Raw genomic sequence first — 461,373 nt, forward strand, 5'->3', positions numbered from 1 at the left:
ACTGCCGCCAAACGATCCCGCATCATCGCATTCAGAATCGTCAGCAGCTTACGCATACAGGCCGTTACCGCCACTTTGTACGGCTTACCCCGCAAACGCAGACGTTGGTAGAAGTCCTTAATCCTCGGTTCGTAGTGTGCCGCCACCATCGCCGCCATATACAGCGTTTTGCGTACAGCACTGCGCCCGCCGAAACAGCGGCTTTTAAACTTCATTGTGCCGCTTTCTTTCACATAAGGGGCGACACCTACCAAACCGGCAATCTGTTTATGCGATACTTTGCCCAATTCCGGCAACATCGCACATAAGGTCGCCGCAGTAGTCGGGCCGATACCTTTGATGCTTTGCAGCAGACTGCTTTTGTCGCCAAAATGAGTGTCGTTATGTTCTTCGATCTGTCTGTCCAAAGCAGCAATTAGTGCGTCGAAATGTGCGATCAGTGCTTCAACACTTTGAATCTGTGTTTCATGTACCTGCTGCAAACGGTTTTTTTCGGCACTGCGCATTTCAACCAGTTGAGTGCGGCGGCTGATTAAGGCTTCGAGGATTTCTTCTGCCTCACTCGGCGGCGTATAGAGCTGCCGTTCCCAATCGGGCTTTTGTGTGATTACCTGTGCGTAAAACGCCAACATTTTGGCATCGGCCGCATCGGTTTTGGTGAGTGATTGCGACTGTGCGAATTGGTGCGTCTGACGGGGATTGGCAATGATGACTTTGAATCCTGCCCGGTGCAGTGCTTTGGCCAATGGGATTTCCAGTCCGCCGGTGCTTTCCATCACAACCAGTGAGACCTGATGTTTTTTCAGGTATTCGATGGTGTGGAGAAAGCCTTTTTGGTTGTTGGTCTCGGTTTTGGTCTTTTTGGAAGACGTGATGCCGATAACGAAGTTTCGTTTGGCGATGTCGATACCGCCGTAGTTTTGGGTACTCATCATAAACCTGTCTTGCATTCGGTTGTGTTGTCGGGCAACTGTCCGGTTGTGTTGATGGGTTGCCCGGCTTCCCTAAGCTACACAGCGGTTGTTGAACCTTGGGTGCGCACGGGTGGCGGCCGGGCGGGTGTTGCTTGTTATGATACTGGAAGTTGGATATACAAGGGTGGCGCAACTTGTTGCCCACCAAAACCATATTTCAACTGTCTTACAAACCGCCCGCCAGTGCCGTATTCAAAAAAGTCAGCACACATGCCAGCTCTTCTGCCGAATCCTGCTGCGTGCCGTTGCCGGTGTGGCCGCCGCCGTCGGGGGCGTACAGCCATGCCCTGCCGCCGAGCGTTTTCAGGCGGGCGTAGAATTTGAGGGCGTGGGCGGGGTGAACCCGGTCGTCGCTCAGGCTGGTAGTGATGAGTGCGGGCGGATAGGCGGTATCGGCGGCAAGTTGGTGATACGGCGAATGCTGCGCCCAATATTCCCGGCAAACATCGTATTTTTGCGGATTGCCGTATTCGTCTGTCCAGCTTGCACCGGCGGAAAGCAGCGGATAGCGCAGCATATCGGTCAGCGGCATTTCACACACCATTGCGCCGAATGCCTGCGGTCGGCGGACAAATGCCGAGGCGACCACCAAGCCGCCGTTGCTGCCGCCCTGCAAACCGATTTTGTTGGGCGAACTCAAGCCCCGTTTTGCCAAATCGTGTGCCACCGCCAACAAATCGTCTGTGCTTTTATGTTTGTGCAGCCCTTGCGCCGCCTGATGCCATTTCGGCCCGAATTCGCCGCCGCCGCGCACGTTTGCCAACACAAAGGCGTTGCCCGTTTCCAGCCAGTATTTGCCTATGCTGCCCAGATAATGCGGCAATTCCGGCACGCCGAAACCGCCGTACACATAAATCAGGGTCGGAGTGTCGGCATTGGCGGCTTTGCCGACGTGGAAATAGGGAATCTGCGTGCCGTCTGCCGACTCTGCCTGCAGTTGCTGCACGGTGATGCCGTCTGAATCAAACTGTTCGGGCTGGCGGCGCATCACGCTCAGTTCCATCACGCTCAAATCCAAGGCATACAGGGTCAGTGATTCGGTAAAGCTGCTGGCGGCGAAATAGACGGTATCGCCGCCCCACGGCTGGTCGGTGATTTCCAATGCGCCCGACGGCAAACGGGGAAGCGGCACTTCCTGCCATTGCCCGTCGGCAAAACGCCATGTTTTCAGACGGCCTTGCACGTTGTCCAGAATATGGGCGACCACAAAGCGGCGGGTGGTTTCCACGCTTTCCAGCGCCTGCGTTTCGGACGGAGTAAACAGCAGACAGGCTTCGCCTATGCTGCCCCGATTGACTTTTACCGCCAGCAAACTGCCGCCGGCATAACTTTGGTTGGCACGTTTCCAGTCTTTGCGCAGCGTAATCAGTAAATGTCCGGCAAGATAGCCGACCACGTCGCAATCTTCGGGTAAATTGAGCGGATTGGCTTCGCCTGCGGGCGAGACCTGCAGATAGGTTTTAGTGTAAAAACCCTGCGAGGCTTCAATCAGGTCAATCGGCGCACCCTGCGGATCGAGATAACGCCACGCATTGACCATCATACCGCCCTCGTCCATACGGTAAACCGGCGTGCTTTCTTCAAAGCTCTGCCCCCGTTCCACCAACCACACTTCGCACGGATAACCCGATTCGGTCAATTGGCGTTCGTCCCACGCCGGGCATACCCAAACGCTGTTTTCATCCCGCCATGAAACATGGTTTTTACCTGCCGGAAAGTGAAAACCGCCCTCCACCAGCGTTCCCGCCGCCAAATCGATTTCCAACGTGTAAGCGGTATCGCCGCCGGCACGGCTCAAAGTCAGCAGCGCCCGTGTGGGCTGCTCCACCAAGTGCGACACGCCGCCCAGATACACATCGTCGCCGAGCAGCTCGTCAAAATCGGCCACGGAAAACAGAATCTGCCATTCAGGATAGCCCGAACGGTAGCTCGCCGAAGTGCAGACCCGATACACGCCTTTTGGATATTCCGAATCTTGGTGGAAATGATACATCCTCGCCCGATGTTCCTGACAAAACGGAATCTGCCGTTTGTCCTGCATTTGCTGCAACAGACCGTCTGCCAACTGTCGGGCGGCGGGCGTGTCGGCAAACTGCCGCTTGGTTTGGGCATGTGCTTCAGCGGCGAAGTTTTGCGTTTGCGGCGTATCCAGTTGTTCAAAATGGCGGAAAGAATCGGCTTGGCGTTCCATAGCGGTTGGTTTCTGAAGAGGAAAGGGCGTTTATTATAGTGGATTATCCAACACACGCTCAAAAAAGATACAAACATGCCGTCTGAAAACCCGAAACGCGGATTTTCAGACGGCATGGTTAGGCATTTTCGGTCAAACCGGCAAGGTTCAGCCGAACAGGCCGCCGATGTATTTGCTGATGGTAATGGCGCTGAGTACTGCCATCAGGCCGACCACAATCACGCCGGCAACGGTGAGCCACAGCGGGTGTTTGTAGTCGCCGACGATTTTGGTTTTGTAGGCGGCAATCAGAATCAGACCGAGCGAAATCGGCAAAATCAGACCGTTTAATGCGCCGACCAACACCAGCACCTGCGCCGGTTTGCCGATGGTGGCGAATACGGCGGTGGAAACGGCGATAAAGGCAATAATCCATTTGTTTTTATTGCGTTCGATAGACGGGCTGAGACCGGAGAAAAACGACACCGAAGTATAGGCCGCACCAATCACCGATGTAATCGAAGCCGCCCAAATCACCACACCGAAAATCAGCAGGCCGATGTGTCCCGCTACGTATTCAAACGGTGTGGAAGCGGGGTTGTCGGGATTGAGCTGCACGCCTTGGCTGACCACGCCCAAAACCGCCAAAAACAATACAATCCGCATAATCGAGGCAATCAGAATCGCCCGCACCGAGCTTTGGCTTACTTCCGGCAATGCCGATTTGCCTTTGATGCCTGCGTCCAGCAGACGGTGCGCACCGGCAAAGGTGATGTAGCCGCCGACCGTGCCGCCCACCAGCGTAACAATCGCCATCGCATCGAGTTTTTCCGGCATAAAGGTATGCACGGCGGCATCCGCCAGCGGCGGGTTTGCCTGCCATGCCACATAAACCGTCAGCGCAATCATCACGAAACCCATCACTTGGGCGAATTTGTCCATCACTTTGCCCGCTTCTTTAAACAGAAACACGCCGATGGCAATCACACCGCTGATAACCGCACCGGTTTCCGGCGACAGTCCGGTCAGCAGGTTCAGACCCAAGCCCGCACCGCCGACGTTACCGATATTGAACGCCAGACCGCCCATCACAATCAGCACCGCCAAGAAATAGCCTGCGCCGGGTAAGACCTGATTGGCAATATCCTGCGCCCGTTTTTCGGAAACGGCGACAATCCGCCAGATATTGAGCTGCGCCCCGATGTCGAGCAGAATCGAGAGCAGAATCACAAAGCCGAAGCTCGCCGCCAGTGCTTGGGTAAAGGTGGCGGTTTGGGTCAGAAAGCCCGGACCGATGGCGGAAGTCGCCATCAGGAATGCAGCGCCGATTAAGGCATTTCTGCGGTTTTTTTGATCAGACATAATCGCTTATCCTCTATAAATTGGGTTGTTACGGTGTTCGGGCGAACCCTGCGTTTTTTGGCTGTGCTGAACCCATTTCATTCGTTTTCAGACGGCCTGTGAACTGTTTTTCAGGCGGTAACGTTCATCCCCGCTGCTAACAATTCCTGCCGGATTTTTTCGGCAAACGCCACAGCGTGCGGCCCGTCGCCGTGCAGACAGATGCTGTCGGCCTGAACGGCAACCAAGCTGCCGTCCACTGCTTTGACCTGCCCGTCCCGCACCATCTGCAATACTTGGGCGATGGCTTCTTCGTCGCTGTCCACCTGCGCATCGGGGCGGCTGCGGGGAACCAGCGTGCCGTCGGGCATATAGCGGCGGTCGGCGAATACTTCGGAAATCACGCCCAAACCTGCGGCTTTTCCGGCTTCCAACAGCAGGCTGCCGGAAAGTGCCATCAGTTTCAATTTCGGGTCGAAGTCTGCCACAGTTCGGGCGATGATGTCCGCCAGCGCACGGTTTTTCGCCGCTTGGTTGTACATTGCGCCGTGCGGTTTGACATAAGCCATTTCCAAACCCTGATCATGGCACAATGCTTGTAATGCGCCCAACTGGTAATTCAGACACGCCCGCAAATCAGCTTCGGACAGATTCATTTCGGTACGGCCGAAGTTTTCCCGATCGGGATAGCCGGGGTGTGCGCCGATACGCACATTGTTTTGTCGGGCATACGCCAAAGCCGCCCGAATATCGGCAATGCTGCCGGCGTGTTGAGCGCAGGCAATGTTGGCCGAAGTAATCAGCCGCAACAGGGTTTCGTCGCTGCCGCAGCCTTCGGCGAGATCGGCGTTTAAATCAACCTGCTTCATTCACGATTCTCCGTATTTGGTTCAGATAGGCTCGGTTTTTGCGCCGCAGGGCGGCGGCTTCTTTCAAGCCGATTATTTTGAATCTGACTTTGCTGCCGAAACGCACTTGCGCCAGCCTGCCTAAATCGGCGGCGGCAACGGTGGCGATTTTCGGATAGCCGCCGGTGGTTTGCGCATCGGCAAGCAGGATAATCGGTTTGCCGCTAGGCGGCACCTGCACGGTTCCTGCCTGAACGGCGTGGGACAGCATTTCCAAAGGCTGCGACAGGGTCAGCGGCTGCCCGTCGAAGCGGTAGCCCATGCGGTTGCTGTCGCTTTGCAGCGTCCACGTTTCTCGTTCCAAATTCAGACGGCCTTCTTCGCTGAAAGCGGCATATTCAGACGAGGGAACAAGGTGGACGGTATCGGTAAACGGTATCGGAGCGATACCGACTTTGGACAACTCCTGCGCACCTTTGCCGACGGGGAGACAATCGCCTTTTTGCAGCATTCTGCCCTGATGGCCGCCGAAACCGGCTTTCAGGTCGGTGCTTCTCGAACCCATCACTTCCGGCACATCAAATCCGCCCGCCACGCACACATAGCCGTACATACCCTGCACGGCACGCACCAGCTTCAAGGTCTGTCCTTTGCGGGCGGTATAACGCCAATACGAATAGACCGGTTCGCCGTCCAATTCCGCCTGATACACAGCACCGGTAAGGCAAAACGGCGTATCCTGTTCAAACACCAGCGTGATGCCGCCCAAGGCGATTTCGATTGCGGCTGCGCCTTCGTCGTTGCCCAATAAAATATTGCCCGCCGCCAAAGCAACCGTGTCCATCGCACCGGCATGGCCGATGCCGTAACGCCGGTGTCCGTAGCGTCCGGCATCCTGAATATGCGCCGGTGCCTGCACTGCCGAAACGTGAATCATGGCTCAATCCTTTCTGCAACAAAGCGGACTTGGTCGCCCGCTGCCAACAGGGTCGGCGGATTCAAATCGGCACGGAACAGGGGCAATTCGGTTTTGCCGATAATCTGCCAGCCACCGGGCGAAGCGAACGGATACACGCCGGTCTGACTGCCGCCGATACCGACCGAACCGGCGGGAACAGATGTTCTCGGCACGGCACGGCGGGGCGTGTGCAGCGATTCGGGTAAGCCGCCCAGATAGGGGAAACCGGGCTGGAAGCCCATCATAAATACGGTATAGGTTTGCGCCGTATGGCGGCGGACGATTTCGGCAATGTCTGTCTGATGGAAAGCGGCGACTTCCGCCAAATCCGGCCCGTATTCGCCGCCGTAGCAGACGGGAATTTCTACCAGTTTGCCCTGATTGGCGGCAACGGCGGTGTGTTCCCACACGTCTTGCAGTTTGTCGGCAAGCACCGCCAAATCGGTGTCGAAACGGGTGAACACGGTCAGATTGTTCATACCGACCACCACTTCTGCAATCCCGTCATGCTGCTCAAGCGCAGCAGCAAATGCCCACAGCTTTTGCTGTTTGCCTAATTCGGAAGGTGCATTCAGTCGGCAGACCAAAGCGGATTCGCTGATTGGTGTGATCTCTATTCTCATTTTTTGTTAAGTTTGGTTATGATTTGACAAATCTATATGGGTCGGGGGCATTTTGTCAATAGTTCCTTATACGATAATATAGTGAAATAACCCCAAAGCAATACAAGGCGGCAAGCCGCAGACAGTATGGACAATACGGCAAGGCGAAGCCAACGCTGTAGTGCTTTGAGGTTATTTCACTATAAATGCACCATAAGCGTGAGGCCGTCTGAAAAATGCTCCCGCTGCTGCACTTTTTCAGACGGCCTCGACATTTTCTATTAGAATAAAGCCTTTCATTATCCACCACAGCCCAGATTATGTTTCCGACCCAGCCTGATTCTTCCCTGCTCAACGGCCTGAATGCCGAACAACTCGCCGCCGTTACTTGGCCGCCGCAATCCGCTCTGGTGCTGGCGGGTGCGGGCAGCGGCAAAACCCGAGTCCTCACCACCCGCATTGCGTGGCTGCTGCAAAGCGGACAGGCAGGCGTGGGCAGCATTATGGCGGTTACCTTTACCAACAAAGCCGCCAAAGAAATGCAGACCCGCTTGGGGGCGATGATTCCGGTTAATGTACGCTCGATGTGGCTGGGAACGTTTCACGGTTTGTGCCACCGTTTTCTGCGGCTGCACCACCGCGACGCAGGTTTGCCCTCTTCCTTTCAAATTCTCGACAGCGGCGACCAGCTTTCCTTAATCAAACGCCTGCTCAAAAGCCTCAACATCGCCGAAGAAATCATCGCCCCCCGCAGTCTGCAAGGCTTTATCAACGCCCAAAAAGAAGCCGGGCTGCGTGCCGGCAAACTCGAAGCCGCCGATTTTCACACCCGCAAACTGATTGAATGCTTTGCCGAATACGACAAATGGTGCAACCGTGAAGGCGTGGTCGATTTTGCCGAACTCATGCTCCGAAGCTACGAACTGCTGCAAAGCAACGAAACCCTGCGCCGCCATTACCAAAACCGTTTCAACCATATTCTGGTGGACGAATTCCAAGACACCAACAAGCTGCAATATGCGTGGCTGAAACTGATGGCGGGCGAACACGCCGCCGTATTTGCCGTGGGCGACGACGACCAAAGCATTTACCGTTTCCGGGGCGCACACGTCGGCAACATGACGGCGCTGATGAAAGAATTCCACATCGAAGAACCGATCAAACTCGAACAAAACTACCGCTCGGTCGGCAACATCCTCACCGCCGCCAACATCGTGATTGCCAACAACGGCGACCGACTGGGCAAAAACCTGCGCACCGATGCCGAAAGCGGCGACAAAATCCGCTTTTTCTCCGCCGCCACCGATTACGACGAAGCCATGTTTATCGTTGAAGAAGCCAAATCGCTGCAACGGGAAGGCAAACGCCTCGATGAAATGGCGGTGCTGTACCGCAGCAACGCCCAATCCCGTGTTATCGAACAAGCCCTGTTCCGCAGCGGCGTCGCCTACAAAATCTACGGCGGTCTGCGTTTCTACGAACGTCAGGAAATCAAACACGCCCTCGCCTATCTGCGTCTCGCCGTCAATCCCGACGACGACAACGCCCTATTGCGGGTAATTAACGTCCCCGCCCGAGGCATCGGCACCCGCACCGTCGAAAATATTCAGACGGCCTCGCAGGAACAAGGCATTTCCCTGTGGCAAGCCGCCTGCGGCATGGGTGCAAAAGCCGCCAAAGTCGCCGCCTTTGTCCGCATTATCGAACAAATGCGCCAGCAAATCGGCCTGCTTTCCCTACCCGAACTCATGCACAGCGCCGTTCACGACAGCGGCCTGATGGAATCGTACCGCAACGCCAAAGGCGACAACCAAGACCGAATCGACAACTTGGAAGAACTCATCAACGCCGCCATCGAGTTCAAACCCGAAGACAGCAACTTCGAAACCATTCCCGAAGATTTGCAACATTCCCCCGCCTTCCCCATCTTGGCATTCTTAAGCAACGCCGCCCTAGAATCCGGCGAAAACCAAGCCGGTTCGGGCGAAGAAGCCGTACAACTGATGACCGTCCACGCCGCCAAAGGCTTGGAATTCGACACCGTCTTCCTCAGCGGCATGGAAGAAGGCCGCTTCCCCAGCGAAATGAGCCTCGCCGAACACGGCGGCCTCGAAGAAGAACGCCGCCTGATGTACGTCGCCATCACCCGCGCCCGCCAACGCCTCTACATCAGCATGGCACAACAACGCATGCTGCACGGCCAAACCCAGTTCGGCATCGTCTCCCGCTTTGTCGAAGAAATCCCGCCGCAGGTTATGCACCCCCTCTCCCCGCACACCCGCCACACCGCCCCTAAAACCGCAGCAGCCAAAGACCCCGTGGTCGAAAGCTACAAAAAACCGCAAAGCTACGACGGCTTCCGCATCGGCCAAAACGTCCGCCACGCCAAATTCGGCACCGGCGTCATTATCGATGCCCTAGACAAAGGCCAATCCGCCCGCCTGACCATCAACTTCGGCAAAGCCGGCATCAAAGATTTGGACACCAAATTCGCCGTATTGGAAGCCGTCTGAAAATGAGCGTAGCGAGTTTCTGCGAAGCTAAAAATCAGTCGTAGGGTGCAGGTAACCGCACCGCTTTGTTTCATGATTGAAACTGCAATCTTGTTCACCATGGTACGATTACCCGTACCCTACTCCTACGCTTGCTTTTTATAATGTTCTATTACTGCTTTGGGTGAAAGTGGGGCATTGCATCGATTGCAATGATGGATAAATGGTACCATTCCTTGGCTATAAGATATTCCTTCAGTATCGCCATTTACACTTTTTCCATTGAACAGATTTTGAAACCTATGGCAATAAGGGCAAATAGTCAGAAAAAATGTAGAGATAACACTATATACAGTCAGTACAGCAAACAATAACCCAAGCCAACTCATTAATTCATCAAAGTTAGCAATATGAATAATGCTGCATTTTTGCAAAAAAGTTAATAATCCTAAAAATCCGGTATAAAAATAAGCAAATTTTGACGGTATTAATCTTCGCTGGAATTTTACAGCGGTTTTTAACTCTTTCTCTTTATTGTTAGATTTAAAAGGTATAATTTTGTTGTAATTATTAATACTCATTTTTGCTTCCTACCGTTTTTCAGACGGCCTTCTGCTGCAATTACACGCCCAGATAGCTTTCCCGGCTGGCGAGCCAGCGGTTGAGGTGGGCGGTTACGGTTGCGGGGTGGTGGTCGATCAGTTGCGGGGCGAGTTCTCTGGCTTTTTCTAAGAGTTGCAAATCTTCTTCTAAATTGGCGAAACGCAGCATGGGTACGCCGCTCTGGCGTGCGCCGAGAAATTCGCCGGGGCCTCGGATGTTGAGGTCTTGGCGGGCGATTTCGAAGCCGTCGGTGTGTTCGTAAATCACTTTCAGGCGGGCTTTTGCCAATTCGCTCAGGGGTTCGGAAAACAGTAAAACGCAAGCGCTGGCGGCTGCGCCCCGGCCGACCCGCCCCCGCAGTTGGTGAAGCTGCGCCAAGCCCATGCGTTCGGCGTGTTCGATGACCATCAGGCTGGCGTTGGGAACGTCCACGCCGACTTCGATGACGGTGGTTGCGACTAAAACATTGAGCCGTCCGGCGGAAAATTCGCTCATGATTCCGGCTTTTTCGGCGGCTTTCATGCGGCCGTGTACCAAGCCGATTTTGAGTTCGGGCAATGCCTGCTGTAAAACGGCGAGGGTGTCGGTGGCGGTTTGCAGCTGCAGGGTTTCGCTCTCTTCAATCAGCGGGCATACCCAATATGCCTGCTGTCCTTTGCGGCATGTGGCCAATACGAAGCCTTCGACTTCGGCACGGCGGGCGCTGTTGACCAGTCGGGTTTTAATCGGGGTGCGGTTGGGGGGCAATTCGTCAATCACGGATACGTCTAAATCGGCGAAAAAACTCATGGCCAAGGTGCGGGGAATGGGGGTGGCGGACATCATCAGTTGGTGAACGTCGCAGCCTTTGTTTTTCAAGGCCAACCGCTGCGCTACGCCGAAGCGGTGCTGCTCGTCCACAATCACTAAGCCGAGATTGTGAAACTGAACGTCGTCTTGAAACAGGGCGTGGGTGCCGACGGTGATGTGGGCAAGGCCGTCTGAAACGGCGGTTTTGTTTTGGTCTTTGGCTTTTTTACGCTGGCTGCCGGAAAGCCATGCCACGTTCAGACCGAGCGGTTCAAACCATTGTTTGAATTTGATGAAATGCTGTTCGGCGAGAATTTCGGTCGGTGCCATCACTGCCACTTGCGTGTCGGCTTCAATGGCGGTCAGGGCGGCAAGGGCGGCGACAATGGTTTTGCCGCTGCCGACATCGCCCTGCAGCAGGCGGTGCATGGGATAAGTGTGGGCGAGGTCGGCACGAATTTCACCGACGACACGCTGCTGCGCCTGCGTGAGGGCAAACGGTAAGGCGTTCAGCAGCCGGAGGGACAGGCTGCCGTCGCCGTTTAAGGGTTTGGCTTCGCCGCTGATCCGCTTTTGCCGTGCCAGCCGCATGGATAATTGCTGCGCCAGCAGTTCGTCAAATTTGAGCCGCTGCCATGCGGGCAAGGTGCCGTCTGAAAGCTGCTGTACGGTCAGTTCGGGCGGCGGGGCATGCAGCAGGCGCAGGCTTTCGGCAAGATGCGGCAAATTCAGACGGCCTAATAAGTCGTCGGGCAAGGTGTCATGCAGCGGTAAGCTGTCTAATGCCGTCTGAATCATGCGGCGCAGGTTGGGTTGGGTCAGACCGTTTACGGTCGGGTAAACCGGTGTCAGGCTTTCTGCCAAACCGCTGTTTTCGGCATCACGGATTTTCGGGTGTATCATTTCATCGCCGAAAAAACCGTGTTTGATTTCGCCGACCGCCCGAATGCGTTTGCCTTCGGCAAGCTGTTTTTGATGGCTGGGATAAAAGTGGATAAAGCGCAAATGCAGCACGCTGCCGGAATGGTCGGCAATCCGCACCACCAACTGGCGGCGGGGGCGGAACTGCACTTCTTGAAACAAAACCGTGCCTTCTACCTGACACGGTACGCCCAAAGGGGCATCGGCAATCGGCATCACATGGGTTTCGTCTTCATAACGCAGCGGTAGGTGCAACGCCAAATCCCAAGCCGTCTGAATATTGAGTTTGGCGAGTTTTTTGGCGGCATTTTCGGTAATTTTGAGCTGTTTCTGCGTTTCGGTCGGCATCATGGCGGCGGTCTTTGGGGAAACGGGGTTGGTGTGGATTATAGTGAAATTCCCAATAAAGTACTACGCCGCAGACCTGCCTTGCGTAAATCATCGGTGTTGCGGCATACACAAAAAAACATGCCGTCTGAAAATCGGGTTTTAGCTGCGCAGAAACTCGCTACACTCGTTTTCAGACGGCATGTTTGGGAAACGGCAAAATTAAGCGTTGCCTTCTTCCTGTTGGTACATCGCTTCAAAGTTGATCGGTGCCAGCAATACCGGCGGGAAGCCGGCACGGGTTACACTGGAAGAAATCGCTTCGCGGGCGTATGGGAACAGGATGTTCGGACAGGCAATGCCCAACAGCAGTTTGGCATCTTCTTCCGGAATGTTTTCCAAACGGAAAATACCGCTTTGGGTAACTTCGTTGAGGAACATGGTGCGTTCGCCGTCGAGCTTGGCGGTTACGGTGATGGTTACATCAACGGCGTAAATGCTTTCGCCCAATTTTTCGTTGTTGGTCGAAACACGCATATCGACTTCAGGCTCGCCCTGTTCCAAAAAGATTTGCGGAGCGTGCGGCACTTCCAAAGACAAGTCTTTGACATACAGACGCTCGATGCTGAATACCGGTTGCAATTCTTCGCTCATTTTGTTTTCCTATCAAGGTTGGGAGTTAAGTAAAACGGATAATTCGCCCCGCTGCTGCAAGGCATAAAGGTCGGTAAAACCGCCGACATGGGTGTCGCCGATAAAAATCTGCGGAATGCTGCGCTGGCCGGAACGTTGCTGCATTTCATCGAAAGCCGCCGGATTTTGATCGACACGGATTTCCTGAATTTCGCCGACTCCCGCCGCTGCAAGCAGCCGCTTGGCCATGGTGCAGTAGGGGCAAAACGCTCCGGTGTACATGGTCACTGGATTCATAATCGCTTCCTGTTTTCGGTTTATTGTAACGGAATATAGGGGCGGGCGGCGGCTTTTGCAAGTCTTAGCGTCAATTCGTTTTAAAATCCGTTTTTCAGACGGCCTTTCCCAATGCCGAAACATGGCAACATCACTGTTTTTACAGTATGATTAGCCCTGTTTTCAAGCCAAATCGCTTTTGCAATCCGTTTTTATAGTGAAATAAATATCGTGAACCCAAACGGTTAAAGAACCGATTGCAAAAACCATTTCCATCTTTCCAAATCCACCATTTCGAGCAAACATCATGTTATCAGGCATTCCCATTCCCAAAGACACCGTCCGCCCGCCGGAAACCGTTTTGGTCAATATCACCCCGCAGGAAACACGGGTCGCCGTATTGGAAGAAAACAATATCTGCGAGCTGCACATCGAACGCAACAGCGGCCACAGTTTGGTCGGCAACATTTATTTAGGCATCGTGCGGCGGGTATTGCCCGGTATGCAGAGCGCCTTTATCGACATCGGCCTTGAGCGTGCCGCCTTTTTGCACATCGTCGATGTCTTGGAACAGCGCCGCAACCCCGAAGAAACCCAACGCATCGAACACATGCTGTTTGAAGGACAATCCGTTCTCGTCCAAGTTATCAAAGACCCCATCAACACCAAAGGCGCACGCCTTTCCACCCAAATTTCCCTTGCCGGCCGCTTTCTGGTTCACCTGCCGCAAGAAAACCACATCGGCATTTCCCAACGCATCGAAGACGAAACCGAACGCAACCTGCTGCGCGAACGGCTCACCAACCTGCTCGACGAAGAAGCCTGCCACGGCTACATTATCCGCACCAACGCCGAAAACGCCAGCGACCGCCAACTTCAAGCCGACATCCACTACCTCACTAAAGTGTGGGAACACATCCAGCAGCAAGCCAAAACCCAGCCGCCCGAAACCCTGCTCTACCAAGACCTGCCCCTCAGCCTGCGGGTCTTGCGGGACATGTTCAGCGCCGACACCCAGCGCATCCTCGTCGATTCCACTGAAAACCACCGCCGCATGACCCAGTTTGCCGAACAATACGTCCACGGCGCACTCGGAAAAATCGAACTCTTCAAAGGCGAACGCCCCCTGTTTGAAACCTACAACATCGAACAGGAAATCAGTAGCGCCCTGCAACCCCGAGTCAACCTCAACTTCGGAAGCTACCTGATTATCGAATCCACCGAAGCCATGACCACTATCGACGTGAACACCGGCGGCTTCGTCGGCGCACGCAACTTCGACGAAACCATCTTCCGCACCAACCTCGAAGCCTGCCACACCATCGCCCGAGAACTGCGCCTGCGCAATCTGGGCGGCATCATCATCATCGACTTCATCGACATGGCACTCGAAACCCATCGCGAAGCCGTGTTGCAAGAACTCGCCAAAGCCCTCAGCTTCGACCGCACCCGAGTAACCCTCAACGGCTTTACCAGTCTCGGCTTGGTCGAACTCACCCGCAAACGCTCGCGCGAAAACCTCAACCAAATCCTCTGCGAACCCTGCCCCGCCTGCCAAGGCCGAGGCCGTCTGAAAACCCCGCAGACCGTATGCTACGAAATCCAGCGCGAAGTCGTCAGAGAAGCCCGCCGCTTCGATGCCCAAGCCTTCCGCATCCTCGCCGCTCCCAACGTTATCGACCTCTTCCTCGACGAAGAATCCCAATCCCTCGCCATGCTGATCGACTTTATCGGCAAACCGATTTCCCTCGCCGTCGAAACCGCCTACACACAGGAACAGTATGATATTGTGTTAATTTAGGAAATTATTCTTAAACAAGCCGTCTGAAAAACGAGATGGTACTCTGTCAGGACAATCTCGTGTGTTTTCTCGTTTCCCTCTATCCTGATTTCTACAGGTGAGGCAATAACTTAACCAAATTTCCGCTCAAATTTCCCCGCTGTCCGCCAAAATGCGAGGTGGGAGCGGGGTGTCAGGTGCAGGGTGCCTTGTTCGGTGGCGAGGGTCAGGCGGTGCAGGCGGCGTTGGTTGAGGGCTTGCCAGAGGGGGGCGAACCATGTTTGTTCCCAATGCTGCAACAGCGATGTGTGGGATTCGCTGCCGCAAAGGGTGAAGTCGTCTTGCAGAATCAGGAAGTTGTCAGGATTTTCTGATAATTGGTTAAGGATTTGCTGCAGGTCGCCGAAGTTGTCGGGAACGGGGCGGGCGGGCGTTGGTGAGAATGCCGCCCACGGGCTGTTGCTGAATATTATGTCGGAGTTGGCGTTGCCGGTGAGGTCTTGCCACAGCCATAAAACATTGACCGGCTGCAGGCCTTGACGGTGGCGTTCGGCGTTGAGCGGGTGTTGGTGCAACCACATTTGGATTTCGGTCTGTTTGGCCAGCCAAGTCGGGGCATCGTTGCCGCAGGCTTGGTCGGCGGGGCTGATTTGGTTGCCGATGTCGGGGACGGGGGTAACTTGCCAGTCGGGCTGCTCAGTGTGGTTTTCAGACGGCATCAGTGCCAGCCATAAATCGTTGTGCAGCGGAACAAATTCCCAGTGTTCGTCTTGATAAAAGCTGCTGAGTTCGGCGCACCAGCGTTGGGCTTCGTGTGGGGAAATGGCGAGGTGGCGGCCGGCGGTGATGCCTGCGCTGTGCATGCCCATTTCTTGGTAAAACGGGCTGGCAAAGGCGGTCGGGCGGTCGGGGGTGATGCCTGCGATGCGTTTTGCTTGTTGCAGAATGCTGCCTTGCCACAGGTGGCGGCGGTAAAATTCAGACGGCCTGCACGGTTGCGGCTGCCATCTGCCGTAGCGCAGCATTTGGTTGAATGCGGGCGTTTGCCGGTGGCCGGTGTGTAAAGGAAGTGAAGGTAGGGCGAGGGTCAGGTTCATGATATTCGGGTCGGACTGGGAAACGGGTTATGCGGCGGATTGCTGTGTTTTTGTGCTATGTTTTTGTAAAAATAACGTTTTATGGTAAGATGCGCTTGGTAAAAAACGGAAAATCTGCGTGCCAAATGCCGCCAAAGCCGTAATAATAACATGCTTGCGCAGGCTGAGGCCGTCTGAAAACGGGGCAGTCGGGCAGTTCAGGTAACAATGAAAAAGATGCCGTTGCGGTTTCTTTTTCATTTTTATTTGGTATTTGAAATACAGCAAGGACGATGTGTGACGCAATTCAAACAGTCTGAATCATTTTTGAAACGTATTGCCAAACGCAAACCGGCGCAGGCGCTGCTGTTGGGCGTATTGCTTCCGGTAGGCGTGATGACGGCGTATGCGGTTACCGAGCCGTTGCCGCAGAATCAGGATTTTAAAACCGAACGGATTTCGCAGGAATTGCCGCCGGTAAAAATTACCGCCGAGCCGGTGCAGTCGGGCTATTGGCTGCAGGAAGTGGTCAAAGAAGACGACACGCTTCCGGACGTGTTGGCACGTTTGGGTGTGGCGCAGAGCGATATTCAGCAGATTATGGCGAAAAGCAGCATCCGCAAAGATGTCAATAAACTGCGCAGCGGACACTCGGTCAGCCTGCGGGTTGATGAAGCCGGACAGGTCAGCGATGTCCAGTTTTTCACCGATGAAGAATTGGAACAGAATCTGGTGGCGCTGGAAAAGGTAAACGGCAAATGGCAGGCTTCCACTTCGGAAGTCGATATGAAAACCATGCCGACCCTGCGTGCCGTGCAAATCCGCAGTTCCGCCATCGGCGATATGCTGCGTGCGGAAATCCCGTCCGAAGTCTATCTTCAGTTGCGGGAAATCTTTGCCGATACGCTGGATATGCAGAGCCTGAAAGAAGGCGATGTGATTCGTCTGCTGTATAACAGCATGTATTTCCGGGGCCAGCAAATGGCAGTGGGCGATATTCTCGCCGCCGAAATCGTCAAAGGCGGCAAAACCTATCAGGCGTATTATTACAGCCAAGGCAAGGGCAACGAGGAAAGCGGCAACTATTACGATCAAAACGGCAAATCCCTGCAACAAAAAGCCGGATTTAACACCCAGCCCGTCAATTACACCCATATTTCCTCACCGTTCGGCTACCGAGTCCACCCGATTCGCCATACCGTACACATGCACACCGGCATCGACTACGCCGCCCCGATCGGTACGCCCGTACGGGCCGCAGCCGACGGCAAACTGACCTTTAAAGGCTGGCGCGGCGGCTATGGCCATACCGTGATGCTGGTACACGCCAACGGCGTAGAAACACTTTACGGCCACCTGAGCGCATTTTCCGACGCCCAAGGCAGCGTGAGAGCCGGCGACATCATCGGCTATGTCGGCACATCCGGCCAATCCACCGGCCCGCACCTGCACTACGAAGCCCGTGTAAACGGCCAGCCGGTCAATCCGACCACCGTCGCCCTCCCGACACCGAAACTGACCCCGAACAACATGACCGCATTCAAACGCAGCCAAAAAGAATCCGGTATGCTGCTCGCACAACTGCGGGGGCTGTCGGTATCCGTGGCGCAGCTTGACTGAACCAAAGCAGACCGAAGCCGTCTGAAAACACAGATTTTCCCCGCCGCCGGAACACCGCAGCGGAACAGCGTTCAGACGGCAGTTTGCAAAAAGATTTCCTCAAAACCGTTTCCCATAAACAACATATGTGGAAAAAAGAACGATAAAATACCGTTTTTTCAGAAAGCTGCTTGAAACGAAGCTGCTTTTTATGGTATAAATCCCGTTTTACTATTTTTGAAGTTTGGAGACTAACCATGGCACGAGTTTGCAAAGTGACCGGTAAGCGCCCGATGTCTGGCAATAACGTATCACACGCCAACAACAAAACCAAACGTCGTTTTTTGCCTAACTTGCAATCACGTCGTTTTTGGGTGGAAAGTGAAAACCGCTGGGTGCGCCTGCGCGTTTCTAACGCCGCATTGCGTACCATCGACAAAGTAGGCATTGATGTCGTATTGGCTGATTTGCGTGCTCGCGGCGAAGCTTAATTTAACGAACGCTTAATTAAGGATTACTGCAATGCGCGATAAAATCAAATTGGAATCATCTGCTGGTACTGGTCACTTCTATACCACTACCAAAAACAAACGTACTATGCCCGGCAAACTGGAAATCAAAAAATTTGATCCGGTAGCCCGCAAACACGTTATCTACAAAGAAACCAAATTGAAATAATCAGGTTTCTCTGTCGGAAAAACAAAGCCTTTGTTGCAAAACAAAGGCTTTTTGCCGTTTAGGCCGTCTGAAAACCGGCGTTGCGAAAACCGATGACGGGCATGGCCGTTCAGTTATGTTGGCTGCAGTTTACCGAACTGTATAGAAAATCCGGTATTTCAGCGATATACTGGCAATATTTCCACATCAGGAGCATGGGTATGCAAGTCAGCAGCAAAGCAATTGAAAACGGCGTGTTCGCCGACAAATACGGCAAGCGGGGCAGTCAGTTTGGGGCCAACGGTATGCCGACTTATTCGATTCCGTTTGAAATCAGCGGTGCGCCGGAGGGCACGCAGTCGTTTGCGGTGGTATTGGAAGACAAAGATGCCGTTACTGCAGCCGGTTTTGTGTGGACGCATTGGCTGATTGCCGATTTGGAACGCGCATCGGTTGCCGAAAACGAAAGCCTGAGCGCCACTGATTTTGTGCAGGGTGCCAACAGTTGGGCGAGCGTGCTGGGGCAGGTGGACATCGAGGCGGCTTCGGTTTACGGCGGTATGGCACCGCCAAACTGCAAACACCGTTACGAACTGATTGTTTATGCCTTGGATTGCAAATTAGGGCTGAAAAAAGGTTTCCGTTTCAATGATTTGCACTTTGCCATGAAAGGGCATATTTTGGCGCAGGCCGAAGTAGTGGGCGAATACGACGTTTAAGTTTGAAAAAACACCCCCCATGCCGTCTGAAAACGAGCAAAGCGAGTTTCTGCGAAGCTAAAATCAGCCAAGCATGTTTTCAGACGGCATGGGGTTTGTCGTTTCAGATGAAATGATTATTTCTGGTTTTGGCTGATGATTTTTTCCAAAACCGGCATCGGGCTGTAACCGCTTTGGGTGCGGCCGTTGGGGAAAATCAGCGTCGGTGTGCCGTTGAAGCCGAGCTGTTCGCCCAGCGAGGTGGTTTCGGCAACCGGATTGTCGCAGGCTTGGGTATTTTTCGGGAACACGCCCTGACGCATCCATTTTGTCCATGCAGCGGTGCGGTCGGGTTGGCACCAGATGATTTCGGCTTTGCGTGCGGCATCGGCGTGTAGGCTGGTAATCGGCATCATAAAGTTGTAGATGGTGATGTCGGTCATCTTTTCAAATTCGTGTTCCAAGCGTTTGCAGAACGGGCAGTCGGGGTCGGAGAACACGACCACCTGCAGTTTGCCGTTGCCGCGTACTTCTTTAATCGCCTTGTCCAACGGCAGGCTGGAGAAATCGATTTTGTTTAAGTCGGCACTGCGTTTGTCGGTGAGGCTTTCACGGGAGTTGATGTCGATCAGGTCGCCCACCAGCATATAATCGCCTTTGGCATCGGTGTAGATAATCTGTTTGCCGCTCACAACCACTTCGTAAATGCCCGCCAGCGGTGTTTCGCTGATGCTGACCACTTTCAAATTTTGGGCGGCATAAGTTTTTTCCAGCTTGGCTTTCAAGGTTTCGCCAACCTTGGCCGGTGCGGCGGTTTGGGCAGTCGCCGCCGTTGTTTTTTCGGCAGCCTGACCGCAGGCCGCCAGCGGCAGCAGCATCAGGGGCAGCAGGAATTTGAGAATATATTTCATGTGCTTCATTCGGTATGGAAGTAAAAGCTGCATTGTAGCAAACATCGGCGCAGCGTGCATAAAGAGGCGGCAGGCCGTCTGAAAATGAGCAAAGCGAGTTTTCAGACGGCCTGTATGGTTTTGCGGATTGCGCCGACTATCGTGTAGCCATCATTTGCCCGTCGTGAAACACCAAAACCTGTTCCGGCCAGCGCAGGGCGGCGAGGGCGAAGGGTTTGCGGCGGTATTTTTCGGGGAACTTGCGCATCCGCCAACTGGCACCGATGGAAAAATCGACGCAGAATACATTGCGTTTTGCACCGTGCCACTCATCGGCGGCTGCGGGCAGCAGGCGGCGTTCGGCGGCGACGGCGGAACTGGTCGGCAGGCGGCTGCGCCAGTAGTGGCCGATGATAACGGGAATATTGTCCCGATAGTCGTCCCACCATGCGCAGCGGCAGGTTTCCCGCCAGCGGCCGCCGGCGAAGAACGGTTGTTTGGCGGAGCGTTCGATACCGCTGGTCAGCGCCCGAATCGGGTGGGCAAGGCTGCGTGCCAAATCGTAGCGGGCGGTGGCGGGCATGGGCGGTGGCGGAATATCCGGATTTTCCGCCAACGGGGCAAAATATTGCTGCTCGTGCAGATAATCGCCATACCAATCAGCGTTTTGCAGCGTTTCGGTGAGTTGGTGGTCGAATAAGCGGTATTGTTCGACCAAGCCCATGCCGACGGCTTCGTCCAAACGTGTGAGCATATCGGGCAGCCATGCGGCGTGGACGATACGCAGGTCGCTGCGTTCCAATATCAGCGGCAGCTCGGCCAGCCAGATTTTGAGACCGGCTTTTTCACTGTCGGGCAGGGTATGCCACGGGGCGTAATTGGCGGCATCTTGTTTGGCTCTGCTGTCAAAAAACCAGCCCGAACCGTCTTTGGGGTCGTCCACCAGCAGATTTAATTCGTGGTTGCCCAATACCGCAAAAGCCTTGCTTTGGCTGTGTGCCTGCTTGAACCAGTCGAGCATGGCGGGGCTGTCGGGGCCGCGGTCGCAGAGGTCGCCGACAAATACCAGCTTGCGGCCTTGCGGGTGCGTGCCGTCGTCTTGATAACCGAGGCGGCGCAGCAGGGCTTGAAAGGCGGAAAATTCGCCGTGTACGTCGCCGACGATGTCCAGCGGCGTATCAGGCAGGGTTTGGCGGTAAAGATAAGTACTCATGTCGCTCTTGCGGCCGGTAAGGGGCGTATTTAAAATAATCGGATAACGTGAATTCACTTGAAACAATACGGCGTTGGCCCGCTTTGTTTTCTTTTAAAGTGAATTCAAGATATTGTCTCTTGCTTGCTTAAAACCGATAAAAGGAATGCGTATGCTGAAAAAACTGTTTTGTCTGGCGGCCTGCGGCTGCTTGTTGGCCGCCTGTGCGGAAACCCGTTCGCCGCGCAAGCCGCTGACTCAGGAAGAGGCGTTTGCCCGTTGCCAAAACACGGCGGCCGATGCCGACCGTGCGGGCTTTGATGCGTGCATGAAGGATAAGGGATTCCGGCGCAAAGCGGCGGCTGCGGGGTTATAACAGGCGGGGCTGTTTCTCACTTTGGCTGTTTAAAAACCCGTTATGCCCAATTTAGCTTCACAGAAACTCACTTTGCTCGTTTTGGCGAAACCTTCGGTTTTAGCTTCGCAGAAACTCGCTTTGCTCGTTTTCAGACGGCCTTTCCTTGTCCGGTTTAACATGCCTGCGCAAAATAAAGCGGTACGGCGGATTGCCCGCTCATTTTATTGAGATAGGCAAGCGTGCGTTCGGGGAAACGGATTCCGTTGACCATGCTCAAATTGCGCAGAATCGGGAAAATCAAAATATCTTCCATGCCGGGTTCGCCGCCGAGGCCGTCTGAATTCGGCGTAATCAGCTGTTCCAATTCCGCCAAATCTTCGTGGATGCGCTTCAGGTATTTGCCGCTGCGTTCCAGATTGACGGCGAAGTTGCCGATGGTTTTTTCTTTTTTGCCGACAAAATAGGCAACTGCTGATTCGGTGGCGAATTCGGGCAGGTCGAGTTTGACCATGCGGGGCTGCACCAGATGGTTGTAGTAGCCGGATACTTTGTCGAACCATGCCTGAATATCGCTGCGGATTTCACTTTTCAGACGGCCTTTGCCGCCCAACCGGTCGATATAGGCAACAATGTCGAGACTTTCGCCCATAAACGAGCCGTCGTCTTTTTCCAAAATCGGCACTTGTTTGGCACCGATCATGCTGATGGGTGTGGTTTCGTCGTCGTTGGCAAGAATAACGTTTTCCACCGCCACGCCGCACAGCCCGAAAATCATTCTGGCACGCACGCAAAACGGGCAGTGGTCGTAGATATAGAGTTTCATCTGAATATTCCCAAAAAAATCATGCCCTATTCTAAACCATCACGCCTTGCAGCAAAAGCCGCCGGGCAGCAAGGCCGTCTGAAAACCGAAGGTTTCGCCAAAACGAGCAAAGCGAGTTTCTGCGAAGCTAAAATCGGGCAAAGTGCGTTTCCGCAAAGCTAAAATCGGGTTAATCCGCAAATAAAAATTGAAGAACCGGAAAAATTTCGGCTATCATAGCAAACCATGATTGCGACAGCCGTAATGTCCGGCGCAAGCGAAAGGAGAAATGCCATGACCGATACGAACCATGCCGAAAACCCAGCGGCAAACAGCAGCCGGGAATGGCTCGAACGCTACACTTCAAACCTCAATGCGGCAGATGCCCGTTTGGTCAAAACCGCATGGCAGTTGGCGCAGCAATACTATTCCTCAGGGCAGACCGCCGCCTGCGGCGAGCCGTTACTCGACAACCTGACGGGTGCCGCCCAAATGGTAAACGAGATGGATTTGCTACCCGATGCCGTAGCGGCAACCCTGCTGGCAGGCCTGTCCGACCGTTGCGAAGGCTGGCAGGAAACCGTTACCGAACAGTGCAACGCCACCGTGTGCGAACTGGTTAAAGGCATAGACGAAGTGCAGAAGCTGACCCACTTTGCCAAAGTGGACAACCTCGCCACGCCCGAAGAATGCGCCCAACAGGCCGAAACCATGCGCAAAATGCTGCTGGCGATGGTAACCGATATCCGTGTCGTATTGATTACACTGGCGATCCGCACCCGCACCATGCAGTTTCTCGGCACGCAGCCCGACAGCGCCGAAAAACGGGAAGTGGCAAAAGAAACCCTCGACATTTTCGCCCCACTGGCCAACCGCTTGGGCGTGTGGCAGCTCAAATGGCAGCTCGAAGATCTGGGCTTCCGCCACCAACACCCCGAAAAATACAAAGAAATCGCCAAACTTTTAGACGAAAAACGCACCGAACGCCTCGAATATATCGAAAACTTCCTCAATATTCTGCGTCAGGAACTCGGCAAATACAAAATCCATTTCGAAGTCGCCGGCCGGCCGAAACACATTTATTCCATCTACAAAAAAATGGTTAAGAAAAAGCTCGGCTTCGACGGGCTTTACGACATTCGGGCAGTCCGCATTCTGGTCGATACCGTTCCCGAATGCTATACCACGCTGGGCATCGTCCACAGCCTGTGGCAGCCGATTCCGGGCGAATTTGACGACTACATCGCCAACCCCAAAGGCAACGGTTACAAATCGCTGCATACCGTGATTGTCGGGCCGGAAGACAAAGGCGTAGAAGTGCAGATACGCACTTTCGACATGCACCAGTTCAACGAATTTGGCGTTGCCGCCCACTGGCGCTACAAAGAAGGCGGCAAAGGCGATGCCGCCTACGAACAAAAAATCGCCTGGCTGCGCCAACTGCTGGACTGGCGGGAAAACATGGCCGAAAGCGGCAAAGAAGACTTGGCCGCCGCCTTTAAAACCGAACTCTTCCACGACACCATTTACGTATTGACACCGCACGGCAAAGTTTTATCGCTTCCCGCCGGCGCAACCCCCATCGACTTTGCCTACGCGCTGCACAGCAGCATCGGCGACCGTTGCCGCGGTGCCAAAGTCGAAGGGCAGATTGTGCCGCTGTCCACCCCGCTGGAAAACGGCCAGCGTGTCGAAATCATCACCGCCAAAGAAGGCAACCCCTCCGTAAACTGGCTGCACGAAGGCTGGGTCAAATCAAGCAAAGCCATCAGCAAAATCCGAGCCTTTATCCGCCAGCAAAACGCCGACGCAGTAAAAGAAGACGGACGGGCGCAGCTTGACAAACAACTCGTCAAAATCACCCCCAAGCCCAATCTGCAAGACTTGGCAGAAAAACTCGGCTTCAAAAAACTCGACGACTTATACACCGCAGTCGGACAAGGCGAAGTATCGCCCCGAGCCATTCAAAAAGTCTGCGGCACACTCAACGAACCCCCGCCGCCACCTTTGGACGAAACCACCATCGTCAAACAGTCCAAAATCAAAAAAGGCGGCAAAAACGGCATCCTAATCGACGGCGAAGACGGCCTGCTCACCACCTTGGCAAAATGCTGCAAACCCGCACCGCCCGACGACATCGTCGGCTTCGTTACCCGAGAGCGCGGCATTTCGGTACACCGCACCACTTGCCCCTCATTCCGCCACCTTGCCGAACAGTCGCCCGACAAAGTACTGAACGCAAGCTGGGCAGCGCTGCAGGAAGGACAAGTTTTCGCCGTGGACGTAGAAATCCGCGCCCAAGACCGCGGTGGCCTGTTGCGGGACGTATCCGACGCACTCGCCCGCCACAAACTCAACGTAACCGCCGTACAAACCCAATCCAAAGACTTAGAAGCCAGCATGCGCTTTACCTTGGAAGTACGCCAAGTCAGCGACTTACCCAGAGTACTCGCCAGCCTCAGCGATGTCAAAGGAGTATTGAGCGTTACACGGTTGTAGGATTGGGAGAATAAAAGGCCGTCTGAAAAATCGCTTTTCAGACGGCCTTGTTGTTCAATTTAAGCGTTGCCGGTCAATACCGGCGTTGCTGTTTATTGCTGGCGGGCGGCGTTGATGGCGTTTTGATCGGGGTTGATCAATACTTCTACGCGGCGGTTTTGGGCGCGGCCTTCAGGGGTGGCGTTGGAAGCCACCGGTTGGCGGGAGCCGTGGCCGACTGAGGTCAGGCGGTAGGCGGCTACGCCTCGGGATTGCAGGTAGCCGGAAACGGCTTGGGCGCGGCGTTGCGACAGGGGTTCGTTGATGGCATCGGAACCGGTGTTGTCGGTGTGGCCGGCAACGGTCAGGGTGGTGTCGGGGTATTGCACCAGTGTTTGGGCGGCGGTGGCCAAGGCGTTTTGGGCGGCACCGCTCAGTGAGGCGCTGTTGGTGTCGAAGGTTACGCTTTCAGGCATAACCAGTTTGATTTGGTTGCCTTGGCGTTCAACGGCTACGTTGGTGTTGGCCAGACTTTGGCGCAGTTTTTGTTCTTGGTAGTCCATATAGCCGCCTACGCCTGCACCCAATGCGCCGCAGGCAAGGGCTGAGTTACGTGCGCCTTTGCTGCCGTTGGTCAGTGCGCCGACAATGCCGCATACGGCTGCGCCGCCGAGGCTGTAAACGGCGGTTTTGCTGGCGGAAGACTGGCCGGTCATGGGGTCGGTTACGCAGCCTGCGAGTGCGAGAGGGGCGGCCAATACGGCAACGGTCAGGGGTTTCAAGATGTTCATGTGTTTTCCTTTATGGTGCGGCGGCAAGGCCGTCTGAAAATCGGGGGCAACGCCGATGGCGGGCTGCCGTTGGTTTGTGGGGCTTATCATAGCCAACATTATTGTCGGGCTGCAGCCGGTTTAACCGGATATTACACAGTTATTCACTGCGCTAACATTCAGCGTCGTTTCCGGCGCAAACGCCAGCGTTTGTAGCGGCTCAGAAACATCCATTTCAGCCGCAGCTTGACATCGTAGCCGACCGAGCCTGCGCCCAGAATCAGCAGCACTGAAGCGACGGGCAAGGCAAAATGGTGGCCGATTGCCTGATAGCCCCATGCGCCGACCACGCCGCCGACCAGAAATGCCAGCATCATGCCGCACAATAATTTAATTTTCGGTTTGTTGGCATGGACATAGCGCAATTTCGGGTTGTGCTGCTTGGAATAATACAGCACTTTGGACAATTCGATGCCCAAATCGGTTGCCGAACCGGTCATGTGCGTGGAGCGGATGGCACCGCCCGAAAGCATGGTCATCACGGTATTGTGCATACCCATAATGAAACACAGTAAAAACAGGGCCAGCGAAGGCAAGACCAGTTCGCCCCAATCGATTTTCCAATGCAGCGCCGACACGCCGAACAGCCCGAAAATCATCAGATACACGGCTTCCAGCCACAATGAAAAGCCGAAACTGCCCCGAAAACGTTGCGCCTGCGCCCAAAACACGACCCAACTGGCGTGCATTGCGCCTGCCACAAAACTCAATACGCTGATAAAAATCACCAGCGATACGCCCCATTCTCCCAAATACAGCATATCCGCCAAGAGCGACATCGAGCCGGTAACATGCGAGGTGTAGCGTGCCAGCGCAAAAAAGCCGCCGGCGTTAATCGCTCCCGCCAAAAACGCCATGATGTAGCCCAGAAAACGGAAACGGGCATCGGAAATATTCTGTTCGTGCAGATACGGGCGGTCTGCCTGCCAAAAAGACACCCGCCTCGGCTCGTGCCTGCTCCCGGAATGTTGTTTGCTCATATAATGATATTTCTCTCTGAATACTGTGTCCGGCAAAACGCTTGATGCTTGATATTTAGATTATATAGTGGATTCACTTTAAAAATATTACAACGCAAACTACCTTTTCCCAGTTTTAGCTTCGCAGAAACTCGCTACGCTCGTTTTGGCGAAACCTGCGGTTTTCAGACGGCATTTATGTGGAATTTAAAAAACACGTGCATGCGTGGGCAAGCACGCTACCCACCGTTTCCCGTCCTGCCGGTGGGAAGGGGTTAGGGAAAGAGTGGTTCACTTGGGTTGTAATATTTTTTGGTTAATTCACTATAGCCTGCCGCCGCTTGCGCCGTCTGCCCGAAATGACGTACATTATCCCGACTTCCGTCCCAATCAGAAAGGAACAAAAATGAAAACGCTTCGCTACGCCCTGCCCGCTGCCGCTGCGCTGCTGCTTGCCGCCTGCGCCGCCACGCCCGAACAGCTTGCCCAGCGTGCGGCGACGCAAAAACGTTACGAACAAAATCTGCAGCTGGCATTGGCGGCTCAGTGCGATCAAGAGACGGCTTTATTGATGCGCCGCCAGTTTGAGTTGAGCGAGCAGGCTGCGCCGTTGAGCGAAACCGACCAAGCCTTCCGCCTGCGTTATATCGATAAAACCAACGATCCGCTGTTTAAAGCCTGCTATCAAATGGCATGGCAAAACTATATTTCCCAGCAGCAGCTGCGGGAAATCCGCTACCGTCGGGATTATTGGGACGATTATTATTATCCGTTCCGCCGTCCGCTTTGGTGGTGAGGCCGTCTGAAAAGCCGTTTTTCAGACGGCTTTTGCCATCTTGGCAACAAATCAAGTCCGCCCACTGTATCGCCGCCCGAATTCCGTTTACAATAAGCCCCCTGATTGATAACGACACACACTACCATGAAAATCTGGTTCGGTCAGCGCCGTGTGCCTGACTTTTTGCAAGGCTCTGCCGTAACCATCGGCAATTTCGACGGCGTTCATCTCGGCCATCAGCATATTCTGCAACAACTCAAACGCAAGGCGGACGAATTGGGGCTGCCGGTGGTGGTTGTGGTATTCGAGCCGCAGCCCAAGGAATTTTTTGCCAAACAAAACGCTCTGCCGCAGCCTTACCGCATTTCGCCGCTGCGTACCAAGCTGGAACTGCTGGCGCAAACCGGCTGCGTTGATGCGGTGTGGGTGCTGCGTTTCAACCGCCGCTTTGCCGCCATGAGTGCGCAGGACTTTATCGACCGGCTGCTGCGGCAACGGCTCAATACCCGCTATCTGCTGATTGGCGACGATTTCCGTTTCGGCTCGGGGCGGGAAGGCTGTTTCGAGATGTTGGCGGCGTGTCCGGATATGCAGACCGAGCGCACGCCTTCGGTGATTGTGGACGACATCCGCACCAGCAGCACCGCCGTGCGTCAGGCACTTTCAGACGGCCTGCTGCCGTATGCCCGCAAGCTGTCGGGACACGATTATGTTTTAAGCGGCAAAGTGCGCCACGGTAAAAAACTCGGCCGCACCATCAATGCGCCCACCGCCAATATCCAGCTGCCGCCGCACCATTATCCGCTCAGCGGCGTGTTTGTGATTGAGGCGGACGGGGCATTCGGCACCCGCCGGGGGGTGGCGAGTTTCGGGCTGAATCCGACCGTCAGCAGCAGCAACCGGCAAAAGCTGGAAGTGCATTTGTTCGACTTTGACGGCAATCTCTACGGCTGCCGTCTGAATATCCGTTTTCTGCACAAGCTGCGGGACGAAGCCAAGTTCGACAGTTTGGACGATTTGAAGGAACAAATCCGGCAAGACATCGCCGCCGCCCGTGCGTGGCTGCCTTAATCGTTTTACCCCTTATAAAAAACCGACAATTCCGATACAATAAGTTTTCCGATTTTTTATCCCGCAACGGTTTCTGCGAAGCCAAAACCGTTGCGGCAAACCACAACAAATCCCACCGAGATACCGAAATGACCGATTACAGTAAAACCGTAAACCTGCTTGAAAGCCCGTTCCCGATGCGGGGCAATCTGGCCAAGCGTGAACCTGCATGGCTGAAAAGCTGGTATGAACAAAAACGTTATCAAAAACTGCGCCAAATCGCCAAAGGCCGCCCGAAATTCATTCTTCACGACGGCCCGCCGTATGCCAACGGCGATATCCACACCGGCCATGCCGTCAATAAAATCCTGAAAGACATCATTATCCGCAGCAAAACCCAAGCCGGTTTTGATGCGCCCTACGTTCCGGGCTGGGACTGCCACGGCCTGCCGATTGAAGTGATGGTGGAAAAGCTGCACGGTAAAGATATGCCCAAAGCCCGTTTCCGGGAACTCTGCCGGGAATACGCCGCCGAACAGATTGCCCGCCAGAAAAAAGACTTTATCCGCTTGGGCGTATTGGGCGACTGGGACAACCCTTATCTGACCATGGATTTTAAAACCGAAGCCGACACGGTGCGTACTTTGGGCGAAATCTACCAATCGGGCTATCTCTACCGAGGTGCCAAACCGGTTCAATTCTGCTTGGACTGCGGCTCGTCTCTGGCGGAAGCCGAAGTCGAATATAAAGACAAAATCTCGCCTGCGATTGATGTGGCCTATCTGTTTAAAGACAACGCCGCCCTTGCCGCCGCATTCGGTTTGGACAACATTGACGGCGAAGCCTTTGCCGTGATTTGGACAACCACGCCGTGGACTTTGCCCGCCAGTCAAGCGATTTCCGCCGGTGCCGATGTGGTGTACCAACTGATCGATACGCCGAAAGGCAAGCTGGTGCTGGCAAAAGATTTGGCCGAAGATGCGCTCAAACGCTATCAGTTTTCAGACGGCCTTGCCGTGTTGGCGGAAACCACCGGCGACAAGCTGGAAAACCTGCATCTCAACCACCCGTTTATCGAGCGTGATATTCCGCTGCTCAACGGCGAACACGTTACCACCGATGCCGGTACCGGCTTGGTACATACCGCACCGGCGCACGGCTTGGAAGACTATTTCGTCTGCAACAAATACGGCATCGAACTCTATAATCCGGTCAATGCCGAAGGCCGCTACACCGCCGAAGTTCCCCGTGTTGCCGGCATGACCGTGTGGGATGCCAATCCGGTAATTCTCGACTGGCTGCAGGAAGAAAACCGCCTGCTGGCAAGCAGCAAGCTGGAACACAGCTACGCCCACTGCTGGCGGCACAAAACCCCGCTGATCTACCGTGCCACCGGCCAATGGTTTATCGGCATGGACAAAGCCGGCACAGACGGCAAAACCCTGCGCAACAAAGCCATGAAAGCGGTGGACGATACCGAATTTTTCCCGTCTTGGGGCCGAGCTCGCTTAGAAGCCATGATTGAAGGCCGTCCGGACTGGGTCGTTTCCCGCCAACGCTACTGGGGTACGCCGATGACTTTCTTTGTCCACAAAGAAACCGGCGAGCTGCACCCGAATTCCGCCGAACTGTTGGAACAAGTCGCCCAGCGCATCGAGAAAAAAGGCATCGAAGCCTGGTTCGAACTCGATAAAAGCGAACTCTTAAGCGCCGAAGACTGCGAACAATACGACAAACTCTCCGACACCATGGACGTTTGGTTCGACTCCGGCTCAACCCACTACGCCGTGTTGAAACAGCGTGAAGAATTGGCATGGCCCGCCGACCTCTACCTCGAAGGCAGCGACCAACACCGCGGCTGGTTCCAATCCTCCATGCTCACCGGCTGCGCTTCCTCTTTGGGCCGCGCACCGTACAAACAGCTGCTGACCCACGGTTTCGTCGTCGATCAAAACGGCCGCAAAATGTCGAAATCCATCGGCAACGTGGTTGCCCCGCAGGAAGTGTACAACGAATTCGGCGCCGACATTCTGCGCCTGTGGGTCGCCTCCACCGACTATTCGGGCGAATTGGCATTGTCTAAAGAAATCCTCAAACGAGTAACCGAAAGCTACCGCCGCATCCGCAACACCCTGAGCTTCCTGTTTGCCAACCTGAGCGACTTCAACCCCATCGAACACGCCGTACCGCAGGACCAAATGGTCGAAATCGACCGCTACGCCCTGATTCTGGCACGCCGTCTGCAAGAACGCTTAGCAGGCGACTACTACCCCCGCTACACCTTCCATCTGGCGGTGAAAGACATTGTTGCCTTCTGCTCCGAAGACTTGGGCGCATTCTACCTCGACATTCTGAAAGACCGCCTCTACACCACACAGGCCGACAGCCACGCCCGCCGCAGCGCCCAAACAGCACTGTACCACATCACCCGCAGCCTCGTATTGCTGATTGCTCCGGTATTGTGTTTCACCGGCGAAGAAGCATGGGACATCATCGGCGGCGGCGAAGAAGACAGCGTCCTCTTCCACACATGGCACGAATTCCCAAGCATTCCGGAAAAAAGCGAAGCCGCATTGGTGGAAAAATGGAACCGCCTGCGCCAAGTACGGGAAGCCGTTACCGCCGCCATCGAACCGCTGCGCAGCGACAAAACCGTCGGCTCGTCGCTGCAGGCCGAAGTGGCCATCACCGCCCCCGAAGACGTGTATCAGGCACTGGAAACCCTCGGCAGCGAACTGCGTTTCGCCCTGCTGGTATCCAAAGCCGAACTGACCAAAGGCAGCGAACTGACCGTCAGCGCCAAAGCCAGCACCGGCAAAAAATGCGAACGCTGCTGGCACTACACCGACGATGTCGGCACCGTCGCAGGCCATGAAACCATCTGCAAACGCTGTGCAGACAACGTCGAAGGCAAAGGCGAAGAACGCCATTACGCCTGATAACGCCTAACCCGCTTCAGCAATAAACCACAGGCCGTCTGAAAATCGATTTTCAGACGGCCTGTTTCTATTGTTTCTATCGTGAAACAACCCTGTTTCACGGCATCTCCAAACGGCAAATCAATGCCATAGTACTTTATCGGAAATTACACTATAATGTGCCTTAACAAATTTTAATACACAATAGAGGCCGTCTGAAAATGTCCACCAAAACCCCGTCGCTGTTTGGCGGCTCGATGATTATCGCCGGTACGATTATCGGTGCCGGTATGCTCGCCAACCCCACCGCCACTTCAGGCGTATGGTTCACCGGCTCGCTGCTGGTGCTGCTCTACACTTGGTTTTCCATGCTCTCCAGCGGGCTGATGATTCTGGAAGTCAATACCCATTATCCGCACGGAGCCAGTTTTGACACCATGGTCAAAGACTTGCTCGGCAACACTTTAAACATTATCAACGGCTTGGCAGTCGCATTCGTCCTCTACCTGCTGACTTATGCCTATATCTTTGTCGGCGGCGATTTGACGGCGCAAGGCTTGGGCAGTTTGAGCGGACAAGACGTGGCGCTTCCGGTTGGCCAGTTGGTGTTTTTCGGCATTTTGGCGTTTTGCGTGTGGCTCTCTACCCGTTTGGTGGACCGCCTGACCAGCGTCTTAATCGGCGGCATGGTGATTACTTTTTTCTGGGCAACAGGCGGGCTGATGACCCATGTCAAACTACCGGTTCTGCTCGACAGCGCCGCACCCGCAGACACACATTACTGGATTTACGCCGCCACTGCACTCCCCGTCTGTCTCGCTTCGTTCGGCTTTCACGGCAACGTATCCAGCCTGTTGAAATACTTTCGGGGCGATGCCCCAAAAGTCGCCAAAGCCCTGAAAGCCGGTACGCTGATTGCGTTGGTGATTTATATCTTGTGGCAGCTCTCGATTCACGGCAACCTACCCCGCTATGCGTTTGCGCCGGTGATTGCCGCCGAAGGCAAAGTATCGGTTTTAATTGAAACCCTGTCGCAGTTCGTGCCGACCGGCAGCATGGATTTGATTTTATCCTTCTTCGCCTATATGGCGATTGCCACCTCGTTCCTCGGCGTAACCTTGGGTCTGTTCGACTACATTGCCGATATTTTCAAATGGAACGACAGCGCCGTCGGCCGCAGCAAAACCGCCGCCCTAACCTTCTTGCCGCCGCTGATCTGCTGTCTGCTGTTCCCGACTGGCTTCGTTACCGCCATCGGCTACGTCGGTTTGGCCGCCACCATCTGGACAGCACTGATTCCCGCAATGCTGCTCTACCGTGCCAGACAAAAATTCGGCGCAGGCCGCAGCTACCAAGTTCAAGGCGGCGTGGCACTGATGATTTGGGTGTTCCTGTTCGGCATCGTCAATATCGCCGCCCAAATCCTCAGCCAGCTCGAACTGGTTCCCGTATTCAAAGGCTGATTTTCAGACGGCCTGATGCGGAAAAGACGGCGGAAAATATTTCCGCCGTCCCAACAACACCTTTGGACACCGCCATGTACGACCATATCCGCTTCCACACCGACGAAGACTACCCCGCCGACCTACCGCCCGAACACGCCGCCACCCATATCGGCATGTATTGGCGCTGGGCAGCCAGTCAAGGCCTGCACAATCCCGTGTGGCAAAACACCCCCGAAACCGCCGCCGACTTCGCCGCCATGCAGTCCGGCACCATCAGCGGTGCCGCTTTCCTGCTCAAACACATGGACGGCGCACTCACGCCCGACGACTTCAACGAATCAGGCCGCCGCTTCACCGAATTTTATTACGACGACGAAGAAGACGGTTACGGCAGCTTTATGGAAGATTACATCCGCACCCTCGACACCCCGTCGCTCGGCGGGCTGTACCACGTTGCCGACAACGCCGAAAACTATGCTAAACTTGCCCCCGTTTTTCAGACGGCCTTTACCCGCTGGCAAAACAGCCTAAAACCAGATTCCCCCATCAAACAGCCCGCCCAAACCGGCAACGACACATTATGAAAACGCCTCTCGACATCTGCGTCAACCGCTTCCGCCCCGGCGGCGGCATGGAAAGCTACACCTTTGATTTAGTACGCGGATTTTCCGACATTGCCGACATCACCGTATTCGCCGCCTACATCGACAGCAGCGTGCCGGAATACGCCCAAACCGCCACGCAGCTGATCCGTCAAAAACACATTCCGAAAAAACTGCGGCCGTTTTGGTTCAGCAAGCAGCTTGAGAAAGCCAGAAAAGGCAGAAACATTCCGCTGATTGCCTGCAACCAAAGCGATCACGCCGATATTTTCATCTGCGGCGGCACACACTTAGGCTATCTTGCCGCCATGGGTCAATCCGCCAATTTAATCGACCGCCTCGCCATACACCGCAACCGCAGCAACTACGCCAGCGCCCGCCTGATTATGGCACATTCACACTTAATGAAACGGGAACTGATCGAACTTTACGGCATTTCGCCCGACAAAATCCGTGTCGTCCACCCGCCTGCAGACACCGCACGTTTCCGACCGGCAGCAGACGAAACCGAAATCCGCCACACACGGCAACGCTACGGTTTTCAAGACCACGAAACCGTATTTCTATTTCCCTCGACAGGCCACAAACGCAAAGGCTTGGATTTGCTCGCCGCCTTTTTCGAGCAAACCGATTTACCGGTCAAACTGGCAGTTGCCGGTTCGCCACTCCCCCGCCCGATGAAAAACGTCATCGGTTTGGGCTTCTGCAACAATATGCCCGAACTCTACCGAGCCGCCGACTTCACCATCATGGCCTCACTTTACGAGCCATTCGGTTTGGTCGGCGTAGAATCGGTTTTGTGCGGCACACGGGTCGTATTGGCCGACAATATGGCATGCAGCGAAGTATTAAACAGCCATGCCGGCTTTTTCTTTTCCCGCCAAAATCCCGCAACCTTGGCACAAGCCGTAGCACAGGCGGTTACGCTCAAACAGAGCGGCCGCCATAAAATAACCGACCCGATGTCGGCATTGGATTACCGGCCGGATTTGGCACACCATATCCGCCAAACGCAGGCGATGTTGGCAGAATGCCGCTGAAGCCGTCTGAAAACCCCGTTATCAAACCACAAACCACCCAAATACCATGAAACTCATCATTCTCGACCGAGACGGCGTGATTAATCAAGACCGAGACGATTTTGTCAAATCCGCTGACGAGTGGATTCCGCTCGAAGGCAGCATGGATGCCATCGCCTTTCTGACCGAAGCGGGCTACACCGTTGCCGTGGCGACCAACCAATCCGGCATCGGCCGCAAATACTTTACCATTCAGGATTTAACCGAAATGCACGCCAAAATGCACCGTTTGATCGTGCAGGCCGGCGGTGTGATTGACGGCATCTGGTTTTGCCCGCATTTAGCAGACGACCATTGCCGATGCCGCAAACCGGCACCGGGCATGATTCAGGACATTATCGAACGCTTCAAAGCCGACCCCGAACAAACCTGGCTGGTCGGCGACAGTCTGCGGGATTTGCAGGCGATTGACGCAGTTGGCGGCAAAGCGGCGCTGGTACTCACCGGAAAAGGCAAAAAAACCTTGTCGGAAAAAGAACACGAACTACCGGAAAATACGCAGATTTTTGACGATTTGCTGGCATTTGCCAATTATCTTACCCAAACCGACCACAGCGAAGCCGTCTGAAAACGAATGAAATGAGTTTCTGCGAAGCTAAAACGAGTAAAGCGAGTTTCTGCGAAGCTAAAACAGAATACCGTTTCCGCCCGCCAACCCCATTTTTCAGACGGCCTATCAAATATTAAAACATTATGTTACTGATTAGAAACCTAATTTACTGGCTGATTCTCACCATCAGCCTGATTACCCTGTTCCCCTTTATGCTGCTCGGCGCACTGTTGCCCGTTGGCGCACACCCCGTGGCGCTGCTGTGGGTACGCATTCTCAACGCCTCGCTCAAACACATTATCGGGCTGAAATACAGTGTTACCGGCGCTGAAAATATCCCCGCCGCCCCCGCCGTTATTTGCGCCAAACACCAAAGCGGCTGGGAAACGCTGGCGCTGCAGGAAATTTTTCCGCCGCAAGTCTATGTTGCCAAAAAAGAATTATTTAAAATCCCCTTTTTCGGCTGGGGGTTGAAACTGGTGAAAACCATCGGCATCGACCGCAACAACCGCCGCGAAGCCAACGAGCAGCTGCTCAAACAGGGCTTGGCACGCAAAAACGAAGGCTTTTGGATTACCATTTTCCCCGAAGGCACCCGCCATCCGCCCGGCACGCACGGCAAATACAAGCTCGGCGGCGCACGCATGGCAAAAATGTTTGAAATGGACATCGTACCTGTCGCCCTCAACAGCGGCGAATTTTGGCCGAAAAACTCATTTCTGAAATATCCCGGCACCATCAGCGTGGTTATCGGCAAACCGATTGCCCACCACAGCGGCAGCGAAGCCGAATTAATGGCGCAATGCGAACACTGGATTGAAGCACGCCAAGCCGAAATCACCGGACAAGGCCCGTTTGCCCCCAAACAGGCCGTCTGAAAATGCCCCTGTTCCAGCACACACTTGCCGACGGCCGCACCATCAGCATCCAATTCAAACGCAGCGCCAGAAAAAACCTGATACTGCGGCCGCTCGACCGCCACAGTATCAGCATCAATATACCGCCGTTTCTCAGCGATGCCGCATTCAAAAAATGGCTCGCCGACAACGAAGCCCTGCTGCTCAAAACGCTGGCGAAAACACCGCAAGAACGCAGCGACACCCGCCCCAGCCACATCTGGTTTCACGGCATAGCCCTGAATGTGGCGGAACACAGCGGCAACACCATTCTCCAAACGCCGTCTGAAATCCTGTTACCGCCGCAAGACTGGCCGCAACAAAAAGAACAACTGCGCCGCTTTCTTATCGACCAAGCCTCCGACTACCTGTTGCCCCGCCTCGCCCGCCACGCCGCAACACTGCAGCTCCACCCCGCCGCCACCGCCCTCAGCAACGCCAAAACCTTTTGGGGCGTATGCCGCCGCAACAGCGGAATCCGCCTCAACTGGCGGCTGATCGGCGCTCCCGAATTCGTTGCCGACTACGTGTGCATACACGAACTGTGCCACTTACCCCACCCCGACCACAGCCCCCGTTTCTGGGCATTGGTCAACCGCCACACCCCGCACACCGAAGCCGCCAAACGCTGGCTGAAACAGCACGGGAATGCATTATTTGCGTTGGACAAATAAAACCAAAGCCGTCTGAAAACCGATTATCGATTTTCAGACGGCCTGTTTTACCATATCTGCAACCGTTTCCACTTACGAAAACGGCTTCAGAACAAGATTATTTGTTGTCCGGTTTGGTGGTGGTCGGAGCGGTCAGCGGCAGTTCGGGCAGAATGCGGGCTGCTTCGGGAACTGAGCCGGACAGGGTGTTCAGGAAGGCAACGATGTTGTCCACGTCTTCCTGCGGCAATTCTTTGCCCAGTTGTGCTTGACCCATGATTTTCACGGCTTTATCCAATTCCCAAACGCTACCGTTGTGGAAATACGGATAGGTTTTGGCCACGTTGCGCAAGCCCGGTACACGGAAGAAGAATTCGTCCGCTGCGTTTTTGCTCACGTCGGCACGGCCTTTGTCGTGTTTCGGGTCTTCGATAAATTTCCAGTACGGGCCTTGTACCAAGCCGAATTTTTGGAAGGAATTGCCGCCGAGGCCGACACCGTTGTGGCAGGCAATACAGCCGTTATCCATAAAGGCCCGCACGCCTTTGCGTTCTTGCTCGTTCAGGGCATTGATGTCGCCTTTGAGGTAAGCGTCCCATTTGGTCGGGGTCAGCAATGTGCGTTCAAACGCAGCGATGGCGTTGGTGATGTTTTTGAACGATATGCCGCCTTCAGGGAAGGCTGTTTTAAACAGTTCTTGGTATTCCGGAATGGCGGAGATTTTTTCCACTACGGCTTCTTCGCTGGCATTGGCCATTTCAATCGGGTTCAGCAGCGGGCCGCCGGCCTGTTCTTCCACGTCTTTGGCACGGCCGTCCCAGAACTGCATTTCTAATGTGGCGGCATTCAGCGCAGTCGGTGAGTTGCGGCCGCCGAAACCGCCTTTGTGGCCAGGGCTGGTCGGCAGATTGTCCACGCCGGAAGTGGCTAAGTTGTGGCAGGAGTTGCAGCTTACGGTATTGCCTTTGGACAAGCGCGGTTCAAACCATAATTGGTGGCCGAGTTTGACTTGTTCGGCGGTAAATGGACGGATTTTCTGCATATCTTCATCGCTCGGCAGCGGTTTGAAGATGCCTTGCGCCCGTTTGAGCAGCTCTTGCTCTTCCTGTGGCGCATTTTGAACCGATGCCGGTGCAGCGGCTTCCACGGCGGAAGCGGCTTCGGCCGGTTTTTCTACCGGTTCGGCAGCTTTGTCGCCACAGGCTGCGAGCGCTGCGGCCACTGCGAATGATAAGCCGAGTTTGCTGAAAATCGGATATTTCATGGAGGTGTTCCTTATTTTGGTTTTTACGGCAGCTGCGTTGCGGCAGCCGGTGTTTTTAGTTTATGTAAAGTATAGAAAAGAAATTTCAGACGGCTTTTGTGATAAATCAAGTTTTCACCCGCCATAGGTTTTTGCTATTTTACTGATAGCCTGTTTTCCGACATGTTTTTTTAAATAAACCGAAATCAATAAATTACGGCTTATTACTTGCACCGCTGCAATGATTGTTTTAAAGTTAGGCACAATTATTTTCTGGAACGATAGACATGAACATTACCGTAATGGGCGCAGGTTCTTGGGGGACTGCGCTGGCGCTTCACTTTGCCCGCCACGGCCACCGTGTTGCCCTGTGGGCGCGCAATCCGCAACACATTAAAGCCTTGCAGGACGACCGTGAAAACAAACACGCCCTACCCGGTTTCGCCTTTCCCGACACGCTGACCGCCCACAGCGATTTGGGTGATGCGCTGCATGATTCGGAACTGGTATTGGTTGTTACCTCGGTTGCCGGCCTGCGCAACAGCGCCGAAATGCTCAAAGATCATCAAGCCGGCCATCTTCCGGTATTGGCGGCATGCAAAGGCTTCGAACAGGACACCGGTCTTTTAACGTTCCAAGTATTGAAAGAAGTGTTGCCGGACAACAAATGTATCGGCGTATTGTCCGGCCCGAGCTTTGCGCAGGAATTGGCCAAACAGTTGCCGTGCGCCGTGGTTTTGGCATCCGAAAACAAAGAATGGATCGAATCCCTCGTTCCCGCCTTAAACAGCCATGTGATGCGGCTCTACGGCAGCAACGACGTGATTGGCGTTGCCGTCGGCGGCGCAGTCAAAAACGTGATGGCGATTGCCACCGGCCTTTCAGACGGCCTCGAATACGGCCTGAATGCCCGTGCCGCACTGGTTACCCGAGGCTTGGCAGAAATTACCCGTTTGGCCGTTGCCATGGGTGCGCAACCGAAAACCATGATGGGCTTGGCCGGCATGGGCGACCTGATTCTGACCTGCACCGGCGCACTTTCCCGCAACCGCCGTGTCGGCTTGGGCTTGGCCGAAGGCAAAGAACTTCATCAGGTTTTAAAAGAAATCGGCCACGTTTCCGAAGGGGTCAGCACCATCGAAGAAGTGTTCAACACCGCCTGCAAATACCAAATCGACATGCCGATTACCCAAACTCTGCTGTATCTGATCCGTCAGGAAATGACCCCGTCGCAAGTCGTCAGCCGCCTGATGGACCGAGACACCCGCTTTGAATAACACAACCAAAACGGCGCAGCAGTAAGGCCGTCTGAAAATCAGCGAAGCGGGTTTTAGCGAAAATAAAACCCGTTTTTCAGGCGGCCTCAGCCGCAATTTGACAGCCTTGCAGCGAAACACTTATAGTGCAGCCCTCGCAAAGCAACCAAACAACCCGCCCTATTTTCCCAAAGATACCGGCCATGAACCCATCACTAGACAAATTAGAAATCAGCGTTTACCAGCTTGCCCAAAAATTTGAAACCCTGATCGGCGAAAACCGCCGCCTGCTGGAAGAAATCCAACGCCTGCACACCGAACAGGCGCAACAAAAACAGGAACACGAAACCGCCGTCAGCGAATTGAGCGAAGCGCTGCTGGTACAAGTCGGCAAACTCAAAGAAGACCTGCAGGGCAAGTTTGACCGCCTCACCGAAGAAAACGCCCGCTACCGCAGCGCCTTGGAACAAAGTGCCGAAAAAATCCGCCAACTGATGGCACGCCTTCCGGCAGAACAACCGACCGATAAGGAAAACGCATGAGTACCGAACAAGTCAGCCTGGAAATCATGAATACCGTCCTGACCATCAACACCCCGAGCGAAGAAAAAGCCACCCTGCTGCAAGCTGTTGATATGCTAAACAAAAAAAGTCAGGCAATTAAAGAGAGCGGCCGAATCGTCGGCAGCGACCGCATCATCATCATGGCCGCCCTCAACGTCGTCCACGACCTTTTGAAAATGAGCCTGAAAGATGATTTGGCAATCGGCGAATTTGAGCGTAAAATAACCGACATGACCGCAGCCTGCGACAAAGCGCTGGCACGGCTCAACCAAAACTGACCCTCTTCTTCCCTGCGGTGTACGCAAAGGCATATATTCCTTTGAACCAATAAGTTCGCTCCAGGTTGCCGGGAGCAGTAGTGGGCGCGAGCGTCCTTCAACGGATGCACCCGAAACTACCCGAGGCGACCGCCTTGTCCTCAAGGTTCAAGCGAATCCGGCCCAAACGTCATCAGCGGGGAACCCCGACAAACCTGTCGCATAACGCTGCGGCAGGTTTTCCCTTTCCCCAAGGCCGTCTGAAAAACGGCTTTTCGTATTTATGATAGTGAATTAACCAAATTTCTTAACACATATCCCACATTCACCCGCCCACGCCGCATCAAAAACCCCACACCCCAACCGCCAATCCGCAGGCACTTCGGCAAGCATACAACAAATCACGCAATAAACCCCGACCAAGATTGACAAAGGCAGAAGTTCTCTTTAAAATTGGTAACTTTCTATATCTATCTGGATTTCTACCTATGAAAACCTTTTCAGCGAAACCGCATGAGGTGAAGCGCGAATGGTTCGTCATCGACGCCCAAGATAAAGTTTTGGGTCGCGTTGCAGCCGAAGTTGCACACCGTCTGCGTGGCAAACACAAGCCTGAATACACTCCTCACGTTGACACCGGCGATTACATCATCGTTATCAATGCAGACAAACTGCGTGTAACCGGTGCCAAATTCGAAGGCAAAAAATACTACCGCCACTCCGGCTTCCCGGGCGGTATCTACGAGCGTACTTTCCGCGAAATGCAGGAAACTTTCCCCGGCCGTGCTTTGGAACAAGCCGTTAAAGGCATGTTGCCGAAAGGTCCTTTGGGCTACGCCATGATCAAAAAACTGAAAGTGTATGCAGGTGCCGAACACGGTCATGCCGCACAACAACCTAAAGTTTTGGAACTGAAATAAGGACACGACATGAACGGTAAATATTACTACGGCACTGGCCGCCGCAAAAGTTCAGTGGCTCGTGTATTCTTGACCAAAGGCACCGGCCAAATCATCGTAAACGGCCGCCCTGTTGACGAATTCTTCGCCCGCGAAACCAGCCGCATGGTTGTCCGCCAACCATTGGTATTGACTGAAAATACCGAATCTTTCGACATCAAAGTCAATGTAGTCGGCGGCGGCGAAACCGGTCAGTCCGGCGCAATCCGTCACGGCATTACCCGTGCCTTGATCGACTTTGACGCAGCTTTGAAACCGGCTCTGTCTGCTGCAGGCTTCGTTACCCGCGATGCCCGTGAAGTGGAACGTAAAAAACCGGGTCTGCGCAAAGCCCGCCGTGCCAAACAGTTCTCAAAACGTTAATCCGTTTTACTGTTTACTTATACAGACCGCATTGCAATTTTCGATACACTTTCGAAAACTGCAATGCGGTTTTCTTTATCCCTGATAAAATTCTTGTTTTCCGCAAAAATATAGTAAATCAACCGAAAAAATATGACACCACAGCGAGCCACCCTTCCCCTAACCCCTTCCCGCCAGCGAGACGGGGAACAAAGTGCAGGTGGGCCAACTTAGCTTGCCGATTTGTACAGAAAATTCGGTGTTTTAACTATAGTAAACCTTATGACGGCAAACCATTTTTTTCCTGATTGATGATATTTTTCAATTCTCCTCTTCCCCCGATACTTATCAAGCATTTTTATCCGCCATACCGCATTATTCCGACGACCGTATTGATTCCCGACATCTGCACCATACCACCTGCTGAAACAGAAATTGTTTCAAATACAGCCAATACCGAATACCAGAATACCAGTGATGATTTTGTTGAGATTTTTAATAAAATAGTCTAAGATTAGAAAGGATATACGCATGCGACCATTATCATCACAATAAACCGCCGCATTGTTCATTTCCCAAACAATATCGCAAATAACCGTTCCCACTATCATGCAAACTGTTGCCGACTGTTTTCATCATGGCAACCGGTTTTGTGCGGATACGGAAAACGGAGCAGCCGGAAATGTTATTTTCCATATTGCGTTGATTTACCTTATGAAAAACAAACACTTTCCGCTGAATTTTGCCAAACAGCTTTTTCAGACGGCTTTAATTACGCTCAACGCTTCATTATCCGGATATTCAGCCATAAAGGAGACCCATTATGCATAATCCTTCCAAACATGCATCGATTAATATTGCGCTGATTCAGGCTCGGGAAGCGCTGATGACCCAGTTTCGCCCCATTCTGAATCAGGCCAACGTAACCGACCAGCAATGGCGCATTATCCGCCTGCTGGCAGAAAACGGCACTTTGGACTTCCAAGACCTTGCCAACCAAGCCTGCATTTTGCGGCCGAGCCTGACCGGCATTCTGACCCGACTGGAAAAAGCCGATCTGATTGTCCGCCTGAAACCGTCCAACGACCAACGCCGGGTTTTTCTCAAGCTGACCCCCGAAGGCGAAAAACTCTACCAAGCAATCCGTATTCAGGTTGATGAACGCTACGATATTATCGAAACCGTATTATCCAAAGAAAAACTGGCACAATTAAAAGAGTTGCTCAACGAGCTCTCCCATATCGAACAGTTACTGAAATAAAACATGCCCCTGACACACACACTTAAGCAACCTTTTCGAGATGCCATGGCTTCCTGCGCCGCCTGCGTCCACGTTATCACCACCGATGGCGAAGCCGGCCGCTACGGCATTACCATGACCGCCGTAACCGCCGTAACCGACGAGCCGCCCACGGTGATGCTGTGCATCAATAAAGAAGCCCAAATTATCCCGATTCTGCAGCAAAACCAAAATCTGTGCATCAACACCCTTGCCGACCATCAGGAAGACATCGCCCGCCACTTCGCCGGCATGACCGACCTGTCCCCTGAAGAACGCTTTGAATACCACATCTGGCATCGGGGCAGCAGCGGGCAACTCGAAGTCGAAGGCTCGCTCGCCCATCTGCACGGCAGCATTGTTTCCCAACAGGAAATGGGTACGCATATTGTCTTTTTTGTCGAACTGCACGAAATCAAAACCGCAGCCGCCGAATCACCGGCGCTGCTGTATTTCCGCCGCTCGTTCAAATCCCTGATGTAACCGAAAAGGCCGTCTGAAAATACACATTCCGACAAAATTCACCATAACCGCTCACCAACAACCGACTCTACATCTCAAGGACAAGCATGAAAGCCATGATACTTGCCGCCGGTCGGGGCGAACGAATGCGCCCGCTGACCGACACCTGTCCCAAACCGCTCCTGAAAATCGGCGGCGAACCGCTCATCGGCTGGCATTTACGCCGTCTGAAACAGGCAGGTATTACTGAAATCGTTATCAACCACGCCTGGCTGGGCGAACAAATCGAACACTCGCTGGGCAGCGGCAGCCAATACGGCGTAAACATCCAATATTCCCCCGAACCTTCCGGCGGCCTCGAAACCGCCGGCGGCATTGCCACCGCCCTCCCCTTGCTCGGCACGCAGCCTTTTCTGGTGATTAACGGCGATGTCCTGACCGATGTCGATTTCCGCCACGCCGCACAACAGGCGCAAACCCTCTCCGCCGACGGCACACTCGCCCATTTATGGCTGGTCGATAATCCCGAACACAATCCCAACGGCGATTTTTCCCTGTTTTCAGACGGCCTGATTCGTCCCGACACCGATAACGGCGAAGCGCTGACCTTCAGCGGTGTCGGCGTGTACCATCCTGATTTGTTTCAACACACCGCCGCCAACCAACGTGCCAAACTCGCCCCTATTTTGCGCCAAGCCATGAGCAGCGGCCAAATCCGTGGCGAAAAACACGCCGGTTTGTGGCTCGATGTCGGCACTGTCGAACGGTTGCAAGAAGCAGAAACCATGGTTGAACAACTGGCTCTGTAAAAACCGTTTACCCAAATAAAAAATCTCCTCTGATTAAAGAGGAGATTTTTTTGACTGATGATAAATCAATCGTGATTTTGAGCGGCGTTTTGGCGGCGCAAAATAGCCGGGATTTCAAAATCGTCCAATACGGATTGGTTGCCGAAATCGGCGGCTGTCAGATTCATACCGCGGGTTTCACGGCCTGAACGTACCAAGCCGTCCATTCCGCCGGCAGTGCGGGCTTCTTCACGGGCAGCGTAGCCAGAAGCAGCTTGGGATTGGGCAGGCTGCTGGTTAGCGTTTTTATGCTCTTTCAAGCCGGTAGCGATAATGGTAACACGGATGGTGTCTTCGCTCATGGTTTCATCTTCGGCAGTACCGAATTTGCACTCTGCATCAGGGTGGGCGTTGTCGTTCACCACTTTCATGATTTCACGGTGTTCGGACATTTTCAGGCAGCCCGGCGCTGTGGTTACGTTTACCAATACGCCTCGTGCGCCGTCCAGAGTTACGCCGTCCAGCAGCGGGCTGGAAATCGCTTGTTCGGTTGCCAGACGGGCGCGGTCGATGCCTTGGGCAAAACCCGAACCCATCATCGCCATGCCTTTGATACTCATCACGTTTTTCACGTCGGCGAAATCGACGTTAATCAGACCCGGATTGGTTACCACTTCGGAAATACCGGCAACGGCATTGCGCAATACGTTGTCAGCTTCACGGAATGCTTCACGCATGGTAACGTCTTCGCCCAACACGGTGAACAGTTTGTCATTCGGAATCACAATCAGCGAATCCACTTGGCTTTTGAGCTGTTCCAAACCGTTTTGTGCAATATGACCCCGTTTGTTGCCCTCGAAATCGCTCGGACGGGTTACCACAGCAACAGTCAGAATGCCCATTTCTTTGGCAATTTCGGCAACCACAGGGGCTGAGCCGGTACCGGTACCGCCGCCCATGCCGGTGGTGATAAACAGCATATTTGCGCCGCGGATGGCATCTTCAATCGCTTCACGCTCTTCCTGAGCGGCAGCACGGCCGATTTCGGGGTTGGCACCTGCGCCCAGACCACGGGTCAGATTGGTACCCAACTGGATACGTTTGGCAGCATTGCTTTTGCCCAATGATTGTGCGTCGGTATTGGCACTGATAAATTCAACACCCTGAATGGTGTTTTCAATCATGTTGTTAATCGCATTGCAGCCACCGCCGCCCAAGCCGATTACTTTGATCACCGCAGGGCTTGCGGCTGACTCTGCTACATCGTAAACTAATTCCATTCAAATACTCCTCGCGCCCTGTGTGAGGCGGTTAAAAATGACTGATTTTGCGTATTATATAAGAAGTATTATGCGGCTGGCAAAATACTTCTCTTCATTCATACCTTTGCAGTCTGTTTTGCCGTTTTTTTCGCTAAAAACATACAGTCGGGTGTCGGGTTTTCTGCTTTATCGGTTTTCAGACGGCCTCAACTGCTTTGATACACGGTTGCAGGCCGTCTGAAAATCACATCAGGCGTTGTCGGTCAGCCATTTTTTAATGGCAGCCCACCAGCCCGGTGTTGAAGACGATGATTCGGAACGGGTCTCACGCACGGCAACTTTTTTGCCTTCGCTGCGTTCTTCCATTCGGCCTTCGCAGGCAAGCTGCAACAGACCGATGGCGGTTGCGTAGCGAGGGTTGCGGCTGCGTTCGGATACGCCCGCCAATTCCTGCGGCACGCCGATACGGGCCGGCAGTCTGAAAATTTCTTCCGCCAACTCGACAATGCCGGTCAGCATGGAAGCGCCGCCGGTCAAGACGATGCCCGATGTCAGCACTTCTTCCGGAAAACCGGCACGGCGCAATTCGTTGCGGGACAGTTCTAAAATTTCTTCTACACGGGGGCCGATGACACTGGCCAATACACGGCGGGAAATCTGGCGCGGCTGGCGGTCGCCGACACTCGGCACTTCAACCATTTCGTCCAAACCGTCCATATCCGGAATGGCAACGCCGTAATGGATTTTGATGTATTCGGCGGCACTGTACGGCGTACGCAGTGCTTGTGCCAAGTCTTTGCTGATTAAATCGCCCGCCACCGGAATGACGGCGGTATGGCGGATTGCGCCGTTGGTATATACGGCGATATCGGTTGTGCCGCCGCCGATGTCGATCACGCAGACACCCAAGTCTTTTTCGTCTTCGGTCAATACGGCATGGCTGCTCGCCAAGGGTTGCAGCATAATGCTGTCGGTTTCCAAGCCGCAGCGGCGGATACATTTTTTGATGTTTTGCAGGGCGGTATTGGCGCCGGTAACGATATGCACACGGGTATCCAGACGCAGGCCGCTCATGCCGATCGGCTCTTTCACGCCCGGCTGGTTGTCGATGATGTATTCTTGTGTTTCGGTGTGCAGAATGGCGTGATCCTGCGGCAGATTGATGGCTCGGGCGGTGTCGATGGCTCGGTCGATGTCGGCCTGTTTCACTTCGCCGTCTTTGATTTTCACCACGCCGCGCGAATTAAGGCTGCGGATATGGTTGCCTGCAATGCCGGTGGTAACATGGGAAATTTTGGTGTCCGCCATGCGTTCGGCATCGCCCACCGCCTGCGTAATCGCCTGCGAAGTGGCTTCGATATTCACCACCATACCGGCTTTCAGACCGTGCGACGGTGCTTGTCCCAAGCCGACAATGTGGATTTCGTTGTCTTCCTGAATTTCACCGATCAGGGCGATGACTTTTGACGTACCGATGTCCAATACGCTGATATATTTACCTTGTTCCATAACTTCCCATTCATTCGCTAGTGTTTATTTTTTCCCGAACCGTTTTCAGACGGCATGGCGGTTTGACTGTATCGGACGGCAAAGCCGTCTTTGTAGCGCATATCCACATATTCGATGCGGCTGCGGTGTTTTGCCAGCAGCGCCGGCCAGACTTTGGCAAACTGCTGCAGGCGTTTGACTTCGTGTTCCCGACCGAGGCGGACGGTTATGCCGTTGTCGAGTACCAGCAACCATGCCGATCTCGACGTGTAAATCAGTTCTTTGATACCGATGCCCATCGGCTTGAGTATGGTATTAAACTCCTGATAATGCTTGACCATATCGCCGCCGGTTCCGCTTTGGCCGTCAAACAGCGGCAGTTTCTCGGCACTATCCGCCTGAAACACGTTGCCCTTGGTATCAAGCAGCCCGCCGTTTTTCCAACGGGCCAGCGCCGTGCGTTCGGTCAGGCGGATTTCCACGGCATCGGGCAGGCGGCGCACAACCTGCACCGAATCCGTCCACGGCAGCGCACGGACGGCTTGGTCGGCACTGTCCACATCAACCCGCAGGATATTGCCCTGCAGATATTGTCCGGCAATATCCTGCAATACTTTGCCGTCGGTATGTTTCAGTTTGCCGCTGATCACAATCTGCTTGACCGGCAGCCGCTGGGGGGCATACAGCCACGAAGCGCCGATGCCGATCAGCAGCAATACAAAAACACCCGTCAGCCCCTTAATCAGGAGGCCCATGGCTTTGGCATTATCCCACATGAGCTGTTTTCAAAATTTCTACGCATAAATCGGCAAAATCCACGCCGACTTGGGCGGCGGATTTCGGTACTAAGCTGTGTCCGGTCATGCCCGGCAAGGTATTGATTTCCAAGAGATACAGTTTGCCGGAGTCGTCTTTCAGAAAATCGACCCGCACGCAGCCTTCTGCACCGATTGCCTGCGCCCCTTTCACCGCCAGCGTCCGCATCAGGGCTTCGTCATCTTCGTTCAAATCAGACGGGCATTGATACACAGTGTCGTCCCGATTGTATTTGGCTTCGTAATCGTAAAATTCGGTGGCGGGGATAATGCGGATGCTCGGCAAACCCCGTCCGCACAATACCGGACAGGAATATTCGCCGCCGCCGATAAAGCGTTCGGCAATGATTTCGCCCTGCAGGTGTTTTAATTCCTGATACACGCTTTTCAGACGGCCTGTTTCTTTGACTTTGACCACGCCGACGCTGCTTCCCTCCGCCGCCGGTTTGACAAACATCGGTAAGCCAAGCTGCTGCTCGACGGCATCGAAATCGCTGTCGTCATGCAATACCGCAAATTCGGGAACGGGCAAACCCAAGGCCTGCCAAATCAGTTTGCAGCGGTATTTGTCCATGCCGATGGCGGAAGCCGCCACACCGCTGCCGGTATAGGGAATACCCATCACTTCCAATGCGCCCTGAATGGCACCGTCTTCGCCGTAAGTGCCGTGCAAAATATTGAAGGCCGTCTGAAAACCCTGTTTTTTCAATTCTTCCAGCGGAATTTCTTTGGGGTCGAACGGATGGGCATCTATGCCTTTCTGCTTCAGGGCGGCGACAATCGCTGCGCCGCTGTTGAGCGAAATTTCACGCTCGCTGGAAAAACCGCCCATCAAGACGGCCACTTTGCCAAAATTCTGCATGTTGTTATCTTTCTGCTGATTTGAGGTATGCCGTGTTACGCTTGCGCAGACAGGGAAACCAAGGCTTCCGGCACTTTATTGATGCTACCCGCACCCATATTCAGCACTACGTCGCCGTCTTGCAATACATTGAGCAGCATTTGCGGCAATTCGGCCACGTTTTCGCAATAAATCGGCTCGAGTTTGCCCAATACCCGAATCGCCCGTGCCAACGCACGGGAATCGGCGGCGGCAATCGGCTCTTCGCCGGCGGCATACACTTCGGTCAATACCAAAGCGTCCACCGTATTCAATACTTTGACAAAGTCTTCAAACAAATCCCGGGTGCGGGTGTAGCGGTGCGGCTGGAACACCAGTACCAAACGTTTGTCGGGATAAGCGCCCCGTGCAGCTTCCAGCGTGGCGGCCATTTCTACAGGGTGGTGGCCGTAGTCGTCCACCAACTGCACCGAACCGCCCTGCGGCAATCGAATATCGCCGTATTTTTGGAAGCGTCGGCCGACACCTTCAAACGCCAGCAGGCCTTTTTGTACGGCTTCTATCGAAGCGCCGACTTCCAGCGCCACGCCGATGGCGGCCAGCGCGTTTAACACATTGTGGCGGCCGGGCATATTCAATACCACGTCAAACGGCGCTTGTTCGCTGCCTTTCATATTGACGTGGACGGTAAATTTCATCTGCGCACCGATGTTTTCAATATCGGTGGCATAAATATCGGCACGTTCGTCCAAGCCGTAAGTGGCGTAAGGTTTGCTGATTTTCGGCAAAATGGCACGGACGTGTTCGCTGTCGGTACACAAGAAGGCTTTGCCGTAAAACGGCATACGGTGGATAAAATCGACAAATGCCTGATGGAGTTTTTCCACGCTGTGGCCGTAGGTGTCCATATGGTCTTCATCGATATTGGTTACCACCGACATCACCGGTGTCAGATACAGGAAAGAAGCATCCGATTCATCGGCTTCCGCCACGATATATTCGCCCTGCCCCAAGCGGGCGTTGGTGCCGGCGGCATTGAGTTTGCCGCCGATAACGAAAGTCGGATCAAGACCTGCGGCCGCCAAAATGGAGGAAGTCAGGCTGGTGGTGGTGGTTTTGCCGTGCGTACCGGCGATGGCGATGCCGTCCCGAAAACGCATCAGTTCCGCCAGCATCAGGGCGCGCGGAATCACGGGAATCTGCTGCTCGTTGGCGGCCACTACTTCGGGATTGTCGGCTTTGACGGCGGTGGAAGTTACCACCACATCGGCACCGTTGACGTGTTCGGCGGTATGCCCCGGATAAACTTGGATACCGAGGCTGCTCAGATATTCGGTTACCGCATTTTTGGCTTGGTCCGAGCCGGAAACTTTAAAACCCAGATTGTGCAAAACTTCGGCAATACCGCACATGCCGACACCGCCGATACCGACAAAATGGATATTGGTTACTCGATTTTTCATCATGGCTCATGTCCCAAAATCAAATGAATGCGCAAAAGTGTCTAATTATACTGAAAGTTGTTCACATTTAAAACGAATGCAGGCAACTCTATGCCGCCATTTTAATGTAAATGTCGGGGTCTGTCTGCGGAAAAGCGAAAAATATCGGTTCCGTTTTCCGTTCCGGCTAGGCGGCGGCTTCTATGGCGATTTCGGCAACATCGTCGGCACTGTGCGGCAATGCCAGTGTGCGGGCATGGTTCGCCCATGTCAAACAGCGGCTGCGGTCCAGTCCGCCGATCACTTCGGCGAGTTTTTCGGCGGTCAGTTGCGACTGCGGCAACAGCAGCCCGGCTTCGGCGTGTACCATAAAGCGGGCGTTGGCGGTTTGGTGGTCGTCCACCGCATGGGGATACGGCACCAGCAGTGCGCCCACACCGGCGGCGGTTAATTCGGCAATCGTCAATGCGCCGGCACGGCACACCACCACATCGGCATCCCGATACGCCGCCACCATGTCGGTGATAAATTCCACGCATTCGGCTTCAATGCCCAAACGTTGGTATTCCGTTTGCAGATTGCCCAGCTTGTTGCGGCCGGACTGATGGTAAACCTGCGGGCGTTCGGTTTCGGGAAGCAGCGCCAGCGCCGAGGGCATCAGCTTGTTGAGAATGTCCGCCCCCAAACTGCCGCCCATAATCAGGATTTTCAGACGGCCTTCGCGCCCTGCAAACCGTGTTTCCGGTTCGGGCAAATTGGCAATATCGGCACGGACGGGGTTGCCGACCAAACCGCCTTCGTGTTCAAACGCTTTCGGGAAAGCATACAGCACCCGCTTGGCCCAGCGTGCCAGCTTGCGGTTGGACAAACCGGCCACGGCGTTTTGTTCGTGAATCACAATCGGCACGCCCAATAATTTAGCCGCCACGCCGCCGGGGAAAGTTACAAAACCGCCGAAGCCGATCACGCAGTCCACTTTGTATTGCCGGATGATTTTTTTGGCGGCACGCACGGTTTTCCACAGAGTAAACGGAAGCAGCAGCTTGCGTTTGATGCCGTTGCCCCGCACGCCTTTAATCGCCAGCGTTTCCAAGGTAATGCCGTATTGCGGCACAATCCGGGTTTCCATAGCGTCTTCGCTGCCCAGCCACACCACCTGATGGCCTTTGGCACGCAGCGAATCGGCCACCGCCAGTGCCGGAAAAATATGGCCGCCGGTGCCGCCCGCCATCAGCAGAAATGTTTTCGCATTCATGGTCTTCCCCTATTATTCAACTTGGAAACCGCGCAGTTTTTGGCGGTTTTCATAATCAATCCGCAGCAGCATGGTGATGGTGAGCAGCATCATAAACACCGATGAGCCGCCGTAAGACATCAGCGGCAACGGCAAACCTTTGGTCGGGAACATGCCCAGATTCACACCGAGATTGAAAAAACTCTGAATGCCGATCCAAATGCCGATGCCGTAGGCCACGTTGCCGTTAAATGAGAAACCGAGTTTCTGCGCCTGCGTGCCGATGGAAAACGCCCGCACCACAATCCAGACATACGCCGCCACCAGCAGACACAGCCCCAACAGACCGAATTCTTCGGCGACAACAGCGAAAATAAAGTCGGTGTGTGCTTCAGGCAAGTAAAACCGTTTTTCCAAACTGGCGCCCAAGCCCTCGCCCAACCAGCCGCCGCGCCCGATGGCCATCAGCGAATGGGTCAGCTGATAGCCTTTGCCCCACGGGTCTTCCCACGGATTCAGGAAGCCGTGAATCCGGGCCATGCGGTATGGCGAGGTCATCACCGCCAGCGTACCGCCGACCGCCAGCATACCGAACAGTGCCGCCAATACTTTCAAGGGAAAACGGGTCAGAAACAGCATACCCACGGTAATCACCATAATCACCACGGTCGAACCGAAATCGGGCTGCAGCATAATCAAACCGACACACGCCCCCAATATCACCATCGGCAACAAAAGTTTCGCCCAATACTGTTTCAGCCACGCACGGTTGAGCTTGAACCCTTCCAACATTTCCGCACGGCGGATAAACAGCCCCGCCAGATACAGAATCACCGCCAGTTTGAAAAACTCGGTCGGCTGTATATTAATCGGCCCTGCATGAATCCAGCGGGTTGCGCCGTTGATGGAGCGCCCGAGTATCAGCACCCCCATCAGCAGCAGAAAACAGCCGCCGAAATAAAACGGCATAATTTTTTGATAATAACGGGTTTTCCCCAAAAAAAACACGAGAATACACGCTGCCACAGCCGCTGCAACAAACATACTCTGCTTGCTCAAATATCCGTATTGACTGCCGACTTCCTTCGCCGCATAGGCAATGGAAGCGGAATAAATCATCAGCAGACTAAACGCCGTGATCAAAACAGTTACCCACAAAAGCGCCACATCGACTTTTTGGTTGCTGCGGGCAATCGGCCGGTTGAGCTGGCGGGTCAGCGAGCCGAACAGTCGGTTCAACAAGGTGGTCATTTACATTTGGTCTTTCTTTAATTTTTGTCGGGGCGGCGGTTTGGTTTTATCGTAAAACACCCTTAAGGCACTTGGTTCGTTTTGGTGAAACCTTCGGTTTTAGCTTCGCAGAAACTCATTTCATTCATTTTAGCTTCGCAGAAACTCATTTTATTCATTTTAGCTTCGCAGAAATTCGCTTCGCTCATTTTCAGACGGCCTTACAGGTTTTCAAAGGCTTGGATAAACACTTCCGAACGGTGGGCGTAGCCGTTGAACATATCGAAGCTGGCACACGCCGGACTGAGCAGCACGATGTCGCCCTCAACTGCCCGTGCGTAGGCATTTTGCACCGCTTCTTCCATACCGGCGCAATCGATTAAATCCACGCCGCAGCCTGCCAAATCACGGCGGATTTGCGGTGCGTCCACACCAATCAACATCACGGCTTTGGCTTTTTGACGGACGATTTCCCGCAGCGGTGTAAAGTCCTGCCCTTTGCCCACGCCGCCCAAAATCACAATCAGCGGATTTTGCAGGCCGCTGATGGCGGCGGCGGTTGCGCCGACATTGGTGCCTTTGCTGTCGTCGATAAAGGTTACGCCGTTTTTCTCGCCGATTTTTTCGACACGGTGCGGCAAGCCTTGGAAGGTCTGCACATGTTTCAATAATTCGTTGCGGGGCAAACCAATGGCTTCGCACAAGGCCAGCGCCGCCAAAACATTGGCCTGATTATGCCGCCCCTGCAGGGGAATATCGGCGGCGGCAAGCAGGGTTTCGCTTTCGCCGGAATCCGCTTCGCTCGTTTTCAGACGGCCTGCGGCGGCATCCAGCCAGTAATCGGCTTCGTGTTCCAGCGAAAACCATTTTGCCGTGCGGTTTGCCCGTTTCATGGCTTTGCAGAACACATCGTCGGCATTCAGAACCTGCACGCCTTCGCCTCGGAAAATTTTGTCTTTGGTGTGGGCGTAATCGAGCAGATTGTCGTAGCGGTCGAGATGGTCTTCGGAAATATTCAATACCGTGGCGGCATCGGGGCGCAGGCTTTCGGTGTTTTCAAGCTGGAAGCTGGACAGCTCCAATACCCACACATCGGCTTTTTTGCCGCCCCGCTGCAATTCGGCTTCCAAAACCGGCGTGCCGATGTTGCCGGCAATCACGGTGTCCCAACCGCATTTGATACACAAATAGCCGACCAAGCTGGTAACGGTGGTTTTGCCGTTGCTGCCGGTAATGGCGATAACTTTGTCGCCCCGCTGATTTAAGGTTCGGGCAAGAATTTCGATGTCGCCCAACACTTCGCCGCCTTTGGCTTTGAATGCTGCGATTTCGGGCGTACGCTCGCTGATGCCGGGGCTGAGTGCCAGAATATCGAAGCCCTGCGCCAAGGCGTTTTTCAGTTCGCCGGTGTAAAACGTCAAGCCGTCAAACATTGCGCCGACCTGCGCCACCCGTTCGGACTTGAGTTCGGCATCATACGCCGCTACTTCTGCGCCCGCCTGCCGCAAAAAGGCAATCATCGACAGCCCCGTACCGCCCAAACCTGCGACCAATATTTTTTTATTTTGCCAGTTCATATTGCCAACCTGTTGCCCTATGCCGTCTGAAAACGAATGAAACGAATTTCTGCGCAGCTAAAACGAATGAAATCGGTTTTAGCGGATTTTCAGCGTACTCAATCCAATCAACACCAACACAATGGTGATAATCCAAAAACGCACCACCACTTGGGTTTCTTTCCAACCTTTTTGTTCGTAATGGTGATGAATCGGTGCCATCAGGAAAATACGTTTTTTGGTGCGTTTGTACCAGCCGACCTGCAGCATCACCGAAATAGCTTCTACCACAAACAGGCCGCCCATAATGAACAAGACGATTTCCTGACGCACAATCACCGCCACCGTACCCAAGGCCGCCCCCAGCGCCAATGCGCCGACATCGCCCATAAATACCTGCGCCGGATAAGCGTTGAACCACAAAAAGCCCAAACATGCGCCGCACATCGCCGCACAGAAAATCACCACTTCGTTTGCGCCCGACACATACGGAAGCTGCAGATAACGGGCAAATTCGGCATGGCCGCTGGCATAGGCAAACACCGACAGCCCCGCCGCTACCAATACCACCGGAAACGCCGCCAAGCCGTCCAAACCGTCGGTCAGATTAACAGCGTTTGATGTGCCGACAATCACAAAATAAGTCAGCACCACAAAGCCGATACCGCCCAGCGGATAGGCGATTTGTTTGAAAAACGGCACGATAAACGCCGTGCTGGAAGGCAAATCGGCGGCGTAAAACAGCAGCACGCCCGCCGCCAGCGCCACGCTCGATTGCCACACCATTTTGAATTTTGCCGATACGCCGTTGGGGTCTTTATAAACCACCTTGCGCCAGTCGTCGTAAAAACCCAGCGCACCGGTCGCCAACAATACGGCAAGCAGAATCCAGATATACGGATTTGCCCAGTTGCCCCACAATAAAGTGGATACCGCAATGGCGGTCAGAATCAGCGAACCGCCCATGGTCGGCGTACCGTTTTTTACCAAATGCGTCTGCGGCCCGTCGGTACGCACCGCCTGCCCGACTTTCAATTCGGTCAGCTTGCGGATGGTCCACGGCCCCAGCAGCAGCGAAAACGCCAGCGCCGTCAGCGCCGCCATCACGGCACGGAACGTGGTGTATTGAAAAACGTTCAGCGCCGAAAACCAGCCGCTGAAATGCGAGAGCCATAAAAACATAGTGTTTCCTTATTGTTTTCAAACAGCGGCACACCGTCCGCTGCGGATTACGCTTATCCTGTCAGGCCGTCTGAAAACGGGCGTTTTCAGACGGCATCAATCTGATTAAATTATTCTTTTTCGGCAATCTCGGAACTATCTTGAATAAATGTTTCCTGCCGTTGCAATTTATCCATTATTTGCAGATTTTTTGCGGCTAAAACAAATAAAATGATACCGATAAAGTTCACACCGAAATAATAACCGGGGCCTCCAAAACCTATCGAAACCGACAACACTCCTGATAAATTGATAAAAAACTGCCCAATTTGAAGTTGAACCGCAGTCAGAGCAAAAACCAACAGCATTTGTTTAAAACCGACGGCACGGTAACTGAAAACATTATAAGCAGCAATCAAGCAAAAAACGGCAAAAACCAAATTCACTAAAATATCAACTACCGGCAACACACTTCGATATTGCAGGATTAGCCAAATCAACCAATTTACGCCCAACAAAAACGTAAACCATGCCAAAAATTTACCGCTCTTGGACAACAAATGATATTGCGGAAACCGCTTGTTAAACCAGTGTTTCATTTCAGACGGCCTCATTCAGTAACGCTTCAACCACTTCTTCCATTTTCATAAAGCGCGAACCTTTGACCAAAACATGGGCGTTTTCCGGCAATTCGTGGCACATCACTTGAATCAGCGGGTCTTTGTCGGCAAACCACAGGCCGGTTTCGCCGAAGGTTTCGGCAGCTTCTACGCTGTCGTTGCCGACAAAATAGGCGGATTCGATGCCTTTGTCCCGGGCGTATGCGCCGACTTCGGCGTGCATGGCGGCGGCTTCGTCTTCGCCGAGTTCGCCCATATCGCCCATCACAAACACCCTCGGCGATGGCAATGCCGCCAATACGTCCACCGCCGCTTTCATGCTGTCGGGATTGGCGTTGTAGGTGTCGTCAATCACGGTTGCGCCTTTGATGCCTTGTTTGATTTGCAGGCGGCCTTTGATGTTGCTGAAATTTTTAAGGCCGTCTGAAATCTGCTGCAGGCTCAAACCTGCGGCTTGCGCCAAGGCGGCGGCGGCGCAGGCATTGGCGACATTGTGCCGCCCCGGAACGGGCAATAATACGGCGGCACGCTCTTCACCGCACACTAAATCAAATGTGCAGGAAAGCGGTTTTAACACGATATTTTCGGCGTGAACCGTGCCTTGTTCTGCGCCGAAAGTGCGTTGGGCAAAGGCTTCGGAAGCCTTGACGAACACATCGGCATGGGCATCTTCCGCCGGAATCAGCGCCGTGCCGCCGTTTTTCAGCCCTTGGTAGATTTCGCTTTTGGCTTTGGCAATGTCGCCCACGCCGTTGAAGCCGCAGCCGACATGCGCCCGCAGGGCGTTATTGACCAAGGCGGCATCGGGGCGGGCAATCTGCGTGAGCTGCGCCAGTTCGCCGAAATGGTTCATGCCCATTTCAATCACGGCGTAGCGGTGTTGCGGGTTGAGTTGCAACAGGGTCAGAGGCAATCCGATGTGGTTGTTGAAATTACCGGCGGTTGCCAACACGGCGTTTTCGCCGAAGGTATGGCGCAGAATGAGCGCCAGCATTTCTTTGACGGTGGTTTTGCCCGACGAGCCGGTAATGCCGAATACGAACGGGTTTACGGCTTCCCGCCATGCTTTTGCCAGCGTCTGCAATGCCACCAGCGTATCCGCCACCGCCAATGCGCCGGGCAAGACGGCGCAGTCGGCACGGGAGACAACGGCTGCCGCCGCCCCTTGCGCCAATACGTCCGCCACAAAATCATGGGCATCGAAACGCTCGCCTGCCAAGGCGAAAAAGACATCGCCGCTCTGAATATTGCGGCTGTCGGTTACGATTCTGCCGACTGCTCGGTTTTCAGACGGCATGGCCAAGCCCAATGAGAGGCAAATAAAGTTTAAATCCAATGTATTCATATTCTTATACTGTAAACGCCGACAGCAGGCTGCTGCCTGCCGTGTTTATACTTTCGCCTAAATGTGTCCCATACGGCGTTGATTGCCTGCTATGAAAAAGAGCATATTCGGGCGACACGCCCGTTTAGGCCGTCTGAAAAATGCGTTTTCAAAAAATGGTTTTTTTAACGTTGTTCCAAAGCGGCTCGGGCGATTTCAAAATCGGAAAAATGGTGTTTCACGCCCTGCACGTCCTGATAGGTTTCATGCCCTTTGCCGGCAATCAGGATAATGTCGTGTTCCGCTGCCTGCTGCACGGCAAACTCGATGGCGGCACGGCGGTCGGCTTCGACTTTTTCGGGGTTCGCCACCGCCGGTAAAATATCGTTGATAATCGCCTGCGGCTCTTCCATGCGGGGATTGTCGCTGGTTACCACCACTTTATCCGCACCTGCCGCCGCTGCTGCGCCCATCAGCGGGCGTTTGCCCCGATCCCGATTGCCGCCGCAACCGAACACGCACCATAAGGCTGCGTTTTTCGGTTTGATTTCCTGCAGGGTTGCCAGTGCTTTTTCCAAGGCATCAGGCGTGTGGGCATAATCGACCACCACCAAAGGTTTGCCTGCATTCATGATGCAGTCCATGCGGCCGGTGGCGGGGCGGATTTGCGACAGCACCGCCAATACTTTTTCCAGCGGGTGGCCTTCGGCACACAATACGCCGACGCAGGCCGCCAGATTTTGGGCGTTGAACCGTCCCAGCAGGCGGGTGCGGCAACTGCCTTTGCCCCAAGGGGTATCCAGTTCGACATTCATGCCGTCTGAAGCAGCTTGGAAGGCGGTAATGCGGATGTCTGCGGTTTCGCTGAAGCCGTAGCCGTACACTTGCGGCACTTCGTCTGCTTCGGCTTTGCCCGTTTTCAGACGGCCTGCCAAGGCTGCGCCGTATTCGTCATCAACATTAATCACGGCGTGTTTCAAGCCCTGCCAGTAAAACAGGCGGGCTTTGATGTCGCCGTAGGCATCCATAGTGCCATGGTAATCGAGATGGTCGCGGGTCAGGTTGGTAAACACGGCGCTGCGAAACGGTACGCCGTTGACACGGAACTGATCCAAGCCATGGCTGGACACTTCCATTGCCGCAGCGGTTGCGCCCTGCTGTTTGAAACGGTGCAGCAGGGTTTGCACGTCCACCGGAGCCGGCGTGGTGTGGGTGGTGTCTTCCAAGTTTCCCCAAAAACCGTTGCCGACCGTGCCGATCACGGCGCATTTTCCGCCCAATAAGTCTGCTGCCTGCGCCAGCCATTGCGTGATGGAGGTTTTGCCGTTGGTACCGGTTACGCCCCAAACGGTGAGGCCGTCTGAAAAGTTGCCGTAGATTTCGGCCGCCAGCATACCGGCACGCAGTTTCAAATCACGAATGCCCTGATTGGCGACATTCCATGTTTCGTCCCATACAAAGCTGCCGTCGTCGTCCCAAAATACAAACGCCGCACCGTTGGCAACGGCGGCGGGAATGTAGCTGCGGCCGTCTGAAAATTCGCCCTGACAGGCGATAAACACATCGCCGGGGCGGATGCGGCGGCTGTCGGAATGCAGGGATGCGCCTGCTTTCAGGGCGTATTGCAACTCAGGAAAACCGGTTTCCTGCAACGGGCATAATCTGCTGAACATGGCTTGCTTTCAATATTAGGCGGAAGGTTTGTCGGCGGACACTTTGGGCTGCGATTTGGTCGGCGATACGCCCAGAATATTCAGACTGCCGCTCATCACGGCTTTAAACACCGGCCCGGCAACCGTGCCGCCGTAGTAGCCGTGTGCGCTCGGTTCGTCAATGGTAACCGCCACAATCACTCTCGGATTTTTTGCCGGTGCAAAGCCGATAAATGTGCCGACGTGTTTATTATTGACATAACGGCCGCCGACCAGTTTGCGGGCGGTACCGGTTTTGGCACCGACATCAAAGCCTTCTACCGCACCGGCCGTACCCGTGCCGCCCGGCTCGGTTACCGAAATCATCATTTCACGCACTTTGCGGGCGGTTTCGGCTTTAATCACCCGTTTGCCCTGCGGCGCAACCGCCTGTTTTTCAAAACTTACCGGCAACAATACGCCGTCATGCGTCAAAACGGTATAAGCCCTCGCCAACTGAAGCAGGCTCAACTGCAAACCGTAGCCGAACGACATGGTCGCCTGCTCGATGGGCTGCCATTTTTTCCAGTCCCGCAGCAAACCTGCCGATTCACCGGGAAAGCCTGAGTGCATCCGCACGCCTACGCCCAAATCGTGATAGAAATCATACATTTCTTTCGGCTTGAACATGGCGGACAATTTGCTGGTGCCGACGTTGGACGATTTTTGGATAATGCCGCGGATATCGAGATTCGGATAAACGTGGGTGTCTTTCACGGTGGCCGTTCCCAAGCGGTAAGGCAAGGTGTTGAAACGTTCGTTGGCGGCCACTTTTCCGGCATCCAAGGCTTTGGCAACGGTAAACGGTTTCATCGCCGAACCCGGCTCGATCATATCGGTTACGGCACGGTTGCGGCGCTGCTCGCTGCCGGCTTTGCCCGGATCGTTGGGATCGTAAGCAGGGCTGTTTACCAAAGCGAGGATTTCGCCGGTTTGTGCGTCCAACACAATCGCCGTACCGGCTTTGGCTTGGTGGTAATCCACGGCACGGTTTAATTCTTCATACGCCAGCGTCTGAATCCGCTGGTCCAGCGACAGCACCAAATCGCTGCCGTTTTTCGGGTCTTTGTTGCGCTCGGACTCGACGCTTTCAACAAGGTTGCCTTTGTTGTCGCGCAAGACTACTTTGGCACCGTTTTCACCGCTCAGGCTGTCTTCGCGCGATAGTTCCAAACCTTCCTGACCTTTGCCGTCGATATTGGTAAAGCCGATGACGTGGGCAAACAGGTTGCCCATCGGATAATGGCGTTTGAGTTCTTTTTCAAAATGCAGACCTTTGATGCCCAAAGCAGCGACCTGTTCGGCCTTTTCTTGGCTCAACTGCCGTTTGATATAAAGGAAATCTTTGTTTTTCTTGCCCAGTTTTTCGGCAATCGTGGCAACGGGTACATCAATAATTTCCGACAATGCCGCAAGCTGTTTTTCAGACGGCATTTCGTCCATGCCCGAAGGCACGGCAAACAGTGATTCGGTCGGCGCACTCAATGCCAGCGTTGCGCCGTTGCGGTCGGTAATCATGCCCCGCAGCGCCGGTAGGTTGAGCGTACGCACCATGCGGTTGTCGCCCTGACTGCGCAGGAAACTGCCCTGTTCGACATTCAGGTAAATCCCCCGCAGCAGCAACAGCGAAAAGGCAACGCCGATAACGGCCAGCACCATACCGATACGGTTGTCGTCGCAGCAACCTTTGGTTTTCGGCTGTTCCCGCCGAGATAACATTTGCGGTTTATATTCGTTTTTAATCAACATTTTTTAACTTCTTTATCTTATAACCTGCTTACCGCATACCAAACATCGGGCCGATTGGCGGATTTAAACCGGTAAGGCATTGCCTTGTTCTGATTTAACTCATTCGCCATACAGTCGAACCCTGTTTATTTTTCCATTTGTTTTAACCGTTAATATGTTTTATTTCGGCCGCACCGCCATCACTGTATTCTCCGCCGTCGGCGGTTTCAGGTTTTGGTGTTCGGCGGCCACTTTAATCAGTTTGTGGTTCGCCAGCTTTGCCTGTTCCAATTTCAAACGAGCAAACTCCTGATCCATTTCGATTTTCTGTTTTTCGGCGGTTTGCAGTTTCACAAAATACTGGCGGGTCTGATCCTGCACCGTAACCACGAAAAATCCTGAAACCCAAACCGCCAGCAGCAAAATGATGTTTACTGCTTTTCTGATTTTATTGTTATCCATATCGACTGCTTTTTCAGACGGCCTGTTCTCTCTATATATAAAGAGTATATCCGCCCTGTTTTTATTGTTTTCGGTTTAACCTTCGGTAAGCGGGCCGTCGGTCCGCTCGGCGATGCGCAAAATGGCGGAGCGGGAACGGGGATTGGCTTCGATTTCCGCTGCAGAAGGCTTCACCGCCTTGCCGACTTCTTTCACCGGCGGTTGCGGCCGCTCGTCGTCTTTCACCATCACCCAGCGGGGCAACGGCTCGTGGCGGGAATGTTTTTTAATAAACTGTTTTACAATCCGGTCTTCCAGCGAATGGAAGGCAATCACCGCCAAACGTCCTCCGGTTTTCAGACGGCCTACCGCCTGCGGCAACACGGCGGCTACTTCTTCCAATTCACGGTTAATGTAGATGCGAACGGCTTGAAATGTCCTCGTGGCCGGATCCTGACCCCGCTCGCGAGTACGGACGTTTTCCGCCACGAGCTGCGCCAGCTTGCGGGTTGTATCAATCGGCGCTTCTGCACGTTTGGCGACAACCGCCCGTGCAATCTGGCGACTAAACCGCTCTTCACCATAATTTTTGATTACCTCGTGTATTTCCTGTTCGTCTGCCTGCGCCAGCCATTGGGCGGCGGAAAGGCCCCGGGTCGGGTCCATGCGCATATCCAGCGGCGCATCGTAGCGGAAGCTGAACCCCCGTTCGCCGTCGTCAATCTGCGGTGAAGAAATGCCCAAGTCAAACAGCGCACCGTCAATCCGCTCGATTCCCAAGCCGTCCAAGGCCGTCTGAAAATTGGCAAAACCGTCATGCACCACGCTGACCCGCTTGTCTTCCGCTGCCAGCGCTTCGGCCACGGCAACCGCCTGCGGGTCTTTGTCGAACACAATCAGGCGGCCTTGGCTGCCCAATTTCGACAAAATCAGGCGGGAATGTCCGCCCCGACCGAACGTACCGTCCACATAAATCCCGTTTTCCTTTACTGCCAAAGCGTCCACCGCTTCATGCAGCAACACGGTAATGTGTTTGAATTCCTGTTTTTCACTCACAGCTGCAAATCCGTCTGACTCAATTGGAAAGCCAGCTCGTCGGCATCAATATCCAAAGCCTGTTCCATTTCTGCTTCCCATTGCTCGCGTCCCCACAGTTCCAAACGGTTGGCACGCCCCACCAGGGTTACTTCTTTTTCAAAAACCACCCGCTTGCGCAGGTTTTGCGGCAACAGAATACGGCCGGCACTATCCCACTCAAGCTGGTCGGCATTGTGCAGCAGCAGATTCTGATAACGCTGCAACGTGGTATTGCCCGCCACTTTCATGCTCAAAAGCTGCGCCGCCACCCGTTCCCACTCCTGCAGCGGATACATCAGCAGCCGCTCCCGGGAATCGAGCGTTACCACCAGCGAAGGCGAACCTTGGCGCAGCAGCAATTCGCGGAATTTAGCCGGAATGGCCAACCGCCCTTTGCTGTCTATGCTCAAATCGTGAGAACCGCCGAACATGGTTTACCTTGCCGCTGATGATATAAGATTGAAACAAACGCCGTCTGAAACCGCCCTACCCTATCGGATAATCCGTTTCCGCTGTCGGAAACGGGCTGTTTGAGCGCCGCTGAAATTTCCGTTAAATCGGGGAAATCCAGACACTTTCGCCCACATTACCCCACAAGCCTACACTATAAGAAATTTTCCCTTGTCGGTCAAACGCAGGCCGTCTGAAAAAAGCGGGGTTAAGCGATAAAAAATCCCTTAAAATACATTGCGATACAGACAACCGCATCAAACCCGAACACCACCGAACGCCGCATTTTCAACACCAAAACACCATATTTAGTATTTATCTATTCAACAAACCACTATATATAGTATCTTCAGCCGTAATATCGGGGGCGTTTGATTCGGGTTATAATAAACAGCCAAACTGAAAAAATTTACATTTTCTAACACTTTTGCACGCCACAGGAAAGCGACATGAAGCCCCAACTGCCCGCCCCGTCCGCCGAAGCCCAAGCCGCCAGCCGGAAACTGTTGAACATCTTAACAGACGACATCCGCCGCAACGGCGACATGCCGTTTTCCCGCTTTATGGAACAGGTTTTATACCTGCCCGAACTCGGGTATTACAGCGGCGGAAGCCACAAAATCGGCGCAGCGGGCGATTTCATTACCGCCCCGACCCTCTCGCCCCTGTTCGGCCAAACCCTCGCCCGCCAACTTTCGGAGCTGCTGCCGCAAACCGAGGGCAATCTCTACGAATTCGGTGCCGGCACCGGCGCACTCGCCGCCACCCTGCTCAACAGCTTGGGCGACACTGTCCGTCATTACTACATCATCGAAATTTCCGCCGAACTGGCCGAGCGGCAACGGCAATTTATCCGCCAACAGGTTTCCGCCGAACAAGCCGACAAAGTGGTTCACCTCACCGCTCTGCCCGACAGTTTCAACGGCATCATCATCGGCAACGAAGTGCTGGATGCCATGCCGGTGGAAGTTGTCAAACGGGAACACGGCACATTCCAACGGATAACCGTCGCCGCAGGCGAACACGGCCTGCACACCGCCGAAACGCCGCTGACCGACCCCGATTTGCTGCAGGCGGCGCACAGCTATTTTCCCGACTGCGAACCCTACACCAGCGAGCTGCACCCCGCCCAACACGCCTTTATCCGCACCCTTGCCGCCAAGCTGGTTTGCGGCGGCATGATTTGGATAGACTACGGCTTCGATGCCGCCCAGTATTACCACCCGCAGCGCAACAGCGGCACCTTAATCGGCCATTACCGCCACCATACCGTCCACGATCCTTTTTTCCACGTCGGCCTGACCGACCTGACCGCCCACGTCAATTTTACCGACATCGCCCAAGCCGGTACCGATGGCGGTTTGGACTTAATCGGCTACACCACGCAGGCCAACTTCCTGCTCAATCTGGGTCTCACCGACCTGCTCGCACAACACGGCGACAGCCGCAGCCCCGAATATCTGAAAGCCGCCGCAGCCGCCCAAACCCTGATTAACCCGCACGAAATGGGCGAACTCTTCAAAGTCATGGCTTTCGGCAAAAATCTCGCCATCGACTGGACAGGCTTCCGCTGCGGCGACATCTGCCACAAGCTCTGACCTTCCGAACACAAACAGGCCGTCTGAAAACCACGTTTTCAGACGGCCTGCCTTTATTTCTCAACCGATTATCCGGCATTCTGCATTGTTTCAAACTGCTGCCGGATTCCCTCAATGTCCAGCCAACCCAGTTGCAAAAACACCATCAGCAGCAAAAAGACGACCAGCACCACCGCACATACATAAACCGCATAACCCAGCAGCACCCGCCCGAACGATGCCCGACCCAGTTTCATAAAACCGGCAAACTGTGTCCAAAAAATCCACGTCTGCCAAAACATACACACCAAAGCCACCGCCTGCGTCGGCTCATACAGCAGCACCAACATCGGCGCTGCCAGCGCTTCCGAAGCCAAAGTAAAACCCCACAACGGCACCGCTGCCTCGTTTTTACGTTTCAATACCCGACGCATCACACGGCTCAACACATACCATTTCGCCGCCGTCATCAACATTGCCGCCGCTACCGCCACCGGCACGCTGACAAAAAACACACCCACGCCCGCCGCATTCATCAAACCCAGCAGCAAAACCGCCGCCAGCGTTACCGACAAGGGATAATGATATTCCTCCGGCGCACGAAAACGCAGCCGCACAATATCCAGCATATCTTTAAAAAATTGATAAAGCATAAATCAGCCTGTTCCGACAAAACGCCCATTCTATAGCGAAACCCAACCCAAAGAAAGAGATAGGCGGCAAAGCGGCGCAGTGATACAGTGATGCTGTGATGATATAGTGGATTCACTTTAAAAGTAGTACAAGGCGGCGAGCCGAAGACAGTACAGGTAGTACGGCTAGGCGAGCCAACGCTGTAATACTTTTAAAATGAATTCACGATAGAAAAAATACTTTCCGCCATACTTACACACCGACCAACTGCCCGTCGCTTTTCAGACGGCCTGTCTTTATCGAAATTTTAATCCAATACAAAACAGATGTTTATTTTAAAATAACCATTTTTTCTCAAATAACACTTGCACAAGCCGCCCGATTTTGGTTTAATACGCACTTCACAGCGAAACACACAAGGCCAGATAGCTCAGTTGGTAGAGCAACGGATTGAAAATCCGTGTGTCGGCGGTTCGATCCCGCCTCTGGCCACCACATACCACCATTTGGTGGTTATTTTTTTACCTATTACCTGTGAATATCACAAGCCAATACCGAACAACCAAGCCCTGCGCTTGGTTTTTTTGTTTTTGGTCTGCCTGTTGCGGAACAATCCTGTTTGTAATAACATCAATACCAAAACAGGAGCATCATCATGCAGATATTCAGCAGCCGTGAATTCAACCAACGTACCAGCCAAGCCCAAAAAGCGGCGGCAACTGCGCCCGTCATCATCACCCACCGAGGCGTACCGGCCCAAGTGTTGTTAAGCTATGCCGATTATCAGAAACTGACGGGCAAGCCGCAAACTGCTTTAGAAATACTGCAAAGTATCGAGGCAGACGCAGCCGATATTGAATTGGAAATCCCGCCCCGCAGTTCAAGCCAACGTCCGGCAGTGGAGTTTGAATAATGTATCTATTGGACACTAATATCATCAGCGAAATGCGTAAAGCCAAAAAAGGACGGGCAAACCCAAACCTTACCGCATGGCTGGCTCAAACAGACAGCGGGTACTTTTACACCAGCGCCATTGTTGCCATGGAATTGGAACGGGGCGTATTGGGCATGGAACGTAAAGATCCTGTGCAAGGTATAGAATTGCGCCGCTGGTTGGACGAAGTCAAATCCAAATTATTCACCAACCGCATTTTGCCGATAGACGAAACTACCGCCCGCATTTGCGCCGCCATGCACATTCCCGACAAAGCGCCTGAAAACGATGCGTGGATTGCCGCTACGGCACGGCAACACGGCTTAACTTTGGTTACCCGCAATACGGCCGATTTTGAGCGTACGGGGGCGAGACTGTTTAACCCGTTTGCAGCCGAAATCTAATATTGCTCAAACAGCAAATGAACAGAGGGGCTATTTTCAACCATCGTGTTGAAAATAGCCCCTGTTGATAAGCGGCAAGGCCGTCTGAAAAACGGCTTTTCGGAATATATCAGACTTTTTCCGTATCCTCTTTTTTCGGCATTTTCAAACCGAAGGATTGGATATTGCTTTTCTCGTCCAACTCCCGCACGGTAACACATACACCATCCCAGTAGAGTTTGTCGCCGGCCACCGGCACATCGCCGAAGTATTCCCGAAACGCATCGACCAGCGTTTTACCGGCAACTTCTTCCGGCACCTGCAAGCCGTAGGCAAATGCGACATCGCCGACTTTGGCATCGGGTTTCACCACAAATTCGCCGTAAAATTCCTGCTCTTGGCGGCTCAATTCGCCACCGGCAAACTGTTCGGCGAAGCTCTCGCCTGCTTCTTCGGGCAAAACATACCATGCAATATCGTTTTGCTGCATCTGCGTATTCATGCCGACCCGGACGTTTTCGCCGTTGCGTATCAGGGCAAACAGGCGGCCGTTGCGGAATTTTGGTTCGCGAGTCATGGCATACGGATGGGCGTGTTCCGCCTGCGAATCGGCCGCAACCTGAAACGACTGCATCGTAACCGACAGTTTTTTGGCCAGCCATACCTCACGGATATCCAGCGGTTCGGGCTTTTCGGGCAACACCATATCGAGTTTTCTGGCAAAAAACGGAATGGTCGTCCCCTGAATCAGCAGCGACAGGAACACCACGGCAAAGGCAACGTTAAACAGCAGCGAGGCATTGGGTACGCCGCTCATCAGCGGCATAATCGCCAAAGTAACCGGCACTGCGCCGCGCAGCCCGACCCAGCTGATATAGGCCAATTCTTTGCGGCTGTAGCGAAACCATTTAATCGAGGTGTACACCGCCAGCGGCCGTGCCACCAGCATCAGGAAGGCGGCAATCACGACGGCCGACGGCATGGTTTCCCATACCTGCGACGGTGTAACCAGCAGACCGAGTACCAAAAACATAGTGGCCTGCGCCAGCCATGCCAAGCCGTCCATCACCGTCAAAACATGTTCGGTAGAAGAATTGCGGGCATTGCCGACCATCACACCGGCAAGATACACAGCCAGAAAGCCGCTTCCGCCGAAAATATTACACACGGCAAACACCAGCAGCCCCGCCGACGCCACCAAAATGGCATACAGGCCTTCCGCCAGCGGGATTCTTGCCAGCAGCCATGCCAGAATTTTGCCCGACACCAAGCCGAACAATACGCCCAAGCCCAACTGCTGCACCAACATCGCCAGCGCCGAAAGCGCCGTGGTTTCCTGCGGCTGCATAATCAGGCTGATTAACATGGTTACCAGCAGAATCGCCATCGGATCGTTCAGGCCCGATTCCAATTCCAGAGAAGCCTGAATCCGCTGATGCAGCCGCACGCCGCTGTTGCGCAGCAGCGAAAACACCGCCGCCGCATCGGTCGAGCCGACAATCGCCGCCATCAGCAAGCCCAGTTTCCAATCCACGCCCAAAAAGAAGGTGGCAAATATGCCCAGCACCGCCACGCTCGCCACCACGCCCCATGTTGCCAATACCGCCGCCGGTTTCAAGGCGATGCGGAAGGTGGAGAACTGCGTCCGCAAACCGCCGTCAAGCAGAATCACCGCCAACGCCAGTTGGCTGACCAGTGTCGCACCGGTAAAACTGTCAAACTTAATGCCGCCCAAGCCCTCTTCGCCCGCCAGCATCCCCACGCCCAAAAACGCCAGCAGCAGCGGCATCCCCAAACGTGCCGACAGCCTGCTCGCCAATACGCTGAGAAACAGCAGCAGCGCCATCACAAAAAACAGAATATTTAATTGATCCATACGGTTTGATACCAAAGTAAAACAGTTGTCTGTGAAACGTTATCGTGAATTCACTTTATATTATGTAACAGGCCGTCTGAAAATTCGTTCTACTTATTTTCAGACGGCCTGCATTGTAACATAAGCCCTATATTTTTCTTTTTTACGCCCTCTCCGCAAGCAGCGGGCAAGCAGCCATCTCAAAATCAATATAATCAACTGAATATAAACAAAATATTTCAAACAACCCCGTTTTCAGACGGCCTCAAAAACCGGCCTGAAATAAGCATAAAACATTGAGCAGCGGCGGATTTTGCGGTATGTTTACTCTAAATTTACTTAAAATAACAAGCCGTTCAGCGGCAAAGCAGAAACAAAGGTGATTTTATGAGCAGCGCCCTTCTGCGTGTCCTCACGCAACACCATATCCTCACACCGGCACAGGCCGAGCATTATCATCAGGCGGCGGCGGAACATCAGGCCGTTTTGCCGAAGCTATTTGCCGATGGCATCATTTCGCCGCAGGATTTGGCGCAACGGCTGGCGCAGATTTTCCATTATCCGCTGCTGGATTTGCGGGATTACGACCGCAGTCTGTTGGTCAAAGAAGTCTTGAGCGACGAACAAATGGTGCAAAACCGCTGCGTGCCGCTGTTTCGGCGGGGCGAAACCGTGTGTCTGGCGGTTTCCGACCCGACTCAAATCCGCCATTTGCAGAAAATCGCCTTTGCCGCCGGCGTTGCTATTGATTTGGTGGTGGTAGCCGACGACCAGCTCTCGGCGCTGTTGGACTGGATCAACCAACATTCCGCCGCCCTGCTGCAGGAAATCGGCGACAGCCCCGAAACCGGCACGCAAACGCTCTACATCGACAACGAAGAAGCCGAAGACGGCCCGATTCCCCGCTTTATCCACAAAATCCTCTCCAATGCGCTGGCCGCCGGCGCATCCGACATTCATTTCGAATTTTACGAACACAGCGCCCGAATCCGTTTCCGCATTGACGGCACATTGCGCGAAGTAGTGCAGCCGCCGCTTGCCGTGCGACACCAGCTCGCCTCGTGCATCAAAGTGATGGCACGTTTGGACATTGCCGAAAAACGGGTGCCGCAAGACGGGCGTATCCGCATTGCCCTGCAGAAAAACGCAGCGGCGATTGACTTTCGGGTCAGTACTTTGCCGACCGTGTTCGGCGAAAAAGTGGTGATGCGGATTTTGAACACCGACATCGGCCGTCTGAATTTTGCCGAACTCGGCTTAGAGCCGTTCCAACAGACCATGCTCGCCGATGCCGTACGCCGTCCCTACGGCATGGTTTTGGTTACCGGCCCGACCGGTTCGGGCAAAACGCTCACACTCTATGCCTGTCTGAAGCTGCTCAACACCGAAGGTGTCAATATCGCCACCGCCGAAGATCCGGCGGAAATCCATCTGGCGGGCATCAATCAGGTCAATGTCAATGACCGACAAGGGCTGACGTTTGCCGCCGCCCTGCGGGCATTTCTGCGGCAAGACCCCGATATCATTATGGTCGGCGAAATCCGGGATTTGGAAACCGCCGACATCGCCATCAAAGCGGCGCAAACCGGCCACATGGTTTTTTCCACGCTGCACACCAACAATGCCCCCGCCACCCTCTCCCGCCTGCTGAATATGGGTGTCGAACCGTTCAACATCGCCGGTTCGGTCAGCCTGATTGTGGCGCAGCGGCTGGTGCGGCGGCTGTGTCCCGACTGCAAACAGCCCACCGAACGCCCGCCTGAAGCCGTCTTGCGCTCACTCGGTTTCACCGATGAAGATTTACAGCAAAACTGGCAACCCTACCGCCCTGTCGGTTGCGATCATTGTCGGGGCAAAGGTTTCAAAGGACGGATCGGCATTTTCGAACTCATGCCCGTCAGCGAAACCGTGCAGCAGATTATTCTCAACAACGGCACCGAAACCGATATGCTCAATCAGGCGGCTCGGGAAGGCATGACCGACCTGCGGCGTGCCGGGTTGCTCAAAGTGATGCAGGGTCTGACTTCCTTAGAAGAAGTCTGCGCCTGCACCAATGATTGAACCCACCATGCCGTCTGAAAATACGTTTTTCAGACGGCCTCAACGCAAAGTCCGACCATGGCAACACGCAAATCCACTACCCTCTTCGGCAGCAGAAAAAGCAAACGTTTTCTGTTTGAAGGCACCAACCTGCACAGCGGCCGCCCCGTGCAGGGCGAAATCAGCGCACCCGACCAAGCCGCCGCCGAACAGAAACTCAAACGGCGGGGCATCAATGCCGTACTGATCCGCCCTGCAAAATCCGTCCGCAAACGCAAAATCCGCAGCCAAGACATCGCCGTATTCACCCGCCAACTTTCCACCATGATGAAAGCCGGTTTGCCACTGCTGCAGGCGTTTGACGTTGCCGCACAGGGCAGCGGCCACCCGAATTTGAGCAAACTGCTGCTGCACATCCGCACCGACATCGAACAAGGCAGCTCGCTGGCTCAGGCACTGGCACGCCACCCGCAGCATTTCGACCGTTTTTACTGCAATCTGGTGGCAGCAGGCGAAACCGGCGGCATACTGGAAACCCTGTTGGAGCGGCTCGCCCTGACACAGGAAAAAAACCGCCTGCTGAAAAAACAGATTCAGACGGCCTTGATTTACCCCGTTTCCATTATCGCCGTTTCCATTATCATTATTTTGGTGATGATGCTGTTTGTCCTCCCCTCGTTCCAAACCGTCTATGCCGACATGGGCGCAGAGTTACCATGGCTGACGCAGGCTGTGATGAGCGCTTCCGACCTGCTTGCCGCCTACGGCTGGCTACCGCTGATCGGTCTAATTGCCGCCGCAGTCTGGTTTCGCCGCCGCTACCGCCGCTCGCGCAACCTGCAGAAACGCTGCGACCGCTACCTGCTGCAACTCCCCCTGCTCGGCACCACCGTTGCCCAAACCGCCTCCGCCCGCTGGGCAAGAACCACCGCCGCCCTGTTCGCCGCCGGCATGCCGCCCGCCGAAGCACTGAACACCGTTGCCGGAGCCTGCGGCAATCTGGTTTACGAAGATGCCACCCATGCCATCCGCAACCAAGTCGTACAAGGCATTTCCCTGACCACCGCCATGCAAAACAGCGGCTGCTTTGCCGAAATGATGATCCGCATGGCCGCCGTCGGCGAAGAATCGGGCGCACTCGACACCATGCTCGACAAAGCCGCCGAATGGTACGAAAACGAAGTCGACCAAACCGTCGCCCGACTCTCCGCCCTGATGGAACCGCTGATTATGGTGATATTGGGTACCCTGATCGGCATCCTGCTACTGGCCATGTACCTACCCCTGTTCCACTTGGGCGATGCCGTCTGAAAATGAAAATTTCAATTTCACCCAAATATAGCGGGTTCACTTTAAAATAAACACCACTTCAGGAAACGCCATGACCGCCTTATCCGACCTGTTCCGCCAACTTGATACGCCGACGCTGCTGCTTTTCTGCGCTTTTATCGGCGGTATTATCGGCAGTTTTCTTAATGTTGTGATTTACCGCTTGCCGTTGATGATGGAACGGGAATTTACCCTGTTTGCCAAAAATCAGCTTCAGCAACCGCTTGCGCTGGAAGACAGGCAAACTTTTAACCTGTTCCGACCGGCTTCGCATTGCCCTAAGTGCCGAACGCCGCTGAATATGCGGCAAAATATCCCGATATTCGGTTATCTGCTGTCAGGCGGTAAATGTCGGCATTGCGGGCAAGGTTTCGGCAGCCGCTATTTGCGGGTAGAATGCGTTACCGCCGTTCTGTTTGCCGCTGCTGCATGGCGGTTTGGTGCAGGCATTGCGCTGATCGGCATCTTGGCGTTTACTTCTGCCCTGATTGCTTTGGCGGAAATCGATGCAGACACGCATTATCTGCCTGACCAAATCACGTTGCCGCTGTTGTGGCTGGGGCTGCTGCTCAATTCAGACGGTCTGTATGTGCCGCTGCAATCGGCCGTAATCGGCGCAGCGGCGGGCTATCTCGCTCTGTGGCTGCCCAATGCAGTGTTCCACAAACTGACCGGACAAACCGGTATGGGACACGGCGATTTCAAACTGCTGGCGGCGCTCGGCGCTTGGAACGGTGTAGAAATGCTGGCATTTACCGTATTTGCCGCTTCATTGGCCGGTTTGGTGGCGGCGCTGCTGCTGCGGGTTAAAAAAGGGCAATATTTCGCTTTCGGCCCGGCGCTTGCTGTTGCCGGTTGGTGCGCTGCCGTATTCCGAACCCCGATTCAGACGGCCTTTGAACACTGGCTGGGCAACCCGATTTTTTAAGGAAGATTCATGACATTATGGATAGGCCTCACCGGCGGCATCGGTAGCGGTAAATCGCAAACCGCCGCAGAGTTTGCCAAACTCAGTGTGCCGCATATTGATGCCGATGCACTCAGCCGCAGCCTGAGTGCCGAGGGCGGCGCAGCTTTGCCGCCGATTCGTGCCGCTTTCGGCGACGGTGTATTCGACAGCCAAGGCCGTCTCGACCGTGCCGCCTTGAGAGATGAAGTTTTCAGACGGCCTGAATCCAAAAAAAAGCTGGAAGACATTATGCTGCCGCTGATTCTGGCTGCCGTGAAAACACAGCAGCAGGCGTATTCCGCCGCACGCTACGGCATTTTGGACGTGCCGCTGCTGATTGAGCAGCCCGCATTTGCCGCATTAACCGACCGGATTTTGGTTGTCGATGTGGACGAAGCCACCCAAATCCGCCGTACCGCCGAACGCAGCGGCTTGGGCGAAGGCGAAATCAAACGGATTATCGCCGCCCAATCCCCACGCCGCCGCCGCCTGCTTGCCGCCGATGATGTGATTGCCAACTGCGGTACGCTGGCGCAATTAGGCGAAAAAGTCCGCCGATTACACGGTTTTTATCGTGAACTATAGTGAATCAACCGAAAAAAGATGGCACCACAACGAGCCACCCTTCTCCTAGCCCCTTCCCACCGGCGGGACGGGGAACAGTGTGTAGCGTGTGTGCCGAAGCACGCACGTGTTCTTTAAATTCAACATGAATGCCGTCTGAAAACGAGCAAAGCGAGTTTCTGAACAGCTAAAATCAGATTTTCAGACGGCTTCGACATAAAACTCACAGAACAGGTACGTGCTTTGGCTCGCACCCTTGTATATCCAACTTCCAGTATCATAACAAGCAACACCCGCCCGGCCACCACCCGTGCGCACCCAAGGTTCAACAACCGATGTGTAGCTTAGGGAAGCCGGGCAACCCATCAACACAACCGGACAGTTGCCCGACAACACAACCGAATGCAAGACAGGTTTATGATGAGTACCCAAAACTACGGCGGTATCGACATCGCCAAACGAAACTTCGTTATCGGCATCACGTCTTCCAAAAAGACCAAAACCGAGACCAACAACCAAAAAGGCTTTCTCCACACCATCGAATACCTGAAAAAACATCAGGTCTCACTGGTTGTGATGGAAAGCACCGGCGGACTGGAAATCCCATTGGCCAAAGCACTGCACCGGGCAGGATTCAAAGTCATCATTGCCAATCCCCGTCAGACGCACCAATTCGCACAGTCGCAATCACTCACCAAAACCGATGCGGCCGATGCCAAAATGTTGGCGTTTTACGCACAGGTAATCACACAAAAGCCCGATTGGGAACGGCAGCTCTATACGCCGCCGAGTGAGGCAGAAGAAATCCTCGAAGCCTTAATCAGCCGCCGCACTCAACTGGTTGAAATGCGCAGTGCCGAAAAAAACCGTTTGCAGCAGGTACATGAAACACAGATTCAAAGTGTTGAAGCACTGATCGCACATTTCGACGCACTGATTGCTGCTTTGGACAGACAGATCGAAGAACATAACGACACTCATTTTGGCGACAAAAGCAGTCTGCTGCAAAGCATCAAAGGTATCGGCCCGACTACTGCAGCGACCTTATGTGCGATGTTGCCGGAATTGGGCAGAGTATCGCATAAACAGATTGCCGGTTTGGTAGGTGTCGCCCCTTATGTGAAAGAAAGCGGCACAATGAAGTTTAAAAGCCGCTGTTTCGGCGGGCGCAGTGCTGTACGCAAAACGCTGTATATGGCGGCGATGGTGGCGGCACACTACGAACCGAGGATTAAGGACTTCTACCAACGTCTGCGTTTGCGGGGTAAGCCGTACAAAGTGGCGGTAACGGCCTGTATGCGTAAGCTGCTGACGATTCTGAATGCGATGATGCGGGATCGTTTGGCAGAGGTGAGTGCTGTTTGATCATGTTGAAGTATTGCCGGTTTTGTTCAGACCGGCCTTCAGACTAACCGTTTTTGTATTTTTACCCGACGGGGTGAAAAATACAGTTGCTACAAGTGCCGGATTAAATTGTATGGATTATTCAGTTAATCCACTATAAAATCGGGAAAAAGTGGTTTGCGTTGTGATATTTTTAAGGTAGATTTACTATGATGACAATCAAAAGATACGGCGACGCAGCAAGCCGCCCTGCACACAGTTCCCCGTCCTGCTGGCGGGAGGGGGTTAGGGGAAGGGTGGCTTGCTGCGTTGCCGTATCTTTTGATTATTCCACTGCATTCTAGCCTAAATCTCTTTTAAAATCATAAATATAATGAACACTGATACCCAAAATGTCCCTACTGTCAAATGTCCGACCTGCCGCACTGCCGTCCACTGGAATGCCGACAGCCCTTACCGCCCGTTTTGCAGCCGCCGCTGCAAGCTAATTGACTTGGGTGAATGGGCAAACGAGCGTTACAGCGTTGCCGCCGAAGAAGACGACAGCCTGTCTGACCTGCTCGAACGATAAGGCCGTCTGAAAAATGAATGGCGCAAATCTCTGCGAAGCGAAAACATCTTCCACTCTGCGTGGGGTGGCGGCTGCCGTGTTGTCCAACGGTTTGTTTTCCATTCTGTTTTTATACAGCATGTGGATGCAGCCTTTGAGCGGCACCGATGTTTTCGCATGGCGCATGATCGGTATGCTGTTTGCCCTGCTGGCGCTGATGAGTTTGAGCAGAAGCTGGGGTGCGGCACGCTCGTTTGCGGCCGGTTTGGGCATGAATCTGCGCAACTGGCTGCCGCTGCTGCTGACCACGCCGATTATCGCCAGCCAGTTGTGGCTGTTTATGTGGGCGCCGGTCAATGGCGAAGGAATTAACGTGGCGATGGGCTATTTTCTGTTTCCGCTGGCGATGATGCTGGCGGGGCGAATCTGGCTGAAAGAACGCCTCAACCGCCTGCAAAGCTGCGCCGTGTTGCTGGCGGCGGCGGGCGTGGGCTGGCAACTGGTGCATTCGGGGGCATTTTCATGGGCAACGCTGTGGGTGTGCGGCACTTATCCGGTTTACTATCTGCTGCGCCGCCGTTTCGGGATTCCTTCGTTAATCGGGCTGACCATTGATTTGGCGCTGATTGCGCCCTGTATGCTGGTTTATATTCTGTTGTCATCCGAGAGCCTTGCCGTGATTGCCGCCCACCCGCAGCTCGCCGTATGGATTGTGCTGCTCGGCATCAACAGCGCCTTGGCGATGTATTTGAATCTGCAGGCAAACCAAATGCTGCCGGTGGTGATTTTCGGCATGTTGAGCTATCTTGAACCGATTTTGTTATTTGTTTTATCGGTGGTTTTGTTAAACGAAACCGTCAGCAGCCAAGATTGGATAGGTTATGGCCTGATTTGGTCGGGACTATGCCTGTTGCTGCTGCAAGGGCTGCTCTACGGTATCAGGCAACGGTGTACAAATAACCATGCCGTCTGAAAATGCGTTTTCAGACGGCATCTGATTCTCAAACAATACATTGATTTAAATTGTGGATTTATTACAATATTCCCCGTTGAGTGGTTCAACAAGCGGAAACGCCCACCGTTTCCGATGGGCGCTCACAGAGGAAAATGAAATGAATACCACAACTATTCAAATCATTATCTTTCTGGTTCTGATGTTGGTAAGCGTATCGGCTTACTAAGAACCTGAAAGACGGGGTTGGCGGTAGCAGCCGCTGCCCCGATTCCTCAATCTTACAAAATTCTCTGCCCAAGCGCAAGAAAATCACAATTTATCTGCTGGTTAGAGTGGATTGGCTCTATAGTGAATTAACCAAAAAATATAGTGGATTAACTTAATAAACCACACTGTGAAACTTTTCATTGCCCACTGAAAATATGCCGTCTGAAAATGCGTTTTTCAGACGGCATACTGATTAAAAAACGTTCAACCTTTATTCAAAGGCTGTTTGTTTTCCCCTTCTCTGCGCAATTCTTTGGGCAACACAAACACAATGCTTTCATCTTCGCCGCTGCCTTCCAGCAGCGTTTCGTGTCCCCAACCCTGAATGGCGGCAACCACTTCCCGTACCAATACTTCCGGTGCTGAAGCGCCGGCGGTGATGCCGACCTGACGTTTGCCGGCAAACCATTGCGGCTGCAAACCGGTGGCATTGTCCACCATGTAAGCGTCCACGCCCCGCAGCGCAGCCACTTCCCGCAAGCGGTTGCTGTTGGACGAATTGGGCGAACCGACCACAATCACGATATCGCATACCGCCGCCAAATCTTTGACCGCTTTTTGGCGGTTGGTGGTGGCATAGCAGATGTCTTCACGGTGCGGATTGCGGATATTGGGGAAACGGCGGTTCAGCGCTTCGATAATGTCTTTGGTTTCATCAACCGAAAGCGTGGTTTGGCTGACATAAGCCAGCTTGTCGGGGTCGGCAACCTGCAGTGCCGCCACATCTTCCGGCACTTCCACCAGCAGCATTTTCCCCGGCGGAAGCTGCCCCATTGTGCCTTCCACTTCCACATGGCCTTTATGCCCGATCATGATGATTTGATAGCCCTGATCGTTCAAACGTTCCACTTCTTTATGAACTTTGGTAACCAGCGGGCAAGTCGCATCAAATACCCGAAAACCCCGCTGCGCCGCTTCCTGCTGCACCGCTTTGGACACGCCGTGCGCCGAATAAATCAGCGTGGCACCAACCGGCACATCGGCCAAATCTTCGATAAACACCGCCCCTTTGGCACGCAGATTATCGACCACAAATTTATTGTGTACCACCTCATGGCGTACATAAATCGGGGCGCCGAACTGTTCCAATGCCCGCTCGACAATGCTGATGGCACGATCCACTCCCGCACAAAAGCCGCGTGGATTGGCCAGCATAATGGTTTTTCCCGTCATCTTCTTTCTCCCGCCGCTTATGCCGTTTTCTTATTGCGGATGCCGTCCAACACCAGCAACACTGCGCCGACGCAGATAAAACTGTCGGCGACGTTAAATGCCGGATAAAACCAGTTTTGCCAGTAAAACAGCAGAAAATCCACCACATGCCCGTAGAGCAGGCGGTCGATAACATTGCCGAATGCGCCGCCGACAATCATCGCCGCCCCGATTTTTCCCCAGCGGGCAAAATCATCGCGGATAACGGCACGAATCAGATAGCCGCTGATCAACACCGCCAGCAGCAGGAAAAAAAACTTCTGCCAGCCGCCCTGATCCGCCAAAAAGCTGAACGCCGCACCGGGATTGAACACCAGCGTCAAATCAAAAAAATCAGGGATAATGTTCAAACGCTCCTGATATTGGAAATTCGCCAATACCGCCAACTTGGTTGCCTGATCGAGAATCACCGCCGCCACGGCCAGCAGCAAATAAGGAATTTTGGATAAAGTCATTTTTCAGACGGCCTCTGAAGCAAAGAAAACGCTTATTTTACCCCAAAGCAGCCTGACGTGCCGATTTACGGGGTAAATTTGCGTTGTGGGGGTACGGTAAATCAACCGAAAAATAGACACCGCAGCGAGCCACCCTTCCCCTAACCCCTTCCCGCCAGCGGGACGGGGAACGGTGTGCAGCGTGCTTGCCTAAGCAGGCACGTGTTCTTTAAATTCCACATGAAAGCCGTCTGAAAACGAGTAAAGCGAGTTTCTGTGAAGCTGAAATCAGATTTTCAGACGGCTTCGACATAAAACTCACAGAACGGGTGCGTGCTTTGGCTCGCACCCTTGTATATCCAACTTCCAGTATCATAACAAGCAACACCCGCCCGGCCGCCACCCGTGCGCACCCAAGGTTCAACAACCGCTGTGTAGCTTAGGGAAGCCGGGCAACCCATCAACACAACCGGACAGTTGCCCGACAACACAACCGAATGCAAGACAGGTTTATGATGAGTACCCAAAACTACGGCGGTATCGACATCGCCAAACGAAACTTCGTTATCGGCATCACGTCTTGTATATCCAACTTCCAGTATCATAACAAGCAACACCCGCCCGGCCGCCACCCGTGCGCACCCAAGGTTCAACAACCGCTGTGTAGCTTAGGGAAGCCGGGCAACCCATCAACACAACCGGACAGTTGCCCGACAACACAACCGAATGCAAGACAGGTTTATGATGAGTGCCCAAAACTACGACGGTATCGACATTGCCAAACGAAACTTCGTTATCGGCATCACGTCTTCCAAAAAGACCAAAACCGAGACCAACAACCAAAAAGGCTTTCTCCACACCATCGAATACCTGAAAAAACATCAGGCCTCACTGGTTGTGATGGAAAGCACCGGCGGACTGGAAATCCCATTGGCCAAAGCACTGCACCGGGCAGGATTCAAAGTCATCATTGCCAATCCCCGTCAGACGCACCAATTCGCACAGTCGCAATCACTCACCAAAACCGATGCGGCCGATGCCAAAATGTTGGCGTTTTACGCACAGGTAATCACACAAAAGCCCGATTGGGAACGGCAGCTCTATACGCCGCCGAGTGAGGCAGAAGAAATCCTCGAAGCCTTAATCAGCCGCCGCACTCAACTGGTTGAAATGCGCAGTGCCGAAAAAAACCGTTTGCAGCAGGTACATGAAACACAGATTCAAAGTGTTGAAGCACTGATCGCACATTTCGACATACTGATTGCTGCTTTGGACAAACAGATCGAAGAACATAACGACACTCATTTTGGCGACAAAAGCAGTCTGCTGCAAAGCATCAAAGGTATCGGCCCGACTACTGCGGCGACCTTATGTGCGATGTTGCCGGAATTGGGCAAAGTATCGCATAAACAGATTGCCGGTTTGGTAGGTGTCGCCCCTTATGTGAAAGAAAGCGGCACAATGAAGTTTAAAAGCCGCTGTTTCGGCGGGCGCAGTGCTGTACGCAAAACGCTGTATATGGCGGCGATGGTGGCGGCACACTACGAACCGAGGATTAAGGACTTCTACCAACGTCTGCGTTTGCGGGGTAAGCCGTACAAAGTGGCGGTAACGGCCTGTATGCGTAAGCTGCTGACGATTCTGAATGCGATGATGCGGGATCGTTTGGCGGCAGTGAGTGCTGTTTGATCATGTTGAAGTATTGCCGGTTTTGTTTAGACCGGCCTTCAGACTAACCGTTTTTGTATTTTTACCCGACGGGGTGAAAAATACAGTTGCTACAAGTGCCGGATTAAATTGTATGGATTATTCAGTTAATCCACTATAGGTAATATTAGCTTACTGGCTTGTACAGAGAAGTTAGTGTTTTAACTATAGTCAATTCAAACATTCTGCAAATAAAAAAGAGCCTGCATCAGCAGGCTCTTTTTGTTTAGGCTAATCTAATCAGCTTAGATTAGAATTTGTGGCGCAAGCCAACCAGACCGGCAACGGTTTCAACTTTGTGAGGGCCTTTTTGACCGGCACGCAACCAACCTGCAGACAACAGAGCAGAAGTGCGTTTAGAGAAGTCGTAGTCAGCACCTACGATCACTTGGTCGTAGCCAGTACCTTTTTGTTTTACGCCGTCAACTTTAGCTTTGAAACCGTGAGCATAAGTAACACGAGGAGTTACATTACCAAAACGGTAAGCAGCAGTTGCAGCAGCTTCCAAGGTTTCTACACCTTTACCATGAGTAGTTACCTTGCCATCTTTATCTTTGATAGTTACAGAATCAGCAACTTTAGTACCAAATGCAACATTACCATCTTTTACAAAACCATTAGTCAGAGAAGTGGTATAGTTTTCGTAAGTTTCAAAGTTTTTGCCGTATTGAACAGCAGCACCAACCATCAGGTTGTTTGCATCGTAACCAGCAGCCAAGCGATGGAATTGACCGTCTTTAGCTTTTTCATTAGCTTTGTTACTAGCGATATTATTGTGTTTGAAACCACCGGCGTATTGACCGAAGAAACCTGAGTTTTCGTAGTTCAAACCAGCGTAGTAAGCATCTTTAGTGGCTTCGTTGTGAGTCCATTTATCTTCTGGGTTAGCGTTGTCACGTGGAGTGTATTGTACGTTAGCGCTGAAGCCACCGAATACTGGAGAGTCGTAACGGGCAGAAGCAACACGTTTAGAGTTACGGTTGAAAGTATCACCCAAAGCAACAGCGTGGTTATTGCCTTCCCATGGATCAATCGCACCGTCAGTACTCATGATTGAGCTTTCGATGTAACCGGCACGAACTTTACCGAAGCCACCTTCCAAACCGATGAAAGAGTCGCGAGTAGCCCAGCCGTTACCACCAGTTACTGGAGTTTTTTGTTCGATTTGCCAAATAGCGTTCAGGTTGTTACCCAGATGCTCGTGACCTTTGAAACCGATACGTGAACCGAAATCTTGGATATCGGTAGCAGTTTTGGTTTTACGCTCAAATTTTGCTTTTTCAGCAGTTTTAGCACCAAATTTAGTTTGAGCGATTTCAACACCGGCTTTAACTTGACCGTACAGAGTTACATCGGCCATAGCTGCAACAGGCAGAGTTGCCAGAGTCAGGGCGATCAGAGATTTTTTCATTACTGTATTCCTTTTCCATATATGAAAGAAAACAACATAAGCAGATTCGATTCAATCTACTCTACGTTTTGCATTTATCACTGCAATCAGTCAGCGATTACATGGCTTCACTATAAATGCTTCGCTGCGAAAAAACAAACTTTGCTGCGTTTACTTGGCTTGGCGGCGGCTTTATCCAACAGGCCGGTGACTGAAATTATGGATTTTATTATTTATATATCAATTAGTTATGTTTATTTCCGATTTTTTGCATTTTTACAACACATCGTTTCAGAACGTGGTATTTGAGGCCAGTGGATTGTTGGCAATATCGGTTTTTTAGATAGGCAATGGCTGCTTTTGCAGCTTATCGTGAATCCATTTTTAAAGTATTACTGCGCTGGCTCACCTATAGCGAATCAACCGAAAAATATGGCACCACAGCAAGCCACCCTTCCCCTAGCCTCTTCCCGTCAGCGGGACGGGGAACAAAGTGCAGGTGAACCAACTTAGCTTGTTGCTCCACATATTCCGACTGTTATTAGCTTGCCGATTTGTACAGAAAATTCGGTGTTTTAACTATACACTGTTGTCCGGAAGCTGCGGTATCAGCAGCTGTTCTACCCAAGTATCAAATATCCTGCTGTTGATACTGCAGTCAAACAAACCGACCGCAAACAGTTGGCCGCCATATAGCGCACCGATGGCATTGGTTTGATTACGTCCCTGCCAATCATAAGTATCGATGCAAAGGCTGCCTTTGGGTGCATACCCGTAAGGACGGTGGACGAAGGTTCTGAACCCGCTTTCATCCAAACAGACAATCGGACGGTTTCTCAGATGAAAACGGTGTTTGAGTCTGATAAACCGTCTTCTGAGCCGGGCATTTGCCTTTGGGTGTTTATTGGTCTTTTTTTCGGCTGATACCGTATTTTTGCAGTGCTTTGTGAATGGCACCGGTTGAACAGTTAAACCGCTCTGCCCGTTCGTAGCAATAGGCATCGGGGTATTGTTCGACATCCAGAAACAGTGCTTCTTTTGTGATTTTGAAAGGTTTTCTGTCTTTGGGGTAGGCTTTGGGGACAGGGTTCTTTGTCCATCTGAACAGGGTATCGCTGCCGATACCGAGTTCTTTGGCTGCTTTGCGGATGGAAAGGCCTTGTTTGAGTTTGGCTAGGGTGAGTTTGCGGAAGTCTGTTGAGTAGGTCATGGGGAGGGATGGTTGAATCAATGTCGGCTAAATTGTAATTTATTTTAGGTGGATTGGCTATAGTGATCATGGATAATGCGGCGTTTCATAAGGGTAAGGCTGAAGCGTTGTTGAAGGATAAAGGACATACTGTCTTATGACTTCCTCCTTACAGTCCCGACTTAAATCCGATTGAAAAGAAGTGGACTTGATTAAAGGCGAGACGGAGGAAGTTTGGGGGGCTGTCTGTGGATGAGTTGCTTAGGGGTGTTATTTAAATTTGGTAGATTGACTATATATGCCTGCGATGGTGTTTTGCTTCGGCGTTCATAAAGACAGTATTTACAGCCCGTTTGTCCAACGCTTGCCGGGGCGTAATAAACTGGCGAAAAAAGCCGTGATTGTGGCTCTGATGCGTAAACTCGTAACCATTGCCCAATCTGTATTGAAGTACCAACACCCCTTTAATGAAGAACGCTGTGCGAAAATGTGTCTGGATAAGGCTTGATTTGTTGGGGGGCTTATAGTATCTCGTTTTGCAAATAAAACCTACTAAATCTGTGCATACAAGGAATTGCACGCCGAACATGGTTTGAAATCGGTGGGCAATAAATTGCCCACGCTACAAAATAAGCCGTCTGAAAAGCGAAGGTTTCGCTAAACTCGCTGCTCTCGTTTTGGCGAAACCTTCGCTTTTCAGACGGCTTATTTGCTTTCTTTCAGCTTTATTCTTCGGGCAATCTGGTAATCTTCACCCGTTCGATGCGCTGGCCTTCTTTTTCGGTTACTTCAAAACGCCAGCCGTGGAAATCGATGCTGTCGCCGACATCGGGTATGCTTTGCAGCTCTTCCATAATCAGTCCGGCAACGGTGTGGTAGTCGGCATCTTCTTCCTGCGGCGGGAGGTTGAGTTGGGGGGCGAGTTCGACATACTCGAGCGAGCCGTCCACGGTCAGGCTTTCGTCGGCGTTTTCCTGCAGGGCGGGTTCTTCTTCACGTTCGAATTCTTCGGGGAATTCGCCGGCGATGGCTTCGAGCAGGTCTTTCATGGTAACCATGCCTAAGACTGCGCCGAATTCGTCCACCACCAGCGAGTAATCGGCGCTGCTTTGGCGGAATAATTCGATGGCGTTCAGGGCGGTGGTGGAGTCGGGCAAAATCAGGGGCTGGCGCAAGGCCGTCTGAATATTCATTTCGCCGTTTTCCAAGAGCTGGCTCAACAGGTCTTTTTTGTTGATATAGCCCAGAGGTTCGTCCACGCCGGCTTTGCCGACCACCAGCAGGCGGCTGTATGGCGTGTCTTGCAGTTGGCGGTATTGTTCCTGACGGCTTTGGGAAATATCCAGCCGCTCGATGTCTCTGCGAGGAATCATTACGCCCATAATCGGCCGCTCGGCGAGGGTCAAGACGCTGCGGATCATGGATTTTTCGTTTTCTTCAAAACGGGCATCGTCTTCGGTATCGCCCGATTTTGCCAAAATACTTTCCCTGATACCCATCATGCCTAAGACGTTTTCAGCGGTACGTTTGCGCCACGAGCTGCTGATATAGTCGTTTTTACGGCTGTTTTTCTGGGAAATCTGGTTGAAAAGTTCGATCAGAATCGAGAAGCCGATGGCGGCATAGAGATAGCCTTTGGGGATATGGAAATGGAAGGCTTCGGCAATCAGGCTGAAGCCGATCATCAGTAGGAAGCCGAGGCACAGCATGACCACGGTCGGGTGTTTATCGACAAATTCGGTCAGCACTTTGCTGGCGGTAATCATCACCGCCATCGCCACGGCAACCGCCGCCATTGCGACCACGATATGATCGACCATGGCAACGGCGGTAATCACGGAATCGATGGAAAATACAGCGTCCAACACCAAAATCTGCGCCACCACGCTCCAAAACGGGGCGTGTTTTTTCTGCGTTTCGGCAACGGCAAACTGGTTATGCCCTTCCAAACGCTCGTGCAGCTCGGTTGTCGCTTTATACAGCAGAAACAGGCCGCCTGAAAACATAATCAGGTCTTTGCCCGATACGGTCAGAGAAGCAATGGAAAACAGCGGCTGCGTCAGCGTCATAATGTGCGCCATAAAGCCGAGCATGAAGATGCGGATCAACACCGCCAGCCCCAAGCCGGTAATGCGTGCTTTGTCGCGCAGGGCGGGTTTGACTTTGTTTGCCAAAATCGCCACAAACACCAGATTGTCGATGCCCAACACCACTTCCAGCACCAACAGCGTTGCAAAGCCCACCCACGTATGCGGATCGGCTAACCAACTGAAATCCATGATTTTTCTATTCCTTTAAATAAATATAAACAGGCGGCCTGAAGCAGCCTGAAATTCTTGTTTTATTGATAATAAGCGTTGAAGTGTACCAGTTTGGCGGTGTGATGGCAAAACTGCGCCGGTAAGGCCGTCTGAAAATATATCTTCCAATGCAAAAAAGCACCATCATGAAGATGGTGCTTTTTAAATCTGGCTCCCCGACCTGGGCTCGAACCAGGGACCTGCGGATTAACAGTCCGTCGCTCTACCGACTGAGCTATCGGGGAATTAAGCGACTATTATAGAAACTGCTTTTCAAGCTGTCAATGCCGCCTTTTAAGCGATTTTGCAATTTATTCATTTTCAAAGGAATTAAATTGCAACTTTTTATCTAAGCCCGTTCAAAAATTCCCATCGATTCAACATGGGCGGTTTGGGCAAACATATTCATAATCCCCGCCGCCCGGAAAACATAGCCTTTTTCGACCAATACGGCGGCATCTCGGGCAAAAGTGGCGGGATTGCACGACACATAAACGATTTTTTGCGGCAAATACGGCTCGTGCAGTGCCTGCACCACGGCATAAGCGCCACTGCGGGGCGGGTCGAGCAGCATTTTGTCGAAACGTCCCCAAGCTGCAAGGCTTTGCGGCGTGGTTTCAAACAAATCGGCCGTCTGAAAACGCACATTGCTGCAGCCGTTGGCGGCGGCGTTTTGTTCGGCACGCTGCACCAATACGCCCGAACCTTCCATGCCGACCACTTCCGCACCGGATTTCGCCATCGGCAAAGTGAAATTGCCCAAGCCGCAAAACAGGTCGGCCACTTTTTCGCCCGCCTGAATATCCAGCCAACGCAATGCCCGTCCGACCATAATCTGATTGATGTCGGCATTGATTTGGGTGAAATCGCCGGGGCGGTACGGCATACGGATACCGAATTCCGCCAGCTCATAAGCCAACATCGGACGCTCGGCGGGATAAAACGCCTGCGCTGCGGCCTTGCCCTGCTGCAGCCAGATTTGCCAGCATTCGGGGCGGCGGGACAGGGTTTCGTCAAACCAGCGTTTCAACACCGACAGGCCTTTTTCAGACGGCCTTTGTTCGACAATCAGATTGAAAACCGTAATTTCGTCAGTGCGGTAAAACTCGACAGACGATGCCTTGCCGCCCGCCTCAGCAAACCGCCGCAACAGTTTTTTCACATCGGGCAAAACCGCCGATACGCTTTCGGGCAAAACGAGGCATTCGGCAATATCGACAATCTGATGGCTGCGTTTGGCACGGAAACCCAATACCGGCAAACCTTGCCGGTCTGTCCCGACGCTCAGGCGGGTACGATCCCGATAATGCTTCGGCGTGCCGTATATCGGCGGCAAAATCTGCTGCGGTCTGACCTTGCCGATACGCTGCAACTGTTCTTCCCAAATCCGCTGTTTCAATGCCACCTGCGCCGCCGGTTCGATATGTTGCAGCACGCAGCCGCCGCATGTCTCAAAATAGCGACACTCTGGCGTTACCCGCTGCGGCGACGGGCGCAGGATTGCGGTTGCCTGCGCTTCGTCAAACTGCTTTTTTTCCGTTATCAGGCGGTAGGCAACTGTTTCGCCGGGCAATGCGCCTTTGATAAAGACGGTTTTGCCCTGATTTCTGGCCACGCCCCGGCCTTCGTAATCCAATGAAAACACGTCTGCGGTGGGCTGTCGGGTTGGGTTTGTATTCATCATTATGTGGTCTGTTCTTATCCGCCGCCGGCCATATTCCGTGCCGTTGCGGCGTTTTTTTACTGTGAAAGGCATATTTTCGCACAAATTGATTGTGGTTTACGGTATGATTTCCGGCTATATCCCGATATTTGACTTCAACATCACATCATCATCTATGAAAAAAAGCTGCTTTTCCCTGCTGGCGCTGGTTGCCGCCGCTTCATCATTGGCCGCACCCGCCGCAAACAACACCACCGCCCTGCCCGATGTCGCCCCTGTTTCCGAAGGGCAACACGTCTTCATCAATATTCCGCAACAACGCCTGTTTGTCTATCACAACGGCAAGCTGACCCATGTTTATCCCGTAGCGGTCGGCAAGGCGATGACGCAGACCAATCTGGGCGAACACAAAATCGGTGTCAAAGCGTTCAATCCGACTTGGCACATTCCGAAATCGATTCAGAAAGAACGCGGCGACGGGGTAACTTCCGTGCCGCCCGGCCCGCAAAATCCGCTCGGTCCGGTGTTTGTGCGCCTCGGCGATCCGAAACTGGGCTTGGGCATTCACGGCACCAATGCGCCCGCCAGCGTGCCGGGTGTGCGCAGCCACGGCTGCGTGCGCATGAAGTCGCCCGATGCGTTGGAATTTGCCAAAAACATCGCCACCGGTTCGCCCGCTTCGGTGATTTACCAAATGGCCAGCCTGAACGAAGATGCCGCCAAAAACCTGTGGCTCGCCGCCTATCGAGACCCTTACAATAAACAAAATCTCGACACCGCAGCCCTGAAAAAAAGCATTCAGGCATGGGCCAAAGCCCGCGGCAAAACCGTTTCTGCCAAACGGGTTGAAGCCGTTCTGAAAAACCGCACCGGCGCACCCAACTGCCTGACCTGCGCCGCCGGCGTGAAAATCAAAGGCCCGCTGCAATCGATTGCGTGGACTTCGGGTTCGGCCGGTTTCAGCAAGGCCAAAGTTGTGCCGAAACCTGCGCCGGTTAAAGAAGAAGTGTTGCCGCAAGGCGGTGAAATCGAGGTGGACGCAGGCGGCGATGCGCCGAAAGCTACGCCTGTTCCAAGCAAACCGCAAACGCCAGTGCCTGCCAAAGCCGCTCCCGTTGCGAAAGAACCGACCGAATCGCTGTTTTAAGCCAAACAAGGCCGTCTGAAAATGCCGTTTTCAGACGGCCTTCATTGATAGAAGGAGAAAAAAATGACCCAAATCATCAAAGCCGGCATTGTCGGCGCAACCGGCTATACCGGTGTCGAACTGCTGCGCCTGCTGGCGAACCATCCGAATGTCGAAGTCTGCGCCGTAACCAGCCGCAGCGAAGCCGGTGTTGCCGTGGCCGACTATTTTCCCAGCCTGCGGGGGGTGTACGATTTAACGTTCCAAACGCCCGATGATGCCCGTTTAAACGAATGCGACGTGGTCTTTTTCGCCACGCCCAACGGCGTTGCCATGAAAGAAGCACCCGCCCTACTCGCCGCAGGCGTACGCATTATCGACCTGTCCGCCGATTTCCGCATTCAAGATATTGCCGCTTGGGAACATTGGTACGGCATGAGCCACGCCTGCCCCGATATTGTTCCGCAAGCCGTTTACGGCCTGTGCGAAATGAATCGGGAAGCCATTCAAACGGCGCAACTGATTGCCAACCCCGGCTGCTACCCGACCTGCGTGTCCCTGCCGCTGCTGCCGCTGCTCAAAGCAGGCCGTCTGAAAAACGGGATGCCGCTGATTGCCGACTGTAAATCCGGCGTATCCGGCGCAGGCCGCAAAGCCGCCGTGTCTGCCCTGCTGTGCGAAGCGGGCGACAATTTCAAAGCCTACGGAGTCGGCGGCCACCGCCATCTGCCCGAAATCCGCCAAACCATTTCCCGCCTGCAGGAAAACGTTGCCGACCATCTGGTATTCGTTCCCCACCTCACGCCGATGATTCGGGGGATGCACGCCACGCTGTATCTGCATTTGCAGGACGGCACCGACCCGCAGCAGATTCTGAGCGATTTCTACGCCGACAGCCCGTTTGTCGATATTCTGCCTTCGGGAAGCACGCCGGAAACCCGCAGCGTGCGGGGTGCTAATCTCTGCCGCATCAGCATTCAGAAAGCCCCGCAGCAGAATGTATGGATTGCCCTGTCGGTGATTGACAATCTGGTCAAAGGCGCAGCCGGACAAGCCGTGCAGAATATGAACATTATGTTCGGTTTTGCCGACACCGCCGGTTTGAACAGCGTACCGCTGCTGCCGTAAACATTCCCTTGTTTCCGACACACCAAACGCCCTACAACGAACTGTTGCAGGGCGTTTTTCAGACGGCCTATAGTAAATCAACTAAAAAAATATGACACTACAACGAGCCACCCTTCCCCTAACCCCTTCCCGCCAGCGGGACGGGGAACAAAGTGCAGGTGGACCAACTTAGCTTGCCGATTTGTACAGAAAATTCGGTGTTTTAACTATATCCCAAAAAACCCAACCGCCGCTCGATTTTTTCCGCCAGACTAATCAGCGCTGCGCCGACTTCGGCCTGTTTCTGCTGGTATTCGTTTTTCAAAAAACTCACCGCCACACCGACGTTTGCCCTGCCGCTGCTGTTGCGGATATAAGTGCCGATGCAGTACATACCCTCCCGCAACTGGCCGTCGTCCAACGACATGCGGGTGGTTTGGACCGATTCAAATTCGGCACGCAGCTGCTCGAAACCGGCAACGCCGTATTGTGTCAGCGGCGGCGGCAATCCGTCGGCATACATTGTGCGGACTTCGTCAAAATCCAACGTCGCCAATACCGCTTTGCCGGTTGCGGCAAATACGGCGGGAACCCGTACGCCGGCACGGAAGGTAAACCCCAGCGGCGAGGGCGATTCATGACAGGCAAGAAACACCATTTCGCCACGTTCGCCGTCCAGCGACGATAGGGTAACGGAGTGCGGCATCAGCGCCGGTTCGGTCAGAATCAGTTCGTGAAACAGGGCAATCACGTTTTCCTGCTGCTCGAATTTTCCCGCCCAATATAAAAGATATGCGCCCAGATAAAACACATTGTTTTCGTCTTTGCGCAACACGCCTTTCTGCACCAGCGCCATCAACAGTCGGTAGGTGCTGCTGCGGGGCAAGCCCAAATCCTTGGCAATCTGGGCGGCGGTTAAGGGTTTGGGGCTGTCGGTAATATAATCCAGCACGGCAAACGCTTTATCCAGTGCGGGAATATTGGGGGCTTTGTCGTCAACAATATCCATATCCGGTTCTTTACGGTCAAATTATAGTGAATTCACTTGAAAACAATACGGAATACAGATTTAACCTCTTCGTCCCATTTGCAGCGAACCCGCTATATATCGGCTGATTTTTTTCGGCGACTATCATAACACGGTTTTCAGACGGCCTGTTTGTGAAAAACTGCTTGCTAATCGGCGGCGAGTGTTTTTATAATCTGTCTTATATTTTAGATTTATGTCTCATATATTAGACAATAAGAACACAACTACAAAGGAACCCTCATCATGACTTTAGCCGAGCGCTTAAATCAAGCCGGTTTATTCCGTGAAGCCTGTTATCTCAACGGCGAATGGGTCGCCGCCCGCAGCGGCAAAACCATTGCCGTTACCAATCCGTTCAACGGCGAGTATTTGGGCGAAGTGCCGGATTTGTCGGCGGACGAAGTGCGGCTGGCGGTCGATGCCGCCTGTTCCGCCCAAAAATCATGGGCCGCCGCCACACCCAACGAGCGTGCCGCCGTGCTGAACCGCTGGGCGGATTTAATCGATCAGCATTTATCCGACCTTGCCGTTATCATGACTTTGGAACAGGGCAAACCGCTGGCGGAAGCCCGAGGCGAAATCGCTTATGCCAACAGCTTTATCCGCTGGTTTGCCGAAGAAGGCAAACGGGTGTACGGCGATGTGATTGCCGCCGCCCGTCCGAATCTGCGCTATACCGTTCTCAAACAACCCGTAGGGGTCTGCGCCGCCATCACCCCGTGGAACTTCCCTTCCGCCATGATTACCCGCAAAGCCGCACCGGCGCTGGCGGCGGGCTGCACCATGATTGTGAAGCCCGACACGCAAACCCCGTTTTCCGCACTGGCGCTGATGGTGCTGGCCGAACAGGCCGGTTTACCCAAAGGCGTGCTGCAAATCGTAACCGGCGATGCGCCGACTGTCGGCGGCGTATTAACGCAGGACGAACGTATCCACAAATTATCGTTTACCGGCTCGACCGCCGTCGGCAAGCTCTTGATGCAGCAATGCGCCGGTACGGTCAAAAAACTGTCGCTGGAACTGGGCGGCAATGCGCCATTTATCGTGTTTGACGATGCCGATTTGGAGAAAGCCGCCGAAGGCTTAATCGGCTCGAAATACCGCAACGCCGGACAAACCTGCGTCTGCGCCAACCGTGTTTATGTTCAATCTTCCGTCAAAGACAAATTCTTAGCCGTGTTCAAACAGAAAGTCGAAGCGCTGACGGTCGGCAACGGCATGGAAAACGGCGTGGCGGTCGGCCCACTGATTAACGCCCAAGCCCTGCAGAAAGTGCAAAACCTGCTGCAGGACGCTTTGGACAAAGGAGCAACGCTGATTACCGGCGGCAAGCCCCACCCTGCGGGCGAACTGACCTTCACCCCGACGGTGATTACCGACATCACTCCCGAAATGGCGATTGCCCGTGAAGAAATCTTCGGCCCGATTGCGCCGGTATTCGTGTTCGACACCGAGGAAGAAGTGATTGCCCACGCCAACGACACCGTTTACGGCCTTGCCGCCTATTTCTACACGCAGGATTTAGGCCGCTCATGGCGGGTATCCGAAAGTTTGGAATACGGCATGGTTGCCCAAAACACCGGCCTGCTTTCCACCGAAGTCGCCCCGTTCGGCGGCGTGAAGCAGTCGGGCTTCGGTCGGGAAGGCTCGAAATACGGGATTGAAGAATACGTTACCACCAAATATTGGTGCGCCGATATTTCCTAATATAGTAAACAATTTAAACCGATGCGGCGTTGCGTCTCGGCTTAAATTTGTTACTATAGATTAAAAGCAAACAATTACCCCGCAACACCACTTATCAAACAGGAGAAAAATCATGACAACAAGTAACCAACAACTGCTCGAACGCCGTCTGAAAGTGCTACCCCGCGGCTTGGGCGTTTCGTTTCCGATTTTTGCCGCCAAGGCGAAAAACAGCGAAATCTGGGACGTGGAAGGCAACCGCTACATCGACTTTGTCGGCGGCATCGGCGTGTTGAACACCGGCCACAGCCACCCGAAAATCGTGGCGGCGGTCGGCGAGCAGATTCAGAAGTTTTCCCATACTTCCGCCCAAATCGCCAACTACGAAAGCTATGTCGAACTGTGTGAAAAACTGTGCGACAAAGCCCCGATCAGCGGCGAGAAAAAAGCCTTTTTGCTGACCACCGGTGCCGAAACGGTTGAAAACGCCATCAAAATCGCCCGTGCCAAAACCGGCCGTGCGGGCGTGATTGCCTTTATCGGCGGTTGGCACGGCCGCACTCTGCTGACCATGGGCTTAACCGGCAAAGTGATTCCCTACAAAAAATCCTACGGCCCAATGCCCGCTTCCATCTTCCACGCCGCTTTCCCTTCGCCCGCCACCGGTGTCAGCGAAACGGAAGCCCTGAAAGATTTGGAAATGATTTTCAAGGCAGACATCGACCCATCAGAAGTAGCGGCGATGATTATCGAGCCGGTGCAGGGCGAAGGCGGTTTCCACCAACTCACGCCGTCGTTTGCCAAAGAATTGCGCCGCATTTGCGACCAACACGGCATCGTATTGATTTTTGACGAAGTGCAATGCGGTTTCGGACGCACAGGAACATTGTTCGCCAGCGAACAGCTCGGTGTTGAGCCGGATTTGATTACCTGCGCCAAAAGTCTGGCGGGCGGCTACCCGATTTCGGGTTTGATCGGCCGTGCCGACATTATGGACGCACCTCAGGCGGGCGGCTTGGGCGGCACTTATGCCGGCAGCCCGCTCGGCACAGTGGCGGCGTTGAAAGTGCTGGAAATCATGGAAGAAGAAAACCTGCTGGAACGCAGCCGCCATATCGGCGACACCATCGCCGCTTTCCTTGACGCGCTGGCGCACCCGAACATTACCCATATCCGCCACAAAGGTGCGATGTTGGCGTTTGACTTGGTCGATGCCGAAGGCAAACCCGATGCCGCCGCCGCTACTGCTTTGAAAAACAAAGCCTTTGAAAACGGTCTGCTGCTGGCAACCTGCGGCATGTATTTCAACACGGTTCGGGTGATGGTGCCGCTGACGGTGGAAGACAGCGTATTGGCGGAAGCCTTGGACATCATCAAACACGCCTTGCCTTAAAGCAGCGGCTGGCCGTGCGGCGAAAAGCCCGTTTCGGTTCGGCATAAACCGTATTGCCCTGTTTTCAGACGGCCTCAGCGATATTCAGGCCGTCTGAAAACAGAAGGCGTAGGCCGGATGCCAGACCCAACACCAAAACACCTTGAAACATAATGTTTTTTAGGGTTGCGCCCGTATCCCGCCAACGCCAATATACGTCCGGTTTTGTTTAAAAAATATAGTGTTTCAACTATATCCATTTTCAGACGGCCTCAATGATATTCAGGCCGTCTGAAAACAGGCATTGCCGAAATCGGGTTGCTCTGCAGCGCAGGTTTACATAAATAATAATTATCATCAAAGGAAAATAGCATGTCTGATCAATCATTTAAAAAATCATTAGGCTCGCTTGATGTCGTTGCACTGGCTTTCGGTGCGATGATCGGCTGGGGCTGGGTCGTCTTGGCGGGTAGCTGGGTGCTGTCGGCGGGCGTACTTGGTTCGGTATTGGCGTTTCTGCTCGGCGGCTCGGTGGTGCTGTTTATCGGCCTCACTTACGCCGAACTGGCCGCTTCCATGCCGGTTACCGGCGGCGAACACACCTACACCTATCGGGCGATGGGCATACACGTTTCGTTCTTCTGCTCGTGGATGATGCTGATGGGCTACCTGTCGGTGGTCGCATTTGAAGCCGTCGCCCTACCGACCGTGGTCGAATATTTAGTGCCGAACTACAATCAAGGCTTTCTCTACAACATCGCCGGTTGGGACGTTTACGCTTCTTGGGTTGCCGTCGGCATGATCGGCTCGGTGGTGATGACGTGGATCAATATCCGGGGCGTGGAAGTCAGCGCATGGTTTCAAAAAGCCGCCGTATTCGGCATTTTGGCGGTCGGCATTATGCTGTTTGTCGGCGCATTGATGTTCCACCCCGACGAATTGGGCCGTGCGCCGGACTTTGCGGAAAACAAATGGGCGGGCATTATGATGGTGATGGTAATGGTGCCGTTTATGTTTGTCGGCTTTGACGTGATTCCGCAGGCCGCCGAAGAAATCGACCTGACCCGCCCGAAAATCGCCCTGTATCTGATGGTGTCGCTGGTGATTGCCGTGATGTGGTATATGGGCATTGCCTGGAGCGTTGGCACGATTCTGACTCCGCAGGAAATTTCCGGTTCACCGCTTGCCACCGCCGATGCCATCGCCAAAGCATGGGGCGGAAACTGGGCCGGTACGCTGCTGATTATCGCCGGCGTATTGGGCATTCTTTCCAGCTGGAACGCCTTCCTGATGGGCGGCTCGCGCCTAATTTACGCCATGTCGCTGTCGTATATGCTTCCCGAATCACTGGGCAAACTGCACGCCAAATACCAAACGCCGGTAACCGCCACCCTGCTCTTGGGCGGCTTGGCAACCATTGCCCCGCTGTTCGGCCGCAAAATGCTGGTTTGGATTGTCGATGCCGGCGGCTTGGGCGTGGTGATTGCCTATACCTTGGTTGCCCTGTCGTTTTTGGTTTTGCGGATTAAAGAACCGAAATCCATGGTACGCCCCGTAAAAATTCCCGCAGGCAAACTGGTCGGCGTGCTTACCCTGCTGGCCGCAGGCTCGATGATTTACCTGTACTTGCCCGGCAGCCCCTCGGCGCTGATTCCGGTCGAATGGGCGATTTTCGCTGCGTGGACGGTATTCGGCATTCTGCTCTACCTCTACGCCCTGAAAAAATTCCCCGGCAAATCCAAAGCCTTTATGGACGAAGAAATCGTCGCCATTAAAGAACACAACCAAAAATGGTGGCGCGAACACGGTATGCCGAGCAAAGCGTTTGAACACGAAAACGACTGACGCTTTTTGCAAAAAACCGCTGCAGACCGGCAGCGGTTTTTTTATGAAACAGACAAGGCCGTCTGAAAATGGGCGTGGCTCAGTTTTCTGAAGTATATAGTGAATTAACCAAAAAATATTACAACCAAAGTGAACCACCCTTCCCGCCAGCGGGATGGGAACAGTGTGTAGCGTGCTTGCCTAAGCATGCACGTGTTCTTTAAATTCCACATGAATGCCGTCTGAAAACGAGCAAAGCGAGTTTCTGCGCAGCTAAAATCAGATTTTCAGACGGCTTCGACATAAAACTCACAGAACAGGTGCGTGCTTTGGCCCGCACCCTACAAGTGCAGGATTAAATTGTATGGATTATTCAGTTATTTCACTATAGCGGATTTAATTAATTTTCGATACAAAGCAGCAAGCCGCGGACAGTACAAGTAGTACGGCAAGGCGCAGCAACGCCGTAGCGAAAGTTAAGTTAATCCGCTATAAAAACAAAAGTTCAGAATTTCATCTGAAATACAATGCCGTTTTCAGACGGCCTGTTCCCCATCAAAACCATTCCGACAACATCCGGCTCGGACTCTGCAAATGATGGGTAATTAGCGCCACCGCACCGGCTTTATCCCGTGCCAACACCAGCCTGCAAAGTTCTTCATGTTCTTTCTGATTGCTGTCGAAATACGCCTGATTGCTCATATTGTCTTTCAGCCACAACAAACGGTAGCGTGCCGTACGCTCATACAGCGACTGGCGGATTTGCAGCAGCGTCGGCGAATTGCAACCCGAGGCAATCACAAAATGAAATGCCTGATGATGCCGCTCCCACGCCAGCAGCTCGTCCAAACCCTTGCCGACCTGTTTCGATGTCGCCGCCAGCCGGTGCATGGCCGCCAACACTTCCGATTCCCACGTCAAATCGCCCAATTCCAGCGCCTGCGTGATACACAGGCTTTCGATTTCCGCCCGCACCCGATACAAATCCTGCATTTCTTCGCGCGACATCGGCGGCACACGGTAGCCACGCTGGTCTTCCACTGTAACCAAACGTTCGACCACCAGTTGCGACAAAGCCTCGCGCAGCGGGCCGGTGCCGACTTGGTAACGCTCTTTCAGGCTGCTCATCAGCAGTTTTTGATCAGCGGCAAACACGCCGTTCAGAATATCCCGCTTCAGCGCCAGCATCAGCGCACCGGCGGTATTACCCGCCCCGGCCGTTTTCTCAAACGTATCAAGGCCGTAGGTCAGATCCAAAGTATCGGTATCGGAAGAATGGCTCATCATGGTGTCTTGCGGATAAAAAACGGATTATAGCCGAGAAACGGAATATGTATAGCGAATTCACGCCGGTGAACCGTGTGAAAATGCCATTCCTTCCATCACAATAAAGAAGATATTTTGTAAAAATGTAGACATTTTATAAAAATATAGATATTATAAATCCAGCCGCACCATGCACCCGGTTTTGCCCGAACCGAAATGCAGCGGCAACCCGTTTTCCATTATGTATCCACATTCACAACAACCGGCTCTTGCGAAAACGGTGATTTTCCAAACCAAAGCATGGAAACAGCCGTTTTCGCCGCAAGCCGGGAAACAAGAGGACGAAATCATGACTTCCGTAACCGACATCACACCAAAAGGCTACCGAATTGCGCCGCACGAACACAGCCGGCGTTTGCAGGTCGTTACCCTTCAAGCAGACACAATCGCAGAATTTATCCGCCAAACCGAGCGTTTCCCCGTTCAGGCTTTGGAATACAAACCGTTCAACCGTTTCCGTGTCGCCGAAATCTTAGACAGCCTGTGCGAATACACGCTGGGCAAATTCCTGCTCGGCACGCTGAAAAACCGTGCCACCGGCGCATTTTTGCTGAAATTTGAAGGCGGCGACAAAAAAGACACCGACTTTTTCGTCAAACTGGGTACCGCTGTTTCCCACTTAATCGGCCGTCCGAATTTCGATGCCATGAGCCAGAAATACTACGCCCGCTTTACCGTACGCAATGTGGACAATTCCGACAGCTACCTGCGCCAGCCGCACCGCCGTATGGAACTGCACAACGACGGCACATTTGTGGACGAGCCGACCGATTATGTATTGATGATGAAAATGCAGGAAGAAAACATGCAGGGCGGCAACTCGCTGATTCTGCACTTGGACGATTGGGCGGAATTGGATAAATTCTACAACCACCCGATTGCCAAAAAACCGATTACTTGGGAAGCGCCGCCGAGCAAAAACGTAACCCAAAGCATCGAACACCCCGTATTTATCGACAACGATCCAAACGGCCGCCCCCGCCTGCACTTTATCGACCAGTTTGCCAAACCGAAAAACCGTGAAGAAGGCCTGTATCTGTTTGAATTGGGCGAATCGCTGGAAAACGATCCGAATTTTGTATCCGTGCGGGTAGAAGTCGGCGATATGCTGGTAGTGGAAAACCACAACTGGCTGCACGGCCGCGACAAATTCGTTGCCCACCCCGATTTGCTGCGCGAATTGATGCGCCAACGCGGACAATTCGTTGCGTAATCCCATAAAAAGCATTTGACCGCAGCGCCATTGGCCGGCCCGTTCCGACCAATGGCCGCTTGTTTTGCAGTTTTCAGACGGCCTTCAACCGACATTTTATGGGGAATGCGGCATTTACACTGTACAATATCGTAGTGAATAAAAATTATTTATAGCGAAATAACCCAAAGCAATACAAGGCGGCAAGCCGCAGACAGTATGAGTAATACAGGACAGGTTTTATCCGGATGGTCGTTTCATCCGGTTACAAAACCGTCCTCTTTGAGCCGGGCGAAGCCAACGCTGTAGTGCTTTGAAGTTATTTCACTATAAAAACATACTCAGGAAAATACAGGAAGAAAACATCATGTACGACTACATCATCATCGGCGGCGGCATTGTCGGCCTTTCAACCGCTTGGCAACTGCAGGCCGCCCACCCCGACAAACGTATTTTATTGATTGAAAAAGAAAGCGGCTACGCCCACCATCAAACCGGCCACAACAGCGGCGTAATTCACGCCGGTGTCTATTACGCCCCCGGCAGCCTGAAAGCCAAATTCTGCAAAGAAGGCGTGGCCGCCACCATCGCTTTTTGCAACAAACACAACATCAAATACGAGCAATGCGGCAAACTGCTGGTCGCCACCAACGATTTAGAATTCGAACGCATGAAAGCCCTATACCAGCGCTGTCTGCAAAACGAACTCGAAGTCGAATGGCTGGATGCCGCCGCCCTCAAACAGCGCGAACCCAACATCGTCGGTGTCGGCGCATTGTTCGTACCGACCACCGGCATCGTCAATTACACCCAAGTCTGCAACAAAATGGCGGAAGAATTTACCGAAATGGGCGGCGAAGTCAAACTCAGCCACACCGTTACCGCCATCAACGAAACCGCCGACAAAATCACCGTCTGCACCCGCCATGCCGGACAAACAGTTTCTTTTGACGGCGGCTTCCTCATCGCCTGCGCCGGTTTGGCCGCCGACCGCATCGCCAAAATGACAGGCATCGCCATCGATTTCCAAATCATTCCCTACCGGGGCGAATACTACCGCCTCCCACCCAAACACAACCGCATCGTCAATCACCTGATTTACCCGATTCCCGATCCCGACTTACCGTTTTTGGGCGTACACCTCACCCGCATGATAGACGGCTCGGTTACCGTCGGCCCGAATGCCGTGCAAGGTTTCAAACGGGAAGGCTACGGCAAACTCAATTTCAGCCTGCAGGACACTTGGCAAATGCTGACTTTCAGCGGCTTTTGGAAAGTAACCGCCAAACATTTCGTGTCCGGCATTCGGGAAACACTGGATTCATGGCTGAAAACCGGCTATCTGAAACGGGTGCAGAAATACTGTCCGCAAATCACCGTTGATGATTTGCAACCCTACCCCGCAGGCATTCGGGCGCAGGCCGTCATGGCCGACGGCACACTGGTTCACGACTTCCTGTTTGCCGACACCCCCCGCAGCCTCCACGTCTGCAATGCCCCCAGCCCGGCGGCAACCTCGGCCATCCCTATCGGCAACTATATTTGCCAAAAAGTGTATGAACATCAACGGTAAATGCCGATAAGGCCGTCTGAAAATGCGTTTTTCAGACGGCCTCACAAAGCGGCATAACAAAAACGGTTTGCAGAAATAAAACTGCAAACCGTTTTTCTGTTTCCACTCCGCTATTTATTCAGCACACCAACTGCGGATACGCTGTTCCATGGTCTCCGCCGTTAAATCGAAACCGGCGAGTATGGTTTGGGCATCGCCGTGTTCGGTAACCACATCGTCCACACCGAGCAGCAGCACGGGTTTGCGGATGCCGTGTTTGGCCAATACTTCCAATACGGCGCTACCGGCACCGCCCTGTACGGCGTTTTCTTCGGCGGTTACGATACAGTCGTGCGTCTGCGCCAAGCGGACAATCAAGTCTTCGTCTATCGGTTTGACAAAACGCATATCGGCGACGGTGGCATTTAAGGTTTCCGCCGCTTTGAGTGCCGGTGTAACCATGCTTCCGAATGCAATCAGTGCTGTTTTTTCGCCGTTGCGGCGGATAAGGCCTTTGCCGAGCGGAACGGTTGCAAGGCCGTCTGAAACGGGGCTTCCGCAGCCGCTACCGCGCGGATAGCGTACCACGCTCGGCGCATCGGTCTGGTAACAGGTGGAAAGCAGCAGGCGGCATTCGTTTTCATCGCTCGGTGCGGCAATCACCATATTCGGGATGCAGCGCAAAAAGCTCAAATCGTATAAACCGGCATGGGTCGGGCCGTCTGCGCCAACAATGCCCGCCCGATCGACGGCAAACAATACCGGCAGATTTTGCAGGGCAATATCGTGTACCAACTGGTCGTAGGCACGCTGCAGAAATGTGGAATAAATCGCCACCACGGGTTTGAAACCGCCGCATGCCAAACCGCCGGCAAAGGTTACGGCGTGTTGCTCGGCAATGCCGACATCGAAATAGCGGTCGGGGAACTGTTGCTCGAATGCCACCAATCCGCTCCCTTCCCGCATGGCGGGCGTAATCGCCAGCAGGCGGGAATCGGCCGCCGCCTGATCGCACAGCCATTTGCCGAAAATCTGGGTATAGGTCGGCTTGGCGGCGTTCGGCTGCGGTTGCGGCGTTTCTTTGGCAAGATTGGCAACGGCATGATATTTCACGGGATCGTTTTCCGCCAGTTTGTAGCCGTTGCCTTTTTTGGTAATCACATGCAGCAGCTGCGGCCCTTTGCGGCTGCGCAGGTCTTTCAACACATCAACCAGTTTGCCGACATCATGGCCGTCCACCGGCCCGGTGTAGCGGAAGCCGAAGTTTTCAAACAAAGTCAGCGACTGTTTGGCGTGTTCCGCCTCGCTGGCGATGGTTTTGATTTTGTTTTCGACTTTTTGAGCGATTTCCATTGCGCCGGGCAGCTTGTCCAACACTTTGCTCGATTGGGCTTTGAGCGTACTCAACACGCCGTGCATATCGCGCACGACGTTGCTCGCCAGATATTTGGGCAGTGCGCCGACATTGGGTGAAATCGACATTTCGTTGTCGTTGAGAATCACCAGCAAATCAACATCGGTATCACCGGCGCAGTTTAAGGCCTCAAACGCCTGTCCCGCCGTCATCGCCCCGTCGCCGATAATCGCCACGCTGCGGCGGCCGTTGCCCAGTTTTTTGTCCGCCAGCGCCATGCCCAGCGCCGCGCCGATGGACGTGGACGAATGCCCCACGCCGAATGCGTCGTATTCCGATTCGCTGCGTTTGGGGAAGCCCGCCAAACCGCCGTATTGGCGCATGGTATCCATGCGGTTGCGGCGGCCGGTGAGGATTTTATGCGGATAGCTCTGATGGCCGACATCCCAAACCAATTTGTCGTCCGGCGTGTCATACACATAATGCAGGGCAACCGTCAGCTCGACCGCACCGAGATTGCTGGCGAAATGCCCGCCGGTTTTGCCGACCGATTCAAGCAGGAAGCGGCGCAACTCGTCGGCCACCTGCGGCAGCTGTTTTTTGCTCAGGCAGCGCAGCTTGTCGGGATAATCAATGCTGTCTAACAATGGGGTTTGGCTCATGGTGTGTTCTTTTAATGGGTATAACGTTTATCGGGCAATTATAGCAAGAGACGGCATTTTCAGCAGACTAAATTTAAGGCCGTCTGAAAAATAGCTTTGGCGGTTTTTATATTCCGGTTTTCAGACGGCCCCGTCCGCCGTGAAACGTTTGCTGTTTCGTGCTAAACTTTATGCTTTCAACCGCTTAGGCCACACGGTTCACCACCGTATTCAATCGTTTATGAAACACATCATCTTATCCACCGCCACCGCCCTGCTGCTCGTCGCCTGCAGCCCGTCCGAACCGCAGCCGCAGGCCGCAGCCGAAATTCAGACGGCATCAGCCGAAGCCCCCGCTTCCTCTGTTACCGAAACCGCCGCCTCCGAAGCCACCGCTTCGGCCGCACAATCCGCAGCCGAACGTTTGGACACGCAGGCAAATGCCAAATGGCAACAATATCAGTGCGACGAACAAAAAACGCTGTCGGCACGCTATTTCAAAGACGGCGGCAACACCGCCGCCCAAATCAAAACCGGCAACGCCACGCACACCCTCGCCCTCAGTCCGGAATTGGGCAACGAAGACCTGAGCGCTTTCAGCAACGGCGAATATACTTGGACCATCGGCAAACTCACCGATGATTATTATCAGGAAGGCTACGGATTTTTCGTCCGCCACAGCCAAGTCGAAGGCATGGGCGAAGAAGGCATTGTCGATGAATTGCAGGCGGAAAACTGTATGCCGCCAAGCACACAGCCGTGATGTCTTCGGCAACATACCGCCAATTTTCAGACGGCCTTGTTACCTATTGGTAGATTAACCGAATTTCTAAATTTACGCTGACCGTCATTCCGATGCAAGTCGGGACGGATTGATGGGCAACAAATTGCCCACCCGACAAACAGTTTCCCGTTCCCCAGTGTGAAGAGATGAAGGGAAGAATCGCTCACTGAATGATCATATTTTCCGGTTCTTCCACGATAAAGCCGTCTGAAAATTGCCCAATGCAACCCGAAACCCGCTATTTTTTCCGTTTGGCCCTCGGATGTGTTTCATCATAAATCTTGGCAAGGTGGTCGAAATCCAACTTGGTGTAAATCTGCGTGGTCGATAAACTGCTGTGTCCCAGCAATTCCTGCACCGCCCGAATATCGCGCGAAGACTGCAGCAGATGGCTGGCATAACTGTGGCGCAGCATATGCGGCGAAATATGCCGCTCGCCCTGCTTGAGCGACCATTCCTGCAGCCGTTTCTGAATCTGCCGCTGCCCCAAGCGTTTGCCGTTGCGATTGGTAAACAGCGCCGTTTCGTCCGCCGCCGCAATCCGCAGCGGCAAATAGGCCTGTATCGCCGCCATACTTTTGCCCGTCAGCGGCACTTGCCGCTGCTTGCCGCCTTTACCGTTGCTCACCCGCACCCAGCCCGATTCCAGCGAAATATCCGCCACATCCAAACCCTGTGCCTCGCTCAAACGCAAACCGCTGCCATACAACAATTCAAACAGTGCCTGATCGCGCAATGCCAGCACGTCATCATCGCTGCTTTGGTCGAACATACGGTTCAAAGGTTCCTGCTGCAGGGCTTTCGGCAAACGCTGCGGCTGCTTGGGCGCACGGATATTCGCCGCCAAATCCTGCACTGCAATACCCTGCTGCACCAACCAGCCGCAATATTGCCGCCACACCGAAAGTTTGCGTGCCAAACTGCGTTCGCCCAGATTTTGCTGCGACAGTTTTTTCAACACCGCCACCAAATCCTGCCGCCGCACCCCGTTTTCAGACGGCCTCTGCCGCAAAATTTCCGCCAACTGCAGCAAATCCCGCCGGTACGCCGACAGCGTATGCGGCGACTTACCCTGCTGCTGCAACGTCAGCAGATAGCGTTCGCAGTTTCCGGCAAACGTTTCAATATCCACACCGTCTGTATCCGCCATGATGATCCTGTTTCCCAATTTAACTGTTATCGTAACATTTTTCTCTGGCACACAGGCCGTCTGAAAATAAGTATAACGAATTTCCAGATAGCCATAGCTGTCATAAATACAATCTTTACCCGAATAATCACCCAAACCAAGCATCTCACTGTAATGCTTTGTAGTCTTTCCGCCCGAAAAATATTATAATCTCCCTATCTTTTTTACGATTCCATCACTTTCAGGAGGTTTCCACCATGGCACTCGTATCCATGCGCCAATTACTCGACCACGCCGCAGAAAACAGCTACGGCCTGCCGGCTTTCAACGTCAATAATCTCGAACAAATGCGTGCCATTATGGAAGCCGCCGACCAAGTCAATGCGCCCGTGATCGTGCAGGCCAGCGCCGGTGCCAGAAAATATGCCGGCGCACCGTTTTTGCGCCATCTGATTTTGGCGGCCGTTGAAGAATTTCCGCACATTCCTGTGGTCATGCACCAAGACCACGGCGCATCGCCGGATGTCTGCCAACGCTCTATCCAACTGGGTTTTTCGTCCGTAATGATGGACGGCTCGCTGATGTCCGACGGCAAAACGCCGTCTTCTTATGAATACAATGTTGATGTAACCCGCACTGTCGTTAATTTCTCACACGCCTGCGGTGTATCCGTAGAAGGCGAAATCGGCGTATTGGGCAATCTGGAAACCGGCGAAGCAGGCGAGGAAGACGGTGTGGGTGCGGTCGGCAAACTGTCGCACGACCAAATGCTGACCAGCGTCGAAGACGCTGTACGCTTCGTGAAAGATACCGGTGTTGATGCGTTGGCGATTGCTGTCGGTACCAGCCACGGTGCATACAAATTCACCCGCCCGCCTACAGGCGATGTGTTGCGTATCGACCGCATCAAAGAAATTCATGAAGCCTTGCCAAACACCCATATCGTGATGCACGGCTCAAGCTCTGTTCCGCAAGAATGGCTCAAAGTCATCAATGAAAACGGCGGACAAATCGGGGAAACCTACGGCGTACCGGTTGAAGAAATCGTACAAGGCATTAAATACGGCGTACGCAAAGTCAATATCGACACCGACCTGCGCCTCGCCTCTACCGGCGCAATCCGCCGTTTCTTAGCAGAAAACCCCTCCGAATTCGACCCGCGCAAATACCTGAGCAAAACCGTTGAAGCCATGAAACAAATCTGCTTAGACCGCTACCTAGCCTTCGGCTGCGAAGGACAGGCCTCTAAAATCAAACCGGTTTCACTGGAAAAAATGGCTGATAAATACGCCAAAGGCGAATTGAGCCAAATCATTAAATAACCCGTTCTATCATTATGTAAAACCGACCAATCGTTTTTAAATGATTGGCCGGTTTTTTGATTCCTCATAACCCCTCAAGCAGCCCAGCAATCCCCATTTTCCAGACGTCCCCCCTTTGTGGCAACGCAAAGCCGCCCGGGCTGTATAGTCCGGACGGCTTTACATTACGGTTTGATATTCCGGCGTTTACCCCGCCACCCTTCCTACTTTTTCAAAGCAGGGCCGGCCTTTTTAGCAGGCGGGGTGGAAGTAACGGCCTCCCCTTTCAGTTTCGAGAAGATGCCCTCCCCGATGCCTTTGACGTTTTTCAGCTCCTCGGGGGATTTGAACGCACCGTTAAGTTTGCGGTACTCTACAATGGCTTTTGCTTTGGCCGGGCCGATGCCGGGTAAGGCAGTCAGTTCGGTTTCGGAAGCGGTGTTGATGTTGACGGCTGCGGCGGCAAATGCGGTGGCAAGCATCAGTGCGGCTGCGGTAAGCAGTTTTTTCATGGTTTTTCTCCTTTGTGTGGGTTGTTTTGATTTGATGATACGGATTTTTTTGCAGCGGTTCAAGTTTTGGTGATGGGTTTTGGGGATTTGCTGTATCGTTTTGAGTGTTTATCAAATGAAGTAAGCCCCCGAGGAATCCTCAGGGGCTTGGAATGGGTGTTTGGCGGTGACCTACTTTCACATGGAAGAACCATACTATCATCGGCGCTGAGTCGTTTCACGGTCCTGTTCGGGATGGGAAGGCGTGGGACCAACTCGCTATGGCCGCCAAACTTAAACTGTACAAATTGTTAAGCCGTTATGCAGTTTCCTGCAGTTATTTATTGTTTAATCAACTGTTGGTGATGATTGAATCATCAGTAAGCTTTTATCTTTGAAGTTCTTCAAATGATAGAGTCAAGCCTCACGAGCAATTAGTATGGGTTAGCTTCATGCGTTACCGCACTTCCACACCCCACCTATCAACGTCCTGGTCTCGAACGACTCTTTAGGAGGATTAAATCCTCAGGGAAGTCTCATCTTCAGGCGAGTTTCGCGCTTAGATGCTTTCAGCGCTTATCTCTTCCGAACTTAGCTACCCGGCGATGCGACTGGCGTCACAACCGGTACACCAGAGGTTCGTCCACTCCGGTCCTCTCGTACTAGGAGCAGCCCCCGTCAAACTTCCAACGCCCACTGCAGATAGGGACCAAACTGTCTCACGACGTTTTAAACCCAGCTCACGTACCACTTTAAATGGCGAACAGCCATACCCTTGGGACCGACTACAGCCCCAGGATGTGATGAGCCGACATCGAGGTGCCAAACTCCGCCGTCGATATGAACTCTTGGGCGGAATCAGCCTGTTATCCCCGGAGTACCTTTTATCCGTTGAGCGATGGCCCTTCCATACAGAACCACCGGATCACTATGTCCTGCTTTCGCACCTGCTCGACTTGTCGGTCTCGCAGTTAAGCTACCTTTTGCCATTGCACTATCAGTCCGATTTCCGACCGGACCTAGGTAACCTTCGAACTCCTCCGTTACTCTTTGGGAGGAGACCGCCCCAGTCAAACTGCCTACCATGCACGGTCCCCGATCCGGATTACGGACCTGGGTTAGAACCTCAAAGACACCAGGGTGGTATTTCAAGGACGGCTCCACAGAGACTGGCGTCTCTGCTTCTAAGCCTCCCACCTATCCTACACAAGTGACTTCAAAGTCCAATGCAAAGCTACAGTAAAGGTTCACGGGGTCTTTCCGTCTAGCAGCGGGTAGATTGCATCTTCACAACCACTTCAACTTCGCTGAGTCTCGGGAGGAGACAGTGTGGCCATCGTTACGCCATTCGTGCGGGTCGGAACTTACCCGACAAGGAATTTCGCTACCTTAGGACCGTTATAGTTACGGCCGCCGTTTACTGGGGCTTCGATCCGATGCTCTCACATCTTCAATTAACCTTCCAGCACCGGGCAGGCGTCACACCCTATACGTCCACTTTCGTGTTAGCAGAGTGCTGTGTTTTTAATAAACAGTCGCAGCCACCTATTCTCTGCGACCCTCCAATGCTTACGCCGCAAGGGCTTAACATCGAAGGGCATACCTTCTCCCGAAGTTACGGTATCAATTTGCCGAGTTCCTTCTCCCGAGTTCTCTCAAGCGCCTTAGAATTCTCATCCTGCCCACCTGTGTCGGTTTGCGGTACGGTTCTGATTCAACTGAAGCTTAGTGGCTTTTCCTGGAAGCGTGGTATCGGTTACTTCGTGTCCGTAGACACTCGTCATCACTTCTCGGTGTTATGAAGACCCGGATTTGCCTAAGTCTTCCACCTACCGGCTTAAACAAACTATTCCAACAGTTTGCTAACCTAACCTTCTCCGTCCCCACATCGCATTGAATCAAAGTACAGGAATATTAACCTGTTTCCCATCGACTACGCATTTCTGCCTCGCCTTAGGGGCCGACTCACCCTACGCCGATGAACGTTGCGTAGGAAACCTTGGGCTTTCGGCGAGCGGGCTTTTCACCCGCTTTATCGCTACTCATGTCAACATTCGCACTTCTGATACCTCCAGCACACTTTACAATGCACCTTCTTCGGCCTACAGAACGCTCCCCTACCATACCTTACGGTATCCGCAGCTTCGGTTATAGATTTGAGCCCCGTTACATCTTCCGCGCAGGACGACTCGACCAGTGAGCTATTACGCTTTCTTTAAATGATGGCTGCTTCTAAGCCAACATCCTGGCTGTCTGGGCCTTCCCACTTCGTTTACCACTTAATCTATCATTTGGGACCTTAGCTGGCGGTCTGGGTTGTTTCCCTCTTGACAACGGACGTTAGCACCCGCTGTCTGTCTCCCGAGGAGCAACTTGATGGTATTCTTAGTTTGCCATGGGTTGGTAAGTTGCAATAACCCCCTAGCCATAACAGTGCTTTACCCCCATCAGTCTCATACTCGAGGCACTACCTAAATAGTTTTCGGGGAGAACCAGCTATCTCCGAGTTTGTTTAGCCTTTCACCCCTATCCACAGCTCATCCCCGCATTTTGCAACATGCGTGGGTTCGGACCTCCAGTGCGTGTTACCGCACCTTCATCCTGGCCATGGATAGATCACTCGGTTTCGGGTCTACACCCAGCAACTAGTCGCCCTATTAAGACTCGGTTTCCCTACGCCTCCCCTATCCGGTTAAGCTCGCTACTGAATGTAAGTCGTTGACCCATTATACAAAAGGTACGCAGTCACACCACAAGGATGCTCCCACTGTTTGTATGCATCAGGTTTCAGGTTCTATTTCACTCCCCTCCCGGGGTTCTTTTCGCCTTTCCCTCACGGTACTGGTTCACTATCGGTCGATGATGAGTATTTAGCCTTGGAGGATGGTCCCCCCATGTTCAGACAGGATTTCTCGTGTCCCGCCCTACTTGTCGTACGCTTAGTACCATTGATGAGATTTCGAATACGGGACTATCACCCACTATGGTCAAGCTTCCCAGCTTGTTCTTCTATCTCAACAATTATTACGTACAGGCTCCTCCGCGTTCGCTCGCCACTACTTGCGGAATCTCGGTTGATTTCTTTTCCTCCGGGTACTTAGATGGTTCAGTTCTCCGGGTTCGCTTCTCTTATCCTATGTATTCAGATAAGGATACACATTGCTGTGTGGGTTTCCCCATTCGGACATCACCGGATCATAGCTTTATTGCCAGCTCCCCGATGCTTTTCGCAGGCTTACACGTCCTTCGTCGCCTATCATCGCCAAGGCATCCACCTGATGCACTTATTCACTTGACTCTATCATTTCAAGAACCTCTTTGACTTCGCTTTGCTCCCGTTGACTAGGAAACTCGGCTTAAGGTTTTTACTTTGATAAAGCTTACTGCTTTGTTGTGTGTTGCTCCTGCCTTTTGTGTTTCAGGAGCAACTCGATACAATCATCACCCAAATACTGTGGTTTACTTCTTGGTAACGTTTAGTGTTTGCAAACATTAAACGTTAAAGTAAACCGACATTGTCTTTGTTTGTTGATTTCGGCTTTCCAATTTGTTAAAGATCGATGCGTTTGATATTGCTATTACTCCGCAAATCAAAATGAGCTGGGCATTCTATCAGCTTCCTATCTTTTGTCAATAGGATTCTGTTTCCCAACTTGCTTTGATTTGTGAAGTTGGTGGAGGCAAACGGGATCGAACCGATGACCCCCTGCTTGCAAAGCAGGTGCTCTACCAACTGAGCTATGCCCCCATTCTTGGTGGGTCTGGGAGGACTTGAACCTCCGACCCCACGCTTATCAAGCGTGTGCTCTAACCAGCTGAGCTACAAACCCAGATTTAACTCTTAAGCCTTCACTCAAGTGTTATCCGCATCTCTATCTACAGTTTACCGATAAGTGTGAGTGCTTAAAGCCTCTTCTTCTCTAGAAAGGAGGTGATCCAGCCGCAGGTTCCCCTACGGCTACCTTGTTACGACTTCACCCCAGTCATGAAGCATACCGTGGTAAGCGGCCTCCTTGCGGTTAGCCTACCTACTTCTGGTATCCCCCACTCCCATGGTGTGACGGGCGGTGTGTACAAGACCCGGGAACGTATTCACCGCAGTATGCTGACCTGCGATTACTAGCGATTCCGACTTCATGCACTCGAGTTGCAGAGTGCAATCCGGACTACGATCGGTTTTGTGAGATTGGCTCCACCTCGCGGCTTGGCTACCCTCTGTACCGACCATTGTATGACGTGTGAAGCCCTGGTCATAAGGGCCATGAGGACTTGACGTCATCCCCACCTTCCTCCGGCTTGTCACCGGCAGTCTCATTAGAGTGCCCAACTTAATGATGGCAACTAATGACAAGGGTTGCGCTCGTTGCGGGACTTAACCCAACATCTCACGACACGAGCTGACGACAGCCATGCAGCACCTGTGTTACGGCTCCCGAAGGCACTCCTCCGTCTCTGGAGGATTCCGTACATGTCAAGACCAGGTAAGGTTCTTCGCGTTGCATCGAATTAATCCACATCATCCACCGCTTGTGCGGGTCCCCGTCAATTCCTTTGAGTTTTAATCTTGCGACCGTACTCCCCAGGCGGTCAATTTCACGCGTTAGCTACGCTACTAAGCAATCAAGTTGCCCAACAGCTAATTGACATCGTTTAGGGCGTGGACTACCAGGGTATCTAATCCTGTTTGCTACCCACGCTTTCGAGCATGAACGTCAGTGTTATCCCAGGGGGCTGCCTTCGCCATCGGTATTCCTCCACATCTCTACGCATTTCACTGCTACACGTGGAATTCTACCCCCCTCTGACACACTCTAGTCAGCCAGTTCAAAACGCAGTTCCCAGGTTGAGCCCGGGGATTTCACATCTTGCTTAACTAACCGTCTGCGCTCGCTTTACGCCCAGTAATTCCGATTAACGCTCGCACCCTACGTATTACCGCGGCTGCTGGCACGTAGTTAGCCGGTGCTTATTCTTCAGGTACCGTCATATGCAGTCGATATTAGCAACTGCCCTTTCTTCCCTGACAAAAGTACTTTACAACCCGAAGGCCTTCTTCATACACGCGGCATGGCTGGATCAGGCTTGCGCCCATTGTCCAAAATTCCCCACTGCTGCCTCCCGTAGGAGTCTGGGCCGTGTCTCAGTCCCAGTGTGGCGGATCATCCTCTCAGACCCGCTACTGATCGTCGCCTTGGTAGGCCTTTACCCCACCAACTAGCTAATCAGATATTGGCCGCTCGAATAACGCAAGGCCCGAAGGTCCCCTGCTTTCCTCCTCAGAGCGTATGCGGTATTAGCTAATCTTTCGATTAGTTATCCCCCATTACTCGGTACGTTCCAATATGTTACTCACCCGTTCGCCACTCGCCACCCAAGAAGCAAGCTTCTCTGTGCTGCCGTCCGACTTGCATGTGTAAAGCATGCCGCCAGCGTTCAATCTGAGCCAGGATCAAACTCTTATGTTTAATCTCTAACTTTTTTAACTTCTGGTCTGCTTCAAAGAAACTGACAAGTCAATGTTAAAACATTTGTCTTGTCTGTCTTTTCAACAGTGTGAGGCTTTATGCACTCACACTTATCGGTAATCTGTCTGTTAAAGAGCGAAAACGAATTATCAGACTATTTTTCTTCGCTGTCAACTTTTTTCATCGAAATCTCTTTCAATCAATCCAGCCAACTGCTATAATCTTCTGTTCGTCTTTTTCTTCACCGCCGAAGCAGCGAAGAACCGAACTATACCCCTCCCAACCAAACCAGTCAACACCAAAAATCGACTTTTCGCAGACAAAATTAGCAAATCACTATTCCTAAAGGAAATTTTTCTTCGGCTTTTTTTGCTGAATTCTTCAAAACTTCCTAATCATTCTTCAAAACTTCCCAATCGCTCAATCTACGGTAAAACTTAGGCCGTCTGAAAATCGGGGTTTCAGACGGCCTTAGTTTTACTGTTTTTCTAACAATTCTGCCAACCTGCCGATAATGGCTTCGGCAACCTGCCGTTTGTCGGCTTCGGGGAAGTCGGTTTCTTGATAATCGTCGATAATGGTAATCCGGTTGGTGGCTTTGCCCATGGCTTGGGATACTTGGTTGGCGATCAGCATGGGGATGTGTTTGCGCTGCCGTTTGGCTCGGGCGTATTCTAAAACGTTTTTGCTTTCGGCGGCAAAGCCGACGCAGAACGGGGGTTGCGGTAATTTGGCAACGGAAGCGAGGATGTCGGGATTTTCGGTCAGTTCGATAACGGGGGCTTTTCCTGAACCGTCTTTTTTTAGTTTTTGGCTGCTGCTGTTTTTGACTTTATAGTCGGCGACGGCGGCAACGGAAATGAAAACGTCTTGTTCTGCGATATGTTGATGAACTGCCTGATACATGGCTTCGGCGCTGACGGCTTGCTGCATTTGTTTTAAACCGGCGGGAAGTGTGGTTTGGAGTTGGCCGTAAATCAAGGTAACGGCTGCGCCTGCGGCACGGCACGCCTGAGCCAGAGCAATGCCCATTTGTCCGCTGGAAATATTGGTAATGCCGCGGACGGGGTCGATGGCTTCAAAGGTTGCGCCGGCGGTAATCAGGATTTTTTTTCCGGCGAGGATTTTCGGTGTCCACAAATCGGGCAACAGTTCGGCCAATTCTGCGGCTTCTTTCATTCGGCCGACACCGGTTTCGCCGCATGCCTGTTCGCCGCTGTCGGGTTGGAACACGGTGATGCCGTCTGAAATCAGTTGTCGGATATTGCGTTGGTTGGCGGGGTTTTGCCACATTTCGACATTCATGGCGGGGGCGACTGCCAGCGGGCATTTGCGGGCGGCGGCCAAGTTGGTCAATAAGTTGTCGGCAATGCCGTGGGCGATTTTGGCCAAGGTGTTGGCGGTGGCGGGGGCAATCAGGAACACATCGGCGGCACGGGTCAGCTGGATATGCGCCATGCCGTTGCCGCCGACTTCCGAGCCGTGGGTATCGAGCAAAACGGGTTTGCCGCTTAATGCCTGAAAGGTCATCGGCGAGACAAATTCGGCGGTGGCACGGCTCATGGCAACGGTTACGCTGTGTCCCTGTTTTTTCAACAGCCGCACCAGTTCGCAGGATTTATAGGCGGCAATGCCGCCGCTGACACCGAGAAGAATGTGTTTGCCGGTCATGGGATATGGTTTCAAATTGAAATAGGGGCAACTATAACACGGAATGAAAAACATCGGGCAACCCTGTTTGCTCTGCCCGAGGTCGGCGACAGTAACATGTTTCTTTTCTTATAGATTGATAACTGAGACCGTCTGAAAACCGCTTTTCCAATTTAACTATTCGGCGGTAGATTTTATTGAGGGATTTTTCAGACGGCATGGCGGGCTTCGGTTTGCTTTTAGTTTAGAAGTTTCAGAGATATTTTAATGCCCGCCGCCGCCCTTGCTGCCGAACGGTGGTTTGGCAAACCAAATAACGGCTATCATTAAGACGAATAAAATGCTGCCGGCGAAAAAGATTTCGTTTGAGCCGATGATAAAGCCCTGTTGGGTAATGCTGCCGTTGATGCTGCCGAGCGCCTGTTGGTAGGTCATGCCCTGCTGCTGCATTTGCTGCAATGCCGCCTGCGTGTGGTCGGAATAAATATTGACATGTTCGGCAAGCCGGGTGTGGTGCAGGGCTTCGCGCCGCTCCCACATGGTGCTGACGACGGACACACCGACTCCGCCCATAAATACCCGCAGAAAATTGGACAAACTGCTGGCGGAAGCGATTCTGCCACCTTCGATATGCGACAGGGTAATGGTGGTCAGCGGTAAAAAGAACATGGCGACACCCAAGCCCTGCCAAAATTGCGGCCACACCACATTGCTGATGTCCATACCGGCGTAAAAATCGGTGCGCCAGTGGAAGGCAAAGGCAAACACCAAAAAACTGGCGGTTACCAGAATCCGCATATCGATGCGGTTGCCGAATTTGCCGATAACCGGCGACAGCAACACCGGCAACAGTCCCACCGGCGCTGCCGCCAGCCCCGCCCATGTCGAGGTATAGCCGAGATTGGACTGCAACACCAGCGGCAACAGCGTCAATGTTCCCATATACACCATAAAACCGAGCGAAGTCGCCAATACACCGATGGCGAAATTGCGGTTTTTAAACAGCGACAAATCGACAATCGGGTATTTTTCGCCCAATTCCCACACAATAAAATACGTCAGCGTAATCAGAGCGGTGATGCCCAACACCATGATTTCGGCGGAAGCAAACCAATCCAGCTCTTTGCCCCGATCCAGCATCATCTGCAAAGCGCCGATACCGACAATCATCAGCACCAACCCGACATAATCAATCGGCGTTTTCACGGTTTCGGTTTCCCTGTCGGCAAGCTGCCGCCATGCAATCCATGCCGCTGCTATCCCAATCGGTACATTAATAAAGAAAATCCAGCCCCAATGCCAGTTGTTGGAAATCCAGCCGCCCAAAATCGGGCCCAACACCGGTGCCACCACCACCGTCATCGCCCACAATGCCAGCGCCAGCGTGCGTTTTTCCCGAGGATACGATGCCATCAGCAGACTTTGCGACAAGGGAATCAGCGGGCCTGCAATAAAGCCCTGCAACACCCGGAACACCACCAAAAGCTGCAGATTCGGGGCAATGCCGCACAGCCACGACATCACCACAAAGCCGATAACCGAAGCGGTAAACAGCCGCACTTCGCCCATTCGTTTTGCCAGAAAACCGGTCAGCGGCACGGAAATCGCATTGGCCACGGCAAACGAGGTAATCACCCACGTTCCCTGCGTGGTCGCCGCACCCAAATCACCGGCAATCACCGGCACGGCGACATTGGCAATCGTGGTATCCAACACTTCCATAAACACGGCAAGGCTCAACGCCAGCGTAACCCACACCAAGCGTATGCCCTGCAACGGCGGATAAGTCATATTATTCTGTTTCCATTTAGTCCGAGGGTCAGACTTTTGTTTTCACTTCGCTCAAACCCGTTTCATCTATTTTCAGACGGCCTGTAATGCCCAGCATGATGTTCAAACCGAACAACCGAAGAAAATAATCGCCTGCTTATCGCAACAAAGGCCGTCTGAAAATGAATGAAATGGGTTTCTGCACAGCTAAAATCAGGTTTTGCCGTTAAGGTGCATATTCGGCAAACAGCTGCTCAATCAAGGCATCGATTTCCGACCAATCCACTGTTTCGGCCTGCGGTTGCACCGTTTTTCCGGTAGCGGTCTGATGTTCACCGGCGGCCGCCACATCAACTTTGGCCGTCATCGACAAACCGACCCGCAGCGGGTGGGCTTTCAGCTCTTGTTCGTCAAGCATAATCCGCACCGGCACACGCTGCACCACTTTAATCCAGTTGCCGGTGGCGTTTTGCGCCGGCAACAGCGAAAATGCGCTGCCCGTACCTGCCGAAAGGCCGCTGATTCTGCCGTGATACACCACGCTGCTGCCGTATAAGTCCGCCGTCAATTCCACCGGTTGGCCGATTTTCATTTTGCGCAGTTGAGATTCTTTAAAGTTGGCATCGACCCACAGATTATCCAGCGGCACAACTGCCATCAGCGGCGTACCCGCTGCCAGTTTTTGCCCGACCTGAACATTGCGTTTGGCGACCTGCCCTGCCATCGGCGAACGGATTTGCGTGCGTTGCAGATTCAGCCACGCATCTTTCAGACGGGTAACCGCATTCAACACCGCCGGTTGCTGGCGCAGCGGGATATTGTTGCCCAACACCGCCTGCGAAGCGGCGGACTCGGCTTCCACCGCCTTCAATGCCGCCTGCGCCTGCACCACCGCCGAACGGGCGTGTGCCAATTCTTCGCCGGAAACCGCATCAGCCGCCGCCAGCGCCTCGCGGCGTTTTAAATCGGCGGCGGCACGTTCCAAATCGGCTTTGCGTACCGACACCTGCGCTTTGGCCTGCGTGTTGACCGCTTTTTGCTGTTTGTTTTGGCGGATGGCCTGAATCAGCTCGTTTTTCGCCCGCTCGTAAGCCAGCAGAAAATCGCTGTCGTCCAACACGGCCAGCACGTCGCCTTTTTTCACCACATCGGTATCATCAACCGATACTTTCTGCACGGTTCCCGCCACCTGCGGCGTAATCTGCACCAAATGCCCCGAAACATAAGCGTCTTCGGTTTCTTCTTCGTGCTGCCACACCAAAAAATAGGCCGCCGCCAGCGCTGCCGCTGCCGCCGCAAACAGCAGCGTTACCGCAATCAGATTACGTTTGCGTTTCGATTTCGACTTGAGCGGTACGGTTTCATGGTGAACGGGATTGTCTGCTTTCGTATTCATCTTCAATATCCTGATATTTCTGCTCCGTCTGAACCAGACGGACCGGTTATTCTATAACCCGAGCATACCTCAGGCAAGCATAAACGGGTAAAAAATGCCTTATTTTCTAAGGCTTTTACTCGAAAAACGGCCGCCCAATGCCGTCTGAAAACCGCCGCAGGCAAACAAATCCAATCGGCTTTTCTACACAAACCCGCTGATTTATATTACAATCCGCCGCCCGTGGTTCGAAAACCTCCCACATTAAAAAACTAAGGAAAAATCATGTCCCGCAACAACCAAGAGCTGAACGGCATTTCGCTGTTGGGCAACCAACACACGCAATATCCGACCGAATATGCACCGGAAATCCTCGAAGCCTTCGACAACAAACACCCCAGCAACGACTATTTCGTCAAATTCGTCTGTCCCGAATTTACCAGCCTTTGCCCGATGACCGGCCAGCCCGACTTCGCCACCATCGTGATCCGCTATATTCCCGACATCAAAATGGTGGAAAGCAAATCGCTGAAACTCTATCTCTTCAGCTTCCGCAACCACGGCGACTTTCATGAAGACTGCGTCAATATCATCATGAAAGATTTGATTGCGCTGATGAACCCGAAATACATCGAAGTATTCGGCGAATTCACCCCGCGCGGCGGCATCGCCATCCACCCGTTTGCCAACTACGGCCGTGCCGGCACCGAGTTTGAAACCCTCGCCCGCCAACGCCTGTTCCAACACGACGCCCAATAACCCCTAGGCCGCAAACTGCACCTGAACGCCTGATTTTCAGACGGCCTCAGGTCGCTCAGGCCGTCTGAAAACCGGTAAAAACCATGTACACATTTACCCAAGCCCAACAGCAAAAAGCCCTTTTCTGGCTGATTCAGTTTCACATTCTGATTATCGCCGCCAGCAACTATCTGGTGCAGTTTCCCTTCGACATCTTCGGCGTACACACCACTTGGGGCGCATTTACCTTCCCGTTTATTTTTCTGGCAACCGATTTGACCGTCCGCATTTTCGGCTCGCAACTGGCACGCCGCATCATCTTCTGGGTCATGTTCCCCGCCCTGCTGCTTTCCTACATCGTATCCGTCTTATTCAGCAACGGCGCATGGACAGGCTGGGCATCGCTCACCCAATTCAGCACCTTTGTCGGCCGCATCGCCCTCGCCAGCTTCTGCGCCTACGCACTCGGCCAGATTTTAGACATCTTCGTTTTCAACAAACTGCGCCGGCTTCCGTCATGGTGGATCGCCCCCACCGCCTCCATCATCGCCGGTAACGCCTTAGACACCCTGATGTTTTTCAGCGTCGCCTTCTACGCCAGCAGCGATCCCTTTATGGCCGCACACTGGCCCGGCATCGCCTTTGTCGATTACCTGTTCAAACTCACCATCTGCACCCTGTTTTTCCTCCCCGCCTACGGCCTGCTGCTCAACCTGCTGACCAAAAAACTCACCACCCTGAGCCAAACCCGCCCGATTGCGGAAACAGTGGAACAAAACGTCTGATTGATTTCCGAAAACAAACCCCAAGCCGTCTGAAAACGATCGTTTTCAGACGGCTTGGGGTTTTTACAGCCGCCGAATGTTACATAAAAACAGCCGGACAGTATTTCCATACACTATCCGACTGTTTTCACTGCAAAAACTACGCTGCTTTAAATCCGCTGTGGCGCAATAAAGCGTCTATGCTCGGTTCTCTGCCGCGGAAGGCTTTGAACGATTCGGCGGCGCTGCGGCCGCCGCCGACGGCGAGGATTTCCCGCCAGAAGCGTTTGCCGGTGGCTCGGACATCGTCGCTTTCTTCAAAGGCGGCGTAAGCGTCGGCGCTCAATACTTCGGCCCAAGCGTAGCTGTAATAGCCTGCGGAATAGCCGCCGGCGAAGATGTGGCCGAAGCTGTTGGCAAAGCGGTTGTAGGTCGGCGGAATGCTGACGGCAACTTCTTGGCGTACACTGTCCAACACCGCTGCCCAGTTTTTCAGACGGCCTTGGTCGCTTTCGCTGTAAATCAGCATGTCGAACAGGGCAAATTCCATTTGGCGCACCATAAACATGCCCCGTTGGAAGTTTTTGGCGGCAACCATTTTGTCGAACAAGGCTTGCGGCAAGGCTGCGCCGGTTTCTTCGTGGGCGGACATTTCCGCCAACACATCGTATTCCCAAACGAAGTTTTCCATAAACTGGCTCGGTAATTCGACTGCGTCCCATTCCACGCCGTTGATGCCGCTCACGCCCAATTCTTCTTCCTGCGTCAGCAAGTGGTGCAGGCCGTGGCCCATTTCGTGGAACAGGGTCAGGATTTCGTCGTGGCTCAGGCGGGCTTCTTTTCCGGCCAGCGGCGGGGTGAAGTTGCACACCAAATAGGCGGTCGGGATTTGCAGCTGTCCGGCTTTTTCGCCGTCGGCAAAGCGGCGGCGGCCTTTGTAGTCGTTCATCCATGCGCCGCCCCGCTTGCCTTCGCGGGCGTATAAATCGAGATACACGCCGCCGATGATGGCACCACCGTTTTCCAATTCAAAATAACGCACGTCTTTATGCCAAACCGGTACGGTTTTTTCGATAAAGTTTACACCGTATAAACGGTTGATTTGGGCAAACAGACCCGCCAGCACTTTGCCGGCCGGAAAATATTTTTTCACTTCGGTTTCGCTGAAGGAATATTTGGCTTGGCGCAGTTTTTCGCCGGCGTATGCCAAATCCCACGATTGGAAATCGGCAATGCCCAAAGTATCGGCGGCAAAGGCTTTGACTTCGGCAAAATCCTGTTCGGCAAACGGTTTGGCCTGTGCCGCCAGATTGCGCAGAAACGCCAAAACCTGTGCGGGTGTGTCGGCCATTTTGGTGGCCAGCGACAATTCGGCGTAATTGTCGAAACCGAGCAGGTGTGCCGTTTCCAGCCCGATTTCCAGACAGCGGTCGATATTGGCGGTATTGTCGAATTTGCCTTCGTTGCTCAATTCGCTGGCACGGGTAACGTAGGCACGGTACATCTGTTCCCGCAGCGCACGGTTGTCGGCATATTGCATAACCGCCAGATAATGCGGCATTTGCAGGCCGATTTTGTAGCCGGTTTTGCCTTCGGCTTGGGCGGCGGCGGCAAACATCGCCAGCGCATCTTCCTGAATGCCCGCCAATTCGGCGGCATCGTCGAAATACAGGGCGAATGCGTCGGTTGCGTCCAATACGTTTTGCGAAAATTGCGCCGACAGTTGGGCGCTTTCAGTTTGCAACGCCGCCAATTTCGCCTGCTGTTCGGGCGGCAACTCGGCACCGCTCAACACGAAATCACGCAAATCATGGTTTAACTTGGTCTGCTGCGCCGGTGTCAGCTTGGCAAAGGCTTCAGAGGCCTTAATCGCTTTAAACCGTTCGTATAATTCGATATCTTGCGAGATTTCGCTGAAAAATACGGTTACTTCGGGCATTAATTCGTTATACACCGCCCGCAGTTGCGGCGTGTCCACCACCGAATTCAAATGGGCAACCACGCCCCAAATGCGGCCGACACGTTCGGTAATGTCGGTCAGGCGTTCGACCGTATTCAGCCAAGTGGTTTGCGGCTGCGCCTTCACCGCCGCCACTGCTTCCCGTGCCTGCTGCATGGCACTTTGCAGCGCCGGTTTGATGTGTTCGGTCTGAATGCGGTCAAACGCCGGTTCGTCGCCGAGTTGTAATAAAACGTTGTCGTTCATCTTGTTTTCCTTAATTGATAATCCGTGCAGGCCGTCTGAAAACGAGCAAAGCGAGTTTCTGCGCAGCTAAAACCGTAGGTTTCGCCAAAATAAGCAAAGCGAATTTCAGCGAAGCTATAGTGGGTTCAATTCAAAAGAGGACAAGGCGGCGAGCCGCAGACAGTACAGGTAGTACGACAAGGCGAGCCAACGCTGTAGTCTTTTGAAGTGAACCCGCTATAAAAACAGGCAATAAACCGCTATATGGTGGCGGATTGGGAAAATTAAAGCAAAACCGCCGAACTCTGTTTAAACTCGCTCTGCTCATTTTAGCTTCGCTGAAACTGGCTCTGCTCATTTTGGCGAAACCTGCGGTTTTAGCTGCGCAGAAATTCGTTTCACTCATTTTCAGACGGCCTGTTTTCGGATTTAACCATCCTCCGCTGATTTTATTCAAACTGAATCAAACCATCATTTCCCGATTATCAATACCCTCTTGCAAATATTTTGTGCCACTAATTTATATATAAATAAAATTTTGTTGTTATTTTTAGGTTTCGACTACATTCGACTACAAACACTCTTTCTTTCCGCCGCCGATTTTGCTAAAACACCGCCTACCGGCGGTTGCCGGTTTGAATAAAAACAAACAAAGGAAATGATGATGAGCAATTCCCAACAACACGGCGTGTCCGCTTTCGGCATCGCTTCTACCTTTATCGGCACCATCATCGGTGCGGGCTTCGCCTCCGGTAATGAAATTCTGCAATATTTCGTTTCGCAAGGCTGGTGGGGCTTGGGCGCAATTTTGGTCGCTACGGTCGGGTTTTACTGGTTCGGCAAAATCTCGCTGCAGCTGGGCTATTATCTGAAAACCGAAGAATATTCCCACGCCATCAGTCCTTCCGACAGCCCGTGGCCGCGCCGCTACTGCGATTTGATGATTACCGTAACCCTGTTCGGCACATTTGTGATTATGATTGCCGGTGCCGGCGGCCTGCTCGCCAATCTTTTCGGCCTGCCTGCGATTTACGGTTCAATCGGTATCGGCGTGCTGGTGGTATTGAACCTGTTGTGGGGCATGAACGGCTTGGTGCGGATTCAGGAACTGATGGTTCCGGCTCTGATTGCCGGTTGCGTGTTGGTCGGCCTGTTTTTCACGTTCAACCCGATTGCAGGCGCAGACAAGCCGTCTGAAATCATCACTTCGCCGTTTTTGGTGCATTGGATTCCCAACGGCATTCTGTATGTTGCCTTTAATTTTCAACTTGCCATTGCCGTATTGGTGCCGCTGGGCGCAGCCGCACAAAGCCGCCAAACCCTGCAAAAAGGCGTATTCTGGGGCGCACTGGGGCTGTTTGCCGGTAGTGCCACCATCTTCACCGCCCTGCTGTTGAACCAAGGCGCAGTCGGCAACCAAGCCTATCCGATGGTAACGCTTGCCGAACAGATTTTCTCCGGCTTGGGCTATGTATATGCCGCTATTTTGGTGTTCGGCCTGTATTCCACCGCCATCAGCTGCTTTTACGGCACCATCCTGCGGGTACACGAAACCAAAATGTTCGCCCGTCTCAATCAGGTTTGGGTGATGATTATCATGTCCGCCGTCGGCGTGGTATTGAGCCGCTTCGGTTTCTCCGATCTGATCGGTAGAATCTACCCGATTCTCGGCTTCGGCGGCCTTTTGGTGATGGTGTTTATGATTATGGTTGCCGTGAAAAAACTGCCGACATTAACGGCAAGAAACTGATATAGTGAATCTACTTACCTCCATCAGGCTGTTACCATCAGGCAAAAAGTAAGGAAACACCATGTTCAACCTGTTAAAAAGACCGATAGAAACAGAAACCTTGGACGCATGGGCGAAAATACTCGAAGACATCGCCAAAGTTGCCGTTCTTGCCTTGCCGGTGGTAATATTCGGGCAAAACGGCGTAGCCTTCAAAGCGGCAAGCAGCATCGCCCTACTGACCATCGCCTACTTCGCCCTAATCGGCGGAAAACAAATCCGCAAACACAAAACATTTTTATCCACGGAGGACTAAGAAATGGCACTGACAATCGGCTTATTCACCCTCGCAGCAGTGATGGCAGCAGTCGTTTTCGCCATCAACCGTGCCGTCAAAGCAGACAAAAAAGCCTGACCCAATCCGCCTTACGGCGGATTTTTATTGCCTATCCAGTTGATTTTGTTCTACCACACAGACTAATCCATTGGTTTTCAGACGGCCTGCTCTATCCCTTTCGGCTCTTCGCCGAATACCTGCTGCCACAGTCGGCAAACGTTTTGATAATGTTCGAGCAGGGTTGCGTCGGGGCGGACTTTTTCGGCATCACGCAGTTTGGTGTTGTGCTGCTGCAGGCGGTAGAAACGGTAGGCGGTGCGGCTTTTTTCTGCCAAGGCGCTGTCAATCAGACCGCAACCGGCGGCGATGTCGAGCAGGGCAATGTTGCCGTAGTTGTCCAAAAGCTGCGGATGGCGGCCGGAATGGGCGAGAATCAGATATTGGACGATAAATTCGACATCGACCACGCCGCCGCGGGCGTATTTGACGCTGTCGGCAAGCGGCGGGTGGGTGGCGAACATTTTTTCCCGCATGGCAATAATTTCCTGCGCCAGTTCCTGCTGCGGACGGGTTCGGGTCAGGATTTCGCTGCGGATGCGGTCGAAGGCCGTCTGAATTTCGGGTTTGCCGACAATCCATCTGGCTCGGGTCAGGGACTGGTGTTCCCACGTCCATGCCTGTTCGTGCTGGTATTTTTCAAAGGCGGCGACGCTTTGGACGAGATAACCGCTGTCGCCGTTGGGCCGCAGGCGCAAATCGACATCGTAAAGGCTGCCGGCACCGGTGAGCGCCGAGAGCCAGTTGGTCAGGCGGCGGGCGAAGCGGATATAGGTATCTTGGGCATCGGGGTGGTCGTCGTCAAACAGGTAAACCAAGTCCAAATCGGAGGCATAGCCAAGCTCTTTGCCGCCGAGTTTGCCGTAGCCGATCACGGCAAATTGCGGCGTTTCGCAGTGTTTTTTCGGCATATCCGCCCACACGGCGGGAATGGCGGCGGCCAATACGGTATCGGCAAGGGCGGAAAGTTGGTCAGATACGGCTTCAATCGTCCATAATCCCGCCAAGTCCTGCACCGCCAGCCGGAACACTTGTGTGTGTTGGAAATGGCGCAATACGTCCATTTGCGCTTCGGTATCGCCGCTGCAGTTGGCGAGGCCGTCTGAAAGTTCGGCGGCGAGTTTCGCCCAGTCGAAACGGGTGTCGAGCAGCTGGGCGCTGATGAGTTCGTCGAGCAAAATCGGGTAGCGGGTCAGATAATCGGTTACCCACGCACTCTGGTTCATGATTTCCGCCAGCCGCAGCAGGATTTTCGGGTGTTCGTGCAGCAGCGCCAGATAAGACGAGCGGCGGCTGATGGTTTCGAGAAAGGCCAGCAGCCGCAGCAGGGTGTCGGTCGGGCTGCTTTGGGCGGCGGCGGCTTCGGCCATAGACGGGATAATGGCATCAAAACGGGGCTGGGCGTGCGCCGACAGATGGCGGTATTTGCTGCTGCCGGCAATCTGCTCCAGCTTGGCGGTGGCGGTTTCGGCATCGAAGCCGTGTTCTGCCAACACGTTCAGACAGGCTTCCCGATCGAGCGGCGGCCACACGCCCTGCCAGCGGTCGCTGCGCTGCGGCTCTTCGGGACGGCTCAAAATTTCGTTAAACAGGGCATTGACGGCGCTGCGGTGGGCATTGAGGCCGTCTGAAAACGCTGCATAATCGGCAAAACCCATGCTTTCGGCAAGCAGCTGCTGCTGTTCGGGCTGAACCGGCAAGGTTTGCGTCTGCAAATCTTCCCAATATTGCAGGCGGTGTTCGACATCGCGCAAAAAGGCGTAGGCCGCCAGCAGCGTATCGGCGTTTTGCGTACTCACAATCCCCGCCTCCGCCAGTTTGCGCAGCGTTTCCCGAGTGCCTTTGAGCTGCAACGAACGGTTTTGCCCGCCCCGTATCATTTGGAAAATCTGGGCGATAAATTCCACTTCCCGAATGCCGCCGGAACCGAGTTTGACATTGTCCGCCATGCCTTTTTTGCTCACTTCGCTGCGGATCTGGCGGTGCAGCCCCCGCATCGCATCGTAAGCGTTGTAGTCTAAATATTTGCGGAACACAAACGGCCGCACCAGCGCTTCGATTCCGTTGGGATACGGCGTAATCACCCGCCCTTTGCACCACGCATAGCGTTCCCATTCCCGCCCCTGCTGAATCAGATATTGTTCCAGCGCCGTTTCGCTCAACACCAGCGGCCCCGAATCGCCATCCGGCCGCAACCGCATATCCACCCGGAACACCTGTCCGTCGGCGGTCATATCGTTTAAGAGCGCAATCAGCTTCTGCCCCACTTTGGTGAAAAACGTCTGATTGTCTTTCTCGCGCCTGCCGTCGGTCGCCCCCGCTTCGGGGTACACAAAAATCAGGTCGATGTCGGACGACACATTCAATTCATAACCGCCCGCCTTGCCCATCGCCACCACGCTCAAATACTGCTGCTCCTGCGTATAGCGGCCGATCGGCGTGCCGTACATATCCTGATAATAGGCGTAGGCGAACTTCAGCGCCGTATTGACTGCAAATTCGGCAAACAGCGTGATGGTGCGGGTAACTTCGTCCAAATCGCTGATGCGGTTGGTATCCCGCACAATAATATGCGCCACCACATACGAACGCAGCCGCCGCAATTCCCGTGCCAGCCCCGCCTCGCCTTCCGCCGCCTGCAACGCTGCCCAATCGGCAAACGCTTCAAAATCCGCCGGTTTCAGCGGCTGCGCCAGCATGGGCAAAAATACATTGGTATCCAGCCGCCCCGAATCCAGCAGGCGGGCGACAAACGGCGAATAGCGGCGGGCGGTATCAAGCATAATCGGTACTCAAAAAAGGATTTTCAGACGGCCTATCATAACAATATTCGTCGGTAGTTAAAAATCATTTTGGCTGTTTAAATATGAAAGTGTCGTTTCGGTATTTCTGGACGTTGTGTGATTGACAGGGCCGTTTTCAGACGGCCTTTGCGCTGCACACACGGCATTCGGGATTTTTTTCCAAAGCGAAAGTCTGCCAACTGCCGTCCAAAGCCTGATAGATTTTGAGTTGGCCGTGTTGCGGCGTACCGATGCCGAGCAGGATTTTCAGGGCTTCGGCGGCTTGTGCCGTGCCGATGATGCCGACCAGCGGCGAGAATACGCCGAATAAGGCGCACACGCCATCGTCGGCATGGTCTCCGTCAAACAGACAGGCGTAACACGGCGAGTCGGGCAAATCGGGGCGGTACACGGCGAGCTGGCCGTCAAAGCGTACCGCTGCGCCCGACACCAGCGGCACTCGGTGCTGCACGCAGGCCTGATTGACGGCTTGGCGGGTGGCGAAGTTGTCGCAGCAGTCGAGTACCACATCGGCTTCGCCCACCAATGCCGAGAGCCGTTCTCCGTCCAAGCGTTCGGCAACGGCATCAATCCGAATGCCGCTGTTGGCGGTTTTCAGACGGCCTTGCAGGGCTTGGGCTTTGTTTTTGCCGATGTCGCTTTCGGTGTAGGCAATCTGGCGCTGCAGATTGGTTTCGTCCACCGTGTCGAAATCGGCAACGGTCAGCCGGCCGATACCGGCGGCCGCCAGATACGGGGCGGCGGCGGCACCCAATCCGCCGCAGCCGATGATTAAAATATGCGACTGCAGCAGTTTTTCCTGCCCTTCGATACCGATTTCGTCCAGCAGGATATGGCGGCTGTAACGCAAAAGCTGCTTATCGTCCATGATGTTTCCTTATTTTCAGACGGCCTCGCCCTGTTCTGCAAAACGGAAATCGCCGCTTTTGCCGCCGGTTTTTTCGGCCAAGTGGATATTGTTGATTATCATGGATTTATCGACTGCTTTGAGCATGTCGTAAATCGTTAGCAGGGCGATATTAACGCCGGTGAGTGCTTCCATTTCCACGCCGGTTGCGCCCTCGGTGGCGGCGGTAACGGCGGCGTGTACGCTGCGGCTTTGGCTGTCGGTTTCAAAATCGACACGGATATGCGTCAGCGGCAAGGGATGACAGAGCGGAATCAGAAAACCGGTCTGCTTGGCCGCCTGAATTGCGGCAATCCTCGCCACGCCCAATACGTCGCCTTTCACGGCCGCACCGCTGTGCAGCATTTCGAATGCCTGAGCATTCATGCTGATGGTGCCGACGGCTTTTGCCGTGCGGCGGGTGGCGGCCTTGCCGCCGATATCGACCATATGCGCTTCGTTTTTTTCGTTTAAATGGGTCAGTTGCGCCATAATTCAGGTTTCCGTCTCGTTTAAATAAATGCCATTTTAAGGGATTTTGCCGCCCCAAACCATTAAGGCCGTCTGAAAACCGCATCAAGCGGGTTTGACCAAACACAAATATGGCCTGAGCCGAATGTTTATATGAAAACAAGCCGGTCTGCGCCGCTTTTTCCAACTATCGTGAATTCACTTTAAAAGTATTACTGCGTTGGCTCGCCCGGCTCAAAGAGGACGGTTTTGTAACCGGATTAAAAAACAATCCGGACAAAACCTGTCCCGTACTACCTGTACTGTCTGCGGCTCGCCGCCTTGTCCTATTTTAAATTAAATTCACTATATGGCGGTTTCGGTCGAGTTCCGATACAATGATTTGACTTTTGAACAATAAACAGCGGCATTTGCAGGCACTCTACCCCGCCATGCCCGCTGACGAAAAGGAGGATTTACTCATGCAGCTCCATATTTTAAACAATCCCAAAGATGCTGCGCTGGCGGCGGATGCCGAATTTTTAAAACAGTCTTTGTTCCAACTGCTGCACGAGGAAGCCTCGCCGCTGGTGGTGGAAACCGTTAAATTGTTATCTACCGCCGAAGACAGCAGCGCCATCATCGACAAAGTATTGCCGCAGCTTGACGAGCAGCAGACCCACGATTTAACGCTGGCCTGCGGCCTGTTTGCGCAAATTCTGAACATTGCCGAAGATGTCCACCACGAACGCCGCCGCCAAGTGCATGAAGCGGCAGGACACAATGCCGCCGAAGGCAGTTTGGCAGAAACCGTACGCAAGCTGCGTGCCGGCAAAATCGACGGCAAAACCCTGCAGCAGCAGCTCAACCAAACCAAAGTGTTCGCCGTATTGACCGCCCACCCGACCGAAGTGCAGCGCCAATCGGTGTTGAGCTTCAACCGCCGTATCCGCTCCCTGTTGCCGCAGCGGGAACGCTGCAACAATCCGGAAGCGCTGGCAGAGTTGCGCCGTGAAATCGACACCATTCTGCTCGGCCTGTGGCAGACCAACGAAACCCGCCACTACAAACTAAGCGTCAATGATGAAATCATCAACGGCGTATCGATTTTCCCGATGAGCTTTTTTGAAGCCTTGCCGAAACTCTACCGCAGCATGGAACGTGAATTTCAGACGGCCTATCCGGGCATCGAAGTGCCGAACATCATGAAAATCGGCGGCTGGATCGGCGGCGATAGGGACGGCAACCCCTTTGTTTCCGCCGAAACCCTGCGTTACGCCTTCACCCGCCACGCCGATGCCGTGTTCCGCTATTATCGGGGCGAACTCGACAAACTCTACCGCGAATTGCCGCTTTCCACCCGCCGCGTCAAAGTCAATGCCGACGTAACCGCCATGTCCGAACAGTCGCCCGACACCGCCATCGCCCGCACCGAAGAGCCGTACCGCCGTGCCGTTGCCTACATCATGGCACGGGTGATGGGCAAAGCCAAAGCCATCGGGCTGGGCATGGGCTGCAAATTCGGTTTTCTCACCCCTTACGCTTCGGCCGACGAATTTCTAACCGATTTGCACAAACTGCAACGCTCGCTGCGGGACAACGGCAGCGCCCTGATGGCAGAAGGCCGCCTTGCCGACATTATCCGCACCGCCTCGGTATGCGGCTTCCACATGATGCCGCTGGATTTACGCCAACACGCCGAAAAACACGCCGATGTCGTGGCCGAACTCTTCCAACACGCCGGTTTGGAAGACTACCGCAGCCTGTCGGAAACCGACAAACAGGCCGCCCTGCTGCGGGAACTGCAACACCAACGCCCGCTATACAGCCCGTTTATCACCTACAGCGAACACACGCAGAAAGAGTTGGCGATTTTCAACGAAGCCCGCCTGATTAAAGACGAATTCGGCGAATTTGCCGTAACCCAAAGCATTATTTCCAACTGCGAACAACCGAGCGACCTCTTGGCACTGGCGCTGCTGCTCAAAGAAAGCGGCCTGCTGACTGTGGACAACGGCAAACCGGTCAGCCGCATGAACATCGTTCCCCTGTTTGAAACCATCGAAGCACTGGAAAACGCCTGCGCCGTGATGGAAACCCTGTTCAGCCTCGATTGGTATCGCACCCTGCTCGCCGGCCGCTTCAACACGCAGGAAATCATGCTCGGCTATTCCGATTCCAACAAAGACGGCGGCTACGTAACCAGCTCATGGTGTCTGTATCAGGCCGAATCCGAACTGGTCAAACTGTTTAACCGATACAATATCCGTATGCGCCTCTTCCACGGCCGGGGCGGCAGCGTCGGCCGCGGCGGCGGCCCGTCTTACCAAGCCATTCTGGCACAACCGGCAGGCAGCGTATCCGGCCAAATCCGTATTACCGAACAGGGCGAAGTCATCACCGCCAAATACGCCGACCCGAGCAACGCCCGCCGCAATCTGGAAACCTTGGTTGCCGCCACACTCGAAGCCAGCCTGTTGCCCGACCAAAAAGACCCCGACAGCACCCTGATGCAGGCACTGTCAGACGTATCGTTCAAATACTATCGGGAACTGATTACCCACCCCGACTTTATCGACTACTTCCTGCAAACCAGCCCGATTCAGGAAATCGCCTCGCTCAACCTCGGCAGCCGCCCCGCCAGCCGCAAAACACTGGCACGCATACAGGATTTGCGGGCGATTCCGTGGGTATTCTCATGGATGCAGAACCGCCTGATGCTTCCCGCATGGTACGGCTTCGGCAGCGCCGTCGTGAGCCTGTGCGAAAACAACCCCGACACACTCAAAGCCCTGCAGCAGCACGCCCAAGACAACCCGTTCTTCCGAGCCATGCTCTCCAATATGGAACAAGTCATGGCCAAAACCGACATCACACTGGCGGAAGACTACGCCGAATTGAGCGAAACGCCGGAACAGGCCGCCGTCATCTTCCAAATGATTAAAGAAGAATACCTGCGCAGCCGCAAAGCCCTGCTCGAACTGCTGCAAACCACCGAACTTCTGCGCAACAACCGCAGCCTCGCCCGCTCGCTGGCATTGAGAATCCCATATCTCAACGCCCTCAACAGCCTGCAGGTCGCCATGCTCAAACGCCTGCGCAAAGAACCGGACAACCCGCACGCCCTCCTGATGGTACACCTCACCATCAACGGCGTGGCGCAAGGCCTGCGCAACACCGGTTAAACATACCGGCATAACATTAAGGCCGTCTGAAAACAGGGATTCTATATCGAAACCCTGTTTTCAGACGGCTTTTGGTTTGGGCGAAACGATAGTTAACACACCGAATTTTCTGTACAAATCGGCAAGCTATAGTGAATTCACTTAATAAACCGTACGATTTTCAAATACTCCGTCATTCCGACGCAAGTCGGAATCCATCTCAGCGGTTTAGGTAGCTGTTTTTTATTTACAATTTCTGAATTTGATAAATAGATTCCGACTTGCGTCGGAATGACGGGCGTGTTGGGTTTGGAATGTGCTGGAAATTCGGTTGATTTACTATAAGTTGCTCCACCTGCACTTTGTTCCCCGTCCCGCTGGCTGGAAAAGGTTATAGTGAAATAACCTAATAATCCATACGGTTTTTAAACAGGGCGTAGGTTGGGTCGAGACCCAACACGATTGGAAATACCTTGAAGCATAAGATTTTGTTGGGTTACGCTCGTGCCTCGCTAACCACACCTTGTATAAGAAACACCAACCACAAGATAAAATAAAAAGCCCCCGACAGAAGCAGCTATCAGGGGCGGGATTGAAAATAGAGTTGTACGCCAACCTTGGGCTTCAAAGCCCGCGACGTAGATAAAAGCCTGTTTTCAATGTCCAAACACCCCGAATAGTATCATAGACATGCTGTGCATAGTCTGCATTCACAAGGTTAGGAGCATGATGGACACCCCATTTTATTTTATCGGCATCGATATTGCCAAGTTAAAGTTCGATGTCGCAGTCAAAAAATCCGCAAAAGTGTATCAACACCACCAGTTTGAGAACCATCCGAAAGGATTTGCTGCTCTGAGCGAATGGCTGAACAGCTTTTCGGATAAGCCGCTCTATATCGTGATGGAAGCGACAAACGTCTATCACGAAAGGTTGTGCGAATACTTATATACGGCCGGACATTCAGTAGTGGTGATTAATCCCAAATGTGCCGCCAACTTTGCCAAAGGTTTGAACTTACGTTCCAAAACCGACAAAGCGGATGCCAAATTACTTGCCCGCTTAGCCGAAAGCTACGTTCATGAATTTGATCTGTGGCAACCGAAAGGCAATAACGAAAAAGCCTTATTGCGCCAACTTCGCCATCTCGAACATTTAAAAGCAGCGCTGGCGAAAGAAAAAGTCCGGCTGCAGATGCTGTTGGACGAGTATGCGATGGTTTCGTCCGAACGTCTGATTGCTTTTCTTGAGTGCGAAGTCAAAACTGTTGAAACGCATATTCATCAGTTGGTGAAACAGGATGAGCAGTTGAAACACAACCATCGTCTGTTGAGCAGTATTCCCGCCATCGGCAAAACCACAGCCTGTTGGCTGCTCGCCATACTGGGCGACGGCACTCGGTTTAAAAACGGAAGGGCTGCTGCGACCTATGCCGGACTGACCCCGATGGTCAGACAATCGGGAACGAGTGTAGATAAGCGGGTCGGTATCTCCCGTATCGGACAGAGTGATTTGAGGAAGATACTCTATATGCCGGCCGTGTCGTTTTGCTTTGGCAAATATAAGGACAGTATTTACAGCCCGTTTGTCCAACGCTTGCTGGAGCGTAATAAACTGGCGAAAAAAGCCGTGATTGTGGCTCTGATGCGTAAACTCGTGACCATTGCCCAATCTGTATTGAAGTACCAACAACCCTTTAACGAAGAACGCTATGCGAAAATGTGTCTGGATAAGGCTTGATTTGCTGGGGGGGTTATAGTATCTACAAAACAAGCCGTCTGAAAACTGCAGTTTTCAGACGGCTTTGGTTACTTCAATCTGTTATCAAATGCAACAGAGCGGCGGTTTAGTTTAAATGCCGCGCAGCAATTCGTTGACGCTGGTTTTGGCACGGGTTTGTGCGTCCACTCGTTTGACGATTACGGCGCAATACAGGCTGTGTGAGCCGTCGGCGCTCGGCATGCTGCCGGAGACGACAACCGAACCTGCCGGTACTCGGCCTTGGTAGATTTCGCCGGTGGTGCGGTCGAGGATTTTGGTTGATTGGCCGATAAATACGCCCATGGAAATCACTGAGCCTTCTTCGACAATCACGCCTTCTACGATTTCGGAACGGGCGCCGATAAAGCAGTTGTCTTCGATGATGGTCGGGCTGGCCTGCAGCGGCTCTAATACGCCGCCGATGCCCACGCCGCCGCTCAGGTGTACGTTTTTGCCGATTTGGGCGCACGAGCCGACAGTCGCCCAAGTATCGACCATGGCACCTTCGTCCACATATGCGCCGATATTGACATAAGATGGCATCAACACGACGTTTTTCGCCACAAAGCTGCCCCGGCGTGCCACTGCTCCCGGTACGGCACGGAAGCCGGCGGCTTTAAACTGTTCTTCAGACCAACCGGCAAATTTGGTCGGCACTTTGTCGAAATATTTATTGACACCGTCGTCCAATACTTCGTTGTCTTGAATGCGGAACGACAGCAACACGGCTTTTTTCGCCCATTCATTGACTTTCCATTCGCCCACGCCCAAGCGTTCTGCCACTCGCAGTTCGCCCGAATCGAGTTGGCGCAGGGTTTCCAATACGGCTTCTTTCACTTCCGGCGTTACGCTGCTCGGGGTGATGTCGGCACGGTTTTCAAATGCTGTTTCAATAATTTGCTGTAAAGACATAATCTTTTTCCTTAAAATGGCTGTTGAGCCGCCGTCAAGGCGGTATCCGGTAAATTCGCAATAGAGTGAATTCACTATATAACTGAAACGGTTATTGTTCATACCACGCATGGAAAATAACGGTTTCAGCGATACGGCGTTATTTTGCCATGTAAAGCAGCTCTCGTCAGCTATTAAATCGATGATCACACCCAAACCGCCGCTGTTTCTTTGCTATAATGCCGTCTGAAAATTGAATAAAAGCACACACCATGCAGATTGACTTTACCCGGCCGCTGTTGGCTGTCGATACCAGCACTTCCTGTCTCTCGCTCGCTCTGCGATCGGGCGGCGAAACGTTTCTGTATCATGCCGAAGCGGGCAATAAACAGTCCGAACAGATTCTGCCGCAAATCCAAATCCTGTTTGACGAAGCGGGCATCACCGCCGCCGATTTGGGGGCGGTGGTTTATGCACAAGGCCCCGGCGCATTTACCGGTCTGCGTATCGGTATCGGCGTGGCGCAAGGTTTGGCAACGCCGTTTGCTACGCCGCTGATCGGCATTCCGTGTCTGGACGCTGTCGCTTATCAATGCCCGCAGCGGCCCTGCGTGTTGGCGGCAACCGATGCCCGCATGGGCGAAGTGTTTTACGCATGGTTCGACACCGCCGCCCACCGCCGCCTGAGCGATTATCAGGTCGGCAAGGCGGAAGAAATCGCCCTGCCTGCCGCAGCGGTGTTTTCAGACGGCATCGGCAATGCTTTTGCCCTGCCCTCGCCGCCGCCGTTTGCCGGCAAACCCGATATGCCGACTGCCGCCGCTTATCTGGATTTGGCACAAAGCGGGCGTTATCCTGCGGTCGGTGCCGCCCATGCCGAATTGCTGTATGTGCGCAATAAAATCGCATTAACTGCCAAAGAACAGGCGGAACGGAAAAGCCGATGATTATCCGCCCCGCCGCCGCTGCCGACTGCCAAACGCTGGCGCAGATTGATGCCCGAGGCAATCCCTCGCCGTGGTCGGCGGCGCAGTTTCAAGCTGCGATTGAAAGCCGTTTCGACAGCGTAGCCGTTTGCGAATGCAGCGGCAAAATCGGCGGCTTTATCGTCTGGCAAAGCGTGTGCGGCGAATCCGAGCTGCACCTGATTGCGACTTCGCCCGAACACCGCCGCTGCGGCATTGCTTCGGCACTGCTGGCACACTGGTTTCAGACGGCCTCGGCGCAACATATCGAACGCCTGTTTTTAGAAGTCCGCCAAAGCAACGCCGCTGCGCAAAACCTCTACCGCAAACACGGTTTTCAGACGGCCGGTATCCGCAAAAATTATTACCCGCTGGCAAACGGCGGGCGGGAAGATGCCGTTTTAATGGAGAAATCATGTTAAGCAGCCGCTATCTGCACCTGCACGAGGCCTTGGGATTAGGTCCGATGTGGCTCAACCGCCAAGCCCGATTTGTGCCGTCTGCCGCAGACACCCCGCCGCCCCGCCACCCGAAACCTGCCGCTGCCGCCAAACCGGCAACCCGACCGACGCTGTCGGCGCTGGCTGCTTTGAACCAACGTTCGGAAAAAAATCCCCAAACCGCTGCGCCAAGCAGCGAACTGCCAACGCAAGCCGCTGCCACCCCCGAGTTGCCCGTATCCGCCGCCGGCATTATGCCGTCTGAAATCATGGTTATCAGCATCTGCCCCAGCACCGAAGACAGCGTTGCCGGCCAACTGTTCAGCGGTGCAGTCGGCGTATTGCTCGACAATATACTCGCCGCCATCGGTTTAACGCCGCAGCAGGCACACAAAACCTGCTGGATTAAGGCCGCACCCGCCGACAATACCATGCCTGATTTGCCGCAAATCGAAGCCGCTGCAGCGCAAATCGCTGCCGAATTGGCGCAGTCGCAAGCCCGTGCCGTGGTTTTTTTGGGTCAGTTTTTCCAAAAGCCGCAACAAGCCGCCGCCATGCAGCAGCTCTGCGGCGGCCTGCCGTATATCGTTATTCCCCACCCTGCACGACTGCTTCGCCAGCCGAGTTTAAAAGCCGACGCATGGCATGAGTTGAAAAAAATCAAAGCCTTGCTGCGCAACCACCGACCATGACCGATTCCACTCTGATAATGATTGCCGCCTGCGCCGCAGCCTTGCTGGTCGGCGCACTGACGGCATGGCTGGCCGCCAAGCAGTCGGCACAGTCGCAACAATTCGCCCTCAACTGCCGTCTTGCCGAATTAAACCAGCAATACCAAGCCATGCTGAACCAATACACGCAGGCGCAGGAAGCCTTGGATGACAGCCGCCGCCACGCCGCCGATTTGCAGGCCGACCTGCAGGATATCCACAGCCGCTTTGCCGCTGCGTGCCAACAAATCGAATATCTGCAGGAACAACACGCCGCCACAGGCCGTCTGAAAACCGAATATGACGCTTTGCAGCAGCACGCCCACGAATTAAGCCTGCACAACGAACACCTGCAAACCCTCATCACCCAAGAACGCCGAGCCGCCGATGAAAAACTGGCACTGCTTACCGAAGCCCGCCAAAGTTTCGGCCAAGAATTCCACTATCTCGCCCAAACCGTTTTAGAAGAGAAAAGCCGCCGCTTCAACGAACAAAGCCACGAACAGCTCGGCCGCCTGCTGACCCCGCTCAACGAGCGGCTGCACGGCTTCGGCGAACTGGTGCAGCAAACCTACGAAAAAGAAACCAAAGAACGCCTCACCCTCGAAAACGAACTCAAACGCCTGCAAACCCTCAACAACCGCCTGCACAACGATGCCCAAGCCCTCACCGCAGCCCTCACCGGCACACAAAACAAAACCCAAGGCACATGGGGCGAAATGATTTTAGAAACCGTATTGCAGCAATCCGGCCTGCGCCGGGGCTTAGAATACCAAGTGCAAACCTCCGCCACCCGCATCGAAGAAGACGGTAGCCGCCGCCGACTGCAACCCGATGTCGTCATCAATTTACCCGACAACAAAAAAATCATCATCGATGCCAAAGTATCGCTCACCGCCTACGTCCGCTACACGCAGGCCGCCGACAGCGACACCGCCCGCCAAGCCCTCAACGCCCACACCGCCAGCATCCGCAACCACATCAAAACCCTGTCCGAAAAAGACTACACCGACTTAGGCGGCATCGACACACTGGATTTCGTATTCATGTTTGTCCCCGTCGAACCCGCCTACCTCGCCGCCCTGCAACACGACGACAAACTGCTGCAGGAAGGCTTCGACAAACGCATCATGCTGGTCGGCCCCGGCACCCTGCTCGCCGCCCTGCGCACCGTCGCCCACCTCTGGCGCAGCGAACAGCAAAACCAAAACGCCGCCGCCATCGCCGAAGAAGGCGGGCGGCTCTACGACAAATTCGTCGGCTTCGTCCACACCCTCGAAACCGTCGGCAAATCCCTGCAACAGGCCGAACACCAATTTCAGACGGCCTACCGCCAACTCACCGAAGGCCGGGGCAACCTGATTGCCCGCACCGACAAACTGCGCCAACTCGGTGCCAAAACCACCAAACAGCTCGACCCGCAACTGCTCGACGGTGCAAATGTGCAGGAAGAAGAGCAGGATTGAAATTAAATATGGCGGCAGAAAATCTAGTAATGCAGGACAACTTATTAACTGCCAATTTTTTTACAGATAAATCAAACCCATGCGTAGCGTATGTACCATAGCACGCACGTATCCTTTCAGTTGCGATTTAATGCTGTCTAAAAAATCTAAATCCGTTTAATAATGGTTTGGGAGACAACAAATTGCTCTATAGTTAGAACACCGAATTTTCCATACAAAAGCAGGCGTAGATTGTGGTTAGCGAGGCACGAGCGTAATCCAACAATATCTTATGTTTCAAGGTTTTTTAAATTAATGTTGGGTCTCGACCCAACCTACGCCATGTTTAAAAATCGTATGGATTATTAAGTATATTTACTATACTGACACAACAATCCGTCCGCCATAGGGAAATCGAAAACAAAGGCCGTCTGAAAACCCGATTTTGGCTGCGCAGAAACCCGCTACGCTCGTTTTCAGACGGCCTTGCTATAACACAGAGTATTTTTCACGGTAAGCCTTTCTGCATAAGCAATACGGGCTTTTCCAACGCTACTGCCTGTCAAGCCAATCGTCGCGGGTTTGCCGTGCTTCGTCAAAATAGCTGTAGAGGGCGGCACGGTCTTCTTTTTGAAGCATGGTGCGTACACGCTGCAGCTGGTTTTGCAGGCCGTCGATTAAGTCGGTGAGGCTGTTTTTGTTGGCCAGACAAATATCCGTCCAGATGGCGGGGTGGCTGGAGGCAATGCGGGTAAAGTCCCGAAAGCCGGAGGCGGCGAATTGTAAGTAGGTTTGGCCGTCGGGGTGGTCGAAGATTTCGTGGACGTAGGCAAAGGCTGCCAAGTGCGGCATATGCGACACGGCGGCGAATACGGCATCGTGGTCGGCGGCGCTCAGGCGGTGGGTTTCGGCACCGACTGCCTGCCATAATGTTTCGATACGGGCAATGCTTTCAGAGTTTTCCTGCCCGTGCGGGGTAATAATCAGTTTTTTGTTGCGATACAATCCGAATTGGGCGGCCAGTGCGCCGCTGCGGTCGGAACCGGCAATCGGGTGGGCGGCGACGCAATGGGGAAGATGGTCGGGCAAATGCCGTCTGAAAGCGTCGATTGCAGACTGTTTGGTGCTGCCGACATCGGATACGATGGCTTGCGGGCTGAGAAAGGGACGGATGGTGTCGCAGATTTGCGGCAAGGTAGAAACGGGCGTTGCCAACAGTACCAGTTCGGAACCGGTGATGCTGTTGGCATTGAGATGCACCGAGGCTGCGTCGATGACTTTGCGTTCCAATGCCCGTTCGAGATTGTCGGGATTGACATCCACACCGATGATTTTCTCTACCAGACCCAGCCGTTTTAAATCCAAAACAAACGAGCCGCCGATCAGGCCGACGCCGATAAGGGTGATTTGTTTGACGGGCAAAATGGCTGACATGGCTGAACCGCTGGCAAAAATCTGAGTTTACCCGATTGGCGGGCAAACTCAAAGCCGCAGGGGGAAATTTGCGGTTTTTAGGTATGGTGAATCCACTTTAAAGGCTGTCTGAAAATCAGCTTTTCAGACAGCCTTGCTTGATGATTGGAACGCTTTAACGCCATGCGGCGATAAATTCCTGCCAATGCGTTTTTTCGGGGGCGAGTTCTTTGAGATAGTTTTTCAGGCGTTTGATTTCGATTTCGTATTCGTCGCCGTCGAGTGCGCCCGTCATCAGGCGGAAACGCAGATACATCAGATAGGTATTGGCGGCATCGGTTTCGCAATAATCCCGTATGTCTTTCAGACGGCCTTGGTGGTAAGCCTGCCAGACTTTGCCGCCGTCCATGCCCAATTTACCGGGAAAGCCGCACAGTTTTGCCATGTCGTCGAGCGGCACGTTGGCACGGGGCTGATACAGTGCCAGCAAGTCCATCAAATCGCAATGGCGGCTGTGGTAGCGGCTGATGTAGTTGTTCCATTTGAAATCGCGGCTGTCGCCGAAATCGCCCTCGCCCATATCCCAATAGCGGGCGGCGGAAATGCCGTGAATCAGCGCACGGTAATGCAGCACCGGTAAATCGAAACCGCCGCCGTTCCAGCTGACCAGTTGAGGCGTGTGGTTTTCGATTAATTCGAAAAACTTGGCAATCACGGTTTCTTCGCTGTCTTCCGGCTCGCCGATGGTGCCGACGTGGATTTTTTCGCTGCCCCAACGCATACAGCAGGACACTGCCACCACCTGATGCAGGTGAAGCTGCATAAAATCGCCGCCGGTCTGCGCCCGCCGTTTTTGTTGGGCAAACAATACTGCTTCTTCGTCTGAAACTTCTGCCGGCAAATCATACAGCAGGCGGATGCCTGCCGCATCGGGAACGGTTTCAATATCAAAAGCCAAAATCGGTGTCATACGCTGCCCAATCTGTTTGAAAAAAGGAAAACGGATTTAATCGTGGATTCACTTTAAAAGAGGACAAGGCGAGCCAACACCGTACTGTTTTAAAGCGAATTCACGGTATTTTGCCATATCGGGCAACGACTTGTATATAGTAAATCAACCCAATTTCTAGTACATTCCAAACCCAACACGCCCGTCATTCCGACGAAAGTCGGAATCCATTTCGGCGGTTTAGGTAACTGTTTTTTCTTTATGGTTTCTGAATCTGACAGATGGATTCCGACTTTCGTCGGAATGACGAGTGTATTTGGAAATTGTATGGATTTTTAAGTGGATTTACTATATACCTTGAAACATAAGGTTTTGTTGGGTTACGCTCGTGCCTCGCTAACCTCAACCTACGCCTGCTTTTGTATGGAAAATTCGGTGTTTTAACTATAGTAACAACTGTCCGAACCAAGGCAAAAAAAGTGGGCAATCCCCCACAGGATTGCCCCAATACCTCAAATCAGAGATTTACGCTTCACAAACAATACAGGCTTTCACCTGCGGCTTTATCAAAGCAGCTCAACTCCGCTTCAATAAACTTTCGTTTCGAACTTATCGAAACGTCCCTTGCGGGGAAACTGTCGGCTTCCAGACGTTATGCCGTCTGAAAACATGTAACTGTATGTAAGCGAAATATACGCCGTTTATCCGGTTTTGCCAATACTTTCCCGCCAAACAGGTAAATGAGATATGCTTTTGATTTGAAGCGTGCTTGAGAAATTTTTTAATATTTAAACAATTATTTTTCGTTAGTTATTGAAATATAATTTCCGATTATTCCATTTTTATATTATTTTGTTTTTTCAACATAAAATCAGATGTTTGTTTTTCAGATTTTTCTTTGCTGTTAATATTATGATTTTAATGGAAATTATTTTTAGACATGATGTGAATATTTCACCACAAATCATGATTTGGTTTTTCGGGAAAACAACAGCAGCTTTCAGCCCGGTATTGTGAACAAAAATACGCCTATGCCGTCTGAAAATCGGTTTTTCAGACGGCATAGGCGTATTTATATTATTGTTTTTTTCATGTTTTATTTCACTTTATCGTAAAAACCGGCTTCGCCTTCGGGGCGGGTTTTGAAGCGTTTGTGCAGCCAGAAATACTGTTCGGGCTGCTCGCATATCCGTTCTTCGATAAAGCGGTTCATGCGGCGGGTGTCGGCTTCGATGTCGCCGCCGGGGAAGTGTTCCCACGCCGGATAGAAGCACAGGGTTACGGTATTGTCGGCTTCCCGTGTGGGAATGGCGGGTATCACTTTGGCACCGGTCATGCCGGCGATGCGGCTCAGCCCAGCGATGGTGGCGGTGGGAATGCCGAAAAAATCGACAAAAATCGAATCGTTGCGGCCGAAATCCTGATCGGGGAGATAGAGAAACGGGGCGGCGGATTTGCGGATTTGTTTGATGATGGCGCGCAGGCCTTCGGTACGTCCGATTAAGAAGACGTTTTGATAGCGGTGGCGGCCTTTGAGAATCTGCTCGTCCAGCGTGCGGTTTTTCTGGTGGGAATACATGCTGGTGAGCGCAACATCTTGGTTTAATGTGTAAACCGCCATTTCAAAGGCGGTGAAATGGGGGTAGAGAATAATCACTTTTTCGCCGGCGGCCAGCGCTTCGTCAAGATAATGTTTGTCCCGATAATGCACGAGTTTGCGCAGGCGTTCGGCCGGGGCGTACCAATACAGACCGTATTCCAGCATCAGTTTCGCCATGTGCTGGAAATGGCGTTTGAGCAGGGCGGTGCGTTCGGCGGCGCTGCGTTCGGGAAAGCATTTTTCCAAATTGATTTCGCCGACTTTGCGGCGGGGCTTGACGGCGTAATAGGCCAGCAGCCCGACGGCATCGGCGAGTTTGTGCAGCAGTTTGAACGGCAACAGTTGCACCAGATAGAGTATCACGAAGGCAAATTTCATATTTGTCTGCAAACGCCGTTTTCAGACGGCTTGGCTGTAAGGAAAAAATGATTATATAGTAAATCAACTGAATTTCTAGCCTATTCCGAACCCAACACGCTCGGCTATATCGGCTGCAGTTTATCGGCCGACACAGAAAATTCGGTATTTTAACGATGGTGAAATTTCCGATAATTAAAGCAAGGCCGTCTGAAAATGTTTAATAAAGACAACGGTTTTCAGACGGCTTCAGGCACAGTTATCTCTGAAACCGTCCGCCTTTAATCTGCATACCGTCAGCGTTCAGCTTGTAGGCAAGGCTGTGGTTGCGCAGGGCGTGGGTCAGGGCGACGGCGAGACCGTCGGCGGCATCCGCCTGCGGTGTACCGGACAAACCGAGCATCTGCACCACCATGTGCTGTACCTGCTCTTTCGCCGCCTTACCCTTGCCGACCACCGCCTGCTTAACCTGCAGGGCGGTATATTCGTACACCGGCAAGCCCCGCATCACCAATGCCGCCAACGCTGCGCCCCTCGCCTGTCCCAACATCAGCGTGGCCGCCGGATTGACATTAACAAACACTTGTTCCACCGCCGCCTGATTGGGACGGTATAATTCAATGATTTCACGGATGTTTTCGCAAATCACGCCAATCCGCCCCGCCAACTCGTCAGCGGGAATGGTTTTGATGCAGCCTGAGGCGACATATTGATAATCTCGGCCGCACACATCAATGATGCCGAAACCGGTAATCCGGCTGCCGGGATCGATGCCTAAAATGCGTTGGGTTTTCCGGTTCATCTGCGGTGCAATCATCATTGATTTTCATAAGGCGGCAACAGTCTGTGCTGCAATGCCGGTAAACGGGTGCGGACGCTGTTCAGTCTGGCCGCTTCCAAATCGGCAACAATCACGCCCTCGCCCTCCACCCGTTCTGCCAACACTTCGCCCCACGGGTCGATAATCATGCTGTGGCCGAAAGTGCGGCGGCCGCTTTCGTGTTTGCCGCCTTGCGCCGAGGCGACTACATAACATTGGTTTTCCACTGCACGGGCTTTGAGCAGCAGTTCCCAGTGCGCCTGACCGGTGGTGTAGGTAAACGCCGCCGGCAACATCAAAACCTCAAACGGCTGCTGGGCGCGGAAAAATTCGGGGAAACGCAAATCGTAACATACCCCCGCCGCCACGCCGACCCCGCCGATATTGAAATGCGGCACTTCGCAACCGGCGCTGATGGTATCGGCTTCGGCGTAGCGTTCGCCCAAACCGGAAAAGCCGAACAAGTGCATTTTGTGGTAATGCTCGGCCAGCGTACCGTCGGGCAGATAAATCTGAAGCGTATTCATTACCTTACCGGCTTCGCTGCTGACCAGCGGAATCGTACCGCCGAATAACACCACGCCGCAATGGCGGGCAGTGTCGCTTAAGGCCGTCTGAATTTCGCCCTTGCCGGCTTCTTCCGCCCACGCCAGTTTGTCGGTATCGTTTTTTCCCATCAGCGGCCAATATTCGGGCAGCAGCACCCACTCCGCCCCCCGTTCCGCCGCCTCGGCAACCAGCCGCCGCATGGCGGCAATATTTTGCGCAACATCGGTTGATGACACCATCTGCACCGCCGCCGCCCGTATGGTTTTCTGCATCACGCTCTCCCCAATAGAATATTGCCGCCAGTTTACCACAAGCACCGTCTGCGGTTGCAGCGGCTGTTGGGCGGAAGGATACATGTTTACACTTGCCTGAAACAATAAAATACCCGAAAACGCTGCGCCGCCGCCTGTATTACTTTATTATTCATTTCACTATATAATGTTCAAGCCGTCTGCATAAAGCCCTTGTTTTCAGACGGCCTTCCGACAACAACAATAAAGCCGCCGCTATGCACGAATTTTCCCTCGCACCCATCGTTATCGTTTTGCTCGTTTCCGTGATTACCGTGATTTTCTGTCGGAAACTCAATATCCCTTCCATGCTGGGCTATCTTTTGGTCGGCTTTATCGCCGGTCCGAGTATGCTGCACCTGATTCCCAAAAATCAGGCAACCGATTATTTGGGCGAAATCGGCATTGTGTTTCTGATGTTCAGCATCGGTTTGGAATTTTCCCTCCCCAAACTCAAAGCCATGCGCCGCTTGGTGTTCGGACTGGGCGGGCTGCAGGTAGTGATAACCATGCTGTCGGTAATGGGCGTACTGATGGCGCTGGACACGCCGTTTAACTGGGCATTCGCCACCGCCGGCGCACTGGCCATGTCGTCCACCGCCATTGTCAGCCGCATTCTTTCCGAAAAAACCGAATTGGGCCAGCCGCACGGTCAAATGGCAATGGGCGTTTTGCTGATGCAGGACATCGCCGTTGTCCCTCTGATGATTCTGATTCCGGCGCTCGCCGGCGGCAGCAGCGGCAATCTGTGGGCAGAACTCGGCTGGGCGGCGCTGAAAATGATTGCCACCCTGAGCATTCTGTTTTTAATCGGCAACCGGGTGATGTCGCCGTGGTTCAGAATGGTCGCCAAACGCAAATCGTCCGAATTGTTCATGATTAACGTACTGCTGGTTACCTTGGGCGTGGCCTATCTGACCGAACTGGAAGGCCTGTCGCTGGCATTGGGCGCATTTGTTGCCGGTATGCTGCTCTCGGAAACCGAATACCGCTTCCAAGTGGAAGACGACATCCGCCCGTTTCGGGACATTCTGCTCGGCTTTTTCTTTATCACCGTCGGCATGAAACTCGACCTACAGGCGCTGATCAGCGACTGGCAGCTGATTTTGGTGCTGCTGGCCATTTTGGTGCTGCTGAAAGCGCTGGTGGTGTTTATCATCGCCCACCGTATGCGCAACCCTGTCGGCGACAGCCTCAAAGCAGCGCTGTATCTGGCGCAGGGCGGCGAATTCGGCTTTGTAATGCTGGCGATTTCCAGCAAAATCAACATGGTTTCCACCGAATTGGAACAGGCCGCCACCGCCGCCGTATTACTTTCGATGGTGATTGCACCGTTTTTGCTCGAAAGCAGCGACAAAATCGTCAACCGCTTTGTGAAATCCAGCTGGGACATGAAAGCGCTCAACCTGCACACCATGCTGGTGGCCACCATGAACAAATCCGACCACGTCCTGATTATCGGCTTCGGACGGGGCGGCCAAACCGTCGGCAGGATTCTGGCCGAACAAAATATCCCCTACTTCGCCCTCGACTTAGACGTAGAACGGGTGCAGATTGCCCGCAGCGCCGGCGAACCGGTATCCTTCGGCGATGCCAAACGCCGGGAAGTATTGGAAGCCGCCGGATTGGGGCGTGCCAAAATGGTGGTGCTGACCCTCAACAATATGCACGAAACCCAGCATGTATTGAACAACATCATTTCCATGCACCCGTCGATGCCGGTGTATGCCCGTGCCATTAACGACGATTATGTCGGCATTTTCACCGATATGGGCGCAGAAGAAGCCGTTTCCGACACCAAAGAAACCAGCCTCGCACTCGCCGGTTACGCCATGCTCGCACACGGCGCACCTTACAACAAAGTCTATCAGACCATTACCAACATCCGCCGCAGCCGCTACGCCTCGCTGGGCGACTTATTCAGCGGCAGCGACGACGATACCGGCTTTTCGGAAGAAGGCAAAACCGTTGTCCGCTACGCCTTCGCCCTCAGCGACAACGCCGCCGCCGTCGGCAAAACCATTGCCCAACTTCCTATCCAAAGTTGCCATATCCGCCTGCTGTTTGTCCGCCGCAACACCGGCCGCATCGACAACCTAGCGCCCGAATTTGTCTTGCAAACAGGCGACATTTTAGTAGTTGCGGGCAAAAAAGAAGAAATAATTTCTTTTGAAAACTGGAGCTTGCAGGGACACTTCTGATTATCAAAAAATAAACCTTGCCAAAAAGCCGCTTTTTTGATTTAATAGCGACTTCGCAAATTTGCGCCACGGGTGATTAGCTCAGTTGGTAGAGCGTCTGCCTTACAAGCAGAATGTCGGCGGTTCGACTCCGTCATCACCCACCAAGTTTTCAAGTTTATTGCTCCTTGCAGTAAATGCGCGGTGGTAGCTCAGTTGGTTAGAGTATCGGCCTGTCACGCCGAGGGTCGCGGGTTCGAGCCCCGTCCGCCGCGCCAACTTCCAGAAAAACACTTAACGGTGTTTTTTGTTTTAACAGAGAACGGATAACTTTATTAGTCTTTTCTCTGAAAAGGGTGATTAGCTCAGTTGGTAGAGCGTCTGCCTTACAAGCAGAATGTCGGCGGTTCGACTCCGTCATCACCCACCAAGTTTTCAAGTTTATTGCTCCTTGCAGTAAATGCGCGGTGGTAGCTCAGTTGGTTAGAGTATCGGCCTGTCACGCCGAGGGTCGCGGGTTCGAGCCCCGTCCGCCGCGCCAACTTCCAGAAAAACACTTAACGGTGTTTTTTGTTTTAACAGAGAACGGATAACTTTATTAGTCTTTTCTCTGAAAAGGGTGATTAGCTCAGTTGGTAGAGCGTCTGCCTTACAAGCAGAATGTCGGCGGTTCGACTCCGTCATCACCCACCAAATATCAACGGCCTTACAAATGTAAGGCCGTTTTACTGTTTGCTGTCAAATCAACCATCTTGGAAAGAAACCAACGCTCCTGTAGTTAAGACACCGGTTTCCATACAAAAACAGGCATAGGTTACGGTTAGCAAGGCACGAACGTAACCAACAAAATCTTATGTTTCAATTTTCTAAATAATGTTGGGTCTCGACCCAACCTACGCCCTGTTTAAAAACCGTATGAATGATTCAGTGCATTCACTATAAATAAACAAGGCCGTCTGAAAATCAACATCGGCATTTTCAGACGGCCTTGTTTTAGCTGTTTGCCAAACCGGAATCAATAATGCGGCGGGATTTCGTCACGCAGGCTGTATGCGTTGCCTTCGTCGGCGTTTTTGTCCTGCATTCTGCGGTACAGCAGGCGCAGTTGTTCCTGTTGCAAATCCAGCGTCTGCTGCATATCGGCAACGATGGTGTTCAAACTGTCGATTAAATCTGCCTGCAAGGCCGTCTGAATTTCGAGTTCGGTAATGCGGTGTTCCCAATCGTTCATCACAACACCATGGCAGCAATCCAACCGGCGGCCAGCAGCGGCAGGTTGTAGTGGATAAAGGTCGGAATCACCGAATCACGGATATGGTCGTGCTGGCCGTCCACATTCAAGCCCATGGTCGGACCGAGCGTGGAGTCGGAAGCGGGCGAACCGGCATCGCCCAGCGCACCGGCGGTGCCGATAATGGCAACGGTTGCCAGTGGCGAGAAGCCGAGGCTCAGGCACAGCGGCACATAAATAGCGGTGATAATCGGCAAAGTGGAAAACGACGAGCCGATACCCATGGTTACCAGCAGGCCGACCACCAACATCGCAAACGCCGCCAGTCCTTTGCTGCCGCCGAACATCGCCATGCTTCCCTCAACCAACGGCTGAATATCGCCGGTGGCTTTCATCACAGCGGCGAAACCTTGAGCGGCAATCATCACAAAGCCGACCATCGCCATCATGCGGATACCGGCACCGAATACATCGTTGGCATCGCTGCGTTTAATCACACCCAAGGTCATAAATACGGCAAAACCGAGCATCGCACCCAGCAACAGAGCTTCATCGTACAACAACTGAATGGCGAAACACACGGCAATCGCAATCGCTGCAACCAAGCTGCGGTAAGGCGACGGCGCAGGGTGTTCGACATTGGCGTTTTCCATATCCACCTGATTATTTTGATAGAAACGGGGTTTGCGGTAATGAACAAACGCCAGCAGCAGGCCAACAACCATGCCCAAAGCGGGAATCGCCATCGCCTGCATTACATTAATGCCCTGCGTATCCATACCGGCGGCACGGATATTGCCCAACATGATTTCGTTCAAGAAAATAGCGCCGAAACCATACGGCAAAAACATATAAGTCGTTACCAAACCAAAAGTCATCACGCAGGCAATCAAACGGCGGTCAACCTGCAGACGGTTGAACACCAGCAGCAGCGGCGGCACAATCATCGGAATAAAGGCAATGTGAATCGGCACAACGTTTTGACTCATCACGCCCATCACCAACAAAATGCCCAGCAGCAACCATTTGATTTTCGCCCCGCCGCCATTGACGTGGTCGGGACGGTTGCCCGAATTGAGTTTGCGGATGATCGAACCGGCAAGCTGCTGCGGCAAGCCCGAATGGGTAATCGCCATCGCAAATGCGCCGAGCATGGCATAAGAAAGCGCAATTTTCGCCCCGCCCGCCAAGCCGTTTTGAAACACGGTGATAATCCCCTCCTGCGACACCTTGCCCGCCGCACCGGCAATATCCGCCACCGGCATACCGGCCACCAAGCCGCCGACAAATGCGCCGATGACCAAACTGAGTACAACGTGTATCCTCGCCAGCGACAAAGCCAGCATAACAATGACTGCAATTACTACGGCATTCATGCCTGTTTCTCCGTTTACGTTAAATTTTGCTTAAAAGAGTTAATATAACGTTTCACAGACGGGCTGACAAGGCAACAGCAAAAATCATGCCGTCTGAAAAGCGGATATTTCCGTTTTCAGACGGCATAAATCATAGATGAACCGAAAAAATATAACAGCATTAACAAACCACCCTTTCCCGTCCCGCCAGCGGGACGGGGAATAGCTTGCCGTCTGAAAACATAGTTTCTGCGAAACTAAAATCACCGTTCCTACAATGCGCTCTGCGTAGCGCCCTACTCTGCGTCAAGGCCGTTGGCTTTGAGCAATGCTTTCAGCTGCTGCGCCACCTGTTCTTCTTTCAACAGGCGTACCAACTCGTGGCGCACCAGTTCAAACGGCGGTGCTTCCGGCACTCGGTCGGTTTTGCTCAATTTAAAGAGATAAAACCGATCGCCCAGCTTCACCGGCTCGCGGGTTACTTCGCCCCGGTTCAGGTTTTCAACCACGCTTTGCAGCGGCTCGGGCAATTTGCTTTCCGGCGAAAACAGATGATCAGGAACGGTCGGCTCGGCGCTCGGATAACGCTTCGCCAATTCGTCAAACGACAAACCTTTGCGCAGCAGCGCCAAGGCTTCCTGCGCAGCGGCTTCGCTCGGGAAAGCGGCTTCCTGAAGCTGAATCAGCAGGGTTTTGCGGTCGTAGAAGCGGCGCAGTTCGGCATCGGAAACTTCTATCTGCTTTTGCAGATATTCGGTGTATTGTCCGGCATAAAACTCGGCTTCCATGTTTTTGAAATGAATCTGCACTTCCGGGTCTTTGTCCAAACCCAGCTTCAACGCTTCGTTTTTCAACACTTCCAGAGTCTGTAACTGTCGGGTTACCTGATTGCGGATGACTTTGCCGTCTGCACCGGCCGCCGCTTCGCCGCCTTGCTGTAAAACGGTACGCACTGCGGCATCGATGCGTTCGGGCGCAATTTCGGGAGCGGCAACTGCCAGAGAAGCCGCCGCTGCGGTCAGCCATATCAGGCTGCGGGTATATTTCATGGTTTTACTCCGCCGCTGTTTTATTTAGCGGGTTGGATTTTGGCTTTTTGCAGCAGGCTGCCGACGGCTTGGTCGATGCGTTGCGCCTGCAGGCTTTGGGCGATTTCGCCTTTCAGCTGTTCATAAGCCGGCACTTGCAGCGCTCGGCGGTCGTTGACATAAAACACGCTGAACACCTGCCCTGCGGCAACCGGTGCGGAAACGCCGCCTTTTTTCAAATCTTTCACCGCTGCGTACACCGGCGGTGCGGACTGTTGCAAATCTTTCAGCGGCACAGGGGCAAACAGTTCTTGGCTTTGTTTGCGCTGTTCGTCCAAAGAATAGCGTTTGAACACGTCGGCAAAGCCTTTTTTGGCTTTCAGCTCGGCAACGGCTTTTTGCGCTTCGGCTTGGGTTTTGGTTACGATTTCGCCCAACAAGACTTCGTCGCTGCCTTTATAGTGGTCGGCAAACTGCTGATAAGCGGCTTTCACGTCTGCTTCGGCAACCGGCGCTTGGGCGGCAATGTGTGCGGCATAGGCCTGACCGAGCAGTTCGCTTTCAAATACTGCCCATTCGGTTTTGAAACCGGCCTGTTTGTCGGCACCGGATTTTTTGGCTTCGGCACGGGCGGTTTCCAACGCTTTGCGGTACTCGGCGCTTTGGTCGAGTTTCAGGCGTTTGGCTTCTTGGGCGACTGCGGTACGCACCACTTGGCCTTCGGTCAGATATTGGCGCAATTCGGCGGAATCCCGAACTTGCTGATTGGCGGCCATGACTTTGACTTGACTGTCAATAACGCTGCTGTCAATCGCTTCGCCGTTGACGGTTACCAAGGTTTGGGCAAACAGGCTGCCGGACAGTGCGGCCAGCAGCAATGCGGAAAATCGGATTTTGTTCATGGGTTTCTTTCTTGAAAAATCGGTTGTCAGGATTGGGCGTATTCTTCGGGCGTTTGCGCTTTGATGCTCAAGGCATGAATCAGGCCGTCTGAAAACAGGTCTTGCAACAGGTTTTTAATCATGCGCTGGCGGTTGAGTCGGCTCACGCCTGCAAATTCAGGGCTGACGGCCAGCACGGCATAATGTCCGCCGCCTTTGTTGCCTGCGTGGCCGATATGCAGATGGCTCTCATCGGTAAAGGCAAACGCCGTCAGATTGAGGCTTTTCAGACGGCCTTCGATGGCTTGGCGCATATCGCTCATTTAAATACTGCCTTGAATGGTTTGATCAATACTTCTTCATACACGCCGGCATCGACATACGGGTCTTGTTCCGCCCATTCTTGAGCAGCATCCAGCGATTCAAACTGCGCCACAATCAGGCTGCCCGATACCCGTTCGGGGTTTTCCGGCAAGGGATTCGGGCCGGCGGTCAGCAGGCGGCCTTGTTCTTTCAGCTTTTCCAAACGTGCCAAGTGCGCCGGACGTGCCGCCATGCGTGCTTCATGCACATCTTCGCCATCGGTCGCCAACAGCATAAAATAATCCATTGTTTTCCCTTTCTTAATGTTTGTCGGATAAATGTCGGCTCAAGTATAAAGCCTGAGCCAGAATAAAAACAATCATCAAACCGCTCGAGCCGAACAGTTTGTAATTCACCCACTGCGCTTCGCTGAAATGTTGAAACACGAAAATATTGGCACAACCCATAAAAATCAAGAACGCCGTCCACGCATAAGTCAGATGGGTCCACACTGCCTGCGGCAACGATAATTCTTTGCCCATCGTGGCTTTCAGCCCGTTTTTGCCCATCAGGTGGCTGCCCAGCAACACCGCTGCACCCAGCCAGAACAACACGGTCGGTTTCCACATGATGAAGCGTTTGTCTTTCAGCAGAATCGTCGCCCCGCCCATCACCACAATCAGAATCAGGCTGACCCACTGCATGGTATCCAGCCGCCCGTTTTTCTTATACGCCCAAACCGCCTGCAGCACACCGGCCGCCAAAGCCGCCGCCGTTGCCAGAATCATGTCTTTGGTCAGCGAATAAATCGCAAAAAACAGAATAACGGCAAATAAATCGCTTAAAACTTTCATAAATCCATCGTCAATCAGACCGTAAAGCCCCAATCATACAGGCTGCAGCAAAGTTTTGCACCATCGGCAAGCGGCACCGCAGCCGTCAGGCCGTCTGAAAACTGAAAATATCGTGCATTCATTTTCAAATATAGCAGAATAAGCCGTTTTCAGACGGCATCACGCCAACATCGGTTATAATTCCCGTTTCCGACCCATTTCCCCAACCGCCATGTCCCCACACCACGCCCCCAAACAACGCTGGGCCTTAACCCTTGCCTACGACGGCAGCCGCTTTTACGGTTTTCAAAAACAGGCCGACGGCATTGCCACCGTGCAGGCGGCACTCGAACACGCCCTCAGCCGCATCGCCCAAGAACCCATCACCGTTACCGCCGCCGGCCGCACCGACACCGGCGTACACGCCAGCGCCCAAGTCGTCCACTTCGACACCGCCGCCGAGCGGGTACCGCAGGCATGGATACGGGGCGTAAACGCCCATTTGCCGCAGGGCATCGCCGTGTTGCACGCCCAAACCGTCGCCCCCGAATTTCACGCCCGTTTCGATGCCAGCGGGCGGCATTACCGCTATCTGCTGCAATCCGCTCCTGTGCGTTCGCCGCTGCTCATCGGCAAAGCCGGTTGGACCCACTACCCGCTCGACCTTGCCGCCATGCAGCAGGCTGTGCAGCATTTAGTCGGCGAACACGATTTTTCTAGCTTCCGAGCCGCCCAGTGCCAAGCCAAATCGCCGGTCAAAACCATTTATCATGCCCATATCGACGGCACGCCCGAATGCTACAAACTCGACCTGCACGGCAACGCCTTTCTGCACCATATGGTACGCAACATCATGGGCGCATTGGTTTATGTCGGCAGCGGCAGAATGAGTCCGCAGGCATTCGCCGGTTTGATTGCCGAACGCAGCCGCCTCAAAGCCCCGCCCACCTTTATGCCCGACGGGCTTTACCTCACAGGCGTGGATTATCCGCCTCACTTCGGTATCACCCCGCCCCAAATCCCAGCGTGGCTGTGAGCAACGTTTGCAACACGACAAAACAGGGCAATGCCGTCTGAAAACCGAAGGTTTCGCTAAAACGAGCAAAGCGAGTTTCTGCGAAGCGATAGTGGATTCACTGAATAATCCATGCAATTTAATCCGGCACTCGTAGGGTCGCACCAAAGCACGCACCTGCCCTGTGCGTTTTATATCGAAGCCGTCTGAAAATCTGATTTTAGCTTCGCAGAAACTCGTTACACTCGTTTTAGCGAAACCTTTGGTTTTAGCTGCGCAGAAACTCGCTACGCTCGTTTTAGCGAAACCTTCGGTTTTCAGACGGCTTAGATAAGCATTGGCATACTCATCATTTGAATGGTGCGTTTACTATCGTGAATTCACTTTAAAGTATTACAGCGTTGGCTCGCCTAGCCGTACTACCTGTACTGTCTTCGGCTCGCCGCCTTGTACTACTTTTAAAGTGAATCCACTATATAATCAATCAGTTTTACCCTTACTCACCATTTCCCATGCCGTTTCCACCGCCACCATCAGGCTTCCCGAATCGGCCTTGCCGCTACCGGCCAAATCAAGCGCCGTGCCGTGATCGACTGAGGTGCGGACAAACGGCAACCCCAGCGTAATATTCACGCCCTGCCCGAAACCGGCATATTTGAGGGTCGGCAATCCTTGGTCGTGATACATCGCCAGCACCGCATCGCCGTTTTTCAGCATAAACGGCTGAAACACCGTATCGGCGGGATACGGGCCTTTGGCGTCAATGCCCTCGGCCTGCAGGTTTTCCAGCGCAGGGATAATAATATCGATTTCCTCATGCCCCAAATGGCCGCCCTCGCCGGCGTGGGGATTGAGGCCGGTAACCAGTATGCGTGGGGTGGCAATCCCGAATTTGTGTTTTAAATCATGGTGCAAAATGCGGGCAACGCTCTCGACCAAAGGCTGCGTAACAGCGGCGGCGATGTCTTTCAGCGGCAAATGGGTCGTTACCAAAGCCACCCGCAAACCGCCGCCCGCCAACATCATCACCACTTGCGGCGTGCCGCTTTTTTCGGCAAGGTATTCGGTGTGTCCGCTGAAAAAACCGCCGCCCGCCATGCCTTCGTTAATCACGCCTTTGTGCAGCGGCGCAGTAACCATCGCCGCAAACAGGCCGTCTGAAATGCCTTGATATGCCGTGTCCAACAGTTGCAGCACATAATCAGCATTGGCCGGATTGAGCCTGCCCGCTTCGCAGGCGGCGTTCAGCGGAATATGGTACACGTCTAACACGCCTTTTTCAGGCTTTTCAGACGGCCTTCCCGCCTGAAAATCACGCAATACCACCTCTTTGCCCAATGCGGCGGCACGCCGGCGCAACAGATCTTTGTCGCCCAAGACCACGCAGCGGCAAGGCAAATCGGCAAACGCCAAATCCAAACAGATATCGGGGCCGATGCCCGCAGGCTCGCCACTGGTAACGGCTAAAATCGGGGTCATGTCAGTGTTCCTTTTTTTGTTGTCGGGACGGAATAAATTTAACGCTGAATTTTTCGACAACATCTTAATTTATCAATACTATTTCCGTACGCAGCGGCTGCGGAAATCGCTCTGCTCCACATCAAAATGCTGTTTATCCAAACGGGTTACGGTATAGGTTTGCGGCGTATGGTCTTGCACTGCCTGCTGCAACAGGGCAAACAGGGCTGTTTCTTCTGCCTGTAATTCGGGCGAGGCTGCCAATGCTGCCGATGTTTCATCGCTGTAACGGCGTTCGATACTTGCCTGTTGCGGCGTTTCCGTCAGTTTCTGCTTGTTCAGCGACCATGTTCCATCGCCCTCAATCGCATAAGCCCATTCCGAACCGTCTGCCGCTTTAATCCGAACCAGCTCTTTTGCCTGAAATGTGCCGTCGGCACGGTAAACCGTTTCCGTTTCGCCCTGTGCGATTTCTGCCCGGGTTTCGCAATGCCATCCGCCGACCAGATTTTTCGGCGACACGCCCGCTGCCTGCGCTGCAGTGCATACCAAAAGAGCGGCTGAAATACTGAGTTGCTTCATCATAACCGTGTCTTTCAAATTTTTCTGCTTAAAAATGAAAAGTAAATGATAACATATTCTATTTAATATATCGTGCAATCCACCCAAGCCGTCTGAAAACGGTATGTTCAGACGGCCTCGGCTGATTTTTCCGGCAAGGTCGGTAAAATTCCGCCATACTTTTGTTTTGAAAATCACTTACCGACTCTATGCTGACCCGCCAAATGATTTTAGACTATGCCGCCGAACGTTACGGCGTGCCGCCTGATTTTCCGTGGGCGAAACACCCTGCTTATGCCGTTTTGCGCCACCGTGCGGCGCACCGGCGCTGGTTTCGCTGCTGATGAATATTCCTGCGGCCAAACTGGGGCTGCCGAATGGTTCGGATACCGAGATTATCAATCTGAAATGCGAACCTGCCCTGCTCGGCGGCCTGCGCCAAAGCAGCGGCGTGTATCCTGCGTATCATATGAATAAGGAACATTGGTTCAGCTTGGATTTGAACAGTGATTTTGCGGCGGAAGAAGTGTTGCGGCTGCTGGATTTGAGTTTTGATTTAACCCGCTGAGGCCGTCTGAAAACCGCTGTTGCGGCATTCGTTCGGTTCAACGCCCGAACAAATGGCCGATCATTTCTATCTGTTCTTCGCTGACTTCTGCGCCCAATTTTGCCGCCACCGCCCATTCGCCGCTCAAGCCGTATTGTTCGGTGCATTCTGCCCATTTTTCCGCCCGCACTTCATCACCGGCTTTGTCGGGTAGGGTTGGGGATTTGATGATGGTCTGTAATTTGGGATTCATGTTGCTTCCTTTGCTGCCAACAATAATGCCGTCTGAAAAGTGCATTTTCAGACGGCATTGGATTTGGCCCGGCGGTTTTACGCCTGCCTTAGTCTTTCAGTTTTGCCAACTGGGTTTGCACTTTCGCCATTTTGTCTTCCAACTCTGCCAATTCGGCTTTGTCTTTTTCCACCAGATGTGCCGGTGCTTTTTCGGTGTAGCCGGGTTTGGAGAGTTTGGCGTTGAGTTTGTCGAGGGCTTTTTGCAGCTTCTCGGCTTCTTTACCCAAACGTGCGGTTTCGGCGGCTTTGTCGATTTCTACTTTCAACATCAGGCGTGCGCCGTTGCAGACGGCGACGGGTGCGTCTTCGCTTTCGGGTAAGGTTTCGACCAATTTGGCTTCGGTCAGTCGGGTCAGTGCCGGAAGGTATTTGAGCAGGTCTGCCAAATCGCTGCCGCCTTCGACAAACAGCGGTGCTTTCACGTTCGGGGCTATGCCCATTTCGCCGCGCAGGTTGCGCACTGCGCCTGCCAAGTCTTGCAGGGCGGTGATTTTGTCGAATGCGGCGGGAACGATTTTGCCGTTATCCGCCTGCGGGTAGGCGGCAAGCATAATGCTGTCGGTGTGTTTGGCGTTGGCGAGCGGGGCAACGGTCTGCCATAACTCTTCAGTGATGTACGGCATAATCGGGTGCAGCAGGCGCAAAATGGCTTCCAATACCCGAACCAGTGTGCGGCGGGTGGTGCGTTGGGTGGTCGGACAGCCGGTTTGGATTTGCACTTTCGCCAATTCGATATACCAGTCGCAATATTCGTTCCACACAAATTCATACAGGGTTTGGGCGGCAAGGTCGAAGCGGTAGGTTTCAAAGGCTTCGGCAACGGCGGCTTCGGTCTGTTGCAAGCGGCCGATAATCCATTGGTCGGCAAAAGTAAACGCCAAAGGCTGGGTTTCGTCTTGACCGCAGTCTTTGCCTTCGGTGTTCATCAGCACGAAGTTGGTGGCGTTCCACAATTTGTTGCAGAAGTTGCGGTAGCCTTCGGCACGTTTGAAGTCGAAATTAACGCTGCGACCAAGGCTGGCATAGCTTGCCATCGTGAAACGCAATGCGTCGGCACCGAATACGGGAATGCCCTCAGGGAACAGTTTTTTGGTGGCTTCGACCACTTGCGGTGCTTTTTCGGGGCGGCGCAGGCCGGTGGTGCGTTTTACCAATAATTGTTCCAAATCAATGCCGTCAATCAAATCGACAGGGTCAATCACGTTACCTTCGGATTTGGACATTTTTTTGCCTTCGTGATCGCGCACGATGCCGTGAATGTACACGTCTTTAAACGGCACTTTGCCGGTGAAGTGGGTGGTCATCATAATCATGCGCGCCACCCAGAAGAAGATGATTTCGTAGCCGGTTACCAATACATTGCTCGGCAAAAAGGCTTTGAGTTCATCGGTTTCAGACGGCCAGCCGAGCGTAGAAAACGGCACCAAAGCCGATGAGAACCATGTATCCAATACGTCTTCATCACGGGTCAGACCGGTTTTGCCCGCCAGTTTTTCGGCATCTTCCTGATTGCGGGCAACATACACATTGCCTGCTTCGTCATACCATGCCGGAATTTGGTGTCCCCACCATAATTGGCGGGAAATGCACCAGTCTTGGATATTGTTCATCCATTGGTTGTAGGTATTGACCCAGTTTTCGGGGATAAAGCGGACTGCGCCGCTGTCCACCGCTTTTTTGGCTTTGTCGGCAAGGCTCAAGCCTTTGAATTCGCTGTCGGGTTCGCCGCCGTTCGGTGCGGCGGACATGGCGACAAACCATTGGCTGGTGAGCATGGGTTCAATCACCGAGCCGGTGCGGTCGCCTTTCGGAGTCATCAGGGTATGCGGTTTCACTTCCGCCAGTAAACCTTGTTCCTGCAAATCGGCAACAAGCTGTTTGCGGGCGGCAAAACGATCCAAGCCTGCGTATGATTCGGGTAGGGCAAAGCCTTGTTGCGCTTCGCCTTTGAAATTGAACACTTCGGCTTGGGCGAGGATTTTCGCTTCCAAGTCAAACACATTAATCAGGGCGGTATCGTGGCGTTTGCCGACTTCGTAGTCGTTGAAGTCGTGCGCCGGCGTGATTTTCACGCAGCCCGTGCCGAAATCTTTTTCGACATATTCGTCGGCAATCACGGGAATGGTGCGGCCGGTCAGCGGCAGGGTTAATTGTTTGCCGATTAAGTGGGTATAGCGTTCGTCTTCGGGATTGACGGCAACGGCAACGTCGCCCAGCAGCGTTTCGGGACGGGTAGTCGCCACAATCACGGCTTCGCTCGGATTGTCCGCCAGCGGATAGCGGATGTGCCACATCGAGCCTTGTTCTTCCACGCTTTCCACTTCCAAATCGGAAACCGCCGTTCCCAATACGGGATCCCAGTTCACCAAGCGTTTGCCCCGATAAATCAGACCTTGCTCATACAGGCGCACGAATACTTCGCTGACGGTTTCGGCACGCACGTCGTCCATCGTGAAATATTCCCGTGTCCAATCGGCGGAGCAGCCCACACGGCGCATTTGCTCGGTAATCGTGCCGCCCGACTGCTCTTTCCATTCCCACACTTTCTCAAGGAATTTTTCGCGCCCCAAATCGTGGCGGGACACGTTTTGCGCCGCCAGTTGGCGTTCAACCACAATCTGCGTGGCGATACCGGCATGGTCGGTACCCGGAATCCATGCGGTGTTACAGCCCTTCATGCGGTAGTAGCGGGTGAGGCCGTCCATAATCGTTTGGTTGAACGCATGACCCATGTGCAGCGTACCGGTTACGTTCGGCGGCGGCAGTTGGATGGAAAATGCGGGTTTGGATAAATCCATATTCGGTTGGAAATAGCCTCGGCTTTCCCAGTTGCGGTAATGTTTGGATTCGATTTCGGCGGGATTGTATTTGTCTAACATGATGGATATCGATATTGAATGCAGTCAAGAATATCGGGATTATAACGCAAAAAGGCCGTCTGAAAACGCTGTTTCCGTTCCCGTTTTGCTTTCAGGCAAAAAGGAAGGGATTCGGCGTTTTCAGACGGCCTCAAACCGGCAGCTTCAGGCTGCGGGTTTATTTTTTCTTATTGATGGCTTTGGCTTCTTTTTTCAAATCGGCATACAAATCGGCGTGTTTCTCTTTCAACAGCGCCAATACGGTCATATCGTTCTGATTCACGTTGGCAAGGTTGATGCGCTCGACGTGTACCAAACGCAGCAGCTCGCGCACGGGCTTGGGCATATTGCGGCCGGATTCATAGCGTGAACCGCCCGACTGGGTTACCCCGATTTGCCCCCAAAAATCAATTTGGTTCAAACCGAGTTTTTTGCGGATTTCGCGGATATTGTCAATTTTTGCAAACGACTTCATGATTTTATCCTTTTCAATTATTGTATGTGAACATAAGCGTAACAGATGATTGTCGGAAAGCCGCCCTGTTCGGGCAGCTTATGCGGTTGAATTATACAGATTTACAGGCACTTATCATCACCAAATTTGCGTTCGGATAAGCGATTGACATTTGCGCCGATAAAATACAGATAAATCAATATATTATTTGTGTATGTAAATTATCTGTCTGAAATCTTTACATAATCTTTCATCTGTTTGGATTAAGGTTTGCCGCTGGCGGGGCTGACGGTCAGGATTTCGTAACCGGTTTCGGTTACCAGCACTTCATGTTCCCACTGCGCAGAAAGCGAACGGTCTTTGGTAACCACCGTCCAACCGTCGTTGAGAATGCGCAGATGGCGTTTGCCCTGATTAATCATCGGCTCGATGGTGAAAATCATGCCCGGCTGCAACACCAGCCCCTGTCCTCTGCGGCCGTAATGCACCACCTGCGGTGCTTCGTGAAAGCCCCTACCGATGCCGTGGCCGCAAAATTCCTGCACCACTGAATAACCGGCGTTTTCGGCAACGCTCTGGCAGGCATAGCCGACATCGCCCAAAGTCGCACCCGGCTTCACCGCCTCAATCCCCGCCATCATCGAAGCGTGGGTTACGTCAATCAGACGTTGGGCAATCGGGCTGATTTTGCCCACGGCAAACATCCGGCTGGAATCGCCGTGAAAACCGTCTTTTTTAATCGTCAGATCGATGTTGATGATGTCGCCCTCTTTCAGCGGCTTATCGTCGGGAATGCCGTGGCAAATCACGTGATTGACGGAAGTGCAGCAGGATTTCGGATACGGCGGATTGCCGTAGTTGAGCGGCGCAGGATAGCCGCCCTGCACATTGACATGGTAATCGTAAACCAGCTTGTCGATTTCGTTGGTGGTTACGCCCGGTTTGACGAATTGCCCGATATAGTCGAGCGCCTCGGCCACCAAACGACCCAGCTCGCGCATTTTTTCGATTTCTTCAGGGGTTTTGATAATCACTTTATCCATAAGGTTCTTTCATAATTTTCAGACGGCCTTTGTCATCCGCCGTCTGGTTTCAATCGGGTACGCATTGCGTGAAGCCGTCTGAAAACGGGTATAAGGAATGGCTGCAAAGCGGAAAATGCAGGCGTATGCTTCCGCCTGCAAACTGAACGCACGGCAAGCAACGAACCACCCTTCCCTTTCCCATCGGCGGGACGGAGGCGGATTGTCGTTACCGGCAAGATTGCAATCCGCCAATCCAACAGCAAAACCGCTCAAACTTATATCGTGGCGTTACTTTAAAAGTAAAAAGTATTACGGCGCAGGTTGGACCTCACCCGACATTATTTCAAAAAACATTGAAAAATAATGTTTTTTCGGATTTCGTCCACACCTTGCCAACCTCAAGCCACACTCGATTTGGTATAAAAAATCCGGCGTTGCAACGATACTCGGGCTTTAAAACAGATTGTCGATCACGTCTTTATGCGCTTTCGGTTCGGCACGGCTTTCGTGGCGGTGTTCGGCTTTCGGCTGCGGTTTGGGTTCGCTTTTCACTTCGCTGCGTTCGTGGCGAACCGGCTGTGTTTCACGGCGGCTTTCGCTGCGGTTTTCACTGTGAATAGCACGGATCGGGGTTTCCCGATTTTCAGCTACGGCGGCAGGCTCTGCGGTTTCAACGCCGGAACGCTCGGTTGTGGCGGCAGTTTCACGCGGGCGGGGTTTCGGTTTCGGAGCAACACGGCGGGGCGGAGGCAGCGGGGCATCGGCGGCAGCGGTATCGCTCTCGGCGCTGTCGTTCTGCTCGGCCGGCGGCTGCGGTTGGAACAAATCCTGTCCGCCGACGGTTGCGGTTTGGCTGTTGCCTTTACCCGGTTTCCACAACTCAACCTGCGTTTGCTGTTCGGTGCGGACGGCTTCGGTGTCTTGGCGGTTGAATGTGCCGAAAATGCCGACCGCCACAATGGCGATGGCCAGCAGGCAGATACCCAACACGGCGTTAATCAGGTGTTTGGGCTTGAGTCGGAATGGTGTGTGTGAATGAGATGCGGGCATAACAAATAATTCTTGTGTGTCATCAACAAGCCGTCATGCCGTCTGAAAATGCAGCAGCTGCGTTTTCAGACGGCATCGGCGGCCAATCATCGAAACGCCTGTCGGGATTGCGGCCCGCAGGCATGTGTTATGGTAAATTATTGCGGCGTATAGTTCTGAAACAGCGTAATCACTTTCTGAACGCCCAGCGTGGTGCTGACTTTCTGCGTTACCAGTGCCTGTTCTTCAGGGGTCAGAATGCCCATCACATAAGTGATGTTGTCGTAAGTAACGATTTTGGTGCGTGCCTGAGTGGCGGCGGATACGCCCAACAGGCTGGTGCGCACTTTGGAAGTTCCCCAAGTATCGGCAACGACATCGTTGATACTGCGTGCCGGCGAAGCCACGGTAATGTAGTTATACACACCTTCGGCGGCCTGTTCGGAACGGGCAATCTGGCCGACAAACTGTTTTTCGCCCTCGCTGGACACTTGGCCGAGCAGCAGCAGACGGCGGTTGTAGCTGACTACGTTCAATTTGGGCGTATAGCCTGCGGTTTGGTTGTTTTGCCGCAGGTAGGACAATGCCGTCTGTTCCACCCGCAGCGCCATCACGTTGTCATCGGTTTGCGCACCGGTGGTGCGGCGGTCGATGGCGGATTTGGTGCCGACGGCGGCACCGCCGACCAATGCGCCCACGCAGCCGCTCAAAACGGTTGCCGCCAATACTGCGGCGAGAACCGGACGGGTGTATTGCTTGATTTTCATAAACGTCCTTTCGGAAAGTTCGGAACACGGGTTGTGCAGCCGGTTTTCTCTGTTAAACAGCGATGATGCCTGCTGCACCGGTTTTCAGACGGCCTATTTTGTCCGCCGACCGAAGCGGATTGTCTCCAAGGCTCAAATGCCTTCCAGCAGCATGGTGTCGATGCAGTCGCACAAGGCGTGAATCAGCAGGATATGGTTTTCCTGAATGCGGGCGGTGCGGGGATACGGCACATTGAGCAAGACATCATTGTCTTTGAGCATGGCGGCGATTTTGCCGCCGTCCCGACCGGTCAGGGCAACAACCTGCATATCCCGTTCGTGGGCGGCTTTAATCGCTTCAATCACATTGCCGGAATTGCCGGACGTGGAAATGCCGACCAATACATCACCTGCACGCCCCAGCGCACGCACCTGTTTGCTGAATACATGGTCGAAACCGTAATCGTTGCCGATGGCGGTGAGCGCCGAAGAATCGGTTGTCAGCGCCACGGCCGCCAGTTCCATGCGCTCCTGCTCGAAACGGCCGGTCATTTCCGCTGCGAAATGCTGGGCATCGGCAGCCGAACCGCCGTTGCCGCAGGCAAGGATTTTGCCGTCGTTCATCAGGCATTGCAGCAGCAGTTCCGCCGCCTGCGCCGTCGGTTCGACCAGCACCTGCGCCGCCTGCTGCTTGGCTTGGATGCTTTCGGCAAAATGCGCTGCTACACGTTCTTGTAATGTCGTCATCTGAATCAACCTGTAATGTTTTTCAACCATTCTATCGATGCCGCACCCTGTATCAGCACGGCATCCAAGCGGCAGTTTGCCTGCGTCAGCCCGTTTTGCTGCAGATAATATTCGGCGCTGCGCTGCATTTTCAACAGTTTGGCGGCGGAAATGCTGTATGCTGCGCCGCCGAAACGGTTGCTGTTGCGGTATTTTACTTCAACAAACACAATCGTGTTACCGTTTTTCACAATTAAATCAATTTCGCCAAACGGGCAATGCCAGTTGCGTGCCACCAGTTTGCAGCCCTGCTGCTGCAAAAATGCCCACGCCGCCTCTTCGCCCGCCACACCCTGTTTGTGCGTCAGCCGCATATTTTTCTCCCTGCAAACCGTCTGTCCCGCAGCTTTTCGACTATAATATAGCGGAAACGGTTTATTTTCCATACAGGGCGGCTATGCCGTAGCATATAAACAGTTTCCGCCCCAGCCTTAATTCTTATTCTTCATTTTCAGACGGCCTCTACCCCATCATGCTGCAAAAATACTATCAAAAAGCCTGCGACAGCCTCAGCCCGCAGACATTATACGTTGTCGCCACCCCCATCGGCAATTTGACCGACATCACCCTGCGTGCGCTGGCGGTATTGAAACACGCCGACATCATCTGCGCCGAAGACACCCGTGTAACCGCCCAACTGCTCAGTGCCTACGGCATTCAGGGCAAACTGGTGAGCGTGCGCGAACACAACGAGCAACAAATGGCGGACAAAATCACCGCCTATCTCGAACAGGGTCTGACGGTCGCCCAAGTTTCCGATGCAGGAACACCCGCCGTGTGCGACCCCGGTGCCAAACTGGCGGCAAGAGTGCGGGCGGCCGGATTTCGGGTTGTTCCCGTGGTCGGTGCCAGCGCCGTGATGGGTGCATTGAGCGTGGCGGGTGTGAGCGAGCCGAGCTTTTATTTCAACGGCTTTTTGCCCGCCAAAGCGGGCGAGCGGCAGAAACTGTTTGAAAATTGGGCAGAAGCCGATTATCCGGTGGTGATGTTTGAAACGCCGCACCGTATCGCCGCCGCCCTCGCCGATATGGCCGCCCTGTTCCCCGAACGGGAATTGATGTTGGCACGGGAAATCAGCAAAACTTTTGAAACCTTCCTCAGCGGCACCGTTGCCGAAATCCAAACCGCCCTGCAAAACGACAGCAACCAAAGCCGGGGCGAAATGGTGCTGGTCCTCCACCCCGCTCCCCGCCAAAAACACAGCGAGCTAGCCGATGCCACCCGCCACGCCATCAGCGTGTTGGCCGCCGAACTCCCCACCAAACAGGCCGCCGAGTTGGCCGCCAAAATTACCGGCGAAAGCAAAAAAGCCCTGTACGATTTTGCCTTGAGTTTGAAAAACGCCGGCTAAGATTCGGGTAAAACCATGCCGTCTGAAAATGCGTTTTTCAGACGGCATGGTTTTGTCTTCCACGCTTTTTAAGCCAGCAACATTTCCTGCATCAATTTCATGCCCCATTGCCAGCCGCCGAGTGTGCCGTCCAGCCGTCCGGCGTGCGGCGACACCAGCAGCCTTGCCCGCCACAAATCGGCGTGTTGCTGCGCCCATTGCCGGTCGCAATCGCCGCTGTTGCCAATCACCAAAGCCGTGCGGCATGGGCAGCGAACCCGTTGCAGGGTATGCACTTCGTCTTGATAAAAGGTTTCGGGTTTGGGCGACACCAAAATCATATTGCACAGGCGTTTCTGCGTCAGCATATCCGCCTGATACAGCCACGCAAGCCATGCGGCCACGCCGCTTCCGTGTGCCACTACGGCGATATGCCGCCCTTTGACTGCTTGGAATGCGGCGGCAATCTGCTGTTGCCATTGGGCAATGGTTTGCGCCGCCGATACTTCCGTGATCTGCACCTGCGGATAACTCGCCGCCCAGCGGTCGAGCCACATCGGCGGCTCGGCGGCATCTCGGACGAGAAACAAGGTCAAATCTTCAAGGGCGTAGGTATCCAACATAATCCGTTATCGTTTCTCTGCAACTCGTTACATTCGTTTTCAGACGGCATACCGCCGAAACTGTTGATTTTCATCATTTGTAATCATACGTTACCACCAACGGCGCATGATCGGAAAATTTTTCGTCTTTGTAAACATGGGCTTCAATGGCTTTTTCCGCCAACTGCGGCGTAACCATCTGGTAATCGATACGCCACCCGACATCTTTGGCATACGCCTGACCCCGGTTGCTCCACCAAGTGTAGCCCGGCGTATCGGGATAAAGCGTGCGCCACATATCGACCCAGCCGAGCCGGTGAATCACTTTGCCTATCCATTCCCGCTCTTCGGGCAAAAAGCCGGAATTTTTCTGATTGCCTTTCCAGTTTTTCAAATCAATGTTTTGATGCGCAATATTCCAGTCGCCGCAAACCACAATATCCCGCCCGGACGCTTTCATTTCTTCCAGCATCGGATAAAACGCATCTAAAAAGCGGTATTTCAACTCTTGCCGCTCGGGAGCGCTGGTGCCGCTGGGCAAATACAGGGAAATCACGCTCAAATTGCCGAAATCGCAGCGTACAAAGCGCCCTTCGCGGTCAAATTCCTCAATGCCCATGCCGATTTGCACATGGTCGGGCTTGGCTTTGCTGTACACCGCCACGCCGCTGTACCCCCGTTTTTCGGCACAATGCCAGTGGCCGTGCATACCGTGCGGATTTTTCATTTCGTCCAACAAATCCGCTTCCTGCGCCTTAAGTTCCTGCACGCACACAATATCGGCACCCGAAGCGGCGATGTATTCCCAAAAACCTTTTTTGTAGGCAGAACGGATACCGTTCACATTGGCAGAGATGATTTTCAGCATAATGGCTTTTCATGTAGTAAAGAATAGCGGCATTGTAACCGAGTTCAGGCCGTCTGAAAAACCGCTCCGTATGGAAAATAAACGATTTCAACGATATAATCCCTCTCACTGCGGTATTTTTGCCGCCCGCCATTTTTCCCACTGATTTTGAAAGCCAAAATATGTCTGATTTCCGCCAAGATTTTCTGAAATTTTCCCTTGAACAAAACGTATTGAAATTCGGCGAATTCACCACCAAAGCCGGTCGTTTGTCGCCGTATTTCTTCAATGCCGGCCTGTTTAATGACGGCGCTGCTACGCTGCAACTGGCGAAATTTTACGCCCAAGCGATTATCGAGAGCAAAGTCGAATTCGACATGCTGTTCGGCCCGGCCTACAAAGGCATTATTCTGGCGGCGGCCACGGCGATGATGCTGGCCGAAAAAGGCGTGAACGTGCCGTTTGCCTACAACCGCAAGGAAGCCAAAGACCACGGCGAAGGCGGGGTGTTGGTCGGTGCGCCGCTCAAAGGACGGGTTTTGATTATCGATGATGTGATTTCCGCCGGCACTTCGGTGCGGGAATCGGTCAAACTGATTGAAGCCGAAGGCGCAACGCCCGCCGCCGTATCTATCGCTTTGGACCGCATGGAAAAAGGCACGGGCGAACTGTCTGCCGTGCAGGAAGTCGAGCAGCAATATGGTTTGCCGGTGGTTGCCATCGCCAGCCTCAACGACCTGCTCGCCCTGTTGGAACACAATGCCGATTTCAACCGCTATTTAGAGCCGGTTCGTGCCTACCGCCAGCGTTACGGCACAGCCGCCTGATTTTTCAATACACACAGCAGCACGTTTCCCCTATTCTGCAAAAGAACAGGGGAAACGGTTCTGTTCAATCTTTCCGGCCTGTTTGCCGCCGACAGCACAATGCGTTTTTCAGACGGCCTTCACTGCAAGGATTTCAAGCATATGAATCCCACCCGCAACTTTGTCAGCGACTTTCGCGAAGCCGCCCCCTATATCCACTATCTGCGGGGCAAAACTCTGGTTGTCGGCACGGTTTCCGGCCTGCTGGCGGGCGAACCGCTCAAACGCCTTGCCGCCGATTTCAACCTGCTCGCCAGTTTGGGCGTGCGGCTGGTTTGGGTACACGGCGCACGCTGCCAGATTGACCAAGTGATTACCGAACACGGCGGCACGCCGCAATATTACCGCCACCGCCGCATCACTGACGACACCACGCTGACCCACGCCAAATATGCCGTCGGCGCATTGCGTTACGACATCGAAGCTGCCCTGTGCAGCAGCCTGCCCCAGTCGCCCCGCCGCAGCAAACCGCTGACCGTGGCGGCGGGCAATTTCCTGTCCGCCCGCCCGCTGGGCGTGATTGACGGCATCGACATGGGTTACAGCGGCGTTATCCGCAAAATCGACACCGAAGCCGTCCTCAACCGCCTTGACCAGCAGGCGCTCGTCCTCATCAGCCCGATGGGTTATTCCCTCAGCGGCAAAACCTTCAGCCTCGATATGTACGAAGCCGCCGCCGCCCTTGCCGTGGCGCTGAAAGCAGAAAAACTGATTTATCTGGTCGGACAAGACGGCATTTTAGACAGCGAAGGCCGTCTGAAAACCAACCTTTCCGCCCAAGAAGCCACCGACTTGGCGCAACAGCAGCCCGACAGCCCGCAAAGCCGCCTGCTGCGCCACGCCGTCCACGCCGTTGAAAACGGAGTAACCCGCAGCCAGATTCTCAACGGCTACCAAGACGGCGGCCTGCTGCAGGAACTGTTCACCCGCAACGGCAGCGGCACGTCCATCGCCCGCAACGCCTTTGCCAAAGTACGCCAAGCCGACAGCCTCGACATTCCCGACATCATGGCGCTGATCCGCCCGCTGGAAGAACAAGGCATACTCGTGCGCCGCAGCCAAGCCTATCTCGAAACCCATATCCACACCTTCTGCGTACTGGAACACGACCGCCACATCTACGGCTGCGCCGCCCTCAAAACCTTTGCCGGACACAACAGCGGCGAAATCGCCTGTCTTGCCGTTTCCCCCGACACCCGGGACGGCGGCTGCGGCGAACGCCTGCTCGAACACCTCTGCCAAGCCGCCCGCCGCCAAGGCCTGACCCGCCTGTTCGCCCTCTCCACCCACACCGGCGAATGGTTTGTCGAACGTGGCTTCCAACCCGCCGCCCCCGAAACACTGCCGCCCGAACGCTATCAGGAATACACCGCCAACGGCCGCAATTCCAAAGTATTCGTGTATCCCTTGGGCGAAACGGTATAAAACAAAATATTGGCAACCAACGCCATACACAAAGTTACACCCTAACCGCAGGCCGTCTGAAAACCAACAAAAAGTCCGGTTTTCAGACGGCCTGCGGTTGAATATAGTGGATTAACTGAATAATCCATACAATTTAATCCGGCACTTGTAGCAACTGTATTTTTCACCCCGTCGGGCAAAAATACAAAAACGGTTAGTCTGAAGGCCGGTCTAAACAAAACCGGCAATACTTCAACATGATCAAACAGCACTCACTGCCGCCAAACGATCCCGCATCATCGCATTCAGAATCGTCAGCAGCTTACGCATACAGGCCGTTACCGCCACTTTGTACGGCTTACCCCGCAAACGCAGACGTTGGTAGAAGTCCTTAATCCTCGGTTCGTAGTGTGCCGCCACCATCGCCGCCATATACAGCGTTTTGCGTACAGCACTGCGCCCGCCGAAACAGCGGCTTTTAAACTTCATTGTGCCGCTTTCTTTCACATAAGGGGCGACACCTACCAAACCGGCAATCTGTTTATGCGATACTTTGCCCAATTCCGGCAACATCGCACATAAGGTCGCCGCAGTAGTCGGGCCGATACCTTTGATGCTTTGCAGCAGACTGCTTTTGTCGCCAAAATGAGTGTCGTTATGTTCTTCGATCTGTCTGTCCAAAGCAGCAATTAGTGCGTCGAAATGTGCGATCAGTGCTTCAACACTTTGAATCTGTGTTTCATGTACCTGCTGCAAACGGTTTTTTTCGGCACTGCGCATTTCAACCAGTTGAGTGCGGCGGCTGATTAAGGCTTCGAGGATTTCTTCTGCCTCACTCGGCGGCGTATAGAGCTGCCGTTCCCAATCGGGCTTTTGTGTGATTACCTGTGCGTAAAACGCCAACATTTTGGCATCGGCCGCATCGGTTTTGGTGAGTGATTGCGACTGTGCGAATTGGTGCGTCTGACGGGGATTGGCAATGATGACTTTGAATCCTGCCCGGTGCAGTGCTTTGGCCAATGGGATTTCCAGTCCGCCGGTGCTTTCCATCACAACCAGTGAGACCTGATGTTTTTTCAGGTATTCGATGGTGTGGAGAAAGCCTTTTTGGTTGTTGGTCTCGGTTTTGGTCTTTTTGGAAGACGTGATGCCGATAACGAAGTTTCGTTTGGCGATGTCGATACCGCCGTAGTTTTGGGTACTCATCATAAACCTGTCTTGCATTCGGTTGTGTTGTCGGGCAACTGTCCGGTTGTGTTGATGGGTTGCCCGGCTTCCCTAAGCTACACAGCGGTTGTTGAACCTTGGGTGCGCACGGGTGGCGGCCGGGCGGGTGTTGCTTGTTATGATACTGGAAGTTGGATATACAAGGGTGCGAGCCAAAGCACGCACCTGTTCTGTGCGTTTTATATAGTAAATCAACCGAATTTCTAAAACATTTCAAACTCAACACGCCCGTCATTCCGACACACGTCGGAATCTATTTCAACGGCTTAGGTAACTATTTTTCTTTACGGTTTCTGAATCTGACAGATGGATTCCGACTTGCGTCGGAATGACATGGGTGTCTGAAAATCGTACGGTTTATTAAGTGAATCCACTATATGTCGAAGCCGTCTGAAAATCTGACTTTAGCTGCGCAGAAACTCACTTTGCTCGTTTTCAGACGGCTTCATGTGGAATTTAAAGTACACGTGCCTGCTTAGGCAAGCACGCTACACACCGTTCCCCGTCCTGCTGGCGGGAAAGGGGATTCACTTGGGTTGTAATATTTTTTTGGTTAATTCGCTATATAAGAAACGCCCGCACCGTTTATCGGTTGCGGGCGTTGTTCGATGGTTATTCGGGCGGTTTATCGGACATCGATATAGGCACCGCTGTGCAGTTCCTGCAGCAATTCGATGGTTGCCTGTTGGGCTTTTTGCTCGGAAATGTATTGGCGGACGGCGTTGTGGCGGCGTTCTTCAGGCGTGCCGGCATCCCGGACTTCGTTGAGTTTGATGATGTGCCAGCCGAACTGGGTGCGTACGGGGGCGCTGATTTGGCCGGCTTTGAGTTTGTGGACGGCTTCTTCAAACGGTACGACCATCATGCCGTCTGAAAACCAGCCCAAGTCGCCGCCTTGGGCGGCGCTGCCGTCTTGCGAGTATTCCCGTGCCAGTGCGGCGAAATCGGTGCCGCTGCGTGCCTGATGGTGGATTTTGCGGATGGCGCTTTCGGCGGCTACGGCGGCGTTGTCGCTGTCGGCTTTAACCAAGATGTGTTGGGCGCGGTATTGGCGCAGCGGTTCGCCCTCGGGTAAGGCAATGCCTTGGGCGGCGGCCTGTTGGATAAAGTGTTCGACTTCGGCATCGCTGACACGGCTGTGCTGCATCACGGCCTGCTGGCGGACTTTTTCCATTATCAGGAGGTCTTTCGCTTTATTGCGGTCGGATGCACGACCTTTTTTCAGCGCCGGATTGTGTGCCAGTACGGCATCGATTTCGGCATCGGTAACCGGAATGTTGCGGCGTTTGCCTGCCTGAACAATCAGCGATTGGTTGATCAGTTGCAACAACACCTGTTCTCTGAACTGGGCTTCTTCGGGCTGCGTGCCTTTGGGAAGGTTGCGGCGGGCATCGGCAACGGCTTCGTTCAACTGGCGTTGGGTAATGACTTCGTTGTCCACTACGGCGGCAATGCTGTCGGACGCTTTGATGTCGGCTGCCTGTGCGGCGTGGAAAGACAGACCTAAGATGAAGGCGGCTGCCAAGGGTTTGATATTCATGGTTTCATTACCTCGTTTGGTTTGCTGTAGCCGGGAACGGCCAAGCGGAGTTGTTCGAATGGGCTTTTGCCGATGCTGCTCAAGTCTTTGAGCTGCAGGTTGAAAAAGACGGCGTTTTTGCGGCTGTTTTCGCCGGTTACATAACGGTGGCCGACCACGCTGGCGCTCCAGCAGCCGCAGCCGCTTTTATACTCTACACCGGCCAGCATTTCCAATGGTTTTTTGACGGTGATTTCGTAATTGTAGCGGGCGACGGCATACAGGTTTTTGCTCAGCGGCCATTGTGCGGCCACATCAATCTGTTTGAGTTTGTCGTAAAGATAGCGTCCGTTGTCCTGCAGATAAATCCGCTCGTTATGGCCGTATTTGTAACGCAGGCTCAAGACTTTTCCGGCTTCGGGGCGGTAGCGCAGGCCGACGGCGTATTGTTCCAAACGGCGCTGGTTGCGGTTGTAGTGGATGTCGGTATCCAGCCGCACGCTGTCGGTCAGATTGCCGTGGGCAAAGGCCACCCAGTCGGAACTGTTGCGCTCGTTGCGGCCGATGCTGCCGTCCAGCAAGACATTGTCGTTTTTCAAGTAAAACTTCTGCCCGATACCCGCCCGCAGGATTTCAGCGCCGGTAATGGGGTTCAGCAGGCGGCTCTGCACGGCGGCGGACAGGCTGTTGGCGGCATTGATCCGGTCGCTGCCGGAATAAAGGTTTTCACGGAACAGTTGGTCGTAGCTGAAACTGTTTTCCGATGAATCGAAATTCGGCAAATCGTTTTGCGACTTGGTCGGAATATAGTTGTAAAACAGTCGCGGCTCAAGGGTTTGCAGGTATTCGCTGCCAAACAGCCGTTTGTTGCGTTCAAACGTCATGCCGCTGTCGAGGCTGAACATCGGCAACGTGCGGCTGAGGTTGCGGGACGGCTGGTCGCCGAAGCGTTTCAAATCGTAATACGTGGCATTCACGCCGATTTTCGGCCGCAGATAACCCCATTGGTTGTGGAAATCCCATTTAATGCTCGGGTGCAGCACGGTACGGTAGGCGCTTTGTTTGCTGTCGTGCGAAAAATGGGTGAACTGGCCGAACAGATTGACTTCGGCATTACCGATGTTTTTGTGCCAACTGCCGCTCAAGCGGGGCAAAATGGCATAGGGTTCGTCTTTGTAGCCCAGCTCGTTGGCAAGGGTTTGGTATTTCTGCACACTCACCGTGCTGCCGAAGCGGCCGCCCCACAGGGTATTGTTGTATCCCAGCCATGCCTGCCGGTTGAGATTGACATAATCAGTCAGGTTGGTGCGGTTGTAGAAATCCCGATAATAATCGTTGTCGGACACCTGATTGAAGTCCACGCCGCCGCTCAAATGGGGGGCAAACTGCTGGCGGTGCTGCCATTTGAAGCGGTAGCGGTTGTCGTGTTCGCTTCTTTTGTCGGACGGCATCCAGTTGCCTTCGACTTCGCCGCTGTATTTCGGTTGCAGATAACGCAGTTCGCCGCCCAAACGAACGCCCCGTGCGCTAACGATACTGGGCGTGAGCGTGGCATCGAGATTCGGCGCAAGGTTGAAATAATACGGCACATCCAGCGTCAGGCCGTCTGAACCGGTGGCGATGGTCGGCACCAACAATCCGCTTTTGCGGTTGCCGTTGAGCGGGAAATCCGCCCACGGCGTGTATAAAACCGGCACGCCGCCGAACACCAGCGCCGCATGTTTCGCCACGCCGATGCCGCTTTCCTGATCGGCTTCCACGCTTTCGGCACGGATATACCACGCCGCATCGCCCGGTGCGCAAGTATTGAATTTGGTATGAATCAGTTTGTAGCGGTTATGGCCGCTGATTTCCGCCTGTTTGCTCACGCTTTGCAGACGGCGGCCTTCGTGTTCGGCTTCGAGGCGGACGTTTTGCGTGGTGCCGTTGCCGGTATCCAGATTATAGGTGATGATGTCGCCGCTGACGGTTGAGCCGTTTTGATACAGCGTAAAGGTATCGCCGGCGGTTACGGTGTTTTCCGCCTGATTGTAGTGTACTTGCGGGGCGTTCAGAATATCCTGATTGCGTTCGACAATTACATCGCCCTGCGCTTTGACTTCCACACCGGTCTGACCTTCGATATGGTCGGCGGTAATGCGGGTATGCTCGGGCGGCGCATCTTCGCCGCTGCGGCGGATTTCGGGTTGCGCTTCGGGCTTGAGGTTTTCAGGTTCGCAAACCAGACAGGTGCTGCCCAAAGACAGTTCGGTATCGCTGCCTTTGCTGCCGACAGCCGTTTCCGCCGCTTCGGGGCGGGCGGCGGTTTCGGTTTCGGGCAAAACAGACACATCGGACTGCGCCGCAGCCGCTGCGCTGAATGCCACGCCCAAGGCCAGCACCAGAGGTTTGAGTGAAAATAAACGCACCAAAATTACACCTTAAATCGGTTTTGCCAGTTAGAATAGCGGTTATTTTAACCTGAAAAACAGCGAAACTGCTATGCAACGACAAATTGAATTGAAGAATTGGCTGGCAACCGTTTATCCCGACCGTGAATTTGAACTGAATTTTGCGGCGGCGGATGCCGATTTCCGCCGTTATTTCCGTGCCGCATTTTCAGACGGCCAAACCGTGGTCTGTATGGACGCTCCGCCCGAAAAAATGAGCGTTGCGCCGTATTTGAAGGTGCAAAAACTGTTTCAGATGGTCAATGTGCCGCAGGTGCTGCACGTTGATGAAGCGCTGGGCTTTATGGTACTCAACGATTTGGGCAACACCACTTTTCTCACCGCCATGCAGCAGGAAACGTCCGAAGCCGCCCACAAGGCACTGCTGCTGGAAGCGATTGACGAGTTAATCGTCTTGCAGCAGGCAAGCCGTACGGGCGAATTGCCCGAATACGATCGGGAAGTGATGTTGCGTGAAATCAATCTGTTTCCCGAATGGTTTGTCGCCAAAGAGTTGGGCAAAACCCTGACGTTCAAACAACGCCAACTCTGGCAACAAACCGTCGATACCCTGCTGCCGCCACTGTTAGCACAGCCCAAAGTATATGTTCATCGGGACTTTATCGTCCGCAATTTAATGCTGCAAACCGGCCGCCCCGGCGTGTTGGATTTCCAAGATGCGCTCTACGGCCCGATTGCCTACGATTTGGTGTCGCTGCTGCGTGATGCGTTTATCGAATGGGAAGAAGAGTTTGTGTTGGACTTGGTAATCCGCTACTGGGAAAAAGCCCGTGCCGCCGGCCTGCCCGTGCCTGCCGAATTTGACGAATTCTACCGCTGGTTTGAATGGATGGGCGTACAGCGGCACTTGAAAGTCGCCGGCATTTTCGCCCGCCTGTATTATCGGGACGGCAAAGACAAATACCGCCCCGAAATCCCCCGCTTCCTCAACTACCTGCGCCGCACCAGCCGCCGCTATACCGACTTGGCACCGCTGTATGCCCTGTTGGTCGAGCTGGTCGGCGATGATGAATTGGAAACGGGTTATACGTTCTGATTTTTGCTCGGCACAAAAAACAAGGCCGTCTGAAAACGTGTTTTCCCGTTTTCAGACGGCTTTTTGATTGATAAGCAAATGCCTGCGGTTTATTTTTTCGCCGCTTTCTGTTCTTCACGCACTTTGTCCACCAGCAGATCGATGGTGTTCATGCCTGATTCCCAGTCGCTGAATTTCACCACATATTTGCCGCCGACAATCACAGTCGGGGTGCTGGCGATTTGGTGTGCCATCACCAGTTTTTCCATTTCGTCGGCACGTTTGGCGCTTTCAGGCGATTCAAAGGCGGCCAGTACTTTTTTGCCGTCAAATTCGGTTTGTTCGTCCAGCCATTTTTTCAAAACGTCAGAGTTTTCCCATTCAATTTTACGATGGACAACCGTATCAAAAATCAAATGATCGGCGGCGGCACGCTGGCCCGCCATATCCACGGCGGCCGACAGGCGTGCCAGCGGTTTCATGGCTTCGTCCCATACCACGTGTTCAGAACGCAGATAGGTATCGTCTTTAAAGGTTTTGACGTGTTGGCTCAACACCGGCTCCAAGTGGGCGCAATGCGGGCAGAAATAGCCGAAAAATTCCAACACTTCGACTTTGTCCGCCTGCTGCTGGGCAATCGGGTTATCCAACACGGTATAGTTTTGCCCTTCGACCAAACCCGAAGGGGCAACGGGCGCAGGAGCGGAAGCGCTCGGGGCGGAGGCCGCTTCGGCCGGTACGCTAGATTCGGTTTTGCCGCCGCAGGCTGCCAAGGCAAACAGGCCGGCGGTGAGCAGGGAAACGGTTTTTAACTTCATAATCTTCTTTCAAACAGGAAAATCAAACGGAAACAGACGGATTTTATTGTATTTTCGCCGTTTGATGAACTGCCTTTTGCGAAAAAGCGTTTTTCCGTTGGGGAAACCGCTGCCGCCGCCCTGATCACGGCACGCATTTTTCACACCCGAGGCTTGAGAATGGCGTACAATATGCCGTTTTATATAGTGGATTCACGATAGTGAAATAATCTCAAAGCACTACAGCGTCAGCTTCGCCTTGTATTGCTTTGGGCTTAATTTCACCATCACACTTTATTTTATGCCGTCTGAAAACCGGCAAAGCGGCTTTTCAGACGGCCTCATCATTGCAACCATTAAGAGTTTTTTATGAACCTACTCGGAGCTTTGGCAAAAGTCGGCAGCCTGACCATGGTTTCCCGCATTTTAGGCTTTGTTCGGGAAACGATTATCGCCCGCACTTTCGGCGCAGGGGCGGTGTCGGACGCTTTTTTTGTCGCTTTCAAACTACCCAACCTGCTGCGGCGCATTTTTGCCGAAGGTGCATTTGCACAGGCATTTGTGCCGATTCTGGCGGAATATCGGGAAACCCGTTCGCCCGAAGCAACACGGGCATTTGTGCAGCACGTCGCCGGTATGCTGTCGTTTGTCTTGGTATTGGTTACCGCCGCCGGTATTTTGGCGGCACCGTGGATTATCTACGTTTCCGCACCCGGTTTCAGCGCCGACCCCGACAAATTCCAACTGTCGGTAGATTTGCTGAAAATCACCTTTCCCTATATCTTATTGATTTCACTATCGTCTTTTGTCGGCTCGATTCTCAATGCCTACGGAAAATTCAGCATTCCGGCATTTACACCCACGTTTCTGAATATCTCGTTTATCGTTTTTGCCCTGTTTTTCGTTCCCTATTTCGACCCGCCGGTCAAAGCGCTAGCGTGGGCGGTATTTGTCGGCGGCGTGCTGCAGCTTGGCTTTCAACTCCCGTGGCTGGCAAAACTCGGGTTTTTAAAACTGCCCAAGCTGCGTTTTTCCGACCCTGCGGTCAAACGGGTGATGAAACAGATGGCACCCGCCATTTTAGGGGTCAGCGTGGCGCAGATTTCGCTGGTAATCAACACCATTTTCGCTTCGTTTCTGCAATCGGGAAGCGTGTCGTGGATGTATTACGCCGACCGCCTGATGGAACTGCCCACCGGCGTACTCGGCGTGGCGCTGGGTACGATTCTGCTGCCCACGCTTTCCAAACACGCCGCCGGCAACAATACGCAGGAATTTTCCGGGCTGCTCGACTGGGGGCTGCGCCTGTGTATGCTGCTCACGCTGCCCGCCGCCGTCGGGCTGGCGGTGTTGTCGTTTCCGCTGGTCGCCACTCTGTTTATGTACCGTGAATTTACCCTTCACGATGCACTGATGACGCAGCACGCCCTGATTGCCTATTCATTCGGCCTGATCGGACTGATTATGATTAAAGTGCTGGCACCCGGTTTTTATGCCCGTCAAAACATCAAAACTCCGGTAAAAATCGCTGTTTTTACGCTGATTTGCACGCAACTGATGAACCTGCTGTTTGTCGGCCCGCTGCAGCACGTCGGCCTCTCGCTCGCCATCGGGCTGGGGGCGTGTCTGAACGCAGGGCTGCTGTTTTTCCTGCTGCGCCGCCACGGCATCTACCAACCCGGTAAAGGCTGGACGGTGTTTCTGCTGAAAATGGTAGCGGCACTGATGGTAATGGGCGGCGGCCTGTGGGCGGCACAAACCTATTTGCCGTTTGACTGGGTACACGCCGGCGGCTGGCAAAAAGCCCTGCACCTGTGCCTGCTGATTGCGCTGGGCGGCGGCCTCTACTTCACCGCCCTCGCCCTGCTGGGCTTCCGCCCGAGACATTTCAAACGCTCGGAAATTTAAAATCATGCCGTCTGAAAATAGATAAAACAGGTTTTTGATAAACCCCGATTTTCAGACGGCCTCGCAACACAAACGGCACGGTTATCCCGTGCCGTTTAATGTTTCGCAATCATTCAAAAGCCGTTTTAAAACAGCTTCTTCACTTCCGCTTCAATATCGTCCGCCCGCATAAAGGTTTCGCCGATCAGGAAGGTATGCACACTGTGGCGGCGCATAAAGTCCACATCGTCTTTGTTGCGGATGCCGCTTTCGGTTACCACGGTTTTGCCGTCCAATTCCGGAAGCAGATCAATGGTTTGCTGCAGGGAAACGTCAAATGTGCGCAGGTTGCGGTTGTTTACGCCCCACAGCGGCGTGGTCAGACGGCGGCATTTTTCCAGTTCGTCCGCATCGTGCAATTCCAGCAAAACCGTCATGCCCAATTCATGCGCCACCTGCTCGAAATGCTGCAACTGCTCGGCTTCCAAAGCGGCGGCAATCAGCAAAACGGCATCTGCGCCCCATGAGCGTGCCTGATAGATTTGGTATTCGTCCACCATAAAATCTTTGCGCAACACCGGCAACGACACCGCCGCCCTTGCCTGTTTCAGATATTCGGGTGAACCTTGGAAATACGGCTCGTCGGTCAATACCGACAAACACGCCGCCCCGGCACGCTCGTATGCCTGCGCAATTTGGGCGGGCTGAAAATCGGCACGAATCAGGCCTTTGCTCGGGCTGGCTTTTTTGACTTCGGCAATAATGGCGGGCAGATTTTGACGGTGTTTGTCGTGCAGCGCCGCCAAAAACGGGCGCACGGCAGGCGCAGCGGCGGCACGCTCTTTCATTTCGGCAAGGGAAACGGCGGCTTTTTGGGCGGCCACTTCTTCGGCTTTGGTGGCAAGAATTTTATTCAGAATATCAGTCATTACAGTTTCTCGTTCGGATTAAAAAATGGCGGGATGTCGGGATTTGTCTTTTAAAAATCAGGCGGCGGGTCGGCTTTAAAGACACTGGTTTCACAGATAAAATCAGTAAATCCGCTATCGTGAATCAACCAAAAAATATTATCACGCAGCGAGCCACCCTTCCCCTAACCCCTTCCCGCCAGCGGGACGGGGAACAGCGTATAGGGCAAACTTATTGACCGCCAAACTATTAGCAGCTTGTACAGAAAATTAGGTGTTTCAACTATATATACACTCAATTTTCAGACGGCCTGTCCGCCTTCAAAGCGGGCGAAATACGCCAGCAGGGTTTCGGGCAGCCAGCGGATGTGCAGTTTTCCCGCCGTTTGGCCGACAAAGCCGACATGGCCGCCGTGGGGCGGTTGCAGCAGGGTTACGCTGTCGGATACTTCGGCGGCATCAGGCAGGGCTTCGGGCGGTAAAAACGGGTCATTGACGGCATTGAGCAGCAACAGCGGGCGGCGGACAAACGGCAAATACGGTTTGCACGATGCCCGCCGGTAATAATCGTGGCGGTCGGCAAAACCGTGCAGCGGGGCGGTAAACAGGTCGTCAAATCCGCCCAAGGTGCGGCAGTTTTTCAGCGCCGAGGCCGTCTGAAACGGCATGTCGCCGTGTTCCGCCAAAAACTGCTGCGCTTTGGGCAACAGCGTATTCAAAAAATAGCGGGTGTACAGCAGGCGGGTTGCGCCCCGCTCGAAGCGAGTTCCCGCCGCCGCCAAATCCAGCGGGGCGGACACGGCCGCCGCCGCTCTGACCGGCGCTGCTTCGCCCGCTTCGCCGAGGTATTTTGCCAACGCATTGCCGCCCAGCGACACGCCGGCGGCGTAAACCGTCGGGTAACGGCGTTGCAGCGTGTGCAGCACAAAACCGATTTCGCTGCTGTCGCCGGCATGGTAAAACACCGGCGCTCGGTTGGCAACGCCGCCGCAACTGCGGAAATGCACCACCACTCCGTGCCAACCCCGTTTGGCGGTTTCGTGCATCAGCGCCGCCGCATAATGGCTGCGGCTGCTGCCTTCCAAGCCGTGAAACAGTACCACCAGCGGTGCGCCGTCCTGCCCGTCGATAAAATCGTAGGCAACCTGCGCCTGCCCCGTGCTGTCGGGCAACAATTCCCGCCGGTAAGCGGGCGGCGACGGCTGCAGCAATTTGGCAAACAGCGTGTCGGCATGGCCGTTGCGCAGCCACAGCGGGGGATTTGGGGCGGTATCGAGCATAGTCGGTGCGGCGGTCGGAGATTTAAAAATGCCGATTATAGCAAAAAGTGTGCCGCACAAGGCCGTCTGAAAACCGGATTTTCAGACGACCTCAACCACCGGCAAGCCGCTTTGCCATGCGATACCTGTCTGTTCAAACTGCTGCAATACGTCCGCCCACGCCGCATCGAGCAGGCCGCAGGCTTCACCTTCGGCTTTCAGGCCGAAATCGATGTGCGGCACGGTCTGCCGTCCGTCTGCGGTTTGCCCGCCGACATTGGGCAAACTGTAGGCTTTTACGCCTGAATAACGGCGTTCGATGTCTTCCATCACGGGGGCGATTTTGGATTCGGGCTGGCCGACCAGATAAAGTTGCCGTGTGCCGCTGGCGACACGGTGGAAGCGGTCGGAATAAACCGTTTCCAGCACCCATTGCGCCATCGGGTGCGCCATCACGGGAAAACCGGGGAAAAAGTAATGGCGGCGCACGGAAAATCCGGCAATGCGGTTGTAGGGATTGGGAATGATGTCCGCACCGGCGGGGAAATCCGCCATGTTCAGACGGCGGCGGTGTTCGGGCGTATCCAAGGCTTCGCCCCGCTCAAGGGTTACGCCGTCTATCAGCGCCGCTGCCTGCGGATGGCGCACCAGCGGTACGCCCAATGCGGCAGCGGCAGCTTGGCGGGTGTGGTCATCGGGCGTTGCGCCGATTCCGCCGGTTACAAAAGTGGACAGGCCGTCTGAAAAACTGCGTTGCAGCGACTGCACCAAAACCTCAAAATCATCGGGCAAATATTGGACTTGCCCGAGCTTGAGGCCGTGCTGCTGCAACATGTTGCGGAAAAAGGCAAAATGGGCATCTTGGCGGCTGCCGTGCAGAATTTCGTCGCCAATGACGATCAGGTTGAAACGGTTCATCGGGAAATCTCCGTGTTATGCCGTCTGAAAACTCGCTTTGCTCGTTTTCAGACGGCATATTCAGACAAACTTTTGATTAAAACTGGATTATTGACAATATTTATAAGATAATAAACCCGTTCAGACAGGTGGGCAATTTTGCCACCGTTTTTTATTGCAGACAGGATTTCCCATGAGCCAAAACCATACTATTTTGCAACATCTTCCGGTCGGCCACAAAGTCGGTATCGCCTTTTCAGGCGGTTTGGACACGTCCGCCGCATTATTGTGGATGAAACTCAAAGGTGCGCTGCCCTACGCCTACACCGCCAATCTGGGCCAGCCCGACGAAGACGACTACAACGCCATTCCGAAAAAAGCGCTGGAATACGGTGCCGAACAAGCCCGCCTGATCGACTGCCGCAGCCAGTTGGCACACGAAGGCATCGCCGCGATTCAATGCGGCGCATTCCACGTTGCCACCGGCGGCATTGCCTATTTCAACACCACGCCGCTGGGACGTGCCGTAACCGGCACCATGCTGGTTTCCGCCATGAAAGAAGACGATGTCAATATCTGGGGCGACGGTTCGACCTACAAAGGCAACGACATCGAACGCTTCTACCGCTACGGCTTGCTGACCAACCCTTCCCTACGCATCTACAAACCTTGGCTCGACCAACAATTCATTGATGAATTGGGCGGCCGCCACGAAATGAGCGAATTCTTAATCGCCAACGGTTTCAACTACAAAATGTCGGTAGAAAAAGCCTATTCCACCGATTCCAACATGCTCGGCGCAACCCACGAAGCCAAAGACTTAGAATTTTTAAATTCGGGCATCAAAATCGTGAAGCCCATCATGGGCGTTGCCTTCTGGGACGAAAACGTCGAAGTCAAAGCCGAAGAAGTCAGCATCCGCTTTGAAGAAGGCATTCCGGTTGCCATCAACGGCAAAGAATACGCCGACCCTGTGGAACTCTTCCTCGAAGCCAACCGCATCGGCGGCCACCACGGCTTGGGCATGAGCGACCAAATCGAAAACCGCATCATCGAAGCCAAATCACGGGGCATTTACGAAGCCCCCGGCATGGCCTTGTTCCACATCGCCTACGAACGTCTCGTAACCGGTATCCACAACGAAGACACCATCGAACAATACCGCATCAACGGTCTGCGTCTCGGCCGCCTGCTCTACCAAGGCCGCTGGTTCGACAGCCAAGCCCTGATGCTGCGTGAAACCGCCCAACGCTGGGTCGCTAAAGCCGTTACCGGCGAAGTAACGCTGGAATTGCGCCGCGGCAACGACTATTCGATTCTCAACACCGAATCGCCGAATCTGACCTACCAACCCGAACGCCTGAGCATGGAAAAAGTCGAAAACGCCGCCTTTACCCCCGCCGACCGCATCGGCCAGCTCACCATGCGCAATCTCGACATCGTCGATACCCGTGCCAAACTGGGCATCTACTCCCAAAGCGGCCTGCTGCAACTGGGCGAAGGCTCGGTATTGCCGAAACTGGGCAAAAAATAATCCGGCCAAACGCCCGATTGTTTGAAACAAGCCGTCTGAAAACAGAAATCCCGTTTTCAGACGGCTTGTGTTGTTTGGGGGGTGATGGATACAGTCAATTCAATTTAAGAACAGAACAAAACAGCGATCCGCAGCGTTTTATTTTCGGCCGCAATAGGCTAAAATGGCAAAGTTTCAAACCCCATCATAAGGAAATCCGCTATGACCCGCATGGTTCAATGCGTCAAACTCGGCCGTGAAGCCGAAGGCATGAAATTCCCGCCGTTGCCCAACGAATTGGGCAAACGGATTTTTGAAAACGTGTCCCAAGAAGCATGGCAGGCGTGGACCCGCCACCAAACCATGCTGATCAACGAAAACCGCCTCAGCCTCGCCGATCCCCGTGCGCGCGAGTATCTGGCGCAGCAAATGGAACAGTATTTCTTCGGCGACGGTGCCGATCAGGTTCAAGGCTATGTGCCGAAATAAATCTGCGTAAACCGCAAGGCCGTCTGAAAATGCCGTTTTCAGACGGCCTCGTTATTTACACCGCAACCAAACGCTTGAATTCCCACCCAAACGCCCCATTTACACCAAACAGGCGGCGAATTGGGCGGCTTCAGGTAAATATTTGAAAATCAATCCGAAACCGCCCTGCTGAATTTGATTTTTAGCACCGACCTGTTAGAATCAAGCCTCATTTGTTTTTTGACCTCATTTTTGGAGCAAACGCCATGAATCACGACGTTTACGACTACACCACGAATACCGTGCCGCAAAATACGGTATTGCAGAAAACCTACCGCCTGCTCGGTTTATCGTTTATCCCCGCCGCAGCCGGTGCCTTTATCGCATCGCAGGCCGGTTTCAGCATTTACGCCATGCTCGGCGGAAAATTTATCGGCTTTATCGCCATGATGGTATTTTTCTACGGCATGGTGTTTCTGATTGAGAAAAACCGTTACAGCAACACCGGTGCCACCCTGCTGATGGTGTTCACATTCGGCATGGGCGTATTAATCAGCCCGCTGCTGCAATATGCGCTCAACGTCCACAAAGGTTCGCAAATTGTCGGCATCGCCGCCGTGATGACCGCCGCCGTGTTCTTCACCATGTCGGCACTCGCCAAACGCAGCAACGTCAATATGAGTTCGCTCGGCAACTTCATGACCATCGGTGCGATTGTGTTGATGATCGGCGTGGTCGCCAACCTGTTTTTGAGCATTCCGGCACTGAGTTTGGCACTTTCCGCAGGTTTCGTCCTGTTCAGCTCGGTAATGATTATGTTCCAAGTGCGCCAAGTGATTGAAGGCGGCGAAGACAGCCACATCAGCGCAGCGCTGACCATCTTCATCTCACTGTACAACATCTTCAGCAGCCTGCTGCATATCCTGCTCTCGCTCAACCGAGACGAATAATTCCGCCGCAAACCATAAAAATGCCGTCTGAAAACATTTTCAGACGGCATTTTTCTTTGACATTCCCCCTTGCAGCCTTTATCCTTTCGGCTGATTAAACCCAAACACACACCACCATGACCGCCCCCCTCCGCCGTGCCGTTTACGCCGGCAGCTTCGACCCGCCAACTCTCGGCCATCTTTGGATGATAAAGGAAGCCCAAGCCCTGTTTGACGAACTGATTGTCGCCATCGGCATCAACCCCGAAAAACAGAACACCTACACCGTAGCCGAACGCCAAGCCATGCTGGAAGCCGTAACCGGCTGTTTTCCCAACGTCAAAATTGCCGTTTTCGAAAACCGCTTCCTCGTCCACTACGCCCGCAGCGTCCACGCCCGCTTTATCGTACGCGGCATCCGCACCGCCGGCGACTACGAATACGAACGTTCCATGCGCTACATCAACAGCGACCTCGCACCGGAAATTTCCACCGTCTTCCTGATGCCGCCAAGAGAAATCGCCGAAGTGTCGTCCACCATGGTCAAAGGACTGGTCGGCCCCGAAGGCTGGCGGGAAATGATTAAACGCTACTTGCCCGAAGCGGTGTATCACAAAATACTGCACGACCATCGGGATAAGGTTTGACTCAACCCAAAAATCTTTTATCGTGAATGAAAAAACAAATTATACAAAGCCGTCTGAAAACGAGCAAAGCGAGTTTCTACACCGCTAAAATGCGATTTTCAGACGGCTTTGTAGTGAAATAACCCCAAAGCAATACAAGGCGGCAAGGCGAAGCCAACGCTGTAGTGCTTTGAGGTTATTTCACTACATCATCACCCATCAGCGGTGCAGAATCACTTCCAATACAAACTTACTGCCGACATACGCCAAAACCAGACTGGCGAAGCCGATGATGGTCCAAATGGCGGCTTTTTTGCCCCGCCATGCCATCATGCTGTGTTTGAGCAGCAGGGCGGCATAAATCAGCCATGAGATAATGCTGAACACGGTTTTATGTGTCAGCACAAACGGTTTGCCGAACACACTTTCGGAGAAGAATGTGCCGCTGACCACTGAATAAGTGAGCAATACAAATCCCGCCAGCATGGTGCGGAACATGATTTTTTCCAAGCTCAACAGCGGCGGCAGGAAATTGGCAAGGGTGGAAAAGCGGCGTTTGTGCAGGCTGCGGTTGAGCAGCAGAATCAGCACGGCAAACAGGGTAACGATGCCGAACAGCCCATACGCCAGCAGCGATGTGCCGATATGCAGCATAAACGGTAAATCGCTGATTTGGTAGCCGACAAATTTGCCGGGGAAAATCAGTCCGAGCAGCATCATCAGCGTGGCGCAGGGATACAGCAGCAGCTGCAGCCCCCGCAGGCAGTAGAAGAAGCTGCCGGCAAAATAAAGCATCAGCATCAGCCACACTATCAGGCTGACCGAGTAGCCGAAGCCGGTAATCAGGATATGGTCTTGCAGCACGGGCATCATCAATGCTGCGCCGTGTGCCAGCAGCGCTGCGCCCAAAATGCCCAATTCGAGGGCGAGCGGGTAGCGTTTGCCGCCGTATTTTTTGTGGTGCGTCCACACAAAGGCAGAAAGGGCGGCATACACCGCAATCAGGCAGATTAAAACGATAGGCATAGGAAACTTTCCAGTGTCGCCGAAACGGTTTGCTCCCTTGCGGCATCGGTCCGCCTGATTCGGGAAACATCCGTTTCGGCCGTATGCGGCAAGGCATACGGTAAGAGAAACAACTCAAAGCGTTTGCGTGAAACAACACTTTTAACTATCGCATTTTAAAGTTAAACGACTATGGTGTAAAATGAAACCCATTTTCGCTCGCGATATTTCCGTGCAGACGCAATCTATCCCTGTTTTCAGACGGCATCAGGCCGTCTGAAAACGCAACTTGAGGACACCCGATGTTAGACAATTTAACCAACCGTTTCAGCAATGTGCTGAAAAATATCCGAGGCCACGCCAAGCTGACCGAAGACAATATCAAAGAAGCCCTGCGGGAAGTCCGCCTTGCCCTGCTTGAAGCCGACGTTGCCCTGCCGGTGGTCAAAGAATTTGTGAACAATGTCAAAGAAAAAGCGCTCGGTCAGGAAGTAACGGGCAGCCTCACACCCGATCAGGCGTTTATCGGCGTGGTCAATGAAGCCCTGATTGAATTGATGGGCAAGGAAAACAAAACGCTGGATTTGTCGGTGTCGCCGCCGGCGGTGGTGTTGATGGCCGGTTTGCAGGGTGCGGGTAAAACCACGACCGTGGGCAAACTGGCACGCCTGCTCAAAGCCGAGCAGAAAAAGAAAATTCTGGTGGTGTCCGCCGACGTGTACCGCCCCGCCGCCATCGAACAGCTGCGCCTGCTGGCCGAACAGGTCGGCGTGGACTTTTTCCCGTCCGATGTCAGCCAGCAGCCGGTGGACATTGCCCGTGCTGCCGTCGATTATGCCAAAAAACATTTCTATGACGTGCTGATGGTCGATACCGCCGGCCGCTTGGCGATTGACGAAGAAATGATGAACGAAATTAAGGCATTGCACGCTGCAGTCAATCCGGTGGAAACCCTGTTTGTGGTCGATGCCATGCTCGGTCAGGATGCTGTGAACACGGCGCAGGCGTTTAACGAAGCCCTGCCGCTCACCGGTGTGATTCTGACCAAAATGGACGGCGATTCGCGCGGCGGTGCGGCATTGTCGGTGCGCCAAGTTACCGGCAAACCGATTAAATTTATCGGTATCGGCGAAAAAGTCAGCGGTCTCGAGCCGTTCCACCCCGACCGTATCGCCAGCCGCATTTTGGGCATGGGCGACGTGTTGAGCCTGATTGAGGACGTTCAAAAAGGCATAGACGAAGAAGCCGCCGCCAAAATGGCGAAAAAAATCCAAAAGGGCAAGGGTTTTGATTTAAATGATTTTAAAGAACAAATCCAGCAAATGCGCAATATGGGCGGCTTGGAAAACCTGATGTCGAAAATGCCGGGGCAAATCGGCCAGCTTTCCAAACAGATTCCCGAAGGCACGGCGGAAAAAGCGATGGGCAAAGTCGAGGCGATTATCAATTCGATGACCCCGAAAGAACGTGCCAATCCGGCGCTGATTAAGGCCGGACGCAAACGCCGCATTGCCGCCGGTGCGGGAACGACGGTGCAGGAAGTCAATAAAATGCTCAAGCAGTTTGAACAGTCGCAGCAGATGATGAAGATGTTCAGCGGCAACGGCATGGCCAAGCTGATGCGCATGGCAAAAGGTCTGAAAGGCATGAAGGGCATGTTCCCCGGCCTGTGATGCCTTGCCCGAACACACATCAGGCCGTCTGAAAACTGAACAATCTACTATAGGAAAGTTGGTTTAAGCGAAACCTGCGGTTTTAGCTTCGCTGAAATTCGTTTCACTCATTTTCAGACGGCCTTGCTGCCCGATATGCCATTATCTTCCAAACTTATCGCCAAGGTTTCTTTAGAGATTGTCCGCCTGCGTGCTACAATCCGCATTCTTTGAAAGACATTCCGAATAAAAATGAACTGGCCCTATCTGATTGCTGCGATACCGAAATTTGTCGAAGCGGCAAAACTCACGCTTGAGCTGTCGCTTTACGGCATCGCCCTGTCGCTGCTGCTCGGGCTGGCGGTGGCGGTGGTAACCGCCTATCAAATCAAGCCGCTCAACACGCTGGCCCGTGCCTACATCGAGCTTTCTCGCAACACGCCGCTGCTGATTCAGCTTTTTTTCCTGTACTACGGCCTGCCGAAAATCGGCATTAAGTGGGACGGTTTCACCTGCGGCGTGATTGCCTTGGTCTTTTTGGGCGGAAGCTATATGGCGGAAGCCATCCGTGCCGGTATTCTCGCCGTGCCGAAAGGACAGGTCGAAGCGGGCAAGTCCATCGGTTTGAGCCGCCTGCAGGTGTTCCGCCATATCGAACTGCCGCAGGCGTGGGCGGTAGCGGTGCCGGCGCTGGGGGCAAATGTGTTGTTTTTAATGAAGGAAACTTCGGTAATCAGCGCCGTCGGCATTGCCGAACTGCTGTTTGTAACCAAAGACATTATCGGCATGGACTATAAAACCAACGAAGCCCTGTTTCTGCTGTTTGCCAGCTATCTGATTATCCTGCTGCCGGTTTCGCTGCTGGCACGCTGGGCGGAAAAACGGATGCGGAGGGCGAAATATGGCGCTTGATTGGCTGTTTGAAGGGCAAAACATCGCCCGTTTGGCACAAGGGCTGCGGCTGACGGCGGAAATCTCGCTGATTTCGGTGCTGCTGTCCTGTATTTTGGGTACGCTGTTCGGCCTGCTGCTGCGTGCCGACAACCCGCTGCTGCGTTTCGTCAGCCGCCTGTATCTCGAAACCATGCGCATTGTGCCGATTTTGGTGTGGTTGTTCGGCTTTTATTTCGGGCTGTCGGTTTGGACGGGCATTCATGTGGACGGTTTTTGGGTCTGCGTGTGGGTGTTTGTGTTGTGGGGCATCGCCGAAATGGGCGACTTGGTGCGGGGTGCGCTCGCTTCCATCGAAACCCACCAAGTCGAATCAGGGCTGGCGCTGGGCTTGAGCCGTTGGCAGGTATTCTGCCACATCGAATTGCCGCAAAGTATCCGCCGGGTTTTGCCGGGTGCCATCAACCTCTTTACCCGCATGATTAAAACCAGCTCGCTGGCGGCCTTAATCGGCGTGATTGAAGTCGTAAAAGTCGGCCAGCAGATTATCGAAAACTCGCTGCTGGTCATGCCCAACGCCTCGTTTTGGGTGTACGGACTGATTTTTGTGCTGTATTTTGCGTGCTGCTATCCGCTTTCACTGTGGGCGGCACGCTTGGAACGCAAATGGGAACACTGATATGGCTTTATTGAGCATACGCAATCTACACAAACAATACGGCAGCACAACCGCCATTCCGTCGCTGGACTTAGACCTGCAAAAAGGCGAAGTCATCGTTCTGCTCGGCCCGTCCGGCTGCGGCAAATCCACGCTGCTGCGCTGCATCAACGGTTTGGAAGAACATCAGGGCGGCAGCATCGTCATGGACGGTGTCGGCGAATTCGGCAAAGACGTATCATGGCAGCAGGCACGGCAGAAAGTCGGCATGGTGTTTCAAAGTTACGAACTGTTTGCCCATATGAACGTTATCGACAACATCCTGCTCGGCCCGCTCAAAGCCCAAAACCGCAGCCGTGCCGAAGTCGAAGCGCAGGCAGACAAACTGCTGGCACGGGTCGGCCTGCTCGACCGCAAAACCGCCTACCCCCGGGAATTATCGGGCGGACAGAAACAGCGTATCGCCATCGTGCGCACATTGTGTATGAATCCCGAAGTGATTCTGCTGGACGAAATCACCGCCGCCCTCGATCCCGAAATGGTACGGGAAGTGTTGGACGTAGTGCTGGAATTGGCCAAAGAAGGCATGAGTATGCTGATTGTTACCCACGAAATGGGCTTCGCCCGCAAAGTGGCCGACCGCATCGTCTTTTTAGATGCCGGCAAAATCATCGAAGAAAACACCCCCGAAGGCTTTTTCTCCGACCCCAAAAGCGAACGTGCCAAACAGTTTCTGGCCGGCATGGACTACTAATTTAATGCCGTCTGAAAACGAGCAAAGCGAGTTTCTGCATAGGTAAAAATTGTTTTATAGCAGATAAATTCCATTCGCTATATCAGACAGCCCCGATTTTCAGACGGCCTCCCCCGTTTAAATTCAACCCACACAAAAAGGAAGAAAGTATGAAACTGAACAGCAAATTCAAAGCCCTGCTCGCAGGCGTTACCCTCAGCCTCGGACTGGCCGCCTGCGGCGGTTCGGCACAGGAAGCCGCCGACAAACCGGCAGCCGCAGCCGACACCGTTGCCGCCATCAAAGAAAAAGGCGTTATCCGCATCGGCGTATTCGGCGACAAACCGCCGTTCGGCTATGTTGATGCCGAGGGCAAAAACCAAGGCTTTGACGTAGAAATCGCCAAAGAAATGGCCAAAGACCTGCTCGGCAGCCCCGACAAAGTCGAATTTGTGCTGACCGAAGCGGCCAACCGTGTCGAATACATCCGTTCCGGCAAAGTGGACGTTTTGCTCGCCAACTTCACCCAAACCCCTGAACGTGCCGAAGCCGTCGATTTCGCCGAGCCTTACATGAAAGTCGCCTTGGGCGTGGTTTCTCCGAAAAACCAACCCATTACCGACGTTGCCCAGTTGAAAGACCAAACCCTGCTGGTCAACAAAGGCACCACCGCCGATGCGTTTTTCACTAAAAACCACCCTGAAGTCAAACTGTTGAAATTCGACCAAAACACCGAAACCTTCGACGCTTTGAAAGACGGCCGCGGCGTGGCACTGTCGCACGACAATGCGCTGCTGTGGGCGTGGGCAAAAGAAAACCCTGATTTTGAAGTAGCCATCGGCAACATCGGCCCGGCCGAATCCATTGCCCCTGCGGTGAAAAAAGGCGACCAAGCCCTGCTGGATTGGGTAAACAGCGAAATTGCCGCCATGAAAAAAGACGGCCGTCTGAAAACCGCCTACGAAAAAACCCTGATGCCGGTGTACGGCGACAAAGTGAAACCGGAAGAGCTGCTGGCCGAATAATCCGCCGGTGCAACCGTTCATCAATGCAGAACCGACAGCCGCTGTGCTGTCGGTTTTTTCAATATTCTTATCGGATATAGTAAATACACTGAATAATTTATACGGTTTTTAAACAGGGCGTAGGTTGGGTCGAGACCCAACACGATTGAAAACACCTTGAAACATAAGGTTTTGTTGGGTTACGCTCGTGCCTCGCTAACCTCAATCTACGCCTGCTTTTGTATGGAAAATTCGGTGTTTTAACTATAGAACAACCTGCTGTGCAAATTGACAAAAGAAACCGTTTCAGCATAAAGCTAGGGCATCAGGCAAACAACGGCTGCTACCGTTGCCGCCTGACTAGGTTATCATCAGAAGGCGTTACTGCTTGCCAACATCAGGATACTAAGAAGATGATTTGAAGGGTGAGCTTCATTTCATTTCTCCCTAGTGAGCGCCCATCGGAAACGGTGGGCGTTTCGCTTGTTGAACCACGCAACAGGGGAAATGATAAAACCGTTTTGATATGGCGCAACCCGCATGAAACCGCCCCGCCGTAATACTTTTAAAGTGAATTCACGATATAATGCCCCGATGATTCCGAGTTAAGCGAAAGTATATTTATGTCCAAACCGACCCTGCTGTTAGTTGACGGTTCTTCTTATCTTTACCGTGCGTATCATGCGATGGGACAGAATCTGAGTGCGCCCGACGGCGTGCCGACCGGTGCGCTGTACGGCGTGCTGAATATGCTGCGCCGCCTGCGCAGCGAGTATCCGCATGATTATTGTGCCGTTGTATTTGATGCAAAAGGAAAAAATTTCCGCCACGATTTATTTGAAGAATACAAGGCAACTCGTCCGCCCATGCCTGATGATTTGCGGCCGCAGGCGGAAGCCTTGCCGGACTTGGTGCGGCTGATGGGCTGGCCGGTGCTGGTTGTGCCGGATGTGGAGGCGGACGATGTTATCGGCACGCTGGCCAAACAGGGCGGCGAAGCGGGCTGGAATGTGATTATTTCCACCGGCGACAAAGATATGGCACAGTTGGTCAATGAGCAGGTAACGCTGGTAAACACCATGAGCGGCGAAACGCTGGATATTGCCGGCGTCATCGGCAAATTCGGCGTGCGGCCGGATCAGATTCGGGATTATCTGGCGCTGATGGGCGACAAAGTGGACAATGTGCCGGGCGTGGAAAAATGCGGCCCGAAAACCGCTGTAAAATGGCTGGACGCTTACGGTTCACTCGAAGGCGTGATGGCGAACGCCGCCGAAATCAAAGGCAAAGTCGGCGAAAATCTGGCCGCTGCCCTACCCCGTTTGCCGCTGTCTTACGAACTGGTTACGATTAAAACCGATGTCGATTTGCACGGCGACTTGCCCGAAGGTTTGGACAGCCTGCGCCGCCGCACGCCGAAATGGGCGCAACTGGCGGTGGACTTCAAACGCTGGGGTTTCCGCACTTGGCTGAAAGAAGCCGAAACCCAGCTCAAAGCCGGTGCCAATGAAGATTTGTTCGGTAGCGACACCGTGGGCGAACAGGCGGCGCTTGCCGAAGAGCGTGCCGAACCTGTGCTTGCCGCCGCACCGCAAAGCCTGAACTATGCCGCCGTTACCGATGAAGCTGCTTTCCAAGCTCTGTTGGACAAACTGGCGCAGGCGGAACAAATCGGGATTGACACCGAAACCACTTCGCTCGATGCCATGCAGGCAAAACTGGTGGGCATCAGCATCGCTTTTACCGCCGGTGAAGCGGTGTATCTGCCTTTGGGACACAATCCGACCGCCGCCCCCGAACAGTTGGACTTAGCAGATGTGTTAGGCCGTCTGAAAATCCACTTGGAAAACCCTGCCCTGCAGAAAATCGGGCAAAACCTCAAATACGACCAACACGTTTTCGCCAATTACGGCATTGCGCTCAACGGCATTGCCGGCGATGCCATGCTCGCCTCGTATATTCTCGAAAGCCATTTGGGACACGGTTTGGACGAACTCGCCGAACGCTGGCTCGGCCTGCCGACCATCACCTACGAATCCCTGTGCGGCAAGGGGGCGAAGCAGATTTCCTTTGCCGATGTCGATGTGGCGCAGGCCACCGAATACGCCGCCCAAGATGCCGATTTTGCGCTGCGTATCGAGGCTCATCTCAAGCAGCAGATGGATGCCAAACAGCTCGACATGTATCAAAACATGGAATTGCCGGTGGCGCAGGTATTGTTTGAAATGGAACGCTGCGGCGTGCAGATTGATTCGGACGAACTCGCCCGCCAAAGCCGGGAATTGGGCCAACGCCTGCTCGAATTGGAGCAGCAGGCATACGAAACCGCCGGTCAGCCGTTCAACCTCAATTCGCCCAAACAGCTTCAGGAAATCCTGTTCGGCAAAATGGGGATTCCGACCAAAGGCCTGAAAAAAACCGCCTCCGGCGGCATTTCCACCAACGAAGCCGTATTGGAACAGCTTGCCCTCGATTATCCGCTGCCGAAAATCATCTTGGAAAACCGCAGCTTGGCCAAACTCAAATCCACTTATACCGACAAACTGCCCGAAATGATTGCCCCGCAGGATAAACGGGTACACACCACCTACGCCCAAGCCGTCGCCATCACCGGACGGCTTGCCAGCAGCAACCCCAACCTGCAAAACATTCCGATCCGCACCGAAGAAGGCCGCCGGGTACGCAAAGCCTTTACTGCGCCCGAAAACAGCGTGATTGTGTCGGCCGACTATTCGCAAATCGAATTGCGGATTATGGCGCACCTTTCCGGCGATGCCACCCTGATTCATGCCTTCCAAAACGGCGAAGATGTCCACCGCCGCACCGCCGCCGAAGTGTTCGGCATCGCCGCCGACCAAGTCAGCAGCGAGCAGCGCCGCTACGCCAAAACCATCAACTTCGGCCTGATTTACGGCATGGGTCAATACGGTTTGGCAAAATCGCTGGGCATCGACAACCTTTCCGCCAAAACCTTTATCGACCGCTATTTTGCCCGCTACCCCGGCGTTGCCGAATACATGCAGCGCACCAAAGAACAGGCCGCCGCACAAGGCTTTGTCGAAACCCTGTTCGGCCGCCGCCTGTATCTGCCCGACATCCACAGCAAAAACGCCAACGCCCGTGCCGGTGCCGAACGTGCCGCCATCAACGCCCCGATGCAGGGTACGGCCTCGGATTTGATTAAACGGGCGATGATTGCCGTACGCAACCACCTGATTTCAGACGGCCTCGCCAGCAAACTGGTAATGCAGGTGCATGACGAATTGGTGTTGGAAGTGCCGCACACCGAGTTGGAACACATCCGCACACACCTGCCGCAAATCATGGCGGCGGTGGACGGCGGGCTGATGGCCGTGCCACTGCTGGCCGAAGTCGGCGTGGGCGAAAACTGGGAAGCGGCACATTAACACCGCTAAACCGCAGGCAATGTAATAAAGGCCGTCTGAAAATCAATTTTCAGACGGCCTTTCTATCAAATAAAAATGATTTTTGTTTTCTTGTTTAAACTTTCCACCGCTATCCGTTATAATGATGTTTATTTTTCAAATAGCTACATTTATAGTGGGTTCACTTTAAAAGTAGTACAAGGCGGCGAGCCGAAGACAGTACAGGTAGTACGGGACAGGTTTTGTCCGGATTGTTGTTTAATCCGGTTACAAAAACCGTTCTCTTTGAGCCGGGCGAGCCAACGCTGTAATACTTTTAAAGTGAATTCACGATAGTTCCACTCAAAAATCAAAACGGGAGCAATATGGACAACAATATCGAAACCCCCATGCCGTCTGAAAACCGCCCTGATAAGCTGCAGCGACAGCGTTTTCAGTTTCACGGCAATGCCGGAGAATATTTTCAGATTTGGATTGTCAATTTGGTGCTGGGCGTGATTACGCTGTCGTTTTATGCGCCGTGGGCAAAAGTGCGCCGCCTGCGCTATCTTTACGGCAACACGGCGCTGGCGGGCAACCGCTTTGATTTTACCGCTTCTCCGGGTCGGATTTTAATCGGGCGGATTATCGCACTGATTCTGTTTCTGCCGTTTGTGTTTTCTTCGCAAATCGACCCGCTGTATGTTTTAGCGGCTTGGGGCGTGCTGGCGCTTGCCATGCCGTGGCTGATTCGTTCGAGTATGCGTTTTTTGGCACGCAACAGTAAATACGGCAACAGCCGCTTTTATTTCTCGGCATCGGTCGGCAAAACTTATTGGGTGTGCATGAAATGCCTGCTGGTATCGGTATTCAGTCTCGGCCTGCTCTCGCCCTTAGCGCTGTATTGGTTCAAAGCCTACCAACTCAACCATCTTCATGCGGGACAGCTTCAGTTTAAACTGAACAGCGGCATCGGTCGTTTTTATAAAGCCTTGCTGCTGCCGTATCTGCTGGCGATGGCGGCTTATGTGTTGATGTTTGCTGCGCTGTTTGCAGGCAACGATGAATCGCCTGAAATCTTCGCCCTGCTGTTTTTCCCGCTATATCTCTTGATGTTGCTGAGTATCGTGCTGACACGGGCCTATCTGTTTCGGGCAACTTGGAACGGCACGCAGATCGGCAACAGCAGAATTTCAACCGATTTGAAACCGCTGACCTATCTGTGGATCAGCGTCAGCAATGTGCTTGCCTGCATTTTCACGCTCGGCCTGCTTCAGCCTTGGGCGTTTATTCGGATGTACCGCTACAAAATCGAGAGCCTGTCCATCAATTTGAGCGATGATCCGCAAACGCTGGAAAATCAGTTGCAGGAAAACACCACGGCACTCGGCGAAGAAATTGCCGATGTGTTTGATCTGGATATTTCGCTGTAATCCAAAATATCGGGGGCGTTTCCCCGATATTTCATTTCGATTGAGAGTGCCAAGTATATGAAACCCACTGCCTCCGTCCGTTATTACGACGGCAAAACCAATACACCCCACGCCGCCGAAATCTACCTGAACGAAGCCGGCTGCTTATGCGTTAAGCTCAACAACGGCAAAGAAATTTTATACGACTTGGCACAAACCGAATATATCGCCGCCGTCGGCAATATTCCGCCTGCGCTGGAACTGACCGACGACGGCCGTATCGAGTTCGAACAAGGCCAACCGCCCGCATGGCTGCCGCTCAAACGCAGGCAAATGTTCGCCCGTATCCAACACCTTGAAAAAAGCTGGAAATGGATCGGCATCAGCATCATTGCCGTTATCTGTTTCAGCATTTCCCTGTTTGTGTGGGGCATACCCGCCGCCGCCCGCTATACCGCCGAACACCTGCCGCCCGAAATCATGCGCCATGCCGGTGAACAGGCCGAGCAGGCATTGGTCGAACTCACCCAACCAAGCCGTCTGAAAACGCAGCGCCAAGAACAAATCAAAGCCCTGTATTACCAAACCCTCAAACCCGACCACCCCGCCAAACTGATTTTCCGCCAAGGCGGCGATTTCTTCGGCGCAAACGCCGCCGCCATCCCCAACAACACCATCATCATCACCGACGAATTAATCAATCTGACGCAACACGACCACGAAATCCTCGCCGTTTTGGCACACGAACAAGGCCATCTGATCCACCGCCACAGCCTGCAGCAAGCCCTGCAAGGTGTCGGCATCAGCATCTTCCTGTCTGCCCTGACCGGCGATGTCAGCGACCTGCTCACCACCCTGCCCACCGCCCTCGTCAGCGCCCAATATTCCCAAGCCTTCGAACTGGAAGCCGACCACCACGCCGTAGCCGAACTCAAACGGCTGGGCATCCCGCCTGAACGCCTCGCCACCTTCCTCAACCGCTTGGAAACAGAACACCGCCACAACGACGACGCACTGTCCCCGCTACTCAGCACCCACCCGATTACCTCCGAACGGGTCAAACAAATCCGACAGGCAAAATAAAAACAGGCCGTCTGAAAACAGGATTTTACTGAACAAAACCGATTTTCAGACGGCTTCAAATCTTTGCAAAATTTTAGTCATCACAATATAGAACGGGTTATCTATGTTTTACAACAATTCCGATGTCGATTCTTTCGTATTGATAACATTGATGGTTACAGGCTTTATTATTTTACCGATTCTGCTTTTAACCTCTATCGTGTTCACCATCCTCATCACCAATAAAGAAAAAGGCTCAATAGAACGTCAAAAGCTAACCCAAAAACTATCCCAAATTATTTGGATAGCCACATTTATCCCTTTTATTTCATTCATCACAGCCATCTTCCTCACACGAGCAGGCCGTCTTTGGATTACAGAACCAACCGTTTTATCCATCCTCTGGCCACTTTCCGTTGCAATCTTCCTCATTGGCTTCACCCAACGTTTATTTAAAAATAAACTTGATGATAAAAAAGCCATGATGCTGAATAAAGCAATCATCTGGCTTTATTTAATTGTTATCATGATCTGGTTCGGAGCAATGATGATGGCACTTGGGACATCTTTGTTGGCTATTTAAAGTTGGTGCAGATTGCGCACCATAGCACGCACGTGTTCTTTCATTTACAGTGAATCAACCGAATTGCCAGCACATTCCAAACCCAACACGCCCGTCATTCCTGCGAAAGTCGGAATCCATCTCGGCGGATTAGGTAACTGTTTTTTCTTGACAGTTTCCGAATTGGAAAGATGAATTCCGATAATACATTCATTTACTGTTGGTATTACCCAACCCCTCAATCAACCTAGCAATCCCCATTTTCCAGACGTCCCCCCTTTGTGGCAACGCAAAGCCGCCCGGGCTGTATAGTCCGGACGGCTTTACATTACGGTTTGATATTCCGGCGTTTACCCCGCCACCCTTCCTACTTTTTCAAAGCAGGGCCGGCCTTTTTAGCAGGCGGGGTGGAAGTAACGGCCTCCCCTTTCAGTTTCGAGAAGATGCCCTCCCCGATGCCTTTGACGTTTTTCAGCTCCTCGGGGGATTTGAACGCACCGTTAAGTTTGCGGTACTCTACAATGGCTTTTGCTTTGGCCGGGCCGATGCCGGGTAAGGCAGTCAGTTCGGTTTCGGAAGCGGTGTTGATGTTGACGGCTGCGGCGGCAAATGCGGTGGCAAGCATCAGTGCGGCTGCGGTAAGCAGTTTTTTCATGGTTTTTCTCCTTTGTGTGGGTTGTTTTGATTTGATGATACGGATTTTTTTGCAGCGGTTCAAGTTTTGGTGATGGGTTTTGGGGATTTGCTGTATCGTTTTGAGTGTTTATCAAATGAAGTAAGCCCCCGAGGAATCCTCAGGGGCTTGGAATGGGTGTTTGGCGGTGACCTACTTTCACATGGAAGAACCATACTATCATCGGCGCTGAGTCGTTTCACGGTCCTGTTCGGGATGGGAAGGCGTGGGACCAACTCGCTATGGCCGCCAAACTTAAACTGTACAAATTGTTAAGCCGTTATGCAGTTTCCTGCAGTTATTTATTGTTTAATCAACTGTTGGTGATGATTGAATCATCAGTAAGCTTTTATCTTTGAAGTTCTTCAAATGATAGAGTCAAGCCTCACGAGCAATTAGTATGGGTTAGCTTCATGCGTTACCGCACTTCCACACCCCACCTATCAACGTCCTGGTCTCGAACGACTCTTTAGGAGGATTAAATCCTCAGGGAAGTCTCATCTTCAGGCGAGTTTCGCGCTTAGATGCTTTCAGCGCTTATCTCTTCCGAACTTAGCTACCCGGCGATGCGACTGGCGTCACAACCGGTACACCAGAGGTTCGTCCACTCCGGTCCTCTCGTACTAGGAGCAGCCCCCGTCAAACTTCCAACGCCCACTGCAGATAGGGACCAAACTGTCTCACGACGTTTTAAACCCAGCTCACGTACCACTTTAAATGGCGAACAGCCATACCCTTGGGACCGACTACAGCCCCAGGATGTGATGAGCCGACATCGAGGTGCCAAACTCCGCCGTCGATATGAACTCTTGGGCGGAATCAGCCTGTTATCCCCGGAGTACCTTTTATCCGTTGAGCGATGGCCCTTCCATACAGAACCACCGGATCACTATGTCCTGCTTTCGCACCTGCTCGACTTGTCGGTCTCGCAGTTAAGCTACCTTTTGCCATTGCACTATCAGTCCGATTTCCGACCGGACCTAGGTAACCTTCGAACTCCTCCGTTACTCTTTGGGAGGAGACCGCCCCAGTCAAACTGCCTACCATGCACGGTCCCCGATCCGGATTACGGACCTGGGTTAGAACCTCAAAGACACCAGGGTGGTATTTCAAGGACGGCTCCACAGAGACTGGCGTCTCTGCTTCTAAGCCTCCCACCTATCCTACACAAGTGACTTCAAAGTCCAATGCAAAGCTACAGTAAAGGTTCACGGGGTCTTTCCGTCTAGCAGCGGGTAGATTGCATCTTCACAACCACTTCAACTTCGCTGAGTCTCGGGAGGAGACAGTGTGGCCATCGTTACGCCATTCGTGCGGGTCGGAACTTACCCGACAAGGAATTTCGCTACCTTAGGACCGTTATAGTTACGGCCGCCGTTTACTGGGGCTTCGATCCGATGCTCTCACATCTTCAATTAACCTTCCAGCACCGGGCAGGCGTCACACCCTATACGTCCACTTTCGTGTTAGCAGAGTGCTGTGTTTTTAATAAACAGTCGCAGCCACCTATTCTCTGCGACCCTCCAATGCTTACGCCGCAAGGGCTTAACATCGAAGGGCATACCTTCTCCCGAAGTTACGGTATCAATTTGCCGAGTTCCTTCTCCCGAGTTCTCTCAAGCGCCTTAGAATTCTCATCCTGCCCACCTGTGTCGGTTTGCGGTACGGTTCTGATTCAACTGAAGCTTAGTGGCTTTTCCTGGAAGCGTGGTATCGGTTACTTCGTGTCCGTAGACACTCGTCATCACTTCTCGGTGTTATGAAGACCCGGATTTGCCTAAGTCTTCCACCTACCGGCTTAAACAAACTATTCCAACAGTTTGCTAACCTAACCTTCTCCGTCCCCACATCGCATTGAATCAAAGTACAGGAATATTAACCTGTTTCCCATCGACTACGCATTTCTGCCTCGCCTTAGGGGCCGACTCACCCTACGCCGATGAACGTTGCGTAGGAAACCTTGGGCTTTCGGCGAGCGGGCTTTTCACCCGCTTTATCGCTACTCATGTCAACATTCGCACTTCTGATACCTCCAGCACACTTTACAATGCACCTTCTTCGGCCTACAGAACGCTCCCCTACCATACCTTACGGTATCCGCAGCTTCGGTTATAGATTTGAGCCCCGTTACATCTTCCGCGCAGGACGACTCGACCAGTGAGCTATTACGCTTTCTTTAAATGATGGCTGCTTCTAAGCCAACATCCTGGCTGTCTGGGCCTTCCCACTTCGTTTACCACTTAATCTATCATTTGGGACCTTAGCTGGCGGTCTGGGTTGTTTCCCTCTTGACAACGGACGTTAGCACCCGCTGTCTGTCTCCCGAGGAGCAACTTGATGGTATTCTTAGTTTGCCATGGGTTGGTAAGTTGCAATAACCCCCTAGCCATAACAGTGCTTTACCCCCATCAGTCTCATACTCGAGGCACTACCTAAATAGTTTTCGGGGAGAACCAGCTATCTCCGAGTTTGTTTAGCCTTTCACCCCTATCCACAGCTCATCCCCGCATTTTGCAACATGCGTGGGTTCGGACCTCCAGTGCGTGTTACCGCACCTTCATCCTGGCCATGGATAGATCACTCGGTTTCGGGTCTACACCCAGCAACTAGTCGCCCTATTAAGACTCGGTTTCCCTACGCCTCCCCTATCCGGTTAAGCTCGCTACTGAATGTAAGTCGTTGACCCATTATACAAAAGGTACGCAGTCACACCACAAGGATGCTCCCACTGTTTGTATGCATCAGGTTTCAGGTTCTATTTCACTCCCCTCCCGGGGTTCTTTTCGCCTTTCCCTCACGGTACTGGTTCACTATCGGTCGATGATGAGTATTTAGCCTTGGAGGATGGTCCCCCCATGTTCAGACAGGATTTCTCGTGTCCCGCCCTACTTGTCGTACGCTTAGTACCATTGATGAGATTTCGAATACGGGACTATCACCCACTATGGTCAAGCTTCCCAGCTTGTTCTTCTATCTCAACAATTATTACGTACAGGCTCCTCCGCGTTCGCTCGCCACTACTTGCGGAATCTCGGTTGATTTCTTTTCCTCCGGGTACTTAGATGGTTCAGTTCTCCGGGTTCGCTTCTCTTATCCTATGTATTCAGATAAGGATACACATTGCTGTGTGGGTTTCCCCATTCGGACATCACCGGATCATAGCTTTATTGCCAGCTCCCCGATGCTTTTCGCAGGCTTACACGTCCTTCGTCGCCTATCATCGCCAAGGCATCCACCTGATGCACTTATTCACTTGACTCTATCATTTCAAGAACCTCTTTGACTTCGCTTTGCTCCCGTTGACTAGGAAACTCGGCTTAAGGTTTTTACTTTGATAAAGCTTACTGCTTTGTTGTGTGTTGCTCCTGCCTTTTGTGTTTCAGGAGCAACTCGATACAATCATCACCCAAATACTGTGGTTTACTTCTTGGTAACGTTTAGTGTTTGCAAACATTAAACGTTAAAGTAAACCGACATTGTCTTTGTTTGTTGATTTCGGCTTTCCAATTTGTTAAAGATCGATGCGTTTGATATTGCTATTACTCCGCAAATCAAAATGAGCTGGGCATTCTATCAGCTTCCTATCTTTTGTCAATAGGATTCTGTTTCCCAACTTGCTTTGATTTGTGAAGTTGGTGGAGGCAAACGGGATCGAACCGATGACCCCCTGCTTGCAAAGCAGGTGCTCTACCAACTGAGCTATGCCCCCATTCTTGGTGGGTCTGGGAGGACTTGAACCTCCGACCCCACGCTTATCAAGCGTGTGCTCTAACCAGCTGAGCTACAAACCCAGATTTAACTCTTAAGCCTTCACTCAAGTGTTATCCGCATCTCTATCTACAGTTTACCGATAAGTGTGAGTGCTTAAAGCCTCTTCTTCTCTAGAAAGGAGGTGATCCAGCCGCAGGTTCCCCTACGGCTACCTTGTTACGACTTCACCCCAGTCATGAAGCATACCGTGGTAAGCGGCCTCCTTGCGGTTAGCCTACCTACTTCTGGTATCCCCCACTCCCATGGTGTGACGGGCGGTGTGTACAAGACCCGGGAACGTATTCACCGCAGTATGCTGACCTGCGATTACTAGCGATTCCGACTTCATGCACTCGAGTTGCAGAGTGCAATCCGGACTACGATCGGTTTTGTGAGATTGGCTCCACCTCGCGGCTTGGCTACCCTCTGTACCGACCATTGTATGACGTGTGAAGCCCTGGTCATAAGGGCCATGAGGACTTGACGTCATCCCCACCTTCCTCCGGCTTGTCACCGGCAGTCTCATTAGAGTGCCCAACTTAATGATGGCAACTAATGACAAGGGTTGCGCTCGTTGCGGGACTTAACCCAACATCTCACGACACGAGCTGACGACAGCCATGCAGCACCTGTGTTACGGCTCCCGAAGGCACTCCTCCGTCTCTGGAGGATTCCGTACATGTCAAGACCAGGTAAGGTTCTTCGCGTTGCATCGAATTAATCCACATCATCCACCGCTTGTGCGGGTCCCCGTCAATTCCTTTGAGTTTTAATCTTGCGACCGTACTCCCCAGGCGGTCAATTTCACGCGTTAGCTACGCTACTAAGCAATCAAGTTGCCCAACAGCTAATTGACATCGTTTAGGGCGTGGACTACCAGGGTATCTAATCCTGTTTGCTACCCACGCTTTCGAGCATGAACGTCAGTGTTATCCCAGGGGGCTGCCTTCGCCATCGGTATTCCTCCACATCTCTACGCATTTCACTGCTACACGTGGAATTCTACCCCCCTCTGACACACTCTAGTCAGCCAGTTCAAAACGCAGTTCCCAGGTTGAGCCCGGGGATTTCACATCTTGCTTAACTAACCGTCTGCGCTCGCTTTACGCCCAGTAATTCCGATTAACGCTCGCACCCTACGTATTACCGCGGCTGCTGGCACGTAGTTAGCCGGTGCTTATTCTTCAGGTACCGTCATATGCAGTCGATATTAGCAACTGCCCTTTCTTCCCTGACAAAAGTACTTTACAACCCGAAGGCCTTCTTCATACACGCGGCATGGCTGGATCAGGCTTGCGCCCATTGTCCAAAATTCCCCACTGCTGCCTCCCGTAGGAGTCTGGGCCGTGTCTCAGTCCCAGTGTGGCGGATCATCCTCTCAGACCCGCTACTGATCGTCGCCTTGGTAGGCCTTTACCCCACCAACTAGCTAATCAGATATTGGCCGCTCGAATAACGCAAGGCCCGAAGGTCCCCTGCTTTCCTCCTCAGAGCGTATGCGGTATTAGCTAATCTTTCGATTAGTTATCCCCCATTACTCGGTACGTTCCAATATGTTACTCACCCGTTCGCCACTCGCCACCCAAGAAGCAAGCTTCTCTGTGCTGCCGTCCGACTTGCATGTGTAAAGCATGCCGCCAGCGTTCAATCTGAGCCAGGATCAAACTCTTATGTTTAATCTCTAACTTTTTTAACTTCTGGTCTGCTTCAAAGAAACTGACAAGTCAATGTTAAAACATTTGTCTTGTCTGTCTTTTCAACAGTGTGAGGCTTTATGCACTCACACTTATCGGTAATCTGTCTGTTAAAGAGCGAAAACGAATTATCAGACTATTTTTCTTCGCTGTCAACTTTTTTCATCGAAATCTCTTTCAATCAATCCGGCCAACTGCTATAATCTTCTGTTCGTCTTTTTCTTCACCGCCGAAGCAGCGAAGAACCGAACTATACCCCTCGTCCCCAAACCAGTCAACACTGAAATTCAACTTTTCGCAGACAAAATCTACAAATACCTATCACAAAAGGAAATTTTGTTTGAAGATTTTTAAAGATTTTTGAAGTTTTTTCTGAAAAACGAAATCCCCCTCTGCTTCATTTCTTGCCCTTCCAAAATCACCCACACTAAATTTTCGCCAAAACCACACCACCCCTCACCAATATTTTCGGTACAATGCCTTAATCTTATTTTCAGACGGCCTATTTTATGAATCAGACAACCAATCTGCTGACTGTCGCCATCTGCGTGGGCGAGGCTTCGGGGGATTTGCTCGGTGCGCATTTGATGCGGGCGTTGCGGCAACAGCGGCCGGATATCCGTTTTGTCGGCATCGGCGGCGAACGGATGAAAGCGGAGGGATTTGAGAGCCTTTATGATCAGGAAAAACTGGCGGTACGCGGTTTTGTCGAGGTGATTAAACGGCTGCCTGCGATTTTGAGCATCCGCAAAGGGATCGTGAACGATTTAATCCGTATCCGCCCTGATGTATTTGTCGGCATTGATGCGCCGGACTTTAATCTCGGCGTGGCGCAGAAACTGAAAGCGGCGGGGATTCCGACGCTGCATTATGTCAGCCCGTCGGTGTGGGCTTGGCGGCGGGAACGGGTTAATACGATTGTTCATCAGGTGAACAAAGTATTGTGTCTGTTTCCGATGGAACCGCAGCTATATCTCGATGCGGGCGGACGGGCGGAATTTGTCGGCCACCCGATGGCGCAGACCATGCCGCTGGAAAACGATCGGGCTGCCGCCCGCCAAACGTTGGGGCTGGCGGAACATATTCCGGTATTTGCCTTGCTGCCCGGTAGCCGCACCAGTGAAATCGACTATATGGCACCGGTGTTTTTTCAGACGGCCTTGCTGCTGCTGAAAAAATATCCGAACGCCCGTTTTCTGCTGCCCGCTGCCACCGCCGCCACCCGCCGCCGTCTGACCGCTTTATTGGCACAACCCGAATTTGCAGCCCTACCGCTGCTGATGACCGACAAACAGTCGGATTTGGTCTGCACTGCCGCCGATGTGGTTTTGGTTACCAGCGGCACTGCCACGCTGGAAGTGGCGCTGTGCAAACGACCGATGGTGATCAGTTATAAAATTTCACCGCTGACTTATGCTTATGTGAAGCGCAAAATCAAAGTGCCGCATGTCGGGCTGCCGAATATCCTGCTCGGTCGGGAAGCTGTGCCGGAACTGCTGCAACACGATGCAACGCCGGAAAAACTGGCAGCGGCGGTGTCCGACTGGTACGACCAACCGCAAAAAACCGCAGCTTTACAAGAGGATTTCCGCCAACTGCATTTATTGTTGAAACAGGATACCGCCGCCCTTGCCGCCGCTGCCGTTTTAGCGGAAATTCCGGCGAAACAAAATGAACAGAGGCCGTCTGAAAAATGAGTGGAACGAATTTCTGCAAAGCCATAATCATTTTCCCAATTTTCAGACGGCCTGATTTCCGGACGACCATTCCGGTTTGATTTAACGATATACAACGGATTTTCTAATGCAACCCATTCTTTCCGCCGGCGTGGACGAAGCCGGGCGCGGGCCGCTGGTCGGTAGCGTATTTGCCGCCGCCGTAATTCTGCCCGCAGATTACCACCTGCCCGGTTTGACCGATTCCAAAAAACTCAGCGAGAAAAAGCGGGATATACTGGCGGAACAAATCAAACAGCAGGCTTTGGCATGGGCGGTGGCGAGTGCATCGGTCGCAGAAATTCACGAACTGAATATTCTGCACGCCACCATGTTGGCGATGAAGCGAGCCGTGGCCGCTTTGTCCCTGACACCCAGCAAAGTGTGGATAGACGGCAACCGTGTGCCGGAAAATCTCGGTATCGCCGCCGAAGCCGTGGTGAAAGGCGACAGCAAAATCATGGAAATTTCCGCCGCTTCAGTGCTGGCCAAAACCGCCCGCGATGCGGAAATGTATGCCTTAGACAAACGCTACCCGCAATATGGTTTTGCGCAGCACAAAGGTTACGGCACGGCCAAACATCTGGCGGCATTACAGCAATTCGGCGTTCTGCCCGAACACCGCCAAGATTTCGCCCCCGTGCGGGCATTGTTGGCACAGGGGCGTTTGTTTGAATAATTTTGAATAAAATATAGTGGAATAAAATAACGGGCAAAGCAGGTGATTGCCCGTTATTCACAATGCCGTCTGAAAACTGTATTTCCTATTTATGGAAACCCAATTTTCAGACGGCATTGCTTTCGCTTGTTACATCGTCAGACGGTTTTGCCGACCCGTTTCATCAGTTCTTCCGCCAATGCCAGATAGGCTTTTGCACCTTTGGCGGAAGCATCGTATGCCAAGGCGGGCATGCCGTGGCTGGGGGCTTCGGCGAGGCGGATGTTGCGGGGGATGGTGGTGTCGAACATGAGGTTGCCGAAATGCTGTTTGAGCTGTTCGCTGACTTCGACCACCAGTCGGCTGCGGCCGTCATACATGGTACGCACGATGCCGGTTACGTCTAATTTCGGGTTGATTGCCTGTCGGATTTTGCGCACGGTCGCTACTAAGTCGGAAATGCCTTCCAAGGCGTAATATTCGCACAACATCGGTACGATCACGCCGTTGGCGGCGACAAGGCCGTTGAGGGTTAAGAGTGTGAGCGAGGGCGGACAGTCGATCAGGACGAAATCGTAATCGCTATCCACGGCCTGCAAGGCGTTTTTGAGGCGGATTTCGCGGGCGATTTCCTGCACGAGTTCGACTTCTGCACCTGCCAAGGCTCGGTTGGCGGCCAATACGTCGTAGCCGCCGCTTTCGCTGCGGATCACAGCGCTGCGGATGTCGGTGTCGCCCAATACGACTTGGTAAACGCCTTGTTCGATGGCGGCTTTGTCGATGCCGCTGCCGGTGGTGGCGTTGCCCTGCGGGTCTAAATCAATGACCAAAACCCGTTGTTTTCTGGCGGCGAGTGAGGCGGCCAGATTGACGGTGGTGGTGGTTTTGCCGACGCCGCCTTTTTGGTTGGCAACGGCGATGATTTGTGCGCTCATAATGTTCGGTTATTCAGGTTGGTTGGCTGGGATTGTACCGTTATTTGGCGAAAATGGATATACGGTTTAGCTGGCGCAAATTTCGTTTTGGTTTCGTAGAAACTCGTTACACTCATTTTCAGACGGCCTGCGCTGCGGTTTGGCGCAAAATCACCATATGGCGCTCGGCATTGAGTTGCGGCACATGGAGCGTGTCCACTTTTTCCACGGTGATGTTTTGCGGCAAGCGGGCGATTTCCTCATGCGGATACACGCCTTTCATGGCTGCCCAGTAGCCGTCGGGTTTCAAGAGCTGCGCCGTCCAGCCGACAAAATCGGCGAGTTCGGCAAAGGCACGGCTGGTAATTACGTCTGCCTGCATATCGCTGACGGCTTCGACTCTGCCGCTGACGACCCGCACGTTTTTCAGTTCCAATTCAATCGCTGCCTGCTGCAGAAACGAGGTTTTTTTGGTGTTGGCATCCAACAGGGTAATCTGCAGGTCGGGGCGGCAAATGGCGGTGGGTATCCCCGGCTGGCCGCCGCCGGAACCGACATCAAGCATGGTTTGCGCACCGGCAACGTAGGGCAACAGCGTAAGGCTGTCGAGCAGGTGGTGGCTGACCATTTGCGATTCGTCCCGCAGGGCGGTGAGGTTGTAGGTTTTGTTCCACTTTTTGAGCAGGCCGATGTAGGCGAGCAGTTTTTCCTGCTCGCTGCTGCTGATTGCCAAACCCATTTCGGCAATCCCGGCTTGCAGCGTTTGGGCATGATTCATGTTGGTTTCCTTTGCCGTTTGGGGAAACAGGTCGTCTGAAATGTGTATTTTCAGACGGCCTGCGTTGCTGTTTATCAGCGGCCGTTGATATGGGTGTAGCTGTTGCTGCGCACGCCTTCAATCGGCGCTCGTTGGTGGTGGTAAGACGGGGTCAGCTGCTGGTTGGCAACGGGCTGCTGCACCACGGTACGCTCGACAATCACGGTGGTGCCGTCTTCACGTTGGTAAGTCGTGGTGGTGGTTTGCTCGGTTTGGGTTTCGTTGGTGTTGATCCGCTCGACGACGGTGTCTTTGCCCGGATGGTATTCGCGCGGCAAGCGGTTGTGGGCTTTGTCGTAATAATAGCTGTCGGCGAGGTTGTAATACACCACTTCGGCATCGTTGCCGACATAGGCCGGGAAGGATTCACCGGCGGTTTGAGTGGTCGCCGATACGCCGTGGGCGAACGCTGCGCCTGCGGATACGGCGGCAAATGCGAGCATCAGAGATTGATTCAGTTTCATAAAAAGTCCTTTTTATTCAGTTAGATTTCGGTATTCAGCAAAGCGCCGTTTTCAGACGGCATCTCTGAAGCCCCGTTTCAAATGTACCATCAGCAGTGCCACTGCTGCGGGGGTTACGCCGGAAATGCGGCTTGCCTGTCCGACGGTTTCGGGGCGGTTGGCATTGAGTTTCTGCTGCACTTCCGCCGACAGGCCTTTGACTTTGGCATAGTCGATGTCCTGCGGCAGTTTCAGCGTTTCAATGTCCCGCCGACCTTGGATTTCTTCGTTTTGGCGGTCGATATAGCCTTGATATTTCACTTGGATTTCTACTTGTTCCACTACATCGTCGCCCAGTTTTTCAGACGGCATGGCATCGGGCAAGGTCATCAGGGCAGCGTAGTCGATATTTGGGCGGCGCAACAGGTCGTGCAGATTGGCTTCGCGGCTGAGTTTCTGACCCAATACCCGCTCTTGTTCGGCCGCCGACAGTTTTTGCGGCGTGTACCACGTGCTTTTCAGGCGTTGGATTTCACGCTCGATGTTTTCCCGTTTGCGGTCAAACGCTTGCCATTGGGCTTCGGAAACCAAGCCGATTTTGTAGCCGTCTTCGGTCAGACGCATATCGGCGTTGTCTTCCCGCAACTGCAACCGGTATTCGGCACGGCTGGTAAACATGCGGTACGGCTCGTTCACGCCTTTGGTAATCAAATCGTCCACCAACACGCCCAGATACGCCTGTTCCCGCCGCAGCAGCAGCGGGTCTTGTTCCCGCACATACTGCACGGCATTGGCACCCGCCAGCAGGCCTTGTGCGGCGGCTTCTTCGTAGCCGGTCGTGCCGTTGATTTGTCCGGCGAAAAACAGACCCTGAATGGTTTTGGTTTCCAAGCTCGCTTTCAGGTTGCGGGGGTCGAAATAATCGTATTCGATGGCATAACCGGGACGCAGGATATGGGCGTTTTCCAAGCCCGTCATCGAGCGCACCAGCGCAATCTGAATATCGAAAGGCAGACTGGTGGAAATGCCGTTCGGATAATATTCGTGAGTGGTCAGGCCTTCCGGCTCAAGGAAAATCTGATGGCTGTCTTTATCGGCAAAGCGGTTGATTTTGTCTTCGATAGACGGACAATACCTCGGGCCGACACCTTCGATTTTTCCGGTAAACATCGGGCTTCGGTCGAAGCCGGAACGGATAATCTCGTGTGTTTTCAGATTGGTATGCGTAATCCAGCACGACACCTGCTGCGGGTGCATTCCGGCATTGCCCCGCACGGAAAACACCGGCACCGGCGTATCGCCCGGCTGCTCGGTGAGACGGGAAAAATCAATGGTTCGGCCGTCGATTCTCGGCGGCGTACCGGTTTTCAGACGGCCTTGCGGCAGTTTCAATTCCCGCAGACGGCCGCCCAAAGACTGCGCCGCCGGATCACCGGCACGCCCGCCTTCGTAGTTTTCCAAACCGATGTGGATTTTGCCCGATAAAAACGTACCGGCGGTCAAAACCACCGAACGTGCTTTAAATTCCACGCCCATGGCGGTCATCACGCCGCTGATGCGCTCACCCTCCAGCGTAACGTCTTCCACCGCCTGTTGGAACAAGTCCAGATGTTCCTGATTTTCCAGCATTTCCCGAATGGCGGCCTTATAGAGAATGCGGTCGGCCTGCGCCCGTGTCGCCCGCACCGCCGGACCTTTGGACGCATTCAGACGGCGGAACTGGATACCCGATTTATCGGTCGCCAGCGCCATTGCGCCGCCGAGTGCATCGACTTCCCGCACCAAATGGCCTTTGCCGATGCCGCCGATGGAAGGATTGCAGGACATTTGTCCCAAGGTTTCGATATTGTGGGTCAACAGCAGCGTGGCAGCGCCCATGCGTGCCGCCGCCAACGCCGCTTCCGTGCCGGCATGGCCGCCGCCGACCACGATGACATCATAAGTTTTAGGATAAATCATATTCGCCATAAATTGAATGTGTTATGTGAAGGCAAAACCGGACATTGTACGCCGTTTTGACCGATTGCGGAATACGGCGCAAGGCAGAATACCTGCGTGCAAACGCCTGTTTTACAGTTTTTCCAACAAGGCAAAACCTTCTGTTTTATTGCGGGGGCGTGCGCCTTGCCAAATCATGCGCCAGCCTGTCGGCGCTGCGGCGGTTTTGGGCTGCTCGACCAGACGGTAGGTGCAATGTTCGTCAAGCGTCAGCGGCAGATGGCCGTATTGCGCCCACGCCATGCGTGCGGTTTCCGCCTGCGGCGCAACACTGATACAGCTCAGGCCGTCTGAAATCTCTTTTTTCAGTTCGGCCGACAACGAGGCCTCCATTTGCCGCACCACTGGCGCATGGCTTTTGGCGGCATCAAGCCACGGCAGCAGCAGCGTCATCAGCAACGCCCACGCCAGCGTAACCCCCGCCGCCCAATTCGTTACCGCCTGTCGCCCGCGAATATTTTTGCGGGTAATCGCCAGCAGCCACAACGGGGTAAACAACACAGCCACCACCATCGGCATAGTGTCGATATCAGGCAGATAATACGGGCTGAAATAAGCGGCACGCTCCGCCAGTTTCGCCGGCCAGCCGTAATTGGCCGCCGCAAAACCCAGCCACAGAAACGCCGCCAGCAGCCCGAACGTCATAATGCCGAACCAGTTAAGAAACGCCGCCGCTCCCCGCCGCAAACCGTCCAACTGCGCCGCCGCCAGCAACGCCAAAGGCGGCAGCAGCCACACCAAACGCTCCTGCACCGGCTGCGGGTCAAACGACAGCAACAGCAACACCAGCACCAGCCACGCCGCCGCCAACACGCCCCACGCCTGCGCCGTAATCCGCATCCGCACACCGCTCCATACCGCCAGCGGCCACGCCGGAAAGGTAAACCACAGCAGGTTTTTCAGATAATACAGCAACGAGGCCGTCTGAAAAGCAGGCAGATTGTGCGGCTGCAAACCGCCCCAAATGCCCAACAGATAAGCGTCCCGCCACACTGCAAACTCTTGCGGCGAATACAGCCGCAACGCAAAAGGATACAGCGGCAGCAGCGGCAGCGCCACGGCAAATGCGCCGAACAGCGTCAGCCAATAACGTTTGAACCGCCATGCAGCGTGCAGCGGCAGCAGCAGCGCCAACGCCATCAGCGACAACGGCAGCAGCCAGCCTTCCGCCAGCGACAGCAACACCCAGCCGCCGCCCAACAGCAGCGAAGCGGCAATCACTTTTTTCCCCGCCAGCGAAAATCCGCATAAAATCAAACCCAAAGCCGCAAATGTCAGCGATGTGCCGTTGAGAAAATGCGTCATCGGCAACAAGCCGACACAACCGATCAACGCCAGCACCACGCTGCGCCCGTGATGTCGGCCTAAAAAATGAAACCCCGCCACGCCGCAGCCGAACAGCCCGACAGCAGTAAACAGTACACTGGCAAGCCGTGCCGCCGCATAAGCGTCCATTGCCCACGGCGAAAACAGCCGCACCAGCGTTGCCGCCGTCCACAAATACACCGGCGACACCGAAAAATCCGTGCGGCCCAATACATCGGCGTGCCAATACGCCCCGCTTTGCACAGCCGCTTCGACTGCGGTAAACAGCGCCGGCTCGTTCGGGTGCCACAAATCATGGGAAAACACGCCCGGCCACAGCCAGGCAAATGCCATCAGCAGCAGAAGCCACGGTTTTTCACGGGTTTTGAAAGTGGAAGCAGAAGGCGGGGTGTAGGTCAGCATAGATAGTCAGTATGATGAAAAATTCGGGGGAACAGGCAAAACAGTTGCCGCTTGCGGTTGGCGAATATCGTGAATTCACTTTATAGCGGATTTAATTAATTTTCGATACAAAGCAGCAAGCCGCAGACAGTACAAGTAGTACGGCAAGGTGCAGCAACGCCGTAGCGAAAGTTAAGTTAATCCGCTATATAGCCTAGTGTAACAAAATTCGCCGCAGGCAACAAAAAACCGAACCCTGCGCAGGATTCGGTTTTTCTTCCAACTTTCAACGGCAAGCGATTAGCGTTTGAACAGGTTGCCGAATTTGTTGTTGAATTTGTCCACACGGCCGGTGGTATCGACGATTTTTTGCTGACCGGTGTAGAACGGGTGGCACAAAGAGCAAACCTCGATATTGAAGCTGTCTTTTTCCAGCGCAGATTTAGTGGTGAATTTGTTGCCGCAAGAGCAGTTTACCGTGATTTCGTGGTAATTAGGGTGGATATCTTGTTTCATGTTATGTCCTTTTTGTTAAGCGGGCATAGGGGTTTTGCCTATGCTTCATGGATACGGAAAAGAAATGTCATCCCATTTCCTTACCGAAACGTGCGATTATTGCGATTTTTTGCTGAAACGTCAAGCGGATGTTGCGGTTTTTGTCGTTTTTGTGCAAATGCCGGAAACCATTTTCCGTATCGACAACAGGCCGTCTGAAAATGCGATTTTCAGACGGCCTCGGTTCAAATTGAAAGGCAAATGAAATAACCGGAACACCCCGCCAAGCGGAAAACCGCCCTTTTCCCCGCCGCACAAGCAGGCGGGGTTATATTGGCCGATAAATATTGTCCGGTTATTCCGCCATGCCTAAGCCTGACGGGTTTCGACCTGAACCATTTCTACAGCGGCGATGTCGGCGGCGGCCGGTTTCGGCACGTCGGCACGGCGCAGGGCGTTGCTCTGCTGCGGCTGTGCTTGGGCGGCAAAAGCGGCCAAGGCTTCGGCTTTGGTTTCGACAAAAATCAGGCCGTTGAGTTCGGGCAATTCGGTTTCGGCAACAGCCTGAACAGGCTCGGTTTCGGCGGCAACCGCTGTTTCCGCCTCGGTGGTGTCGGTTTCTTCCATCTCAATCACCAGCACGCTTGCCAAGGCTTCACGCACATTATCGGCGGCGGCACGCACCATGTCGTGTTCCTGCTCGGCTGCACCTGCGGCGGCAACGGTAGTATCGTCGCTTTCGATGGCGAACACGGCCGGTGCTGCGGTATCGATGATTTCCGGTACCACCACAACCAAAGGTTCGTTGCCCGCTTCGGCTTCGGCGGCATATCCGGCCTGTTCGTAACCGAGAACATGGGCGACGGCAAAACGCACTTTATCGGCGGTATCGGCGATATTGAGATATTGCTCGATTTTGGCTGCAGACGGAATATTGCGTTTTTTGCCGTTGTTGCGGCGGTCCCGCTGATTGCGGTTGTTGCGCTGGTTGCGGTTGTTGTTACGCTCACGGTTGCGTTTGCGTTCGCCCTCGTCCTGCTCCGCCGTTTCCACAACCGGATTGGCGGCAACCGGCGCTGCGACAGGTTCGGCGGCTTTTTCGGCGTTACGGTTGCGGCGGCGGTTGTCGCCGTTGCGGGCGGCCTTGGCATTTGCTTCGGGCTGAACGGCATTTTCAGACGGCATCACCGCCAATACTTCCTGCGGCTGCTGACGCTCTTCCTGACGCTCGCGGCGTTCCTGACGTTCGGCACGCTCGTTGCGTTCCCGACGGTTTTCCCGCACTTCGTTTTTGCTCTCGGCGGCTTTGGCGGCACGGTTTTCTTTGGCTGCGCCGACTTCCTGAACTTCGACTTTGCTGCTGTCCCGTTTGCCGTTGTGGCGCGGGGTTTGGCGGCGTTTGTTGCTGCGGCGGGCGTTGTTGCGGTTGACGGCGGTGTGTTTGCCGCTGTCTTTTTCAGCCGGTTTTTCGCTCTCGGTGTTTGAACCTGAGAAAATGCGGCCCAACCATGCTTTGAAGTTGTCCCACCATGTGGCTTTCTGCTCGGACACCACCGGCGCAGGACGGGTGTGTTTCACGCCTTTGACGGCAGGTTCGGGGCGGGCGGCTTTGGCTTTTTCGCTACCGAACGGTTTGCTGCTCTCGTCTTCTTCCGGCTCGACAACCCGTTTGTAGCTCGGCTCGGCATCTTCTTCCACATCGTCGATGCGGATGCGGCTGATTTCGTAATGCGGGTTTTCCAGATGGATATTCGGAATCAGCAAAACGGATACGTCCAAGCGTTCTTCCAAACCGAAGAGTTCGGCACGTTTTTCGTTGAGCAGGAAGGTTGCCACATCCACCGGCACTTGGGCATGCACCTCGCCGGTGTTGTCTTTCATCGCCTCTTCCTGAATGATGCGCAACACGTGCAGGGCGGTGGATTCGATGCCCCGAATCACGCCGGTACCGGCGCAGCGGGGGCAGGCAACGTGGCTGCTTTCGCCCAATGCCGGTTTCAGGCGCTGGCGGCTCAGTTCCAACAGGCCGAAGCGGGACAGTTTGCCCATCTGCACCCGGGCGCGGTCTTTTTTCAACGCATCGCGCAACACGGTTTCCACATCGCGCTGGTGCTTCGGATTTTCCATGTCGATAAAGTCGATCACCACCAAACCGCCCAAGTCCCGCAAACGCATTTGGCGTGCCACTTCTTCGGCGGCTTCCATATTGGTTTTGAAAGCGGTGTCTTCGATGTCGGCACCACGGGTGGCACGGGCGGAGTTTACGTCAATCGACACCAGCGCTTCGGTGTGGTCAATCACGATGGCCCCGCCTGAAGGCAGGCTGACGCTGCGTGAAAAAGCGCTTTCGATTTGGTGTTCGATTTGGAAACGGGAAAACAGCGGCGTGTGGTCTTCGTAGAGTTTCAGACGGCCTACGTTGTTGGGCATCACATAACTCATAAACTCGGCGATTTGGTCGTGTACTTCTTGGTTATCGACCAGAATTTCGCCGATATCGGGGCGGAAATAGTCCCGAATCGCCCGAATCAGCAGCGAGCTTTCCATAAACAGCAGATAAGGCTCGTGGTGGGCTTCGCCGGCTTCTTCAATGGCGTGCCACAGTTGCAGCAGATAGTTGAAGTCCCACTGCAATTCTTCCACGCTGCGACCGATACCGGCGGTACGGGCAATCAGGCTCATGCCGCGCGGCACGTCCAATTCCGCCATCGCTGCTTTCAGTTCCTGACGCTCTTCGCCTTCGATACGGCGGGATACGCCGCCGCCGCGCGGATTGTTCGGCATCAGCACCAGATAGCGTCCGGCCAGACTGATAAAGGTGGTCAGCGCTGCGCCTTTGTTGCCCCGTTCGTCTTTTTCAACCTGAACGATGACCTGCATACCCTCTTTCAAGACATCTTGAATGCGGGCCCGGCCGCCCTCGTAATCCTGAAAATAGGCACGGGACACTTCTTTAAACGGCAAAAAGCCGTGGCGGTCGGTTCCGTAGTCCACGAAACACGCTTCCAGCGACGGCTCGATACGGGTAATCACCCCTTTGTAAATATTGCCTTTACGCTGTTCTTTGCCCAGCGTTTCGATGTCTAAATCGAGCAGGTTTTGCCCGTCGACAATCGCAACACGCAGCTCTTCGGCCTGTGTTGCATTAAATAACATGCGTTTCATGATACCCTCGTCAATCTTGCGTTGCAGACGCAAGACTCAGTATGCACTCACGAGGCAGGGTGGTTTTACCGCCCAAATGCCGTTTTCCGTACGGCGGCGGCAGCTTCGGCGGTATTGGACATGAACATCAATCAGCCGACCCGGTGTAATCAGTTTTTGAATGGTCGTTCCGCAAGGATTCATGCCGTCTGAAAACGAAAGTTTCGCTAAAACGGCCATGTGCGGCGTGGATAGACAAAGAAGGTCATAAAGAACAATGCAGCCGGGAGAAATTCCGCTGCGGCGGCCGGTGCAGCACTTGTTGCCGCACCCGACCGGTAAGGGCCTGCATCGCTGCAAATCCCTGAAAACTTAGCCGTCATCTTCTTCACCGTTTGCCGGACTGTTCCGGCAAACCAATCAAACTTAATCACGCACTTCCGCCGGCGGGCTGTCGCAGGGCGGAAGGAAATGCTTTGCAGAGTGCGTTTTTAATATAAAATCTCTTTTTAACAGTAAATCCGTTTTCAGACGGCCTGTAAAGTTACAGCCCCGCCGTTGCGGCCGAGACTGCAGCGATATATTTTTCGGCTGCCGTACAAACAGAAAACGGATGGTTCGGATTATAGAGAAAATGAGCACAATAAGCAAAGATTCAGTCAGCCATATCCTAATCGGCAGCGAAGAAGCCGGGCAACGTCTTGATAACTATCTGATAAAAATCCTCAAAGGCGTACCCAAAAGCCATCTGCAGCGGATTATCCGCAGCGGCGAAATCCGCCTGAACAAAAAGCGTGCCAAGCCCGACAGCCGCATTGCCGCCGGTGATGTGTTGCGCATTCCGCCAATCCGCACCGCCGAAAAACCGCCCGCCCGCACCGCCGCCGTTCCGGCACGGGAATTCGATATCGTGTATGAAGACGAAGCGCTGCTGGTTATCGACAAGCCCGCAGGCGTGGCGGTACACGGCGGCAGCGGTGTGAGTTTCGGCGTTATCGAGCAGTTGCGCCGCGCCCGACCGGAAGCCAAATATCTGGAACTTGTCCACCGCCTCGACAAAGACACCAGCGGCTTGTTGATGATTGCCAAAAAACGCAGCGCTCTGGTGAAGCTGCACGAAATGATCCGCAACGACCACCCGAAAAAAATCTACACGGCGCTGGGCGTGGGCAAATTGCCCAACGACCGTTTCCACGTCCGCCTCCCGCTGTTTAAATACACTGGCGCACAAGGCGAAAAAATAGTGCGGGTCGGCGAAGACGGGCAGGCCGCCCACACCGTATTCCGTGTGCTAAACCGTTTTTCAGACGGCCTGTTGCACCAAGTCGGCCTCTCCGCCCTGACTCTGGTCGAAGCCACCCTAAAAACCGGCCGCACTCACCAAATCCGGGTTCACTTGCAATCGCAGAATTGCCCCATCGCCGGCGACGAACGTTACGGCGACTACCAAGCCAACCGGCGGCTGCAGAAACTGGGGCTGAAAAGAATGTTCCTCCACGCCTCGGAGCTGCATCTCGACCACCCGCTGAGCGGCGAAAAACTGGTGCTGAAAGCCCCGTTGCCGCAGGAATTGCAGCAGCTGGTCCTGATACTGTCGCACCCGAAAGCGGAACACTGAAAGGCCGTCTGAAAATCGTATGTTCCAAACCTGATTTTCAGACGGCATCAACTTATCCAAAACGAAAGCCCCCGACCATGCAGCCCAAACTGATTATTTTTGACTGGGACGGCACACTCGCCGACACCACGTCCCCGATTGTCCACACCTTCCAACACAGTTTTGCCGAATGCGGCCAAGCCGTTCCCGACGACGAGACCGTCCGCAGCCTGATCGGTTACAGCTTGCCGGAAATCATCCGCCGTCTGTTGCCCGAAGCCGACACCGCCCTGCAACACCGCATTGCCGCCACTTATTCAACGCATTATCTGAATCCGAACAACCACAACATGACCCTGTTCGACGATGCCCTTCCTTGTCTCAATGCCCTGAAAGCGCAAGGCTACTGGCTGGCCGTCGCCACCGGCAAAGGCCGCAGTGGCTTGGACAATGCCATACGCCAAACCCAAACCGCCGGTTTTTGGCTGGCGACCACCTGCGCCGGCGAACAACCCTCCAAACCCGCACCCAATATGGTGCTGCATTTGTGCGACCAACTGGGCGTAATGCCGTCTGAAAGCATCGTTATCGGCGACACCACTTATGATTTGGAAATGGCCGCCCACGCCAAAGCCCGTGCTATCGGCATAACCACCGGTGCGCACACCGCCGAGCAGTTGCGAAGCTGTCCGCATTTGGCGGTTCTCAACCGCCTCGCCGAATTGCCCGATTTTCTGGCAACGCTGTAAAACCTACACTGTTGTATGTTTACCACCGCAGCAAACGCACGCAAGGTTACGGTTTTGACACTTCTTAACACAAACCGCCGCAATTCGCAGCGGCGGAAATTGCCCTGTTTCCCATTCCCCATTAGAATAGCAGGTTCGTCAAAATACCCTGCTGATTCTTTGCGCACCAACCCATGAACAACACCCCTTTTATTGAAATGAAAAACGTTGCGTTTGCCTACGGCAGCCGCCCGATTCTGCACGACATCAATTTCAGTATCCGCCAAGGGGATTTTGCCGCCGTGATGGGCGGTTCGGGCAGCGGCAAAACCACGCTGATGCGCCTGATTACCGGCCAGATTCGTCCGCAGCAGGGGCAGGTTTTAATCGAAGGGCGGGACTTGGCACACTTTTCCGCCGCCGAACTCTACGAACACCGCCGCCGCATGGGCGTATTGTTCCAACACGGCGCACTGTTTACCGATTTATCGGTGTTCGACAACATCGCCTTCCCCATGCGCGAACTCACCCAGCTTCCCGAAAGCGTGATTCGGGATTTGGTGCTGCTCAAACTCGACGCTGTCGGACTGCGGGGTATCGAACACCTGATGCCGTCTGAATTGTCGGGCGGCATGGCACGGCGGGTGGCGCTGGCCCGCACCATCGCCCTCGACCCCGAACTGATGATTTACGACGAACCGTTTACCGGTCTCGACCCGATTTCGCTGGGCGTGATTGCCCACTTAATCAGCCGTGCCAACAAAGCCCTGCGTTCCACCAGCGTGATGGTTACCCACGACATCGAAAAATCGCTGCAGATTGTCGATCAGGTGATTTTTCTGGCACACGGCAAAATCATCTTCAGCGGCTCGCCCGAAGAAATGCGGCAACTCGATTCGCCGTGGGTGCAGCAGTTTATCGGCGGGCTGGCAGACGGGCCGGTGGCTTTCCGCTACCCTGCGCCGACTTCGCTGAAAGAAGATTTATTGGGCTGAACCCTGTTGCCCCCGTTTTTCAGACGGCCTTTCCAAATCATCCGCAAACAAGGCCGTCTGAAAACAGGCATACAGTCAATTCACGACAGCCGGTTTGATACAGCCCGAACACCACACTACCGCAACCCCACTTCCCGTGTTGCATAGCGAACAATATAAGCGTTTATGAACTTTATCCGAAACATCGGGGCCAACACCCTGAACTTTATCCAATCGCTCGGCAGCGTTACCCTGTTTCTGCTGCAGATACTGGGAAAATCCGCCACCGCATTCGTGCGGCCGCGCCTGAGCATACGCCAGATTTACTTCGCCGGCGTAATGTCGGTGCTGATTATCGCCGTGTCCGGCCTGTTTGTCGGCATGGTATTGGGGCTGCAGGGCTACACCCAACTGGCCAAATTCAAATCCGCCGACATTCTCGGCTACATGGTTGCCGCCTCGCTGCTGCGGGAACTGGGGCCGGTATTGGCGGCCATTCTGTTTGCCAGCAGCGCCGGCGGAGCCATGACCAGCGAAATCGGTCTGATGAAAACCACCGAACAGCTCGAAGCAATGAACGTGATGGCGGTCGATCCCGTCGCCCGTGTGGTTGCCCCCCGCTTTTGGGCGGGCGTGTTTTCTATGCCGCTCTTGGCATCGATTTTCAACGTTGCCGGCATTTACGGCGCTTATCTCGTCGGCGTGCAGTGGCTGGGGCTGGACGGCGGCATTTTCTGGTCGCAAATGCAGAGCAACATCACCCTGAGTTACGATGTTGCAAACGGGCTGATTAAATCCGCCGTATTCGGCGTTGCCGTTACCCTGATTGCCGTTCACCAAGGCTTTCACTGCACCCCGACTTCCGAAGGGATTCTGCGTGCCAGCACCCGCACGGTGGTTTCTTCCGCCCTGACGATTCTCGCAATCGACTTTGTATTAACCGCATGGATGTTTACCGAGTAAAGACAATGAAAAAAAGCATTTTAGAATTTTGGGTCGGCCTGTTTGTATTACTGGGCGTTGTTGCCGTCGGCTTTTTAGCCTTCCGGGTAGCAGGCAGCGCCTCCGGCACGTCCGGCCAGAGCTACACCGTTTACGCCGACTTCAGCGACATCGGCGGCCTCAAAGCCAACGCCCCGATTAAATCCGCCGGCGTACTGGTCGGCCGTGTCGGTTCGATTACCCTCGACCCGAACAGCTATCAGGCAAAAGTCAGCCTCAATATCGACAGCAAATACACCTTCAGCAGCGACGTTTCCGCCCAAATCCTGACCTCCGGCCTGTTGGGCGAACAATATATCGGCCTGCAGCAGGGCGGCGACACCGATAATTTGGCGGCAGGCGACACCATCTCCGTAACCAGCTCGGCGCTGGTGCTGGAAAACCTGATCGGCAAATTCATGACCAGTTTTGCCGAGAAAAACGCCGGTGGCGACAATACCGAATCCGCCGGACAATAATCACCACACAACCCCCAACCATATTGAAAATCATATTAAATTCAGGACAATAAAACCATGAAAAAAACATCCATCATCAGCGCCTTAAGCATCGGTTTACTCAGCATTAATCTGGCATTTGCCGCTCCTGCGGACGCAGTCGGCCAAATCCGCCAAAACGCCACGCAAGTGCTGACCATTCTCAAAAGCGGTGATGCCGTTTCCGCCCGCCGCAAAGCCGAAGCCTACGCCTTGCCCTACTTCGACTTCCAACGCATGACCGCCCTTGCCGTCGGCGCACCGTGGAAAACCGCCAGCGATGCCCAAAAACAGGCGCTGACCAAAGAATTCCAAACCCTCTTGATCCGCACCTACAGCGGCACCATGCTGAAATTCAAAAACGCCAACGTAACCGTTAAAGACAACCCGATTGTCAATAAAGGCGGCAAAGAAATCATCGTTCGTGCCGAAGTGTCCGCCAACGGCGAAAAACCGGTCAATATGGATTTCACCACTTACCAAAACGGCAGCCGCTACCGTGTGTATAACGTCGCCGTAGAAGGCGCAAGTCTGGTAACCGTGTACCGCAACCAATTCGGCGAAACCGTCAAAGCCAAAGGCATCGATGGCCTGATTGCCGACCTGAAAACCAAAAACGGCAGCAAATAAACCATGCACTCCGAAATCCGAGAAGGCACGCTCTTTATCAGCGGCGACGTAACCGTGAAAACCCTTACCGCCGCCGTATTCGCCCGCTTCGAGCAGCAATGCCGTCTGAAAACGTGCAAAAGCCTCGATTTGAGCGGCGTAACCCGTGCCGACTCCGCCTGCGTGTCGCTGCTGCTGACCGCACGCCGCCTGAGCAAACACCCCCTCCGCCTGCAGCACTTGCCCGAATCCGTGCAGGCGCTGGGCGGACTTTACGACATCAACGACTGGTTCGCATCATGAAAAAAGCCACCGTTCCCCTCATTCTCAGCGTTTTGCTGGCCGCCCAGCCCGCCTTTGCCGAACGCAACCCCGCCGACCCCTACGAACCCTACAACCGTGCCGTATCCAAATTCAACGACACCGCCGACCGCTACATCATGGCACCCGTTGCCCGAGGCTACCGCAAAATCACCCCACAACCCGTACGCACCGGCGTGAGCAACTTCTTCAACAACCTGCGTGATGTCGTCAGCTTCGGCAGCAACCTGCTGCGGCTCGACATCAAACGTGCCAGCGAAGACATCGTGCGGGTCGGCATCAACACCACCTTCGGCATCGGCGGCCTGATCGACATCGCCGGTGCAGGCGGCGTACCCGACAACAAAAACACCTTGGGCGACACCCTCGCCTCATGGGGCTGGAAAAACAGCAACTACTTTGTCGTTCCCCTGCTCGGCCCCTCCACCGTGCGCGATACCGTCGGCAACGCCGTAACCACCGTTTATCCGGTGAAAAACACCTTTCTCAAAACCTCCGCCGAACGCTGGGGCAGCACCGGCCTGAACGCCGTCAACACTCGGGAAAACCTGCTCGACCTGACCGACAGCCTCGACGGCGCCGCCATCGATAAATACAGCTACACCCGAGACCTCTACATGCGCCTGCGCACCCAACAAACCGGCGGCACTTTACCCGAACAGGCAGACGACAACATCGACATTGACGAACTGGTCAGCGACGAAACCGTCGGCGTTTCCGAACAACCCGACAACAGCATCACCGCCGATACCGTTGCAGAAACCGCCGCCTTGCCGGATACTTCCGAAGAAACCGCAAGCGAAGCCGTTGCCGAACATAGCGAACCATAATCCGCAATCTCTGTTTCCATATCCATACCAAGGCCGTCTGAAAACCCGATTTTCAGACGGCCTGTTTTTTGTGCTGACCGGTACGCTTAAACCCATTACCAATATAGTTCTTTATAACTACAAAAAATCATCAATAATATTTACATATCTAAGCAAAAAGAGTAGGATTACTTCACCTTTCGGTCTTTCCGTCCGTTTTGACGCATAAACAATTAAATTACGAGGAAGAAGCATGAAAAAATTATGGATACTTGGTGCGCTGGGTTTGAGCATGGCGGCGCAGGCGCACGATTTGTGGGTATCGGCTCCGACACATTTGGATTCCGGCAGCTCATTGCAGGCAGACTTGGGCTACAGCCATGATTTCCCGAATCTCGAAAAAATTGCCGCCGATCGGGTACACATTTTCAAACCGCTGCAATTAACCGACAAATCAGGAAAAACCGTTGATTTGACAAACCAAGGCGAAAATTACCAATATGTCTCCAAATCCCGTTTGAAAGACGATTCATATTGGATCGGTGCAGTGTACAAACCGACTTTTTGGTCGAAAAACAGCGAAGGCTGGAAACAGCTGACTTTAAAAGAATTGCCCGGCGCAACTTATTGCGAACAGGCACAAATGTTCGGCAAGGCTTTTTTACAGGTGGGCAACGGCAATACGGATGAAAATGTGCTGACCCGTCCGCTCGGCCATGAATTGGAACTGATTCCGCTGAAAAACCCGAATGAAGTCAAAGTCGGCGATTTGTTGCCTGTTAAAGTGCTGTACCAAGGCAAACCGTTGGCAAAAGCAACAGTTACCGCAAGCTCGGACACGCTGGCGGAAATGGATCTGACAGCAACCCACGACCACCGCGAACCGCAGGGCTTTTCAGGAAAAACCGATAAAGACGGCGTAGTCAATGTAATTCCCTTAATCGAAGGCTTGTGGAAAATCAAAGCCGTCCATCAATCAGGCTATGCCGATAAAAGCATTTGCGGCGAAGACAATACCTACGCCACGCTGATTATGCCGATTGGCACAAACCGTGCAGCCGAGCGGCACGAACATCATCACCATCATCATTGATTGAAACCGCAAGGTTAAAAAAGCCGTCTGAACCAGTTTTCAGACGGCTTTACCTTTCAACATCTGTCGCATTTTCCCCAACAGCCGCATTCGGCGGCGGTCTGCTGTTTCCCGATTTCGCAAAGCTGCTTTTAATCTGTCCGCCTTTGCTATATCATTCCCTAATCTAAAAAAAGGAAACATTATGTACGAAGTAAACCGCAGCGTTTTTCTGCTTGTGCCGCTCGATCCGTTTTGGAACTGGCTGCAAACCCTGCCCGGCAACCATCTGGCCGATCTCACTTTGGAAGACCTTCAGGCCGATGCCAATTCCTATCTTGTGCGTCCGTGTGAAAACGCCGATGAAGTGTGGGACGAAATCGAAGCGCGTTTTGAAGACATTTTTGCCGCCGAACTGGCCGACTGGTGCGAAGACGAAAGCTATTGGCCCGACCTGCACGCCGATATTTTCAACGAATGGTTCGATATCCAGCTCTCAACCGTCATCACCGACCTCGAAGCCGAGCCGTTGGCACGAGACGAATTTCAGCCTTTCAATCTGAACTGAGGCCGTCTGAAAAGATGCAGATCCGTGTCCGCAACTATCATCTCGACGGCTACGGCCACGTCAATAACGCCCGCTATCTCGAGTTTCTCGAAGAAGCCCGCTGGGCGTTTTTCGACACGCAGGGCTGGCTGCCGCTGCTGGACAATATCTGTCTAGCGGTGGTGCGTGCCGATTTGCGCTACCGCCGCCCTGCCTTTGCCGGCGATGATTTGCGGGTGCATATCGAAGTGAAAGAACTGAGCAGCCGCTATCTGGTGTTGCGCCAGAATATCGAACTCGCCGCCCAAGGCAAAAACGCTGTCGAAGCCGACATCACGCTGATGCCGATTGATGCCGCCAGCGGCAAAGCCGTGCGCCTGCCCGAATCTTTATTTAACCTTTTGAACACGCTGAACGCATGAAAAAACTGATTTCCCTTGCCGCCGTCGCCATTGTCGGCGTTTTACTTGCCTTAGTGCTGATTCCGTCCAAAGCCGCTGCGCCGGCGTTTACCCTGCCCGATTTGCAGGGCCGAACCGTCAGCAATGCCGATTTGCAGGGCAAAGTCAGCTTTATCAATTTCTGGTTTCCCTCCTGCCCCGGCTGCGTAACCGAAATGCCCAAAGTCATCAAAATGGCGAAAGACTATCAAGGCAAAAACTTCCAAGTTTTGGGCATTGCCGAACCGATTGACCAGATTGAAAGCGTGCAGCAATACGTCCGAGACTACGGCCTGCCCTTCCGTGTGATGTACGACGGCGACAAAACCATCGGCAAAGCCTTCGGCACGCAGGTTTACCCGACCTCGTTTTTAATCGGCAAAAACGGCGAAATCCTGAAAACCTTTGTCGGCGAACCCGACTTCGCCGCCCTTTACCGCCAAATCGATCAGGAATTGGAAAAATAATTGCATTTCATGAAAATGCCGCCATATACCCCGTTCCGCCCGAACAAAACACGCTTTTCAGACGGCCTAAACAGGCAAACCGCCCGCCAAGACCGTCTGAAAACACAAAATAATGATTAGAGAACACCATGAAATTTATTGACGAAGCAAAAATCGAAGTCGTTGCCGGTAAAGGCGGCAACGGCGCAGCCAGTTTCCGCCGCGAAAAATTCGTACCCCGCGGCGGGCCGGACGGCGGCGACGGCGGCAAAGGCGGCAGCGTGTGGGCGGTTGCCGACGAAAACACCAACACCCTCGTCGAATACCGTTTCGTCAAACGCTATCAGGCGAAAAACGGCGAAAAAGGCCACGGTTCCGACCGCTACGGCGCAGGCGCAGACGACATCGAACTGCGTATGCCCGTCGGCACCCTGATTCGGGACACCGACACCGACGAAATCGTCGCCGACCTCACCCACCACGGCCAACGTGTGTGCCTCGCCAAAGGCGGCAAAGGCGGTTTGGGCAACATCCACTTCAAATCCTCGGTAAACCGTGCGCCCAAACAGTCCACGCCTGGCGAAGAAGGCGAAGCCCGCTCGCTGCATTTGGAACTGAAAGTCCTCGCCGATGTCGGTCTTTTAGGCATGCCCAACGCCGGCAAATCCACCCTGATTTCCGCCGTATCCGCCGCCCGCCCGAAAATCGCCAACTACCCGTTTACCACCCTGCACCCGAATCTGGGCGTGGTGCGTTTGGACGAAAACAACAGCTTCGTTATGGCAGACATTCCCGGCCTGATCGAAGGCGCAGCCGAAGGCGCAGGCTTGGGACACCGTTTCCTCAAACACCTCTCCCGCACCGGCCTGCTGCTGCACGTCGTCGATTTGGCTCCGTTTGACGAAAGCGTCAACCCCGCCGCCGAAGCCTTGGCGATTGTCGAAGAGCTGCGCAAATACGACGAAACCCTCTACGACAAACCCCGCTGGCTGATTTTAAACAAACTCGATATGCTCGGCGAAGAAGAAGCCGAAGCACGCACCGCCGACTTCCTCGCCCAAATCGGCTGGGACTACCCCGAACCCGACGACCGCTTCCAATTCGACCTGACCACCCCGCGCCTCTTCAAAATCAGTGCCTTAGCACACCAAGGCACACAAGAACTCGTACGCCAAATCGGTATGTATCTGAATGAGAAAAAACGGGTTGAAGCCGAAAAAGCAGCGGCAGAACAAGCGGCAAACGCCGAAACCGCCCAACAGCAGCCGCAGACCAATACCGGCGTTTTAGTAGCGGAATAAAGATTTTCAGACGGCCTTTTTGTGATACAGGCCGTCTGAAAACCGCATCATTCATTGAAAGCCCCAATCATGCAACCGCCTCACCCTAAAATATGGCTGAGTTTTGACCAGCAGCTTGAGCTTTTGAAAACACGAGGCTTACATATTTCCGATGATGCCAAAGCAACAGAATATTTGGCACGCATTGGATATTACCGTTTGAGCGGCTATTTCTATGCCATGCGTGAAAGAAACGGGAACATAATCGGCGATCATTTCAAATCAGGTGCCGGTTTTCAAGATGCGGTTTTGCTCTATATTTTTGATAAGAAACTGAGATTGCTCGTTTTAGATGCATTGGAACGCATTGAAATTGCCCTTAGGGTTGATGTTTCCCACCATCTCGGCCGTTTGGATAAATTTGCCTACCGGAATCCCGATTTACTGCACCATTCTTTCAGCAAAACAACATCAGACCAGCACAGCCGCCACACTGATTGGTTAAACAAACACGAACAGCTGATTAAGCGGTCAAAAGAAGAATTTATCCTGCACAATAAGGTAAAATACGGCTTACCCTTACCGATTTGGGTTGCCTGCGAAGTTTGGGATTTCGGCTGTCTTTCCACCTTATTCGGCGGCATGAAGGAAAACGATCAAGATGCCGTTGCACAAAAATACGGTATCCGAAACGGACGGATATTCGCCAGCTGGCTGCGCAGCCTGAACTATTTGAGAAACATCTGCGCCCATCACAGCCGCCTGTGGAACCGAAACATTACCGTCCAACCCAAACTTCCTCCTGCATCAGATACCGCTTGGGTCGGAATATTTGGCGAAAAACATAAAGCCCGCTGCTTTTTATTGCTGTATCTGTGCCGGCATTTATTAAAAGTCATCAATCCACAATCAAGTTGGCCGCAACGAATGAAACAACATTTGTCCGATTTCCCCGATTTAACACATCTGGGGCTGAATTTAAAAGGTATGGGCGTACCTGATGACTGGGAAAACCACTGGGCATGAAAAAACTCCCCAGCAGCCATACCGAAACGATATAACCGAGAGGAGCCGTGTTGTATGCAAATATAACCGACTCCACCCTGACTGTCAAATTTACATTTATTTTTTTACCGATCATGCTAAACATCTACAACACCCTGACCCGCCAAAAAGAACCCTTCACCCCCATCAACCCTGAAAACGTGCGTATGTACGTTTGCGGCATGACGGTTTACGACTATTGCCATCTCGGTCATGCCCGTGTGATGGTGGTGTTCGATATGATTGCCCGCTGGCTGCGCCAAAGCGGTTATCCGCTCACTTATGTGCGCAACATCACCGACATCGACGACAAAATCATTGCCCGTGCAGCGGAAAACGGGGAAAGCATCGGCGATTTGACCGGACGCTTTATCCAAGCCATGCACGAAGATGCGGACGCTTTGGGCGTGCTGCGTCCCGACATCGAGCCGAAGGCGACGGAAAACATTGCGCAGATGATTGCGATGATTGAGCGGCTGATTGCCAAAGACAAAGCGTATGCGGCGGATAACGGCGACGTGTATTATGCGGTGCGTGAATTTGCGGCATACGGTCAGCTTTCGGGCAAATCTTTAGACGATTTGCGTGCGGGCGAACGGGTGGAAGTGGACGGTTTCAAACGTGATCCGCTGGATTTTGTGTTGTGGAAAGCGGCGAAAGCGGGCGAACCGGCTTGGGAAAGCCCGTGGGGCTTGGGTCGTCCGGGCTGGCATATCGAATGTTCGGCGATGAGCGAAAACCTGTTCGGCGACACCTTCGATATTCACGGCGGCGGCGCAGATTTGCAGTTTCCGCACCATGAAAACGAAATCGCCCAAAGCGTGGGGGCAAACGGCCATTCCTGCGGCCACCAACACGGCGGCAAAACCATTGAAAGCCATGTGAAATATTGGCTGCACAACGGTTTTATCCGTGTGGACGGCGAAAAAATGTCCAAATCGCTGGGCAATTTCTTCACCATTCGCGACGTGTTGAAACAATACGATCCCGAAGTGGTGCGTTTCTTTATCCTGCGTGCGCACTACCGCAGTCCGCTGAATTATTCCGATGCGCATCTGGACGATGCCAAAGGTGCGCTGACCCGTCTCTATACGGCGCTGAAAAACACCATGCCGTCTGAAAATCCGTCGGATTTGGAGAATGATTACGCCCGCCGCTTTATGGCGGCGATGAATGACGATTTCGACACTGTACAGGCGGTGGCGGTATTGTTTGAACTGGCAAACGAGGTCAATAAAACCCAAAACGCCGAACTGGCGGCCTGTCTGAAACATCTGGCGGGCATCATCGGCCTGCTGCAACGCAACCCGACCGAATTTCTGCAGGGCGGTTCGGTTTCAGACGGCCTGTCTAATGAAGAGATCGAAGCCTTAATCGAAGCCCGCAAACAGGCCCGTGCCGATAAAAACTGGGCGGAATCCGACCGTATTCGGGACGAGCTGGCCGCTGCGAATATTATTTTGGAAGACAAGGCCGGTCAAACCACTTGGCGCAGGGCTTAGTCTGCATATAGAAAATTCGCTTGAAAACATGCCGTCTGAAAATGTGTTAACTGCATTTTCAGACGGCCTTTTTCCAATCAAAACACCATGATTTTCGTTTTCAATCTTGATGCACAACCGAAAAATATAACATGCGGCCCCCTTCCTGTCAGCGGGACGGGGAATCGTGTGTAGCGTGCTTGCCTAAGCATGCACGAAGTCTTTAAAGTTGATTCAATGCCGTCTGAAAACCGTAGGTTTCGCCAAAACGAGCAAAGCAAGTTTCTGCGCAGCTAAAACCGTAGATTTCGCTAAAATCGGGAAAAGATAGTTTGCGTTATCATACTTTTAAAGTGAATACACTATAGTGAATTCTGCTCCGCCAGCAAATACTTCTTCACTACCGCCGGATTGCCCGCTGCCAGCGAATACGGTGGTACGTCTTTGGTGACCACCGCCCCTGCGCCGATTACGGCGCCTTTGCCGATGGTTACGCCGCCCATAATAATTGCCCGCCGCCCGATCCACACATCGTCTTCAATCACAATCGGGCGGGTTTCGGTGTAGCCGGAAAAGCGCTTGGCATCCGTATCAAAACGGTGGGCATTGCTGTAAAACAGGCATTCGGGGCCCATCATCACCCGCTTTCCGATCCGCAGCCCACGGCAAATCTCGCAATCAACGCCGATGCCCGAATCATCGCCCAATTCGGTATCCGCCAGCACATACGCTCCTTTTTCGATATTGATGTTCCGCCCCAAGTGCGGCGAAATCCGCCTTGCCAGCGCCGCACGGATACGCTTTGCCACCGTGCCGAACGGTTTTTGATGGGACGGCGGCAAAATTGTGCCGATCATCATCAGCAGTCGTAAAAAGATTTTCTGTTTCATGGATTTGTCTTTCACAGCGGATACAGCAATGCCGTCTGAAAACGGCATTATCGGTTTTTGCTGCGCAAAATCCGCTTTTCTCGTTTTCAGACGGCATGGTACAAATGTTTAGCGGATAATGCCCCGTGTCGATTCGGCAAAAAACGGTTTGAATACCGCCAGTTCCACCTGCGTTTCGGCACGCTGGAGAATATCGGCTTTGGCTTCTTCAAACGCAACGCCCCGATGATATAGGGTTTTGTACACATCTTTTACCGCTGCAATCTGTTCGGCGGTGAAGCCGTTGCGGCGCATACCTTCGCTGTTGAGCCCTGCCGGTTCGGCACGGTAGCCCGCCGCCATAAAATACGGCGGCACGTCTTTATGCACACCGGCGGCGAAAGCGGTCATGGCGTAATCGCCGATTCGGCAAAATTGGAACACCAGCGTATAACCGCCGAGAATCACATAATCGCCGATGGTTACATGGCCGGCGAGCGAGGCATTGTTGGCGAACACGGTATGGTTGCCGATCACGCAGTCGTGTGCCACATGGCAATACGCCATAATCCAGTTGTCGTCGCCGATGCGGGTTTCGCCGATACCGGTTACTGTACCCAGATTGAAGGTGGTAAATTCGCGGATGGTGTTGCCGTTGCCGATAATCAGGCGGGTCGGTTCGTCCCGATATTTTTTATCCTGCGGGATTTCGCCCAAGCTGGCAAATTGGAAAATGCGGTTGTTTTCGCCGATGTCGGTATGGCCGTTGACCACAACGTGCGGGCCGATTTCCGTACCAGCACCGATGCGGACATTCGGCCCGATGACGCTGTATGCCCCGACTTTGACGCTCGAATCGAGTTCGGCTTTCGGGTCGATAATGGCGGTGGGGTGGATGAGGGTCATCTGATTTCCTTTGTTCAGAATGATTGCGGGCTAAAATAAGAAAACGGATTCGTTGGTTCTCCTATCGTGAATTTACTTTAAAAGTATTACAGCGTTGGCTCGCCTTGTCCTACCTTTAAATTAAATTTACGATAAATGTACGGTCTGCGGCTCACCGACTGATATTTTCTTATTGTTCACGATGCTGAATACCTGCTCAAACCGGTGGGTTTTCCTTTATCCGGCCGTTGAAACGGTTTTCAGACGGCCTGTTTTCCTAAGGCCGTCTGAAAACGGGGTATCAAACCACCCGTTTGGCGCACATGATTTCGGCTTCTACCGCTACTTGTCCGTCCACTTTGGCCACGGCTTGGAATTTGCCGATGCCCCGTTTGCTGGTTAAAAGTGATACTTCAAATACCAGTTGGTCGCCCGGAATCACTTGGCGTTTGAAGCGGGCGTTGTCGATACCGGCGAAGAAGAAAAATTCGTTTTCTTTGCGGCCGCCTTCGCTCAAAATCGCCAGTGTGCCGCAGGCTTGCGCCATGGCTTCGATCACCAATACGCCGGGCATTACCGGCAAATCGGGGAAATGGCCTTGAAACTGCGGCTCGTTCATGCTGATGTTTTTGATGGCGGTCAGGCTCTGCATCGGCTCAAAAGCGGTAATGCGGTCGAGCAGCAAAAACGGATAACGGTGGGGAATGAGTTTTTGGATGTCTTTGGCTTCAATCGGTAATTCAAATTGCATGGTGTTCCTCGGTTATTCTGCAGGGTCGGTTTGGGTATCCGCCGTGCCTAATTGGTTTTCTAAAACTTTGATCCGTTTGTTCATTTCACTCAAACGGCGGATATGGACGGCGTTTCTCGCCCATTCTTTGTGGGTCTGCATCGGATACGGACCAGCCATGTGCTGCCCGCTTTCTTTGATGCTGTGGGTAATGGACGTGCCGCCGCCGACGGTGGTTTTGTCGGCGATTTCGATATGGCCAACCGTACCGACACCACCGCCGAAAATGCAGTAGCTGCCGATGGTGGTGCTGCCGGAAATGCCGGTTTGGGCGGCAATCACGGTGTGTTTGCCGATAATGCAGTTATGCCCGATCTGCACTTGGTTGTCGATTTTGGTTCCTTCACCGATAACGGTATCGCTCATTGCACCTCGGTCGATATTGGTATTTGAACCGATTTCGACATCGTCGCCCAGCCGCACGCCGCCGGTTTGCGGGATTTTAAACCATGAATCGCCGGCAAACGCCAAGCCGAAGCCGTCGGCACCGATCACTGCGCCGCTGTGGATTTCGACACGCTTACCCAAGGTGCAGCCGTGATAAACAGTAACATTCGGGTGCAGCAATACATCGTCGCCCAAGGTGCAGTTCTGTTCGACCACGCTCCCCGCAAGAATGCGGCAACGCTCGCCCAATACGGTATGTTCGCCGATATAGACATGCGCTCCGATTTCGCAACTTGGCGGTACAATGGCGTTTGGTTCGACCACTGCTGTCGGGTGAATGCCGCCTTTGGCTTCGACAATCGGCGAAAACAGTCGGGCAACTTTGGCGAAATAGAGATACGGATCGGCGGCGATAATCAGGTTGCGTTGGGGAAACTCCGCTGCGGCTTTGGCGGAAACAATCACTGCGCCGGCAAGGCTTTCGGCGACTTCTGCTTTGTATTTGGGGTTGGCGAGAAAGCCGATATGCTCCGCCTGCGCCTGCGAAAGCGGCTGCACGGCGCTGATGCGGACATCTTCGCCGCGCCATTCTCCGCCCAAGCGGGCGGTAATTTCGGAAAGGGTATAGCTGGGTCGGGTCATGTTGGTTCCAAAATTCGGGCAAGGCTGTTTTCAGACGGCCTCGCCGCAACAGCGGCTGCAGGATAGAGTGAATTTATAGTGGGTTCAATTCAAAAGAGGACAAGGCGGCGAGCTGCAGACAGTACAGATAGTACGGGACAGGTTTTGTCCGGATTGTTGTTTAATCCGGTTACAAAAACCGTTCTCTTTGAGCCGGGCGAGCCAACGCCGTAGTCTTTTGAAGTGAGCCCACTATACCATCACTCGGCAAGCCGTATTGCAGGTATCAATGTGCATTCAAGGCTTTGATCACGCTGTCGGTAATATCGTAGCGGCTGTTGACGTAAATCACGTCCTGCACAATCACGTCATACCCTTCTTTTTTCGCCAATTCGATAATCACTTGGTTGGCGTTTTGCTGCAGGGCGGCAAATTCTTCATTGCGGCGCAGGTTGTAGTCCACCGCCAGTTGCGCCTGCTCGCGGCGGAATTGTTGTGCCAGTTTTTCCCATTGGCTGTTCAAGGTTTGGCGTTCGGCGGCGGCAAGGTTTTTCTGCATCAGTTTTTTCTCTAAGGCTTCGCCCTGCTGCTGCAGTTTCTGCAATGCCTGCTGGCGGCTACCGAATTCCCGATCCAGCGTGTGCTGAATGTCTTGCGCCTGTTTGGATTCCAGATAAACTCGCTCGGTGTTGATAAAACCGAATTTCTGCAGGGTTTCGGCGGCATTCGCTGCGGCGGCAAGCCCCAGAGACAGCAGCGCTGCGCCGCCCAAGCGGATAATGTGTGTCATTGTGTTCATGAAATATCCTTCAACGGTAAAACCGGATAAACAGCGGACGCTGTTTGCGCAACAGGCCGTCTGAAAACGGTATTTTCAGACGGCCTCGCCGTTAGAATGTCGTACCCAGTTGGAATTGGAAGCGTTTGAGTTCGTCGGTTTCTTTTTTCTTCAGCGGATAGGCGTAGCTGAATTTCAGCGGACCGATTGGTGAGAGCCAAGTAAAGGCGGCACCGGCGGAATAACGCAACTCTTCTTTAAAGGTTGATTTGTGTTTACTGCCTAAACCATAAACGTTTTGACGTCTCCGATCCTCGCCATAAGTATCGTTATCGTTATCAGTATAGGTTTTGTTGTCCCACACACTGCCGGCATCGGCAAACAGACTCCAGCGTACAGTGCGGGAATCGCTCATGCCCGGCATCGGGAACAGCAATTCGGCGGTTACGTTGGCTTTGCGGTTGCCGCCGTAGCTGATGCGGTCGCCGTAGCGGTCATACACTTTCGGGCCTAAAGAACTGCTTTCATAACCTCGAACGCTGCCCAAACCGCCGCCGTAGAAGTTTTCAAAGAACGGCATTTCTTTGGTTTTGCCGTAGCTGTTGCCGTAGCCGACTTCGCCGCCAAGCATCAGGGTAAAGCTCTTCGACAATGGGAAGAACCAAGTTTGGTTGTGGGTCAGCGTGTAATAACGCAGTTTGCTGCCCGGCAAGGCGATTTCGCCGTTGATGCCGGTCAAGTAGCCCCGGGTCGGCCACAGGGCGCTGTCGGTTTTGTTGCGACCCCAGCCGATGGTGCCTTTATACAGCCAGCCGTTGAATTTGCCGCTGCCGTCGGCCCCCAGCTCGCCGTTCTCACGGATAAAGTCAAAATAGCGTTTCGGCGGATTGTTGTAGGTGTTTACCGTCAAGTGTTCCGCCGCCAAGCCGAAATTAACACGGTCGTATTCGGTAATCGGTACGCCCATGCGTGCGCCCACGCCGACGGTGGTGGTTTTATACTGTTTGGTGCTGCCCGAAGATTTGCGGGCATCGTAAGTGCGGCCGTAAATATCGTAGCCGAGGCTCACGCCGTCGGGGGTGAAATACGGATCGGTAAACGACAACGAGCCGTTCAGCGAGGTTTTACTGCGCGAGGCACGGGCGGCTAAGGATTTGCCGGTACCGAACAGATTATCCTGCGCCACACCTGCCGACAATACCAAACCGGTATCCTGCACCCAGCCGGCGCTCAAATCCAGCGAGCCGGTCGAACGCTCGGTCAGGTTCATATTCAAATCAACCTGATCGGGCGTGCCGCTCAACGGCACGGCATCGAATTGGACATTGTCGAAATAGCCCAGCAGCTCGACACGTTCTTTCGAGCGTTGCAGTTTCGCCAAGTCGTAAGGCGCGGCTTCCATTTGGCGCAGCTCGCGGCGTACCACTTCATCTCGGGTTTTGTTGTTGCCGGAAATATGGATTTCATTGACGTAAATCTTGCGGCCGGGTTCGACATTCAGCACAAAATCGACGGTTTGTGTTTCTGAATTCGGCATCGGCTGCACACTGACTTCGCTGAATGCGTAGCCTGCCTGACCCATGCGGTTTTGCACCCGTTCCAAAGCGGCGGTCAGCTGGCTGCGTTCGTACCATTTGCCGCCTTTGACCAGCAGTTTGTCCAATTCTTCTTTCGGCACTTCTTTGGTGTCGCCGGCAATCGTTACTTTGCCCAAGCGGAAGCGTTCGCCTTCATGCACGATCACTTTTACCGTCTGCTCGGTTTTGTCGGCATTGCTCTGCACTTCGGTATCGACAATGCGGAAATCGAAGTAACCGTTGTTTTGGTAAAACTCGCTGATCCGCTGCATATCCTGAGCAAACTTCTGCTCGTTGAAGGTATTGCTGTGGGTCAGCCAGGCAAACAGGCCGCCGTCGCTGGAAGACATTTTGCCGCGCAGTTTGCGGTCGGAGAAATGGCGGTTGCCTTCAAATTCAATGCGGCTGATTTTGGTGGTTTTGCCTTCTTCGATATTGATGTCGATCGATACACGGTTGCGTGCCAGTTTGGTTACGGTCGGCGTGATTTTCACCGACTGTTTGCCCCGGCTGACATATTCCTGTTTCAGGGCGGCAATGGCTTGGCTCAACGTGGCCGGATTGAAATATTGCGATTGTACCAAACCCATTGATTCGAGGGTTTTCTTGATACCGTCGTTCGGTAAGGTTTTGGCACCGCTGATGTTGATGGTGCTGATGGTCGGCCGCTCGACTACGGTCAGCAATACCTGATTGCCTGCGGTTTCGACACGGATATCGTCAAAAAAGCCGGTATCATACAGCTTTTTAATGATTTCTTCGCTGCGGCTGTCGGAGAACTGATCGCCTACTTTAACCGGCAAATAGCTGAATACGGTGCTGGGTTCGGTACGCTGCAGGCCTTCCACCCGAATATCCTGAATCGTGAAATCTGCCAGCGCCAGCGGAGCCATGCCCATAATCGCCAAAGCAGATGCAATCTGTTTTAATTTCATAAAATTATCCAAACAAACGGTTAATATCATTAAAGAAAGCCACCAGCATCATCAGCAGCATAACGGCCATGCCGATACGCAATCCGACTGCCTGTACCCGCTCGCTCAAAGGCTTTCCGCGTATCCATTCGGCGGTATAATACACCAAATGGCCGCCGTCCAACACAGGAATCGGCAACAGATTCAATACGCCGAGGCTGATGCTGACCACCGCCAAAAATTCCAAATAGCTCAAAATGCCCAACGAGGCCGACTTTCCGGCAACGTCGGCAATCGTTAGCGGGCCGGAAAGATGGGCGGCCGAAGCATTGCCGGTAATCAGTTTGCCGATAAATTTCACAGTCAGCACCACATATTTTGCGGTTTTGTCCCAACCCATTTTAAAGGCTTCGCCGATGGTGGGAACATAATGTCTGCGTACTTTTTTATCCCACGCCTGATCATGCTCCGGCGCAAGGCCTGCCCTACCGACTAAAAGGCCGTCTGAAAATTCAAAACTGTCGGGGCGCAGGGCGGTCTTGAAGGTTTCGCCGCCACGGTTGTAGGTAATGTCCAATTTCTTGCCGGGGCTGTTGCGGAACAGTTCCGCCCACTGCTGCCAGTCGCTGATGGCTTTGCCGTCTGCTGCCAACAGGGTATCGCCTGCTTTCAGCCCGGCTCGCTCGGCGGCGCTGTTTTCCTGCACAAAGGCGATTTTCGGGGTTATTTTAAAAGCCCACAAGCCGATACCGCCATTGTTTTTCGCAATTTTACCTGCCGCTTCCGTCCCCGCTGCCTCGATGGTGCGTACGGTTTCGCTGCCTTCGGCGGTTTCCACCGCCACCGTTACCGCTCCGGCTTCGAGGTTTAACACCATTTCGGTCAGAGCTGCGTTCCAATCGTCAATGCTTTTTCCGTTTACCGCACGGATTTTGTCGCCCGCCTGAAAACCGGCTTGGGCGGCAATGCTGCCCTGTTCGACCGTGCCGACATACGGGCGGATTTCGGTTATGCCGAAAGAAAACACCGTACCGTACAGCAGCACCGCCAAAATCAGATTGGTCAGCGGGCCGGCGGCAACAATCGCAATTCGTTTGGCGGGGTGTTGGCGGTCGAAGGCATACGGCAAATCGGCTTCGGCGACATCGCCTTCCCGTGTGTCGAGCATTTTGACGTAGCCGCCCAAGGGAACGGGGGCGAGACACCATTCGGTATCGCCGCGTTTTTTGGTGTAAAACGGTTTGCCGAAGCCCACCGAAAAGCGTTTGACTTTCACGCCGCACAAGCGGGCAACGCTGTAATGCCCCAGTTCGTGCAGGCTGACCAGAATCAGAATGGCGACAATAAACGATAATATGGTTTGCAAAAAAATCCCCTGATTGGTTTGGTTGGTGCGACGGCGGATGCTGCCGAACCTGATTTAATTTTGTCCCGATATTGATTTTATTTTGTTGGAACTTTTGGTTTTCACTCTGCAAGAAACCGTTTTACCCGTTTTTCAGACGGCCTTGCCGGTAATGCCGTCTGAAAATGCCGCAATCTTTATCCGTTATTTTGCCAACCGAGCGGCAAACTGCTGCGCCGTACGGCGGGTTTCCACATCTTGCGCCAGCAGACCGGCAATATCGGCGGCGGCGGGCAAAAAGTTTTGCGACAGGCAATGTTCGGTTACGGCGGCAATATCGGTAAAACGGATATGTCCGGCCAGAAATTCGGCGACGGCGATTTCGTTGGCGGCGTTTAACACGCAAGGCGCTGCACCTCCGGTCTGCATGGCTTCGTAGGCCAGTTTCAGACACGGAAAACGGTTAAAGTCGGGCGTTTGGAAGGTCAGCGCCGACAGTGTGGCAAAGTCCAGCGGCGGCACGCCCGAGTTGATGCGTTCGGGCAAGCCCAGACAATAGGCAATCGGGGTACGCATATCGGGATTGCCCAGCTGCGCCAGCACCGATCCGTCTCGGTAACGCACCATGCTGTGTATTACCGACTGCGGGTGAATCACCACTTCCAAATGCTGCGGCGGACAGGCAAACAGCCAATGCGCTTCAATCAGTTCCAAACCTTTGTTCATCATGGTAGCGGAATCCACCGAGATTTTCTGCCCCATCTGCCAATTCGGATGTTTGACCGCCTGCGCCGGCGTGATGGCGGCGAAATCCGCCAAATCGGTATTCAGAAACGGACCGCCGGAAGCGGTTAAGACGATGGATTCGATACCGTGCCGCTGCAGGTCGCCGTTATAGTCTTCGGGCAAAACTTGGAACACGGCGTTGTGTTCGCTGTCCACCGGCAACACCCGTGCGCCGCTGCGGCGGGCGGTTTCCATAAACAGCGCACCCGCCACCACCAGCGTTTCTTTGTTCGCCAGATAAATGGTTTTGCCTGCCTGCGCCGCTGCCAATGCGGAAGGCAATCCGGCGGCACCGACAATCGCACACATCACACCGCCGACTTCGTCTGCCGATGCCACATCACACAACGCCTTCTCTCCGTACAATACTTCGGTTTTACAGCCCGCCACTGCCAGCAATGCACTCAATTCGGCGGCGCTTTCGGCATCGGCGACCACGGCAAACTGCGGTGCAAAACGCAGGCATTGTGCGGCCAGTTTTTCGGTTTGGCGGCGGCCGGACAGGGCGAACACCCGGAATTTGTCGGGGTGGCGGGCAATCACGTCCAGCGTGTTTTCACCGATGCTGCCGGTGCTGCCTAAAATGGTCAGAGCTTGTGTCATGTTGGCATTCTTATTTCTTATTCAGGCCGTCTGAAAACCGAAGGTTTCGCTAAAATGAGTGTAACGAATTTCTGCGCAGCTAAAACCGAAGGTTGCGCTAAAACTAAAATAAGCGTAGCGGATTTTCAGACGGCCTCATCTCTTTTCTTGTTGAAACCGTGGTTAAGCCGTCAGCGCCATGATGGCGGTGTACACGCTTAGAACGGCAATCAGGCTGTCGGTGCGGTCGAATACGCCGCCGTGGCCGGGCAATAAATTGCTGCTGTCTTTCAGTCCGGCGGTACGTTTGAACCAGCTCTCAAGCAGGTCGCCGCAAATGCTGACCGCCGTCAGCAGCCAGCCGATAATCACGGCTGCCGTATCGCCGACATCAACCGCCAGCCAGCCGGCATGATTGACGCAGACCATATACAGTGCCACGCACAATGCGCCGCCGATGGCACCTTCCCAGCTTTTGCCGGGACTGATGGCGGGGGCGATTTTGCGTTTGCCGAATGCCTTGCCGCAGAAGTAGGCGGCAATATCCGCCACCCACACCAAGCCCATAATGGCCAGCAGCGAAACGGCGGCTTCCCGTGTCGGGCGTTGGGAAACCAGTGCAAACCAAAACGGCATCATCAGCAGCCAGCCCAAGGCATAACGCTGCCGGTTTTGGGTCAGTGTCCATTTGTTTTTCAGCCACAGCGGTACGCCGACCAGCCAAAACGCCAGCACCACGCACCACACCAGCGCCGGAAGCTGCCAGCCGCCGGCATAGGCAACTAGACAGAAACCGGCGCTGGTTGCCAGATAAGTGCGGCGCTGTTCTTTTTCGATGCCGCTGATGCGGGTATATTCCGCCAGCGCCAACAGGGCAATCAGGGCGGAAAAGGCTGCCCACAAGGCATTTGGTGCGTAAAAAAGCATACCCAACATCAGGGGCAACAGCCATAATGCGGTGATTATCCGTTGTTTCAACATATCAACTCCGTTGCTGATCCTGCGGCAACTGTTCCGAGGTGCGGCCGAAACGGCGTTCCCGGTTTTGGAACGAGGCAATCGCTGCGTCTAGGGCTTTGCGGTCGAAATCGGGCCACAGAATATCGGTAAAATAGAGTTCGGCATACGCCATCTGCCACAAGAGGAAATTGCTGATGCGGGTTTCGCCGCCGGTGCGGATAAAGAGATCGGGTTCGGGGGCATCGCCCAGCATCAGATGGGCGGCCAGTTTTTCTTCGCTGATGTCGGTTTCGCCTGCCGCCATCAGTTTGCCGACTGCCTGCAAAATGTCCCAGCGGCCGCCGTAGTCGGCGGCGATGGTCAGGGTCAGGCCGGTATTGGCGGCGGTGAGCGCCTCGGCTGCGGCAATGCCCCGACAAATCTCTTCGTTAAACCGTTCCCGACTGCCGATGACCCGCACCCGGATATTGTTTTCGTGCAGCCGTTTGACCTGTTTTTGCAGCGCCTGTAAAAACAGCCCCATCAGGAAGCTGACTTCTTCTTCGGGGCGACGCCAGTTTTCGGTGGAAAAAGCAAATACCGTCAGATAGCGCACTCCGCTTTCGACACAGTTGCGCACCATGTTTTCCAAGGCATCCAAGCCCCGTTTATGCCCCATCACCCGGGGTAGGAAGCGTTTTTTCGCCCAACGGCCGTTGCCGTCCATAATCACGGCGATATGCTGCGGAATCTGCGTGTGCTGCGGAATCGTCTGCGTACTGCTGTTCATAACTGCCTCGTCTGCGGCGGCAAGCCTTTGCTCGGTTTGCCGCCGGTGTGCATTAAATCGCCATCAAATCGGCTTCTTTGGCTTCCAAAATCTTATCCGCTTCGGCAATCGCTTTGTCGGTCAGTTTTTGAATATTTTCTTCGGCACGACGGGCATCGTCTTCAGAAATTTCTTTGTCTTTCAACAATTTTTTGATGTGGTCGTTGGCATCGCGGCGCACGTTGCGGATAGACACGCGACCTTCTTCCACTTCGCCGCGCACGACTTTAATCAGGTCTTTGCGGCGCTCTTCGGTCAGCATCGGCATCGGCACACGGATTAAATCGCCGATAGCGGCCGGGTTCAGCCCCAGATTGGAATCACGAATCGCTTTTTCCACTTTGGCCGCCATATTGCTTTCAAACGGTTTCACGCCGATGGTTCGGGCATCGAGCAGGGTTACGTTGGCCACTTGGCTCACCGGCACCATGCTGCCCCAGTATTCCACTTCCACTTGGTCAAGCAAACCGGTATGCGCACGGCCGGTACGCACTTTGGACAGGTTTTCTTTCAGCACTTCCAACGAGCGCTGCATTTTGCCTTCGGCTGTTTTTTGAATATCGCTAATCATCTTGTTCTTTCGTATTTAAAAATCAATCGGGTAACACTGTATGCCGTCTGAAAAACGAGCCATGCTGTTTTCAGACGGCCTATCGTGAATTCACTTTAAAAGTATTACAGCGTTGGCTCGCCTTGCCGTACTACCTGTACTGTCTGCGGCTCGCCGCCTTGTACTACTTTTAAAGTGAATCCACTATAATCGGTTCGGTAACGTTACATAGTACCGTTAATCGGGCGGAACGACAAGCCGTAACAAGGCCGTCTGAAAACCCGTTTCACTCATTTTAGCAAAACCTATGATTTCAGCTTCACAGAAATTCGCTTTGCTCGTTTTAGCGAAACCTACGGTTTTCAGACGGCCTTACGGTATGGATTGCGGACCAACCCTTAACGCAATGTCCGCTTAGCAATGTACCAACGTACCTTCGTTTTCGCCGAGTACCACCCGCTTGAGTGCGCCCTCTTTGGCGATACCGAATACCACGATATTCAGCTTGCGCTCACGGCACAGGGCGAATGCGGTGGCATCCATCACTTTCAGGTTTTTGTTCAGGGCTTCATCAAAAGTGATGGTTTCGTAGCGGGCAGCCGAAGGGTCTTTTTTCGGGTCGGCGGTATAAACGCCGTCCACATTGGTGGCTTTGAGCATCACATCGCAGTTCATTTCTGCACCGCGCAGGGCGGCGGCGGTATCTGTAGTGAAGAACGGATTGCCGGTACCGGCGGCAAAAATCACTACTTTGCCTTCTTCCAAATACTGAATCGCTTTCGGGCGGGCGTAGGTTTCGGTAATCTGCTGCATACTCAGGGCGGATTGAACCCGGGCTTTGATGCCCAGCGATTCAAATGCGTCTTTCAGTGCCAAGGCATTCATCACGGTGGCCATCATGCCCATATAGTCGGCGGTGGCTCGGTCCATGCTGCCCGCTTGTGCGGATACGCCCCGGAAAATGTTGCCGCCGCCGACTACTACGCCGACCTGCACGCCCATTTCTACGACTTCTTTGACCTGTCCGACAATCTGCATGATGGTTTCACGGTTGATGCCGAATGCGTCCTGCCCCATCAGCGATTCGCCGGAAAGTTTTAACAGTATCCGTTTGTATTTTGTTGGCTGTGTCATAAAATACCTTGCTTTCTTTCAAATAAATAATGTTGTCGGACCGGTTGGCGGTAATGGTTTAAACAGAAAAGAAACCTGCGTATCTTTTGTGGTTAAACCACTATTCCCACAACGGTTTTCATCGCTGTTTTTTCAAAAAAAAGCACCCTGATTCAGCGCTGAATCCAGGTGCTTTTCTTCATGGCTTGATTACACTTTCGCAGCAGCAGCGACTTCGGCAGCGTAATCCACTTCTTTTTTCTCGATACCGTCGCCTACTTTGTAACGTACAAAGCTGAATACTTCGGTATTGTTTTCTTTCAGGTATTGCGCCACGGTTTGGTCAGGGTTCATCACAAATGCTTGGCCGTTCAAAGTGATTTCTGCCAAGAATTTGCGGATACGGCCTTCGACCATTTTCTCTGCGATGTCAGCAGGTTTGCCGGAAGCAATCGCTTGCTCGGTGTAGATGTGGCGTTCTTTTTCAACGGTTTCGGCATCCACTTCGGCTTCGGAAACGCATTGCGGTTTGGCCGCTACGATGTGCATACCTACTTTGCGTGCCACGTCTTCGTCGCCGCTGAATTCAACCAATACGCCTTCGGTCGCCAATGCACCGTGGATGTAGGCAACCAGTTTGTTTTGGGTGTCAATCACTTGGAAGCGGCGTACAGACATGTTCTCGCCCAATTTGGCGATAATGGCTTTGCGTTCGGCTTCAACCAGTTCGCTCAATTCTTCCACAGTAGCCGGTTTTTTCTCGGCGGCGGTTTTGGCAACCAGATTGGCAAATGCCACAAAGCCTGCGTCTTTGGCAACGAAGTCGGTTTCGCAGTTTACTTCAACCAATGCGCCGACATTGCCTTCAACGGCGAATGCCAACACGCCTTCAGCAGCAGTACGGCCTGCCAGTTTGCCGGCTTTGGCGCCGGATTTGATGCGCAGGATTTCTTCTGCTTTTTCAAAATTGCCTTCGGCTTCTACCAAGGCTTTTTTGCATTCCATCATGCCCAGACCGGTAGCGGCACGCAGGTCGGCAACCATTTTTGCAGTAATTTCTGCCATGTTAAGCTCCTTAATATTTGGCAAAACGGCTGATGCGGCGGATAGGCCGTCCGTTTTGCGTTCAATCGTAATACTCTGAAAAAAGGGGCATAAAGCCCCTCTTGGTTTAACCGGATTACTCGGCGGCTGCTTGGGCAGCAGCTACGGTTTCTTGCAGGGCTTGGTTTTTGCCTTCCAAAACCGCATCGGCGATGCCGCGGCAGTACAGACGGATTGCTTTTGCAGAGTCGTCGTTACCCGGAATCACGTATTTCACACCGTCAGGGCTGTTGTTGGTATCGACAACGGCAATTACCGGAATGCCCAGTTTTTCGGCCTCAACCAGCGTACCTTTTTGGTAACCGGTATCGATAACGAAGATGGCATCAGGCAGGCCTTTCATGTTTTTGATACCGCCCAGAGAGCGTTCCAGTTTTTCAACGTCGCGTTGCATTTCCAGAATTTCTTTTTTGCTGTAACCGCTTTCGGCAGCATTTTCCAGAGCAGCAGTTTTTTCTTCCAGACGTTTGATAGACTGTTTCACAGTTTTATAGTTGGTCAGCATACCGCCCAACCAACGGTGATCCACGAAAGGCATACCGGCACGGGTTGCTTCTTCGCGAATGATTTCGCGGGCTTGGCGTTTGGTGCCGACAAACAGCACAGTACCTTTGTTTGCAACCAGACGACGAACGGCTTCTTGCGCATCTTGGAACATCGGCAGGGTTTTTTCCAGATTCACGATGTGGATTTTGTTGCGCGAACCGAAAATGTATTGTTCCATTTTCGGGTTCCAGAAACGGGTTTGGTGACCGAAGTGAACACCGGCTTCAATCATCTGACGCATAGTAATTTGAGACATGATATTCCTTAAATTTGAAAGGGTTAAGAGCACACATTCAATCGCATAGAACTTGTTTGACCAAGCACCCTTCGGCGAAAGTGGGCATATTTAAAAAAGTTTGTTTTGCTTTGAAAAGCCAAAGCCTGAGAATTATATAGGATTTTAGGCCGTCTGAAAAGAGAGGCGGCATTAAGGCTGCATACCGCCGTTGCCTTCCGCCGCTTCCTGCTGCTTCATCAAGCGGTTGCGGCGGCGGATACGGACGATGACCGCCGTTAGCACCATCGGCAACACCACCCAAAATACAAAATAAATCAATGCCCTCGCCAACGACGGCTGGGCGGCGGAAAACAGTACCGCCACAAACAGATAACCCATCACCACAATATGCCACATTTCAATAATCCTTTCTTACCGTCCGTTTTCGTGTGCAGCAATTCATTTCACGCATTTTAGCTGCGCTGAAACCCACGTTGCTCGTTTTGGCGAAACCTACAGTTTTCAGACGGCATGCAGTGATTTTTGCACGCCTGAAAGCAAACGCTATATACTTTGACAAACCGAATCATAACAGGCCGTCTGAAAATGAGTGAAACGAATTTCTGTGCAGCTACAACGAGAAATACCGAGAAAACCGAACTGCGCCGTCGGCTGCGCAAAGCCCGTGCCGCCATGTCCGAAGCCGAACGGGCGGCGGCGACCCGAACCATCAATGTCCGGCTCAAACGACTGATTCGCCGCAACAGCAGAATCGGCATTTACTGGCCGATCGGCAAAGAACTGCGGCTGGACGGTTTTGTCCAAGCCGCCCTGCAGCGTGGGGCGAAACTGTATCTTCCCTATATCGAACCGAACGCCAGACGGCTGTGGTTCACGCCTTATTTTGCCGACCAACGCCAGCGCCCCGAACGCCGCAAAGGGCGGAGCAAACTCTATATTCCGCAGTTTGCCGGTGAAAAAATCCGTGTCCACCGCCTGAACACGCTGATCGTTCCCGTGGTCGGCATGGACAGACGGGGTTTCCGCCTCGGGCAAGCGGGCGGTTTTTACGATGCCACGCTGTCGGCGATGAAACACCGACTGCAGGCCAAAACCATAGGCGCGGGCTTTGCCTGCCAACTGGTCGATGCCCTACCCGCCGAAGCGCACGATATCCCGCTGGACGGTTTTGTGTCGGAACACGACAATCTGAGGTTTTAAGGCCGTCTGAAAACGAGCGAAGCGAGTTTCTGCGCAGCTAAAACCGCAGGTTTCGCTAAAACGGGCAAAGCAAGTTTCTACGAAGCCAAAATTCACTTACGACCTGTTTTCAGACGGCATTGAAACTGACTCAGCCCGCCCCGATATTGGGAACTGTTAATTCATTATCAAAAAATCTGAAAGGAAAGCTCATGCAGCCCGTTTCTTATGCCGCCACCCACCGCCACACCTGCAACAAAGCGCTGTATGTCGCCATGGCGCTGCTGTTCGGTTCGTTGGGCGTACACAAATTCTGCGCCGGTCGGGTGTGGATGGGTCTGCTCTACGTCCTCTTTTGCTGGACAGGCATTCCGGGTATTGTCGGCATCATCGAGGGCATTTGGGCCGCCTTCAAACCGACCGACTCGCTCGGTGCGATTATCGTTTAACCGTTTTTTACCTTACGCAAAAAATTTTAAGAAGTTAATAACTTTTTTAAATCTTTATAACGTATTGATAAATAGATATTTTTAATCTCGCACCGCAACGGGGGCTAAAAAATATATGCCCCCGCTGCATAAATTCTTTGCATTTCTCTGAAAAATCTACTAAATTCTTGGGTAAATATGTCAACAATCCGCACTCGTGCGGATTCGTGTTTAAAAAATAATCATAAAAGCAAAGAGAGCGTTAAAAAAATTATTTTCCGCAGCGGCGGCAAACCAAGGCCGTCTGAAAAATAAACATTTTAACGACAGGCTTATTCTTTAGGAGTATGAACCATGGCTGAAGCAACCGATGTCGTATTGGTAGGTGGGGGAATTATGAGTGCCACACTCGGCATTCTGTTGAAAGAACTCGAACCGTCTTGGGAAATCACCATTATCGAACGGCTGAACGATGTTGCGCTCGAATCTTCGCAGGCATTCAACAATGCCGGTACCGGCCACTCCGCCCTGTGCGAGCTCAACTATGCCCCGCTGGGCGCAGACGGTACGGTTGATCCGACCCGCGCGCTGGGCATTGCCGAACAGTTCCACATCAGCCGCCAACTGTGGGCCTCTCTGGTTGAAGAAGGCAAACTGACCGACCGCTCGTTTATCAACAGCGTGCCGCACATGTCGCTGGTGATGAATGCCGACCACTGCGCCTATATGCACAAACGTTTCGATGCCTTCAAAACGCAGAAACTGTTTGAAAAAATGGAATTTTCCACCGACCGTGCCAAAATCGCCGAATGGGCGCCGCTGACCATCAACGGCCGTCAGGAAAGCCAGCCGGTTGCCGCCACCTATTCCGCCGAAGGCACCGATGTCGATTTCGGCAGCCTGACCCGCCAAATGGTGCAATACCTGACCTCAAAAGGCGTGAAACTCAAATTAAACCGCCATGTGGAAAACATCAGCCGGGAAGCCGACAACGCATGGGTCATCAAAACCGTTGCCACCGATAACGGCGACAATCCGCTCACCTTCCGCAGCCGCTTCGTATTCTTGGGCGCAGGCGGCGGCGCACTGTCGCTGCTGCAAAAAACCGGCATTCCCGAAGGCAAAGGCTACGGCGGTTTCCCCGTATCCGGCCTGTTTTTGCGCAACAACGACGAAGCCACCGCCGCCCAACACAATGCCAAAGTGTACGGCCAAGCCTCGGTCGGTGCGCCGCCGATGTCCGTACCGCATTTGGATACCCGCCATGTGGACGGCAAACGCTTCCTGATGTTCGGCCCTTATGCCGGCTTCAAACCCAACTTCCTCAAACAAGGCTCGCTGATGGACTTGCCCCGCTCGATTCATCTCGACAACCTGATGCCGATTCTGCACGCCGGTTGGGACAATATGCCGCTGACCAAATACCTGATCGGCGAATTGCGCAAAACCAAAGAAGAACGCATCGCCTCACTGCTGGAATACTATCCGCAGGCCAACCCCGACGACTGGGAACTGATTACCGCCGGCCAACGGGTGCAAGTCATTAAAAAAGATGCCAAAAAAGGCGGCGTTTTGCAGTTCGGCACCGAACTGGTTACCCATTCCGACGGCTCGCTTGCCGCCCTGCTCGGCGCATCGCCGGGCGCATCAACCGCCGTACCGCTGATGCTGCGCCTGATGCACACCTGCTTCCCGGAACGAGCCGAAACATGGAAAACCCGCCTGCAGGAACTGATTCCGGGCTACGGCATCAAGCTCAACGACAACACCGATTTGGCGGAAGAAATCATTTCCCACACCGCCAAAGTGCTGGGTATCCATCACTAAACCGATAAACACATCAGCCGCACATTGTTCATGTGCGGCTTTTTTCTTTTTCGGCAAACCCCATTTTCAGACGGCCTCACCGCCTGCAGTCAAAATATAGTGGATTCACTTTAAAAGTAGTACAAGGCGGCGAGCCGCAGACGGTACAGGTAGTACGGCTAGGCGAGCCAACGCTGTAATACTTTTAAAGTGAATTCACGATAATCCATACAGTTTTTAAACAGGGCGTAGGTTGGGTCGAGACCCAACATGATTGAAAATACCTTGAAACATAAGATTTTGTCGGGTTACGCTCGTGCCTCGCTAACCACAATCTACGCCTGCTTTTGTATGGAAAATTCGGTGTTCTAACTATATAGTGAATTAGCCAAATTTCCAGTACATATCAAACCCAACATGCCCGTCATTCCGACGAAAGTCGGAATCCATTTCGGCGGCTTAGGTAACTGTTTTTCTTTACGGTTTCTGAATCTGATAGATGGATTCCGACTTTCGTCGGAATGACGAGTATGTTTGAAAATCGTACGGTTTATTAAGTGGATTCATTATAGTGAATCCACTTTAACCGTTTTACCGACAATATTTGCACACGCCCCGCACCGATTAACAGCCGCCACCCGTATCATACGCATTCCCCATACAGCCAAGGAAACCGCCATGATTAAAAAATACCTCGCCATTGCCGCCCTGTCGCTGGCGGGGCTGGCCGGCATCGCCGCAGCCGCCGATACGCTGGCACGCAACCACTTGCAGCTGTTTGAACAAACCGACCGCTAAACTTCCGTAAACACAGGCCGTCTGAAAACTGAGCAAAGCAGAATTTCTGTATCGCCAAGTTTTCAGACGGCCTTCATTCCATCTATTTTCGATATTATTCCGTCTGTTGCCGCAAAACCGCCCGCATTGCCTGCGCCGCCTGAATTTTAGCTTCGCAGCAATTCGCTTCGCTCATTTTCAGACGGCCTGCGGCGAGTTCGGCCGTTGCTTGCGCCAACACTCGGTAAAATGCCTGTTCTTCCGCCGTCATCGCCGACAGATGTGCCGCCACCGTAGCGGTGTCGCCCCGCACAATCGGGCCGGTCAGCGCCTGTTCGGGTGACAGGGCGGCGAGGTTTTCTATGCTTTGTTTCATCAGGCGGTACACCAGCCGCTGCGCCAAATCGTCGGGCAAGGCGATGGTGCTTAACAAATTGCGGGCAAAGCCCGCCAGCGTGATGCTAAAATTGGACGCTGCAGACAGGGCGGCATGGTAACGGCTTTTGTATTCGGACAGCACGGTAAAGGGCTGCAGACCCAAAATTTGCGCCAATTCGGTCAGCAATGCCAATGCCCGCTGATCCTGCGTTTCCAAGGCACACAGGCTTCCGGCAAGGTTGGCCGCCGCCAAAACGGGATCGGCAAAGGCAAACACCGGATGCAGGCTGCCCGCCAAGCCACCCCGTTCGGTTACGGCGGCAAGAGCAGCAACGGTTTTGGCACCGCTTAAATGCACCGCCAGCGTTCCCGCCCGAAAATGGGGGCTGTCGGCTAAGGCAAGCGCCACGGTTTCGATGGCATCATCGGGTACGGCAAGCAAAACGGCATCCGCCGGTGGTAATTGTGCAACAGAGCGGCAAACTTCGGCGGAAACGGCGGACGGCGACAGGCTGCTGCTGACGATGTGCGACAAGCGCCATGTGTGCTGCTGCGACAGCAGTAATGCCAGCGTTTTGCCGACACGTCCGGCACCGATAATATGGCATGTTTTTTTGAATTCAGACGGCATAGATGGATTGAATAGTATGGATTTACAGGGTAAACTTACGCCATTGAAAAATTTTATGGTGCGGCAACGCTGCCACATCTGCCGAATTCTACTCTCCCCGACAGACGGGCTGTCAAGTTTATCTTCGGGGGTGGATTCGACCAGCAAGGAAGTTTGATGAAACCTGCTTTTGAAGTCAAATCGGCCCGTTTGGACGTGCTTGCCGTTCATCTGCACACTGCAGATTTAGCGGAACTGGAAGCCGCATTGAGCCAAATCGCCGGACAATATCGGGAACTGGACACGGTTCCGTTTATTTTGGACGTTCAGGATTTTCCCAACCCCGAAATGCTCGATACCGCTGCCGTTATCGGGCTGTTTGCCCGTTACGGTATGCGGATTATCAGCCTGCGGCACGATGATGCGGCGTGGGCGGCTTATGCTGCGTATCATCATCTGTTTTTCAACCAAAACCCGAAAAACACCGAACCGCTGCAAAATACGGCCGAGCCGCAACCTGCGGCGGCATACGAACCGCCGCCTGCACCAAGCGCCGCAGCTGCAGAAAGTGGCTGCCGCCCGACCGTATTGGTCAGCACGCCGGTACGCACCGGCCAGCAAGTGTATGCGGAAAACAGCGATTTGATCGTTACCGGCGCCGTCAGCCAAGGGGCGGAACTGATTGCCGACGGCAATATCCATATTTACGCCCCTATGCGGGGGCGGGCGCTGGCCGGTGCGGCCGGCAATACCGAAGCCCGGATTTTTATCCATTCCATGCAGGCGGAACTGGTTTCCGTGGCCGGTATCTACCGCAATTTCGAACAGGATTTACCCGCTCATCTGCACAAACAGCCGGTTCAGGTTTCCTTGCAGGACAACCGTCTGGTGATTAGTGCGATTGACGCAGAATAAGTTGCTCCCTCAAGCATTTTAAAAGGAAATTATCGTGGCAAAAATCATTGTAGTAACCTCAGGAAAAGGCGGTGTCGGCAAAACAACGACCAGCGCCAGCATTGCAACCGGTCTGGCGCTGCGCGGCCATAAAACCGCCGTTATCGACTTCGATGTCGGCTTGCGCAACCTCGACCTGATTATGGGCTGCGAACGCCGTGTCGTTTACGACTTAATCAACGTGATTCAGGGCGAAGCGACGCTGACTCAGGCGCTGATTAAAGATAAAAACTGCGAAAACCTGTTTATCCTGCCGGCTTCGCAAACTCGGGACAAAGACGCTCTGACCCGTGAAGGCGTGGAAAAAGTGATGAAAGAGCTGGGTAGCAAGAAAATGGGCTTCGAATACATTATCTGCGACTCGCCTGCCGGTATCGAACAGGGCGCTCTGATGGCGCTTTACTTTGCCGATGAAGCCATTGTTACCACCAATCCAGAAGTATCCAGCGTGCGCGACTCCGACCGCATTTTGGGCATTTTGCAAAGCAAGTCCCGCAAAGCCGAACAAGGCCAAACGGTGAAAGAACACCTGCTGATTACCCGCTATTCGCCCGAGCGTGTGGAAAAAGGCGAAATGCTGTCCGTACAAGACATCTGCGACATTCTGCGCATTCCGCTGATCGGCGTGATTCCCGAGTCGCAAAACGTATTGCAGGCCTCTAATGCGGGCGAGCCGGTGATTCACCAGCAAAGCGCCGTGGCCGCCGAAGCCTATAAAGACGTTATTGCCCGCCTGTTGGGTGAAAACCGCCCAATGCGTTTCCTCGAAGCCGAGAAAAAAGGCTTTTTCAAACGACTGTTCGGAGGCTGATCCATGTCTTTAATCGATCTGCTGTTTGGCAAAAAACCGAAATCGGCCAGCGTTGCCCGAGACCGCCTGCAAATCATCATTGCCCAAGAGCGTGCCACCACCGGCGAAACCGCACCGGACTATCTGCCGACGCTGCGTAAAGAGCTGTTGGAAGTTTTGTCGAAATACGTCAATGTTTCCTTGGACGACATCCGTATTTCCCAAGAAAAACAAGACGGCTTGGACGTACTCGAACTGAATATTACCCTGCCGGAACAAAAAAAGGCCTAAGACATGACCCTGACCGAATTGCGTTATATTGTCGCAGTCGCACAAGAGCGTCATTTCGGGCGGGCCGCCCGCCGCTGTTTTGTCAGCCAGCCGACGCTTTCCATCGCCATCAAAAAGCTGGAGGAAGAGCTGTCAGTTTCCCTGTTTGACCGCAGCAGCAACGACATCATCACCACCGAAGCGGGCGAGCGCATCGTTGCCCAAGCCCGGCGGGTATTGGAAGAAGCCGACCTGATCCGGCATTTGGCCACCGAAGAGCAAAACGAGCTTGAGGGCGCATTCAAACTGGGGCTGATTTTTACGGTTGCGCCATATCTGCTGCCCAAACTGATTGTCGCCCTGCGCAAAACCGCACCGAAAATGCCGCTGATGCTGGAGGAAAACTATACCCAAACGCTGACCGAATCGCTCAAACGGGGCGATTTGGACGCATTGGTCGTTGCCGAGCCGTTTCACGAACCGGGCATCATCACCGAGCCTTTGTATGACGAACCGTTTTTCGTGATTGTCCCCAAAGGCCATGCGTTTGAGGAACTGGATTCGGTTACGCCGCAAATGCTGGCGGAAGAACAGGTATTGCTGCTGACCGAGGGCAACTGTATGCGCGATCAGGTATTGGCAAGCTGTTCGGAATTGGCGACCAAGCAGAAAATCCAAGGCCTGACCAATACGCTGCAGGGAAGCTCCATCAATACCATCCGCCACATGGTCGCCAGCGGCTTGGCCATCAGCATTATGCCCGCCACGGCGCTCACCGAAAACGACCATATGCTGTTCAGCATTATCCCGTTTGCCGGTGTCGCCCCACAACGGCGGGTGGTACTCGCCTACCGCCGCAATTTCGTCCGCCCCAAAGCCCTGAATACGCTGAAAACGGCGATTATGAAATCGCAGCTGGCCGGCGTAACGTTTATCAACGGTTGAGTGTCTGGTTCAGAAAATATAGCGGATTCAATTTTAAAAGAGGACAAGGCGGCAAGGCGAAGCCAACGCTGTTCTGTTTTGAAAGGAATCCACTATGTCAATACGGCAAAAACCATCGGTGCAACCGATGGTTTTTTATTTCACATCAAACAAGGCCGTCTGAAAACCGACAGTTCAGTTTTCAGACGGCCTCAATCATTCTATCAAGCCGAGTTTAACTTACCAAATATCCGATTTTACTTTGCGTTTCAAACCGGGGTGTTCGGATAGCTTAAATTCAGGGTCTTTGCCCATTTTCAGCTTGGCGGTATAGTCTTTCAGCAGCAGGAACACCAGCGGCGACAGCAGAACAATCGCAATCAGGTTAATCCACGCCATCGTACCCATCGCCATATCCGCCATGTCCCACACCAGCGGCACACTGGTTACCGAGCCGAAATACACCATGCCCAGCACGCCCATGCGGAAAATGGTCAAAATCAGCCAGTTGCTCTTAATAAACTGAACATTGGATTCGGCGTAAGCGTAGTTGCCGATAATGGTCGAAAAGGCAAACATAAACAGCACCACCGCCAAGAAATCGGCACCCCAGTTACCCACATGGCTGACAATCGCCGCCTGCGTCAGCTGCACGCCGCTCAAGTCCGAGCCAAACTGAACATCCGACATCAACACAATAAATGCGGTACAAGAGCAGACAATCATGGTATCGACAAACACGCCCAACATTTGAATCATGCCTTGCGACACCGGATGTTTCACCTCGGCCGCCGCAGCCGCATTCGGTGCCGAACCCTGACCGGCTTCGTTGGAATACAGACCTCGCTTGATACCCATCATCATGGTTTGCGAAATCAAACCGCCCAACAGGCCGCCGCCGGCGGAATCCCAATGGAAGGCATTGTTGAAAATCAACGCAAACACTTGCGGCACCATAGAAATATTGGTCGCAATCACATACAGCGCCATCAGCAGATACAGCGTTGCCATCACCGGCACAATCGCTTCCGACCAACGGGCCACACGGCGGATGCCGCCGAAAATAATCGGTGCCGTCAGAATCACCAAGCCCACGCCGACAGCGTGTTTGTTCCAGCCCCACGCCACTTCGGCCGCCGCCACAATCGAGTTCGCCTGCACCGCTTCATACACAAAGCCGAAACAGAAAATCAGGCTCAGGGCGAACAATATGCCTAACCAGCGCTGACCCAGACCTTGGGTAATATAATACGCCGGACCGCCGCGGAAATGATGGTTGTCGTAATCACGGATTTTAAACAGCTGCGCCAGCGAAGATTCGGCAAAAGCAGAACTCATACCGATCAAGGCCACCAGCCACATCCAAAACACCGCCCCCGGGCCGCCGACGCTGATGGCAATCGCCACACCGGCAATATTGCCCACGCCGACACGGCTCGCCAAGCCGGTTACAAACGCCTGAAACGGCGTAATCCCATGCGGATCATCGCCCTGCTTGCGGCCGCCGAGCATTGCTCGAATACTCTGTCCGAACAGGCGGAACTGTACAAATCCGGTCGCCAGCGTAAAAAACACACCGACCCCCAACAAAACAAAAATCAAGCCGTTCCACATCGGCCCGTTGATGGCATTCACCAACGCATGCAATGATTCAGTCATCATAGCCCTTTCAATAATCAGTATTTTCAGACGGCCTTCCCAATCGGAAACCGCCGCCACAAACCGCCGCAGATTGTATCAGATTCAAATTTTGTTAACAATCAATGTGAATATCTTTACATTTTTTTCAAAACCAAACTCGGAAATAGGGCAAAGGCCGTCTGAAACCTTCGGTTTTCAGACGGCATCAATAAGCATTAGCATGCCCATCATTAGCTGACACCAATCTGCTGTTATATTGTAAATTCGCTATATTCCATAATTTTCTCAAACCAATAATGAAAAAAACCGCCCTGCTCAAGCGGGCGGTTTGGGCTAAATCGGGTTATCTTGTCCCAATTATTCCGGACGCATTTGCGGGAACAGGATAACGTCGCGGATGGTTTGTGAATCGGTCAGCAGCATAACCAAGCGGTCGAGGCCGATGCCGGAGCCGCCAGTCGGCGGCAAGCCGAATTCCATGGCGCGGATATAGTCGGCATCGTAGTGCATGGCTTCGTCGTCGCCGGCATCTTTTTGCGCCACTTGGGCTTTGAAGCGTTCCGCCTGATCTTCGGGGTCGTTCAACTCGGAATAACCGTTGGCCAATTCCCGGCCGACTACGAATAATTCGAAGCGGTCGGTCAAACCCGGTTTGGTGTCGGAGGCACGGGCCAGCGGCGATACTTCGACCGGATAGTCGATAATGAAGGTCGGATTCCACAATTTGCCTTCGGCGCAGCCTTCAAACAATGCCAACTGCAGGCTGCCGATACCCGGCGACGGTGGAAGTTTTTCGCCCAGTTTGACGATTTCTTCTTTCAGCCATGCTTCGTCAAACAGTTGTTCGTCGGTGTAATGTGGGTTGTATTTTTTAATCGCCTGCAGAATGGTCAGCCGCTCGAACGGGCTTTCCAAATCGACTTCTTTGCCATTGTAGCTGATTTTTGCCGTGCCGCATACGGCTTGCGCCGCTGCCCGAATCACGCCTTCGGTCATTTCCATCATGCGTTCGTAAGTACAGAACGCTTCGTAAAATTCCATCATGGTAAATTCGGGATTGTGGCGCACCGACATGCCTTCGTTGCGGAAGCTGCGGTTGATTTCAAATACCCGCTCAAAGCCGCCGATAACCAGCCGTTTCAGATACAGTTCGGGCGCAATCCGCAGATACAGCGGCATATCCAGCGCATTGTGGTGGGTAACGAAGGGTTTGGCCGCTGCGCCGCCCGGAATCGGGTGCATCATTGGGGTTTCAACTTCGAGATAACGCTCATTAACCATATAGTTGCGGATGGTTTGAATGATTTTGCTGCGTTTGAAGAACACTTCCCGACTGTCGGCATTGGCAATCAGATCGACATAACGCTGGCGGTATTTGGTTTCCTGATCCGCCAAGCCTTTATGTTTGTCGGGCAACGGACGTAGCGATTTGGTCAGCAGGTGCAGCTTGGCGGCACGAATGGTCAATTCGCCGTGGTTGGTTTTAAACAGCGTACCTTCCACGCCGATGATGTCGCCCAAGTCCCAGTGTTTGAACGCATTATGCGCTTCTTCGCCCACGCCCTGATTGTTCACGTAAACCTGAATCTGGCCGCTCACGTCTTGAATGGTGGCAAAACTTGCTTTGCCCATCGCCCGCTGTAGCATCATGCGGCCGGCCACTTTAACCGCCACTTCCTGCGGATCGAGTTCGGCTTTTTCCAAGCTGCCGTATTGCGCCTGCAAATCGGCGGCAAAAGCGTCTCGGCGGTATTGGTTGGGGAAGGCAATGCCGTTTTTGCGGATTTCGTTCAATTTCTCGCGGCGCAGGGCAATAATCTGGTTTTCGTCGAATTGTTCGACCGGATTGTGTTCGCTCATAATGTTTCCAAGATAAAACCGGCCGTTTTCAGACGGCCTTGAATGTATATAGGATAACCGGTTCGGCTATCTATGCAATAAATGATAAATAACCGCCATTTTACGCCATATCAGGTGTTTTTGCCATCAATCGGCGGTAAGTACGGATAAAAAAAGACCTGCTCGTCAGCAGGTCTCAACCATTTATCAATTCAGAAAGGAGGATATAAATGAATAAAAAAATGTGGTGGGTCGTGAAGGATTCGAACCTTCGACCAACGGATTAAAAGTCCGCTGCTCTACCGACTGAGCTAACGACCCGATAGGCTGCGTATTTTACGCATACCGTTTCCCGCCGTCAAGCGTTTTTTGCTTTTTATTGTAAAAAATGACATTGAATTTGAAAAATGCCGACCTTTGCTCATGTGCTGTGCTATCATTTGGCACGGTTTGAGGGTGAACACACACATTAACGCCCGCAAACTGTTTGAACAATATGATTTTTGATTTTAAGGACTAAATCCATGAAAAAACTGCTGATCGCCGCCCTGCTGGCCGCCGGCCTGACCGCCTGCTCGCAAGAGGCCAAACAAGAAACCCAAGAAGCCGCCCAAGCGGTTGCTTCTGATGTAGCTGCTGCCAAAGACCAAGCTGCTTCTGCCGTTGAAGCCGCTGCTGCTTCTGCTGCCGAAATGGGCGAAACTGCCGCTGCGTCTGCCCAAGATGCTGCCGGTAACGCTGTTGCCGAGGCTAAAGAAGCCGCCGCTGATGCCAAAGAAGCGATGAAAGATGCGGCTGCCGATGCCAAAGAAACCGCCAAAGAAGTGGCCGGTAAAACTGCCGACGCGGTGAAAGATGCTGCTGCCAAAACCGGCGATGCGGTGAAAGACGCTGCTGCCGAAGTAAAAGATGCGGTAAAAGACGCTGCCAGCAAATAAGTTGGCTTCACGCTGTAAACAAGGCCGTCTGAAAATCGGTTTTCAGACGGCCTTGCTGTATCCGGTTCAGGCTTATTCGCCCGCTTTTTGCAAACGGCGGCTGTAAATCATTGAAATCAGCACCGAAGCGCCCAGTGCGCCGAACACCACCGACAGCGATACGGCAATCGGAATGTGTACCCAGTGCATCATCAGCATTTTAATGCCGATAAAGCTCAACACAAACGCCAGCCCGTATTTCAGAAACACGAAGCGGTCGGCGATGTCGGCGAGCAGGAAATACATCGCCCGCAAACCCAAAATGGCGAAAATATTGGATGTCAGCACGATAAACGGATCGGTGGTTACGGCAAAAACCGCCGGAATGCTGTCCACCGCAAACACCACGTCGCTCAATTCCACCATCACCAACACCAGCAGCAGCGGCGTTGCCATGCGTTTGCCGTTTTCCAGCGTAAAGAATTTTTCGCCGTCGAGATTTTTGCTGACCGCAATCCGTTTCTGCAACCAACCGACCATACGGTTTTGCGACAAATCTTCCTCGTCATCGCCGTCCGGTGCCATCATTTTCACGCCGGTGTACAGCAAAAATGCGCCGAACAAGTACAAAATCCATTCAAATTCACGCACCAGCACCGCACCGGCAAAAATCATCACCGCCCGCAGGATTAATGCCCCCAATACGCCGTACAGCAGCACACGGTGCTGATATTGGTCGGGAATTTTGAAATAGCTGAAAATCATCAGGAATACAAAAATATTGTCCACCGCCAGCGATTTTTCCAACACATAGCCGGTGAAAAATTCCAATACTTTTTGCTGCGCCACCGCCGCACCGTAGGCCGGATTGCCCGCCAGTTCAAAATACAGCCAGCCGGCAAAACCGCAGGCCGCCGCAATCCACACCAGCGTCCACGCCAGCGCCTCTTTCACGCTGACTTTGTGCGCCCCGTTTTTCTTCAACAGCAGCATATCGACAGCAATCATCAGTAATACTGCGACAAAAAACACGCCGTAAAACAACGGCGTGCCGATGGAAAGATGTTCCATAAACCTTACCTTTTATCGTAACAAATTTAAAACCCGTACAACCTTGCCTCGTCTTGTTCTGATTTAATTTCATTTACTCTATCGTCAAGACCAAGCCGAAGCGCAGGCATTCTAACACGCACCCGTCAGGCCGTCTGAAAATTATCATTTATTTTCAAACAATCACACAAGTTTGAAAATTCAGCTATAAAACATTGCCTTAGCCAAAAACACAATCAGCAGCATATGCACCAATACCGCCGCATGGATGTATTTCGACCACGCCGCCGTCATCGTGTGCCGCACCATTTTCGCAACCGCCGTCAAAAAATGTGCCAACACACTGAATGCCAACACAATTTTCAAAGCCAGCAAGCCACCGAACGATGAAGCAAACGGCTGCTGCAACAGCGGCAAATAACGTTCCCACACCATCACCCCGCCGGAAACAAACAGCGCCGCCACCGCCCACGGCATCACCCGCACCGCCCGATGCGACACCGCACCGTGCGCCTCCCGCCTCGCCTCCCTCGATACCCGCCGCCCGTGCAGCGCCGACAGCACCAGTGCCTCAAAAAACACGCCGCCGACAAAAATCAGGGCGCAATAAAGGTGGACGATATGGGCGGCGGCATAAATATTCATAGCAAAGCATTCCGTAACATATTGAGCGGATTATATCGCCGAGCGCCCCACTTTGCCCAGTTTAAAACTTCCTTTACATTTTCCACTGATGTTTTCTGCGATACTGATGTTCCGATTATCCTCAAAATGGAGCTTGATAATATGAACACCCTCGCCAAAACCTTGGGTCTGATCGCCCTCGCCGCTTCCCTCACCGCCTGCGCCGACCTCTCCACCCAGCAACGCCGTGCCGCCGCCGGAGCTGTTGTCGGCGGCGTGGCCGGCAACCTGATCGGCGGCGACACCGGCTCAACCTTGGGCGGTGCAGCCCTCGGCGGCGTTATCGGTAGTCAGATTAAATAAGGTTTGAATGTTTGAATCAATCAAGGCCGTCTGAAAACGAGTGTAACGAGTTTCTGCGCAGCTAAAATCAGGTTTTCAGACGGCCTTTTACTTTTGAAGGAATATTTCTTTTTTTTTCACGATTTACAGGTATTACAACTATTAGTGTTTATTTCCCTTCTTTTAAGTGGTTTATTCATACTTTTACTTGCTTGTTCTTTCAATTGTTCTACCTATAATCTTGTCCATCAATCATCAAAAATACAGGTAGCAAAAATGAAAAAAGCGCTATTATTGTTCACCGCATTACTCAGCGTATCCACTTTGGCTCATGCTCAAGATTTCAATCAGCAAAAACGACAAATCATTCAAAAAATCTATTCAGACCCGGAAAATGGGCTGCTCCTGCTTTTACGAAAATACGCCAGCCATGATTTCAAAGCCGTTTTTAAAGAAGATGAACATTATGCCCAAGGCGAACTCGGCTGCATTGATTACGACGTTGTTGTTTCAGGCCAAGACCTCAACCACAAAGAAATTCGCCGCAGCTTGAAAATTTCCATGTTGAACGATGGAAATGTTGGCGTTTCATACCGTAATCTTGGTAATCCGGCCAATTTGGTTTATGTGATGCAATGCAGGAACAACCAATGTTTGGTAGATGATATTTTAGATGATGGTTCCTCATTCAAAGACAGTATCCGCAGCTGCATTGCCAATAATTAACAGTTAAACATCAAGCCCAAAAGCCGATAAAATATTGTTTTATCGGCTTTTTATATATAGTGGATTCACTTTAAAAGTAGTACAAGGCGGTGAGCCGAAGACAGTACAGGTAGTACGGGACAGGTTTTGTCCGGATTGTTGTTTAATCCGGTTACAAAAACCGTTCTCTTTGAGCCGGGCGAGCCAACGCTGTAATACTTTTAAAGTAAATTCACGATAATAATCTATAGTTAAAACCGCTATATATATTCCACAAAAAGAGACCGGCCAAGCACACGCTGTCCGGTCTTCATAGCATCATGAATAAAAATTCAAAATTTTCCGAGTGTTTGTCCAAAATCCAAAAATTTGGCTAAACCCCTTAATTGTAAAAAAAAAAAAAAAAACGGTGTCAATTTATTTTTCGCCTTTTTGGGGGCTTTTTTTACTGTTTTTCGTTATCATGAAATAACCCCAAAACAATACAAGGCGGCAAGCCGAAGACAGTACAAATAGTACGGCAAGGCGAAGCCAACGCTGTATTGCTTTGGGGTTATTTCACGATAATTTTGGCAATTTCCGCAGCGGTCTGTTCGCTACCGCCCTGCCGTCCGGCAATCCAGTGCTGTGCGTTGGCGGCGGTTTGGCGGCGTTCGTTTTCGTGTTCCAGCCAGCGGCGGGTTTGCGCCAGCCATGTTTGGGCATCGGAAACTTGTTTGGCGGCACCGACGGCTTGGGCTTCGGCGCAGGCTTGAGCGAAATTGTAGGTGGACGGGCCGAACAGGGTCGGTAGGCCGCAAGCGACGGCTTCGATGATGTTTTGGCAACCGCTGTCCACCAAGCTGCCGCCGACAAAGGCGATGTCGGCGCTCAGATAATAGGCGGCCAATTCGCCCATGCTGTCGCCGATCCAGACTTGGGTATCGGCGGCGATGTGTTCGCCGCTGCTGCGCCGTTGCACTTTGAAACCGAGCGAGCGGGCGGTGTCGCAGGCCGTCTGAAAACGTTCGGGGTGGCGCGGGACAATCACCAAAAGGGCATCGCCGTGATAATCCTGCCATGCTTTGAGCAGGATTTCGGCCTCGTCTTCCCCTTTGTAAAAACGGGTGCTGGCGCACACGACGACTTGGCGTTTCCCGATCAGGCGGCGGAAACCGGCGGCCAGCGTGTGCATGTCTTTATCCGGCACAATGTCGTATTTGGTGTTGCTGCACACCTGCACATTTGCCGCACCGATGCTTTTCAGACGGCCTGCGTCGGCTTCGGTTTGGGCGAAACAGCCTGCCAGCGTCTGCATGGCGGGGGCAATCAGGCTGCGGGCTTTCAGATAGCCCCGCTGCGAAGATTCGGACAGGCGGGCGTTGGCGAGAAACAGCGGCACGCCTTCGGCGCTGCAACCGGCCATCAGGTTCGGCCAGATTTCGGTTTCCATCAATACGCCGAAACGGGGGCGGTGTTCCTGCAGAAACTGCCGTACCCAATCGGCCCGGTCGTAGGGCAAATAACGGCATTGGGCTTCGGGAAACAGGGCTTCGGCGGCGGCTCTGCCGGTGGGGGTCATCTGGGTCAGCAGCAGCGGGCTGTCGGGGAAGCGGCGGCGCAGGGCTTCGACCAGCGGGCGGGCGGCACGGGTTTCGCCAAGCGATACGGCGTGTATCCATATCGGCCGCTGCACGGGATCGGCAAACGGTTTGCCGAAACGCTCGTCCCAATGCGCCGCATAGGCGGGCTGCCGCTGCGCCCGTTTGTTCAGGTAGCGGCGGATAAACGGCGGCGCAATCTGCCAGAGTATGGTGTAGAGGATTTTGAGTAACATAATGTTGTTTGCTGCGTGGAAACCTGCGGTTTTAGCTTCGCAGAACTCATTGCATGAGTTTTAGCTGCGCTGAAACTCGCTTCGCTCGTTTTGGCGAAACCTGCGGTTTTAGCTTCGCTGAAACTCACAGTGTTCGTTTTCAGACGGCCTTGTCTGCGGTATCGTCGGCTTGAGCGGTTTTCTGGTGGCGTAAGTGTTCGCGCAGGCGTTCGAGTTCGTATTTGTCCAGCCATTTGCGGCGGGTGCGTTGCAGCAGAACCACCAGCGAAGCCACTTCGCTGCGCATATTGGTGCCGAGCCACAAAAAACCCTGCCACTCAAACGGCAAACGTTTCGCCAGCTCTGCCAGTTCGGGGTTGATGTCGGTATTAATGCGGATACGGCGGGCATAATGCCCTTTAATCAGCCGCACTGTCAAACGCAGTTCCCGCTGCAGGGCGACAAAGTGGCGGTTGAGCAGGCGGGCTTCTTCGGGGCTGAGGCGGGGGCGGGGCAATTTGTTCATGGTGGTCAGCAGCAGTTCGGTACTGTTGACGATTTTGCGGTGGGTGTGCTGCATGGCTTCCATCATGTGTTTGGGAATGCGGCTCTCGCCCGCAGTAGCGTCCAAATGGCTGCGGCTTTTAATCATGCGGGCGTTGATTTCTTTCATTTTTTTCATATTGTGCAGAAAACGGTCATGCGGCATTTTCTGGCCGCTGCCCACTTCGAGAATAATGCGGCTGCATTCGGTCAGGTTGTCCGCCAGCATAAAGCGCCACATCAACGTCGAACGCAGCGGCAACAGTTTGGCGGCACCGATGGCCATCGCTGCGCCGATTAACACATTGATTGCCCGAATCAGCCCGCTGTCGAACCAGTCTTCGCCGCTGTCGCCGATCAGCATACACATCGTCAGCCCCGCCAGCATGGGAATATAGCCGTTTTTGCCGACCGCCGACCAACCCGACACCGCACTCACAACGCCGACAGCAAGGTAAAACAGCGGCCCGTTGTGAAAATGGTGCTGGTTCAACCACAACACGCTCAAACCGACCGCCAGCCCGATAACCGTGCCGAGCATACGTTCCACCGCTTTGGAATAAATCGCCCCCTGAAACTGCAGCATACCCAAAATAATAAACACGGTCATGCCGATCCACTCGCCGTGTTGCAAATGCAGCAGGCGTGCAATCAGCGTGGCGAGCAAAACGGTCAAACCGAGGCGGACGGCATGAATCAGCCGCCGGTAACGGTAGCGTTCGTAAGAATTGAGCCAGACTTGTGCAAAACCGGCTTTGATTGAGGCTTTCATCTTCTTTTATCTTAATAATTTGTTTTTATTTGAATATTCTGTTTTAAATTATAGTGAATTGACTAAAAAGCACAGCATGGCGGCGGGCCACCCTGCCCCTAACCCCTTCCCTCCGGCGGGACGGGAGAACCGTGTATAACCGTGTGTAGCATGCTTGCCTAAGCACGTATTCTTTAAATCCCACATGAATGCCGTCTGAAAATGAGCAAAGCGAGTTTCTGCGAAGCTAAAACTCATGCAATGAGTTCTGCGAAGCTAAAACCGAAGTTTTTGCCAAAACGAGCGAAGCAGGTTTCTGCGAAACCCAAACCGACAGCCGTCCACCTACACCATCGGCGGCGGATAGCCGTGGCAATCAATATCCAAACCCGCCAGCCACGGCGTATGAATCCAATTTTTGGGCAAATGCGCCAATTCGGGAAGATGGCGGCGGACAAACGTGCCGTCGGGGTCGAGCTGCTGGGCTTGCCGCACCAAACGGCGGCGGTCGGATTTGCCGCCCTGCTTGGCCGCTGTGCGCCAGTTGCCGATATTGACGGCCTCATCATAATCGGTCTGACATCGGGCAAACCATGCCGCACCGTGCTGCCAACTGCCGCCGAGCATACCGCACCAAAATTCCGCCACTGCCTGCCGCAGCAGCGGGTGCAACCAGCCGCCCGCATTCAGGCAACGCATGGCGGCATCAATCAGCGGAAAGCCCGTCTGCCCCTGCTGCCAGCGTGCCAAATCACCGGCGGAACATTCTGCCGCCCAGCCCAAATCGGACGGAGGGAAGTGAAACAGTTGCTGATGATAAAAATCCCGCAAAATCAGATTGTCGAGCCACGAATGCGCCTGTTTTTGCGCCGCCTGCACCGCCAGCATACGGGGCGAAATGCAGCCTGCCGACAGATACGGCCCGAGTTGGGCGGTATATTTTTTGGCGGCAAACGCCCGCAATAAGGCATAATCTGCCGCCATCGGTTCAAAATCCTGCCACAACTGCCACGCCGCCGCTTCGCCGCCCGTCTGTGCCAAATCGGTTTCCGTTATGCCCAATGCCGAACGTTCGGGAAACGGCGGCAAAGCCGCAAAGGCCGTCTGAAAACGAGCGTAGCGAGTTTCTGCGCAGCTAAAACCGCAGGTTTCTGCAGAACGAAAACCGCCGAAACGCTGTTCAAACGCTCGCAACCATGCCTGACGGTAGCTCTCGAAATCGGCAATCGGCGAACCGTAGTTGCCCATGATTTCGTTTTTGGCAAACACGTTGCGGTCGTTGGCCCGCTCGAAACGCACACCCGCCGCATCAAGCAGCCGCCAAGTCCGGTTGTCGCACGCTCTGCCGTCGGGTGCTGCCGACTCGTCCGCCCAAACTGCCGCCGCATTCAGCCGTGCGGCACATGCCGCTATTTGTTCCGCTGCGTCGCCACGTTCCACAAACAGCGGAATCCCCAGCCTGCCCAAATCCTGATGCAGCGGTTGCAGCGAGCGGTAGAGAAATTCCGTTTGTCGGGGATTGTCGTTTTCAGACGGCCTGTCAAACACGAAAACGGCTGCCAGCGGCAACCCTTCCTGCGCCGCCGCACGCAGCACGGCATTATCCGCCAGCCTGAGATTGCGGCGGAACCAAACAAGCGTTGTTTTTTGCATAGCAAGGCCGTCTGAAAATGGGTTGGATGAAAATGCGGCCTACAGCCGCACAGGGTTGATTTTAGCAGAAATTTTAAGGATTTAAAGCAGTATGGTTCACTTTAAAATGTGGAGAAGACAAACTGGGGCGGGAATAATGATTTTGTACAGAGCAATAAAGTGGCGGGCTGAACGTTGTGGCGCAAATATTCTTCAAAAACCGCCCGTTGCCGCTTGTTGAACGCTGCCCGTCTTGCGTAAGTCGAAACCGTTTTTCGGCTTCGCTTAGCCCTTTCTATAATTATAGTGAATTCACTTTAAAACGATTACACCACCAAACCACCTTTTCCCGATTTTGGCGAAACCTTCGGTTTTAGCTTCGCAGAAACTCATTGTATGAGTTTTATCGTGAATTAACCAAAATATTATCACGCAGCGAGCCACCCTTCCCCTAACCCCTTCCCGCCAGCGGGACGGGGAACAGCGTATAGGGCAAACTTATTGACCGCCAAACTATTAGCAGCTTGTACAGAAAATTAGGTGTTTCAACTATAGCTTCGCAGAAACTCGTTACCCTCGTTTTGGCGAAACCTTCGGTTTTAGCTCCGCAGAAACTCATTGTATGAGTTTTAGCTCCGCAGAAACTCGCTACGCTCGTTTTCAGACGGCATTCATGTGGGATTAAAAAACACGTTCTTGCTTAGGCAAGCATGCTCCACACCGTTCCGCACAGGTGGAAATGATGGGCTGAAATTGCTTGTTTTTTCATTAGGCTGTCGCTATATAGCCGTCTGAAAATCGGGTTGGGCTGATTTTCAGACGGCCTCATGATTTCAACGGCTCAGCGCCAGATTGTCCCGATGGATCAATTCGTCTTCGTGGGCGTAGCCCAAGCGCTCGGCGATGTGTTCGGAATCGGTTTGCAGCAGGCGTTCGGTTTCGTCGCTGCTGTAATTAATCAGGCCTCGGGCGATTTCGTCGCCGTTTTGATTGACCACCGCCACCAATTCGCCGCGGTGGAATGTTCCCGATACGCCGGTGCAGCCGACGGGCAACAGGCTGGCGTGTTTTTCGGTCAAAGCCCGTTCGGCACCGTTATCCACGGTGATTTTGCCGGCAAGTTGGACATGGCCGAGCAGCCATTGTTTGCGGGCGGCGACTCGGCTGCGGGTGCTGGTGAACAGTGTGCCGATGGCTTCGCCCTGTTGCAGACGAACCAAGACATTCGGTTCCCTGCCGCTGGCAATCACGGTATCGGCACCGCTTAGGGCGGCTCGTTTGGCGGCGGTAACTTTGGTGTACATGCCGCCGGTGCCGACGCTGCTGCCTGCTCCGCCTGCCATTTGTTCCAATTCGGGGTGGTCGGCTTCGATTTGGCGGATAAACTGTGCCTGCGGATTTTTTCTTGGATCGCTGTCGTACAAGCCGCTTTGGTCGGTGAGAATCACCAGCGCATCGGCGGCCACCAGATTGGTTACCAGTGCGGCCAAGGTGTCGTTGTCGCCGAGTTTGATTTCATCGGTGGTAACGGTGTCGTTTTCGTTGATAATCGGCACAATGCCTTTTTCCACCAAGGTCAAAAGCGTGCTGCGGGCGTTGAGATAGCGGGTGCGGTTGCTCAAATCTTCGTGGGTCAGCAGCACTTGGGCGGTGTGAATTTGATGATAGGCAAACGCATATTCGTAGGCTTGGGCAATGCCCATCTGCCCCACGGCGGCGGCGGCCTGCAATTCGTTAATCGCCGTGGGCCGCTTCGCCCAACCCAGCCGCTTGATGCCCTCGGCAATAGCGCCGCTGGAAACGAATATCACCTGTACGCCTTGGGCTTTAATCTCGGCAATCTGGGTCGCCCAACGGTTGAGCGCCGCCTGATCAATGCCCCGCCCTTCGGCGGTAACCAAACTGGAACCGACTTTAACCACAATCAGTTTGGCTTGGGAAATGTTTTGAGCAGTCATGATGAATTCCTGAAAATAGAGGCCGTCTGAAAACGAGCAAAGCGAGTTTCTGCGAAGCTAAAACGAACACCGTGAGTTTCTGCGAAGCTAAAACGAGCAAAGCGAGTTTCTGCAAAGCTAAAACCGCAGGTTTCGCTGACATAAGGGAAGCGGGATTATTCCCGATTGCGGCTGTGCCAAAAATAGCGCCACACAAAACACGGAAAAGCAAAAATCAGATACATGCAAACGGCAATCACATAAAACGCCCACCCCTGCGCCTGAACCGCTCCGGCACGGGATTCGAGAATATACGCCAGCAGGGCGGTAACGGCAAAGCCAATGGCCAACTCCAGCAGATGATGGCCGAAATGTTTGCGGTTTAAAGTCAAAATGCCGAGAAACTTGGGCGTGAGAAACGGGGCATTGGCAAAAATCAGCGCCAACACCAGCAGGATATACATTGCAGAAGTCATGATAATTCCGTTTGTCTGCGGTCTTTTGAGAGAAAGGCTATAGTGGATTCACTTTAAAAGTAGTACAAGGCGGCGAGCCGCAGACAGTACAGGTAGTACGGCTAGGCGAGTCAACGCTGTAATACTTTTAAAGTGAATTCACGATATTCTATAACAATTACCCATCCGAAGACAGTAGGCTAATAAATTGCTCCGCCTGATATCGGGAATTCACTTTAAAAGTATTACTGCGTTGGCTCGCCGCCCTGTCCTACTGTTTAGTAAATTCACGATATATTAAAACGGCAACCTTTAACAGGTTGCCGTTTGTCTGTGTAATTTACAGCGTATTGTTCAATGCCGCTGCGCACCAGTCGATAACGGTCTGCGGCATAATGCCCCACAGCAGCAGCAGTAAAGCATTGACGCTCAATAAAATTTTGGCGGCGCAATTTCCACCTGTCGGGCGTAGGTGGGCGGATTCGTCAAAATACATCACTTTGACCACCCGCAGATAGTAGAACGCACCAATCAGGGACATAATCACGGCAAACACGGCCAAGGCGGCGTGACCTTGCGAGAGCAGGGCTTTAATCACGGCAAATTTGGCATAGAAACCCATCAGCGGCGGAATGCCCGCCATGGAAAACATCGCCAGCAGCATTAAAAAGGCATACCACGCATTGCGCTGGTTCAGACCGGCAAGGTCTTGGATTTCTTCACATTCAAAGTCCTGATTCGACAAGGCCATCAATACGCCGAAGCCGACGGCGCTCATCACCACATAGGCAACGGCGTAATACAAGCCTGCGGCAAAGCCGACTGCACCCGCCATAAACGCCAGCAGGATAAAGCCCATATGCGACACGGTGGAATAGGCCAGCATACGTTTGATATTGGTCTGCATAATGGCGGCAAGGTTACCGACCAACAGCGAGGCAACGGCAAGAATGGCAAGCATTTGCGCCCAGTCTTGGCTGACCGGCCCCAAGCCGGTAACCAGAATGCGGAAGGCAAACACGACTGCGGCAACTTTCGGCGCAGTGCCGACAAAAGCAGTTACCGAAGTCGGCGCACCGTGGTACACGTCCGGCACCCACATATGAAACGGCACAGCACCGAGTTTGAAGGCGATGGCAACAACAATGAATACCAAGCCCAGTTTCAGCAGCCACATCCATTGACCGGCTTGTCCGTCAAACGCTGCGGCCAACACGCTGGCAAATTCCAGCGAACCGGTTGCACCGTACACCATGGAAATGCCGTAGAGCAGCAGGCCCGAAGCCAGCGCACCGAGTACGAAATATTTGAGGGCAGCTTCGGCGGCACGGGCGGAATCCCGGCGCATGGCAATCATGGCATAAAGCGCCAGCGATAAAAGTTCCAAACCGATATAAGCGGTGAGGAAGTGTCCGGCGCTGATCATCACGCTCATGCCCAGCAGGGCAAACAGCGACAGGGTATAAAATTCGCCTTTAAACATCCCCCGCATTTGGTTATACGGTTTGCTGTACACAAACAGACCGAAGGTCATGGCATACAGCACCAGCTTGGAAAAGCGGGACATGCCGTCTGAAATATACATGCCGCTGAAAGAAGACAGGCTGCCCTGTTCCCACACCGCCAGCTGGGTCAGCGCCACGATTGCCACGCCCGCCAGACTCAGCCAGTGGGTCAGATAACGGTTTTTGTCGCTGATCCACAAATCGGCGAGCAACACCGCCACCAACACTGCAAGCAATACGATTTCAGGCAGGGCGGAAAACATATTCAAATCATTCCAGTTCATTCAACACCTCAAATCTTGCTTTGTGCAACGTGGGCAATCAAGTCGTTTGCCGCCTGATGAACCACTTCAATAAAGGCTTGCGGATACAGGCCCATACCCAATACGGCAACCGCCAATACCGCCAGAATCAGAAATTCCCGACAGTTGATGTCTTTCATCTCGGCAACGTGCGGATTATGGATAGCGCCGAAAATCACCCGTTTATACATCCACAGGGTATAAGACGCACCGTAAATCAGCGTCAGCGCTGCCAGCGCACCAATCCAGAAATTGACTTCCACCGAACCCATAATCACCATAAATTCGCCGACAAAGCCGGAAGTTGCCGGCAAGCCTGCGTTGGCCATGCCGAACAGCATCATAAAGGCGGCAAATTTCGGCATCACATTCACCACGCCGCCGTAGTCGGCAATATTGCGGGTGTGCAGCCGGTCATACATCACGCCGATACACATAAACATTGCCGCCGACACGAAACCGTGCGAAATCATCTGGATAACGGCACCTTTGAGCGCCCAGTCGTTCAATTCGCCGCCGACAAACAGGAACATACCCAGCGTTACAAAACCCATATGGCTGATGGAAGAATACGCCACCAGTTTTTTCATATCGGTCTGCACCAGTGCCACCATGCCGATATAAATCACGGCAATCAGGCTCAATACGATAATTACCGGCGCAAAATAGCGGGAAGCGTCAGGCAGAATCGGCAGGATAAAGCGCAAAAAGCCGTATGCACCCAGTTTCAGCGTAATCGCCGCCAGCACCATCGAACCGCCGGTCGGTGCTTCAACGTGGGCATCGGGCAGCCAAGTATGCACGGGGAACATCGGCACTTTCACCGCAAACGACAGGAAAAACGCCACAAACAAAAGCTGTTGCACACCCATCGGAATCTGTTTCAGATTTTGGAAATCGGCAATCGCAAAGCTTCCGCCCGCCTGATAGGAAAGATACACCATCGCCACCAGCATTAAGAGCGAACCCATCAGAGTATAGAGAAACAGTTTCACCGAAGCATACACCCTGCGCGGACCGCCCCACACGCCGATAATCAGATACAGCGGAATCAGCATACCCTCGAAGAATACATAAAACAGAATCGCATCCTGCGCCGCAAATGCGCCGTTAATCAGACCCGACATCACCAAAAACGCCGCCATATACTGCGCCGCACGCTTCTGAATCACTTCCCAGCCCGCCAATACCACCATCAGCGTGATAAACGCATTCAGGATAATAAACAGCACGGAAATGCCGTCCACGCCCAAAGCGTAATTGATTTTCAAAAGCGGAATCCACTCGTGAAACTCGGTAAACTGATAGCCGCCGCTCAAACGGTCAAACTGCGTAAACAGCGGCAGCGTAACCAAAAATCCGGCCGCCGCACCGATTAAGGCGATCACACGGGCCAGCGGCGCACGCTGATCCGATCCCGTCGCCAACACCAGCAGGCCCGCCAGTATCGGCACCCATATTGACAAACTAAGCAAGTTATTGAAAAACATCGTTTTACCTGTTTTCTCTATTTTAATTCTTAAATGATGTCCGGCCCGGGTTTTCAGACGGCCTCAAGGCCGTCTGAAAATAAGCCAAGCAGACTTCTATGCAGCTAAAACCGCTTATCCGGCAAACAGCCGCCAGAACGTTACACCGATCAGCACCAGCACGCCGACCACCATCGCTGCGGCGTAGGTATAGATAAAGCCGGTTTGGGCTTTGCGCACTTGGGCGGCGACACCGCCGACCAGTTTGGCGGCATTGTTCACGATACCGTTGTCGATAATGGCCACATCACCGACTTTCCAGAAGAAATTGCCCAACGCTCTCGAACCTTTGGCGAATACGGCAAAATACACAGTATCCAAAAAGTATTTGTTGTCCAACAGTTTATAAACCGGGCTGACAGCAGCAGCGATTTTTTCCGGCAAATGCGGCGCTTTGACATACAGCAGCCAAGCCGTTGCCACACCCGCCAAGGCCAGATACAGCACGGGCGAAGTGAAACTGTGTGCCACCATGCCCAATGCGCCGCCGTGGTGGGCAAATTCATGTGCCATTTCGCTCATCACCGGATGGGCTTGATGATTGACGAAAATCACGTCTTTGAAAAAGTCGCCGTACAGCAGCGGCTCAATGGCAATGTAGCCGATAATCAGCGACGGCACAGCCAGCACCAGCAGCGGCAAGGTTACAACCAGCGGGCTTTCGTGCGGATTGTCGTCTTTGCCCAAGCCGTGATGATGGGCATCGTCGTGATGGTGGCCGTGTTGGATTTCACGCCATTTTTCTTTGCCGTGGAACACCATAAAGTATTGGCGGAACGCATAAAATGCGGTTACAAACACGCTTGCCAGCACGGCGAAATAGGCGAAACCGCTGCCCGGCAAAGTGCTGGCTTTTGCCGCTTCGATAATCGAATCTTTGGAATAGAAACCGGAGAAAAACGGTGTGCCGATCAGCGACAGATTGCCAATCAACATTGTCAGCCAAGTAATCGGCATGTATTTTTTCAGATTACCCATGTGGCGCATATCTTGGTCGTGGTGCATACCGATAATGGCACTGCCCGCCGCCAAAAACAGCAGGGCTTTGAAAAATGCGTGGGTCATGACATGGAACATGGCAACCGAGTAGGCGGATGCACCCAGCGCAACCGTCATATAACCCAGTTGCGACAGCGTGGAATATGCCACCACCCGTTTGATGTCGTTTTGGATCACACCCAAGAAACCCATAAACAGGGCGGTAATTGCGCCGATAATCATGATGAAGTTCAAGGCGGTATCGCTCAATTCGTACATCGGCGACATACGGGACACCATAAACAGACCTGCCGTTACCATGGTTGCGGCGTGAATCAGTGCCGAAATCGGGGTCGGGCCTTCCATCGAATCGGGCAGCCAGACGTGCAGCGGGAATTGGGCGGATTTACCCATTGCACCGACAAACAGCAGAATGCAGGTTACGGTCATCAGCGACCATTCGATACCGGGGAAAAGCTGGATCGTGGCGTTTTGCACATTCGGCAGATAGGCGAATACGTCTTGATAACGCAGGCTGCCGCCGAAATACGCCAACACCAAACCGATGCCGAGGATAAAGCCGAAGTCGCCGACACGGTTCACCAAAAACGCTTTCAGATTGGCAAAGGTGGCGCTTTCTTTTTTGAAGTAGAAACCGATCAGCAGGTAAGACACCAAGCCCACAGCTTCCCAGCCGAAGAAGAGCTGGATAAAGTTGTTGCTCATAATCAGCATCAACATACTGAAGGTAAACAGGGAAATATAGCTGAAAAAGCGTTGGTAGCCGGTTTCTTCGTCGTGCATATAGCCGATAGTGTAGATATGCACCATCAGCGACACGCTGGTAACCACCACCATCATCATGGCGGTCAGGCTGTCCACCAGAAAGCCGACTGAAAAATCCAAGCCGCCCATTGTCAGCCAAGTATAGACGTTTTCGTCAAACTGGGTGCGTGTGCCGTCGATAAAGCCCCACAGCACATAGGCCGACAATGCCGCCGACACCGCCACGCCGAGAATGGTCGCCGTGTGCGCCCCTGCCCTGCCGATTTTGTTGCCGAACAGACCCGCCAGCAGGCAGCCCAGAAGCGGCGTGAGTGCGATGGTTAAATATAAAGTCATCTCGTTCATTTGATTGAACCTTTTAATTTTTAAACTTCTTTAGTTTCTAATTATTCACTTAACCTTGCGGTATACCTAATAATATAGAACCCCGGTTCTAACATACCTGAATTACTATTTATATGTACATTAAAATCAGTAGTTTTACCGCAGCCTTGTGTTACTTTTAATTGTTTCTCTTGTTCCTCAGATTTATATGGTGATGTAGCCAATTCCACATTATCAAGTTTAGGTATATCAGAAAAAGGAGGGGTAAACTTACCTGTTGCTGTCGTGATTTTAGTCTTTCCAATAACCTCAATAATCAATACGCCACATTCCTCCTGGTCTGTCCTAGATGATATATTTTGTTTAACCTTTGCTACTGATGATTGCATTTTGTAGGACGGGACAAGTGCTTTTGTTTTTGTTTCAACTAGAGAAGCGGTTAATGCAGAAACCTGTTCTTGCTGTAAACGAGAAATTTCCATGAGTTTATCTTCCGCAATCTGCTTACCGGCTCCGGGAAGAGATTGTATCTGTGACAATAACTCTTCAATTTTTGAAGTTAATTCGATATTTTGCTCTGTAAAATTTTCTCCAACACCATCTCCTCCTGTCCAATACCCAACAGCCCTACGAACAATTTCTGTTATTTCAGATTGGATGTTCAATACAGCCGTTTCTATTTTCGTAACGGCAGCTTGAGTTTGAGTGGCAGCCTCTGTTGATTTTTTGTAAATATCCCACGAAAGCCATGCCATAAAGATAGATAGAATAAAAGCTGCAATAGCCAATGCAAAAGAAATAATTGAAAACAAATCCATCTGATATTGTTGCATTCTCTTACCTCATATTTTTCAGACAACTTTCATTGACAAAGCCATCTAAAAACATCAACCCTTAAGCGTATCCAACTCGGCCACGTTAATGCTTTGGCGGTTGCGGTACACCAATACCATAATTGCCAAACCGATGGCGGATTCTGCGGCGGCTACGGTCAATACGAAAAATACGAAAATCTGTCCGGCGGTGTCGCCCAGATATTGGGAAAAGGCGATAAAGTTAAAATTCACCGCCAGCAGCATCAGCTCGATCGACATCAGCAGGACCAGCACGTTTTTGCGGTTCATAAAAATGCCCATAGCGCTGATACCGAACAGCAGCGCACCCAATACCAGATAATGTGTCAGGGTAATCATGCTCCGCCCTCCTGTTTGCCGGTTTCGGCTTCTTCTTGATTTTCAGACGGCTTCACCGCTGCCATTTTGACCAGACGCATACGGCTTTCGTCTGCGGTAACTTTAACCTGATCGCCCGGATTGATGTATTTCGGGTTGGTGGATTTACGGTGTACCAAAACAATCGCCGCCACCATGCCCAACACCAGCAGCACCGCCGCCAGTTCGAACGGCAGCAGATAAGTGGTGTAAATGCGGCTGCCCAAATCTCGGATATTGTTGTAATCGGCGGGAATGTCTTTCATTTCGCCGAATGCCGCCAGATTGGTTTGCGGGTTGATCAGAATCAGAATCAGCGCCACAGCAAACAATGCGCCGACAATGCCCGCCACCGGCGCATGCCGCCAAAATCCGGCACGCATTTCTTCGATGTCGATGTTTAACATCATCACCACAAACAAAAACAGTACCATCACAGCGCCAACGTACACCACCACCAACGTGATGCCCAAAAACTCCGCCTGCATCAGCAGCCACATCATCGCCGACACGCAGAAGGTCAGCACCAGATGCAGCGTGGCATGGACGGGGTTTTTGGCGGTTACGGTCCGCACTGCGCCATAGAGAATGATGGCGGCAAAAATATAAAACATAATGAGGGAGAAAGTCATGATTTCCGCTCTTTCTTAATATTCAACAAACCGTTGCAGGCCGTCTGAAAACAAGGATTATCAATTTTCAGACGGCATCGGCATCAGCGGTACGGCGCATCGGCCGCTTTGCGTTTGGCAATCTCGGCTTCGTATTGGTCGCCGATGGCCAAGAGAATCGGCTTGGTCATATGCAGATCGCCTTTTTTCTCGCCGTGGTACTCAAAAATATGGGTTTCCACAATCGCATCGGTCGGACAGGCTTCTTCGCAGAAACCGCAGAAAATACATTTGGTTAAATCGATATCGTAGCGAGTGGTGCGGCGGGTGCCGTCTTCACGTTCTTCCGATTCGATGTTGATTGCCATCGCCGGACAAACCGCTTCGCACAGTTTGCAGGCAATGCAGCGCTCTTCGCCGTTGGGATAACGCCGCTGGGCGTGCAAGCCCCGAAAACGCACCGACTGCGGCGTTTTTTCTTCGGGGAAATAAATCGTGTCTTTGCGGGCGAAAAAGTTTTTGAGCGTTACGCCCATGCCTTTTACCAATTCGCCGAGCAGGAAGGTTTTGAATAAATTAGCCATAATTGTTTACACCTGATCTTTATTTCCACAAACTCAGCGGCGAAACCATCCACAATGCCAGTATCACGATATAGGCAAAGCCGATCGGAATCAGGATTTTCCAGCCCAAACGCATGATTTGGTCGTAGCGGTAGCGCGGGAAGGTGGCACGAATCCACAGGTAGCCGTATAACACGAATGCCATTTTGGCAAACATCCACAGGGCGCTCGGTGCGCCGATAATGCCCCAGCTTTGCGGGAACGGCGACAGCCAGCCGCCAAGGAACATCAGCGCCGTCAGGGCGGCAATCAAAATCATGAAGATGTATTCGGCAAGGAAAAACAGGGCAAAAGCAAAGCCGGAATATTCGACGTGGAAACCGGCCACGATTTCGGATTCGCCCTCGGCCACGTCAAACGGCGCACGGTTGGTTTCGGCAACAGCGGAAATCAGATAAACGATAAACACCGGAAACAGCGGCAGCCAGTTCCACGACAATACCGAACCGCCGGCAATGCCTTTGGCCTGTTCGGCCACGATGTCGGAAAAGTTCATGCTCCCCGACACCATCACCACGCACACCAGCGCCGCACTCATGGCGATTTCGTAGGAAATGCTTTGTGCGGAAGAACGCATGGCGCCGAGGAAGGAATATTTCGAGTTGGACGCCCAACCGGCAATAATCACGCCGTACACCGACAACGAGGTAATCATCAGGATATACAGCAAGCCCAAATTGATGTTGGTCAGCACCCATTCTTCGGAAAACGGAATCACCGCCCACGCTGCAAACGAGGGGGCGAGCGAGAGAATCGGGCCGATGTAGAACAGGGCTTTGTTGGACAGTTTCGGGCGGGTAACTTCTTTAAACAGCAGCTTGAACACGTCGGCAAACGGCTGAATCAAGCCCCACGGGCCGGTTACGTTGGGGCCGACGCGCAGCTGCATAAAGCCGATGACTTTACGCTCGAAATAGGTCAGATAGGCCACGGTGAGAATCAGCGGGATTAAGATAATCACGATTTTGAGCAGCACCGATACCACCAAACCGACCGTTACGCCCAAACCGCCCATGCCCAATGTTACGGCAAACAGGTTTTCAAACCATTCCTGCATGATTATTCCCCTACCAGTTCAATCGGGTTCATCAACGCACCCAACGCTGTATTTTCGCTGTGCAGCGGCAGATGTACCACGTTTTCGGCAATATTTTTATCGGCAACCACGGCCACCCGCAGGCTTTCAGTGTTTTGTTTGGCAAGGGCGAAGCCGCCGTCTTTTAAGCCGAGCGCAGCCAAAGTATTCGGGTGGACACGGGCGGCAGGCACGGCGGCATGGCCGGTTGCCTGCAGCGGTGCAGAACGGCGGACAATGGCATCAGTATGATAAATGCCGACACCGCCGGTACGCAGCAGGGTTGAAGCCGTCTGAAAATGCGCTTCGCCCGACCAAGTGCAGCGGTTGTCGAGTTTTGCCGCCAGCGTTTCGGCCAAGCCGCTTTCTTTCAAAATTTCTTCGCTGTGTTGGTAGTCAAACCCGCTCAAGCCGAACAGATTGCCCAATACCCGCAATACTTTCCACAACGGACGGGCTTCGCCGTAGGCCTGCACCACGCCGTGGAAGGGTTGCAGACGGCCTTCCATATTGACGAAGCTACCCGAAGTTTCGGTAAACGGCGCAATCGGCAGCAGCACATCGCAAACGTCAAGCAGAGTATCGCTGACATACGGGGTAAACGCCATCACGCTTTTTGCCTGTTTCAATGCCGCCACGGCTGCTGTGCCATTGGCCACATCGATTTCAGGCTCGACATTCAGCAAAATCACCGCCTGTTTCGGCTCGGCAATCATTTGCGGAATGCTTGCCCCGCTGTTGATACCCAGTGCGGCCGCACCAACGCTGTTTGCCGCCTGCGGCAGAATGCCCAAAACAGCGCCGGTAGCGGCGGCCAGCTCTTGTGCGGCGGCGTAAACAGCAGCGTAATCAGGGTGGTTTTGCACTTCCGCACCCAAAATAATGGCGGCTTTTTCAGCCTGCTTGAGGCTGGCAAAAACGGTATTATCAATGTCGGTCGCCCATTTTTTCAGACGGCCTGCCCACTCGGCGGGGTGCTGCGCTTCTTGCGCCAGCAGCGGCATATTCAGCGTTTCCTTGCGGCTGCCCAATACGCTCAGTTGCAGATGTCCTTGCGCCGCCACCCGCAGACGGGCGGTTAGCAGCGGCTGTTCTTGGCGCAGATTGGCACCGACCACCAAAACCGCATCGTTATCGGCCAAATCCTGAATGCTTTGTCCCAGCCATTGCGCACCTTTGAGGCCGTCTGAAAGACGGTGATCCTGCTGTTGCAGACGGGTATCGATATTGCCGATGCCCAAACCAGCGGCAAGTTTTTTCGCCAGATACAGCTCTTCCACCGTATTCATCGGGTTCGCCCAAATGCCGATTTGGTCTTGGTTGCCGTCTTTGGCGATACATTCCACCGCATTGCGGACGTATTCGAGGGCGGTTTTCCAATCAACATCAATCCACTCGCCGCCCTGCTTGATTTTCGGCGTTTTCAGACGGCTTTCGTGATACAGGCCTTCGTAGGCGAAACGGTCGCGGTCGGACAGCCAGCATTCGTTGATGGCTTCGTTCTCCAGCGGCAATACACGGCGGACGGTGTGTTCTTTGGTTTGTACAATCAGATTCGAGCCGAGCGAGTCGTGTGCCGAAACCGATTTGCGGCGGTTGAGTTCCCAGCTTCGGGCATCGAAGCGGAACGGTTTGCTGGTCAATGCGCCGACCGGACACAAATCAATCACGTTGCCCGACAATTCGGTTTCCACCGCTTTGCCGATAAACGGCATGATTTCGGAATGCTCGCCCCGCCCCGCCATGGCAATTTCCTGCACGCCGGCGATTTCTTCGGTAAAACGCACGCAGCGGGTGCAGTGGATACAGCGGCTCATTTCTTCGGCAGACACCAGCGGCCCCATGTCTTTGCCGACAACGGAGCGTTTTTCTTCGGTATAACGGCTGGCAGTTTTGCCGTAGCCCATCGCCAAATCCTGCAACTGGCATTCGCCACCTTGGTCGCATACGGGACAATCCAACGGGTGGTTGATCAGCAGAAATTCCATCACGCCCGACTGCGCTTCTTTGGCCTTGGGCGAATGGGTATGCACCACCATGCCGTCGGTTACCGGCGTGGCGCAGGCCGGCAAAGGCTTAGGCGCTTTTTCCACTTCCACCAGACACATACGGCAGTTGGCGGCGATAGAGAGTTTTTTGTGGTAACAGAAATGCGGGATATACGTGCCGAGCCGGTGGGCGGCTTCGATTACCGTCGTCCCCTGCTCTACCGCAAGCTGTTTGCCATCGATTTCGATTTGTAACATGGTAAGTTTCCTAGTTACGGATTTTTAAGGTTTTTTGTTTGGCTGCCTGAAGCGGGCAGATTTACTGCACCTGATTTTCAGACGGCCTGATGTTATTTAGTGAGGTTTGCAAATCAAACCGTTTTTCTATTCTGTATTTACCGATTGCAAAAGTATCGCTTTAGCAATCTGTTCCTTCCCCCGTCCGGCGGGGGAAGGCTAGGAAGGGGGTGGCTTCCAAACTGTTTACAGCCTTTATTTATTGCACGTATTGCACGACATTTACGAACCGAAGCCCGCCGTACCACCCTTCCCCTAACCCCTTCCCGCCTGCGGGACGGGGAACAGGTTACTGCTATTTTACTGGTTTTCAGACGGCATTATTTCACCAACTAAAAAGTATCACTTTAGCAATCTGTTCCTTCCCCCGCCCGGCGGGGGAAGGCTAGGAAGGGGGTGGCTTCCAAACTGTTTACAGCCTTATTTATTGCACGTATTGCACGACGTTTACGAACCAAAGCCCATCGTGCCACCCTTCCCCTAACCCCTTCCCGCCAGCGGGACGGGGGACAGGTTACTGCTATTTTACTGGTTTTCAGACAGCCTTTGTTTCACTCGGTCTACCCGACTACCACACATTTCAACAATCTTTGCCAATACTGCGGCCGTCTGCTGCAAAACTTCATTATTCCAAAAACGTAATACGCAATAGCCTTGGTTGTTGAGAAACTCGGTACGTTTGCTGTCATAAACAGCCTGTTCGGCATGCTGTCCGCCGTCCAATTCGACAATCAGTTTGTGTTCCATACAGACAAAGTCGACAATATACGGGCCGATTGTCTGCTGTCGGCGGAACTTCATACCGTTCAAACGCTTGTCCCGCAAGCTATACCAAAGCCGTTGTTCGGCAAGCGTCATATTGCGTTTCAAATTGCGGGCATTGTTTTTTAATGCCGGATTGCGGGTACTGTAACGCATATTGCTTGATTTTCAGACGGCCTCAACGTTTTACCAGCCGCCCCAACAGTGTTCTTTCATCGGTTTGCCGTGTTCGATGTAATGCACAAATTCGTCACGGAAATGTTTAGTGAAGCTGCGCACGGGGAACACGGCGGCATCGGCGAGGGCGCAGATGGTGCGGCCGGCCATTTGGTTGCCGATTGAATCCAAGAGTTCCAAATCTTCCATGCGGCCTTTTCCCTGTACGATGCGGTGGACAATGCGGTAGAGCCAGCCTGTTCCTTCACGGCATGGAGTGCATTGGCCGCAGGATTCTTCAAAATAGAAGTAGCTCAAACGCTCCAAGGCTTTGACCATGCACACGTCTTCGTCCATCACGATAATTGCACCCGAACCGAGCATCGAACCGGCTTTGGCGACCGAGTCGTAGTCCATATTGGTGTTCATCATGATGTCGGCGGGCAACACGGGGGCGGACGATCCGCCCGGAATCACGGCTTTGAGTTTTTTGCCGCCGCGCATTCCGCCCGCCATTTTTAAGAGTTCGGCAAATGGTGTTCCCAGCGGCACTTCGTAGTTGCCGGGGCGTTCGACATGGCCGGAAATGGAAAACAGTTTGGTACCGCCTGCGCCTTCTACGCCTTGTTCTAAGAAAGTCCGGCCGCCGTCCCGAATGATAAATGGGACAGACGCAAACGTTTCGGTGTTGTTGATGGTGGTCGGTTTGCCGTATAAGCCGAATGAAGCGGGGAACGGCGGTTTGAAGCGGGGCTGGCCTTTTTTGCCTTCCAAACTTTCCAACAAGGCGGTTTCTTCGCCGCAAATATAGGCACCGTAGCCGTGGTGGGCGTGGAGTTCAAATGAGAAATCCGTTCCCAGAATGTTGCTGCCCAAAAATCCGGCGGCACGGGCTTCGGCGAGAGCGGCTTCAAAGCGTTGGTAGCCCTCGAAAATTTCACCGTGGATATAGTTGTAACCCGCCCGGCAGCCCATGGCGAAACCGGCAATAATCATGCCTTCAATCAGAGCATGGGGGTTGAACATGATGATGTCGCGGTCTTTAAACGTACCCGGCTCGCCCTCGTCGGTATTGCAGACGACGTATTTTTCGCCCGGAAACGAACGGGGCATAAAGCTCCATTTCAAACCGGTGGGGAAGCCCGCACCGCCGCGCCCGCGCAGCGCCGAGGTTTTGACTTCGGAAATGACATCGTCTTGGGTCATGGGTTGGGTCAGAATACGGCGCAGGGCTTGGTAGCCGCCCCGTTTGACGTATTCTTCCAGTTTCCAGCAATCGTGTTGGGCGGTATCGACTTGGTCGAAAATCACGCCTGATTGGTAAATAGCCATTTTGCTTATCTCGGGTATTTCGGTTTTTTTGTCCGGACGGCTGTTTGAGGCCGTCTGAATTTTTCGGGTTGGTTTTGTTGGTTAAATCAACTGTCTGAACTGTGTCAAACAGTGTGTTTGTTCACTTCGGTTTCCAAACGGATAAACGCCTCAATCATCGCCTGCCACACGGCTTCGGCCACATCGGGCGACAGCCCCGCCGCTTCTGCCTGCAGCCGTCGGGCGGCAAGCACTTGGGCGACTCTTTCAGGGGCGGCAACGGCCTGTGCATCATTTTTCGGCTTCAGTTTTCCCGCCTGCTCCACCAGTTTCTGCCGCTCGGCCAGCAGCTTAATGAGCTGCATGTCCAAGCCGTCGATGGCTTGCCGGACTTGTTTGAGGTCGTCCATCATTTTCTCCATTGGTCTGCCGCTTGGCTTTTCAGGCCGTCTGAGAACCGCTTTTCAGACGGCCTCTGTTTTCTGCAACTTTGTTTATACGCTGCCTTCTTTTTCAATTACCAAAATCCGTGCCGCGCCCTGCGGGCGGGCAAGGTGTTCTGTGCCGACGGCGGCGAAGAAAATATCGCCTGCCTGCAAACGTACGATTTGTTCTACGCCGTGTTCCCGATAGTGTATATCGACTGTGCCGCTCATCACAGCAAACACTTCTTCGCCGTCGTTAATGTGCCAACGGTAAGGCTGATCCGTCCAATGCAGGCGTACGGTAATGCCGTTCATATTGGCAATATCCAATGCACCCCACGCTCTGTCGGCGGTAAATTCGGCGCTGCGGATGATTTGCTGGCTCATGTTTTGTCCTGTTTCGCCATGGCCGCTGCTTTTTTCGGCCGATGCCGTCTGAAAAGCGGTTTTCAGACGGCCTATTGCAATTCCGCCAGTTTGGCTTCAATCGCTTCGGCACTCATAAAGCTGCACATTTTGTGGTTGTTCACCAACATCACCGGTGCATCGCCGCAAGCACCCATACATTCGCCCTCAATCAGGGTAAATTTACCGTCAGGCGTGGTTTCGCCGTAGCCGATACCGAGTTTCTGTTTCAGGTATTCGCCGGCATCCACGCCGCCCCGCAGGGCGCAGGGTAGGTTGGTGCAGACGGTGAGCTTGTATTTGCCCACAGGCTCGAGTTGGTACATATTGTAAAACGTGGCGACTTCGTATGCCTGCGCTGCGCTGATGCCGATGTAGTCGGCAACAAAGGCGATGGTTTCGGGGGCGAGCCAGCCTTTTTCTTCCTGCGCAATCCGCAGGGCGCTCATGGTGGCGGAACGGCGTTGGTCGGCGGGATATTTTGCCAGCTCGACATCAATCAGTTGTAAAGATTCTGCGGATAACATTAGCGGTCAACCTCCCCGAATACGATGTCTTGTGTGCCGATAATCGCCACCACGTCGGCCAGCATGTGGCCTTTTGCCATTTCGTCCATACCTTGCAGGTGGGCAAAGCCCGGCGCACGGATTTTCAGGCGGTAGGGTTTGTTGGCGCCGTCTGAAATAATATAAACGCCGAATTCGCCTTTCGGATGCTCGACGGCGGTATAGGTTTCGCCTTCGGGAACGTGCATGCCTTCGGTAAACAGTTTGAAATGGTGGATTAAGTCTTCCATGCCGGTTTTCATTTCGCTGCGTTTGGGCGGAGCGAATTTGTGGTTTTCGGTAATCACCGGCCCCGGATTGGCACGCAGCCATTCGGAACATTGTTTGATAATACGTACCGACTGACGCATTTCCGCCATGCGGCACAGATAACGGTCGTAGCAGTCGCCGTTCACGCCGACCGGAATATCGAAATCCATTTGGTCGTACACTTCATACGGCTGGGTTTTGCGGATGTCCCACGCCACGCCGGAACCGCGCAGCATCACGCCGGTAAAGCCTTTCTGCATGGCACGCTCGGGCGACACCACGCCGATGCCGACAGTACGCTGTTTCCAAATACGGTTGTCGGTCAGCAGGGTTTCCAGCGTGTCGATGTTTTGCGGGAAACGTTCGCAGAAAGCGTCGATAAAATCAAGCATGGTGCCTTCACGGGCTTCGTTGAGCTGTTTCAAGACTTTGGCGTTGCGGAACTTGCTGCTTTCGTATTTCGGCATAAAGTCGGGCAAATCCCGATAAACGCCGCCCGGACGGAAATAAGCGGCGTGCATACGTGCACCGGAAACCGCTTCGTATAAGTCCATCAGCTCTTCACGGTCACGGAAGGCATAGAGAATGGCGGTCATGGCGCCGATGTCGAGGGCGTGCGAGCCGACACCCATCAAATGGTTGAGAATGCGGGTTACTTCGGCAAACATGGTGCGGATATATTTGGCACGGATCGGTACATCAATCCCGGCCAGCTTTTCTACCGCCAGACAATACGCCTGCTCATTGACCATCATGGAAACATAGTCCAAACGATCCATATACGGCAACGCCTGCAGATAGGTTTTGGTTTCCGCCAGCTTTTCCGTACCCCGGTGCAAAAGGCCGATGTGCGGGTCGGCACGGACGATGGTTTCGCCTTCCAATTCCAAAATCATACGCAACACGCCGTGCGCCGCAGGGTGTTGCGGGCCGAAGTTGATGGTGTAGTTTCTTAATTTATTGCTCACCGAAATGCTCCTCACGCACAATACGCGGCGTAATCTCACGAGGTTCGATGGTTACCGGCTGGTAAACCACCCGTTTTTCCGCTTCGTCGTAACGCATTTCCACATAGCCGGAAACCGGAAAATCTTTGCGGAACGGATGGCCGACAAAGCCGTAATCGGTCAGAATGCGGCGCAAATCAGGGTGGTTGTTGAACAGAATGCCGTACATATCGAAGGCTTCCCGCTCGTACCAATCGGCACTGTTGTAAATATCCACCACCGATTCCACCAACGGGAAATCATCGTCTTGCGCCCATACTCGGACACGGATACGCCGGTTGTTTTTCACCGACAATAATTGGCTGACCACGGCAAAACGTTTGCCTTGCCAAGTCTGATTGCGGTAACTGCTGTAATCCACGCCGCAAAGGTCGATTAGCGATTCAAAATGCAGCGCTTCGTTTTCTTTCAACACCGTCATCACTTCACGGTAGTGCTGCGGCAGACATTCAATGGTAATTTCACCCAAACGGTTGATGATATTCAGGATTTTATCACCCAGAATATCGGATACTGTTTGCTGGAAGTTGCTTAAAGTTGCCATGCTCTCAGTCCCGTGCGATGGTTGATGTGCGTTTGATTTTCTGCTGAAGCTGAATCAGACCGTAAATCAAGGCTTCGGCAGTCGGCGGGCAGCCCGGTACATATACATCGACCGGCACAACCCGATCTGCGCCACGCACCACCGAATAAGAATAATGGTAATAACCGCCGCCGTTGGCACACGAACCCATAGACAATACCCAGCGGGGTTCGGCCATCTGGTCGTACACACGGCGCAGGGCGGGTGCCATTTTATTGGTCAGCGTACCGGCGACAATCATCAAGTCCGACTGGCGAGGCGACGGGCGGAAAATAATGCCGAAGCGGTCAAGGTCGTAGCGTGCCATACCGGCGTGCATCATTTCCACGGCACAACATGCCAAGCCGAAGGTTACCGGCCACAGCGAGCCGGTACGCATATAGTTCAATACCGTGTCGGCGCTGGTGGTAACAAACCCTTTTTTCAATACGCCTTCTATTCCCATTCCAACGCTCCTTTTTTCCATTCGTACACGAAGCCGACCGTCAGCACGGCAATAAACACCAGCATGGACCAAAATCCGAACATGCCCAAATCCTTGAACACCACCGCCCAAGGGAACATAAATGCCACTTCCAAATCAAAGAGAATAAAGAGAATCGCCACCAGATAGTAGCGCACGTCAAACTTCATGCGGGCGTTTTCAAACGCTTCAAAGCCGCATTCAAACGGCGTATCCTTTTCCGCATAGTGGCGTTTGGGTCCCAAAACCGTTCCCAACAGGATGAATGCGATGCCCGCAATCAGCCCGATCAGGACGAACAGGAGAACTGGAAAATAACTGGCCAACATGGTTGCACCCGTATTGTGAATAGAAAACAGAAAAATATTCCGATATTTTAACGGAGTTTTACTTGTCTTTAAAGGTTAATCTGCGGAATAGGCCGAAAAAAATCCAATGTTTTCAAACTCTTTTTGAGAATAATTATTATTTGCACAATGATTCGGCTATTTGGTTTAGCCGGTCTAATTCTTTCAGACAGGCGATAACTGTCCTTTTTCTTATTGCAAAGTCGATGTTTTCCATTTCAAGGCAAACCCGATTTTCAGACGGCCTCACGCCCTTGACTTATCCCCTGCGCCGCCCTACCCTTGCCCCTTTGCCCTACCGACACCCGCCATGCCGTCTGAAAACCTGACCATCCTTCATCACGACCCATATTGCATCGCCATCAACAAACCCGCCGGTATGCTGGTACACCGAAGCTGGCTCGACAGCCGTGAAACCCGCTTTGCGGTGCAGACCCTGCGCGACCAAATCGGGCGGCACGTTTACCCCGTCCACCGCCTCGACCGCCCCACTTCGGGCGTATTGCTGTTTGCATTCGACAGCGAAACCGCCCACCTGCTTTCCCGACAGTTTACCGACAAACAGGTACACAAAACCTATTGGGCCATTGTGCGGGGGCATTTGCCCGACAGCGGCCGCATCGACTATCCGCTCAAATACCAACCCGACCGCCTCGCCGAAGCACACACCGAAGCCACGCTGCAGGATGCCGTTACCGATTTCCGCTGTTTGGGGCGCACCGAATTTCCCTTCCAATCCGCCCGCCGCTACCCGACTTCCCGCTATTCTTGGGCAGAACTGACCCCGCACACCGGCCGCAAACACCAGCTTCGCCGCCATCTGAAACACATTTTCCACCCCATTGTCGGCGACACCAACCACGGCGATTTGCGGCAAAACCACGCCGTTGCCGACCATCTGGGCAGCCACCGCCTGATGCTGCACGCCCGCAGCCTGACCTTCCGCAGCTTGGACAACGGCCAACCGCTGACCGTAACCGCCGACACCGACGAACAATGGGCATTGTGGCTTCCCCATTTTTAAACAGCCGCCCCAACCCGATTTTCAGACGGCCTTGGCCGCCCGTAAAAATGCTACAATAGCCCGTTTACATTTAATCCAATCCGCCGAATACCATGAAAAAAACCGCCGCACCCAAATCCTTTGAAGATGCCGTCAAACGGCTGGAAGCCCTTACCCAAGCCATGCAGAGCAGCGAAATGCCGCTGGAACAAGCCCTTGCCGCCTATCAGGAAGGCAACGAATTGGTCAAATACTGTCAAACCAAACTGGCAGAAGTCGAACAAAAACTGCACGTTCTCGATGCCGGAGAAATGAAGGAGCTGAACCTTGACCCAAGCGAATGACCTCAAAAGCTGGCAACATCAGGCGCAGGCACAAACCGAACTGCTGCTCGCCCGCCTGATGCCGTCTGAAAACCAAACCCCGCACACCCTGCACCAAGCCATGCGCTACGTTACCCTCGGCGGCGGCAAACGCCTGCGCCCGCTGCTGGTACTCGCCGCCGCCGAACTGGGCAGCGCCGACCCCGCCGCCGTCGAAGCCGCCATGGCCGCTGTCGAAATGATCCACGTCTATTCGCTGGTTCACGACGACATGCCCGAAATGGACAACGACAGCCTGCGGCGGGGCAAGCCCACTTGCCATGTGCAATACGATCAAGCCACCGCCCTGCTGACCGGCGATGCCCTGCAAACCCAAGCCTTCGACATCTTAAGCCGCCCGACCGGATTGCCCGCAGAGCGCCAGCTCAAAATGGTCGCCCTGCTCGCCCAAGCCGCCGGCAGCCTCGGCATGGCAGGCGGACAGGCGATTGACTTGGCCAACGTCGGCAACGCCATGACCCAAGCGCAACTCGAACACATGCACCGCCTCAAAACCGGCGCTCTGATTCGTGCCGCCGTCGGCCTCGGCGCACTCGCCTGCACCGACCTCGACGACGAAGCCCGCCGCCGCCTCGATGCCTATGCCGAACGCCTCGGCCTCGCCTTCCAAGTTATCGACGACGTACTCGACTGCGAAGCCGACACCGCCACCCTCGGCAAAACCGCCGGCAAAGACCAAGAGGCCGACAAACCGACCTACGTCAAACTGATGGGCCTCGCCCCCGCCCGCCGCTACGCCGAAACCCTGATCGCCGAAGCCCTCGAACAGATCGCCCCGTTCGGCGGAAAAGCCGCCCACCTGCGCCAACTGGCGGAATTTGTCGTTGCCCGCAAAAACTGAACCGCAGCACACAAAACGAAGCCGTCTGAAAAACACGATTTCAGACGGCTTCGTTTATGATGGCTTGAGCGGGAATGAGTGATTTTTAATGGGTTCACTTTAAAAATATTACAACGCAAACGGCCTTTTCCCAATTTTAGCTTCGCAGAAACTCGTTACCCTCATTTTGGCGAAACCTACGGTTTTATAGTCAATTAACCTAAAAAATATGACACCGTAGCGAGCCACCCTTCCCCTAACCCCTTCCCGCCAGCGGGACGGGGGACAGTGTGCAGGTGGCATTAGCTTACTGGCTTGTACAGAAAATTCAGTGTTTTAACTATAGCTCCGCAGAAACTCGCTACGCTCGTTTTCAGACGGCATCAATGTGAATTAAAGAACACGTGCGTGCTAAAGCATGCACGCTACACGCTGTTCCGTCCCACTGGCGGGAAGGGGTTAGGGGAAGGGTGGTTTGCGTGAGTTGTAATATTTTTTTGGTTAATGCACTATATAATGAATTGAATTTACCGCAGCAATTCATCGGTAATCTTCTGCAGCAAAGCCAAACGGTCGGGGCGGATTTCGCCGGTTTCCGCCGCCTGTTTGACACGGCAGCCGGGTTCGGCACGGTGGGTGCAGTTGTGGAAGCGGCATTGTCCGGCAAGATGTTTCAAATCGGGGAAATAGCCGATTAAATCCGCCGCTTCGAGATGATACAGCCCGAATTCCTGCAAACCGGGGGAATCGATTAAATGCGTGCCGCCGTCCAAATCATAGAGTTGGGCGTGGGTGGTGGTGTGTTTGCCCGAATCGAGGGCGGTGGAAATTTCGCCGGTGCGGGCGGCGGCGTTGCCCAAGAGGGCATTGGTCAGCGTGGATTTGCCCATGCCGCTCTGACCCAGCAGAATATTGGTGCGCCCCGCCATCAGCGGCTTGAGCGTGTCCGCCCCGTCTAGCGCACAGGTTTCGACCAGCGGATAACCCAAGGTTTGATAAAACGCCAGCTTTTCCCGCCACACGGCGGTTTCGGGCAAATCGGCTTTGTTCAACACAATAACGGCATCAATCTGTGCCGCCTCCGCCGCCAGCAGCGCCCGCTGGACAAACGTCTCACTCGGACTGGGCGAAGCCGCCAACACGATAAACAGCCGATCGACATTGGCGGCAATCAGCTTGGTTTTCCAAGCGTCTTGGCGGTAAAGCAGGCTTTGGCGGGGCAGAAAATCCTCAATCACCGCCTGCTCGCCGTTAATCGGACTGATACGGACAAAATCGCCGCAGGCAAAATCGACCCGCTTTTTGCGGGTGGTGGCATCATAAGTTTTGCCGTCTTGAGTGCGGACGATATAGCGGCGGCCGTAGCTGGTGATGATTTGGGCGGTATCGCTCATATTGGCAGTCAAACCCTGAGGTGGAAACGGCTTATTTTACAGAAATTCGGCAAGGCCGTCTGAAAATGTGTTGTTTATGGATAAAGCGAAAGTAGCGGGAAGGAATAGTAGATTAATATATCGTTACGAACTAAAATAATGAAAGAATTAGACATTTCTCTTAATATAGAAATTCCGATTCTAAAGAGAACATTCAATATTCTTGCAACCACAGCATATCTCTGCGCTAAGCACAATTTAAAAATAGTGCTTTATGCAGCCCGTAACGTACATACAACAAAGTATAGCGAAATAACTAATCAAGGAGACAAAATGCTCAAAAGAATAAGAATGCTTAAAAAGACAAAAAGGCTCAAGAAAACAAACATGCATTGGCGTGTCGTTTTTCAAAGAGCAGGGGCAGGCAGGAACAATCGTGATGCTACTCAAGTTTTTGTTAAAACAGCAGCAGAGGCAAAAAGGATTATCAGGCGGAAATATAAAGCACGCATTATCTCTTGCAAGCCTACTTAAAACATAAAGCAAATGTGGGGTGTGAGTAAACACATTACACACAAATGCCGTCTGAAAATCGATTTTAGCTTCGCAGAAACCCGCTTGGCTCGTTTTCAGACGGCATGTTTTTTAATTTTTCAATCAAACCAATCAGTTAAAACCCATCAGATCCGTTTGGCCAATTCTTCCGCTTTGCCCACATAGCCTGCAGGGGTCAGCGCCAGCAGTGCGGTTTTGGCTTCGCTTGGAATATCAAGGGCTTCGATAAAGGTTTTCAGCACTTCGGGCGTGATGCCGTCTTTGCCGCGGGTGAGGTCTTTCAGTTTTTCATACGGATTGGCGACACCGTAGCGGCGCATTACGGTTTGAATCGGTTCGGCCAAGAGTTCCCAAGTGGCGTTCAGATCGGCGGCAAGGGCGGCGGGGTTGGGTTCGAGCTTGTTCAGGCCGCGCAGGTGGGCGGTGAAGCCGAGAACGGTGTAGCCGACACCGACACCCATATTGCGCAAAACGGTGCTGTCGGTCAAATCGCGTTGCCAGCGGGACACGGGCAGTTTTTCCGCCAAAAAGCCCAACACGGCGTTGGCCATACCGAGGTTGCCTTCGGAATTTTCAAAGTCGATGGGATTGACTTTGTGCGGCATGGTCGATGAGCCGACTTCGCCCGCTTTGACTTTTTGTTTGAAATAACCCAGTGAAATATAGCCCCACACATCTCGGTTGAAATCGATCAGAATGGTATTGACACGGCTGACGGTTTGGAACAGTTCCGCCATGTAGTCGTGCGGCTCGATTTGAATGGTGTAGGGGTTGAAGGTGAGGCCGAGCGACTGTTCGACAAAGCGGCGGCAGTGGTTTTCCCAATCGATGTCGGGATAAGCGACCATGTGCGCATTGTAGTTGCCGACTGCACCGTTGATTTTGCCTAAAAATTCCTGTTTGCCCAACAATTCGGCTTGGCGCTGCAGGCGGTACACGACGTTGGCGATTTCTTTGCCCAGCGTGGTCGGGGTGGCAGGTTGGCCGTGGGTGCGGCTCATCATGGGAACGGCGGCGAGTTCGTGCGCCATTTCGGTAAGTTTGGCAATGATTTCATTGAGCTTCGGCAACAAGACATCGTTGCGGGCTTCCTGCAGCATCAAGGCGTGCGACAGATTGTTGATGTCTTCGCTGGTGCAGGCAAAATGGATAAATTCGGCAGCGGCGGCAACTTCGGCAACCTCGGCAAAACGCTGCTTGAGCCAATATTCGATGGCTTTTACGTCGTGATTGGTGGTGGCTTCGATGGCTTTGACCGCTGCGGCATCTTCCAGCGAGAAACCGGCAATTACCCGATCGATTTCCGCCAGCGTGGCTTCGCCAAATGCCGGCACTTCGGCGATTTTCGGTTCGGCAGCCAAGGCTTTGAGCCATTCCAATTCGACTTTGACACGGGCTTTCATCAGGCCGTATTCGGAAAAAATCGGGCGCAGGGTTTCTACGGATTTGGCGTAGCGGCCGTCAAGCGGGGAAAGGGCGGCAATCGGATTAATCATGTTGCGGTTCCTGTGAGCTGAAAAGAGAAAGAAAAACGGGCGGCGCAGAGACTCGCCGGATGGTCGGCATTATACCTGATTTTACGGCGTTTCGGTTTGGCAGCGTGTGAAAATAAACGTGGAATTGTTGACAATCAGGCCGTCTGAAAACGGGAGATTGCCGATGATTGCGGGTTTGGCAGCGAACCATGCTTCGCCCACCCCTTTTCCACCGATGAGACGAGGGAACAGATTGCAGAATGGATTGGGTATCAGCGTGTTTCGACCACAAAAAAGCGGACAATACATTGTCCGCTTTTTTTCTTTCGCTTGCCATGCCGTCTGAAAACTGCATTTTCAGACGGCATGTCCCGATAGTTACACGCCCTGTTTCAGGCTGGCTTCGATGAAGCCGTCCAAATCGCCGTCCAACACGGCTTTGGTATTGCCGACTTCGTGGCCGGTGCGCAAGTCTTTAATGCGTGAGGAATCCAAAACATAGGAACGAATCTGGCTACCCCAACCCACATCGGACTTGCCCTCTTCCAGAGCCTGTTTTTCCTCGTTGCGTTTGCGCATTTCCAACTCATACAACTTGGCTTTCAGCATATCCATCGCCGCCGCTTTGTTGGCGTGTTGCGAACGGTCGTTTTGGCACTGCACCACAATCCCCGTCGGTTCGTGGGTAATGCGCACCGCCGAATCGGTTTTATTGATGTGCTGACCGCCTGCGCCCGAAGCACGATAAGTGTCGATACGCAAATCGGCAGGGTTAATTTCGATTTCGATGGAATCGTCGATTTCGGGATAAACGAACACGGACGCAAACGAGGTATGGCGTTTGTTGTTCGAGTCAAACGGCGAGTAGCGCACCAAGCGGTGAACGCCGGTTTCGGTGCGCAGCAGGCCGTAGGCGTATTCGCCTTCCAAGCGGATGGTGGCACGGTTGATACCGGCGATTTCGCCGTCGTCTTCTTCGAGAATTTCCAGCTTGAAGCCTTTGCGTTCGGCGTAGCGGCTGTACATACGCAACAGCATACCCGCCCAGTCTTCCGCTTCCGTACCGCCTGCGCCGGCGGTAATGTCGATAAAGCAGTTGTTCGGGTCGGCAGGCTGGTTGAACATCCGTTTGAATTCCAAATCCGCCATCTGTTTTTCCAAACCGGCAACGTCTTCCTGAATGGCGGCGAAACCTTCTTCGTCGTTCTCTTCGATGGTCATCTCGATCAACATACGGTTGTCGTCGATACCGGTGGCGATGGTGTCGAGCGTCAGCACGATGCCTTCGAGGATTTTGCGTTCTTTACCGATTTCTTGGGCGCGTTTGGGGTCGTTCCACAATTCGGGATCTTCCGACAGGCCGATGACTTCTTCAAGGCGTTCTTTTTTGCCTTGGTAGTCCATATAGACACGGATGTCAGCGCTGCGGCGTTCCAAGTCGTCGAGCGTATTATTGAGCTGATTGATTACTTCGGCTTCCATGATTGTTTTTTGCTTTCAGATTTTTAGGCGGGTATTGTAATGGATTTACACGGTTTTTTCTATGCCGTCTGAAAACGGCCATACGGCTGAAATCCTTGTACCGTTGTTGCTTCAAACGGATTTTCAGACGGCATTACAATTCTAAAATGGCTTCGATTCGGGATAATACGTCCTGCAATACATAATCAGGAACTTTTTCTTTCAAAACAGCCCGGCGTTCTTTCCAATCCAAAGATTTGAGCTGATGGCAGTGAATGTTACCCTGCAAAACCGTACCGGCACCGAGCAAAGTAGAAAGCATGCCCCGTGCGGTGTCGGCCTTGCCTTGCGAAATCGGGCAGGCAAACACCAAGCCGATTTTCTGATTGAAGGCTTTGGACGAGAGTACCAACGCAAAATGATTGCCTTTCATTTCCCGACCCGAAGCCGGATCGAATTGAAGATGGATAATGTCGCCTTTGTCGGGAATATACATTATTCGGCCACCTCTTTGCCGACCTCGGCCATTTCTTCCCAGCCCGCCACACGGGGGGCGGTTTCAGGTGTTTCCGCCAGCAGTTGGGCAAGGGTATAGCGGCGGCGCTTGGCAGCACGAATCACGATGGTATCGCCTTGGGCTTGCGTTTCCAATTCATCACCGATTTTCAGCCCGAGCTGGCTGATGATTTCTTTGGGAAAGCGGACGGCGGCGCTGTTGCCCCATTTTTGCAGTTTCATCTGAATCGCCTTTGCTTGTTTGAAGTATCTACATTGTAGATACATCGTGAGACTTTGTCAAAACAGCGGCATAAGGCCGTCTGAAAACCGATATTTTGAACCTTGCGGCGGCTTTGCGGTATAGTGTCGGCAAACCGCTGTTCCCTGCAGGCAAACCGGCTTGTGGTAGAATCGGCAGCTCGGGTCGGGCGGCAGGTGTTGCCGTTGCGGCAGACTTATTAAGATTAAACATAAGGAGGCAAAGAAAAATGGATACTGCATTGCTGCTTTCTTTGGTGGTGGGGCTGGGGATTTTTGCCCAGTGGCTGGCTTGGTATCTCAAGCAGCCGTCTATCCTGTTTTTGTTGCTGATCGGGATTCTGGCCGGACCGGTATTTCATTTTTTCAACCCGGATCAGGTGTTGGGCGATTTGCTGTTTCCGTTTATTTCGCTGGGCGTGGCGGTGATTCTGTTTGAAGGTGCGCTGACGCTGGAATTTAAGGAAATCAAGGGACACGGCCGGGTGGTGCAGCTTTTGGTAACGTTGGGGGCGTTGATTACCATCTGCGTGATTTCTGCGGCGACGTATTCGCTGTTTGATGTGGATTTGAAAATCGCCGTGCTGTTCGGTGCGCTGGTATGTGTAACCGGTCCGACGGTGATTGCGCCGCTTCTGCGCAGCGTTCGACCCAGCAGCAATATTGCCAATGTGTTGAAATGGGAAGGGATTATTGTCGATCCCATCGGTGCGATTGCGGTGGTGTTGGTGTATGAATACATTATTTCAGACGGCCATATCGAGCTTTTGACCTTCGGCAAAATCGTGGTATTGGCCGCCATTTTGGGCATGGCGGGCGCATTTGTGCTGGCGAAACTGGTGAAGAAACACTGGATTCCGGACTATCTGCGCAATGTGTTTACACTGTCGTATATCCTGATGATTTTCGCCCTGTCCAACTACATCGAATCCGAATCCGGCCTGCTGACGATTACCATTTTGGGCGTGGCACTGGCCAACTGGAAAGGGTTTCCGAAAGACCACATTCTCGAATTTAAAGAATCGCTGACCGTTTTGCTGGTCTCCACGCTGTTTATCGTGCTGTCGGCACGGGTGGATTTGAACGCTTTGGCGGGGGTTGGCACGGCGGGTGTGATGCTGTTGCTGGTCGCAATGTTTGTCGCCCGCCCGCTGGCGGTGTTTCTCTCTTCCATCGGCTCGAATCTGAGTGTGAACGAAAAACTGATGATCAGTTGGATCGGCCCGCGCGGGATTGTGGCGGCGGCGATTTCTTCGCTGTTTGCCATCAAGCTGCAAGACAGCGGCCTGAAAGGTTCGGAACTGCTGGTGCCGCTGGTATTTACGATTATTATCGGCACAGTTCTGATTCAGGGTTTGAGCGCCAAATTTGTCGCCCGTTTATTGAATGTGCGGCAGGCGAAAAACAACGGTGTGCTGATTGTCGGTTCGAACAATGTGGCACTGATGATTGCCAAGGCGCTGAAAGATTCGGGGATTGATGTATTGGTAGCGTTTCACAATTACGACGACATCGCCAAAGCCCGCATGATGGGTTTGCGCACTTATTACGGCAGCCCGATTTCCGCCCATGCCGACAGCCATCTCGACTTAATCGGCATCGGCAATCTGTTTGCGATGAGTACCGACCGCGAACTCAACGGGCTTTCCGAGCTGCACTACCGCCACGATTTCGGTTCGAAAAACGTGTTCCGCCTGAAATTCAGCGAAGATGCGCAGCGTCGGGAAAAAGATGCCCGCCACGAAGAATACCGCTCGCGCTGGCTGTTTGACGAAGAGGCCACTTATACCAAGCTGGCGGGTATGCTGTCCAAAGGGGCGAAAGTCAAAATGACCAACATCACCGAAAGCTACACGCTGGAGCAATATAAGGCGGACAACAAACATTTCGTGCCACTGTTTGCGGTGGACAAACAGGGCAACCTCAACGTTGCCCACGCCAACCAGCCGCTGAATATGCCGCACGGCAAACTCATCGCACTGGTGGGCGCAGAAGAAACCGCCGCAGCGTAAACACTTAAACCTTTGAAATTTAAAATGCCCAAGGCCGTCTGAAAACCGAAAAACCCGATTTTCAGACGGCCTTTCTGTATCCGAATTGCCAAAACAAAATCAAATTAAATTTCTCAAAAAATCATATTCACAAAAATAAATATCCTAATGTTTTACATTTAACGCAGATTATGCTAATTTTCATCAAAGCAAACCAAATCCCCCCACAAAAAGTAAGATTTTATTTTAGAATGTAATCCATTCTTAACAAAACTCTCAAGAGGATTCATTATGGCAGGCAATCCACTCATGGACGCAGTCAACAGCGTCAGCTTGGTCAAGCAGATTGCAATCGGCTTGATATTGGGTATCTTGGTCGGCTGGACTGCGCCCGAAATCGGCAACGGTGTCGGACTGCTCGGCACACTGTTTGTCGGCGCACTCAAAGCCGTTGCACCGATATTGGTGTTTGTCTTGGTTATGTCCGCCGTTGCCCAACACCGCAAAGGCAGTGAAGCACACATCAAACCAATTATCCTTCTGTATCTGATCGGCACATTTTCCGCCGCATTTATCGCCGTGATTGCCAGCATGGCGTTTCCGACCCACATCGTATTGGCCAGCGCCGGCGACGTTTCCACCGCACCGCCTTCCGGCATTGTATCCGTATTGAAAACCCTGCTGCTGAATCTGGTTGCCAACCCGATCAGCGCCATCGCCAATGCCAACTACATCGGCATTCTGGCATGGGCGCTGGTATTGGGTGCCGCCCTGCGCCACCACGGCTCGGACACCACCCGCCAAGTGGCCGCCGACTTGGCAGATACCGTGTCCACAGTCGTAAAATGGGTCATCAAATTTGCCCCGCTGGGCATTTTCGGACTGGTCGCCTCAACCGTTGCCGAAACCGGTTTCTCCGCCTTAGCAAGCTATGCCAAACTGCTGGCAGTCCTGCTCGGCTGTATGCTGTTTATCGCCTTGGTGGTGAACCCGCTGATTGTGTGGACACAAATCCGCCGCAACCCCTATCCGCTGACACTGATGTGCCTGCGCGAAAGCGGCATCACCGCCTTCTTCACCCGCTCTTCCGCCGCCAATATTCCGGTGAACATGGCGCTGGCGAAAAAACTCAATCTGCACGAAGACACTTATTCAATTTCGATTCCGCTGGGCGCAACCATCAACATGGCAGGCGCAGCGATTACCATTACCGTGCTGACCATGGCCGCCGCCCATACTTTGGGCATTCACGTTGATTTCCTGACCGCCCTGCTGTTGAGCCTGATGGCAACAATCGGCGCCTGCGGTGCGTCCGGCGTAGCAGGCGGCTCGCTGCTGCTGATCCCGATGGCGTGCAGCCTGTTCGGCATTTCCGACGATGTCGCCATGCAGGTCGTCGCCGTCGGCTTCATCATCGGCGTGATCCAAGACTCCGCCGAAACAGCGCTGAACTCGTCCACCGACGTACTGTTTACCGCCGCCGCAGATTTAGGCCGTCAAAAACAGCAATAAATCCGCAAACCAACCGACAAAAACAGGCAACGTTCAAAGTTGCCTGTTTTTTAGAAACTATACAAGCAAGGCCGTCTGAAAACCTGATTTTCAGACGGCCTTGCTTTTTTATTGATTCAGTTGGATTGGATAAACTGATTCTCGACTACCGTAGATTTAATAACCGATGTGTTGGTCGTAGCGATTTGTGCAATTTTCGACAAACAGGCATCTAATTCGCTTACCGAATGAATCAGCATTTGACAAATAAACGCATCGTCCCCTGTTACTTTGACGCACCAAGCAATATTGCCCATTTCTTTGATAATCCTCTCTACCTCCTGCAAATATCCCGGAAGCGGCCTGATTCGTACCACAGTTGCCAACGGATAGCTAAGCTTTGACCAATCTATTACCGCAGTATATTGGCGGATAATGCCGTTTGCCTCCATCTTTTTGACCCGCTCCGTACAGGCCGGCTGGGATAAGTGGACTTTTTGGCTCAATTCTTTCATAGTTATACGGGCATTTTGATGCAATGCCTGTAAGATTTTCATATCATAGTTATCCATAATTAAATTTTTAATGAATTTTTGAAATTATCTTAGAAAAATAAAGATAAATATAAAAATATCTTAATTATTATATTAACACATTTCCAATGTTTTTATATCCTGATGCCGTCTGAAACCACTGTTTGGTTTATGTATCATGAATCACTGTCCAACTTCGCCAAACCGTTGCGGCCTAATCGAAATGATATTGGCCATGACCATCTGCGGCACAATCGGCCTGACCGTTACCCTGTCGGGCTTGCCGGAAACACAACTGATCTTTTTTCGCTGTTTGTTCGGCGCATTGATTTTAGGCTTGTTGTGTTGGCACCAAGGCATTTTCAGCCAAACTCGTTACACACCGACTTTTTGGATTGCTTCTTTGATAGGCGGTACAGCTTTATTGGCAAACTGGTATTTCTTATTTTCCGCCTATGCCAAAACTTCGGTCGGCATTGCCACAACCGTGTATAACACACAGCCGTTTATGATGGTTTTGATTTGTTTGTTTTTATTTAAAGAAAAAATTACCAAATCCATTGTTTTCTGGCTCTTGGTTTCATTTGGCGGGCTGTATCTGATTTCATCAACGCAAATCCACAGCGGAAAACCCTATTCAGGCTATCTCACGGGGATTTTTGAAGCATTAGCGGCAGCCGCCCTGTATGCAGTCGCTTCGGTTGCCGCCAAATTTCTCAAAAACTACCCGCCTACGCTGATTGCGTTTTATCAAATGCTGCTCGGTGTGGTTATTTTCCTACCTTTTGCCGACTTCAATCTTTTTACCCAAACCGCCCCTGTTTCCTTATCGGCAGCAGTAACCTTGGGTGTGGTACACACCGGATTGATGTATGTTTTCCTATACGGCGCAATTCAGAAATTGGAAGCATACAAAGTGGCCTCCCTCTCTTTCCTCTATCCCGTCCTAGCCTTGCTGATTGACCGCTGTTTTTTCAATATCCACCTTGAACCCGAACAATTTTTCGGCGTGATTCTGATTTTAACGGGAGCGGCAGGAATCAATTTGAAAGCATTGTTCCAACATATTTTGACAACCCGTTTTATCCGTTGAGCGCCTTATCTTTTCAAAGTAAATGAAAATGTATTCACGATATTTTAAAGGCCGTCTGAAAACCTGATTTTCAGACGGCCTCATCAATGTTTACGCCACGTTCGGGGCAACGGCTTTGACATAATTCAAAGCGATAAACTGTTTTTCAGCATCAAGCTCGGTGATATTGAGCAATACCTGCGATTTGGGCAGGGCATCAAACGGAATGCCGGTGGCACGGGCGGTCAGCGGCAGGCCTTCGATGCGTACCAAATCTTCTTTCAAAATGGTGGCGGTCAGCTCTTTGATGCCCTGCTGTTGCAGATACACCAAGCTCCAATAGCTTTCCATCTGGCGTTGGAAATCGGCGTAGGCGGTGTAGGCGGTGTCGAAATCCCTCAGAGCGGCAAACAGGTCGGCATCGTTTTTTTGGAACAGCGGTTCGGCGTTGCCGTCAATCAGGCTGATCAGCTGTTTTTGGTTGATGTAGTCGGCAGCACGGCGCAGCGGCGAGGTGAACCAGCCGTAGTGCTGCACGCCCATGCCGATATGCGGTTCGGATTGGGTACTCATGCGCACTTTGCCGCTAGGCTGCACTCTGAATAAGCCCGGCAGGTCGTGTTCGTCCAGCATTTGCGCCCAAGTCGAGTTGGCGAGAATCATCATTTCGCTCACCAGCGTATCAATCGGCGAACCCCGCTCCCGACGGCAGATACCGACGATGCCGTCTGAATCCACTTCCACGCTGTAATCGTATTGCGGCGCACGCTCCGGCTCGTATTTGCCCCGTGCCTTCTGCAAAGCAATCGCAAAACGGTAAAACCAGATTAAATCGGCATGGTGGGCAAATTTCATCTCGCCGCTTTCGTCCAAACCGGTTTCGGCGTTGAAATGCGGCTCGATGGCTTGGATACGCAGGTTGTCGGCAATTTTGACGGCTTCGATTTTGCAGCTCGGCAGGCTGATGTTGAACTCGGTGTCCACATCAAAATAAATGCTCACTGCAGGACGATAATCGCCGCTGTCCAAGCTGAAGGCGGCAATCCAGTTTTCCGGCAGCATGGTGATTTTGCTACCGGGGAAATACACCGTACTCAAGCGTTCGTGTATCACTTTTTCAATGTCGCTCCCCCGCTCGACCGCCAGCGACGGGGCGGCGATGTGGATACCGACCCGCTTCATGCCGTTGCCCAAATCGGTCAGGCTCAAAGCATCGTCCACTTCGGTGGTGGATTCATCGTCAATCGAGAAAGCGGCCGCTGCGGCTTGTGGCAACTCAGGCAGCGGCGGCACGGCGATTTCGGGGAAACCCGTGCCTTTGGGGAAATGTTTGACTTCAAAACCGTCCTGCAGATATTGCGGCACAGACGCAATGCCGCCGCTGCGTTTGGCCAATTCGTAGGCAGACAGTTTCAATGCGTCCGCCGCTTTGGTAAAGGCTTTGTAGGTCAGCGCCTGTTTGTCGGGCGCATGAAGAATGGTTTTTAAATCGGCTTGGATTTCAGACGGCATTTCACCGGCTGTTAAGGCTTCCGCCCAGCTTTCGATTTGCGCGTCCTGCTGTTTTTTGCGTTCCACCGCCGCCAACGCCTGCTTCAGCGTTTCTTCGGGGGCGGCTTTAAACACGCCTTTGCCTTTTTTGTAGAAATACATCGGGGCGGCATACAGGGCGATTAAGGTTGCCGCCAGCTCGGTTTTGGCAGGCGTGTGGCCGAAATATTCTCCGGCAATGGCCTCGGCGGAAAACTCGTCCTCGCCGCAGACTTCCCACAGCAAATCCGTGTCGATGTCGGCCGCTTCGGCCTGCGCTTTGTCCAAAAACGCCGCCATATCGCCGTCAAATTCGGCGAAAACATTATTGGCTTTGACTTTGGTGCGTTTGCCGTGCTGGGTATCGACTTGGTAGGTGGAATCGTTTTTCTGCACCACCGATGCCACTTTAAACTGACCGGATTCTTCGTAAAAAATATTCATATTCGATTTTCATTGTGGGAAATTGCTGTGGGGCGATTTTAACAGATTATGGCCGTTTGTTTGGAAAATGATAGGCCGTCTGAAAATGAGCAAAGCGAATTTCTGCGAAGCTAAAACCATAGGTTTCACCAAAATGAGCAAAACGGATTTCTACAAAACCCAAACCGCATCAATCGGCAGACGGTTTTGCTGACAGTCTGAATTTGTATGTTAAAATCTGTTTCCGTATGCCTTGCCCGCACCGGCGCACCGCAAACCGGCGCTGCACAGGCATAAGCGTTTCAGCCATAAAGGATTTCAACAAATGATGACCAAACTGACCCGGCCGCTGTTGCTCACTTCCATCTCATTTGCCTGTATGCAGGCATTTGCGGCGGAACGGTTTGTGCCGTCTGTTGATGACTACGAACCCATTCCCGAAAGCGAGCTGCAGGACGAAACCGTAGCCGAAACCAAGCTCGACCCCAAATTTCCGGTGAAAATCGAAACCGACAACAGCGATATTCGGGAAATGATTGAAGAACATCTCCCGCTGATTACCCAACAGCAGGAAGAAGTCTTGGATAAAGAGCAGGTCGGCTTTTTGGCGGAAGAAGCGCCCGACAATGTCAAAACCATGCTGCGTACCAAAGGCTATTTCAACAGCAGCGTCAGCATACAGGACCAACAAGACCGCTACACCGTGCGCATCACACCCGGCCCCCGGACCAAAGTCGATAATGTCGGCGTAGCGATTATCGGCGACATTCTTTCCGACAACGATCTGGCAAAATATTATCAAAACGCCATCGAACACTGGCAGCAGCCGGTGGGCGACCATTTCGACCAAGACCGTTGGAGCAGCAGCAAAACCGCCGTCTTGTCCGCCGTTACCCGCAAAAAATACCCGCTGGCAAAATTCAGCACCACCCAAGCCACCATCAATCCGAATACACAAACAGCGGATTTAAACGTTATTGTCGAAAGCAACCGCCCGATTTACTTCGGCGAGTTCAACGTCAGCGGCACCCGCCGCTACCCCGAAAACGTGGTAACCGGCTTGGCACGCTTCCAACCCGGTTCGCCTTATGATTTGGATTTGCTGCTTGATTTCCAACAGGCATTGGAACAAAACGGCCATTATTCCGGCGCATCGGTGCAGGCAGACTTCGACAATCTGCACGACGACCGGGTGCCGGTAAAAGTCAGCGTCAGCGAAGTCAAACGCCACAAACTCGAAACCGGCGTGCGCTACGATTCGGAATACGGTGTCGGCGGCAGGATTGCCTACGATTACTACAACCTCTTCAACCGGGGCTACATCGGCTCGGTGGTGTTCGATATGGACAAATACGAAACCACACTCGCCGCCGGTATCAGCCAGCCCCGCAACAATCGGGGCAATTACTGGACCACCAACCTTTCCTACAACCGCTCGACCACGCAGAATCTGGAAAAACGCTCGCTCACCAGCGGCGTGTGGTATGTACGCGACCGCAACAACATCGAAGCCCGTCTCGGTGCGGAATTTATCGTAGAAGACCGCAAAATCCCCGATGTCGGCTACAACTTCGGCCGCAACCATGCCACCATGCTCACCGCTTCGTGGAAACGCCAAAACATCGAAAACCTGCTCAAACCGGAAAACGGCTATTATCTCGACGGCAAAATCGGCACCACCTTGGGCAAAGCCTTATCCTCGTCTGCACTGGCACGTGCCAATATTCGTGCCGGTTATTTCTTCACGCCGGAAAACAAAAAAATCGGCACGTTTATCGCCCGCGGGCAGGCAGGCTATGTTTATGCACGGAAAGAAGCGGACGTACCGTCCACACTGATGTTCCGCACCGGCGGTGCTTCTACCGTCCGCGGTTACGAACTCGACAGCATCGGTCTGGAAGGGCCGGGCGGATCAGTGTTGCCCGACCGTGCCGTCGTGGTCGGCAGCTTGGAATACCAATATCCGGTTACCAAGAACTTCTCCGCCGCCGTGTTCCACGATGTCGGCGATGCCGCCCAAAACTTCAAACAGATGACGTTCCGGCACGGCACAGGTTTGGGCGTACGCTGGTTCAGCCCCGTCGCCCCGTTTTCGTTTGACGTTGCCTACGGCCACCACGACAAAAAACTGCGCTGGCATATCAGCTTAGGCACACGGTTTTAAACAGACACCAAAGCGGCAAAGGCCGTCTGAAAATGAGCAAAACCACGGTTTTAGCTTCGCAGAAATTCGCTTCGCTTATTTTTCAGACGGCCTTACCCCCTATTTTACGGTTTACCTTATGAGCAAAACGCACAATCCTCCCCCTGCGGCCGCAAGGCCGTCTGAAAAACCCGCCAAGCCCCGCAGCAAAGCCCGTTTTTGGAAACGGGCGGCGTGGACGCTGTCGGCGGTGTTTCTGCTGCTGACCGGCTTTGTCGGCTGGCTCTCGGCCACCGAATCCGGCTTACGCTTCGGGTTATACCGCCTCCCTTCGTGGTTTGGTGTCAAGATTTCGTCGCAAACGCTGCAAGGTACGCTGCTCAAAGGTTTCAGCGGCAAAGACTGGTTGATTGAAACCCAAGGTGCCGATGTAAAAATCAGCGATTTCCACTTTGCGTGGCAGCCCTCCGAGTTGAGCCGCCCCAGCCTGCACATCACCGAACTGCGTGCCGGCGATATTGCCGTCGTCGCCAAACCGTTGCCGGTGAAGGAAGAAGAACCGGCTTCGGGCTTGCCTGAGAGCATTGATTTGCCGATTACCGTGTTTGCCGACCGCATTGAAACCGGCAAAATCAGTGTCGGCAAAAATTTCGAACAGCAAACGGTGTATATCGAAAAAGTCAAGGCGGCGTACCACTACGACCGCCGCGAACACCGCTTGGATATTGTGTCGCTGCAAACGCCGTGGAGCGAATCCGCCGGCGCAGCGGTGGTGGGGCTGAAACCGCCGTTTGCGCTCAACACCGCCATCTACACCAAAGGCGAACTGGAAGGGCAGACCATACACGGCACAACCCGCCTGTGGGGTTCGCTGCAGGACGTGCATACCGATATTCTGCTCGACGGCGATGATGTCCATCTGTCGGCAAAATCCGAGCTGCACCCGTTTGCCGCCACGCTCAATGAAACCGTAAGCGAAATTCTGATCAAAGGGCGCAACCTCAATCCGGCGGCGTTTTTGGAAACCTTGCCCACCGCCAATCTGACGTTTGATGCCACCGTTGTTCCCGCATTTTCAGACGGCCTCGCTTTGGAAGGCTCAATCGATTTGCTCAACAGCAAAGCCGGTTTTGCCGACCGACAAGCCATTCCCGTACGCAGCCTGCTGGGCAGCTTTACCGTTAATCATCAGGGGGTCGTCAATATTGACGAGAGCGAAATAACCCTGCTGCAGCAAGGGCGGATCACGCTCGGCGGTACGCTGGATACAGTCAATAACCAGCTCAATCTTGCCCTGAATCTGGCCGGTGTGAAAACCGCCGATGTGGTGCAGCAGGATTATGCCCTGACGCTCAACGGCAGGGTTGCGGCAAGCGGCGAAACCGATTCGCCCGATGTGCGCTGGAACATCAACAGCGGCACCGCCGACAGCGAAGGTTTGCTGTCTGTCGTAACCGACCGCAAGGCAGGCCAGCGCACGCTCAAGCTCGACCACGCCAAAATCCTACCGCAAAACGGCGGCGAACTCACCGCCGCCGGTTATCTCGAACTGTTTCAAAACCAAGCTCTGAAACTGGATATTGCCAGCCGCCGTTTCAATCCGGCCAAAATCGACCGCAACTTGCCCGAAGGCAGCGTCAGCGGTACGGTTGCCCTAAGCGGCGCACTCGCCGGGCCGCTGTTTGCCGGCAAAATGAATTTCGCCCCGAGTACACTCAACGGCGTGGCACTCAGCGGCAAGGCAGACGTTGCCTATGAAAAACAACACCTGAGCCGTGCCTTGGCGGACATCCGGCTGGGCAGCAACCTGATTCAGACCGACGGCTCGTTCGGCAAAAAAGGCGACCGCCTCAACCTCAATATCCAAGCCCCCGATTTGTCCCGCTTCGGCTTCGGCCTCTCGGGCGCATTGAATGCCAAAGGCCATCTGTCGGGCGATTTTTCAGACGGCCTCAAAAATCTGGAAACCGATTTGGCGGGCAACGTCCGCAATCTGAAAGCCGCTTCGCTGCTGGAAATGCAGCATTTGGATTTCCGGCTTAAAGGTTCGCCCGACATCCACCGTCCGCTGGCGGTCAATATCAACGGCGAGCGGATTCTGTTTTCCGGCGACCAAACCACCCGCATCGACCACATCAACCTCAATGCCGAGGGCAGCGGTGCCAAACACCGTCTGAAAGGCAGCGGCAATATGATGCTGGCCGACAAGCCCTACCGCCTGCAATTAGATGCCGAGGGCGGCGTGAATGCCGATTTGAACCAATGGAAAGGCAGCGTCGGCGTGTTGGACATCGGCGGTGCGTTCAACCTCAAGCTGCAAAACCGCATCAACCTCGAAGCCGGTGCCGAACGGGTGGTGATGAGTCCCGCCCATTTCGCCGCCATGGGCGGCAGCCTGAACCTGCAAAGTTTCGCTTGGGACAAGAAAAACGGCATTGCCACCAAAGGCAGCGCCGCCAATCTGCACTTGGCCGAGCTGCACCAGTTTTACCAACCGCCGGTAGAACACAATCTGGTCTTGGGCGGCGACTGGGACATGGCCTACGGACAAAACGCCCGCGGCTATCTGAACCTCGTCCGCCAAGGCGGCGACGTGATTCTTCCCGACTACCGCCAGCCGCTGGGCTTAAGCGATTTGGGTCTGAAAACCCGCTTCCAAAACGGCCGCATCGATGCCCTGTTCAACGGCAACACCCGCTTCGGCCGGGTGGAAGGCAATCTCGGTATCAGCCAGCAGTTTGGCAGCGACATCACCCAAGCGCCGGTGAGCGGCAAAATCACGGCAACCGTTCCCGATTTATCGACCCTGAAAATCTTTTTGCCACCCGCCGCCCAAGGCTTGAGCGGTTCGTTCCAAACCACGGCGGCCATCGGCGGCCGGATCGGTGCGCCGACCGTCAATGCCGGTATCAACGGCCAAACCAACTACGGCTATGCCGACGGCACGCTTACCGTCGGACAGGGTCAGGACTTCGCCTCCGCCCCGCTGGGCGGCAAAATCCGCCTGAATGTGGACAATCTCGAAGTATTCCGCAATTTCCTACCGGTCGGCCAAACCGTCAAAGGCCGCCTGTCGGCGCTGGTCGGCTTGGGCGGCAGAATCGATGATCCGCAACTAAACGGCACGCTCAACGGCGAAAACCTGTATTACCGCAATCAGGAACAGGGTTTGATTTTAGACAACGGTGTCCTGCGCTCCCACCTGCAGGGCCGCCGCTGGATCATCGACAGCCTGAAATTCCACCGAGGCGGCTCGGCAGAATTGAAAGGCTCGGTCGGCCTGACCGGCAGCGATCCCGATGTGGATGTGGATATCGTGTTAGACAAATACCGCACCCTCTCCCGCCCCAACCGCCGTCTGGTACTCAGCGGCAAAGCCAAGGTTTTGTACACCGTGCAAAACGGCGTGTCCCTGATCGGCGGTCTGAAAACCGATTACGGTATGTTCGGTATGCAGAAATCTTCCATGCCGACTTTGGACGATGATGTCGTGGTATTGGGCGAAGCGCCGAAAGCGAAAAACACCGCCACCCCGATCCGCATGGATTTGGATTTTGACCTGAACGACAATATCCGCTTTGTCGGCGAAGGCCTAAACGTAACCTTGGGCGGCAAACTCAAACTGACTTCCCGCCCCGGCGAAGACATTCAGGGCATCGGCACGGTCAAAGTCATCAAAGGCCGCTACAAAGCCTACGGACAGGATTTGGACATCACCAAAGGCACGGTTTCCTTTGTCGGCCCGCTGGGCGATCCGAATCTGAACATCCGTGCCGCCCGCCGCCTGTCGCCGGTCGGTGCCGGTGTCGAAGTATTGGGCAATCTGGCTGCACCGCGGATTACACTGGTGGCCGACGAGCCGATGAGTGAAAAAGACAAACTCTCATGGCTGATTCTCAACCGTGCCAGCAGCGGCAGCGACGGCGACGAAGCCGCCCTGTCCGCCGCCGCCGGCGCTTTGCTCGCAGGACAGGTCAATGATCGTCTGGGGTTGGTGGACGATTTCGGTTTCACCAGCAAACGCAGCCGCAACGCCCAAACCGGCGAACTCAATCCGGCAGAGCAAGTCCTGACCGTCGGCAAACAGCTCACCAACGAGCTGTATCTCGGCTACGAATACGGCATCGCCAGCGCCGAGCAGACCGTCAAACTGATTTACCAACTGACCCGATCCCTGCAGGCCGTGGCACGGGTAGGCAGCAAATCGTGGGGCGGCGAATTAAAATACACCGTCCGCTTCGATCGTCTGTTTAAAAACGGTAAGGACGACAGCCAACCCCAAGCCGCCGCCGGCAACCATTCGCAAAAGGAACCATAAACCGTGAATGCCATCACCATCCTTGACGGCGGCATGGGGCGGGAACTGCACCGCCGGGGCGCACCCTTCCGCCAACCCGAATGGTCGGCGCTGGCGCTGACCGAAGCACCCGATAGTGTACGGCAGATCCATCTCGACTACATCCAAGCCGGAGCGCAGGTGATTACCGCCAACAGCTATGCCGTTGTACCGTTTCATATCGGCAACCAACGTTTTGCCGCCGAAGCAGAACAACTGGCGGATACCGCAGGCAGGCTGGCGCAGGAAGCCGCACGCAGCAGCGGCCGGAGCGTTGCCGTTGCCGCTTCGCTTCCGCCGCTGTTCGGCTCATACCGCCCCGATCTGTTCGACCCCGCCGCCGCTCCGTCCCTTGCCGACCCGCTGATACGGGGACTGCAGCCCTATGCCGATATCTGGCTGGCAGAAACCCAAAGCAGCATTACCGAAGCCGCATTCTGGAAGAACCGCCTACCCGACGACGGCAAACCGTTTTGGGTGTCGTTCACCCTAGACGACAGCCTACCCGACCACCCGCCCCGCCTGCGTTCGGGCGAAAGCATTACCGCCGCCGCCCAAGCCGCCCTGCAATGGCACGCCGGTGCCATGTTGTTTAACTGCAGCCGCCCCGAAGTGATGACCGATGCCGTGCGCGAAGCCGCCGCAGCGGTGCGTGCCGCCGGTCGGTCTCTGCGGCTGGGCGTGTACGCCAACGCTTTCGAACCGGCCGAAAACGGTATGAACGCCGCCAACGAGGGCTTGGACGAAATCCGTACCGACACCGCACCGCCGAACTACCTGCGCTGGGCGCAGCAATGGCAGGCCGCCGGTGCCGACATTATCGGCGGCTGCTGCGGCATCGGGCCGGAACATATCGGCGTATTGGCAAATTATTTCAAAACCTGATTTTCAGACGGCCTGAAATATCAAACAGGCCGTCTGAAAAATGGTCGGCAACATTGTTTCAACACCATTAATGTTTCACACCTCAACTCGCCATTTCTGCACAGGCGGGAATCCGGTATCAGGCGGATTGGGCAACTGAATTTTTTAACCGTTTTCGCTGCGTGTGGGGCTGGATTGCCTGAAATGAACGGTTTATGCTGCTATCACGATTGCCGTAAGATAAAGAGTAAAAATTCCCACCGCATTTTCAGACGGCCTGCAGCAGAAACAGGCCGTCTGAAAATATAATAAAAACAATATATAGTGAATATACTGAATAATTTATACGGTTTTTAAACAGGGCGTAGGTTGGGTCGAGACCCAACACGATTGAAAATACCTTGAAACATAAGGTTTTGTTGGGTTACGCTCGTGCCTCGCTAACCTCAACCTACGCCTGCTTTTGTATGGAAAATTCGGTGTTCTAACTATAGTGAAATAACCCAAAGCAATACAGGGCGGCAAAGCGAAGCCAACGATGTGGTGCTTTGAGGTTATTTCACGATATCAACCGACTGAAACACGCTTCCATACGGCGCAGCAAACCAAGCCCGTATGAGAATTTTGTTTCGGCAATATCTCAATCATTGCACTCCAAAAAGGTATTATTTATGTCTTCACAAGCAAAAATCGGGCTGACAGCGCTGACCACGCTGGTGATCAGTTCCATGATCGGTTCGGGCATTTTCAGCCTGCCGCAGAATATGGCGGAAGTCGCCGGTTCGCAGGCATTGCTGATCGGCTGGCTGATTACCGGCATCGGCATTATTTTTCTCGGCATTTCCTTTGCCTGTCTGGCCAAACTCCGCCCCGATCTGGACGGCGGCATCTACACCTACGCCCGTGAGGGTTTCGGCGGGCTGATGGGCTTTTTCTCGGCGTGGGGCTACTGGCTGTGTACCACCATCGGCATTGTCGGCTATCTGGTGGTGGCATTTGAAGCCGTCGGCACGTTTACCGACACGCCCGATGCGGTGCTGTTCGGCAAGGGCAATACTTTTGCCGCCTTTGTCGGCGAGTCGGCGGTGGCATGGCTGATTTACTGGCTGGTGGCGCGCGGCATTAAAGAAGCGGCGGGGGTGAACTTGGTGGCAACGTTTGTCAAAGTGTTCCCGCTGATGGTGTTTATCGGCTTGGCGGCGTATTTTTTCCGCAGCGATATTTTTATGGCGGACTGGAGCGGCGCAACGCTGGCAACGCCGGAACAACCCGATGTCGGCATTATGTCCCAAGTGAAAAACACCATGCTGATTACGCTGTGGGTGTTTACCGGTATTGAAGGCGCAGCGGTGTTGTCCAAATACGCCCGCCGACGGGAGGATGTCGGTCGGGCAACCGTGTTGGGCGTGGTATTGGTGTTGCTGATGTATGTGGCGATTACCGTGCTGGCGCAGGGCATTTTGCCCCGTGCCGACATTGCGGCGATGGCCAACCCTTCGATGGCGGGCGTGTTGGCGTATATGGTCGGCGGCTGGGGCAAAGTCTTAATCAGCGTTTGCCTGATTGTATCGGTATTGTCGTCTTATCTGAGCTGGACACTGTATGCCACCGAAATTCCGCATTTGGGAGCGAAAAACGGCGCATTCCCCAAATCATTTATCCGCCTGAACGCCAACGGCGTGCCGCACGGATCGCTGCTGTTTACCACCCTTACCGTCCAATTATGCCTGTTTTTGGTGTGGCAAACCGGCAACAGCTATTCCACGCTGCTGATGGTGTCCACCTCCATGATTCTGATTCCCTACCTGCTGATCGGTGCTTACCTGCTGAAACTGGCGCTGGCGGGCAATCTGAGTGCAAAATACAAATTCATCGGTGCCGCCGCCACGCTGTACGCATTGTGGATTGTCTATGCCGCCGGCACCGAATACCTGCTGTTTTCCGTACTGCTGTATCTTCCCGGCGCACTGCTGTATCTGCATTCGCAACACCGCTTCCACGGCCGTCTGAAGCTGCAGGGTTTCGAGAAAATCATCCTGCTGATACTGGCCGTATTGGCCGTACCGGCGTTTTACCAACTGTATGGATAAACCGCCTGATTTAAGCATACAAAAATAAAATGCCGTCTGAAAACCGTGTTTCCGCCAAGCAAAAACGCAGTTTTCAGACGGCATCGCCATATTTCGGACATACAGCCCAAACGGTAAGCCGGGTTCTGTCGTCGGACAGTCATTCCTCTAGGCACACCATTGCTGATGCGCTCCAGCAACCTACCCGAACGCTCGGCGAGCAGCGTCAAAGCGTTCTGTTTGGTCTTGCTCCGAATGGGGTTTAGCCCGCTGCGCACTGTTACCAGCCGCACGGTGCGCTCTTACCGCACCTTTTCACCCTTACCTGTGTTTGCACCCAAGCACAAACCATCGGCGGTTCAGCTCTCTGTTCCACTTTCCGTTGCGTTACCGCACCCGGCCGTTAGCCGGCATTCTGCTCTCTGGAGCCCGGACTTTCCTCCCCGTAAGCCTTACGCATTACGCGGCGACTGTCTGTTTGACCTGTATGAACGGCGGATTATAGCGGATAACCCCTCTCTTTGCTATGGTTTCGCTATATAAGTACAAATTTATCCGCTATTTTGGTTAACGGACTTTTCTCAAATTAGGCTGTCCGCCATCAACAAAAGAGCAAGCCGCACCTGAGTAATACATTCCCGGGCTGTGGATAATTTTCGCAGTTTGAAAATTATTGGAGAATTTGATTTTCATCATATATTCACTCGAATCTCCACCATTTTCCCGAGCAGTTGGTGCATCAAAAACATTGAGTGTTGACCCTGCAAGCGCCCCCGTGCCGGAATAATTACCACCACAACCTCCGACAGACAAATCGGCATTTACTCGGTATTTCGAACCTACCTTTGCAATTTTTAAGTCGATAGTTTGCGAACGGTATAGACTACCGATCTCCGCCATCGCAAATTGAGTGCCACAAATAGCCAAGATTGCACACATTAATTTTTTCATAAAATAGCCCTTATTAGCTTAGTTCAAAAGCCGTCTGAAAACCGACCGACAATCACTTTTTAACGACAGTTGCGCAGCTGTTTGCTTGGTACCCAACCATCAGCTTGCATTTCAAATCCAGCTTCTCGGTCATACTCTCCGTATACAACATTAGCCCATTGCTGGCCATTGTTATCTTTATATCGCTTAACTAAAATAACAGATTTCGGGGCTTTAATACGAGAAATAATTTTTCCATGTGGTACTTGACGCACGACTGCATTAGATAATTTACAAGATTGTTCTGCATATACCCCGCCTGAAACAGACAATGCAACAACGGCGATAAGTAATTTTTTCATAATCATTTCCTTATAGGTTGAGATAAAACAAAATATTTTCCAAAGCTAAAATCACAGCAAATTTCAGATCGGATTCGGCTGCTTGGGCATGTTTGATACCAAAGTTTGCCGATTAACAGAAATAGTGTTATTTTGTGCGCTGAAAGTTTCTACAAACAGCTGTCATATTTATTTTCAGCTTCATAAAATTCTGTATCAATGTAATTGGAACTGAAAAGGATTTTATGCAGCAAAAATGGAAGAAGCCAGCAAGCAACGGTTTGAAATTTACCCTAAAAGTGGTAATCCGCTAACAAAAAGTGATATGTATGAAAACCTTTGAAAAGATTAGGTTGATGAGAGAATTAAACCATTGGTCGCAGGAAGAAGTTGCCGATAAATTGGGGCTTTCTACCAACGGTTACGCCAAAATCGAAAGGGGTGAAACGAAACTGAATATCCCCCGTTTGGAACAGATTGCGACGGTATTCAATGTGGATTTATGGGACTTGGTTCAGCCGGAAAACAAAGGCTTTGTCTGTCAAATCAACGAAGGCGACAATAACAGCGATATTTCGTTTTATGCTTACCCATCACAGGAATGGGTGGGCGAAATCGAAAAATTAAAGCTGACGATTCGCCATCAGCAAGAAATGTTGGCACAAAAAGATATTTTGCTGCAGCAGAAACAGGAAGAAAATCTGTTATTGAAAGAACTGCTGGCGCAGTTGCGGCAAAAATAAGGCTATTTCGGCCAACTATTCATCATTATGCCGTCTGAAATCGGTTTTCAGACGGCATCAGGTCGTTATCAATACCGGTATGCGGCCAGTTTGCGCTTGATGTCGGGCAAGGCGGCGCGGGCGGCTTGTTCGCCGAGTTGGATGGCCCGTTTTTTCTGGTCGAAACCGCCGATTGCGCCGAGCGACAAGACCTGCGGTTTAATCACGATGTCTGCCTGCGCCAGTTCGTTTTGCAGGGCGGCGGTACTCATGATGTTGAGGGTTTGGTCGAGATACGACAGGAAATTGGTACTCAGTTTGCTGTCGGGGCGGGCGGAAATGTCCACGGCAATCACGAAGTTTGCGCCCTGTTTTTTGGCGGCACTCACCGGCACGGGCTGCGACAATCCGCCATCGACATAGCGGCGGCCGCCGATCAGCACGGGCTGGAAGACGTTGGGAATGGCGGCGGAAGCTCTGACCGCCTGCCCTGCGTTGCCGCTGTTAAACGCTACGCCACGGCCGCTTTGGAAATCGGTGGCGACGGCGGCGAATTTCAGCGGAAACTGCTGAATCGGGCGGCCGCCGACTTTTTGGTTGATATAGTTTTGCAGTTTTTCGCCTTTGATAAAGCCGCTGGTGGACAGGGTTAAATCGACCAAATCGGCTTTGCCGAGAACTTCGGCTTCCAATTCCAAACGGTCGGGCGACATGCCTGAGGCGTAGAGGCTGCCGACAATCGAGCCGGCTGATGTGCCGGTAACGACTTTTACCGGAATACCGTTTTCTTTCAATACTTTGATAATGCCGATATGGGCAAACCCTTTTGATGCGCCGCCGCCGAGCGCCAATCCGATAACGGCTTGGGGCTTGCTCTGACGCTGCGTTTCTGCCTGTTTGCTCGGTGCGGTATGGCTCGGACAGGCGCTGAGCGCCACAGCGGCGGTACAAACGGCAACGGTTCTGCAAACAAAAGAAAAAGCGTGCATGGCGGATTCCTTGCGGTCGGTTAGGGGGACGGGCTTGCCCTGTCCGGAAAAATGGTTCGGCTGTATTATGGCACAGCAACAGGCCGTCTGAAAATGTACTTTTGCCCATTTTCAGACGGCATGTTCGGGCAAAATTGCGGTGGCGGCAAACGGATCATGCGATGCGCAACGGTTGCGGATATATTCAGCATGGTCGGCAATCGATTCTGCCAAATTGTTGCCAAAACAGTCGGCAATAAACGCCAGTGCCATATCCATGCCCGCAGATACACCCGATGAGGTGTAAAATTTGCCGGATACTGTCCAACGGGCGGAGGTTTGCCAGCAGACTTGATGATTTACTCCGGCCACCCACGATAAGGCTTTTTTATTGGAAGTGGCCGCCAATCCGTCAAGCAGCCCTGTTTTTGCCAACAATGCCGAACCTGTGCAAACACACAAACAATATTTCGCCTGCTGCGCCCAATCTGACAATGCCCGAATAAAATCAGGATTGCCGACCAATGCCCTTGTCCCCTGTCCGCCCGGCACCAGCAAAACTGAATCGGGCGGCAACGTGTTCAAACGCTGTGTTGCGACACTAAACCCCTGACGGCTGCTGATTGCACCGCCCGTGTGCGACACATAATGCAGTTGCGCATGGGGAATTCGGAACAGAAATTCGACCGGCCCCATTAAATCCAAGGTTTCGTAATCATCAAACAGTAAGCAATAAATGTGCATAATCTCCCCCCTTTATTCTGTTGATTATAATGAAATATTCGACAGAATACCACGCTATTGAATTAACCTGCCTTGCGCTGTTTTTTTGCCTTTCCACTATACGCCCACCAAAAAACAGGCCGTCTGAAAATGTGCTTTTGCTCATTTTCAGACGGCCTGTTTTGTTGTGCCAAAACGGTTTTATTCGATATGTTCGCTCAAAAAGCCGCCGCTCTGGTGCGCCCATAGTTTGGCGTAGAGGCCGTTTTTCGTCAGCAGTTCGGCGTGGGTGCCTTCTTCGATAATCCGGCCTTTGTCCAACACGATCAGCCGGTCCATGGCGGCGATGGTGGAGAGGCGGTGGGCGATGGCAATCACGGTTTTGTTTTCCATCATTTTGTCGAGGCTTTCCTGAATGGCGGCTTCGACTTCGGAATCGAGGGCGCTGGTGGCTTCGTCCAGCAGTAAAATCGGGGCATCTTTGAGCATCACCCGGGCGATGGCAATCCGTTGGCGCTGGCCGCCGGAGAGTTTGACACCCCGTTCGCCGACGTGGGCATCGTAGCCCCGGCGGCCTTTGGCATCGCTCAGGTTGGGGATAAATCCGGCGGCTTCGGCACGTTCGGCGGCGGAAATCATTTCGGCTTCGGTGGCATCGGGGCGGCCGTAGATGATGTTGTCCCGCACCGAGCGGTGCAGCAGCGAGGTGTCTTGCGTAACCAAGCCGATTTGGGCGCGCAGGCTTTCTTGGGTAACGTCGTTGATGTTTTTGCCGTCAATCAGAATGCTGCCGCTCTGCGGTTCGTAAAACCGCAGCAACAGGTTGACGATGGTGGATTTGCCTGCGCCGCTTCTGCCGATCAGGCCTACTTTTTCGCCGGGTCTGACGTTGAGGTTGAAGCCGTTGAGCAGCGGTTTGCCTGCTTCGTAGGAAAAATCGACGTGTTCGAAACGGATGCCGCCGGTTTCGACGGCAAGCGGCAAGGCGTTGGGGCGGTCGATGATGGTGTGCGGCTTGGAAAGCGTAGCCATGCCGTCGCTGACGGTGCCGATGTTTTCAAACAGGCGTGCCGATTCCCACATGATGTATTGCGACAGGCCGTTTACCCGCAATGCCATGGCGGTGGCGGTGGCCACTGCGCCCACGCCGACCTGTCCTTGGTGCCACAGCCAGATGCCCAAGGCGGCGGCGGACAGGGTGAGGGCGGTGTTTACCATAAAGCTGCAGGTGTGCAGCAGCGTGGCGAGTCGCATTTGGGCGTGTACCGTCTGCATAAATTCTTCCATCGACTGTTTGGCATACGCTGCTTCCCGTGCGCCGTGGGAAAACAGTTTTACGGTGGTGATGTTGGAATAGGCATCGGTAATGCGGCCGGTCATCAGCGAACGGGCATCGGCCTGACGGGCGGCGGTTTTGCCCAATTTCGGAATCAGAAACCGCATAATCAGGGTAAAACCGATTATCCAGCCGATAAAGGGCAACAGCAGCCAAGCGTCGAGCGCCGCCAGAATCACGCCGGACGTAATAAAATACACCAAGACATACACCACCATATCGGCAACCGTCATCACTGCATCACGCAGCGCCAGCGCCGTCTGCATCACTTTCGCCGACACCCGTCCGGCAAATTCGTCCTGATAAAAACCGAGGCTTTGGTTCAGCATCAGGCGGTGGAAATTCCAGCGCAGCCGCATGGGGAACACGCCCTGCAGGGTTTGCAGGCGCACGTTGGAGGTGAGAAACGTCCAGCCCACCGAAAACAGCATCATCGCCGCCATTGCCGCCAGCGCCCAGCCTTTTTCGGCAAACAGCGTCTGCGGCGTATATTTGCCGAGCCAATCGACCACTTTACCCATAAATTGGAACAGCAGCGCCTCGGTAATGCCGACCACCGCCGTCATCAAAGCGAGTATCACAATCCATTTGCGTACGCCGGCAATGCTGCTCCACATAAACCGCCACAAACCTTTTTCGGGCGTGGACGGTGCCGCCTCGGGATACGGATCAATCCGCCGTTCGAACCATGAAAATATCTTTTGAATCATTGTATTATTATTCCGAAATCACAAATAATGTTTTTAGAAGCGTACTGATGCCGTCTGAAAAACCGTTCCCCCGATTTTCAGACGGCCTGAATGATTTCCCGACTATACCCCGAAAGCCCAGCCCCACCAATTTCAAACAGGAAAAGCAGGGTTTCCCAAATCAAGCGGCGGGCAACAGCGTTTCATCATATCGGGAGAACCCATGCCCCCCGTTTTATAGTTAAAACACCGAATTTTCTGTACAAATCGGCAAACTAAGTTGATCCACCTGCACTTTGTTCCCCGTCCCGCTGGCGGGAAGGGGCTAGAAGAAGGGTGGCTCGCTGTAGTGTCATATTTTTTCGGTTGATTTACGATAAAACAGTATGAATTGTTTAAATATTGATTTTATTTCAACAAATTACGCAAAGCCAAACGGATGCCGTCGGCCACATCACAATCCTGCGGCAACCCTTTCACCGCCGCCTTCGCCTCACGCTCGTTGTAGCCCAAACCCAGCAGCGCCGTAACCACATCGTCCAGATTGCCCCCTGCGGCCGCAGGTGCAAACAGGCCGTCTGAAACCTCCGCCGACACCAGCTTGCCGCGCAATTCCAATACCATGCGTTCCGCCGTTTTCTTACCGATTCCCGGCGCAGACGACAGCCGCTTGACATCTTCCTGCGCCACCGCCTGCGCCAATTCTTCCGCCGTCATCGCCGACAAAATCCCCAACGCCGTTTTCGCCCCGATGCCGCTCACCTTTACCAACTGGCGAAACGTCGCACGCTCGGCCGCATCGGCAAACCCAAACAGCAAATGCGCATCTTCCCGCACCACCTGCTGAATATAAAGCTGCACCTGTTCCTGAAGCGGCGGCAGCCGGTAAAACGTCTGCATCGACACCTCGACTTCATACCCGACCCCGCCGACATCAACCACCACCTGCGGCGGCATTTTCTCGACCAGCTTACCGCTCAACCTACCTATCATCTTGTTTTCCCTGTTGATTATGCACAAAAAAGCCGTCTGAAAACCGCTGTTACGGTTTTCAGACGGCCTATTATAGCGAAAAGCATTTACTTTCCATATAAAACCATACCATATTGTATGGAAAACCGCTCTTCCCGATCAAATCGCCGGTGGCAACAAACCGTTTTTCACCTGCTGCTCGGCAACGGCGGCGTGTTTGTGGTCGGCAAACGGGCCCATGCGGACGGTGTATTCGTAGCTGCGTTTTTCCACCGACAGTTTCGGCGTGTTCTGCGGCAGGCGTTGGCCGGTTTGGGTCAGATAGGCTTGCGCTTCGGCTTCAGTACCGAAACTTTTCAAATCAACATAAATATTGCCGACTGTCTGGGGTTGCGTCAAAGAGGCCGTCTGAAAGCCGAAGGCTTCGCCCAAATGGGCGGAGCGGGCTTCTGCGGTGTTCAAGCCGGGAACAATCTGTTCGATTTTGATGTCGGCCGTCCCCTGTTTGACAAAACCGAGCTGCTGGGCAGCGGCTTTGGATACGTCCATCACACGGCTACCGTGAAACGGGCCGCGGTCGTTTACTCGGACAATCACGCTTTTGCCGTTGCGGATATTGGTTACTTTGGCGTAGCTGGGAATCGGTAAAGTGCGGTGGGCGGCGGTGAGGGCGTTCATATTGTAACGTTCGCCGCTGGCGGTTTTGCGGCCGTGGAATTGGCCGCCATACCACGAGGACTTGCCGGTTTCGCTAAACGGGGTAATGCGGGTCATCGGCGTGTAGCGTTTGCCTTTGACCTGATAGCTGCGGTTGGCCGAAGGGTGCAGCTTTTCGGCGCTGACTGCGGTATCGGGATAAATAAGATTGGCACTATCGGCAAACGCCGGTGCGGTCAGGAACGCCGCCAATGCGGCACACAGGAAAGATGCGTTGCTTTTTTGAACAGTCAAAACCAAGTCCATTCTCGAGTTAATCATCGGCGGGTTGCCGCTTTGGCGGCATTTATCGTTACCGAAACCGCACCCGTCTGCGGTTTTAGTGTTTCAGCATTGGTTTGGCGAACTTGCTTTGCCCGTTTTAGCGAAACCTGCGGTTTTAGCTTCGCTGAACCCTGTGGTTTTAGCGAAGCCTGCAATTTTAGCGAAACCTACGGTTTTAGCTTCGCTGAAATTCGCTTCGCTCGTTTTCAGACGGCCTTACACGCCGCCGAGGTAGTCGTTTTGCCGCCAAGCTTCAAACAGCATTACGGCAACGGTGTTCGACAGATTCATGCTGCGGCTGTCGGGCAGCATGGGCAGGCGCAGTTTCTGCTGCGGCGGCAGGCTGTCGAGGATTTCGGCAGGCAGGCCTCGGGTTTCGGGGCCGAACAGAAAAACGTCGCCGGCTTGAAAATCCGCCCGATCGGGGCGGGTTGTGCCTTTGGTGGTCAGCGCAAAAATGCGGCGGCCTTCCAAGGCTTGCAGGCAGTCGGCAAAGTTTTCGTGTACCGTCAGCTTGGCAAATTCATGGTAATCCAGCCCGGCACGTTTCATTTTGGCGGAATCCAGCGGAAATCCAAGCGGTTTCACCAAGTGCAAATCAGCGCCGGTATTGGCGCACAGGCGGATAATGTTTCCGGTATTCGGCGGGATTTCGGGTTGGTAGAGAACGATAGTAAACATATAAATCAGCCACTTATGAATTACCGAAACGCCATAAAATGCCACAGGCGTTCGGCGGTGTCAAAAAATTTAGTTATTTTTTCAAACGGGAACGGGCGAGCGTCCAGCAAAAAACTTCGGCAGCACCTGATTTTTTCAGGGTCTTGGCCAATTCATCCAATGTTGCGCCGGTGGTCAGCACGTCATCGATTAACAAAATATTACAATCCGGCGGAAACTGCGTCCGACCTTGAAAAATATTACGGACATTTCGCCGACGTTCGCTGCTTTTCAGCGTACTTTGCGGCGGTTTGTCGGCACGCAATACGGTATCGTGCGGGAAAATCCGCCAGCCGTACAGCGCCGCCAAGCGTTCCGCCAGCTCCTCGCTTTGGTTGAATCCCCGATACAGCCTGCGGTTTTTGCTCAAGGGAACGGGCAATACGCCGTCTATCCGCTCCTGCGCCAGCCACGGCGGTGGGTTTTGCGTCATCAGCGACACCAGCGGGCGAACGGGCGACAAGTCGGATAAGTGTTTGAATAGATGGATAATGCTTCTGATCGGCGGTTCGTAATACAGCGAAGCCCACAGGCGGTCGAAATGCGGCGGCTTCTGCTGGCAACTTCCACACACTGCGCCGCCGGCAATCGGGCGGAAACACAGGGGGCAACTGTTGTCCCCGTCGCACAATCCGCTTGCCAAATCCGCCCGACAGCCGCTGCACAGGCCGTCTGAATCCGAACGGCGGCACAAATCGTGGCATAATAGACAGTGCTGCCGCCGCAGCTTTTGCAAAAAAGAGAGAACAGCCATGCCGACCTCCGCTCAAGATGTTTACCTGATTCACGGTTGGGGCGCCAACCGCCATGTTTTTGATGATTTGGCCGACCGCCTGCCGCCGCATTTTACCGTTCACGCCCTCGATTTGCCGGGCCACGGCGGTGCAGCGTTTGGCGATACGTTTGACCTTGCGGGCATTGCCGATTCGTTCGCTACCGAAATCAAACGCCCCGCCCATATTCTCGGCTGGTCGCTCGGCGGCCTGATTGCGCTGCACTTGGCGGCACGCCACCCCGATAAAACCGCTTCGCTCTGCCTGACCGCCGGTTTTGCCAAACTGGGGGCGGCCGACGATTATCCCGAAGGGCTGTGCCAACCGGCACTGCGCAAAATGGTGGCGGCATTTCAACAAAATTATGCCAAGTATATCAAACAGTTTTTACAATTACAGTTGCTGCATACGCAAAATGCGGGCGAAATGCTGGACAAAGTGCTGCCCAACATCGCCCGCCACGGCGCACCGCTGACCTTGGAAGCGGCACTGGATGCGGTCGAACAGGCCGATGCCCGCTCGCTGCTGCCCGATATTTCCGCCCCGACACTGCTGATTTTCGGCGCAAAAGATGCCATCACGCCGCCCCGCATGGGCGAATATCTCAACCGCCATCTGCCAAACAGCACGCTGCACCTGATCGACCATGCCGCCCATGCGCCGTTTCTCAGCCATGCGCAACAGTTCGCCGCCTTGTGGACAGAATTTATCAACCTGAACAGCCCGTTATGATGAATCCGAAACCAAACCGCCTGATAAAAACCGCCGTGCTGCTGCTGACCCTTGCCGCCGCATTTTATGCCGGTATGGTGTTTCAAAACCATCTTTATGAAGACACCTGCTTAGACTTGGGCGGCGGCAAAAATCCGGGAAATTTCCCGATCTGCGTTATCAATCAAAACACGCCATCCGAGCGCCCGTAAACTCAAACCCCGTTTTCAGACGGCCTCAAACCACATACAGGCCGTCTGAAAACCCGCAATTTTAAGAGCAACCGCCATGACCGACCGCTGGCAAATCCACCGCCATCTCGCCGAAACCACCGACCAACGCCTGACGCTGGTTCGCAGCACGCCGCAACGCATTCTCTTATGCGGTGCCGATGCCGACACCAGCCGCCGCCTGCTCGCCGCACGCTATCCGCACGCCGAGTTTGCCGAATACGACAGCCGCCCCGAATTTCTTCAAGCCGCCGCAGCCGAGCGCAAAACCGGTTTCTGGCAAAAACTCACCGGCAAAACCGTTCCCCAAACCTGCCAAAGCCCGACCGACCCGCTGCCCCAAGCCGCCGCCGATATGCTGTGGGCCAACCTCGGCCTGATAACCGCCGCCGAACTCCCGCCCGTGTTCCAAAACTGGGCAAACGCCCTCAAAACCGACGGTCTGCTGTTTTTCACCCACTTCGGACAAGACACGCTGGCGGAACTCACAAGCCGTCTGAAAAACCACGGCATTCATTGCCACGCCCCAACTTTAATCGACATGCACGACATCGGCGACATGCTCGCCGGCAACGGCTTCTACGACCCGGTAACCGACACCGCCAAGCTCGAACTGCACTACAAAAAAGCCGACACCTTCCGACAAGATATGGACACATTGGGCCTCTCGCAAGCCATCACCTTCGACCGCCCCGAAGCCGCCCAAGCCTGTATCGACCGCATTTTCGCAGAAGAAGGCGGCCTCACGGTTACGCTGGAAACCGTATACGGCCACGCCGTTAAAGCCTTGAAGCTACCGCAGGGGGAAAATTTGGTGCAGTTTTATCCGAGGGGGTGAACGGTTTTTTCCTAAGACATAGTGCAATAAAACAAGGCCGTCTGAAAATGATGTTTTCGATTTTCAGACGGCCTTGCCTTATCTTTTGGGCTGATGTGGAGGAATCTTAGTTTACATGTTAGAAATACGTCAAAATCTTAAATTTAATTAACGACTTAAAAAGTTTACGGCTTCACTTTCCGATATTTTCCCCGATTTGAAAACTCAATTACCCCGTGATTGCGTAGGATTTGCAACTGTTGGCGGATTTTCTCTTTAATATGTCGATTTTCGGGAAATTGCCGCAATAATGCTTGTTCAAATACATACATTTGCCGCAAATCGAATTGTTCAGGTAATTGGTCAATACACTTCATTATGGCAAGCAACCAACCTTTGCTCTTGCTTTGTTGCTGACGCATGAACAAATGAGATTGCCATTGTTGGCGTACTTTTCCGGGGTCAATCATTCGAGCCTGATCAACCAATAGGATTTTACCGCTTTCCGGCAAACTGCTGATGTCCATATCACACATCAGATAATTTTCTCGATTTTTCAATGGCTTGTTTCGTGGAACAATCATTTTCACGTTCACAAAATGTTTGGGTACTAAGATAAGTTGCTGCACAGAATAATCAGCTTTTTTATAGGCTAAAAACAAAAAGTTGGGATTATCTTCAGCCTGTATACGGGCAATCATACTGTTGTAGGCACCATCAGGGATTTTTTTACCGGTTGAAAGTCCGCTTTTACTTTTCAATTCAAATTGTTCGTTACACTCGGTGCAAAAAAAGTCGCCCACTTTTGTGTTGTTAGCAAACGGTTGTATAGGCCGGTTGCCGCAATTCGGACAATAACCGTTATGTGCCAACCAGTCTTCCGATAAGCGCCTGATAATTTGTCTTGGGCTGCGGTAACCGGCAATTAAGTCTGTGTTAAACCGTAAATTCATATATTGCATTTTCTTTTTTAAGATGTGAAATCTTGATGAGTGCGCCGATTAAGAATATCCGCCAATCTGTTTGCCATAATAAAATCCATCCAAAAACAAATTCGGTTGCAGCACTGCAAAAACACTCAATCTTAACTTTTCAGACGGCCTTGTTTTATTTTCTGCTTACCCAATCCGTTTAAACGGTGGCAAACATGCCAATAATTGTTGGCCGTAGCGTTGGGTTTTGACTCGGTTGTCGAGTATTGTTACCCGGCCGTAGTCTTGTTCGGTGCGGATCAGGCGGCCGACGGCTTGGACGAGTTTGATGCTGGCTTCGGGAACGGTAATTTCGATAAAGGGGTTGCCGCCCCGCTGCTCGATCCAGCGGTTTTGGGTTTTCTCGATGGGATTGTCGGGCATGGAAAACGGGAGTTTGGCGATGATGACCTGCACGCAGGCTTCGCCGGGCAGATCCAGCCCTTCGGCAAAGCTGTCTAATCCGAAAATAATACTGGCGTTGCCTGCTTTCAGGGCTTCATAGTGGCGTTGCAGCAATACGGTTTTGGGCAGCTCGCCCTGTATCAGCAACAGCGGCAGGTAGTCGTCGGGCAGGCGCAGGGCGACTTCCTGCATTTGTCGGCGGGAGGAAAACAGTACCAATGTGCCGATGGCTTGGTCGGCGGCAATCAATTTGGGCAGCCATTCTGCGACGGCGGCGGTGTGGGCAACGGGGTCTTTCGGGCTGGCGTAAATCGGCGGCAGGTAGAGTTCGCCCTGTTTTTCAAAGTCAAACGGGCTTTTGAGGGCGAGGGTGGCGGTTTCGGGCAGCCAGACAAGGCCGGTTTGGCGCAACAGCAGGTTGAAGTTACCCAAGGATTGCAGGGTGGCAGAGGTCAATACGGCACCTGCGGCACGCCGCCACAGGCTGTTGGCGAGATGGCCGGCGCTGCTGATGGGGCTGGCGTTGAACACATAGTCGTTTTTGTCGTCTATGCGGCGGGTAATCCATTTTGCCAGCGGCTCTTCGCCCTCGGCGGGAACGGTGGAAATCAAGTCCCACACGGCGCTGATTTGTTCGGCTCGGGCAACAAACATGCCGAATTCGGTGCTGAGGCGGTCGATAAGGGCGCTGTCTTGCTCTTTGTCTCTGCGGCAGCCGGAAAGTGCGTCGTTGAGGCTGTAAACGTGTTTAAGCAAGCTGCGGGCGGCTACGCCGGTGTTTTGCACCAAGGTTTCCAAGCCTTCGGGGATTTGTCCGTCTTGCCACAGCCAGACGGGGTCGCTGTTTTTGCGGCCGAAATCGGATTCACGCTCGTTTTGGCGAAACGTGCTGCGCTCGTTTTCAGACGGCATCAGGGAAAGCTCGGGGGCTTCGGCAAGGTGGAATTGCCATTCGTGCAGGCTGTCGAGCAGCGAGGCGGCGGCTTCGTCGGCAAGGTTGGCCAGTTCGGTTTTGTCGGCGACGGCAGCGATTTTGGCGGTGATTTGCGGCAGTTTTTCCAAGCTCCATACGGCGGTATTCCACGAATGTTCGGCGGCAAACTGGCTGAGGGCTTTTTTGGGCAGATGGTGCGCCTCGTCTATGCAGTAGAAACTGTTTTCGGGGGCGGGCAGAATCACGCCGCCGCCCATGCTGATGTCGGCCAGCAGCAAATCGTGGTTGGCAACCACTACATCAACGGTTTCCAATGTATCCCGTGCCAGATAAAACGGGCATTCGCTGCGGTTGGGGCAGGCGGCTTTGAGGCAGCCGTGGCGGTCGTTGGTGATTTTGAACCATATCCCGTCGTCGATTTTTTCGGGCCAAGTATCTCTATCGCCATTGAAGCGGCGGGCGGAAAATTCATCCGACATATTGTTCAGCAGCGCCAATTCTTCGGGCTTGGGTTTGCTGTCCCACAATACCGCCGGCGTTTCAAAACCGAGCAGGCTTTGCTGGGCGTTGCCCTGCGTGAGTTGGTAGAGTTTGTAGGGGCAGAGATAGCGGCCGCGACCTTTGGCGAGAGCAAAAGTCAGTTCCAAGCCGCTTTTTTCGACCAGAAACGGCAAATCCCGCTCCACCAGCTGCTCCTGCAGGGCGATGGTAGCGCTGCTCACAATCAGCCGTTTACCTCTGGTCTGCGCCATAATACCGCCCGCCAGCAGATACGCCAGCGATTTGCCGACACCGGTCGGCCCTTCAATCACGATAATGCTTTCGCCTTCCCGTTTGGGCGCTTCCTGTCCTTCTTCCCTTGTCTGCGTGCGGGCAAAGGTGTTGGCGATGGCGGCGATCATTTCCCGCTGGGCGGCACGGGGGCGGAAATTGGGCAGGTTTTTACCGATGTTGTGGTAGTGGTCGCGAATGGCGTTTTTTTCTAAATCGGTGAGCATAAAGGCCGTCTGAAAATAGGGGTTGGCGTGAAGGGAACCGGGTTTGCGGTATGACTCGGTTCAGACTCCCGCCATTTTAACATTTTTCGCACAGCCCCGACTGAGCAGCAGGCGATTTTTATAGTGAAATAACCTAATAATCCATACGGTTTTTAAACAGAGCGTAGGTTGGGTCGAGACCCAACACGATTGAAAATACCTTGAAACATAAGATTTTGTTGGATTACGCCCGTGCCTCGCTAACCACAATCTACGCCTGTTTTTGTATGGAAAATTCGGTGTTCTAACTATATACAGTCGGCAACGCCATACAAAATGCCGCCTGAACGCATTTTCAGACGGCATACGGCAGATACACACCAAAAATCAAAACAGCTTTTTCAAGGCCGTCTGAATTGTGTCCATCTGTTTTTTATAGCGGCGGCAGTGCGGGCAAATTAAGAGGTGGCCGTTGATAAATACCCGCTCTTTCATGTTGAGCTTGCCCTGATCGTATTGTTTGGACAATAACGCAGTGGCTTTTCTGCATTTATCCATATTGCTCCCCCTGATTAAACCATTTGATTTGCAGACACTGGCGCAAACCCTCGCGGGCGCGGTGCATGGTGGTGTGGAAATTAGACTCGCTCAAGCTGCACTGTTCCCGCACTTCAGCCGACGACAGCCCGAGAATTTCCTTCATCATAAATACCCGTGCGGTGTTTTCCGGCAAACGGTACAGGCACGCCTGCAAAACCTGATAAAATTCTTTGTTGTTCAACGACTGGTCGGGCGAACCCCACGCATCGGGGCGGCCGCTTGCCGTCCAGTGGCCGTTTTCGGAAAAATGGCTTTCAAACGCTTCGTCCATTGATTCTTCCGCCGGCGACACAAACACTTCCCGCTGTTTGCCGATACTGCGCAGGCAGTCGATGATTTTGTTTTTCAAAATGCCGAACAGCCAACTGCTCAACTGCGCTTCGCCTTTAAACTGATCGCAAGCACGATAAGCCGACAACATGGTATCCTGCACCAAATCTTCCGCCAAATCGGGGCGGTCGGGCAGCTGGATACGGCAGAAACGCAGCAGCAGCTTGCGCAGCCGGTCAAATTCGGCATCGTCAAGATTAAAAAAATTCATTCCGTTCCCCTTAAGGGCGGTTTATCTGTAACTTGGAATTTTAACCCAAAACGCCGCTGCTTTTATACTGCTTTACCCGCTTTAGCAGATTGCTTATTCCGCCGCCACCAACACACCCTGTTCCTGCCAATACCGCCAGCGTTCCGCCAAGCCTTGCCGCCAGCCGTTTTCAGACGGCATCCATTCCGCCAGCATGGTTTCCAGTTTCGCCAATGCCAGCGGGCTTTCTGATACGGTGTGCAGCAACAGGCGGTCGAAACCGTCCAACTCGAGAAACAATACTTCGTCTTCAAAATTGCGCCAGATTAAAACCGGTGTCGGCTGCGGCTGCAAGGCATCGGTTACGGCGTAGGCATAATCCCGCAGCAATGCAGCGGCAGCCAGCGTGTGCGGCGTTGCGGCGGCGGTTTCGATGCGGTTTTCAGACGGCATCTGCGCCACTTCGGCCAGCAGTTGGGCGTATTCAAAATCCATCAAATCCAACACGCCGTCTGAAAGCGGCTTTTGGCGGCAAAAAGCCAGAAATTCGCCGGCAATTTCCTGAAAATACGGCGAATGTGCCTGTCCGTGTGCCACAAAATCTTCTTTTAATGCCTGCCACGTTTCCTCGCCCAAATATTCGGGCGTTTCCACATAGCAGCGGTCGAGAAAACCGTTGATGTTGTTGCGTATCAGGCGGACATAGACCGCCAGCCGTTTTTCATCAAAGCCTTGCGCCCCGCCTTGGCGGATGGCGGCGGCAAATGCGGCCTGATAAGCTGCTGAAGCGTCAGACATTGAGAAACTCCTTTCCGGAACGCTGCTGGTAATCAGCAATTTTTGCGACTTCGGCTTCCAATTCGGCAAACGGCGGGAAATTGAAATCCCGCTCCAACAGGGTCGGCGGAATCACCGGCAGGCGGCGGTACACCTGTTCCAGCAAATCCCATACTGTCGGCAAAACCGCTGCGCCGTGGGTATCGATCAGCAAATCCGGTGCTTCGACATCGTGTCCGGCAATGTGGATATAATTGACCCGATTTACATTGACCGTTGCCAGAAAATCTTCCGGCAGCAGCAGATTGTGATTGACGGCATTCACGTAGATATTATTGACATCCAAATGGATATGGCAGTCGGCTTCATCAGCCACTGCATTGAGAAACTCGGCTTCGTTCATTTCCGCCAGCGGCGAATGCAGGTAATACGAAGTGTTTTCCACAGCAATGCGGCAGCCGAGAAAATCCTGCACCTCCCGAATCCGCTGCGCCGTATGTTTGACCATTTCGGCGGTAAACGGCAACGGCAGCAAATCGTAAAGATGGCCTCCGTCGTGGCAATAGCTCAAATGGTCGGAAAAAAACGAGCAGCGGTATTGCGCCATCATCTGTTTGATGCCGCCCAGCAATTCTTTATCCAACGGCGCTTGTCCGCCCAAAGACAGCGACAGACCGTGCAGCGCCAGCGGCAGTTTTTCCGCCACCCGGTCAAACTGTTTGCGGGCAAAACCGCCCATTTTGAGCCAGTTTTCCGGCGCAGCTTCGATAAAACGAATCGGGCTGCTTTCCGACAAGGATAAAAAATCCTCCGCCAAATCTCGGCGGTAGCCTAAACCTGCGTATTGAATCATGGTGGTGTTCCTGAATTTTTGCTGTTGCCAAACAAAATAAAACCGAACAGATACTGTTTAAATTTAAAATAAAACAGTCGGTTATGGTGAATTCACTTTAAAATGCTGTAACGGCTTTATTTTGGCCGGCTCATTATCCGAAATGTTTCACATGAAACATCGGCTGAAAGAAAGCCGCACCCGATGTTTCATCAGATACGGCTCTCGGCCAATCAAATCGCTTTGATTATTTTGAACCGCATTTACCTTCGCCACATTTGCCTTCGGCTGCTTTGGCTTTAGCTTTGGTTGCACCACATTTGCCTTCGCCGCATTTACCTTCCGCAGCTTTGGTTTTGGCTTTGGTTGCACCGCATTTGCCTTCGCCGCACTTGCCTTCGGCTGCTTTGGCTTTGCTCGCACCGCATTTTCCTTCGCCACATTTACCCTCTGCAGATTTGGCGGCTTTGGCTTTTGTTACGGCAACATGGTCTTTTACAGGTTTGTTGGCAGCGTGTACACCGGCAGCCAAAGACAAAGACAACGCACCGGCCAAAGCAGCAGCAATATTTTTTTTCATTTTGATTTCCTTTAAAAAGTTAAAAATAACAAGATTTTGAATAAAGCGGAATGTTTAAGGTCTGATTCCACGACCGGTAAACCGTTATATATGTTTATTTTTTCAGAACATATTTCTTCAGCAGCGCATCAAGCGAAAACCCGCCTGCGCCTTGCAGCAAAATCGGGAACAATACCACCAGATAAATCAGCGCCATTTTGTAGCCGTTGTCGCACACGTTGTAACCCGCACCGGCATGAGCCGACACCCAAGCCACCCACGTTACAATCATCAGCCCCAAGGCGGACAATCGGGCCGCCAAACCGACCACCAGCAAAACCGGCAATGCCAGTTCGGCAAACATCGCCATCTGCCAATTCAAACTGTCGGGCAACAGGCTGATAGGAAACGGAAATTGGTCGTGAATATCGGCAAACCAGTTTTCGCCTTTCCATTTTTCCAAGCCCGATTCAAAAAATTCGTAAGCGGCAAATAATCTCAATGCCAGCAGCCCCAATCCAGACTGCCATGAAGCGTTCGGTTTCATAAAACGTCCAAAGTTTGTTGATACCCGTTAGACGAAACAGATAGCCGTTTCTTACAATAATTTTTTAAAAGTTAAATAATTGATTGTTTTTAATGGAAATAAAGTTAAAAGAGAATGATGATAATGAAGATGAAAACAGTTGATAAAGACGAGCAGGCCGTCTGAAAATCGGGTTTTATGGCCAATTCACCATATATGAAAAACCCGATTTTCAGACGGCCTGTGAAGTGGGAAATATGCGTAATAAGCAGTTCCTTATCCGACAAAGCCCTTATTGTTCATGCAATGCTTCCAAAACGGCTGAGCCGTATTGCTGCGCTTTTGCTGCGTCCACGCCGTGGATTTCCAACAGTTCGGCTTCGGTTTGCGGCTGTTTGGCGGCGATGGCACGCAGGGTGATTTTGCTGAAAATCTGATATTCGGGAACATCGGCTTGGCGTGCGGTGCGGCTGCACCATGCGGATAAGCGGCGCATACGGTTGCGGGCGGCTTCGGCGGCGGTGTCCAAGCTGTCGGCAAAGGGATAGCAGACGGAAAGGATGTCGATGCCGTATTTGCCGATGCGGACTTCGCCCAAGCCGTAAATGCCCTGCAAATCGGCTTCGGTTTCGGGCGTGAAGCGGATTAGGTCCAGCAGGCTTTCGTCTGAACAGATTTTACCGGCCGCCACGCCTTCGGTTGCCGCCTGCTGCGTCCGCCATTCGTTCAACGCCTGCCACATGATTTGCTCTCGCTCGCCCGTCAGGCCGTCTGAAACTGCGTTTGCTGCGTTTTCAGACGGCATTGCCTGACCTTCGGCGGCACGGTGGCAAATGTCGAGAATTTCGCTGCCGAATGCGTTGATTTTGGCTTCGCCCAAGCCGTAGATGCGGTGCAATTCGTCCAGCGTCTGCGGCATTTGTTCGACAATATCGCGCAGGGTTTGGTCGCCGCAGATAACGTAGGCCGGCACTTCGGCGGCTTTGGCTTTCTGCAGCCTCCAGCCACGCAATGCCTGCCAGATACGCTCTTCCCGCTCGGTACGCAGCCAGTCGTCTTTCGGTTTTTGGGTAGCGGTTTTTTCCCGTTTGAACGGCCGCAGCCACGCTTGGCTGCCGCCTTTTAAAACGGTTTTGGCATCTTCGGTAAGCTGCAGCGCCTGATGGTATTGGGTATTGACGGTCAGCCAGCCCAAACTGATGCTTTGGCGGATCACGCTGCGCCATTCTTTATCGCTCAATTCGCTGCCGATACCGAAAGTGGACAGGTCTTGGTGGCCGTTGCGGGTAATCCAGTCGTCGCTTTTCCCCCGCAAAACGTTGGTTACATAGCCGGCGGCAAAGCGTTGGCCGACACGATAGACGCAGCTCAACAGTTTCTGCACCAATACCGTACCGTCAAATCGGACGGGCGGGTGCAGACAGTTGTCGCAATGGCCGCAAGGCTCGGCATCCTCGCCGAAATGTTTCAGCAGCAGTACACGGCGGCAATCGGCGGTTTCGCACACCGAAAGCATGGCATCCAATTTGTGCATTTCCACCTGTTTTTGCGCTTCATCGCTGTTGCCCTCGGTAATGCGTTCCCGCAGCAATACCCAATCATTAAGACCGTAACACAGCCAACTGACTGAAGCCAGCCCATCCCGCCCGGCACGGCCGGATTCCTGATAAAAATGTTCGATACTCTGCGGCATATCGAGATGGGCAACAAATCGCACATCGGGTTTGTCGATGCCCATGCCGAACGCCACGGTTGCCACCACGATAATGTTGTCTTCACGGGTAAAACGGCGTTGGTTGGCTTCCCGGGTTTCCATGCTCAAACCGGCATGGTAGGGAATGGCTTCCAAGCCGTGTTCGCACAAAAATGCCGCCACATCTTCGACTTTTTTGCGGCTCAAACAGTAAACAATGCCGCTCTGCCCGCTCATTTGTTTTTGAATGAAATCCAGAAGCTGCTTTTTGCCGTTGTTTTTTTCAATCACCTGATAATAAATATTCGGGCGGTCGAAGCTGGAAACGTATTCGGGCGAGTCTTCCAAATGCAGATACCGGCGGATATCGGCACGGGTGGCGGCATCGGCGGTGGCGGTCAGGGCGATTCTCGGCACATCGGGATAACGTTGCGCCAGCAGCCCCAACTGTTGGTATTCGGGGCGGAAATCATGCCCCCATTGGCTGACGCAATGTGCCTCGTCGATGGCAAACAGGCTGATGGTCTGCTGGTCGAGAAAACGCAGAAAACGGTCGCTGACCAAGCGTTCGGGGGCAACATACAGCAATTTCAGACGGCCTGCCGCCAATTCGTCGGCAATCTGTCGGGCCTCATCAGGCGTTGTGCCGCCGTGTACACAGGCTGCTGCTACGCCTGCGGCATGCAGACCCGCCACCTGATCGTTCATCAGCGCAATCAGCGGCGACACCACCACGGCCACGCCTTCACGCATTAAAGCCGGAATCTGATAACACAGCGACTTGCCGCCGCCCGTCGGCATCAATACCGTCATGCTGCCGCCTGCCGCCAACCGATTGACAACGGTTTCTTGGTTACCTCGAAACTCGGGGTAACCGAACGTTTCGTGCAAAATCTGTCTGGCTGTCGGCATGGCGTGATTCACGGGAAAAAGGAAAGCCTTATTTTAACGGTTTTACCCTTTGCGTGCAGGAAAAAGTCGGTTTAAATAACCATTCGATTTTGAATGAAATACCTGAAAAACAAAACAGGCCGTCTGAAAATCGATTTTCAGACGGCCTTCGGTGTAGATTAGGCTGTATTTAAACGGCTTTACTGCAAACCAATTCATATTCTTTGGCAATCACGGTATCGGCCGGAACGCTCATCGGGCGGATGGCGGTGGCGGTAAATTTATAGTTGCCGACGGTTTGCCCATGGCTGTCTTGCAACATCAGCGCCGTCAAACGGTAGGTTTTGTTGCTGCAATGGATTTCCCAATCGGAAAAAGCGGTTTTATGGATCGGCATATTGACGAAACGCTCTTTGGCCGGATTGCTGATGATTTTCCGTTCCCGAAAAGTAACCAATGCGCCGTTTTTCTGAATACTGGTTTTATCGATGGCAATTTTGATATTGTCGTTCAGCACACCGATTTGCTGCCATTGGCTGCTGCCCGTAGCAGCGCAACCCGCCAACCACAAGGCAAACGCAGCCGCTGCCGCAAAGCGGATAGAAGATTTGTTCATTGGATTCCTTTTTAGAATAAATGCCGCCTCATTATGCTAGAAAAAAGCAAACAAAGTAAACCGCATTTGCAAAGATTACCGTTTTCAGACGGCTTTTATCGGTTTTCAAATCCCGCAACAATCACTGACACACGCTGCCGGATAAGGCGGCAAGCCGCTGATACTATGGCATATCGTGAATTTACTTTAGTGGATTTATTTGGATTGCTGTTTAATTCGATTATAAAACCGTTCTTTCGACAAACAACACGCTGATATTTAATAAATAAAATTTTACGATGATTTTTACCGCAACCGTTTGCCGGTTTCTCCGTCAATAATCCGGCTCGGCTGCTTATACCGGCCAACCAAACCACCAACTACCCAAACTCTGCGTCCGAACAATCTCCTGACTTCCCGTTCGCTCCGACACGGTTTTTTGCCTGCCTGATTACACGATGTCGAAACCAACGGCGTTTGCAACATACGGCACAATCTTTTGGCACCGGCATGAGCCGGAATCCGCACCGCCAATTTGTTCCGCCTGCTGCCCCGCAAGGTCGGCGTGATTTTTCGGGAAGCGGGCAACAGAAACGTTGTCGGCAAAGTTTGCGGTTGTTGCAGCAGGGCGGCGTTTTTTTCAGACGGCCGCAGCAACGGCTGCAACTGTGAAAAATCTGCACCAATCACAATCATGCCTTTGTGCTGCGGCCGTTTTTTCAGTCGAATCAACTGCTTGACTGCCCGAACTGCTGTCGGCAAACAACCCAAACCGTAGCAGGATTCGGTAGGATAGGCAACCAGTCCGTTGCGTTGCAAATGGGCGGTCAAGCGGCGTTGATCGGCTGCGGCAAGGATTCTGGGAAATGGTTTCATAATCAATGTTTAAGCAGAAAGCCATGCCGTCTGAAAATGAAGCACAGAACGTTTCAGCAGAACCTTTGGTTTTATTCTGCAAACACATTGTGCCTGTTTTCAGACGGCCTAATTTCATTTCAGGCTTTGATGGCTTTGTCGCCAATGTCTTTGCGGTATTGCATACCGTCAAAATGGATCGGTGCTAAGGCTTGATAGGCTTTGGCTTTGGCTTCTGCCACGCCGTCACCCAAGCCGACCACGCACAATACCCGTCCGCCGTTGGTGAGAATATTGCCCGATTCGTCTTGGCTGGTACCGGCATGAAATACTTTGCCGATGGTATCGGCTTCGGCCAAACCTGAAATCACATCGCCTTTTTTCGGCGATTCGGGATAATTTTCCGACGCCAATACCACGCCGACCGCCGTTTGCGGATTCCATTCGGCAACGGCGGTATCCAACCGGCCATCGACCGCTGCTTCGACCAAATCCACCAAATCGCTGTTTAAGCGGCTCATAATCGGTTGGGTTTCGGGATCGCCGAAACGGCAATTAAATTCTACGGTAAACGGCGCACCTTGTTTGTCAATCATCAATCCGGCATATAAAAAGCCGGTAAACGGATGGCCTTCGGCCTTCATACCGGCAACGGTCGGTAAGATGATTTCATTCATTGCCCGCTCGTACACCTGCGGCGTTACCACTGGCGCAGGGCTGTATGCACCCATACCGCCGGTATTCGGGCCGCAATCGTTGTCCAACAGGCGTTTGTGGTCTTGGCTGGTTGCCATCGGCAATACATTGTCGCCGTCCACCATCACAATAAAGCTGGCTTCTTCGCCGCTTAGGAAATCTTCAATCACCACACGGGCGCCGGCATTGCCCATTTTGTTGCCCAGCAGCATATCATCAACTGCTGCATGAGCCTCGTTTTCGGTCATGGCGACAATCACGCCTTTACCTGCCGCCAAACCGTCGGCCTTAATCACAATCGGCACGCCTTGCTGCTCGATATATCGGTGAGCCTGCTGCGCATCTTCAAAAGTTTGGTAACGGGCTGTCGGAATGTTGTATTTCGCCATAAACGCTTTGGCAAAATCTTTTGAACTTTCCAACTGCGCCGCATATTGTGTCGGCCCGAAAATTTTCAGGTCTGCCGCCCGGAAAGCATCGACAATCCCTGCTGCCAACGGCGCTTCCGGCCCGACAACCGTAAAAGCGATTTGCTCTTTTTTGCAGAAATCAATCAATTCTTGATGGCCGCTGAGGGCAAGATTGTGCAGCTTGGCTTCCTGCGCCGTACCCGCATTGCCGGGTGCAACGAATACACTTTCTACCTTCGGGGATTGAGCCAATTTCCAAGCCAGCGCATGTTCGCGGCCGCCGCTACCGATAACGAGCAATTTCATACCGTCTCCTAAAACCAGAGCAAACCGAAACGGTTTTCCGGATTGTTTGTGAATAAATTTCCGACTTCAGCCGTTTAAGTTTGCAATGGCTCGCACTGCAAATTTAAACGTCCGATTTTCACTATTATGTTTTAATCTTCTTGCAGCACTTCCGAAAAAAGCGTGATTTGACGGGTTTGCTGCCAAGCAGCAACGCAGGCTTCATAAGTTGCCAGCGGAAGTTTTACCGTCAGACGGCAATCAAGCTGCAAATCCTGTTGCACGATATTGCCTTGATATTGTTTGGCAATCCGAATCGCATCATTCAAATGCGGATATTCGCACCGCAACCAAACGGTTTTTTCAATATTTTTTTCAAGCACTTCCACCAAAGACAAGGCCTCGGCGGTAGCGGTTTTGTAGGCATGAATCAACCCCGGCACGCCCAGCAGCGTACCGCCGAAATAGCGGACAACCACCACCAATACATCGGTTAAATCCGCAGAATCAATCTGACCGAGAATCGGACGGCCTGCACTGCCTGATGGTTCGCCGTCATCATTGGCTCGAAACTGCATACCGTCCACACCCAATCGATAGGCATAGCACCAATGCCGGGCTTTATGATGCTGCTCGCGTAGGGCATCGACATACTGCTTAACTTCGGCCACGGTCTCAACCGGATAGGCAAAGGCAATAAAGCGGCTGCCTTTGTCTTTAAATTCTGCAATTTGCGCTGCAGCAATGGTTTTATAGGTTTCAACCGTCATGTTTTGTTCTTAAAAGTTATTGTTTCTGAAACAATTTATAGTGAAATAACCTCAAAGCACTACAGCATTGGCATTGGCTTCGCCTTGTTTTGCATAGGAAACATTCCACTATATTTTCTATACAGAATTGGCCGCCAACACTGTATAGAAAATGAATTATTTCACAACATAGGCCGTCTGAAAATGCAGTTATTGTTTCACGTGAAACATAATGCTGCCAATTACAAACAAGCAAAATTAACGCTGTATGGTTCAGCATTTCACCATATGCCAATCTTGCAGTACTTTGTTTTTATTCAACCAAAACAAAGTACTGCAAGATTTCATCATCAATCAGGCTTTCAATGCTTCGGTTAATTGCGGCACGATTTCAAACAAATCACCAACCAAGCCATAATCGGCAATATTGAAAATCTGTGCATCAGGGTCTTTGTTGATGGCCACAATCACTTTACTGTCCTGCATACCGGCGGTATGTTGGATTGCACCGGAAATGCCGACTGCAATATAAAGCTGCGGGGCAACGATTTTACCGGTTTGACCGACTTGAAAATCGTTCGGCGCATATTCGGCATCTACTGCCGCACGAGAAGCGCCGATGGCTGCGCCCAACACATCTGCCAGCGGGGTCAATACTTCGTTGAATTTTTCAGCACTGCCCAACGCCCGCCCGCCGGATACCACCACTTTGGCGCTGCCCAAATCAGGGCGGTCGGAATGAATCAATTCTTGCGATACAAAACGGCTTAATTTCTGCTCTGCAGCAGCCTCTACCTGTTCCAGCGCCGCTGCGCCGCCTTCGGCTGCCGCTGTTTCAAATGCCGCCGCACGAATGGTCAACACCACTTTTTCGCTGCTTGTCTGAATGGTTTCAAACGCATTGCCGGCATAAATCGGGCGGACAAAAGTGTTACCGTCCACTATTTCGGTCAAATCGGAAATCTGCGGCACATCCAACAACGCCGCCACACGGGGCATCAGGTTTTTGCCGAATGCGCTCGCCGTTGCCAGCAAATAGCGGTAAGGCTCTGCCGATTTTACTGCCAAAGCGGCCAATTCTTCCGCCAAACCATGGCGGTAATATTCTGCTTCGGCAACCAAAACTTTGGCAACGCCTTGGATTTTACGGGCAGCTTCGGCAACGGCGGCCACATTGCTGCCTGCGACCAATACATGGATTTCGCCCAATCCGGCAGCGGCTTTTACGGCGTGTAAAGTGGCCGGATTCAACTGTTGGTTGTCATGTTCGGCAATAATCAATACGCTCATCTCAACACTCCGATTTAAATAACTTTGGCTTCGTTTTTCAGTTTATCGACCAACTCGGCGGCATTCGCCACTTTCACGCCGGTTTGACGTGCTTTCGGTTCGGCCACCCGCACTACGTTTAAATGGGAAACCACGGCCACGCCCAAATCGGCAGGCGATGTTTTTTCCAGTGTTTTTTTCTTCGCCGCCATGATATTCGGTAGTTTGACAAAACGAGGCTCGTTCAATCGCAAATCGACACCAATCACCGCCGGTAAGGTCAATGCCACAGTTTCCAAACCGCCGTCGATTTCACGAGTTACTACAGCTTCCTGCTCCGTTAATTCGACCTTGGAAGCAAACATACCCTGCGCCGCATTCATCAACGCCGCCAGCATTTGCGCCGTTTGTCCGGCATCGTCGTCAATCGCCTGTTTGCCCAACAGCAGAATATGCGGCTGTTCTTTATCGGCAACGGCTTTCAACAGTTTGGCAACAGTCAGCGGCTCTAATTTTTCATCGGTTTCGATGTGCAGCGCACGGTCGGCACCCATGGCCAACGCCGTACGCAAAGTATCTTCGCTTTTTTTACCGCCCAAGCTGACGGCCACAATTTCGCTAACTTTTCCGGCTTCTTTTAAACGCACGGCTTCTTCAACCGCAATTTCGTCAAACGGGTTCATCGACATTTTGACGTTTTCAATATCGACATCCGAACCGTCGGCTTTGACACGGACTTTGACGTTGTAATCCACAACGCGTTTTACAGCAACCAATGCTTTCATCAACAATACTCCCAATTTTTTTCTGAAACTCTGTTTTCAGACGGCCTCTTTGGCTGCAACGCAGGCCGCCAGTCCGGCATACACTTCCTGCACGCTCGGAACGCTGCCGATATTGCCCAAATTTTTTGCCCAAGCCGACGGCTGAATGCCGGTTTTATGCGGATCGGTATCGGTATAAATGCCGACTAACGGGCAATCCAGCGCATTCGCCAAATGCAGCAAGCCGGTATCGACACCGGCCACACCTTGCGCACCTTTCAGCAGCTGCGCCGCTTCAATCAAATTCATTTTGTCGCAGACTGCCGCTTTTGCAAAACCTGCCGCAATTTCCTGCGCCCGCTGCCGTTCGCTTTCATTACCCCACGGAAGATATACCGCACAATCCTGATGCTGGGTCAAATCTGCCAGCAGTTTCCGCCAATGCTCAACCGGCCACAATTTGCGCTCGGCGCTGGTGGCATGCAGGAAAACATAATACGGTTTATCGGCCTGAATATGCTCACTCTTCGGCACACGCAAGCCAAATGTTAGGGTTTCCGGCAAAGCATAATCAAATACCTGCGCAAACAGTTTGCGGTTGCGCCATACGGCATTCCGACCGACTTCTACGGCAAATTTGTTCTGATACAGCAGCGAAGCCAGCGGCTCGCGGGCGCTCTGCCAATCCAAACCTTTCACCGGCGCTGCCGCCATTTTGGCAAAAACGGCACTTTTTACCAAACCTTGACTGTCCAACACAAAATCAAACTGTTCCGCCTGCAAGTCGTTTTTCAGACGGCCTATTTCCTGCCAAACGGCTTTCTGCGTCAAATGCTTGCGCCAATACCGCCATTTCATTACATGGATTTTTTTCACAAACGGATGCAGTTTGGCAATATCGGCAAAACCCGCTTCACACAGCCAATGCAGCTCCACATCGGGGTAGGCGGTTGCCAAATCGCTGACCGCCGGTAGGGTGTGAATCAAATCGCCCATGCTCGACAGGCGGACAAGCAAAATTTTTATTTTCAAAGCGGTATGAATCCAAAAATAAGCGATGTTTCACGTGAAACATCATATCCGACAGAAAACAAAATCCGTATTTTATTATTTTAAATTATTGAATTTTATAAAGTTTTCTATTTCTTCTGCATTATGAAACACTGTTGCACCGGCTGCTTCCATTTCCTGCCAAGCCAAACGGACAGTTTCTTTGGCAATGCCTCTGCACGCTGCACGGTTTACCCATACCTGCCAGCCACCGGCTTTCAGTAACTGCAAAACTGTTGTTTTTACACAATAATCAGTCGCCAAACCGCCAACCATGATAATCTTTGCCTGCCGGTCGCGCAGCCATTCAATCAGCCCCGTGCTCAATTTTTCCTGCAAATCGTGAAAACATGCGCCATAAGGGTGAAATTCGGGATCAACGCCTTTCCAAACGCAGTAATCGTATTGCTTGGTATCGGGCAAACCGTCCAACAATTCGTAGCCGTATGTTCCGACCATGGCATGGGCAACCCAAGTTACATCGGCATCGGGCAAACCGGTCGGCTGCAACATCTGCTGCGGAGTATCGACCAGCCATTTGGCCGCAGGGCTGTGGGCATCTTTGGTCATCACCCGCAAATCCGCCAGCGCCGCCTGCCGGTTAAGTTCGACAACAATCTCATCTCCGCCCGCCACCGGCAACTCGGCCGGACACAGCGGCGAAAAAGTTTTTTGGGCATCAACGTCAATAGAAACAATCATTTCGGATTCCCATATAGTCGGAACATCGTTGGAATGACCATGTTCCCCACCAAACCGCGGTGAGCTGACAGATAAAAATAATGCGGCACAAACGCCGGCAACATCGAGAAAATATAGTGGATTTACTAAAAGCGGCAAGCCAACGCAGTAATACTTTTAAAGTAAATTCACTATAGGGCAATTATATAGCCGATTCAGCCAACAGGAAAGAGAAACACAAGCATGGTATGATGGCATTTTTATCCGTTCCATGCAACGCTATGTCTTACACACTGGAAGCCGTCGGCCATGTCGATTCGCCCTACAAACAGAAATTCGGTGTCGCCCGCCAGCCCGGCCTTGTTCCCGCCGCTGAAATCTGCATTACCCTCAACCCCGAATTTCATGCCGACTGCGTGCGAGGGCTGACCGAATTCGACTATATTTGGGTCAGCTTCGTGTTTCACGGCGTGCTAAACGAAGGCTGGTCGCCGCTGGTACGCCCGCCGAGACTGGGCGGCAAACAGAAAATGGGCGTATTCGCCACCCGCAGCCCGCACCGTCCCAACCATTTGGGGCTGTCGCTGCTCAAATTGGAACGCATCGACAGCGGCCGACCGGTCAAAATCTATTGCAGCGGTGCCGATTTGCTGCACGGCACACCGGTGGTGGACATCAAACCCTATATTCCGTTTGTCGAAGCCAAGCCCGATGCCGCCGGCGGATTTGCCGCCGCCAAACCGCCCGAATTAGCCGTTATCTGGCAAAATCAAGCGGAACACGCCTTGTCGGAAACCGAGCGGCAACTGATTGCCCAAAGCATTGCCCAAGACCCCCGCCCGGCTTATCAGAATATCCCCGAACGCATTTATGTGATGCATATTCTGAATTACGATGTCAGCTTTCAGATTGACGGCGAACAGGCATACATTACCGCCGTACGGCCGCATACAGGGGATTAATTGGGGGAAGGTTGTAGATTAATCTTCAATTATCTGTGGATAACTGCGTATAAACTGTGAATAAAACAGGCCGTCTGAAAACCGCTATTGCATTTTCAGACGGCCTGTTGATATTCATATCGTGGGTTCAATTCAAAAGAGGACAAGGCGGCGAGCCGCAGACAGTACTACTTTTAAAATGAACCCACTATATCTTACCGCTTCGGCGTATCCCGCACCGCACCCCAAATATACAGCGCCACGCCCAGCCATACCCAAGCATAGCCGGTAAATTTCTGCAAACTGAAGGCTTCGCCGAACAGGGTCAGCCCCAATCCAAACTGCAAACTCGGGCCCAAATACTGCACCATGCCCAAATCGCCCATCGAAATCCGTTTTGCCGCCGCCGCAAACAGCAGCAGCGGTACCACCGTTACCACGCCCGATCCAATCAATACCGACATCTGCAGCCCGCTCAATTGGGCAAACACCAGAGTTCCCTGCAAAGCGGCATAACCCAGATAAACCAAGGCAAACGGCAACATCAGCAAGGCTTCCAGCGTCATGCCCGTCAGCGCATCGACCGGTGCCAGTTTGCGCAGCAGCCCGTACACGCCGAAACTGCCCGCCAACAGCAGCGACACCCACGGCAAGTGTCCCGCCGGTAAGGCCAGCCACAAGATGCCCGTCAACGCCGCCAATACCGAAAACCGTTGGTAACGGTTGAGCGTTTCCCCAAAGAAAATCCGCCCGAACACCACATTCACCAGCGGCGAAATAAAATAGCCCAAACTGGCATCCAATATATGGTTGTGGGTAATCGCCCACAAATACACTAGCCAGTTGAGCGTAATTGCCAGTGATGAAAATATAAACGTTGTCAATAGCTTAAAATCGCCTAACACCCGCCGCAAAGCGCCGCCCTGCTGTTTCCACAGCAGCACCAAAACGGCAAACACCGCCGACCAGCAAATACGCTGCGCCAAAATCTGGTCTGCGCCGATACCGCTGTCGGTAATCGGAAACCAATAAAGCGGAAACAGCCCCCAAATCAAATAGCAGCCCAAGGCACAGACTACGCCTTGCCGGTATTCATCAGCCGAACGGTCCATTGTTTTTTCCTGAATATGAATATAGAAACGAAATTATATCGCCGGAATTATTTATAGTGAAATAATCTCAAACACTGCAGCGTGGCTTTACCTTGTCTTGCTTTGCGTTTATTTCACTGTTTCCCATCCCCGACAAAAAATGTTTTGCCATAAAACATGCCGTCTGAAAATCAGGTTTGGCATGGCAAGGTTTTGATTTTCAGACGGCCTCAACCAAAAAAGTGCATTCCCAAAATCCGAATGCACTTTTTATTATCCACAATTTTATCCATAATTTATCCACAAATGCGATTATCCTTGCGGCTTTTTCAGCGGCAACTTGATATGCGGTTTGGCGGGCGGCGGGGCGGTTTTCAAGCCCAGTTCGATTTGCTGTTCTTCGCTCAACAGGCCGCTCCAGTCGCCTTTTTTATACCATTCGTTGCCGTCCAGCTCAATCGGGTGCTGAATCCGCTCGCAGCCGTTGCCGCACTGCAAATCATCGCTCTTGCAGTATTTATCGCAGCCCCAGCAGATACGTTCGGGGTTTTTCGGGAAAATCGGGAATTTTTTGGCCATGATTCGTGCTTCTGTTGTCGCTTGGGCCGGATTATAAGCGATTTTCAGACGGCCTTTGCCCGCCTGAACGGCTTTTTACCTTAATGTTTTAAGTTATGTTAAGAAATTCGCCGCTATAGCGGGCTTCCTTTAAAAGAAGACTGTACAAATATAGTCAATCCCCGTCTTGCCGAACTCGTTTTCAGACGGCCTTTTGCGGTATAATTCCCCAATCTTTATTCTGTTGTTTTCCAAAGAAGAACAAACCATGACACGCAAAATCTTAGTTACCTCGGCGTTGCCGTATGCCAACGGCAGCATTCACTTGGGCCATATGGTCGAACATATCCAAACCGACATCTGGGTGCGTTTTCAAAAACTGCGCGGCAACGAATGTTATTACTGCTGCGCCGACGATACCCACGGCACGCCGGTGATGCTGGCGGCGCAAAAACAGGGCTTGAAACCGGAAGACATGATTGCCAAAGTGCGAGAAGAGCATCTGGCGGATTTCACCGGCTTTTTAATCGGTTACGACAATTACTACAGCACCCATTCGCCGGAAAACAAAACCCATTCCGAAGCCATCTACCGTGCGCTCAAAGCCAACGGCAAAATCGAAAGCCGCACCATCGAGCAGCTTTACGACCCTGAAAAACAGATGTTCCTCCCCGACCGTTTCGTCAAAGGCGAATGCCCGAAATGCCACGCCCAAGACCAATACGGCGACAACTGCGAAGCCTGCGGCACGACTTACGCCCCGACCGAACTGATCAACCCGTATTCCGCCGTATCGGGCGCAACGCCGGTATTGAAAGAATCCGAACACTTCTTCTTCAAATTGGGCGAATGTGCCGACTTCCTCAAAGAATGGACCTCCGGCAGCAATCCGCACGACGGCAAACCGCACCTGCAGCCCGAAGCGCTCAACAAAATGAAAGAATGGCTGCACCCCGACGAAAACGGCGAAGGCGGCCTTTCAGACTGGGACATTTCCCGCGATGCGCCGTATTTCGGCTTTGAAATCCCCGATGCGCCGGGCAAATATTTCTATGTGTGGCTCGATGCGCCGGTCGGCTATATGGCCTCGTTCCAAAACCTCTGCGACCGCATCGGCACCGATTTCAACGAATTTTTCCAAGCCGGCAGCGATACCGAAATGTATCACTTTATCGGCAAAGACATTCTCTATTTCCACGCCCTGTTTTGGCCCGCCATGCTGCACTTCTCCGGCCACCGCACCCCGAGCGGCGTGTATGCCCACGGCTTTTTGACTGTGGACGGCCAGAAAATGTCCAAATCCCGCGGCACCTTCATCACCGCCAAATCCTATCTGGAACAAGGCCTGAATCCCGAATGGATGCGCTACTACATCGCCGCCAAACTCAACAGCAAAATCGAAGACATCGATTTGAATTTGAATGACTTTATCAGCCGTGTCAACAGCGACTTGGTCGGCAAATACATCAACATCGCCTCCCGTGCCGCCGGCTTTATCGCCAAACGCTTTGAAGGCCGTCTGAAAAACGTGTCCGACAGCGCATTGCTGGCACAACTTGCCGCCGCCAGCGACAGCGTCGCCGAGTGCTACGAAAACCGGGAATACGCCAAAGCCCTGAGGGACATTATGGCGCTGGCCGACATCGTCAATGAATACGTCGATGCCAACAAACCGTGGGAACTTGCCAAACAGGAAGGCGCAGACGAGCAACTGCACCAAGTTTGCAGCGAACTCATCAACGCCTTTGCCATGCTCACCGCCTATCTGGCACCGGTTTTGCCCAACGTTGCCGCCAACGCCGCCAAATTCCTCAATCTGGAAGCACTGACTTGGAACAACACCCGCCAAACCTTGGGCGAGCATACCATCAACAAATACGAACACCTTATGCAGCGAGTGGAGCAACAACAAGTGGATAACCTTATCGAAGCCAACAAACAAAGCATTCAGGCAGCGGCCGAAACCGCCCCCGCCCAAGAAAGCACATACACCCCGGTTGCCGAACAGGCAAGTTTTGACGACTTTATGAAAATCGACATGCGGGTCGCCAAAGTATTAAACTGCGAAGCCGTAGAAGGCAGCACCAAACTGCTCAAATTCAACCTCGATTTCGGCTTTGAGCAACGCATCATCTTCTCCGGCATCGCTGCATCTTATCCCAATCCGGCCGAACTCAACGGCAGAATGGTCATCTCCGTTGCCAACTTTGCCCCCCGCAAAATGGCCAAATTCGGCGTATCCGAAGGCATGATTTTGAGCGCGGCCACGGCAGAGGGCAAACTGAAACTGCTCGACGTGGACGCAGGCGCACAGCCGGGCGACAAAGTCGGCTGATGCCGCCTGAAAACCGTTTTTCAGCGTGAATTCCATTTAAAAGAAAACAAAGCCGTACTGTTTTAAAAGTGGGTTCACAATCACTTTTCCACACAACAGGCCGTCTGAAAATCCCGTTTTCAGACGGCCTCACACACATCTCAAACCGACACCATGCCGAAATACATCCTGTTCCTACTGATTGCCGCCATCGGCAACACCGCCTACCATCTCGGGCAGAAATCGCTGCACAACCAAACCGCCAATCCCATGCTGATACTGGCCGTCTATTACCTCGCCGCCATGATTATTTGCCTGACCGCCATGCCGTTTTTCGGCAACAGCAACGGCGGTTGGAAACAGGCGGCACTGCTGCTGGCCAACACCAAAGTCTGGCTGGTCGCTCTCGGCATTATCCTGATTGAACTGGGCTTCCTGCTCGCCTATCAGGCAGGCGGTTCGGCGCAATGGAGCGGCGTCGCCGTCAACGGCATGGCAGCGCTGCTGCTGATTCCCCTAAGCATCTTCCTGTTTCACGAATCCTTTTCTTGGAACAAACTCACCGGCATCATCTTAACCCTGCTCGGCCTGTATGTTCTGGTTAAAAAATAATCCGTTTTCAGACGGCCTCAAGCGCCGGAAAAGACAAAAACCCAAGAATACGGTATATTTTCAACTTTCCGTTTACAACACGGCAACCGCCGGTATTTTCCCAACCGATAATGATAAGTCGGTAAAACCAACACCCCAAGGACACCCGCCATGACCCTCCCACCATGCCCGCAATGCCAATCCGAATACACCTACGAAGACGGCACCATGCTGGTTTGTCCCGAATGCGGCCACGAATGGCAGCCGGGCGAAGCCGCCGCTGAAGAAACCGCCGCCGTCAAAGACGCCAACGGCGCAGTCTTGGCAGATGGCGACACCGTTGTTTTGATCAAAGACTTAAAAATCAAAGGCAGCTCGTCCGTCATCAAACAAGGCACCAAAGTCAAAGGCATCCGCCTGCAAGACGGCGACCACAACATCGGCTGCAAAATCGACGGCTTCGGTGCCATGAACCTGAAATCCGAATTCGTGAAAAAAGCCTGATGTTCAGACGGCCTCATCAAACTTATCCACAGGCCGTCTGAAAACAAGCGAAGCGGATTTTCACAACCAAACCCAAAACAAAAAATCCCCCATATCCGCCGATATTTCGGCAGATACGGGGGATTTTCCGTCCGGCGTTACACCAAATTCTGCGGTTTGCCTGCGACAAAACCGTTGATATTGTCGAGCAGGATATCAAACAGGCGGTTCATGGCTTCTTGGCTGGCCCACGCCATATGCGGGGTAACAATCAGGTTCGGCAGGCGGGCTTTGAGCAGCGGGTTGCCGTCGCGCGGCGGCTCTTGGGTCAAAACATCAAACCCTGCACCGCCGATTTGGCCGTATTTCAAGGCGGCAACCAAGGCTTCTTCATCCACCAAGCCGCCCCGTCCGCAGTTAATCAATACTGCGCCGGCTTTCATGCGTTTCAGTTCGGCTTCGCCGATCATATTTTTGGTCTGCTCGGTCAGCGGGCAATGCAGCGACACCACATCAGCCGTTTGCAGCGCCTCGTCAAAGGAAACATAGCCTGCGCGCACGGTTTCGGCGTGTTTGTGTTCGCCGAATACCACGTTCATATGAAACGCCCGTGCATAGCCCGCCAGCGTTTCCCCGATGTTGCCTTTACCGAAAACGGCCAGCGTTTTGCCGTTCAAATCCCGCATCGGCGCACCGAAATGGCAGAAAAACGGCGATTGTTGCCACAATCCGGCGGCCACATCACGCTGATAGGCGGGCAGGTTGCGCATTAAGGTAATCATCAGCATAAAGGCGTGTTCCGCCACCGATTCGTTGCCGTAAGCACGGATATTGCACACGGCAACACCGGCGGCTTTGGCAGCGGCGACATCGACATTGTTCACGCCGGTTGCAGTTACCGCAATCAGTTTCAGTTGCGGATTGGCGGCAATGGCAGCAGCATCAATCTGCACTTTGTTGGTTACGATAATCTCCGCTCCGGCAATTCTGGCAGCAGTTTCAGCGGCCGAAGTGCTTCCGTAAGTGATTAATTCGTGCGGAAAATCGAGTTGGAACGGCCGGTCGGGCAAGGTGTCTCGGTCGAGTACGACAATTTTCAGAGGTTTCATAAAATTTCCTATTGATATTTTATTTACGATTTAATTTAACTAATAAAGCATAGCAAGATTCAACTTTACTTTGCTATTGAGCGTGATTATCATTTATGTAAATAATTTGGCTTTTACTCGTATCACATTCACAACATATCCCGTTTTCAGACGGCCTCTTATCGGAACATATATTATGTTGAAAACCCTTACTTTTGCAATCTTACATTTCAGCGTGGCATTCAGTGTCGCCTATATTCTGACCGGAAGCATCGGCATTTCCGGAGCCGTCGCCCTGATTGAACCTATGGTCAATACCGTGGTCTTTTATTTCCACGAAAAAGCGTGGAACCGTTTTGAACGCAAGAAAGCGGAAAAACAGAAAATGGTCGTGCCGCTGCACCAATGCGTGTAACACCGCCGTATCAAAAAAACCGGTTCGCCGCTATAATCAAGCTCTTTCAACCCTGACACAAGGAACCCATCATGAGCCTGATTATTGAAGATTTGCAGGAAGGTTTCGGCAAAGAAGCCGTCAAAGGCAAAGAAATCACCGTACATTACACCGGCTGGCTGGAAAACGGCACCAAATTCGACTCCAGCCTCGACCGCCGCCAACCGCTGACCATCACGCTGGGTGTCGGCCAAGTGATTCAAGGCTGGGACGAAGGCTTCGGCGGCATGAAAGAGGGCGGCAAACGCAAGCTGACCATTCCCGCCGAAATGGGCTACGGCGCACACGGTGCCGGCGGTGTGATTCCACCGAATGCCACCCTGATTTTTGAGGTGGAACTGCTGAAAGTGTACGAATAAATCTGATGTAAAACCACCCCAGATAAAACGAGGCCGTCTGAAAATCGGGTTTTCAGACGGCCTTGCTGTTCTGTTTTTGCCTTAATCGAGCAGCGCATCGACAAATGCCCGTGCGTCAAACGGGCGCAGGTCGTCTATGCCTTCGCCCACGCCGATATAGCGTACGGGAATCGGGCGGTTGCTTGCCAGCGCCGCCAGAATGCCGCCTTTGGCCGTGCCGTCGAGTTTGGTCACAATCAGACCGGTGAGTCCTAAAGCATCATCGAAGGCTTTGACCTGATTGACGGCGTTTTGGCCGATATTGGCATCCAATACCACGATGATTTCATGCGGGGCATCGGGCATGGCTTTTTGCAGCACCCGTTTTACTTTTTTGATTTCTTCCATCAAATGTAACTGGGTCGGCAAGCGGCCGGCGGTATCGGCCAGCACGACATCGATTCCGCGGGCTTTGGCGGCCTGCACGGCATCGAAGCACACGGCCGCCGAGTCGCCCGTGGTTTGCGAAATCACGGTTACATTGTTGCGTTCGCCCCATTCCTGAAGCTGTTCCCGTGCCGCCGCACGGAAGGTGTCGCCCGCCGCCAGCAGCACTGATTTGCCCTGCGCCTGAAAATATTTCGCCAGCTTGCCGATGGAAGTGGTTTTGCCGGCACCGTTAATCCCCGCCAGCATAATCACGAACGGTTCGCTGCTTGCGGGCAACACCAGCGGCTGTTCCAAAGGCTTGATTAAGTCGTACACCGCCTCTTTCAACGCCCCCCGCAGCTCGTTGCCGTCTTTCAAACCTTTCAGACTGACCCGTTTGCGGACATCGTTCATCAGATAGTCGGTGGCTTCCATGCCCATATCGCTGGTAATCAGCACGGTTTCCAGCTCTTCGTACAAATCTTCATCGATTTTGCCACCGCCGAACACGCCTGCCAGCGATTTGGCCATTTGGTTGCGGGATTTTGCCAAGCCTTGTTTCAAACGTGCCGCCCAACCTGTTTTTTCGGCTTTCGGGGCTTCGTCTGCCACTGCGGGCGGCGTGTTGGGGGTTTCACTTGCAACGGTAACGCTGCTGTCTGCTGCTGAAACATCGGCAACCGGATTTTCAGACGGCATCGGTTCGTTTTGCGCCGCAGAATTTTCTGCTTCGGGTTGCGGTTCGGCTGATTCGCTGTCGGTCGGCGTTGGCTCCGGTTCAGGCTGATTTTCAGACGGCCTTTCAGCGGTTTCTGCTGCTATTGCCGGTTCAGGAGCGGTTTCGGGCTGCTGCGCTACTGTTTCGGAAACGGTTTCAACTGCTCCGCCCGTCTGCTCTTCGGCTGCTGCCGCTTCGGTTTCCCGCTCCGCTTGCGCCGCTTCTGCCGTGTCGTTTTTTTTGCGGCGGAAGAAATCGAAGAATGCCATATGTTTTCCTTTGATTTTGCGATACTTGAAAGCCCTTATTGTAGCCGATAGCCGGGCGCAGTTGAAAAAATTTATCGCAAACGCCGTTATTTTGTAAGATTTTCCGCTATGCTGCGTCTAATGCAGTATGACTGTTTTTTAAAAAGGCCGTATCATGCAGGATTCACCGAAAAAATCATTCGCCCTCAAAGCGGGCATTGCTCTTGCTGCCGCCGCTGCGGCGCTGGCAACTTTGCTGCTGCCGCAAATACCAAATGCGGAAGCGGCACCTGTGCCGCAGATGTTGGAAAAGCTGCAAACGCCGCAGCATGTTCCGGCAAAAAATTATCTGAAAGCCGACAAGCCGACGCTGATTAAGTTTTGGGCAAGCTGGTGTCCGCTCTGTCTTTCCGAACTGCAACACACCGAACAATGGGCGAAAGATCCCCGTTTTCAGACGGCCAATCTGATTACCGTTGCCTCGCCGGGCTTTTTGGGTGAAAAGAAAGACGGCGAATTTCAAACGTGGTATCAAGGTTTGGATTATCCCGCCCTGCCGGTGCTGACCGATGCCGGCGGCACACTTGCCAAAAGCCTGAACATCGGCGTTTACCCGTCGTGGGCGGTGTTGGACAAACACGGACAGGTTGCCCGCATTGTCAAAGGAAGCATCAACGAAGCGCAGGCTTTGGCGCTGATTGCCGACCCGAATGCCGATTTAGGCCGTCTGAAAACCACTGCCCAAATCCCGTTTAACAAAGCAGACCATACGAAAGCGAAACCTATGAATACCAAAACCATTTATCTGGCCGGCGGCTGTTTCTGGGGCTTGGAAGCCTATTTCCAACGCATAGACGGCGTGGCCGATGCCGTATCCGGCTATGCCAACGGCCATACCGAATATCCGAGCTATGAAGACGTGTCCCACCGCCACAGCGGCCACGCCGAAACCGTGCGGGTAACCTATGATGCCGACAAGCTGAGTTTGGACGACATTCTGCAATATTATCTGCGGGTGGTTGATCCGACCAGCCTCAACCAACAGGGCAACGATAGGGGCGAACAATACCGCAGCGGCGTGTATTACACCGATCCGGCCGAACAAGCCGTGATTGCCGCCGCCCTGAAGCGAGAACAGCAAAAATACAGCCGCCCGATTGTGGTGGAAAACCAAGCCCTGCAAAACTTCTACGACGCCGAGGAATACCATCAGGACTACCTGATCAAAAACCCCAACGGCTACTGCCACATCGACATCAAAAAAGCCGATGAACCATTGGTGGGCAAAACCAAGCCGCAAACTAAAGGTTTTGATGCCGTAAACTACCGCAAACCCGGCGATGCCGAACTGAAACAGTCGCTCACCACCGAACAATACCGGGTTACCCAACAGGCCGGCACCGAATATGCTTTCAGCCACGAATACGACCATCTGTTCCAACCGGGTATTTATGTGGACATTGTCAGCGGCGAACCGCTGTTCAGCTCTGCCGACAAATTCGATTCCGGCTGCGGCTGGCCGAGCTTTACCAAACCGATTGAAGCTGCCGCCGTTACCGAACACGACGACACCAGCTACAATATGCACCGCACCGAAGTACGCAGCCGTGCCGCCGATTCTCACCTCGGCCACGTGTTCCCCGACGGCCCGAAAGACAAAGGCGGCCTGCGCTACTGCATTAACGGCGCCAGCCTGAAGTTTATCCCTGTGGATAAAATGGACGAACAAGGCTACGGCGCTTGGAAACACACCGTGCGCTGAGTTGGTTATTTGATTGAATCTTCTTGAAAAACAGAGAAACCAAGCCGTCTGAAAAGTGCATTTTCAGACGGCTTGGTTTTTATCCACAGGTCAGGGATTACAGAAATATTGATGATTACGGTATAGCGAATCCACTTAATAAACCATACAAATTTTAAACACCCAGTCATTCCGACGAAAGTCGGAATCCATCTATAGTGAATTAACCAAAAAAATATTACAACCCAAGTGAACCACCCTTCCCGCCAACGGGACGGGGAATTGTGTGTAGTGTGCATGCCAAAGCATGCACGTGTTCTCTAAATTCCCCATGAATGCCGTCTGAAAACAAGCATAGCGAGTTTCTGCGCAGCTAAAATCAGATTTTCAGACGGCTTCGACATAAAATGCACAGAACAGGTGCGTGCTTTGGCTCGCACCCTACGAGTGCCGGATTAAATTGTATGGATTATTCAGTTAATCCACTATATCAGATTCGGAAACCGTCAAGAAAAAAACAGTTGCCCAAGCCGCCAAGATGGATTCCGACTTTCGTCGGAATGACGGTCGAGTTGAATTTAGAATGTACTGAAATTTTTTCTACAACAAATCCACATATTGTGGATACTTTTGTGGAAAACAGTATCGATCTCTGTACAATTCTCTAAATAATAAATTTTACTGATTATTTTCAATATCTTATTTTTATTCTTTTTAAAAACTTATCCAAAGCATATTGTGGAAAACCTGTTGCCAAAAAGAAAACAGCCGTCTGAAAATCGACATTTTGCAGTGCAAAACCCGATTTTCAGACGGCTTGGTCAGCGCCTGTTCGCTTTTCGATTAAATATCGTAAGTGGTCGAAGCGGTATCGCCGCCGGTGCCGGTCCAGTTGGTGTGGAAAAACTCGCCGCGGGGTTTGTCGGTACGCTCATACGTATGCGCACCGAAATAGTCCCGCTGTGCCTGCAACAAGTTGGCGGGTAAGCGTTCGCTGGTGTAGCCGTCTAAGAACGTAATGGCGGAAGTCATGCACGGCATGGCGATGCCGCATTCCACCGCTTTGGCGACCACTTTGCGCCATGCCGGCAAGCAGTTTTCCAAAATGTTTTTGAAATAAGGATCGGTGCCTAAAAACACCAAATCCGGATTGGCTTCGTAGGCATCCCGGATATTGCCGAGGAATGCGCTGCGGATAATGCAGCCTTCCCGCCACAACAGGGCGGTGTTGCCGTAATTGAGCGCCCAGTCATGGGTTTCGCCCGCTTCGCGGATCAGCATAAAGCCTTGTGCATAGGAAATGATTTTGGAAGCCAAAAGCGCCTGACGCAATGCGTCCACCCATTCGGCTTTGTCGCCGTCCACCGTTTGAACGGTTTTGGCAAACAGGCGGCCGGCCTGCTCGCGCTGGCTTTTCAGCGCCGACACGCAGCGGGCGAATACGGCTTCGGAAATCAGCGTCAGCGGAATGCCCAAATCCAAGGCATTGATGCCCGTCCATTTGCCAGTGCCTTTCTGGCCGGCGGTATCGAGGATTTTTTCCACCAGCGGCTCGCCGTCTTCATCTTGATAACCTAAAATATCGGATGTGATTTCAATCAGATAGGAATCCAGTTCGGTTTTATTCCAAGCGCTGAAAATCTCGTGCATTTCCGGATACGACAGACCCAAACCGTCTTTCATAAACTGGTAGGCTTCGCAAATCAGTTGCATATCACCGTATTCGATGCCGTTATGCACCATTTTCACAAAGTGTCCCGCACCGTCCCGGCCGACCCAGTCGCAACAAGGTTCGCCCTGCGGCGTTTTGGCGGCAATCGCCTGAAAAATCGGTTTCACTTCCGCCCATGCAGACTCGTCGCCGCCCGGCATAATCGAAGGGCCTCTGCGCGCACCTTCTTCGCCACCCGACACGCCGGCACCGATAAAGCGGATGCCTTTGGCCGCCAGCTCGTGCGTACGGCGGGTAGAGTCCGGATAATTGGCATTGCCGCCGTCGATGATGATGTCGCCTTCGTCCAACAGCGGCACTAATTGTTCGATAAAATCGTCCACAACCGCACCGGCTCGAACCATCATCATGATTTTTCTTGGTTTTTCCAGTTTATGAACCAAATCTTGCAGCGAGTAGGCGCCAATAATATCGGTGCCTTTTGCCGCACCGTTTAAAAATTCGTCAACTTTGCTGGTGGTTCGGTTGAACGCCACGACTTTAAAGCCGTGATCGTTCATATTCAGAATCAGGTTTTGGCCCATTACCGCCAAACCGATGACACCAATATCGCCTTTCATTATTTTGAAGCTCCATAATTGCTTTAATCTATCGGGCGTAACTCTACCTGATTTACGTTTGTTTAACAATCCTTAACTTTTTAATTTTTTGAAAAGATGGTTTTACTGTGAATGGTGGCATTTCAGACGGCCGAAAGAAGCCTATACAATAAATTAAATAATAATTTGATGATGAAATTGAAGGCATCGCAATTTTGTGGATAAGTTTAATTACCTATATATTTTAACCAGTTGGCTCTTAAAAAAGGGCGCGGATAAACCGGTTGGATCGATGTGCAGAGTTGTGGATATTTTTTATCTTGAAAGAAATGCTGTGGATAAACTGGCTGCTGTACACAGTTTCCCGTTGATTTATACCTTAAGATTAGGCGGTAAAATAGATAATAGGGTAAAAGAGGGTAAAGCAAGCTATCGTGAATTCACTTTAAAAGTATTACAGCGTTGGCTCGCCTTGCCGTACTACCTGTACTGTCTGCGGCTCGCCGCCTTGTCCTACTTTTAAAGTGAATCCACTATAATGTTGTATTGCTTTAAAGGGAAGCCACGACAAGGCCGTCTGAAAAACAGTTTACTCAATAGAACTTTGGTTTTAGCTTTGCAGCAACTTCTGCTTATTTTCAGACGGCCTTAAATATAAAAATCCGCCTGTTTTTCGGACTTGGCGGATTTTTTAGTAGATTTATATTAAACAATCAAGCTGCTTTTTTAAAGGTCAGCTCGTGGAACGCATCCGGCAAATCTTCATCATGCGCAAATTCCACCCATTCATAATTGGCTTCGTCCGCCAATACCGCCCGCAGCAGGGCGTTGTTGATGGCGTGGCCGGATTTGTAGCCCTCAAATGCGCCGATAATCGGGTGGCCGACAATATATAAATCGCCGATGGCATCCAGAATTTTATGGCGGACAAACTCGTCGGGATAGCGCAGCCCTTCGGGGTTCAGCACATCGGTATCGTCAATCACCACCGCATTGTTTAAATTGCCGCCCAAGCCCAGATTGTGCGCACGCATCATTTCGACTTCCTGCATAAAACCGAACGTGCGGGCGCGTGCGATTTCATCCACATAGGATTTGCCGGCAAAATCGATTTCAAACGTCGGGCTGCTGCGGTTGAACACGGGGTGGTCAAACTGAATCGTCAGCGTTACTTTGAAACCGTCATACGGCGTAAAGCGCACCCATTTGTCCGCCTCCCGGATTTCCACCGGTTTGACAATCCGCAAAAAGCGTTTTTGCGCTTTTTGATCAACAATCCCGGCATCTTGCAAAAGATAGATAAAGGGCAGGCTCGAGCCGTCCATAATCGGAATTTCGGGGGCATTGAGTTCGATCAACACATTATCCACACCATAGGCCGACAGCGCCGACATAATGTGTTCGATGGTGCCGACACGCACGCCTTTGTCGGTAACAATGGTGGAAGACAGGCGGGTATCGTTAATCAAATCGGGGGTCAGGCGGATAATGTCGCCCTGTTCGCCCGCCAAGTCGGTACGGCGGAACGCAATCCCGCTGTTTTCCGGAGCAGGGTGCAGGGTCAGCGCCACCCGTTCGCCTGAATGCAGGCCGACACCGGTTACACTGATGGATTGGGCAAGCGTCCGTTGCAGCATAATGTTGCCTCTCTAAATATTCGGAATCCTGATGATACGGTAAAAATAAGCGATAATCTATTCTTCCCCAATAGTTTTTCTCTAATAAAGCCATCGCCGCCGCCAAGACAAACCGTTTGTGTTTGAAAAATAGGCAAAAACCGGCATTTATCCCCAGTCTATATACAATTTTCCCAATCGGAAATCCTGAATTTCTGCGGATAAATTTTTGCCCTGACCGCCGCAAACCCCGATTTTCAGACGGCCTTTGGTACAACTTTGGCAAAATTTGTGGATAACCATAACATTATCCACAAGGATAACACAAACGACAACAGTTATCCCAAGCCGTCCCAAAGGCTCAAGGCGGCTTATTCGCCGCCTAAAATCATTATCAAGAATTTGTTTTTAAAATAATTTTAAAGTTACCCACAAACAAAATCCGTCTTCATCAAAATCATCTTTTTATATTTTAATTTATAGAATTATTGTAAACAGCACCCTGCAAAACACACCAAAACACGTTAAACCATAACAAAGATTGACAGAGCCGCTCAAATGATTGCGATATAAATAAAAATAAACAAAAACTTTCAGCGGATTTTATCTAAATCAAACAATCGGTAAAGTAATTGCATGTAGTGATAGCGAGTAATTTTATTTCAGGATAGAATGGAGTAAATGAAATTTTGTTTCCGCTTAACCGATTAACGAGGAACCCAATATGAGCATCAAAGTAGCGATTAACGGATTCGGCCGCATCGGCCGTTTGGCGCTGCGCCAGATTACCCGCACCGAAGGCATCGAAGTGGTGGCCGTAAACGACCTGACCCCGGCCGATATGCTGCTGCACCTGTTTAAATACGACAGCACTCAGGGTCGTTTTCAAGGTTCGGCCGAATTAAAAGAAAACGCCATTGTGGTCAATGGCCGGGAAATCAAAGTATTTGCCAAACCCAATCCCGAAGAATTGCCGTGGGGCGAATTGGGCGTGGATGTGGTATTGGAATGCACCGGCTTTTTCACCAGCAAAGAAAAAGCCGAAGCCCATATCCGTGCCGGCGCCCGCAAAGTAGTGATTTCCGCCCCCGGCGGCAATGATGTCAAAACCGTGGTGTACGGCGTGAACGAAACCGTTTTGGACGGTAGTGAAACCGTGATTTCCGCTGCTTCCTGCACCACCAACTGTCTGGCACCGATGGCTGCCGTCTTGCAGCGGGAATTCGGTATTGTCGAAGGCTTGATGACCACCATTCACGCCTACACCGGCGACCAAAACACCTTAGACGCACCGCACCGCAAAGGCGATTTGCGCCGCGCCCGTGCCGCCGGCATCAATATTGTGCCCAACAGCACCGGCGCCGCCAAAGCCATCGGTTTGGTGATTCCGGAATTGAACGGCAAATTAGACGGCTCGGCGCAGCGTGTGCCGGTGGCCACCGGTTCGTTGACCGAATTGGTGAGCGTGTTGGAACGGCCGGTAACCAAAGAAGCCGTCAATGCCGCCATGAAAGCCGCTGCCAGCGAGGCTTACGGTTATACCGAAGACCCGATTGTGTCGTCCGATGTGATCGGCATCGAATACGGTTCGCTGTTTGATGCCACTCAAACCAAGGTAATGACGGTCGGCGACAAACAGTTGGTGAAAACCGTGGCATGGTATGACAACGAAATGTCTTACACTTGCCAGTTGATCCGAACCTTGGCATATTTTGCTGCCAAGTTTTAAGAATCAATGATTTAAAACGCTTCACAATAAAAAATATGCCGTCTGAAAAACGTTTTTCAGACGGCATTTATTGTTGTAACACTTGGGGTTTTTAAACTGGGTAATGCTCGGAAGAATACCCCGATATGATTGGGCATATATAGTGAATTTACTTTAAAAATATTACAACTCAGTGCGTAGGTTGTTGTTAGCAAGGCACGAGCGTAACCCAACAAAATCTTATGTTTCAAGGTATTTCCAACCGTGTTGGGTCTCGACCCAACCTACGCTCTGTTTAAAAAAACGTATGAATTATTCAGTGAATTCACGATATCTGAAACCGAGCAAGCGGTTCAAACCAAGTGTTCCGCCAGCAGATTCAGTGCATAGTCCACTGCTTTTTGGCGGATTTGCTGGCGGTTGCCCTCAAATAAAACCGTGCATTGCAGGCAGGTTTGCGGCGTTGCCAAGCCGAACCAGACCGTGCCGACGGGTTTTTCAGGGCTGCCGCCGGTCGGGCCGGCGATACCGGAAATGCTGAGGGCGTAATCCGCCCCCGCCAGCGTTTTGGCACCCTGCGCCATTTCGCGCACGGTTTCCTGACTGACGGCACCGTGTGCCAGCAGCGTTGCCGGCGATACGCCCAAACGCTCGCTTTTGGCCTGATTGCTGTAAGTAACGAAACTTTGTTGAAACCATTGCGAACTGCCGGAAATTTCGGTCAGCGCAGCGGCAAGCAGGCCGCCGGTGCAGGATTCGGCGCAGGTAACGGTTTGGTGGTGTCGGCTCAAATGAAGGGCGACGGTTTGCAGTGCAGACATGGTGAAATTCCTTTTGCAGGCAAATTTTATCCACAGGTTATCCCAAGCAGCGGGAAAGCCCGTCCGTTTTTCAGACGGCCTGATTGTGAAGGTGCTTTAAAAGCGGACGGTATCGATGTCCAACATTATCATGTTTTCAGGAGGTGTACCATGTTTTGGATGTAAAAAAAACAGCCTGTTATCCACAGGCCGTCTGAAAATTGAATCTTTGACCAACACTATTTTTTGGCTTTGAAGCCGAGCAGGTGCTGAGTGGTGGCGAGCCATGCGCCGAACACGCCCAGCGCCGTAACCGCACCGAGAATCAGGGCGGTTTCGCCGCCGTTGAAAAAGCGCCAGACGATGTTCAGACCGTAGGGCTTGAATATCGCATCAACCAGCGGGCGGACGGCGGCCAGCAGCCAGCCGCACAGGCCGAGGCTGACCGCTGAAGCCAGCAGCGCCTGCCACACCGCCTGATACAGAAACGGGCGGCGGATAAACGAAGCCGGCGCACCCAAGAGTTTGGTAATTTCGATTTCTTCTTTGCGGCTGAGAATCTGCAGGCGTATGGTATTGTGTGCCACCAAGACAAAAGCCATGCCCAGCGTTACCGCTAAAAACCAAAGGATTTTGCGGATAAATTCATTGATTTGGTACAGCGTGCGTACCCATTCGGTGTCCATCGCCGCCGATTCCACCATCGGTAGTTTGAGCAGGTCGTCATACACCGCCTGCATCTGCTGCGGCGTAAAACGGGCATCCGGCGTTACGATAAACACATCGGGGAGCGGATTTTCGTCCAATATCGACACCAGATTCTGATCCAGATTACTCTGCAACTCCTGCAATCCTTCCTGTTTGCCGACAAAACGGATTTTGTCCAGCCGCTGATCCTGTTTCAGCAGGGCGGCGACGGTATCGGCATCTTCCTTAGCCGCGTGGGTGTCCAGATACACCGTAATCTGCGGCGACTCGTTGAGTTTACCCAACACGCTCTGGCCGCTTTGCACGCCCAAATACAGAAACAGCGGCAAGGTCATCGCCACCGCAAGCATCACCAGCGTCAGCAGTGTGCCGACGGGCTGGCGCAACAATTCTTTAAAGGCGCTGCGTGCCGATTCGGTATGCAGGGAAAAATAATGAATGCTCATGCCAGCCGTCCTTTCTGCAGGCGCAGAATACGGTGGCCGTAATCCGCCATCAGCGTTTCATCGTGCGCCGCCACAATCACGGTCGTACCCGCTTCGTGGAAAGTTTTAAACAGTTCCATAATATCCAGCGCATAAGCACGGTCGAGATTGGCGGAGGGTTCGTCCGCAATCAGCAGCGCCGGCTGGTGGACCACCGCACGGGCAATACACAAACGCTGCTGCTCGCCGCCCGAAAGCGTAACCGGATCATCGTTTTCCCGCCCCTTTAATCCGACTTTTTCAATCGCAATGCGGGCGCGTTCTTCCGCTTTGGCCGGCGGATAGCCGATAATCCGCAGCGGCAAAATCACATTTTGCAGCACATTGCGGTCGTAGAGGATTTTGTGGTCTTGAAACACAATGCCGATATGCTGGCGCATAAAACCGATTTGGTTGTCGTTGAGCGACCCCAAATCCTGATTGTTGAACCAAACCTTGCCCAAGCTGGGCTTGGTGATGCCCGAAATCAGCTTCAACACAGTCGATTTTCCCGAACCGGAATGGCCGGCAATAAAAATCATTTCGCCTTTGCTGATTTGGAAACTGATGTTTTTTAAGGCTTCAAAACCGCCCGGGTAGGTTTTGGAAACTTGTTCGAAACGGATCATAAATCATTCCTGAAAGACAGTCGGCCGCCGTTGCGGAAAAATTATCCACAAAATCATTAATGCCGGACAAACGGCACGGCGGCGGGACGGATACTGGCGGCCTGCCGGATAATCAGCAGCCAACCGGCATGAATTATAAAGGTTTTTGCGGGGTTTAGATAGGGGATAAAACCGCCCGCTGCCCGTGTGTTTCGGAAACGGGGAAAACAGGGCGGAAAGTTATCCCGGAATTATCCACATATTGTTGAAAAGTTGTGGAGAAACGGGTGATTTGAAACCGTATGGATTATTAAGTTAATCCACAATAATTTAAGGCCGTCTGAAAACCGATTGCAATAATGGTTTTCAGACGGCCTTACTTATCCACAGATTTTATTTGCAGGCTGCTTGGGCGGCTTTGACGGCGGCGGTCAGGCTTTGGGCATTGACTTCGCCGGTGAGGGTCTGGCGGTAGCCGCATTTGGGTGCTTCCACTGCGGTAAACGGAAATACGCCGATTTGGTTGCCGAAGGATTTCATAAACTGGCGGCTGTTGGTGCCGGTGTAGCGCCAAATCGGGTAGCTGACCGGTGTCTGTTTTAAAAATTTGCCGATGTTGTCGCTAGAATCCAGCGCAATGCCGACCATATCGACGCTGCCTTTTTTGCGGGCGGCATACCATGCCGACATCGCCGGCATTTCTTTGCGGCACGGGGCGCACCAAGTTGCCCACAGGTTAATAATGCGCACTGGTGCTTTGAGCGATTGCAGCGACTGCGGTGCATTGGTTTGCCAGTGCTGCAACTCGGCGGCGGTGGCGGAAAGCGGCAACAGGGCGGCGGCAAGAATTAGGGCGGAAAAATGTTTCATTGGGTTCTCCGTGGCGGTTGATGGACGTTATTGTAGCCTGTTTGCCCGAAGTCTGTCGAAATGTGGATAAGTCGGAAACAGTGGGTAAACGGCAAATTATGTTGGATTTTCGCACAGGCGGTTGAGGAAAACCGCAATGAAGCCGATAATGGACATCTTTAATCTGTTTTAGGAATGCCGCTATGCCGTCTGAAAATCGTGCCGACAAACAATATCTGTATCACAATCCCCGCTGCAGTAAATCCCGTGCGGCGCTGGCTTTGTTGGAAGAGCGCAACATCGCTGCCGAGGTGGTGCATTATTTGGACACGCCGCCGACATTGGAAGCGCTGCAAGAGCTGTTTGCCAAACTGGGTGAAGATTCCGTGCGCAGCATGATGCGGGTGAAAGACGATCTGTATCGGGAGCTGGGTTTGGACAACGAAGCCTTGGGCAACGATGATTTGCTGCGTGCCATCGCCGAACATCCGGCCTTGCTGGAACGCCCGATTTTTGTTTCCGGCAACCGTGCCGCCGTCGGCCGCCCGCTGGAAAACATCGAAGCGCTGCTGTCAGTGTGAGGCCGTCTGAAAACCATGTTCCGCCTTCCCCGCTTCCGCCATCTGCTGCAAGGTACGGCGCTCGGCATGGTATTGGCGTTGTCGGCGTTTGCCGCCATCGTGTGGCTGGTTTATCAGACCGGCAAAAGCAGGCTGCCCGACGGGGTGCATGTTGATGCGGCGGTGGTGTTGGGTGCTGCGGCGTGGGACAAACGCCCTTCGCCGGTGTTTCGGGAACGCATCAATCATGCCATTGCGCTGTATCAGAGCCGACGTGTGGATAAAATCATTTTTACCGGCGGCACGCCGAAAAAAGGCTATATGACTGAGGCCGAAGTCGGCCGCCGCTATGCGCTCAAACAGGGCATTCCCGCCCGCGATATTCTGTTTGAAAACACGTCCCGCAATACCTACGAAAACCTCAGTAATATCCGTCCGCTGCTGCATCACCACGATATCCGCACCATCGTAATTGTCAGCGACCCTTACCATCTGGCCCGTGCCGCCGCCATCGCCGACGAATTGAATCTGAACGCCCGTGTTTCGGGAACGCCAACCAGCCGTTATGACGAGGGCAAAAAGAAAGACCGTTTTCTGCTGCAGGAAAGCTACGCCCTGTCTGCCTATTATGCTGCATATTGGGGCAACCGCTTGTGGCGCTTTGTATCGGGCAACCGTTAGCGGACGGCGAAACAGCACGCTGTTTTTCAAGCACCCTGAAAAACAGTACAATAACTGCTTTACAGCTTTTTTGAAAATTGGAAACCCATTATGACCGTCAAAACCCGTTTTGCACCCAGTCCGACCGGCTATCTGCACATCGGCGGTGTGCGCACCGCTCTGTTTTCATGGGCATTTGCCCGCCATCACCAAGGCGAATTTCTGCTGCGTATCGAAGATACCGACTTGGCACGCTCGACGGCCGAATCGGTCAAAGTGATTATGGACGGCATCGACTGGGTCGGCCTGAATTACGACAATGCCGGTAATGTGGTGTACCAAACCCAACGCTTCGACCGCTATAAAGAAGTGGTGGCCGAGCTGCTCGAATCCGGCCACGCTTATTACTGCTACTGCAGCAAAGAAGAACTGGAAGCCATGCGCGAAAAAGCCGAACGGGAAGGCACGGCTACTTACGACCGCCGCTGGCGGCCCGAAGCCGGTAAAACCCTGCCCGACATTCCGGCGGACGTGCAGCCCGTGGTCCGCTTCAAAACCCCGCTGACCGGCGACACTTCGTGGACCGACTTGGTCAAAGGCGAAATCAGCTTTCCCAACGAAGCGCTCGATGATCTGATTATCGCTCGTGCCGACGGCTCGCCGACCTACAATTTCTGCGTGGTGGTGGACGATTTCGATATGGGCGTTACCCATGTTATCCGAGGCGACGACCATGTTAATAATACTCCGAAACAAATCAATATCTTAAAAGCCATGGGTGCCGATGTTCCGGCATACGGCCATCTGCCGATGATTTTGAACGAGCAGGGCAAAAAAATTTCCAAACGCAGCGGCGACACCGTGGCCATCACCGATTTCGGCGCAATGGGCATTCTGCCCGAAGCCATGCTCAACTATCTGGCACGCTTGGGCTGGGCGCACGGCGACGACGAATTTTTCACCATGGAACAATTTGTTGAATGGTTCGACCTCAAAGATGTTTCCCCGTCGCCAAGCCGCATGGACATGAAAAAACTGTTGTGGATTAACGGCGAACACATCAAAATCACCCCGAACGATACCCTCGCCGACATGATCCGCCACCGTCTGGAAGCAAAAGGCATTACCGAAACAGCCGCACCTGCGCTGACAGACGTGATTGCCTTGGTGAAAGACCGCGCCCAAGACCTCAACGCCTTGGCGGAAGAGTGCGTTTATTTCTACCAAAAACAAGTACCGGCCGAAGCCGACGTTGCCAAACACTGGGACGACGATGCCGCCGACCGCATGTTGCGGTTTGCCGGCAAACTCGAAAGCCTGAACGAGTGGACAACCGAAAATATCCACAGCCTGTTCAAACCGTTTTGCGACGAAGAAGGCATCAAAATGGGCAAACTCGGCATGCCGCTGCGCCTCGCCGTGTGCGGCACCGCCAAAACACCGAGCGTCGATGCCGTATTGGCACTGATCGGCAAAGACGAAGTCTTGAAACGTATCCGTAGCTAAACGCAACAGGCCGTCTGAAAACGAGTGAAGCGAGTTTCAGCGGAGCTAAAACCGCAGGTTTCATCAAACTGGTTTCGCTCATTTTCAGACGGCCTGCGGCCGATGTTTCACGTTCACAAGGAACCGATATGAAAAAATACCTGCTCGCCATCATATTGCCGCTGACCGCCTACGCCGGTCCGGCCGAAGACGCATTGTTGTCCTCCCAAAGCAGCTACCGCAGCGCCCTTCAGGCACACACCGACAACGACGGCAAACTCGTCAGCCTGCACACCCAGCTTGCCGATGCCCAAAAACGGCTTGCCAAAGCCCAAGCCGACATCGAACGCCTGCAGGGCGAAATCCAAGCCGCCCAAAACTTCAAAAACAGCCACGCCGCCGTATTGCAGCAGGCCGGCCAGCAACTCGATGCCGCATGGAACGCCGTTTACGGTCCCGGCGGCAGCAAAGCAGGACAGTGAGCCGGGTAACCATACCAAAAGCCGTCTGAAAATCGGATTTTCAGACGGCTTTTGGTTGTGTTTTTTGAATTATGGGTTATAATTGCTGGCAATACGCCCGACACCTCTGCATTGGCAACAATGTACGTGTCGGCTTTCTTATTTATAATGAAATAACCTCAAAGCACTACATCGTTGGCTTCGCCTTACTGTACTATTTGTACTGTCTTCGGCTCGCCGCCTTGTATTGCTTTGGGGTTATTTCACGATATTATCAGGCTGTGGTTTTTCCCACAAATCCCATAATTGCCAATTTTCCGGCAAACCGAACATGTGCAGATTGATGATCGGATTTTTGGGGAATGTCTCCATCAACGCATCAAACCGTTTGCTCCATGATGAATGAGGGCAAATAACAGTCAGCATTTTCTGCATCACACAAAAATAAGCAAATGCTCGGTCGTTTTTTAATTGCGACCAATATGGATCTTGTGGAAAATTAGCGCTTAGATTGGCACGTTCAGTGATATTGGTGTTCCATAAACGGCTGTGATGCGCAGAAACGTTGCGGATAAAGTTCAGACTCCGTAACCATTGTTCCATTTCATTGTGGTTTTGCACATGATATTTTCGGGCAATGATTTGTTTATCTTCATATTTCATGCCGCTAAACAGCATGGATAAAGCACCGAAATCCAAAATTTCGCAAGCAGCCCAAATGGGTAGGCATCCGTATTTTTCCAGATTATGCCGGACAAAATCCTGCTTTCTCGCTCGGGATACCAAACCTTCGTATTTCTCCAGCCATTTTTGATGTTTCGATTGGGAACCATTTGATTGCGGGCGGACAAAATTACCGTGCAGGCAGGAACTGTTTTGGTGGGCATCAGAACTTCTTTTACCTAAAGTATAGGCAACATCTACCCGTATTGCCATTTCAATCCGTTCCAACGCATCTAAAGCCATCAGCCGCAGTTTTTTATCGAAAATATAAAGCGCCAATACGGTTTCAAACGTACTTCCTTTTTGAAAAGTATTCAGGCGGGAAAACGTATTTTCAGGATTAAATTCTCGAAAAGGGTAAAAATAACCGCTCAAACGGTAATAGCCGATACGTTGTAAATATTGTTTGGCACGGTTTTCATTTTCGATATGTAAGCCTCTGGTTTTCAGCAGTTCGAGCTGCTGATCGAAATCCAGCCATGTTTTCAGTGGTTTTCGATTATCCATTTTTTCTCCTTGCGTAACCTACCCATATCATTCATTCCGCCAATTCTTTCAACCGATACAGTGCATCGAGTGCCTGTCTTGGGGATAACTCGTCGGGGTGCAGCTTAGCGAGTTCGGCGAGCAGTTGGCGGGCGGCGGTTTCGTCTGTTGGCGGGGCGGGCGGGTTGCTGTTGTTTTCATTTTGGTGAACCCTATGATTTTCAGACGGCATGGTGTCGGCTTCGGTCAGGCTGCTGAAGATGTCCAACTGCGGTTGTGCGCCGGCGGCTTGGTTTTCGAGTGTGTTGAGGTGTTTGCGGGCGGCGTTGAGGGTGCGGGCGGGCAGGCCGGCGAGTTTGGCGACGGCGATGCCGTAGCTTTTGTTGGCGGGGCCGGGTTGGATTTGGTGCAGGAAAACGATGTCTTGTCCCTGTTCCAAGGCGCTCAGGTGCATATTGACGGCGGCGGCGTGGGCTTCGGGCAGGCGGGTGAGTTCGAAATAGTGGGTGGCAAACAGGCTGAACGATTGGTTTTTCTGCAACAGGTGTTCGGCAATCGCTTGCGCCAGCGCCAAGCCGTCGAAGGTGGACGTGCCGCGGCCGATTTCGTCCATCAGCACCAGCGATTGTTCGGTGGCGTGGTGCAGAATATAGGCGGTTTCGCTCATCTCAACCATAAAGGTAGAGCGGTTGGCGGCCAAGTCGTCGCTGGCACCGATGCGGGTGAAAATCTGGTCGATGGGGCCGATTTTGGCGCTGTCGGCGGGGACGAAGCAGCCGGTGTGCGCCAGCAGGGTAATCAGGGCGACTTGGCGCATATAGGTGGATTTGCCGCCCATATTGGGGCCGGTGAGCAGCATCAGGCGGTGTTTGTGGTCGAAATCGGTGTGGTTGGCGGTGAAGTGGCGCACTTGCTGTTCGACGACGGGATGGCGGCCGTTGCGGATATGTAAAACGGGATAGTCGGCAAATTCGGGGCAGACAAATTGGCGTTGTTCCGCCAGTGCGGCAAAGGCGGACAAAACGTCCAATGCGGCGGCGGCTTTGGCGGCTTGTTGCAGTTGCGGCAGGGTGGCCTGAAGTTCTTTGAGCAGGTTGTCGAACAGTTGTTTTTCCAGCGCCAGCGCCTGTTCTTGGGCGGTGAGGACTTTGTCTTCAAAGGTTTTCAGTTCGGGCGTGATAAAGCGTTCGGCGTTTTTCAGCGTCTGGCGGCGCTGGTAGTCGGCGGGAGCTTGCTCGGCTTGGATTTTCGAGAGTTCGATGTAGAAACCGTGAACCCGGTTGAACTCGACTTTCAGGGTGGACAAGCCGGTGCGTTCCCGTTCCCGTGCTTCGAGGGCGAGCAGAAATTCGTCGCCGTGGTTTTGGATATGGCGCAATTCGTCCAAGCCGCTGTGGAAACCGTTGTTGATCACGCCGCCGTCCCGCAGCCACACCGCCGGTTCGGGCAGAATGGCGGCTTTGAGTTTTTCCGCAACCGGCAGGGTGGCGGGAAAAACCTGTTTGAGGGTGAGCAGCAGGCTGCTGGTGTCGGCAGCGAAATCCAGTGCCGCCAGCTCAAACAGGCTGTCTCGCAGGGCGGCCAAATCTCTCGGACGGGCATTGCCCACGGCAATGCGGGCGGCGATGCGTTCGATGTCGGCGGTGTTTTTCAGACGGCCTTGAATGTCTTGGTATTGCGTACGTAGGGCGGCAACCGCCTCTTGGCGTGCCTGAATGTGGCTGCGGCTGCGCAGGGGGTGGTGCAGCCACAGGGCGAGCAGGCGGCTTCCCATGTGGGTGGCGCATTGGTCGAGGGTGGAAAACAGGGTCGGCGCTTTTTTGCCGGAGAGGGTTTGCGTGATTTCCAGATTGCGGCGGGTGGCGGCATCCATGCCGATATACTGGCTTTCGGTTTCCAGCGAAATGCCGTCCAAATGCTGCGGCATCAGGTTTTGCGTGATGCGGATATAGTTGAGCAGCGCACCGGCAGCGCCGACGGCTTCGGCGTGCTCCGCCGTGTTCAGCCCGAAGCCGTTGAGGTCTTGGCAGCCGAAATAGTCGGTCAGCATTTTTTCGCCGCTGTCGGCGGCAAATTGCCAAGCGTTGAGGCGGGTGATGTTTGCCGAGGCCGTCTGAAAAACGGGTAGGTTTTTGCTGTCGGGCAACAGAATTTCCGCCGCCTGCAAACGTGCCAACTCGTCGGCGAGTTTGTCCGCCGTGGTCAGCTTGGCTTTAAATTCGCCGCTTTGCAGCGATGCCCACGCCAGCCCGATGTGTTTTTTGCCGACGGCAACGGCGGCGATGCGGTTGGTTTCCTTGTCTTCCAAAAATGCCGAATCGGTAAGCGTGCCGGGGGTTACGATGCGCACGACTTTGCGTTCCACCGGCCCTTTGCCGGTGCCGACTTCGCCGACCTGTTCGCAAATCGCCACGCTTTTGCCCATTTTCACCAGCCGTGCCAGATACTGCTCGGCGGCGTGAAACGGCACGCCCGCCATCTGAATCGGTACGCCGTCTATCTGGCCGCGCGTGGTCAGCGTGATGTCCAAAAGTTTCGCCGCCTCGACCGCATCGTCGAAAAACAGTTCGTAAAAGTCGCCCATGCGGTAAAACACCAGCTTGTCGGCGTGTTGGGACTTAATGCCCAGATATTGCTGCATCATCGGGGAAACGGCGGGTTTGCTCATGGAAATCGGCTCGGCAGGAAAATCAGAAAGACATTTATTGTAACAAAAATGCCGTCTGAAAAATGCGGTTTTGCGGTTTAGCTTCGCAGAAACCCGTTTTCAGACGGCATGGCAATGTTGTCGGGCAGATTAAGACTGCTGAACCTGCGACACGATATGTACGTCCCGCTGCGGGAACGGGATATTGATATTGACTGCACGCAGGCTTTCCACCACCTGCTCGTTCAAATCGCATTGAAACGCCCACCAGTCGGCTTCGGTCGTCCACGCCCAAAGCGTGATTTCAATCGCATTGTCGCCCAGATTGGTAATCTGCACGCTGGCGGGTTTTTCGGTTTGGATACATTTCGGGTGATCGGTCGCCGCTTTGAGTACCGCCGCTTTGGCAGTTTTCAAATCGCAGGCATAATCCACGCCCACCACCACCTGCGCCCGCCACAGCGGCAGCGAAGATTTATTGGTAATACTGTTGCCCATTACCACGCTGTTGGGCAGCACCACTTCTTCATTGGCATACGTACGCAGCGAAGTCTGCACCATTTTGATTTCGCGCACATAGCCTTCAAAACCGTTTACTTTGATATAGTCGCCGACCTGAAACGGGCGGAACAGAATAATCAGCGCACCGGCGGCAAAATTCGACAGCTGGTCTTTGAGCGAGAGGGCAATCGCCAAACCCGCACCGCCGATCAGCGCCGTAACCGAAGTAGTCGGAATGCCGACCTTGCTCAAAGCGGCGATAATCACCAAAATCAGCAGGCCGATATTGGCCACATTGCCGAGAAAACTTACCAACGTCATATCCACTTTGGCACGGGTCAGCGCCGTCTTCATCAGCTTCACAACCCGAGTAACCAGCCATTTGCCGCCAATAAAAATCGCCAGCGCCGCCAAAACATCGGTGCCGAAACTCATGCCCGTATCCGCCAGATGCTCCCAGCCTTTAAAATGGGTCAGTTGCTCGAAATTAAAATCCTGCATAACAATCCTTTCCTGTTGGTAGTGTGTGAGGCCGTCTGAAAATGGGCAAAGCAGATTTTAGCTACGCTTTTTCAGACGGCCTGAAAATTGTGTACTCTAGCGAAATAAGCTCCAAGCACGACAGCGTTGGCTTCGGCTCGCCGCCTTGTGTTGCTTTGGGGTTATTTCACGATAACAATACGCTGAACATGATTAAGAACGCAGCCGCCAGCCCGACTTCAACAAAGCCAGCATACCCGCCGCCCAAGCCGCCGCAAACGCCCCGACCACAGAGAGCGACAGCCACGGCGAAACATCGCTGACCCCGAAAAAGCCGAAACGGAACCCGTCTATCATATAAAAAACCGGATTCAGACGGCTGACCCCTTGCCAAAATTCCGGCAGGCTTCCAATCGAATAAAACACGCCCGAAAGAAACGTCAGCGGCATAATCAGAAAATTCTGAAACATCGCCAACTGGTCGAACTTTTCCGCCACAATCCCCGCCAGCAGCCCGAACATGCCCATCACCGCCGAACCGAGCAGCGCAAACAGCGCAATCCAGCCCCAATGTTGCGGCATCGGCAGCCCGAAAGGAGCCGTTACCGCCACCACCCCGATGCCGACCAGCAGCCCCCGCAGCACCGCCGCCCCGACATACGCCCCGAAAAACGAGCGCACCGACAGCGGCGGCAGCAGAATAAACACCAGATTGCCGGTCAGCCGGGACTGAATCAGGCTGCTGGAGGCATTGGCAAACGCATTTTGCAGCATACTCATCATCGCCAGCCCCGGAATCAGAAACGCATGATAAGACACGCCCGGCAGCGTTTCGATATGCCGCCCGACGGCATGGGAAAAAATCAGCTGGTACAAAAGCGCCGTCAGCATCGGTGCTGCTACTGTCTGCAGCCCGACCTTCCAAAAACGCAGCACTTCTTTTTTAAACAGGGTGTAAAAACCGATCATAATATAAAGTTCCGACAAAGGCCGTCTGAAAACGAATGAAATGAGTTTCTGCGCAGCCAAAACAGGGGATTTGGCAGCGGGACAATATCCCGATTGCCCACCGTTGTTCCGGCGCAAAAGGGGTATTTTAACATATTGCCGGAATGCCCGATTTTTCAGACAAATCAAGTACGGCGTGTGTGCCGTTGTGCGCATATTTTTCATTGATGGTTTCATGCCGTCTGAAAACCGAAGGTTTCGCCAAAACGAGCAAAGCGAGTTTCTGCGCAGCTAAAACCATATTTTCAGACGGCAATGATGTTTCATAAAGCGGAAAGCAGACAAAAAAATGCCGCTTGAAATCAAGCGGCACGGTGTAAATTTTATTGGCAAGACAACAGGGTATAGTTATCCTGCACTGGCTGGCTGGCTGGCTGGCTGGCTGGCTGGCTGGCTGGCTGGCTGGCTGGCTGGCCGGTTCTGTCTGCACTTCTACCAGATAGCCCGGAATCTGTTCGGGGCTGTACTGCACCACCGATTCGTGGAAGCAGACAAAATTGATGTCGGTGCCGTCAAACATTTTTTCCTGACCGTAGAAATTGGTTTCCTGATAACGGTTGGACACAAACCAGTAGCAGCGGTAGCCGATGGCGTTGAGATAGGCATACAGTTCGTTTTGGCTGTGCGGCAGGGCTTCGACAAAAATAATCGGTTTGAACCGCTCAATCAGCCCTTTCGCACCCGACAACACCGGAATTTCAAAGCCTTCGGCATCGATTTTCAGCAGTTTGAGCGAATCCAGTTTGAGAATTTCGGCGACTTCGTCCAAACGCACCACGGGCAGATATTCCATATTGATTTCGGCATCGTATTCAGCCTCGCTGCTGAAACCTTTATCAAGCGAAAAACTACCGTAATTCCAAGCATGATGGTAATCCGAACTCTGAATTTCCATTGTTCCCGTTGCGCCGCCCACGCCCGCCTGATAAGCATAAACATTGGTCAGTTGGTTGAGTGCCAGATTGCAGCAGAGATGTTGGAAAATAATCCGCTGCGGCTCAAAGCAGAACAGTTTGCCCTTGGCAATCTGTTTGGCAATCGGAACGGCATGCAGTCCCAAATTAGCACCGACTTCGATCACATTGTCGGTGTCGGCAAGCTGGCTGAGAAAAAAGCGGACTTCGGTTTCCGACCATTCGCCGTAGGCTTTTGCATAATTGCTGATCATATCGCCTTCAATCAGGCTGAACGTTCCCCAGCGTAAATTGTGCAGAGAAGATTGCATGGTTGTTCCTGAAGCTGATAATAAAAAAGCATATTGTAGCATTGAAAACAGAAACAGTCCGAGACCTTTGCAAATTCCCTATCTTTGGTACATTTCTTCGTTATGCGCTGCTCAAAATCTTGCCTATCTTTATGATATGTCTGCGATTTTTGTGCTGCTATAACTTCGAACTGTACTCAAATCTAGGGTTTTGCAAAGGTCTCATGCCGTCTGAAAATGATGCTTCGGTGGTAAGTATTTAAAATGAATTCACGATATACTGCGGCCGACACCCATCCACCCTATCCGACCACAAAATGACACACACCGAAACCGTTTGGCTGTTTGATTTGGACAACACGCTGCACCATGCCGATGCGGGCATTTTCCGGCTGATCAACCGAGCGATGACCGATTATCTGGCAGACAGCCTCAATTTGCCGCACCGCAAAGCATCGCAGCTGCGCGAAGATTATTGGCACCGCTACGGCGCAACGCTGGCGGGGCTGCGGCTGCACCATCCCGAAATCGACATCATGGCGTTTCTGCGGGCGAGCCACCCCATGCCGCAACTGTTGGCGGCGCTGCAGCCGATGCCCGATACCGCCAAAACCCTGTCTGCATTGTCGGGACGCAAAGCGGTATTTTCCAACGGGCCGTCTTTTTATGTGGACGGTTTGCTCAGGGCTTTGCGGCTCGATACGTTTTTTGAACGCAGTTTCGGCACAGATACCTTCGGTTTGCTGTATAAACCGAATCCGCAGGCCTATCTCGAAGTTTGCCGGCAATGGTCGGTTGCCCCGCAGCAGTGCGTGATGGTGGACGACAGCGCCGCCAATCTGCGGACCGCCAAAGATTTGGGCATGATGACCGTCTGGTTCGGCAAAGGAGCGCACAAATTGCCGTTTGTCGATTATGCGGCGGCGGATATGCGGGAACTGGCGGCGTTCAAGGCCGTCTGAAAACGAATGAAACCGCAGGTTTGACCAAAACGGATAAAACGAGTTTTTACTCAGTTAAAACGGCTTTAGCAAACGCATTTTTACGGTCAGAACGGTTTAAGCCGACCCGCTTCGGGCGTATAATTCCGGCAGACATTTATTTTCAGGACACAAAATGCGTTACACAATCATGCTGCTGGCGGCGCTGGCCGTGGCGGGCTGCTCGTGGGAAACCTATCGGGATGCCGACGGACACACCGGCCTGCGCCAAAAATACGAAACCGGCACACCGGTTTACTACCAAGACGGCTCTTATTCCCGCAATATGAAATACAACCAGTTCCGCCCCGAACAGCACGCCGTGAAACCGGCGGCGGGCGAAGCAGACAACGTGCGGGGAACAACTTGGAAACAGCCCGAACACCAAGCCCGCTGATGCCGATGTATGCCGTCTGAAAACGAATGAGTGGATTAACCGTTTTTCAGACGGCCTGTCAAGAAAGAAACCAAGATGAACAAAAATCCCCTGCATATCGTGATTCTTGCCGCCGGCAAGGGTACGCGCATGTATTCCAAAATGCCGAAAGTGCTGCACGAAATCGGCGGCAAACCAATGCTGGCACGGGTAATCGACACCGCCGCCCAACTCAATCCGCAAAAAATCTGCGTGGTTATCGGCCATGGTAAAGAGCAGGTTTTGGAAAAAGTGCAACGGGATGTGGTGTGGGTCGAACAAACCGAGCAGCTCGGCACCGGCCACGCCGTCAAAACCGCCTTGCCGCATTTGCCCGCCGAAGGCCGCACGCTGGTGTTGTACGGCGATGTGCCGCTGACCGATGCCGCCACGCTGGAAAACCTGCTGGCCGCCGCCGGTAACGAAGTCGGCCTGCTGACCGATGTGTTGGACGACCCGACCGGCTACGGCCGCATTATCCGAAACGGGGGCAAAGTGGTGGCGATTGTCGAAGAAAAAGATGCCGATGCCGCCCAAAAAGCCGTAAAAGAAACCAATACCGGCATTTTGGTATTGCCCAACGCCAAGCTCGAAGGCTGGCTGAACAGCCTGTCCAGCAACAACGCACAGGGCGAATATTACCTGACCGACCTGATTGCGCTGGCCAATACCGACGGCATCGCCGTCCACCCCGTACAGGTTGCCGCATCGCATCTGGCGGCCGGTGTCAATAATAAAGTCCAGCTTGCCGAGTTGGAACGCATTTTCCAAGCCGGACAGGCGCAAGCCCTGCTCAAAGCCGGCGTAACCCTGCGCGATCCGGCACGTTTCGATCTCAGAGGCCGTCTGAAACACGGACAAGACGTGGTGATTGATGCCAACGTGATTATCGAGGGCGAAGTCGAGATTGGCGACGATGTCGAAATCGGTGCCAACTGCGTGATTAAAAACGCCAAAATCGGTGCAGGCAGCCGCATTGCCCCGTTTTCGGTGCTGGAAGACTGCGAAGTCGGCAGCAACAACCATATCGGCCCGTATGCCCGCCTGCGCCCGCAGGCAAAACTGGCGGCAGATGTCCACATCGGCAACTTTGTCGAAGTGAAAAACGCCCGCATCGGCCAAGGCACCAAAGCCAACCATCTGACCTACATCGGCGATGCCGAAGTCGGCCGCAAAACCAATTTCGGTGCCGGAACGATTATCGCCAACTACGACGGCGTGCATAAACACCAAACCGTGATTGGCGACGAAGTGCGTATCGGCTCAAACAGCGTGCTGGTTGCCCCCGTAACCCTCGGCGACCGTGTAACCACCGGTGCCGGCAGCGCCATCACCAAAAACTGCGAAGCCGGCAAACTCGTCCTCGCCCGTTCCCGCCAAACCGTTATCGAAGGCTGGGTGCGGCCGGAAAAAGGCGATAAAAAATAAACGGTTTGGCTTGTTGCCGAACGCATTTCGTTTGTTTTTCAGACGGCCTGAATGAGAAACAGACCGTCTAAAAACAGAATAAACAGAATTTTTAAAATCTGCTGTCCAAAAGCCGAACGGTGCGGACGGCGGTTTCCGTGCCATGCCGTCTGAAAACCAACATCAGGCAGTGTGGATTGTTCAGCTGAAATATTACGGCGAAACCAACGGTTTCACGATATTTCGGCAATGTTTATAGTGAAAGTGAATTTATCAGGACAAGGCAAGACAACGCCGTACCGGTTTAGATTTAATTCACGATGATTTTGATACTAAGGAACTGATTATGTGCGGTATCGTCGGCGCAGTGCGCGCCAACCACAATGTCGTCGATTTTTTGACCGACGGCCTCAAACGTCTTGAATATCGGGGCTATGACTCTTCGGGCATCGCCGTCCACACCGGCGAAAAAGTCCGCCGGGTGCGTCGTGTCGGCAGAGTGCAGCTGATGGAAGATGCGGCCCGTGCCAAAGAAATCCACGGCCATCTCGGTATCGGCCACACCCGCTGGGCAACCCACGGCGGCGTAACCGAACCCAACGCCCACCCGCATATTTCCGGCGGCATGATTGCCGTGGTGCATAACGGCATTATCGAAAACTTCGAAGCCGAACGGGAACGTCTGCAAGGCTTGGGTTATGTGTTTGAATCGCAAACCGATACCGAAGTGATTGCCCACAGCATCAACCACGAATACCGTCAAAACGGCGGCAGCCTTTACGAAGCGGTGCAGGAGGCGGCGAAAAATTTCCACGGTGCATACGCCATTGCCGTGATTTCGCAGGAAAACGACAAAGAAATGGTGGTGGCACGCATGGGCTGTCCGCTGCTGGTGGCGTTTGGCGAACAGGAAACCTTTATCGCTTCCGATGTATCCGCCGTGATTGCGTTTACCCGCAAAATTTCCTATCTGGAAGACGGCGACATTGCCCTGCTGAATTCAGACGGCATTGTGAAGCTGACCGATAAAAACGGCCAAGCCGCCGACCGTCAGGTCAAAGTGTCCGAACTGTCGCTGGCCTCGCTGGAGTTGGGTCCGTACAGCCACTTTATGCAGAAAGAAATCCACGAGCAGCCCCGTGCCGTGGCGGATACCGCCGAAGTCTTTTTAGACGGCGGTTTCGAGCCGGAAAACTTCGGCAAACAAGCCCGTGAAGTCTTCAACGACATCCGCAGCATCAAAATCCTCGCCTGCGGCACCTCGTATTATGCAGCGCTGACCGCTAAATACTGGCTGGAATCCATCGCCAAAATGCCGACCGATGTCGAAATCGCCAGCGAATACCGTTACCGCGATGTGATTGCCGACCCACAGCAGCTGGTGGTAACCATTTCCCAATCCGGCGAAACGCTGGATACCATGGAAGCCCTGAAATACGCCCAATCCTTGGGGCAGACCCACAGCCTTTCCATTTGCAACGTGATGGAATCCGCCTTGCCCCGCGAAAGCGAATTGGTGATGTACACCCGTGCCGGTGCCGAAATCGGCGTAGCGTCCACCAAAGCCTTTACCACCCAACTGGTGGCCTTGTTCGGCTTGGCGGTTACCTTGGGCAAACTGCGGGGCTTTGTCGGCGAAGAAGCGGCGCAGGCCTATGCCGAAGAATTGCGCCAGTTGCCGGGCAGCATCCAGCATGTTCTGAACCTTGAACCGCAAATCGCCGCTTGGGCGCAGAAATTCTCTAAGAAAAACAGCGCCCTGTTTTTGGGTCGAGGTATACACTTCCCGATTGCCCTCGAAGGCGCACTGAAACTCAAAGAAATCACCTATATCCACGCCGAAGCCTATCCGGCGGGCGAATTGAAACACGGCCCGCTGGCATTGGTGGACGAAAATATGCCGGTGGTGGTGATTGCGCCGAACGACAACCTGCTCGACAAAGTCAAAGCCAATATGCAGGAAGTCGGCGCACGGGGCGGCGAGTTGTTTGTGTTCACCGATTTGGACAGCAATTTCGCCGCCGCCGACGGCGTACACGTTATCCGAGCGCCCCGCCATGTCGGCACCCTGTCGCCGATTGTGCATACCATTCCCGTGCAACTGCTGTCTTACCACGCAGCGCTGGCAAGGGGAACCGATGTGGACAAACCCCGCAATCTGGCGAAATCGGTAACGGTTGAGTAAGGTTTTAGTTTTATTCGACCGACAGGCCGTCTGAAAATCAGGTTTTGCATGGCAAACCCTTGATTTTCAGACGGCCTGTTTGATTGTATAGTGGATTAACCAAAAAATATTACAACCTAAGTGAACCCCCTTCTCTTAACCCTTCCCGCCAGCGGGACGGGAGAATAATGTGTAGCAACTGTATTTTTCACCCCGTCGGGCAAAAATACAAAAACGGTTAGTCTGAAGGCCGGTCTAAACAAAACCGGCAATACTTCAACATGATCAAACAGCACTCACTGCCGCCAAACGATCCCGCATCATCGCATTCAGAATCGTCAGCAGCTTACGCATACAGGCCGTTACCGCCACTTTGTACGGCTTACCCCGCAAACGCAGACGTTGGTAGAAGTCCTTAATCCTCGGTTCGTAGTGTGCCGCCACCATCGCCGCCATATACAGCGTTTTGCGTACAGCACTGCGCCCGCCGAAACAGCGGCTTTTAAACTTCATTGTGCCGCTTTCTTTCACATAAGGGGCGACACCTACCAAACCGGCAATCTGTTTATGCGATACTTTGCCCAATTCCGGCAACATCGCACATAAGGTCGCCGCAGTAGTCGGGCCGATACCTTTGATGCTTTGCAGCAGACTGCTTTTGTCGCCAAAATGAGTGTCGTTATGTTCTTCGATCTGTCTGTCCAAAGCAGCAATTAGTGCGTCGAAATGTGCGATCAGTGCTTCAACACTTTGAATCTGTGTTTCATGTACCTGCTGCAAACGGTTTTTTTCGGCACTGCGCATTTCAACCAGTTGAGTGCGGCGGCTGATTAAGGCTTCGAGGATTTCTTCTGCCTCACTCGGCGGCGTATAGAGCTGCCGTTCCCAATCGGGCTTTTGTGTGATTACCTGTGCGTAAAACGCCAACATTTTGGCATCGGCCGCATCGGTTTTGGTGAGTGATTGCGACTGTGCGAATTGGTGCGTCTGACGGGGATTGGCAATGATGACTTTGAATCCTGCCCGGTGCAGTGCTTTGGCCAATGGGATTTCCAGTCCGCCGGTGCTTTCCATCACAACCAGTGAGACCTGATGTTTTTTCAGGTATTCGATGGTGTGGAGAAAGCCTTTTTGGTTGTTGGTCTCGGTTTTGGTCTTTTTGGAAGACGTGATGCCGATAACGAAGTTTCGTTTGGCGATGTCGATACCGCCGTAGTTTTGGGTACTCATCATAAACCTGTCTTGCATTCGGTTGTGTTGTCGGGCAACTGTCCGGTTGTGTTGATGGGTTGCCCGGCTTCCCTAAGCTACACAGCGGTTGTTGAACCTTGGGTGCGCACGGGTGGCGGCCGGGCGGGTGTTGCTTGTTATGATACTGGAAGTTGGATATACAAGCGTGCCTGTCTAAACAGGCACGTGTTCTTTAAATTCCACATCAATGCCGTCTGAAAACCGAAGGTTTCGCTAAAACGAGGGTAACGAGTTTCTGCGAAGCTAAAATCAGATTTTCAGACGGCCTGTTTTGATGTTGAACGGATTACTCCGCGCCGACAACGACGGTGCTGAAATCCGACAGATTCACCCGCCGCCGCCAAGCGTCTTTAATCTGCTGCACCGTCAGTTTGGACACTGCTTCGGGATAGCGTTGCAGATAATCGTCGGGCAGGTTGTACACGCCGATCAGGCTCAGATATTTGACCAGCTTGGCATTGGAATCGAAACGCAGCGGGAAGCCGCCGACAATATTGGCTTTGGCCTGCTTCAATTCCTCTTCGGTCGGGCCTTGGGCGATAAAGGTTTCGATAACGGATCGGGCGTTTGCCAGCGAGGCGCGGGCGTTTTTCTTTTGGGTGGAATATTCGATGCGCAGCGGGCCGGCCTGCGAAGCCGGTTCGAGTATGCTGTACACGCCGTAGGTATAGCCTTTTTCGTCCCGCAGTTTTTTCATCAGGCGGCTGTCGAAGCCGCCGCCGCCCAAAATGTAGTTACCGGCAACCAAAGCATAATAGTCGGGGTCGTTGCGTTGAATCAGCGGCATACCGAGAACAATATGCGCCTGCTCGCCGGCAAACGGCATTTCACTGGTTCGGGCTTGAGGTTTATCCACAGGTGCAATGCGGCTGTCGGTTTGGGTGGTGTCGGGTAAACCGTCGAGAGCCGCCGCCGCCAGTTTTTCCGCCTGAATACGGGTAACGTCGCCGACAATCGCAATCACGGCATTGTTTTTCGCATAACGGCTGCGGTGGAAGGCACGAATGTCGTCCAAGCTGACTTTTTCCAGTCCGGCAACGGTGATATTGGCGCTGTTGCCGTAGGGGTGGTGCGGATAAATCAGGCGGGTAAACATACGCTCTGCGGTGAAATCGGGTGTGGTTTCCCGCTGTTTGAGGGCGGTAACGGCCTGCTGTTTGCGGCGGGCGAACACGGCTGCATCGAAGCGGGGAGCGGTCAGCGATTCGTTGAGCAGCGCCAGTGCAGCAGTGAGGTTGGTGCTTTGGCTCAGGCTGCGCAGGGAAACGGTGGCGGTTTCCTGTCCGCTGCTGCTGGCGATGTCGGCGGCGATGTCGTTGCTGCGCCGGTTAAAGGCTTCTTCGTCTAAACTTTTCGTACCGTCCGTGAGCAGGGCGGCGGTAAATTCGGCGGTTTGGGTGCTGCTGTCGGGGTTGAACACGCTTCCGGCACCTTTGAAGCTGATTTCTACATCGACAATCGGGTTTTCATGGCGTTCGACCAGCAGCACCTGCGTGCCTTGCGGCGTGTGCCAGCGTTGGATGTTGATGTCGGCAAAAGCGGCGGCGGGCAGCAGGGCGGCAGCGAGGATGAAAGATTTGATGGACATGGTGTTTTTCCGTAAAACTGGGTTGGCAAGGCCGTCTGAAAATTATTGTCTGGCAGGGAAAACGATAACGGTGCTTGAGCGGCGTTCGGTTAGCAGTTTTGCCGCCTGCTGCACATCATCGGTGCTGACTTGTTGCAGACGGCGGCGGATTTCAGCTTCATCGGTGTAGCTGAAGCCCCGTATTTCCAAACGCCCCATCATGTCCGCCTGTGCCGACATTTCGTCTTTTTCATACACTTCGGCGGCGGCGCTCCACGCTTTCACCCGCTTGAGTTCGTCTTCGCTCACGCCGTGTTCGGCAATATCCCGAATTTCGGCACGCAGGGCATTGAGGGCGGCCTGCGGACTCACGTTTTCAGACGGCATGGCGGTGATGCTGAACAGCGGCATTTCCCGACTGAGCATATCGTAAGACGTGTCGGCGCTGAGCAGCATTTGTTTGCCCCGCACCAAACGGCTGTCGAGGCGGCTGGAAGAGTGTCCGGCGAGAATGTCGGACAATACGTCCAACGCATAAGGCAGCCGCTCGCTGGTCTGCTTTAAGGCGGGAACCCGGAACGAGAGCGCCACCAGCGGCCGGTGGGTTACGGCAGATTCGGTTTCGGCATACGCCGGCGCACGCTCGGCAGGTTCGGCGGCCAGATGATTGCGTTTGGGCAGCGGCTTGGCGGGAATGTTGCCGAACAGATTTTCCACCGTTTGCAGCGTGGCTCGGGCATCGACATCGCCGACAATCACCAACACGGCATTGTTCGGCGCATAAAACTGTTTGTACCACGAGCGCAAATCAGCGGCTTTGAGCGTGTGCAAATCCTGCATATAGCCGATTACCGAGGCACGCATGGCGGGCAGGGTAAAGCTGCTCAAAAACACTTGTTCCCACATTTTTCCGGCCGCCGAGTCTTCGGTTCGCTGACGGCGTTCCTCCCGAATCACGTTCATTTCATTGAGAAAATCCCGATTGCTGAAATTCAGGTTGCGCATACGGTCGGCCTCAAGTTTGAGGACTTCCGGCAGATTGGCGGCAGCAATATGTTCGTAATACACCGTTTCGCTGCGGTCGGTGTAGGCATTGTTCTGTCCGCCCAAAGCCGCCACCCGACGGCTGAATTCGCCTGACGGCACCGACGGCGTTCCCTTAAACATCATGTGTTCCAAAGCATGGCTCAAGCCGCTTTTGCCGGTCTGCTCGTCTATGCTTCCGACTTTGTACCACAGCTGCGACACCGCCACCGGTGCGCGGCGGTCTTCTTTCACGATGACTTTCAAACCGTTGGACAGAGTTTGCGACAGCGTCTGCGCCCAAACCGGCTGGGCGAGCAGACACAAAACAGGAATCAGAAATTTGGCATACATACAATCGTTCCATGCAGATAAGTTGCCCCATCATATAGCGAAACCGCCGTTTTTGCCATGCCGTCTGAAAAACAGAACATCACAAAAACACAGATTTTCAGACGGCCTCGAAAACCGCCTGCTTTAGCGCCGCCGCCGAATATCCGATATAATAGGCAGATTATTGACCGACAACGATTCAAGGACTGGGAACATGGCCTTTTTAAAACTGACCGAACAAAACGTAGCGGGCAAAACCGTATTGATCCGTGCCGATATGAACGTGCCGTTTAAAGACGGCAGCATCAGCGACGACACCCGTATCCGTGCCTCGCTGGCATCCATCCGCTACTGTCTGGACAACGGCGCAGCCGTGATTGTAATGACCCATCTGGGCCGCCCGACCGAAGGCGAATTCCGTCCCGAAGACGACGTTGCACCGGTTGCCGCCCATCTGGGCAGCCTGTTGGGCAAAGAAGTCAAAGTATTGAACGACTGGCGGGAAAACCGCCCCGCATTGCAGGCGGGCGACGTGGTGATGTTGCAAAACGTGCGCATCAACAAAGGCGAAAAGAAAAACGATTTGGAACTGGGCAAAGCCTATGCCGCCTTGTGCGACATCTTCGTCAATGATGCCTTCGGCACCGCCCACCGCGCGCAAGCATCCACCGAAGCCGTGGCGCAGGCCGCCCCCGTTGCCTGCGCCGGCGTATTGTTGGCGGCCGAGTTGGACGCTTTGGGCAAAGCCCTGAAAGAACCCGCCCGCCCGATGGTGGCGATTGTCGCCGGCAGCAAAGTATCGACCAAATTAACCATTTTGGAATCGCTTGCCGATAAAGTCGATCAGCTGATTGTCGGCGGCGGCATTGCCAACACCTTTTTGCTCGCCGAGGGCAGAGCCATCGGCAAATCACTGGCAGAAGCCGATTTGGTGGGCGAGTCGGAAAAAATCATGGCAAAAATGGCCGCCAAAGGCGGCTCGGTGCCGTTGCCGAGCGATGTCGTAACCGCCAAAGAATTTGCCGAAAACGCCGCCGCCGAACACAAAGCGATTACCGAAGTGGCCGACGACGATATGATTTTGGACATCGGCAGCCAATCCGCCGCAGCCTTGGCCGAAATCCTGAAAAATGCCGGTACGGTGGTGTGGAACGGTCCGGTCGGCGTATTCGAATTCGACCAATTTGCCGGCGGCACCAAAGCACTGGCCGAAGCCATCGCCCAAAGCCAAGCCTTTTCCATTGCCGGCGGCGGCGACACCTTGGCGGCGATTGCCAAATTCGGCGTAACCGACCAAATCAGCTACATCTCCACCGGTGGCGGCGCATTCTTGGAGTTTTTGGAAGGCAAGCAACTCCCCGCCGTTGCCGTATTGGAAAAACGGGCCGCTTAAACGCCGCACAAGGCCGTCTGAAAACAGGCAAAACGCCTTTTCAGACGGCATCAAGCCCTATTCTGAAGAAATTGGAAACAGCCAAGAAATACTGCAAACGGATCATACCGTGCATTCTGCAATCTAACCTCGTTCCGCCGACGGAGCAGGGGAGGGGAAAGGCAGTGTTTTTTGCTTATTCCGCTATAAAAAACCGCAATTCAAATAAGGAACACAAATGCTCACGACCGAACAAGTCAAAGCCCTGATTGAGGGCGTAACCCCTTGCGAACATGTTGAAGTGGAGGGCGACGGCCACCACTTTTTCGCCGTTATCGTTTCCCCTTCTTTTGAAGGCAAAGCCCGCTTGGCACGCCACCGCCTGATTAAAGACGGCCTGAAAAGCCATCTCGAAAGCAACGAACTGCACGCCCTGTCGATTTCCGTTGCCGCTACTCCCGCCGAATGGGCGGCTAAACAGGCATAAAGTTTGGTGAGGCCGTCTGAAAATCGCAGATTTCGCTAAAATGAGCAAATCGGGTTTCTGCAAAGCAACCGCAGGTTTCGCAAAAACGAGTGTGAAGCAGCAACCGATTAAGTGATTTAGAGACCGTTTACCATCTGTTCCCCGTCCCGCCTAGCGGGAAGGGGTTAGGGGAAAGGTGGTTTTCTGATTTATCATAAAATCAATGGATTGACTGTTCAGAAAATCGCTTCGTTCATTTTAGCGAAATCTGCGATTTTCAGACGGCCTGTTTATACAGAACAACGTGTACCACGCCGACCGCCGCCGAAAACCGTTTTTCCAATGGCTCGAATATGAATCTCTATCCGTGGCTGAAACTGGCCCATCTGTTTTTTATCATTTCATGGTTTGCCGGACTGTTTTATCTCCCTCGAATTTACGTCAATCTGGCGCAAACCGATCCTGAAACCGAACCCGCCGCCTACCACCGCCTGCTCGGCATGGCGGAGCGGCTGTATAAATTTATGTCGCCGTGGGGCTGGGGTGCCGTGGTCTGCGGCGCAGCGATTCCGTTTGTTACCGGCTGGTGGGGAAACGGCTGGGTACATGTCAAACTCACCATCGGGCTGGCGCTCTTGGGCTACCAGTTTTACTGCGGCCGCCTGCTGCAAGCATTTATCCGCCAACGCAACACCCGTTCGCACAAATGGTATCGGGTGTTTAACGAAATCCCCGTGCTGCTGATGATGGCGGCGCTGTATCTGGTGATGTTCAAACCGTTTTAAAGGCACGCTATGACCATTGAAATCGAACGCCGCTTTTTGCTGAAAAACGACGGCTGGCGGCAAACCGCTTCTGCTCCGCAACGCCTGCAGCAGGGCTATCTGAGCGTGGAAAAAGAACGCACCATCCGAGTCCGCATCATAGACGACAAAGCATGGCTGACGCTCAAAGGCTATATTTCCGATGTCAGCCGCAGCGAGTTTGAATACGAAATCCCCGCTGCCCACGCCCGAATCATGATGGATACCATGTGTCCGTTTAAAATGGAGAAAAACCGCTATCGGGTGGACTTTGGCGGTTTCGTGTTTGAAATCGACGAATATTTCGGCGACAACGCCCCGCTGATGGTTGCCGAAATCGAATTGCCGGCCGAAGACACCGAGTTTCCCCGTCCCGACTGGCTGGGCGAAGAAATCACCGCCGATGGCAAATTCACCAATGCGTATTTGAGCAAACACCCTTATTCGACTTGGTAAACGACAAAACAAAGCCGTCTGAAAATTCAATTTTCAGACGGCTTTAGCTTGAATATTTCAAAAATATTTCAAATTCTTACGCAGAAACCCGCTCGATTTTGGCACCGACGCCGCTGAGTTTCTTCTCAAAATGTTCGTAACCCCGATCCAAGTGATACAGGCGTTCGACAGTGGTTTCGCCCGAAGCCACCAAACCGGCAATCACCAAACAGGCAGAGGCGCGCAAATCCGTGGCCATCACGGTTGCGCCCGAAAGCTGTTCCACGCCCTGAACAAACGCAGTGTTGCCCTCGGTGGTAATGTTCGCACCCATGCGGTTGAGTTCGGGAACGTGCATAAAGCGGTTTTCAAAAATGGTTTCCACCACACGGCAGCTACCCTCGGCAACCGCATTCATCGCCATAAACTGCGCCTGCATATCGGTCGGGAAACCCGGATGCACGACAGTGCGGATATCCACCGCTTTCGGCCGCTGCTGCATATCGATGGCAATCCAGTCGTCGCCCGCCTCAACCACCGCACCGGCTTCAACCAGCTTGTCCAACACCACTTCCATCGTTTTCGGCGCAGCATTGCGCAGCACCACTTTGCCGCCGGTCATCGCCACGGCGCAGAGGAACGTACCCGCCTCAATGCGGTCGGGAACCACGCTGTGTTCGCAGCCGTGCAGCTCTTTCACGCCCTCGACCGTCATGGTCGAAGTGCCGATACCGCTGATTTTCGCCCCCATTTTCACCAGACATTCCGCCAAATCGACCACTTCCGGCTCGATGGCGCAGTTTTCCAAGACCGTCGTTCCTTCCGCCAGCGTCGCCGCCATCAGCAGGTTTTCCGTGCCGCCGACCGTTACCACGTCCATCACCACCCGAGCGCCTTTCAGACGGCCTTTGGCTTTAACGTAACCGTGTTCGATGACGATTTCCGCGCCCATGGTTTCCAAGCCCTTCAAGTGCTGATCGACCGGACGCGAACCGATGGCGCAGCCGCCCGGCAAGCTCACCTGCGCCTCGCCGAAACGTGCCAGCGTCGGGCCCAACACCAAAATCGAAGCCCGCATGGTGCTGACCAATTCATACGGCGCACAAGTATTATTGACCGTACCGCCGTTGATTTCAAATTCACTGATATTGTCGGTCAGCACCCGAGCGCCCATACCCTGCAGCAGCTTTTGCGTGGTTTTGACATCGGCGAGCATCGGCACATTTTTCAGCCGCAGCGTTCCCGAGGTCAGCAAACCGGCGCACATCAGCGGCAGAGCGGCATTTTTAGCACCCGATACAGTAATTTCACCGTTTAACGGGCCGTTGGCAGAGATTTTGAGTTTGTCCACAGTTATTCTTTCATCAGCCGGTGCAGCCGCAGCGGTGCACTCGGAAAAGGTTTACAGATGGGCAAATTATAAGGGATTTTGCAGCGGCAATACAGAGGAAAAGACGAAAGGCCGTCTGAAAATCGGGTTTTAGCGAAACCTTCGGTTTTCAGACGGCCTGTCGTCAACCTGTGTTTATTTTAGAAAGTCAGCCGAGCGCCGATGCGGATATTGCGACCGGGCTGCGGGGCAAGGTGTTTCAAAATAGCGTTGTGCGGCCGGATTTCGGCATTGCCCAAGTTGCGGGCATCAAGGAAATATTCGGCGCTGCTGTTTTGACTGAGTTTGTGGCTGCGGCTCAGGTAGAAATCCCAAACATTGTAGCCGCCGAAGCTGATTTCGGGGTTGATGTTGCGGCCGAGTCGTTTCTGTGCTTGGTAGCGGGTCAGGCTGAGAGCGGCTTGCCATTGGTTTTTCTGCCAGTTGAGGCCGACACCGTAGCGTGAAGTCGGCATGTTCGGCATATAAGCACCGTCGTGTTTGTAGCGCAGATATTGCTTCCATGCTTCGGCATCGGTCGGGTCGGCTGACTGCGGTTGGCTGATCGGGCTGTTTTTGACTAAGTCGGCAAAAATTCGGGTTTCCCAGTCGCCCAGTCGGCTGTTTTGCCACAGATATTTCCATTCCAATTCCAAACCGTTGATTTTGGTTCCGCTTTGCCGCCATTCTTTGACAGGCATGTTGTCTCTGACAATACCGGTATGGCCGAGATAGAGATAATTGTTAAACTTGGTTTGGTAGTAGGCGGCGTGGAAGCGGTGGTTGTGCCAATCGACATCGCCGCCGAATTCCCATGTAGCCGCCTGTTCGGGCGACAGACGAGGGTCGCCTTGTTCGTTGGTTAAAATGGCGAAATGGCGGTTGCTGGCAAAAATCTCGTTCACTTCAGGCGCACGTTCGGAGCGGCTGTAACGGGTGTTCAACCGCAGCGGTTGCCATGGTTGCCAAGTCAGAGCGGCTTGTCCGCTGTGCAATGTGTAGCGGCGGTCTTTCATGTCGTGGATATAGCCTTCGTTCAGCCCCCGGCCGATGGTATAGCCGGTTAAATCGGTTTGGTGGCGTACTTTGCCGAAGCGCCAGCCCAATTCGCCTTCAAGCTGTTTCCATTTCAAACGTTCTACAGCAAATACAGCATGTTCGTGGGTATCCGAATCAGGTATAAAGCGATCATTACCCTTGCCGTTGATATGGCGGCGGCGGGCATCAATGCCGAGCGTGCCGCGCCAAAAGGAAGCCGGACGGTGGTTGAGTTCCAAGCGTACTTGGCGGGTACTACTGTTGAGGCTGTTGGCAAAATGGTCGCCCAAATATTCGGCGTTGTCGGTATCGGTATAGGCAGATTGGACTTTGACGTTTTCCAGCCATGAAACAGCAGGGCGGTAAAGCCCTTCGGCAATCCAGCGGGTTTGGTCAGCCTGGATATTGATCGGTGCCAAGTCCTGACGGGTGTTGCTGGCAAGATAGGCAAAGCCGGGTACGCCGTAATCAAACAGATGGCGGCTCACGCCCACGCCGAGATGTCCTTTATCGGCAATATAGCTCACACCCGCCGATACGCTTTGGTTGTGGGCGTGGCTGTTGGTCAGTTTGCCTTTCGGATTGGGTGAAATATCCTCAATGCCGGTTAATTGGTAAGATTTTTCATGTGTTTCACCGGCACGGTATAAAGGATTGTCAGCATAGCCGTAATAGCGGGTTTTTTTATAAATATCTTGTACGCTGTCGATATAGCCGTCGTCCAGCCACTGCTTCAGCCATGCTTCGCCGTCGCTTTCCAGATAGCGTCCGTGTACATAAGGAAAATATGCCCGATTAAGCACCGATTCGCTGCGGACATTGACTTGGCAAGACTGCGCCAAAGTCGAATCAACACCGCCGGTTTGTGGGTTAAACAGGCTATCTGCATCATGGCACACCGCCGCTTTGCTGTTGCCCGGAATTTTATATTCCGAAATTTTGCTGTTGCTGCCGTCCAAATGCCATGCGAAATTGCCTGCTTTGCCGTCTAATCGGAATACCTCCAGTGTCGGCGTATTGTAGCCGCCGCTGACTTCGAGTTTGCCCGCAATCGGTTTGTCAGGCAGCGTATCCGTAATCAGATTGGTATGCACATCGACCGCTCCTCCAACAGCCGATCCCCCGTAAAGCACCGCTGCCGAAGATTTGCGCACGGTAATTTTGTCGGCCAGAAACGGATTGACTGCAGTCGGCAGGTTGCCGCTGATAGAGGCAATATCGGATACGGCCAAACCGTTTTCGCTGATATAGACCCGAGGTCCGCTCAAGCTGCGGATTTGTGGCAAACCGTTGTTGGTGCCGAAACTGTTGTTCTGCACGCCGCTGATCTGTTCCAAAGTTTGGCCCAGCGAAACCGAACGTCTGCGTTTCAAATCACTGGAAAGTAAATCGTCTTCGTCATACAGTGTTTCCCGCCCGCCCAAAAGCTGTTCCGCATTCAAATCACGGCGTTTGCCCTGCACATGAACGGTTGTCAAATCATGTTCTTGTGCTGAAGCAACCTCATCTTGAGCTGCTGCGGAAACAGAAAACGCTGCTAAAACCGATACACTCAAGGCCGTCTGAAAAAAATGATGGGGGATGATATTCATGATGTAAAGAATATTTAAAGTTAGTAATGTTATATTATAACATATAAGTCAAGTACGAACATTCAATTGGCGTGAAGGGTGTTTGCTTGCATCTGAGAAACCTCATTTTTAGACGGCATCAATATGAAATTCACAGAAAATGTGCATACACCTGCATGCATGTGTCCATTGATATCGTGAATTCACTTTAAAAGTATTACAGCATTGGCTCGCCTAGCCGTACTACCTGTACTGTCTGCGGCTCGCCGCCTTGTACTACTTTTAAAGTGGATCCACTATAACGCCACAAATCCCACAAAAACAAGGCCGTCTGAAAATACTGAATGCTGTTTTTCAGACGGCCTTGTTCGATTGTGGCTTCAATTCAAAAATATTAAGGGCGGTATTCCGGTGCGATGCCGTTGGGCAGCAGTTGCCACACGTAGCCGGTGGTTTTCTGTTTGCCGGCGATGTTGCCGGCTTCGTCGCCGTAGCCCCAGAAGTAGTCCACACGCACTGCGCCTTTGATGGCGCTTCCGGTGTCTTGCGCCATAATCAGGCGGTTGAGGGCGTGTTTGGTAATCGGGTGGGCGGTGGCGACAAACAGCGGCGCGCCCAGCGTGATGTAGTGGCGGTCGATGGCACCGGCGTATTCGCTCATCAGCGGTGTGCCGAGTGCGCCGATGGCGCCGTTGGCGTTATCCAGTTTGCGGAAAAAGACATAGCTCGGGTTTTGGCCCAAGATTTCGGCGAGTCGGTGCGGGTTTTGCTGCATATAGGCTTTGATGCCCTGCATGGTAGTTTGGCCCAGCGTCAGATAACCCTTGTCCGCCATGTAGCGGCCGATGGAAACGAACGGGTGTTCGTTTTTGTCGGCGTAGCCCAAGGCGATTTTTTCGCCGCTCGGGGTTTGCAGCGTGCCTGAGCCTTGGATGTGCATGAAAAAGAGTTCGACCGGATCGTCGGCATAACCCAATATCGGGGCTTTGCCGTTGAGTGCGCCGCCGTTGATGTGGGCGCGCGGGTGGTAGGGAACGAATCGGTTGCCGGCAAAACGGCCTTTGAGGGCGGTGGTGCGGTTGGTAATCGGGAACTCGGCGAGGTTGGCGGTGTAGTTGCCGTTGCGGTCAATCACGCCGCTGTTGGCACCGGTTTGGCGGACGGTAACGCTGCTGCGGCTGCTGCGCAAATTGGCGGGCAGGGGTACGGAAACGAAATCGTAGGGAATGCCGTAAATCGGGAAACGGGCTTTGGCGGTCTGTTTGGTGTCGCCGTGCAATACGGGAACGTAATAGCCTGTTACCGTGCCGGCCGGCGAGCCGTTGCCGCTGACTTGCCACGGGGTGAAGTAGCGTTCGAAAAAGGCTTGCGCCTGTGCCTGAGTCGGCGGCGTTTGTGCGGCTTGGGCGCAGACATCTTGCCAGCCTTGGCGGTTTTTCAACTTGTCGCAGCCGAGTTTGAAGGATTGCAGGCTTTGGGTGAACTGCTGGTGTTGCCAATGCGGCAGGTCGCCGTGGCGGACGGCGGTATAGACTGCGCCGCCGCCGGAAATAGTCGTGCCTAAAGCGTGCGGCGTGCCGGTCGGACGGTCGGGTCCTCTGACAAAATCAGGCGTGGTTTTGATGCCGCTCTGGCAGGCGGCGAGCAGGGCGAGCGTACCCGCAGCGAGGGTGCGGAAAATGTTTTTGATCATGGTATTTTGCATGGTGGGTTGAATGCCGTCTGAAAACGGGCAAAGCGGGTTTTGCCAAAACAGGGTCGGGTTTCAGACGGCATGGTTGTTCGGTAAGGCTGCGGGCATTCTAGCATAGAACGGCCGCAGTGTTGCAGACGGCAAAGGCCGTCTGAAAATCGGGTAAAACAGTTTCTGTGAAGCTGAAGACCGCAAATTCACCAAACTGGGAAAAATATCGGGTATCCACTTAAAAAGAGAACGGGCGCAGGCTGGGTTGTAACCCGGCATGATTGAAAATACTTTTAAAATATAAGGTCTTGTTGGGTTACGCTCGTGCTTCGCTAATCGCAACCTATAGCCGGTTTTGTATGAAATATATAGCGGAATAACCAGAAAAATGTGAAAACTCAACGAGCCACCCTTCCCCTTATATATTTCACTCCGTTAAGGGAGTGTAAATTTATCAGATAAGCCCTTGACAAGTTTAATTAACCGACTTTCAAGGGGTCTGAAATGTCAACAATTAACCGTGTTTCTACATATGCTGATGATGTCATCATGCAACCGTTGCCACTACGGGCTGAATGTGCGCAGCGCATTCAGCTTCCTTGTCTAAATAGTAACAACTGCATTGAGGGTAGCAACAACTCTTCAAATACTGCCAAAACCTTACCAATCGGCTATGAAAAATTTCTACCTAATGAAATGAAAGCTGATTTCAACCAGTTTTCTACTTCCCACAGAAAATCATCGGCTGCTTTAGAAATGAATGTCCGGCAATTTATTGAGGCATTCGGAATTAATCATGTCGGTTTTTTAACGCTGACTTTCGCCGATGATGTCCAAGATGTCAAAGAGGCTTCCCGTAGATTTCACAGTTTGCGGACGAATTTTTTAAGCAAACATTTCAAGCATTACGTTTGTGTATACGAACGCATGAAAAGCGGTCGTATACATTTTCACCTTATCGTCAATACACGTGAAAACATCCGCCGAGGTTTGAATTTCAGACAAATACAGGCCCGCAATTATACCAGTGCCAATAAAGCACTGCGACAATTATGGGCTTTGCTTCGTGAAAATATGGGCAAGTATGGTTTCGGGCGTTCTGAATTGCTACCGGTTAAGACCAACAGCAAAGGTTTGGCGAAATACGTCAGCAAATATATTAAAAAACACATTAACAGCCGTCTTCCCGAAGATAAAGGTTACAGGCTGATTCGCACTACGATTGATAAACAGAGTTTATGGAAAATTGCCAACAGTAATTTTTCATTTGTCAGTGCTGGTTCCCGACTGTGGCGGGAACAGCTTCAGAAATGGATTATTTGCATTGAACCGTATCTTAAACAATATGCCAGACAGGAGTTTGCCCGTGAATTAAAGCCGATTACCGAAGAAAACTACAGCCAGATTTTAAGCAGCCTAATTAGCCCCAAATGGGCATTTTATAACCGGGAAACCATTTTAAATATGTAAGGAATCCATCATGAGCGAACCCCAAAAGAAACAGGGATTTTTTGTTGTTGCTGCATTTGACCGCATGATTGTACGGGAACGTAAAAACGAAGACGGCAGCTATACCAAAACCCATTATGTCGGTTTGATTGTACGTACAGAAGAGGGCACACGTCTGTGTCAGGTACGCACCAAGCAGCCTGAAAAATACAGCCATTACAAACTGAATGATATTGTCAATATGGAAGTATTTCCACGGGCATTTAAAGACAATATCTATTATTCGGACGAGACATAATCAGAATTCACGGTTCGGGCTGCGCCGTGATGACCCCAATCAGCAGCCCACATTTTTTTGAAGGAGAAAATTATGAATATCCGAAACTTGAAACACAAAGCGAAATACGCTTTGGCAGTTGCTGCTGTCAGCGTTTTATCCGCTCCGGCAATGGCTGATGACTTGCTGACAACCGCCACGACTGAATTAGGCGGCTTGAAGGCAGGTATTTTGGCTTTTGGCGGTATCGTAATCGGTATTGCTATTGCATTGGCAACCATCCGTGTTGCTAAACGTGGCATTAATCAAGCCTAAGATAGGATATCGTCATGGGTTATCAAGTCGGCCGAATCTGTTATGAAACAAAAGAAGAGGCAACCAACGTCTTGATGACCCAAGTTGTACCGACGATAGACAAAGACGGGGTATTGCACCACCCCGTCTTTAACGGCACAAACTGGATATTTCATGAACAAGTCATACAGCCGTCCTTCCCAGAGTGTGAATTTGGTGCGTATGCCCAAGCAGGTAGAGAGATAGGCGGTTATATGGTTATGGCATTTGTTGCTCTGTTGATTGTTGTTATTTCGGTAAAAGCCATATCGTTGATAAGCGAAAGAGATGAGGAATGATACCCGAAGCAGAGTTCTTTGTTGGTATGTTGCCGAATGTATTGATAGCACTGTGCCTGTATGTATTGGCAGCAAAATGGTCTTAAGTATGCCAAGCTGATAGAATTCCTATTTTCAAGAACGTGATAGAAATAGGGGTTTGAAATGGTTATTACTGTTTTTAATATCATTTACATTTTACTGATTGGCTTACATCATTTTGGTATGTTGTATTTAGTAACGCCTTTTCGTATCTTTTTAGATATTTTATTTCTTCTTTTGAATGTTGTTTATTTTTTGCATAAAAGAATTGTAAAAAAGAGAAATCAACCAAAAGATGGTTTATTTACTGAAACAATACCACCTAACAAACCCTTATCCCCTAATTCAGAAGCCAAAAAATTTATGGCAGACTTAAATAAACTTAGAGAACAAAAAGGGGAACCTATAAAGATGAGAAAATGAGAAATTTATTTTTACTGATTGTACTTATTTTGTTCAGTCCATTTATTTGGGCTGATGAATTACATGTTTCAAAAAAGGGGAATGTTACCTACGTACGTCAAGCTACATCTCATTGGGATTCAAAGCCTTGGACAAAAACGGCAATTTCTGACAATCAGTATAGAAAGTTTCAAACACAGGCTTTAAAAACCCGATATGAATCAGCTCTTTCTAAAAAGACAGTCGAAACAACCGTTACAGCTACGGTTTCCCGTTCTGCTGTATTGAGTGGTGGTTTGTCAGTTGTTAAAAAAGGGGCAAGAATAGGATTAAAAGCAGTCCCGTTCGTTGGTGCAGCTTCTCTTGCTTATGATGCATATACCCTCTATCAAGCGTACAAAGATGTTAAAAATGACATCGAAGCGGCAGGTTATATATATGATGAATCTGCTGATGAATTCTATAAAAAAATGGGGGCCCGTAACTGTATTTGGGAACGTTACAGACGACCCAGCGGGTATGAAGACACAGTAGATGTAGACTGCTATCCGGTTTCTCCTGAAGTTATTGCGGAAATACGCAAAGGTGGTGAAGCTGGGGCAAAAGCAAAAGCCCAAATGGAAGAAGAAATGCGCAGTTTGGCAGAACCTTATATTTCTAAAAAATTTGCAAAACTAATAGCAAAAGGAGATAAAGGCTATGGCCCTGGCAGACCATACAGTTCATATAAGTTAGACAAATGTGAATGGAGTTTTAACGGAGGAAGTTGTTCTGTCAGATATGAAAATGATGTCCGTTGGCCGGTATTATTTACCCTTTATATGAAACCCACCAAAGAAGTCTTAGATTCCTCCAAATTCCAAGAAATCGCCACAGCAGCAATCGATAGAAACCCTACCCCGTTTATCGAAGCCCAAAACCGCCCCGGTTATCAGGAAAGTGTTTCCGTTGCCCCTAATACTTCCGTAGAAGTGGAGACCGAAGAAAACGGGCAGACACAGCAAGTCGTCATTACTTTCAGCCAAGACTCTCAAGGCCGTACCATATCCACCGTATCAGTCAATGGGCAAAGTGTCAGTGTAAGCAGCGGTAATCAGAGCGGAACCAGTCAGCCTGTCAATAACCAACCCGTTCACAGTCATCCCAATAGTACCGAATCAGAAAGTCGACGAAACAATCAAAGCAATGCGGCCGGAAAAGATGGTACTGATGGCAAAGATGGATTGGACGGAAAAGACGGAGTTGATGGTAAAGACGGTAAAGATGCTTCATTACTTTGCGAAGCCTTTCCCAATATATCTGCCTGTCAAGAATTGGGCAATGTTGAAGAACGGGATATCGAAATACCCGAACAGCAAGTCAGGCTGGAACTCAATCCGATAGACAGATTCAATCAATCGGCTGCCTGCCCCAGCCCTAAAACTTTCGAACTGGGTTTACTCGGCAGTTTTGAAGTTTCCTACGAAGTCCCTTGTCAAGTAGCCACATTACTCAGGCCCATATTGATATTAATCACAATATTAAGTTGCGGTGGATTTGTTTATTCTGCAATTAAGGAGTTGTAAATGTGGGCTAAATTATTGACAGGTGTATTAACCACCGTTGCCGGCAAAATCTTTACCGCATTAGGTATGTCGTTTATTTCCTATGTCGGTATCAATGAAATTCAAGATATGTTGATGAATGCTGTATCCGAGCAGTTGGGCGGACTGTCCCAAGATGCTTTGCAGATTGCCTATATTGCGGGAGTTGGTGTCTGTTTGAACTGGATATTCGGCACATTTGCTTTTATTACTTCCTTAAAAACCCTATCCAAACTATCTGCTACGATGGTAAAAAAATAGAGAGAAACCATGCTTTATCTGATTACAGGCGTACCCGGTTCGGGTAAAACCCTGAAAATGATTTCAGACCTAATGAACCGTAAAGATTTACAGAACCGGCCGCTTTATTTGGACGGCATTCCCGAAGTAAAAGGCGACATCATTCCTAATCAACCTATACCTGAAGGCGAATCTATGCAGACATGGCATAAATGGGCGCCAACAGGTGCTATTCTTGTCATAGACGAATGCCAGCGGGTATTTCGTCCCAGACCCAGCGGTTCAAAAGTTCCTGATTACGTTGCCGAACTGGAAACCCACCGCCATAAAGGCATTGATATTTTTTTGCTGACACAGCATCCTCGTTTGATAGACATCAATGTCAGAAGCCTTATAGGCCATCATTGCCATATCGGCAAAACAAACTTAGGCGTACGCCGCATGATTGAATGGGAACGCTTCGGAGACCCACAAAGCAAAACTGATGTTCAAAATGCTGTTAAAAGCGTATACACCTTAGATAAAAATGCCTTCGGTGTGTATAAATCCGCCGAAGAACACACCAAAATAAAAGTTAAACGGAGTAAAGCCATCTATATTTTGCCTGTAGCCATACTGGTTGTACTGATTGGCTGCTTTTATGTTTATAAATCATGGAAAACCATAGAAAAACCAACCAACACCGCTAAAAAAATTGAAGCGCAAGCTTCAAGCCCCGAAGCGGTCGGGGCGGTGGCTGCTCCGGCAGCAAACGACACGAACGCATCGGGGCAATACCCACCCCAAGAAAACAGCCTGCAAGCACCCCAAACCGAAGCATCTAAGCCCTATTTAAGCAAAGCAGATTACGAACCGAGAATACAGGGGCAACCCCATACCGCCCCAATATACGACAACATGAACAAAGCCGTAAAAACCATGCCCTATCCTGTAGCCTGTGTTCAAAACGGAAACAAATGTACCTGTTATACCGACCAAGCAACACCCATACAGGGATTCGATAAAAAACAGTGTTTGGACTTCGTCAAAAACGGAATTTACAATCCCTATTTGGATATTGCACAACAACTGTCGGAAAACAGTAACCGACAAATACCGGTAACACCTGTCGAACTTGAACCCGAAGTTTATGTATTAGGTAGTGAAAATCCTCAATCATCCGAATAATTCAAAAAACCAATCTTGCCCGTAACATTTACAGCAACCTATGCCAAGTCAAGGGGAGGATGTCCAAAAAGATTTGTAAAGACAGTTTTATCGTCTTTACAAATCTTTTTGGATACCCCTTGACGCTCCAGCCTAAAATACGCTCAAAGCAAGGTTGGGGGAGCGTTTTATTCCCCCAACCTCTGCCACATGGCGAATGTCGCCGAAGGCAAAACCTTTAAAGTTTCAAGCCCTGAATATAAACAGGTATATTGAGGGCTTGGTATTTGACGAAATACCCGGCAAAGCCTGCGACTTCGCCCATTTCCCTTAAGAATCAATCTTGCGGGTTAGAAAGAAGCGCAGGCTTTCGTACATCTCAAGTTTGAACACTATCCGGGGCAGACAGCCCGCATCCATAAGGTAAAACAATGTACTACTTAGGAATAGATATTTCGAAACACACCATAGACTGCTGTCTGATTTCAGACGGCTGTTATTACGAAAAACAATTCAGCAATACCGAAAAAGGCTTTCAAAACCTAGAACAGTGGCTTGTCGGACACCATGCCACCGAAAACCTCCATTGTTGCTGCGAAGCCACCGGAATCTATTATGAAAAACTGGCCGAATACCTCTACTGCCGCTACATTATCAGCGTAGAAAACCCAAGAAAAATCAAAGGTTATGCACAATCCAAACTCCAACGGACCAAAAACGACAAACAAGATGCCAAACTTATAGCAGAATACTGCCGGACAAACAAACCGAAGCACTGGCAGCCACCAACACCTGAACAAAAACAATTACAGGAACTGACCCGCTATTTAACATACCTGAAACAACGGCGTGCAGCAGAACAGACCAAATGCCACCAATCCCCTGACTACATCATCAAACATATACAGGAAACACTCATCCATCTGAACCATCAAATCCGCACCGTTAACCAACAGCTTCAAGAATTTTATAAAACCCATCCCGAATACGACACCCAACGCAGACAGCTTCAAAGCATCACAGGAATAGGAGAACAGTCCAGCGCAACCCTCCTATCCGCATACAAACGCCATCAATTTACCAACTCAAAACAATTTACCGCCTATTTCGGTCTTGACCCGAAACAGCACCAATCAGGAAGCAGCATTAAAGGCAAAAGCAGAATATCCAAAATAGGTAGTGCAGCACTCAGAAAAAACCTGTATATGCCCGCCTTAGTAGCCTACCGCTGCAACGCCTTTCCCCAACTTACAGCCCGTTTGAGAGCCAAAGGAAAGCCGCCCAAACTGATAATTACCGCCATTATGCGTAAATTGGCTGTTATCGCATTTACCTTGTTAAAAAACGGCGAAACATTCGATAAAACCCGATACCAATAAACACAACCGTCTAAAAACAGCACCCTGAAAAAATCAGGGTGCTGCCTATGCTTTCTATTAAGAAATGTAAAATTTATTGACGTAGCAATACACTATCTAACCCCTTCCCGCCAGCGGGACGGGGAGCTGTGTAGCGTGCTTGCCTAAGCAGGCACGTGTTCTTTAAATTCTACATGAATGCCGTCTGAAAATGAGCAAAGCGAGTTTCAGCGCAGCTAAAACCGTAGGTTTCGCCAAAACAAGGGTAACGAGTTTCAGACGGCCTTGCCGCAGGATTGATTGTTATTTTAAATGGGTAAATCCGAATTAAGAAATAAAAATAATTTGTATTTTTATTCCTACAGGCGTGTAATTCGGGTGGAGAAAATAAAATCGGAATAAAAAACGGAGAAAAGCGGAAGTTTCCTGCTGCGGGCAGGTTTGGTTGAAGGACGGATGAATGTTTATTGCTTTTCTGATTATGTTGCGCGAGGGCATTGAGGCAGCGCTGATTGTCGGCATTATCGCCGGTTTTTTGAAACAGGCGGGGCATTCGGAGTTGATGCCCAAAGTGTGGCTCGGCGTGGCTCTGGCTGTGTTGCTGTGTCTGGGCGCAGGCTGCGGCATTCATGCGCTGACGGGTGAAATTCCGCAAAAGCAGCAGGAGTTGGCGGTTGGCGTTATCGGGCTGGTGGCGGTGGCCATGCTGACGTATATGGTGTTTTGGATGAAAAAAGCCGCCGCTTCGATGAAGCGGCAGCTTCAGGATTCGGTGCAGTCGGCGCTGAATCGGGGCAAAGGTCAGGGCTTGGCCTTGGTCGGTATGGCGTTTCTGGCGGTGGCACGGGAAGGCTTGGAAAGCGTGTTTTTCCTGTTGGCGGTGTTTGAACAAAGCCCGACTTGGCAGATGCCGTTTGGTGCGCTTGCCGGTTTGGCGGCAGCGGCGGCGGTGGGTGCGCTGGTGTATCAGGGCGGTATGCGGCTGAATCTGGCCAAGTTTTTCCGCATGACCGGCGCATTTCTGATTGTGGTGGCGGCAGGTCTGCTGGCCGGTTCGCTGCGGGCGCTGCACGAGGCGGGCATTTGGAACAGTTTGCAGAATGTGGTGTTTGATGCTTCTTCGTTGCTGCATGAAGACAGCCCGTTGGGCGTGCTGCTCGGCGGATTTTTCGGTTATACCGACCACCCGACCGAGGGCGAAATTTGGGCATGGCTGCTGTATTGCGTGCCTGCGATGATTTGGTTTTTACACGGCACCCGGCCGGTAAAAAATATGACTGATGTGAAAGAAAGAGGATAATTTATGAAACAGTTCAATACGGTTGCTTTATCTGTTTTGCTGGCGTTTGGTTTAAGCGCCTGTCAGCCGCCCGAAGCCGAAAAAACCGCCGCTCCTGCGGCCGGCGCAGCGGCGGTAAATGAAGACGGCTCGGTGAATATCGCCGTCAATGACAACGCCTGCGAACCGATGGAACTGACCGTGCCGAGCGGCCAGACCGTGTTCAACATCAAAAACAACAGCGGCCGCAAGCTGGAATGGGAAATTCTTAAAGGCGTGATGGTGGTGGACGAACGGGAAAACATTGCCCCGAATCTTGCCGACAAAATGACCGTTACCCTGTTGCCCGGCGAATATGAAATGACCTGCGGCCTGCTGACCAACCCGCGCGGCAAACTGATTGTTACCGACAGCGGTTTTAAAGACACCGCCAACGAAGCCGATTTGGAAAAACTCGCCCAACCGCTCGCCGCCTATAAAGCCTATGTTCAGGGCGAAGTTAAAGAATTGGTTGCCAAAACCAAAGCCTTCACCGATGCCGTGAAAGCCGGTAATGCCGAACAGGCCAAAGCCCTGTTTGCCGCCACCCGCTACCATTACGAACGCATCGAGCCGATTGCCGAACTGTTCAACGAACTCGATCCGGCGATTGATGCCCGCGAAGACGATTTCAAAGACGGCCCGAAAGATGCCGCCTTCACCGGTTTCCACCGTATCGAATACGCATTATGGGTCGAGAACAACATTGATGCCGTGAAAACCGTTGCCGACAAACTGCAGCAAGACGTAGAAGCGCTGCAAAAAGAAATCGATGCCCTCAACTTCCCGCCGAGCAAAGTTGTCGGCGGTGCCGCCGAACTGATTGAAGAAGTGGCCGGCAGCAAAATCAGCGGCGAAGAAGACCGCTACAGCCACACCGATTTGAGCGATTTCCAAGCCAATATCGACGGCGCACAAAAAATCGTCGAACTCTTCCGCAGCCAAATCGCCGAGAAAAACCAAGGCCTGTTGGACAAAGTGGACGGCAACTTCAAACAAGTCAATGACGTATTGGCGAAATACAAAACCGCAGACGGTTTCGCCACTTACGACAAGCTGACCGAAGCCGACCGCAAAGCCCTGCAGGCACCGATTAACGCCTTGGCGGAAGACTTGAGCCAACTGCGCGGCACTTTGGGCTTGAATTAAAAACCGTTTTTCAGACGGCCTCCGGCAGCCATCGCCCGGCAGGCCGTCTGAAAATCGGATTTTTATAGAAACAGCCGACATTGATAGTAAATACACTGAATCATTCATACGGTTTTTAAACAGTGCGTAGCTTGGGTCGAGACCCAACATGATTTAAAACGCCTTGAAACATAAGATTTTGTCGGGTTACGCTCGTTCCTCGCTAACCATAACCTACGCCTGATTTTGTATGGAAAATTCGGTGTTTTAACTAAAGTGAATTCACGATATATCCGCTTGTTTTCAGAAGTTGAACCATACCGAATAAAGCCAACCCGCCGAGATTGCCCCAAAAAATCAATAAGGAATCCCCATGAGCCAAAACCAACCCGCCCAACCCGGAAAACGCAACCTGCTCAAAGCCGCTGCCGCCCTTGGTGCCGCAGGACTGGTCGGCGGTTGTTTTTCAGACGGCAAAAAAAGCAGCGGCAGCAGCGAAACCGAGTGCAACCGCCATTCCGAACAAAGCTACCCCTGCTACGGCAGCCATCAGGCAGGCATCACCACGCCGCATCAATTGTTCGGCATCATGTGCGCCTTCGACATCATCGGCGACAACGTCAAACAGTTGGAAAACCTGCTGCGCACCCTCACCGCCCGCATCGAATTTCTCACCCAAGGCGGCGAATACACAGACGGCAACGACAAATTACCGCCCGCCGGCAGCGGCCTGCTCGGCAAAACCTTTCTCCCCGACGGCCTGACCATTACCGTCGGTGTCGGCAGCAGCCTGTTTGACCAACGCTTCGGCTTGGCAGACAAAAAACCGAAACACCTGCAGGAAATGCGGGACTTTCCCAACGACAAACTGCAAAAAGACTGGTGCGACGGCGACCTCAGCATTCAAATCTGCGCCTTTTCCCCCGAAACCTGTCAGGCCGCCCTGCGCGACATTCTCAAACACACCGCCCAAACCGCCATTATCCGCTGGAGCATAGACGGCTTCCTACCCAAAAGCGAAACCGGCGCACTGGCCGCCCGCAACCTGCTCGGTTTTAGAGACGGCTCGGGCAACCCCAACGTTGCCGACCCCAAAACCGCCGACCAAGTATTGTGGACAGGCGTGGCCGCCAACAGCCTGGACGAGCCCGAATGGGCAAAAAACGGCAGCTATCAGGCAGTACGCCTGATCCGCCATTTCGTCGAATTTTGGGACCGAACCCCACTGCAGGAACAAAACGCCATTTTCGGCCGGGAAAAATACAGCGGCGCACCGCTTGACGGCAAAAAAGAAAGCGATGTCGCCGACTACACCAAAGACCCCGCAGGCAACACCGTCCCCACCGACAGCCATATGCGGCTCGCCAACCCGCGCGACCCCGAATTTATGAAAAAACACCTGCTGTTCCGCCGGGCATTCAACTACTCGAGAGGACTCTCCAAAGCCGGACAACTCGATGTCGGCCTGATTTTCATTTGCTATCAGGCCAACCTTGCCGACGGCTTTATCTTCGTCCAAAACCTGCTCAACGGCGAACCGCTCGAAGAATATATCTCACCGTTCGGCGGCGGCTATTTCTTCGTCTTACCGGGCGTGGAACAAGGCAGCTTTTTGGGGCAGGGGCTGATCGGATAAATACCGCCCGCCCGTGTAATACAAAAATCAAGCCGTCTGAAAATCAGATTTTCAGACGGCTTGATTTTTTGGACAAGTCAGCAGGGCTTATTTGCCGGGTTGGGTTTGGTAATGCGGCGACCGAGGGCCGAATAAAATGCCGCGCGGCATGTCTGCCCCCAGCAATCGGGAACCGGTAACTTGAGCTATGTCGAATCCTTTGTCTGTTACCGAGCTGGCGATTTGGTCGATCAGTGCGCTGACCAACATGCCTAGAAGACCGCTTTGTCCGCTGTTTTGGTTTTCTATGCTGGAAGCACTGGCAGAACCCGTCCATAAGGTTTTACCGGTTTTGCTGTCTATCAAAGTGGCTTCGGCGCTGACCCGTGTATCGCTTTGAATCACTTGGTAGCTGGTACCGTATTGCTTGACTGTGATATATAAAACGGCATCTGCACCGAAAATTTGGTGTAGTTTGTCCAATTTAACCTGATGAATATCGGCAGGCTGGGTCAATCCGTTTTGTTTGAAGGTTTCGTTGACTACGGCAACCGGAAACACGTAATAGCCTGATTCTGCCAAAGGTCGGGTTGCGGATGCCAACATGCCCGCAGTGGCGTTGATGTCGGGCGATTCGTTCAGCGGGGGCAGTACCAAAATGGATTTCGGGCTGCTTTCTTTAAAGGCTGTGTAATCGTAGGGTTGTTGCGGTGTCGAAGCGCAGGCTGCCAAAAACAGGGCGGCGGCAGGAATCAGGGACTTCCATGAAATCATTTATTTGCTCCTTTGTATTTTTTCAGCAGAAAATCCATAAATGCAGATGATTCAGGGAATTGGGCTTTTTCCGCTTCAAATTCGGATTGAGCCTGCCGGGTTTGTCCCGCATCGTTCAGCAGTAATCCCAAATGAGCATGAGCGCCCGGTGCCGGACTTTGTTGTTTTTTAGCGGCTTCTTGGAAATATTTTTCCATATTGTTAATCTGCTCGCCCAACGGTTTACCATCGCTTTTTAATCGTTGGTAAACATCGGCATTATTGTTGCCCCAGTAATAAAGCGTAGTCGGCTGTTGCGTGCCGCAGGCGGTCAAAAGCAACAAACTGCCGGAAGCCAGTCCGGTTAAAAACAGTTTCTTCATGATACTTACCCTTTGTTGTGCTGCCGGATATGTTTTACGCAAATAATATGGCGGGAATATTTTTCTTAGCCATATTGTTCATACACACCCATATCCGGCGTGTCGGCAGATTAGCGTGCCGGATTCCAAGCACCGTGTTCGATACCGGTAACCAGATTGTTGACGGCTTCGCGTACAGCCAAATCCAAAACTTTACCGTTTAATGTGGCATCATAGCCGGCAGTGCCGCCAAAGCCGATAATTTCACGGTTGGACAGTGAGTATTCACCTGCACCTTGAGTGGAGTAGACGATTTCAGAAGTCCGTACATTAACGACGTTCAAAGCCACTTTAGCGTAAGCAATCTGTGATTTTCCCCGTCCTAAAATACCGAACAGTTGATGGTCGCCCACATCTTTGCGGCCGAATTCGGTTACATCACCGGTAATCACATAATCAGCACCTTTCAGAGCTTGGGCTTTACCGCTGATATTTGATTCCTGTTTCAAAGCGCTTAACTGGGTGCGGTTGAGAACGTTGAAACGGTTGGTCTGTTGCAGATGGGTCACCAAAATGGTTTTTGCCTGACTGCCCAAGCGGTCTTCACTGTCGGAGAAAATTCCTTTTTGGAAACTTGAACGGTTGTCGAAGTTGCCGACGGAAACCGGAATGCGGACACCTTGATACTGAGTATTGTAAGCAGCGGTTTTTTCCACAGGAATGCTGCGGGATGACTCGGTGGCGCAACCGGCAGCCAAGACGGCAACGGCGGCTGCCAGACAAATTTTTTGATACATTTGCAATGCTCCTCGGGTTAATGGTTTCAGAGTGCCAAATGATAGCCAATCTAATATAAACGTTAATAAAAATCAACTCTTTCTTGAAAGAAAAGGATGTCAATAAATAGAACCATGCCGTCTGAAAACTCATTTCATTCGTTTTCAGACGGCATTTGCTATAATGCCCGCATTTCTCTCTTTATTGGAAACATCATCATGTCAGCACCTTTTCCCACCATTGCCGCCATTGCCACCGCACCCGGACGGGGCGGGGTCGGGGTTGTCCGGCTGTCGGGCAAAAATCTGTTGCCGCTGGCGCAGGCGATCAGCGGCGGGAAAACGCCGCAGCCGAGGCGGGCGGTTTATACCGATTTTCTCGATGCGGCGGGGCAGCCGATTGATAACGGGCTGCTGCTGTATTTTGCCGCTCCCGCCAGTTTTACCGGCGAAGATGTGGTAGAGCTGCAGGGGCATGGCGGGCCGGTGGTGATGGAAATGCTGTTGCAGCGCTGTTTGGAACTGGGTGCCAAAATGGCCGAGCCGGGCGAGTTTACCAAACGGGCGTTTCTCAACAACAAACTGGATTTGGCGCAAGCCGAGAGCGTGGCGGATTTGATTGACGCTTCGAGCAAATCCGCCGCCCGCATGGCACTGCGTTCGCTCAAAGGCGCATTTTCGCAGCACATTCATGCCTTGGTGGACGATTTGATTACCCTGCGTATGCTGGTGGAAGCGACTTTGGATTTTCCCGAAGAAGACATCGATTTTCTCGAAGCCGCCGATGCACGGGGCAAGCTGCAGGCCTTGCAAGGCCGTCTGAAAACCGTATTGGCGAGTGCCGAACAGGGCGCAATTTTGCGTGAAGGCATGAACGTGGTGCTGGTCGGCGCACCCAACGTCGGCAAATCCAGCCTGCTCAACGCCTTGGCGGGCGACGATGTGGCGATTGTAACCGACATTGCCGGCACCACCCGCGATACCGTGCGCGAACAGATTACGCTCGACGGCGTGCCGGTGCATATTATCGACACCGCCGGCCTGCGGGAAACCGACGATGTGGTCGAACAAATCGGTATCCAACGCAGCCGAAAAGCCGTGCAGGAAGCCGATGTCGCCCTGATTCTGATTGACCCATGGGAAGGCATCAACGCCACCACGCAGGCGATTTTGGACACTTTGCCCGAAAGTCTGAAAAAAATCGAAATCCACAATAAAGCCGACTTGACCGGCGAAACCGCCGGCATGGTTTCAGACGGCCTCAGCGGCGCAGAAACCGTGATGAGACTATCCGCCAAAACCGGCGACGGTTTGGAATGGCTCAAACAGGCACTGTTGCAGGAAATCGGCTGGCAGGGCGAAAGCGAAAGCCTGTTTCTCGCCCGCAGCCGCCACCTCAACGCCCTGAACACCGCCGAAGCCGAACTCGCCAACGCCGCCCTGTGCGGCAACGGACAAATCGAGCTGCTGGCAGAACACCTGCGGCTGGCGCAAACAGCGTGCAGCGAAATCACCGGCGAATTCACCGCCGATGATTTGCTGGGGGTGATTTTTTCGAGATTCTGTATTGGGAAATAGTTTTTTTGGGGTTTGAAGACAGAAAATCGAGTATTTTTTAGCGGACTTGCGCAAGCTGATAACGGGCTGAGTGAATTTATAATGTGTGCTGGAAATTCAGTTCATTTACCATATATAGTAAATTGACCAAATTTCCAGCACATTCTAAATTCACTATGATATTAACAGACCTGTGCATGCTCTGGCATGCACGCTACTACTAGGTTTGGCGTAGCGTGCGTGCCTCAGCACGCACGGGGTCGGTAAATTTCACATCATGTCGAGTAACGCCGCAACCTACGCCCTGTTCTTTTTTAATGAATTCACTATAGATTGCGTACGGATTATCAGCACCCGCAGTAAACCAAAAAGCAAAGCCAAGCCGTCTGAAAATACGCTTTTCAGACGGCTTGGCTTTATGCTTCAACCGTTATCGGCGGTTTAGAAACGGTAGCCGATGGTGGCCATATAGCTGTTGTTGTTGATTTTGGTGTCGGATTTTTTATAGCGGGTCTGTTCCCAATCCAAACCGGCTTCAACATTCGGGGCAACTGCGTATTTCACGCCTGCGCCGTAGCCCACGCCGTTGAGGTTTTTATCGCCTGCGCCGGTAAAGCGGCCGTAGTGGTAGCCGACTTTGCCGTAAGCCATCACATCATTGGTCAGGCGGTAGCCTTGAACATAGGATACGCCGACATCGGCTTTCTGTTTCACATCACCTGCGGCGGTGGAAGAAACGGTGCGGTGCAGCGGTTTTACCGAAACTTCGCCGCCGCTGATCCAGTCGCTGTTGCCCAGTTGGACGTTGTAGCTCCCCCGGATGGCCGCATCGGCTTTGGTTTTTTCGTTGCCGTCGATGTGTTTCACATCACTCTTGGCGGCACCTGCGCCGATTTCGATACCGGCACCGGTAAAGTTACCGGTCTGGTTCAAAGCAGGGGCGGCAGAAGCGGCAGCAGTAGCGGCCAATAAGAAAACGGTCAGTGCGGTTTTTTTCATGTTTATGCTCCTATCAGCAAGTATTTTGGCAGAGACGGTGAACGAAAATATTTGTTTACCGTCAACCGCTCGTTTCGTGGGCGGTGTGTCTGTCGTTTAAGCTGAAACGAGGCGGTGGTCCGCTGCGTTTCGTTGGAAACAGTATCGGCAGATTTCAGACGGCCTGCAAGTGTCTTTGCTTTAGCGTTACGCTTTGCTGTATTTACTTTACGTTTGTGATGATGCCCGATGATGCTGATTTTTTCTGGCGTAAAATTTGGTTTTTAACGCATATTTTTGCGTTTAATTGCTTGAAAACAGAAGATGATATTCGGGTCGGCAGTTTAAAACCAAACCGCAGACAGGCCGTCTGAAAACGGCATTTTCGGGGAAAGCCGAGCAGCTAATCTTTACATTCATGAATGTATATTTTTAGCGACAGAGCAGCGTGGAATGATGTTTCTGTTGGCGGGATTATGGTTGGTACACTAGATTTTCCATGCAAACCGGACGCATGGTTGTGGGTAGTGAGGCGCACGCATGATCCAACAAAGCCTTATATTTCGGGTTTTTCAAAAAATGTTGGGTCAAGACCCAACCTACGCCCGATTTCAAGTATGGCAACGCAAGCCTTCTTTTCCCGATTTTAGTGAAACCTTTGGTTTTAGCTACGCTGAACTCATTGCATGAGTTTTATAGAGAATTAGCCAAATTTCCAGTACATATCAAACCCAATATGCCCGTCATTCCGACGAAAGTCGGAATCCATTTCGGCGGCTTAGGTAACTGTTTTTCTTTACGGTTTCTGAATCTGATAGATGGATTCCGACTTTCGTCGGAATGACGAGTATGTTTGAAAATCGTACGGTTTATTAAGTGGATTCACTATAGTGAATTAACCAAAAAAATATTATAACCCAAGTGAATCCCCTTTCCTGCCAGCGGGACGGGGAACGGTGTGTAGCGTGCTTGCCTAAGCATGCACGTGTTCTTTAAATTCCACATGAATGCCGTCTGAAAATGAGTAAAGCGAGTTTCTGCGCAGCTAAAATCAGATTTTCAGACGGCTTCGACATAAAACTCACAGAACAGGTGCGTGCTTTGGCTCGCACCCTACAAGTGCTACAAGTGCCGGATTAAATTGTATGGATTATTCAGTTAATCCACTATATAGCTGCGCAGAAACTCGCTTTGCTCGTTTTGGCGAAACCTACGGTTTTCAGACGGCCTCGCTGCGTTGGTAATGGACAAATGTATAGCCGATACCGTTGGCGGCGGTGTGGGCTGCTCGGCTGATTTCTTTCCAGTCGGCGGAAAATTCGGGGAAAAAGGCATCGCCGTCCACAGTCAGGGCGATTTCGGTCAGGCGCAGGTCGGTTGCCAGCGGCAGGGCTTGGGCGTAGATTTCGGCGCCGCCCATGATGATGATTTCTGCTGCATTGCCGCACAGTGCCAATGCGTCATGCAGCGAGGTGCAGCATTCTGCGCCTTGCGCCCGATAGTCTGTTTGGCGGCTGATAACGATGTTGCGGCGTTCGGGCAGCGGTTTTTTCGGCAGCGATTCCCAAGTTTTGCGTCCCATAATCACGGGTTTGCCGAGGGTGTAGGCTTTGAAAAAGGCGAAATCTTCTTTGACGTACCAAGGAATGGTGTTGTCTTTGCCGATACAGCGGTCGGCGGCGTAAGCGGCGATCAGGGTGATTTTTTGCATGATTTGTCCGTTTGGTCGGGTTAGCGGGTCAGGCGGAAGAATACGTCTTCCAAGTCGGTGTCGGGCAGTGAGAGTTTGTGTACGGTAATGCCGGCTTGGCGCAGGCGGTTTAAGACTTCGGTCAGTTGGTCGTAATGATCGATTGCCAACAGAATATCGCCGCCGTTTTGGCGGATTTGCAGATGTGCCAACTCGGGCGGCAGGCCGTCTGAAAGTTGCAGCGATACTTGGATTTTGCTGTCGCTGTGCAGCAGGTTGTCGGTGGTGTCGAGGGCGACCAGCCGTCCCTGTTTGAGCATGGCGATGCGGTTGCACAGGTTTTGCGCTTCTTCCAGATAATGGGTGGTCAGAATGATGGTGTGGCCTTGGCGGTTGAGGCTCTGGATAAATTGCCACAGGCTTTGGCGCAGCTCGACATCGACCCCGGCGGTGGGTTCGTCTAACACAATCACGGGCGGGCGGTGTACCAGCGCCTGCGCAACCATCACCCGCCGTTTCATGCCGCCGGACAGGTTGCGGGTGATGGTGTCGGCTTTGTCGTTGAGGCCGAGGCTGGCGATGATTTCGTCTATCCAGTCGTCGTTGCGGCGGATGCCGAAATAGCCCGATTGGAAACGCAGGGTTTCGCGGACGGTGAAAAAAGCGTCAAACACGAGTTCCTGCGGCACAACGCCTAATTGCCGCCGTGCGGCTTGGGCTTGGCGCACAACATCGCAGCCCATCACGCTGATGTTGCCCGAAGTCAGACGGCTTAAGCCCGACATGGCGGAAATCAGCGTGGTTTTGCCTGCGCCGTTGGGGCCGAGCAGGGCGAAAAATTCGCCTTGTCCGACCGTGAAGGAAACGTCGTTGAGGGCGGTAAAACCGCCGGAATAGGTTTTGACGGCGTGGCGGATATCGAGTGCGTGCATGGTCGGGTTTCTTGTCGGGTGGGATGGCTGGAAATGTTATAACGGCAATTTTGAGATCGTAAATATATCGAATTTCTATCACATTTTAAATTCACTGTATATTAACAGACCCGTGCATGCTCCGGCATGCACCCTACTACTACTGTCTACTGTGTTTGGTGTAGCGTGTGTGCCAGAACACGCACAGGGTCGGTGAATTTCACATTATGCCGGGTCTGACCCAGCCTGCGTCTTATTCTCTTTATTTCACTATATTTTAAGTATAGTTACTATATACCTGTATGAAGTCGGATTTCCCCGATTTTCAGACGGCATCGGCCGCTTATTGTAACGTGTCGGCAGGGGCGCTTCAAACGGAATGCCTGCGCCCCCTGTTTTTGGCCGGCATTATTTGCGTCCCGAATAGGCCGACGCTTCGCCGTTTTCCGGTTTCGGGTTGTGCAGCGCCTGATAACAGGGTTCGAGCTGGCGGGCGATCAGGCTGAGTTGTTGCCATAAAACGTGACTTTGGCGGTTGTCGGGCATTTGGTTGCCTAATGCTGACAAGTCGCTGCGCACGGCTTCATAGGCCGTCTGAAAATCGCCGACAGACTGCTGCGGCAGGTTTTTGAGCAGGCGGGTTACGGCATAGGCGCAGTGGTAGAAATCGTCGGTAAAACGGTTGCCGCAGTCTTGCGCCATCTGGTTGCGGTATGCGCCGAGGGCGGAGATGTAGCCCATCAGGGCGTAGCTGTGTTGCAGCAGGGTCAGGCCGTCTTGCAGTTGGGCGGCGAATTTTTGCGGCTCGCTGCTCATGTCGGACAGCGTGCTGCTCAGAGCGGCAACCCGTTCATGTGCCTGACGGCGGACAAAGCGGTAGCGGTAGTCGTCGCTGTTGCTGCGTTCAAGCTGGTGTAGGATTTCTTCAAGATATGCACCGTTGCCGCTGACGGCTTGGGCGGCGGTGCGGGTGAGCGTGAGGTAGCGCCAGTCCGGCCATAAAAAGGAGACCGCCGCCCATGCCAATACGGCACCGACAATGGTGTCGATAATGCGGATCGGCATGGCGCTGTACACGTCCAAGCCCGCCAGCGAGAAGCTGGTCAGCGCCTGAATGGTGATGAAAAAGGTGGAAAAACTGTATTTATACGAGCGGCTCATAAAAAAGAGGGTGGTGCAGGCAATCACAATCCACAGCTTGGTTTCTACCGACGGCGTGAAATACGGTACTAACGAGCCGACCACCACGCCCAACACCGTTCCCGCAATCCGCTGGTACACACGGCTTTTGGTAGCAGAATAGTTGGGTTGGCAGACAAACAGCGCCGTGAGCAGAATCCAGTAGCCCAAGTTGAGGTGCAACACTTCCACAATAATACACGCCGTTGCCACCACCACCGACAGGCGCACGGCATGGCGGAACACCGAAGATTCAAAATTAAGCTGGCTGCGTACCGCCCGCCACATATTTTTCAGGCCGCCGTGTTCCACCGCCGCAATCCGCACCTCGCCCTCGCCGTCCTGCTGCGCCTGCTTGTCGCTGCTTTCCAAATGGCGGAACTGGTAATCGATGCTACCCAGATTGTTGAGCAACTGTTCGAGATGGTGGACTTCCGGCTGTCCCCGATGGCGGGCGGCATATACCGCCAGCGAATCCCGACAGCCCTGCATGGCACGTCCCAAACGCTTGCTGTAACGATACGCCTTGCCGCCGCCCAGACTTTCCGCCACATTGCGGCACGCCTGTCCCTGCATTTCCATCAGGCGGTGGATGCGGAAAATCAAATCCGTATTTTTCAGCTTGTCCGCCAGTTCCCGATAATCGACATGGGCAGAACTGATACGCTCGTGAATATCCTGCACCGTAAAATAATAACGCAGCATACGCGCCGTGCGCGGGTGGCGGTGTTTGCCCCGCAAACGGTAAAACAGGGCGGCACGGCACTGGTTGAATGCCGCAATCACACCGGTATTACTCATCGCCAGATCAATCTGGCGGTTGTCCAGCCACTGCGCCTCGTCGGGGTCGAAAAAATCCGCCTTGGCATCAAAATAATCGCCCATCGCCGAATACGCCTTGGCCACACTTTCCTGCACCGGACGGTGCGGCAGCAGAATATGGAACAACAGCGTACAGGCACTATATAGCAGCGCCCCCAGCAGAATCATCACCGGATTGGTAAGCCAGAAATGTTCCGGCGTATAAGTGAGCGTCGTATAAGTTGCCACCGCCAGCGTACCGAACGCAAACGTACGGTAACGCAGCCCGACCGCCCCCAGCAGCGTGAAGAAAAACGTCATCGCCGTCATCGCTGCAATAAACAGCCAGCCGCTTCCCAGCGTACTCTGCGCCGTCAGCGAAGCAGCGGCAAACAACACCACCGTAATCACAATGTTTTTCAGACGGCCTGTGAGCCGGTTGTCCAAATCCACCAAACCGCCGGCGATAATCCCCAACACAAACGGCATCGCCAGCTTGGGCATATCGGCATACCAAACCAGCGCAGCGGCAATAAAGACACTGGTAAAAACCGGCAGAGCGGTCAGCAGCAGCGGTTTGAGAGGCGGCGTTTTCATTCGTATTCCTTCGGTTTTTTGAATATCCGTCTCGGCGGATGTTACATTACTTCGGCAACGATGCCGTTTTCTGTTGAAACCGTTATTGTACTCAGAAGCAGAACAGGCGCAACGGGATATGCCGTCTGAAAATGAATGTGGCAAGTTTCATCCTACCCGATTTTTTTCGCAGAAACCCGCTCTGCTCAATTTTCAGACGGCCTGTGTTTTTCACGGCCGATACTGTACGTCAAAGCGGCGCAAACCAAACGGCAGAGGCCGTCTGAAAAACCGGATTGTTTAATATAATGATTGGTGAGCAACAAGTTGCGACACCTACAAACTGTTTCTCGTCCCGCTGGCGGGAAGGGGCTAGGGGAAGGGTATAGTGGATTAACTGAATAATCCATACCATTTAATCCGGCACTTGTAGGGTGCGGGCCAAAGCACGCACCTGTTCTGTGCATTTTATGTCGAAGCCGTCTGAAAATCTGATTTTAGCTGCGCAGAAACTCGCTTTGCTCGTTTTGGCGAAACCTACGGTTTTAGCTGCGCAGAAACTCGTTACCCTCGTTTTCAGACGGCATTGATGTGGAATTTAAAGAACACGTGCCTGCTTAGGCAAGCACGCTACACACCGTTCCCCGTCCCGCTGGCGGGATGGGTGGTTCACTGCACTGTCATAGTTTTCCGCTTATTTTCCCGCCGTCGGTGCTGCAATCACACCCTGTCGGACCAGCAGATTCTGCGCCTGTTCCATCGTCTGCATACCGTGTGCCTGACCCGTCTGCATGGCGCTGTAAAGTTGGGCGGTTTTATGTTCCCGAATCAGATGGCGTACGGCAGGCGTGGCAGTAAGGATTTCGTGGGCGGCAATGCGGCGGCCTTGGCGGGTGGGAAGCAGGGTTTGCGCCACCACCGCCTGCAGCGATTCGGCCAGCATGGTGCGTACGGCTTCCTTTTCACCGGCGGGAAACACATCGATAATGCGGTCCACCGCTTTGGCGGCGCTTCCGGTGTGTAGCGTCGAGAAGACCAAATGGCCGGTTTCGGCAGCAGTCAGCGCCAGCCGGATGGTTTCGGCATCACGCATTTCGCCGATTAAAATCACATCGGGGTCTTCCCGCAGCGCCGAACGCAGGGCGTGGTGGAAACTTTGGGTGTGGCGGTGCAGCTCCCGCTGGTTGATTAACGACTGTTTGCTGCGGTGGACAAACTCAATGGGGTCTTCAATGGTCAGAATATGCGCCGGACGGTGGGTGTTGATATGGTCGATCAGCGCCGCCAGTGTGGTAGATTTGCCCGAACCGGTCGGGCCGGTCAGCAACACCAAACCATCGGGATAATCAGCGGCGTGCCGCAGAGCGGCAGGGGCATTGATTTCGTCCAATGAGGGAATTTTATCGGGAATATGGCGGAACACGGCGGCAGGTCCGCGGGCGGCAGTAAACGCATTAACTCGGAAACGCCCGCAGTCGGGCAGCTCAAGCGCAAAATCGGTTTCCAAATGCAGTCGGTAATCCCGCTGCTGCACCTCATCCATCACCGAATCCAGCAGGCGTGCCACCGTTTCCGCCGACAGTTCCGGATAATTCAAGCGGCAGAGCTTGCCCTGAATGCGCACCATCGGCGGCATGGCAGCGCTCAAATGCAGATCGGATGCCTGTTTTTCAACGCACAAAGCCAGCAGTTCGCTCATCTCAACCATATATTTCTCCTTTTTTGTTTTTCGTTTTCGGTTTTGCTATATTATTAAAGAATGTGAAAAATATAAAGGAACGGGCTATGTCTTTGGCAGACAGTTACCGACACGTTGCAGCGGAAGTGGCGCAGGCGGTATATTTACAGGGATATTTGTGCTAGGCGCAGAACGTACGTTAGTTCCACGAAGTGAAGTAGAAAACTCACAAAAATTGACCGCTCTGCTGTGAGCGGTCGTTATTGTATTATTGTGCTAATGCTCTTTTTAGTTCACTAACAGCCTTTTTCCCCTGTTCTTCGGAAACTTGTTCTAAATTTGCACCACCAATAAAAACGCCCAATTTAATATATTGACGAATGAAGTAGTTTTTACCTGATTCTGTATTGATATTCAGATCATTATTACTAAATTCGGACTCGGTAGAAATTTTATGCGGCCCTGCTTTTACTTGTTTATAAAAATAAACTTTAGGTGCAGACTCACCGATAAAATGATCATCAATATACAAGTTTTTCTTCAATGCCGAGCCAAAAATAGAATCACGATAAATATAAATCCCGGACATTTTGTTCTTAGGCTGTTCAAATTTTTTTGCGGCCGCATCATTTTCCAAGCTATCCATTGTTGTGCTGACACAACCAGTTAAAAACAATGGAACAGCCATAAACAATACTGCAAATAATTTTTTCATCTTTCAATCCTTAAAATAAGGATTATTGGACATTTGGGAGAAAATCATTCCAAATGTCCAATAATCCTAAAATAATGACCTGTACAAAATAGTCTTCTATTAATTAGAAGTTATAACGTAAACCTACTTTCCCGCCAAATTGTCCCAAATCTGAAGCCAGTCGGTTATATTCCAGCCCTAAGTTTAAACCTAGGGTATCCGTTAATTTCATTTGAGTACCGCCTAATATGCCAACACTACCGCTTGAAGAACGACCTTGAAGATCGGGGTCGCTAAGTTTGGCTTTAGTGTAACCTAAACGCAAACCGACATAAGGTGTAAAGCTGGAATGATTATGGAAATCATAAAAACCAGTAACGCCGAAAGATTGAGTTTTAATGCTCAAATCATCATTAAATTTGGCGTTACCAAAATGAGTATAATCTGCTGCTACACGAAAACGGTTAAAATCATATCCAACACTAATTTTTTGATCAAATACGGTTTTATTTGGAAAGTCTCCTGCTACTGTGGTATCAACGCGTAAATTTGATGCTCCTAAATCTCCCTGTACATAAAAGCCTTCAGCACTTGCAGTGAACGGTAATGCCGCTAATACGGCAACAACAAATAATTTTTTCATAATAATGCCCCTTTATAAAACCGGTTAAATGTGTACAATACTCAGATACCTAGGTTACTAGGTGCAGAAATTGTAAATTTGCCTAAGTCAATCTACCAGTATCAATCACGGCGTATGACACGCCGATTTCATCACTAAAATTGCTCGAATTGTGAGGATAAAATGGGATTAAAAGAAAAAATCAGAATGTTTCGAGAGTTGCATCATCTGTCACAAGAAGAAATGGCAAACCGGATGAATATGTCATTAAGCGGTTATGCTAAATTGGAGCGTGGCGAAACCAAATTGCATTATGACAAATTAGTACAAATTGCCCAGATTTTCAATATTGATGTGGTGGATTTAATTGATTCAGATAAAGGTGTTGTGTTCTTTATGAATGAAAATGGGGATAATACATCTGCAAACTATTACAGCAGCAATGAATCAATGATTGTTGAAGTGGAAAAATTAAAACTCATTCTCTCCCACAAAGACGAGCTTTTGGAACAAAAACAGAAAGAAATTGAATCATTACAAAAAATTATTCGGCTTTTAGAAAAGTAAGAGTTAAAAAAACGAAAAAATTACCTGTATCTTTCTAAAAGAGCAGGTAAAAATTTTAGCCTTAGCGTTAAGTTAAAGAATAAAAACGAGCCGATTGCGGAAAATACTGATTTGATAACCAAACCAAATCAGAAAGAAACAGGGCGGTATTGCCCGGCAGATTACTTATTTTATTGATGATACGGACAAGATAAAGGAACGGGCTATGTCTTTGGCAGACAGTTACCGACACGTTGCGGCGGAAGTGGCGCAGGCGGCGGGTGAGGCGGGCGGGGTGAAGCTGATTGCGGTCAGCAAAACCTTTCCCGCCGAGGACATTCGGGCGGTGTATGCCGCTGGTTGTCGGGATTTCGGCGAAAACTATATTCAGGAATGGTACGACAAAACCGAAACGCTGGTGGATTTGCCCGATATTGTGTGGCATGTGATTGGCGATATTCAGTCCAACAAAACCAAATTCGTTGCCGAACGGGCGCATTGGGTGCATACCGTAGGCCGTCTGAAAACCGCACAGCGGCTGAGTGCGCAGCGGCCGCCGCAGATGCCGCCGCTGCAGGTGTGTATCGAGGTGAACATTGCCGATGAAGCCGCCAAACACGGCGTAAAACCCGAAGCGGCGCTTGCCTTGGCATTGGAAGTGGCGAAATTGCCCAATCTTGAGGTGCGGGGGCTGATGTGCGTGGCGAAAGCCGACAGCAGCGATGATGAATTGCGTACGCAGTTCGGCATGATGCGGCAGTTGCTGGCGGATGTGCAGGCGGCGGGCATTGCCGCCGATGTGTTGTCGATGGGCATGTCGGGCGATATGCGGATTGCGGTCGAATGCGGCGCAACCCATGTGCGTATCGGCAGCGCCATTTTTGGCAAACGGGATTACGGTGCAGGCAAGGCCGTCTGAAAACAGCGTTTTGCTTAATCATTGGCAAAACCCGCAGTTAGCTTCGCAGAAACGCTGTTTTCAGACGGCCTGCGATTCACTCCGACAACCATCAATAGAGGAACAATCCACATGAACGTATATTTTTTGGGCGGCGGCAATATGGCGGCGGCGATTGCCGGCGGTTTGGTCAAGCAGGGCGGCTATGCCGTGCATATCGCCAATCGGGGCGAAGAAAAACGGCAGCGGCTGGCGGCAGAATTGGGCGTGGCAGTGTCGGAAAAACTTCCACCTTTGGGTGAACAAGATGTGCTGGTGTTGGCGGTCAAACCGCAGGACATGGCGGCGGCGTGCTGGGATGTGCAGCATGGCGGCGCATTGGTGCTGTCGGTGGCGGCGGGACTGAGTACCGACACCTTGAGCCATTATTTGGGTGGCACGAAACGCATTGTGCGGGTGATGCCGAACACGCCGAGCAAAGTCGGTTTGGGCGTGTCGGGGCTGTATGCCGCCGAAACTGTCGGCGAGGGCGACCGCCAAACGGCCGATACGATTATGAAAGCTGTCGGTGAAACCGTATGGCTGGCAGACGAGGCGCAAATCCACAATATTACCGGCATCAGCGGCAGCGGTCCGGCGTATGTGTTCTACCTGCTCAACGCTTTGCAGCAGGCCGCCCAAGCGCAGGGTTTCGACCAAGCCGCCGCCCGCTCGCTGAGTCTGGCAACGTTTCAAGGCGCAGTGGCACTGGCGGCGCAAAGCGGCGAAGATTTTGCCCTGTTGCAGCAAAACGTAACGTCCAAAGGCGGCACGACCCACGAAGCGATTCAAACCTTTGAAGCCCGCAACGTCGCCGCCGCCATCGGCGAAGGTGTCGCCGCCTGCGTGGCACGTTCGCAGGAAATGAGCAAACAGTTTGAGGCCGTCTGAAAATGCAGCCATTCTTCTATTTATTGGCGGACGTGTTCGCCATTTTGTGTCTGGGACGCTGTCTGCTGCACAAAATCCGTGCCGGACAATATCCGTTGGCGCAATTTTGCAAACGGTTTACCGAACGGCCGCTGCGCCTGTTGCGCCGCCACGAACCCGCCGCCGGCCGTTGGGACGTTGCCTGTGTCGCCGCCGCATTTCTGTCCTATTATTTCATCTTCATCGCCAATGTCCTGATCGGCTGCTATCAAGGCTGGGCTTGGAACAGCATTTGGTTGGGTGCAGGCCTCGTTTTCTCCCTGTTGAACATCATCAAAGCCGCCATTTACGTTTTACTGATCGGTTTGGTGATCCGCATGGTGGCGAGTATCCGCAATCCATACGATCCACTGGTCGCCGCCCTGCATAAAATCTATCAGCCGCTGCTCAAACCCTTCGCCTTTATGCGGGTCGGCCGCTACGACTTTTCCGCCACACCGCTGGTGTTGGCCCTATGGCTGCTGCTCAACAGCGTTTTGCCGCAACTGTTCGGCCGTTTGGGGCTGTGGCTGCTGCAATAACCCGCCGTCGTCTTTCTTGACCGGTGTCAGCCGCAAATGAAAAAAATTGAAAATCAGCAGATAAACCTTAGAGCCGCAAAAAAATCATGTTATTATGCGCCATTTCGTAACCCCGCCCGAGCGAAAAACCGCCGCAGGTTACGGAAAACCAAGCAACTTTGTATATTTCAATATAAAACAGAATGAAAGAAATCATCATGGCAAAGCTGACAGAACAAGACATTTTGAACTGGAACGGCCCGGAAGACGACTACATGAACAGCGATCAATTAGCCTTCTTCCGAGAACTGCTGGTCAAAATGCAGGAGGAATTGATTGAGAACGCCAACGTGACCACCGGACACCTGCAGGAACACGAATCCGCCCCCGATCCCGCCGATCGTGCCACACAGGAAGAAGAATACGCCTTAGAACTGCGCACCCGCGATCGCGAACGCAAACTGCTCAGCAAAGTACAAGCGACCATCCGCCGCATTGACGAAGGCGACTACGGCTTCTGCGCCGACACCGGCGAACCCATCGGCCTCAAACGCCTGCTCGCCCGCCCGACCGCCACCCTGTCGGTAGAAGCCCAAGAGCGTCGGGAGCAAATGAAAAAACAGTTTGCCGACTGATTGCGGATTCACTGTTCAAATAAAAATATACCAAGGCCGTCTGAAAAACCCGATTTTCAGACGGCCTAAGTTTTACTGTTTGATTTAGAGCAGAGGGGAATTTCGTTTTTCAGAAAAAACTTCAAAAATCTTCAAACAAAATTTCCTTTAGGAATAGTGATTTGCTAATTTTGTCTGCGAAAAGTCGAATTTCAGTGTTGACTGGTTTGGGGATGAGGGGTATAGTTCGGTTCTTCGCTGCTTCGGCGGTGAAGAAAAAGACGAACAGAAGATTATAGCAGTTGGCTGGATTGATTGAAAGAGATTTCGATGAAAAAAGTTGACAGCGAAGAAAAATAGTCTGATAATTCGTTTTCGCTCTTTAACAGACAGATTACCGATAAGTGTGAGTGCATAAAGCCTCACACTGTTGAAAAGACAGACAAGACAAATGTTTTAACATTGACTTGTCAGTTTCTTTGAAGCAGACCAGAAGTTAAAAAAGTTAGAGATTAAACATAAGAGTTTGATCCTGGCTCAGATTGAACGCTGGCGGCATGCTTTACACATGCAAGTCGGACGGCAGCACAGAGAAGCTTGCTTCTTGGGTGGCGAGTGGCGAACGGGTGAGTAACATATTGGAACGTACCGAGTAATGGGGGATAACTAATCGAAAGATTAGCTAATACCGCATACGCTCTGAGGAGGAAAGCAGGGGACCTTCGGGCCTTGCGTTATTCGAGCGGCCAATATCTGATTAGCTAGTTGGTGGGGTAAAGGCCTACCAAGGCGACGATCAGTAGCGGGTCTGAGAGGATGATCCGCCACACTGGGACTGAGACACGGCCCAGACTCCTACGGGAGGCAGCAGTGGGGAATTTTGGACAATGGGCGCAAGCCTGATCCAGCCATGCCGCGTGTATGAAGAAGGCCTTCGGGTTGTAAAGTACTTTTGTCAGGGAAGAAAGGGCAGTTGCTAATATCGACTGCATATGACGGTACCTGAAGAATAAGCACCGGCTAACTACGTGCCAGCAGCCGCGGTAATACGTAGGGTGCGAGCGTTAATCGGAATTACTGGGCGTAAAGCGAGCGCAGACGGTTAGTTAAGCAAGATGTGAAATCCCCGGGCTCAACCTGGGAACTGCGTTTTGAACTGGCTGACTAGAGTGTGTCAGAGGGGGGTAGAATTCCACGTGTAGCAGTGAAATGCGTAGAGATGTGGAGGAATACCGATGGCGAAGGCAGCCCCCTGGGATAACACTGACGTTCATGCTCGAAAGCGTGGGTAGCAAACAGGATTAGATACCCTGGTAGTCCACGCCCTAAACGATGTCAATTAGCTGTTGGGCAACTTGATTGCTTAGTAGCGTAGCTAACGCGTGAAATTGACCGCCTGGGGAGTACGGTCGCAAGATTAAAACTCAAAGGAATTGACGGGGACCCGCACAAGCGGTGGATGATGTGGATTAATTCGATGCAACGCGAAGAACCTTACCTGGTCTTGACATGTACGGAATCCTCCAGAGACGGAGGAGTGCCTTCGGGAGCCGTAACACAGGTGCTGCATGGCTGTCGTCAGCTCGTGTCGTGAGATGTTGGGTTAAGTCCCGCAACGAGCGCAACCCTTGTCATTAGTTGCCATCATTAAGTTGGGCACTCTAATGAGACTGCCGGTGACAAGCCGGAGGAAGGTGGGGATGACGTCAAGTCCTCATGGCCCTTATGACCAGGGCTTCACACGTCATACAATGGTCGGTACAGAGGGTAGCCAAGCCGCGAGGTGGAGCCAATCTCACAAAACCGATCGTAGTCCGGATTGCACTCTGCAACTCGAGTGCATGAAGTCGGAATCGCTAGTAATCGCAGGTCAGCATACTGCGGTGAATACGTTCCCGGGTCTTGTACACACCGCCCGTCACACCATGGGAGTGGGGGATACCAGAAGTAGGTAGGCTAACCGCAAGGAGGCCGCTTACCACGGTATGCTTCATGACTGGGGTGAAGTCGTAACAAGGTAGCCGTAGGGGAACCTGCGGCTGGATCACCTCCTTTCTAGAGAAGAAGAGGCTTTAAGCACTCACACTTATCGGTAAACTGTAGATAGAGATGCGGATAACACTTGAGTGAAGGCTTAAGAGTTAAATCTGGGTTTGTAGCTCAGCTGGTTAGAGCACACGCTTGATAAGCGTGGGGTCGGAGGTTCAAGTCCTCCCAGACCCACCAAGAATGGGGGCATAGCTCAGTTGGTAGAGCACCTGCTTTGCAAGCAGGGGGTCATCGGTTCGATCCCGTTTGCCTCCACCAACTTCACAAATCAAAGCAAGTTGGGAAACAGAATCCTATTGACAAAAGATAGGAAGCTGATAGAATGCCCAGCTCATTTTGATTTGCGGAGTAATAGCAATATCAAACGCATCGATCTTTAACAAATTGGAAAGCCGAAATCAACAAACAAAGACAATGTCGGTTTACTTTAACGTTTAATGTTTGCAAACACTAAACGTTACCAAGAAGTAAACCACAGTATTTGGGTGATGATTGTATCGAGTTGCTCCTGAAACACAAAAGGCAGGAGCAACACACAACAAAGCAGTAAGCTTTATCAAAGTAAAAACCTTAAGCCGAGTTTCCTAGTCAACGGGAGCAAAGCGAAGTCAAAGAGGTTCTTGAAATGATAGAGTCAAGTGAATAAGTGCATCAGGTGGATGCCTTGGCGATGATAGGCGACGAAGGACGTGTAAGCCTGCGAAAAGCATCGGGGAGCTGGCAATAAAGCTATGATCCGGTGATGTCCGAATGGGGAAACCCACACAGCAATGTGTATCCTTATCTGAATACATAGGATAAGAGAAGCGAACCCGGAGAACTGAACCATCTAAGTACCCGGAGGAAAAGAAATCAACCGAGATTCCGCAAGTAGTGGCGAGCGAACGCGGAGGAGCCTGTACGTAATAATTGTTGAGATAGAAGAACAAGCTGGGAAGCTTGACCATAGTGGGTGATAGTCCCGTATTCGAAATCTCATCAATGGTACTAAGCGTACGACAAGTAGGGCGGGACACGAGAAATCCTGTCTGAACATGGGGGGACCATCCTCCAAGGCTAAATACTCATCATCGACCGATAGTGAACCAGTACCGTGAGGGAAAGGCGAAAAGAACCCCGGGAGGGGAGTGAAATAGAACCTGAAACCTGATGCATACAAACAGTGGGAGCATCCTTGTGGTGTGACTGCGTACCTTTTGTATAATGGGTCAACGACTTACATTCAGTAGCGAGCTTAACCGGATAGGGGAGGCGTAGGGAAACCGAGTCTTAATAGGGCGACTAGTTGCTGGGTGTAGACCCGAAACCGAGTGATCTATCCATGGCCAGGATGAAGGTGCGGTAACACGCACTGGAGGTCCGAACCCACGCATGTTGCAAAATGCGGGGATGAGCTGTGGATAGGGGTGAAAGGCTAAACAAACTCGGAGATAGCTGGTTCTCCCCGAAAACTATTTAGGTAGTGCCTCGAGTATGAGACTGATGGGGGTAAAGCACTGTTATGGCTAGGGGGTTATTGCAACTTACCAACCCATGGCAAACTAAGAATACCATCAAGTTGCTCCTCGGGAGACAGACAGCGGGTGCTAACGTCCGTTGTCAAGAGGGAAACAACCCAGACCGCCAGCTAAGGTCCCAAATGATAGATTAAGTGGTAAACGAAGTGGGAAGGCCCAGACAGCCAGGATGTTGGCTTAGAAGCAGCCATCATTTAAAGAAAGCGTAATAGCTCACTGGTCGAGTCGTCCTGCGCGGAAGATGTAACGGGGCTCAAATCTATAACCGAAGCTGCGGATACCGTAAGGTATGGTAGGGGAGCGTTCTGTAGGCCGAAGAAGGTGCATTGTAAAGTGTGCTGGAGGTATCAGAAGTGCGAATGTTGACATGAGTAGCGATAAAGCGGGTGAAAAGCCCGCTCGCCGAAAGCCCAAGGTTTCCTACGCAACGTTCATCGGCGTAGGGTGAGTCGGCCCCTAAGGCGAGGCAGAAATGCGTAGTCGATGGGAAACAGGTTAATATTCCTGTACTTTGATTCAATGCGATGTGGGGACGGAGAAGGTTAGGTTAGCAAACTGTTGGAATAGTTTGTTTAAGCCGGTAGGTGGAAGACTTAGGCAAATCCGGGTCTTCATAACACCGAGAAGTGATGACGAGTGTCTACGGACACGAAGTAACCGATACCACGCTTCCAGGAAAAGCCACTAAGCTTCAGTTGAATCAGAACCGTACCGCAAACCGACACAGGTGGGCAGGATGAGAATTCTAAGGCGCTTGAGAGAACTCGGGAGAAGGAACTCGGCAAATTGATACCGTAACTTCGGGAGAAGGTATGCCCTTCGATGTTAAGCCCTTGCGGCGTAAGCATTGGAGGGTCGCAGAGAATAGGTGGCTGCGACTGTTTATTAAAAACACAGCACTCTGCTAACACGAAAGTGGACGTATAGGGTGTGACGCCTGCCCGGTGCTGGAAGGTTAATTGAAGATGTGAGAGCATCGGATCGAAGCCCCAGTAAACGGCGGCCGTAACTATAACGGTCCTAAGGTAGCGAAATTCCTTGTCGGGTAAGTTCCGACCCGCACGAATGGCGTAACGATGGCCACACTGTCTCCTCCCGAGACTCAGCGAAGTTGAAGTGGTTGTGAAGATGCAATCTACCCGCTGCTAGACGGAAAGACCCCGTGAACCTTTACTGTAGCTTTGCATTGGACTTTGAAGTCACTTGTGTAGGATAGGTGGGAGGCTTAGAAGCAGAGACGCCAGTCTCTGTGGAGCCGTCCTTGAAATACCACCCTGGTGTCTTTGAGGTTCTAACCCAGGTCCGTAATCCGGATCGGGGACCGTGCATGGTAGGCAGTTTGACTGGGGCGGTCTCCTCCCAAAGAGTAACGGAGGAGTTCGAAGGTTACCTAGGTCCGGTCGGAAATCGGACTGATAGTGCAATGGCAAAAGGTAGCTTAACTGCGAGACCGACAAGTCGAGCAGGTGCGAAAGCAGGACATAGTGATCCGGTGGTTCTGTATGGAAGGGCCATCGCTCAACGGATAAAAGGTACTCCGGGGATAACAGGCTGATTCCGCCCAAGAGTTCATATCGACGGCGGAGTTTGGCACCTCGATGTCGGCTCATCACATCCTGGGGCTGTAGTCGGTCCCAAGGGTATGGCTGTTCGCCATTTAAAGTGGTACGTGAGCTGGGTTTAAAACGTCGTGAGACAGTTTGGTCCCTATCTGCAGTGGGCGTTGGAAGTTTGACGGGGGCTGCTCCTAGTACGAGAGGACCGGAGTGGACGAACCTCTGGTGTACCGGTTGTGACGCCAGTCGCATCGCCGGGTAGCTAAGTTCGGAAGAGATAAGCGCTGAAAGCATCTAAGCGCGAAACTCGCCTGAAGATGAGACTTCCCTGAGGATTTAATCCTCCTAAAGAGTCGTTCGAGACCAGGACGTTGATAGGTGGGGTGTGGAAGTGCGGTAACGCATGAAGCTAACCCATACTAATTGCTCGTGAGGCTTGACTCTATCATTTGAAGAACTTCAAAGATAAAAGCTTACTGATGATTCAATCATCACCAACAGTTGATTAAACAATAAATAACTGCAGGAAACTGCATAACGGCTTAACAATTTGTACAGTTTAAGTTTGGCGGCCATAGCGAGTTGGTCCCACGCCTTCCCATCCCGAACAGGACCGTGAAACGACTCAGCGCCGATGATAGTATGGTTCTTCCATGTGAAAGTAGGTCACCGCCAAACACCCATTCCAAGCCCCTGAGGATTCCTCGGGGGCTTACTTCATTTGATAAACACTCAAAACGATACAGCAAATCCCCAAAACCCATCACCAAAACTTGAACCGCTGCAAAAAAATCCGTATCATCAAATCAAAACAACCCACCACACTTGAACCGCTGCAAAAAAATCCGTATCATCAAATCAAAACAACCCACACAAAGGAGAAAAACCATGAAAAAACTGCTTACCGCAGCCGCACTGATGCTTGCCACCGCATTTGCCGCCGCAGCCGTCAACATCAACACCGCTTCCGAAACCGAACTGACTGCCTTACCCGGCATCGGCCCGGCCAAAGCAAAAGCCATTGTAGAGTACCGCAAACTCAACGGTGCGTTCAAATCCCCCGAAGAGCTGAAAAACGTCAAAGGCATCGGGGAGGGCATCTTCTCGAAGCTGAAAGGGGAGGCCGTTACTTCCACCCCGCCTGCTAAAAAGGCCGGCCCTGCTTTGAAAAAGTAGGAAGGGTGGCGGGGTAAACGCCGCTACATAAAACCGTAATGTAAAGCCGTTCGGACTATACAGCCCGGGCGGCTTTGCGTTGCCACAAAGGGGGCCGTCTGGAAAACGATACATAGTTAAAACACCGAATTTTCTGTACAAATCGGCAAACTAATGACGGTCGGAATATATGGTGGGCAACAAGCTAAGTTGGTTCATCTGCACTTTGCTCCCCGTCCCGCTGGCGGGAAGGGGCTAGGGGAAGGGTGGCTCGTTGTCGTGTCATATTTTTGGTTGATTTACTATAGTTAGAACACCGAATTTTCCATACAAAAGCAGGCGTAGGTAGTGGTTAGCGAGGCACGAGCGTAACCCAAACAAATCTTATGTTTCAAGGTTTTTAAATTAATGTTGGGTCTCGACCCAACCTACGCACTGTTTAAAAACCGTATGAATTATTAGGTTAATTCACTATAGTAATACGCTCTTTATTCCTTAAAAAAGCCTGTGGGTTGTACTGATTAAATCAACACGCCAAAAATCTTCGCCAACAGGAATTTTTGCAGCAGACAGAAAAATAGTGCGACAAGTATTTGGGCTAATAAATTTCGGATTTCCACCAAGTCAAATTGTATTTTCTACCGAAAAATGTCAAAAAAAGAGCAGAAATACTAGGAAAAGTGTAGGTTCTCATATAGAATTGAGTACCTACACTAATTATGACGTTTTGTTTTCAGACGGCTTGGTGTGATACCGATTGCGGTAAAGCAGTATCTGCTTGTGCAGTGGTTCACGGAATTTAAACCCATTGAATAGAATAGCGTAAATATGTTGAAAAAAATTACAGTTTTAGTATCGGGGCTGTTTGTTGCCCATTTGGCTCATGCTTCCGGTTATCATTTTGGTACGCAGTCGGTAACGGCGCAGAGTACGGCCAACTCATCAGCAGCGGAAGCGGCTGACGCAACGACCATTTTCTCCAACCCTGCGGGCTTGGCCAAGCTGGACAGTGATCAGATTACGGCAAGTCTCAATCTGGTTGCGCCACATATCAGATACAGTGATGCGAAAGCAACATACCGTGATAATTCGTTCCGTACCAATGCACCGATAACGACCGACAGTAAAGGCAATGCTGCGGAAACGAGCGGCAAAATTACCAAAGATGTTGTGGCTGCACCGCATATTTACGGCGCGCACAAAATCAATGATGATGTAACCTTGGGTTTGGGCGTGTATGTACCGTTTGCTTCCTCAACCGAGTATAGCGAAAATTCGGTGCTGCGCCATCATTTGAACCAACTGGGCTTGACGACTGTTGCCGTAGAGCCGGTGGTATCATTTAAAATCAATCCTCAACACGCTGTCGGCGTGGGTGCGATTGCCCAATATTCGTCTGCAGAATTGCGTAAATATGCGGATTGGGATGCTACAGGTTCGGTAAGTGCGGTGGTTGGTCGAGATGTTACTGGGGAAGCAGACGGCCATGCAAAAGTCAAAGGCAACGATTGGGGCTTCGGTTACCAACTGGGCTGGTTGTGGGATATTAACGATCAAACCCGTGTCGGCGTAAATTACCGTTCTAAAGTTGAACATAATTTGAAAGGTACGGCGAACTGGTATGCAGACGGACCTGCAGTGGCGACAGCTAATCCTAATCCTTTATTGGGCGGAAAATCATTGTATGATGCTGTAATCGGTCAGCCGACAACCATCAATAAAGGAACTCCGCTTGAAGGCAGAGGCTATGTCCCACATGAAAAAGCCAGCGTAAAAATCGTTACGCCTGAGTCTTTGTCGGTACACGGAATGTATAAAGCTACCGACAAGCTGAATCTGTTCGGCGATGTAACTTGGACACGCCACAGCCGCTTTAACCGTGCAGAGTTGGTGTTTGAAAATGAAAAAAATATTGGTAGTGGAAAAAAATCCGACCGTACCATTATTACCCCAAACTGGCGCAATACTTATAAAGTAGCGTTCGGCGGTTCTTACCAATACAGCGAACCTTTGCAACTGCGTGCCGGTATTGCGTTTGACCAAAGCCCGGTGCGGGGTGCGTCAAGCCGTCTGAATACCTTGCCTGACGGCAACCGTATCTGGTACTCGATTGGTGCTAAATACCAACCGGCTAAAAATCACGTCTTCGATGTCGCATACAGCCATATCCATATCAACGACACCACCTTCTCGGCCACTGCTTCGACAGGGGACAATGTGGACAGTAAAGGTACGGGCAGTGCGAAATTCAACAATTATGCCAATATTGTCGGCCTGCAATATACCTATAAATTCTAATTGAGCACACCCAACAAGCCGTCTGAAAACCCAATTTTCAGACGGCTTGTTTGTGTCTTTTATTGACCGCCGATAGTAGTACGGCTGCTTTCGATGCCGGTACTGATTTGGCCGTACAGCTCCGAATGGCTTTTTCCTGAGAAACCGCCGCTGCAGGCGGCAAGCAGGGTGGTCAGTAGGATTAGGGTAATGTATTTCATTATTGAACCTTTATCGTGAATTCACTTTAAAACCTTTTAAAGCGAACCCGCTATAGTGAATGAACCGAAAAGATAGGATACCGCAAACCACCTTTCCCGATTTTAGCAAAACCTACGGTGGTTAGCTGCGCAGAAACTCGCTTTGCTCGTTTTCAGACGGCATTCATGTGGAATGTAAAGAACACGTACATACTCTGGCAAGCACGCTACACACCGTTTCCCGTCCCGTTGGCGGGAAGGGTGGTTCACTTGGGTTGTAATATTTTTTGGTTAATTAACCATAGCTTACCCAAAAGATATGGGATTTGAAATGGGGCGGCAGGTTAAGTTTTTCAAAATATTATAGTGAAATAACCTCAAAGCACTACAGCGTTGGCTTCGCTCGGCTCAAAGAGGACGGTTTTATAACCGGATGAAACGACCATCCAGATAAAACCTGTCCCGTATTACTCATACTGTCTGCGGCTTGCCGCCTTGTATTGCTTTGAGGTTATTTCACTATAGTAAATCAACCAAAAAAATATGACACCACAGCGAGCCACCCTTCCCCTAACCCCTTCCCGCCAGCGGGACGGGGAACAAAGTGCAGGTGAACCAACTTAGCTTGCCGATTTGTACAGAAAATTCGGTGTTTTAACTATATATTTCCAGCCTGCAAGGTGTTTTGGAAGAGGTGTTTGCTGGTTAGATGATTGTAAGCCGGATAAAGAAGCCGTCTGAAAACCCGATTTTCAGACGGCTTCGCCATGTTTTTCAGCAATCAGGACGCTTTGGGGTCGCTGCGGAAATGGTAGGCGCTGATTTCAAAGCCGTTTTTGAAATACAGGCGGTGGGCATCGGCACGGTCTTGATGGACGTGGACGTTGAGATGAATTTTGCTGGCACCGGTTTCGGCGGCGATTTTGCGCACTTCCGCCAACAAGCGGGAGGCGTAGCCTTTCAGACGGCTTTGCGGCATGGTTACGATGTCGTCGATGTGGATATGGTGGCCGCTGGCGAGGTTGTAGGTTTCGTGGAAACCGCACACGGCGACGGCGTTGTGTTTGCCTTCTTCAAAAATGCCGAGCAGGCGGTAGCCGGCGGGGCGTTGGCGGGTGTTGATTTGTTCGACAAAGCGGTTGATGTCGGTGAGTGAAGAACGCAGGATGCTCAGGGCGGCGAAGGCGGTGGCGGTTTCTTCGGGCAGGATTTCGCGCAATACGCCGGCGGCGGCCGGTGCAGCAGCCGGTGTTTGTTCGGCGGCGTGTTTGTCTTCAATGGCTTTTGCCAGCGGCACTTGCTCGTCTTCGATTTCGGCTTGGTTGCTGCGTTCTTCGAGCAGGGCTTTGCAGTCGATGACCCGCAAATCGTTGTCGGCGGCGAAGTCCATCAGGAAGCGGAACATCGGCGGATTGACGGTTTCCAGTTCTTTATCCACGGCGACGCAGCGGACTTTATCGACCAAAATCGGGCGCACCCATTTGGAGTAGGACAGGCGGTTGCCTTTGTCGAACGAGGACAAAATGCCGCACAACCGTTCGGCCCAGTCGCTCGGGCGGAATACTTTGCCGGCTGAAGTGGTGCCGTGAATAACGACTTCGTAGGGATTGCAGACTAGCATGGGTGTTCCTGAACATAAGGATATATCAGGCTTATTATACCTGATAGTGAATTCACTTTAAAATAATATAGTACGGCGCTGGCGGGTCTTGCGGTATTTTTCATACGGTCTTCGGCGGCGGATGAGGCGGGCGGTAAAATTTTTCTGCGGCGGTGGCGGTTTTAGCTTCGCAGAAACTCGCTGCGCTCGTTTTCAGACGGCCTGATGGGTTTGAAAATTGATTTTATCCGTTCTGAAAACATGCGATAATCGGGGGGATTAAAAACCGCTGCGTCTGCGGCGGTGATGAATGTTGATTTGGGGTGAACGAAACGATTCGCCGAAATGTCGGGTTGCCCTGCTGCGCCGGTTTGCGGGTGCGGAAAACACGGGTTTCGGCTTCTGCACCAAGCTGTCTGCGCCCGATTTTCAGTTTCCGCCGCTGTCGGCAGCGTGGTCGTTTTGATGTCGTTCCGCCTGTGATGAGGGCGGTTTTTTTATGGGAGAACAAACGTATGGCCAATCTGCTTTACCGCCAAAATGTGATTTCGGTGTCGGATTTGACGACCGAACAGTTGGAATTGCTGCTCGATACGGCATTGAAACTGAAAGCCTCGCCGCGCGATGATTTGCTGGCGGGAAAATTAATCGGTTCGTGTTTTTTCGAGCCGTCCACCCGCACGCGGCTGTCGTTTGAAACGGCGGTGCAGCGTTTGGGCGGCAAGGTGATCGGTTTTTCAGACGGCGCCAATACCAGTGCCAAAAAAGGCGAAACGCTGGCGGATACGGCACGGATTATTTCCAGCTACACCGATGCGATTATCCAGCGCCACCCGAAAGACGGTGCCGCCCGCATTACGGCGGAATTTTCTTCCGTGCCGGTGATTAATGCGGGCGACGGCACCAACCAGCACCCGAGCCAGACTTTGTTGGATTTGGTTACGATTTACGAAACCCAAGGCCGTCTGAATCAGCTCAAAATCGCCATGTGCGGCGATTTGAAATACGGCCGCACCGTGCATTCGCTGTGTCAGGCGCTGAAACGCTGGGGCTGCGAATTTGCCTTTGTGTCGCCGCCGAGCTTGGCCATGCCCGAATACATTACCGAAGAATTGGACGAAGCCGGTTGCCGCCATCAGGTCTTTTCTTCGCTGGAAGAAGCGGCGCAATGGGCGGATATTCTCTACATGACCCGTGTGCAGCGGGAACGCTTCGACGAGCAGGAATTTGCCAAAATCCAAGGCAAATTCAACCTGAATGCCGCCATGCTTGCCGGTGCCAAACCAAATCTGCGGGTGCTGCACCCCTTGCCGAGGGTGGACGAAATCCATCCTGATGTGGACGCTACGCCCTATGCCTACTATTTCGAGCAGGCGACCAACGGCGTTTATGCCCGCATGGCGATGCTTTCACTGGTGTTGAACGAAGAAGTGTGAGGAACAAAATGGAAAAAAAACAATACAGTGTCGAAGCGATTGAAAACGGTACCGTAATCGACCATATTCCCGCCGGCAAAGGCTTGGCGATTTTGCGCCAGTTCAAACTGCTGCACTACGGCAGCGCCGTAACCGTCGGTTTCAACCTACCGAGTAAAACGCAGGGCAGCAAAGACATCATCAAAATTTCCGGCGTAACGCTGGACGATGCCGCCGCCAACCGTTTGGCACTGTTTGCCCCCGAAGCCGTGGTCAATACCATCGACCGCTTTCAAGTGGTGGACAAACGCCATCTGACCATGCCCGACGAAATCCGGGCCGTGTTCCGTTGCCCCAACAGCAACTGCGCCAGCCTCAGCGAGCCGGTGCAGAGCCGTTTTTATGTCAAAAAACAGCACGGGCAAACCCGCCTGAAATGCCATTATTGCGAAAAAACCTTCTCACGGGATTCGGTTACCGAAGCATAAGCCGCAGGAGCAGCCATGTATTCAATATTTCGCCGGATATTCACACCGGCGCTCTATGTCCTTATCTTTTTCATCGGTTTTCAGACGGCCTATTGGTGGTTTTTACCCCGCAATACGCCCGAACAAAACCTTCCGGTCTTGACAACGCTGGCAGCACTCAGCGCCGTGTGGCTGGCGTATGCCCTTGCCGCTGCTTTTATCCGCCGCCGCCAATGGCAGGACGAACACGCCATGAAGCTGGAACGGGAAAACGTCCGCCCGCTGCTGTATGCCGAAATGCGTTATAACCGGGAAGCACCCGAAAAACTGCTGTTCGCCGTGTGCAATCAGGGCAAAGGTGCGGCAAACAATATCCGTCTGAACATCGAGCCGCAGGCCGACAGCCCGGCCGCCGCCACTCTATTCGCCGCACTGCAGGATTTGCCGCTGACCAAGGGCATGGCGCAACTGGCGGCAGGCGAAGACTATGCCGAAATATTCGGCGATATTCGGACACTGCTTGACGGATTGAACGGTCAGGCTTTTGACGGCACCTTGAAAGTCGTGTTTGCATACGACAATATTTTCGGCGAAGCGCAAACTTCCGAAACCGTTTTGGATTTGGCACTGCTCAACGGCCTTGCCGCCGCACTGCAGCCCAAACCCCGCCGCACCTTCAATATTTTCTAAGGCATTGTGTCCGCTACAGGCCGTCTGAAAAAGGAACGTTTATGATTACCCTGACCACCATAGTGATTGCCATCGTCTTCACCCTCGCCCTGCTGATTGCCACCTTTGTCGCCCCCAATCCGATTACCGGCGTGTTGGCGCTGGTGATGGGCGCACTGGTGTATTTTGTGTTGTGGCCGAAGTACGAAGGCGGACAGCTTGCCCTGTCGCAGGGCGTGGAAATTCAGGCAGCGGTGCAGGAAGTGCGGCATTGGAACGTCGGCGGCGATGTCGGCGGCGACAAATACGAAATCCTCGCCGTCGCCCCGCGCCCCGACAACGGGCAGATACAGCAGTTTGTCAGCCCGCCGATGACCACCGATCCGCAGCCCTATTTGGGCGACACCGTCAGCGTAACCGTTGATTGGTCGCACCCGCAGGCATACATTATGGATTTATCGTTTCTACCGTTTCGGGTAGATTCCCTGCGCCGATAAAACCGCCAAATGGCAGCGATAGGCACGCAAGTCGGCATAGTGCCGAAAAATTGTATAAAATAGCCCCATTCACATTCACACATTCAAAACGAGACAGACAAACTATGGCATTGTTAAACATCCTCCAATATCCCGACGAGCGGCTGCACACCGTTGCCAAACCGGTTGAAAAAGTCGATGAACGCATTCAGACGCTGGTTGCCGACATGTTTGAAACCATGTACGAAGCCCACGGCATCGGCTTGGCAGCAACGCAGATTGACGTACACGAACGCATCGTGGTGATGGATTTGAGCGAAAACCGCAACGAACCGCGCGTCTTCATCAATCCCGTGATTGTCGAAAAAGACGGCGAAACCACCTACGAAGAAGGTTGTCTGTCCGTTCCCGGCATTTACGACACCGTTACCCGTGCCGAGCGGGTCAAAGTCGAAGCCCTCAACGAAAAAGGCGAAAAATTCACTCTCGAAGCCGACGGCCTGCTCGCCATCTGTATCCAGCACGAACTGGATCACCTGATGGGCATCGTGTTTGTCGAACACCTGTCGCAACTCAAACAGGGCCGGATTAAAACCAAACTGAAAAAACGCCAAAAACAGAGTATGTAAAACGATTGGGCGTTTGTCCATTCACCATCATGCCGTCTGAAAACTGCTGTCGCATTTTCAGACGGCATGATTGTTTTTGTTGCCGAAACCAACCGCACACAGTATGCGGCGTGACGGTTTTCGTCTGATTTGGCTATAATTGGCCGTATGGTGCGGCAGAGGCCGTCTGAAAAACACAGAAAGTAGATTCCATGAAAGTTATTTTTGCCGGTACGCCCGATTTTGCAGCGGCCGCTCTCAATGCCATTGCCGCCGCCGGATTTGAAATTCCGCTGGTGCTGACCCAACCCGACCGTCCCAAAGGACGGGGTATGCAGTTGCAGGCTTCGCCCGTCAAACAGGCGGCGCAGGCGCTCGGTCTGCGGGTCGAACAGCCCGAAAAACTGCGCAACAATACCGAAGCGTTGGCAATGTTGCAGGCCGTTGAAGCCGATGTGATGGTGGTTGCCGCCTACGGCCTGATTTTGCCGCAGGACGTGCTGGACACGCCGCAGCACGGTTGCCTGAATATCCACGCCTCGCTGTTGCCCCGCTGGCGGGGTGCGGCACCGATACAGCGTGCCATCGAAGCGGGCGATGCCGAAACCGGCGTGTGCATTATGCAGATGGACATCGGTTTGGACACCGGCAATGTGGTCAGCGAACACCGTTATGCCATCAAAGCAGGCGACACCGCCAACGAAGTCCACGATGCCTTGATGAACTTGGGTGCGGCGGCGATTGTGGCGGATTTGCAACGCCTGCAGGCCGAAGGCCGTCTGAAATCCGAGCCGCAGCCGCAGGAAGGGGTCAGCTATGCCCAAAAACTCAGCAAAGAAGAGGCCCGCATCAACTGGCAGGAAGCCGCTGAGCTGATCGCCCGCAAAGTTCGGGCATTCAATCCCGTACCCGCCGCATGGGTCGAATATCAGGGCAAACCGCTGAAAATCTGGCGTGCCGAAACTGTGGCAGGCAGCGGCAGGGCGGGCGAAGTGCTGGCGTGCAGCGCCGAAGGGCTGGTGGTCGCTTGCGGCGAAGCGGCGCTGAAGATTACCGAATTGCAGCCGGCAGGTAGCAAACGCATGGCTATTCAGGCATTTGCCGCAGGACGGACGATTGAAGCCGGAACAGTTTTGGCTTAGGCTGTGTCTGCTGCACGCAGTGTGCAGCGTCTGCAACAAACGCTGAAGCCGTCTGAAAACGCCGGCAAGCATTTTTCAGACGGCCTGTTTTCAAATCATTATCCCAAACAGGAAACCAATTTTATGAGTATGGCACTCGTCCAACAACTGGCGGCACAGGCGGTCGAAGCCGTGGCGCAGGGGCAGAATCTGCAAGATGTTTTGGCGGCACTGCGTGCCAAACACCCTGATTTGACGGCGCAGGAAAACGGCGCATTGCAAGACATCGCCTACGGTTGCCAGCGTTATCTGGGCAGCTTGAAATTTATGCTCGGCAAAATGCTCACCCGGCCGATTAGCGACAGCGGTTTGGAAAGCCGTCTGCTGGCGGCGCTCTACCAGCTTCACTATACCCGCAATGCGCCTCATGCGGTGGTCAATGAAGCGGTGGAAGGCATTGCCAAAATCGGGCGCGGGCAATACCGCTCGTTTGCCAATGCCGTGCTGCGCCGTTTTCTGCGCGAGCGTGAAACGCTGGCGGCGGCGTGCAAACACCATCTCGAAGCCAAACACAATTTGCCGCAATGGTGGGTGGCGTATCTGCAAAACCATTATCCGAAACATTGGCACAACATCACCACCGCCCTGCAAAGCCATCCGCCGATGACGCTGCGGATCAACCGCCGCCTGAGCAATGCCGAAGACTATGTCCGCCGCTTGGCGGAAGCAGGCATTGCAGCGCAGGCAGCGGCAGAATATGCGGTTACGCTGACCGAAGCCGTGCCGGTTGCCAAGTTGCCCGGATTTTCAGACGGCATGGTGTCGGTGCAGGACTTGGGTGCGCAGAAAGCCGCCGAGCTGCTGAATGTGCGGGACGGTGAACGGGTGCTGGATGCCTGCGCCGCTCCCGGCGGCAAAACCGGCCATCTGTTGGAATGGGCGGATTGCGAAGTTACCGCTTTGGATATTGATGAAGGCCGTCTGAAAAGAGTGGAAAGCAATGTCGTGCGTTTGGGCATGGACGACAGAGTTCGGCTGCGTTGTGCCGATGCACAAGATTTGGCGGCGTGGTATGATGGCAGAATGTTTGATGCCGTGTTGGCAGACGTACCGTGTACCGCCTCCGGCGTGGCACGCCGCAATCCCGACATCAAATGGCTGCGCCGTCCGCAAGACGCCGCCAAAACCGCCCGCCAGCAGGAAACCCTGTTGGACGCTTTGTGGCAGACCCTGAAACCCGGCGGCAGAATGCTGCTGGCGACCTGCTCGATTTTCGATGAAGAAAACGGGCGGCAGCTGCAAAAATTCCTCAACCGACATGCCGATGCCCAAGCACTCGAATCGCATGTGCTTTTACCGAACAAATCCCAAGATGGCTTTTATTACGCGCTTATCCAAAAGCAGTAAACTGCTCTGTGTGCTGTGTCTGACGGCGGCCCCGTTGGCGGCGGCAGAGGGCATTCATGCCACCCGCACGCAGGCGGTATTGAGCGACAGCGGCGCACTGGCGGTAAGCAGCCGTTTCCGCACCGAATTGCCCGACCAGCTCCGGCAGGCGCTCAATCAGGGCGTACCGCTGACGTTTACCCTGAGCTGGCAGCTTTCCGAGCCGACATTGGCGGCCTACAAATTCAAAATCGCCCAGTTGGTGAGCGATGAAAACAGCATTCAGTACAAACTGGCTTTCCAACCTTTGACCAACCGCTATCGGGTGTCGGTCGGCACGTTTTCCACCGAATACGATACGCTCGACAGCGCCTTACGGGGGGTCGGTGCCGTCGCCAACTGGCGGGTGGCGGGCAAAGGCAGTCTCGGCGGCGTGAAAGCGCAGGAAGTCAAAGCCGAAGTGCGCCTCCAACTGTCCACCGACCGTTTGCCCAAACCGTTTCAAATCAATGCGCTGACTTCTAAAAGCTGGCGGCTCGATTCGGGCTGGAAACGCCTGAAAGTAACACGGAGCGGCGGATAATGCGGCGTTTCCTTCTGATTGCGGCAGTGTTGGCAGTGGCGCTGCTGGCAGGATTGACCGTTGCCACCGGCAGCACCAGCCGTCTGGCGGATTATTTCTGGTGGATTATCGCCTTAAGTGCGCTGTTGATGCTGGTGTTGGCGGCAGTGCTGGTGCGTTCTGTCGTACTGCTGATGAAAGACAGCAGACGGGGCGTGTTCGGTTCGCGGATTGCCCGCCGCCTGTCGGGTATGTTTACGCTGGTGGCCGTTTTGCCCGGTGTGTTTCTGTTCGGCATTTCCGCCCAGTTTATCAACGGCACGATTAATTCATGGTTCGGCAACGACACGCAGGAAGCGCTCGAACGCAGCCTGAACCTGAGCAAATCCGCCCTCAATCTGGCGGTGGACAACGCCGTCAGCAATGCTGCGCCGGTGCAGATTGATTTAATCAGCGCCGCCTCGCTGAACCACGATTTGGCAGAAACCTTAAATAAATCGGCGGATTTGCATGAATTTCAGCAGTTGGTGCTGTATAACATCAGCAGCGGCAAAATCGAAGCCGACCTCAATCCGCACCGCTTTGCCAAACCGTCGCTGACGGCAGCGCAGCACGAAAGCCTGCAGGAATTCGGTTCGGTACGCAGTTTGGAAAACATCGGCGGCACGTTTTACGCCCAAGGCTGGCTGTCGGTCGGCTTTTACCAAAATCAGGAATATGCCCTGTTTTTCCGGCAGGCCGTACCTGCAGATGTAGCGCAGGACGCAACCCTGATTGAAGCGGCCAAAGTGAAATATGCCACGCTGAGTTACACCAAAAAAGGCTTGCAGACCTTCTTTCTAGTAACGCTGCTGGTGGCAACGTTGATGGCGATTTTTCTGGCACTGGTGATGGCGCTGTATTTTGCCCGCCGCTTCGTAGCGCCGGTATTGAGTCTGGCGGAGGGTGCAAAAGCCGTGGCGCAGGGCGATTTTAGCCGTCAAAGCCCGGTGTTGCGCAATGACGAATTCGGGCGGCTGACCCAACTGTTCAACCACATGACCGAACAGCTGGCGATTGCCAAAGCGGCAGACGAGCGCAACCGGTTGCAGCAGGAAGCCGCCCGCCATTATCTCGAATGCGTGTTGGAAAGCCTGACCACCGGCGTGATTACTTTGGACGCACAAGGCCGTCTGAAAACCTTCAACAAAGCCGCCGAGCGGATTTTGGGCGTGTCGCTGGTGCCGCTGTGGGGCAGCAACTGGCACGACTGGCGGGGTGCATCGCCGCAGCAGACGCTGCTGGCAGACGTGTTCGCCGCCATTGAAGCCACCGCCGAAGCCGCCAAACCGGTGCAGGTGGAATACGCGGCCCCCGATGATGCCCGCATTCTGTTGGGCAAAGCCACCATTTTGCCCGAAGACAACGACAACGGCGTGGTGATGGTGATTGATGACATTACCGTGCTGATTCGGGCGCAGAAAGAAGCCGCATGGGGCGAAGTCGCCAAACGCTTGGCGCACGAAATCCGCAATCCGCTGACCCCGATCCAGCTGGCCGCCGAGCGGTTGGCGTGGAAGCTGAACGACAAACTGGATGAACAACACGCCCAAATCCTCACCCGTTCGACCGATACCATCGTCAAACAGGTGGCGGCGCTGAAAGAAATGGTGGAAGCCTTCCGCAATTATGCCCGCGCCCCGTCGCTGAATTTTGAAAAACACGATTTAAACCGGCTGGTGGAAGAAGTTTTGCTGCTGTATGAAGGCGGTTCATGTACATTTTCCGCCAAATTCAGTAATATGGCGTTATGGATTTCCGCAGATACGACCGCCATGCGGCAGGTGTTGCACAATTTGTTTAAAAACGCCGCCGAAGCCGCCCAAAGCGACGAGCGGCCGCAAGTGGACGTTGCCGTGCTGCAGGAAAACGGACAAGTCGTCCTGAGCGTATGCAACAACGGCAAATCGTTCAGCAAAGAAATGTTGCACAATGCCTTCGAGCCTTATGTAACCGACAAGCCGACCGGCACCGGTCTGGGTTTGCCGGTGGTGAAAAAAATCATTGAAGAACACGGCGGCAGAATCAGCCTCAGCAATCTAAATGCAGGCGGTGCTTGTGTTAAAATAGCCTTACCCAATATGGTAGAAACTTATGCGCAGCAGTGATATTTTAATTGTAGACGATGAAGTAGGAATCCGTGATTTACTGTCGGAGATCCTCCAAGACGAAGGATACACCGTTACTTTGGCAGAAAACGCCGAAGCCGCCCGCCAGCTCCGTTACCAAACCCGGCCGGCGATGGTGCTGCTCGACATCTGGATGCCCGATTGCGACGGCATCACCCTGCTCAAAGAATGGGCGAAAAACGGCCAGCTGAATATGCCGGTAGTGATGATGAGCGGCCATGCCAGCATTGATACCGCTGTCGAAGCCACCAAAATCGGCGCATTGGACTTTTTGGAAAAACCGATTTCCCTGCAAAAACTGCTGGCAACCGTGGACAGAGCCTTGAAACACGGCGAAATGCAGGCAGCGGCAGGACTGGCGTTCGACAAACTCGGCAACAGTCCGGCGGTGCAGGAACTCAACCAACGGCTGGAAGCCGTCGCCAAACAAAACGGGCCGGTGCTGCTGACCGGCGAACACGGCTCGCCGTTTGAAACCGTAGCCCGCTATTTCCACAAAGGCTCGACCCCGTGGCTGGAATCGGTAAAAGCCGAGCATATCGTCGATATGCCGCTGGAACTGCTGCAGCGGGTCAGCGGCGGCGTACTGTATGTCGGCGACATCACCCAATACAGCAAAAATATCCAAAACGGCATCGTCTTTCTGTTGAGCAAAGCCGAACGCTACAACGTACGGATTGTGGCGGCGGGCAGCCAAAGCCCGAAAGAATTGGCAGAATCCGCCAATGTGGACGGCAGACTGCTGGAATTATTGTCGCCCAACGCCATTACCATTCCGCCTTTGCGCAGCCAGCCCGACGATATTCTGTTTCTGATCAACCGCATTCTGACTGATTTGGCAGAGAGCGAAAAAATCCAGCCGGTCAAATTCAGCAACGAAGCGCTGGCCGTGTTACGCCGTTACGAATGGCCGGGCAACTTCGAGCAACTGCATTCCGTGGTTAAAAAATTGGCGCTGAATGCCGATAGCGGAGAAATCGGCGAACAGGCGGCCGAAGAAGCCTTGGGGCAGGCACCGCAGCGTGCCGCAGCCGAGCTGGTCGGCGGTTTCGACTTCAACCAGCCGCTGCGCGAACTGCGAGAAGAGCTGGAACGCCGTTATTTCAGCTACCACATCGAGCAGGAAGGCCAAAACATGAGCCGTGTGGCGCAAAAAGTCGGCTTGGAGCGCACCCATCTCTACCGCAAGCTCAAACAGCTGGGCATCAGCGTATCCCGCCGTTCAGGCGAAAAATGCGACGAATAAAGCGGCTGAATACCCAACAGCAGGCAACATCGGGCGGAGTTTTTCCGCCCTTGTTTTCTTTGGTTGTTTGACAGGAACAGCAGAACACATTTTCAGTTTGCGTGCAGGTAGGGTAGAATAAACAAGACAATCCGCCCGTCATGATGGCGGAAAACAGAAAAAACACATTTTCAGACGGCCTGTTGCCAAGCAGAGGCCGTCTGAAAACCGGAGAAACAACATGGGAGAAAACGAGCGGCGGGCGTGGGTGCAGCTGGCGCTGACACCCTATATCGGGCCGGAAAGTTTTTTGCAGCTGCTGCAGCATTTCGGCAGCGCACAGGCGGCCTTGGCGGCTTCGGCAGAACAAATCCGCAACATCGTTCGCCACAAACAGGCCGCTTCGGCTTGGGCGGACACGGAAAAACGCCGTCTGGCAGAACAGGCCGCCGAAGCGGCTTTGGCGTGGGAAATGCGGGACGGTTGCCGCCTGCTGTTGTTGCACGACTCCGATTTTCCGCTTATGCTCGCCGAAGGCATTACCCCGCCGCCGCTGCTGTTTGCCCGAGGGCAGACCGAATATTTGAGCCGGCCGGCCGTTGCCGTTGTCGGCAGCCGCCATGCCACGCCGCAGGCGCTGCGGATTGCGCAGGAATTTGGTGCAGCTTTGAGCGGGCAGGGGATTACGGTAGTGTCGGGCATGGCGGCGGGCATCGATACCGCCGCCCATCAAGGTGCATTGCGTCATAACGGCGGCACGGTGGCGGTTTGGGGAACGGGAATTGACAGAGTGTATCCGGCGGCCAACCGCCGTTTGGCACACGAAATCGCCGAAAAAGGGCTGATTCTCAGCGAATTTCCGTTGGATACCCGACCGCTGGCGGGCAACTTCCCCCGCCGCAACCGCCTGATTGCCGCCCTGTCGCACGCCACATTGGTGGTGGAGGCGGCACCGGCTTCCGGTTCGCTGATTACGGCGGCGCTGGCGGCGGAAATGGGGCGGGAAGTGATGGCGGTTCCGGGTTCGATTGACAATCCGCACAGCAAAGGCTGTCATCAACTGATTAAATCGGGGGCAAAACTGGTGGAATGTCTGGACGATATTCTTCAAGAATGCCCCGCCTTATTGCAAAATCCGCTTTCGTCGGCATATTCTGTTATGCCAACGAAAAAAACGCCTGATGCAAAACCGCCGCAGGCAGCAACAGCCGGTTTTCAGACGGCCTCGCCAAACGTTCATGAAACTGTCGCAGCGGTTGCCCCCGTGATGCCGTCTGAAAACCAAGCATTGCTCGCAGCGATGGGCTATGATCCCGTCCACCCCGATACGCTGGCGGATCAGTTGGCATGGCCTGCAGAAGAAATTTATGCCCGCCTGCTGGAATTGGAATTGGAAGGCACGGTAGCGGCTGCGGCGGGCGGCCGTTATCAGCGTGTTGCATAATGTGCAACCAAGGCGTTGCGGATACAGTGCATTAAATTTAAATCAGAACAAAGCAACGCTGTACCGGTTTAAATTTGCCGCTAAAAAACATAATATATTTAAGGAACCTGCATGTCAGAAGTCATTGCTTTTTTAATCGAACATTTTCAGGATTTTGATGCCTGTCCCGATCCCGAAGATTTGGGGCAGCTGCTGGAAGATGCCGGCTTCGACACCATGGAAATCGGCAACACGCTGATGATGATGGAAGTCTTGTTCAACAGTTCGGCCTTTACCGCCGAGCCTTCCGACAGCAGCGCCCTGCGGATTTATTGTGCCGAAGAAGCTGATGTTTTGCCGCAGGAGGTGATGGGCCTGCTGCATTATCTGGTTCGGGAACACGCCCTCAGCAGCGAACAGCGGGAAATGGTGGTTCACGCCCTGATGTATATTCCGGCAGACGAAATCACGCCGGACACGGCAAAAGTATTGATTCTGCTGGTGTTGTGGGCGCACAAATCTGAGTTGCCGGTATTGATCGGCGACGATTTGATGGCAGCGCTCAACGGCGAAGCCGTGATGCACTAAGCCGGTTTGCCGACAAATAAATGGTTTTCAGACGGCATCAGGCCGTCTGAAAACTGAAAAATAAGACCTTAAAGAGAACAAAATGGCTAAAAACCTTTTAATCGTCGAATCTCCGTCCAAGGCCAAAACCTTGAAAAAATACTTGGGCGGCGATTTTGAAATTCTGGCTTCCTACGGCCATGTGCGGGATTTGGTGCCGAAAAACGGCGCTGTCGATCCCGACAACGATTTTGCAATGAAATACCAACTGATTTCCCGCAACGCCAAACACGTCGATGCCATCGTTGCCGCCGCCAAAGAAGCGGAAAACCTCTATCTGGCAACCGACCCGGATAGGGAAGGCGAAGCCATTTCATGGCATTTGCAGGAAATTTTGAAAGGCAAACGGGGTTTGAAAAACATCCGCCCGCAGCGGGTCGTGTTCCACGAAATCACCAAAAACGCCGTGCTGGATGCCGTCGCCAATCCCCGTGAAATCGAAATGGATTTGGTCGATGCGCAACAGGCACGCCGTGCGCTTGATTATCTGGTCGGTTTCAACCTCTCGCCCCTGTTGTGGAAAAAAATCCGCCGCGGCTTGAGTGCCGGACGGGTGCAAAGCCCCGCCTTGCGCCTGATTTGCGAACGTGAAAACGAAATCCGTGCCTTTGAAGCGCAGGAATATTGGACGCTGCATCTGGACAGCCACAAAGGCCGCAGCAAATTCACCGCCAAGCTGGTTCAATATCGGGGCGAAAAACTCGAACAGTTCGCCTTGCCAAACGAAGCCGCCCAAGCCGCCGTATTGCAGGCATTGCAGGGCAAAGATGCCGTAGTCGGCGGCGTGGAAAAGAAAAAACGCAGCCGCAATCCCGCCGCACCGTTTACCACCTCCACCATGCAGCAGGATGCCGTGCGCAAACTTGGTATGACCACCGATCGTACCATGCGCACCGCCCAACAGCTTTACGAGGGTATCGATGTAGGGCAGGGCGCAATCGGTCTGATTACCTATATGCGTACCGACAGCGTGAATCTGGCGGACGAAGCCGTTACCGAAATCCGCCACTACATTGAAAACAAAATCGGCAAAGACTATTTGCCAAGTTCGGCGAAGCAGTACAAAACCAAATCCAAAAACGCCCAAGAAGCCCACGAAGCGATCCGACCGACTTCCGTGTACCGCACGCCCGAAAGCGTCAAACCTTTCTTGACCGCCGACCAGTTCAAACTCTACCAAATGATTTGGCAGCGTACCGTCGCCTGTCAAATGTCGCCGGCAAAATTCGACCAAACCACCGTCGATATCCATGTCGGCGAAGGCGTATTCCGTGTCAGCGGCCAAGTGCAGACCTTTGCCGGCTTTTTGAGCGTGTATGAAGAAAGCAGCGACGACGAGAGCGAAGAAAACAAAAAACTGCCCGAAATGGCAGAGGGCGACAAATTGCCGGTGGACAATCTTTACGGCGAACAACACTTCACCACCCCGCCGCCCCGTTTCAACGAAGCCACACTGGTCAAAGCCTTGGAAGAATACGGCATCGGCCGCCCTTCAACCTATGCCAGCATTATTTCCACGCTTAAAGACCGCGAATACGTTACCCTTGAGCAAAAACGCTTCATGCCTACCGACACCGGCGACATCGTCAATAAATTTTTGACCGAACATTTCGCCCAATACGTCGATTACCACTTCACCGCCAAACTCGAAGACCAGCTTGACGAAATCGCCACCGGCAAACGCCGCTGGGTGCCTGTGATGGACAAATTCTGGAAAGGCTTCAGCAAACAGGTCGAAGAAAAAGAAGGCATCGAACGTGCCAAATTCACCACGCAGGAATTAGACGAAGACTGCCCGAAATGCGGACAGCACAAGCTGCAAATCAAATTCGGCCGCAACGGACGCTTCATCGCCTGCGCCGGCTACCCCGAATGCAGCTACACCCGCAACGTCAATGAAACCGCCGAAGAAGCCGCCGAACGGGTTGCCAAAGAAGCCGCCGAACAAGCCGAACTCGAAGGGCGGGAATGCCCGAAATGCGGCGGACAGCTTGTCTATAAATACAGCCGCACCGGCAGCAAATTCATCGGCTGCGCCAACTACCCCAAATGCAAACACATCGAGCCGCTGGAAAAACCCAAAGACACCGGCGTCCAATGTCCGCAATGCAAAAAAGGCAGCCTTGTCGAACGCAAATCCCGCTACGGCAAACTCTTTTACAGTTGCAGCACCTATCCCGACTGCAACTATGCCACTTGGAACCCGCCCGTTGCCGAAGAATGCCCGAACTGCCATTGGCCGGTATTGACCATCAAAACCACCAAACGCTGGGGCGTAGAAAAAGTCTGCCCGCAAAAAGAATGCGGCTGGAAAGAACAAATCGAACCGCCCGCACCCAAAGGCAGCAGCGAGGAATAAACGGTGAAACCAAGGCCGTCTGAAAATCAGATTTTCAGACGGCCTAGCCTTTTTAAGCTACAATAAGACAGCAGTATCAAAGGAGTAACAAAAATGAGACCCTCTGAAATCATCACCCTGCACCGCCAAACCATCTGCGATACCGCCGCCCGCTTTCCCGTTGCCAATATACGCATTTTCGGCTCAACCGCACAAGGGACGGATACTGACAGCAGTGATTTGGATTTGCTGATCGACCCTTTGCCGCATACCACCCTTTTTGATTTGGGCGGTTTGCAGGACGAATTGGAAACACGTTTGGGGATACGTGTCGATATCCGCACCCCGCAGGACTTGCCCGCATCATTTCGGCAGCAGGTATTAAGCGAAGCAAAGGCATTATGAAGATTGACCGCCGTCAGGATTATTTGAGCCATATCCGCAAAGCCGCCCAAAATGCCATCGATTTCAATCAAGGCTTGCTGCTGTCTGACTTTTTAGCAGATGAACGCACACAGCAAGCCACCGTCATGAGTTTGCTTATCGTTGGAGAAGCAGCAGCCAAGTTGGTGAATGATTACCCCGAATTTACCGAAGCCAATGCCCATATCCCGTGGCACAGTATGAGAGGCATGAGAAACCGCATTGCACATGGTTATTTTGATATTGATTGGACGGTCGTATGGCAAACCGTTCAAACAGCCTTACCCGATTTATTGGATAAATTGGTAGATGTGAGAGGATTAAAATAACCAAGGCCGTCTGAAAATCACAAGTTTTCAGACGGCCTTTCAGTCTGCTACAAAACAAAAACACCGTTTGAACTTAAATTCATACGGTGTTTTTGTTTACGCTTTGCGTTTTCTAATCGCTAAGCCGTCTTTCATTGATAATGCCATCAGGCTTAAATTGACCAGCCCTGCTACAAGTTCCACGCCTTGCACGGCATAAAACACGCTGTCAAATTGCTCTGAATTGGCTTTGTGGCATAAATAAAACGCACACGGTAACAAAATCAATAGTCCGTTTAATGCAATCAGCGGCATACGTTTTTGCTTGGCGGCGATGTTGGGATGTTTGGATTTGCCGCCCATTTTAAATCCCGTTGCCCCCGTGATTGCCATTGCCGCCATCAGCAGAAATACGCCGTAAACAATGGCATTTTTAACCCAAATTACTGCATTTAACGATAAAAACATCTCACTGATCAGCGTACTTATCCAAAAAGTTGCAATCAATAAACAAGCCGTGCGGGCGGCGGTTAAGTGCAGTTTGCGTAAATTATTGTGGTTCATGTCGTTTCCTTTTGAAGCTGAATTTGCTACAATACATAGCAAGCTATTAAGTTGAAAATAGTATAGCAGGCTATGCATTTAAATAGCAAGCTATATTTTTTATTTTAGCAAAAATATTTTATAACTTATTTGTAAATAAAGAGATTTTATGAAACGATTACACTCGGCTGGCTATTTGATGAACCATATCGCCCGCCAATTTGCTATTTTGTTGAGCGAAGGTTTGAAGCCTTTGGGTATCAGCCCCGCCCAATTTCCGATTTTGCTCACTCTTTGGGAGCAGGACGGCTTGAGCCAACAGGAGTTGGTAGAAATTGCCGATTTAAAACAGGCGACCATTGCTAACACGTTGTCCAGAATGGAGCGGGATGGCTTGATTGTACGCAAAGACAATCCGAACGACGCACGCAGCCGTTTGATTTTTTTAAGCGAAACCGCTAAAAGTTTGCAGGCACAAGCTACCCGTATCGCTCAAAATATCAATCGTGAAGCACTTTCGGAATTGAGTGCCGACGAACAAACAGCGTTTTTGAACATGCTGGGCAAAGTGGTGGAGCAGCAGAAAAAAATGATTGGCGGTGCGTAGGATTTGGTTTGGTTAAACTTGTGTTCAATCGGTTTGGGAACGTAAGGCCGTCTGAAAATCCTTTGGCGGAAGCGTTTTTCCGTTATAATGGCGTATCTGAAATTTTATGCAGAGGCCGTCTGAAAATCAGTTTTTTGCTGTGCAGAAACCTTATTTTCAGACGGCCTCTTTAGTGGATTATGGCGGCGCAGAAACATAATACGAAACATACCAACCAAGTCCGCATTATCGGCGGTACGCATCGGGGTAGAAAGCTGGTGTTCCGTTCGGCAGACGGTTTGCGGCCGACACCGGATATGGTGCGTGAAAAGCTGTTTAACTGGTTGGGGCAGGATTTGACCGGTAAAACGGTGTTGGATTTGTTTGCCGGCAGCGGTGCGCTGGGATTGGAATCGGCTTCCCGTTATGCGGCGGGTGTGGTGCTGGTGGAAAGCAACCGCCAAACGGTGCAGAGTCTGAAAGAAAATATCCGTGTATTGGGTTTGACGCAGACGCAGGCGGTGTGTGCCGATGCTTTTGCCTATTTGAGTCAAACGTCGCAACGTTTTGATGTGGTTTTTTTAGACCCGCCGTTTGCATGGCAGGATTGGGAAAGTCTGTGGCCACTGCTGCAGCGGTGTTTGAACGAGCGGGCGATGGTGTATGTGGAAGCGGGGCGCTTGCCCGAATTTCCGCAATGGCTCTCGCCGTTTCGGGAAGGTAAGGCGGGGATGAGCCGCTATGAATTGCGGCAGTATGGTGCGGAAGTGGAATAAGATAAAGTCTGATAATCATTACCATGATGTAAACATCTGTTGTGATAAGATATTTTATTGAAGATTGTGCTATAATCCGCGCCCATTGGTTTTGAATATTTGTAGATAAAGGAAAAATAATGTCGCTCTTTATTACCGACGAGTGCATTAACTGCGACGTCTGCGAGCCGGAATGTCCCAATGATGCGATTTCTCAAGGCGAAGAAATTTATGAAATCAATCCGAACCTGTGTACCCAGTGTGTCGGCCATTATGATGAGCCGCAATGCCAGCAGGTGTGTCCGGTTGACTGTATTCTGATTGACGAAGAACATCCGGAAACGCAGGAAGAACTGCAGGCTAAATATGAACGGATTATCGCCGAGAAATAAATTTAAAAACAAATCAGCAGTTTAATTATTTTTCAAAAAATGAAACGAAAAAGTGCTTGACCGAAGCTGCTGATGTGAATAGAATGGCGTTCTCTTTTGGAGGGATTCCCGAGCGGTCAAAGGGGGCAGACTGTAAATCTGTTGCGTGAGCTTCGAAGGTTCGAATCCTTCTCCCTCCACCAAAAATTCCGATTGGAGCAGCAGTAGGTAATGCGGGTGTAGCTCAATGGTAGAGCAGAAGCCTTCCAAGCTTACGGTGAGGGTTCGATTCCCTTCACCCGCTCCATACAAAATCAGCCCATGTAGCTCAGGGGTAGAGCACTCCCTTGGTAAGGGAGAGGTCGGCAGTTCAAATCTGCCCATGGGCACCATCTTGAAATCTCCATGTATTAAAGCTTAGATAGGATTATTGCCATGGCTAAGGAAAAATTCGAACGTAGCAAACCGCACGTAAACGTTGGCACCATCGGTCACGTTGACCATGGTAAAACCACTCTGACTGCAGCATTGACTACCATTTTGGCTAAAAAATTCGGTGGCGCAGCAAAAGCTTACGACCAAATCGACAACGCACCTGAAGAAAAAGCCCGCGGTATTACCATTAATACCTCACACGTAGAATACGAAACCGAAACCCGCCACTACGCACACGTAGACTGCCCGGGTCACGCCGACTACGTTAAAAACATGATTACCGGTGCAGCCCAAATGGACGGCGCAATCCTGGTATGTTCAGCAGCCGACGGCCCAATGCCGCAAACCCGCGAACACATCCTGTTGGCCCGCCAAGTAGGCGTACCATACATCATCGTATTCATGAACAAATGCGACATGGTTGACGATGCCGAACTGCTGGAACTGGTAGAAATGGAAATCCGCGACCTGCTGTCAAGCTACGACTTCCCAGGCGACGACTGCCCAATCGTACAAGGTTCTGCACTGAAAGCCCTGGAAGGCGACGCTGCTTACGAAGAAAAAATCTTCGAACTGGCCGCTGCACTGGACAGCTACATCCCAACTCCGGAACGTGCCGTTGACAAACCATTCCTGTTGCCGATTGAAGACGTATTCTCAATCTCAGGCCGCGGTACAGTAGTAACCGGTCGTGTAGAGCGCGGTATCATCCACGTAGGCGACGAGATCGAAATCGTAGGTCTGAAAGACACCGCCAAAACCACTTGTACCGGCGTTGAAATGTTCCGCAAACTGCTGGACGAAGGCCAAGCAGGCGACAACGTAGGCGTACTGCTGCGCGGTACCAAACGTGAAGAAGTTGAACGCGGTCAAGTATTGGCCAAACCAGGCTCAATCACTCCACACACCAAATTCAAAGCCGAAGTGTACGTATTGAGCAAAGAAGAAGGCGGCCGTCATACCCCATTCTTCGCCAACTACCGCCCACAATTCTACTTCCGTACAACCGACGTAACCGGTGCGGTTACTCTGGAAGAAGGCGTAGAAATGGTAATGCCGGGTGAAAACGTAACCATCAGCGTAGAACTGATTGCCCCGATCGCCATGGAAGAAGGCTTGCGCTTTGCAATCCGTGAAGGCGGCCGTACCGTGGGTGCCGGCGTTGTTTCTAGCATCATCGCTTAATTTTTAGAGGCCAATAGCTCAATTGGTAGAGTATCGGTCTCCAAAACCGAGGGTTGGGGGTTCGAGACCCTCTTGGCCTGCCAAATTAGAAAAATTAACCGGCCTTGTGTCGGTTAATTTTTTTGCATTTATAATCAGCGATAAATATCGTGAACTTAATTTAAAAGACAGTCAGACGAACTGGTGCTGTACTGTTGTAAAGTAAATTCACCATAATATCGATTTTTTAATCAAAATATCTGTTTCACTCGTATGGTAAAAGCATTATCCGGGGGTAGGTCTCCAAGATATGTATCGGAACGGATGTTTTGCAAGCGAGTATATAAAAGATGACTCAGAACACATCTGAAAATAAAACAGAGAAGTCAGGTCAAGTCGTCAAAGCCGGTGAAGTAAAGCATCACCCTAAACGTGAAGGCCTTTTCTCTTATTTCCGCAATTCATGGGCTGAATTCAAGAAAGTTGTTTGGCCGAGCCGTGATGATGCGGTGAAAATGACCGTGTTTGTCGTGATTTTCGTGGCAATCTTGGCGGCGTTTATTTATGTGGTGGACAGTGCGGTTTCTTGGTTATTTTTTGATGTGCTGCTGAAGAGGGGGTAAAAATGTCAAAGCGTTGGTATGTGGTTCAGGCCTATTCCGGTTTTGAGAAAAATGTTCAAAGAACATTGAAAGAACGTATTGCCCGTGAGGGAATGGAAGACTATTTCGGCCAGATTTTGGTGCCGGTAGAAGAAGTGGTGGACATTAAAAACGGCCGCCGCACCATCAGTGAACGTAAATTCTATCCGGGTTATGTATTAGTGGAAATGGAAATGACCGATGATTCTTGGCACTTGGTAAAAAGTACGCCGAGAGTGTCAGGCTTTATCGGCGGTACGGCCAACCGTCCGACACCGATTTCCCAGCGTGAAGCTGATGCGATTTTGCAACAGATGAAATCCGGTGTTGAAAAACCGAAACCCAAAGTCGAATTTGAGTTGGGTCAGCAAATCCGTGTTAATGAAGGTCCGTTTGCCGACTTTAACGGCGTGGTTGATGAAGTCAATTACGAGCGCAACAAACTGCGTGTATCGGTTCAGATTTTCGGCCGTGAAACGCCTGTGGAATTGGAATTCGGTCAAGTAGAGAAAATTTAGGCCGTCTGAAAATCTGTCTGCCACTTGCTGTATAAGCAGGTGGCATTTGTCTTATTTGGAAACAGATTTTGATTGGGTTAGGGCGAATTCACTTAAAGAACAGAGCGTATAGTTAAAACACCGAATTTTCTGTACAAATCGGCAAACTAATGACGATCGGAATATATGGTGGGCAACAAGCTAAGTTGGTTCATCTGCACTTTGTTCCCCGTCCCGCTGGCGGGAAGGGGCTAGGGGAAGGGTGGTTCGTTGTGGTGCCATATTTTTTGGTTGATTTACTATAGATTGGGTTGCAATCTAACATGATTTGAGGAAATCTTGAAAACATAAGATTTTGTTGGATTGTACTCGCATATGGCCAACGCTAACTATGCTTTGGTTTTATATGGAAAACAGAGTGTTTTGTAAATTCCGAATTTATGCCGTCTGAAATTTTGATTTTCAGACGGCATTGTTTTTTGGTTTGAGCAGGAGAGGGTGGTTTGGGTGTCTGTTATTGTGTGCAAATGCAGCAACGCACATCATTTCCCATTTGGTACTGCTGGATTTTATGACATTCGCTGAATTGCCCAGATTGTGCTGTTTTTCGTAAAAAAATAGTTTTCACGATAAGTTGTTTAAATTGCTTGAAAAAAGAAAACAGATATTCTATAATCCAAAGTTCTGTTTTTTGGGGAGCAGAATTGTTCTGCGTTATACCCGTTTTTTAGGAGTCCTTTAAAGTGGCAAAGAAAATTATCGGCTACATCAAACTGCAGATTCCTGCAGGTAAAGCCAATCCATCGCCTCCGGTTGGTCCTGCATTGGGTCAACGCGGTTTGAACATCATGGAATTCTGTAAAGCATTTAATGCTGCAACCCAAGGCATGGAGCCTGGTTTGCCGGTTCCTGTGGTGATTACTGCATTTGCAGACAAATCATTCACTTTCGTGATGAAAACCCCTCCTGCGTCTGTGTTGCTGAAAAAAGCGGCCGGTCTGCAAAAAGGTAGCTCTAATCCGCTGACCAACAAAGTGGGTAAAGTAACCCGTGCTCAGTTGGAAGAAATTGCAAAAACTAAAGAACCTGATCTGACTGCTGCCGATTTGGATGCTGCGGTTCGTACTATCGCCGGTTCTGCCCGTTCTATGGGCTTGGATGTGGAGGGTGTGTAATGGCTAAAGTATCTAAACGCTTGAAAGCATTGCGCGCTTCTGTTGAAGCCAACAAACTGTACCCAATCGATGAAGCCATTGCTTTGGTGAAAAATGCGGCAACTGCTAAATTTGACGAGTCTGTTGATGTGTCTTTCAACCTGGGTGTTGATCCTCGTAAATCAGACCAAGTTATCCGTGGTTCTGTGGTATTGCCTAAAGGTACCGGTAAAACAACCCGTGTGGCTGTGTTTACCCAAGGTGCAAATGCCGAAGCTGCTAAAGAAGCCGGTGCAGATGTAGTGGGTTTTGAAGATTTGGCTGCCGAAGTTAAAGCTGGCAACCTGAACTTCGATGTAGTGATTGCTTCTCCTGATGCAATGCGTATCGTTGGTCAGTTGGGTACCATTTTGGGTCCTCGCGGCTTGATGCCGAACCCTAAAGTTGGTACTGTAACGCCAAACGTTGCCGAAGCGGTTAAAAATGCCAAAGCCGGTCAGGTTCAATACCGTACCGACAAAGCAGGTATCGTTCACGCAACCATCGGTCGTGCTTCATTTGCCGAAGCTGATCTGAAAGAAAACTTTGATGCATTGCTGGATGCAATCGTTAAAGCCAAACCGGCTGCTGCCAAAGGCCAATACTTGAAAAAAGTTGCGGTATCCAGCACCATGGGTTTGGGTGTGCGCGTAGATACTTCTAGCGTAAACAACTAAGAATTTTCAGACGGCATCATGTATGTGAGGCCGTCTGAATTTGGGCTACTTAGAATATTAAGTAGATGTCCAAGACCGTAGGGATCGCAAGATTTAATCGTAACTGCCCTACGCAGACGGTAGTCCTGAAACAAATTGCAAGATGACTTGTAAGATGTCTTTTTAGGTTACCGCGCTGGTGGAATACCGTTTCGGTATTCTGTTGATAAACAGTGGGAGGTAGACCTTGAGTCTCAATATTGAAACCAAGAAAGTAGCCGTCGAAGAGATTAGCGCAGCGATTGCTAACGCTCAAACTCTGGTGGTTGCGGAATATCGCGGTATCAGTGTTGCCAGCATGACCGAGCTGCGTGCGAATGCACGTAAAGAAGGCGTATATCTGCGCGTTCTGAAAAATACTTTGGCTCGCCGTGCAGTAGAAGGTACTTCGTTCGCAGCATTGGCAGACCAAATGGTTGGTCCGCTGGTTTATGCCGCTTCCGAAGATGCTGTAGCTGCTGCAAAAGTGCTGCATCAATTCGCGAAAAAAGATGAAAAAATCGTTATCAAAGCCGGCTCTTACAACGGTGAATTGATGAACGCTGCCCAAGTGGGCGAGCTGGCATCTATTCCTAGCCGTGAAGAGTTGCTGTCCAAACTGTTGTTCGTTATGCAGGCGCCTGTTTCAGGCTTTGCACGCGGTTTGGCTGCTCTGGCAGAGAAAAAAGCCGGCGAAGAAGCTGCTTAATCGATTTTATTCATTTCTTGAACACATTAATTTTCATACAATATTTGGAGTATAAATAGCATGGCTATTACTAAAGAAGACATTTTGGAAGCCGTTGGTTCTTTGACCGTAATGGAATTGAACGACCTGGTTAAAGCTTTTGAAGAAAAATTCGGCGTTTCTGCTGCTGCCGTAGCTGTTGCCGGTCCTGCCGGTGCAGGCGCTGCCGCTGCTGAAGAAAAAACCGAATTCGACGTAATCCTGGCTTCTGCCGGTGAACAAAAAGTTGGCGTGATCAAAGTGGTTCGTGCCATCACCGGTCTGGGTCTGAAAGAAGCTAAAGACATCGTTGACGGCGCACCTAAAACACTGAAAGAAGGTGTTTCTAAAGCTGAAGCTGAAGACATCCAAAAACAACTGGAAGAAGCCGGCGCTAAAGTCGAAATCAAATAATTTTAATTTGATACTTTCAGTAGAGGCTGGCAGATTTCTGCCAGCCTTGTTTCGCTTCTGTCTGGTTTAGAAAACGGTTATTTACATTTATTTATATTTTGGTTTTGCATTTTGTGTAAATAATTGTAAATAACATCAAATCAGGGCCGGTTTGGAAAGCATTTTGGCGTTTGCCATGATTCAAACCCGTTTTTCAGACGGCCTCCATATTCAAAATCACCCTTTCGGAGTGTATATGAGCTATTCGTTTACTGAAAAAAAACGTATCCGTAAGAGTTTCGCCAAACGGGAAAACGTATTGGACGTTCCTTTCCTGCTGGCAACTCAGATTGATTCTTACGCCAAATTCCTGCAACTGGAAAACGCTTACGACAAGCGTACCGACGACGGTTTGCAGGCGGCGTTCAATTCGATTTTTCCGATTGTCAGCCACAACGGTTATGCACGTTTGGAATTTGTGCATTACACCTTGGGCGAACCTCTGTTCGACATTCCGGAATGCCAACTGCGGGGCATTACCTACGCTGCGCCGCTGCGTGCCCGTATCCGACTGGTGATTTTAGACAAAGAAGCGTCTAAACCGACAGTGAAAGAAGTGCGTGAAAACGAAGTGTATATGGGCGAAATCCCGTTGATGACACCGAGCGGCTCGTTTGTGATTAACGGTACCGAGCGTGTGATCGTTTCCCAGCTGCACCGTTCGCCGGGCGTATTCTTCGAGCATGATAAGGGTAAAACCCATTCTTCCGGCAAACTGCTGTTTTCCGCCCGCATTATCCCTTACCGTGGCTCATGGTTGGATTTTGAGTTTGATCCGAAAGACTTGCTGTATTTCCGTATCGACCGCCGCCGTAAAATGCCGGTCAGCATTCTGTTGAAGGCGCTGGGCTACACCAACGAACAAATCTTAGATACGTTCTACGACAAAGAGACGTTCTACTTCTCTAAAGACGGCGTGCAAACCGATGTGGTGGTAAGCCGTCTGAAAGGCGAAACCGCCAAAGTCGATATTATTGATGCCGAAGGCAACGTGTTGGTTGCCAAGGGCAAACGCATCACGGCAAAAAATATCCGGGACATCAGCAATGCTAATCTGACCCGTTTGAACGTTGATCCTGAAAATCTGCTGGGCAAAATTCTGGCGGTTGATTTGATTGTGCCGGATACCGGCGAAGTATTGGCGGTTGCCAATGACGAAATCACCGAAGAATTGCTGGCGAAGCTGGATATTCACGGTGTTGAGAAAATCGAAACCCTGTATATCAACGAATTGGATCAGGGCGGCTATATTTCTGCGACCCTGCGCACCGATGAAACCGCCGACCAACAGGCGGCACGTGTGCTGATTTACCGCATGATGCGTCCGGGCGAACCGCCTACCGAAGAAGCGGTAGAAGCGCTGTTTACCCGCCTATTCTTCAGCGAAGACAGCTACGATTTGTCCCGTGTCGGCCGCATGAAATTCAATACCCGTACTTATGAACAAAAGCTGACCGAAGCGCAGAAAAATTCATGGTACGGCCGTCTGTTGAACGAAACCTTTGCCGGTGCAGCCGAAAAAGGCGGCTATGTATTGAGCGTGGAAGACATCGTGGCTTCGATTGCCACTTTGGTCGAACTGCGTAACGGCCACGGCGAAGTGGACGACATCGACCACTTGGGTAACCGTCGTGTACGTTCGGTCGGCGAATTGACCGAAAACCAATTCCGCAGCGGCTTGGCTCGTGTCGAGCGTGCCGTAAAAGAGCGTTTGAACCAAGCAGAATCAGAAAATCTGATGCCGCATGATTTGATTAACGCCAAACCGGTTTCTGCTGCGATTAAAGAATTCTTCGGCTCGAGCCAATTGAGCCAGTTTATGGACCAAACCAACCCGCTGTCGGAAGTAACCCACAAACGCCGTGTTTCTGCGTTGGGTCCGGGCGGTCTGACCCGTGAGCGTGCGGGCTTTGAGGTGCGCGACGTACACCCGACCCACTACGGCCGTGTGTGTCCGATTGAAACGCCTGAAGGTCCGAACATCGGTTTGATTAACTCATTGTCGGTTTATGCCCGCACCAATGATTACGGTTTCTTGGAAACGCCGTACCGCCGTGTGGTGGACGGTAAAGTAACCGAAGAAATCGATTATCTGTCTGCGATTGAAGAAGGCCGCTATGTGATTGCGCAGGCGAATGCCGATTTGGATGAAAACGGCAACCTGACCGGCGATTTGGTAACCTGTCGTGAAAAAGGCGAAACCATTATGGCCACGCCGGATCGTGTGCAATATATGGACGTGGCAACCGGTCAGGTGGTTTCCGTGGCTGCTTCGCTGATTCCGTTCCTCGAACATGACGATGCGAACCGTGCCTTGATGGGTGCCAACATGCAACGTCAGGCCGTACCGTGCCTGCGTCCGGAAAAACCGATGGTCGGTACCGGTATCGAACGTTCGGTAGCCGTGGATTCGGCAACCGCTATTGTTGCCCGCCGTGGCGGTGTGGTGGAATATGTTGATGCCAACCGTGTCGTGATTCGTGTACACGACGATGAAGCAACTGCAGGCGAAGTCGGTGTCGATATTTACAATCTGGTGAAATTTACCCGTTCCAACCAATCAACCAACATCAACCAACGTCCTGCTGTGAAAGCGGGCGATGTGCTGCAACGGGGCGATTTGGTTGCCGACGGCGCTTCGACCGATTTGGGCGAACTGGCATTGGGTCAAAACATGACCATCGCCTTTATGCCGTGGAACGGTTACAACTACGAAGACTCGATTCTGATTTCCGAAAAAGTGGCCGCCGACGACCGCTATACTTCGATCCACATCGAAGAATTGAATGTTGTTGCACGCGATACCAAGCTGGGTGCGGAAGACATTACCCGAGACATTCCGAACCTTTCCGAGCGTATGCAGAACCGTCTGGACGAATCCGGTATCGTGTATATCGGTGCAGAAGTAGAAGCAGGCGACGTGTTGGTAGGCAAAGTAACGCCTAAAGGCGAAACCCAGCTGACCCCTGAAGAAAAACTGCTGCGTGCGATTTTCGGTGAAAAAGCGTCTGATGTGAAAGATACTTCGCTGCGTATGCCGACCGGCATGAGCGGTACGGTGATTGATGTACAAGTCTTTACCCGTGAAGGTATCCAACGCGACAAACGGGCTCAATCGATTATCGATTCCGAGCTGAAACGTTACCGCCAAGATTTGAGCGACCAACTGCGTATTTTCGACAACGACGCATTCGACCGTATCGAGCGTATGATTGTCGGTCAAAAAGCCAACGGTGGTCCGATGAAACTGGCCAAAGGCAGCGAAATTACCGCCGACTATCTGGCTGGTATCAGCAACAAACACGATTGGTTCGATATCCGTCTGTCAGACGAAGATCTGGCGAAACAGTTGGAACTGATTAAAGCCAGTCTGCAGCAAAAACGTGAAGAAGCTGACGAGCTGTATGAAATCAAGAAGAAAAAACTGACCCAAGGCGACGAATTGCAGCCGGGCGTACAAAAAATGGTGAAAGTATTCATCGCCATCAAACGCCGCCTGCAGGCCGGCGACAAAATGGCGGGCCGCCACGGTAACAAAGGTGTGGTATCGCGCATTTTGCCGGTGGAAGATATGCCGTATATGGCAGACGGTCGTCCGGTGGACATCGTATTGAACCCGTTGGGCGTACCGTCCCGTATGAACATCGGTCAGATTTTGGAAGTGCATTTGGGCTGGGCCGCCAAAGGTATCGGCGAGCGCATCGACCGCATGTTGAAAGAGCAGCGTAAAGCCGACGAAGTGCGTGCATTCCTGAACAAGCTCTACAACAGTAGCGGCCGCCAAGAAGATTTGGACAGTCTGAACGACGACGAAATCCTCGAACTGGCATTCAATTTGCGCAAAGGTGCGTCTTTCGCTTCGCCGGTGTTTGACGGTGCGAAAGAATCCGAAATCCGAGACATGCTCAATCTGGCGTATCCGAGCGAAGACGAAGAAGTTCAAAAACTGGGCTTCAACGACAGCAAAACCCAGATTACCCTGTATGACGGCCGTTCGGGCGAAGCCTTCGACCGCAAAGTAACCGTCGGCGTAATGCACTATCTGAAACTGCACCACTTGGTAGACGAGAAAATGCACGCCCGTTCGACCGGTCCGTACAGCTTGGTAACGCAGCAGCCTCTGGGCGGTAAAGCCCAGTTCGGTGGCCAGCGTTTCGGTGAGATGGAGGTATGGGCATTGGAAGCATACGGCGCAGCCTACACGCTGCAGGAAATGCTGACGGTGAAATCCGACGACGTAACCGGCCGTACCGCAATGTACGAAAACATCGTCAAAGGCGAACACAAAATCGAAGCCGGTATGCCGGAATCCTTCAACGTGTTGGTGAAAGAAATCCGCTCTTTGGGCTTGGATATCGATTTGGAACGTTACTGACCGGCGGTTTTCAGACGGCATGGCACGGCTATGCCGTCTGAAAAAGCGGTATCGAATGAAAACGAATAAACAGCGGCCGCAGAGGCCGTCTGAAAACCGCTTCAGCCATTTCACCTACCGAATATCCGCCCTGCGGTAAAAATACTTCCTTTAAGGAGCAAAAATGAATTTGTCGAACTTATTTAATCCGTTGCAAACAGCGGGCATGGAAGAAGAGTTTGATGCCATCAAAATCGGCATTGCCTCGCCTGAAACCATCCGCTCTTGGTCTTACGGCGAAGTAAAAAAACCGGAAACCATCAACTACCGTACCTTCAAACCCGAACGGGACGGTCTGTTCTGCGCCAAAATCTTCGGTCCGGTCAAAGACTACGAATGTTTGTGCGGCAAATACAAACGCCTGAAATTCAAAGGCGTAACCTGTGAAAAATGCGGCGTGGAAGTTACCCTGTCCAAAGTCCGCCGCGAGCGCATGGGCCATATCGAGCTGGCCGCACCCGTTGCCCACATCTGGTTTTTGAAATCCTTACCGTCCCGCTTGGGTATGGTGCTGGACATGACGTTGCGGGATATTGAGCGGGTACTGTATTTTGAAGCCTTTGTCGTAACTGATCCGGGCATGACCCCGCTGCAACGCCGTCAGCTGCTGACTGAAGACGACTACTACAACAAATTAGACGAATACGGCGATGATTTCGACGCCCAAATGGGTGCGGAAGGTATCCGTGAGCTGCTGCGCAATCTGGACGTGGCCGCCGAAATCGAACAGTTGCGTCAAGAGTTGGAATCGACCGGCTCTGACACCAAAATCAAAAAAATCGCCAAACGTCTGAAAGTATTGGAAGCCTTCCACCGTTCCGGCATGAAGCTGGAATGGATGATTATGGACGTATTGCCGGTATTGCCGCCGGATTTGCGCCCGCTCGTTCCGCTGGACGGCGGCCGTTTCGCCACTTCCGATTTGAACGACCTGTACCGCCGTGTCATCAACCGTAACAACCGTCTGAAACGCCTGTTGGAACTGAATGCACCCGACATCATCGTACGCAACGAAAAACGTATGCTGCAGGAAGCGGTTGATTCGCTGCTGGACAACGGCCGCCGCGGCAAAGCCATGACCGGTGCCAACAAACGTCCGCTGAAATCGCTGGCCGACATGATTAAAGGTAAAGGAGGCCGTTTCCGTCAAAACCTGTTGGGTAAACGTGTGGACTATTCAGGCCGTTCGGTGATTACCGTTGGTCCTTACCTGCGTCTGCACCAATGCGGTCTGCCGAAAAAAATGGCCTTGGAACTGTTTAAACCGTTTATTTTCCACAAACTGGAAAAACAAGGTTTGGCCAGCACCGTGCGTGCTGCCAAAAAACTGGTTGAACAGGAAGTGCCTGAAGTATGGGACATCTTGGAAGAAGTGATCCGCGAACATCCGATTATGCTGAACCGTGCGCCGACGCTGCACCGTTTGGGTATTCAGGCGTTTGAGCCGATTCTGATCGAAGGTAAAGCCATTCAGTTGCACCCATTGGTGTGTGCAGCGTTCAACGCCGACTTTGACGGTGACCAAATGGCGGTACACGTTCCATTGAGCTTGGAAGCGCAAATGGAAGCCCGCACGCTGATGCTGGCATCCAACAACGTATTGTCTCCTGCCAACGGCGAACCGATTATCGTACCGTCGCAAGACATCGTATTGGGTCTGTACTACATGACCCGCGACCGCATCAATGCCAAAGGCGAAGGCAGCCTGTTTGCCGATGTGAAAGAAGTACACCGTGCCTACCATACCAAACAGGTTGAATTGGGTACGAAAATTACCGTACGCCTGCGTGAGTGGGTGAAAAACGAAGCCGGTGATTTCGAGCCGGTAACCAAACGTTATGAAACCACAGTCGGTCGTGCATTGTTGAGCGAAATTCTGCCGAAAGGTTTACCGTTTGAGTACATCAACAAAGCCTTGAAGAAAAAAGAAATCTCCAAGCTGATTAACGCTTCGTTCCGCTTGTGCGGCCTGCGTGATACGGTGATTTTTGCCGACCATCTGATGTACACCGGTTTCGGTTTCGCTGCCAAAGGCGGTATTTCCATTGCTGTTGACGATATGGAAATTCCGAAAGAGAAAGCGGCATTGTTGGCCGAAGCCAATGCCGAAGTGAAAGAAATCGAAGACCAATATCGTCAAGGCTTGGTGACCAACGGCGAACGCTACAACAAAGTCGTGGATATTTGGGGTCGTGCCGGCGATAAAATCGCCAAAGCAATGATGGATAATCTTTCTACCCAAAAAGTGATTGACCGAGACGGCAACGAAGTGGATCAAGAGTCGTTCAACTCCATCTACATGATGGCCGACTCCGGTGCCCGTGGTTCGGCGGCACAGATCAAACAGCTTTCCGGTATGCGCGGTCTGATGGCGAAACCGGACGGCTCGATTATCGAAACCCCGATTACCTCTAACTTCCGTGAAGGTCTGACTGTATTGCAATACTTTATTGCAACCCACGGTGCCCGTAAAGGTCTGGCGGATACCGCCTTGAAAACAGCCAACTCCGGTTACCTGACCCGCCGTTTGGTGGACGTTACCCAAGACTTGGTGGTGGTGGAAGACGATTGCGGCACTTCAGACGGCTTCGTGATGAAAGCCGTAGTGCAGGGCGGTGATGTGATTGAAGCCTTGCGCGACCGTATTTTGGGCCGTGTAACCGCTTCCGATGTGGTTGATCCTTCTACAGGTGCGACTTTGGTTGAAGCCGGTGTGATGCTGACCGAGAAACTGGTTGATCTGATCGACCAATCCGGTGTGGACGAAGTGAAAGTCCGCACGCCGATTACCTGTAAAACCCGCCACGGCTTGTGCGCCCACTGTTACGGCCGAGACTTGGCACGAGGCAAACTGGTCAATGCCGGTGAAGCAGTCGGCGTGATTGCCGCCCAATCGATCGGCGAACCGGGTACTCAGCTCACCATGCGTACCTTCCACATCGGTGGTGCAGCGTCCCGAGCCGCCGCCGCCAGTCAAGTGGAAGCCAAATCCAACGGTACGGCACGCTTCAGCAGCCAAATGCGTTATGTTGCCAACAACAAAGGCGAATTGGTTGTCATCGGCCGCTCGTGCGAAGTCGTGATTCACGACGACATCGGCCGTGAGCGTGAGCGCCACAAAGTGCCTTACGGTGCAATCTTGCTGGTTCAGGACGGCGAAGTCATCAAAGCCGGCCAAACATTGGCAACATGGGATCCGCATACCCGTCCGATGATTACCGAACACGCCGGTTCGGTGAAATTCGAAAACGTGGAAGAGGGCGTAACTGTTGCCAAACAAACCGACGATGTAACCGGTTTGTCCACTCTGGTGGTGATTGACGGCAAACGCCGCTCCGCCGGTGCGTCCAAACTGCTGCGCCCAACCGTTAAACTGTTGGACGAAAACGGCTTGGAAATCTGCATTCCGGGTACTTCGACACCGGTATCCATGGCATTCCCGGTCGGTGCTGTAATTACCGTGCGTGAAGGTCAGGAAATCGGCAAAGGCGATGTGCTGGCACGTATCCCGCAAGCCTCGTCCAAAACCCGCGATATTACCGGTGGTCTGCCCCGTGTGGCCGAACTGTTTGAAGCCCGTATTCCGAAAGATGCCGGTATGCTGGCGGAAATTACCGGTACGGTTTCCTTCGGTAAAGAAACCAAAGGCAAACAGCGCCTTATCATTACCGATGTGGACGGCGTAGCCTACGAAACCCTGATTTCCAAAGAGAAACAGATTCTGGTACACGACGGCCAAGTCGTAAACCGCGGTGAAACCATTGTTGACGGTGCAGTCGATCCGCACGACATTTTGCGTCTGCAAGGCATCGAAGCACTGGCACGCTATATCGTTCAAGAGGTACAGGAAGTTTACCGCCTGCAAGGTGTGAAGATTTCCGACAAGCACATCGAAGTGATTATCCGCCAGATGCTGCGCCGAGTGAACATCATCGACTCAGGCGAAACCGGCTTCATTACCGGCGAGCAAGTCGAGCGTGGCGACGTGATGATTGCCAACGAAAAAGCGATTGCCGAAGGCAAAGAACCGGCCCGTTACGAAAACGTATTGCTGGGTATTACCAAAGCATCGCTTTCGACCGACAGCTTCATTTCCGCCGCATCGTTCCAAGAGACCACCCGTGTGCTGACCGAAGCAGCGATTATGGGCAAACAGGACGAATTGCGCGGTTTGAAAGAAAACGTGATTGTCGGCCGCCTGATTCCGGCGGGTACCGGCTTGAGCTACCACCGCAGCCGTCGTCAGCAATGGAAAGAAATTTCGCAAACCGAAGAAGCGGATCACGACAGTGCCGCCGAATAAGCGAAGTTGAACACACAAACCGCAAGCCGGATAAGGCTTGCGGTTTTTTATGGCGGGTATGGCTTGATAGGCCGTCTGAAAACCGGCATGCCCCAAGCACATAGGCAACTTTTGTTTTTTGAAAACACTAAAGCCTGTTTTCAGACGGCCTCTGTTACCAAAAACCGACTGTCTTTCCGAAAAAACAGCTTTTTATCAGCGATATACTTGACTAAGGTATTGCAATAAAAATATAATTCATCTCTTGTCGGCATGGTGTCGGCAAGTATTTAACTCAACAGGACGAGAAAATATGCCAACTATTAACCAATTAGTACGCAAAGGCCGTCAAAAGCCTGTGTACGTAAACAAAGTGCCTGCACTGGAAGCCTGCCCGCAAAAACGCGGCGTATGCACCCGTGTGTACACCACAACCCCTAAAAAACCTAACTCTGCATTGCGTAAAGTATGTAAAGTACGCCTGACCAACGGTTTCGAAGTTATTTCGTACATCGGCGGTGAAGGCCACAACTTGCAAGAGCACAGCGTCGTATTGATCCGCGGCGGTCGTGTAAAAGACTTGCCGGGTGTGCGTTACCACACTGTACGCGGTTCTTTGGATACTGCAGGTGTTAAAGACCGTAAACAGGCCCGTTCTAAATACGGTGCTAAGCGTCCTAAATAATAACCGGGGCTTAGATAGGCACGTCGGCCGCCTACATTAAACGGCCGAGTAAGTGAGTACTCTTTTGGGTATTCATGGGAATTGACCCGACTGAATAGATTAAAGGAAATTAAAATGCCAAGACGTAGAGAAGTCCCTAAGCGCGACGTATTGCCAGATCCGAAATTCGGCAGCGTTGAGCTGACTAAATTCATGAACGTATTGATGATTGACGGTAAAAAATCGGTTGCCGAACGTATCGTTTACGGTGCGCTGGAGCAAATCGAGAAAAAAACCGGCAAAGTTGCAATCGAAGTATTCAACGAAGCCATTGCTAACGCCAAACCTATCGTGGAAGTGAAAAGCCGTCGTGTAGGTGGTGCAAACTACCAAGTTCCTGTTGAGGTTCGTCCTTCACGCCGCTTGGCCTTGGCAATGCGCTGGGTGCGCGATGCTGCCCGTAAACGTGGTGAGAAATCAATGGATCTGCGTTTGGCAGGCGAATTGATTGATGCTTCAGAAGGTCGCGGCGGTGCGTTGAAAAAACGTGAAGAAGTACACCGCATGGCTGAAGCGAACAAAGCGTTCTCTCACTTCCGTTTCTAATTTTGAAAGGCTAATAAAATGGCTCGTAAGACCCCAATCAGCCTGTACCGCAATATCGGTATTTCTGCCCATATTGATGCGGGTAAAACCACTACGACCGAACGTATTCTGTTCTATACCGGTTTGACCCACAAACTGGGTGAGGTGCATGACGGTGCGGCAACGACCGACTACATGGAACAAGAACAAGAGCGTGGTATTACCATTACCTCTGCTGCCGTTACTTCCTACTGGTCAGGTATGGCGAAACAGTTCAAAGAACACCGTTTCAACATCATCGACACCCCTGGACACGTTGACTTTACCGTAGAGGTAGAGCGTTCTATGCGTGTATTGGACGGTGCCGTAATGGTTTACTGTGCCGTAGGCGGCGTTCAGCCTCAGTCTGAAACCGTATGGCGTCAGGCCAACAAATACAAAGTGCCTCGTTTGGCATTTGTAAACAAAATGGACCGTCAAGGTGCCAACTTCTTCCGTGTGGTTGAGCAAATGAAAACCCGTTTGCGCGCCAACCCTGTACCAATCGTGATTCCGGTTGGTGCGGAAGACAACTTCGAAGGCGTAGTTGACCTGCTGAAAATGAAAGCCATTATTTGGAACGAAGCCGACAAAGGCGTAACTTTCGAATACGGCGATATTCCGGCTGAACTGGTGGAGACTGCCGAAGAATGGCGTCAAAATATGATTGAAGCCGCAGCCGAAGCCAGCGAAGAGCTGATGGACAAATACTTGGGCGGCGAAGACCTGACCGAAGAAGAAATCGTTGGTGCATTGCGTCAACGTACTCTGGCCGGTGAAATCCAACCAATGTTGTGCGGTTCTGCATTTAAAAACAAAGGTGTACAACGTATGTTGGATGCCGTTGTCGAGTTGCTGCCTGCGCCGACCGACATTCCGCCGGTACAAGGTGTGAATCCTTCAACCGATGCAGCCGACCAACGTGAAGCCAGCGACGAAGCGCCATTCTCCGCTTTGGCATTCAAAATGTTGAACGACAAATACGTTGGTAACCTGACCTTTATCCGTGTTTACTCAGGCGTGGTAAAATCAGGCGATACCGTACTGAACTCAGTAAAAGGTACTCGTGAACGTATCGGCCGTCTGGTACAGATGACTGCTGCCGACCGTACCGAGATCGAAGAAGTACGTGCCGGCGACATCGCCGCCGCCATCGGTCTGAAAGACGTTACCACCGGTGAAACCCTGTGTGCCGACAACGCACCAATCATCTTGGAACGCATGGAATTCCCTGAGCCGGTGATTCACGTTGCCGTTGAGCCGAAAACCAAAGCCGACCAAGAGAAAATGGGTATCGCCCTGAACCGTTTGGCCAAAGAAGACCCTTCTTTCCGTGTTCGTACCGATGAAGAATCAGGCCAAACCATTATTTCCGGTATGGGTGAGCTGCACTTGGAAATTATTGTTGACCGTATGAAACGTGAATTCGGTGTAGATGCCAACATCGGTGCGCCTCAAGTGGCTTACCGTGAGACCATCCGCAAAGCCGTTAAAGCCGAACACAAACACGCCAAACAATCAGGCGGTAAAGGTCAATACGGTCACGTGGTTATCGAAATGGAACCAATGGAACCGGGTGGCGAAGGCTACGAATTCATCGACGAAATCAAAGGTGGTGTGATTCCTCGCGAATTCATTCCGTCTGTTGACAAAGGTATCCGTGATACCCTGCCTAACGGTGTGGTAGCCGGCTTCCCGGTAGTTGATGTACGTATCCGTCTGGTATTCGGTTCTTACCACGATGTCGACTCTTCGCAACTGGCGTTTGAATTGGCCGCATCTCAAGCCTTTAAAGAAGGTATGCGCCAAGCCTCTCCGGTATTGCTCGAGCCGATTATGGCGGTAGAAGTAGAAACCCCAGAAGAGTACATGGGCGACGTAATGGGCGACTTGAACCGTCGTCGCGGTATCGTATTGGGCATGGACGACGACGGCATCGGCGGTAAAAAAGTACGTGCCGAAGTACCGTTGGCGGAAATGTTCGGTTACTCTACCGACTTGCGTTCCGCAACCCAAGGTCGTGCAACCTACTCAATGGAATTCAAAAAATACGCCGAAGCACCATCGCACATTGCCGCTGAAGTAACTGCTTCACGCAAAGGTTAATCAGGCGTTTTATCAGGCCGTCTGAAAATACACTGAAATTCATTTTTCAGACGGCCATTGTTCTTTGTGATCTTTATATGTAAAGGAATTAGCTCATGGCTAAGGAAAAATTCGAACGTAGCAAACCGCACGTAAACGTTGGCACCATCGGTCACGTTGACCATGGTAAAACCACTCTGACTGCAGCACTGACTACCATTTTGGCTAAAAAATTCGGTGGCGCAGCAAAAGCTTACGACCAAATCGACAACGCACCTGAAGAAAAAGCCCGCGGTATTACCATTAATACCTCACACGTAGAATACGAAACCGAAACCCGCCACTACGCACACGTAGACTGCCCGGGTCACGCCGACTACGTTAAAAACATGATTACCGGTGCAGCCCAAATGGACGGCGCAATCCTGGTGTGTTCAGCAGCCGACGGCCCAATGCCGCAAACCCGCGAACACATCCTGTTGGCCCGCCAAGTAGGCGTACCATACATCATCGTATTCATGAACAAATGCGACATGGTTGACGATGCCGAACTGCTGGAACTGGTAGAAATGGAAATCCGCGACCTGCTGTCAAGCTACGACTTCCCAGGCGACGACTGCCCAATCGTACAAGGTTCTGCACTGAAAGCCCTGGAAGGCGATGCCGCTTACGAAGAAAAAATCTTCGAACTGGCCGCTGCACTGGACAGCTACATCCCAACTCCGGAACGTGCCGTTGATAAACCATTCCTGTTGCCGATTGAAGACGTATTCTCAATCTCAGGCCGCGGTACAGTAGTAACCGGTCGTGTAGAGCGCGGTATCATCCACGTAGGCGACGAGATCGAAATCGTAGGTCTGAAAGACACCGCCAAAACCACTTGTACCGGCGTTGAAATGTTCCGCAAACTGCTGGACGAAGGCCAAGCAGGCGACAACGTAGGCGTACTGCTGCGCGGTACCAAACGTGAAGAAGTTGAACGCGGTCAAGTATTGGCCAAACCAGGCTCAATCACTCCACACACCAAATTCAAAGCCGAAGTGTACGTATTGAGCAAAGAAGAAGGCGGCCGTCATACCCCATTCTTCGCCAACTACCGCCCACAATTCTACTTCCGTACAACCGACGTAACCGGTGCGGTTACTCTGGAAGAAGGCGTAGAAATGGTAATGCCGGGTGAAAACGTAACCATCAGCGTAGAACTGATTGCCCCGATCGCCATGGAAGAAGGCTTGCGCTTTGCAATCCGTGAAGGCGGCCGTACCGTAGGTGCCGGCGTTGTTTCTAGCATCATCGCTTAATAAGGAATACAGATAATGGCAAACCAAAAAATCCGTATTCGTTTGAAAGCCTATGATTACAGCCTGATCGACCGTTCGGCTCAAGAAATCGTTGAAACCGCAAAACGCACCGGTGCCGTAGTAAAAGGCCCGATTCCGTTGCCGACTAAAATCGAGCGTTTCAACATTCTGCGTTCTCCACACGTGAACAAAACTTCCCGTGAACAACTGGAAATCCGCACCCACTTGCGCCTGATGGACATCGTTGACTGGACTGACAAAACTACCGACGCACTGATGAAACTGGACCTGCCGGCCGGTGTGGACGTAGAAATCAAAGTTCAATAATCATCGCTTGAAGATGAATTAGCCGAACAGTTTCCTGTTCGGCTTTTTTATTGCAAATAGGCCGTCTGAAAATCAATATTGCCAATCTGGGTAAAATTAAAAATCAGATTTTCAGACGGCATCAACGTGAAACTCACTAAACACGTGCTTATATATAGTTAATTCACTTAATAAAGAGAACGGGTGTAGGTTGGTTCGAGACCCAACACGATTGGGAATACCTTAAAACATAAGATTTTGTTGGGTTACGCTCGTGCCTCGCTAACCTCAACCTACGCCTGCTTTTGTATGGAAAATTCGGTGTTTTAACTATAGTCAATCAACCGAATTTCCAGCACATTCCAAACCCAACACGCCTGTTATTCCGACGAAAGTCGGAATCTATTTTGGCGGCTTGGGTAACTGTTTTTTCTTGACGGTTTCCGAATCTGAAAGATGGATTCCAACTTTCGTCGGAATGACGAGTATGTTTGAAAATCGTACGGTTTATTAAGTGGATTGACTATAGTGGAATAACCCCCAAAGCAATACAAGGCGGCAAGCCGCAGACAGTATGGATAATACGGCAAGGCGAGCCAACGCTGTAGTGCTTTGAGGTTGTTTCACTATACTTTAACCGTTCTCCGTATTGCTTAATTCATCGGCGATGACTTCTGCCTGTTGTAATACAAAATCAATGGCTTCTTCTTGGCAATCGGGCGGATATTTGAAACTTTTCAGTATCCGTTTGACTTTGATTCGGATGCCGGCTCGAACAGCTTCTTTATATTGCCAATCTATGCTGACTGATCTCCGTAATAGAGCGGTGATTTCGTGTGCCAGTTTAAGCAGGGCGGCATCGCCCATGATTTCGGCGGCGCTGCTGTTGCGGGCAAGGGCATGGTAAAAAGCCAGCTCTGCCGGACTCAAGCCCAGTTGTTCGCCGTGCCGTATGCTTTCTTGAAAGGATTTCGCCATTTCCACCAACTCGGTAATGATTTCAAATACCGTCAGATTGTGGTTGTGGTATTTGGCCATTGCTTCTTTGAGTTTTTCCTCAAACGATTTTTTTATTGCCAGATTGGTGGCGGCTTTGGTGCGGATTTCGCTTTTCAGATAACTTTCTGCCGCTAAAACCCATAAATCCTTGCTGTCGCTGTTGCGGAACATTTCCAGAAACTCTTCCGATAACACAGTAATATCCGGCCGTTCCTGCTGCAGCAAATCGAATAAATCGACTACGCCGTCAGATTGAACCGCTTTATTCAACAGCGCAGCCAGTTGCAACTGCCGCTCTTTCGGCCGGTTTTTACCGTCGATATGTTCTGCTTTGGCAAGCGTAGCACGCACTGCATCGTAAAATGCCAGCTCTTGCCGGTAAGGTTCGGCCTGTTTCAAAGCGCCGCATAACGAGAATCCCTTTTTTGCCAGCCGTACAGCCTGCAAAAATGCCGATTTTCTCGGTGTTTTATCTTTTCCACTGTTTGCAGGCAACACCCTGTCCAAGCCTAAAATATGGTTGGCGGCTTGGCGGATTGCCGTGAGCAGGGCGGTGGGGTCGGTCAGTTGTAAGGCCGTCTGAATATCCGGTTTTTTGCCATCTACCGGCGTTGCCATCTGCCCTCGGATAATGTCGATATATTCGAGCATTTTAGTAAAAATCTCATCGATATCGTGTTTAACCCGGCTTTTGCCGCCTGCATTGGTATATTGGCGGGTTGCCTGCTGCAATTCCTCCGTCAGTCCCACATAATCCACAATCAGCCCGCCGTTTTCACGGCTTTTATTTTTAAACACACGGTTGACACGGGCAATCGCCTGCATCAGATTATGCCCCTGCATCGGCTTATCGATATACATCGTATGACAGCAGGGCGCATCAAACCCCGTCAGCCACATATCCCGCACAATCACCATTTTCAGCGGATCGTCAGGATCTTTAAAACGCTGTTCCAACGTCTTCTTATCCTGTGTCGGATAAATATGCGGCCGCATTTCCTGAGGGTCGCTTGCCGACCCCGTCATCATGATTTTAACAGTACCCTGATGAACATCATCGCTGTGCCACTGCGGGCGCAGCTTAACAATTTCATTATAAAGATTCACGCAAATTGTGCGGCTCATCGCCACCACCATCGCCTTGCCTTCCGCAAGCTCAGTCCGCTTTTCAAAATGGCCGACCAAATCCTCAGCCAGCTTTTTCAGACGGCCTTGCGTTCCCATCAGCTGTTCCCGCAGGCGGAAATTCCTACTGTTTTCATCTTCATCGGCCAACATCTGCGCCTCACGCATCAGCTGTTGAAAATCCCCGCTTTCCTGCAGCGCAATCTGTCGGGCCTCGTAAATAATCGGCACAGTCGCCCCGTCTTCCACCGCATCATGAATATCATAAATCGACACATAACGGCCGAACACCTCCCGAGTATCCTTATCCTCCAAGCTGATCGGCGTACCCGTAAAACCAATAAACGAAGCATTCGGCAACGCATCGCGCAAATGCTTCGCATAGCCCGTGCGGTATTCCCCCTTATCATTGATTTTTTGCGTAAACCCATATTGCGAGCGGTGCGCCTCATCGCTAATCACCACAATATTATGCCGGTCGTTCAACACAGGGTGAACAGATTCCCCTTCGGCCAAACCGAATTTCTGAATCGTTGTAAACACCACCCCGCCGGCACCCTGTTTCGCCAAAGCCGCCCGCAAATCTTCCCGACCGTCCGCCTGCACCGGCATTTCACGAATCAAATCCGCCCCGCCCGAAAAAGTAGCAAACAACTGACCGTCCAAATCATTACGATCCGTTACCACCACAATTGTCGGATTGCCCAATACCGGCTGACGCATCAATTTTGCCGCATAAAACAACATCGACAACGACTTGCCCGACCCCTGCGTATGCCATACCACCCCGATTTTACCGTTGCCCGACCCCATCGCCGCCACCGTAGAATCCACCGCCTCATTCACCCCGTAAAACTGATGATAAGCCGCAATCTTCTTCTGCAGCAGCTCGTTGCCGCCCCGCTCGAACATCACAAACGAAAACACATAATCCAACAGCGTTTCCGGCTGCAACAAACCGTGAAGCAACGCCTCCAACTCATTTTCAAACGCCACCCTGCGGCTTTGGTTTTTCTCATCAACCACCCGCCACGGCATAAAACGGTTAAACGGCGCAGTCAGCGAACCCAAACGGGCCGCCATGCCGTCTGAAACCACCTGAACCTGATTGTAAACAAACAAATCCCCGATTTCCTTCTGATACGTCTGAAGCTGCAAAAACGCACTTTCCAAATCCGCCTCTTCCCGCAGCGGATTCTTCAACTCAAACACCACCAACGGCAAACCGTTTACAAAACACACAATATCCGGCCGCCGCTTGCCCCGGCTGCCCGCAATCGAAAACTGATTTACCACATCAAAACGGTTGTTTGCCCAATCCCCGAAATCCACCAAACGCAGCAAATCCCGTTTCTGCTCCCCGTCTGCCTGATACACCGCCGGCACACCGTGGCACAAATAATCATAAAAACGCCGGTTTTGCTCCCCCAACGAATCGCCCGCCACCCGCAGCACATCACCCAGAGCCGCCTCGCATACCGCCGCCGGAATATCAGGATTCAACCGCCGCACCTCAGCCGCCAACACCTCATGCAGCACCACATCAGACAGCCGACCCCGCCACGGATTGTCCCCATCGGGCAATACCGTCCGCCCGTCTGTATAACGCCAGCCCAAGCCCTGCAACACCTGCAAACAGGCCTGCTCAACCGTATCCTCGTTAATCTTCAACATACCCGTATTCCCAAATAAACAAACCAAACCATGCCGTCTGAAAATTGCAGTTGTCGGTTTTCAGACGGCATACACAACAGATTTCAGTGTTGTATTAGCTTTCTGGCGGCATAATCTGTTCAGTAGCCTGAGGAGGGATTGAAGAATATATCATTTCTGATATTTTTAATATTTGTTTACTTAGCTTATTAATTGATTGCCAAAATTCCGATGCCTGTTCTCCGCCATATTTCAAATCATAATGAGATAAAGACTGTTGATTATTTTCTGGATATTTTAGAGCGATATACCATTGGTCAGAAGTTATATTATTATTTTTAAAAAATTGTGCCAAAGGGTTTGTTAAGTCTATTTTTGAAGTAACAGATTTGACTAAGTCTAACAAGATTTTTGTATATTCATCCGTTTGTATTTGTTCTACTAATTCACTAAATTTATGTTCTTTGATTATGGATTTTCCTTGGTGTAAAATAGTTCCTTTGAGCATTAATTCGATTCCATGATAGAAATTGAATAAAATAGGAACCCCAATATTATGATCTGCCCATCGGGTTGTATATTGATACTCTTTATATGAAGATGGGTTATTTGTTACAGTAACATAAGGGTTTCCACTTTTAATTAATTCTTCAGAGCTGGCAATGGCAAGATTAAGAAAATATTGCCCCATAGTAAAAAAGTCTAATGAATTATTCATAATTTTATATCTCCATTTAATAATTTAGGTAACAAAGTGTCTCTTAAATTAGCAAGAATAATATTCTCTTGTTTGATTTGAAGGTTTTTGTCAATGTATTGACTCACCATGTTTTCAAATTGTCTAAGAAGTTCTACACATGGTAAAACGGTTTTCATTCCGACAAAGGTTGATGAATTTAGGGAATTTCTTGTTGAGGCTACGGAGGCTTGAGCCAAATATATTTGGATTTTTTCCTGCGTAAAATAGCAGCGTAAAAATTCCCTAATATTTTCTTTTTTAGGTTCTATTTTGGCTAATGCAACATTGTATGCTCCTTTTATTCCATAACGGACTTTACCAGCTTCCCCGTATTTATCCATCAAAATGTCTTTGACTTCGCAGCGCTTATTTTTTTTGGAAATAGGGATATAAGTCTGATGATTGTCATTTGAAAAATCACGATTTTGAACAAATCGTTCATATCCGGATTGTTCCTCATAAATATGTTCTGATTTAGGCGGTTGAGAACCACCGACAAAATCGAATAATTGGTTTAAATCCAGAACTTCCCACCCCTTAGGTGTTTCCCCGAACCCTTCTACTTCCTCCAATTCATCAGGAAAGGCTTGGGCGAGCCGTTCGAGTTGGCGGTAGTTTTCGGGGTGGGTGTGTTGCCATTCGGCAAGTTCGGCGGGCGATTTGCCTGACAGGGTTTGCATGACGGCGAGCAGCACCTGCCTGCCATCCGCCCCTGCTGCCCGTGCTGCTGCTTTGCTGCGTACGGGATCGAAATCGACAAACCAGCTTTGAAACACCGCCTGCGCCATTTGTTCTAAGGTCTGGTTGATTTGGGTGTTGAGTTCGATTTTTTCATTTAGTTTGAAATATTGATTAATACAGTTTCTCTGGATAGGAATAGGTGGAATATTTAATTTGAAATTAAGTATTGCCTTTTTATCTCCTCGGGGCATTTTAGTTCCTTTGGAAGAAACTACGGTGTAATTGATAAAATCCTCAGAACAAATTAATAAATACAAATATTCGTTCAATAAAATATTTTCATTTTTACTTCTAATAACTAATACATCTGCAGAGCATCCACCTGAAAATTTGGCGAACCATACTTTTTTGAAATAAGTTCTGATATTGGAAAATAAAATATCTCTTTCTTGGAAAGAATTGCAGCGGTCAATATCGGGTAATGCAGTAGCAATAGTTACCCCTCCAAGGTTAGGAATCATATTCTCGGTGGATATGTATTGTTCTGTTTCTATTTCAGAAAGTGCAGTTTTTGTAGATATAAATTCAGCAATATCAGAAAAAGAGTATTCTTTCCATTCATTATTTATTTCCATTTACTTTACTCCCTTCTTTCTCGGCTTGAAGTTTTCCGAAAAAAACTAAATTTTCTAAGTTTTCTTTAATCTTCAATTCCAATTCGGAACTTTGGGTAAATTGCAGCGATAATTTGTCGGTTAATTCCCGCATTTTCTCTGCAAAATCTACTCCGTCTTCTTCCTGTTCGGGTGTGCCGACATAGCGGCCGGGGGTGAGTACCCAGTCGTTTTTTTCAATGGTGGCAAGGTCGGCGGTGCTGCAGAAGGCGGGAATATCCTGATAGCCGTTGTTTTGCTGCCAGTTATGGTAGGTGTCGGCAATTTTGGCAATGTCTTCGGGGCTGAAATCCCGTTGTTTGCGGTCTTTCATATGGCCGAGCCGGCGGGCATCGATAAACAATACTTCGCCTGTGCGTTTTTTGGCTTTGTTGAAAATCCAAATGCAGGCGGAGATTTGGACGTTGGTAAAAAGTTTGTCGGGTAGGGCGATCATGGCTTCGACTAAGTCGGCTTGCAGCAGGTTTTGGCGGATTTTGCCCTCGCCGTCGGTTTGGTTCGACATGGAACCGTTTGCCAATACCAAGCCGATTTTGCCGGTGGGCGAGAGGTGGTAGAGCATATGCTGTATCCAGGCAAAGTTGGCGTTGCTCTCGGGCGGCATGCCGTATTGCCAGCGGGGGTCTCCGGTCAGGCTTTCGTTCCACCATTCTTTGACGTTAAACGGTGGATTGGCCATGATGAAATCCATTTTTTTGTCGATATGCTGGGGATTGGTGAAGCTGTCGGCATTTTGTTTGCCGAAATCGAATTCTATGCCCCGAATGGCCATGTTCATGGCGGCCAGCCGCCAGGTGGTCGGGTTGTATTCTTGCCCGTAGATGGAGATATTGCTGACTTTGCCTTGATGGCTGCGGATAAATTTTTCGGTTTGTACGAAAAAGCCGCCCGTTCCCATGGCTGGGTCGTAAACCCGTCCTTGGTAGGGTTGGAGCATTTCGACAATCAGGCTGACGATGGCTTTGGGGGTGAAGTATTGGCCGCCTTTTTTGCCTTCTTCTCGGGCAAATTCGCCGAGAAAGTATTCGTAAACGTGGCCGAGAATGTCTTTGGCGGCGAGGGATACGGGTTTGCCGTTGAGGATGGGTTTGTTGAAATCGGTGGTGGAAAAGAGGTTGAGCAGGCCGATCAGGGTGGTTTCGCTGACTCCGAAGCCGCTGATGCGCTGGATAATGTTTTTGAGTTTGGGGTTTTCTTGTTCGATGGCGGTAAAGGCTTCGTCAATCAGGTTGGCTACGCCTCTGAATTTGCCGCCCCAAGGCAATTCTTTGCCGAGCGGATAGTGGGCGGCTTGTTTGAGGTTGTCCCAGCGGGCGGCGGCGGGTACCCAGAAGATATTGTTGGCGGCGTAGTAATCCCGATCTTCCAATTCGTCTGCCAGAGCTTGGGCGTAGTCTTCGGGCGTGTAGCCTTCGGGGTCGAAATAGTATTCGGAATCGGGGTTTTGAAAATCGGCGGTGAGCTTTTCGCGTAAATCGCTGAAGCTGTCGGCAATATATTTGAGAAAGACGAAGCCTAAGACGATGTGTTTGTAGTTGGCGGCATCGAGTTGGGAGCGGAGTTGGTGGGCTGCGGCCCAGAGGCGGTTGTCGAGCTCGGTTAAGAACTGTTGCTGTTCACTGCTTGGTGCTTGGTCATTATAGCATATTCCTGTGTTATTTTCAATTTAAAATCATATGGTTGGTTTTTGTTTCGGGCGTTAGGCCGTCTGAAAATCGGGGTTGGGCAAAGTGCATTTTCAGACGGCCTGTTTGGTAAACGATCCGGCTGATTGTAAAATGCCTGCTGCAAATAGGGAAGATAGGGCGGCCGCCGTTGCAGAAAAAACAACGCTGTCGAAAAAAAGATATGGCAAGTGTAGGTTTTTCTTGAAAACTTTTCTTGAGCTGTGATATAGTGTGGGGCTTGGTACATTCGTGCCAAGTTTTTATCTTTGTCCGAAGGCGGGCCAATCGTAGCCTGCCCCTTTACTTAAAAGGAAAATAATCATGACTTTAGGTCTGGTTGGACGCAAAGTTGGTATGACTCGCGTGTTCGACGAACAGGGTGCTTCTGTTCCGGTAACTGTGTTGGATATGTCTGCTAACCGCGTTACACAAGTAAAATCCAAAGATACTGACGGCTACACTGCCGTTCAAGTTACCTTTGGTCAGAAAAAAGCAAACCGAGTAACTAAAGCCGAAGCGGGCCACTTTGCTAAAGCAGGTGTTGAAGCCGGTCGCGGTTTGGTTGAATTTGCTTTGACTGAAGACAAATTGGCTGAATTGAAAGCAGGCGATGAAATCGCTGTAACCATGTTTGAAGTGGGCCAATTGGTTGACGTAACCGGCACCTCTAAAGGTAAAGGTTTCTCCGGTACGATCAAACGTCATAACTTCGGTTCTCAACGTACTTCCCACGGTAACTCCCGTTCTCACCGTGTTCCCGGCTCTATCGGTATGGCGCAAGACCCAGGTCGTGTGTTCCCCGGTAAACGCATGGCGGGTCAATACGGCAACACTAAAGCAACTGTTCAAAAACTGGAAGTTGTGCGTGTTGATGCAGAACGCCAACTGCTGTTGGTAAAAGGTGCTGTTCCGGGTTCGGTTAACAGTGATGTTGTGGTACGTCCAAGCGTGAAAGTGGGTGCGTAATGGAATTAAAAGTAATTGACGCTAAAGGACAGGTTTCAGGAAGCTTGGCTGTTTCTGATGCTTTGTTTGCTCGCGAATACAATGAAGCTTTGGTTCATCAGCTGGTAACTGCTTTCTTGGCAAATGCCCGCTCAGGTAATCGTGCTCAGAAAACCCGTGCCGAAGTAAACCATTCAACTAAAAAACCATGGCGTCAAAAAGGTACCGGCCGCGCTCGTTCCGGTATGACTTCTTCTCCGCTGTGGCGTAAAGGTGGTCGTGCGTTCCCGAACAAACCTGACGAAAACTTCACTCAAAAAGTGAACCGTAAAATGTACCGTGCCGGTATGGCGACTATTCTGTCGCAATTGGCCCGTGACGAACGTCTGTTTGCGATTGATGCATTGACTGCTGAAACTCCTAAAACCAAAGTGTTCGCCGAACAAGTGAAAAACTTGGGTTTTGAGCAAGTGCTGTTTGTTACCAAGCAGTTGGACGAAAATGTTTATTTGGCTTCACGCAACTTGCCGAATGTACTGGTTTTGGAAGCTCAACAGGTTGATCCTTACAGCTTGCTGCGCTACAAAAAAGTAATCATCACTAAAGATGCGGTTGCACAATTAGAGGAGCAATGGGTATGAATCAACAACGTTTGACTCAAGTGATTTTGGCGCCTGTTGTTTCTGAAAAAAGCAACTTGTTGGCTGAAAAACGCAACCAAATGACGTTTAAAGTGTTGGCAAATGCAACTAAAACCGAAATCAAAGCGGCTGTCGAGCTGTTGTTCGGTGTTCAGGTTGCTGCTGTAACCACTGTTACCATCAAAGGTAAAACCAAACGTTTTGGTCGCACTTTGGGCCGTCGCAGCGATGTTAAAAAAGCTTATGTGAGCTTGGCTGCCGGTCAAGAGTTGGATTTGGAAGCCGCTGCTGCAGCTGCAGATAAGGAATAAGTAAAATGGCAATCGTTAAAATGAAGCCAACTTCTGCAGGCCGTCGCGGCATGGTTCGCGTGGTTGCAGAGGGTTTGCACAAAGGTGCGCCTTATGCACCTCTGGTTGAAAAGAAAAATTCTACTGCCGGTCGTAACCACAATGGCCACATTACTACCCGCCACAAAGGCGGCGGCCATAAACACCACTACCGTGTAGTTGATTTCAAACGTAACAAAGACGGTATTCCTGCTAAAGTTGAGCGTATTGAATACGACCCTAACCGTACTGCATTCATCGCACTGCTGTGCTATGCAGACGGCGAACGTCGCTACATCATCGCTCCTCGCGGTATCCAAGCCGGTGCGGTTTTGGTATCCGGTGCAGAAGCTGCCATCAAAGTGGGTAACACTTTGCCGATCCGCAATATTCCGGTAGGTACAACTATTCACTGTATCGAAATGAAACCGGGCAAAGGTGCGCAAATTGCACGTTCTGCCGGTGCTTCAGCCGTATTGCTGGCAAAAGAAGGTATTTACGCTCAAGTTCGTCTGCGTTCGGGTGAAGTGCGTAAAATCCACGTTGATTGCCGCGCGACTATCGGTGAAGTGGGTAACGAAGAACAAAGCCTGAAGAAAATCGGTAAAGCCGGTGCTAACCGTTGGCGTGGTATTCGTCCTACCGTTCGTGGTGTCGTAATGAACCCTGTTGATCACCCTCACGGTGGTGGTGAAGGCCGTACCGGCGAAGCTCGCGAACCGGTTAGCCCATGGGGTACGCCTGCTAAAGGTTACCGCACTCGTAATAACAAACGCACGGATAATATGATTGTTCGTCGTCGTTACTCAAATAAAGGTTAATTAATATGGCTCGTTCATTGAAAAAAGGCCCATATGTAGACCTGCATTTGCTGAAAAAAGTAGATGCTGCTCGTGCAAGCAACGACAAACGTCCGATTAAAACTTGGTCGCGTCGTTCTACCATTTTGCCTGATTTTATCGGTCTGACTATCGCTGTTCACAACGGCCGCACTCATGTGCCTGTGTTTATCAGCGACAACATGGTTGGTCATAAATTGGGTGAGTTCTCATTGACCCGTACCTTTAAAGGCCACTTGGCCGATAAAAAGGCTAAAAAGAAATAAGGTGAATCATGAGAGTAAGTGCACAACATAAAAATGCCCGTATTTCAGCTCAAAAAGCTCGCTTGGTAGCTGATTTGATCCGTGGTAAAGACGTTGCCCAAGCGTTGAACATCTTGGCATTCAGCCCGAAAAAAGGCGCTGAATTGATTAAGAAAGTTCTGGAATCAGCCATCGCCAATGCAGAGCATAATAATGGTGCTGACATTGACGAACTGAAAGTGGTAACTATCTTTGTTGACAAAGGCCCTAGCTTGAAACGTTTCCAAGCTCGTGCCAAAGGTCGCGGTAACCGCATTGAAAAACAAACTTGTCATATCAATGTGACAGTGGGCAACTAAGGAAAAGCTATGGGACAAAAGATTAATCCTACAGGCTTTCGCCTGGCGGTAACTAAAGACT

General features: G+C 52.5%; 415 protein-coding genes, 18 tRNA genes, 9 rRNA genes, 2 other RNA genes, 1 pseudogene and 1 riboswitch (2 of these 446 only partly in view). Of the genes and pseudogenes, 220 read left to right on the forward strand and 225 right to left on the reverse strand.

Annotated features, from left to right (window positions below):
• From PJU73_RS06555 to pxpB, 6 genes are all read right to left on the reverse strand, one after another.
• Positions 1-950, reverse strand: partial view of an IS110 family RNA-guided transposase gene (locus tag PJU73_RS06555; protein WP_443094073.1) — the 5' portion only. The gene continues 13 nt to the left of window position 1, outside the view; the window shows 950 of its 963 coding nt (coding positions 1-950); it begins with the start codon at positions 948-950; the stop codon falls past the left edge of the window.
• 190 nt (positions 951-1,140) lie between these two features.
• A complete protein-coding gene (locus PJU73_RS06560) occupies positions 1,141-3,165 on the reverse strand; it encodes a prolyl oligopeptidase family serine peptidase (protein ID WP_237091336.1) in 2,025 nt (674 codons plus the stop codon).
• A 147-nt stretch (positions 3,166-3,312) separates the two neighbouring features.
• Complete coding sequence (locus tag PJU73_RS06565; RefSeq protein WP_237091335.1) at positions 3,313-4,506, reverse strand: NRAMP family divalent metal transporter; 1,194 nt, start codon at positions 4,504-4,506, stop codon at positions 3,313-3,315.
• Between the two features lie 110 nt (positions 4,507-4,616).
• Complete coding sequence (pxpA, locus tag PJU73_RS06570) at positions 4,617-5,354, reverse strand: 5-oxoprolinase subunit PxpA (RefSeq protein ID WP_237091334.1); 738 nt, start codon at positions 5,352-5,354, stop codon at positions 4,617-4,619.
• The gene (locus tag PJU73_RS06575) at positions 5,341-6,270 is read right to left on the reverse strand and encodes a 5-oxoprolinase subunit C family protein (protein WP_237091333.1); all 930 of its coding nucleotides are present in this window, start codon (positions 6,268-6,270) and stop codon (positions 5,341-5,343) included. Before PJU73_RS06575 ends, pxpA begins: the two co-directional genes overlap by 14 nt.
• Complete coding sequence (gene pxpB, locus PJU73_RS06580; RefSeq protein WP_237091332.1) at positions 6,267-6,914, reverse strand: 5-oxoprolinase subunit PxpB; 648 nt, start codon at positions 6,912-6,914, stop codon at positions 6,267-6,269. The genes PJU73_RS06575 and pxpB overlap by 4 nt, the downstream gene beginning before the upstream one ends.
• A 299-nt stretch (positions 6,915-7,213) precedes the next feature.
• On the opposite strand from pxpB, the gene PJU73_RS06585 reads away from it, so the two are divergent.
• Complete coding sequence (locus tag PJU73_RS06585; protein ID WP_237091331.1) at positions 7,214-9,406, forward strand: UvrD-helicase domain-containing protein; 2,193 nt, start codon at positions 7,214-7,216, stop codon at positions 9,404-9,406.
• A gap of 125 nt (positions 9,407-9,531) precedes the next feature.
• Here the strand turns inward: PJU73_RS06585 and PJU73_RS06590 are convergent, their stop codons facing one another.
• The 4 genes from PJU73_RS06590 to grxC all read right to left on the reverse strand — a co-directional run bounded on the left by PJU73_RS06590 (position 9,532) and on the right by grxC (position 12,955).
• Positions 9,532-9,966 carry a hypothetical protein gene (locus tag PJU73_RS06590; RefSeq protein WP_237091330.1) on the reverse strand — a complete coding sequence of 145 codons (435 nt, stop codon included), beginning with the start codon at positions 9,964-9,966 and terminating at the stop codon, positions 9,532-9,534.
• Between the two features lie 40 nt (positions 9,967-10,006).
• Positions 10,007-12,049, reverse strand: coding sequence for an ATP-dependent DNA helicase RecG (gene recG / locus PJU73_RS06595; protein ID WP_237091329.1), 2,043 nt, complete (start codon positions 12,047-12,049; stop codon positions 10,007-10,009).
• A 198-nt stretch (positions 12,050-12,247) separates the two neighbouring features.
• A complete protein-coding gene (gene secB / locus PJU73_RS06600) occupies positions 12,248-12,679 on the reverse strand; it encodes a protein-export chaperone SecB (protein ID WP_237091328.1) in 432 nt (143 codons plus the stop codon).
• A gap of 12 nt (positions 12,680-12,691) precedes the next feature.
• Positions 12,692-12,955: a glutaredoxin 3 gene (gene grxC / locus PJU73_RS06605; protein WP_237091327.1), complete on the reverse strand. Its 264-nt coding sequence runs from the start codon at positions 12,953-12,955 to the stop codon at positions 12,692-12,694.
• 286 nt (positions 12,956-13,241) lie between these two features.
• Here grxC and rng point away from each other — a divergent pair, with 286 nt between their 5' ends.
• Entirely contained in the window at positions 13,242-14,735 is a 1,494-nt protein-coding gene (rng, locus tag PJU73_RS06610; protein WP_237091326.1) for a ribonuclease G, read from the forward strand.
• A gap of 110 nt (positions 14,736-14,845) precedes the next feature.
• On the opposite strand, the gene PJU73_RS06615 is transcribed toward rng, so the two are convergent.
• Together PJU73_RS06615 and PJU73_RS06620 are read right to left on the reverse strand one after the other, a co-directional pair.
• A complete protein-coding gene (locus PJU73_RS06615; RefSeq protein WP_237091325.1) occupies positions 14,846-15,811 on the reverse strand; it encodes a hypothetical protein in 966 nt (321 codons plus the stop codon).
• 27 nt (positions 15,812-15,838) lie between these two features.
• Complete coding sequence (locus PJU73_RS06620) at positions 15,839-16,051, reverse strand: hypothetical protein (protein WP_237091324.1); 213 nt, start codon at positions 16,049-16,051, stop codon at positions 15,839-15,841.
• Between the two features lie 36 nt (positions 16,052-16,087).
• Here PJU73_RS06620 and PJU73_RS06625 point away from each other — a divergent pair, with 36 nt between their 5' ends.
• The 4 genes from PJU73_RS06625 to PJU73_RS06640 all read left to right on the forward strand — a co-directional run bounded on the left by PJU73_RS06625 (position 16,088) and on the right by PJU73_RS06640 (position 18,765).
• Positions 16,088-17,410 carry a M23 family metallopeptidase gene (locus tag PJU73_RS06625; protein WP_371871501.1) on the forward strand — a complete coding sequence of 441 codons (1,323 nt, stop codon included), beginning with the start codon at positions 16,088-16,090 and terminating at the stop codon, positions 17,408-17,410.
• Positions 17,411-17,646: 236 nt separating this feature from the next.
• Complete coding sequence (gene rpmB / locus PJU73_RS06630; RefSeq protein WP_002216391.1) at positions 17,647-17,880, forward strand: 50S ribosomal protein L28; 234 nt, start codon at positions 17,647-17,649, stop codon at positions 17,878-17,880.
• A 31-nt stretch (positions 17,881-17,911) separates the two neighbouring features.
• Complete coding sequence (gene rpmG / locus PJU73_RS06635; protein ID WP_003684373.1) at positions 17,912-18,067, forward strand: 50S ribosomal protein L33; 156 nt, start codon at positions 17,912-17,914, stop codon at positions 18,065-18,067.
• A gap of 200 nt (positions 18,068-18,267) precedes the next feature.
• On the forward strand, positions 18,268-18,765 hold the full coding sequence (locus PJU73_RS06640) for a YbhB/YbcL family Raf kinase inhibitor-like protein (RefSeq protein WP_237091339.1): 498 nt from the start codon (positions 18,268-18,270) through the stop codon (positions 18,763-18,765).
• A 116-nt stretch (positions 18,766-18,881) separates the two neighbouring features.
• On the opposite strand, the gene PJU73_RS06645 is transcribed toward PJU73_RS06640, so the two are convergent.
• Positions 18,882-19,655, reverse strand: a complete 774-nt coding sequence (locus PJU73_RS06645; RefSeq protein ID WP_237091323.1) for a DsbC family protein — start codon at positions 19,653-19,655, stop codon at positions 18,882-18,884.
• 136 nt (positions 19,656-19,791) lie between these two features.
• A complete protein-coding gene (locus PJU73_RS06650) occupies positions 19,792-20,847 on the reverse strand; it encodes a metallophosphoesterase (RefSeq protein ID WP_237091322.1) in 1,056 nt (351 codons plus the stop codon).
• Between the two features lie 151 nt (positions 20,848-20,998).
• On the opposite strand from PJU73_RS06650, the gene PJU73_RS06655 reads away from it, so the two are divergent.
• Positions 20,999-21,202, forward strand: coding sequence for a hypothetical protein (locus tag PJU73_RS06655; protein ID WP_237091321.1), 204 nt, complete (start codon positions 20,999-21,001; stop codon positions 21,200-21,202).
• A 154-nt stretch (positions 21,203-21,356) separates the two neighbouring features.
• Here the strand turns inward: PJU73_RS06655 and grxB are convergent, their stop codons facing one another.
• Positions 21,357-22,007: a glutaredoxin 2 gene (grxB, locus tag PJU73_RS06660; protein ID WP_237091320.1), complete on the reverse strand. Its 651-nt coding sequence runs from the start codon at positions 22,005-22,007 to the stop codon at positions 21,357-21,359.
• 21 nt (positions 22,008-22,028) lie between these two features.
• Between grxB and PJU73_RS06665 the strand changes: the two genes are divergently transcribed.
• Positions 22,029-22,169, forward strand: coding sequence for a hypothetical protein (locus tag PJU73_RS06665; protein WP_237091319.1), 141 nt, complete (start codon positions 22,029-22,031; stop codon positions 22,167-22,169).
• 111 nt (positions 22,170-22,280) lie between these two features.
• Complete coding sequence (locus PJU73_RS06670; protein WP_237091318.1) at positions 22,281-24,485, forward strand: RelA/SpoT family protein; 2,205 nt, start codon at positions 22,281-22,283, stop codon at positions 24,483-24,485.
• Between the two features lie 92 nt (positions 24,486-24,577).
• On the opposite strand, the gene PJU73_RS06675 is transcribed toward PJU73_RS06670, so the two are convergent.
• Both PJU73_RS06675 and PJU73_RS06680 read right to left on the reverse strand, forming a co-directional pair.
• Complete coding sequence (locus tag PJU73_RS06675) at positions 24,578-25,255, reverse strand: YiaD family glycine zipper/OmpA-like lipoprotein (protein ID WP_237091338.1); 678 nt, start codon at positions 25,253-25,255, stop codon at positions 24,578-24,580.
• 158 nt (positions 25,256-25,413) lie between these two features.
• A complete protein-coding gene (locus tag PJU73_RS06680; protein WP_237091317.1) occupies positions 25,414-26,274 on the reverse strand; it encodes a YoaK family protein in 861 nt (286 codons plus the stop codon).
• 385 nt (positions 26,275-26,659) lie between these two features.
• Here PJU73_RS06680 and PJU73_RS06685 point away from each other — a divergent pair, with 385 nt between their 5' ends.
• The 9 genes from PJU73_RS06685 (at position 26,660) to PJU73_RS06725 (ending at position 36,245) form a co-directional block, all read left to right on the forward strand.
• Entirely contained in the window at positions 26,660-27,049 is a 390-nt protein-coding gene (locus tag PJU73_RS06685; RefSeq protein WP_237091316.1) for a hypothetical protein, read from the forward strand.
• 126 nt (positions 27,050-27,175) lie between these two features.
• Positions 27,176-28,102, forward strand: coding sequence for a bifunctional riboflavin kinase/FAD synthetase (gene ribF / locus PJU73_RS06690; RefSeq protein WP_237091315.1), 927 nt, complete (start codon positions 27,176-27,178; stop codon positions 28,100-28,102).
• 128 nt (positions 28,103-28,230) lie between these two features.
• Positions 28,231-31,020 (forward strand): isoleucine--tRNA ligase, encoded by a 2,790-nt coding sequence (gene ileS, locus PJU73_RS06695; RefSeq protein WP_237091314.1) that lies wholly within the window; start codon positions 28,231-28,233, stop codon positions 31,018-31,020.
• A 200-nt stretch (positions 31,021-31,220) separates the two neighbouring features.
• Entirely contained in the window at positions 31,221-32,462 is a 1,242-nt protein-coding gene (locus tag PJU73_RS06700; RefSeq protein WP_237091313.1) for an aromatic amino acid transporter, read from the forward strand.
• 74 nt (positions 32,463-32,536) lie between these two features.
• Positions 32,537-33,028, forward strand: a complete 492-nt coding sequence (locus PJU73_RS06705; protein ID WP_237091312.1) for a DUF7832 domain-containing protein — start codon at positions 32,537-32,539, stop codon at positions 33,026-33,028.
• Positions 33,025-34,086 (forward strand): glycosyltransferase family 4 protein, encoded by a 1,062-nt coding sequence (locus PJU73_RS06710; protein WP_237091311.1) that lies wholly within the window; start codon positions 33,025-33,027, stop codon positions 34,084-34,086. The genes PJU73_RS06705 and PJU73_RS06710 overlap by 4 nt, the downstream gene beginning before the upstream one ends.
• Positions 34,087-34,132: 46 nt before the next feature.
• Complete coding sequence (gmhB, locus tag PJU73_RS06715; protein WP_237091310.1) at positions 34,133-34,693, forward strand: D-glycero-beta-D-manno-heptose 1,7-bisphosphate 7-phosphatase; 561 nt, start codon at positions 34,133-34,135, stop codon at positions 34,691-34,693.
• Positions 34,694-34,818: 125 nt separating this feature from the next.
• Positions 34,819-35,553 carry a lysophospholipid acyltransferase family protein gene (locus PJU73_RS06720; RefSeq protein WP_237091309.1) on the forward strand — a complete coding sequence of 245 codons (735 nt, stop codon included), beginning with the start codon at positions 34,819-34,821 and terminating at the stop codon, positions 35,551-35,553.
• Between the two features lie 2 nt (positions 35,554-35,555).
• Positions 35,556-36,245, forward strand: a complete 690-nt coding sequence (locus PJU73_RS06725; RefSeq protein WP_237091308.1) for a M48 family metallopeptidase — start codon at positions 35,556-35,558, stop codon at positions 36,243-36,245.
• Positions 36,246-36,342: 97 nt separating this feature from the next.
• Here the strand turns inward: PJU73_RS06725 and PJU73_RS06730 are convergent, their stop codons facing one another.
• Positions 36,343-37,488 (reverse strand): cytochrome-c peroxidase, encoded by a 1,146-nt coding sequence (locus PJU73_RS06730; protein ID WP_237091307.1) that lies wholly within the window; start codon positions 37,486-37,488, stop codon positions 36,343-36,345.
• Positions 37,489-37,754: 266 nt separating this feature from the next.
• Here PJU73_RS06730 and PJU73_RS06735 point away from each other — a divergent pair, with 266 nt between their 5' ends.
• The 9 genes from PJU73_RS06735 to murU all read left to right on the forward strand — a co-directional run bounded on the left by PJU73_RS06735 (position 37,755) and on the right by murU (position 43,394).
• Positions 37,755-38,744, forward strand: a complete 990-nt coding sequence (locus PJU73_RS06735) for an NAD(P)H-dependent glycerol-3-phosphate dehydrogenase (RefSeq protein ID WP_237091306.1) — start codon at positions 37,755-37,757, stop codon at positions 38,742-38,744.
• Positions 38,745-38,926: 182 nt separating this feature from the next.
• Entirely contained in the window at positions 38,927-39,265 is a 339-nt protein-coding gene (locus PJU73_RS06740) for a hypothetical protein (RefSeq protein ID WP_237091304.1), read from the forward strand.
• Positions 39,262-39,564 carry a cell division protein ZapA gene (locus PJU73_RS06745; protein WP_237091303.1) on the forward strand — a complete coding sequence of 101 codons (303 nt, stop codon included), beginning with the start codon at positions 39,262-39,264 and terminating at the stop codon, positions 39,562-39,564. Before PJU73_RS06740 ends, PJU73_RS06745 begins: the two co-directional genes overlap by 4 nt.
• 6 nt (positions 39,565-39,570) lie before the next feature.
• A non-coding RNA gene (ssrS, locus tag PJU73_RS06750) (6S RNA) lies at positions 39,571-39,750 on the forward strand.
• 281 nt (positions 39,751-40,031) lie between these two features.
• Positions 40,032-40,463 (forward strand): 50S ribosomal protein L13, encoded by a 432-nt coding sequence (gene rplM / locus PJU73_RS06755; protein WP_237091302.1) that lies wholly within the window; start codon positions 40,032-40,034, stop codon positions 40,461-40,463.
• Between the two features lie 9 nt (positions 40,464-40,472).
• A complete protein-coding gene (gene rpsI, locus PJU73_RS06760; protein WP_237091301.1) occupies positions 40,473-40,865 on the forward strand; it encodes a 30S ribosomal protein S9 in 393 nt (130 codons plus the stop codon).
• A gap of 802 nt (positions 40,866-41,667) precedes the next feature.
• Complete coding sequence (gene hpaR, locus PJU73_RS06765; RefSeq protein WP_237091300.1) at positions 41,668-42,105, forward strand: homoprotocatechuate degradation operon regulator HpaR; 438 nt, start codon at positions 41,668-41,670, stop codon at positions 42,103-42,105.
• 3 nt (positions 42,106-42,108) lie between these two features.
• The gene (gene hpaC, locus PJU73_RS06770; protein ID WP_237091299.1) at positions 42,109-42,606 is read left to right on the forward strand and encodes a 4-hydroxyphenylacetate 3-monooxygenase, reductase component; all 498 of its coding nucleotides are present in this window, start codon (positions 42,109-42,111) and stop codon (positions 42,604-42,606) included.
• An 86-nt stretch (positions 42,607-42,692) separates the two neighbouring features.
• The gene (murU, locus tag PJU73_RS06775; RefSeq protein ID WP_237091298.1) at positions 42,693-43,394 is read left to right on the forward strand and encodes an N-acetylmuramate alpha-1-phosphate uridylyltransferase MurU; all 702 of its coding nucleotides are present in this window, start codon (positions 42,693-42,695) and stop codon (positions 43,392-43,394) included.
• Positions 43,395-43,459: 65 nt separating this feature from the next.
• Here the strand turns inward: murU and ftsZ are convergent, their stop codons facing one another.
• The 17 genes from ftsZ to mraZ all read right to left on the reverse strand — a co-directional run bounded on the left by ftsZ (position 43,460) and on the right by mraZ (position 61,714).
• Complete coding sequence (gene ftsZ, locus PJU73_RS06780) at positions 43,460-44,653, reverse strand: cell division protein FtsZ (RefSeq protein WP_237091297.1); 1,194 nt, start codon at positions 44,651-44,653, stop codon at positions 43,460-43,462.
• Between the two features lie 231 nt (positions 44,654-44,884).
• A complete protein-coding gene (gene ftsA / locus PJU73_RS06785) occupies positions 44,885-46,144 on the reverse strand; it encodes a cell division protein FtsA (protein WP_237091296.1) in 1,260 nt (419 codons plus the stop codon).
• Positions 46,145-46,161: 17 nt separating this feature from the next.
• The gene (locus PJU73_RS06790; RefSeq protein WP_237091295.1) at positions 46,162-46,899 is read right to left on the reverse strand and encodes a cell division protein FtsQ/DivIB; all 738 of its coding nucleotides are present in this window, start codon (positions 46,897-46,899) and stop codon (positions 46,162-46,164) included.
• The gene (locus PJU73_RS06795; protein ID WP_237091294.1) at positions 46,889-47,800 is read right to left on the reverse strand and encodes a D-alanine--D-alanine ligase; all 912 of its coding nucleotides are present in this window, start codon (positions 47,798-47,800) and stop codon (positions 46,889-46,891) included. Before PJU73_RS06795 ends, PJU73_RS06790 begins: the two co-directional genes overlap by 11 nt.
• 35 nt (positions 47,801-47,835) lie before the next feature.
• On the reverse strand, positions 47,836-49,245 hold the full coding sequence (gene murC / locus PJU73_RS06800; RefSeq protein ID WP_237091293.1) for a UDP-N-acetylmuramate--L-alanine ligase: 1,410 nt from the start codon (positions 49,243-49,245) through the stop codon (positions 47,836-47,838).
• 163 nt (positions 49,246-49,408) lie between these two features.
• The gene (murG, locus tag PJU73_RS06805; protein WP_237091292.1) at positions 49,409-50,476 is read right to left on the reverse strand and encodes an undecaprenyldiphospho-muramoylpentapeptide beta-N-acetylglucosaminyltransferase; all 1,068 of its coding nucleotides are present in this window, start codon (positions 50,474-50,476) and stop codon (positions 49,409-49,411) included.
• 12 nt (positions 50,477-50,488) lie between these two features.
• Complete coding sequence (ftsW, locus tag PJU73_RS06810) at positions 50,489-51,706, reverse strand: putative lipid II flippase FtsW (RefSeq protein ID WP_237091291.1); 1,218 nt, start codon at positions 51,704-51,706, stop codon at positions 50,489-50,491.
• A gap of 62 nt (positions 51,707-51,768) precedes the next feature.
• Positions 51,769-51,894: a hypothetical protein gene (locus PJU73_RS06815; protein WP_272606867.1), complete on the reverse strand. Its 126-nt coding sequence runs from the start codon at positions 51,892-51,894 to the stop codon at positions 51,769-51,771.
• Between the two features lie 12 nt (positions 51,895-51,906).
• A complete protein-coding gene (gene murD / locus PJU73_RS06820) occupies positions 51,907-53,262 on the reverse strand; it encodes a UDP-N-acetylmuramoyl-L-alanine--D-glutamate ligase (RefSeq protein WP_237091290.1) in 1,356 nt (451 codons plus the stop codon).
• Between the two features lie 78 nt (positions 53,263-53,340).
• Entirely contained in the window at positions 53,341-54,423 is a 1,083-nt protein-coding gene (gene mraY, locus PJU73_RS06825; protein ID WP_237091289.1) for a phospho-N-acetylmuramoyl-pentapeptide-transferase, read from the reverse strand.
• Positions 54,424-54,533: 110 nt separating this feature from the next.
• Positions 54,534-55,001 carry a hypothetical protein gene (locus PJU73_RS06830; protein ID WP_237091288.1) on the reverse strand — a complete coding sequence of 156 codons (468 nt, stop codon included), beginning with the start codon at positions 54,999-55,001 and terminating at the stop codon, positions 54,534-54,536.
• A 1-nt stretch (position 55,002) separates the two neighbouring features.
• Positions 55,003-56,367, reverse strand: a complete 1,365-nt coding sequence (locus PJU73_RS06835; protein WP_237091287.1) for a UDP-N-acetylmuramoyl-tripeptide--D-alanyl-D-alanine ligase — start codon at positions 56,365-56,367, stop codon at positions 55,003-55,005.
• Positions 56,368-56,531: 164 nt separating this feature from the next.
• Entirely contained in the window at positions 56,532-58,019 is a 1,488-nt protein-coding gene (locus tag PJU73_RS06840; RefSeq protein WP_237091286.1) for a UDP-N-acetylmuramoyl-L-alanyl-D-glutamate--2,6-diaminopimelate ligase, read from the reverse strand.
• 15 nt (positions 58,020-58,034) lie between these two features.
• On the reverse strand, positions 58,035-59,786 hold the full coding sequence (gene penA / locus PJU73_RS06845; RefSeq protein ID WP_237091285.1) for a peptidoglycan D,D-transpeptidase PBP2: 1,752 nt from the start codon (positions 59,784-59,786) through the stop codon (positions 58,035-58,037).
• A 159-nt stretch (positions 59,787-59,945) separates the two neighbouring features.
• Positions 59,946-60,227, reverse strand: coding sequence for a cell division protein FtsL (ftsL, locus tag PJU73_RS06850; RefSeq protein ID WP_237091284.1), 282 nt, complete (start codon positions 60,225-60,227; stop codon positions 59,946-59,948).
• 75 nt (positions 60,228-60,302) lie between these two features.
• Positions 60,303-61,262, reverse strand: a complete 960-nt coding sequence (gene rsmH / locus PJU73_RS06855; RefSeq protein WP_237091283.1) for a 16S rRNA (cytosine(1402)-N(4))-methyltransferase RsmH — start codon at positions 61,260-61,262, stop codon at positions 60,303-60,305.
• A complete protein-coding gene (gene mraZ, locus PJU73_RS06860) occupies positions 61,259-61,714 on the reverse strand; it encodes a division/cell wall cluster transcriptional repressor MraZ (RefSeq protein WP_237091282.1) in 456 nt (151 codons plus the stop codon). The genes rsmH and mraZ overlap by 4 nt, the downstream gene beginning before the upstream one ends.
• 468 nt (positions 61,715-62,182) lie before the next feature.
• On the opposite strand from mraZ, the gene PJU73_RS06865 reads away from it, so the two are divergent.
• Entirely contained in the window at positions 62,183-63,331 is a 1,149-nt protein-coding gene (locus PJU73_RS06865) for a class I SAM-dependent methyltransferase (protein WP_371871499.1), read from the forward strand.
• A gap of 68 nt (positions 63,332-63,399) precedes the next feature.
• Here the strand turns inward: PJU73_RS06865 and PJU73_RS06870 are convergent, their stop codons facing one another.
• Positions 63,400-63,963: a hypothetical protein gene (locus PJU73_RS06870; RefSeq protein ID WP_237091281.1), complete on the reverse strand. Its 564-nt coding sequence runs from the start codon at positions 63,961-63,963 to the stop codon at positions 63,400-63,402.
• Between the two features lie 399 nt (positions 63,964-64,362).
• On the opposite strand from PJU73_RS06870, the gene PJU73_RS06875 reads away from it, so the two are divergent.
• The 3 genes from PJU73_RS06875 (at position 64,363) to PJU73_RS06885 (ending at position 65,281) form a co-directional block, all read left to right on the forward strand.
• Positions 64,363-64,438: transfer RNA gene (locus PJU73_RS06875), tRNA-Phe, on the forward strand.
• A 160-nt stretch (positions 64,439-64,598) separates the two neighbouring features.
• Positions 64,599-64,856 (forward strand): type II toxin-antitoxin system Phd/YefM family antitoxin, encoded by a 258-nt coding sequence (locus PJU73_RS06880; protein ID WP_237091280.1) that lies wholly within the window; start codon positions 64,599-64,601, stop codon positions 64,854-64,856.
• Complete coding sequence (locus PJU73_RS06885) at positions 64,856-65,281, forward strand: type II toxin-antitoxin system VapC family toxin (RefSeq protein ID WP_237091279.1); 426 nt, start codon at positions 64,856-64,858, stop codon at positions 65,279-65,281. The genes PJU73_RS06880 and PJU73_RS06885 overlap by 1 nt, the downstream gene beginning before the upstream one ends.
• A gap of 109 nt (positions 65,282-65,390) precedes the next feature.
• Here the strand turns inward: PJU73_RS06885 and PJU73_RS06890 are convergent, their stop codons facing one another.
• On the reverse strand, positions 65,391-67,136 hold the full coding sequence (locus PJU73_RS06890) for a potassium/proton antiporter (protein ID WP_237091278.1): 1,746 nt from the start codon (positions 67,134-67,136) through the stop codon (positions 65,391-65,393).
• Between the two features lie 366 nt (positions 67,137-67,502).
• Here PJU73_RS06890 and pilB point away from each other — a divergent pair, with 366 nt between their 5' ends.
• The 7 genes from pilB to rarD (PJU73_RS06925) all read left to right on the forward strand — a co-directional run bounded on the left by pilB (position 67,503) and on the right by rarD (PJU73_RS06925) (position 74,864).
• On the forward strand, positions 67,503-69,176 hold the full coding sequence (gene pilB / locus PJU73_RS06895; RefSeq protein ID WP_237091277.1) for a type IV-A pilus assembly ATPase PilB: 1,674 nt from the start codon (positions 67,503-67,505) through the stop codon (positions 69,174-69,176).
• Positions 69,177-69,233: 57 nt separating this feature from the next.
• A complete protein-coding gene (locus PJU73_RS06900; protein WP_237091276.1) occupies positions 69,234-70,466 on the forward strand; it encodes a type II secretion system F family protein in 1,233 nt (410 codons plus the stop codon).
• 70 nt (positions 70,467-70,536) lie between these two features.
• Positions 70,537-71,412 carry a prepilin peptidase gene (locus PJU73_RS06905; RefSeq protein WP_237091275.1) on the forward strand — a complete coding sequence of 292 codons (876 nt, stop codon included), beginning with the start codon at positions 70,537-70,539 and terminating at the stop codon, positions 71,410-71,412.
• Positions 71,413-71,421: 9 nt separating this feature from the next.
• Positions 71,422-72,018, forward strand: a complete 597-nt coding sequence (gene coaE, locus PJU73_RS06910) for a dephospho-CoA kinase (RefSeq protein ID WP_237091274.1) — start codon at positions 71,422-71,424, stop codon at positions 72,016-72,018.
• A 381-nt stretch (positions 72,019-72,399) separates the two neighbouring features.
• A complete protein-coding gene (locus PJU73_RS06915; protein WP_443094074.1) occupies positions 72,400-73,362 on the forward strand; it encodes an IS110 family RNA-guided transposase in 963 nt (320 codons plus the stop codon).
• Between the two features lie 352 nt (positions 73,363-73,714).
• Positions 73,715-73,912 carry a DNA gyrase inhibitor YacG gene (gene yacG / locus PJU73_RS06920; protein ID WP_237092024.1) on the forward strand — a complete coding sequence of 66 codons (198 nt, stop codon included), beginning with the start codon at positions 73,715-73,717 and terminating at the stop codon, positions 73,910-73,912.
• Between the two features lie 13 nt (positions 73,913-73,925).
• On the forward strand, positions 73,926-74,864 hold the full coding sequence (gene rarD, locus PJU73_RS06925) for an EamA family transporter RarD (protein WP_237092023.1): 939 nt from the start codon (positions 73,926-73,928) through the stop codon (positions 74,862-74,864).
• Positions 74,865-75,317: 453 nt separating this feature from the next.
• On the opposite strand, the gene ispH is transcribed toward rarD (PJU73_RS06925), so the two are convergent.
• Together ispH and lspA are read right to left on the reverse strand one after the other, a co-directional pair.
• Positions 75,318-76,286, reverse strand: a complete 969-nt coding sequence (gene ispH / locus PJU73_RS06930) for a 4-hydroxy-3-methylbut-2-enyl diphosphate reductase (RefSeq protein WP_237092022.1) — start codon at positions 76,284-76,286, stop codon at positions 75,318-75,320.
• A 17-nt stretch (positions 76,287-76,303) separates the two neighbouring features.
• Positions 76,304-76,780, reverse strand: a complete 477-nt coding sequence (gene lspA, locus PJU73_RS06935) for a signal peptidase II (RefSeq protein ID WP_237092021.1) — start codon at positions 76,778-76,780, stop codon at positions 76,304-76,306.
• Between the two features lie 705 nt (positions 76,781-77,485).
• Between lspA and PJU73_RS06940 the strand changes: the two genes are divergently transcribed.
• Positions 77,486-78,448: an IS110 family RNA-guided transposase gene (locus tag PJU73_RS06940; RefSeq protein WP_443094075.1), complete on the forward strand. Its 963-nt coding sequence runs from the start codon at positions 77,486-77,488 to the stop codon at positions 78,446-78,448.
• Between the two features lie 268 nt (positions 78,449-78,716).
• Here the strand turns inward: PJU73_RS06940 and porB are convergent, their stop codons facing one another.
• The 3 genes from porB to PJU73_RS06950 all read right to left on the reverse strand — a co-directional run bounded on the left by porB (position 78,717) and on the right by PJU73_RS06950 (position 81,066).
• On the reverse strand, positions 78,717-79,877 hold the full coding sequence (gene porB / locus PJU73_RS06945) for a trimeric porin PorB (protein WP_237091819.1): 1,161 nt from the start codon (positions 79,875-79,877) through the stop codon (positions 78,717-78,719).
• A 558-nt stretch (positions 79,878-80,435) separates the two neighbouring features.
• A complete protein-coding gene (locus PJU73_RS09615) occupies positions 80,436-80,876 on the reverse strand; it encodes a transposase (RefSeq protein ID WP_371871513.1) in 441 nt (146 codons plus the stop codon).
• Positions 80,758-81,066 carry an IS630 transposase-related protein gene (locus tag PJU73_RS06950; protein ID WP_237091820.1) on the reverse strand — a complete coding sequence of 103 codons (309 nt, stop codon included), beginning with the start codon at positions 81,064-81,066 and terminating at the stop codon, positions 80,758-80,760. The genes PJU73_RS09615 and PJU73_RS06950 overlap by 119 nt, the downstream gene beginning before the upstream one ends.
• 277 nt (positions 81,067-81,343) lie before the next feature.
• Here PJU73_RS06950 and PJU73_RS06955 point away from each other — a divergent pair, with 277 nt between their 5' ends.
• Entirely contained in the window at positions 81,344-81,553 is a 210-nt protein-coding gene (locus tag PJU73_RS06955; protein WP_237091821.1) for a hypothetical protein, read from the forward strand.
• Between the two features lie 217 nt (positions 81,554-81,770).
• On the opposite strand, the gene PJU73_RS06960 is transcribed toward PJU73_RS06955, so the two are convergent.
• The 3 genes from PJU73_RS06960 to rlmD all read right to left on the reverse strand — a co-directional run bounded on the left by PJU73_RS06960 (position 81,771) and on the right by rlmD (position 85,029).
• On the reverse strand, positions 81,771-83,324 hold the full coding sequence (locus PJU73_RS06960) for a TerC family protein (RefSeq protein WP_237091822.1): 1,554 nt from the start codon (positions 83,322-83,324) through the stop codon (positions 81,771-81,773).
• 190 nt (positions 83,325-83,514) lie between these two features.
• Positions 83,515-83,590, reverse strand: a tRNA-Asn gene (locus PJU73_RS06965).
• A gap of 104 nt (positions 83,591-83,694) precedes the next feature.
• Positions 83,695-85,029 (reverse strand): 23S rRNA (uracil(1939)-C(5))-methyltransferase RlmD, encoded by a 1,335-nt coding sequence (rlmD, locus tag PJU73_RS06970; RefSeq protein ID WP_371871514.1) that lies wholly within the window; start codon positions 85,027-85,029, stop codon positions 83,695-83,697.
• A gap of 154 nt (positions 85,030-85,183) precedes the next feature.
• Between rlmD and PJU73_RS06975 the strand changes: the two genes are divergently transcribed.
• The gene (locus PJU73_RS06975; protein ID WP_237091836.1) at positions 85,184-86,155 is read left to right on the forward strand and encodes a L,D-transpeptidase; all 972 of its coding nucleotides are present in this window, start codon (positions 85,184-85,186) and stop codon (positions 86,153-86,155) included.
• A gap of 63 nt (positions 86,156-86,218) precedes the next feature.
• Positions 86,219-87,262 (forward strand): N-acetyl-gamma-glutamyl-phosphate reductase, encoded by a 1,044-nt coding sequence (gene argC / locus PJU73_RS06980; protein WP_237091823.1) that lies wholly within the window; start codon positions 86,219-86,221, stop codon positions 87,260-87,262.
• A gap of 202 nt (positions 87,263-87,464) precedes the next feature.
• On the opposite strand, the gene PJU73_RS06985 is transcribed toward argC, so the two are convergent.
• A complete protein-coding gene (locus PJU73_RS06985) occupies positions 87,465-88,250 on the reverse strand; it encodes an IclR family transcriptional regulator (RefSeq protein ID WP_237091824.1) in 786 nt (261 codons plus the stop codon).
• A 264-nt stretch (positions 88,251-88,514) separates the two neighbouring features.
• Here PJU73_RS06985 and PJU73_RS06990 point away from each other — a divergent pair, with 264 nt between their 5' ends.
• The 3 genes from PJU73_RS06990 (at position 88,515) to PJU73_RS07000 (ending at position 93,174) form a co-directional block, all read left to right on the forward strand.
• A complete protein-coding gene (locus PJU73_RS06990) occupies positions 88,515-89,978 on the forward strand; it encodes an NAD-dependent succinate-semialdehyde dehydrogenase (protein WP_237091825.1) in 1,464 nt (487 codons plus the stop codon).
• 112 nt (positions 89,979-90,090) lie between these two features.
• Entirely contained in the window at positions 90,091-91,350 is a 1,260-nt protein-coding gene (gabT, locus tag PJU73_RS06995) for a 4-aminobutyrate--2-oxoglutarate transaminase (protein WP_237091826.1), read from the forward strand.
• A 351-nt stretch (positions 91,351-91,701) separates the two neighbouring features.
• Positions 91,702-93,174 carry an APC family permease gene (locus PJU73_RS07000; protein WP_237091827.1) on the forward strand — a complete coding sequence of 491 codons (1,473 nt, stop codon included), beginning with the start codon at positions 91,702-91,704 and terminating at the stop codon, positions 93,172-93,174.
• 534 nt (positions 93,175-93,708) lie between these two features.
• Here the strand turns inward: PJU73_RS07000 and csiR are convergent.
• Complete coding sequence (gene csiR / locus PJU73_RS07005) at positions 93,709-94,440, reverse strand: DNA-binding transcriptional regulator CsiR (protein ID WP_237091828.1); 732 nt, start codon at positions 94,438-94,440, stop codon at positions 93,709-93,711.
• A 169-nt stretch (positions 94,441-94,609) separates the two neighbouring features.
• Here csiR and glaH point away from each other — a divergent pair, with 169 nt between their 5' ends.
• Positions 94,610-95,692: a glutarate dioxygenase GlaH gene (gene glaH / locus PJU73_RS07010; protein WP_237091829.1), complete on the forward strand. Its 1,083-nt coding sequence runs from the start codon at positions 94,610-94,612 to the stop codon at positions 95,690-95,692.
• A 346-nt stretch (positions 95,693-96,038) separates the two neighbouring features.
• Entirely contained in the window at positions 96,039-97,244 is a 1,206-nt protein-coding gene (lhgD, locus tag PJU73_RS07015) for an L-2-hydroxyglutarate dehydrogenase (RefSeq protein WP_237091830.1), read from the forward strand.
• 114 nt (positions 97,245-97,358) lie between these two features.
• Here lhgD and dxs read toward each other — a convergent pair whose 3' ends face one another.
• Positions 97,359-99,239 carry a 1-deoxy-D-xylulose-5-phosphate synthase gene (gene dxs, locus PJU73_RS07020; protein WP_237091831.1) on the reverse strand — a complete coding sequence of 627 codons (1,881 nt, stop codon included), beginning with the start codon at positions 99,237-99,239 and terminating at the stop codon, positions 97,359-97,361.
• 220 nt (positions 99,240-99,459) lie between these two features.
• Between dxs and PJU73_RS07025 the strand changes: the two genes are divergently transcribed.
• Complete coding sequence (locus PJU73_RS07025; protein WP_237091832.1) at positions 99,460-99,981, forward strand: ACP-like domain-containing protein; 522 nt, start codon at positions 99,460-99,462, stop codon at positions 99,979-99,981.
• Between the two features lie 259 nt (positions 99,982-100,240).
• Here the strand turns inward: PJU73_RS07025 and PJU73_RS07030 are convergent, their stop codons facing one another.
• Positions 100,241-101,152, reverse strand: coding sequence for a tyrosine recombinase XerC (locus tag PJU73_RS07030; protein WP_237091833.1), 912 nt, complete (start codon positions 101,150-101,152; stop codon positions 100,241-100,243).
• A gap of 236 nt (positions 101,153-101,388) precedes the next feature.
• On the opposite strand from PJU73_RS07030, the gene fba reads away from it, so the two are divergent.
• A complete protein-coding gene (fba, locus tag PJU73_RS07035; protein WP_237091834.1) occupies positions 101,389-102,453 on the forward strand; it encodes a class II fructose-bisphosphate aldolase in 1,065 nt (354 codons plus the stop codon).
• 203 nt (positions 102,454-102,656) lie between these two features.
• Here fba and PJU73_RS07040 read toward each other — a convergent pair whose 3' ends face one another.
• From PJU73_RS07040 to PJU73_RS07080, 9 genes are all read right to left on the reverse strand, one after another.
• Positions 102,657-102,944, reverse strand: coding sequence for a ComEA family DNA-binding protein (locus PJU73_RS07040; RefSeq protein ID WP_237091492.1), 288 nt, complete (start codon positions 102,942-102,944; stop codon positions 102,657-102,659).
• Positions 102,945-103,102: 158 nt separating this feature from the next.
• Positions 103,103-103,216 (reverse strand): 5S ribosomal RNA (gene rrf / locus PJU73_RS07045).
• A gap of 120 nt (positions 103,217-103,336) precedes the next feature.
• Positions 103,337-106,221 (reverse strand): 23S ribosomal RNA (locus tag PJU73_RS07050).
• A 374-nt stretch (positions 106,222-106,595) separates the two neighbouring features.
• Positions 106,596-106,671: transfer RNA gene (locus PJU73_RS07055), tRNA-Ala, on the reverse strand.
• Between the two features lie 5 nt (positions 106,672-106,676).
• A tRNA-Ile gene (locus PJU73_RS07060) sits at positions 106,677-106,753 on the reverse strand.
• 94 nt (positions 106,754-106,847) lie between these two features.
• Positions 106,848-108,388 (reverse strand): 16S ribosomal RNA (locus PJU73_RS07065).
• Between the two features lie 477 nt (positions 108,389-108,865).
• On the reverse strand, positions 108,866-110,059 hold the full coding sequence (gene coaBC / locus PJU73_RS07070) for a bifunctional phosphopantothenoylcysteine decarboxylase/phosphopantothenate--cysteine ligase CoaBC (RefSeq protein ID WP_237091931.1): 1,194 nt from the start codon (positions 110,057-110,059) through the stop codon (positions 108,866-108,868).
• Between the two features lie 243 nt (positions 110,060-110,302).
• Complete coding sequence (locus PJU73_RS07075) at positions 110,303-111,829, reverse strand: DHA2 family efflux MFS transporter permease subunit (protein WP_237091930.1); 1,527 nt, start codon at positions 111,827-111,829, stop codon at positions 110,303-110,305.
• A gap of 205 nt (positions 111,830-112,034) precedes the next feature.
• Complete coding sequence (locus PJU73_RS07080; protein WP_237091929.1) at positions 112,035-113,204, reverse strand: HlyD family secretion protein; 1,170 nt, start codon at positions 113,202-113,204, stop codon at positions 112,035-112,037.
• Positions 113,205-113,420: 216 nt separating this feature from the next.
• Positions 113,421-113,465: riboswitch (PreQ1 riboswitch) on the forward strand.
• A 3-nt stretch (positions 113,466-113,468) separates the two neighbouring features.
• Between PJU73_RS07080 and queF the strand changes: the two genes are divergently transcribed.
• Together queF and PJU73_RS07090 are read left to right on the forward strand one after the other, a co-directional pair.
• Positions 113,469-113,942, forward strand: a complete 474-nt coding sequence (queF, locus tag PJU73_RS07085) for a preQ(1) synthase (RefSeq protein WP_237091928.1) — start codon at positions 113,469-113,471, stop codon at positions 113,940-113,942.
• Between the two features lie 83 nt (positions 113,943-114,025).
• Positions 114,026-114,706, forward strand: a complete 681-nt coding sequence (locus tag PJU73_RS07090; RefSeq protein ID WP_237091927.1) for a 7-cyano-7-deazaguanine/7-aminomethyl-7-deazaguanine transporter — start codon at positions 114,026-114,028, stop codon at positions 114,704-114,706.
• 139 nt (positions 114,707-114,845) lie between these two features.
• On the opposite strand, the gene PJU73_RS07095 is transcribed toward PJU73_RS07090, so the two are convergent.
• Complete coding sequence (locus PJU73_RS07095) at positions 114,846-116,891, reverse strand: M3 family metallopeptidase (RefSeq protein WP_237091926.1); 2,046 nt, start codon at positions 116,889-116,891, stop codon at positions 114,846-114,848.
• A 643-nt stretch (positions 116,892-117,534) separates the two neighbouring features.
• Here PJU73_RS07095 and PJU73_RS07100 point away from each other — a divergent pair.
• On the forward strand, positions 117,535-118,620 hold the full coding sequence (locus tag PJU73_RS07100) for a YkvI family membrane protein (RefSeq protein ID WP_237091925.1): 1,086 nt from the start codon (positions 117,535-117,537) through the stop codon (positions 118,618-118,620).
• Positions 118,621-118,681: 61 nt separating this feature from the next.
• The gene (locus PJU73_RS07105) at positions 118,682-118,915 is read left to right on the forward strand and encodes a hypothetical protein (RefSeq protein ID WP_237091924.1); all 234 of its coding nucleotides are present in this window, start codon (positions 118,682-118,684) and stop codon (positions 118,913-118,915) included.
• A gap of 176 nt (positions 118,916-119,091) precedes the next feature.
• Here the strand turns inward: PJU73_RS07105 and glnE are convergent, their stop codons facing one another.
• The 3 genes from glnE to moaC all read right to left on the reverse strand — a co-directional run bounded on the left by glnE (position 119,092) and on the right by moaC (position 123,175).
• Entirely contained in the window at positions 119,092-121,776 is a 2,685-nt protein-coding gene (gene glnE / locus PJU73_RS07110; RefSeq protein ID WP_237091923.1) for a bifunctional [glutamate--ammonia ligase]-adenylyl-L-tyrosine phosphorylase/[glutamate--ammonia-ligase] adenylyltransferase, read from the reverse strand.
• 136 nt (positions 121,777-121,912) lie between these two features.
• Positions 121,913-122,665 carry a HesA/MoeB/ThiF family protein gene (locus PJU73_RS07115; RefSeq protein ID WP_237091922.1) on the reverse strand — a complete coding sequence of 251 codons (753 nt, stop codon included), beginning with the start codon at positions 122,663-122,665 and terminating at the stop codon, positions 121,913-121,915.
• Between the two features lie 15 nt (positions 122,666-122,680).
• Complete coding sequence (moaC, locus tag PJU73_RS07120) at positions 122,681-123,175, reverse strand: cyclic pyranopterin monophosphate synthase MoaC (protein ID WP_237091921.1); 495 nt, start codon at positions 123,173-123,175, stop codon at positions 122,681-122,683.
• Between the two features lie 440 nt (positions 123,176-123,615).
• Here moaC and ppc point away from each other — a divergent pair, with 440 nt between their 5' ends.
• Together ppc and PJU73_RS07130 are read left to right on the forward strand one after the other, a co-directional pair.
• The gene (gene ppc / locus PJU73_RS07125) at positions 123,616-126,318 is read left to right on the forward strand and encodes a phosphoenolpyruvate carboxylase (RefSeq protein WP_237091932.1); all 2,703 of its coding nucleotides are present in this window, start codon (positions 123,616-123,618) and stop codon (positions 126,316-126,318) included.
• Positions 126,319-127,023: 705 nt separating this feature from the next.
• A complete protein-coding gene (locus tag PJU73_RS07130) occupies positions 127,024-128,037 on the forward strand; it encodes an IS110 family RNA-guided transposase (RefSeq protein ID WP_272606889.1) in 1,014 nt (337 codons plus the stop codon).
• Between the two features lie 111 nt (positions 128,038-128,148).
• On the opposite strand, the gene dapD is transcribed toward PJU73_RS07130, so the two are convergent.
• Positions 128,149-128,970, reverse strand: a complete 822-nt coding sequence (gene dapD / locus PJU73_RS07135; RefSeq protein ID WP_237091731.1) for a 2,3,4,5-tetrahydropyridine-2,6-dicarboxylate N-succinyltransferase — start codon at positions 128,968-128,970, stop codon at positions 128,149-128,151.
• A 251-nt stretch (positions 128,971-129,221) separates the two neighbouring features.
• On the opposite strand from dapD, the gene tsaB reads away from it, so the two are divergent.
• The 4 genes from tsaB to PJU73_RS07155 are packed head-to-tail and all read left to right on the forward strand — an operon-like array spanning position 129,222 to position 132,530.
• Positions 129,222-129,896 (forward strand): tRNA (adenosine(37)-N6)-threonylcarbamoyltransferase complex dimerization subunit type 1 TsaB, encoded by a 675-nt coding sequence (gene tsaB, locus PJU73_RS07140; RefSeq protein WP_237091730.1) that lies wholly within the window; start codon positions 129,222-129,224, stop codon positions 129,894-129,896.
• On the forward strand, positions 129,893-130,336 hold the full coding sequence (gene rimI, locus PJU73_RS07145; protein ID WP_237091729.1) for a ribosomal protein S18-alanine N-acetyltransferase: 444 nt from the start codon (positions 129,893-129,895) through the stop codon (positions 130,334-130,336). The genes tsaB and rimI overlap by 4 nt, the downstream gene beginning before the upstream one ends.
• Positions 130,330-131,046: a uracil-DNA glycosylase family protein gene (locus PJU73_RS07150; RefSeq protein WP_237091728.1), complete on the forward strand. Its 717-nt coding sequence runs from the start codon at positions 130,330-130,332 to the stop codon at positions 131,044-131,046. Before rimI ends, PJU73_RS07150 begins: the two co-directional genes overlap by 7 nt.
• Positions 131,043-132,530 carry a DNA recombination protein RmuC gene (locus PJU73_RS07155; RefSeq protein WP_237091727.1) on the forward strand — a complete coding sequence of 496 codons (1,488 nt, stop codon included), beginning with the start codon at positions 131,043-131,045 and terminating at the stop codon, positions 132,528-132,530. The genes PJU73_RS07150 and PJU73_RS07155 overlap by 4 nt, the downstream gene beginning before the upstream one ends.
• Positions 132,531-133,061: 531 nt before the next feature.
• Here the strand turns inward: PJU73_RS07155 and PJU73_RS07160 are convergent.
• The 5 genes from PJU73_RS07160 to PJU73_RS07180 all read right to left on the reverse strand — a co-directional run bounded on the left by PJU73_RS07160 (position 133,062) and on the right by PJU73_RS07180 (position 138,469).
• Positions 133,062-133,943, reverse strand: a complete 882-nt coding sequence (locus PJU73_RS07160) for a prephenate dehydrogenase (RefSeq protein ID WP_237091726.1) — start codon at positions 133,941-133,943, stop codon at positions 133,062-133,064.
• Between the two features lie 154 nt (positions 133,944-134,097).
• A complete protein-coding gene (locus PJU73_RS07165) occupies positions 134,098-134,892 on the reverse strand; it encodes a 3'-5' exonuclease (RefSeq protein WP_237091725.1) in 795 nt (264 codons plus the stop codon).
• Positions 134,893-135,967: 1,075 nt separating this feature from the next.
• Entirely contained in the window at positions 135,968-136,849 is an 882-nt protein-coding gene (locus tag PJU73_RS07170) for a lipid A biosynthesis lauroyl acyltransferase (protein WP_237091724.1), read from the reverse strand.
• A 238-nt stretch (positions 136,850-137,087) separates the two neighbouring features.
• Positions 137,088-137,630, reverse strand: coding sequence for a crossover junction endodeoxyribonuclease RuvC (gene ruvC, locus PJU73_RS07175; protein WP_237091734.1), 543 nt, complete (start codon positions 137,628-137,630; stop codon positions 137,088-137,090).
• Positions 137,631-137,644: 14 nt separating this feature from the next.
• Positions 137,645-138,469, reverse strand: coding sequence for a carbon-nitrogen hydrolase family protein (locus PJU73_RS07180; protein WP_237091733.1), 825 nt, complete (start codon positions 138,467-138,469; stop codon positions 137,645-137,647).
• Positions 138,470-138,705: 236 nt separating this feature from the next.
• Here PJU73_RS07180 and PJU73_RS07185 point away from each other — a divergent pair, with 236 nt between their 5' ends.
• The 6 genes from PJU73_RS07185 to PJU73_RS07210 all read left to right on the forward strand — a co-directional run bounded on the left by PJU73_RS07185 (position 138,706) and on the right by PJU73_RS07210 (position 141,360).
• Positions 138,706-140,688, forward strand: a complete 1,983-nt coding sequence (locus PJU73_RS07185; RefSeq protein ID WP_237091723.1) for a monovalent cation:proton antiporter family protein — start codon at positions 138,706-138,708, stop codon at positions 140,686-140,688.
• 70 nt (positions 140,689-140,758) lie between these two features.
• Positions 140,759-140,834: transfer RNA gene (locus PJU73_RS07190), tRNA-Val, on the forward strand.
• Between the two features lie 34 nt (positions 140,835-140,868).
• Positions 140,869-140,945: transfer RNA gene (locus tag PJU73_RS07195), tRNA-Asp, on the forward strand.
• Between the two features lie 76 nt (positions 140,946-141,021).
• Positions 141,022-141,097 (forward strand) — tRNA-Val (locus PJU73_RS07200).
• Between the two features lie 34 nt (positions 141,098-141,131).
• A tRNA-Asp gene (locus PJU73_RS07205) sits at positions 141,132-141,208 on the forward strand.
• A 76-nt stretch (positions 141,209-141,284) separates the two neighbouring features.
• Positions 141,285-141,360: transfer RNA gene (locus PJU73_RS07210), tRNA-Val, on the forward strand.
• Positions 141,361-141,682: 322 nt separating this feature from the next.
• Here the strand turns inward: PJU73_RS07210 and PJU73_RS07215 are convergent.
• The 7 genes from PJU73_RS07215 to PJU73_RS07245 form a co-directional block, all read right to left on the reverse strand.
• Complete coding sequence (locus PJU73_RS07215; protein WP_237091722.1) at positions 141,683-141,898, reverse strand: SlyX family protein; 216 nt, start codon at positions 141,896-141,898, stop codon at positions 141,683-141,685.
• Positions 141,898-143,274: a Na+/H+ antiporter family protein gene (locus PJU73_RS07220; protein WP_237091721.1), complete on the reverse strand. Its 1,377-nt coding sequence runs from the start codon at positions 143,272-143,274 to the stop codon at positions 141,898-141,900. Before PJU73_RS07220 ends, PJU73_RS07215 begins: the two co-directional genes overlap by 1 nt.
• 275 nt (positions 143,275-143,549) lie before the next feature.
• Positions 143,550-144,302 carry a peptidylprolyl isomerase gene (locus PJU73_RS07225; protein WP_237091720.1) on the reverse strand — a complete coding sequence of 251 codons (753 nt, stop codon included), beginning with the start codon at positions 144,300-144,302 and terminating at the stop codon, positions 143,550-143,552.
• A 20-nt stretch (positions 144,303-144,322) separates the two neighbouring features.
• Entirely contained in the window at positions 144,323-145,183 is an 861-nt protein-coding gene (locus PJU73_RS07230; RefSeq protein ID WP_237091719.1) for a peptidylprolyl isomerase, read from the reverse strand.
• Between the two features lie 26 nt (positions 145,184-145,209).
• Positions 145,210-145,485, reverse strand: coding sequence for a BolA family protein (locus tag PJU73_RS07235; protein ID WP_237091718.1), 276 nt, complete (start codon positions 145,483-145,485; stop codon positions 145,210-145,212).
• Positions 145,482-145,772, reverse strand: coding sequence for a YciI family protein (locus PJU73_RS07240; protein WP_237091717.1), 291 nt, complete (start codon positions 145,770-145,772; stop codon positions 145,482-145,484). The genes PJU73_RS07235 and PJU73_RS07240 overlap by 4 nt, the downstream gene beginning before the upstream one ends.
• A gap of 13 nt (positions 145,773-145,785) precedes the next feature.
• Positions 145,786-146,319: a septation protein A gene (locus PJU73_RS07245; RefSeq protein ID WP_237091716.1), complete on the reverse strand. Its 534-nt coding sequence runs from the start codon at positions 146,317-146,319 to the stop codon at positions 145,786-145,788.
• A gap of 211 nt (positions 146,320-146,530) precedes the next feature.
• On the opposite strand from PJU73_RS07245, the gene truA reads away from it, so the two are divergent.
• On the forward strand, positions 146,531-147,334 hold the full coding sequence (gene truA, locus PJU73_RS07250) for a tRNA pseudouridine(38-40) synthase TruA (RefSeq protein ID WP_237091715.1): 804 nt from the start codon (positions 146,531-146,533) through the stop codon (positions 147,332-147,334).
• 459 nt (positions 147,335-147,793) lie between these two features.
• On the opposite strand, the gene pdxA is transcribed toward truA, so the two are convergent.
• Together pdxA and PJU73_RS07260 are read right to left on the reverse strand one after the other, a co-directional pair.
• Positions 147,794-148,792: a 4-hydroxythreonine-4-phosphate dehydrogenase PdxA gene (gene pdxA / locus PJU73_RS07255; RefSeq protein WP_237091714.1), complete on the reverse strand. Its 999-nt coding sequence runs from the start codon at positions 148,790-148,792 to the stop codon at positions 147,794-147,796.
• A 78-nt stretch (positions 148,793-148,870) separates the two neighbouring features.
• A complete protein-coding gene (locus PJU73_RS07260; RefSeq protein WP_237091713.1) occupies positions 148,871-149,356 on the reverse strand; it encodes a hypothetical protein in 486 nt (161 codons plus the stop codon).
• A 185-nt stretch (positions 149,357-149,541) separates the two neighbouring features.
• Between PJU73_RS07260 and PJU73_RS07265 the strand changes: the two genes are divergently transcribed.
• Both PJU73_RS07265 and PJU73_RS07270 read left to right on the forward strand, forming a co-directional pair.
• Positions 149,542-149,676: a hypothetical protein gene (locus PJU73_RS07265; protein WP_272606899.1), complete on the forward strand. Its 135-nt coding sequence runs from the start codon at positions 149,542-149,544 to the stop codon at positions 149,674-149,676.
• The gene (locus PJU73_RS07270; RefSeq protein ID WP_237091712.1) at positions 149,676-149,900 is read left to right on the forward strand and encodes an MmcQ/YjbR family DNA-binding protein; all 225 of its coding nucleotides are present in this window, start codon (positions 149,676-149,678) and stop codon (positions 149,898-149,900) included. Before PJU73_RS07265 ends, PJU73_RS07270 begins: the two co-directional genes overlap by 1 nt.
• 37 nt (positions 149,901-149,937) lie before the next feature.
• Here the strand turns inward: PJU73_RS07270 and PJU73_RS07275 are convergent, their stop codons facing one another.
• The 8 genes from PJU73_RS07275 to PJU73_RS07310 all read right to left on the reverse strand — a co-directional run bounded on the left by PJU73_RS07275 (position 149,938) and on the right by PJU73_RS07310 (position 157,385).
• Complete coding sequence (locus tag PJU73_RS07275; RefSeq protein WP_237091711.1) at positions 149,938-150,132, reverse strand: hypothetical protein; 195 nt, start codon at positions 150,130-150,132, stop codon at positions 149,938-149,940.
• A gap of 88 nt (positions 150,133-150,220) precedes the next feature.
• Positions 150,221-153,052 (reverse strand): valine--tRNA ligase, encoded by a 2,832-nt coding sequence (locus PJU73_RS07280; protein ID WP_237091710.1) that lies wholly within the window; start codon positions 153,050-153,052, stop codon positions 150,221-150,223.
• A 157-nt stretch (positions 153,053-153,209) separates the two neighbouring features.
• Positions 153,210-153,506 (reverse strand): helix-turn-helix domain-containing protein, encoded by a 297-nt coding sequence (locus PJU73_RS07285; RefSeq protein WP_237091709.1) that lies wholly within the window; start codon positions 153,504-153,506, stop codon positions 153,210-153,212.
• Positions 153,507-153,748: 242 nt separating this feature from the next.
• Positions 153,749-154,528, reverse strand: a complete 780-nt coding sequence (gene map / locus PJU73_RS07290) for a type I methionyl aminopeptidase (RefSeq protein ID WP_237091708.1) — start codon at positions 154,526-154,528, stop codon at positions 153,749-153,751.
• A 435-nt stretch (positions 154,529-154,963) separates the two neighbouring features.
• Positions 154,964-155,560, reverse strand: a complete 597-nt coding sequence (locus PJU73_RS07295; protein ID WP_237091707.1) for a prolipoprotein diacylglyceryl transferase — start codon at positions 155,558-155,560, stop codon at positions 154,964-154,966.
• Between the two features lie 137 nt (positions 155,561-155,697).
• Positions 155,698-156,306, reverse strand: coding sequence for a BON domain-containing protein (locus PJU73_RS07300; protein ID WP_237091706.1), 609 nt, complete (start codon positions 156,304-156,306; stop codon positions 155,698-155,700).
• Between the two features lie 132 nt (positions 156,307-156,438).
• A complete protein-coding gene (locus PJU73_RS07305) occupies positions 156,439-157,032 on the reverse strand; it encodes a phosphoheptose isomerase (RefSeq protein ID WP_237091705.1) in 594 nt (197 codons plus the stop codon).
• Positions 157,033-157,037: 5 nt separating this feature from the next.
• Positions 157,038-157,385, reverse strand: a complete 348-nt coding sequence (locus PJU73_RS07310; RefSeq protein ID WP_237091704.1) for a YraN family protein — start codon at positions 157,383-157,385, stop codon at positions 157,038-157,040.
• A gap of 158 nt (positions 157,386-157,543) precedes the next feature.
• Here PJU73_RS07310 and rsmI point away from each other — a divergent pair, with 158 nt between their 5' ends.
• Complete coding sequence (gene rsmI / locus PJU73_RS07315; protein ID WP_237091703.1) at positions 157,544-158,422, forward strand: 16S rRNA (cytidine(1402)-2'-O)-methyltransferase; 879 nt, start codon at positions 157,544-157,546, stop codon at positions 158,420-158,422.
• Between the two features lie 68 nt (positions 158,423-158,490).
• On the opposite strand, the gene PJU73_RS07320 is transcribed toward rsmI, so the two are convergent.
• The gene (locus PJU73_RS07320; RefSeq protein WP_237091732.1) at positions 158,491-159,021 is read right to left on the reverse strand and encodes an alpha/beta hydrolase; all 531 of its coding nucleotides are present in this window, start codon (positions 159,019-159,021) and stop codon (positions 158,491-158,493) included.
• A 76-nt stretch (positions 159,022-159,097) separates the two neighbouring features.
• Positions 159,098-159,871 carry an exodeoxyribonuclease III gene (locus PJU73_RS07325; RefSeq protein ID WP_237091702.1) on the reverse strand — a complete coding sequence of 258 codons (774 nt, stop codon included), beginning with the start codon at positions 159,869-159,871 and terminating at the stop codon, positions 159,098-159,100.
• A gap of 161 nt (positions 159,872-160,032) precedes the next feature.
• Between PJU73_RS07325 and pyrE the strand changes: the two genes are divergently transcribed.
• On the forward strand, positions 160,033-160,677 hold the full coding sequence (gene pyrE / locus PJU73_RS07330; protein ID WP_237091701.1) for an orotate phosphoribosyltransferase: 645 nt from the start codon (positions 160,033-160,035) through the stop codon (positions 160,675-160,677).
• Positions 160,678-160,818: 141 nt separating this feature from the next.
• On the forward strand, positions 160,819-162,141 hold the full coding sequence (argA, locus tag PJU73_RS07335; RefSeq protein ID WP_237091700.1) for an amino-acid N-acetyltransferase: 1,323 nt from the start codon (positions 160,819-160,821) through the stop codon (positions 162,139-162,141).
• Between the two features lie 240 nt (positions 162,142-162,381).
• On the opposite strand, the gene PJU73_RS07340 is transcribed toward argA, so the two are convergent.
• The 3 genes from PJU73_RS07340 to PJU73_RS07350 form a co-directional block, all read right to left on the reverse strand.
• Positions 162,382-163,344, reverse strand: coding sequence for an IS110 family RNA-guided transposase (locus PJU73_RS07340; RefSeq protein WP_443094073.1), 963 nt, complete (start codon positions 163,342-163,344; stop codon positions 162,382-162,384).
• 628 nt (positions 163,345-163,972) lie between these two features.
• Entirely contained in the window at positions 163,973-164,887 is a 915-nt protein-coding gene (locus PJU73_RS07345; RefSeq protein WP_237091818.1) for a peptidylprolyl isomerase, read from the reverse strand.
• A complete protein-coding gene (locus tag PJU73_RS07350; protein ID WP_237091817.1) occupies positions 164,884-167,277 on the reverse strand; it encodes an LPS-assembly protein LptD in 2,394 nt (797 codons plus the stop codon). The genes PJU73_RS07345 and PJU73_RS07350 overlap by 4 nt, the downstream gene beginning before the upstream one ends.
• Positions 167,278-167,347: 70 nt before the next feature.
• Between PJU73_RS07350 and amgK the strand changes: the two genes are divergently transcribed.
• Complete coding sequence (gene amgK / locus PJU73_RS07355) at positions 167,348-168,352, forward strand: N-acetylmuramate/N-acetylglucosamine kinase AmgK (protein WP_237091816.1); 1,005 nt, start codon at positions 167,348-167,350, stop codon at positions 168,350-168,352.
• An 89-nt stretch (positions 168,353-168,441) separates the two neighbouring features.
• Here amgK and PJU73_RS07360 read toward each other — a convergent pair whose 3' ends face one another.
• On the reverse strand, positions 168,442-169,149 hold the full coding sequence (locus PJU73_RS07360; RefSeq protein WP_237091815.1) for a thiol:disulfide interchange protein DsbA/DsbL: 708 nt from the start codon (positions 169,147-169,149) through the stop codon (positions 168,442-168,444).
• 348 nt (positions 169,150-169,497) lie between these two features.
• Between PJU73_RS07360 and murJ the strand changes: the two genes are divergently transcribed.
• Complete coding sequence (murJ, locus tag PJU73_RS07365) at positions 169,498-171,036, forward strand: murein biosynthesis integral membrane protein MurJ (protein WP_237091814.1); 1,539 nt, start codon at positions 169,498-169,500, stop codon at positions 171,034-171,036.
• A 125-nt stretch (positions 171,037-171,161) separates the two neighbouring features.
• Here the strand turns inward: murJ and trpC are convergent, their stop codons facing one another.
• From trpC to PJU73_RS07380, 3 genes are all read right to left on the reverse strand, one after another.
• Complete coding sequence (gene trpC, locus PJU73_RS07370) at positions 171,162-171,944, reverse strand: indole-3-glycerol phosphate synthase TrpC (protein ID WP_237091813.1); 783 nt, start codon at positions 171,942-171,944, stop codon at positions 171,162-171,164.
• 281 nt (positions 171,945-172,225) lie between these two features.
• Complete coding sequence (locus tag PJU73_RS07375; protein WP_237091812.1) at positions 172,226-173,203, reverse strand: YheT family hydrolase; 978 nt, start codon at positions 173,201-173,203, stop codon at positions 172,226-172,228.
• An 81-nt stretch (positions 173,204-173,284) separates the two neighbouring features.
• Complete coding sequence (locus tag PJU73_RS07380; protein ID WP_237091811.1) at positions 173,285-174,100, reverse strand: competence/damage-inducible protein A; 816 nt, start codon at positions 174,098-174,100, stop codon at positions 173,285-173,287.
• Between the two features lie 172 nt (positions 174,101-174,272).
• Here PJU73_RS07380 and argG point away from each other — a divergent pair, with 172 nt between their 5' ends.
• The 4 genes from argG to coaD all read left to right on the forward strand — a co-directional run bounded on the left by argG (position 174,273) and on the right by coaD (position 177,636).
• The gene (argG, locus tag PJU73_RS07385; protein WP_237091810.1) at positions 174,273-175,613 is read left to right on the forward strand and encodes an argininosuccinate synthase; all 1,341 of its coding nucleotides are present in this window, start codon (positions 174,273-174,275) and stop codon (positions 175,611-175,613) included.
• A gap of 201 nt (positions 175,614-175,814) precedes the next feature.
• Positions 175,815-176,081, forward strand: a complete 267-nt coding sequence (locus PJU73_RS07390) for an oxidative damage protection protein (RefSeq protein WP_237091809.1) — start codon at positions 175,815-175,817, stop codon at positions 176,079-176,081.
• Positions 176,082-176,326: 245 nt separating this feature from the next.
• The gene (locus PJU73_RS07395) at positions 176,327-177,010 is read left to right on the forward strand and encodes a Bax inhibitor-1 family protein (protein ID WP_237091808.1); all 684 of its coding nucleotides are present in this window, start codon (positions 176,327-176,329) and stop codon (positions 177,008-177,010) included.
• A gap of 116 nt (positions 177,011-177,126) precedes the next feature.
• Positions 177,127-177,636 carry a pantetheine-phosphate adenylyltransferase gene (gene coaD / locus PJU73_RS07400; protein WP_237091807.1) on the forward strand — a complete coding sequence of 170 codons (510 nt, stop codon included), beginning with the start codon at positions 177,127-177,129 and terminating at the stop codon, positions 177,634-177,636.
• A gap of 198 nt (positions 177,637-177,834) precedes the next feature.
• On the opposite strand, the gene PJU73_RS07405 is transcribed toward coaD, so the two are convergent.
• On the reverse strand, positions 177,835-178,641 hold the full coding sequence (locus tag PJU73_RS07405) for a cytochrome C assembly family protein (protein ID WP_237091806.1): 807 nt from the start codon (positions 178,639-178,641) through the stop codon (positions 177,835-177,837).
• Positions 178,642-178,922: 281 nt separating this feature from the next.
• Here PJU73_RS07405 and ffh point away from each other — a divergent pair, with 281 nt between their 5' ends.
• From ffh to PJU73_RS07450, 9 genes are all read left to right on the forward strand, one after another.
• On the forward strand, positions 178,923-180,293 hold the full coding sequence (gene ffh / locus PJU73_RS07410; RefSeq protein WP_237091805.1) for a signal recognition particle protein: 1,371 nt from the start codon (positions 178,923-178,925) through the stop codon (positions 180,291-180,293).
• 231 nt (positions 180,294-180,524) lie between these two features.
• The gene (locus PJU73_RS07415) at positions 180,525-181,184 is read left to right on the forward strand and encodes an amino acid ABC transporter permease (protein WP_237091804.1); all 660 of its coding nucleotides are present in this window, start codon (positions 180,525-180,527) and stop codon (positions 181,182-181,184) included.
• Positions 181,174-181,842: an amino acid ABC transporter permease gene (locus tag PJU73_RS07420; RefSeq protein WP_237091803.1), complete on the forward strand. Its 669-nt coding sequence runs from the start codon at positions 181,174-181,176 to the stop codon at positions 181,840-181,842. Before PJU73_RS07415 ends, PJU73_RS07420 begins: the two co-directional genes overlap by 11 nt.
• Position 181,843: 1 nt before the next feature.
• Complete coding sequence (locus PJU73_RS07425) at positions 181,844-182,575, forward strand: amino acid ABC transporter ATP-binding protein (protein WP_237091802.1); 732 nt, start codon at positions 181,844-181,846, stop codon at positions 182,573-182,575.
• Positions 182,576-182,724: 149 nt separating this feature from the next.
• Entirely contained in the window at positions 182,725-183,579 is an 855-nt protein-coding gene (locus tag PJU73_RS07430; protein WP_237091801.1) for a cysteine ABC transporter substrate-binding protein, read from the forward strand.
• A 602-nt stretch (positions 183,580-184,181) separates the two neighbouring features.
• Positions 184,182-186,965, forward strand: coding sequence for a DNA polymerase I (gene polA, locus PJU73_RS07435; RefSeq protein WP_237091800.1), 2,784 nt, complete (start codon positions 184,182-184,184; stop codon positions 186,963-186,965).
• A gap of 344 nt (positions 186,966-187,309) precedes the next feature.
• Complete coding sequence (locus PJU73_RS07440; RefSeq protein WP_237091799.1) at positions 187,310-188,356, forward strand: YjgN family protein; 1,047 nt, start codon at positions 187,310-187,312, stop codon at positions 188,354-188,356.
• A gap of 57 nt (positions 188,357-188,413) precedes the next feature.
• The gene (locus PJU73_RS07445; protein WP_237091798.1) at positions 188,414-189,418 is read left to right on the forward strand and encodes a M48 family metallopeptidase; all 1,005 of its coding nucleotides are present in this window, start codon (positions 188,414-188,416) and stop codon (positions 189,416-189,418) included.
• A gap of 103 nt (positions 189,419-189,521) precedes the next feature.
• Positions 189,522-189,980, forward strand: a complete 459-nt coding sequence (locus PJU73_RS07450) for a hypothetical protein (protein ID WP_237091797.1) — start codon at positions 189,522-189,524, stop codon at positions 189,978-189,980.
• Between the two features lie 346 nt (positions 189,981-190,326).
• Here the strand turns inward: PJU73_RS07450 and PJU73_RS07455 are convergent, their stop codons facing one another.
• The 6 genes from PJU73_RS07455 to PJU73_RS07480 form a co-directional block, all read right to left on the reverse strand.
• The gene (locus PJU73_RS07455) at positions 190,327-190,614 is read right to left on the reverse strand and encodes a ComEA family DNA-binding protein (RefSeq protein WP_237091492.1); all 288 of its coding nucleotides are present in this window, start codon (positions 190,612-190,614) and stop codon (positions 190,327-190,329) included.
• A gap of 158 nt (positions 190,615-190,772) precedes the next feature.
• Positions 190,773-190,886: ribosomal RNA gene (gene rrf, locus PJU73_RS07460) — 5S ribosomal RNA — on the reverse strand.
• A 120-nt stretch (positions 190,887-191,006) separates the two neighbouring features.
• Positions 191,007-193,891 (reverse strand): 23S ribosomal RNA (locus tag PJU73_RS07465).
• 374 nt (positions 193,892-194,265) lie between these two features.
• Positions 194,266-194,341, reverse strand: a tRNA-Ala gene (locus tag PJU73_RS07470).
• A 5-nt stretch (positions 194,342-194,346) separates the two neighbouring features.
• Positions 194,347-194,423 (reverse strand) — tRNA-Ile (locus tag PJU73_RS07475).
• 94 nt (positions 194,424-194,517) lie between these two features.
• Positions 194,518-196,058: ribosomal RNA gene (locus PJU73_RS07480) — 16S ribosomal RNA — on the reverse strand.
• Positions 196,059-196,585: 527 nt separating this feature from the next.
• Between PJU73_RS07480 and lpxB the strand changes: the two genes are divergently transcribed.
• Both lpxB and rnhB read left to right on the forward strand, forming a co-directional pair.
• Positions 196,586-197,773, forward strand: coding sequence for a lipid-A-disaccharide synthase (lpxB, locus tag PJU73_RS07485; protein ID WP_237090808.1), 1,188 nt, complete (start codon positions 196,586-196,588; stop codon positions 197,771-197,773).
• Positions 197,774-197,879: 106 nt separating this feature from the next.
• Positions 197,880-198,470, forward strand: a complete 591-nt coding sequence (gene rnhB, locus PJU73_RS07490) for a ribonuclease HII (protein ID WP_237090807.1) — start codon at positions 197,880-197,882, stop codon at positions 198,468-198,470.
• Between the two features lie 137 nt (positions 198,471-198,607).
• On the opposite strand, the gene PJU73_RS07495 is transcribed toward rnhB, so the two are convergent.
• From PJU73_RS07495 to rpmE, 6 genes are all read right to left on the reverse strand, one after another.
• Complete coding sequence (locus PJU73_RS07495; RefSeq protein WP_237090806.1) at positions 198,608-199,384, reverse strand: ParA family protein; 777 nt, start codon at positions 199,382-199,384, stop codon at positions 198,608-198,610.
• 118 nt (positions 199,385-199,502) lie between these two features.
• Positions 199,503-200,141 carry a 16S rRNA (guanine(527)-N(7))-methyltransferase RsmG gene (gene rsmG / locus PJU73_RS07500; protein ID WP_237090805.1) on the reverse strand — a complete coding sequence of 213 codons (639 nt, stop codon included), beginning with the start codon at positions 200,139-200,141 and terminating at the stop codon, positions 199,503-199,505.
• A 74-nt stretch (positions 200,142-200,215) separates the two neighbouring features.
• Complete coding sequence (locus PJU73_RS07505; protein WP_237090804.1) at positions 200,216-200,644, reverse strand: hypothetical protein; 429 nt, start codon at positions 200,642-200,644, stop codon at positions 200,216-200,218.
• A gap of 51 nt (positions 200,645-200,695) precedes the next feature.
• Positions 200,696-202,591 (reverse strand): tRNA uridine-5-carboxymethylaminomethyl(34) synthesis enzyme MnmG, encoded by a 1,896-nt coding sequence (gene mnmG, locus PJU73_RS07510; protein WP_237090803.1) that lies wholly within the window; start codon positions 202,589-202,591, stop codon positions 200,696-200,698.
• 102 nt (positions 202,592-202,693) lie between these two features.
• Positions 202,694-204,349, reverse strand: coding sequence for an ArnT family glycosyltransferase (locus PJU73_RS07515; protein ID WP_237090802.1), 1,656 nt, complete (start codon positions 204,347-204,349; stop codon positions 202,694-202,696).
• Positions 204,350-204,628: 279 nt separating this feature from the next.
• Positions 204,629-204,844: a 50S ribosomal protein L31 gene (gene rpmE / locus PJU73_RS07520; protein ID WP_237090801.1), complete on the reverse strand. Its 216-nt coding sequence runs from the start codon at positions 204,842-204,844 to the stop codon at positions 204,629-204,631.
• 64 nt (positions 204,845-204,908) lie between these two features.
• On the opposite strand from rpmE, the gene PJU73_RS07525 reads away from it, so the two are divergent.
• Positions 204,909-205,088 (forward strand): hypothetical protein, encoded by a 180-nt coding sequence (locus PJU73_RS07525; protein ID WP_272606911.1) that lies wholly within the window; start codon positions 204,909-204,911, stop codon positions 205,086-205,088.
• 104 nt (positions 205,089-205,192) lie between these two features.
• Here the strand turns inward: PJU73_RS07525 and PJU73_RS07530 are convergent, their stop codons facing one another.
• Both PJU73_RS07530 and PJU73_RS07535 read right to left on the reverse strand, forming a co-directional pair.
• Positions 205,193-207,988, reverse strand: a complete 2,796-nt coding sequence (locus PJU73_RS07530) for an Rne/Rng family ribonuclease (RefSeq protein ID WP_237090800.1) — start codon at positions 207,986-207,988, stop codon at positions 205,193-205,195.
• 36 nt (positions 207,989-208,024) lie between these two features.
• Positions 208,025-208,207 carry a hypothetical protein gene (locus tag PJU73_RS07535; RefSeq protein ID WP_237090799.1) on the reverse strand — a complete coding sequence of 61 codons (183 nt, stop codon included), beginning with the start codon at positions 208,205-208,207 and terminating at the stop codon, positions 208,025-208,027.
• A gap of 373 nt (positions 208,208-208,580) precedes the next feature.
• On the opposite strand from PJU73_RS07535, the gene PJU73_RS07540 reads away from it, so the two are divergent.
• The 15 genes from PJU73_RS07540 to cysS all read left to right on the forward strand — a co-directional run bounded on the left by PJU73_RS07540 (position 208,581) and on the right by cysS (position 220,814).
• Positions 208,581-209,585 (forward strand): RluA family pseudouridine synthase, encoded by a 1,005-nt coding sequence (locus PJU73_RS07540; RefSeq protein WP_371871484.1) that lies wholly within the window; start codon positions 208,581-208,583, stop codon positions 209,583-209,585.
• A gap of 77 nt (positions 209,586-209,662) precedes the next feature.
• A complete protein-coding gene (locus PJU73_RS07545; protein WP_237090797.1) occupies positions 209,663-210,313 on the forward strand; it encodes an HAD-IA family hydrolase in 651 nt (216 codons plus the stop codon).
• A 173-nt stretch (positions 210,314-210,486) separates the two neighbouring features.
• Positions 210,487-211,287: an ABC transporter ATP-binding protein gene (locus PJU73_RS07550; RefSeq protein ID WP_237090796.1), complete on the forward strand. Its 801-nt coding sequence runs from the start codon at positions 210,487-210,489 to the stop codon at positions 211,285-211,287.
• A 165-nt stretch (positions 211,288-211,452) separates the two neighbouring features.
• Complete coding sequence (mlaE, locus tag PJU73_RS07555; protein ID WP_237090795.1) at positions 211,453-212,229, forward strand: lipid asymmetry maintenance ABC transporter permease subunit MlaE; 777 nt, start codon at positions 211,453-211,455, stop codon at positions 212,227-212,229.
• Between the two features lie 5 nt (positions 212,230-212,234).
• Complete coding sequence (gene mlaD / locus PJU73_RS07560) at positions 212,235-212,726, forward strand: outer membrane lipid asymmetry maintenance protein MlaD (RefSeq protein ID WP_237090794.1); 492 nt, start codon at positions 212,235-212,237, stop codon at positions 212,724-212,726.
• 57 nt (positions 212,727-212,783) lie between these two features.
• Positions 212,784-213,374 (forward strand): MlaC/ttg2D family ABC transporter substrate-binding protein, encoded by a 591-nt coding sequence (locus tag PJU73_RS07565; RefSeq protein ID WP_237090793.1) that lies wholly within the window; start codon positions 212,784-212,786, stop codon positions 213,372-213,374.
• A gap of 3 nt (positions 213,375-213,377) precedes the next feature.
• Positions 213,378-213,656, forward strand: coding sequence for an STAS domain-containing protein (locus PJU73_RS07570; RefSeq protein ID WP_237090792.1), 279 nt, complete (start codon positions 213,378-213,380; stop codon positions 213,654-213,656).
• The gene (locus PJU73_RS07575; RefSeq protein WP_237090791.1) at positions 213,653-214,504 is read left to right on the forward strand and encodes an MlaA family lipoprotein; all 852 of its coding nucleotides are present in this window, start codon (positions 213,653-213,655) and stop codon (positions 214,502-214,504) included. Before PJU73_RS07570 ends, PJU73_RS07575 begins: the two co-directional genes overlap by 4 nt.
• Before the next feature lie 232 nt (positions 214,505-214,736).
• Entirely contained in the window at positions 214,737-215,576 is an 840-nt protein-coding gene (locus PJU73_RS07580) for a DUF4198 domain-containing protein (protein ID WP_237090790.1), read from the forward strand.
• 184 nt (positions 215,577-215,760) lie between these two features.
• Complete coding sequence (locus tag PJU73_RS07585; RefSeq protein WP_237090789.1) at positions 215,761-216,123, forward strand: VacJ; 363 nt, start codon at positions 215,761-215,763, stop codon at positions 216,121-216,123.
• A gap of 14 nt (positions 216,124-216,137) precedes the next feature.
• A complete protein-coding gene (locus PJU73_RS07590) occupies positions 216,138-216,524 on the forward strand; it encodes an acyl-CoA thioesterase (RefSeq protein ID WP_237090788.1) in 387 nt (128 codons plus the stop codon).
• Positions 216,521-217,009 (forward strand): peroxiredoxin family protein, encoded by a 489-nt coding sequence (locus PJU73_RS07595; RefSeq protein WP_237090787.1) that lies wholly within the window; start codon positions 216,521-216,523, stop codon positions 217,007-217,009. Before PJU73_RS07590 ends, PJU73_RS07595 begins: the two co-directional genes overlap by 4 nt.
• Positions 217,010-217,137: 128 nt before the next feature.
• Entirely contained in the window at positions 217,138-218,289 is a 1,152-nt protein-coding gene (obgE, locus tag PJU73_RS07600; RefSeq protein WP_237090786.1) for a GTPase ObgE, read from the forward strand.
• Between the two features lie 69 nt (positions 218,290-218,358).
• Complete coding sequence (locus tag PJU73_RS07605; RefSeq protein WP_237090785.1) at positions 218,359-219,294, forward strand: Abi family protein; 936 nt, start codon at positions 218,359-218,361, stop codon at positions 219,292-219,294.
• A gap of 113 nt (positions 219,295-219,407) precedes the next feature.
• A complete protein-coding gene (gene cysS, locus PJU73_RS07610) occupies positions 219,408-220,814 on the forward strand; it encodes a cysteine--tRNA ligase (RefSeq protein WP_237090784.1) in 1,407 nt (468 codons plus the stop codon).
• Between the two features lie 341 nt (positions 220,815-221,155).
• Here the strand turns inward: cysS and PJU73_RS07615 are convergent, their stop codons facing one another.
• From PJU73_RS07615 to PJU73_RS07685, 15 genes are all read right to left on the reverse strand, one after another.
• Positions 221,156-221,683 (reverse strand): acyltransferase, encoded by a 528-nt coding sequence (locus tag PJU73_RS07615; RefSeq protein ID WP_237090817.1) that lies wholly within the window; start codon positions 221,681-221,683, stop codon positions 221,156-221,158.
• Positions 221,684-221,791: 108 nt separating this feature from the next.
• Positions 221,792-222,568 (reverse strand): acyl-ACP--UDP-N-acetylglucosamine O-acyltransferase, encoded by a 777-nt coding sequence (gene lpxA, locus PJU73_RS07620; RefSeq protein WP_237090783.1) that lies wholly within the window; start codon positions 222,566-222,568, stop codon positions 221,792-221,794.
• A gap of 280 nt (positions 222,569-222,848) precedes the next feature.
• The gene (fabZ, locus tag PJU73_RS07625) at positions 222,849-223,298 is read right to left on the reverse strand and encodes a 3-hydroxyacyl-ACP dehydratase FabZ (RefSeq protein WP_237090782.1); all 450 of its coding nucleotides are present in this window, start codon (positions 223,296-223,298) and stop codon (positions 222,849-222,851) included.
• Between the two features lie 12 nt (positions 223,299-223,310).
• Positions 223,311-224,366, reverse strand: coding sequence for a UDP-3-O-(3-hydroxymyristoyl)glucosamine N-acyltransferase (lpxD, locus tag PJU73_RS07630; protein ID WP_237090781.1), 1,056 nt, complete (start codon positions 224,364-224,366; stop codon positions 223,311-223,313).
• Positions 224,367-224,631: 265 nt separating this feature from the next.
• Positions 224,632-225,135, reverse strand: a complete 504-nt coding sequence (locus tag PJU73_RS07635) for an OmpH/Skp family outer membrane protein (RefSeq protein ID WP_237090816.1) — start codon at positions 225,133-225,135, stop codon at positions 224,632-224,634.
• Between the two features lie 100 nt (positions 225,136-225,235).
• The gene (gene bamA / locus PJU73_RS07640) at positions 225,236-227,635 is read right to left on the reverse strand and encodes an outer membrane protein assembly factor BamA (protein ID WP_237090780.1); all 2,400 of its coding nucleotides are present in this window, start codon (positions 227,633-227,635) and stop codon (positions 225,236-225,238) included.
• A gap of 4 nt (positions 227,636-227,639) precedes the next feature.
• A complete protein-coding gene (gene rseP, locus PJU73_RS07645) occupies positions 227,640-228,980 on the reverse strand; it encodes an RIP metalloprotease RseP (protein ID WP_237090779.1) in 1,341 nt (446 codons plus the stop codon).
• Positions 228,981-229,163: 183 nt separating this feature from the next.
• Entirely contained in the window at positions 229,164-230,348 is a 1,185-nt protein-coding gene (gene ispC, locus PJU73_RS07650; RefSeq protein WP_237090778.1) for a 1-deoxy-D-xylulose-5-phosphate reductoisomerase, read from the reverse strand.
• Positions 230,349-230,510: 162 nt separating this feature from the next.
• Positions 230,511-231,308, reverse strand: coding sequence for a phosphatidate cytidylyltransferase (locus PJU73_RS07655; protein WP_237090777.1), 798 nt, complete (start codon positions 231,306-231,308; stop codon positions 230,511-230,513).
• 1 nt (position 231,309) lies between these two features.
• Positions 231,310-232,056 (reverse strand): undecaprenyl pyrophosphate synthase, encoded by a 747-nt coding sequence (gene uppS, locus PJU73_RS07660; RefSeq protein WP_237090776.1) that lies wholly within the window; start codon positions 232,054-232,056, stop codon positions 231,310-231,312.
• A gap of 52 nt (positions 232,057-232,108) precedes the next feature.
• The gene (gene frr / locus PJU73_RS07665) at positions 232,109-232,666 is read right to left on the reverse strand and encodes a ribosome recycling factor (RefSeq protein WP_237090775.1); all 558 of its coding nucleotides are present in this window, start codon (positions 232,664-232,666) and stop codon (positions 232,109-232,111) included.
• Positions 232,667-233,059: 393 nt separating this feature from the next.
• Positions 233,060-233,779, reverse strand: coding sequence for a UMP kinase (gene pyrH, locus PJU73_RS07670; protein WP_237090774.1), 720 nt, complete (start codon positions 233,777-233,779; stop codon positions 233,060-233,062).
• A 189-nt stretch (positions 233,780-233,968) separates the two neighbouring features.
• On the reverse strand, positions 233,969-234,823 hold the full coding sequence (gene tsf, locus PJU73_RS07675) for a translation elongation factor Ts (RefSeq protein ID WP_237090773.1): 855 nt from the start codon (positions 234,821-234,823) through the stop codon (positions 233,969-233,971).
• Positions 234,824-234,938: 115 nt separating this feature from the next.
• Entirely contained in the window at positions 234,939-235,664 is a 726-nt protein-coding gene (rpsB, locus tag PJU73_RS07680; RefSeq protein ID WP_237090772.1) for a 30S ribosomal protein S2, read from the reverse strand.
• Positions 235,665-235,835: 171 nt separating this feature from the next.
• On the reverse strand, positions 235,836-236,042 hold the full coding sequence (locus tag PJU73_RS07685; RefSeq protein WP_237090771.1) for a hypothetical protein: 207 nt from the start codon (positions 236,040-236,042) through the stop codon (positions 235,836-235,838).
• Between the two features lie 189 nt (positions 236,043-236,231).
• On the opposite strand from PJU73_RS07685, the gene PJU73_RS07690 reads away from it, so the two are divergent.
• From PJU73_RS07690 to PJU73_RS07700, 3 genes are all read left to right on the forward strand, one after another.
• Positions 236,232-236,846: a 5-formyltetrahydrofolate cyclo-ligase gene (locus tag PJU73_RS07690; protein ID WP_237090770.1), complete on the forward strand. Its 615-nt coding sequence runs from the start codon at positions 236,232-236,234 to the stop codon at positions 236,844-236,846.
• A 191-nt stretch (positions 236,847-237,037) separates the two neighbouring features.
• Positions 237,038-237,274 carry a TM2 domain-containing protein gene (locus tag PJU73_RS07695; RefSeq protein WP_237090769.1) on the forward strand — a complete coding sequence of 79 codons (237 nt, stop codon included), beginning with the start codon at positions 237,038-237,040 and terminating at the stop codon, positions 237,272-237,274.
• A 333-nt stretch (positions 237,275-237,607) separates the two neighbouring features.
• Positions 237,608-239,080 (forward strand): malate:quinone oxidoreductase, encoded by a 1,473-nt coding sequence (locus PJU73_RS07700; protein WP_237090768.1) that lies wholly within the window; start codon positions 237,608-237,610, stop codon positions 239,078-239,080.
• A gap of 871 nt (positions 239,081-239,951) precedes the next feature.
• Here PJU73_RS07700 and PJU73_RS07705 read toward each other — a convergent pair.
• Positions 239,952-240,845 carry a Rossmann-like and DUF2520 domain-containing protein gene (locus tag PJU73_RS07705; protein WP_237090767.1) on the reverse strand — a complete coding sequence of 298 codons (894 nt, stop codon included), beginning with the start codon at positions 240,843-240,845 and terminating at the stop codon, positions 239,952-239,954.
• 156 nt (positions 240,846-241,001) lie between these two features.
• Here PJU73_RS07705 and minC point away from each other — a divergent pair, with 156 nt between their 5' ends.
• Genes minC through PJU73_RS07725 form a run of 4 tightly spaced genes read left to right on the forward strand, consistent with a single transcriptional unit; the run spans position 241,002 to position 243,783 of the window.
• Positions 241,002-241,739 carry a septum site-determining protein MinC gene (gene minC, locus PJU73_RS07710; protein WP_237090766.1) on the forward strand — a complete coding sequence of 246 codons (738 nt, stop codon included), beginning with the start codon at positions 241,002-241,004 and terminating at the stop codon, positions 241,737-241,739.
• Positions 241,740-241,773: 34 nt separating this feature from the next.
• Positions 241,774-242,589 carry a septum site-determining protein MinD gene (gene minD / locus PJU73_RS07715; protein ID WP_237090765.1) on the forward strand — a complete coding sequence of 272 codons (816 nt, stop codon included), beginning with the start codon at positions 241,774-241,776 and terminating at the stop codon, positions 242,587-242,589.
• A gap of 3 nt (positions 242,590-242,592) precedes the next feature.
• Positions 242,593-242,859, forward strand: coding sequence for a cell division topological specificity factor MinE (gene minE / locus PJU73_RS07720; protein ID WP_237090764.1), 267 nt, complete (start codon positions 242,593-242,595; stop codon positions 242,857-242,859).
• 3 nt (positions 242,860-242,862) lie between these two features.
• The gene (locus PJU73_RS07725) at positions 242,863-243,783 is read left to right on the forward strand and encodes a hydrogen peroxide-inducible genes activator (protein WP_237090763.1); all 921 of its coding nucleotides are present in this window, start codon (positions 242,863-242,865) and stop codon (positions 243,781-243,783) included.
• A 219-nt stretch (positions 243,784-244,002) separates the two neighbouring features.
• Here PJU73_RS07725 and PJU73_RS07730 read toward each other — a convergent pair whose 3' ends face one another.
• The 3 genes from PJU73_RS07730 to PJU73_RS07740 form a co-directional block, all read right to left on the reverse strand.
• Entirely contained in the window at positions 244,003-245,424 is a 1,422-nt protein-coding gene (locus PJU73_RS07730; RefSeq protein ID WP_371871482.1) for an alanine/glycine:cation symporter family protein, read from the reverse strand.
• Positions 245,425-245,760: 336 nt separating this feature from the next.
• Positions 245,761-247,263, reverse strand: coding sequence for a lysine--tRNA ligase (lysS, locus tag PJU73_RS07735; RefSeq protein WP_237090762.1), 1,503 nt, complete (start codon positions 247,261-247,263; stop codon positions 245,761-245,763).
• A 224-nt stretch (positions 247,264-247,487) separates the two neighbouring features.
• Positions 247,488-247,563 (reverse strand) — tRNA-Lys (locus PJU73_RS07740).
• A gap of 203 nt (positions 247,564-247,766) precedes the next feature.
• On the opposite strand from PJU73_RS07740, the gene PJU73_RS07745 reads away from it, so the two are divergent.
• Positions 247,767-248,180 carry a hypothetical protein gene (locus PJU73_RS07745; protein WP_237090761.1) on the forward strand — a complete coding sequence of 138 codons (414 nt, stop codon included), beginning with the start codon at positions 247,767-247,769 and terminating at the stop codon, positions 248,178-248,180.
• 72 nt (positions 248,181-248,252) lie between these two features.
• Here the strand turns inward: PJU73_RS07745 and PJU73_RS07750 are convergent, their stop codons facing one another.
• Positions 248,253-249,230: a TerC family protein gene (locus PJU73_RS07750; protein ID WP_237090760.1), complete on the reverse strand. Its 978-nt coding sequence runs from the start codon at positions 249,228-249,230 to the stop codon at positions 248,253-248,255.
• Between the two features lie 180 nt (positions 249,231-249,410).
• Positions 249,411-249,854, reverse strand: a complete 444-nt coding sequence (locus PJU73_RS07755; protein ID WP_237090759.1) for a CopD family copper resistance protein — start codon at positions 249,852-249,854, stop codon at positions 249,411-249,413.
• A gap of 141 nt (positions 249,855-249,995) precedes the next feature.
• Between PJU73_RS07755 and PJU73_RS07760 the strand changes: the two genes are divergently transcribed.
• Both PJU73_RS07760 and PJU73_RS07765 read left to right on the forward strand, forming a co-directional pair.
• Positions 249,996-250,196, forward strand: a complete 201-nt coding sequence (locus tag PJU73_RS07760) for a YMGG-like glycine zipper-containing protein (protein WP_237090758.1) — start codon at positions 249,996-249,998, stop codon at positions 250,194-250,196.
• 255 nt (positions 250,197-250,451) lie between these two features.
• Positions 250,452-250,901 (forward strand): hypothetical protein, encoded by a 450-nt coding sequence (locus PJU73_RS07765; RefSeq protein ID WP_237090757.1) that lies wholly within the window; start codon positions 250,452-250,454, stop codon positions 250,899-250,901.
• 532 nt (positions 250,902-251,433) lie between these two features.
• Here PJU73_RS07765 and waaA read toward each other — a convergent pair.
• The 23 genes from waaA to PJU73_RS07880 form a co-directional block, all read right to left on the reverse strand.
• The gene (gene waaA / locus PJU73_RS07770) at positions 251,434-252,696 is read right to left on the reverse strand and encodes a lipid IV(A) 3-deoxy-D-manno-octulosonic acid transferase (protein ID WP_237090756.1); all 1,263 of its coding nucleotides are present in this window, start codon (positions 252,694-252,696) and stop codon (positions 251,434-251,436) included.
• A 139-nt stretch (positions 252,697-252,835) separates the two neighbouring features.
• Positions 252,836-253,990 carry an FUSC family protein gene (locus PJU73_RS07775; protein WP_237090755.1) on the reverse strand — a complete coding sequence of 385 codons (1,155 nt, stop codon included), beginning with the start codon at positions 253,988-253,990 and terminating at the stop codon, positions 252,836-252,838.
• A gap of 324 nt (positions 253,991-254,314) precedes the next feature.
• A complete protein-coding gene (locus PJU73_RS07780; RefSeq protein WP_237090754.1) occupies positions 254,315-255,622 on the reverse strand; it encodes an FAD-binding domain-containing protein in 1,308 nt (435 codons plus the stop codon).
• An 812-nt stretch (positions 255,623-256,434) separates the two neighbouring features.
• Positions 256,435-257,559: a glutamate 5-kinase gene (gene proB / locus PJU73_RS07785; RefSeq protein WP_237090753.1), complete on the reverse strand. Its 1,125-nt coding sequence runs from the start codon at positions 257,557-257,559 to the stop codon at positions 256,435-256,437.
• Positions 257,560-257,714: 155 nt separating this feature from the next.
• The gene (locus PJU73_RS07790) at positions 257,715-258,014 is read right to left on the reverse strand and encodes a DUF2818 family protein (protein ID WP_237090752.1); all 300 of its coding nucleotides are present in this window, start codon (positions 258,012-258,014) and stop codon (positions 257,715-257,717) included.
• Positions 258,015-258,333: 319 nt separating this feature from the next.
• The gene (nuoN, locus tag PJU73_RS07795; protein WP_237090751.1) at positions 258,334-259,782 is read right to left on the reverse strand and encodes an NADH-quinone oxidoreductase subunit NuoN; all 1,449 of its coding nucleotides are present in this window, start codon (positions 259,780-259,782) and stop codon (positions 258,334-258,336) included.
• Between the two features lie 8 nt (positions 259,783-259,790).
• Complete coding sequence (locus PJU73_RS07800) at positions 259,791-261,290, reverse strand: NADH-quinone oxidoreductase subunit M (RefSeq protein ID WP_237090750.1); 1,500 nt, start codon at positions 261,288-261,290, stop codon at positions 259,791-259,793.
• Between the two features lie 114 nt (positions 261,291-261,404).
• Positions 261,405-263,438: an NADH-quinone oxidoreductase subunit L gene (gene nuoL / locus PJU73_RS07805; RefSeq protein WP_237090749.1), complete on the reverse strand. Its 2,034-nt coding sequence runs from the start codon at positions 263,436-263,438 to the stop codon at positions 261,405-261,407.
• A gap of 41 nt (positions 263,439-263,479) precedes the next feature.
• Entirely contained in the window at positions 263,480-264,250 is a 771-nt protein-coding gene (locus tag PJU73_RS07810; RefSeq protein WP_237090748.1) for a hypothetical protein, read from the reverse strand.
• A 54-nt stretch (positions 264,251-264,304) separates the two neighbouring features.
• A complete protein-coding gene (gene nuoK, locus PJU73_RS07815) occupies positions 264,305-264,610 on the reverse strand; it encodes an NADH-quinone oxidoreductase subunit NuoK (protein WP_237090747.1) in 306 nt (101 codons plus the stop codon).
• Entirely contained in the window at positions 264,607-265,260 is a 654-nt protein-coding gene (locus PJU73_RS07820) for an NADH-quinone oxidoreductase subunit J (protein WP_237090746.1), read from the reverse strand. Before PJU73_RS07820 ends, nuoK begins: the two co-directional genes overlap by 4 nt.
• Before the next feature lie 83 nt (positions 265,261-265,343).
• Complete coding sequence (gene nuoI, locus PJU73_RS07825; RefSeq protein WP_165007013.1) at positions 265,344-265,823, reverse strand: NADH-quinone oxidoreductase subunit NuoI; 480 nt, start codon at positions 265,821-265,823, stop codon at positions 265,344-265,346.
• A gap of 19 nt (positions 265,824-265,842) precedes the next feature.
• A complete protein-coding gene (gene nuoH / locus PJU73_RS07830) occupies positions 265,843-266,919 on the reverse strand; it encodes an NADH-quinone oxidoreductase subunit NuoH (protein ID WP_165007258.1) in 1,077 nt (358 codons plus the stop codon).
• Positions 266,920-266,921: 2 nt separating this feature from the next.
• On the reverse strand, positions 266,922-269,183 hold the full coding sequence (nuoG, locus tag PJU73_RS07835) for an NADH-quinone oxidoreductase subunit NuoG (RefSeq protein ID WP_237090745.1): 2,262 nt from the start codon (positions 269,181-269,183) through the stop codon (positions 266,922-266,924).
• Between the two features lie 564 nt (positions 269,184-269,747).
• Entirely contained in the window at positions 269,748-270,140 is a 393-nt protein-coding gene (locus tag PJU73_RS07840) for an endonuclease domain-containing protein (protein ID WP_237090744.1), read from the reverse strand.
• 30 nt (positions 270,141-270,170) lie between these two features.
• Complete coding sequence (gene nuoF, locus PJU73_RS07845; protein WP_237090743.1) at positions 270,171-271,472, reverse strand: NADH-quinone oxidoreductase subunit NuoF; 1,302 nt, start codon at positions 271,470-271,472, stop codon at positions 270,171-270,173.
• 104 nt (positions 271,473-271,576) lie between these two features.
• Positions 271,577-271,864, reverse strand: coding sequence for a chorismate mutase (locus PJU73_RS07850; RefSeq protein WP_371872274.1), 288 nt, complete (start codon positions 271,862-271,864; stop codon positions 271,577-271,579).
• Positions 271,865-271,945: 81 nt separating this feature from the next.
• A complete protein-coding gene (locus PJU73_RS07855) occupies positions 271,946-272,263 on the reverse strand; it encodes a cupin domain-containing protein (protein WP_237090741.1) in 318 nt (105 codons plus the stop codon).
• Positions 272,264-272,334: 71 nt separating this feature from the next.
• Positions 272,335-272,808 carry an NADH-quinone oxidoreductase subunit NuoE gene (nuoE, locus tag PJU73_RS07860; protein WP_165007028.1) on the reverse strand — a complete coding sequence of 158 codons (474 nt, stop codon included), beginning with the start codon at positions 272,806-272,808 and terminating at the stop codon, positions 272,335-272,337.
• Positions 272,808-274,064 (reverse strand): NADH dehydrogenase (quinone) subunit D, encoded by a 1,257-nt coding sequence (nuoD, locus tag PJU73_RS07865; RefSeq protein ID WP_237090740.1) that lies wholly within the window; start codon positions 274,062-274,064, stop codon positions 272,808-272,810. Before nuoD ends, nuoE begins: the two co-directional genes overlap by 1 nt.
• Positions 274,054-274,647, reverse strand: a complete 594-nt coding sequence (locus PJU73_RS07870) for an NADH-quinone oxidoreductase subunit C (protein WP_237090739.1) — start codon at positions 274,645-274,647, stop codon at positions 274,054-274,056. The genes nuoD and PJU73_RS07870 overlap by 11 nt, the downstream gene beginning before the upstream one ends.
• 4 nt (positions 274,648-274,651) lie before the next feature.
• Entirely contained in the window at positions 274,652-275,131 is a 480-nt protein-coding gene (locus PJU73_RS07875; protein ID WP_066075530.1) for a NuoB/complex I 20 kDa subunit family protein, read from the reverse strand.
• Entirely contained in the window at positions 275,122-275,478 is a 357-nt protein-coding gene (locus PJU73_RS07880) for an NADH-quinone oxidoreductase subunit A (protein ID WP_237090738.1), read from the reverse strand. Before PJU73_RS07880 ends, PJU73_RS07875 begins: the two co-directional genes overlap by 10 nt.
• Positions 275,479-275,702: 224 nt before the next feature.
• Between PJU73_RS07880 and PJU73_RS07885 the strand changes: the two genes are divergently transcribed.
• From PJU73_RS07885 to PJU73_RS07900, 4 genes are all read left to right on the forward strand, one after another.
• Positions 275,703-275,825: a hypothetical protein gene (locus PJU73_RS07885; protein ID WP_272606927.1), complete on the forward strand. Its 123-nt coding sequence runs from the start codon at positions 275,703-275,705 to the stop codon at positions 275,823-275,825.
• A complete protein-coding gene (truC, locus tag PJU73_RS07890) occupies positions 275,807-276,520 on the forward strand; it encodes a tRNA pseudouridine(65) synthase TruC (RefSeq protein WP_237090737.1) in 714 nt (237 codons plus the stop codon). The genes PJU73_RS07885 and truC overlap by 19 nt, the downstream gene beginning before the upstream one ends.
• Before the next feature lie 92 nt (positions 276,521-276,612).
• Positions 276,613-276,843: an exodeoxyribonuclease VII small subunit gene (locus PJU73_RS07895; protein ID WP_237090736.1), complete on the forward strand. Its 231-nt coding sequence runs from the start codon at positions 276,613-276,615 to the stop codon at positions 276,841-276,843.
• Positions 276,827-277,723 (forward strand): polyprenyl synthetase family protein, encoded by an 897-nt coding sequence (locus tag PJU73_RS07900; protein WP_237090735.1) that lies wholly within the window; start codon positions 276,827-276,829, stop codon positions 277,721-277,723. The genes PJU73_RS07895 and PJU73_RS07900 overlap by 17 nt, the downstream gene beginning before the upstream one ends.
• A gap of 506 nt (positions 277,724-278,229) precedes the next feature.
• Here the strand turns inward: PJU73_RS07900 and rsgA are convergent.
• Positions 278,230-279,096 (reverse strand): ribosome small subunit-dependent GTPase A, encoded by an 867-nt coding sequence (rsgA, locus tag PJU73_RS07905; protein WP_237090734.1) that lies wholly within the window; start codon positions 279,094-279,096, stop codon positions 278,230-278,232.
• Positions 279,097-279,234: 138 nt separating this feature from the next.
• On the opposite strand from rsgA, the gene PJU73_RS07910 reads away from it, so the two are divergent.
• Positions 279,235-279,609, forward strand: coding sequence for a hypothetical protein (locus PJU73_RS07910; protein WP_237090733.1), 375 nt, complete (start codon positions 279,235-279,237; stop codon positions 279,607-279,609).
• Positions 279,610-279,755: 146 nt separating this feature from the next.
• Here PJU73_RS07910 and purB read toward each other — a convergent pair whose 3' ends face one another.
• The 4 genes from purB to PJU73_RS07930 all read right to left on the reverse strand — a co-directional run bounded on the left by purB (position 279,756) and on the right by PJU73_RS07930 (position 283,304).
• On the reverse strand, positions 279,756-281,126 hold the full coding sequence (purB, locus tag PJU73_RS07915; protein WP_237090732.1) for an adenylosuccinate lyase: 1,371 nt from the start codon (positions 281,124-281,126) through the stop codon (positions 279,756-279,758).
• Between the two features lie 357 nt (positions 281,127-281,483).
• The gene (gene prfB / locus PJU73_RS07920) at positions 281,484-282,587 is read right to left on the reverse strand and encodes a peptide chain release factor 2 (RefSeq protein ID WP_237090731.1); all 1,104 of its coding nucleotides are present in this window, start codon (positions 282,585-282,587) and stop codon (positions 281,484-281,486) included.
• Positions 282,588-282,720: 133 nt separating this feature from the next.
• Positions 282,721-283,062 (reverse strand): type II toxin-antitoxin system PemK/MazF family toxin, encoded by a 342-nt coding sequence (locus tag PJU73_RS07925; RefSeq protein WP_237090730.1) that lies wholly within the window; start codon positions 283,060-283,062, stop codon positions 282,721-282,723.
• Positions 283,062-283,304, reverse strand: a complete 243-nt coding sequence (locus PJU73_RS07930) for an AbrB/MazE/SpoVT family DNA-binding domain-containing protein (RefSeq protein WP_237090729.1) — start codon at positions 283,302-283,304, stop codon at positions 283,062-283,064. Before PJU73_RS07930 ends, PJU73_RS07925 begins: the two co-directional genes overlap by 1 nt.
• A 248-nt stretch (positions 283,305-283,552) precedes the next feature.
• Between PJU73_RS07930 and PJU73_RS07935 the strand changes: the two genes are divergently transcribed.
• The gene (locus tag PJU73_RS07935; protein ID WP_237090728.1) at positions 283,553-285,334 is read left to right on the forward strand and encodes a cation:proton antiporter; all 1,782 of its coding nucleotides are present in this window, start codon (positions 283,553-283,555) and stop codon (positions 285,332-285,334) included.
• A gap of 270 nt (positions 285,335-285,604) precedes the next feature.
• Entirely contained in the window at positions 285,605-286,825 is a 1,221-nt protein-coding gene (sstT, locus tag PJU73_RS07940) for a serine/threonine transporter SstT (protein WP_237090727.1), read from the forward strand.
• A 116-nt stretch (positions 286,826-286,941) separates the two neighbouring features.
• On the opposite strand, the gene PJU73_RS07945 is transcribed toward sstT, so the two are convergent.
• Entirely contained in the window at positions 286,942-287,376 is a 435-nt protein-coding gene (locus tag PJU73_RS07945) for an Lrp/AsnC family transcriptional regulator (RefSeq protein ID WP_237090726.1), read from the reverse strand.
• A gap of 139 nt (positions 287,377-287,515) precedes the next feature.
• Between PJU73_RS07945 and PJU73_RS07950 the strand changes: the two genes are divergently transcribed.
• Entirely contained in the window at positions 287,516-288,430 is a 915-nt protein-coding gene (locus PJU73_RS07950; protein WP_237090725.1) for a DMT family transporter, read from the forward strand.
• A gap of 90 nt (positions 288,431-288,520) precedes the next feature.
• On the opposite strand, the gene PJU73_RS07955 is transcribed toward PJU73_RS07950, so the two are convergent.
• Positions 288,521-290,383, reverse strand: a complete 1,863-nt coding sequence (locus PJU73_RS07955; RefSeq protein WP_237090724.1) for a ribonuclease catalytic domain-containing protein — start codon at positions 290,381-290,383, stop codon at positions 288,521-288,523.
• A 307-nt stretch (positions 290,384-290,690) separates the two neighbouring features.
• Between PJU73_RS07955 and PJU73_RS07960 the strand changes: the two genes are divergently transcribed.
• From PJU73_RS07960 to PJU73_RS07975, 4 genes are all read left to right on the forward strand, one after another.
• Positions 290,691-292,526, forward strand: coding sequence for an autotransporter assembly complex protein TamA (locus tag PJU73_RS07960; RefSeq protein WP_237090814.1), 1,836 nt, complete (start codon positions 290,691-290,693; stop codon positions 292,524-292,526).
• 118 nt (positions 292,527-292,644) lie between these two features.
• Complete coding sequence (locus PJU73_RS07965) at positions 292,645-296,823, forward strand: translocation/assembly module TamB domain-containing protein (protein WP_237090723.1); 4,179 nt, start codon at positions 292,645-292,647, stop codon at positions 296,821-296,823.
• A 3-nt stretch (positions 296,824-296,826) separates the two neighbouring features.
• Positions 296,827-297,726, forward strand: coding sequence for a homocysteine S-methyltransferase family protein (locus PJU73_RS07970; RefSeq protein ID WP_237090722.1), 900 nt, complete (start codon positions 296,827-296,829; stop codon positions 297,724-297,726).
• 650 nt (positions 297,727-298,376) lie between these two features.
• Positions 298,377-299,795, forward strand: a complete 1,419-nt coding sequence (locus PJU73_RS07975) for a basic amino acid/polyamine antiporter (RefSeq protein WP_237090721.1) — start codon at positions 298,377-298,379, stop codon at positions 299,793-299,795.
• A gap of 98 nt (positions 299,796-299,893) precedes the next feature.
• Here PJU73_RS07975 and rnpB read toward each other — a convergent pair.
• From rnpB to PJU73_RS07990, 3 genes are all read right to left on the reverse strand, one after another.
• An RNA gene (gene rnpB / locus PJU73_RS07980) (RNase P RNA component class A) lies at positions 299,894-300,260 on the reverse strand.
• Between the two features lie 81 nt (positions 300,261-300,341).
• Positions 300,342-300,725 (reverse strand): hypothetical protein, encoded by a 384-nt coding sequence (locus PJU73_RS07985; RefSeq protein ID WP_237090720.1) that lies wholly within the window; start codon positions 300,723-300,725, stop codon positions 300,342-300,344.
• 59 nt (positions 300,726-300,784) lie between these two features.
• Positions 300,785-301,066 (reverse strand): hypothetical protein, encoded by a 282-nt coding sequence (locus PJU73_RS07990; RefSeq protein WP_237090719.1) that lies wholly within the window; start codon positions 301,064-301,066, stop codon positions 300,785-300,787.
• A 308-nt stretch (positions 301,067-301,374) separates the two neighbouring features.
• Between PJU73_RS07990 and PJU73_RS07995 the strand changes: the two genes are divergently transcribed.
• Complete coding sequence (locus PJU73_RS07995) at positions 301,375-301,788, forward strand: helix-turn-helix domain-containing protein (RefSeq protein ID WP_237090718.1); 414 nt, start codon at positions 301,375-301,377, stop codon at positions 301,786-301,788.
• Positions 301,789-301,856: 68 nt separating this feature from the next.
• On the opposite strand, the gene PJU73_RS08000 is transcribed toward PJU73_RS07995, so the two are convergent.
• From PJU73_RS08000 to PJU73_RS08030, 7 genes are all read right to left on the reverse strand, one after another.
• On the reverse strand, positions 301,857-302,756 hold the full coding sequence (locus PJU73_RS08000) for a patatin-like phospholipase family protein (RefSeq protein ID WP_237090717.1): 900 nt from the start codon (positions 302,754-302,756) through the stop codon (positions 301,857-301,859).
• Between the two features lie 111 nt (positions 302,757-302,867).
• Positions 302,868-303,479 (reverse strand): DJ-1/PfpI family protein, encoded by a 612-nt coding sequence (locus PJU73_RS08005; RefSeq protein WP_237090716.1) that lies wholly within the window; start codon positions 303,477-303,479, stop codon positions 302,868-302,870.
• Positions 303,480-303,659: 180 nt separating this feature from the next.
• Complete coding sequence (locus PJU73_RS08010) at positions 303,660-305,504, reverse strand: ABC transporter ATP-binding protein (protein ID WP_237090715.1); 1,845 nt, start codon at positions 305,502-305,504, stop codon at positions 303,660-303,662.
• A gap of 387 nt (positions 305,505-305,891) precedes the next feature.
• Positions 305,892-306,476, reverse strand: coding sequence for a Holliday junction branch migration protein RuvA (gene ruvA, locus PJU73_RS08015; RefSeq protein ID WP_237090714.1), 585 nt, complete (start codon positions 306,474-306,476; stop codon positions 305,892-305,894).
• Positions 306,477-306,614: 138 nt separating this feature from the next.
• Complete coding sequence (locus PJU73_RS08020; RefSeq protein ID WP_443094052.1) at positions 306,615-307,418, reverse strand: septal ring lytic transglycosylase RlpA family protein; 804 nt, start codon at positions 307,416-307,418, stop codon at positions 306,615-306,617.
• Between the two features lie 234 nt (positions 307,419-307,652).
• Positions 307,653-308,117 carry a tRNA (uridine(34)/cytosine(34)/5-carboxymethylaminomethyluridine(34)-2'-O)-methyltransferase TrmL gene (gene trmL, locus PJU73_RS08025; protein ID WP_237090713.1) on the reverse strand — a complete coding sequence of 155 codons (465 nt, stop codon included), beginning with the start codon at positions 308,115-308,117 and terminating at the stop codon, positions 307,653-307,655.
• A 73-nt stretch (positions 308,118-308,190) separates the two neighbouring features.
• Positions 308,191-308,910: a ComFC family protein gene (locus tag PJU73_RS08030; RefSeq protein ID WP_237090712.1), complete on the reverse strand. Its 720-nt coding sequence runs from the start codon at positions 308,908-308,910 to the stop codon at positions 308,191-308,193.
• Here PJU73_RS08030 and bioH point away from each other — a divergent pair.
• The 3 genes from bioH to PJU73_RS08045 all read left to right on the forward strand — a co-directional run bounded on the left by bioH (position 308,909) and on the right by PJU73_RS08045 (position 310,708).
• Positions 308,909-309,661 (forward strand): pimeloyl-ACP methyl ester esterase BioH, encoded by a 753-nt coding sequence (bioH, locus tag PJU73_RS08035; protein WP_237090711.1) that lies wholly within the window; start codon positions 308,909-308,911, stop codon positions 309,659-309,661. The genes PJU73_RS08030 and bioH overlap by 2 nt on opposite strands.
• On the forward strand, positions 309,661-309,852 hold the full coding sequence (locus tag PJU73_RS08040) for a hypothetical protein (RefSeq protein WP_237090812.1): 192 nt from the start codon (positions 309,661-309,663) through the stop codon (positions 309,850-309,852). Before bioH ends, PJU73_RS08040 begins: the two co-directional genes overlap by 1 nt.
• Positions 309,853-309,928: 76 nt before the next feature.
• Positions 309,929-310,708, forward strand: coding sequence for a class I SAM-dependent methyltransferase (locus PJU73_RS08045; RefSeq protein ID WP_237090710.1), 780 nt, complete (start codon positions 309,929-309,931; stop codon positions 310,706-310,708).
• A gap of 164 nt (positions 310,709-310,872) precedes the next feature.
• Here PJU73_RS08045 and PJU73_RS08050 read toward each other — a convergent pair whose 3' ends face one another.
• From PJU73_RS08050 to PJU73_RS08130, 17 genes are all read right to left on the reverse strand, one after another.
• Positions 310,873-311,640: a DpnI domain-containing protein gene (locus tag PJU73_RS08050; protein ID WP_237090811.1), complete on the reverse strand. Its 768-nt coding sequence runs from the start codon at positions 311,638-311,640 to the stop codon at positions 310,873-310,875.
• Between the two features lie 165 nt (positions 311,641-311,805).
• Entirely contained in the window at positions 311,806-313,995 is a 2,190-nt protein-coding gene (gene dinG, locus PJU73_RS08055; protein ID WP_237090709.1) for an ATP-dependent DNA helicase DinG, read from the reverse strand.
• Positions 313,996-314,361: 366 nt separating this feature from the next.
• On the reverse strand, positions 314,362-314,532 hold the full coding sequence (locus PJU73_RS08060; RefSeq protein ID WP_237090708.1) for a zf-HC2 domain-containing protein: 171 nt from the start codon (positions 314,530-314,532) through the stop codon (positions 314,362-314,364).
• Positions 314,525-315,115, reverse strand: coding sequence for a sigma-70 family RNA polymerase sigma factor (locus PJU73_RS08065; RefSeq protein ID WP_237090707.1), 591 nt, complete (start codon positions 315,113-315,115; stop codon positions 314,525-314,527). Before PJU73_RS08065 ends, PJU73_RS08060 begins: the two co-directional genes overlap by 8 nt.
• 93 nt (positions 315,116-315,208) lie before the next feature.
• Positions 315,209-315,892, reverse strand: a complete 684-nt coding sequence (locus PJU73_RS08070; RefSeq protein WP_237090706.1) for an HvfC family RiPP maturation protein — start codon at positions 315,890-315,892, stop codon at positions 315,209-315,211.
• Complete coding sequence (locus tag PJU73_RS08075; RefSeq protein WP_237090705.1) at positions 315,885-316,724, reverse strand: HvfB family MNIO-type RiPP peptide maturase; 840 nt, start codon at positions 316,722-316,724, stop codon at positions 315,885-315,887. Before PJU73_RS08075 ends, PJU73_RS08070 begins: the two co-directional genes overlap by 8 nt.
• Positions 316,725-316,950: 226 nt before the next feature.
• Positions 316,951-317,283, reverse strand: coding sequence for an HvfA family oxazolone/thioamide-modified RiPP metallophore (locus PJU73_RS08080; RefSeq protein ID WP_237090704.1), 333 nt, complete (start codon positions 317,281-317,283; stop codon positions 316,951-316,953).
• A gap of 94 nt (positions 317,284-317,377) precedes the next feature.
• On the reverse strand, positions 317,378-317,809 hold the full coding sequence (locus PJU73_RS08085) for an HvfX family Cu-binding RiPP maturation protein (RefSeq protein WP_237090703.1): 432 nt from the start codon (positions 317,807-317,809) through the stop codon (positions 317,378-317,380).
• A gap of 271 nt (positions 317,810-318,080) precedes the next feature.
• Positions 318,081-320,393 carry a DNA helicase RecQ gene (gene recQ, locus PJU73_RS08090; protein ID WP_237090702.1) on the reverse strand — a complete coding sequence of 771 codons (2,313 nt, stop codon included), beginning with the start codon at positions 320,391-320,393 and terminating at the stop codon, positions 318,081-318,083.
• A 169-nt stretch (positions 320,394-320,562) separates the two neighbouring features.
• A complete protein-coding gene (locus PJU73_RS08095) occupies positions 320,563-320,988 on the reverse strand; it encodes a surface-adhesin E family protein (RefSeq protein WP_237090701.1) in 426 nt (141 codons plus the stop codon).
• Between the two features lie 285 nt (positions 320,989-321,273).
• Positions 321,274-321,843, reverse strand: a complete 570-nt coding sequence (locus tag PJU73_RS08100) for an L-threonylcarbamoyladenylate synthase (RefSeq protein WP_237090700.1) — start codon at positions 321,841-321,843, stop codon at positions 321,274-321,276.
• A 119-nt stretch (positions 321,844-321,962) separates the two neighbouring features.
• Complete coding sequence (purD, locus tag PJU73_RS08105; protein ID WP_237090699.1) at positions 321,963-323,234, reverse strand: phosphoribosylamine--glycine ligase; 1,272 nt, start codon at positions 323,232-323,234, stop codon at positions 321,963-321,965.
• A 131-nt stretch (positions 323,235-323,365) separates the two neighbouring features.
• Complete coding sequence (locus PJU73_RS08110) at positions 323,366-323,983, reverse strand: IMPACT family protein (protein WP_237090698.1); 618 nt, start codon at positions 323,981-323,983, stop codon at positions 323,366-323,368.
• Positions 323,984-324,316: 333 nt separating this feature from the next.
• Complete coding sequence (locus PJU73_RS08115) at positions 324,317-325,252, reverse strand: electron transfer flavoprotein subunit alpha/FixB family protein (RefSeq protein WP_237090697.1); 936 nt, start codon at positions 325,250-325,252, stop codon at positions 324,317-324,319.
• A 14-nt stretch (positions 325,253-325,266) separates the two neighbouring features.
• Positions 325,267-326,016 carry an electron transfer flavoprotein subunit beta/FixA family protein gene (locus PJU73_RS08120; RefSeq protein WP_237090696.1) on the reverse strand — a complete coding sequence of 250 codons (750 nt, stop codon included), beginning with the start codon at positions 326,014-326,016 and terminating at the stop codon, positions 325,267-325,269.
• 36 nt (positions 326,017-326,052) lie between these two features.
• Positions 326,053-327,021, reverse strand: coding sequence for a lipopolysaccharide heptosyltransferase I (gene waaC / locus PJU73_RS08125; protein WP_237090810.1), 969 nt, complete (start codon positions 327,019-327,021; stop codon positions 326,053-326,055).
• A gap of 81 nt (positions 327,022-327,102) precedes the next feature.
• The gene (locus tag PJU73_RS08130) at positions 327,103-327,747 is read right to left on the reverse strand and encodes a nicotinamidase (RefSeq protein ID WP_237090695.1); all 645 of its coding nucleotides are present in this window, start codon (positions 327,745-327,747) and stop codon (positions 327,103-327,105) included.
• Positions 327,748-328,007: 260 nt separating this feature from the next.
• Between PJU73_RS08130 and tsaA the strand changes: the two genes are divergently transcribed.
• Positions 328,008-328,688, forward strand: coding sequence for a tRNA (N6-threonylcarbamoyladenosine(37)-N6)-methyltransferase TrmO (tsaA, locus tag PJU73_RS08135; protein WP_237090694.1), 681 nt, complete (start codon positions 328,008-328,010; stop codon positions 328,686-328,688).
• 194 nt (positions 328,689-328,882) lie between these two features.
• Here the strand turns inward: tsaA and rarD (PJU73_RS08140) are convergent, their stop codons facing one another.
• Both rarD (PJU73_RS08140) and PJU73_RS08145 read right to left on the reverse strand, forming a co-directional pair.
• Positions 328,883-329,779, reverse strand: coding sequence for an EamA family transporter RarD (gene rarD / locus PJU73_RS08140; RefSeq protein WP_237090693.1), 897 nt, complete (start codon positions 329,777-329,779; stop codon positions 328,883-328,885).
• Between the two features lie 291 nt (positions 329,780-330,070).
• Positions 330,071-330,337, reverse strand: a complete 267-nt coding sequence (locus PJU73_RS08145; RefSeq protein WP_237090692.1) for a DUF3079 domain-containing protein — start codon at positions 330,335-330,337, stop codon at positions 330,071-330,073.
• Positions 330,338-330,584: 247 nt separating this feature from the next.
• Here PJU73_RS08145 and metG point away from each other — a divergent pair, with 247 nt between their 5' ends.
• From metG to PJU73_RS08160, 3 genes are all read left to right on the forward strand, one after another.
• Positions 330,585-332,651, forward strand: a complete 2,067-nt coding sequence (metG, locus tag PJU73_RS08150) for a methionine--tRNA ligase (protein WP_237090691.1) — start codon at positions 330,585-330,587, stop codon at positions 332,649-332,651.
• A gap of 153 nt (positions 332,652-332,804) precedes the next feature.
• Positions 332,805-333,242, forward strand: coding sequence for an EamA family transporter (locus PJU73_RS08155; RefSeq protein WP_237090690.1), 438 nt, complete (start codon positions 332,805-332,807; stop codon positions 333,240-333,242).
• Between the two features lie 150 nt (positions 333,243-333,392).
• Positions 333,393-333,725, forward strand: a complete 333-nt coding sequence (locus tag PJU73_RS08160) for a zinc ribbon domain-containing protein YjdM (protein WP_237090689.1) — start codon at positions 333,393-333,395, stop codon at positions 333,723-333,725.
• A gap of 137 nt (positions 333,726-333,862) precedes the next feature.
• Here PJU73_RS08160 and PJU73_RS08165 read toward each other — a convergent pair whose 3' ends face one another.
• Entirely contained in the window at positions 333,863-334,813 is a 951-nt protein-coding gene (locus PJU73_RS08165) for a D-2-hydroxyacid dehydrogenase (RefSeq protein ID WP_237090688.1), read from the reverse strand.
• Positions 334,814-334,988: 175 nt separating this feature from the next.
• On the opposite strand from PJU73_RS08165, the gene PJU73_RS08170 reads away from it, so the two are divergent.
• Positions 334,989-335,207, forward strand: coding sequence for a DUF2061 domain-containing protein (locus tag PJU73_RS08170; RefSeq protein ID WP_237090687.1), 219 nt, complete (start codon positions 334,989-334,991; stop codon positions 335,205-335,207).
• 68 nt (positions 335,208-335,275) lie between these two features.
• Positions 335,276-335,605 (forward strand): FKBP-type peptidyl-prolyl cis-trans isomerase, encoded by a 330-nt coding sequence (locus PJU73_RS08175; RefSeq protein WP_237090809.1) that lies wholly within the window; start codon positions 335,276-335,278, stop codon positions 335,603-335,605.
• 81 nt (positions 335,606-335,686) lie between these two features.
• Here PJU73_RS08175 and ftsY read toward each other — a convergent pair.
• Positions 335,687-336,598 (reverse strand): annotated as a pseudogene (gene ftsY, locus PJU73_RS08180) (signal recognition particle-docking protein FtsY); the annotation flags it as partial.
• Between the two features lie 556 nt (positions 336,599-337,154).
• Here ftsY and msrAB point away from each other — a divergent pair.
• Positions 337,155-338,741, forward strand: coding sequence for a bifunctional peptide-methionine (S)-S-oxide reductase MsrA/peptide-methionine (R)-S-oxide reductase MsrB (gene msrAB / locus PJU73_RS08185; RefSeq protein WP_237090685.1), 1,587 nt, complete (start codon positions 337,155-337,157; stop codon positions 338,739-338,741).
• 822 nt (positions 338,742-339,563) lie between these two features.
• Here the strand turns inward: msrAB and gnd are convergent.
• Positions 339,564-341,012: a decarboxylating NADP(+)-dependent phosphogluconate dehydrogenase gene (gnd, locus tag PJU73_RS08190; RefSeq protein WP_237090684.1), complete on the reverse strand. Its 1,449-nt coding sequence runs from the start codon at positions 341,010-341,012 to the stop codon at positions 339,564-339,566.
• Between the two features lie 196 nt (positions 341,013-341,208).
• On the opposite strand from gnd, the gene PJU73_RS08195 reads away from it, so the two are divergent.
• On the forward strand, positions 341,209-341,514 hold the full coding sequence (locus PJU73_RS08195; RefSeq protein ID WP_237090683.1) for a hypothetical protein: 306 nt from the start codon (positions 341,209-341,211) through the stop codon (positions 341,512-341,514).
• 190 nt (positions 341,515-341,704) lie between these two features.
• Here the strand turns inward: PJU73_RS08195 and lpxC are convergent, their stop codons facing one another.
• The gene (lpxC, locus tag PJU73_RS08200; RefSeq protein ID WP_237090682.1) at positions 341,705-342,628 is read right to left on the reverse strand and encodes a UDP-3-O-acyl-N-acetylglucosamine deacetylase; all 924 of its coding nucleotides are present in this window, start codon (positions 342,626-342,628) and stop codon (positions 341,705-341,707) included.
• Between the two features lie 703 nt (positions 342,629-343,331).
• On the opposite strand from lpxC, the gene gap reads away from it, so the two are divergent.
• Complete coding sequence (gap, locus tag PJU73_RS08205; protein ID WP_237090681.1) at positions 343,332-344,336, forward strand: type I glyceraldehyde-3-phosphate dehydrogenase; 1,005 nt, start codon at positions 343,332-343,334, stop codon at positions 344,334-344,336.
• Positions 344,337-344,668: 332 nt separating this feature from the next.
• Here gap and PJU73_RS08210 read toward each other — a convergent pair whose 3' ends face one another.
• The 4 genes from PJU73_RS08210 to PJU73_RS08225 all read right to left on the reverse strand — a co-directional run bounded on the left by PJU73_RS08210 (position 344,669) and on the right by PJU73_RS08225 (position 347,765).
• Complete coding sequence (locus tag PJU73_RS08210; RefSeq protein WP_237090680.1) at positions 344,669-345,136, reverse strand: CinA family protein; 468 nt, start codon at positions 345,134-345,136, stop codon at positions 344,669-344,671.
• 218 nt (positions 345,137-345,354) lie between these two features.
• Positions 345,355-346,269 (reverse strand): permease-like cell division protein FtsX, encoded by a 915-nt coding sequence (gene ftsX, locus PJU73_RS08215; RefSeq protein ID WP_237090679.1) that lies wholly within the window; start codon positions 346,267-346,269, stop codon positions 345,355-345,357.
• Positions 346,266-346,916 (reverse strand): cell division ATP-binding protein FtsE, encoded by a 651-nt coding sequence (gene ftsE / locus PJU73_RS08220; RefSeq protein ID WP_237090678.1) that lies wholly within the window; start codon positions 346,914-346,916, stop codon positions 346,266-346,268. The genes ftsX and ftsE overlap by 4 nt, the downstream gene beginning before the upstream one ends.
• A 372-nt stretch (positions 346,917-347,288) precedes the next feature.
• Positions 347,289-347,765, reverse strand: a complete 477-nt coding sequence (locus tag PJU73_RS08225; RefSeq protein WP_237090677.1) for a TlpA disulfide reductase family protein — start codon at positions 347,763-347,765, stop codon at positions 347,289-347,291.
• A gap of 182 nt (positions 347,766-347,947) precedes the next feature.
• Here PJU73_RS08225 and arsC point away from each other — a divergent pair, with 182 nt between their 5' ends.
• The 4 genes from arsC (at position 347,948) to PJU73_RS08245 (ending at position 350,931) form a co-directional block, all read left to right on the forward strand.
• On the forward strand, positions 347,948-348,325 hold the full coding sequence (gene arsC / locus PJU73_RS08230) for an arsenate reductase (glutaredoxin) (RefSeq protein ID WP_237090676.1): 378 nt from the start codon (positions 347,948-347,950) through the stop codon (positions 348,323-348,325).
• A 15-nt stretch (positions 348,326-348,340) separates the two neighbouring features.
• Complete coding sequence (locus tag PJU73_RS08235; protein WP_237090675.1) at positions 348,341-348,985, forward strand: YdcF family protein; 645 nt, start codon at positions 348,341-348,343, stop codon at positions 348,983-348,985.
• A 90-nt stretch (positions 348,986-349,075) separates the two neighbouring features.
• Positions 349,076-350,470: a glutamate--tRNA ligase gene (gene gltX, locus PJU73_RS08240; protein ID WP_237090674.1), complete on the forward strand. Its 1,395-nt coding sequence runs from the start codon at positions 349,076-349,078 to the stop codon at positions 350,468-350,470.
• Between the two features lie 128 nt (positions 350,471-350,598).
• On the forward strand, positions 350,599-350,931 hold the full coding sequence (locus PJU73_RS08245) for a hypothetical protein (protein WP_237090673.1): 333 nt from the start codon (positions 350,599-350,601) through the stop codon (positions 350,929-350,931).
• Positions 350,932-351,168: 237 nt separating this feature from the next.
• On the opposite strand, the gene PJU73_RS08250 is transcribed toward PJU73_RS08245, so the two are convergent.
• The 5 genes from PJU73_RS08250 to PJU73_RS08270 form a co-directional block, all read right to left on the reverse strand.
• A complete protein-coding gene (locus PJU73_RS08250; RefSeq protein WP_237090672.1) occupies positions 351,169-352,140 on the reverse strand; it encodes an Abi family protein in 972 nt (323 codons plus the stop codon).
• A gap of 31 nt (positions 352,141-352,171) precedes the next feature.
• Positions 352,172-354,787, reverse strand: coding sequence for a DNA mismatch repair protein MutS (mutS, locus tag PJU73_RS08255; RefSeq protein ID WP_237090671.1), 2,616 nt, complete (start codon positions 354,785-354,787; stop codon positions 352,172-352,174).
• A gap of 129 nt (positions 354,788-354,916) precedes the next feature.
• The gene (locus PJU73_RS08260; RefSeq protein WP_371871486.1) at positions 354,917-355,774 is read right to left on the reverse strand and encodes a mechanosensitive ion channel family protein; all 858 of its coding nucleotides are present in this window, start codon (positions 355,772-355,774) and stop codon (positions 354,917-354,919) included.
• A gap of 186 nt (positions 355,775-355,960) precedes the next feature.
• The gene (locus tag PJU73_RS08265) at positions 355,961-356,716 is read right to left on the reverse strand and encodes an ABC transporter permease (RefSeq protein WP_237090669.1); all 756 of its coding nucleotides are present in this window, start codon (positions 356,714-356,716) and stop codon (positions 355,961-355,963) included.
• 127 nt (positions 356,717-356,843) lie between these two features.
• Positions 356,844-357,980, reverse strand: coding sequence for an FkbM family methyltransferase (locus tag PJU73_RS08270; RefSeq protein WP_272606944.1), 1,137 nt, complete (start codon positions 357,978-357,980; stop codon positions 356,844-356,846).
• 296 nt (positions 357,981-358,276) lie between these two features.
• Between PJU73_RS08270 and PJU73_RS08275 the strand changes: the two genes are divergently transcribed.
• The 4 genes from PJU73_RS08275 to glmS all read left to right on the forward strand — a co-directional run bounded on the left by PJU73_RS08275 (position 358,277) and on the right by glmS (position 362,946).
• Positions 358,277-358,921: a pyrimidine 5'-nucleotidase gene (locus PJU73_RS08275; RefSeq protein ID WP_237090668.1), complete on the forward strand. Its 645-nt coding sequence runs from the start codon at positions 358,277-358,279 to the stop codon at positions 358,919-358,921.
• Between the two features lie 154 nt (positions 358,922-359,075).
• Entirely contained in the window at positions 359,076-359,336 is a 261-nt protein-coding gene (locus PJU73_RS08280; RefSeq protein WP_237090667.1) for a spore cortex protein, read from the forward strand.
• Between the two features lie 75 nt (positions 359,337-359,411).
• Positions 359,412-360,782: a bifunctional UDP-N-acetylglucosamine diphosphorylase/glucosamine-1-phosphate N-acetyltransferase GlmU gene (glmU, locus tag PJU73_RS08285; RefSeq protein WP_237090666.1), complete on the forward strand. Its 1,371-nt coding sequence runs from the start codon at positions 359,412-359,414 to the stop codon at positions 360,780-360,782.
• Between the two features lie 325 nt (positions 360,783-361,107).
• Positions 361,108-362,946, forward strand: a complete 1,839-nt coding sequence (glmS, locus tag PJU73_RS08290; protein WP_237090665.1) for a glutamine--fructose-6-phosphate transaminase (isomerizing) — start codon at positions 361,108-361,110, stop codon at positions 362,944-362,946.
• A 264-nt stretch (positions 362,947-363,210) separates the two neighbouring features.
• Here the strand turns inward: glmS and PJU73_RS08295 are convergent, their stop codons facing one another.
• From PJU73_RS08295 to PJU73_RS08305, 3 genes are all read right to left on the reverse strand, one after another.
• The gene (locus PJU73_RS08295) at positions 363,211-364,173 is read right to left on the reverse strand and encodes an IS110 family RNA-guided transposase (protein ID WP_443094073.1); all 963 of its coding nucleotides are present in this window, start codon (positions 364,171-364,173) and stop codon (positions 363,211-363,213) included.
• 289 nt (positions 364,174-364,462) lie between these two features.
• Entirely contained in the window at positions 364,463-365,758 is a 1,296-nt protein-coding gene (locus PJU73_RS08300) for a M16 family metallopeptidase (protein WP_371871516.1), read from the reverse strand.
• A 48-nt stretch (positions 365,759-365,806) separates the two neighbouring features.
• Positions 365,807-367,120 (reverse strand): M16 family metallopeptidase, encoded by a 1,314-nt coding sequence (locus tag PJU73_RS08305; RefSeq protein WP_237091987.1) that lies wholly within the window; start codon positions 367,118-367,120, stop codon positions 365,807-365,809.
• Positions 367,121-367,313: 193 nt separating this feature from the next.
• Here PJU73_RS08305 and PJU73_RS08310 point away from each other — a divergent pair, with 193 nt between their 5' ends.
• The 4 genes from PJU73_RS08310 to PJU73_RS08325 all read left to right on the forward strand — a co-directional run bounded on the left by PJU73_RS08310 (position 367,314) and on the right by PJU73_RS08325 (position 370,196).
• The gene (locus PJU73_RS08310; RefSeq protein WP_237091988.1) at positions 367,314-368,492 is read left to right on the forward strand and encodes a phosphoglycerate kinase; all 1,179 of its coding nucleotides are present in this window, start codon (positions 367,314-367,316) and stop codon (positions 368,490-368,492) included.
• Positions 368,493-368,709: 217 nt separating this feature from the next.
• On the forward strand, positions 368,710-368,958 hold the full coding sequence (locus PJU73_RS08315; RefSeq protein WP_237091989.1) for a BolA family protein: 249 nt from the start codon (positions 368,710-368,712) through the stop codon (positions 368,956-368,958).
• Positions 368,959-369,290: 332 nt separating this feature from the next.
• Positions 369,291-369,722 (forward strand): CopD family protein, encoded by a 432-nt coding sequence (locus PJU73_RS08320; RefSeq protein WP_237091990.1) that lies wholly within the window; start codon positions 369,291-369,293, stop codon positions 369,720-369,722.
• Between the two features lie 9 nt (positions 369,723-369,731).
• Positions 369,732-370,196, forward strand: a complete 465-nt coding sequence (locus PJU73_RS08325; protein WP_237091991.1) for a CYTH domain-containing protein — start codon at positions 369,732-369,734, stop codon at positions 370,194-370,196.
• Positions 370,197-370,272: 76 nt separating this feature from the next.
• Here the strand turns inward: PJU73_RS08325 and murA are convergent, their stop codons facing one another.
• The 3 genes from murA to mltA form a co-directional block, all read right to left on the reverse strand.
• Positions 370,273-371,526: a UDP-N-acetylglucosamine 1-carboxyvinyltransferase gene (gene murA, locus PJU73_RS08330; RefSeq protein ID WP_237091992.1), complete on the reverse strand. Its 1,254-nt coding sequence runs from the start codon at positions 371,524-371,526 to the stop codon at positions 370,273-370,275.
• A 179-nt stretch (positions 371,527-371,705) separates the two neighbouring features.
• Positions 371,706-374,174, reverse strand: coding sequence for a TonB-dependent receptor (locus tag PJU73_RS08335; protein ID WP_237091993.1), 2,469 nt, complete (start codon positions 374,172-374,174; stop codon positions 371,706-371,708).
• Between the two features lie 373 nt (positions 374,175-374,547).
• Entirely contained in the window at positions 374,548-375,846 is a 1,299-nt protein-coding gene (gene mltA / locus PJU73_RS08340) for a murein transglycosylase A (RefSeq protein WP_237091994.1), read from the reverse strand.
• 540 nt (positions 375,847-376,386) lie between these two features.
• Here mltA and PJU73_RS08345 point away from each other — a divergent pair.
• The 12 genes from PJU73_RS08345 to efeB all read left to right on the forward strand — a co-directional run bounded on the left by PJU73_RS08345 (position 376,387) and on the right by efeB (position 387,027).
• Positions 376,387-377,307, forward strand: a complete 921-nt coding sequence (locus PJU73_RS08345) for a rolling circle replication-associated protein (RefSeq protein WP_237091796.1) — start codon at positions 376,387-376,389, stop codon at positions 377,305-377,307.
• Between the two features lie 10 nt (positions 377,308-377,317).
• Positions 377,318-377,584, forward strand: a complete 267-nt coding sequence (locus PJU73_RS08350) for a hypothetical protein (protein ID WP_237091769.1) — start codon at positions 377,318-377,320, stop codon at positions 377,582-377,584.
• A gap of 72 nt (positions 377,585-377,656) precedes the next feature.
• Positions 377,657-377,878, forward strand: a complete 222-nt coding sequence (locus PJU73_RS08355) for a major capsid protein (protein WP_237091770.1) — start codon at positions 377,657-377,659, stop codon at positions 377,876-377,878.
• A 14-nt stretch (positions 377,879-377,892) separates the two neighbouring features.
• Positions 377,893-378,195: a hypothetical protein gene (locus PJU73_RS08360; RefSeq protein ID WP_237091771.1), complete on the forward strand. Its 303-nt coding sequence runs from the start codon at positions 377,893-377,895 to the stop codon at positions 378,193-378,195.
• Between the two features lie 144 nt (positions 378,196-378,339).
• On the forward strand, positions 378,340-378,639 hold the full coding sequence (locus PJU73_RS08365) for a hypothetical protein (protein ID WP_237091772.1): 300 nt from the start codon (positions 378,340-378,342) through the stop codon (positions 378,637-378,639).
• Positions 378,636-380,183, forward strand: coding sequence for an IgG-binding virulence factor TspB family protein (locus PJU73_RS08370; protein WP_237091773.1), 1,548 nt, complete (start codon positions 378,636-378,638; stop codon positions 380,181-380,183). Before PJU73_RS08365 ends, PJU73_RS08370 begins: the two co-directional genes overlap by 4 nt.
• Positions 380,184-380,462, forward strand: coding sequence for a DUF2523 family protein (locus tag PJU73_RS08375; protein WP_237091774.1), 279 nt, complete (start codon positions 380,184-380,186; stop codon positions 380,460-380,462).
• Between the two features lie 9 nt (positions 380,463-380,471).
• Positions 380,472-381,608, forward strand: coding sequence for a zonular occludens toxin domain-containing protein (locus tag PJU73_RS08380; RefSeq protein WP_237091775.1), 1,137 nt, complete (start codon positions 380,472-380,474; stop codon positions 381,606-381,608).
• A gap of 410 nt (positions 381,609-382,018) precedes the next feature.
• Positions 382,019-382,966, forward strand: coding sequence for a transposase (locus tag PJU73_RS08385; protein ID WP_237091776.1), 948 nt, complete (start codon positions 382,019-382,021; stop codon positions 382,964-382,966).
• A gap of 439 nt (positions 382,967-383,405) precedes the next feature.
• A complete protein-coding gene (gene efeU, locus PJU73_RS08390) occupies positions 383,406-384,245 on the forward strand; it encodes an iron uptake transporter permease EfeU (protein ID WP_237091777.1) in 840 nt (279 codons plus the stop codon).
• A 3-nt stretch (positions 384,246-384,248) separates the two neighbouring features.
• Entirely contained in the window at positions 384,249-385,412 is a 1,164-nt protein-coding gene (gene efeO / locus PJU73_RS08395) for an iron uptake system protein EfeO (RefSeq protein ID WP_237091778.1), read from the forward strand.
• Between the two features lie 352 nt (positions 385,413-385,764).
• Positions 385,765-387,027, forward strand: coding sequence for an iron uptake transporter deferrochelatase/peroxidase subunit (gene efeB, locus PJU73_RS08400; protein WP_237091779.1), 1,263 nt, complete (start codon positions 385,765-385,767; stop codon positions 387,025-387,027).
• Positions 387,028-387,114: 87 nt separating this feature from the next.
• On the opposite strand, the gene PJU73_RS08405 is transcribed toward efeB, so the two are convergent.
• The 3 genes from PJU73_RS08405 to PJU73_RS08415 form a co-directional block, all read right to left on the reverse strand.
• Entirely contained in the window at positions 387,115-387,780 is a 666-nt protein-coding gene (locus tag PJU73_RS08405) for a DUF799 domain-containing protein (RefSeq protein WP_237091780.1), read from the reverse strand.
• Entirely contained in the window at positions 387,777-388,142 is a 366-nt protein-coding gene (locus PJU73_RS08410; protein ID WP_237091781.1) for a DUF4810 domain-containing protein, read from the reverse strand. The genes PJU73_RS08405 and PJU73_RS08410 overlap by 4 nt, the downstream gene beginning before the upstream one ends.
• Positions 388,143-388,252: 110 nt before the next feature.
• Entirely contained in the window at positions 388,253-388,918 is a 666-nt protein-coding gene (locus PJU73_RS08415; protein ID WP_237091782.1) for a CsgG/HfaB family protein, read from the reverse strand.
• Between the two features lie 198 nt (positions 388,919-389,116).
• Here PJU73_RS08415 and mnmE point away from each other — a divergent pair, with 198 nt between their 5' ends.
• The gene (mnmE, locus tag PJU73_RS08420) at positions 389,117-390,475 is read left to right on the forward strand and encodes a tRNA uridine-5-carboxymethylaminomethyl(34) synthesis GTPase MnmE (protein WP_237091783.1); all 1,359 of its coding nucleotides are present in this window, start codon (positions 389,117-389,119) and stop codon (positions 390,473-390,475) included.
• Positions 390,476-390,895: 420 nt separating this feature from the next.
• Here mnmE and PJU73_RS08425 read toward each other — a convergent pair whose 3' ends face one another.
• The 7 genes from PJU73_RS08425 to PJU73_RS08455 form a co-directional block, all read right to left on the reverse strand.
• Positions 390,896-391,453: an outer membrane protein gene (locus PJU73_RS08425; RefSeq protein ID WP_237091784.1), complete on the reverse strand. Its 558-nt coding sequence runs from the start codon at positions 391,451-391,453 to the stop codon at positions 390,896-390,898.
• A gap of 1,198 nt (positions 391,454-392,651) precedes the next feature.
• Positions 392,652-393,143, reverse strand: a complete 492-nt coding sequence (locus tag PJU73_RS08430; RefSeq protein ID WP_237091785.1) for a dihydrofolate reductase — start codon at positions 393,141-393,143, stop codon at positions 392,652-392,654.
• 20 nt (positions 393,144-393,163) lie between these two features.
• The gene (locus PJU73_RS08435; protein ID WP_237091786.1) at positions 393,164-394,054 is read right to left on the reverse strand and encodes an ABC transporter ATP-binding protein; all 891 of its coding nucleotides are present in this window, start codon (positions 394,052-394,054) and stop codon (positions 393,164-393,166) included.
• Between the two features lie 387 nt (positions 394,055-394,441).
• Positions 394,442-396,610, reverse strand: coding sequence for a YccS family putative transporter (gene yccS, locus PJU73_RS08440; RefSeq protein WP_237091787.1), 2,169 nt, complete (start codon positions 396,608-396,610; stop codon positions 394,442-394,444).
• A 673-nt stretch (positions 396,611-397,283) separates the two neighbouring features.
• Positions 397,284-398,297, reverse strand: a complete 1,014-nt coding sequence (locus tag PJU73_RS08445; RefSeq protein ID WP_237091788.1) for a type IV pilus twitching motility protein PilT — start codon at positions 398,295-398,297, stop codon at positions 397,284-397,286.
• A 238-nt stretch (positions 398,298-398,535) separates the two neighbouring features.
• Entirely contained in the window at positions 398,536-398,982 is a 447-nt protein-coding gene (locus PJU73_RS08450; RefSeq protein WP_237091789.1) for a DUF2846 domain-containing protein, read from the reverse strand.
• A 103-nt stretch (positions 398,983-399,085) separates the two neighbouring features.
• On the reverse strand, positions 399,086-399,604 hold the full coding sequence (locus PJU73_RS08455; protein WP_237091790.1) for an opacity family porin: 519 nt from the start codon (positions 399,602-399,604) through the stop codon (positions 399,086-399,088).
• A 162-nt stretch (positions 399,605-399,766) separates the two neighbouring features.
• Here PJU73_RS08455 and PJU73_RS08460 point away from each other — a divergent pair, with 162 nt between their 5' ends.
• From PJU73_RS08460 to PJU73_RS08515, 12 genes are all read left to right on the forward strand, one after another.
• The gene (locus tag PJU73_RS08460) at positions 399,767-400,150 is read left to right on the forward strand and encodes a helix-turn-helix domain-containing protein (RefSeq protein WP_237091791.1); all 384 of its coding nucleotides are present in this window, start codon (positions 399,767-399,769) and stop codon (positions 400,148-400,150) included.
• Between the two features lie 205 nt (positions 400,151-400,355).
• On the forward strand, positions 400,356-401,048 hold the full coding sequence (locus PJU73_RS08465; RefSeq protein WP_237091792.1) for a YggS family pyridoxal phosphate-dependent enzyme: 693 nt from the start codon (positions 400,356-400,358) through the stop codon (positions 401,046-401,048).
• Between the two features lie 111 nt (positions 401,049-401,159).
• The gene (gene proC / locus PJU73_RS08470; RefSeq protein ID WP_237091793.1) at positions 401,160-401,957 is read left to right on the forward strand and encodes a pyrroline-5-carboxylate reductase; all 798 of its coding nucleotides are present in this window, start codon (positions 401,160-401,162) and stop codon (positions 401,955-401,957) included.
• Positions 401,958-401,959: 2 nt separating this feature from the next.
• Positions 401,960-402,517, forward strand: coding sequence for a YggT family protein (locus PJU73_RS08475; protein ID WP_237091794.1), 558 nt, complete (start codon positions 401,960-401,962; stop codon positions 402,515-402,517).
• A 197-nt stretch (positions 402,518-402,714) separates the two neighbouring features.
• Positions 402,715-403,131, forward strand: coding sequence for an RNA polymerase-binding protein DksA (gene dksA, locus PJU73_RS08480; protein ID WP_237091795.1), 417 nt, complete (start codon positions 402,715-402,717; stop codon positions 403,129-403,131).
• Positions 403,132-403,624: 493 nt separating this feature from the next.
• A 16S ribosomal RNA gene (locus tag PJU73_RS08485) occupies positions 403,625-405,165 on the forward strand.
• 94 nt (positions 405,166-405,259) lie between these two features.
• Positions 405,260-405,336, forward strand: a tRNA-Ile gene (locus PJU73_RS08490).
• A gap of 5 nt (positions 405,337-405,341) precedes the next feature.
• Positions 405,342-405,417: transfer RNA gene (locus tag PJU73_RS08495), tRNA-Ala, on the forward strand.
• 374 nt (positions 405,418-405,791) lie between these two features.
• Positions 405,792-408,676, forward strand: a 23S ribosomal RNA gene (locus PJU73_RS08500).
• Positions 408,677-408,796: 120 nt separating this feature from the next.
• A 5S ribosomal RNA gene (gene rrf, locus PJU73_RS08505) occupies positions 408,797-408,910 on the forward strand.
• Positions 408,911-409,120: 210 nt separating this feature from the next.
• On the forward strand, positions 409,121-409,408 hold the full coding sequence (locus PJU73_RS08510) for a ComEA family DNA-binding protein (RefSeq protein WP_237091492.1): 288 nt from the start codon (positions 409,121-409,123) through the stop codon (positions 409,406-409,408).
• Positions 409,409-410,215: 807 nt separating this feature from the next.
• Positions 410,216-411,685, forward strand: a complete 1,470-nt coding sequence (locus PJU73_RS08515) for an OmpP1/FadL family transporter (RefSeq protein ID WP_237091882.1) — start codon at positions 410,216-410,218, stop codon at positions 411,683-411,685.
• 59 nt (positions 411,686-411,744) lie between these two features.
• Here PJU73_RS08515 and PJU73_RS08520 read toward each other — a convergent pair whose 3' ends face one another.
• Complete coding sequence (locus PJU73_RS08520) at positions 411,745-411,885, reverse strand: hypothetical protein (RefSeq protein WP_237091883.1); 141 nt, start codon at positions 411,883-411,885, stop codon at positions 411,745-411,747.
• 760 nt (positions 411,886-412,645) lie between these two features.
• Positions 412,646-413,485, reverse strand: coding sequence for a GNAT family N-acetyltransferase (locus tag PJU73_RS08525; RefSeq protein WP_237091884.1), 840 nt, complete (start codon positions 413,483-413,485; stop codon positions 412,646-412,648).
• A gap of 289 nt (positions 413,486-413,774) precedes the next feature.
• Here PJU73_RS08525 and PJU73_RS08530 point away from each other — a divergent pair, with 289 nt between their 5' ends.
• The 16 genes from PJU73_RS08530 to PJU73_RS08605 all read left to right on the forward strand — a co-directional run bounded on the left by PJU73_RS08530 (position 413,775) and on the right by PJU73_RS08605 (position 428,701).
• Positions 413,775-413,930 carry a hypothetical protein gene (locus PJU73_RS08530; protein WP_237091885.1) on the forward strand — a complete coding sequence of 52 codons (156 nt, stop codon included), beginning with the start codon at positions 413,775-413,777 and terminating at the stop codon, positions 413,928-413,930.
• A 49-nt stretch (positions 413,931-413,979) separates the two neighbouring features.
• A complete protein-coding gene (gene pyrB / locus PJU73_RS08535) occupies positions 413,980-414,900 on the forward strand; it encodes an aspartate carbamoyltransferase (RefSeq protein WP_237091886.1) in 921 nt (306 codons plus the stop codon).
• Positions 414,901-414,908: 8 nt separating this feature from the next.
• Positions 414,909-415,367 carry an aspartate carbamoyltransferase regulatory subunit gene (gene pyrI, locus PJU73_RS08540; RefSeq protein WP_237091887.1) on the forward strand — a complete coding sequence of 153 codons (459 nt, stop codon included), beginning with the start codon at positions 414,909-414,911 and terminating at the stop codon, positions 415,365-415,367.
• Between the two features lie 15 nt (positions 415,368-415,382).
• The gene (locus PJU73_RS08545; protein WP_237091888.1) at positions 415,383-416,036 is read left to right on the forward strand and encodes a DUF8453 domain-containing protein; all 654 of its coding nucleotides are present in this window, start codon (positions 415,383-415,385) and stop codon (positions 416,034-416,036) included.
• Positions 416,037-416,077: 41 nt separating this feature from the next.
• Entirely contained in the window at positions 416,078-416,512 is a 435-nt protein-coding gene (locus tag PJU73_RS08550) for a hypothetical protein (RefSeq protein WP_237091889.1), read from the forward strand.
• A 104-nt stretch (positions 416,513-416,616) separates the two neighbouring features.
• Positions 416,617-417,120, forward strand: coding sequence for a peptide deformylase (def, locus tag PJU73_RS08555; protein ID WP_237091890.1), 504 nt, complete (start codon positions 416,617-416,619; stop codon positions 417,118-417,120).
• A 191-nt stretch (positions 417,121-417,311) separates the two neighbouring features.
• Positions 417,312-418,241 carry a methionyl-tRNA formyltransferase gene (gene fmt, locus PJU73_RS08560; RefSeq protein ID WP_237091891.1) on the forward strand — a complete coding sequence of 310 codons (930 nt, stop codon included), beginning with the start codon at positions 417,312-417,314 and terminating at the stop codon, positions 418,239-418,241.
• 123 nt (positions 418,242-418,364) lie between these two features.
• Positions 418,365-419,627, forward strand: coding sequence for a 16S rRNA (cytosine(967)-C(5))-methyltransferase RsmB (gene rsmB, locus PJU73_RS08565; protein WP_237091904.1), 1,263 nt, complete (start codon positions 418,365-418,367; stop codon positions 419,625-419,627).
• The gene (locus PJU73_RS08570; protein WP_237091892.1) at positions 419,593-420,189 is read left to right on the forward strand and encodes a DUF4390 domain-containing protein; all 597 of its coding nucleotides are present in this window, start codon (positions 419,593-419,595) and stop codon (positions 420,187-420,189) included. Before rsmB ends, PJU73_RS08570 begins: the two co-directional genes overlap by 35 nt.
• Positions 420,189-422,315: a sensor histidine kinase gene (locus PJU73_RS08575; RefSeq protein ID WP_237091893.1), complete on the forward strand. Its 2,127-nt coding sequence runs from the start codon at positions 420,189-420,191 to the stop codon at positions 422,313-422,315. The genes PJU73_RS08570 and PJU73_RS08575 overlap by 1 nt, the downstream gene beginning before the upstream one ends.
• The gene (locus tag PJU73_RS08580; protein WP_237091894.1) at positions 422,302-423,582 is read left to right on the forward strand and encodes a sigma-54-dependent transcriptional regulator; all 1,281 of its coding nucleotides are present in this window, start codon (positions 422,302-422,304) and stop codon (positions 423,580-423,582) included. The genes PJU73_RS08575 and PJU73_RS08580 overlap by 14 nt, the downstream gene beginning before the upstream one ends.
• Before the next feature lie 220 nt (positions 423,583-423,802).
• Positions 423,803-425,005, forward strand: a complete 1,203-nt coding sequence (gene dprA, locus PJU73_RS08585; RefSeq protein WP_237091895.1) for a DNA-processing protein DprA — start codon at positions 423,803-423,805, stop codon at positions 425,003-425,005.
• Positions 425,006-425,116: 111 nt separating this feature from the next.
• Positions 425,117-425,572 (forward strand): Smg family protein, encoded by a 456-nt coding sequence (locus PJU73_RS08590; RefSeq protein ID WP_237091896.1) that lies wholly within the window; start codon positions 425,117-425,119, stop codon positions 425,570-425,572.
• Positions 425,573-425,654: 82 nt separating this feature from the next.
• On the forward strand, positions 425,655-427,970 hold the full coding sequence (gene topA, locus PJU73_RS08595; protein ID WP_237091897.1) for a type I DNA topoisomerase: 2,316 nt from the start codon (positions 425,655-425,657) through the stop codon (positions 427,968-427,970).
• Between the two features lie 93 nt (positions 427,971-428,063).
• Complete coding sequence (locus tag PJU73_RS08600) at positions 428,064-428,354, forward strand: nucleotidyltransferase family protein (RefSeq protein WP_237091898.1); 291 nt, start codon at positions 428,064-428,066, stop codon at positions 428,352-428,354.
• On the forward strand, positions 428,351-428,701 hold the full coding sequence (locus PJU73_RS08605; RefSeq protein ID WP_237091899.1) for a HepT-like ribonuclease domain-containing protein: 351 nt from the start codon (positions 428,351-428,353) through the stop codon (positions 428,699-428,701). Before PJU73_RS08600 ends, PJU73_RS08605 begins: the two co-directional genes overlap by 4 nt.
• Positions 428,702-428,797: 96 nt before the next feature.
• Here PJU73_RS08605 and PJU73_RS08610 read toward each other — a convergent pair whose 3' ends face one another.
• Positions 428,798-429,322 (reverse strand): hypothetical protein, encoded by a 525-nt coding sequence (locus PJU73_RS08610; RefSeq protein WP_272606960.1) that lies wholly within the window; start codon positions 429,320-429,322, stop codon positions 428,798-428,800.
• Positions 429,323-429,392: 70 nt separating this feature from the next.
• On the opposite strand from PJU73_RS08610, the gene PJU73_RS08615 reads away from it, so the two are divergent.
• The 21 genes from PJU73_RS08615 (at position 429,393) to rpsJ (ending at position 450,437) form a co-directional block, all read left to right on the forward strand.
• The gene (locus PJU73_RS08615; protein ID WP_237091901.1) at positions 429,393-429,830 is read left to right on the forward strand and encodes a MarR family winged helix-turn-helix transcriptional regulator; all 438 of its coding nucleotides are present in this window, start codon (positions 429,393-429,395) and stop codon (positions 429,828-429,830) included.
• Positions 429,831-430,009: 179 nt separating this feature from the next.
• Positions 430,010-430,585 (forward strand): 16S rRNA (guanine(966)-N(2))-methyltransferase RsmD, encoded by a 576-nt coding sequence (gene rsmD / locus PJU73_RS08620; protein ID WP_237091902.1) that lies wholly within the window; start codon positions 430,010-430,012, stop codon positions 430,583-430,585.
• 119 nt (positions 430,586-430,704) lie between these two features.
• Entirely contained in the window at positions 430,705-430,956 is a 252-nt protein-coding gene (locus PJU73_RS08625) for a YfhL family 4Fe-4S dicluster ferredoxin (protein WP_237091903.1), read from the forward strand.
• A gap of 98 nt (positions 430,957-431,054) precedes the next feature.
• Positions 431,055-431,138: transfer RNA gene (locus tag PJU73_RS08630), tRNA-Tyr, on the forward strand.
• Between the two features lie 30 nt (positions 431,139-431,168).
• Positions 431,169-431,242 (forward strand) — tRNA-Gly (locus tag PJU73_RS08635).
• 10 nt (positions 431,243-431,252) lie between these two features.
• Positions 431,253-431,327, forward strand: a tRNA-Thr gene (locus PJU73_RS08640).
• A gap of 43 nt (positions 431,328-431,370) precedes the next feature.
• Complete coding sequence (gene tuf / locus PJU73_RS08645; RefSeq protein ID WP_237090465.1) at positions 431,371-432,555, forward strand: elongation factor Tu; 1,185 nt, start codon at positions 431,371-431,373, stop codon at positions 432,553-432,555.
• Between the two features lie 7 nt (positions 432,556-432,562).
• Positions 432,563-432,638, forward strand: a tRNA-Trp gene (locus PJU73_RS08650).
• Between the two features lie 246 nt (positions 432,639-432,884).
• Positions 432,885-433,157 carry a preprotein translocase subunit SecE gene (secE, locus tag PJU73_RS08655; RefSeq protein WP_237090473.1) on the forward strand — a complete coding sequence of 91 codons (273 nt, stop codon included), beginning with the start codon at positions 432,885-432,887 and terminating at the stop codon, positions 433,155-433,157.
• A gap of 2 nt (positions 433,158-433,159) precedes the next feature.
• Positions 433,160-433,693: a transcription termination/antitermination protein NusG gene (gene nusG, locus PJU73_RS08660; protein ID WP_237090472.1), complete on the forward strand. Its 534-nt coding sequence runs from the start codon at positions 433,160-433,162 to the stop codon at positions 433,691-433,693.
• A 722-nt stretch (positions 433,694-434,415) separates the two neighbouring features.
• Positions 434,416-434,847 (forward strand): 50S ribosomal protein L11, encoded by a 432-nt coding sequence (rplK, locus tag PJU73_RS08665; RefSeq protein WP_237090471.1) that lies wholly within the window; start codon positions 434,416-434,418, stop codon positions 434,845-434,847.
• A complete protein-coding gene (gene rplA, locus PJU73_RS08670; RefSeq protein ID WP_237090470.1) occupies positions 434,847-435,542 on the forward strand; it encodes a 50S ribosomal protein L1 in 696 nt (231 codons plus the stop codon). The genes rplK and rplA overlap by 1 nt, the downstream gene beginning before the upstream one ends.
• 226 nt (positions 435,543-435,768) lie before the next feature.
• The gene (gene rplJ / locus PJU73_RS08675) at positions 435,769-436,269 is read left to right on the forward strand and encodes a 50S ribosomal protein L10 (protein ID WP_237090469.1); all 501 of its coding nucleotides are present in this window, start codon (positions 435,769-435,771) and stop codon (positions 436,267-436,269) included.
• 60 nt (positions 436,270-436,329) lie between these two features.
• Positions 436,330-436,701, forward strand: coding sequence for a 50S ribosomal protein L7/L12 (rplL, locus tag PJU73_RS08680; protein WP_237090468.1), 372 nt, complete (start codon positions 436,330-436,332; stop codon positions 436,699-436,701).
• 235 nt (positions 436,702-436,936) lie between these two features.
• Positions 436,937-441,115: a DNA-directed RNA polymerase subunit beta gene (gene rpoB / locus PJU73_RS08685; RefSeq protein WP_237090487.1), complete on the forward strand. Its 4,179-nt coding sequence runs from the start codon at positions 436,937-436,939 to the stop codon at positions 441,113-441,115.
• A 163-nt stretch (positions 441,116-441,278) separates the two neighbouring features.
• Entirely contained in the window at positions 441,279-445,457 is a 4,179-nt protein-coding gene (gene rpoC / locus PJU73_RS08690; RefSeq protein WP_237090467.1) for a DNA-directed RNA polymerase subunit beta', read from the forward strand.
• A 292-nt stretch (positions 445,458-445,749) separates the two neighbouring features.
• Positions 445,750-446,121, forward strand: a complete 372-nt coding sequence (rpsL, locus tag PJU73_RS08695; protein WP_002218431.1) for a 30S ribosomal protein S12 — start codon at positions 445,750-445,752, stop codon at positions 446,119-446,121.
• A 114-nt stretch (positions 446,122-446,235) separates the two neighbouring features.
• Positions 446,236-446,706, forward strand: a complete 471-nt coding sequence (gene rpsG / locus PJU73_RS08700; protein WP_002215391.1) for a 30S ribosomal protein S7 — start codon at positions 446,236-446,238, stop codon at positions 446,704-446,706.
• Positions 446,707-446,724: 18 nt separating this feature from the next.
• Positions 446,725-448,830, forward strand: a complete 2,106-nt coding sequence (gene fusA / locus PJU73_RS08705; protein ID WP_237090466.1) for an elongation factor G — start codon at positions 446,725-446,727, stop codon at positions 448,828-448,830.
• A gap of 95 nt (positions 448,831-448,925) precedes the next feature.
• Positions 448,926-450,110: an elongation factor Tu gene (gene tuf, locus PJU73_RS08710; protein WP_237090465.1), complete on the forward strand. Its 1,185-nt coding sequence runs from the start codon at positions 448,926-448,928 to the stop codon at positions 450,108-450,110.
• Positions 450,111-450,125: 15 nt separating this feature from the next.
• Positions 450,126-450,437 carry a 30S ribosomal protein S10 gene (gene rpsJ / locus PJU73_RS08715; protein ID WP_002642322.1) on the forward strand — a complete coding sequence of 104 codons (312 nt, stop codon included), beginning with the start codon at positions 450,126-450,128 and terminating at the stop codon, positions 450,435-450,437.
• 612 nt (positions 450,438-451,049) lie between these two features.
• Here rpsJ and PJU73_RS08720 read toward each other — a convergent pair.
• From PJU73_RS08720 to PJU73_RS08735, 4 genes are all read right to left on the reverse strand, one after another.
• On the reverse strand, positions 451,050-454,214 hold the full coding sequence (locus tag PJU73_RS08720) for a type I restriction endonuclease subunit R (protein WP_237090464.1): 3,165 nt from the start codon (positions 454,212-454,214) through the stop codon (positions 451,050-451,052).
• 94 nt (positions 454,215-454,308) lie between these two features.
• Complete coding sequence (locus PJU73_RS08725; protein ID WP_237090463.1) at positions 454,309-454,911, reverse strand: hypothetical protein; 603 nt, start codon at positions 454,909-454,911, stop codon at positions 454,309-454,311.
• Complete coding sequence (locus PJU73_RS08730) at positions 454,908-456,248, reverse strand: restriction endonuclease subunit S (RefSeq protein ID WP_237090462.1); 1,341 nt, start codon at positions 456,246-456,248, stop codon at positions 454,908-454,910. The genes PJU73_RS08725 and PJU73_RS08730 overlap by 4 nt, the downstream gene beginning before the upstream one ends.
• Positions 456,235-457,953 carry a class I SAM-dependent DNA methyltransferase gene (locus PJU73_RS08735; RefSeq protein ID WP_307727561.1) on the reverse strand — a complete coding sequence of 573 codons (1,719 nt, stop codon included), beginning with the start codon at positions 457,951-457,953 and terminating at the stop codon, positions 456,235-456,237. The genes PJU73_RS08730 and PJU73_RS08735 overlap by 14 nt, the downstream gene beginning before the upstream one ends.
• A 322-nt stretch (positions 457,954-458,275) precedes the next feature.
• Here PJU73_RS08735 and rplC point away from each other — a divergent pair, with 322 nt between their 5' ends.
• The 7 genes in view from rplC to rpsC are tightly spaced (at most 9 nt apart) and all read left to right on the forward strand, a layout consistent with a single transcriptional unit that may run on beyond the window.
• Positions 458,276-458,920, forward strand: coding sequence for a 50S ribosomal protein L3 (rplC, locus tag PJU73_RS08740; RefSeq protein WP_237090461.1), 645 nt, complete (start codon positions 458,276-458,278; stop codon positions 458,918-458,920).
• The gene (gene rplD, locus PJU73_RS08745) at positions 458,920-459,540 is read left to right on the forward strand and encodes a 50S ribosomal protein L4 (RefSeq protein WP_165010589.1); all 621 of its coding nucleotides are present in this window, start codon (positions 458,920-458,922) and stop codon (positions 459,538-459,540) included. The genes rplC and rplD overlap by 1 nt, the downstream gene beginning before the upstream one ends.
• Positions 459,537-459,851 carry a 50S ribosomal protein L23 gene (rplW, locus tag PJU73_RS08750; RefSeq protein WP_193004295.1) on the forward strand — a complete coding sequence of 105 codons (315 nt, stop codon included), beginning with the start codon at positions 459,537-459,539 and terminating at the stop codon, positions 459,849-459,851. The genes rplD and rplW overlap by 4 nt, the downstream gene beginning before the upstream one ends.
• A gap of 5 nt (positions 459,852-459,856) precedes the next feature.
• The gene (gene rplB / locus PJU73_RS08755) at positions 459,857-460,690 is read left to right on the forward strand and encodes a 50S ribosomal protein L2 (RefSeq protein ID WP_165010584.1); all 834 of its coding nucleotides are present in this window, start codon (positions 459,857-459,859) and stop codon (positions 460,688-460,690) included.
• A gap of 5 nt (positions 460,691-460,695) precedes the next feature.
• Entirely contained in the window at positions 460,696-460,974 is a 279-nt protein-coding gene (gene rpsS / locus PJU73_RS08760) for a 30S ribosomal protein S19 (RefSeq protein ID WP_002215422.1), read from the forward strand.
• Between the two features lie 8 nt (positions 460,975-460,982).
• Positions 460,983-461,312 carry a 50S ribosomal protein L22 gene (gene rplV / locus PJU73_RS08765; protein WP_003749277.1) on the forward strand — a complete coding sequence of 110 codons (330 nt, stop codon included), beginning with the start codon at positions 460,983-460,985 and terminating at the stop codon, positions 461,310-461,312.
• Between the two features lie 9 nt (positions 461,313-461,321).
• Positions 461,322-461,373, forward strand: partial view of a 30S ribosomal protein S3 gene (gene rpsC, locus PJU73_RS08770; RefSeq protein ID WP_237090460.1) — the 5' end (the start) only. It continues 644 nt past the right edge of the window; 52 of the gene's 696 nt are visible here — the first part of the coding sequence; the start codon lies at positions 461,322-461,324; its stop codon lies beyond the right edge, outside the window.

The organism is Neisseria lisongii (genome assembly GCF_028463985.1).
GTDB classification, from domain to species: Bacteria; Pseudomonadota; Gammaproteobacteria; order Burkholderiales; family Neisseriaceae; genus Neisseria; species Neisseria lisongii.

Excerpts from the sequence above, each read along its gene's own strand:
- lhgD (WP_237091830.1), top strand. The coding sequence starts at position 96,039 with ATGTACGACTACATCATCATCGGCGGCGGCATTGTCGGCCTTTCAACC.
- fmt (WP_237091891.1), top strand. The coding sequence starts at position 417,312 with ATGAAAGTTATTTTTGCCGGTACGCCCGATTTTGCAGCGGCCGCTCTC.
- PJU73_RS08040 (WP_237090812.1), top strand. The coding sequence starts at position 309,661 with ATGAATCCGAAACCAAACCGCCTGATAAAAACCGCCGTGCTGCTGCTG.
- PJU73_RS07540 (WP_371871484.1), top strand. The coding sequence starts at position 208,581 with ATGGTTCGGATTATAGAGAAAATGAGCACAATAAGCAAAGATTCAGTC.
- trpC (WP_237091813.1), bottom strand. The coding sequence starts at position 171,944 with ATGACTGATATTCTGAATAAAATTCTTGCCACCAAAGCCGAAGAAGTG.
- PJU73_RS07775 (WP_237090755.1), bottom strand. The coding sequence starts at position 253,990 with ATGAAAGCCTCAATCAAAGCCGGTTTTGCACAAGTCTGGCTCAATTCT.
- PJU73_RS06915 (WP_443094074.1), top strand. The coding sequence starts at position 72,400 with ATGCAAGACAGGTTTATGATGAGTACCCAAAACTACGGCGGTATCGAC.
- PJU73_RS08095 (WP_237090701.1), bottom strand. The coding sequence starts at position 320,988 with ATGAACAAATCTTCTATCCGCTTTGCGGCAGCGGCTGCGTTTGCCTTG.
- lspA (WP_237092021.1), bottom strand. The coding sequence starts at position 76,780 with ATGACTTTATCCAAAATTCCTTATTTGCTGCTGGCCGTGGCGGCGGTG.
- rplV (WP_003749277.1), top strand. The coding sequence starts at position 460,983 with ATGAGAGTAAGTGCACAACATAAAAATGCCCGTATTTCAGCTCAAAAA.
- PJU73_RS07730 (WP_371871482.1), bottom strand. The coding sequence starts at position 245,424 with ATGATGACTGAATCATTGCATGCGTTGGTGAATGCCATCAACGGGCCG.
- PJU73_RS07870 (WP_237090739.1), bottom strand. The coding sequence starts at position 274,647 with ATGGCAACTTTAAGCAACTTCCAGCAAACAGTATCCGATATTCTGGGT.
- dprA (WP_237091895.1), top strand. The coding sequence starts at position 423,803 with ATGGGAGAAAACGAGCGGCGGGCGTGGGTGCAGCTGGCGCTGACACCC.
- metG (WP_237090691.1), top strand. The coding sequence starts at position 330,585 with ATGACACGCAAAATCTTAGTTACCTCGGCGTTGCCGTATGCCAACGGC.
- mltA (WP_237091994.1), bottom strand. The coding sequence starts at position 375,846 with ATGATCAAAAACATTTTCCGCACCCTCGCTGCGGGTACGCTCGCCCTG.
- PJU73_RS08430 (WP_237091785.1), bottom strand. The coding sequence starts at position 393,143 with ATGCAAAAAATCACCCTGATCGCCGCTTACGCCGCCGACCGCTGTATC.
- rpsL (WP_002218431.1), top strand. The coding sequence starts at position 445,750 with ATGCCAACTATTAACCAATTAGTACGCAAAGGCCGTCAAAAGCCTGTG.
- PJU73_RS07165 (WP_237091725.1), bottom strand. The coding sequence starts at position 134,892 with ATGACACCGATTTTGGCTTTTGATATTGAAACCGTTCCCGATGCGGCA.
- pilB (WP_237091277.1), top strand. The coding sequence starts at position 67,503 with ATGAGCAGCGCCCTTCTGCGTGTCCTCACGCAACACCATATCCTCACA.
- efeB (WP_237091779.1), top strand. The coding sequence starts at position 385,765 with ATGAGCCAAAACCAACCCGCCCAACCCGGAAAACGCAACCTGCTCAAA.
- pyrE (WP_237091701.1), top strand. The coding sequence starts at position 160,033 with ATGTCTGATTTCCGCCAAGATTTTCTGAAATTTTCCCTTGAACAAAAC.
- coaE (WP_237091274.1), top strand. The coding sequence starts at position 71,422 with ATGACATTATGGATAGGCCTCACCGGCGGCATCGGTAGCGGTAAATCG.
- PJU73_RS08580 (WP_237091894.1), top strand. The coding sequence starts at position 422,302 with ATGCGCAGCAGTGATATTTTAATTGTAGACGATGAAGTAGGAATCCGT.
- PJU73_RS07505 (WP_237090804.1), bottom strand. The coding sequence starts at position 200,644 with ATGAAACTGAATCAATCTCTGATGCTCGCATTTGCCGCCGTATCCGCA.
- rsmI (WP_237091703.1), top strand. The coding sequence starts at position 157,544 with ATGCTGCAAAAATACTATCAAAAAGCCTGCGACAGCCTCAGCCCGCAG.
- PJU73_RS07075 (WP_237091930.1), bottom strand. The coding sequence starts at position 111,829 with ATGACTTATCCGCCGTTGCAGGGCATACGCTTGGTGTGGGTTACGCTG.
- lpxA (WP_237090783.1), bottom strand. The coding sequence starts at position 222,568 with ATGACCCTCATCCACCCCACCGCCATTATCGACCCGAAAGCCGAACTC.
- PJU73_RS09615 (WP_371871513.1), bottom strand. The coding sequence starts at position 80,876 with ATGTCGAACAATACCCCGATGCCTATTGCTACGAACGGGCAGAGCGGT.
- rpmE (WP_237090801.1), bottom strand. The coding sequence starts at position 204,844 with ATGAAACAAGATATCCACCCTAATTACCACGAAATCACGGTAAACTGC.
- PJU73_RS06830 (WP_237091288.1), bottom strand. The coding sequence starts at position 55,001 with ATGAAACACTGGTTTAACAAGCGGTTTCCGCAATATCATTTGTTGTCC.
- PJU73_RS07170 (WP_237091724.1), bottom strand. The coding sequence starts at position 136,849 with ATGAAATTTGCCTTCGTGATACTCTATCTGGTGCAACTGTTGCCGTTC.
- dapD (WP_237091731.1), bottom strand. The coding sequence starts at position 128,970 with ATGTCTTTACAGCAAATTATTGAAACAGCATTTGAAAACCGTGCCGAC.
- map (WP_237091708.1), bottom strand. The coding sequence starts at position 154,528 with ATGGATAAAGTGATTATCAAAACCCCTGAAGAAATCGAAAAAATGCGC.
- prfB (WP_237090731.1), bottom strand. The coding sequence starts at position 282,587 with ATGGAAGCCGAAGTAATCAATCAGCTCAATAATACGCTCGACGACTTG.
- mlaE (WP_237090795.1), top strand. The coding sequence starts at position 211,453 with ATGAACTTTATCCGAAACATCGGGGCCAACACCCTGAACTTTATCCAA.
- PJU73_RS08375 (WP_237091774.1), top strand. The coding sequence starts at position 380,184 with ATGTGGGCTAAATTATTGACAGGTGTATTAACCACCGTTGCCGGCAAA.
- msrAB (WP_237090685.1), top strand. The coding sequence starts at position 337,155 with ATGCAGGATTCACCGAAAAAATCATTCGCCCTCAAAGCGGGCATTGCT.
- glmU (WP_237090666.1), top strand. The coding sequence starts at position 359,412 with ATGAACAAAAATCCCCTGCATATCGTGATTCTTGCCGCCGGCAAGGGT.
- PJU73_RS08545 (WP_237091888.1), top strand. The coding sequence starts at position 415,383 with ATGTATTCAATATTTCGCCGGATATTCACACCGGCGCTCTATGTCCTT.
- PJU73_RS07405 (WP_237091806.1), bottom strand. The coding sequence starts at position 178,641 with ATGCCTATCGTTTTAATCTGCCTGATTGCGGTGTATGCCGCCCTTTCT.
- PJU73_RS07635 (WP_237090816.1), bottom strand. The coding sequence starts at position 225,135 with ATGACACACATTATCCGCTTGGGCGGCGCAGCGCTGCTGTCTCTGGGG.
- PJU73_RS07935 (WP_237090728.1), top strand. The coding sequence starts at position 283,553 with ATGGATACTGCATTGCTGCTTTCTTTGGTGGTGGGGCTGGGGATTTTT.
- PJU73_RS07225 (WP_237091720.1), bottom strand. The coding sequence starts at position 144,302 with ATGAAATATACCCGCAGCCTGATATGGCTGACCGCAGCGGCGGCTTCT.
- ppc (WP_237091932.1), top strand. The coding sequence starts at position 123,616 with ATGCAGCTCCATATTTTAAACAATCCCAAAGATGCTGCGCTGGCGGCG.
- PJU73_RS07380 (WP_237091811.1), bottom strand. The coding sequence starts at position 174,100 with ATGAACCGTTTCAACCTGATCGTCATTGGCGACGAAATTCTGCACGGC.
- mraZ (WP_237091282.1), bottom strand. The coding sequence starts at position 61,714 with ATGTTCGGCGGTTCTCACGATTTGAGCATAGACAGCAAAGGGCGGTTG.
- fusA (WP_237090466.1), top strand. The coding sequence starts at position 446,725 with ATGGCTCGTAAGACCCCAATCAGCCTGTACCGCAATATCGGTATTTCT.
- PJU73_RS08345 (WP_237091796.1), top strand. The coding sequence starts at position 376,387 with ATGCAACCGTTGCCACTACGGGCTGAATGTGCGCAGCGCATTCAGCTT.
- PJU73_RS07755 (WP_237090759.1), bottom strand. The coding sequence starts at position 249,854 with ATGAATATTTATGCCGCCGCCCATATCGTCCACCTTTATTGCGCCCTG.
- PJU73_RS06680 (WP_237091317.1), bottom strand. The coding sequence starts at position 26,274 with ATGAGCAAACAACATTCCGGGAGCAGGCACGAGCCGAGGCGGGTGTCT.
- proB (WP_237090753.1), bottom strand. The coding sequence starts at position 257,559 with ATGACTGCTCAAAACATTTCCCAAGCCAAACTGATTGTGGTTAAAGTC.
- gmhB (WP_237091310.1), top strand. The coding sequence starts at position 34,133 with ATGAAACTCATCATTCTCGACCGAGACGGCGTGATTAATCAAGACCGA.
- PJU73_RS08515 (WP_237091882.1), top strand. The coding sequence starts at position 410,216 with ATGTTGAAAAAAATTACAGTTTTAGTATCGGGGCTGTTTGTTGCCCAT.
- rpsI (WP_237091301.1), top strand. The coding sequence starts at position 40,473 with ATGAACGGTAAATATTACTACGGCACTGGCCGCCGCAAAAGTTCAGTG.
- rpmB (WP_002216391.1), top strand. The coding sequence starts at position 17,647 with ATGGCACGAGTTTGCAAAGTGACCGGTAAGCGCCCGATGTCTGGCAAT.
- PJU73_RS08350 (WP_237091769.1), top strand. The coding sequence starts at position 377,318 with ATGAGCGAACCCCAAAAGAAACAGGGATTTTTTGTTGTTGCTGCATTT.
- mnmG (WP_237090803.1), bottom strand. The coding sequence starts at position 202,591 with ATGGCGAATATGATTTATCCTAAAACTTATGATGTCATCGTGGTCGGC.
- PJU73_RS07605 (WP_237090785.1), top strand. The coding sequence starts at position 218,359 with ATGCAACCGCCTCACCCTAAAATATGGCTGAGTTTTGACCAGCAGCTT.
- glmS (WP_237090665.1), top strand. The coding sequence starts at position 361,108 with ATGTGCGGTATCGTCGGCGCAGTGCGCGCCAACCACAATGTCGTCGAT.
- secE (WP_237090473.1), top strand. The coding sequence starts at position 432,885 with ATGACTCAGAACACATCTGAAAATAAAACAGAGAAGTCAGGTCAAGTC.
- PJU73_RS07545 (WP_237090797.1), top strand. The coding sequence starts at position 209,663 with ATGCAGCCCAAACTGATTATTTTTGACTGGGACGGCACACTCGCCGAC.
- glaH (WP_237091829.1), top strand. The coding sequence starts at position 94,610 with ATGCACCCGGTTTTGCCCGAACCGAAATGCAGCGGCAACCCGTTTTCC.
- mnmE (WP_237091783.1), top strand. The coding sequence starts at position 389,117 with ATGTCAGCACCTTTTCCCACCATTGCCGCCATTGCCACCGCACCCGGA.
- dksA (WP_237091795.1), top strand. The coding sequence starts at position 402,715 with ATGGCAAAGCTGACAGAACAAGACATTTTGAACTGGAACGGCCCGGAA.
- lysS (WP_237090762.1), bottom strand. The coding sequence starts at position 247,263 with ATGAGCGAACACAATCCGGTCGAACAATTCGACGAAAACCAGATTATT.
- sstT (WP_237090727.1), top strand. The coding sequence starts at position 285,605 with ATGGCAGGCAATCCACTCATGGACGCAGTCAACAGCGTCAGCTTGGTC.
- PJU73_RS08000 (WP_237090717.1), bottom strand. The coding sequence starts at position 302,756 with ATGCACGCTTTTTCTTTTGTTTGCAGAACCGTTGCCGTTTGTACCGCC.
- PJU73_RS08355 (WP_237091770.1), top strand. The coding sequence starts at position 377,657 with ATGAATATCCGAAACTTGAAACACAAAGCGAAATACGCTTTGGCAGTT.
- PJU73_RS07925 (WP_237090730.1), bottom strand. The coding sequence starts at position 283,062 with ATGTATATTCCCGACAAAGGCGACATTATCCATCTTCAATTCGATCCG.
- PJU73_RS08275 (WP_237090668.1), top strand. The coding sequence starts at position 358,277 with ATGACACACACCGAAACCGTTTGGCTGTTTGATTTGGACAACACGCTG.
- PJU73_RS07245 (WP_237091716.1), bottom strand. The coding sequence starts at position 146,319 with ATGAAAGTTTTAAGCGATTTATTTGCCGTTATTCTGTTTTTTGCGATT.
- PJU73_RS07590 (WP_237090788.1), top strand. The coding sequence starts at position 216,138 with ATGCAGATCCGTGTCCGCAACTATCATCTCGACGGCTACGGCCACGTC.
- truC (WP_237090737.1), top strand. The coding sequence starts at position 275,807 with ATGCCGTCTGAAAACCTGACCATCCTTCATCACGACCCATATTGCATC.
- PJU73_RS07390 (WP_237091809.1), top strand. The coding sequence starts at position 175,815 with ATGACCCGCATGGTTCAATGCGTCAAACTCGGCCGTGAAGCCGAAGGC.
- ftsX (WP_237090679.1), bottom strand. The coding sequence starts at position 346,269 with ATGAGCATTCATTATTTTTCCCTGCATACCGAATCGGCACGCAGCGCC.
- PJU73_RS08120 (WP_237090696.1), bottom strand. The coding sequence starts at position 326,016 with ATGAAAGCATTGGTTGCTGTAAAACGCGTTGTGGATTACAACGTCAAA.
- PJU73_RS06960 (WP_237091822.1), bottom strand. The coding sequence starts at position 83,324 with ATGGATTTCAGTTGGTTAGCCGATCCGCATACGTGGGTGGGCTTTGCA.
- proC (WP_237091793.1), top strand. The coding sequence starts at position 401,160 with ATGAACGTATATTTTTTGGGCGGCGGCAATATGGCGGCGGCGATTGCC.
- PJU73_RS07585 (WP_237090789.1), top strand. The coding sequence starts at position 215,761 with ATGTACGAAGTAAACCGCAGCGTTTTTCTGCTTGTGCCGCTCGATCCG.
- PJU73_RS06590 (WP_237091330.1), bottom strand. The coding sequence starts at position 9,966 with ATGAGTATTAATAATTACAACAAAATTATACCTTTTAAATCTAACAAT.
- PJU73_RS06990 (WP_237091825.1), top strand. The coding sequence starts at position 88,515 with ATGACTTTAGCCGAGCGCTTAAATCAAGCCGGTTTATTCCGTGAAGCC.
- PJU73_RS07150 (WP_237091728.1), top strand. The coding sequence starts at position 130,330 with ATGTTAAGCAGCCGCTATCTGCACCTGCACGAGGCCTTGGGATTAGGT.
- lpxC (WP_237090682.1), bottom strand. The coding sequence starts at position 342,628 with ATGCTGCAACGGACGCTTGCCCAATCCATCAGTGTAACCGGTGTCGGC.
- PJU73_RS07340 (WP_443094073.1), bottom strand. The coding sequence starts at position 163,344 with ATGCAAGACAGGTTTATGATGAGTACCCAAAACTACGGCGGTATCGAC.
- PJU73_RS07525 (WP_272606911.1), top strand. The coding sequence starts at position 204,909 with ATGTCATCCCATTTCCTTACCGAAACGTGCGATTATTGCGATTTTTTG.
- PJU73_RS08170 (WP_237090687.1), top strand. The coding sequence starts at position 334,989 with ATGTTGAAAACCCTTACTTTTGCAATCTTACATTTCAGCGTGGCATTC.
- PJU73_RS06790 (WP_237091295.1), bottom strand. The coding sequence starts at position 46,899 with ATGTGGGATAATGCCAAAGCCATGGGCCTCCTGATTAAGGGGCTGACG.
- PJU73_RS06685 (WP_237091316.1), top strand. The coding sequence starts at position 26,660 with ATGAAAACGCTTCGCTACGCCCTGCCCGCTGCCGCTGCGCTGCTGCTT.
- gnd (WP_237090684.1), bottom strand. The coding sequence starts at position 341,012 with ATGAAAGGCGATATTGGTGTCATCGGTTTGGCGGTAATGGGCCAAAAC.
- ispC (WP_237090778.1), bottom strand. The coding sequence starts at position 230,348 with ATGACACAAGCTCTGACCATTTTAGGCAGCACCGGCAGCATCGGTGAA.
- PJU73_RS08250 (WP_237090672.1), bottom strand. The coding sequence starts at position 352,140 with ATGGATAATCGAAAACCACTGAAAACATGGCTGGATTTCGATCAGCAG.
- def (WP_237091890.1), top strand. The coding sequence starts at position 416,617 with ATGGCATTGTTAAACATCCTCCAATATCCCGACGAGCGGCTGCACACC.
- PJU73_RS07040 (WP_237091492.1), bottom strand. The coding sequence starts at position 102,944 with ATGAAAAAACTGCTTACCGCAGCCGCACTGATGCTTGCCACCGCATTT.
- polA (WP_237091800.1), top strand. The coding sequence starts at position 184,182 with ATGTCCAAACCGACCCTGCTGTTAGTTGACGGTTCTTCTTATCTTTAC.
- PJU73_RS07855 (WP_237090741.1), bottom strand. The coding sequence starts at position 272,263 with ATGAGCCAGCAAATCATCCGCAGCGCCGAATTTACCGCCGACAGAGCG.
- PJU73_RS08075 (WP_237090705.1), bottom strand. The coding sequence starts at position 316,724 with ATGATTCAATACGCAGGTTTAGGCTACCGCCGAGATTTGGCGGAGGAT.
- penA (WP_237091285.1), bottom strand. The coding sequence starts at position 59,786 with ATGTTGATTAAAAACGAATATAAACCGCAAATGTTATCTCGGCGGGAA.
- murC (WP_237091293.1), bottom strand. The coding sequence starts at position 49,245 with ATGATGAAAAATCGAGTAACCAATATCCATTTTGTCGGTATCGGCGGT.
- PJU73_RS08385 (WP_237091776.1), top strand. The coding sequence starts at position 382,019 with ATGTACTACTTAGGAATAGATATTTCGAAACACACCATAGACTGCTGT.
- PJU73_RS08030 (WP_237090712.1), bottom strand. The coding sequence starts at position 308,910 with ATGGCTGTTCTCTCTTTTTTGCAAAAGCTGCGGCGGCAGCACTGTCTA.
- PJU73_RS07910 (WP_237090733.1), top strand. The coding sequence starts at position 279,235 with ATGAAAGAATTAGACATTTCTCTTAATATAGAAATTCCGATTCTAAAG.
- PJU73_RS08065 (WP_237090707.1), bottom strand. The coding sequence starts at position 315,115 with ATGAATTTTTTTAATCTTGACGATGCCGAATTTGACCGGCTGCGCAAG.
- PJU73_RS08415 (WP_237091782.1), bottom strand. The coding sequence starts at position 388,918 with ATGTATCAAAAAATTTGTCTGGCAGCCGCCGTTGCCGTCTTGGCTGCC.
- PJU73_RS07550 (WP_237090796.1), top strand. The coding sequence starts at position 210,487 with ATGAACAACACCCCTTTTATTGAAATGAAAAACGTTGCGTTTGCCTAC.
- PJU73_RS07930 (WP_237090729.1), bottom strand. The coding sequence starts at position 283,304 with ATGAAACTGCAAAAATGGGGCAACAGCGCCGCCGTCCGCTTTCCCAAA.
- argA (WP_237091700.1), top strand. The coding sequence starts at position 160,819 with ATGAATCCCACCCGCAACTTTGTCAGCGACTTTCGCGAAGCCGCCCCC.
- PJU73_RS06640 (WP_237091339.1), top strand. The coding sequence starts at position 18,268 with ATGCAAGTCAGCAGCAAAGCAATTGAAAACGGCGTGTTCGCCGACAAA.
- rsmD (WP_237091902.1), top strand. The coding sequence starts at position 430,010 with ATGGCGGCGCAGAAACATAATACGAAACATACCAACCAAGTCCGCATT.
- PJU73_RS07615 (WP_237090817.1), bottom strand. The coding sequence starts at position 221,683 with ATGAAACAGAAAATCTTTTTACGACTGCTGATGATGATCGGCACAATT.
- PJU73_RS08615 (WP_237091901.1), top strand. The coding sequence starts at position 429,393 with ATGAAACGATTACACTCGGCTGGCTATTTGATGAACCATATCGCCCGC.
- PJU73_RS07285 (WP_237091709.1), bottom strand. The coding sequence starts at position 153,506 with ATGAAGTCGTTTGCAAAAATTGACAATATCCGCGAAATCCGCAAAAAA.
- PJU73_RS07760 (WP_237090758.1), top strand. The coding sequence starts at position 249,996 with ATGAACACCCTCGCCAAAACCTTGGGTCTGATCGCCCTCGCCGCTTCC.
- PJU73_RS07685 (WP_237090771.1), bottom strand. The coding sequence starts at position 236,042 with ATGTGGCATATTGTGGTGATGGGTTATCTGTTTGTGGCGGTACTGTTT.
- porB (WP_237091819.1), bottom strand. The coding sequence starts at position 79,877 with ATGAAAAAATCTCTGATCGCCCTGACTCTGGCAACTCTGCCTGTTGCA.
- PJU73_RS08060 (WP_237090708.1), bottom strand. The coding sequence starts at position 314,532 with ATGGATAAATGCAGAAAAGCCACTGCGTTATTGTCCAAACAATACGAT.
- PJU73_RS07985 (WP_237090720.1), bottom strand. The coding sequence starts at position 300,725 with ATGAAAAAATTAATGTGTGCAATCTTGGCTATTTGTGGCACTCAATTT.
- PJU73_RS08410 (WP_237091781.1), bottom strand. The coding sequence starts at position 388,142 with ATGAAGAAACTGTTTTTAACCGGACTGGCTTCCGGCAGTTTGTTGCTT.
- ftsA (WP_237091296.1), bottom strand. The coding sequence starts at position 46,144 with ATGGAACAAGGTAAATATATCAGCGTATTGGACATCGGTACGTCAAAA.
- PJU73_RS07185 (WP_237091723.1), top strand. The coding sequence starts at position 138,706 with ATGCACGAATTTTCCCTCGCACCCATCGTTATCGTTTTGCTCGTTTCC.
- rsmB (WP_237091904.1), top strand. The coding sequence starts at position 418,365 with ATGAGTATGGCACTCGTCCAACAACTGGCGGCACAGGCGGTCGAAGCC.
- PJU73_RS07655 (WP_237090777.1), bottom strand. The coding sequence starts at position 231,308 with ATGTTGAAACAACGGATAATCACCGCATTATGGCTGTTGCCCCTGATG.
- PJU73_RS07840 (WP_237090744.1), bottom strand. The coding sequence starts at position 270,140 with ATGCGTTACAGTACCCGCAATCCGGCATTAAAAAACAATGCCCGCAAT.
- PJU73_RS08305 (WP_237091987.1), bottom strand. The coding sequence starts at position 367,120 with ATGTATGCCAAATTTCTGATTCCTGTTTTGTGTCTGCTCGCCCAGCCG.
- PJU73_RS08450 (WP_237091789.1), bottom strand. The coding sequence starts at position 398,982 with ATGAAAAAATTATTTGCAGTATTGTTTATGGCTGTTCCATTGTTTTTA.
- PJU73_RS06880 (WP_237091280.1), top strand. The coding sequence starts at position 64,599 with ATGCAGATATTCAGCAGCCGTGAATTCAACCAACGTACCAGCCAAGCC.
- PJU73_RS06560 (WP_237091336.1), bottom strand. The coding sequence starts at position 3,165 with ATGGAACGCCAAGCCGATTCTTTCCGCCATTTTGAACAACTGGATACG.
- yccS (WP_237091787.1), bottom strand. The coding sequence starts at position 396,610 with ATGAAAACGCCGCCTCTCAAACCGCTGCTGCTGACCGCTCTGCCGGTT.
- rimI (WP_237091729.1), top strand. The coding sequence starts at position 129,893 with ATGATTATCCGCCCCGCCGCCGCTGCCGACTGCCAAACGCTGGCGCAG.
- PJU73_RS06650 (WP_237091322.1), bottom strand. The coding sequence starts at position 20,847 with ATGAGTACTTATCTTTACCGCCAAACCCTGCCTGATACGCCGCTGGAC.
- PJU73_RS08335 (WP_237091993.1), bottom strand. The coding sequence starts at position 374,174 with ATGAATATCATCCCCCATCATTTTTTTCAGACGGCCTTGAGTGTATCG.
- amgK (WP_237091816.1), top strand. The coding sequence starts at position 167,348 with ATGCAACGACAAATTGAATTGAAGAATTGGCTGGCAACCGTTTATCCC.
- tuf (WP_237090465.1), top strand. The coding sequence starts at position 448,926 with ATGGCTAAGGAAAAATTCGAACGTAGCAAACCGCACGTAAACGTTGGC.
- ftsL (WP_237091284.1), bottom strand. The coding sequence starts at position 60,227 with ATGGATAACAATAAAATCAGAAAAGCAGTAAACATCATTTTGCTGCTG.
- recG (WP_237091329.1), bottom strand. The coding sequence starts at position 12,049 with ATGATGCCGACCGAAACGCAGAAACAGCTCAAAATTACCGAAAATGCC.
- tsaB (WP_237091730.1), top strand. The coding sequence starts at position 129,222 with ATGCAGATTGACTTTACCCGGCCGCTGTTGGCTGTCGATACCAGCACT.
- PJU73_RS06870 (WP_237091281.1), bottom strand. The coding sequence starts at position 63,963 with ATGCTTTATCAATTTTTTAAAGATATGCTGGATATTGTGCGGCTGCGT.
- rsgA (WP_237090734.1), bottom strand. The coding sequence starts at position 279,096 with ATGAGCGATACCGCCCAAATCATCACCAGCTACGGCCGCCGCTATATC.
- PJU73_RS07820 (WP_237090746.1), bottom strand. The coding sequence starts at position 265,260 with ATGACTTTCTCCCTCATTATGTTTTATATTTTTGCCGCCATCATTCTC.
- PJU73_RS07430 (WP_237091801.1), top strand. The coding sequence starts at position 182,725 with ATGAAACTGAACAGCAAATTCAAAGCCCTGCTCGCAGGCGTTACCCTC.
- lpxD (WP_237090781.1), bottom strand. The coding sequence starts at position 224,366 with ATGACCCGACCCAGCTATACCCTTTCCGAAATTACCGCCCGCTTGGGC.
- PJU73_RS08155 (WP_237090690.1), top strand. The coding sequence starts at position 332,805 with ATGCCGAAATACATCCTGTTCCTACTGATTGCCGCCATCGGCAACACC.
- PJU73_RS08605 (WP_237091899.1), top strand. The coding sequence starts at position 428,351 with ATGAAGATTGACCGCCGTCAGGATTATTTGAGCCATATCCGCAAAGCC.
- nuoE (WP_165007028.1), bottom strand. The coding sequence starts at position 272,808 with ATGTTATCCGCAGAATCTTTACAACTGATTGATGTCGAGCTGGCAAAA.
- nuoN (WP_237090751.1), bottom strand. The coding sequence starts at position 259,782 with ATGAACTGGAATGATTTGAATATGTTTTCCGCCCTGCCTGAAATCGTA.
- PJU73_RS07575 (WP_237090791.1), top strand. The coding sequence starts at position 213,653 with ATGAAAAAAGCCACCGTTCCCCTCATTCTCAGCGTTTTGCTGGCCGCC.
- PJU73_RS07160 (WP_237091726.1), bottom strand. The coding sequence starts at position 133,943 with ATGTCAGCCATTTTGCCCGTCAAACAAATCACCCTTATCGGCGTCGGC.
- PJU73_RS06835 (WP_237091287.1), bottom strand. The coding sequence starts at position 56,367 with ATGAATACATTGGATTTAAACTTTATTTGCCTCTCATTGGGCTTGGCC.
- PJU73_RS08455 (WP_237091790.1), bottom strand. The coding sequence starts at position 399,604 with ATGAAAAAATTATTTGTTGTTGCCGTATTAGCGGCATTACCGTTCACT.
- fabZ (WP_237090782.1), bottom strand. The coding sequence starts at position 223,298 with ATGCAATTTGAATTACCGATTGAAGCCAAAGACATCCAAAAACTCATT.
- PJU73_RS06720 (WP_237091309.1), top strand. The coding sequence starts at position 34,819 with ATGTTACTGATTAGAAACCTAATTTACTGGCTGATTCTCACCATCAGC.
- PJU73_RS08115 (WP_237090697.1), bottom strand. The coding sequence starts at position 325,252 with ATGAGCGTATTGATTATTGCCGAACATGACAACCAACAGTTGAATCCG.
- PJU73_RS08725 (WP_237090463.1), bottom strand. The coding sequence starts at position 454,911 with ATGAATAATTCATTAGACTTTTTTACTATGGGGCAATATTTTCTTAAT.
- rarD (WP_237090693.1), bottom strand. The coding sequence starts at position 329,779 with ATGGACCGTTCGGCTGATGAATACCGGCAAGGCGTAGTCTGTGCCTTG.
- PJU73_RS07275 (WP_237091711.1), bottom strand. The coding sequence starts at position 150,132 with ATGAATCCCAAATTACAGACCATCATCAAATCCCCAACCCTACCCGAC.
- PJU73_RS07235 (WP_237091718.1), bottom strand. The coding sequence starts at position 145,485 with ATGAGCGATATGCGCCAAGCCATCGAAGGCCGTCTGAAAAGCCTCAAT.
- PJU73_RS07100 (WP_237091925.1), top strand. The coding sequence starts at position 117,535 with ATGAGCAATTCCCAACAACACGGCGTGTCCGCTTTCGGCATCGCTTCT.
- PJU73_RS08570 (WP_237091892.1), top strand. The coding sequence starts at position 419,593 with ATGGCTTTTATTACGCGCTTATCCAAAAGCAGTAAACTGCTCTGTGTG.
- obgE (WP_237090786.1), top strand. The coding sequence starts at position 217,138 with ATGAAATTTATTGACGAAGCAAAAATCGAAGTCGTTGCCGGTAAAGGC.
- rplW (WP_193004295.1), top strand. The coding sequence starts at position 459,537 with ATGAATCAACAACGTTTGACTCAAGTGATTTTGGCGCCTGTTGTTTCT.
- nuoK (WP_237090747.1), bottom strand. The coding sequence starts at position 264,610 with ATGATTACCCTGACACATTATCTGGTATTGGGTGCGCTGCTGTTCGGT.
- PJU73_RS07345 (WP_237091818.1), bottom strand. The coding sequence starts at position 164,887 with ATGAATATCAAACCCTTGGCAGCCGCCTTCATCTTAGGTCTGTCTTTC.
- PJU73_RS08730 (WP_237090462.1), bottom strand. The coding sequence starts at position 456,248 with ATGGAAATAAATAATGAATGGAAAGAATACTCTTTTTCTGATATTGCT.
- PJU73_RS07025 (WP_237091832.1), top strand. The coding sequence starts at position 99,460 with ATGAAACACATCATCTTATCCACCGCCACCGCCCTGCTGCTCGTCGCC.
- PJU73_RS07515 (WP_237090802.1), bottom strand. The coding sequence starts at position 204,349 with ATGCTGACCTACACCCCGCCTTCTGCTTCCACTTTCAAAACCCGTGAA.
- PJU73_RS07690 (WP_237090770.1), top strand. The coding sequence starts at position 236,232 with ATGAGTGAAACGAATTTCTGTGCAGCTACAACGAGAAATACCGAGAAA.
- nusG (WP_237090472.1), top strand. The coding sequence starts at position 433,160 with ATGTCAAAGCGTTGGTATGTGGTTCAGGCCTATTCCGGTTTTGAGAAA.
- PJU73_RS06840 (WP_237091286.1), bottom strand. The coding sequence starts at position 58,019 with ATGTTCAGCAGATTATGCCCGTTGCAGGAAACCGGTTTTCCTGAGTTG.
- PJU73_RS07695 (WP_237090769.1), top strand. The coding sequence starts at position 237,038 with ATGCAGCCCGTTTCTTATGCCGCCACCCACCGCCACACCTGCAACAAA.
- PJU73_RS08445 (WP_237091788.1), bottom strand. The coding sequence starts at position 398,297 with ATGGTTGAGATGAGCGAACTGCTGGCTTTGTGCGTTGAAAAACAGGCA.
- PJU73_RS07850 (WP_371872274.1), bottom strand. The coding sequence starts at position 271,864 with ATGATGGACGACCTCAAACAAGTCCGGCAAGCCATCGACGGCTTGGAC.
- PJU73_RS06675 (WP_237091338.1), bottom strand. The coding sequence starts at position 25,255 with ATGAACATCTTGAAACCCCTGACCGTTGCCGTATTGGCCGCCCCTCTC.
- gltX (WP_237090674.1), top strand. The coding sequence starts at position 349,076 with ATGACCGTCAAAACCCGTTTTGCACCCAGTCCGACCGGCTATCTGCAC.
- PJU73_RS08610 (WP_272606960.1), bottom strand. The coding sequence starts at position 429,322 with ATGCATAGCCTGCTATACTATTTTCAACTTAATAGCTTGCTATGTATT.
- PJU73_RS08165 (WP_237090688.1), bottom strand. The coding sequence starts at position 334,813 with ATGAAACCTCTGAAAATTGTCGTACTCGACCGAGACACCTTGCCCGAC.
- PJU73_RS08225 (WP_237090677.1), bottom strand. The coding sequence starts at position 347,765 with ATGAAACATTTTTCCGCCCTAATTCTTGCCGCCGCCCTGTTGCCGCTT.
- PJU73_RS08525 (WP_237091884.1), bottom strand. The coding sequence starts at position 413,485 with ATGCTAGTCTGCAATCCCTACGAAGTCGTTATTCACGGCACCACTTCA.
- nuoG (WP_237090745.1), bottom strand. The coding sequence starts at position 269,183 with ATGTTACAAATCGAAATCGATGGCAAACAGCTTGCGGTAGAGCAGGGG.
- PJU73_RS07395 (WP_237091808.1), top strand. The coding sequence starts at position 176,327 with ATGAATCACGACGTTTACGACTACACCACGAATACCGTGCCGCAAAAT.
- PJU73_RS07780 (WP_237090754.1), bottom strand. The coding sequence starts at position 255,622 with ATGCAAAAAACAACGCTTGTTTGGTTCCGCCGCAATCTCAGGCTGGCG.
- ispH (WP_237092022.1), bottom strand. The coding sequence starts at position 76,286 with ATGACGGGAAAAACCATTATGCTGGCCAATCCACGCGGCTTTTGTGCG.
- PJU73_RS07960 (WP_237090814.1), top strand. The coding sequence starts at position 290,691 with ATGACCAAACTGACCCGGCCGCTGTTGCTCACTTCCATCTCATTTGCC.
- rpsJ (WP_002642322.1), top strand. The coding sequence starts at position 450,126 with ATGGCAAACCAAAAAATCCGTATTCGTTTGAAAGCCTATGATTACAGC.
- PJU73_RS07975 (WP_237090721.1), top strand. The coding sequence starts at position 298,377 with ATGTCTTCACAAGCAAAAATCGGGCTGACAGCGCTGACCACGCTGGTG.
- gap (WP_237090681.1), top strand. The coding sequence starts at position 343,332 with ATGAGCATCAAAGTAGCGATTAACGGATTCGGCCGCATCGGCCGTTTG.
- rpsB (WP_237090772.1), bottom strand. The coding sequence starts at position 235,664 with ATGTCTCAAATTACTATGCGTCAGATGATTGAAGCCGGTGTTCACTTC.
- PJU73_RS08045 (WP_237090710.1), top strand. The coding sequence starts at position 309,929 with ATGACCGACCGCTGGCAAATCCACCGCCATCTCGCCGAAACCACCGAC.
- PJU73_RS07080 (WP_237091929.1), bottom strand. The coding sequence starts at position 113,204 with ATGAATACGAAAGCAGACAATCCCGTTCACCATGAAACCGTACCGCTC.
- PJU73_RS08370 (WP_237091773.1), top strand. The coding sequence starts at position 378,636 with ATGAGAAATTTATTTTTACTGATTGTACTTATTTTGTTCAGTCCATTT.
- queF (WP_237091928.1), top strand. The coding sequence starts at position 113,469 with ATGTCCCGCAACAACCAAGAGCTGAACGGCATTTCGCTGTTGGGCAAC.
- PJU73_RS08080 (WP_237090704.1), bottom strand. The coding sequence starts at position 317,283 with ATGAAAAAAAATATTGCTGCTGCTTTGGCCGGTGCGTTGTCTTTGTCT.
- uppS (WP_237090776.1), bottom strand. The coding sequence starts at position 232,056 with ATGAACAGCAGTACGCAGACGATTCCGCAGCACACGCAGATTCCGCAG.
- PJU73_RS07595 (WP_237090787.1), top strand. The coding sequence starts at position 216,521 with ATGAAAAAACTGATTTCCCTTGCCGCCGTCGCCATTGTCGGCGTTTTA.
- PJU73_RS08130 (WP_237090695.1), bottom strand. The coding sequence starts at position 327,747 with ATGATTGTTTCTATTGACGTTGATGCCCAAAAAACTTTTTCGCCGCTG.
- minE (WP_237090764.1), top strand. The coding sequence starts at position 242,593 with ATGTCTTTAATCGATCTGCTGTTTGGCAAAAAACCGAAATCGGCCAGC.
- PJU73_RS07155 (WP_237091727.1), top strand. The coding sequence starts at position 131,043 with ATGACCGATTCCACTCTGATAATGATTGCCGCCTGCGCCGCAGCCTTG.
- PJU73_RS07115 (WP_237091922.1), bottom strand. The coding sequence starts at position 122,665 with ATGGACGATAAGCAGCTTTTGCGTTACAGCCGCCATATCCTGCTGGAC.
- pxpB (WP_237091332.1), bottom strand. The coding sequence starts at position 6,914 with ATGAGAATAGAGATCACACCAATCAGCGAATCCGCTTTGGTCTGCCGA.
- murU (WP_237091298.1), top strand. The coding sequence starts at position 42,693 with ATGAAAGCCATGATACTTGCCGCCGGTCGGGGCGAACGAATGCGCCCG.
- PJU73_RS07455 (WP_237091492.1), bottom strand. The coding sequence starts at position 190,614 with ATGAAAAAACTGCTTACCGCAGCCGCACTGATGCTTGCCACCGCATTT.
- PJU73_RS08720 (WP_237090464.1), bottom strand. The coding sequence starts at position 454,214 with ATGTTGAAGATTAACGAGGATACGGTTGAGCAGGCCTGTTTGCAGGTG.
- PJU73_RS08210 (WP_237090680.1), bottom strand. The coding sequence starts at position 345,136 with ATGTCTGCACTGCAAACCGTCGCCCTTCATTTGAGCCGACACCACCAA.
- PJU73_RS07415 (WP_237091804.1), top strand. The coding sequence starts at position 180,525 with ATGAACTGGCCCTATCTGATTGCTGCGATACCGAAATTTGTCGAAGCG.
- PJU73_RS06740 (WP_237091304.1), top strand. The coding sequence starts at position 38,927 with ATGAACCCATCACTAGACAAATTAGAAATCAGCGTTTACCAGCTTGCC.
- rpsS (WP_002215422.1), top strand. The coding sequence starts at position 460,696 with ATGGCTCGTTCATTGAAAAAAGGCCCATATGTAGACCTGCATTTGCTG.
- PJU73_RS08550 (WP_237091889.1), top strand. The coding sequence starts at position 416,078 with ATGATTACCCTGACCACCATAGTGATTGCCATCGTCTTCACCCTCGCC.
- ruvC (WP_237091734.1), bottom strand. The coding sequence starts at position 137,630 with ATGAACCGGAAAACCCAACGCATTTTAGGCATCGATCCCGGCAGCCGG.
- PJU73_RS08010 (WP_237090715.1), bottom strand. The coding sequence starts at position 305,504 with ATGATTCAAAAGATATTTTCATGGTTCGAACGGCGGATTGATCCGTAT.
- ftsW (WP_237091291.1), bottom strand. The coding sequence starts at position 51,706 with ATGACCACCTTGTTGAACCGACTGTTCGGCTCGCTGACCCGCCAGCTC.
- csiR (WP_237091828.1), bottom strand. The coding sequence starts at position 94,440 with ATGATGAGCCATTCTTCCGATACCGATACTTTGGATCTGACCTACGGC.
- PJU73_RS08425 (WP_237091784.1), bottom strand. The coding sequence starts at position 391,453 with ATGAAAAAAACCGCACTGACCGTTTTCTTATTGGCCGCTACTGCTGCC.
- PJU73_RS07700 (WP_237090768.1), top strand. The coding sequence starts at position 237,608 with ATGGCTGAAGCAACCGATGTCGTATTGGTAGGTGGGGGAATTATGAGT.
- PJU73_RS08310 (WP_237091988.1), top strand. The coding sequence starts at position 367,314 with ATGGCCTTTTTAAAACTGACCGAACAAAACGTAGCGGGCAAAACCGTA.
- PJU73_RS06955 (WP_237091821.1), top strand. The coding sequence starts at position 81,344 with ATGCCTGCGATGGTGTTTTGCTTCGGCGTTCATAAAGACAGTATTTAC.
- mlaD (WP_237090794.1), top strand. The coding sequence starts at position 212,235 with ATGAAAAAAAGCATTTTAGAATTTTGGGTCGGCCTGTTTGTATTACTG.
- PJU73_RS07945 (WP_237090726.1), bottom strand. The coding sequence starts at position 287,376 with ATGGATAACTATGATATGAAAATCTTACAGGCATTGCATCAAAATGCC.
- PJU73_RS08520 (WP_237091883.1), bottom strand. The coding sequence starts at position 411,885 with ATGAAATACATTACCCTAATCCTACTGACCACCCTGCTTGCCGCCTGC.
- PJU73_RS08590 (WP_237091896.1), top strand. The coding sequence starts at position 425,117 with ATGTCAGAAGTCATTGCTTTTTTAATCGAACATTTTCAGGATTTTGAT.
- PJU73_RS06725 (WP_237091308.1), top strand. The coding sequence starts at position 35,556 with ATGCCCCTGTTCCAGCACACACTTGCCGACGGCCGCACCATCAGCATC.
- PJU73_RS07790 (WP_237090752.1), bottom strand. The coding sequence starts at position 258,014 with ATGACTTCTGCAATGTATATCCTGCTGGTGTTGGCGCTGATTTTTGCC.
- rplM (WP_237091302.1), top strand. The coding sequence starts at position 40,032 with ATGAAAACCTTTTCAGCGAAACCGCATGAGGTGAAGCGCGAATGGTTC.
- PJU73_RS07565 (WP_237090793.1), top strand. The coding sequence starts at position 212,784 with ATGAAAAAAACATCCATCATCAGCGCCTTAAGCATCGGTTTACTCAGC.
- hpaC (WP_237091299.1), top strand. The coding sequence starts at position 42,109 with ATGCCCCTGACACACACACTTAAGCAACCTTTTCGAGATGCCATGGCT.
- PJU73_RS07265 (WP_272606899.1), top strand. The coding sequence starts at position 149,542 with ATGCTGACCCGCCAAATGATTTTAGACTATGCCGCCGAACGTTACGGC.
- PJU73_RS06730 (WP_237091307.1), bottom strand. The coding sequence starts at position 37,488 with ATGAAATATCCGATTTTCAGCAAACTCGGCTTATCATTCGCAGTGGCC.
- grxB (WP_237091320.1), bottom strand. The coding sequence starts at position 22,007 with ATGAAACTCTATATCTACGACCACTGCCCGTTTTGCGTGCGTGCCAGA.
- PJU73_RS07895 (WP_237090736.1), top strand. The coding sequence starts at position 276,613 with ATGAAAAAAACCGCCGCACCCAAATCCTTTGAAGATGCCGTCAAACGG.
- PJU73_RS07305 (WP_237091705.1), bottom strand. The coding sequence starts at position 157,032 with ATGACGACATTACAAGAACGTGTAGCAGCGCATTTTGCCGAAAGCATC.
- rplD (WP_165010589.1), top strand. The coding sequence starts at position 458,920 with ATGGAATTAAAAGTAATTGACGCTAAAGGACAGGTTTCAGGAAGCTTG.
- PJU73_RS07130 (WP_272606889.1), top strand. The coding sequence starts at position 127,024 with ATGATGGACACCCCATTTTATTTTATCGGCATCGATATTGCCAAGTTA.
- PJU73_RS06890 (WP_237091278.1), bottom strand. The coding sequence starts at position 67,136 with ATGGATCAATTAAATATTCTGTTTTTTGTGATGGCGCTGCTGCTGTTT.
- PJU73_RS06950 (WP_237091820.1), bottom strand. The coding sequence starts at position 81,066 with ATGACCTACTCAACAGACTTCCGCAAACTCACCCTAGCCAAACTCAAA.
- PJU73_RS06815 (WP_272606867.1), bottom strand. The coding sequence starts at position 51,894 with ATGAGCGAAGCGAATTTCTGCGAAGCTAAAATGAATAAAATGAGTTTC.
- PJU73_RS07745 (WP_237090761.1), top strand. The coding sequence starts at position 247,767 with ATGAAAAAACTGCTGATCGCCGCCCTGCTGGCCGCCGGCCTGACCGCC.
- PJU73_RS07095 (WP_237091926.1), bottom strand. The coding sequence starts at position 116,891 with ATGAACGACAACGTTTTATTACAACTCGGCGACGAACCGGCGTTTGAC.
- PJU73_RS08245 (WP_237090673.1), top strand. The coding sequence starts at position 350,599 with ATGAAAAAATACCTGCTCGCCATCATATTGCCGCTGACCGCCTACGCC.
- PJU73_RS07375 (WP_237091812.1), bottom strand. The coding sequence starts at position 173,203 with ATGCTCGATACCGCCCCAAATCCCCCGCTGTGGCTGCGCAACGGCCAT.
- tsaA (WP_237090694.1), top strand. The coding sequence starts at position 328,008 with ATGTCTTACACACTGGAAGCCGTCGGCCATGTCGATTCGCCCTACAAA.
- PJU73_RS07875 (WP_066075530.1), bottom strand. The coding sequence starts at position 275,131 with ATGGGAATAGAAGGCGTATTGAAAAAAGGGTTTGTTACCACCAGCGCC.
- dinG (WP_237090709.1), bottom strand. The coding sequence starts at position 313,995 with ATGCTCACCGATTTAGAAAAAAACGCCATTCGCGACCACTACCACAAC.
- secB (WP_237091328.1), bottom strand. The coding sequence starts at position 12,679 with ATGAGCGAAGAATTGCAACCGGTATTCAGCATCGAGCGTCTGTATGTC.
- PJU73_RS08085 (WP_237090703.1), bottom strand. The coding sequence starts at position 317,809 with ATGAAACCGAACGCTTCATGGCAGTCTGGATTGGGGCTGCTGGCATTG.
- hpaR (WP_237091300.1), top strand. The coding sequence starts at position 41,668 with ATGCATAATCCTTCCAAACATGCATCGATTAATATTGCGCTGATTCAG.
- purD (WP_237090699.1), bottom strand. The coding sequence starts at position 323,234 with ATGAAATTGCTCGTTATCGGTAGCGGCGGCCGCGAACATGCGCTGGCT.
- rplA (WP_237090470.1), top strand. The coding sequence starts at position 434,847 with ATGGCTAAAGTATCTAAACGCTTGAAAGCATTGCGCGCTTCTGTTGAA.
- PJU73_RS08365 (WP_237091772.1), top strand. The coding sequence starts at position 378,340 with ATGGTTATTACTGTTTTTAATATCATTTACATTTTACTGATTGGCTTA.
- PJU73_RS06710 (WP_237091311.1), top strand. The coding sequence starts at position 33,025 with ATGAAAACGCCTCTCGACATCTGCGTCAACCGCTTCCGCCCCGGCGGC.
- PJU73_RS08235 (WP_237090675.1), top strand. The coding sequence starts at position 348,341 with ATGTTCCGCCTTCCCCGCTTCCGCCATCTGCTGCAAGGTACGGCGCTC.
- PJU73_RS06735 (WP_237091306.1), top strand. The coding sequence starts at position 37,755 with ATGAACATTACCGTAATGGGCGCAGGTTCTTGGGGGACTGCGCTGGCG.
- PJU73_RS07325 (WP_237091702.1), bottom strand. The coding sequence starts at position 159,871 with ATGCTGAAAATCATCTCTGCCAATGTGAACGGTATCCGTTCTGCCTAC.
- pyrI (WP_237091887.1), top strand. The coding sequence starts at position 414,909 with ATGGAAAAAAAACAATACAGTGTCGAAGCGATTGAAAACGGTACCGTA.
- PJU73_RS06745 (WP_237091303.1), top strand. The coding sequence starts at position 39,262 with ATGAGTACCGAACAAGTCAGCCTGGAAATCATGAATACCGTCCTGACC.
- PJU73_RS08435 (WP_237091786.1), bottom strand. The coding sequence starts at position 394,054 with ATGCACGCACTCGATATCCGCCACGCCGTCAAAACCTATTCCGGCGGT.
- PJU73_RS08270 (WP_272606944.1), bottom strand. The coding sequence starts at position 357,980 with ATGCAATCTTCTCTGCACAATTTACGCTGGGGAACGTTCAGCCTGATT.
- tuf (WP_237090465.1), top strand. The coding sequence starts at position 431,371 with ATGGCTAAGGAAAAATTCGAACGTAGCAAACCGCACGTAAACGTTGGC.
- PJU73_RS06655 (WP_237091321.1), top strand. The coding sequence starts at position 20,999 with ATGCTGAAAAAACTGTTTTGTCTGGCGGCCTGCGGCTGCTTGTTGGCC.
- PJU73_RS08380 (WP_237091775.1), top strand. The coding sequence starts at position 380,472 with ATGCTTTATCTGATTACAGGCGTACCCGGTTCGGGTAAAACCCTGAAA.
- PJU73_RS08315 (WP_237091989.1), top strand. The coding sequence starts at position 368,710 with ATGCTCACGACCGAACAAGTCAAAGCCCTGATTGAGGGCGTAACCCCT.
- rpoB (WP_237090487.1), top strand. The coding sequence starts at position 436,937 with ATGAGCTATTCGTTTACTGAAAAAAAACGTATCCGTAAGAGTTTCGCC.
- rlmD (WP_371871514.1), bottom strand. The coding sequence starts at position 85,029 with ATGATGAATACAAACCCAACCCGACAGCCCACCGCAGACGTGTTTTCA.
- PJU73_RS07750 (WP_237090760.1), bottom strand. The coding sequence starts at position 249,230 with ATGGAACATCTTTCCATCGGCACGCCGTTGTTTTACGGCGTGTTTTTT.
- ftsZ (WP_237091297.1), bottom strand. The coding sequence starts at position 44,653 with ATGGAATTAGTTTACGATGTAGCAGAGTCAGCCGCAAGCCCTGCGGTG.
- rplB (WP_165010584.1), top strand. The coding sequence starts at position 459,857 with ATGGCAATCGTTAAAATGAAGCCAACTTCTGCAGGCCGTCGCGGCATG.
- PJU73_RS08160 (WP_237090689.1), top strand. The coding sequence starts at position 333,393 with ATGACCCTCCCACCATGCCCGCAATGCCAATCCGAATACACCTACGAA.
- PJU73_RS08360 (WP_237091771.1), top strand. The coding sequence starts at position 377,893 with ATGGGTTATCAAGTCGGCCGAATCTGTTATGAAACAAAAGAAGAGGCA.
- PJU73_RS07810 (WP_237090748.1), bottom strand. The coding sequence starts at position 264,250 with ATGCAACAATATCAGATGGATTTGTTTTCAATTATTTCTTTTGCATTG.
- tsf (WP_237090773.1), bottom strand. The coding sequence starts at position 234,823 with ATGGCAGAAATTACTGCAAAAATGGTTGCCGACCTGCGTGCCGCTACC.
- PJU73_RS08110 (WP_237090698.1), bottom strand. The coding sequence starts at position 323,983 with ATGACGGTTGAAACCTATAAAACCATTGCTGCAGCGCAAATTGCAGAA.
- PJU73_RS07580 (WP_237090790.1), top strand. The coding sequence starts at position 214,737 with ATGAAAAAATTATGGATACTTGGTGCGCTGGGTTTGAGCATGGCGGCG.
- dxs (WP_237091831.1), bottom strand. The coding sequence starts at position 99,239 with ATGAGCCAAACCCCATTGTTAGACAGCATTGATTATCCCGACAAGCTG.
- PJU73_RS07885 (WP_272606927.1), top strand. The coding sequence starts at position 275,703 with ATGTTTTCCATTTCAAGGCAAACCCGATTTTCAGACGGCCTCACGCCC.
- PJU73_RS08280 (WP_237090667.1), top strand. The coding sequence starts at position 359,076 with ATGCGTTACACAATCATGCTGCTGGCGGCGCTGGCCGTGGCGGGCTGC.
- PJU73_RS06705 (WP_237091312.1), top strand. The coding sequence starts at position 32,537 with ATGTACGACCATATCCGCTTCCACACCGACGAAGACTACCCCGCCGAC.
- truA (WP_237091715.1), top strand. The coding sequence starts at position 146,531 with ATGTCCCCACACCACGCCCCCAAACAACGCTGGGCCTTAACCCTTGCC.
- PJU73_RS06865 (WP_371871499.1), top strand. The coding sequence starts at position 62,183 with ATGAAGCCCCAACTGCCCGCCCCGTCCGCCGAAGCCCAAGCCGCCAGC.
- PJU73_RS08145 (WP_237090692.1), bottom strand. The coding sequence starts at position 330,337 with ATGGCCAAAAAATTCCCGATTTTCCCGAAAAACCCCGAACGTATCTGC.
- PJU73_RS06905 (WP_237091275.1), top strand. The coding sequence starts at position 70,537 with ATGACCGCCTTATCCGACCTGTTCCGCCAACTTGATACGCCGACGCTG.
- nuoH (WP_165007258.1), bottom strand. The coding sequence starts at position 266,919 with ATGCAGGAATGGTTTGAAAACCTGTTTGCCGTAACATTGGGCATGGGC.
- bioH (WP_237090711.1), top strand. The coding sequence starts at position 308,909 with ATGCCGACCTCCGCTCAAGATGTTTACCTGATTCACGGTTGGGGCGCC.
- PJU73_RS07300 (WP_237091706.1), bottom strand. The coding sequence starts at position 156,306 with ATGAAAATCAAGCAATACACCCGTCCGGTTCTCGCCGCAGTATTGGCG.
- rnhB (WP_237090807.1), top strand. The coding sequence starts at position 197,880 with ATGCAACCCATTCTTTCCGCCGGCGTGGACGAAGCCGGGCGCGGGCCG.
- trmL (WP_237090713.1), bottom strand. The coding sequence starts at position 308,117 with ATGTTTACTATCGTTCTCTACCAACCCGAAATCCCGCCGAATACCGGA.
- PJU73_RS07725 (WP_237090763.1), top strand. The coding sequence starts at position 242,863 with ATGACCCTGACCGAATTGCGTTATATTGTCGCAGTCGCACAAGAGCGT.
- lpxB (WP_237090808.1), top strand. The coding sequence starts at position 196,586 with ATGAATCAGACAACCAATCTGCTGACTGTCGCCATCTGCGTGGGCGAG.
- PJU73_RS06975 (WP_237091836.1), top strand. The coding sequence starts at position 85,184 with ATGAAAAAAAGCTGCTTTTCCCTGCTGGCGCTGGTTGCCGCCGCTTCA.
- fba (WP_237091834.1), top strand. The coding sequence starts at position 101,389 with ATGGCACTCGTATCCATGCGCCAATTACTCGACCACGCCGCAGAAAAC.
- rplL (WP_237090468.1), top strand. The coding sequence starts at position 436,330 with ATGGCTATTACTAAAGAAGACATTTTGGAAGCCGTTGGTTCTTTGACC.
- PJU73_RS08465 (WP_237091792.1), top strand. The coding sequence starts at position 400,356 with ATGTCTTTGGCAGACAGTTACCGACACGTTGCGGCGGAAGTGGCGCAG.
- PJU73_RS06585 (WP_237091331.1), top strand. The coding sequence starts at position 7,214 with ATGTTTCCGACCCAGCCTGATTCTTCCCTGCTCAACGGCCTGAATGCC.
- nuoL (WP_237090749.1), bottom strand. The coding sequence starts at position 263,438 with ATGAACGAGATGACTTTATATTTAACCATCGCACTCACGCCGCTTCTG.
- gabT (WP_237091826.1), top strand. The coding sequence starts at position 90,091 with ATGACAACAAGTAACCAACAACTGCTCGAACGCCGTCTGAAAGTGCTA.
- PJU73_RS08530 (WP_237091885.1), top strand. The coding sequence starts at position 413,775 with ATGTTGATTTGGGGTGAACGAAACGATTCGCCGAAATGTCGGGTTGCC.
- PJU73_RS07280 (WP_237091710.1), bottom strand. The coding sequence starts at position 153,052 with ATGTTAGACAAATACAATCCCGCCGAAATCGAATCCAAACATTACCGC.
- PJU73_RS07030 (WP_237091833.1), bottom strand. The coding sequence starts at position 101,152 with ATGGCGGATACAGACGGTGTGGATATTGAAACGTTTGCCGGAAACTGC.
- PJU73_RS07310 (WP_237091704.1), bottom strand. The coding sequence starts at position 157,385 with ATGCGGCTGACGCACAAACAGGGTGTGGCGGGCGAAGAGGCGGCGTGG.
- moaC (WP_237091921.1), bottom strand. The coding sequence starts at position 123,175 with ATGGCGCAACTGACCCATTTAAACGAAAAAAACGAAGCGCATATGGTC.
- PJU73_RS06565 (WP_237091335.1), bottom strand. The coding sequence starts at position 4,506 with ATGTCTGATCAAAAAAACCGCAGAAATGCCTTAATCGGCGCTGCATTC.
- rplC (WP_237090461.1), top strand. The coding sequence starts at position 458,276 with ATGACTTTAGGTCTGGTTGGACGCAAAGTTGGTATGACTCGCGTGTTC.
- bamA (WP_237090780.1), bottom strand. The coding sequence starts at position 227,635 with ATGAAATTAAAACAGATTGCATCTGCTTTGGCGATTATGGGCATGGCT.
- PJU73_RS08265 (WP_237090669.1), bottom strand. The coding sequence starts at position 356,716 with ATGATCGGTTTTTACACCCTGTTTAAAAAAGAAGTGCTGCGTTTTTGG.
- PJU73_RS07090 (WP_237091927.1), top strand. The coding sequence starts at position 114,026 with ATGTACACATTTACCCAAGCCCAACAGCAAAAAGCCCTTTTCTGGCTG.
- mraY (WP_237091289.1), bottom strand. The coding sequence starts at position 54,423 with ATGTTTTTATGGCTCTCGCATTTCAGCGGCTGGTTTTCGGCGCTGAAC.
- PJU73_RS08575 (WP_237091893.1), top strand. The coding sequence starts at position 420,189 with ATGCGGCGTTTCCTTCTGATTGCGGCAGTGTTGGCAGTGGCGCTGCTG.
- PJU73_RS06795 (WP_237091294.1), bottom strand. The coding sequence starts at position 47,800 with ATGCAGAATTTTGGCAAAGTGGCCGTCTTGATGGGCGGTTTTTCCAGC.
- PJU73_RS07180 (WP_237091733.1), bottom strand. The coding sequence starts at position 138,469 with ATGCAGAAAACCATACGGGCGGCGGCGGTGCAGATGGTGTCATCAACC.
- PJU73_RS07965 (WP_237090723.1), top strand. The coding sequence starts at position 292,645 with ATGAGCAAAACGCACAATCCTCCCCCTGCGGCCGCAAGGCCGTCTGAA.
- PJU73_RS07215 (WP_237091722.1), bottom strand. The coding sequence starts at position 141,898 with ATGAACGATTGGGAACACCGCATTACCGAACTCGAAATTCAGACGGCC.
- PJU73_RS08020 (WP_443094052.1), bottom strand. The coding sequence starts at position 307,418 with ATGGACTTGGTTTTGACTGTTCAAAAAAGCAACGCATCTTTCCTGTGT.
- PJU73_RS06615 (WP_237091325.1), bottom strand. The coding sequence starts at position 15,811 with ATGAACCTGACCCTCGCCCTACCTTCACTTCCTTTACACACCGGCCAC.
- PJU73_RS07220 (WP_237091721.1), bottom strand. The coding sequence starts at position 143,274 with ATGAATGCCGTAGTAATTGCAGTCATTGTTATGCTGGCTTTGTCGCTG.
- PJU73_RS07295 (WP_237091707.1), bottom strand. The coding sequence starts at position 155,560 with ATGCCCGCATCTCATTCACACACACCATTCCGACTCAAGCCCAAACAC.
- efeO (WP_237091778.1), top strand. The coding sequence starts at position 384,249 with ATGAAACAGTTCAATACGGTTGCTTTATCTGTTTTGCTGGCGTTTGGT.
- PJU73_RS08460 (WP_237091791.1), top strand. The coding sequence starts at position 399,767 with ATGGGATTAAAAGAAAAAATCAGAATGTTTCGAGAGTTGCATCATCTG.
- ftsE (WP_237090678.1), bottom strand. The coding sequence starts at position 346,916 with ATGATCCGTTTCGAACAAGTTTCCAAAACCTACCCGGGCGGTTTTGAA.
- rpoC (WP_237090467.1), top strand. The coding sequence starts at position 441,279 with ATGAATTTGTCGAACTTATTTAATCCGTTGCAAACAGCGGGCATGGAA.
- PJU73_RS07955 (WP_237090724.1), bottom strand. The coding sequence starts at position 290,383 with ATGAATATTTTTTACGAAGAATCCGGTCAGTTTAAAGTGGCATCGGTG.
- coaBC (WP_237091931.1), bottom strand. The coding sequence starts at position 110,059 with ATGACCGGCAAACACATTCTTCTCGGTGTCAGCGGCGGCATTGCCGCC.
- PJU73_RS06665 (WP_237091319.1), top strand. The coding sequence starts at position 22,029 with ATGCCCTATTCTAAACCATCACGCCTTGCAGCAAAAGCCGCCGGGCAG.
- pyrH (WP_237090774.1), bottom strand. The coding sequence starts at position 233,779 with ATGACACAGCCAACAAAATACAAACGGATACTGTTAAAACTTTCCGGC.
- recQ (WP_237090702.1), bottom strand. The coding sequence starts at position 320,393 with ATGCCGACAGCCAGACAGATTTTGCACGAAACGTTCGGTTACCCCGAG.
- PJU73_RS08600 (WP_237091898.1), top strand. The coding sequence starts at position 428,064 with ATGAGACCCTCTGAAATCATCACCCTGCACCGCCAAACCATCTGCGAT.
- argG (WP_237091810.1), top strand. The coding sequence starts at position 174,273 with ATGAGCCAAAACCATACTATTTTGCAACATCTTCCGGTCGGCCACAAA.
- PJU73_RS07260 (WP_237091713.1), bottom strand. The coding sequence starts at position 149,356 with ATGATGAAGCAACTCAGTATTTCAGCCGCTCTTTTGGTATGCACTGCA.
- PJU73_RS08005 (WP_237090716.1), bottom strand. The coding sequence starts at position 303,479 with ATGCACATTTATTGCTTACTGTTTGATGATTACGAAACCTTGGATTTA.
- PJU73_RS08100 (WP_237090700.1), bottom strand. The coding sequence starts at position 321,843 with ATGAAACCATTTCCCAGAATCCTTGCCGCAGCCGATCAACGCCGCTTG.
- topA (WP_237091897.1), top strand. The coding sequence starts at position 425,655 with ATGGCTAAAAACCTTTTAATCGTCGAATCTCCGTCCAAGGCCAAAACC.
- PJU73_RS07530 (WP_237090800.1), bottom strand. The coding sequence starts at position 207,988 with ATGAAACGCATGTTATTTAATGCAACACAGGCCGAAGAGCTGCGTGTT.
- PJU73_RS07535 (WP_237090799.1), bottom strand. The coding sequence starts at position 208,207 with ATGGCCGTTTTAGCGAAACTTTCGTTTTCAGACGGCATGAATCCTTGC.
- nuoI (WP_165007013.1), bottom strand. The coding sequence starts at position 265,823 with ATGGCTAATTTATTCAAAACCTTCCTGCTCGGCGAATTGGTAAAAGGC.
- murD (WP_237091290.1), bottom strand. The coding sequence starts at position 53,262 with ATGAACTGGCAAAATAAAAAAATATTGGTCGCAGGTTTGGGCGGTACG.
- PJU73_RS07000 (WP_237091827.1), top strand. The coding sequence starts at position 91,702 with ATGTCTGATCAATCATTTAAAAAATCATTAGGCTCGCTTGATGTCGTT.
- rpmG (WP_003684373.1), top strand. The coding sequence starts at position 17,912 with ATGCGCGATAAAATCAAATTGGAATCATCTGCTGGTACTGGTCACTTC.
- efeU (WP_237091777.1), top strand. The coding sequence starts at position 383,406 with ATGTTTATTGCTTTTCTGATTATGTTGCGCGAGGGCATTGAGGCAGCG.
- rsmG (WP_237090805.1), bottom strand. The coding sequence starts at position 200,141 with ATGAATCATGCCCAAACGCTGCAAGCCGGGATTGCCGAAATGGGTTTG.
- PJU73_RS07230 (WP_237091719.1), bottom strand. The coding sequence starts at position 145,183 with ATGAACAAAATCCGATTTTCCGCATTGCTGCTGGCCGCACTGTCCGGC.
- PJU73_RS07360 (WP_237091815.1), bottom strand. The coding sequence starts at position 169,149 with ATGAAGTTAAAAACCGTTTCCCTGCTCACCGCCGGCCTGTTTGCCTTG.
- PJU73_RS07705 (WP_237090767.1), bottom strand. The coding sequence starts at position 240,845 with ATGCCGTCTGAATTCAAAAAAACATGCCATATTATCGGTGCCGGACGT.
- argC (WP_237091823.1), top strand. The coding sequence starts at position 86,219 with ATGACCCAAATCATCAAAGCCGGCATTGTCGGCGCAACCGGCTATACC.
- rarD (WP_237092023.1), top strand. The coding sequence starts at position 73,926 with ATGAATGGCGCAAATCTCTGCGAAGCGAAAACATCTTCCACTCTGCGT.
- ruvA (WP_237090714.1), bottom strand. The coding sequence starts at position 306,476 with ATGATAGGTAGGTTGAGCGGTAAGCTGGTCGAGAAAATGCCGCCGCAG.
- coaD (WP_237091807.1), top strand. The coding sequence starts at position 177,127 with ATGACCGCCCCCCTCCGCCGTGCCGTTTACGCCGGCAGCTTCGACCCG.
- frr (WP_237090775.1), bottom strand. The coding sequence starts at position 232,666 with ATGATTAGCGATATTCAAAAAACAGCCGAAGGCAAAATGCAGCGCTCG.
- minC (WP_237090766.1), top strand. The coding sequence starts at position 241,002 with ATGAAACCTGCTTTTGAAGTCAAATCGGCCCGTTTGGACGTGCTTGCC.
- nuoF (WP_237090743.1), bottom strand. The coding sequence starts at position 271,472 with ATGGCTATTTACCAATCAGGCGTGATTTTCGACCAAGTCGATACCGCC.
- PJU73_RS06885 (WP_237091279.1), top strand. The coding sequence starts at position 64,856 with ATGTATCTATTGGACACTAATATCATCAGCGAAATGCGTAAAGCCAAA.
- PJU73_RS06985 (WP_237091824.1), bottom strand. The coding sequence starts at position 88,250 with ATGGATATTGTTGACGACAAAGCCCCCAATATTCCCGCACTGGATAAA.
- PJU73_RS08625 (WP_237091903.1), top strand. The coding sequence starts at position 430,705 with ATGTCGCTCTTTATTACCGACGAGTGCATTAACTGCGACGTCTGCGAG.
- PJU73_RS07495 (WP_237090806.1), bottom strand. The coding sequence starts at position 199,384 with ATGAGCGCACAAATCATCGCCGTTGCCAACCAAAAAGGCGGCGTCGGC.
- rng (WP_237091326.1), top strand. The coding sequence starts at position 13,242 with ATGTTATCAGGCATTCCCATTCCCAAAGACACCGTCCGCCCGCCGGAA.
- PJU73_RS07995 (WP_237090718.1), top strand. The coding sequence starts at position 301,375 with ATGAAAACCTTTGAAAAGATTAGGTTGATGAGAGAATTAAACCATTGG.
- purB (WP_237090732.1), bottom strand. The coding sequence starts at position 281,126 with ATGATTAATCCGATTGCCGCCCTTTCCCCGCTTGACGGCCGCTACGCC.
- PJU73_RS07990 (WP_237090719.1), bottom strand. The coding sequence starts at position 301,066 with ATGAAAAAATTACTTATCGCCGTTGTTGCATTGTCTGTTTCAGGCGGG.
- PJU73_RS08325 (WP_237091991.1), top strand. The coding sequence starts at position 369,732 with ATGACCATTGAAATCGAACGCCGCTTTTTGCTGAAAAACGACGGCTGG.
- PJU73_RS06575 (WP_237091333.1), bottom strand. The coding sequence starts at position 6,270 with ATGATTCACGTTTCGGCAGTGCAGGCACCGGCGCATATTCAGGATGCC.
- PJU73_RS06940 (WP_443094075.1), top strand. The coding sequence starts at position 77,486 with ATGCAAGACAGGTTTATGATGAGTGCCCAAAACTACGACGGTATCGAC.
- PJU73_RS07450 (WP_237091797.1), top strand. The coding sequence starts at position 189,522 with ATGTTTTACAACAATTCCGATGTCGATTCTTTCGTATTGATAACATTG.
- PJU73_RS08070 (WP_237090706.1), bottom strand. The coding sequence starts at position 315,892 with ATGTCTGACGCTTCAGCAGCTTATCAGGCCGCATTTGCCGCCGCCATC.
- mutS (WP_237090671.1), bottom strand. The coding sequence starts at position 354,787 with ATGAGCAAACCCGCCGTTTCCCCGATGATGCAGCAATATCTGGGCATT.
- PJU73_RS07420 (WP_237091803.1), top strand. The coding sequence starts at position 181,174 with ATGGCGCTTGATTGGCTGTTTGAAGGGCAAAACATCGCCCGTTTGGCA.
- PJU73_RS07880 (WP_237090738.1), bottom strand. The coding sequence starts at position 275,478 with ATGTTGGCCAGTTATTTTCCAGTTCTCCTGTTCGTCCTGATCGGGCTG.
- ffh (WP_237091805.1), top strand. The coding sequence starts at position 178,923 with ATGTTAGACAATTTAACCAACCGTTTCAGCAATGTGCTGAAAAATATC.
- arsC (WP_237090676.1), top strand. The coding sequence starts at position 347,948 with ATGCCGTCTGAAAATCGTGCCGACAAACAATATCTGTATCACAATCCC.
- pdxA (WP_237091714.1), bottom strand. The coding sequence starts at position 148,792 with ATGACCCCGATTTTAGCCGTTACCAGTGGCGAGCCTGCGGGCATCGGC.
- PJU73_RS06900 (WP_237091276.1), top strand. The coding sequence starts at position 69,234 with ATGGCAACACGCAAATCCACTACCCTCTTCGGCAGCAGAAAAAGCAAA.
- PJU73_RS08050 (WP_237090811.1), bottom strand. The coding sequence starts at position 311,640 with ATGAATTTACGGTTTAACACAGACTTAATTGCCGGTTACCGCAGCCCA.
- murG (WP_237091292.1), bottom strand. The coding sequence starts at position 50,476 with ATGAATGCGAAAACATTTCTGCTGATGGCGGGCGGCACCGGCGGCCAT.
- murJ (WP_237091814.1), top strand. The coding sequence starts at position 169,498 with ATGAACCTACTCGGAGCTTTGGCAAAAGTCGGCAGCCTGACCATGGTT.
- PJU73_RS07570 (WP_237090792.1), top strand. The coding sequence starts at position 213,378 with ATGCACTCCGAAATCCGAGAAGGCACGCTCTTTATCAGCGGCGACGTA.
- glnE (WP_237091923.1), bottom strand. The coding sequence starts at position 121,776 with ATGCTTGATACCGCCCGCCGCTATTCGCCGTTTGTCGCCCGCCTGCTG.
- cysS (WP_237090784.1), top strand. The coding sequence starts at position 219,408 with ATGCTAAACATCTACAACACCCTGACCCGCCAAAAAGAACCCTTCACC.
- PJU73_RS07240 (WP_237091717.1), bottom strand. The coding sequence starts at position 145,772 with ATGGATTATTTTATGCTGTTGGCGACCGATGGCGAAGATGTGCATGAA.
- ileS (WP_237091314.1), top strand. The coding sequence starts at position 28,231 with ATGACCGATTACAGTAAAACCGTAAACCTGCTTGAAAGCCCGTTCCCG.
- PJU73_RS08320 (WP_237091990.1), top strand. The coding sequence starts at position 369,291 with ATGAATCTCTATCCGTGGCTGAAACTGGCCCATCTGTTTTTTATCATT.
- PJU73_RS07950 (WP_237090725.1), top strand. The coding sequence starts at position 287,516 with ATGAATCACTGTCCAACTTCGCCAAACCGTTGCGGCCTAATCGAAATG.
- PJU73_RS08405 (WP_237091780.1), bottom strand. The coding sequence starts at position 387,780 with ATGATTTCATGGAAGTCCCTGATTCCTGCCGCCGCCCTGTTTTTGGCA.
- PJU73_RS08475 (WP_237091794.1), top strand. The coding sequence starts at position 401,960 with ATGCAGCCATTCTTCTATTTATTGGCGGACGTGTTCGCCATTTTGTGT.
- PJU73_RS07440 (WP_237091799.1), top strand. The coding sequence starts at position 187,310 with ATGGACAACAATATCGAAACCCCCATGCCGTCTGAAAACCGCCCTGAT.
- PJU73_RS06645 (WP_237091323.1), bottom strand. The coding sequence starts at position 19,655 with ATGAAATATATTCTCAAATTCCTGCTGCCCCTGATGCTGCTGCCGCTG.
- pxpA (WP_237091334.1), bottom strand. The coding sequence starts at position 5,354 with ATGAAGCAGGTTGATTTAAACGCCGATCTCGCCGAAGGCTGCGGCAGC.
- grxC (WP_237091327.1), bottom strand. The coding sequence starts at position 12,955 with ATGAATCCAGTGACCATGTACACCGGAGCGTTTTGCCCCTACTGCACC.
- PJU73_RS07105 (WP_237091924.1), top strand. The coding sequence starts at position 118,682 with ATGTTCAACCTGTTAAAAAGACCGATAGAAACAGAAACCTTGGACGCA.
- PJU73_RS06670 (WP_237091318.1), top strand. The coding sequence starts at position 22,281 with ATGACCGATACGAACCATGCCGAAAACCCAGCGGCAAACAGCAGCCGG.
- PJU73_RS08510 (WP_237091492.1), top strand. The coding sequence starts at position 409,121 with ATGAAAAAACTGCTTACCGCAGCCGCACTGATGCTTGCCACCGCATTT.
- yacG (WP_237092024.1), top strand. The coding sequence starts at position 73,715 with ATGAACACTGATACCCAAAATGTCCCTACTGTCAAATGTCCGACCTGC.
- PJU73_RS07445 (WP_237091798.1), top strand. The coding sequence starts at position 188,414 with ATGAAACCCACTGCCTCCGTCCGTTATTACGACGGCAAAACCAATACA.
- PJU73_RS07765 (WP_237090757.1), top strand. The coding sequence starts at position 250,452 with ATGAAAAAAGCGCTATTATTGTTCACCGCATTACTCAGCGTATCCACT.
- PJU73_RS06620 (WP_237091324.1), bottom strand. The coding sequence starts at position 16,051 with ATGAAAAAGAAACCGCAACGGCATCTTTTTCATTGTTACCTGAACTGC.
- PJU73_RS07800 (WP_237090750.1), bottom strand. The coding sequence starts at position 261,290 with ATGTTTTTCAATAACTTGCTTAGTTTGTCAATATGGGTGCCGATACTG.
- PJU73_RS08295 (WP_443094073.1), bottom strand. The coding sequence starts at position 364,173 with ATGCAAGACAGGTTTATGATGAGTACCCAAAACTACGGCGGTATCGAC.
- ribF (WP_237091315.1), top strand. The coding sequence starts at position 27,176 with ATGAAAATCTGGTTCGGTCAGCGCCGTGTGCCTGACTTTTTGCAAGGC.
- PJU73_RS07425 (WP_237091802.1), top strand. The coding sequence starts at position 181,844 with ATGGCTTTATTGAGCATACGCAATCTACACAAACAATACGGCAGCACA.
- waaA (WP_237090756.1), bottom strand. The coding sequence starts at position 252,696 with ATGTTACTCAAAATCCTCTACACCATACTCTGGCAGATTGCGCCGCCG.
- pyrB (WP_237091886.1), top strand. The coding sequence starts at position 413,980 with ATGGCCAATCTGCTTTACCGCCAAAATGTGATTTCGGTGTCGGATTTG.
- rpsG (WP_002215391.1), top strand. The coding sequence starts at position 446,236 with ATGCCAAGACGTAGAGAAGTCCCTAAGCGCGACGTATTGCCAGATCCG.
- PJU73_RS06700 (WP_237091313.1), top strand. The coding sequence starts at position 31,221 with ATGTCCACCAAAACCCCGTCGCTGTTTGGCGGCTCGATGATTATCGCC.
- PJU73_RS07270 (WP_237091712.1), top strand. The coding sequence starts at position 149,676 with ATGAATATTCCTGCGGCCAAACTGGGGCTGCCGAATGGTTCGGATACC.